We start from the raw sequence: 461,373 nt of genomic DNA on the forward strand, positions 1-461,373 counted from the left end.
CCCAATCTTCTATCAATAAATCTGGGTAAGAAGGTGTTTCAAGTTGTTTCGTGACAGCTGATACTAAGCTGTTGCAATCATCCGGCATGTAGCATTCATTTCTCGTACTTGAAAACAATTCTTGCATGTCACCGATACTTGCAACAACCATAGGTATTTTGCAGGCTGCCATCTCATAAGCTTTTTGCGGAAAACTCAGCTGCCCATATTTCGTGTCTCTCAAGTAAACAATTCCTACATCTAATGAGCAGAATAATTCAGCTACTTTTTCGTGCGTCAGTTTTCCCAAGTAAAGTATTCTATCGTGAATTGGAACAGGGCATGTTGAATCAAGACTCCCTGCTACTACGCATATTAGATTAGGATTTGTCTCCACTAGAATATTGAACGCGTTATAAACCGTCTCAATGCCTTTTTCTTTACTTAAACCGCCGGCGGTACCAACAATCAATGCGTCCAGAGGAAGGTTTAATAACTTTCGATTTTCGATTTTATTGCGAGGATAAAAAATAGATTGATTGATAGTGCTTGGTAAAGAAATTACTTCAGTATCTAAGGGTGTAATAGTTTTAATGTGGCTGCTCAATGATTTGGATACACAACTAATTGCTGCAGACTTTCTTAGTGCTTTCTTATAAAGCATTTTTACAAAAGGGATTTTGGCCAAACCAAAAGTTTCAAAATCATCGTATAGATCAGCCGCATAAGTACATCCCATTTTTTTTGCGACCCATTGACCCAGGATAACGTGTAAGCAATCCGATGCTCCTACAATAATATCGGGCTTAAATTGATAGGCAATTTTTAAAAGATCAAAAGGAAAGAGGAATAATGATTGCCGATATTTTCCCGCTGAAATACCTATCCAACGAAGGCTACCTGAATCCGTATGGTGAAATTCATCTTTAGATGTGCATTCGCGATAGCTTAAACATACACCTAAAACATGGTTGCCTAATTTTGCAAGTTGAAATGGTTGTTCATAAAGACGTGCGTAGCGATCTTCAATAACATCATGTCCCATGTATTGCCGTTTGCATAAATAAAGAATGCGCATATTAATTTTTAAACCGATCAATTAGTTTTTCAGAGGCTGATAATGCAGCTCCTACAACTTGATCCATGTTGTAATAACGATACTGGGCTAATCGGCCAACAAACGTTACATTATTTTCATTTTTTGCAAGAGTCTCGTATCGTTTAAAAATCGCCTCATTTGCATCATTAGGAATTGGGTAATAAGGATCGCCATCTGATTGCGGGTATTCTTTGACTGTGGATGAGCCCGAGTGTTGTTGCCCTGTTAAATGTTTAAATTCAGTAATGCGAGTATATTCATAATCATTAGGATAATTTATTGTGCCGACAGATTGTAATTTGTCTGTATTAGTAAAGTGCTCATGTTCAAATCGCAAGGATCTATAAGGAAGCTTCCCAAAGCAATAATTAAAGTATTCATCGATTGGGCCAGTGTAAACAACGTGATGATCTGAATACGTAGATTTTACATCACTAAAACTTACACCTATTTTCAATTCAATGTTTGGATGGCTTAACATAGATTCGAACATTTTCGAGTAGCCTCTCAAGGGCATTGCTTGATATTCGTCAGTAAAATAACGATCATCTGTATTAGTCCGTACGGGAATGCGAGCAGCAACACCCGCTTTTAATTGTGAGGGATCCACTCCCCATTGCTTTTTTGTGTAATTTAGAAAAAATTTTTCATACAAGTCTATACCCACGCTGTTTAGGACAACATCTTCGCTGGTTCGTATTTTTTCGCGTGGTTCTCGCACTCTTTCAAGGTATTTAGCTGCTTCAATTTCGTTTAAATTCAAGTTATATAATTGATTTAGAGTATCTCGATTGATAGGGAAGGGATACTGCTCTCCGTTTACAACACTAAGAACACGGTGTTCATATGGGCGCCATTCGGTAAAGTTCGACAGATATTTAAATATACGCTCGCTATTGGTGTGAAAAATATGTGGGCCATAGTTATGAATTAATAAACCATTTTGGTCATAAGAATCATATGCATTGCCGCCTATATGATTGCGTTTGTCGATAATAATAACATTATGACCAGACGCCGCTAATTCGCGAGCAATAACACAGCCCGAAAAGCCTGAGCCAACAATGAGAATATCTGTTGTTTTAATCTGGATGCTCATTAGGCACTTAGCCCCATACGTCGTAATATTTTGAATGCTTCCGAATTATAGTTCAGCTTAAGGACTGAGAGCGCAAATACATCAAAATTCATCAAGCTACTCGGTTTTATCCACGTTAGTAGATGGGAGGAAAAATATTTTTTTCTCATCTCTCCTCCCAAAGGGGCTGCGCGAATGCATGCACGAATCCATTGGCTGGCGACAATCGAATTAAATTCTGATGATTTTTTTTCACACAATAAAAAAGTAAGCCACTCTTCAATTAGCTCTAATTCTCTAAGAGTGCAAATGGACTGAGGTGCCCTAATTGTATTATGAACTAAAGCTTGCTGTTCAGTAGGAAAAACCCCAATACTTTGTAAAGCGTTCACTCGAATCTGTCTTGTGATTAATTCCATTCTTTCTTTTTTTGCTTGAGTTGCTTGGGATGAATGTCTTCGATAATTTAACAGGGGCTCCGGTATGTTGTTGAATTTATATTTTTTAATTGCTCTAGAGAAAAAGTCATAATCTTCTGCTAAGTTGAACTCTTCTCTATAAGGAAAATCGTCAAACACCTCTCTTCTCGCCATGATAGTTGGATGACAAATAGTGTTTTGAAAAAGAAGCGATGCTTCGAGTGCTTGGTGAGACGTTGGCCATCGGGTTATTCGAGGCGCTCCTTGGCCAAACTCTTTAAACCAAGTCCCGCATAAGTCAACGTTATTTTCTGATAGAAATTTGACTTGCCTTTCCAGCCTTTGAGGGTGCGCTACGTCGTCTGCATCCATCCTTGCGATAAATTTTCCTTGAGCTTCAGCTATTGAACGATTCAATGAATAAACAATTCCGTTATTACACGGTTCGTTTATTATTTTGATGCTGGCGCTTTTCAGTGTGATGGTTTTTATTATTTTGAGGCTGTCGTCTTGTGATCCGTCGTTGAACACGAGTATTTCAAAATTATTGTAAGTTTGTTCAAGTATGCTATTAATGGATTTAGCAATCCATTTTTCGGCATTGAAACAAGGGATAATCACTGAAATTAGGGGGGGGGTACGCATTTTCGAGTTATTCGCTTAAGAGTTTTTTGAGATTTCGATCTATTTCATCCATTACTTGTTGATCTAGGGTTTGGTCAAACTTTCTGGCAAATAATTTTTCTGTTGATGCGCTGCTTATTTCAGCTATATCTTTTATCAAGAACGTTTTCGGTGATAAATCATTAGCTTTGTCCCAGCTTAGATAAACTATTTTGGGCTTTATAGCGGTTGTGTTATTTTCACATATGTTCACTAAGGCTGTTTGAAAAAACAATTCATCAGGAATTAAGGCATCTTTAAAAAAATTGCTGAAATTTGGATTTTTTTCAACAAAAGAAATGATCTTTTTCAGCGATATAGTGCGTAGTGCCCACCATTGAGAGCCGCCAAAAAAATCAACTTTTTTTAAGAGTTTCTTCTTTATGAAAATCTTTGATAATAATAATAAGTAAATTATTTTTTTATCTGACAAGGCTTTCCTGACTAATTTTAGCACGTTTTTAAGAATGCCTCTCGGCCTAAATGTAAACAACGTCGGGAGATAAATGAAGTCATTTCGTAGGCCCGAGAAATTTATTTTATAGGCTTGTATTCTATATATATATTTTTGGGGCCACGCCTCTTTAATTGGCTTGCAGTCTATAAAGTCATAATTTTCATTTTTTCGGAAAAAAGTTTTTATTTCGTCATTGTTGCGAATAGGGTAGTCCTGCCCGCTGATTAATATAACATGGCCATGTCTGCTGTGTTTTATGACTTCTCTTATGCAACTTAATGTAGCTTCTACAATTGAAAAGTCCCCCCAGCAACAGGGGGTTCTATTTTTTACAAAAAAGACCCTTTCACTTTCCTCCAAAAAATCTGCTATTGCTGAATTCAAATCAACGTGAACATATATGTACACGTCGTCCGAGACCAATTTTCGAATCAGTCTTTTGACTTGATCTGGATTTTTATGAGCAAGTATTATGTATATTATTTCATGCATATTTTTCGTTGCAGTACTTTTGGGGCGAAGCTTTTTCAAAAAATTGCTTTCAAAACGAGACCTTATGGCCTGAAAAAAATTGTCCTAACGTAGTCCTGATAAGTAAGTGCCAGTTGTTTAGCCGCTTCATAGGGCCATTTCCAATTATTATACAGTAATTGAACAATACCTTGAGTGAGAATTAGAAACCCTAAATTTGGGCTGGTTGCTTGCGTGGCTATAAGAATGCTTGCAGCTAATATGGTAGTGCCAGATATTAATGAGGATGCAAGGAAAGGGGTTGTATTGAGAGTGGTTAGATATGTAGCTGCCAGTGAATGATGTAGCTCCAAAAGCATAATCACCGAAAGCGCAACAAGCCAATTTATGGGGATAAGATGCGCGTTGCTTTTGAGCAAACTCAATAGCACATCTCCAAACGCTACTATGCACGTTGCGCCTGCCGCGAATACTGTCAAAGATAATATTTGCGATGAGATATAAAGTTCTTTTATATTTTGCTGCCGTCCTTGGGTTTGTAGGCGGTTAATGTGTGGCAATTGTAGTGTAAATATCATGGTTGTTAGCGCACTTATAAGTCCGAGAACCTGAAGGGTTAAACCATAAGCTGCTGTTATTTGAAGACCCATTGTGGCGCTGACGACAAAAAAATTCCCTCTTAGTATCAAGTAACTTCCTAGCTGAGCAAATCCTAATTTTTTGGAGGAGTGCCATAAAATCATAGTGTACTCAGGTACTTTAAAGAGATTTCTTTTTGCAGAACGAGTGGCGTTATAATTTTTTGAATTAAAAAAGTGCGCGTATAAACACCGTGAAACCAAGCAGGAGAATAAGCTCGCGATTGCTAGCCCGTTTAGCCCTAGGCCATACTGTAGAAGTGGAATTGCTACAATAATGGAGGTTAATCTGCTTGCAATTATAATTTTATTTGCTTTAGATTGTTCCCCTCTGCCAGTGAGTAACCCATTGTAGTAACCAAAGTACAGGTTAATAGAAATGCTTAATGCATATACGCACCATGATTGAAGTGTTTTGAGATCATCAATGCCCGAGTTTGCGTGGCTTATGAAGACATACCCTACGATCAATAGTATTGCAGAAGCAATTATAGCGATAATCCGATATATATATTTTGATGCTGCTATAAAGTCATGAAGTAGATTCACGTCAATTGTTTCAGTGCTTTTTCTGGGGACTCCTTCAATTAATATCTCTTTAGCACCTGCGTAAATATAAGCAGCTTGCCGAGCAATTGTGGGCTGAAAACCAAATTCGGCTAATTGAGCCAATCCCCCAATAGTTAAAAATATGTACCAAAGGCCAATCTCTCCTTCGCTCATATATTTTAAAACGAAAGGTAATAGTATTAGGCTCAAACCAAAGTTGGAGAAGTGCGCCATCCCACCCCAAAAAATCTCTTTTTTTGATATTTTAGCGTTCATTTTGCTGTCGTTGATTTCTCGATTCGTGCCTCATCGGTACTCGACGTCACCAATTTTCTTAGCCCCTCCTCAATGCTTACTTTGGGCTTCCAGTTCGGAAGTCTAATAAAATCTTTCCAGGTATACATTACCTCTCGATCCCTGTAATCGCGTGCACCCCATTTAACCTTTAGCTTTTGTGGGGATATTGAATTTAGAATATCAACAAGTTTCTTTAGTGTTATAGGCTTTTCTGAAGATATTCCATAGGTTAAATGGCTACTGTTTGGCGACTTTAAAATCAATTCGATCGCAACCAGAAAGGCATCTACAACGTCATCAACGTATACGAGATCAATTTCCTGCTCTCCTGGTGACATTTCAATTTGCAATGATTGCTTTGATGATTCAACTAGCATTGAAACAAGTTTTTTTCTCTTGTCATATAGGCCATATGTGTCAAAAATTCGCAAAGTGATTACATTGATACTTTGACTTTTAACATAAAACTCCAATAACTTTTCAAAGGCCTCTTTGGTGGCTGCGTATAAGCAGGTGGGATTGTATTTTTCATTATTAAAATTTTGCCAAGAGGTGCCAGTATTTATTATTTTCTTGCAGCCGCAGCGAACAATGGCATCGGTTATTATTGTTGGATATGTGATGTTGGAGTATAGCAAGTTTGTAACATCTTCTTTTTTGTGCTGTGTTATGTACAATGAGGCCAAATGTATAAAAATATCGGGAACGTTTTTCTTTAGGAACTCATCTAGCGCGTCTTCATTGCCGTCAAAAAAAAATATATTTTCCTTAGAAATCTTTTCTATTTCTTCGTCTAAACGAGATGTTCGAGTAATTAAAAATATTTGATTTCCGTTATCCAACAATTTTGCCACGAGGTTTGACCCTATAAACCCTGTTGCTCCAGATATTAGATATCTCATAGGATGACCTCAGAAAGGTGAATCAAATTCAGCGAGGGGTGCGAAGGACATATCCCGGTCAGAAACTGTCGGGTTTTCGATTGGCCACTTATATGCTAGTGATGACCATAATATACCTGTATCCAGTGACGCATTGTGGCTGCTGGTCACACAATAAATTAATGTGGAGTTATCTTCTTGTGATAAGAAGCCATGGGCCATGCCTCTGGGTATGTAAATAGCTTGAGGGACTTTTTCGGAAAGCTGAAATGCCTGACATTTGCCGTAGCTCTTTGAGCTCTTTCTGAGATCCACAACTACGTCAAGGACGTGACCGCTTGCGCAATGGACCAATTTTTCGTGATCCGCCGGTGGCAACTGGAAATGCATGCCTCTAACAACCCCTTTGTTTGATGAGGTATAGTAAATTTCCTGAAAGTTGGTCGCTAGATTGTGTTTTGCGAAAAAGTTGCTTTCAAAAATTTTTGTAAAGTAACCTCTGTTGTCATTATGCTTGGTAAAATTAATAATGAGACAGTTTTCTATTTCTGTTTTTATTATTTCAATCATGATAGTGATGAGTCCTGATTGGAGATGATATTAATTTTCAAAGCAGGTTCTATAGGGCGCCAGAGAAGCATCCATAATATCGCAATTATCGGGAATGCGTTATTGTTGAAAAATGGTTTTACAGTTGAAATGTTCAGCGTTGCCAGCGATTTTTCTGGGTTGAATTCATGATTAATTTTTGTGTATGCGACGTGTGCGTTAAGTCTTGATTGATATTGGGCTATTTTTTTTAGAATCTCCCGATGAAGACCTGATGTGCACAGCTTTTTAATTATGTTCATTTTCATAATGTAATCGTTACGTAGAAAGGCTTCGAGTGTCTCTACTCTCAAGCTTTCGTTTTCTTCTATCCGGTACGATGCCAATACTTTATTGAGTCTCTTTACTTTAATTCCTCCAAATATAGCTCTAACGATGAAGTCGTAATCGGCGGTGGGCCATAAGTTTTCGTTGAACCCACCTAAATTAACAGCAATTTTTTTTGGAATAAATGCGCCCAAGGTCCCTGGGAGCGGATTGCAATACAGTACGCGGCTTTGTCGGATTGTTACGATAGGGCGTAAGTAGTTCTCGACAGAATAGGGTAGGAGGAATTTTCTAACTGTTCGGATCAGATTTTTATCCGCGCTGGGATTGTATCCCCTGCCAAATTTTCTCGTTAGACAATATAGAATTGTGTCTTCATTTTTGGATTTCCACATTTCTTGTATAAAATCGGGAGCTAACAAATCATCGTCATTTAAAATTACCAGCCAAGGGGAATTGCATAGCATTATGCATCTGTTCCAGTTGCCGAACATTCCAATGTTTTTTTTGTTTCTGTATAGTTTTATTGAGGCCGGCAAAAGATCTTTTATCAGAGCCTCTATCTCTTCGTGCACGTCTGTATCCGTGCTGTTGTCAACGACGATAACTTCAATGTTTAAATTTGTTTTTTGATTGAGTGCAGATGATATCGCTTCTTTAAGTAGTTTCGCTCTATGATAAGTGGGAATCATGATTGAAACATCTGGTGCGGATTCAATTTTGTCACCCAGAATTAATTCTGCGTCTGCATCCTTATGCAGCAGAAAGTTATTATCTGTGTAGACCGTACTTTCATTCATAATTGATCTACACCTTGGCTTAAAAATTTAAACCAAAAAATTCTTCCAGCTTGTTTGCGATAAAATCAAAGTGTTCGAAATTCAGTGCGGGATAAATTCCCAGCCAGAGCGTATTGTTCATTGTCAAATCGGTGTTGGTCAAATCACCGACTACCCGATATTCTACCCCTTCAAAATACGGCTGCCTCGTTAAATTTCCAGCAAACAGTAATCGGCTACCTATTTTGTATTGATCTAAAAATTTCACAAGATCTACACGACGTGCACCGACGCTTTCCTTAAGCGTAATCGGAAAACCGAACCATGACGGCTCGCTGTCAAGTGTCGGCTGGGCTATATCTATGTGGTCAACTAAATTACCCAGTCTCGCTTTCAAAAGCTCGAAGTTACGCTTTCTTGCGTCAATGAGTTCTTGTGCGCGTTCCAGTTGAGCCAAACCACAAGCAGCTTGCATGTCGGTAATCTTTAGGTTGTAACCAATATGTGCGTACACATATTTATGGTCATATCCTGCGGGCAGCGTGCCAAAGCATTGTTCAAAGCGCTTGCCACAAGTGTTGTCACAACCTGGTGCGCAGTAACAATCTCTACCCCAATCTCTGAATGACTCGGCAATCATTTTCAGTTGTGAGTTATTAGTGAATACCGCCCCACCTTCACCCATAGTGATGTGATGAGCGGGATAAAAGCTTAGCGTAGCTATATCCCCAAAAGTTCCCACCATTTGACCGTTATATTTTGCTCCTAACGCATCGCAGCAATCTTCGACGAGCCATAAATTATATTTTTCGCAGATTTCCTTGACCTTCTTGATATTAAATGGGTTTCCAAGCGTGTGGGCAAGCATGATGGCTTTGGTTTTTGCGGTAATAGCATTTTCGATCAAATCGGCATTAATATTGTGCGTCGCTAAATCTATATCCACAAATACAGGCACAGCGCCAAACTGAACTATTGGGTTTACCGTTGTCGGAAATCCCGCAGCTACTCCAATAACCTCATCACCTTTTTGTATGGCACGGGCTCCAAGCTTGGGCGATGTGAGGGTGTTAAAGGCAACTAAGTTAGCAGAGGATCCTGAATTTACTGTGATGAGATGTTTTACTCCAATAAACTCAGCCAATTTTTTTTCAAACTCTAGGTTAAAGCGACCTGTGGTTAACCAGCAATCCAAAGATGCTTCAACCATTAATTCCATTTCGCGCGCACCAACTACTTTACCTGACGGGGGAATTACGGTTTCACCAGCAATAAAATTGTTTACTGGTGCGGCGGCCGCAAACTTTTTTACAAGTTTAACTATCTCTTGACGTATTTCATTTTGTGTCATGGTCATTCCTGTAGGGCAAGGCTAGATTGATTCTGTTGAAGACATAAAGTTTCTGATTTCGACTAAGGAGTAGGTGTCCATAGGCTCATTTGCCAGCCATGCCTGTTGCCAATCAATGATTTTTTTCAGAGTCTCTTCGAGGCTCCATATTGGTTGCCAGTTTAGTCTCGCTTTTGCTTTTGATATGTCCAATTTCAACGACTGGGCTTCATGTGGCTGAACTCCTGTGTCAAGTTTCCATGAAGCCCCGTCACTCCAGTGTGCAACCATTTTTTCTACAATCCACTCCACAGGCTTTACGTCTTTGTCATCTGGGCCGAAATTCCATCCTTCTGCAAAGGTAGAGCCGTATTCCGTCAATAGTTGGGCTAAGACTAAATACCCGCTGAGCGGTTCTAGTACATGTTGCCATGGTCGTGTAGATTTTGGATTTCGAACTATAACTGGTATCTTCTGCTCGAATGCTCTCAAGATATCCGGAATAAGACGATCAGCAGACCAGTCGCCGCCGCCAATGACATTTCCCGCGCGAGCAGAGGCTATTGCGGGTCCTTTAGCATCGTTAAAAAATGAACTTCTATAGGCAGAGGTTATTAACTCTGAGCAAGCTTTGCTATTGCTGTATGGGTCGTGTCCTCCCATAGGTTCGTTTTCACGATAACCCCAAATCCATTCTCTATTCTCATAACACTTGTCTGAGGTTACGTTCACAATGGCTTTTAAGTTGGAGCATCGGCGAGCGGCCTCAAAGACATTTAAGGTACCCATAATATTGGTTGAGTAGGTCTCCAATGGGTCCTGATAGGACAACCTTACGAGTGGTTGTGCAGCTAAGTGAAATATGATGTCCGGATCAAAATCTCTCATGATCTTCTCAAGAGTATTTAAGTCCCGGATGTCACCAAGGTTGGAGTTGATGTAGTTAGAAACTTTTGCTTCGTTATACATGCATAAGTCTGTGGGAGCTAACGCATAGCCTTTCACCTCAGCCCCTAAAGCATTCAACCAAAGCGTTAACCAGCTCCCCTTAAAACCTGTATGGCCTGTCAGGAAAACTTTTTTTCCGTTCCAAAACTTAACATTAATTAGGTTTTTCAAATTACATTATTTCCATTGTTTCCATGGAGCTGAATTGCTACTCCACAGCTCTTCAAGATAAATTTTGTCTCTCAGTGTATCCATAGGTTGCCAGAATCCGTCGTGCTCATAAGCCATCAGTTCACCACTTTCAGCAAGTTTTATTAGTGGCTGTTGTTCCCAGATAGTCGCATCGTTATCTATTAGATCTAGCACCTTGGGTGATAAAACAAAAAAGCCTCCATTAATCATTGCCCCATCACCTTTAGGTTTTTCCTTAAAGTTTTGCACTTGTCCGTTTTTTAAATCGAGCGCACCGAATCTTCCTATTGGGTAGGTGGCGGTGACGGTCGCTAATTTTCCATGAGATTTGTGATATGAAATTGTTTCGCTAATATTAACGTCGCTCACACCGTCACCATACGTCAAGCAAAAGGCTTCGTCATTTTCAATATAATCCCTTACCCGCTTCAATCGCCCACCTGTCATCGATTGAGCACCGGTGTCTACCAGTGTGACTTTCCACGGCTCGGCGCGATGATTGTGGATGTGCATTTGATTTGACGACAAATCAAAGGTGATATCTGACATATGTAAGAAATAATTTGCGAAATACTCTTTTATTACGTACCCCTTGTAGCCGCAACAAATAATAAATTCATTTACTCCGTGAAAAGAGTACATTTTTAATATGTGCCACAAAATTGGCATTCCACCGATTTCTACCATTGGTTTCGGCCTGACAGATGTTTCTTCGCTAAGTCGAGTACCAAGTCCTCCTGCCAAAATAACCGCTTTCATATGTGTATCCTGTTATGAGCTGTAAAACGCATCTGAAAAAAAACAATCTTCCTTTAAACCATTGAGTGTAAGTAGTAATTTAGCGCTATCTACCATTATCGGTGAGCCGCTTGCATATACCACCGCATCCTCTAAATTTGAATTGATTTGAAGTGCTGCATCTTGAACGTATCCATGCATTCCTTTCCAATCGCTATTTTTTCGGCTTAATATTAGATTGAACGCAATCTCTATCTTTCTAAAATTAGGTTCCCAATAAAATTCTTCGGGTGTCCTGTTGCCCCAATATATTTCAATTATTTTATCTTTTACCAGCATTGGATTTTGTTCAAATTGCTCAACCATGCTTTTGACCGGAGCGATGCCTGTACCTGTCGCTAGAAAAATGATGCGACGCTCTTTTTTTGAACGAAAAAAAAATGTGCCGTGCGGTCCATTAAAGCGTAAGAGATCAGAAACTTGTGCTGCATTAAACCAGTACTGGCTCATGATGCCATTCGCGATTTTACGAACTTGTAATTCGATTTTTCCTTCTGAATTGAAATTATTGGCGATTGAGTAGCTGCGATGAGCTCCTGTGGGGCCGATAATGTTAATATATTGTCCAGCTAGGCAACTGAAGGAATTATTTGGCGGTAAACGTAAAACTATGCGAGCAATATCTTGAGCCACAAATTCTATCGAATCAATTCGACTTGGCAGGGTTAATATTTGAATTTTGCCTAGATCACCCAGATCGCTTATATTTAAACTCAAATCACTTTTGGCTGTCCTACAGCATGTTAGTATTATTCCGTTACTTATTTCTTCCTCTGATAAAGACGTTTCTGGCCGGATTAAGCAGGTGTCGCCATTTATTACTTTGGCTTTGCAAACCCCACACTTTCCTGTACGGCAACTATGCTCCAAAATCAGGCCGGCGGTTTTCGCTGAGTCTAAAATTGATGCGCCCTCGGTACTTGAAAAACAATTTGAATTGCTTAAAGTTACTTTGGCAACACTAGGTGGCATATTGCTCTCAATTATATTGAATGGAACTTTAGTTTTATGTGAATAATTATTTTGGAAAGAGAAATAATTAATTATCAACCCGCATCGACAAATCCACTGCCCGACAATGCTTCGTCAGCGCCCCAATCGAAATAAAATCCACACCGGTTTCTGCAATTAAGGGAAGTGTGCTTTCAGTTACATTCCCCGAAGCTTCAAGCTTAGCTTGTCTTGCGTTAATCGCTACTGCTTCTCGCATATTATCCAAGGTAAAGTTATCAAGCATGATGATGTCCGCATTTGCGGTGAGTGCTTGGTTCAGTTCTTCCAGAGTTTCAACTTCTACCTCAACGGGTTTGCCAGGGGCGATTGTTCGTGCTGTTGCTACTGCATGGGCAATTCCGCCACAGGCTGCGATGTGATTTTCTTTGATAAGGAAAGCATCGTAGAGGCCGATACGATGGTTATGGCAGCCACCGCAGGCTACAGCATATTTTTGGGCATCCCTCAACCCTGGCAAGGTTTTCCGGGTATCCAGGAGTTTTACCTGCGTGTGCGCTACTAGTCGCGCGTAATAGCGGCTGACAGTGGCTGTTCCAGATAGTGTTTGTACAAAATTTAACGCGGCGCGCTCACCTGTTAGGAGGCTGCGGGCATTGCCTTTTAAGGTAAACAAAGTGCTATTCGCTGCTGCAAAGTCACCGTCATCAATGTGCCATTCAATAACAACGCTCGGGTCAATTTGTGCGAAGACTTCAATAACCCAGTCTTTACCGCAGAAAACGCAATCTTCACGGGTGATAACACTTGCCTTAGCGAGCTGATCGGCTGGAATCAATTGCGCGGTAATATCTCCCGAGCCTATGTCTTCATGTAATGCAGCTTTTACGTTTTCGCGAATGCTCTCATTAAGGTGTGGAATACGTTGGGCGAAGATAGGGTTCATGTGGGTGATCTAATCTCAAAGTGATTTAGCAAATATACCTTAATTAACATCTTTTGCGCGCAAATCAGTTTTTCGCAAGAGGTTTGTATGATTTTTTGACATGTGAACTACGTTTATTTTTTATAGCACTTGGTTTCACGATTTTATGAAAATCATGTGAAATTATATAAGGAAATGCTCAACTTATCGCTATTTGTGATATGGCTCTCGCCTTGAGCATTTGGCGCTAGAGAGCGCACCTTAGTTGGATATACTTAGATAACCAAAGTCTACTTTGATGGTTGGCATCATGTCTGAACAAATCCGTCCTGAGCAAAATAATGTAGTGCAACTGAACCCCGAACGTACAACGGGGCAGCCACCGGCAATTATTTTGGCGCGCCTGCCCGCCGCGATGCATTCATTGCGTGATAAGGCTCGCCAGCAGCTGCAGGGTTTACTGCGCGACCTGTTTGATAAGGTTGATGATGCGATGTTCGAGTTGGCTGACAAGGCCAACAACAACCACGAACAAAATTTGTATTTCGATTCAATGCGCGAAGTTCGTCTTCGTCGCCGTGCCATGGAGACTGCTTTTTTTCGCAGTATCGACATTCGCTTCGCACAGTTGTTGGATCACAACGCCTACCGTGATGAGCTTCAAGCAGAGGCAAAAGAATTCTCGTTGGATGATCTTTCTCTCGTTAAAAATGACGATCTTGAAGAGATGGTGGCGATTGAGGGTATGGTCAACAAGGCTAACGAGCAGTTTGCTGAGCCTATCCAGCACTTGACCCTGCGAATTGATCATCTTGTACCCATCAAGGTTTATCAAAAGAACAACCCTCTCGGTGTAGATGTTATTTGTAACGCCTTTAATGATGCTGCAAAAAGCCTTTCCATTGATGTTAAAGCGAAGCTCGTACTCTTTAAGCTTTTCGACAATATGGTTATGACCAAGTTGGGTGGCTTGTTCCAATCGCTCAACCAGTTGTTGATTGAAGCTAATATTCTGCCGTCTTTAAAACAAGCCGTGCGAGCCAAGCGTCCTGGACCATCTACCCAAGAGCACTACGGTTCGGGCTTATCTGCTAGTTTGACTGAGGAAGAAGCCAGCGCACCGCAAGTTAATAAGGCTGGTGGCGGAACCGCACAGGTTGGTGGCGGGATTGTTACGTCCTATGACGACCAAACTAATCAAGTTCTGCATAGTTTGCGCGACCTTTTGGGCTCCCGTGGTGGTGCTCGTGGGGCAGGCGAGCGTATTGCCGGTGGCGAGGTTGTCGCAAGCCAGGATTTGGTGAGGATTCTATCCCTTGCCCAGCACCAAAATACCTTTACCCAAGCACCCGTAAACGGCGCTGTTACACCCATTAATATTCGCGATTTGCTTCAAAGCTTGTTAATTAATGAACATCAAAAGCCGCAAGCGATTAATGCTGTTGACGACGATGTTATTAACCTCGTCAGCATGATGTTCGATTTTATCCTGGATGATCGCAACCTCGCGTCCCCCATGAAGGCTTTGATCGGTCGTTTGCAAATCCCTATGGTTAAGGTTGCGATTGCTGATAAAACCTTTTTCAGCAAAGGCGGTCATCCAGCTCGTCGTCTGTTAAACGAAATGGCGATGGCTGCGCTGGGCTGGCAAGAATCCAGCGAAGAGAATCAGCGCAAAGACAGTTTGTTCAATAAAATGGAATCTATTGTGCAAACCATTCTGTCGGACTTTGAAACCGACATGGCTATTTTCAATAACTTGTTAACTGATTTCCGCTCTTTCCTTGAGAAGGATAAGCGTCGCGCGCAAATTTTAGAGCAGCGCACTATTGATGCTGAAGATGGTAAAGCCAAGTCAGAGCGCGCCCGTTTGCAGGTTGATTCCGTATTGAATCGTCTGACATCCGGTCACGATCTACCCTTGCCAGCGCAAAAATTATTGCGCGATGCCTGGGGTAATGTGCTGTTTATCATTTCGCTAAAACAGGGTGTAGAAAGCCCCGAATGGCAAGCTGGTATTCGTACCGCACAACAGTTGGTGTGGAGTTTGACTGCGCCAATGTCTAAGGAAAACCGCCAGGGTTTGTTGAAGCTGGTTCCGCAATTATTGCAAAAATTGCGCGTTGGCTTGGAAGATATTTCCTACAGTCCGTTTGAAACTACGCAACTATTTAAGCAATTGGAAACCCTGCATTTGGCGCGTTTGCGCTCCGTACCAAAAATTGAGGATGCACCAGCTGCGCCACAAATTAAAGTTAAGCTGGCTGATGTTCCGACTCCGGCGGTCGCCGTTACTCGCGTAAAAGTTGCGGAAGTTCCCGCTCCTGTTACAGCTGCGCCTAAAGCAGAGCTTGCAGAAGTTGTTGCAGATGCTGCGGATGAGATTTCATCGGCCACTAATGTATCTGCCGCAAATGAACCTGTGGTTGATAGTGTTGTTGAAGAAATAACTCCAGTGTCGGTTGTTTCGGTTGTGGCAGATGTTGCTGCAGAAAGCACAAATGATGTGATGCAAGCGACTCAAGTCGAGGCTGTTGATATTCCAGTGTTGGAAGAAGTCGTAGCGACACCTGCAGTTGAACCTTTGGTTCCCGTGGGCGCGACATTAGAGTCGCTAGAGACTTTCGTTGTAGTAAACGACGAGCCTCTTTTTGATGTAGGTGCAGATAGTTTGCCCGAGGGCGACCAACATTTATCTTTGGTTGGAAACCTTACCCAAGGCAGCTGGTTCGAAATGCAAAGCGAAGATGGTCAAAAATTCCGCAGTCGTCTTGCAGCTATTATCCGCGCCACCGGCAAGTATATTTTCGTGAACCGTTCTGGCGTGAAGGTTGCGGAAGAAACTCGCATGAGTCTTGCGTTGGCGCTTAAATCTGGCCGCTTGCAGGTGCTTGATGACGGTATGTTATTTGACCGCGCGCTTGAAGCCGTTATTGGTAATCTTCGCAGCAGCCGTTAAGTCATGGCTGCATCCTTTGCGGATGCAAACACCTGTTCTTCAGTTTATTATGCCCACTCTCTTAAATAGTAAGTGGGCAAAATAACCTAAAGGCAGGCGTTTAGTGATTTCAAATGATGGCTATTTAGCAGCCGCAACCCAGTGCCCGTCTCCCAATACCAATCAGCGTCCAGTTGATCACTCTGTCAGTCTTCTGGTTATCCACAATATCAGCTTGCCCCCAGGTCAATTTGGGACAGGTTGCGTCCAATCCTTCTTTACTAATCAGTTAGACCCCGCTCAACACCCGTATTTTCAAACTATTGCTGAGCTCAAAGTCTCTGCTCATCTCTTTATTGAACGCGACGGAACTGTTACGCAATTTGTTCCTTTCGGTGAGCGAGCCTGGCATGCGGGTGCGTCTTCATTTCACGGTGTTGCAAACTGCAACGATTACAGTATTGGGATTGAGTTGGAAGGTTGCGACAATATTGCTTACACTGACGCCCAATATGAAGCTCTGGCTGAGGTAAGCCGCGAAATTCTGCGAGCCTATCCCGAAATTACCCTTGAACGTATTGTTGGCCATAATGATATAGCCCCTGGTCGCAAAACTGATCCGGGCGAGGCTTTTGACTGGCCCCGCTTTCGCGCCAGCTTGAATACTCGCTGATACAACAGCGTCTAATAACGAGATACCTTTATGATTTTTTTAAGTCTTATTGCCGTGTTGGGCATTATGTATTGGTCGCCAAATAGCGCGAGCGTTTTGCAGCGCGACGGCTGGTTTATTTGGTTGCTCAACCGCGTGCGCGCTTTACCTGCTGCATCTTCATTTCCCTTGTTGCCAATGATCATTGCTTTTGTGCTTCCACTCCTCGCGGTGATGGTGTGTATCTGGGCCATTGTGCATTTTTTGTCGGCTAACTTTTTATTCTTTTTATATGTTCCCGTGCTTTTGTACAGTTTGGGCCGCGGGGATTTTTTAGCGGAATTGAATAATTATATTGAAATTGCCAATCGCGGTGATTCTGTTGCGGCCAGCAAATGGATTGATGATCTTTGTGGCCATGCTGCCAATGATATTTCTGCGTCGGCTGTGGGTGATTGGAAAAGCTTGCACGCTCAAGCACTGAAAGTCATCAGCTATCGTGGATTTGAACGTGCGTTCGCAGTGTTATTTTGGTTTGTTATTGCGGGGGCTGTTGGCGCGCTCTTGTATCGTTTGAGTGCCATCTATCGCGAACAAACCGTTCCTCACTCAAACGAAGCGGCGTTGGCAGATAAGTGGCTGTGGTTAATTGAATTCCCCGCTGTACGCTTAATGGGGCTAACCTGGGCGTTCGTCGGTAATTTTGATAGCTGCCCACTGCGCGACAGTTTGCTGGACGTTGAAAATTCCTCCATGACTATTTTGAATAATAGTTTGCGCGGCGCTCTAGGTGCTCCTACAGATTTATATGTTAAACCTGTTGTGGTAGTGGATGCGGAAGCGACGCCCGCTGAAGTAGCAGAAGCTGCAGAAGAGCTTGCGGAAGCGGAGCAAGAAGCAGAAGAGAACGCGCAAGAAATCATTGAAGATTTGGTGGGGATTACCCTTAGCCCGCAAGCAGAACCTGCTTATTCTTTTGCCTTGGTAAAATCCAGCGTGCCTTTGTATTCGCGTTCACTTTTATTCTGGGTGGGCGCTATCGCTTTTGCGACTTTGTTTATTTAAGCATTTCTTTAAAATTTTTGTTTGTAGAGGTAACTAACAATGCCATCATTTGATGTGGTTTCAGAAGTTGACAAACACGCGCTTACTAATGCGGTAGATCAAGCCAGCAAAGTAATAACTAGTCGCTACGACTTCAAAGGTGTAGATGCAAAGTTTGACCGTAAAGAATACGAAATTACGGTTACGGCTGATACCGAGTATCAGCTTGATGCTATGTTGGATGCATTAAGAACAGCGCTGCCTAAAAATGGTATTGGTGTTTCGTGTCTTGAGATCAAAAAAATCCAAACTGCTGGCAAACAAGTGAAGAGAGATATCGTTGTTCGTACCGGCGTGGAAACCGAGCTTGCGAAAAAAATCGTTAAAATGACGAAAGACCAAAAGCTGAAAGTGCAAGCTGCAATTCAAGGCGACCAGGTGAGAATTACCGGCAAAAAGCGCGATGATTTGCAAGAGTGTATTGCAATGTTGCGCGCGGCAGAGTTTGAAATGCCTTTGCAGTATATTAATTTTAGGGATTAACCCTATTTACCGCATGACGAAAAAAGCAGGCGTAGCAATGCGTCTGCTTTTTTATTTCGCATCCGTTTTATTCCACAACCACGCCAGCAGCAGCAAGGTCGGTATAACCGAAAGTGTGCTGAATATAAAAAATGTTTGGTAATTGGTTGCTTCCACAATATAGCCTGAAACCCCGCCAATAAATTTCCCTGGTAAATTTGCGAGTGACGCGAGCAGCGCATATTGTGTTGCGGTGAAGTTGCGATCTGTAAGGCTCGACATAAATGCAACCAACACAACGCCAGCGAAACCTTGCGATAAGTTATCGGCACTAATCGTTGCAAAAAATGCCCACTGCTCAGAGGGGTGAATTGCCATTAATAAATAAGCCAGATTGGAAATTGAAACTGCAATTGCTGCAATCACCAGCATGGGTTTGATATTAAAAGCGGCAACGCAAACACCGCCTATAAATGCTCCCGCAATACCAATCCATACACCGTAGAGTTTTGAGATTGTCGCAATGTCGGCTTTGGTAAATCCTGAGTCTAAATAAAATGGCCCTGCTAGAACACCAATCATTTGGTCTGGTAATTTAAAAAGTCCAACAAAGGCTAGGAGAGCCAACGCGAGTAGAATGCCGTTGCGTGAAAAGAATTCCTGGAAAGGTTTTATAAACGCATCTTGAATGCGAATTTCGCGCACAGTCACTTTTTCAGGATTGGGTTCTTTCGATAAAAGCACAGCGATAAGCGGCAAAAGAATGCAGGCTGCCATTGCCAGATAAGCATTAGTCCAGCCTACAAGTTCTGCTAAATAGAGCGTAACGGCGCCAGATAAAATTAATCCAATCCGGTAACCCAAAATATAAGTCGCTGCGAGCGCTGCCTGCGATTCGACGGGGGCAATTTCGATTCGGTAAGCATCCATGACTGTGTCTTGTGTTGCGCCTGCAAATGCCGTTAATCCAGCAAGAATAGTGAAGACAATTAATGACGAGCCCGGTCCTATAACAGCCATGCTTGTTAAAGAAATGATTAACAATATTTGCGACGCAACCAACCAACCTTTGCGGCGACCCAAAAAGGGCAGGGGGTAGCGATCAATTAAGGGCGCCCATAAAAATTTAAGCACATAAAAAAAGCTCGCGTAACTGACTAATCCAATTGCGCTGAGAGCGACGCCGGTATCGCGCAGCCAGGTAGAAAGTGTATAGCCCACTAATAAAAATGGCAGGGCAGAGCCGACACCTAAAAACATCATAGTTACTGCTGAGGGGGTGGCAAATGCGCGTTGAATTCCTCGCCAGCCTTTATAATTATTTTTATCATTCGACGTTAAAGTTTCTGTGCTCATAAGTAGTGGCTGCGTTTAGTAAAAATAAAATTTAGTAGGCGTAAATTGATAATTTAATTTTACCGTTATTAATTACGACACCTTCTTTTTCAAGGCGTCGTATTTGTTCGCGGTATGAATCCGAATTTTCAGGTAGCGAAAGTTTTCCTTGTGAATTGATAACTCTGTGCCAAGGCAAGCGCGAACCCGCCGGCAGCCCGCACATCAACCGACCCGCTAAACGCGCGCCGTTAGGCATGCCGGCCAGCTTGGCGAGATTACCATAGGTGATAACTTTGCCTTTGGGGACTTGTGCAAGCGCCAGATAAATGGCTTCTCTACGTTGTTCTTGAGTCTCTAGCATAGCGTCCGTCAAAGATTGGGTGAATCCGAGGGTGACTAACCATAATTAACACTAATTAATTTGCCTATTAACAGATCAGGCTTTCTAATTCGATTATGACAGTTACAGTGACGATTTTTCCAGTGAAGCCATTTTTCATTTTTTTGAGTTTAATAATCAGTGTTAATTTGCAAGCTGGGGTTATTGTTCTCGCCAATGGCGATAGCGTCAGCGGTCAATTGGTACGCTTGGATGGTGAGCAACTCGTATGGAAGACCGCTAATTTTGGCGAGCAATCCATCAAACGCACCAATATCAAATCCATTACAACCGACCAAAAATTAAAGATCAACGGAAGCACCCAAGCCTGCCGTTTAGTCGCAATGGAAAGTGACTATCTCAGTTACACCTGCGGCGATGATGCTCAGATTATCAGGGTACCGTTCTTAACGCTTAAAGTTATACAGCCGTTTGAAGATTACAAAAAAGATGCGTTAATCCACCACGGTAAAATTAATTTGTGGGGTGCTTATTCGCGTGGTAACGAAGTGCGCGATGAGTGGAATTTGCAGGCGGAGGCTGATTTAAGGCTTGGTGAATTTCGCCATGTGTTGGGTGGTGAATATGCGCGCTCATCCTGGTTTTATTCGGTACCGCAAACTCGTTGGAATGCACGTTATTCGCTCGACTGGTTTCTTCAAGAGCGCTGGTTCTGGTACAACAATACGGTAATTGGTGCAGATCCCCGCCGCGGCTTGGATGAATATGTTTTGTTGGGTTCCGGTGCGGGTTATCAATTTTGGGAAAATAAAAAGACCGCGCTCTCGCTAAAAACTGGCGTAGCATATCTCAATGAAAAATATCTCCCGCCTAATAAAAATACCCAGGATTTCGTGCACGGCGATGAATTTTATGCAATTCGGCTCGGCATGGATTTTCGTTATACCTTTCCCATGGGCGTCTCGTTTTTTCACAATAATGAATTGATCCATTCGCTGGAAAATACTGCTGACTGGCGCTTGAAAACCGCCTCGGGGATCAGCTCCATGATTCTCAACAAAGTGTTTGCGGAATTTAAGTTTGATTATTTAGTCGACAATGAGCCCCAGCCGGGCCGTGAAGGAGAGGACACTCGTCTTTCGCTCGGTGTCAGTTACAAGTGGTAAGCCTTCCCGCAACAAATGATAGAATAGGCGCTTCATTGTTGAGGAAAAAGATATGCGTTTAGGTTTGTTGTGGTTTTTGGTAGTGCTGTTTGCAGAGATCTGGTCGATTATCAAAATGAGTGAGCATATCGGCGGCTGGGCAACATTTGTATTGCTTATCGCTGGTTTCTTTTTTGGTCTTCAGCTGATGCGCGCCCAGGGCATCAACGCCATGATTAAAGCCAATCTAGCCGCGCAAACTGCCAAATCCCCTTTGGGGCCAATTGCCGAAGGTATAGTTAAGGCGTTTGCTGGTGTTCTTCTTATCATCCCCGGTTTTTTTAGCGATCTTATTGCGATCCTCATTCTGCTGCCTTTTGTACGCAAAGGCTTTGCCCGTTATTTGGCCAAGAAGGGCCAATTCCAGGGCTTTGCTAATGGAAGTTTTGGGTCGGGTGGCTTTGGAGCTTTTGGCGGATTTGGAAGGCCGAGTGCTAACGATGATTTTGCAGGCGGAAACGTCTATGAGCACGACGGTAGTGCCAAGGTGAATACAGCCAGCGACCGCACCTTGAAAGATAAGCTAAGTGGCGAAGATGCCATTGAAGGCGAAGTAATAGAGCTGAAAACCGGTAAAAAACCTAAAGATCCCACCTAATTGCGGAATTTTTTTGCGTTCGCAGTTGAAATCCCTAATCCAAGCCCCATCTGCTGTTCACCCCATAGCGAGTTGTCGTCTAACTCGCTTATCTGGCGGTCTTGAAGTGCTCAAAATCGTCACTTTTTACATTGCTGAGGCTAGCCTCAGGTTACCCAATCGCTGAGGTTGTCCTCGGGTTTGTTAATAACGCTAGTTTAGGAGACTTGTGTCCATGAAAATTCGTCCGTTACATGATCGTGTTGTGGTTCGCCGCAAAGAAGAAGAAACCAAAACTGCTGGTGGCATCATCCTTTCAGGTGCAGCTAAAGAAAAGCCAAACCAAGGTGAAGTTCTTGCCGTGGGTAATGGCCGTGTATTGGCTAGCGGTGAATTGCGTCCGTTGGATGTGAAAGTGGGTGACATTGTTGTATTCGGTAAATACGCCGGCAGCGACACCATTAATATCGATGGCGAAGAATTAGTGATTTTGAACGAAAGCGATATCAAAGCTGTTTTGGTGTAAATCAAAAGCGGTTCGATCGCAGTTCAACTCAAATAAAGAATCCCGAAATCTAATGATTTCCTCGTGTTAACGAATTATTGAAGGTAGAAGATTATGTCTGCAAAAGAAGTGAAATTTGGCGATAGCGCCCGTCAACGTATGCTGGTTGGTGTAAACATTTTGGCTGATGCTGTTAAAGCAACCCTCGGCCCAAAAGGTCGTAATGTTGTGTTGGAAAAATCTTTCGGCGCACCAACTGTAACCAAAGACGGTGTATCTGTAGCGAAAGAAATCAGCTTGAAAGACAAGTTTGAAAACATGGGCGCACAAATGTTGAAAGAAGTTGCTTCACGCGCTTCTGATGATGCTGGTGACGGCACCACTACTGCAACCGTACTTGCGCAAGCTATCGTAAACGAAGGTTTGAAATCAGTTGCTGCTGGCATGAATCCAATGGATTTGAAGCGCGGTATCGACAAAGCAATTACTGCGGCTGTTGCGCACGTTAAATCTATTTCTCAACCATGTACTGACAGCAAATCAATCGCACAAGTGGGCAGCATTTCTGCCAACAGCGATACCTCTGTAGGTGATTTGATTGCTCAGGCAATGGACAAAGTAGGCAAAGAAGGCGTTATTACCGTTGAAGAAGGCACCAGCCTTGAAAACGAGTTGGATGTTGTTGAAGGTATGCAATTCGACCGCGGTTACTTGTCCCCCTACTTCATCAACAACCAGGACAGCATGAGCGTTGAGCATGATCATCCGTTCATTTTGTTGGTTGATAAGAAAATTTCTAACATCCGCGAATTGTTGCCAGTTCTCGAAGGCGTTGCTAAATCAGGCAAGCCATTAATCATTGTGGCTGAAGATGTTGAAGGCGAAGCTTTGGCGACTTTGGTTGTGAACAACATTCGCGGTATCGTAAAAGTTGCTGCTTGTAAGGCTCCAGGTTTTGGTGATCGTCGTAAAGCCATGTTGCAAGACATCGCTGTATTGACTGGCGCTACCGTAATTTCTGAAGAAGTTGGTTTGGATTTGGAATCAGCTACTGTTGAGCATTTGGGTACTGCCAAACGCGTAACATTAAACAAAGAAAACACCGTGATAGTTGATGGTGCTGGTAAAGCTGACGAGATCCAAACTCGCGTTGCGCAAATTCGCGTACAAATCGAAGAAACTACTTCTGATTACGATCGCGAAAAATTGCAAGAGCGCGTAGCGAAATTGGCTGGCGGTGTAGCGGTAATTAAAGTTGGTGCTGCTACTGAAATGGAAATGAAAGAGAAGAAAGCACGAGTTGAAGATGCCCTGCACGCTACCCGTGCTGCGGTAGAAGAAGGCGTAGTTCCTGGCGGTGGTACTGCATTGTTGCGCGCTGTTGCTGCAATCGCTGATTTGAAAGGCGACAACGAAGACCAAAACGCCGGTATCGCAATTGCTCGCCGCGCTATGGAAGCACCATTGCGTCAAATCGTTGCAAACGCGGGTGACGAGCCATCTGTTATCGCTGACAAAGTGAAACAAGGTTCAGGTAACTTTGGTTACAACGCTGCGACTTCTGTATACGGCGACATGATTGAAATGGGTATTCTCGATCCAGCAAAAGTAACTCGCTCTGCATTGCAGGCTGCGGGTTCAATCGCTGGTTTGATGATTACCACTGAAGCCATGGTTGCTGATTTGCCAGAAGATAAACCAGCTGCCGGTGGTGGCCACGATATGGGTGGCATGGGCGGTATGGGTGGCATGGGCGGCTTCTAAGTCTGCACAAAAAAGGCGCGTTTATCGCGCCTTTTTTCTTTTAAACGATAAACATTTTCATCTAGCAAAAAACTATTAAGTAGATAAAAGATTTTGGTTATACGGTTCGCTGAATCTGGCATACAATCCGCAACCGCATAGAAAGAAATTTTCCCCACCGTGAATTAGGAGAATCCTCATGGCCTTTGAATTACCAGCATTACCATACGCAAAAGACGCATTAGCTCCACACATTTCTGCAGAAACTCTCGATTTTCACCATGGCAAACACCACAAAACTTATGTTGATAAGTTGAACGGTTTAATCCCAGGTACCGAGTTTGAAGGCAAGAGTTTGGAAGACATTATCAAAACTTCTTCTGGCGGTGTATTTAACAACGCTGCGCAAATTTGGAACCACACTTTCTACTGGCACTGCTTGAGCCCAAATGGCGGCGGCGCTGCAACTGGTGCAGTTGCTGAAGCTATCAACAAAGCATTCGGTTCTTTCGAGAAATTCAAAGAAGATTTCACCAACTCTTCTATCAACAACTTCGGTTCTTCATGGACCTGGTTAGTGAAAAAAGCTGATGGTTCTGTTGCGATTGTTAACACCAGCAACGCCGGTACTCCGTTGACCGACGCTTCTGTAACGCCAATCCTGACTGTGGATTTGTGGGAACACGCTTACTACATCGACTACCGCAACGCGCGCCCAACTTACTTAAATGCTTTCTGGGCATTGGTAAACTGGGAATTCGTGAACGCCAACTACGCTAAGTAATTTGCGATAGTGGGTTGCTAAAAACGGGTCTTCGGGCCCGTTTTGCTTTTACGGCTAATAATCACCCTATGTTTGTGGTGGTTGCTGCTATAAAATGCGCGTCAGTTTTCATTTATTCTGTTTAGGTAGATTGCATTATGGAACGCAGAGAACCAACCCTTTCCGGTAGCGCCAATAACTCTAATGGCGGCGATCGCGATGAAGCCCCCATTCGCCGCACTAGTCCTGTTTACGATGAGCCTCGTGCGAGCCGCGCGTCAGGATCTTCATCCAGTTCACTGCCGGCTATCGCTTTAGCTGTAGGCTTGGTAGGTCTGGCGGCAGCGGCAATTCTCGGTTGGCAGTTATTTGAAACCCAGGCCAAGCTGGTTAAAGATGCTGCACGTATCGCTCAGCTTGAAAGTCAGTTGGATGTTACCTCAACTAATTCGACGCAATCAGTTGGCGCTTTGCAAATTAATTTGCAAAAAGTAGACGGCGATGTGAAAAAGCTACAGGAAGTTGTGCGCAAACTAAATGCTGATCACGACGCTAAACTCGCTTCATTGGGCAAATCGCTTGATGGTGCAAAGGCTGAAATTAACAGCTTGAAAGGTGATGCAAATTCCCTCAAGCAAGATTCTCTTGCGCACAAAGCAACGCTGGATGAAATCGCTCCTCACTTTGACGCTGTGGAAAAAAATATCGCCGCGCAAAGCAAAAAAATTGCCGATGTGTCTGCCAGCGTAAACGCCATGTTGAATCAAGTTAAGAGCGCAGAAGGTTTGGCGTCACGCATTACCAAAACCGAAGAAGCGATTGATGCGATTGATGACAACCGACGCACCATCAACCGTGATTTGCTGCAGATTAAGCAACAGCTTGGTATTAAGAATTAAGTTCTAACTCCGCTCATCCTGAGCTTGTCGAAAGATATGGTTCGACAGGCTCACCATGAGCGGTACTTCCCTCATGAGCCACACAGTCTCACAGACTTTAGAGATATCCCATGCCCACCATTATCCGCCAGCAAGACCTGATCGATAGCGTCGCCGACGCGCTACAATTTATCTCCTATTATCACCCCGTAGATTTCATCCAGGCAGTGCACCAAGCCTACGAGCGCGAGCAAAATAAGGCAGCGAAAGATGCCATGGCGCAAATCCTGATTAACTCACGCATGTGCGCTATGGGGCACCGCCCAATTTGTCAGGACACGGGCATTGTTACCGTGTTTGCGACTGTGGGTATGGATGTGCAGTGGGATGCTCAGTTGAGCCTCACCGACATGATCAACGAAGGTGTGCGTCGCGCTTACCAAAATCCGGATAACGTACTACGTGCATCTATCCTTGCCGATCCAGATGGTGCGCGCAAAAACACGGGCGACAACACGCCTGCGATCATCCACTACAACATAGTTCCAGGTAATACCGTGGACGTTCACGTAGCGGCTAAAGGCGGTGGTTCAGAAGCCAAGACCAAATTTGCGATGTTGAATCCATCTGATTCGGTGGTGGATTGGGTGTTGAAAGTGGTTCCAGAAATGGGCGCTGGCTGGTGCCCCCCGGGTATGCTCGGTATCGGCATTGGCGGCACGGCAGAGAAGGCGATGCAGCTCGCGAAAGAGTCGTTGTTGGAGCCGGTAGATATTCAGGAGCTGCAAGCGCGTGGTGCGAGCAATCGCTCGGAAGAATTACGCCTTGAGTTGTACGACAAAGTAAACCGCTTGGGTATTGGCGCTCAAGGTCTTGGTGGTCTAACGACTGTGTTGGATGTAAAAGTAAAAGATTACCCAACGCACGCCGCCAACAAACCTGTCGCCATTATCCCTAACTGCGCCGCCACGCGCCACGCGCACTTTGTGTTAGATGGTTCCGGCCCAAGTTTCCAAACTCCACCGTCTTTGGACGATTGGCCAGAAATTACTTGGGAAACCGGCGACGATGTCCGCCGCGTCAATCTCGACACAGTGACTCCGGAAGAAGTACAAACCTGGAAGACCGGCGAAACCATCCTGCTCAGCGGCAAGATGCTTACCGGCCGTGATGCTGCCCACAAGAAAATGACCGACCTTCTGGCAAAAGGCGAGCCTTTACCGGTGGATATGAAAGGCCGCTTCATTTATTACGTTGGTCCGGTTGATCCAATTCGCGACGAAGTGGTTGGCCCCGCCGGCCCCACCACCGCAACGCGCATGGACAAGTTCACCCGCACTATGCTCGAACAAACTGGTTTGCTTGGCATGATTGGTAAATCTGAGCGCGGTCAAATTGCCATTGAAGCGATTCGCGATAACAAATCCGTGTACTTGATGGCTGTGGGTGGCGCTGCTTATTTGGTAGCCCAAGCGATTAAATCAGCTAAAGTGTTGGGTTTCCCTGAGTTAGGAATGGAGGCTATCTACGAGTTCGACGTGAAAGATATGCCGGTGACCGTAGCGGTAGATTCACGTGGTGAGTCGGTACACATCACCGGTCCTAAAATCTGGAAAGCCAAAATTGAAGAGCAAACCTTGACGGTGAGTTAATCGCCCTAAAAGCTAAAAAAACCGGAGCCTGAAAACTCCGGTTTTTTTATGGGCCATTTTCACGACGCCCGAACAAAAAGAAATTTATGCGCCAAGTTCAATAAGGCTGAGCATTTGCAGCATCTTGCCAATTCCCTGCTAGGCTTTAAATATTCATGAGAAGTTGCGTCAATAAAGCGGTTATTAAATTCGCTGCGGATGACGATTCCTTTGCATTAGCCGGAACAAGAAATGCAGGTTAAACATATTTTACTTATCAGTGTTGCGCTCGTAGGCGGTTGGCTTTTGAGTGTTTATCTCTACGCTTGGTTAGGGATTGGCTTTGCCGTTGCCACTATGTTTTATTTTACCCACCTAAAAACCAATGAAGTGACTGAAGCTATTCAGCGCAACAAGAACTCCCGTGATCAGCTTGATCAAAACTTTAATACCGCGTTAAAAGAAACCGGTACCCTTATCAAAGATGCATTGCATGAATCCACCCACAGCATGGATTTATTGTTAGGCATTCAGTCAGATGCAATTAATACCCTGTCTAATGCTTTCAGCGGATTGAGCGAGCTTTTAAAACAACAGCAAAGTGAAATAAATAATCTATTACTCGATTTTAACGGCGAGCATGATGATAGCGGAAAAAGCTGTGAGCGCATGAATGCGTTTGCAGCAAACACTTCCAAGACTATGGGCCGCTTTGTCGATACTACAGTTCAGATGAGTTCGGCATCCAATGATCTTGTTGCCAAGGTGAACTACATTGCCAATCAAATGCCTGAGGTGTTAAAGGCGTTAAAAGATATTGACCAAATTGCTGCGCAAACAAATTTACTCGCATTAAATGCGGCAATTGAGGCGGCGCGCGCAGGTGAGAGCGGGCGCGGTTTCGCAGTTGTGGCAGATGAAGTGCGTGCGCTTTCAAATCGTTCGGCAGGTTTCAGCCACGATATCCAATCCCAATTAAACCACGTGAATGATGCAATCAGCAGCCTGACTAATGAAGTTAGCCTTGCTGCATCGCAGGATATGTCTTATGTGGTGGGCGCCAAGCGCGACGTTGAAACCGCTATTGACGAACTTTTGGAAAAATCAAAAGCCGATAAAATTATTGCAAGTCGCTTAAATAAAATCTCGACTGATCTTGCGCGTGCATTGCACGATGCTATGCGAGGTTTGCAATTTGAAGATATGACTTCGCAAAATATTCGCCACTCGCGCGCTCGCCTGCAGTCCCTCGAATCGATTGTACAAACATTGCGTGTTGATACCAAAAACCTGGCTGTCATCGAAGCGAGCCTTACCGCGGAGCTGGACAGGTTTCGCCATGCCAACGTGGATCAAAAAGATAATCCTGTTTCGGCCTCATCCATGCAAAGTGGTGATGTAGAGTTATTTTAAATTGTGTTGCAAAGGAAAATTTTATGTCGAATGTTATCAAGATGCCAAAGCGATTTGACTACAGTGCGAGTTCTGAATTTAATAATTTACTAGCGGACATGCTTGCCAAACACGGTGAAGGGGCAAAGATATTATTGGATTGCATTAGTATGGATTACATTGATAGTGCTGGAATTGGTCTTCTGGTAATGGCACATAAAAAAGCCATGTCAAGTCACTCCAGCATTGCTGTTATTAATGTTAAACCCTCTACTAAAGAGATACTGCTGCTGGCTAACTTACAAAAACTAATCGAAATTAAATAGGGGGATGTATGTCTGGTATTGAAATAATTCGTTTGCCCAGCAGGTTTGACTATTCCTTTCATCGCCAATTCGGTGACTTGTACACGCCATTAATCGAAGGCGGTGAGTGTGACGATATTATCCTGGATTTTAGCCAGGTTGAATATTTGGATTCTTCCGCGCTCGGTATGATGGTATTGCTGCAAAAAAAATCCTCAGTAAATAATATCAAGGTAAAAATTAAAGGTGCACGAGGCGCTACTGATGAAATTTTAAAAATGGCCAACATGCAAAAAATATTTGAGTTCATTTAGTTCCGCATATGCCACCGATTGTTCAAAAAGCATCTCGCGTTCTTGTTGTTGACGACGATGAGATGCTCAACTATTTGTTTTGCAGCTTTTTAAATTCAAAAGGTTTGCAGACAGTAACGGCGCATAGCTTGGGTAGTGCAAAAGTTGTTTTGCAAACAGAAAGTGAAATAGATTTAATTCTGCTGGATTACCAATTGGGTGATGGCGTTGGGATGGATTTGTTGATTCCGGAATCCATGGTTGGTTATATGAGCAATCCACCCGTCATCATGATCAGCGCCAATGAAGAGCCGCAATTTTTAGAACAATGTTTTTTAGGCGGTGTCGACGACTATATTATCAAACCGGTCAATTTATCCCTGCTGGCTTTAAAGGTTGAGGCCTTGATTAAATCGGTTGGCATGCAGCGGCTGATTAAAACCCAAAATGATGAGTTGGAGAGATTCAAAGCCGAATCTGAACGCGAAGAGCAAATAGCCAAGTTTACTTACGAATATTTATTGCGACAAAACTCTTACGAATATGAGGGCGTTGATGTTTGGCTAAAATCGTTTGCTGCTTTTAGTGGCGATATGATGTTGGTTAAAAAATCCCCCAGCGGAAATTTATATTTTATTTTAGCGGATGCTACGGGGCATGGTTTATCTGCCGCTATCACCATTATGCCGGTGGTGACTATTTTTAATAGCATGGTCTCTAAAGGTTTTCATGTTCAAAAAATCGTAACTGAAATTAACCGCAAGTTAGTTACAGACACACCTGCGGATAGATTTGTAGCGGCAATCCTTATTGAAATAAATCCCTTTCGTCGCGAATTCAATATTTGGAATGGCGGTATGCCACCTGCGTTGTGGATACATAAGGGCGCCATACTCCACGAATTTCATTCTGCGCACATGGCTATGGGAATATTGGATGAAACCCAATTTGATGCCAGCGTCACCACTATAGATCTGCCTGAAGAAGGCTTTATTTTTGCGTATAGCGATGGCCTCACCGAGCAAGAAAACGCAAAGCAAGAACCATATTCTATTGATCGCGTAATTGAAGTCATTAAAGCGCAGCCGGACAATTTGCTAGAGGCCCTATCCAACAACTTACTGCAATACGCAGACACTACTAATTATTCAGACGATATTTCTGTCTGCATGATTCGACCTGCGCTGGTGTTTGAAGATTTAAGCGATTCCATTGTTTCGCCAAAGCCCGGGGGACTCTCGTCAGCGACTGACGACAAGTTCGAGTGGAGCGTTAAATTATCGGGGCGCCAATTGGAAAATTGCGAAATGCCACCGCTGTGCAATCATTTTTTACAACAGATAGGTGTAGATCAGCAGGTCTGCCAAAAGATATTTGCGGTTATAGCAGAGATGGTAAGTAATGCAATTGATCATGGCGTATTAGGTTTGTCATCAGGAATTAAAGAAAATCCCGATGGCTTTATTCAGTATTTTTATAAGCGTGAGGAGCGCCTCAAAACACTAACAAATGATGATTTCGTAAAACTTTCTATTACTTGGGCGCCAGAAAAAACGGGTGGGCGTTTTGTATTGGAAGTGGAAGATAGTGGTTCGGGTTACTCAAATATACAAGGCGAAGATGAGACCAATACAAAGCGTTCGGGCAGAGGTAATCAGTTAATTCGAAAGTTATCTGAGTCGGTCGAAATTATTGCTCCAGGTAATAAAATCCGAGCTACCATTAAATGATCTTTAAATTGTTACATAGGACGACGACAGGGCATTGTTTATGAGTAAGCACATATTAATTGTTGATGATTCAACTTCAGTTCGCCAGATGGTGGAGGCGACACTTAAATCAGCAAGTTATACCGTGACTGCGGCAAAAGATGGACTTGAAGCATTTAATTTATGCAAAACAGCAAGCTTCGATTTTGTGTTAACAGATCAGAATATGCCAAACATGGATGGGCTCACATTAATTAAATCCCTGCGCGGCTTAGGCAATTATGCGAAAACTCCCATAGTTGTCTTAACCACTGAAGCGAGTGACAGTATGAAGGCTCAAGGGCGTGCCGCCGGTGCAACAGGCTGGATGGTAAAACCCTTCGACCCGGCCAAGTTGTTGGAAGTGGCAAAAAAAGTACTGGGTTGATTTGGTTAATCATAGTTAAAACTGGGAATGCAATGGAACGTTAATTATGTCGATCGACATGAAACAATTTCACTCCGTTTTTTTTGATGAGAGCCAAGAGCATCTTGATGAAATGGAGCACCTGCTACTGGATTTGAATACGGAAGATCCCGATGCAGAAGAACTCAACAGTATTTTTCGCGCAGCACATTCCATTAAAGGCGGCAGCGGTATTTTTGGGTTTGATGCCTTGGGTTCTGTTACACACATTATGGAAAGCCTGCTTGATAAAGTTCGCCAGGGTAAGTTGGCAATTAATCCGTCCATGGTAGATTTATTTTTAAGCTCGGTGGATGTGTTAAAGGGTATTCTCGATAGTTACAAATCTGGCAACGACATTGATTGGCTCAGTGCCAACAAAATTTGTGAGCGTTTAGAGTCTGTCACCCAACCAAAAGAAGTTGAACCAGAAATTGAAGGCTTTGGTCTTTTTGTTGAGCCTGAAATAGATGTTGAAGATGGCTTTGGCTTTTTTGGCGATCCGTTATTGCCATCACAAGAAGACGCCTATGGTTTTTTTGATGAAGAAATAGTGCCGGTTTCAAAACCATCCAGGAAAACAAAAAAAGCTCCCGCCAAACAAAATCCATCAGAACAAAAAAATTCAACAGGTGAAATCAGCAATCAAGCGCTTGCGCCTGCTTCTGAATCCATTACAGAAAATACTTCTGCAACTATTTCTGAAAAAGAAGCCTTATTAAAAGAAGTTGCCAGTGCGCCTGTTACCAAAACAAAAACTACAGATGGAACTGCAAGCGAAAATAGTTCTATCCGGGTAGATGTCACTAAAGTCGATCAATTAATTAATCTGGTTGGTGAAATTGTCATTACCCAATCCATGCTTAATCTCATCGGAAAAAGTATTGATGGCGCTTTGGGAGAAAAATTTCAAAGCGTGGCCGCTGAACTGGAACGCAACACGCGTGAAATTCAGGAAGCTGTCATGTCTATTCGCATGCTACCGGTTTCGTTTGTATTTAATCGTTTTCCGCGTGTGGTCCGTGATTTATCGACAAAATTAGGTAAATCCATAGATCTGATTATTGAAGGCGGCGATACCGAATTGGATAAAGGTTTAACAGAAAAGCTGGTAGATCCCTTAACGCATTTGGTGCGCAACTCTATAGACCACGGTATTGAATCCAATGAATTGCGTGCAGACCGCAATAAAAATCCCACCGGTAAAGTTATTTTAAAAGCGGCTCAGCAGGGTGGCAGTATTGTCATCAGTATTAGCGACGACGGTGGCGGTTTGAACCGGGAAAAAATTCTTGCAAAAGCGCGCGAAAAAAATATCCCCATTGGCGATAGCCCAAGCGATTCAGAAGTGTGGCAACTCATTTTTGCACCCGGTTTTTCAACAGCTGCGCAAATTACCGATGTGTCTGGTCGTGGTGTTGGCTTGGATGTCGTTAAACGCAACGTGCAATCTCTAGGTGGCCGTATCGATATAGAGTCGCAAGAAGGTTTGGGTGCGACTTTTACCATTCGTTTGCCACTGACACTCGCAATTGTAGATGGCATGTGTGTATCTGTAGGCAACCAAACTTTTATCATTCCGCTTGTGAATATTGTTGAATCCATGCAGCCCCTCAAAAAAGATATCAAAACATTGGTGGGCGACGATCAGCTTTTATTAGTACGGGATCAATATTGGCCAATTTTACCTCTCTACAAAGCTATGCAATTAGAGCCGCAATTTACTGAGCCCCATCAAGGTATAGCAGTATTGATAGAGGCGAATAAACATCGTTTTGCATTATTTGTGGATGGTTTGGTTGGGCAGCAACAGGTGGTGATCAAGAGTTTGGAACAACACTACAAACGTGTGCAGGGTGTCGCTGGCGCAACCATTATGGGCGACGGCAGTGTGGCTTTGATATTAGATGTGGAATCACTGGCAGTTAGCGCCGCGCCCAATTCGTTGCAACAAGCGAGTTAAGAGCAAAACTTAGTACCAGAGGCTAGTACCATGACAGAGACAACAGGATCACAGGCTATGAGCTTGCAGAAGGATCAGGAATTTCTCACCTTCACTTTAGGTGAAGAAAATTATGCCCTGGATATTTTGACCGTAAAGGAAATTCGCGGTTATGAATCCGTTACTAAAATCGCTAACGCTCCGCCTTTTATAAAAGGTGTTATCAATCTGCGTGGTGATATTGTCCCCATCGTTGATCTACGCATCAAATTTAATGTCGGCCAAGCTACATATGACGAATTCACGATTGTGATTGTGTTGCACATACACAATCGAATTGTCGGCATAGTTGTAGATGGCGTATCAGATGTAGTAAGTCTAAATAAAGATCAGTTGCGGCCACCGCCGGATTTTGGTGTGGCATTTGACAGCCGCTATTTGCTCGGGCTCGCAACAATTAATGAACAAATGATAATACTGGTCGATATTAACGAATTAATTTCCAGTGAAGAGATGGGTTTGTTTAGCTCACACGAAAACGATGTGGCTTAAAAACTCTGCTATCTAGTTAACCGAATTAAATTTTCTGCAGTAATTGTAGATCGAGGAAATTGAAGATGAATGTTATTCAGCAAATGTTTGGCGGTTCAGCTAAAAAAAATACCACCAGTATTGATCTCGATGAGCTTGCCAATTTGCGCGGGCAAGTTGCAGCAATCGGTAAATCGCAGGCGGTTATCGAATTCAGTTTGGATGGCATTATCCTTGACGCCAACGAAAATTTCCTAAGCGTATTGGGTTACCGGCTTGATGAAATACGTGGCAAACATCACAGCATGTTTGTTGACCCCGCGTATCGCCAAAGCCTTGAATATAAAAATTTTTGGGGCCGTTTAGGGCGTGGCGAATTTGATGCCGGGCAGTACAAGCGTATAACCAAAGATGGCAAGGAAATCTGGATTCAGGCGAGTTACAACCCAATTCTGGATAACAATGGCCGTCCCTTTAAGGTAGTAAAGTATGCGACTGATATTACTGAGGCTACTACACGCGCCGCAGATTATTCGGGGCAGTTGCTGGCGATTGGGAAATCGCAAGCGGTTATCGAGTTTAGTCTCGATGGAATTATTTTAAACGCGAACGATAACTTTCTAAAAGTGTTGGGTTATACCTTGGAAGAGGTGCGCGGAAAACATCACAGCATGTTTGTCGAGCCTGCCTTTCAACACAGTGCAGAGTATCGGCTCTTTTGGGAAAAATTGGGGCGTGGCGAATATGATGCAGGCCAATACAAACGCATCGCCAAAGGTGGTCGTGAAGTGTGGATTCAAGCTAGCTACAACGCCATCATGAACGCCGATAACAAACCCTTTAAGGTTGTTAAGTATGCTACCGATATCACTGAGGAAAAAACCAAAAACGCAGACTATTCCGGTCAGTTAGCGGCAATAGGAAAATCCCAAGCAGTTATTGAGTTTGCCCTTGATGGTACGGTGTTGCACGCTAATGATAATTTTTTAAATGTGCTCGGCTATAGCTTGGCGGATATCAAAGGTAAGCATCACGGTATGTTTGTAGAGCCAAGCTACAGGCAAAGCGCTGAATATAAATTATTTTGGGAGCGCCTGGGCCGCGGCGAATATGATTCCGGTCAATACAAACGCATTGCCCGCAATGGAAAAGAAGTTTGGATTCAAGCAAGTTACAACCCGATTATGGATGCTAACAACCGTCCATTTAAAGTTGTTAAATACGCAACAGATATTACCGAGCAAGTTAACAATGCCAATGCAATGAAACTTGCCGTAGAGCAAGTGCGCGAAGTCGTAAAAGCGGCGGTTGATGGAGATCTTACCCAGCGCATTCCTTTGGAAGGTAAAACCGATCAGCTTGAAATATTGTGTAGCGGTGTGAATTCGCTGATAGACAATATGGCTGACATCGTCGGCGAAATTAAAAGTGCGGCTGATGAAATATCAACGGGCGCTAATGAAATCTCTACCGGCAATAGCGATCTATCGGCGCGCACAGAACAGCAAGCTGCGAATCTTGAAGAAACTGCGTCGAGTATGGAGGAATTAACCTCTACCGTAAAATTAAATGCCGACAATGCCAAAGAAGCCAACTTATTAGCTGAAAAGGCAGCGACTGTTGCGGTTGGTGGTGGTGAGTTGATTCAGCAAGTTGTTGTCACCATGAGCTCCATCAATGAATCATCGCAAAAAATTTCTGACATTATTGGCGTAATTGACGGCATCGCTTTTCAAACCAACATTCTCGCATTGAATGCGGCTGTGGAAGCAGCCCGTGCCGGTGATCAAGGGCGTGGGTTCGCTGTGGTCGCATCTGAAGTGCGAACTCTGGCGCAGCGCTCCGCCAATGCTGCGAAAGATATTAAGGGTTTAATTTCGGATTCGGTTAAAAAAATTGAAAGTGGGAACACGCTAGTCGGAAAATCCGGCGAGACCATGAAGGAAGTGGTGAGCTCTATTAAGCGTGTGAATGACATTATGTCTGAAATTGCAGCTGCTTCTGCTGAGCAATCTAGCGGTATTGAAGAAATTTCTAATGCCGTTTCACAAATGGATGAAATGACGCAGCAAAATGCGGCCCTGGTTGAAGAGGCCGCCGCTGCCGCGGAAAGCTTGCAAGCACAAGCTAATCAATTAACTCAACGCGTGGCAGAATTCCGTGTCGATAATTATGAGCCTGCGCAAAAACATACTGGTCCGGTTGCGCGTTTGGCAAAACCCACGCGTCCAGAAAAAGCGGTAAAAACTTTAGCTAAACCAAAACCGGCTGCTAAAAAATTAGTGCCACCCAAGCAGCAGGACGATGAATGGGAATCTTTTTAGGCTGTATGGACGTGGTACAAAGATTCAGGTTGAAAGCAGCTTTTCATAAAGTGCCACAATAGTAAAAGCTGCTGTTGTTAGTTTGAACGTGGCAAATAATGTTGCGCAAGTAGTCGTGCGATGGGTGATCGTTAACTCGGTAGCTATAGCTGAGACGGAAAAAAGGGAAGTCTATCTATGAATCTTTCACTAAAAAAACAACTTTCAATCATGGCATCCATTGCCATTATCGCCATTCTTATGTTGGCGTTTGTCAGCCACTTATTAGCAAAAAACACGACCGTGGGAAGTGAGCTGCTCGATAAAATTGACAAAACTAATGAGCTAACGGCCGATATAATGCCACCGCCTATGTTTATGCTTGAAGCTATGATGCGCTTGCAAGAACTGGCGTCGGTAACGCCTGATGCGCGCCCGGAAATTATCGCAGAAGCAAAAAAGCGGATGACGCAATTTGATGAGCGATACAAACGCTGGCAGTCGGGTAACGATATTCCGCAAGAGCTAAGAGATTACATGGCCACTAAAGTTAATGTGGCTGCCCAACGTTTTATCACTGTGGCAAGAGAATCTGTGATTCCAGCTGCGCAAGAAAATGATGTACAAAAACTCAATAAAGCTTTGGCAAGTTTGCTCCCTTTATATAATGCGCATGAAGATACTATTCAAGAGCTGGTGGTTTTATCCCACAATTTTTCCAGCGAAGAAAAAAAGCTGGCATTAGCTATGGTTAATACCTATCAGCGCTGGTTTTACATAGTGGCGATATTTTCCATTGCTGCCGTTATGGCTTGTTCATTTTATTTCTCAAAAAATATTTTAACGGGATTGGGTGCAGACCCTACCGAGTTGCAACACATCGCCAGCCGTGTTGCACGTGGTGATACGGAAATCAAAATACCTGCTGTGAACAATAAGAACAGCGTGCTAGGCGCTATGTCCAGCATGATCGATTCAATTAAAGCTGGCTTGGTCGTTGCCAATGAGAATGTTCGTATTAAAGAGGCGTTAAATGCGACCTCCTCGAATATTATGATGGCTGATTCAGATCGCAATATTATTTATATGAACCGATCTGTTGCGGCTATGTTGCGTGAAGCCGAGGCGGATTTGCGTAAAGCATTACCGCATTTTTCGGTAGATAAAATTCTGGGCAGTAACATGGATATTTTCCACCGTAACCCGGCGCATCAAAATAACCTGTTGGCCAATTTGCGTACCACTTATGTAGGCAATATTGTGGTGGCAGGCCGCAGCTTCCGCTTAGTCGCCAATCCTATTTTCTCCGAACAAGGCGAGCGTTTGGGCTCAGTTGTTGAATGGATAGACCGCACAAAAGAAGTGGCGGCGGAACATGAAATGAGCCGTATTTTAGGTGCGCTCGAAACAACGACAACTAACGTTATGATTGCTGATTCGGAACGCAAAATTATCTACATGAATAAATCGGTGGAAAAAATGTTGCGCGGTGCCGAATCTGACATTCGCTCAGTGCTGCCACAATTTGCGGTAGATAAAATTATTGGCAGCAATATGGATATCTTTCATAAAAACCCGGCTCATCAAATGAAGCTGCTTGAAAATCTATCAAGCACATATGTTGGAAATATTATTGTTGGCAAGCGTCATTTCCGTTTGGTCGCCAACCCTATCTTTTCCAAAGATGGCTTGCGTTTAGGATCGGTTGTTGAATGGTTGGATCGCACCCAGGAAGTTGCTGTTGAAAGTGAAGTGAGTGAAGTAGTGCAAGCTGCGGTGGCCGGTAACTTCAAAGCGCGTATTCCAGTTGAAGGGAAAACCGGCTTCTTCCTTAGCTTGGCTGAGGGATTAAATTCGTTAATGCAAACTTCTGAGGTCGGCCTGGGCGAAGTTAATCGTGTATTAGGTGCGATTGCCAAAGGTGATTTGACTGAAAAAATCACGGCTGATTATTCCGGGACCTTTGGCGATTTGAAAAACTATTGCAACCAGACATCTGAAAGCCTGAGTGAAATGATGTCGGATATTCGCACTGCTGCAGAAACAATATTTACTGCCTCTACCGAAATTGCTTCAGGTAATGCAGATCTTTCCAGTCGCACTGAACAGCAGGCTGCAAATTTGGAAGAGACTGCATCAAGCATGGAAGAGCTAACCTCAACCGTTCGATTAAACGCGGATAACGCCAAACAAGCTAATGTACTTGCGGAGCAGGCCTCTCATGTGGCGGTGGACGGAGGTGAGTTGATCCAGCAGGTTGTGGTGACTATGAGTTCCATTAACGAATCGTCGCAAAAAATTGCAGATATTATTGGTGTTATTGATGGCATTGCGTTCCAAACTAATATACTTGCACTGAATGCTGCTGTGGAAGCGGCTCGTGCAGGTGATCAAGGCCGCGGTTTTGCTGTTGTAGCCTCAGAAGTGCGTACGCTTGCACAGCGCTCGGCGAATGCAGCAAAAGATATTAAAGCCCTGATTTCAGATTCCGTTAAAAAAATTGAAAATGGTAATACCCTTGTCGGTAAATCTGGCAACACCATGCGCGAAATTGTCACTTCAATAAAACGCGTTAACGACATAATGGCGGAGATTGCCGCCGCATCGGGAGAACAATCTGCCGGTATTGAAGAAGTTTCAACTGCCGTATCGCAAATGGATGAAATGACCCAGCAAAATGCCGCATTAGTAGAGCAGTCAGCGGCGGCGGCGGAAAGTTTGCAATCCCAGGCAGATCAATTGACACGAAGTGTTGCCAAATTCCGTCTTTCATCAAATCCTCCGCATCGCTCTTCGCCACCTGCTGCACGTTTGGGCTCCCCAGCCGCTGTTAAACCCGCTGCTACAAAGAAATTATCGCCACCCAAGCCGCAAGATGATGAGTGGGAATCCTTTTAAAGTGCAACGAGTAAATTAGACGAGGTTTTGCTTTTGAGTCACGAGCACGAATTTAGTTACAGCGAAGCGGACTTTGAAAAAATCCGTAAGGTGATTTATCACAAGGCTGGAATTAATCTGTCTGACAGCAAAAAGCAATTGGTTTACAGCCGTTTGGCGCGCCGGGTGCGTGCGCTTAAATTGCCGAATTTTAGCGCCTACTTACATTACCTGAACGATAATGAACAGGAACATGAGGAATTTGTTAATGCTTTAACTACAAACCTCACGGCCTTTTTTCGTGAGCCGCACCATTTCGATATTTTAGCTAACCACATCAACAAGGTTAAAAACCAGAATCGTAAATTGCGAATTTGGTGCGCAGCATCCAGTACAGGTGAAGAGCCTTATTCAATTGCTATGACGGCGGTTGAGGCTTACGGAACCTATGAGCCGCCAATCGAAATTATTGCGTCAGATATTGATAGCAATGTGTTGCGTGAAGCTAGTGCTGGTATTTATTCATTGGCTCGCCTTGAATCCTTGAGTCTTACGCAAAAAAAGCAATTTTTTCAGCGTGGTAAGGGCAGCAATTCTGGCAAAGCGCGAGTTGTGGAAGAATTACGCAACCTCATCGATTTTAAAAAAATTAATCTCCTGGATTCCCAGTGGCCACTTCAGCCACCCTTCGACATTATTTTTTGCCGCAATGTCATGATTTATTTTGATAAAGCAACACAGCTAAGTGTCCTGGAACGCATGACAAAATTAATGCGACCTGATGGTTTGTATATCGCCGGACATTCGGAAAGTTTTTCCCAGGCCGCGCATTTGGTAAAGCTTGTGGGTAAGACGACCTATACATTGGTTACGCGGAAGGATGCTGCAAATGAAATTTGATGATAATGAGCACTTAGCTCCCACGACTTATTACGATCGCCACTTTGAAAAAGATGCGGTAAAAATTTTACCTGGCGAATACTACGTAACCAAAAGCGACAAATTGATCGTTACGGTATTGGGCTCTTGTGTGGCGGTTTGCTTGCGCGACAAAATAAATAATTGTGGCGGCATGAATCATTTTTTGTTGCCTAATGATGGCAGTGTGGAAACGGGGTTGTTAACCGAATCTGCACGCTATGGTGTTTACGCTATGGAGATTCTTATTAATCATTTGTTGAAGTTGGGTGCACAAAGAAACCGCTTGGAAGCAAAAGTATTTGGTGGCGGGAATGTTTTGCCGGGCATGACCATCAATAATGTTGGCCAACGCAACGCTGAGTTTGTGCTGGATTATTTGCATAACGAATCTATTCCTGTAGTAGCAAAGGATTTGCTGGATCAATTCCCTCGTAAGGTCTACTTCTTTAGCCATACCGGAAAAGTGATGGTGAAAAAACTGAAATCTGTGCATAACACTACGATTATGGACCGCGAGAGTGAATACCGTATGCGTGTTAAATACACACCCAAAAGTGGCGAGGTGGATTTATTTTGAATAATCAAAGCATGGCGCATGGTGATTCAAATTGACGATTAAAGTGTTAGTTGTAGATGACTCTGCATTGGTTCGGAGCCTGCTAGCAGAAATTATTCGCAATGCACCGGGATTTAGCTTGGTGGGAGCGGCACCGGACGCTTATGTAGCGCGCGATATGGTTAAAGAATTTTCACCCGATGTAATTACGCTTGATATTGAAATGCCGCGTATGGATGGGCTTACTTTCCTGGAAAAATTAATGGTGGCGCGCCCCACGCCGGTTGTGATGATATCTACGCTTACGGAAGCCGGCGCTGACGCAACTCTGTATGCGATGGAATTGGGTGCAGTAGATTTTATTCCTAAACCCAAATTGGGGATTACTGAAGGCTTCCGTGAGTATGCCGAATTAATCTTAGAAAAATTGGCGGCCGCTGCCAAAGTCAAAGTAAAGCAAAGAAAACATGTTGCCACGCGCGCAGCGGTGAATCCAAGCGAAAAAATACCTAAAGAGCGTTTGCACAGCACAGAAAAAATAATTGCTATAGGGGCTTCTACCGGTGGCACAGAAGCGATTAAAGATGTGTTGCTGCAATTGCCTGCCAATGTTCCCGGTATTGTTATGACACAACATATGCCGCCCGGGTTTACCCGTACCTTTGCGGAGCGCTTAAATAAATTAAGCAACCTACATGTGACTGAGGCTAAAGGTGGAGAGCGAATTTTACCGGGCCATGCTTATTTGGCGCCTGGTGGTTTTCATTTATTGGTAGTGCGTTCTGGTGCGGATTACATGATTAAATTATCCGAGTCAGAATTAGTTCACCGCCATCGTCCTGCGGTAGACGTCATGATGGAATCTGTCGCTAGTGCTGGTGGTAAAAATGTAATAGGTGTTTTGTTAACAGGGATGGGTAAGGATGGTGCCAAGGGGATGTTAAGTATCCGCAATCAAGGCGGCTACACTTTTTCACAGGATGAACAGAGTTGCGTTGTATATGGAATGCCTAAGGAGGCTGTAAATATAGGCGGTGTGGATGAAGTGGTTGAACTGGAAAACATGGGCGCTGCAATTTTAGGCAAACTAAAAATGATGGGAGCTGGCAACCGTTTATAATTGAATCCATGTCATGTGAACGCATTATTTAATTTTGCATCAATTTAAGTGGCATCTCCTGTCATGCTGGCGCACACCACATTTCGGCCTCGTTCTTTTGCTCTATAAAGTGCTTCATCCGCGAATTTAATTTGATCGATAAAGGCGTTCATACCTGTGTTTTCAGCGATGCCTGCACTAAAGCTAACATTAAACGACAGATTATCACTTTTAAAATTAATCAAGCTAAATGCTTTGCGCAGGCTGTTAATCAGATTGCCTGCATCGTGAATATTCATATCAGGCATGATTAATAAAAATTCTTCGCCACCAAAGCGACCAATGTAATCGGTGACGCGCAAGCGCTGCTGTAATAATTGCGCAAGGGCTTTAATAACACGGTCTCCGGTTAAATGCCCATAGGTATCGTTGACGGATTTAAACTTATCAATATCAATCATAGCTATGGTAAACGTAGTGTCTTTACGTTTGCATTGCATAAACACGCGCTCGGCTGCCAATTGAATTTGCGCATGGTTGAGTAGGCCGGTGAGGCTGTCTTGATACATCATTGCGGTTAATATTTTTGCGCGATCAACACGGCTGCGCACATGACGCACCAACTCTTCCGGTGGCATACCTTTAGACAGCAAATCATCGGAACCAATTTCCAACAAATCTGTTTTCTTGTCGGGATGAGCATTCGCCGATAAAAACAAAATAGGAATTGTTTGGAATTGTTCTTGTTGTCGCACCACAGCAGCCAGTTCGTCGCCGTTAACATCGGGCATATTCAAATCCAGTAAAAGTAGATCCGGCATGCTGGATTGCAATATTGGCAGAACACCGTAAGGATTAGTTTCTATAGTAACTTTCATGCCGGCTTGTTCAAGAATGGTGGCATAAAATTCGGCGATTGAAATTTGATCGTCAACAATCAGTATGTGTGTGGGTTTGTTGATATTTAAATTTAAGTGATTGCGAATCATACCCACGAGCGAAGGAATATCTGCCGGTTTTGTAACATAGGAATGAATGCCAGCGCGCACAGAATGCAAGCGACTGGTGAAGTCATCTTTTCCGGAAAACACAAATACCTTAATGCCGCGCTCCACGAAAGTACGCGCTGCGTCGAAAAAGTCTTCAAGACTACCGCTGGGAATCATTAGATCCAGAATAATTAAGCTGGGCTGTTTATGTTGAACGGCAGCCACCAATTTATCCATGGAGCGAAAGTGCTTGGACTTAAAGCCGTAGCTTAAAAGGTTTTGTAGCAATAACTCAGGGGCGGTGGTTTCGCTGTCTAGATAGTAAATTAAAATATCTTGCGCAACCAAGCCCGAATTTTTTGTTTGCGTTAGCTGCTTGTCCAGGTCGCTAAAGTCAGCCGCAGTTTCATCCAGTTGAACAATATTTTTATTGCTTTTTCCCGGATTCATATCTGGTGAAATGAGGGCTTTTAAAGCATTGATTGAGGAATTTACAGAATGAATAAGACTAAGGTCAGGCTTAAACGTTGGGTCTTTTTCGTTAAGCAGTGGTTTTAAAAAAACTTCCAGGACTCTGGCAGTTTTGCTGACGTCAGAAAAACCAAAAGTGCCACTTGTACCAATCAAGCTGTGTAAATTCCTGTGTAATATCACCATGGTATCGGGCTGCCATTGTCCACATAGTGCCTGCCAGTCATTGGCAATAGCTTCCAGCTTGGCAGGGAGTTGCGCCTTATATTCACCTTTTAATTTTTCCAGGTGTAACTCGAAACTGCTTTTTTCTACGGTCATAGTGATCTGCTGTCGCCTAATGATTAATGCGCTATGGGCAATTCAAAATAAAATGAACTGCCCTGTCCAAGGTTGCTGGTAAAACCAATTTTACCGCCCATTTTTTCAATCAATTCTTTGCTGATGGTTAACCCAATGCCGCTACCATCTTTTTGTCGCGAACTAGAACTATCGGCTTGGGTGAAGCTTCTAAAAATATTGGGCTTAAATTCCGGAGCTATACCTGTGCCGTAATCAGTCACCAAAATCTTAACGAGATTGGAAGTTTTGGATATAGACAGATCTACGTTGGAATGTGGGTGAGAAAATTTCGCTGCGTTTGACAGCAAATGGGTCAGAACTTGTTGAGTTCGCGCTTCATCTGCGTAAATGTGACATTTTTCCTCTGCACTACTGATTTGAAATCGCACATTATGTTTGTCGGCAATATATTGATTGGCAGCAATGCTTTTTTCGACAAGCGTTACAGCATCAAAATTTTTGTAATCAAATTCGATTTTGTTGGACAACAATTTATCCATATCTAATAAATCATTAATAAGATTCTGCAGGCGGATACTATTTTGTTTTGCAATCTGGATTAGATTGCTAATTTTGTCTGGCAATGTGCCAAGGCTTCCACTTTCGATAATGGCAAGCGATGCAGAAATAGACGTCAGCGGTGTGCGAAGTTCATGGCTCACCGTGGCGATAAATTCGTTTTTCAATTTGTCGGTATGCTTGCGGTCGCTAATGTCACGAATCACACCAACGTAAGCAATATCAACTTCGCCCTGAATCGCTGACAAAGCCAATTCCATTTCAAATTCTTTTCCGTTTTTGCGCAAGCCAACCATCTCTTGGCCAACATCCAGAATTTCGCTAATATTTTTGATGGGGTTTTGTTCGTTCTGGTTACGCGCATATTTCGGTAACAGCTTGAGTAAGCTGCTGCCAATAATTTGATTAGCACGGTAACCAAATATGACTTCAGCCGCGTGATTAAAGCTGGTAATGATTCCGCTTTCATTGAGTGTAATTATGCCGTCGAAAGCGCCGTCCAAAATCGCCTGAGTATGTTTTGCCTGACGCTTGATATTTTCTTCATCAATAACATGTTGGCGCCGGTGGGCTATAGCAATCATAAATTGCGAGATCAAACTGGTAACGGGTTTTAAATTTTCAATATGTGCTTCGGTATAGCCAGTTTCTTTATTAGCCAAACCCAGCATGGCGACCTGCTGTCCATTATTAAAAATGGGTATGCCAACAAACGCAGTAATCGGTGGGTGCCCCTTAGGTGTTCCACCTGCGCGCATATCGCTAGCGGGATTGTTGCTGATGATAGGTTTGCCAGATGTTAGTGCCGCGCCAAATAATGTATTGAGGTTAGAGAACTTCATACCCTGAGTTTTGTAATTGTTGTAAGCGGCTCGGCTGGCTTTATCCCAGGCAATATTTGTCATTGCGATCATATTTAAATACGGATCTTGCTCTTCGCTGTATTTGACCTCGCCGATAAAACCAAATTGGCTTCCCGTCAGCTTCACCACATTTTCCAACAAATGTTCAAAGGTTTTATTGTCATCATTAGCGGCGATAAAAAGCGTTTGTGTCTGGCTTACAATTTTGCTCATTTGTTGCTGTTGCAAGCGATCATTGCCCCATTCAATCAGACGCGCATTTTGGGCAAAACTGTTTTCCAGTTGTTGGCGCGCGCGCGCAGAAGCAGAAAGTACAAACACAATAAACAAAGCCACCATAATGCTCATGGATACGGCGATTTGCCCTTGTTCTGCATGCAGCCTAAGGCTGAGTGGAACTATCGCCAATGTCACAAAGCCAACGGCTGATAGTTTGTCGATTGCAAGAGTCGTGAGTGAACCACTGGCTACACCCGCAAGGGTGAACGCGAGCAGCGCTTGGTAGGTAGTGTTGAAGCTGGCAAACATAAAGTAGGAAGCGCTGCCCCACATGAGGCCCCCGAGCAGGGCGCCGATACGAAATGTTGTCAGCCAATAACGCGGGCTAAAATTTGATTCGGTGTTGCGCCAAAAAAACCAGTTCACCGTACGCAAGACCATGGCGCACATCATGAAAATATTCCACAGAATTAAATCGCCTTGGCCGATGATGTTCCAGTGGGAAAGGGTCAGTAATAAATCCAGAATTAAAGTCACCCCTATCGACAAGGGGATGCCGTTATAGAGGGCGCGCACACGTTCTTCGATCAGCGATCTATGCTGAAGTTGGGGGGCGTTTGCGTTTTCTGAAGTAGGTATTTCCATAGCTAGCTTCTGTGGTGGTCAACTAAGGGTAGTTCAATAAAAAAACAACTGCCTTTGCCGTACTCGGAACTGACGCCAATATCACCTCGCATTAAGCTCACTAACTCTTTTGATAAGGCCAAGCCCAAACCTGTGCCACCGGTGGGCCGTGAATTGGACCTATCTACCTGATAAAACTTTTGGAATAAAAGGCCTTGTTCTTCTTGTGGAATTCCAGTTCCCTGGTCTATGACTTCGATACGGACCTTATGGTTCGCATTGTGAATTTTTACACTGACCAGCGAACGAGCGGGCGAAAACTTTATAGCGTTCGACAATAAGTTGGCCAGTATTTGTTGCAGCCTAAGGCTATCGACATTGGCTATTAATTTTTCATCCTGGCTTAAGAGTTCAATGCTGATTTCATGTTGCTGCGCCAGTGCAGCAATATTTTCAATCGCTTGCACAACCAATGGGTAGATAGGTTGAATTTTGAAATCAAATTGCATTTTTCCTGCAAGCAATTTGTCCATATCGAGTAAATCATCAATCAGTAAGCCAAGCTTGTGACCATTTTGGTCGGCAATGCGAATTATTTTTTCCACCGGCTCGCTAAATGTTCCCAAGGCTCCGCTTTGCATCAGGCGCAGCGAACCTAATATAGAGGTGAGCGGCGTGCGTAATTCGTGGCTAATGTTTGAAATAAAATCGTGCTTCATTTGATCGAGTCGTTTGCGTTCGCTAATGTCGCGCACTACTGCAATGAATAATTTTTCGTTTTTGCGCTGAATGCATGCTAGCTGCAGCTCCAACGGAAATTGCTGGCCGTTTGATTTGATGCCGAGAACATCGTGATTAATTTCGGTATTCAAATCAATTTTTACGGTGTGATATTTAATGTGGCGCATGATGCTGCCAGTTTCCGGATCCTTAATAAATTGATTGACATGCTGATGGGGAAATTGATCCAGGGGATAACCAAAAATCGTAGCAGTAGCCGGGTTAGCGGAGCGAATATTGCCATTGACATCAATAATCATGATGCCGTCCACAACAGCATTTAAAATGCTTTGGTTGTAACTGGCTTCTTCTTGCAGCAAATGTTCGAACGCAATGCGGTGGCTGATATCAATAATTTGCACTATCCAGTCACTTTCATAAATCGTTGCATGCGTGGGGGCAAGGCTGATGATGACATTAATAGATTGCCCCGATTTATGAAGCAACATACTTTCGTATTGATGGTTAGTTCCAGGTTTTGGGTAAATGCCTTCAATGATATTGCCTAATCGCTCGCGTTGGTTTGGCGCAGCAATGGTAAAGAAATTTTGTTCTTCCAGCTCTGCGCGCGTGTAACCCAAGGTAGAGCAAAGGCTGTCATTAAAATCAATAAGTACACCGATGTGGTTAATCAGTGCTATGCCTTGTGGCGCGCTGTTGAAGGCTTGTGAAAAACGATATTTACTTTCGTTGAGTTGATGCAATGTTTTATTTTGTTGTGCGAGCGAACGTAAAAACGAATTGAATAGCAGGCTAATAATCAACGCAATCGACCAGCCGGCAATACGAATGGTTCCCAAAACAGAATGCGAGACTGGAGCGATTTGGCTGGCAATCATTTGCCAGTTGCGGCCCGGCACATTTAAATTAGTTTCAGTGTTGGCAATAACATCTTTATCACCAAACAAAATTTTTCCATTGTTATCTGCATCTTTAATTGCAATATTAATTCCCAGATATTGCGCACGCGAATGCAGCACTTTATAGAGTTCATCAAAATTTAAAACGGTGCTTACCAGTCCCCAATAATCTTCATTATCGTTTAGAAAAACCGGTACGCGATAAATCAATCCCAAACCACCTTGCTGCAAATGTACAGGTCCAGCGAGCAGCGGCCGTTTGCTGTAAATAACTTTTTGAATGGCGGGCCACTGTTCTTTGTTGTCGGGGTAGTGCAATCCAATTGCCGCCTCGTTGCCCGCTAAAGGGTAGACATAAGTAATCTTGTTGCCGGGGGCTATACCAATGTTGCGCATGTAGTGCGCACGTTCTTGCAAATTGCTTAACCAGGGATCAATTTCTTCTGGAATCAAAATGCCATGCTTTGATTGAATGTAAGAGACTAAGGCGGTGGCGAGATGCAATGTTGAATTGAGTTCGTATTCGAGCAGGGTGCGTACTTGATTGGCTTTATCTACCAGATGTTCCTGGCGCAAGGTGTCTTCATGCAGTTGCTCCTGGTGTGCCGTCAGCTCGGTAGCACATACCAAGGCTAAAAAAAGAATCATAGGCGCCATAATACTGATGAGTAAGTATTGTTTGGGCTGCCAATATTGAGCTTGTGGCGGAGTTTGCGTATCCCTGATCAACGGCATCGACTAGTTGCCCTGGTGAGTCATTATGGTTTGGAATGCAGCGGCGTTGTTTTTATAGGCACCACGCATCAAGGACTTGGCATATTTGCAAAGTGTATGGCAGAAGTATAGATCAGGTTTTATGCGGCGTTGCTGATTTGCATCCTTGCAAACCAGCGGGAGGAAAAGCAGTTTTAGTAGAGGCGATATTGCTCTGGAATTTGGTGGATACCGTCGATAGGTTCGCGCAGTTTATGCAAGATTCCGTCGTGAATATCGTAGGCCCAACCGTGAATACTTAATTCCTGACCGCGAGCCCATGCGTTTTGCACTATATTGCAGCGTGCTACGTTATCTACTTGTTGCAAAACGTTGAGTTCGCACAGGCGACGCAAACGCAGTGTTTCGTCTTTAATTGCATCCAACTCGGGCTGATGTGCATAGTAAACATCGCGAATATTGCGCAACCAATAATCAATCAAACCTAATTTGTTGTTTTCCATGGCTGCTTTTACGCCACCACAACCGTAGTGACCGGTCACCATCACGTGTTTTACCTTCAAAAATTCCACCGCGTAATTGAGTACGGTCAAACAGTTGAGGTCGGTGTGAATCACAATGTTGGCGACGTTGCGGTGAACAAATAATTCGCCGGGAGCCAAATCCACGATTTGGTTGGCCGGTACACGGCTGTCAGAGCAGCCAATCCATAAATATTCGGGGGCTTGTTGTTTGGCCAGGGTGGAAAAAAATTCCGGGTCTTTCTCTTTGATGTCGTTTGCCCATTTTTGGTTTTTGGCAAAAAGGCTTTCTAGATCACTCATGGTCTGGTCTCATCAATAAAGGTTGGAGCGGGATTAAGTCTGAAATAAAGTCTGGAAAAACAGCGCGCAGTATATTGGAAACTGCATTTCAAGTGTTAAATTGCGTGTCTATCCAGATTGATCTGCAGGCGAAGTAAGGAATAATAATGAGCAAAGATAGTGCCCCGGAAACGCAAAACACCCTTTATTGGCACGATTACGAAACCTGGGGCGAAGTGCCGGCGCAGGATAAGCCGTCGCAATTCGCGGGTATCCGTACCGACGAAAATCTCAACATCATTGGCGAACCGCTAATGATTTATTGCCAGCCATCCCCCGATTCTTTACCCAAGCCGGAGGCCTGCCTGATCACCGGGTTAACCCCGCAAGTGGCCCTGGCAAAAGGTTTACCGGAGCACCAGTTTGCCGCGCAAATTCATGCTGAACTCAGTCGCCCCGGTACATGCGGCGTGGGCTACAACACCATTCGTTTTGACGATGAAGTTACGCGCTACATGCTCTATCGCAACTTCTACGACCCCTATGAGCGCGAATGGCGCAACGGCAATTCGCGTTGGGATATTATTGATGTGGTGCGCATGACGCGTGCCTTACGACCGGAAGGTATTAAATGGCCCAACTACGAAGATGGGCGCCCTTGTTTCAAGCTGGAAATGCTCACAGCAGCCAATCATTTGAACCATGAAGCCGCGCACGATGCCTTGTCGGATGTCTATGCCACTATCGCCATGGCCAAATTGATCAAAAGCCGCCAGCCAAAACTCTTCGATTACGCCTATCGCCTGCGCGACAAACGTTTTGTCAACAGCATGATTGATATCGCCGGACACAAGCCTTTACTGCATATCTCATCGCGTTTCCCCGCTGAAAATGGCAACGCGGCGCTGGTGTTGCCCTTAGCGATTCATCCTACTAACAAGAATTCAGTGATTGCTTATAACCTCGCGTTTAATCCCCGCGATTTGCTCAATTTACCTGCAGATGAACTTCGCCAGCGCTTGTTCACCCGTACCGAAGATTTGCCGCAGGGGGTAGAGCGGATTGCCTTAAAGGAAATCCACCTCAACAAATCGCCCATGGTTTTACCGCCGAGCATGCTGGACGAAGCAACCGCACTGCGGTTGGGGATTGATCGGGTTGTGTTGGAGCAGCATTGGCAGCAGTTACGTAATTTATCGCTCCACGAGCGTGAGCTATTACAGGAAAAACTCTACGAGCTTTATAGCGAGATTGGCTATATAGAGCGAACCGATCCCGAGCAAATGTTGTACGACGGCTTCTTTGACGATGCCGATAAAAAACTCATGTTGCAGGTGCGCCGAAGTACACCGGAGCAGCTGGCAACCCGGCATTTCGATTTTAAAGATGCTCGCTTACCGGTTCTGTTGTTCCGCTACCGCGCCCGCAATTTCCCCCACACACTAAACCCGGCCGAACAGCAGGCATGGCGGGAGTTTTGTCACTCGCGCTACCGCGATGCCAGCATGGGAAACAGTATGTTGATTGATGAGCTGGATCGCCGGGTGGCGGAGTTGCTGGAATTGGAAACTACCAGCGCTGCACAGAAAGCCATTCTTAATGATTTGCTGAGTTATGCGCATAGTTTGTAAGTGGTTGGTTGCGCTGGATCATGTTCGCCACGAGAGTGGCGTGTGCTAGTTCGGATTGCAGATATTGATTTTCAGAAGCCACAAACGCCGCTAACGTTGCCAAATAAATGCGATTAATTCTCAACGACAAATAACATTAATCTCACTATGAGCAGGGCTTCAAGAGCATATTTAGGAGTTGGCACTGCAATTCGGGCAGCAAGGCTAAAAAGTTTTTTTAGAGATAATAAATCTGCCTAAACCCTGATCTGGGTGTGGGAATTTTTCGCTCCAGCGAGTACAATCGCGCGCCCAACTGCCACGCAGCCTAAATTGCGCCAAATGCGATGGACAGTGACCCAGATTTCTACCAGCGGAGCATCCTATGTCTAGCATCAAAAAAGTAGTCCTCGCTTATTCCGGCGGCCTGGATACTTCAGTAATCGTCAAGTGGTTGCAAGAGAACTACAACTGTGAAGTGATCACTTTCACGGCAGACATCGGCCAGGGTGAAGAGGTAGAACCCGCTCGCGCTAAAGCCCAAGCTCTGGGTGTAAAACAAATTTATATCGACGATTTGCGTGAAGAGTTTGTTCGCGATTTCGTGTTTCCTATGTTCCGCGCTAACACCATTTATGAAGGCGAGTATTTACTCGGTACTTCTATTGCGCGTCCTTTAATTGCCAAGCGTTTGATTGAAATTGCCAACGAAGTGGGCGCTGATGCTATTTCCCACGGTGCTACCGGTAAAGGTAATGACCAGGTGCGTTTCGAGCTGGGCGCTTACGCGTTGAAACCAGGTATTAAAGTGATTGCTCCATGGCGTGAGTGGGATTTAACTTCCCGTGAAACCCTGATGGCTTACTGCGAGCAGCATAATATTCCGGTGGATTATTCAAAGAAGAAAAAATCTCCTTACTCTATGGATGCCAACCTGCTGCACATTTCTTATGAAGGCAAGGTTCTGGAAAACCCATGGACTGAAGCTGAGGATGATATGTGGCGCTGGACTGTGGCCCCGGAAGTCGCTCCAGACAAGGCTACTTACCTTGAGCTGACTTACGAAAAAGGCGACGTTGTTGCTATTGATGGCAAGCGCATGTCACCCGCTGAAGTCTTGACCTATTTGAATAAAGTGGGCGGCGAGAACGGTGTTGGTCGTTTGGATATCGTGGAAAACCGCTACGTGGGTATGAAGTCTCGCGGCTGCTATGAAACCCCCGGTGGCACCATAATGCTACGTGCGCACCGTGCGATTGAATCAATTACCCTCGACCGCGAAGTGGCTCACTTGAAAGATAGCTTGATGCCCAAATATGCGGAAATGATCTACAACGGCTACTGGTGGAGCCCTGAGCGTCAAATGATGCAAACCATGATCGATGCATCGCAAGTGCACGTAAATGGTGATGTTCGTGTCAAGCTTTATAAGGGTGCTGTTCACGTAGTAGGCCGCCGCTCCAATGACAGCTTGTTCGATGAGAAGGTTGCGACCTTCGAAGACGATGCAGGTGCATACAATCAGAAAGATGCTGAAGGCTTTATCAAATTAAACGCATTGCGCATGCGCATTGCTGCTAATAAAGGACGTGCCCCGAAAACAGGTGTGTAACAAGAAAGTTACCGCCCCGGTTATACGCAAAAAGTTATTTTGTGCCCTACACTGGTTTGATTCATTCAGCAGTTAGGGCAATGTGGCTTGGGATGCTGTCAGATTTGATAAATATCAAAGGCAAGACTTCATCCTTGGTAGAGAATGGCGAAGCTAATTAATAGTCCGCCAGCGCTATCAGGCCGCAAGACTCGTTTTTCATTAATCATTTTTTTGTTTTTATTAATAGTGGGAATGTCCTATGGGTAGTCATGCGACTGTAGCTGGTGATCCACCAGTTTACGACTTCGATGTAGTGCGTAAATTCGCCATTATGACCGTGGTTTGGGGCATATTTGGCATGGGTATGGGGGTGTTTATCGCGTCGGAGCTGGTATGGCCAGGTCTGAACGATTTGTTGCAACCCTACACGCATTTTGGACGTTTACGTCCTTTGCACACTAACGCGGTGATCTTCGCCTTTGGTGGTTGTGCTCTTTTCGCGACTTCTTATTATGTTGTACAGCGTACCTGCCAGACCAAATTGTTTGGTGGCTGGCTGGTGCCGTTTACCTTTTGGGGCTGGCAAGCGGTTATTGTGCTCGCTGCTATTACCTTGCCGCAGGGTATGACCCAGGCAAAAGAATATGCCGAGCTTGAGTGGCCAATCGATATTCTGCTGGCATTGGTGTGGATCAGCTACGCGATTGTGTTCTTCGGAACCATTGTTAAGCGCCGTACCTCGCACATTTATGTAGCTAACTGGTTCTACGGTGGTTTTATCGTAACCGTAGCCGTGTTGCACATTGTTAACTCAGCTTCTGTGCCTGTTTCCATGTTCAAGTCTTACTCTGCTTATGCCGGTGCTGCCGATGCCATGGTGCAGTGGTGGTATGGCCATAACGCGGTAGGTTTCTTCCTCACTGCGGGCTTCCTGGGCATGATGTACTACTTCGTTCCCAAGCAAGCGGGTCGTCCTGTTTACTCCTATCAATTGTCTATTGTTCACTTCTGGGCGCTGATTTCTTTGTACATTTGGGCAGGTTCACACCACTTGCACTACTCAGCATTGCCAGACTGGACCCAATCTTTGGGTATGGTGATGTCCCTGATCCTGTTGGCTCCAAGCTGGGGCGGTATGATCAACGGTATTATGACTTTGTCTGGCGCATGGCATAAATTGCGCACAGACCCGACCTTGCGTTTCCTTGTAGTGGCCCTGTCTTTCTACGGTATGTCTACTTTTGAAGGCCCTATGATGGCCATCAAAACCGTAAACGCTTTGTCGCACAACACTGACTGGACTGTAGGACACGTTCACTCTGGTGCTCTTGGTTGGGTTGCGATGATTTCTATAGGCGCGCTCTACCACATGTTGCCAATCCTTTATAAGCGCACCGAAATGTACAGTGTTAAGTGGGTTAACGTTCACTTCTGGTTGGCCACTATCGGCACAGTGCTTTATGTATGTGCAATGTGGGTAAACGGCATTATGCAAGGTTTGATGTGGCGCGCTTTCAACAAAGACGGCACCTTGACCTACACCTTTATTGAGTCTGTAACGGCGAGCCATGCAGGTTATTTGGTTCGTGTGATCGGTGGAGCATTCTTCCTGGCCGGTATGTTGCTGATGGCATACAACACTTACCGCACTGCTAAAACAGCAGGCGCGCCAGCAGCTATTCCTGCTCAAGCTCAGGCCGTTTAAGGGGAAAATACGAAATGAAAGGTCATGATATTGTTGAACAAAACATTGGTTTGATGACGATCCTCGCGGTCATCGCAATCAGTTTTGGTGGTTTGGTTGAAATCGTTCCACAGTTTTTCTTGAAAGAAACGACTACTCCTATCGAAGGCTTGAAGCCATTACCAGCGGTTGTGTTGGAAGGTCGTGATATCTATATCCGCGAAGGTTGCCACGTTTGCCACACTCAAATGGTTCGTCCATTGCGTGCGGAAATCGAGCGCTATGGTCACTACTCGGTAGCGGGTGAATCGGTTTATGAGCATCCATTCTTGTGGGGCTCCAAGCGTACCGGTCCAGATTTGGCGCGTGTAGGTAAGCGTTATTCCGACGACTGGCAGAAAGCTCACTTGTACAACCCACGCAGTGTTGTTCCTGAGTCCATCATGCCGGCTTTCCCATGGTTAAACGATAACCTATTGGATGGCAAACACACTGGCGACAAGATGGCTGCATTGCGCTCTGTAGGTGTTCCTTATACCGATGCAGATATTGCTGGCGCTCAGCAAGCTGTTAAAGGCGTAACTGAAATGGATGCCCTGGTTGCTTACTTGCAACAGCTTGGCACCCTCTTAACAGAGAAGCGTTAAGTAATGGATATAGGCACTTTAGGCGCAATTTCTACGGTATTGGTCACTATTGCCTTCTTCGGTGTTTGCTTCTGGGCGTTTTCGCCCAAGCTGAAAAAGCGCTTTGAAGAAGACGCAAAGTTACCTTTTGCCGACGAGACTAAAGATAAGCAGGCTAAAGAAAAGCAGGTTGATGAAGATCAGCCTGATGATAAAGAAGGGCGGAATTGATTATGAGTACATTTTGGAGCTGTTGGATAGTTGTCCTGACGCTGACCAACCTCGTGTTGTTGTTCTGGATTTTGATGGCAAACCGCAGACGCGCGGTAGTCGCTAATGAAAACGATACTGGCGAAGCCAAGACAACTGGCCACGTTTACGATGGAATTGAGGAATACGACAACCCGCTGCCGAAATGGTGGTTTGGTTTGTTTCTGGCAACCTTTATCTTCACTGCCGGTTATTTGGTTGCGTACCCTGGCTTGGGTTTGTGGAAAGGTATGCTGGGTTGGACATCGCACAATCAATTGGAGGGCGAGCAAACCAAAGCCCAGGCAACATATGATTCAACTTTCGGTGAGTTTGCAAAAACTCCAATCGATCAGTTAGCCAAGAACCCGGAAGCCATGAAAATGGGTTCACGTTTGTTTTTGAATAACTGTGCTGTTTGCCATGGTTCGGATGCGGGCGGCTTCTTTGGTTTCCCTAACCTGACTGATAAAGACTGGTTATACGGTGGTTCTCCAGAGCGCATTAAAGAGACCATTACCTTGGGTCGCCAGGCGCTTATGCCTGCCTGGGGTCCAATCATTGGTGAAGCTAACGTAAGCAACGTTGTTGAGTTTGTACTTAAGCGCGCAGGTAAAGAACACGATGAAGCCAAAGCGGCTTTGGGTGAAACTGTATTCTCTACCAACTGTGCCGCTTGTCACGGCGCTGATGGAAAAGGTAATCAACAAGTAGGTGCTCCAAACCTGACTGACGATGTTTGGTTATACGGTGCCGCAACTCCAGAAGAATTACCTGCAGTGTTGCGTCAAACAGTACGTAATGGTCGTGGCGGTGTTATGCCTACTCATGCCCAAACCTTGAAAGCTGAACGTATCCATTTGTTGGCTGCTTATGTTTATAGTTTGTCGTTGGATGACGCTAAATAATCAGTGGCTGAAAAACGTTCAAAATAAAAAGAGCGCAGGCTTGATCTGCGCTCTTACCGCCCCATCTTATCCCTGCCTAAATTCTGTAGTTCCAATCCACGCGCATGTCTGAGGTACGTTCTGTGAACGAAAAGTCCAAGCAACCTGAGGCGTCCAAGGAAGTACCTGTTAAAGAAATATCTGCTACTGAAATTCGCTACATCAACCTTTACGAAAGCGAAGAGAAAGTTTACAACCGCCGTATTACCGGCTTTTTCCAACGTCTTCGCCGCTATGTAAGTGCACCCTTGATGTTGGGATTTTTGCTAATGCCCTGGTTGGTAATAGATGGCCGCCCAGCCATGCTGTTTGATTTACCCGCACGCCAATTCAATATTTTATGGGTGACCTTTTCACCGCAAGACGGTGTCTACCTCGCGTGGCTGCTGATAATTTCAGCCTTCTTGTTATTTACCGTGACCGTAATGGTGGGGCGGGTGTGGTGTGGATTTACTTGTCCGCAGACCATTTGGACACAAATGTTTATGTGGGCAGAATTTTTGTGCGAAGGCGATCGCAATAAACGCATCAAACTCGATTCACAAAAATGGAGCGCTGAAAAGTTTTTCCGTAAGGCTGCCAAGCATGGAATCTGGATTGCAATTTCACTCGTAACGGCACTGACGTTTGTTGGCTATTTCACTCCAATTCGCGATTTGGTTGCAGGTATGTTTACCTTCGAGTTGGATATTACGGCGGTTTTCTGGATTCTGTTTTTTACCGGCGCGACCTACGGCAACGCAGGTTTTATGCGTGAGCAAGTGTGTAAATACATGTGTCCTTACGCTCGCTTCCAGGCGGTGATGTACGATCAGGATACGCTCGCCGTTTGGTACAACAAAGAGCGCGGTGAAAAACGTGGCCCGCGCAAAATGACTGAAGATTACAAAGCCCAAGGCTTGGGTGATTGTATTGATTGTTCCTGGTGTGTGCAGGTTTGCCCGGTCAATATTGATATTCGCGAAGGCCTGCAGGCAGAGTGTATTGATTGCGGTTTGTGTATTGACGCCTGCGATAGCGTCATGGAAAAAATGAATTATCCGTTGGGCTTAATCAGTTTCACCACTGAAGGTGCGGTAGATAAAAAGAAAGTCAAAATCATGCGTCCGCGCGTGCTGGGTTATGGCTTCCTACTTTTGATTATGGTTGGCACCTTTGTTTACTCGCTGGCGACGCGTATGCCATTGCTAGTTGAAGTTATTCGTGACCGCGGCACACAAATGTATCGTATAACCGATGGTAATGTATCCAACGTCTACAACCTTAAGCTTGAAAACCTTGATCGTAAAACGCATGTCTATGATGTAAGCGTGAGCGGTAATTATGAATTTGAAATTCAGGGTTATAAGGCGCCGCCAGTAACAGAAGGCGAAATTATTAATTTACCCGTGCGCGTTGTAACCAAGCGCAGCGAATTAAAGGGTGAAAAAAATACAATTACCTTCAAAGTGGTTGCACGTGAAAATCCGGAAGTTGTTGTATCACGCAGCACTACATTTATTGGTCCATCCAAATAGTGTGTGTAAAATCGAGTGCGTGTATAAGCAGCGCTTATTCCAAACTTAATTGTTGAAGAAGACACCGACATGACAGACCAAACACCTGAAAAAGTACTGCCCTGGTATCGCCAATTTTGGTTTTGGTTTGTTTTCGGGCCGCTCATTTTTATTATTTTAATGTGTGTGCTTACGGTGACTATCGCCTTTAAAAATTCAGATGATGTAGTGACAGATAACTACTACAAAGTCGGCCGCATGATTAACCAGACTTTGGCGCAAGATGAAAAGGCGGCGGAGTTGCATTTGGTTGCGCAGGTGAAGTTTGATCTTGTCACCGGTGAGGTGGCTTTGTCTTTAACCGGCAACCACAGTTTCCCAAAACAAATGTTGTTGTTTTTGGATAACCCGGCAAAAGCCAATAAAGACCAAAGTATTTTGTTAACCGAAATTTCATCGGGCAATTACCGCGGTGAGTTGCGCGAGCCTATAGAATACTCCTGGTATCTTGCACTTGTGCCCGAGGCAGATGTTAATCGTCGCAAGCAGGCCGAATGGTTGCTCACTGGTCAAATAGATGTGGCCAAAACCAACGAGACCATCATGCAATCGCGCGCGCTGCCCGCGAAATAATTTCTCATCTTCCTGGCGGATTTTATATCCATGCCCGCATCCCCGGCGCACAATAACCACAGTAATCTAGCAGCGCAACGCTGCTATCACTGTGGCTTGCCTGTAGCTTCTGGTAGTAATTATCTCGTAAATATTAATGGTAAACCCGAAGCCATGTGCTGCCCGGGATGCCAAGCTGTTGCTACGGTGATTGTGGATGGCGGCCTGGAAAATTTTTACACCTATCGCACAGAAATTAATGCCCGCAGTGACCTGCAAGCGCTGGGTACTGATTGGAAAATTTATGATTTGCCAGAAGTGCAAAGCGAATTTGTTACGGACTACGATGCAGAATTTCGCCAAGCCAATTTATTGCTGGAGGGAATTTCCTGTGCTGCGTGCAGTTGGTTAATTGAAACCCATCTTAAGAAAAGTCCTGCAGTAAAAACGGTAAGTGTCAACGTAAGTACCCATCGCTGCACATTGGTGTGGTCGCCTGGTAAATCCTCATTGAGCGAATTATTTAAATCGCTCGCTCAAATCGGTTACAAACCACGCCCCGCGACTGACGATCAGCAACAGGAATTTTTTAAAAAAGAAAATCGTGTTGCGCTGTTCCGTTTAGGCGTAGCTGGTTTTGGCATGATGCAAGCCATGATGGTGGCGGTGGGAATTTATTTTGGTGCAACCGATACCTGGCTGGATTTTTTGCGCTGGTTGAGCATGCTGGTAGCAACACCCGTCGTATTTTTTTCAGCGTCACCTTTTTTCAAAGCGGCTTGGCGCAGCATTAAAAGCAAACACCTGATTATGGATGTGCCTGTTGCTTTAGCAATTGGGTTGGCTTATCTCGCCAGCGCTTGGGCAACTATCACATCCAGTGGCGAAGTTTATTTTGAATCTGTTTCCATGTTCGCCTTCTTTTTATTATTGGGGCGCTATATAGAACAGCGCGCACGCCATCGCAATCGTTTGGCCTTCGGTAATCTTGCGCAGCTGATGCCGCTTACGGCCTGTTGTGTTTCATCTGTTGGTGAGCAAGAGCACATCGAAAATATTCCACTCAAAATGCTTGCGGTTAATGATTTGGTGTTGGTAAAAGCCGGTGACACTTTTTCATGCGATGGCATCATTGTTAGCGGCGAAAGTGAAGTTGTTGAAGCATTAATCACGGGCGAATCTATCCCTGTTGCAAAAAAAGTTGGCGATAAAGTTATTGCGGGCACCTTGAATGGTCGAAGTGTATTGCGTGTGCGCGTAACGGCAACCGGTAGCGCTACGCAAATATCGGCTATTGAGCGCCTGGCGGTGCAAGCTGCTGATGAAAAGCCAAAACAAGTGGTAATGGCCGATAAAATTGCGCGCTTTTTTGTTGGCCGTTTATTGGTTGTGTGTGCTGGAGTATTTTTATTCTGGTGGTTTAAAGATCCGAGCCGCGCGCTCTGGATTACGCTATCCGTATTAGTTGTCACTTGCCCTTGTGCGCTCGCATTGGCAATGCCTGCTGCGCTTTCCGCAGCTACTGCGAATTTACGTCAGCGCGGATTTTTGGTTGCTCGTGGTCATGTTATTGAAACCTTGCCGCAAATTACGCGAGTGATTTTTGATAAAACCGGCACGCTTACCCAAGGTCAATTTTGCGTAACAGATGTCGTGCTTCTTGGTTGTAAAGACCGTGAACAATCACTGGCAATTGCGACTGCACTTGAAGCTGATTCAAATCATCCAATTGCCCAGGCTTTTCACGCTTGGAAAAATCGGGCAAGTGCAACTCAGGTAAAGCAAACTACAGCGGCGGGTGTAGAAGGTGTTATCAATAACGAGCTTTATCGTATTGGTACGCCAGAGTTTGTGGCTGAAATTATTCAGCAGCCGCAACAAAATTTAGTATTACCTGATGATCATAAACTTTGGTTATTGCTCGCTAATCAAGAGGGAGCAGTCGCCTGGTTTGGTTTGGAAGATGAAGCTCGCCCAAGTGCGGCGCAAACCGTCCGCGAATTGCAAGATATGGGAATTGCTGTTGAATTATTAAGTGGCGATCAATCAGGCGCAGTTGCACAGCTCGCCAAACAATTGGGTATGAAGGAGTTTGTCGCTGGCGCAAAACCAGCCGATAAGTTAGCACAACTCAATATGGCGCAATTGCGCGGTGATAAAGTTTTGATGGTGGGCGATGGTATCAACGACGTTCCTGTGCTTGCGGGTGCAGATGTTTCGGTGGCTATGGCATCCGCATCTGATTTGGCGCAAACCCGTGCAGATACAGTATTGCTCAACAATCAGTTGACTCTTTTGCCCAAGGCAATTGAAATATCGCGGCGCACGCACAAGATTATCAAACAGAATTTAATGTTCTCGCTGAGTTACAATCTCGTTGCCTTACCACTTGCAGCTATGGGACATGTACCGCCATGGGCTGCGGCTATTGGTATGACTATGAGCTCGCTGATTGTGGTATTAAATGCGTTGCGCTTAAGCAAGTAGCCGATAAAAGTTGTTAATGCGTTTTAATTTTTGTATTTCTTCCGAGTAACTTAAATGGAAAGCCTCTACTTTCTTGTTCCTTGCGCATTAATCTTTATTGCGATTGCGGTAAAGGTTTTGTTTTGGGCAATCAATAATGGCCAGTACGACAATCTCGATACTGAAGCGCATCGTATTTTATTTGATAATGAAAAATCCAAAACGGCCGCAACTCAAAAGGATGTGTTTGAAACTGAAGAATTGTTAAAGCAGGATCAGCCGGAACAGAAAACAGAGCAACATAAATGATCGACCTCGCGATATTTTTTCCACTGTTTACGCTGGGTTTGGTGAGCAGCGCCCATTGCATCGGCATGTGCGGCGGGATTATGGGCGCCTTGACCATGGCCGTTCCCGCAGAAGCCAAAGCTAAACGAGGCATGATCCTCATCGCCTATAATCTGGGGCGGATTCTCAGCTATAGCCTTATGGGATTAGTGGCCGGTTTTTTTGCCGAACAATTTGCAGCTTTTGGTGGTGGCACACTATTGCGTTTAATTGCTGGCGCTTTACTCATTGCGATGGGTTTGTATTTGGCCGATTGGTGGCGTGGGTTGACCAAGCTGGAAACCCTGGGCCGGTATCTTTGGGTTTATCTGCAGCCGCTCGGAAAAGGGCTTGTGCCAGTAAATACTATTTCCAAGGCGTTGCTGCTTGGCGGCCTCTGGGGTTGGTTACCTTGCGGCTTGGTCTATGCGGCCCTAGCCACCGCCATGACGCAGCCTGCGCCTGTGTTGGCTGCGGGAGCCATGCTTGCTTTCGGGTTAGGCACCTTGCCTGCGGTCTTAGCTGCCGGTCTAGTCGCCCAGCAACTAGCCCGCATCCTGCAGAAACGTGGTATTCGTATAGGGCTTGCAATCATCATTATGCTGTTTGGTCTGTGGACCATATGGGGAAGTTTGGGGCATTCACATCTGCACCATAGTTCACAGGGCTCCGGTTCCCATGCGCCCCAGCATCAATCAACACAGCCTCATATCGATCATTCTTCAATGCATCACGGCGCGGATACGCCTCCCTCAACCTTGGAGCGCCAGCGCACGGATACCGAAACAAAAGTGGGTGACTATAAGGATTCAACATCCTCTTCGGCGGAGGCGAGTGAGTCACACGAGCACCATCACTAAACTTCACTCTTCACCGGGTTGGCGGACTATACTTAACTGAGATGTTTAACAGCATTTAAGGAATTTATGTTTCGATTTTTGTGTCAGTCTTGGTTGCCGAATACTCAAATGGATAAGGTACTTTGTGGTTGCATTGTATCGCTCGTTAGCATTTGTCTTTGGTCTAATGGAGCACTTGCACAGCAAGCTGCAACGGAAGTTGCCGCCGCAGAAAGCTGCCAAAGTTTTAATATAGATCCACGTGATATAGCTCATAATAAAACCTCTCGCGTGGAAGCAGCTGTCTTTGAGCCGCTGCAAGGTAAAACCATTCGCAATATTCGTTTTCATCAGATGAATGTATTCGATGAAACCAATCCCGATGAAAATAATCGCGTCTATCGTTTCCTGAATAGAATTCACATTAAAACACGCCCCAAAGTTGTTGCGTCGCAGCTTCTTTTTAAATCGGGTGACAAAATTAATCACCAGGCGATGGAAGAAACCGAGCGTAATTTGCGTACGCGTAAATATTTAACTAATGCTTTTGTGCTGCCAGAAAAAGTGTGCGGCGATAATGTTGATGTGGTTGTTATTACGCAAGACGCCTGGGCACTGGAGCCGCAAGTTAGTTTTAGCCATAAGTCGAGCGATAGCCAAACCGGATTCGCAATTAGCGATGGCAACGTATTTGGTACAGGTAACGCGTTTGAAATTGGTTATGAAGAAAATGATTTGCGCAACACCATTAGCTACGAATTTAGCAATCCTTACTTTTTAAATCGTCAGCTCGCAGTGCGCGCGCTCTATCAAGATTCATCCGATGGGAAAAGTACCTTATTGTCTGTCTCTCGCCCGTTCTACGCCTTGGATACACCTTGGGCAACTGGCGTGCAACTTTCAGATTTAGCGCAGGTAGACGAAATCAGGTCGCGTGGTGAAAAAGTAAACGCATTTCGCCATCAATCGATCAATAACGAAATTTATTTTGGTAAGGCGACAGATATAAATTCAAAATTTACCCAGCGCTGGTTAGTGGGATTTACGCAGGAAGAAGATAGTTTTTCCATTGATGAAGATACCAAACAACCCATTCCTGAACGGGACAAAGCGGTCTATCCTTGGATTGAATATCAGTATTTGCAAAACCAATACGGTGTATTTAAAAACCTCAACCAAATCCAGCGCCCTGAAGACGTTTCTGTAGGGCAGGTAGTAAAAATTCGTTTGGGTTTGGCCGGTAAAACCTTTGGCAATCCCGATGATGTACTGCGCTATAAAGCTGAATACACCAACATCATCGATTTTTCCGACACGCATTTACTAGAGTTTGAAGTCAAACTGGATGGTCGCCAGCATTTCAAATACGATAATCTGGATCCCACCATTCTCACCTCAGCAGTTGCCTATCATTACCTGGTTGATGAAAAGAATCGCTGGTATGCGCGCGCAGAATTTGGCATGGGCGAAAACCTTCCTCAATACAAAGAATTAACGGTAGGTGATATCACCGGGTTGCGCGGTTACCCAACGGATTATTTGCGTGGTGACAGGCGTTATGTGTTCACCCTGGAGCGTCGTTATTTTTCCGATCTACACATCTTCAACTTATTGCGGGTCGGTGGTGTAGTATTTGTAGATGTAGGTAAGGCTTGGGGCTTGCCAAATGAACCTCAATCCCCATTATTGTCTGATGTGGGCATAGGCTTGCGTTTAAGTTCTACCAAAGTGCGTATCGGTAATGTTATTCATGTTGATATAGCTATGCCAACCTCTGCTAAAGAAGGTATAGATAAGTACCAACTCACTATTGGTGCATTTCAAAAATTTTAAAAGAATCAGGTTAAGGGGATTGTGTTAATGCGTTTGCTACACACCATGTTGCGCGTGGGAAATTTAGAAAAATCGATTGAGTTTTACACGCAAGTGCTGGGCATGAAATTATTGCGCAAGCATGATTACCCCGATGGAAAATTTACGCTAGCGTTTGTTGGTTATGGTGATGAAGCAACCCACTCGGTCATAGAGCTCACTTATAATTATGGTGTAGAGTCCTATGACCTTGGCAAGGGCTATGGTCACATTGCATTAGGTTGCGAAGACGTTTACGCAACTTGCGATAAGATTCGTGCAGCGGGCGGAAAGATTGTGCGCGAGCCCGGGCCTATGATGCATGGCAAAACTATTCTCGCGTTTGTGGAAGATCCAGACGGATACAAAATTGAATTGCTGGGTATAAAGTAAACTTTAATTCCGGGAAAAGATGATGAAACTTATTGGAATGTTGGATTCACCTTATGTGCGTAGAACTGCAATTTCGTTGCGGGCCATGGGAATTTCATTTGATCATCAAGCTTTATCGGTATTCAATAATTTTGCGGAATTTCAAGCTATCAATCCGGTGGTGAAAGCGCCTACCTTCATATTTGACAGTGGTGAGGTGCTTATGGACTCCACCATTATTCTTCACTATGCGGAATCAGCCGTACCAGCATCTCGCCGTTTAATGCCAGCGAGTGGCGAAGAGTTCAGGTTGGCTTTGCAAATTATTGGTTTTGCTTTAGCGGCCTGTGAAAAGGCGGTGCAATGTGTATATGAAAAAAATTTGCGGCCAGTAGAAAAGCAACATCAACCCTGGATCGACCGAGTGAGTTTGCAATTAAAAGCAGCATGCGAAGGCTTGGAGCAAAAATTAACGACCAGTGAATATGAATTAGCTCCGGCTGTTTTAAACCAACCTTTTATTACCGCAGCAGTAGCCTGGCAATTTATTCAAAGTATGCTGCCCGATATTATTCCCGCTGCGGAATATCCGCGCTTACAAACCTTATCCAGCCATGCTGAAACTCTGCCAGAGTTTTTGGCGTTTCCTCCTATAGGCCCCGGTGTTGTTGCTCCCAATCCTTAAGAATCCCAGGCTTTTTTAGTAAATCTTTCAAGTGCTTTTTGCACACTTCAGGCTATTTCATGAGTCATTTATCACTCGCTCAATTGTCTTTTGATAATCGCTTTGTGCGTGAGCTGCCAGCAGATCCCATTATTGATAATTATCGCCGACAGGTGGCTGGAGCAGCGTATTCTTTTGTACAACCTACACAGGTTCGTGCTCCGCAATTGGTGTGTGCAGCCAGGGAAGCCGCCGATTTAATTGATCTGGATTATTCCCAATTAACATCAGATTTCTTCACTCAAGTATTTTCTGGCAATGCATTACTGGCGGGTATGCAGTCTCACGCTTGCTGTTACGGCGGTCATCAATTTGGCAATTGGGCAGGGCAGTTGGGTGATGGTCGCGCGATTAATTTAGGTGAAGTTAAAAATTCACGCGGCGAACATTGGACCCTGCAATTAAAAGGTGCGGGGCCCACACCTTATTCGCGCACGGCAGATGGGCTTGCAGTTTTGCGTTCATCGGTACGCGAATTTTTATGCAGCGAGGCCATGCACCACTTAGGTGTTCCTACTACACGCGCGTTGAGCTTGGTTTTGACGGGAGAGCAGGTGCGTCGCGATATGTTCTACGATGGAAATCCACAGCTTGAGCCGGGTGCAGTGGTGTGTCGCGTTGCGCAAAGTTTTACGCGTTTTGGAAATTTTGAAATTTGCTCGGCGCGTAACGATATTGAGCTGCTTAAAAAAATTGCCGATTTTACAATTCGAACCGACTTTCCGCATTTGTTGAACGAGCATGAAGACATAACCCGCGAGACTTATGTGCAATGGTTTGAAGAGGTTTGCACACGCACGGCCAGTATGATTGCGCACTGGATGCGAGTAGGTTTTGTGCACGGCGTAATGAATACCGACAACATGTCGATTTTGGGATTAACTATAGATTACGGTCCCTACGGTTGGCTGGAGGGCTATGACCCGGATTGGACCCCCAATACTACGGATGCCCAAGGGCGACGTTATAGATATATCAATCAACCGCAAGTTGCGCTGTGGAATCTCGCGCAGTTGGGCAATGCTATTTACCCCTTGATTGACGCTGTTGAACCTTTGCAAGAAGCCTTGAATAAATATCGCCACGCCTATTCGCAACAATGGCAAATAGATATGGCTAATAAACTGGGTTTACGCGCAGTTGCAGAGGAAGATGTTGGCTTGATCGATGAGTTGCACAAGGTGTTTGAATTAACCGAAACTGATATGACTATTTTTTATCGCTTGCTGGCAAACCTGGATTTGCCTCTGTTAACAAATGCTGATGATAAAGTGCTTATAGAAGGCATCAAACTAGCCTATTATGCCGAACCCTCGGCAGAATCTGCTGCGGCAATGGCAACTTGGTTGCGCAAGTATCTAACGCGAGTGCAGCAGGATTATATTGTGTATGGCGAAACTCATGAGCAACGCAAAGCGCGCATGAATAAAACAAATCCTAAATACGTTTTACGTAATTATCTGGCGCAACAAGCAATTGATAGAGCAACACAGGGGGACTTCAACGAGGTGCAACAGCTCTTGCAGTTGTTACGAAATCCTTACGATGAACAACCTGAACATGAACATTATTTTGCCAAGCGCCCCGAGTGGGCACGCACTAAAGCAGGTTGTTCCATGCTGTCGTGTAGTTCATAAAACACATCCATGTGTTTTACCCTACGGGCAGCTTCGCTGTGTAAATTGCTCCTGCAATTTGTCCTAGTTAGTTTCTGTGGTTTGTTTGTCAGCCACTATGCGGTGATTTCCTTAGTAATAGGTTTTTTAAATTTAATATTTAAACGGGTGCTTGAATGATTGGAGTGGTGGTTGGATTTTTATTGGGTTTTTTTATAACCCATAAATTTTTTGGTGCGCTATTTGGTGCTGCGCTGGGTTATTTTCTGTATGACAAAAACCGCAGTCCTCGTATTTCTGGCGCGCAGTTGCAGCAAGCGCAAGCATTATTTTTTAAAACTGTTTTTAATTTATTAGGCCATATTGCTAAAGCCGATGGTCATATTAGCGAAATGGAAGTAAAACTCACTGAAGCCTATATGGATAAAATGGGTTTGACTCCCGAGCACAAACGCGAGGCCATTCGTTTATTTAAAGAGGGCGCATCCGCAGAGTTCAGCTTGCAGGAGGCTTTAAATGCTTACCGCACTTTAGGTTCGCGCAGCCCCAATTTAAGCCAGATGTTATTGGTGTATTTAATCAACCTCGCCATGATTGATGGCGATCTTGATGCAAAAGAACGGGAAATTTTACAACAAGTTGCCGAGGGCATCGGTTTCTCACGCATCGCGTTTGAGCAACTCTTACGTATGGTGGGTGCACAAAATTCATTTGCCCAAAATCAACCACACAGGGCAAATGAATTGGCTTTGGCATATGAAGCTTTGGGTGTGAGTGCAGATGCCAGTGATTCGGATATTAAAAAAGCCTATCGCAAACTCATGAGTCAATATCACCCTGATAAGTTAATGGGACAAGGCTTGCCTGAAGACATGATCAAAGCCGCTACTGAACGCTCTCAGGAGATTCAGGCAGCTTATGATCTTATTAAAAAGTCTCGTGCTTAACTGATGCGTGCATAATGCGCCTGGATCGTTTTATTGAAAGCAGCCTTTCCTATTCGGCGCAAAAAGTGCGTGAGTTATTTTTACAGCGGCTGGTTTTGCTAAACGGTGTAGCGGTGTTAGAGGGGCGTGGCAGAATTAGTGAGTTTTGCCGTGTGGAGGTTGCAGGAAATATATTGCAAGCACGCGAAGCGGTTTACCTTATGCTCAACAAACCCCAAGGATGCGTAAGCGCAACGCGTGATACAAAAAATAAAACGGTTATTGATCTTATTGATTTTCCGGATAAAGAAAATCTGCATTTGGCTGGCCGCCTTGATTTTAATACCACGGGTTTGTTGTTGCTAACCAACGACGGCAAGTGGTCCCGCAAAATTACGCAACCTACGCAAAAAATTCCAAAAACCTATTTGGTGCAGACAAAAGACGTCATTAGCGCAGACTATGTACGCGTATTTGCCGAAGGGATTTATTTTAGTTTTGAAGATTTAACAACCTTGCCGGCGGAGCTGACTATTCTTTCCTCGCATTCCGCGCGGCTTACTATTTATGAGGGGCGTTATCATCAAATCAAACGCATGTTTGGTTTTTTCAATAATGAAGTGGTTGGGTTGCATAGGTTGTCTATGGGGGAAATTGTGCTTGATAAAAATTTGGCGGCGGGTGAGTATCGTTTACTTACAGCAGAAGAAATAAATTCTATTAATAGATAATCGTTATCCTCGGCTAGGTGTGACTCTTTTAAGATTAAATAATGTTACTTTCTTTAATGTTAATTTCTTTTCCGTTTAACTTTTTTGTTGTGATTTTTAGTTTCCGTTTTTGAATTAGGCTCAATAGCAATATTCCTTTTCAACAATCGCGCCATGCCGAAGGTCGATAATCCCCAAATAAGCATCAACACCACCAATAGTAGTACAGCAATAAACGCAAAAATATCCGGTGCTTTCATCAAGGTAGTCATCAGGGAATCTTCATAATAAAAAAACCACTGATGTCCTTCAGGAAATACCTTGGTGTGCAGCCAATAAAATACCTTGGTGCTACCCACGCTTAAAATAAATGTGCTGATTAAAAATATTCCGCCGCAGAATCCCAACACTATATCGCGGGGCGATGGGAATGACATTTTTTGTGCGTAGGCAAGCGTAAAAAAAATTATCCATAGTAATAAACCTATCCCGCCTGCTACATAAAACGCGTTAATTAAATGGCTCACATCCTGTAAATGAATAATTTCAGCCGTGTGCATTAAAGGAATATGCGTATTGTTAGGTAACTTGAAATAAATATCGGCCAAACCTTCGCCGTTGTGTTGTACCGCACGGGTAATTTGCGCAAATAACTCCCAATGCTCTTTCGGTTGTGTGAATTGAAAACCGTGAATGTGACGATTGAGCGGCGCATATTCAGCAATATGCTGATCCAGCTTGAGTAACTGATACCCCAGAGGATAAGCGAAGCTGAATTGCGCGAGTAAATGCCAGGCAAGGAGGGCAGTAGCCAATAGTTGCCCTACGAAAACGAATGGCCAAACGAGATACGGAGAAATTTGGTTAGTGCGCATAGCATCTTTTTATTTGGAAGAGGTGGGCAGCCTAGCGAGCTTAGAGGCCTAGCACAAGAGAAAGTGGCGTCTGCCAGCTGTTGTTTGGAAAGGTAAAAGCCGTGCAGAGTTTATTTATATGATTTATCATGTAGATGATAAACATAATGAGAGATTAAAACTATGAAAACATTATCTTCGCGGGTAGCGTCCCAGCTTTCGGCAGTTGTTGTAGGCATGCTTGTTCTTACCGCAAACGCGGCTCCAGATATAAATCGTGAACGCCTTTCGCTGGACCGCGGTTGGTTATTTCACCTTGGTGATATTCCCATGCCGGAAATCAAAGGCCATGGCGCCTCTTACGGTAATGCCAAAGCGGGTAATGCGCCTGGGCCAGCGGGTACAGAATATGACGATTCTGATTGGCGAAAATTGGATTTACCGCACGACTGGGCCGTTGAAGGGCCTTTTGATCCTAATGCCAATATTTCCCAAGGTTATCGCCCACGGGGAGCATCCTGGTACCGCCGTTATTTGCGCGTGGATGAAAGCGAGCGTGGCCGTCACTTTGAGTTGCAGTTTGACGCTATAGCGACTCATTCAACCATCTGGGTGAACGGTAATGTAGTCAGCCACAACTGGTCTGGCTACAACGCCAACTATGTCGATATCACTCCCTATTTGCGCTACGGCGATGCCATGAACACTATCTCTATCAAAGCCGATGCAAATCCTATGGAAGGCTGGTGGTACGAGGGCGCGGGTATTTATCGCCACGCATGGTTAGTTAAATCCAACCCGGTTCATGTGGTGACCGATGGCGTGCATGCGGCTCCACGTAAAGCGGCGGGTGATAATAATTGGGAAATCCCCGTTGAAGTAACTTTGGATAACAGCGGCAAAGTAGCTGCCGATGTCACCGTAGAGGTCAATGTCTTTGATCCCTCTGGCAAACAAGTTGCCAAACAACGCCAAGGGGTAAGTGTGCCTATATTCACGCCTACAGTTGTCAAACTGCCCGTTGCAATTAGTAACCCGGCCATTTGGTCGTTGGAACAAACCAATCTCTACCGCGTGACTACCCAGGTATTTTCGCAAGGTAAAAAGATTGACGAGACCTCACTTAACACCGGTTTCCGCACCATTCGTTTTGATGCGCAACAGGGATTCTTCCTGAATGATAAACACACGAAGTTGCAAGGCGTTTGTATCCATCAGGATCACGCTGGTGTTGGTGTTGCGGTGCCCGATTCAATTTGGGAATACCGCTTGCGTCGTTTGAAAGAGCTGGGCGTTAATGCCATTCGCTTCTCGCACAATGCGCCTGCATCTGAAGTGCTGGATTTGGTAGATCGTATGGGCTTTGTGGTCATGGACGAAAACCGCAACTTCAATCCATCGCCCGATTACATGAAGCAATTAGAGTGGATGGTTCGCCGCGACCGCCACCACCCCGGCATTATTTTATGGTCTGTGTTTAATGAAGAGCCTGTGCAAGGTACAGAGGTGGGCTACGAGATGGTTCGCCGCATGAGCTCTGCGGTAAAAGCCTTGGATGATACTCGTCCGGTTACAGCGGCCATGAACGGAGGATTCTTTACCGACTTGAACGTGTCGCACGCGGTTGATGTGTTGGGCGCAAATTACCAGGTGCCTGATTATGATCGATTCCACAGCGCCCGCCCTGATGTGCCTTTTACCAGTTCAGAAGATACATCTGCGTTTATGACGCGCGGCGAATACACCACGGACAAAAGCAAAAACCTTATCGCCAGTTACGACGATGATTTTGCGCTTTGGGGCAACAGCCACCGCGATGCATGGCAAGCCATTGATACTCGCGCCTATGTTGCCGGCGGTTTTGTATGGACAGGTTTTGATTACCGCGGCGAGCCAACACCTAATGAATGGCCTTCAGTCAGTTCAGTGTTCGGCATTATGGATTTAAACGGTTTTGCAAAAGATGCTTACTACATTCATCAAGTGCAATGGATTAAAGATCGCCCGCTTGTTTACATCGCGCCGCATTGGAATTGGGCAGGAAAACAAGGGCAAGAAATTCGCGTGATGGTGATGGCAAATGTTGAGCGTGTAAAACTCTTATTGAATGGCCGCGAACTTGGCGAGCAAAAAGTTGATAACTATCGCATGAACTTTTTTAAGGTTGCTTATGAACCCGGCAAGCTGGAAGCTATTGGTTACAATGGCGACAAAGAAGTAGCGCGTGCAAGTGTAGAAACCACCGGCAAAGCGGTTGCGTTGGAATTAATTCCTGACCGCAAAAGTTTGGCCGGTGATGGGCGTGATGCAATGCCAATAACAGTTCGTGCGCTGGACGCAAAAGGCCGTGCTGTACCTATTGATAATTCTGAGGTGACATTTGAAATTTCCGGTGCTGGCAAATCCATCGGCCACGGCAATGGCGATCCCAATTCGCATGAAGATGAAAAAGGTAAAACGCGTAAGCTCTTTAATGGTCTTGCGCAACTTATCGTTCAATCTAACTTTCCAGAACTGCGAGGGGAATCCAAAGGCGAAATTAAAATTTCTGCACGCGCTCCCGGTTTAAAAACAGCGCGCGTCAGCATTCCCGTTAAAGCTGTAGCAGCTGTTCCTTATGTTGCAGAATCTATAGCACCCTTGACCTACTTAACGGATTGGCGAGTGTCACCTGCAAGCGCAGAGCGTTTAAATCCAACGCAAGTTTTAGCAGACAACGACATGAACACTTGGGGCTGGGGCCAACCGCCCATGATGAATATGCCGGGCAATATCAAAGACGGTAAATACCGTTTGTATCGCACGCATTTTACTCCACGTAAAAATCTGGCAAATGGAAACGGAAAAATTCATTTTTATAGCATCACCGGTAAAGCAGAGATTTGGTTAAACGGCGTCATGATTGCCAAAAAAGATAAATTCGCTTCGGGCGAATTAAATCTTGATTTACCCGCAGGAGAGGGGCGTCGCCAACTTAACGTACTTGTTGAAGGCGAAGGTGATAACAAAGCCGGTGTTGATGGTAATGTAGTGATAGAGCCTAAGAAGTAAACTCACTATCGAGTAATAAAAAAGGCGAACCATTATGTTCGCCTTTTTTATTTTAAAATGTTCAGCTGGCTTAGTTCCTTCATGCCTGATTCTGTCCAGTTATCAAAGGTTGTGAGCAAAGGAATTACCGCTGCGCGCGGAAGAGAGGATCTTATTCTTGTTACTGATTTTTCTAACGATAGTCGATCAGGATTGATGACAATCCAGACTGATTCACCGATGGGTAAATTGTCTTCCTCCAGCTTTATGCTGTGTAGAAAGAACCGATCTGACTCGCATTCGAAAGACATACCAACGATTACAAAAACTCGGCTCCAAAGTATGCCATTGAAAATTCGATTGGATTCTGGCGTTATTTTTCGTTCTTGGAAAGAGTCTGATTCGAGTAAGAATGTGCTGCTAAAATTCTGATCTCGTCGAGGTTCGATAGTCCCGTTTAGGTGAAAGACGTGACTATTCGAGAGCCAGTTCGGTAGCGCATCCAGGTTAAGCTTTAAAACTTCCCGTTGAAGCAAATAATCCCAATTTGTGGTTGCAAAAAGATTTTTCCAGCAGGGTGTTGTTCGCTCTTTTAGTTCACTCAAAAAAAACTGAATTTTTTCTGTGTTAACGTCCTTGTCCATCTCAATTGTTAATTGCTTTTTAATTTCCTCTATAACTATATCTCTAGGCTTCGCATTTAAAGATGCTGGTACTGTCCATCGGAGTCCGCAACTAATAGAAAGACCTCTTCCGAAGATCCAGACTAGCGTTTTAATATTTTGGTCCATGGGCTATTTATGCAACCTTCAGAAGGCATTCTGTTAGTTCGGTGTGTTATCCGGATACCAAGGATAACTCCACACTTCGCTCAAGCGTTTATCTTTTGTTTTAATAAACAAGCGCATATCCACTACGTTGCTGCCTTCAGGTTCAATCTTGAAAGACACGCGGTAGGATTTTCCATTGGGCAATTTACTTACTTGCAAATCGCTTAGCTTGCCAGCGTTTTTAATAAGATCTGCTTGGACTTGTGTGCCCGCAGGTAACTTATCCAACTCTCCGCCCTGAAAATCAATTGCAAATTGGCGTTTGCTTTTGGGTGGCGGATTGGATTGGGCAGCGACAGCACCCCAGCCAGTTTTTGTGCGCAATACTTTTGCCAAAGGTTGATCAGGAATGTCAGCGTCGTAAGTAAAGAGTGTGTATTTAAATTCACGTTCTTCGCCCGACCTCATGCTTTGCTCTGGCACCCAGTAGGCAACCATGTTGTCGTTGGCTTCGCTGTCCGATGGGATTTCCACTAGTTCGAGGCGGCCTTTGCCGAATGGCACATCGGGCTTCACCCACACGCTCGGGCGCTTTTCGTATTTAGCTTCGGTGTCTAAATAATTTTCAAAATTGCGATCACGTTGCAACAATCCAAATGCCTGCGGGCTGTTGTCGCTAAGCGATGAAACGTGTAGCGCGCGGTGATTTGTCAGTGGACGCCAAATCCATTCACCGGAAGATGTTTGCATTAGCAATCCGTCGGAGTTGTGAACCTCGGGGCGGAAATCATCAAACTTATATTTGTTTACGCTGTTCTCGCCATACAAAAACATACTGGTTAAAGGTGCAACGCCCAGCTTTTTAATATCTTTGCGTGCATATAAACGTGCAGTCACTTTCACCTGATTTTTTGCGCCGGGGTACATATCAAAACGATAAGCGCCTGCGATAGATGGGCTATCAAGCAGCGCATAAATAACAACATGGTTTTCTGAAGGCGTTGGCTTCAATAACCAAAATTCGCGGAAGCTGGGAAATTCTTCACCAGAAGATTCTGCGGTATCTATCGCAAGACCGCGACCAGAAATTCCATAGGCTTGATTCGGGCCCACCATGCGAAAATAACTTGCGCCACTGAATGCAAAAAATTCATCTTTGTAATTCACATTATTGAGTGGGTAGTGCAAACGAAAAGCTGCAAAGCCAATATCTTTTGGTGCTATACCAGCAAGGCTTGCAGCTGGGCCTTCGTAATTAAAATATTCCTGCTTGAATTGCAAAATGGAATCGCCGTTGTTGGTTGCCATATGCAAAATTTTCGGCTCCCTGGAAATATAACCGGCGTGAAAAAGTTGCACTTCAAACAAAGCTTCGTTGCGCCAGAGCGATGCTTCAGGGCGGAAGCGAATGGACCTGTATTGATCGTAATCCATCTTGGCGAGCGCTTCAGGAATATTGGCAACCACAGGTTTGTAATTTTCTTTTGCCAATAATTTTGCGCGGGAGCTAATAGCATCAAATAATCCGGGTTGTGATATTTCGGAACCGGATGTAGGTGTATTAGGCGTTGCGCCAAAGCTGTAAATGGCACCAAAAGTTGCGATAAAAAATGTCGATAAGAGACCCGTGGTGCGCAGGATGTTTTTAGGGGAGAACCTGTTAGGTTTAAAACCAGGCTCTGATTGAGGCAAGCGAATCATCCGCGTTCTCCGTACGAATACTTATAGTCGTTGTGTTTTAATAGGTTTGGTGCTGGCCAGGTCTTTAATGCTAGGCTTGAGCTATGAGCGCACCAAAATCGGCGCATTATAATCGATTCTTTGCGGGGTGGGGCTGGAGTCTTCAAGCCATATTCGCTAGGGCGCAACTATTTAGCAAAACTATGTTTGAGCAAAAACTATGTTTGAGCAAAAACTATGTGAGTAAAACTCATGCAGCAAAAAATTAAATCCCTCTTCATCCTCAATAAACCCAGTCGCCCATGGCATGTGGCTTTGGTGGCGACTATTGGTATGACAATACCCGCGCTACTGGGGGTGTATTTTGAGCAGATGGCGAACGCAATTTTGGCTTGTGTGGGAACTATGGTGATTCTCTATATACCACGCACATCGATTCCGCACCGGATGGTTACTCTTGCGGTCTGCTCCTTCGGTATTGTGGCGTGTTTTACTTTAGGCTTGGGCGCAGGATTTAATATTTCTATCGCAGCAATAATGTTGGTGGCGACCACCATGCTGGTTGATTTTATTTGCCGATATTACGCCATACCTGCACCGGGAAATTTTTTCTTTGTTTTCCTTGCCGCTTTGGGTTGTACATTACCCTTTAATCTTGAATTAATTCCCGCGCGCGTAGGTCTGGTTGCACTTGGCTGTATGCTTTCGTGCCTGATCGCATTTTTCTATAGTTTGTGTGTAAATTTGCCTGCACCTAACCCTGTTGCGGCTACTGAAAAAAATATTGCGCGTTTGTTTTTACAATCAGCAGTTATAGGTTTTTTTGTTGGCGGATCTTATTTGCTGGCAGAAATAATTGGATTGCAAAAACCCTATTGGGTCCCTATTTCCTGCGCGGCCATCATGCAGGGCGCAAATTTTACGCTGGTGTGGCAAAGGAATATTCACCGGGTTGCGGGAACTGTATTAGGCATGGGGCTGGCTTGGTGTATTTTTTCGCAATCCTTACAGGGTTGGTCTTTCGCGTTAGCTATTATTCTTTTATTTTTTATTGTCGAACTGCTGGTGGTTCATCACTATGGCTTGGCGGTAATTTTTATCACACCGCTGACATTGTTATTGGCCGAGGGCTCTGCCTCACGCACTCTGCATGAATCTTTGGTTGTTACTCGTTTGGGCGATATAGCACTTGGCAGCGCAATTGGTTTCGTTGGCGGCTGGGTAATGCATCACCCCAAAATCCTGTTGGCTCCCGAAAGCTTGCTCAATAAATATTTCAAAGCTAAAGATCAACACTAATCAATCTAATTCAGTAAAACATTACAAGCGTCATTAGCTTTTTGAATTCTCGTTTAGCTACACTAGCTCATTTTTACTTCAGCCATTTTTATTATTGCGAGTAGGCCATGTCTGTAGAACTTTCCCCGTCGCGCGAGCGCATTATGTTATTCACGCTCATGGCGTTGCAATTCACCATGATTGTGGATTTTATGATTATGATGCCGCTTTCGTCGCAGCTTATGGCGGTGTTTGCAATTCAGCCCGGTCAATTCGGTCTGTTGGTTTCGTCTTACTCTATTGCAGCTGGCGTTTCTTCTTTGCTGGCTTCTTCATTAGGTGACCGATTTGATCGTCGCAACGCATTGCTGGTGTCCTACATTGGTTTGTTGGTGGCAACCCTTGCATGTGCTTACTCTAATTCCTACCATGTTTTATTAGCTGCACGAATTATTGCAGGATTTTTTGGCGGTGTTTTAAGTTCAATTGTGCTGGCGATTGTTGGCGATGTATTTCCTCCGCAAAAGCGTGGCAAGGCAATGGGAATTGTAATGCTCGCGTTCTCACTGGCTGCAATTGCAGGTGTGCCCTTGGGATTATTTATTTCCAACCATTATTCATGGCAAACACCGTTTAGTTTTATAACTTACGCAGGAATTATTGTATTAATTGTTGCTTATAAGGTGGTGCCAAATGTACGTGGACATTTAGATCAGCCCCACGTCAATTTTTTTAGAAGTTATGTTGAGTTATTTCGAATTCCCAATCACTGGTGGGCGTTTGCAACTTCATGTCTGGTGATGTTTGCGGGCTTTATGGTTATTCCTTACATTGCACCTACTATGGTTTCAAATACCGGCATGACTGATCACGAGCTGCCTTATATTTATTTGTGCGGTGGTTTGGCAACTTTGTTTACGCGTCCTGTCATTGGTCGTATGACGGACAAGCATAAACATTGGAAAGTTTTGGCAGTGACAACATTCCTGAGCTTTATCCCAATTATTTTAGTGACCCAAACTTTGCAGACCGCGTTTGTTTGGCAATTGGTTTTTGCAACATTATTTTTTGTTTTTGTGAGTGGTCGGTTTATTCCTACATCTGCATTGATCACAGCATCTTGTGAGTCGCGTTTTCGCGGGCGAGTTATGGCTTTTAGCTCGGCAGTTCAAAATTTGGGTTCTGGCTTTGCGGCTTTAATTGCGGGGGCGATTATGACTAAAGCACCCACTGGTGAAATTTTGCATTATGAATTAGTTGGCTACATTGCGTGCTTGGTAAGTTTGATTGGTGTTTACACCGCCACCAAAGTTAAAGCAATTAGTTAGTGGGTTTGTAAAAGCTGTACAAAATTTCACATTTACAATTAGTTAAATGTGCGCCTCAATCAACAGGTGAGTGGTAATATTCGCGTTATCAGCTAGCTTTATAGGGCCGGTAAAACGAGTGAGGTTTAAGCATGTTACCCAATCCTGATTTATGTAAAAGTATTGTTGTTCTGGCGCTGGCAGGTCTGTTGTCAGCTTGTGGCGGTGGGGTAGATGACCCCACGCCATCTACCAATTCATCTACTGCAAGTTCGGTTTTATCCAGTGGTTCTTCATCGGTTGCGTCCTCTATTTCGTCTGCTTCTTCGGTGCAATCTTCCACGAGCTCATCGAGTTCAAAATCGTCCCAGGTTTCAACATCAATCTCATCAGTCTCATCGAGCACGAGTGATTTAACGATTGGCACAGTTGTCAGTCCGGGCGGTACTATAAAGCCTTCCGGAACTGTTAGTTTAACGCCCGGCAAAACCCAGGTCTTTTCGTTTGTCGCCGAGAGTGGTTATAAATTGGCATCTGCAACAGGTTGCGGTGCTGTGGTTGCGGCAGACACGATTACAACTGCAGCGGTGAACAGCAACTGCCTGCTCAGCATCTCCTTTACAAAAACCAATTCGTTGGCGGATCAATTAAAACTCACCGACACAGGTTTGATCCGGTGTATTGATACCTATGAGGCGGATGCCAAACAAGCTGTGGCTGCCACTGCAATTACCAGCCTGAGTTGCAACAATCCATTCCAAACGGTGAGTTCTATTAGCGAGCTTACCAAGCTACCTAATCTGCAATCTTTATCCTTGGCGGGAAATCGTTTGTCAGGTTCGGTAGATTTTTCAATTCTGCCAAAATTAACGGCGCTAAATGTCAGTAAGAATTCATTGCAGTCGGTGGATGTCTCAAAAAACACTCTACTGACTTCTTTGGATTTAAGCGAAAACTTATTGACCCAAGTTGATGTGGCTTCTTTAGTTTCGTTAACGCAGCTGAACCTTGCCCGCAATCAAATTGCCAGTGTTGATGTGAGCAAAAATATTTTGCTCACACAATTAGATGTGAGCGATAACAAGCTCACGCAATTAAATGTAAATGCGCTGACTAAACTATGGGATCTCAATGCATCGCGCAATAAATTAACAACACTCGATACAACTAAAAATACTGCGTTGACCCGCTTGAATTTGGGCTGGAACACTATTTTACCGCTCAGCCTAACCCACCTTACCAATTTGCAGTTTTTGAATATTGCCGGTATGGGACTGGTGGATGTTGATGTGAGTAAGAACACCCAGCTCAATGAATTGCTGATTATGGAAAACAATTTGATTGCCTTGAATTTATCAGCGCAAACTCAATTGGAATCTTTGCAAGCTTATAAAAACAAGTTGATTAGTTTGGATTTGTCCAAGAACGTCAATTTAACCAACTTGATTTTAACGGACAATTTTTTAACAACACTGGATTTGAGCAAATTAACGAAATTGCAAATTCTATGGGCCAGCTACAATAATTTGGTGAGCCTTGATGTGCTTGCCAATAAAAAGTTGGAATGGCTATACGCACCGGAAAACAGCATGGTCAGCATCAGTGGGTTAGAAGCTATTGAAAATAAAGACGTCACTATTGATATCAGCCACAATAAATTTAGCGATCCTGTAAAAGCCTATTTAATAAATTTGTTAAATGTACAAGGCTATGAATTCTTATCCTTCTAATTTTAAGATCTAACTTAATAAAAGCCTGTAAATAAAAAAAGCCCCGAGATCGGGGCTTTTTTATTTAGGCTAAAAGTTTTTCCAAGGTTTTTTCGTAAATGCTCGTAAGCTTATTTAAATCGTCCGCGCTAATATATTCATTGACTTTATGAATGGTGGCGTTGATAGGGCCAAGCTCTACTACTTGGGCTCCCGTAGGTGCGATAAAGCGACCATCAGAAGTACCTCCAGACGTTGAAAGCTCTGTATCCAAACCTGTCTCTGATTTAATTGCATCTACCACAGCGTTGACTAAATCGCCGCGCGGAGTAAGGAAAGGCTGGCCGCTTAAAATCCATTTTAATTCATATTGAAGTTTATATTTATTTAAAATGGCTTCAGTGCGTTCACGCAAAATTTGCTCAGTAAGCTCGGTTGAAAAGCGAAAATTAAAAACAACCTCAACTTCACCGGGAATTACGTTGGTAGCGCCTGTGCCACCATTAATATTTGAAACCTGGAAGCTGGTGGCAGGAAAAAATTCGTTGCCATTGTCCCAATGCTCTGCTGTCAGTTCTGCTAGTGCAGGAGCGAGTTTATGAATGGGGTTATCGGCAAGATGCGGATAAGCGACGTGACCTTGGATACCCTTCACTTTTAAAATAGCGCCGAGCGAACCGCGGCGACCGTTTTTAATGACATCGCCAACTACATTTGTACTTGATGGTTCCCCCACGATACACCAGTTCATTTTAGTGTTGCGCGCTTCCAGCCATTCAACAACTTTTACCGTACCGTTTATTGACGGGCCTTCTTCGTCACTGGTAATTAAAAATGCAATGCGGCCTTTATGGTTTGGATGTTTTGCAACAAAATTTTCGCAGGCTATTACCATGCTTGCGAGTGAGCCTTTCATATCGGCAGCGCCACGGCCGTGCAACATGCCATCAATAATTTTTGGTTCAAAGGGTGGGTTGTTCCAATTAGCTTCCGGACCAGTAGGTACAACATCTGTGTGGCCAGCAAAAGCGAGAATCGGCCCCTGGGTGCCGCGAACAGCCCAAAAATTATCGACCTCGCCAAAACGTAAACGCTCTGTTTTAAAACCTATAGCTTCCAGTCGTTTAATCATCATTTCCTGACAGCCATCGTCCTCTGGTGTGACTGAGCGGCAGCGAATGAGATCTATAGCGAGTTGTAAAGTAGGGGTGTTCATGTAGAAATCCAGCGGTGAATAAAGATGTCGCGATTCTACAGGGTTGTTAGTTGCTGCTCCAGCGAGTTAGTTCAAGCTCAGAGCCAAGCGAATATTTTTTATGGAATAAATGAGAAATGAGGCAGCGCGGCTGGCTGTATTAGCGGCTCGCACTGTCACTTGAGGTTATGGTTCTTGTCAGGAATGCCTGTGTTAATTGCGGTAGTTCCTTTTCCAACCATTTGCTCATGCCAATTTCATCGTCCAGCGCTGCTTCACAAATATGTTTTACATCTGCGTCGCCGTAAAAATCCGCCGCTGAACTCAACACGCTATATGAACTTATTGCGACGTGAGTGAAAATGTACAGCGTCATAGCTCCTTTGATGACTTCGTCGCTCATGGCAGTTCCTACTAAATTTTGTCCCGTCGCCATAATTTTTGCGCCCAGATCTTTTATTGCCGAAGTATCGCCACCCAAACGTTCAATACTGTTGCGCACGCTAACCTGATGGCTACGTGTTGCTTCAAGGTGAGCCTGAATTGCAGCTTTAAGTTCTACGTAATGTTCAATGCGCTCAAACTGGCCTTTTAACAGCGTTTCCATTTGGTTTTCCATGGCGTGCGCGTCACGAAGCCAGTCTACTAAATGTTCATTTGTTTCAGTTTTCATAAGTACCTCGGCAATAAAAAATGCGAATGCATCCGTGATTTGGTTTAAATATTCAGTTTAAATATTCAGGTTTTTAAATATAGCGATGTGGTTAGACGAAACACATTAGTTTAAGAATTTCAATTTTCTTCTAACCATGCGTCATTCCAACCCTCATACCATTCGTTACGCCAGCTGAAGTTAACTTTTACAAAAGGATTAAGGGAGGACGGCTCGCCTGATCTATAGGCAGCCAAACCTAATTGGTAAGCATCGCTTTTTTCTGAATCAAAATTGTATTGGCTCATCCTTTCTCTCTCTCTTTCTTTCGCTCTCAAAGCCTTGGGGTTTTTTGACTTTTTATCGTCAGCTTAGTTGTGGTCTAGTTGTAAAAAATTGCAGTGTTTAGAATTAAATGGACTGGGCGGAATTCCTTTTCCGCCTGATGGCATTTATTCAGACTTTCGTCCGCCACCGTGGCTATTTTCGCCACCTTTTTTACCAGCCTCAGAAGCGCGTTCGGGGTCGTTTTTAAAGTTACCGCCGCTCACGCTGCCGCCTTTCTTGCCGGCCTCAGAAGCGCGTGCTGGATCTTGAGCAAAACCTCTACCACCTTTATTTGTAGCCATTTTGTAACCCTCGTATTAATGGATAAACATATGTGCTTTTGGCACAACTTCTAGCGCGCTTTGTTGGTAAAAGCGCTATTTATTTTTTAAAATATTTGAAGTTGACTTCAAAAATTTTAAAAAAATAAATACGTTAAATTTGTTGCATATCAATGTTTCGATTACACCAAAATTTTTATATTAAATTTCATACATTTATGAGCTTCGCTTTGCTGTTTTGTCTATAAAATATATTTTATTTTACGCGGCTAATTTTTGAAATCTTAGTGTGTAGGTTATGCTCCCTGGTCACAACCATCTGTTCGCTAACCAACTAAAAAGTTCGATAAAAAATTATTTATGTTTCGTTTATTTTTTTTAAATTAAAAATATTTGTTTATGTTTCGGTTAGATTTTTATTTACCGAATTTATTTATTTTGGTCAACTAGTTTTGCAAATAAAAAAACCGCCGTGTGGCGGTTTAATTGTTTTTGCATGCTAATTTTTTTTGTTTGCGATTTAAGATTATGGCTATGCTTGTAAGGATTGCCACGCCAATAATTACCTTTTTTACAACTGCATCAGGGTTGTGTTTCCAGGCTGCTTTTGTTCCTCGCTCTTTTAAAATATTTGGTGCATATCCTTTTCTCAAATCGCTGCCAAAACCTTCGAGGACATTGACTCTGTCTGCTAAAAGAAGGGCCAACCAATGAATAATTTTCCCTTCGCTGTATTTGAAAGCAAAGCGACGAATGGTTCCGCTTAAGCCAGACGGTGGTGATGCAGTTCCGAAAGTTGCTGTTAAATTCGGCCGTTCGTTCGAATGCAGTACTTCGGTAGTAACAGCTTGTAGCGAAGGGCGCTGCCAGTCATGGTTTTTAGTGCTTTCCTTATGGCGCTGACGCATGGGAAACGTGGGGTCATTTTTCGAATTTGCATCTATAGCCCAGCCCCTAATCTGTGATCTATCTTTTGAATAAGGCTCATTTTGGATGCGCGACTCATCATCAAGTGATGAAGCAATATCAGTGATATTTTTCATGATGTGTTTCTCTCTGTTCAGTTGAAGAGTGATTAATGGGAGAGGTGATCAACACCGGCTTAATGCATTCATCCAGCTTGTCTGAAAAAATTCGATAGGCGTCTGCAACTTCTTCAAGCGGAATTCGGTGTGTAATTAATTTTTTAGGTTCGAGAATGCCGTTTTGTACGTGCTCAATAAGTTTAGGTAGGAGACGTTTGACAGATGCTTGATTTGCGCGAATGGTAATGCCTTTATTAAGCACATTACCTATAGGAATAAAATTACCAGTAGGGCCATATACGCCGACAATAGATACTACGCCGCCTTTTTTAACCGAATTAATTGCCCAGCTAAGTGCCGTTGGAGAACCTGCCTGCAGTAATAACTTTCTACCCGTTATGCTTTGTATTGCACTACCCGTTGCTTCGGCACCCACAGCGTCAATGCAAACATCTGCACCTAAATAATCCGTTATTTTTTTTATAAATAGCACCGGGTCTTTCATCGAACGGAAGTTGTAAACCTCGCACTGCGCGTAATTTTTCGCAAACTCAAGTCGGTAATCTAATTCATCAATAACAATGACGCGCCCTGCGCCAAATAACCAGGAGCATTTGGCAGCCATAATGCCGATGGGACCCGCGCCAAAAACGACAACTGTATCGCCAATTTGTATGCCGCCCATCTCCGCCGCTTGATAGCCTGTGGGTACGACATCTGTTAATAAAACAGCGTCGTCCAAATCCATACCGGGAGGAATTACGGTTGGGCCCACGTCGGCGTAAGGCACGCGCACATATTCAGCTTGTCCACCGTCGTATCCACCTGCTGTATGGGAATAACCAAAAATGCCGCCAACAGCTGTGGCCTGTGGATTTGATTCGTGACAATTTCCAAATAAGCCTTGCCTACAAAAAATACATTTGCCGCAGGCGATATTAAAAGGCACTAGAGCGTGATCACCTACTTGTAGTTTTTTTACCTCTGATCCGATTTCTGTTACCACACCGGTAAATTCGTGGCCGAAGGTTGTTCCCACTCGGGTGTCGGGAACGTTGCCGTTATATAAATGCAAATCAGATCCGCAGATACAAGATCGTGTGACTTTTACAATTGCATCTTCAGGGTGAAGAATTTCAGGCATGGGTTTTTGATCCGCCCGCACTCTTCCCGGCCCTCTATAATTCATTGCAAGCATATAAATTCTCCTGTTCCGGTTGAGAAGCGACACACAGTGAAAAAGAGATAATGAAAATAAAACACTTTGATTGCTGTGTAAGTACGGGAGCTTACCTAGGGAGAAAAAATATATTTATGAGATGATAAAAAATTTAGGACAGGAATGCTGATACACGCGAAAGTACAAGCGAAACATAAACGGACGTTTAAATAATTATGTAAGCGAAGCTTAATTCGAGGTGGTTTGATACTTTTTATATTGGCTTGGTGTGAGTCCGGTTTTTTCTTTAAATACTTTATAAAAACTGTTGCGATTGTTAAAGCCTGAGCGATAAGCAATGTCGGCAATAGTGAGTTCATTTTCATTGGTGGCAAGAAAATTTAGTGATTCCTGATAGCGGAGATCATTTAAAAAATCATAGAAGCTAGTGTTCTTGTGGATATTTAATAATTCCGAAAGCTGATGACTGGTAACACCTAATAGCGATGCCAGTTTTGGCAGGGAAATATCTTCATCCAAATGAGGTTTATGATTTTTTACCAGTTCCTGTAATTGTTCATCAAGTTGCCTGGCGGCTTCGGGGCTGAGTTCAATACTACGCAAATGAGGCTTGGTTTCTGGCTTGGGTTCTTCTTGCGGTTTTATCTCGTGGAAGAAAACATCCGGTTGATAAAGTGAAAAAAGAGCAATGGTGTTAACAAAAATTGCTACCAAACTTGCGATAGCAGCCAAGGCAGTAAAAGAAGGAAATTGGCCGCGCAAAAGACTGGTAAAAACACCGACATCAACCAGCATGATGAAACTTAAACTGCCTACTAAATAAATTAGCCAATAATAGCTTGTGTTTTTGAATTGTGTGGTCAGCTTTAATAAGCGCAGGCGTTCGGCTTTTAACAAATAGATTGCATAGCCCAGGTAACTAAATATGTGCACGAATAATAGCGTTACCATCACAGGTAAGCTAATGATCTTTAAATGCAGAAGGTCATGCATAAAAAATAATGCGAAAGGCAAGGCTTGAAGTAAATAACTTAAACGGCCTATGGGCCTCAACAAAATATGCCGGATTAAGGCCACCATTATGGGGCCGTAGCACCAGGTTAATTTGTGGGCCAAGGTTGCTATCCAATGTGTAGGTTGGCTATTCACTAAACCAAGGTACGCATTAAGGGGCGGCGCTAACAACAAAATAATAAAAATCAAAATTGTATTTTTAACCTGACGATCTCCGCGTCGGCTAATTAACAAATTTAAGCAAGTCCAGCAGCCCAGGCTAAATGAAAATATAAACCAGACTTTGATTAATTCGATATGTGTTTGCGTCATCTTATACTTCTGCAAATAGGGCTATTGGTAACCCAATAGCCCAAAAAATATTTTACTTATTTGGGAATACATCAAAAGTTCCGGAGAATAAAATCAAGCCATCTCCAAAGTTTTGAAACCATTTTCCTGAGCTGCTGGTTTCAAAGGTGTACACCATGGTGTAAGGAAAAGTGAAAAACTCGCTCACTTGGGTAACTTCTTCCACAGCAGTATTGGCAGATACTTTGGTGTATTTGTAAGTTCCCGTAGAGTTTACCGTACCTGGGCCAAAACCTTTAAAAACCATAGTGCCATCCGCTGCATAAGTTTGTAGAACCAGACCTGCCATTGGGTAGACCCCAGCAGGTAAATCAGATTTGGTGGCTTTGATTATTAAGGCCACATTGCTGTCTGCTTTTGCAGCAAGAGCTAAATGTTGTTCGGCAGGCAAATTGGATGGCTCCAATGTAAAACTCCCTGACAACTTCAGTTGCCCATTTCCAAAATCCTCTTCCCATTTGCCACTGGTGGACGTTTCAAACGTATATTTTATGGTGGATGGCGTGTTATTGACTGAAGTATTTATTAATTTCTCTGTAGCTGTATTAGGCCCAGTGCGTTGGTATTTATAGGTGCCATTAAATGCTAATTGATTATCGGGCACTATGCCTTTCAAGGTTCCGGTGCCTTGGGCGGTAAATTTACCGTCCTTTTTATAACGTTTTACCACTACACCTTTGTAGGGATAACCATCGGTAAGGGTAGTTGTAGTTTTTTCAATCTGGAAGACCAGATCTGCACCGGCCAGACTAGTTGGAGCATCCAAGCCCAGGCAGTTTTTTAAATCATTCAAGCCATTGTGGGCGCTAACCGCGCTGCATCCCACAATAAACAGCGTGCCAACCAGCAGCTTTAATTTAACTAAAGTATTCATCGCTAATTCCTTTGGGTTAATCAGAGTGTAGAGACCTGTGCCGAAGAGTCGGCGAAGCGATTCTCAAACAATGAAGATTAAAACCCGTGTGTTTCCATCCAAAATGACAAGCGACGGATGAAAAAAAGGGCTCATTAGGAGCCCAAGGTTGAAATTAGTGACTGGTATTGCTGATAGGAATTTTACGCGTGTTGCTCTGCAGAGCTTGCAACGGTTTTTTAGGCAGATAAATTTCGAGCACGCCATTTGTTAAGGTCGCACGGATTTTCTCTGTATCGCTGTCATCTGGAAGGGCGAGCAGTCGCTGAAATTCGCCATAGCTGCGCTCAATCCGATAATACTGACGCTCCTTGGTCTCTTTTTCCTCAGACTTTTTGCCGCGCACACTTAAGGTATTGTTTTGATTAAGTTCTAAAGTTACGTCTTCTTCTGTCAGCCCAGGGACTTCAAGGCTGATGTGATACTGTTGCGCATCACTTGCGATATTGAGTTGCGGGCGAAAACCAAGGTTGTGAAAAAAACCGTCTTCACGCCCAAGCGCTGAATCAGAAAGACTAGATGCAAACCACGGCAAGCTTCTAAACGTTTGGTCGAATAAGCGCTCTACCTCCTGGTGCAGATGTAGTATGGGGTGATTGATCTGTTTTAAAGATTGCTGTGGCGCTGTATTACGCTTAATGGGAATAGTGGATTCACCGGATGAATCTTCATGCTTAAACCAATTCCAGGGAACTAATTGTTGCAGGTTCATATATGGCCTCCCCTAAATGATTGAAGAGGCGACGGTGTTGCACCGTCGCCAATCAGGTTACGCAGCTTTTGCGTTCTCGCCTTTGTGCTCAAGAATATTTCCCTCGGTATTGATCGCGATGGTTTTAGGTTTCATCGCTTCGGGAATTTCTCGCACGAGGCTAATCGACAAAAGGCCGTTATTAAGTTGGGCACCAACTACCTCCACATGATCGGCCAAATTAAATTTGCGCTCGAAAGTGCGAGTGGCAATGCCTTGATACAGATACTTGCGCTCTTCTTTTGCGTCGGATTTTTTACCGCGCACAGTCAGTACGCCTTTTTCTACCTGAATATCCAATTCCTCACGTTCAAAGCCGGCCACCGCTAAGGTAATACCGTAACGGTTTTCGCCATTAACTTCGATGTTGTAAGGTGGATAGCCTACAGACGACTGGTCAGAACGAAGGGCTGTGTCCAGCAAGTTGCCTAAACGGTCAAAGCCGATGCTGCTGCGATACAGGGGGGTTAAATCAATCGTATTCATAATATATCCTCCTAAAGAAGCGATAAAAAATAAAGACAATTATGCGACAGTTCCCAATGGACACTTGCCGCGGATTTTATTTGTGGTTTCCAAACTGAATTTTCAAGGCTGATCTTTAAAACAAGTTTTTATTTGCAGGAATTATTTTTATAAAAAATAATTTTAAAAAGCGGAAATAAAAAAGCCAGGCGTTTGCCTGGCTTCTGATTACTCGGCTGCTAAACCGACATAAACTTCGTGCACATCGTCATCGTCATCAATAGCGGCAAGGAAAGCCTCAACTTCATCCAATGCTTCACCCGATAGGCTCACAGGATTTTTTGGACGATAGCCAATTTTTGCAGATTCAACAGTAAAACCCTGATCCGGTAATGCTTTTTGTACAATATCCAAATCAGTAATGTCGGTGATGAATGTTGCGCTGCCGTCTTCGTTTGCTTCAAAGTCTTGCGCACCGGCTTCGATAGCAGCCATTTCAACGTCAGCATCTTTATTGGTTGGTGTAGCTTCAATCATGCCAACGTGTTCAAAATCCCATGACACAGAACCTGAAGCGCCTAATTGGCCTTTACGGAATAAGCCGCGAATGTTGGAGATGGTGCGGTTAACGTTATCAGTCAAGCATTCAACAATTACCGGAACCTGATGGGGTGCAAAACCTTCGTAAACCACTTTTTCGTAGCTCACTCCACCATCTAATTGGCCTGAACCTTTTTTGATGGCGCGTTCAAGCGTCTCGCGTGTCATGGAGGCTTTTTTGGCTTGTACAATCGCCAAACGTAAGCGCGGGTTCATATCCGGATCTGCGCCATTACGTGCAGCAATCATGATTTCTTTGGTGAGTTTGGTAAACAACTTACCTTTTGCACTGGCCGCCGCTTCGCGACCTTTGGCTTTCCATTGAGCGCCCATAATTTTTATCTCGCGTTAATGTTTAAATTTTTGCGAGCAACGGGGCTCGCGCTATAAATACTGAAAATTAATTTTTGTGCAGTGCGGTATTTAATTGCAGTGCACTTTTATTGGTAACAACTTCTACGCGGCCGCTAATAGAATTACGACGGAACACCAGATCAGATACGTTTGCCAGTTCACGCGCTTTTACGGTTTTAACTTCTGCGCCTGCATCGTCTAATACAACGACTTTGGTACCGGCGGTAATGTACAAGCCCGATTCAACTTTGCAGCGATCACCCAGTGGGATACCGGTGCCCGCGTTTGCGCCGATCAATGATTCTTTGCCAATAGAAATAACTATATTACCACCGCCCGACAGGGTTCCCATAGTGGAGCTGCCGCCGCCCAAGTCAGAGCCTGCGCCAACGAATACACCTGCTGAAATTCTGCCTTCAATCATCGCAGGGCCTTCGGTACCGGCATTAAAGTTTACAAAACCTTCATGCATGATGGTGGTGCCTTCACCCAGATAAGCGCCTAAACGCACGCGTGCTGTGTGGGCGACACGCACTCCTTTTGGAACAACATAGTTGGTCATTTTGGGGAATTTATCCACACAGGATACCTCCAGCTCTTCGCCGTTCAAACGCGCTTGCAATTGTGCTGCAGGCAATTCGTTGACGTCGATAGCGCCTTTGTTGGTCCATGCAACGTTTGGCAAGACGCCGAAAATTCCAGCGAGCACAGTGTTGTGTGGTTTCACCAAACGGTGCGACAGTAGGTGTAATTTTAAATAAGCTTCCGGCACAGACGCTGGGTTGGTATCAGTAGCAATCAAAGTTACCACCAAAGGACGTTTGCTGTTAATTAAGGTTTTTGCGAGCGCTGCTTGTTCTGCATTTACACCTTCAAGTGCCTGCGCAATTTCACCTGCTTGAGTATTAGTAATTGCAATGGCTTGATTACCTTCGCTATAACCGACCACTTTGGCGATTGCATTGCTTAATTCTGCTGAAGGATTTAATTGCGGTGCGGCATAAAAAACTTCCAGCCATTCACCTTTTGAATTTTGTGTGCCTATCCCCAAGCCAAGTGCGTATAAAGTTGTCATGATATTTCCTAGTAATAACTAATTAAAAATTTTTGCGTATTCTGTGTCTTTAAAACCGAGATGTTTTTGAAGTGCGGTTTCAAGTAGCGGTCGCTTGATCAGCGTTGGATTTTCTACAATCACTGCGACTGCATTTTTCTCGTCAAAATTAGTTTTGACACTTTCGTCTAATTCTTTCCAGGTTGTGCTGCGTTTGTTCACCAGCTTTTCTAAACCGATTTCGGTTATCCAGTTTTTTACCTGATCTTTATCCAAGCCATCGACACGGAAATCGTGAAAGCGATAATCCACATTATTTTTCGCCAGCCAGTCACGCGCTTTCTTTACGGTGTCGCAGTTTTTAATGCCGTATAAAGTAGTCATAGGTTTAAATAACTTAAGGTTTCAACACGATTTTAGGTTTTTTTCTATTGGGATAAGTTGTTGTACATATCCCGCATACAGTGCCATCGCAACCGCGCGCCGAGCAATGTTCGCGACCATAATAAATAATTTGCAAGTGCAACGCATTCCAGCTTTCTTTTGGAAACAAACGCTTTAAATCTTTTTCAGTTTGCGTCACATTTTTACCGTTTGTTAAACCCCAACGCTGCGCCAATCGATGAATATGCGTGTCTACTGGAAATGCTGGGTGCCCAAACGCCTGGCTCATCACAACGCTTGCTGTTTTATGACCCACTCCCGGCAAGCGCTCCAACGCATCCCAGTCGTCTGGAACTTTTCCATCATGTTCATTCACCAATATTTGCGATAGCACGGAAATCGCTTTTGATTTCTGCGGAGATAATCCGCAAGGGCGAATAATTTCCTGAATTTTTTCTACAGGCACCTTCGCCATGTCGTAAGGATTATCGGCGAGTTTAAATAGCGCCGGAGTCACCGTATTTACGCGAGCGTCTGTGCATTGTGCAGAAAGCAACACTGCAATGAGCAGGGTGTATGCATCTTTATGCTCAAGCGGAATTGGCGGATTGGGATAAAGCTCTTGAAGTTTTTCCCGAATGTAATCCGCACGCCCTTGCTTGGATAACTTTTGCAATTCTGTCATAGCGATTGTACAAATGCCTTAATGCGTTTTGCTGCTTCAATGCATTCGGCCAAGGGTGCGACTAATGCAAGGCGAACATAATCCTCGCCTGGGTTAATATCCTTGGCTTCACGGGCTAAATAACTTCCCGGCAAAACGGTTACTTTTTGCGATTCAAATAATTTTTGCGCAAACAATTCGCCTTTGATGGGCGTTTTCGGCCACAAATAAAAACTCGCATCAGGCTTTTTTACATCCAAAACATCGCTGAGGATATTTAATACCGCATCAAATTTTTGGCGATAGGCTTCGCGATTTTCTATTACGTGAGTTTCGTCTTGCCATGCGGCAACACTGGCTAATTGCGTTGGGACCGGCATAGCGCAACCGTGATAGGTGCGGTATAGCAAAAAATTTTCAAGGATTTTTGCATCGCCACCCACAAAGCCTGAGCGCAAACCAGGCAGGTTGGAGCGTTTGGATAAACTATGAAAAACCACACAGCGTGCAAAATCATCGCGGCCCAATTCAGCGCAGGCTTGCAATAAACCAGCGGGCGGATTTTTCTCATCAAAATAAAGCTCTGAATAGCACTCATCAGATGCAATAACAAAATCGTATTTATCAGCGAGCGCAATCAACTCTTTTAATTGTGCAGAACTCATCACTGCGCCCGTGGGGTTGCCGGGTGAGCAAATAAATAATAACTGTGTGCGCTCCCAAATCGCAGCGGGCACGGCGGCAAAATCAGGAATGAAATTGTTTTCTGGTGTGCAGTTTAAAAAATGAGGCTCTGCACCGGATAAAATCGCCGCGCCTTCGTAAATTTGATAGAAAGGGTTGGGGGATACAATAACGGGGTTTGGTTTGGTTCGATCCACAATGGCTTGTGCAAATGCAAAAAGTGCTTCGCGTGTGCCGTTCACAGGTAGAACATGTTTGTCGGCTGTGAAACTTCCGCTATTTAAGTTGAAACGTTTGCATGCCCAACTGGCAATTGCCTCACGCAACTCCGGAATGCCCTTGGTTGTCGGGTAATTGGATAACTTATTAAGGTTGCTAATTAATGTTTGCAACACAAAGGCTGGCGGTTCATGTTTTGGCTCGCCAATAGATAACATAATATCGCTTAATTCTTTTGGCGCTGACACTGCTGCTTTTAATGCGGCAAGCTTTTCAAAAGGGTAGGGGTGCAATAAGTTTAAATCTTGGTTCATGTTGTAATCGTTTCTATAATTGGTTTGCAAGCAGGTGTTATTAGTGCAAATCCACGCGCTTATCTAATTGTTCGCGAATTTCGCGTTGTAAATTTTCAGCAATCTCAGTATCTACTAGTGGTTTGCCCTGACCATCCACAATAAAGAAAATATCTTCCACTCGCTCGCCGAGAGTCGCAATTTTGGCGTTGAGGAGTTGAATTTCAAATTGCATAAATATGCGGCCAATACATGCGAGCAGGCCGGGACGATCCGGTGATATCACTTCAAGCACGCTACATTTGCGCACAGTGTCGTGACTTAAACTGGTGCGCGTCGGCATGGCAAAATATTTCAGGCGACGCGGGGTGCGACGGCTAATGACTTCTGAATAGTTCTCTGCTAACCGCAATTCTTCCTGCAGTGTCTGCTGGATTTTTTTCAAAAGCGTTGGATTACTGCCGAGGGGCTTGCCATCCTGATTGAGTACAAAAAATGTATCTATGGTATAACCGGAATTAGAGCTGTAAATTTTTGCGTCCTGGATGCTGAGGCTCAAATGATCCAGCGCAGAGGCCGCAGCGACAAACACATGCTTTTGGTTTTTGGTGCGAATAAAAATTTGTGTTGCACCTGCAAGCTCGCGGTTAGTTGTTTTTTTAATTAAAATGAGTGGATCATCGTTGGTATGACCTGCGATAGCTTCTGTATGCCACGTAATATCCGCCACGCTTTCACGCAAAAAATAATCTTCACCCATATCGCGCCAGAACTCCCAGATTTGGGCTTCGGTCAATTTGTTGCGGCCAAGTTTGCGAATGGCTGCTTGCTGCGTTTCTTCTATCAATTCCTGTTTGTCGATATTATTTTCCAGGCCGCGGCGCAATGCACGTTTGGTTTCCATATAGAGTTGACGCATCAAGCTGGCGCGCCAGGTGTTCCATAATTCTTTATTGGTGCCATTGATATCGGCAACTGTCAGTGCAAATAAATAATCCAGATGCATTTGGTCGCCAACAATCAACGCAAAGTTGCGAATAACATCCGGGTCGGACAAATCTTGTTTTTGCGAAACAGAAGACATTAATAAATGTTTTTCAACCAACCAGGATACCAAGCGAGTTTCGCGTGCAGAAACGCCATGGCGTTTGCAAAAAGCTTCGGCATCCACAGCGCCAAGCGTTGAGTGGTCTCCACCGCGGCCCTTGCCTATATCGTGATAAAGGCCTGCCATGTACAGCAAATCCAGGCGTGGCAGGCGCGTCATAATATGCGCGGAAATGGGGAACTCTTCTTTAGCGCTGGGCAGCAAAAAGTTACACATGTTCTGCACAACTTTTAATGTGTGCGCATCAACTGTGTAGATGTGAAATAAATCGTGTTGCATTTGGCCGGTAACCTGGCCGAATTCAGGCAGATACAAACCAAGAATGCCGTAACGCAGCATACGCTTGAGTTGTTCTACCAAGCCGCCGGGATATTGCAACAATTTAACAAACAGCTGAGTGTTCTTGGGGTCGTTACGGAAATTGTCATCGATAAGATGACGGCTTTCGCGCACCAAGCGAATTGTCGATGCACGCACGCCAACAATTTTAGGGTTTTGCGCCATAAGCACAAACATTTCAATCAGTGCCGATGGATTTTCTTCGAACACATAAGTGTGTGTGGCTTCAATATAATTGTCGCGCAACTGGAAACGTTCGTTGACCGCAGTAACGCTTTTGCATTTTCCTTTTTGCAAAATAGCTTCCGATAAAAATTGCAAAAGCACATCGTTAAGTTCGCGCAGTGCGAGCACGGTGCGGTAATACTTATGCATAAATTGCTCAACGGCGAGAGAGCCTTGCTCATCCTCAAAGCCAAATAATTTGGCAAGCTCCCGTTGGTAATCAAACATTAAACGCTCTTCCGGGCGTTTGGCTACCATGTGCAAACCGTAGCGCACGCGCCACAAATATTCTTCGCCGGTGTAAAGCAGGGAGAATTCTTCTTCGGTAAAAAAACCTTTACCTTCCAGCTGTTTTAAGGTGCGAACTTGAAAGTAACGTTTGGCGACCCAGCTGATGGTTTGAATATCGCGCAGCCCGCCGGGGGCATTTTTAATATTGGGTTCGAGATTGTATTCGGTGTCGTTATATTTTTTGTGGCGGGCGATTTGTTCATCCCATTTTGCACGAAAAAAAGTATCTGCTGGCCAAATATTATTGGGTGAAGATTGTTGCAACAACTCGTGACGTAGTGATTGGTCGCCCACTAGCGTGCGCGATTCCATGATGTTGGTAGCAACGGTTATATCGTTGCGGGCAATTTCAATGCATTGCTTCACAGTGCGCACGCTGCTGCCAATTTCGAGTTTGATATCCCACAGGAAGGTAAAGAATTGCCCGATATTTTCTTCGCAGTCGGCGAGCACTTCCGGGCGGTGCAAAATTAATAAATCTATATCAGATGCAGGATGCAATTCACCACGGCCGTAACCACCAACAGCTTCGAGGCTAATGCTTTCTGGCCACTCAAATTTGTGCCACGCGTAATGCAAAATACAATCGATAAATAAAGCGCGCTCATAAACCAATGTGCGAATATCTTCGCCTTCCACAAAACGGCGATTGAATTGCATGTTAGCGGCGTTGATTGCATCTTTAAAAACGGTGATGTGCGGTTGCTCCGCCAAAGCGCGTCTAAACCGGCTTTGGTCGAAGAAAAATAAGGGCCGCTCAAAATAGGGCACCGCAGTCATCAACATAGTTTGCTATCCGAATGTATTCCGAAAAGACGGCACATCAGTGATGCTGATGTGCGTGAGGGAATTGATTAAAGCTTTTCGTCTTTGCGCGCTGTTAAAACTTCTACACCTGTGGCGGTTACTACCATGGTATGTTCCCACTGGGCAGAGAGGCGACCGTCTTTGGTTTCTACCGTCCAGCCATCGCTTTTTAATTTGGTTTGCGGTTTGCCGGCATTAATCATTGGCTCAATCGTAAACGCCATACCTTCTTTTAACGCCATGCCGGTGCCGGGGCGACCGTAGTGCAAAATTTGTGGTTCTTCGTGAAAAATTTTGCCGATGCCATGACCGCAATATTCACGTACAACAGAATAATAATTTCCCTCGGCATGTTGCTGAATTACGTGGCCGATATCCCCCAGAGTGCAACCAGGTTTCACCAGGGCAATTGCTTTGTACATGGCTTCTTGTGTGACTTGCACCAAGCGCTCAGCGTGAGGAGCGGGAGTGCCCACAAAATACATGGCACTGGTGTCGCCGTGGAAACCTTCGTAAATTACTGTCACGTCGATGTTAATGATATCGCCGTTTTTGAGCACTTTTTTGTCGGATGGAATGCCGTGACAAACAACCTGATTGACCGATGTGCAAATGGATTTTGGAAAGCCGCGGTAACCCAGGCAGGCGGGGATGGCTTTTTGAACATTCACAATGTGGTCGTGACAAAGCTTGTCCAGCTCGGCGGTGGTAACACCGGGCTGTACGTGAGCACCGATCATTTCCAATACCTCGGCAGCCATTCGGCCAGCGACGCGCATTTTTTCGATATCGGCAGGAGTTTTAATAGTAACGGACATGAATCTTGATGGTCTCGGGTAATAATAACGATGGGGCATTCTAAACGATTTGCGCACCGTTTGACTAAGGCCAAAATCAATACTTGCCATAGTTTTAGCCATAAAAAAGCCCCTTGTGAAAAAGGGGCTTTTTTATGGCGGATTTAATCCTATTTTAGCGAGCGCGAATTACCGAAAGCGCGTGAATAACGCCACGCAACTCAGCCAAGCCTTTCATTCTTCCTGCAAATGAATAACCGGGGTTGATGCCAGTTTTACCAATTTCATCGCCCATCAGATGGCCGTGATCAGGGCGCATGGCGATTTTTGGCAAGTTGCTACCCGCTTTGTCGCGGCGGGCTTCTTCATCCAACAGGGCGTCGATCAAACCAACCATATCGTTGTCGCCGTCCAAATGGTCTGACTCATAGAAAGAACCATCATCCTCACGCTTGATGTTGCGCAAATGAACGAAGTAAATGCGCTCGCCAAACTCGCGTGCCATGCCGACCAAATCATTATCGCAGCGCGCGCCGTATGAGCCTGCGCAAAGGGTTAGGCCGTTGGCGGGGCTTGGTGCAGCGTTGAGTAAGGCGCGAGCGTCGTCAGCGGTAGATACAACGCGGGGCAAACCGAACAGAGAGAATGGCGGGTCGTCGGGGTGAATCGCCATACGCACGCCAACTTCTTCGGCGACAGGGATGATTTCACGCAGGAAGGCAAATAGATTGGCGCGCATGCCTTCATTACCCATTTTAATAAACAAGTCGATAGCAGCACGAATGCCTTCACGGTCGTAAGAGCCTTCACCGCCGGGCAAACCGGCAATGATGTTCTTTTCCAGCAAGGATTTTTCTTCCTCGCTCATCGCATCCAGGCGGGCTTTCGCCTTGGCAAGCACCTCTGGTTGATAGTCTTTTTCGGCCCCGGGGCGTTGCAGCATATAAACGTCATAAGCGGCGAAATCACTCATTTCAAAACGCAGTGCTTGTGCTTTGTTGGGCAAGGTATAGCTGAGGTTGGTGCGCGTCCAGTCAACTACGGGCATAAAGTTGTAGCAGACATCGTAAACGCCAGCGGCAGCCACATTGCGAATGGATTGCTTGTAGTTTTCGATTAACTGTTGGTAATCACCCGTGCGGGTTTTGATGTCGTTATGGAGTGGGATACTTTCGATCACAGCCCATTCAAGTCCATGGTCTTCAATGAGTTTTTTGCGCTCCAGTATATCAGCCATGGGCCACACCGCACCTGTCGGGATGTGGTGCAGGGAAGTCACAATGCCAGTCGCGCCGGCTTGAGCGATATGTTGCAGGGATACAGAATCTTTAGGGCCAAACCAGCGCCAGGTTTCTTTCATAACGGAAGGCTCGCGAGTTGATATAGTAATACTTGTCTATAAGCTTAACTAGTATACAAGTTGTTTTGGGGTTTGATCCAGTATTTCTTTGGGCATTAAAATGGTTAAAAGGTTTTACTGCTGTGGCTTTTGTGGTATAAAGCGCGCCTCTTTTTTGGCATATCGCCTTTAAGAGATTAACTTTAACGTCACACACATATCGACACGCGACATCTGGGTGCTCTTAGTTACGCGCAATTGCGCAAGCGAAAGGGTTGATTAGCGGGGTATGTGGAGGCCTAACCCAATACATTTAGGAAATACCAAAATGCCACAAGTAAGCATGCGCGACATGTTGTCCGCCGGTGTCCACTTCGGTCACCAAACCCGTTACTGGAACCCAAAGATGGGCAAGTACATCTTCGGTGCGCGCAACAAGATTCATATCATCAACCTTGAGCACACTGTGCCTGCGTTCAACGAAGCTTTGGCTTTAGTTCAACAAATGGCGTCTCAAAAGAAAAAAATTCTGTTTGTTGGTACCAAGCGCGCTGCGCAAAAAACCGTTAAAGAACAAGCTGAACGCGCTGGCCAACCATTCGTTAGCCACCGTTGGTTAGGCGGTATGTTGACCAACTACAAAACCATCCGTGCTTCTATCCGTCGTTTGCAAGAACTGACTACCCAAAGCCAGGATGGTACTTTCGCTAAATTGACCAAAAAAGAAGCTTTAATGCGCTCACGCGACATGGAAAAGCTTGAGCGTTCAATTGGTGGTATCAAAAACATCAATGGTCTGCCAGATGCATTGTTCATCATTGACGTTGACCACGAGCGTATTGCAATTCAAGAAGCTAACAAGCTTGGCATTCCTGTTATCGGTGTAGTGGATACCAACAGCAACCCGGAAGGCGTTGACTATGTTATCCCAGGTAACGACGACGCCATCCGCGCAATCAAGTTATACGCTGCTGCAGTAGCTGATGCTTGTTTGGAAGGTTCCAAGTCTGTATCTGCTGTACCAAACAAAGACGAATACGTAGCGGCTGAAGGTAGCGCTGAATAATTCAGCCACCTTTCGCTTTAGGCCATATGGCTAGCTAAACGTAAGAAGGGGGCATTGCCCCCTTTTTGTATCGCAGCCCTTTAGCTTTTATTAAAAGTTTAACTTTAAAGAGGAAATAATCATGGCAGCTGTTACTCCTGCACTCGTAAAAGAACTGCGCGACCGTACTGGTTTGGGCATGATGGAATGTAAAAAAGCACTTGGCGAAGCTGATGGCGACGTGGAGTTGGCGATTGAAAACCTGCGTAAAGTATCTGGTTTGAAGGCTGCTAAAAAAGAAGGCCGTACTGCTGCTGATGGCGTTGTTGCCGTTAAAGTTGCTGCTGACAACAGTTACGCTGTTGCAGTGGAGGTTAACTCAGAAACTGACTTCGTTGCACGCGATGCAGGCTTCCTTGCTTTCGTAAACTCTGTGGTAGAAAAAGCTTTCGCTACTAAAGAAACCGACGTAGCTAAATTGACTGCTGGTGAGTTGGAAACAGCTCGTGAAGCATTGGTTCAAAAAATCGGTGAGAAAATCAGTGTTCGTCGCGTTAGCCTTGTTGAAGGTGGTGTGGTGAGCGGCTACTTGCACTTGAACAGCCGTATCGCGGTATTGGTTCAATTGGAAGGCGGTAACGACGAAATTGGTAAAGACATCGCTATGCACGTAGCTGCTGTTAACCCAGTAGTTGTTAGCTCTGATCAAATGTCTCCAGAAGTTGTTGAGAAAGAAAAAGAAATCATTCGTGCTCAACCAGATATGGCTGGCAAACCAGCTGAAATCGTTGAGAAGATGATTGTTGGCCGTATCAACAAGTTCCTGAAAGAAAGCAGCTTGGTTGACCAACCTTTCGTTAAGAACCCGGAGTTGACTGTTGCTCAGCACGCAAAAACTGCAGGCGCAACTGTTAAGAGCTTTGTGCGTTTGGAAGTAGGTGAAGGCATCGAGAAAGAAGTTGTAGATTTCGCTGCTGAAGTTGCTGCCCAAGTTGCCGCTACCAAGGGCTAAATCTTTCTTCGAAAGACACTCAAAACCCGCACAGGGTAACTTGTGCGGGTTTTTTTTATGGCATTAAAAATTGATTGGCTTGTGTTCTATGTGCGGCGGGCTAAGCTGGTTTTGTCAAAAAAAATATTTATGGAGCTGTTATGAAAAAATTTGGAATTGCTTGTGCGTTTATTTGCTTGTCTGCCTCTGCGTTGGCAGATGGTTTTTATGTTGCGGCGGATCTTGGGCAAGTTAAGTGGGATTTTGATGTGGCGACGACTGATAAGACTTCCTTGGCCGTCGCAGGAGGTTATAAGTTCTCGCTACCGTTTAAGGACACTATGGCGGTCGAGCTAGGTTATCGCCAATTAGGTGTTCATAACGACAAGGATGCTTTGTATGCATATCGCAGCGAATTTAATGCGCTGCAATTGTCGGTGATTGCGAGCCACTCTTTTTCACCGCAGCTAAGCGCATATGGCCGCTTGGGTGTTGCGCAATTGGATATTGATTGGCGAGCTACTCGTATAGGAGCGCCTAATATTATTAATAAAGAATCCGTTACTAAGGACCGTGTATTTTACGGTGTTGGGGCGCGTTACACGTTTAGCGAGAAATTATCTGCGCGTCTGGAGTATTCATATTTGAATTGGGAAGATGTGCGTTTTACGGGTCCGAGTTTGGGGCTTGAGTACAGTTTTTAAAGCTGGTCAGCCCCTGAGATAAAAAAGCCGCTCAAGTTAATTTGCGCGGCTTTATTTATTTCTTGCTGTGGGTAAATGAATAATTCACCGGCTTGTTTTCTTTTGTTGGCTGGTTAAGCTAGGCTTAGTGAATATTAAATAGCGTATATACAAAGGAAGCGTAGAGTTAATGCAAAATAATAATAGTTGGCAAGTTATCGCAGAGGGAGTTATTGAAAGTCATGGAGCAAAAGAATCCATAGTCATAGCAGTATCAAAAACCTTTCGCATTGATGGATCTAAAGCACAGCAGTTGTTGGATGGAAAAGTGCGCACTATCAAGAAAAATATTCCGCGTTCGCAGGCAGAAAAATACCGTTCAATACTTATTGAATTAGGAGTCAAAGCAAGTATTCGGCAAATGCCGGATGTTGTTGCCCCTGTTTCTCCTATATCTTCGCCTGCTTCCGCTCCTTCAACGAATTCTCTTGCAGGTTTGACATTAGAGCCTATGGTGGAGTCTCTGCAAGTCGATGATCCCGCTATCGCTCCAGTCGTTACTCCAATTGCTATTCAGGGTTTTATAACCTGCCCCAAATGTCACACTAAGCAAAAGCCAGCTGATGAGTGTAAAGAATGCGGCGTTATTATTGCGCGCTACCGGCAGAAGGTGAATGAAGCACAAGATGCGCTACAAGACGTGCCTGATGATCATGAGCCGCCACACGGACTTTCTTTTTTAAATAGCTTACCAAAAATATATCTAGCTATTGCTGCAGTTATTGTTTTTATCGGTTGGAAATTTTTTTTGGATTCCGGAGATTATTTGCCTGTTGGAAATAATAGCCATGCCGTTGCACAAAGAGGTGCATTGACAGAATCTTTTAGTAAGCCTCATACGGATTTGCAGCATTTGCGGAGTCTGGTGGAGAGTGAGCGTTACGCTGAGGCTGAAAAAATCGTCCAGGAATTACAAGATAAAGTTCTTATCGATATTCTTTGGGAGGAAACCTATCAGGATACTTTGGATGGCATATCCGCTGAAAATAAATTTTCACTCGCATCTTTAAATGATTGGATTTCACAATCTGGTTCTGCTATTGCTTATTTGGCTCGCGGTGCTTACTTCGTTACCGAAGGAATTAATGCTCGCGGAAAACGTTTTGCTAAAGACACCACGCAAGAGCAATTTGCCAAGGAGGAAGAGCTTCATGAGTTGGGCATTAAAGATTTGCATAAAGCTCTGGTGTTGGACCCGCAATTATTTCCTGCATACACTTTTTTATTAATGACGGCGAGTTCTGCCACAGACACGTCTAAGGATTGGATGGATAAAGCTGCCAGAATTGCACCTGGGGGGTATTATTTTCGCTACCAATATCTACGAAGCTTGATGCCGAAATGGGGAGGTTCTTACGCCGAGATGAATGAATTTGCTGATTCGCTTGAATCCTTAGGTGATAAAAATCCGCGCTTATGGTTATTAAAAGGTTTTGCGTTGGCAGAAGAGGCGCACACAGCAATGCATGCTGATAAGTTTAATAAAGCTATAAGTTTGTATAGCGAGGCGTTGCAGTTTGGTATCGCAAGGGATTGGTTGACTAAGCGCGCTTATGCATTGGAAATGGAAGGTGAAGATAAAAAAGCCTTGGCCGATATTAACCTCGTGTTGGAAATTTATAGAACGTCCAACAACGCGGAGCAACTGCGAATGAAAGCGCATCTTGAGCAGAAGTTGTAATGGCTTACTCAATTTTTAGGCATAATAAAGCTTCTGAAATTATCAGGCTGGGGTTGGTCATAGGAATTGTGTAGATAAAGAATGTTGCGCTCTTTCAGTTTTGCGAACGGTACATCTTCGCGTTGGTGTGCTGTAACTAAAGCCTAATTTCTGTTAAAAAGAAATACGAAACCCGTGTTGGGTATGTGCTGGGAAGGCTTGCGTTTTGCTGTCCCAAGTCTTGAGCTTTGAATAAAGCTTTCGGTTGGATTTTAATGTAAAAAAACCGCAGTGGCTTATTTAAGCACTGCGGTTTTTTTATCGTTAGCGGTTTAGTTTAATCTTAATGGGCGGCGATAGCACACAAAAAAGAAGCCTAATAATGCCAGCAGCCATGATGAAGGTTCCGGCACTTTCACTCCTTGCCCAATGTCAATTTGTTTTCCGGTGGTTTCGTATGCCCAGTCAACAACTGTTAGGGTCGCACCCCGACCGTCAAAGTTTTGAAAATTGTCTACCTTGAGTTGAATCCAACCATAAAGGTATCCGAAGGAGGCGTTGGATTCGAAGCTATTAAGCATTATTCCCGCGTACGCGGTTCCGTTCTTAAACATACCCCAATCAAATCCGTTTAAAGAGTCGAAATACCAAAGTATTTCTGTGCCTGAGCCAAAGCTACCGTCCATTACGCCACCATTGGTGTAGCTTTGAGCGATACCGAGTTGGGACTTGTAGGCTAGGGTTACTTCGCTGCCAGGCCAAGCAGTGCTGGCGCCGAATGTTCGTTCAGGACCAGAGTTTCCTAAATCGAACTGAATGTTGTCCCAAGTACCGGAGGCATCATTTGCCAGATCTATTGAATAATTTGAGATCGATAGCTCTGTGGGGGCGGTAAAAGAAATATTTTTTATTCCTGAGTAGATGATACTTGCGAACGATGAGGAAGATAAAAAGCTCAAAAGAAGAATGCTGATTTTTAACATGGGGTTCTGCGTAAGTCTGTATTTATAGAATTCCATTTTATGATCCTGATAGGTTTTCGAGTGTCTGCCAACACTTGTTGGCGGCCAATTGTTCATCATTCAAGGTGATTTAACAACTGTTTTACTGTAGCTCTTGGAGTATTAAAAAATGGGCGTATCAGCGCAAACCGGTGTTTTTCTGGTAAACTGCGCCGATTTTTTTGCACTCTGGCTAAATTGCCGGAAGAACCCGCTAACTCATTGTTTGGAGAGCATTTATGTCTAGCCCAAGGGATAAAAAGTACAAGCGCATCTTGTTGAAGTTGAGTGGTGAAGAGTTGATGGGTACAGAGGGATTCGGTATCGACCCTAAAGTGCTCGACAAAATGGCGCTGGAAATTGGTCAGTTGGTGGGGATAGGCGTACAAGTAGGTTTGGTGATCGGCGGCGGCAACCTGTTCCGCGGCTCGCAATTAAGTGCGGCTGGCTTGGATCGCGTCACTGGCGACCATATGGGCATGCTGGCAACCGTAATGAATGCTTTGGCAATGCGCGATGCTCTTGAGCGCTCCAACATCTCCTCTCGTGTAATGTCTGCAATTCCTATGAGCGGTATCGTTGAACACTATGATCGCCGTCGCGCGGTACGCTTCCTCGGTATGGGTGAAGTAGTAATTTTCGCTGCGGGTACAGGTAACCCATTCTTCACTACCGATTCTGCCGCTTGCTTGCGTGGAATTGAGGTTGATGCAGACATCGTATTAAAAGCAACCAAGGTGGACGGTGTTTACACCGCCGACCCCAAAAAAGATCCAACGGCGACCAAATATGATCGTTTGTCTTACGACGAAGTGTTGGATAAGAAATTAGGTGTAATGGATTTAACGGCCATTTGTTTGTGCCGTGAGCACGACATGCCTGTGCGTGTCTTCCGTATGAATAAAACCGGCGCTTTGTTGAATATTGTTGTAGGCAGCAACGAAGGCACTTTGATCGAAGAGGAAAAAAGCGAATGATTAATGATATTAAAAAAGACGCCGAAGCGCGTATGAAAAAAGCGATTGAAGCTTTGGGCAACCACTTCAATAAAATTCGTACTGGCCGCGCTCATCCAAGTATTTTGGATGGCATTATGGTGAATTATTACGGCGCAGAAACTCCTTTGAGCCAGCTCGCCAACATCAACGTAGAAGATGCACGCACGCTTTCAGTAAGCCCATGGGAGCGCAACCTGGTGCCTGAAATTGAAAAGGCGATTATGAAATCCAACTTGGGTTTAAACCCATCAACCAACAATGGTTTGATTCGTTTGCCATTGCCCATGCTGACCGAAGAAACGCGTAAAAACTTTATCAAGCAAGCGCGCGCTGAAGCAGAAAACGGTCGCGTTTCTGTACGCAATGTGCGCCGCGATGTATTGGGCGATGTAAAAGCTTTGGTAAAAGATAAATCCATTAGCGAAGATGATGAGCGTCGTGCACAAGACGAAATCCAAAAAATCACCGATAAATATATCGCTGAAGTGGATAAGGCCTTGGCCGCAAAAGAAGTTGATTTGATGTCCGTGTAAGGATGTTGAATTTTAAAACTGGCTCGCTATTCGTGGCGAGCCAGTTTGTTTTTTTTAGAATTCTCAAAAATTATTAGAATTACGAAATCACTAGAAGCCAAGAGTACAGCCGCACAGTAAGGATATTTTGTTGCGGCTCGCCAAGCGGGAGAAAAGCGTGTCTGACAATCAACTTCGCCATGTCGCAATCATTATGGATGGCAACAACCGTTGGGCCAAGCAGCGCGGATTAGCGGGTGTTGCAGGGCACAAAGTGGGTGTTGAGCGTATTCGTGATGCCATGACGGCATGCGAAGAAATTGGTGTAGAAGTTCTGACCGTTTTTGCGTTTAGCAGCGAAAACTGGAAGCGTCCTCCGCTGGAAGTTGAAGCGCTTATGTCGCTGTTTCAGCTGTATCTTAAAAATGAAGCTAAAGCTTTGAAGAAAAAAGGTGTGCGTTTGCGCGTGATTGGCAACCGCACTCGTTTTAGCAAAGGTATTCAAAACGCAATTGAAGCTGCAGAAGAATTAACCAAAGATGGCAAGATGACTTTGGTGATTGCTGCCGATTACGGTGGCCGCTGGGATATTGCGGAAGCTGCAAAAAAAGTTGCGCAAGAAGTGAAAGAGGGGCGCATTAATGCTGCAGATGTCGATGAAGACTTGCTCGACAAATATACGTCTATGGCCGATTTGCCACCTCTGGATTTATTAATTCGCACCGGCGGCGAAGTGCGCATCAGCAATTTTTTACTCTGGCAAAGTGCTTACGCTGAATTCTTTTTCAGCGATAAACTTTGGCCGGATTTTGATAGCGATGAACTCAAACGAGCCGCTACCGCATTTTACGAACGTCAACGCCGCTTTGGTATGACCGGCGATCAAATCGAAGCGGGAGCAACCCATGCTTAAGCAACGCGTTATTACGGCGATTATTTTAACCGCAGTATTTTTAGCTGCGCTCTTTGGCTTGTCGCTCACGTATTTCACCTTGTTTATCGGCGCAGTAGTGTTAATTGGCGCATGGGAATGGGCTAACTTATCCAGCTGCGCCGCGCTTTGGCAGCGTAGTGCCTACGTTATTTTTATCGCCCTCATTTTAATGCTGACTTGTTGGTTAATTGGTTTCTGTACTGCAGAGCAACAAGGCTTCAATCTGCCGGTGGTTAAAACCTTATTAATTATTGCCGTGGGTTGGTGGGCGCTGGCGCTTTTGTTGGTTCAAGGTTATCCCTCCAGCGCGATTTTATGGGGGCATCCTGGGTTGCGTTTGTTGATGGGGGTGCTGGTATTGGTGCCTACCTGGCTCGCATTGGTATACGTTCGCTTTCAGCCGCAAGGCGCATGGTTGGTTGTGATGATTGCCGGTATAGTCGCGGCGGCCGATACGGGTGGATATTTCACTGGCCGTAAATTTGGTAAGCGCAAATTGGCTCCCTCCGTTAGTCCGGGCAAAACGCTGGAAGGTTTTGCGGGTGGATTTGTATCTAATATTTTATTGGCGGCTTTGGTTGCCTATCTCAGCAACAGCAACTTCTGGTTGCTTCTCGCGGTTGTGCTGCCCACGAGTTTGTTTTCGGTGTTGGGTGATTTGCTCGAGAGCATGGTCAAACGCCATGCGGGCGTGAAAGACAGCGGTGTTATCTTGCCTGGCCATGGCGGTATTTTGGATCGCGTGGATAGCATCACGGCGGCGGCTCCCGTATTTGCCCTGGCCTTGTTGGCCAGCGGTTGGGTATTGGGTCGCTAGTCATGATCCAAAACGTCACTATTCTCGGCGCTACCGGCTCCATTGGTGTCAGCACACTTGATGTGTTGGCTCGTCATCCTGAACGCTATTCTGTTTTCGCGCTGACTGCAGATCGTAAATGGCAAATCCTCGCCACTCAATGCTTACAACATAATCCCCGTTACGCGGTGTTAAACGATGAAGCTGCAGCGCTCGCGCTCGCAGAAGAATTGCGTCGCCAAGGTTGTAAAACTGAAGTTCTGCAAGGCGAAGATGCGCTAGCGCAAGTGGCCAGTCATGCAGATACTCATGTGGTTATGGCTGCGATTGTCGGTGCTGCCGGGCTATTGCCGACATTGGCTGCGGTGAAAGCGGGCAAAAAAGTTCTCTTGGCCAACAAGGAAGCTTTGGTGATGGCAGGCGGGTTGTTTACTCGTGCCGTTGCCGATCACGGTGCAACCTTGTTGCCCATCGACAGCGAACACAATGCGATTTTCCAATGTCTGCCGAATCACCGTGCAGATTTTTTGGCAAATGGACTGCAGTCCAGCGGTGTTCGAAAAATCTTGTTAACGGCATCGGGTGGTCCTTTCCGCAACACGCCGATTGCTGATTTGAAAAATGTAACGCCCGAGCAAGCCTGCGCCCATCCCAACTGGAGTATGGGGCAAAAAATATCGGTGGATTCCGCCACCATGCTCAACAAGGGTTTAGAGCTCATTGAAGCCTGCTGGCTGTTTAACACGAGGCCGGAGCAAGTACAGGTGGTTATTCATCCACAAAGTGTTATCCATTCGATGGTTGAATATGTGGATGGCTCGGTGTTGGCGCAACTGGGTAATCCCGATATGCGCACTCCTATTGCCCACGCCTTGGCTTGGCCGGAGCGAATTCCGTCGGGTGTTGCGAGCCTGGATATTATCGCCACTGCTCGCCTGGACTTCTCAGCACCGGATTATGAACGTTTTCCCTGCTTGCGTTTAGCGCAGCAGGCCGCAGCGCGTGCAGCCACCGCGCCCACCATTTTGAACGCGGCCAATGAAGTAGCTGTTGCCGCGTTTTTGCAGCGCAAAATTAGGTTCGATCAGATTGCTCAAGTCATCGCCACAGTGTTGGACAAGCAAGAGGTGATTGAACCTGATTCACTTGCGCTGGTCATAGCCAGCGACCAGAAGGCGCGTCAGTTAGCGCAATCTGTTATCGCGTCCTTTTAGTCAGAGTTAAAGTCTTTATGGATCTGTTAAATACAATAGCGTCCTTTTTAGTGGCCATTATCGTGCTTGTTACTGTGCATGAGTTTGGTCATTTCTATGTGGCGAGATTGTGCGGCGTGCGTGTTTTGCGTTTCTCGTTGGGATTCGGAAAGGTGCTTTGGCGCAAGTACGATAAGCAGGGTACCGAATTTTCGCTGTCCGCTTTACCTTTGGGCGGCTATGTCAAAATGTTGGATGAGCGCGAAGGTGAGGTTCCGCCGGAGCTATTGTCGCAGGCGTTCAATCGCAAAAGCGTAGGCCAGCGCATGGCCATAGTTGTGGCAGGCCCGGTAGCCAATTTTATATTGGCGATTCTATTGTTCTGGGGGCTGCTGCTGGGCGGGGAGCGTGGTCTGGTTCCCATTATTGGTGCTGTTGAACCCAAATCGATTGCGGCTAAAGCGGGGCTTGAAGTCGGCCAGGAAATTCTCTCGGTGGATGGTGAAGAAACCCCTACTGAGCAATCAGTTGCGCGTCATTTGATTAGCCGTTTGGGCGAGTCGGGCGAGATGCAATTTAATGTTCGCTATCCTGATTCAAACCTGACTTACGAAATTGTTATACCTCTGGATAACTGGATGCAGGATGCTAAAGATCCTGAACCCTTTGCCGGATTAGGTATAGATTTAGGTCCTGTGAAGCCTATCGTGGGCGATGTTCTTCCCAATACTCCTGCTGACCGCGCTGGTTTTAAGGCGGAGGATAAGATTGTGCGGGTTAATGATCTGCCGGTAAAAGATTGGCGAGACTTCCAAAATCTAGTGCGTCCCCGCATTAATCAGCCAGTTACTGTAGATATCGAACGTAAGTCTGCCAATGGCGCGACAGATAAGTTAACTTTATCCGTAACTCCGGAATCTTTTACCGAAAAGGGAGTCTCTTATGGGCGGGTTGGCATGGCACCCAAACCTTTATCAGAGGAATTCGTGCGTCACTATGAATACTCTGTCGGAGGAGCCTTGGTGGCCGGTGTCAAACGCACTTGGGATACCTCTGGATTTGTGCTTTTGTCCGTTAAAAAGCTCATCCTGGGAGAAATTTCTACAAAAAACTTGAGTGGGCCGATAAGCATTGCTAAGGTGGCCGGCTCTTCAGCGCAGATAGGTTTGAAAAGCTTTATTGGCTTTCTTGCCCTGCTCAGTGTTTTTCTAGGGGTGTTTAACCTTTTGCCTATTCCTGTACTGGATGGTGGGCATCTGTTATATCTCTCGGTAGAGCTTATTAAGGGTAAGCCGGTATCAGAAAAGGTACAGGTTCTGGCTTATCAATTTGGGCTTGTGGTAGTCATAGGCCTGAGTATGTTGGCCATGTATAACGATATTATGCGGTTGTAGCGGTTCTTAAGATTAGACTTAGATCTCTCGGCCACGATGAATTCTTATTATTAGATCAGACGATATGAAGCGAGTTTCAATGCGATTTTTCTGTTGCTTAGTGGTATTGCTCACGTCTTTTGCGGTGCAAGCACAAACCCAAAATTTCCGTATTAGCGACATCCGGGTAGAAGGTTTACAGCGTGTATCGGCGGGGACAGTGTTCAGTGCGCTACCGGTGCGTGTGGGCGATACGGTTAACCAATCCGATATTCAAAATGCGACTCGCGAACTCTTTAAGGTAGGTTTTTTTGCCGACGTTGCAATCCAACGTGATGGTGAAGTTTTGGTGTTGGTGCTTAAAGAGCGCCCCGCTATTAATAAAATTGAATTGGAAGGTAACAAGGCTATCAAGTCTGAAAATTTGATGGACAGCCTTAAAAAGAACAACTTGTCTGAAGGCCAGATTTTTCAGCGCGCAACCTTGGAAGGTATTACCCAGGCGTTACAACGTGAATACATTGCGCAAGGTCGTTACGGTGCGACAGTTAATATTGAGATTGAAGATTTACCGCGTAATCAGGTAAAAGTTAAAGTAAAAATCAAGGAAGGTTCTGTCGCGCGTATCAAACAAATTAATATAGTGGGCAATAAAATTTTCAGCGATCAGGAGCTTCTTGATCTCTTCGAGTTGCGCACCTCTGGATTATTTTCCTGGATAAGTGGTAACGACAAATATTCCAAAGAAAAAATGAAAGGTGATTTGGAAAAAATCGAATCCTACTACATGGACCGTGGTTATCTTGCGTTCAAACTGGATTCGTCGCAAATTTCTTTGAGTCCAGATAAAGAACAAATTTTTATCACCATCAACCTTACTGAAGGTGATATTTACACGGTTAGCAGTGTGGAGTTGGCAGGTGATCCGGTTATTGATCCGGAAATTTTGCGACAATTTCTGTTAGTGAAGGAAGGCCAATTCTTTTCACAAATTTTAATGACTACTTCGTCTGAGTATGTGACCCAGCGTTTGGGTAACGAGGGTTATACCTTTGCAAAAGTGGAAGGTGTGCCTGAGAAGAATGATGCTGATAAAACTGTAAAAATGACGTTCTTTATTGATCCGGGTAAACGTGCTTACGTTAACCGTATCAATTTTAAAGGCAATACCAAAACTATCGATGAAGTTTTACGTCGCGAAATGCGTCAGATGGAAGGCGGTTCTGCATCTACTGCGCAAATTGAAAACTCTAAAGTGCATTTGGAGCGTTTGGGTTTCTTCAAAGAAGTAAAAGTAGATACCAAAGAAGTGCCGGGCTCTTCTGATAAGGTCGATGTGACTTACACAGTGGAAGAACAAGCCTCAGGCAGCATGAGTTTGCAAATTGGTTATGCGCAATATTCGGGTTTGTTGTTCCAGGCCGGGATACAGCAAAACAACTGGTTCGGCACGGGTAAACAAATTGGTTTCAATTTCAGCCATAACCGCTATCAAACAAGCTATTCGTTAAATTATAACGATCCTTACTTTACTCCAGATGGTATTAGCCGTGGCTTTAGTCTTTATTACACCAAGAGTGATTACGGTTCTTACAACATTACGCCCTATAGCACCAATACTTATGGAGGCAAAATTACCTTTGGTTATCCAATTTCGGAAATTGAGCGCATAGGTTTTGATATTGGCTTGCGTAATCTTGAAGTGACACCGACTGGTTATTCTTCGCAAGAAATTCAACGCACTCCACGTTTTATCGATGGGTTCATATATTCGGCTGATCAATACGGAAGATTGGTAAAACTTTCTGATAGCTATATCAGTACCGCTGATTATCAATCGATTCTTAATAATCAGAAAAATGGTATTGATTACCTTGCAAATACCTACAACCTTAATCCTGTTACTGAAGATCAGTTAGGAGAGAAAGGCTTTATTGATAAATACGGCGATAACTTTAATGATGCGCAGTTAAGTGTGTTTTGGTTGAAATCAACACTTAACCGCGGAGTGTTGCCTGATCGTGGAGCGCAACAACGTCTATCTGGCGAAGTGACTTTACCGGTTGGAGATCTGGAATACTTTAAACTGGATTATGAAGGTCAATTCTTCAAGCCTTTGACCAGTGCTTTAACTTTGCGTGTTCATGGTCGTGTTGGCTACGCCGAAACCTATGGTAAAACAGATCGCCTGCCATTCTTCGAAAACTTCTATGGCGGTGGTTTTGGTTCCGTGCGCGGTTTTGAGCGCAATTCTCTTGGCCCAAGAAGTACGGTGCAAGAAACGCCTTTCTATGCTTATTCCACATGGGACGATCGTAATGGTGATGGTAAGCAGGATGACAGCGAATTATCGAATCCTGCTTTGGTATTATGTCAAAATGCCAACGGATGTAGCTCGGGCACTTTAGTGGTTCCCAATGGCAAGCTACTTACCCAACGTGAAATAGAAGACTATGGTCGTAGACGCGGTGCTTTCGGGGGCAACGTGATTATTGAAGGTGGTGCGGAGATTTTGTTCCCCTTGCCATTTATCAAAGACCAACGTTCCGTGCAGTCAACACTGTTCCTGGATACGGGTAATGTTTTCGATACACATTGCGGCGCCCAGCAAAGAAACTGCCATGGGGTGAATATCGACGACTTTAAAGCCTCGTTCGGTGTCGGCTTAACCTGGATATCCAGCTTTGGCCCAATGCAGTTCAGTATCGCCAAGAAGATTAGTAAAGATGATCCGTTTGATGATGACAAGGTATTCGACTTCACCTTGGGTCAAACTTTCTAAGGTCAATCTTCCAAAGATAGTTTAAATATTTTAATTGCTGTTAATTTAATGATAAGAGGAAATGCTCGTGAACTTTACTAAAAAATGTGTAGCCGCTGCAGCTTTGTGCATGATGTCAGCTGTTAGCTTTGCTGAAGCTAAAATTGCAGTAATCAATCCTGAAGGCGCAATTTTATCGACCGCTGTTGCCAAGGCTCGCTTCGAAAAATTAGAAAAAACATCTGACTATGCTGCAACCAAAGCAAAATTGGATGGAATTTCTGCAGATTATAAAGCGCTGCAAGAATCTGCTAAAAAAGACGGTTCTACCTGGTCTAACGAAAAGAAAGAAGAAGTAGCTAAAAAGATTCAAGGCTTGCAACAAGATGCGCAGTTCAATGGCCAAAAATTGCAAAAATCTCGTCAAGAAGCTGCTGAAGCTATCGCACAAGAATTAGGTCAAAAATATCAAGCTGCATTAAAGCAAGTTGTTGATGCAGAAAAAATTGGTTTGTTGTTGGGCCCACAAGCTGCAATTTTCGCAACGCCAGAATATGACATTACTGCAAAAGTGACTGACTTAATTAACAAAGCCAAGTAATTAATGTGTCTAAAATTACTACCCGCTTTACTCTAGCCGAGCTGGCTCAGCACATTGGTGCTGAGCTGGTGGGCAACCCTCAGCATGAAATATCCTCGCTCGCGACACTCCAAGCTGCTACTCAGAATGATCTGAGCTTTATTGCCAATCCCGCCTATAAGAAACATTTGTCTAGCACTCAGGCAGGTGCTGTTATTTGCGCCCCGGATTTAGCCGAAGCAATTGCGGGCAACAAATTAATTGTTGCTAATCCATACCTTTGCTACGCACAACTGACTGCATTGTTTAACTCGCCTGTGAGCAGCGTGGGTGTGCACGAATCAGCCGTAGTTGGCAAAAACTGCGTATTAGGAAAGGATGTGTGGATTCAACCCAATGCAGTTATCGGCGATAACGTGAATTTAGGCGATGGCGTTGTTATAGGTGCAGGAGCCGTTGTAGGAACCAATAGCAGCATAGGGGCGAGAACCCGTTTGTACGCCAATGTCACTGTCTATCACGACATCAGTATTGGCGAAGATTGTATTTTCCACAGCGGTTGTGTGATTGGCGCAGACGGTTTTGGTTTTGCGCCCGCATCGACTGGCTGGATGAAAATTCATCAGCTGGGAAGTGTAGTGATTGGCAATAATGTAGAGATAGGCGCAAATACCACGATTGATCGAGGAGCGCTGGATAATACTTTTATCGATGACGGCGTGATTATCGATAATTTGGTGCAAATTGGTCATAATGTGCGGCTTGGTAAAAACACCGCGATTGCGGCCCATACTGCTATTGCCGGCAGTACCACTATCGGTGATAACTGTACCATTGCGGGCGCGGTTGCTATTGCCGGTCACGTTACTCTGGCTGACAGGGTTCATATCACGGGTATGAGTATGGTTTCCAACTCGATTAGCGAAGCCGGTTCCTATTCATCAGGTGTGCCTTTGGGGCCAACCAAAGAGTGGCGAAAAAATGCAGCGCGGTTCCGTCAGTTAGACAGCTTGGCGACCCGAATCATTAAGCTGGCGCGCAAGGCTCCAGAAGATGAATAATTAATACAGGCGCGCGCGTAACCAATTCTTGCTTGCGGATAAATACCCAGGCACAAACAGATACTTTGAATTATACCCAGGGCCATTCCTATGATGGATGTCAACGAAATACGTGAATATTTACCACATCGCTACCCATTTCTCTTGGTCGATAGAGTCGTGGAGCTGGTGGAAGGCGAATCCATTGTTGCCTACAAAAATATCACCGTAAACGAAGAAGTTTTTAATGGCCACTTTCCGCAAAACCCGGTATTTCCCGGTGTGATGATTATCGAAGCCATGGCGCAAGCTTCAGGCATTCTCGGTTTTAAAACCATGAATAAAAAACCACAAGACGGCTCGATTTATTTGTTTGCTGGTGTGGATGATGTGCGCTTCAAGCGTCAAGTTATTCCGGGAGATCGTTTGCAATTGGAATCTCGCGTAATTTCAGAAAAGCGCGGCATTTGGAAGTTTGAATGTAAAGCGACTGTGGATGGCGTATTGGCGGCATCGGCAACTATTCTTTGTGCGGATCGCAAAGTGTAGGTTATCGATAATTTTTGTAGTCGAAACATCCACCTATCCATGAGATTTTATTTTGATTGATTCACGCGCAATAATTCATCCCAGTGCGAAACTTGCTGCCGATGTTCAAGTGGGCCCTTGGTCAATCATAGGTCCGGATGTTGAAATCGGTGAAGGCACAGTTGTCGATTCCCACGTTGTGGTTAAAGGCCCAACGGTCATCGGCAAATACAATCGCATCTATCAATTTTCTTCCGTGGGTGAAGATACTCCCGATTTAAAATACAAAGGTGAGCCCACACGTTTGGTTGTAGGTGACCACAACATTATTCGTGAAGGCGTCACCATTCATCGCGGTACTATTCAAGATCGCAGTGAAACTACGATTGGCAGTCACAACTTAATTATGGCTTACGTGCACATTGGCCATGACAGCGTTATTGGCAATCACTGCATCCTGGTGAATAACACCGCGCTTGCCGGTCACGTTTATATCGGCGATTGGGCGATTCTCAGCGGCTACACCTTGGTGCATCAATTTTGCAAAATTGGCGCCCATAGTTTTACCGGTATGGGCACGGCAGTAGGTAAAGATATTCCTGCTTATGTCATGGCAACTGGCAATCCAGCAGAAGCAAAAAGCATTAATAGCGAAGGTTTACGTCGACGCGGATTTAGCAGCGAAGAAATTGCGACCATCACCAAAGCTTATAAATTAATTTATCGTCGCGGTTTAACAATTGACGAGGCCTTGGTTGAGTTGGAAGCCATGGTGCCTGAGTGCGAGCGTTTAATTCCTTTAATTCAATCGATCAAAGATTCCACCCGCGGTATTGTGAGATAAAAATTATTTTATTGATGTAAAAATAATAAAGAACAAATAAGAGATTTTTATTGGGGCTAAGAAATGGAACGTATACACATAGGTATTGTTGTCGGCGAAGCCTCTGGTGACATTCTTGGCGCCGCACTGATTGTAGAACTGCGTAAGCTTTACCCTAATGCGGAATTTTCCGGCATTGGCGGCCCACGTATGTTGACCCTGGGTTTCCATTCTTATTTCCCGCAGGATCGTTTGGCTGTGATGGGCTTAATCGAGCCCCTGAAGCGCTTGCCCGAATTACTGCGTATCCGTAAGTTTTTGCGTGAGCATTTTATTGCAAACCCTCCTGCAGTTTTTATCGGTATAGACTCACCGGATTTTACAATTTCATTAGAAGGCTCGCTTAAAGAGCATGGCATAAAAACCGTTCATTACGTTAGCCCGTCAGTATGGGCATGGCGACAAAAACGCGTCTTTAAAATTGCGAAATCAGTTGATTTAATGCTTACACTTTTGCCGTTTGAAGCAGCTTTTTACGAAAAGCATAATGTGCCGGTAGAATTTGTTGGTCATCATCTTGCTGATGAAATTCCGCTTGAGGTTGATAAATATAAAGCACGGCGTGAGTTGGGAATTCCCGAACATGCGCGCGTAGTGGCATTGCTTCCCGGTAGTCGTGCCAGTGAAGTAGAGCGCATGGGTAAATTGTTTATGCATGCTGCCGTATTTTGTCTTGAGCAAGACCCGGAATTATTATTTTATATTCCCGCAGCCAATTCAGATCGCTATCGTCAGTTGCATCACCAATTAAATGATTATGTGGATTTTCCAATCCAACTGTTCAACGGCAATTCTCACCGGGTTATGGCTGCGGCAGATGTGCTTTTGTTGGCGTCCGGTACAGTAACTCTAGAGGCTTTACTGCTTAAAAAGCCTATGGTTGTTGCCTACAAAATGGCACCGCTAACGTTTAAAATTTTGTCCTGGCTTGTCAAAACCCCCTTTGTTTCTTTGCCTAATTTATTAGCCAACAAATTACTCGTACCGGAATTGTTGCAAGACGACGCCTCGCCAGAAAAATTAAGCGCAGGCATAATGCATTACTTTGAAAATCCCGACGAAGCGCAAACACTGAGCAATACTTTTGCCGATATGCATGCAACATTAAAACGCGATGCGAGTGTACGAGCTGCAGCCGCTATCGCAAAACTCATTAACTAATAACATCTATCTGCAAGTTGGATCTGTCATCATGCTCGAGCCGTTTATCTGTAGTTATCAAGGCGTTTTATTGGCCGGCTGTGATGAAGTCGGGCGTGGGCCTTTGGCGGGTGATGTGGTCGCAGCAGCAGTTATTCTTGATCCGGAAAATCCTATTTTGGGTTTGGATGATTCAAAAAAACTTACCGAAAAAAAACGTGAGCTTTTGTTTGATGAAATAAAACTCAAAGCCAAAAGCTGGTGTGTTGCACGTGCATCTGTTGCTGAAATCGATAAGATAAATATTTTACAAGCCAGCTTGTTGGCGATGACCCGCGCAGTACAAGGCTTACATATCCAACCGGAACACGTATTGGTCGATGGTAATAAATTACCCCGATGGAGTTATGTCGCTGAAGCGGTTGTTAAAGGCGATAGCCGTGTTGCGGCTATTAGCGCAGCATCCATTCTGGCAAAAGTTGTGCGCGACCGTGAAATGGTGGAATTTGATAAACAGTATCCTGGCTACGGCCTTGCGGATCACAAAGGCTATCCAACACAAGCACATATGGATGCCTTAGAGAAGCTGGGCGTCACGCCAATTCATCGCACGTCTTTTGCGCCTGTGCGCGCCAAAATCGAACAGATGAAATTATTTTAATGAGTAATATTTGCGACGCCGATTTGCAATACCTAAAGCCCGGCAAACGGGTTGTGTTGAAATCTTTTAAAGGTAGTTTGGCTGTGCCGCAAGATGTAAAACCAGAAGAAAATTATTGGAAACTGATTGGTAGTAAAGCCGTGGTGGAGCAAACAAACAATACGGACTCAGTGTTGATTAAGTTTGAGCGCGATTTTTCTGATTTAGGTTTGGCCACCGCAAATGCTTTGTGGATATTGATCAGCGATTTAAAGTTTATTTGCCGTTACTGAAATGTATCGTGAAATTTCCCCCATTCATTATTGAAAAACCATGACCGCAAATTTTGTACATCTACGCTTGCATACCGAATTCTCGCTTGTCGATAGTTTGGTGCGTATTAAAAAACTCGTCAAACGTGTGGCCGAGTTGGATATGCCTGCTTGCGGTATTAGCGATCAATGCAATTTCTATGGACTTATAAAATTTTATAAGGCTGCACAAGGCGCGGGTATTAAACCTATTATCGGCAGCGACTTTTGGATGGCCAGCAGCGACAGCGAAGGCAAGCCAACAATCGTTACCTTGTTAGCCATGAATAACACTGGCTACAAAAATATTATCGAGTTGATTTCACGTGCATGGCGCCAGGGGCAACAGCAGGGCGTTGCATACGTTCAGCGCGAATGGATCAGCGAATTTAGTGAAGGTTGTATCGCACTCTCCGGTGGAAAGTTTGGCGATGTGGGTATGTGCTTACTCGCAGGCCGTGCTGAACAAGCGCAGGAATTGTTGCAAGCCTGGATGCGAGATTTCCCCAATCGCTTTTACTTGGAGCTGCAGCGCACTGGGCGCGAGAACGATGAAAGTTATTTACATTCTGCGGTCGCTCTTGCTGAAACTTTGCAGTGCCCTGTGGTTGCTACTAACGATGTACGCTTCATCAATCGTGATGAATTTGAGGTGCACGAAGCGCGCGTGTGTATCAGTGAAGGCCGCACGCTGGATGATCCGCGTCGTGAACGTCGCTACAGCGAGCAGCAATATTTGCGTTCGGCAGAAGAAATGTCGGAGCTGTTTAGCGATATCCCGGAAGCGCTGGAGAACACGCTTGAAATTGCCAAGCGCTGCACCGTCAATATCCAAATGGGCAAATATTTCTTGCCTGAATATCCTGTCCCCGAGGGTATGACTGAAGGAGATTTCTTCAGAAAAATTTCGCAAGACGGTTTGGAAAAACGTCTCGAACGTATTCTCGATAAATCGGCACCTGATTACGCGGAACGCCGCAAAATTTATGATGACCGTTTGAAATTCGAACTGGATATTATTATCCAGATGGGGTTCCCCGGTTACTTCCTGATCGTGATGGACTTTATCCAGTGGGCAAAAGATCACGATATTCCCGTGGGCCCAGGCCGTGGTTCTGGTGCGGGTTCGCTCGTCGCCTATGTGTTATTGATTACTGACCTCGACCCGCTGCAATACGATTTGCTGTTTGAACGTTTCTTGAATCCGGAACGTGTATCCATGCCTGACTTTGATATCGATTTCTGTATGGATGGCCGCGACCGTGTAATTTCTTACGTGGCTGATAACTATGGCCGCGACGCCGTAAGCCAAATCATCACCTTCGGTACCATGGCTGCAAAAGCGGTGGTGCGCGATGTGGCGCGTGTGCAAGGCAAGTCTTATGGCTTGGCCGATAAGCTTTCCAAAATGATTCCGCCCACGCCGGGCATGACACTCGCGCAAGCCTTGGAAGAAGAGCCGCAACTCAAAGAGTTTTTGGCGGGCGATGCTGACGGCCAGGAAATTTGGGAAATGGCGGTTCAGCTTGAAGGCCTAACCCGTAACGTGGGTAAGCATGCCGGTGGTGTGGTTATAGCACCCACCAAGCTTACCGATTTCGCACCGCTGTTCAGCGATGAAAGCGGCGGCGGCCTGGTAACCCAATTCGATAAAAACGATGTGGAAGAAGCGGGCCTGGTTAAGTTCGACTTCCTCGGTTTGCGCACGCTCACAATTATTGATTGGGCGCGCATCATGATCGACAAACAGCGTGCTCGCCTGGGCGAAGAGCCTCTGGATATCAGCGCTATCCCGCTTGATGATGCGGCTACTTTTTCGTTGCTTAAGCGCGCTGAAACTACTGCCGTATTCCAGCTTGAATCGCGCGGTATGAAAGACCTGATCAAGCGCCTGCAACCGGACAATATTGAAGACCTGATCGCATTGGTGGCGCTCTTCCGTCCGGGGCCACTGGAATCCGGCATGGTGGATGATTTTATCAACCGTAAACACGGCCGCGCCCAGGTTGCTTATCCCGACGCAAAATTCCAGCACCACACCTTAAAGCCTGTGCTTGAGCCAACTTACGGCGTTATCGTTTACCAGGAACAGGTAATGCAGATTGCACAGGTATTGGCGGGCTATACGCTCGGTGGTGCAGACATGTTGCGCCGCGCCATGGGTAAGAAAAAGCCCGAGGAAATGGCCAAGCAGCGCTCGGTATTCGAAGAGGGTGCCAAATCCATGGGCGTTGACCCGGATCTGGCCATTAAAATTTTCGACCTGGTAGAAAAGTTCGCGGGCTATGGTTTTAACAAATCCCACTCTGCAGCTTACGCGTTGGTTTCCTATCAAACCGCTTGGCTTAAAGCCCATTATCCCGCGCACTTTATGGCGGCAACCATGTCTTCGGATATGGATAAAACCGACAAAGTTGTGACCTTCATTGAAGAATGTCGCCACATGAAATTGAAGTTGCTGCCACCCGATGTGAATTCGGGGGAGTTCCATTTTACGGTGGATGAGAAGGGCAACATTATCTACGGATTGGGCGCGATCAAAGGCCTGGGTGAAGGCCCGGTGGAATCCATTATTGCGGCGCGCGCGCAAGGCGGACCTTTTAAAGATTTGTTTGATTTCTGTTCCCGCGTAGACCCTCGCAAGGTAAACAAGCGCGCGTTGGAGGCGATTATCCGCTCCGGCGCCGCCGATAATCTTGGGCCAACGGTTGGAACGCCGCAGTACAATCTTGATCACGATCGCGCCGTTATGTTCGCCTCCATGAGTGAAGCGGTAAAAACCGCTGAACAGGCTGCTGCGAACACCAATGCGGGCATGATGGATTTGTTTGGTGAAGTCATGGCGAGTGACTCCAGCAACGCGGATGTTTACAGCGATTTCCGTCGTGTGCGCACCTGGACTATGAAAGAGCGTTTGCATGCTGAGAAAGAGACGCTAGGTCTTTATTTGACAGGTCACCCCATCGACGAATACGAAAGCGAATTGCCGCATCTTGTCAGCTCACGTATAGCCGAGCTCAAACCTGATAAATACGAAGCGCGTGGTGAGAAAAAAGGCGACGAAAAGCCGCGTCAGTCAGTAGCAGGCTTGGTGGTCGCCCAGCGCACTATGAAAACCAAGCGCGGCGATACCATGGCTTTTGTGACCCTGGATGATCGTACCGGCCGAATCGAAATCGCTGTGTTTGCTGATACCTATATTCAATGCCGTGATGTGCTGCTAAAAGATGGCCTTCTAGTGATTGCGGGCCAAGTCAGTATCGACGACTTTAGCGGTATGTTAAAGATGCGTGCCATGACCATTCGCCCGCTTGCAGAGCTGCGTGAGGAACGAGCCAGGGAGTTGTGTCTGGAACTGGAATCGGGCACCTTGCCCGCTAATTTTATTCGTCAAATATCTGAAATTCTGGAACCCTATCGAGGTACAAAAACTCACGCTGCTCGCTGCCCCTTGGTCGTTGATTTTCGTCGCAGCAACGCCCGGGCGCAATTGAAATTAGGGGGCGATTGGAATATCCGCCCGGAAGATGAACTGCTCCAATCCTTAAGAGATGCTTACGGTAGCGCGAAAGTTAGGTTAATTTATTAATCTTCAGATATTTTTACAAAAAAATGCGTTTTAAAGTACCTGCAAACCATCGTGCGAATTTCGTCCAACGCCAAGCTAAAGCGAGCTTGAGTTTGGTTGATTTTGTGGGAAAAAGCATGAAAAGGTCGACTAAATGTGCCATTTCGCGTAAGGTAGCGACCCAAATAATGTGCCGATAGGCTTGGGTTCCATACTCACCTAACGAATACACTTCATGTTTTTTCGTGGTAGCGCACTACCCACATATAGAGCCAATAACTGCTATGAATCTGAATTATCTGGATTTTGAACAGCCCATCGCCGAACTTGAAGGCAAGATTGAAGAATTACAGCTTGTTGGCAACTCAAGCGATATCAATATCGCGGACGAAATTGCCAAGTTGCGTCAAAAGAGCAGTAAGCTCACTGAAAGCATTTACTCGAAGCTCACCGCATGGGACATCGTAAAGATTGCCCGTCATCCACAGCGCCCTTATACCTCAGATTACATCCCACTCCTGTTTACCGATTTTGATGAGTTGCATGGCGACCGTCATTTTGGTGATGACAAAGCCATTATCGGCGGTGTGGGTCGTTTGGATGGAAAACCTGTGATGGTGATCGGCGAGGAAAAAGGCCGCACTGTCCATGAAAAAGTCATGCGCAATTTCGGTATGCCTAAACCAGAAGGTTATCGCAAAGCTCTGCGTTTAATGGAAATGGCTGAGCGTTTTAAAATGCCGGTAATTACCTTAATTGATACCCCCGGTGCCTATCCTGGTATCGACTCGGAAGAACGCGGAATTTCAGAATCTATTGCGCAAAACCTTGCCGTTATGTCGCGTTTGCGCACGCCAATCATTTGCACAGTAATTGGTGAAGGTTCATCAGGTGGTGCGCTGGCAATTGGTGTGGGCGATCAGCTCAACATGTTGCAATATTCAACTTACTTTGTAATTTCTCCCGAAGGTTGCGCCAATATTATTTGGAAAACCGTTGCTAAAGCGCCCGATGCAGCACAAGCCATGGGTGTGACTTCAAAAGTCTTGCAAGACTTGGGCATTGTGGACGAAACCATTCCTGAACCTTTGGGCGGTGCCCACCGCGATCTGGATGCTATGGCACGCAAGCTACAAGAGCGCTTGATTGTGCAGGTGGACAAGCTCAGCAAAGAACCATTGGAATCCTTGTTGGAACGCCGTTACCAACGCCTGATGAGTTACGGTAACCCGTAAAATTAAAAAATTAAGAAAGCCGCTGGTGGAAATCAGCGGCTTTTTTGTTTGATAGTGTGTACATGGTCTTATCAAGAAGGAGTTAATGATTTGATGAAAATTTCCCCGTTGTTCTTGTGCGCGTTTTTAATAATAGTAACCGCCGCGTGCAATCTCACCCCCTCAGCTAATAAAAATCTTGAACGCAAGCTCGAACCCTATTTAGAACAAACTTATGCGGCTCAGCGCAAGCAGCAAATCAGTGACGTTAATTATCAGCTGCATATTGAATTGGATGAAGCATCAACATCATTTAACGGCAACATCAATATAGATTTCACATTGGCAAAAAATAACAAAATGCCAGTAACGGTTGATTTTGATGGAGGAGAAGTTTTATCCGTAGAGCTGAATGGCAAATCCGTTCAATGGAAACATGAAAAGTGGTTTATCACTTTTGCTCCTGAGTTATTTGCAGCAGGAAAAAATAATTTACGCATTAGCTACAGCCATCCGTTTGCGACAGCGGGTGATGGTTTGCATCGTTACAAAGATCAACAAACGGGTAACGTTTATCTCTACAGTAATTTTGAACCCTATAACGCGCATAAAATGTTTCCGCATTTTGATCAGCCAGATATTAAAGCCAGCTACTTGCTCGATGTAATTGCCCCTAAAAAGTGGCAAGTTATTTCTGCTACTCGCGAAACTAAAATCGATTCGCTTGGGGACAAGCAACATTGGTCGTTTCCCAAAACACCAATTATGTCGTCCTATGTATTTTCACTGCACGCAGGCAATTATGCTGTGTGGGAGGATAAGGCGGGTGATATTCCGCTGCGCTTATTTGCTCGTCAGGAATTGGCGCAATTTGTAAATTACAAAGAATGGTTTTTGTTTACACAACAGTCTTTTGCATTTTATAACCAATACTTTAATTATCCCTATCCCTTTGTTAAATACGACCAATTGGCGGTGCCCGATTTTAATAGCGGTGCTATGGAAAATATTGGCGCGGTAACTTTCAACGAAGCTTACATAAGCAGAGGCCAAAAAACCTATTTGCAGCGTATGCGTCACGGCAATGTTATTTCACATGAAATGGCACATATGTGGTTTGGCGATTTAGTCACTATGGATTGGTGGAACGGGCTTTGGCTCAATGAGAGCTTTGCAACCTACATGGCTACTTTACAGCAGGCGAATAATTCTGAATTTAAAAACGATGCATGGGACGTGTTTTATGCCGATATGAAGCAGTGGGCCTATACCACAGACCAGCAAGTAACGACTCATGCAATTGAATTACCCGTTGCTAATACGCTAGTCGCCTTCACAAACTTTGATGGCATCACCTATGGCAAGGGCGCATCTGTTCTTAAACAATTGGCTGTATATGTGGGCGAAGAAAATTTCAGGCTAGGTGTTGCAAGTTATTTAAAAAAATATGCCTACGCTAACACTACATTGAAAAATTTTATGGATGAAGTTGCTGCACCTGCCAAACAGAATTTATCCGGCTGGTCGCAGGAGTGGTTGTATAAAGCCGGTCTCAATACCATTTCTGTTGATTTCAATTGCACTGCCGAAGACGGACAGGCAAAGGTAAAAAATCTTACGATTTTGCAAACCGCTCCTAAAGCAAACCCTGAGTTACGCAGCCAGCGTGTGCAAATAGGTTTGTATGATTTGCGCAATGAAAAATTGGTGTCGTCTGCGGTATTGCCTATTACTTACCATGGCGAAAAGACCAAAGTTCGTGCTGCAGAAGGTTTGAACTGCCCGGACTTTGTTTATCCCAATATTGCGGATTGGGGCTATGTAAAAGTTAATTTGGATAGCAAATCGCGCCACAACCTTGAGCAACATATTCACGAATTTGATATAAGCTTACGCAAAATGTTGTGGCAGAACTTATGGGATGATGTTGAAGATACAAAAATTCCTCTTACCAATTACCTGGCATTTGCGCAAAAAAATATTGGTGCGGAACCTGATTTTCAATTGGTCGGCAGTATTCTAGGAAAACTCCAAACGGCCGCGTATTACTTTTGGTTGGCGGATCAGGTTGGTCAGGATCATAAAGCCGATTTAGTCGCTTTGGAAAAAATTGCGCAGCAACAACTTGAGCGCGCAGGTGAGGCCTCCAATTTTCAACGAGTTGCTTTTGACGCTTACGTCGCCTTGTTGCACACACCTGCGGGTTTGGAGGTCGCCCGTGACTATTTATTCAATAAAGATTTACCCAAAGGTTTTGTGGTGGATCAAGATCGTCGGTGGGCTTTGCTGCGTAAACTTAATCAATATCAATTTAAAGATTACCGTGAATTAACCGCAGCTGAGCAGCAAAAAGATAAGACCGATGTGGGTCAGCAAATGGCGGTGGTATCTGAGGTGATTCGTCCAGATGTTGCGGTAAAAGAAAAATGGTTTGCTGAACTTTTATCTGCCGATACAAAATACAAATTTGCAACGCAAAGATTAATGATGCGAGCTATGTTCCCTGCATCACAATTAAAGCTGCGTGAAGGATTTGAAGATCGAATCGTACAAGCTATTCCGCAAGTACAATCACGCAATAACGAGCGCTTTTTATCGGGTTATGCTGAACTTGTTAGCCCTCACGCGTGCACCAGCGCTAGCGTGCAACGTTTGACTGCAATCCGAGATCAATACGCCAATACGAATCCTGCGCTTGAAAAAGTATTGGCAACCAGCGTGCAGGAAGAACAGCGTTGCGTGGATATGATTGAGCTGATGAAGAAAAAATAATTTCGTGTTAGTTAAACCGTTTATGAAAAAAGCCGGCTGATTATGTCGGCTTTTTTATTCCGTTAAGAAACTCAACACTAAAGTTGCGAATATTTAGTAAGGATCGCTTAGCTTATGCTTTTTGAAGAATGCCCATATGACTTCATAAGCGTTGATATCCTGATTGGCAGAACTCTCAATTCCGGGCACGGCATGTGCACCATTGATAATTCGGTAATCATCTATATCACCCGCGATGCTGGTGCCGCGATACTCATATTTGGTTACAGAGCTGCCGTCATATTTACCTATATCAGGTAAGTGGGTAATAACGGGTTCGCGAGCCGTTTTGTTATTATTAATAAAGATTTCCCGGATGTCTCCCCACGCGGAGTACCAATCCCCGCCCATAATATTGACTATTTTGTCTGCTGTGCCGTTAATATTACAGATTGGCATGGGTTTATTGAATGTGTATTTAGGTAAACGAGATGTCATTATCGAGCCGGAAATAGGTGCTACAGCAGCAATTCTATCTTGCAAAAGTTGCGCAGTATAAAAAGCCATGTGGCCACCGCTGGACATGCCCGTTACGTAAACTCTATCAATATCTATGTCTTGTTGCTTTTCAATTAAGTCCAAAATTGCTTGAACAAAATAGGCGTCATCCCTACCCACATTCCAACCAACATTCCAGTAGGTATAGCTATTCATTTGATCGCTGACCGCCTGGGGCTTGAGCAGAAAAAATTTTTCTTTTCTAGCGAGAGAAACCCAGGCATCCCAAGGAAAAACCGGCGCTACTGTACCGCCTGCGCCATGGAAATCTATAACCAGGGGTAATTTTTTTAATTCAGGATTGCTGGGGCGGAAAAAAGAGAACTCGCGATTCAATCCCTGCACACGGATTTTATAACTGCCTATGTTTTCCTCAGCGTTTGAACCTTCAATTTTGACTTCCGACGGATAAATTTCCGGGTTAGAGGAGCCGCTAGTATTGCCCGTAGATGTGTCGGTAGTGGAGCTTGAATTGCCGGAGCCGCCACATCCGCTAAACAAAAGCACACTGGTGATGATTGCAAAAAAAATGTTAAACGGATTATTAATGTTATTAGTTGCCATGGATCATCCTTATTTATTGTCATTTTGATTCAATAGTGCAGTTGATACGCGCGTGAACAGAATCATATCGTGATCACGAGCGCATTTTACGAGCGTTACAGAGATAACACTCTCTTTATGTCAGGATTAGCATCAGCGTTTGCTTTTGGGTGCGGAAAAGTTTCTTGTTGTACTTTTGTTGTTAGTTTTTGGCTTTGTTTCAGCATTAAATTTTTTCGCGCTTTCAAATTTATCGCCAAAAGCTTTTGCGGCTGGTTTTTTGGCGACAGTTTTTTGAGCGCTGGCTACTGCAGCTTTCGCGCGCGGGTTAGCTGCTGCTTGCGCACGGGCATTAGGCGCGGGGTTTCTCGCTGTGGGTTTGGCGTTGCGGTTATCGCGTGCTTGTTTTGGATCTTCCGCTGGAATTAGTGCAGATGCTGCCGATCCAATTAAATGACCTTTGCGCATTTTGGTTAAAGCTTCGCGAATGACTGGCCAGCCAGCAGGATCGTGGTAGCGCAATAAAGCTTTATGTAAACGACGTTGTTCCAGTCCGCGCGGGATAGTAATTTTGCCACTTTTGTAAGTTAGCTTTTTAAGTGGGTTTCGTTCGCTCACATACATTGCCGTTGCTAGCGACATGGGCGATGGATAAAAGGTTTGCACCTGGTCCACTTCAAAATTATTTTTCTTAAGCCACAGCGCCATGTTCACCATGTCTTCGTCTTTGGTACCTGGGTGTGCTGCGATAAAGTAGGGAATCAAATATTGTTTCTTGCCTGCCTCGCGCGAGAACTTTTCAAACATTTTTTTGAAATCGTAATAGCTGGTCATCTTCGGCTTCATCATTTGCTCAAGCACACCGTCTTCGGTGTGTTCAGGAGCAATTTTTAAATAGCCGCCAACGTGGTGGGTAACCAATTCTTTTACGTATTCAGGGTCGCGAATCGCCAAGTCATAGCGTAAGCCAGATGCAATAGAAACTCGATTCACGCCTTTGATTTTGCGCGCAGCGCGATAAAGCGCGGTGGTGTGTTTGTGGTCTGTCGTTAAATTTTTACAAATAGTGGGATAAACACAAGATAAGCGACGGCATTTGGATAGAGTCGGCATATCTTTACAAGTGAGGCGATACATATTCGCCGTGGGGCCACCGAGATCAGAAATATGGCCGGTAAAGCCGGGCACTTTTTCGCGGATATCTTCAATTTCTTTCAAGATAGATTCTTGCGAGCGGCTTTGAATAATACGACCTTCGTGTTCGGTGATTGAACAGAAAGTACAGCCACCAAAACAGCCGCGCATAATATTCACGGAAGTTTTAATCATGTCATACGCAGGAATTTTTTCTTTGCCATAACTGGGGTGCGGTACGCGCGCATAGGGCAAATCAAATACGCCATCCAATTCATCTGTTTCTAAAGGAATTGGCGGTGGGTTTACCCAAATTTCGCGGTTGCCGTGTTTTTGCACCAGCGGGCGCGCATTGTAGGGATTTGCTTCCTGATGCAAAACACGCGATGCATGCGCATATAAAATCGGATCGTTGCGCACTTTTTCAAACGCGGGTAAGCGCACATAAACATTATCGTTTCCTGCCAGATCACTACGATTTTGCAAGGGCATTGGAATAATGCGAATCGCTTGCTCTGCATCTGGCTCTACAGCTTTCGCAGAAACATCCCCTTGTGCAGGGCAACCAATTGTCTGTAATTGCTCAGAAGGATTTAGAGCGGCAATTTGCGCTTCCATTTTTTCCGGGTCGAGTTGGCGCAAACCAATCTGCGAATTGTTTACATCGGAATTCGCAACGTCCACAACTGATTTTGGATCGTGTTGATACTCATAAGGATTGGGAAGTTTGTCGATATGACTCGGCCAATCGATACGCGTGGAATCAATTTCTGTCCAGCCTGCTGGCAAATCTTTGCGCACAATGGCAGTGCCGCGCAGGTTGGTGAGTTCGTGAATTTTTTTGCCTTGCGCGAGTGCGTGAGCAATATCGGCAATCGCGCGTTCAGCGTTACCGTATAAAAGAATATCGGCCGTGGCATCGATCAGCACCGAACGGCGAACTTCGTTGCTCCAATAATCGTACTGGGCGATGCGACGCAAGCTGGCTTCGATTCCGCCGAGCACAATTGGCACATCTTTGTAGGCCTCTTTGCAGCGCTGGCTATACACGGTCACGCAGCGATCCGGGCGTTTTCCGCCTACACCGCCGGGTGTGTAGGCGTCGTCGGAGCGCATGCGTAAATCGGCGGTGTAGCGGTTGATCATGGAGTCCATGTTGCCCGCGCTTACGCCAAAGAAGAGATTGGGTTTACCGAGTGCTTTGAAAGGTTCGGCGCTTTTCCAATCGGGCTGGGCGATGATCCCTACACGAAAACCTTGCGATTCTAAAAAGCGCCCGATGACGGCCATACCAAAGCTCGGGTGATCCACATATGCATCGCCACACACGATGATGATGTCGCAAGAATCCCAACCAAGCTTGTCCATCTCAGCGCGGCTCATGGGCAGGAATGGCGCGGGGCCATAGCATTCGGCCCAATAACGTGGGTGGTCAAAGAGGTTGATTGCGTCGGTATTCATAGTTTTGGCACTAAAGGGCAGAAGGGCACTGCAAGGTGGCGGTTTACTGGGTGCTATTGTCCCAGAAACAGGGTTGTGAATACAGCGTAGTTTTGGAGTCTAAGGTGAATTAGCAAGGGGTAAGCTAAACCAAAAGCAGGTTCCCACGCCAAGCTCGCTTTCAAAACCAATATTGCCGCCCATTTTTTCGATCAGGGTTTTACTGATTTTTAAACCTAACCCGGTACCGCCTTGCTTGCGGGTATCGGAACTGTCGGCTTGCGCGAAGGCGCTGAAAATACGGGCGCGAAATTCAATAGGGATTCCGGCACCGTGGTCTCGCACAGAAACTTTGGCTTTGTTATCGGCGATGCTCAATGAAATTTCCACGGCGCGATCTGGCGGCGAGAATTTGGCTGCATTGGAAAACAAGTTGCTCATGACTTGCATAAGCCGGTCGGCATCGGCGATTACCTTAATGCCTGAGGGATGATCACATAATTCAAAGCGAGTGTTGTAAGTGTGTGCATAGGCACTGTTGGATTCAATCGCGAGCTCAACCAGCGAGGCTAAATTTATATAATCCATATTCAAACTCATTTTACCTGCCATGAGTTTTTCCATATCGAGAATATCGTTGACGAGTGCAACTAAACGCTGGCTATTTTTATGAGCGATTTTTATAAGCTTTAAGGGTTCATCAGCAATGGGGCCTGCCATTCCAGCATCCAGCAAACCGAGTGCACCGCGAATGGATGTAATAGGCGTACGCAATTCGTGGCTCACCACAGAAACAAATTCAGATTGCACCTGAGCTATGCGACGGCGTTCAGTAACATCGTTGAGCGTTCCGGTAAAGGCGAGCGTGTTGGTGTCTTCATCAATTTCGCTTTGCAAGGTTAACTCGAGCCAGCAGTATTTTTCAGTTTTGCTATTGAAACGTAGTTCGCCTTTGTAGGTATCAATTGTTTTATCGCACAGGTTTTTAAAAATCGAAACCGCTTGGTCAAAATCGTTAATATGTACGAAGTCTAAAAAATTCCGGCCAAGTGTTTCGGCAATTGTAAAATGGGTAATGGCTTCCCATGCGCTGTTAAGAAAGAGTAGCGAGCCTTCGCTATCCATTTGGAAAATAACTTCGCTCACGCTCTCAATTAAATTTCGATGCTGGCGTTCGCTGGCGATAATTTTTTCTGCCATGTGTTTGCTGGCACTAATGTCTGTGAGAATACCGATAAATTGATAGGGTTTACCGTGGTCGTCCAAAAACGGAACTATGGTTGCGTTGACCCAATAAGGATGGCCGCTTTTACTCTGGTTACAAATTTCACCGCGCCACACTTTTCCTGCAATGATGGTATTCCACAGAGCTTCAAAAAAATGGTGGTCATGTTCGTGGGAGTGAATAATGTTGTGATTTTTTCCAACTAGTTCGTCGCGCGCATAACCGCTGATATCGCAAAATTTATCGTTCACATAACGAATAATTCCCTGGGTATCCGTAATGCTTACAATCGCGTGTTGATCCATTGCAAAACGCTGGTTGAATAATTCAAGGCGGCGCTGTTCTTGTTGTTCAATCAGTGTTGAAAGCAGTGAAGAGAAACCTTCCAAATCATCAGCGTCGGGAATGCGGTGTACTTGTTCGCTTTGGTCTAATAATCTACTGGCGGCTTCGCGCACAGATTGCAACACGCGATTGCGGCTCGCAATATCGCCGCGCATTTTTTGGTTAATTTCGTTGAGTTCGGAGGAGCTTTGTTCAAGGCTGCGCGAGCGCAACATTAAATCGCGGTCGCTTTGTTCGTAAGTAGAATCCACGCGCTTAAGTAACTCTTGCAAACCTTCCACAAACAAACGCAACTCTGGCGATAACTTTGCTTGTTGCAAGTTGTCCAGGTATTGCGAGAGGTCGGCTTCGGAATCAACTCCGCAAAGCCGACGCAATTGTCGTGCAAGCGTTGGGTGCATGGTTAATCGTCGCTCATGGGATTTGTTATTCCGTTAGTTCGCTCATCCAGGTAATTGTCATGGTTTGGTTGTGTAAGCGGCTTTCGTGATGAAACTCGGTGCCCGCAATTTCGCCGTTAGAGTAGTAACCGGCGATGGTGGTATTTTTTCCTAACATGTCCGCGACTGCTTCAACTTCTTCGTCAATGCGATCTCCCATGACAAGTTTGCGGCCGACACAGCTCACTAAAATTGCCAGGCTCTTATCTGGCACTTGTGGATGATTTTTCTGCGCAGTTATGGCGGCAGTTTCTGCGCCATTAATTAATTTGTCGGTACTGGAGTGCATGAGCTCCAAATATCCGTTGGGGTCTATATCGCCTGCGAGGGTAAGCGAACCTTCGGCTTCATCAATGGCTAAAATTGTGCGAAAAATTCCGTGCTTTTCTTGCGCGCTGTTGAGCATGGCGAAGGGAAAAAGTAAGCCGGAACTCGGCAAGTCTTTGGCGTAATCACCCAAATAACGTTTGTATACATCGAGCGCGCGTGCGCCGTCCAATTCATAGAGCACGTTGCCATCACAGCGTGTGACTTTGCGTGCGGGGCCAAAGGGTTCCCAGCCCCCATAGCTGCCGTAACTGAGCTGAATTTTGGATCCATAGAGCCCAACTGCGACTATATGATGGTTGCTGCTACCCGCAGGGCCAAGTGTCCAGGTTTGTTTAAAGGCGCCCGCATCGGCAGCTAATCCACCGGAGATTTTTACACCCTTGGGTAAGTGTGATTCCAACCCTGCTACGAGAGCACTACCATTAATAGCAACCCCGATTCCCAAGAGCAAAACGCCGGTCAAATTATCTGGAGCCAGAGCTGAACCAAGGCGAGCGCCAGCAGCAAATGAATCATTCATATCGGCTATTGCAGTAGTGACCGCTTTGGCCTGCGTATGTTCGAAATTAATGAGCGTGAGTATGCAGCTGTTGTCGTAAACACGATCTATAGCGATTTCGCCCGCAGTGGAACAGCCAATAATGGCGCAATTGGGTGCTGCGCGTTTTAGTGCGTCAGCCAAATCCGGGGTTTCAAAAAAGCTGAGGGCTCCAAACACCAAAATTAGATCTGGCGCGAGTTCCTGTAAAGGATTGAGCTGCGCTTCAAGGGGCGTCACTTGTTTTAGGTGGATTTGCGTTATTTTCATTAGGGAACCGTGGCTACTGAGCTGTAACTGGAATTGTTATCAAATGCTAGTCTCTGATAAGCCTAGCTCAGTAATGAGGCTGAGCAAGCTGCCGGTTCCCCTGCCCCAAAAAGCACAAAGCCCGCAAGCGGGCTTTGTGTTAAACCTATGTAGCCTAAACGGGATTAGTGCTTGCGACGCACAAAGCTCATACCGGCCAAACCGAGCAAGAATAAAATGGCGGTAGATGGTTCGGGCACATTAACGCTAATTTTTTGCGCTACGTAATTTTGCAAATCTGCATCGCTAAAACCAAACACGTAAAAATTGCTGGGGTTGTTAAAACCCTGCGGATGCTTGCTGTCAGTAATAGTGGAGAGGAAATCGTTATCGTTAGAAATCCACAAGGTGTGCAAGGTTTGGTTATTGAAAACAACATCTTCACCAAAGGTCATACCTTCGATTTTGGCTGGAATGTTTTGCGCTGCAATGCCCGCGTTCACCAACAAATCTTTGAAGTCCAGGGATAAGGTTTTGCCCACTGCTTTTGACGCAAGGTTGCCAGAAAGACCGGTAATGTCTTGCGCACCGTTCAAATCAATTTTGAAAATTTGTTTTGCAACTGCATTGCTGTTGTCGCCCAAGCCTTTACCGTCGCGTTCATCAACCAAAAATTCATGATCATTAATCGCAACAATCTCACTCACACCAGAGCCAGTTGTTAGTTGGTAGGCGTATTCATGAGTGGTGCCTGAGGCGATGTCCACAGTCACAATACGAACGACTTTATTAGTATCTTGCAGCAAAGGTGCTTGCATGATGCCGACTAAAGTTTTGCCATCAGGCGTAATTGCCAAACCTTCCATGCCTTTGTTAGTGGTGCGGCCAGCAGTATTGCCACCAATTTCAGCTGCTTCGGTAGGGGCTACATTGGCAATTGCCAATTCACTGGGTAAGGTGAAGGTTTTGATGCGCTCGCCAGTTGTACGATCAAATTGATAAACATAGGGGCCGTATTCGTCAGAAATAAATACGCTTTTTCCATCGTTAGAAATGCGTACACCTTCCGGATCGAGGCGCGCATTGTTAGCCGACGTTGAGTTACCCGCGCCAAAGTTGTCAGAGCGACCACTGAAGAAGTAGTGGCTAGCATCATTTTGTGCCGGTGCACCGTTTGCGGCGTAATTCAAAGCAGTGCTGCTAAACAATAAAGTGGTATTAGTCAGCGTTGGTGTAATAGTGAAAGGCAGGCCACTGTTACTAGCGGTAAGTTGCATATTCAGCGTTTGGAAACGTGGAATATAAGTTGTGGTGTTGTCCACCGCTGCGCCGCCTGCGTAAGCTTGAGCATTAGGGCCACGATCAGGCAGAGCGATAAATGTGTTATTGCCTGCATAAGCCAAACCTGAACCCAAACCGCCAAAGACATTAGCATTAACGCCGCTTTCCAAGGTGCCGGTCAGGCCAGATTTATCAGCAGTACCGCTAATGCTGCCAATACCCAGAAGCACGGGAGCCGCTTGGCTCGCCAAGCTGATTGAAGAGATAAGGCTGAACAGCGCCAAATTTTTAAAGGACTTATTCATGGTGATATTCCGGAGTGATGAAGGATGTTGTCACCATAAATGTCATTTGTTACGGCTTTATGTCTGAAAACCAAATTTCTTGCGAGAAAATAAAAAAATAGGAATAAGTGAAAATCCAACTGGTATCAGTAAAAGTGATACTGCTTATAAATATAATCAGTTTTACAGATATTGATTTTTTTAATAGAGTGGCGGGCATTATTCCCTGTGTTACGGAGCTGCTATGTCATTTGTAGTTACTGAAAACTGCATCAAATGTAAACACACTACCTGTGTTGCCGTTTGCCCGACTGATGCATTCAGAGAAGGCCCCAATTTTTTGGTAATTGACCCTGTTTCCTGCATCGATTGCAATTTGTGCCCGGTTGAATGCCCTATAGGTGCAATTTTTGAAGAAGATGATGTGCCGGAAGATCAGAAGCACTTTATTGCCTTGAACGCTGAGCTGGCGGCGGAGTGGCCGGAAATATCAATCGTTAAAGACGCGCTTCCTGATCATGAACAATGGAACAATGTTCCCAATAAGTTGGCATTACTGGAGCGTTAACCAAAGTTCCACGATTTATCCCGCATTATCCCGATAGCCTATTTTTACCATGCAGTGATTTACATATACGAAATTTCATATATATTGATTTTCGTATATGTAAACCAATAGCTGGTAATCCCCATGTTTACCCCCGATCTGATCTGTAAAACCCTTTCGGACTCCACGCGAGCCCGCATAGCCCTGTTGATAGCGCGCGAGCAAGAGCTATGCGTCTGCGAACTCACCTGCGCACTTGATGACATCCAACCCAAAATTTCCCGCCACCTTGCGCTTTTGCGTGAAGCGGGGGTTTTGGCCGATCGTCGCCAGGGCCAATGGATTTATTACAGCTTGCATCCTGAGTTGCCTGAATGGGTAAGGGCGATGCTAAGTACCATGCTGGAAGCCAACAAAGATTGGCTAGCCGAAAACCACCAGCGCCTGTGCGAAATGCAAGACCGTCCCAATCGCTGCTGTTAACGTTTAAGAGATAGAAAATGAAAAAAATTAAAGTGGGCATTAATGGTTTTGGTCGTATTGGTCGCCTGGTTTTGCGTGCGTCTTATCTGTGGCCAGAATTTGAATTTGTACAAATTAATGACCCGGCCGGCGATGCCGCAACTTTTGCACATCTTCTAAAATTTGATTCCATTCAAGGCACCTTGCATGAAGCAGTAAGTGTCCACGACGATTTTTTGATGATCAAAAATCACAAAATAAAAATGACCGCTAATAAAACAATTGCCGAAACAAATTGGTCCGGGTGTGACCTTGTGCTTGAGTGCAGCGGTAAAATGAAAAGTGTTGCGGTCTTGCAAGAATACTTGAATCAAGGTGTGAAACGTGTGGTTGTGAGTGCTCCGGTAAAAGAAGCCGGCGCGTTAAATATTGTGATGGGGGTGAACCAGCATTTATTTAATTCTGCCGAGTATCGCATTGTTACTGCCGCATCTTGCACGACTAATTGTTTGGCACCCATCGTAAAAGTTATTCATGGAAACTTAGGTATTCGCCATGGCTCTATTACGACCATTCATAATTTAACCAACACCCAAAGTATTTTAGATCAAGCTCACAAAGACTTGCGCCGCGCTCGCTCATCTGGCTCTAATTTAATTCCTACTACAACGGGTTCAGCAACGGCAATCGCAGAAATTTTCCCTGAGTTGCGTGGCCGTTTAAGTGGCCATGCGGTTCGCGTTCCTTTGGCAAATGCGTCTCTTACGGATTGTGTATTTGAAGTGGAGCGAGAAACCAGTGCGAAGGAAGTTAATGCCTTATTAAAAGCAGCAAGTGAAAACGAACTAAAAAATATTTTGGGATATGAAGAATTGCCGCTGGTATCCAATGATTACTGCGGTGATCCACGCTCATCTATAGTAGATGCGCTCTCTACCATGGTGATTAATAAAACCCAGGTGAAAATATATGCCTGGTACGATAATGAATGGGGTTATGCAAACCGTACTGCCGAGTTGGCTAAGCTTGTCGGATCGGTTTAATGAATTCCACCATTCGCCAATACGCGCTGGTGACCGGTAATTACTGGGCATTTACGCTCACCGATGGCGCCTTGCGCATGTTGGTAGTTTTGCACTTCCATCAACTTGGATATAGCCCGCTACAAATTGCTTCCTTATTTTTGTTTTATGAAATTTTTGGCGTAATCACCAATTTGTTTGGTGGCTATTTAGGGGCGCGTATTGGTTTAAACCGCACTATGAATATTGGGCTCGGGTTACAAATTGCGGCCTTATTAATCTTGGTAGTCCCTGTGCAATGGTTAAGCGTACCTTTGGTGATGGCCGCACAAGCGCTGTCGGGCATCGCAAAAGATCTCAATAAAATGAGCGCGAAAAGCTCCATTAAAAGTTTGGTTTCAGCAAATCAGCAAAAACAATTGTTTAGGTGGGTGGCATTACTCACAGGCTCTAAAAATGCCCTTAAAGGCGTCGGTTTTTTTCTCGGCGGTGCACTGCTTGCACTCGTTGGTTTTAAAGGATCTATCTTGGCTATGGCTGCAATGCTCGGTGCTATTTGGTTGGCAAGCTTAATTTTATTGCAGCAGGATTTAGGCAAAGCTAAAAACAAACCAAAATTCTCAGAAGTTTTTTCTAAAAGCCGTGCAATTAATATTTTATCGGCTGCGCGTCTATTTTTATTTGGCGCGCGCGATATTTGGTTTGTAGTAGCGCTGCCGGTGTTTTTAAGTAGTCAACTTGGTTGGAGTTTTTTGAAAGTCGGCGGATTTTTAGCGCTCTGGGTTATTGGTTATGGAGTGGTGCAGTCGGTGGCGCCATACATGACAGGAAAATCCACTGAAAAAGTACCCGATGGACGCAGCGCACTTTGGTGGGCATTAGTTCTGGCTTTTATCACCGCAGCTATAGCGCTTGCAATGACAAATTTTTCGAATGCTCCTGTGTTGATTTCTGGTTTGTGTGTATTTGGTGTTTTGTTTGCAATTAACTCATCGCTACACAGTTATTTAATTGTGAGCTATGCCAGAGAGGATGGCGCTTCAACAGATGTTGGTTTTTATTATATGGCCAATGCATTGGGGCGTTTGGTAGGCACTTTGCTTTCAGGGTGGATTTACCAGGCATCGGGATTGATCGCTTGCTTATGGGTAGCGGCCATTTTTATTGCACTGGCCGCACTCTTATCCCTAGGCTTACCACGTAGCATACAGGTTAATACTGATGAACCGCGATAATGTTTCCGGCTGCAATGCTGATTGCACTGGTCCAGCAAAGATATTAAATCACGATTGCTTTTGCACGACCCTCAATCGTGAGCAGTTGGATCAAATTCTGCGTGCAGACGATAACAATCAGGATGTGCTGGCATCTCACCCACAACTTTTTTCCAACACCACCGTATTTATTTCGCCAGCGCAACTGCAACAGATGCGCGCTATTGTGCAAGCTGTTGAGCGTGTTGTTAGTTTGCCAGCCTATGCAGAAGAAGTCTTGGCGCGAGCCCCCTTAATTGCAAGCTTTAATCCCGGCACGCTCGGCGTATTTATGGGTTACGATTTTCATTTAAGTGCGCAAGGTCCGCAAATTATTGAAATCAACACCAATGCTGGTGGTGCCTTTTTAAATGCTGCATTGGTAAGTGCGCAAACCGAATGTTGCAAGGCTGCCGGTACACCATTGCCTTTTCAGAAAATAAAGCTGGATCAAAAATTTATCAGCATGTTTTTGAATGAATGGAAACTGCAACGCGGCGACAAACAGCTTACGCGAATCGCTATTGTTGACGAAAATCCCACGCAACAATTTCTCTATCCCGAATTTAAAATGGCGCAGCGTTTATTTGAGCGTAATGGTATTGCGGCCATTATTGTTGATCCTGGTGAATTGCAATTCAATGATGGGAAATTGATGCATCAAGGACTCACAATTGATTTGGTTTACAATCGCTTAACGGATTTTTCGTTGGTCGGTGAAGCTCTTTCTGTATTGCGCCAAGCCTATGAGGCGGGTTCTATTGTAGTTACGCCAAACCCCTATCAATATGCTCTATATGCGGATAAGCGCAATCTGATTGCTTTAGGTGATGCGGAACATTTGGAGAAATTAGGTGCAGACGAAAAGGATATTCAAGTCTTGAGTACTGCGGTTCCAAAGACCCAAGCGGTTACCGCAGATAATGCAGAGAATTTATGGTCAACACGCAAGCAGCTATTTTTTAAACCAGCTTCAGGATACGGCAGCCGCGCCGCTTATCGCGGTGACAAACTCACAAAACGTGTGTGGGAAGAAATTTTGCAAAGTGATTATGTTGCGCAACAAATTGTGTTGCCTGGCGAGCGCGGAATTTTGGTAGACGATGAACCAACAGCGTTAAAAATGGATATTCGCGCTTACGTTTATAAGGGTGAAATTCAATTGGTGGCGGCGCGTTTATATCAAGGCCAAACCACAAATTTCAGAACGCAGGGTGGTGGTTTTGCGCCTGTATTTGTGGCGCAGTGATTTTTATACACTTTTCCATCCTGCGACAATAATCCCCATGCCTACCAATGCTACGCCTGCGCCCACCCAATCATAAGTAGATAATTTTACGCCATCTACAAATCGCAACCACATTAAGGCTGTTACAACATAAGCGCCGCCATAGGCCGCGTAAACTCGCCCGCTCGCTGCGGGGTGCAATGTCAGTAGCCAAACAAACAACGCCAGGCTTGCCGCAGAAGGCAACAATAACCATATTGAGCCGCCTTTGCGTAACCAAAGATAGGGCAAGAAGCAGCCAACAATTTCTGCCAAAGCTGTTACTACAAAAAGAAAGATTATTTTTATCATAGGATTTACTGTGGTTCAGTAGTTGAGAGTGCATCGACAATGGTGCAATCCGGCGCTTTAGCTCCCGGACAGCAAGACTTGCAACTTTTAGCCATCTCCAGGAGTGAAGCTTTAATTCGCTCCAGTTCGGCCAACTTTTCATTCACTGCAGTCAAATTATTTTGCACCAGAGCCAAGGCTTCGCTGCAGGAGCGCTCGTTATTTTCCGAAAGGCTTAGCAATTCACGCGTTTTCTCCAGTGTGAAACCAAGCCCGCGCGCTTTCAAAATAAATTCCAGGCGTTTTTGATGATTGCGATTGTACAAACGATGCCCGCCATCAGTTCGAAGAGGCGCGTGTAATAGTTGTAGTTTTTCATAATAGCGGATGGTTTCTATAGGGCATCCGGTTGAGCGCGACAATTCACCAATTCCAAGCATAATCAAAATCCGTAAAAGAGCTTGCATCTGTAGTTACTACAGATTTTATCCTGAAGCTTCTTGTAGTGGTAAATAACTTTTAGGAGATTGTTATGAAATTGAGTCCGTCGAAATGGTTTGCAGGCATGGTAGCCTTGGCCTGCGTAGGCTGTTGCGCCATTCCATTGTATGCGCTTGTTACAGGTGTATTCGGTATTGGTTTACTGGGGGTAGGAATGACACAAAATATCCTGGAGCTTATTGTGTGTGTTCTTCCATTGTTTGGTCTTGTTATTGGCTATTTTGTGTATAAATCCAAATCTGTTAATAAAACGTGTTGCAACTCTCCAGATGAAAAGTGCTCAGATACCCAGTGTGCGAACAAATAGGAAGTTGAACTTTACATTGAGCCAATTTTAAAAGTGTTTTACAAAAATTGCGGGTTATCGCGATTGAGATAGCCATGGAAGGCTGAATCCAAAAAAGTGTTGTGTGGCTAGCGGGTTTAGGGTGCAAGTATTATCAAAACTCTTTCTAGCAAATATCCCTTAAGTAACACGCAATTTTTAATTCCAGTCTCTCGCCATATAACGCCCTTTTCCGCCGCCGAGCACATGTAAAGCTTGGCTCAGGTTGCGGTCTTTAGCTTCTTGTGATTTCAAACCAGCAAAATAACGAAGTATTTCTTTTTGCCTGCTGGGAGGCAGGGCATCCCAACCTTCTTGTGCACGAGGATTTTCTTTTAACGCCTTATGCAAATAACTTGGCATAGGATGGGTAGGGCCACCCTTGTAATCCTTATCAAATTCTATTTCTACTCTGACACTATCGCCTACTTTTGTATCTGATGCTTTGCGAACTTCGCCGTGTAAATAGAGATAAAAGCTTCCATCGCCGATTGGCATCATATTAATTCGCCAAGGCGTTTTAGGTTTTCCATTAATACGAACGCACACCGGCATGGGCTTGCGCCAGCTTTCTTTTAAAAAGCTGGCTTGTTCAGCGCTCACCAATATATAAGGATTGATCTTGTTTATTTCGATCACGGATGTGAAGCACAAAATACTCATTCTCTCTCCTATATCTTAATGCGCAACTTATTTATCAGCGTTTGCCATGCACAATTCGATAAAGCGCAGGCAACATCACCAGCGTTAACAAAGTGGAAGAAATAATTCCACCTATGACAACCGTTGCTAAAGGCCTTTGTACCTCAGCACCAATTCCCGTATTTAATGCCATGGGTACAAATCCTAAACTTGCTACCAATGCCGTCATTAACACGGGGCGTAATCGAGTTACGGCGCCTTCAATAATCGCTGGAATTAACTGTCCATTTTCCAAATACGAATTGCGGATAAATGAAAGCATGACTAATCCGTTTAGTACAGCGATACCTGAAAGTGCGATAAATCCGATGCCAGCGGAAATGGAGAGCGGCATATCGCGCAACCAGAGTGCCAAGACACCACCGGTGAGTGCAAGGGGGACGCCGGTGAAAATAATTAGTGCATCCTTCACTGAACCGAACGCCATGATTAATAATGCAATCACCATAATAAGTGTGATGGGCACAATCAAGCTTAAGCGTTTGCTGGCCGATTCAAGTTGCTGAAAAGTACCACCATAATTTAGCCAGTAGCCGGGGGGCAATTTGATTTCGCTAGCAATTTTATTTTGCACTTCTTTTACAAAACTTCCTAAATCACGGTCGCGTACGTTGGCAGTCACTATTACCAAACGTTTTCCATTCTCACGGCTGATTTGATTTGGCGCAGTGGTAAAAGTTAATTGCGCAACTTGCGACAAAGGTACAAAGCCGGGTGCTTTACTAATTGGAATTAAAAGACCTTCAAGAGTGCCTGGATTTACCCGTAAGTTTTCTGGTAAACGGACAACCAGTTCAAAACGTCGGTCACCTTCAAAAACTAAACCTGCAGATTCACCGGCTAGCGCAGTGGATATGACATCTTGCACCTCAGCAATCGTTAAGCCATAACTTGCCAATTCCGTGCGTTTGGGAATGACTGTCAACATGGGCAGGCCAGTAACTTGCTCCACGCGGACATCAGCAGCACCAGGAATAGTTTCTAAAAGTTCGCTAATTTCACTGGCGGATTTGAACATTTGGTCGAGATTGTCGCCTACAACTTTAATCCCCAAGTCTGAACGCACGCCGGAAATAAGTTCGTTAAAACGCATTTCAATCGGTTGTGTAAACTCATAATTGTTGCCAGGAATTGTCTTTACGGCAGCTTCCAGGTCTTCAAGAAAATCGGCTTTGCTGCGGCTTGGGTCAGGCCATTGATCGCGCGGCTTCATGATAACAAAGTTGTCGGCCACGCTTGGCGGCATGGGGTCAGTAGCGACCTCCGCCGTGCCGAGCTTAGCAAATACTTTATCGACTTCTGGAAATTGTTTGATGCGTGCCTCCAGAATTTTTTGCATACCCACAGCTTGTTCTAAACTGGTGCCAGGAATTCGCAAGGCGTGTAACGCAATATCGCCTTCATCTAATTTTGGAATAAATTCTGAACCTAATGTTGTTGCTAACCACGAGCTTGCAATAACCAAAAAAGCAGCACTAGACACCAACCACCAGCGAAGTTTGAGTGCACCCTCTAATAGTGGACGATAAGCATTTTTTGCGGCAAGCATAATTGCATTTTCATGCTCGGCAACTTTTCCATTCATAACCAATGCAATAGCTGCCGGGATAAAAGTAACAGATAAAATTAATGCGGCCACTAACGCAACAACAACCGTAACTGCCATGGGGTGAAACATTTTTCCTTCTACACCCGTAAGCGTAAAAATGGGCAAGTAAACAAGTGTGATAATCCCAACCCCAAATAAGCTGGGGCGAATTACTTCGTTGGTAGCACTGTACGCCAGTTCCAAACGTTCTTTTAGTGGCAACTGCCCACCGTGAAAACGCTGCGCTTCTGCTAAACGTCGAATAGTATTTTCTACAATAATCACCGCGCCATCGACAATTAAACCAAAATCCAGCGCGCCCAAACTCATTAAATTTGCCGACACTCCCAGTTGCAGCATGCCGCTCATTGTCATGAGCATGGTGATAGGAATTATTGCGGCAGTAATTAATGCCGCGCGCAAATTACCGAGTAGAGCGAATAGCACTACTATGACTAGCAGTGCACCTTCCAGCAGATTTTTTTGAACGGTGGCGATAGTTTTGTCCACCAAGGTAGTACGGTTATACACCGCGGCAGCAACGACTCCTTCTGGCAGCGATTGGTTTACTTTTTCCAGCGCGATTGCCAGGTCGCGCGAAACAATGCGCGAATTTTGGCCCATCAACATCATAGCCGTACCGAGCACAGTTTCCTGTCCGTTTTGTGTGGCTGCGCCTGTACGAAGTTCTTTGCCAATCGCAACTTGCGCAACATCCTTTATGCGAATGAAAACGCCTTTGTAACTGCCAATAACAAGTTGTTCAATATCGCTAATGCTTTCGAGTTGCCCTGCAGTGCGAATAAGCCATTGTTGACCGCGAGATTCTATATAACCTGCGCCGCGATTTTGATTATTACCTTCAAGTGCGCTACGAATTTTCTCCATGCTCAATTCATAGGCTAAGAGTTTCGTTGGGTCGGGCGTAACATGGTACTGCTTGCTGTAACCGCCAATGCTATTAATTTCGGTGACGCCTTTTACCAACACAAGTTGCGGCCGAATGATCCAATCCTGAATTTCGCGCAGCGCAGTTGCGTCATAGGCGCTACCGTCCGCTTGTTTTGCATCTGGTTTGGCGGTGACCGTGTACATAAAAATCTCACCAAGCCCGGTTGCAATTGGCCCCATGGTGGGTTCAATCCCTGAAGGTAATTTGCTTTTAATGGTAGCTATACGTTCGTTAATTAAGTTGCGCGCAAAATAAATATCTGTGCCATCGTCAAATACTAAAGTTACTTGCGATAAGCCGTAGCGCGACAGAGAACGTGTGTAGGATAAATGCGGAAGGCCTGAGAGTGCAGTTTCCACTGGCCAGGTAATACGCTGTTCAATTTCCAGTGGCGAATAACCCGGCGCTTCGGTGTTGATTTGCACCTGTACATTGGTGATGTCGGGCACTGCATCAATGGGTAATTGGCGGTAACTCCAGCAACCCAAAATTATAAAGCCGAAAACAATACCTAAAATTAATCGGCGCCGGGCGATGGAAAATCGCAATAAAAACTCAATCATGATGCTCTCCGAAAAACCATGATGCTCTCCAAAAAATCATAAAGGGCTCCTGATTAATGATCATGCGAAGCGCCAGACTTTTCCAAGTCGGCCTTGAGCAAATAACTATTGTCAACCACGTAGTGATCGCCAGGATTTAAACCGTTAATAACCTCGGTAAATTCTCCATCGGTTTGGCCCAATTCAAGCGGACGAATTTCGTAAGTGTCACCCACTTGAACAAACACAACTTGCCAGTCGCGAAAGTTTTGCAATGCACGATTATCTATTCTCAGTGCAACAGGAATTTCGGCGAGCGTGATGGTTCCCTCCAAACTTTGGTTAGGCACCCAATCGTTTTCATGATTAGGTAAAGGTATATGGGCGATAAGTGTGGAGGCGCCGTCTTCATGCGAAGTAAGCGATTCTATATTGCTAAGCGCGCTGCGACCTTCACCTTCTAGTAAAACACTTTGACCGGCTTTAAGTTTATTGGTTTGCGCCGGAAACGCGTGTAGGTGCGCTTCCAATTGCGAATAGTCCACCAAGGTAAATAAAATTTTTTCACCGGTGAATTCATCGGGGTTAGCGTGGCGTTCAATAATGGTTCCGCTAATCGGCGCGGTAATGTTGTATTGGCGTAAGCTCTCGTTAGACTCCACGCTGGCGAGCACATCGCCTACCTTTACCTTATCGCCAATCGTAGCTTTCACTGCGCGTATAACGCCGGGATAGCGCGCTTGTATGTGGCTCACCCGCACAGGATCGGGCAAGGCTTGTCCGTAAAGTTTAATAGTTTGTTTCAAATTTCCTGCTGTAGCAATTGCAGTGGTAACGCCAGATTCTTTTGCGAGTGCTGCGCTTAATTGAACGCGACCTTCGTAAGAAGAAAATTTCCATTGGTGCTTTTTGTTTTTGTAAGTTGCAGTAACTGAAACGTCAAACGAGTGAGGCTCTTGAACCTCGCCTTGTCCGCGTAAAAAATCATCTTGTGGTAAAAAAGTCAATTTGTTGGATTTGGCTGCTGTGGGTGTAGCACTCAGGCGACTTAGCTCCACACTCAATTGCCAATCTTTAGGCGCTATAGCATCGCCATCATCAGTCGCCCACGCACGATATTCGGGTGGCACACCGCGTTCAAAAATAGCGAGCTCTACCGAAAAATCACCATCGCTTAACAGACGACCCTTGTGCGGACCTTTTACAATGTCGGTCTGCCCGCCACTTTCATGCTCGGCACTTCCATGTCCTTCACTCCCATGCCCTGCATGATCATTGTGTTTTTCGGAGCAGGCGGAAATACTTGCGAAAATTATCAATGCGAAAATTTTGCTGCTAATGCGATATTTTGATGTGAATATTTTTTCAAATAATAATTTCATGGCTGCGTCCTCGCGTCCAAATTCGATGAAGGCGTAGCATTGAGTGCTGTGCCAGTAATGCGTTCTATTTCGCTTGCCAGTAAATGAGCACGAGCGGCGGCATTAATTAATTCCAATTGCATTTCCAGCAATTCGCGCTGGGCAAGATTGAGTTCTAAATAGCTATAACGGCCCTGGTTAAATCCATTTTGCGTTGTGCGCATGGCTTGCGATAGGAGAGGGATAGCATCCGCGCGCAGGCTATTCACTTCTGCCAATGCTTGCTCGTAAGCGCCGTGTAAATGAATTAAATGCGCTTGCAATTTCGTACGGGTTGCATCGTGCTCGAGTTCGGCACCGGCTTGATTTGCGCGCGCGGTTGTAAGCGCTCCTGTTGCCCGGCTTGCTGAGCCTAAGGGCATGCTCATGCCTACTACCAAGGCAGAATCATCACTTATTTGTAAACGGCGAACGCCCGCGTTCCAGGTTAGATTGGCTGAGCGTTCCGTTTGTGCTTGTCGCAGTTCTGCAGTGCGTAATTGGATTTGATCGCTTAATACTGCAAGGTCAGGATTGCTTTCTAATTTGGCAAGTAAGGTATCGAGGGGTGCTGATTGTGGCAGCAAAAATAAATTAGCTTCCACTTCTGTAAATTTAGGTTGAGCAAAAGTGATTTGCGGTTTCATCCAAAAAGCGCTGAGTTTTACGCGTTCACTATCCATTTGTTGACGCTTTTTTTCTAGCTCAATTGTGGCGCGTACCACGGAGGCTTTTGCGCGTAACACGTCTGCTTCAGGCGTGCGCCCAGCGTCCCATTGTTTGCTGAGTGATTTTGTATTTTCTTGTGCAGCGTTAAGTCTTTGCTGCAAAAGTTTTAGCTCTTCTTGTGTCGCGGCGAGTGTAATAAATTGTTGGGTGGCTTGCGTAAGCACATCCAACGTCAAAACCCGTTGGGTAGATGCAAGCTGCTGTTGCCTTGCAGTGACAACACCAAGGCGTGCGTCACTTTTTCCACCCAGTTCAATAATAGATGACAGTGACAAAGTGAGTTCGGCTGCATCTGCAGCTTTGAAACTGCCGCTGCCTGCGATATTTTCAAATTGAGCAGATAGATGCAGGCCAGGTTTTAAGGCTGCTGTTTGTTGTTCACCTCGTAAGGCTTTTAATTGAAACTCATACCCGGCAAGTTGCGGATTGTTTTGTAAAGTCGATTGAATAACCTGCTGTAATCGCAAGGAGTTTTGCGCATAGACAGGTGTAGCTAAAATAAAAAACGTAATGGCGCCTAGCGCTATTAGCGGAGGAAAAGTTCTCATGAAATGCTCCAGCAAAATCACCCGTTGATACGGATAATTTCAGGTTCAAATTAAAATTCGAAAAATTTGAATATCAGGCTGGCAGAACAGGTGGCGCGCGTAGCGGAGGACGCAAGCCATTCAAGCGGTGGGGAATTGTACGGAAGTAACTAACAACAAATTTTGCGGGTGCGGTAAAAAATGCAGCTAACAAAAATGCAGCCAGGAGCAGTATAGGTAAATCAATCTTGATGGGTTTAGCCGGTGCAAGTTGGCCTATGTCTACATCTGCATCCAAATGATTTTGGCTGCTATCGTGATCAGCATGTTCACCTAGTGTATGAATATGAACAGTCATCGGTGGTTCTTGACCATCAAAGCACATGTGGCCGTGTGCGCCGCTCCAGCTGGCAAGAAGCCAGATGATCAGGGTCGCAAAGGCGAGGGCTTTATGGTTGAGAATGCTGCGCACAAAAAAAGGCTCTACAAAAAAATAACCCGTGCAGAGTAAAACAATGCACGGGTTATTCTCAAGCTAAAACGCAGTAAATTAATTTGTAGCGAGTAAGCGATCGTATTTGCGGCTCAACATATCGTAAAAAGCTTCACGCACCTGGTTCACGCCCATCTTCAAGGTAGTGATTTGCTCGTGGCTAATATCTTTACGGCATACATAAACTTGTTTGCGGAATACGGCAATTTTGGCGCCATACAAGCGCAGGCTTCGCTCCAGATTTTTTTCGCCGAGCATCAAGAGTTTCGCTTCTGCATCGGCAAGCTTACGAAACTCATTGACCAGTTCGGTATTAACTATGTCTAACTCTTGACGGCGTGCTGTCGGCCAGCGGTCACCAAATTGAATTGACTCCACCACCAGTGACGAATATTTGGCGAAGATGTGGGTGACAGTGCCTACTTGCCCGGAGACTTCTTCCAGAATTTGCAAGCGGCGATTCTCTCGCGGCCCGCTGTTTTGATTGGCGCTGCGCCAGAGAATAAGCCAGGCAACAAGCGCTGCAATCAACGCGCCCAGCCCGATTTTGAGCGAAGTGTCTGTTAATTGAATAAAGGTTTGTGAATCCATGGTAGAAGGCCTCTCTGTCAGAAAAACGTCGGTCAAAACAATATGAGAGGAATTGAGCAAGAAGCAGGCCAGCCCCACCTCAATTTATTCCTGTTGTTAAGAGGATTAAATCGAGATGGAAATGTATGAGTGAGATTTAATGTTTTGCGTATTCAACCTTCGGCAAAAACACAGTGATTATTCCTATCAACGGCAGGAAGGAGCAGCATTTAAAGACAAAAATAATATCCGTTGCATCCGCCAACGCACCCAGGGCGGCGGCGGAGATGCCACTTAAACCGAAGCTTAAACCAAAAAATAATCCGGAAATTAAACCTACTTTTCCCGGCACCAATTCCTGTGCAAACACCACTATCGCGGAGAAAGCTGAGGATAGGATTAAGCCAATGCACACGCTAACCACGCATGTCCAAAATAAATTGCAGTAAGGCAATAGCAGGGTAAAAGGAGCTGCACCGAGGATGGAAACCCATATCACCAACTTACGACCAATCTTGTCGCCCAGAGGACCGCCAGCGAAAGTGCCCACAGCAACGGCGGCCAGGAATATAAACAAAAACAGTTGGGATCCGGCTACTGACTGGCCGAAATGTTCCATCAAATAAAATGTGTAGTAATTGCTGAGGCAGGTCATATAAACGAATTTGGAAAAGATGAGTAACCCCAGGATCGCGATGGCGGTGGCTACTTTGTTACGCGATAACGAATGTGTAGCAACAGCGCCTTTAGCTCTCAGGGCGGCGTGGCTGCGAACAACCCAGCGACTAACATTGAATAAGACAATAATTCCCAGTACAGCAAATAGGGTAAACCACCCGATACTGCTTTGACCGCGAGGAATAATGATCGCTGCCGCCAACAGCGGGCCTATAGCCGAACCGCTGTTGCCTCCTACTTGAAAAGAGGACTGAGCAAATCCAAAACGCCCACCCGATGCCATGCGTGCTACGCGAGAGGCTTCGGGGTGGAAGGTCGATGAGCCCAAACCTACAAAGGCTGACGCAAGCAGTAATGCCGCATAAGAATCTGCAACGGCCAGCATGATCAAACCTATCAATGTAAACACCATGCCTATAGGCAAGAGATAAGGTTTAGGGTGTTTATCCGTATAAAAACCAATAGCAGGCTGTAACACCGAGGCTGTGAGCTGGAACACCAAAGTAATCAAACCCACCTGTGTAAAGCTCAGGTTGTAGTCTGCTTTTAGCATGGGGTAAATGGACGGCAGTACCGCCTGGATCAGGTCGTTAAGCAAATGCACAAAACTCACCGCTCCAACTACGGGGAGAATTAGTTTGGTGCTATCGAACGCAGGTTGCTGGGTGTTAGGGAGGGGTTCCATCTTGGTCATAGAGGCTGCGCCTTGCTGTAAATAAAGCGCTCAGTATAAAAGTGCCTGAAAAAGCAGAAATGACATAAACTATCGAATAAGTGACAAGTAAAGAGGTCTTATGACTATTGCCAGCATTCGAAGCCCAGAAGAATTGCAAACCGTACCTCGCCCAATCGTGGCATGGGCAGGGCATTATGCAAATGGCGAGGAGATTCCACCGCATACCCATCCGCGCGCCCAGCTTTTGTATGCCGTTGAAGGGGTGATGCGCGTGCTCACGCCGAATAGTGTGTGGACGATTCCATCGCAACGTGCGCTGTGGGTTCCGGCGAACGTTGAACATCATTCCTTTATGATGAGCGATCTAGAAATGCGCACGCTCTATGTCAGCCCGGATGCGCCCCTTGCCTTGGGGCAAGAGTGCCGCGCAATTTCTGTGTCGGGTTTATTGCGTGAATTGATTTTGGGTTTAATCGAAGAGCCGGCGGAGTACCCCATGCCTGGCCGTGGGGAGCATTTAACGGCACTCATATTGATGGAAATTAATCGCGCGGCAACGCATGCCGTTGAGATTCCCTGGCCGCAAGATCGTCGCTTGCAAACTGTGTGTCACTTAATCATGAATTCTCCCGGAGTGAATCGCACCATTGAAGAATTGGCGGATGCTGCCGGTGCCAGTGCACGAACACTCATCCGATTATTTCCAAAAGAAACCGGATTGAAATATCGCCAATGGGTACAGCAAGTACAAATTGCCGATGCAATTTGCAGGCTTGGTCGCGGCGAATCTATTGCACGCATTTCTCATGCACTGGGTTACGCCAGCCCGAGTGCTTTTTCGGCGATGTTTAAACGAATTTTTGGCGTCACTCCGAATCAATACTTGCAAGTCAAGCATGAATGAAAATCTTCATCGAAGGATCGATGATGCCGCTACCCCCTCGATTTTTTTAAATTATTTGTTGAATTCTTCCTGATACTTTTCCGCGTTGTTTTTCCAAAATCCCACATATTGGTTTTTAGTGTTTGATGGCTGATTTGAGTTATTCGTTATCCTTCTAACATCGTCTAATGCATATGAAGATTAAATGACTTTGTTAAGTTTTTTGTGCGGCACTCTTCAAAAATCCCACCGGTTTTTTAAATTTTGTTCATGGGCTTAACTAATAGTTGACATCTTGTACCCTTGTATACAAGATAGGCATGGATCTATTATTCCTTTTCTTACCTCTTGAACTTTAAAAATAACCAATGAGGATTCACTCATGAGAAAGCACTCCTTTAGACCATCTGTTTTATTTTCATTGATGATTTCTGCTACGGTGGCGCAAGCAAGTGCCCCCGATGATGTGGACGAAGTTATTGTCACGGGCAGTTATTCTGAAAGCCTTGAAAAATCCCTGGACCTGAAACGTAAATCCACCACCATGGTGGATTCGATTACCGCTGACGATGTGGGCAAGTTGCCAGACAATAATCTTGCAGAGGCATTGCAACGCGTTCCCGGCGTGCAAGTTTCGCGGACTAACGGTGAAGGACAACAGATTTCCCTGCGTGGTTTAGGGCCGAGCTTTGCGCGCGTGTTGCTGGATGGCATGCCAGTTTCAGCTGCATCAGAGGGTAGTGTGGATGCGCAGTCGCGCAACCGTGAATTCGATTTTGATTTGCTGCCTTCTGAATTGTTTAGCCAATTAGCCGTATCAAAAACTCCAAACGCCAGCTTGGTGGAGGGCGGTTTATCGGGAACAATTAATTTACGCACAGCACGTCCTTTTGATCGCCCCGGTTTCAATGCCACTTATCAAATTCAGGAAGCCTATCAGTCGACTTCCGAAAAATTTGATCCGCGCTTGAGTTTTTCGGTGAGTAATACCTGGGGTGATACCTTTGGTGCATTACTCAGTGTTACAACATCAAAAAGATCATTCCGTACCGACGGTTGGTCAGCGCAAGGTTGGACATCTGGATTGGTTGCAGCTAATGCGCCCGCAACAGGTTATGCAAAAGGTTTTGATTGGAAGCTTCCCAGCGTAGTGGCGAGTAACCCTACCACCACGGCACCTGGTTTTATTAATGAATCAGGCTTAAGCAATGCGAAGTTAGCTAATACTCAATTGCCGCGTTTGCCGCGCCCGGAAAGTCAGGAAGGCACGCGTGATCGTATTGGTAGTACCCTGTCGTTCGAATGGAAACCATCCGACACCCTGAGCTTTAACCTTGATGCTATTTATGCAAAGCTCGACGCAGATTTTGATCGATACACCAATAATCTTTTAGTGCGAAATACTGGTGCCGGTACCGATAATGCAACGGGTTTTGGTTATTTAACCCCGTCCAATTTTGCCATTGATTCCAACAATACCTTGACCCAAGGTACATTGTCAGGCGCAAAATTCTGGAGTGAAAACCGGGTCTTCCAACAAGAATCTGATTTCAAACATCTAGAGTTGGGTGCGAATTGGGATATTACCGATAGCATTAATCTTCAAGCTAAAGTTTCGCGAGCAGATTCTGATTTCCGCTGGAGAATGACAACTTATTTATTGCTCTCGAAACCGGGCACAGTAACACTCGATTTAGATGATCGTATTCCAACTATTACACCATCCATCGACCTTGCTAATAATGCCAACTGGGCGCTCAACGCCGTTCGTGTTCAACCGAGAACGCGCGCAGAAACCAACGATAACTTTTCGTTGGATTTAACCTGGGGCGATGACGCTAAAAATATTCGCGTGGGTGGTTTGTACAATAAATTCTCGCGCGAGCGTTTAAGTTTCAGCAGCAGTATTGGTACTAACCAGGGTGATTTTTTGAAACCATACGGTTACAACGGCCCCAATGATATTAATTTATTTAATTTGTCAGGCTATGCGATTCCTGTACCTATAGATCATTACGGAAAAGATATAGATGATGATATTGGTTACAACAGCTGGGCTGTCGCAGATTTAAAAGCCTTTGGTAAGTTGATTGATTATTCCACGTTGGATAATGCCGCCAATCTGGATTATCAAAACTCCGGTAGCTTTGAGGAAGAAAACTTATCTGCTTATCTTGAAGCTAATTATGCGCTTGATGTATTTGCGCGCGAGCTTCGTATCAATGCGGGTGTCCGTTACGTAAAAACTGATCAAGATCTGATTGGTTTTATCCGCACCCCGAGCACACCGCCTGCAGCAACCAATTTGTTCGGGTTGCGTCCTGCCAATTTCGGACAAAATACAATTAGCGGTGATTATGCAGAAGTGTTGCCATCCTTAAATCTTTCTTACGACATCAGTGAAAAAGTATTGGGTCGTTTGTCGGTTTCAAAAGCGCTGACACGTCCAAGCCCCGCAGACATACAACCTTTTACGAGTTTGTCTACTGCAGGTGTGGTGACTCAGGGCAACCCGGATTTGGATCCCTATCTCTCAAATCAGGTTGATCTTGGTCTCGAATGGTATTTCGAAAAAGGTGCGGTATTAGGTGGTAATGCTTTTTACAAAGAAATTACCGGTTTTGTACAAAGACAAAATGTTCCCAAAGCATTTAGAAATGCAGCCATTCCTTTGGATACCATTACCGACCCGACTTTCAAAGCATTATTGCCACAAGGTTTGGATACAGTGTTGTTGTTCAATACGCCAGTAAACCTGGATTCGGTAACTTATCTCAGAGGTATTGAATTGTTGTATCAACAACATCTCGACATGATTATGCAGGGGCTCGGTCTAAGTCTTAACTACACACGTTTGGATTCGGGTAAATCAGTTATCACTGGTTTGGCAGAAGACAATTACAACGCTGTGGTTTATTACGAAACTGATCGCTATGACTTACGTTTCTCATACAACTATCGCGGTGATTATGTGGAGTGTAATGTCAATTGCGGATCAACCTCGCCAGAAGTGCAATATCGTAATTCTGCCGGTTATCTGGATTTCGCTAGTAGCTTGAATTTCAGTGCGTGGGATAAGGATATGACAGTAACCTTTGAAATTCTTAATTTGTTGGATGAAGAGGAATATTCATACAACGGTTACGAAAATCGCGCGGCTTCATTAAACCGTCCTGGCCGTCAGATTATGTTAGGTTTGCGCGGCAAGTTCTAATGCTTGCCTGGCGTTAAAATAGTTTTGTTGTTCGTGCTTTACTCCAAAGTTGTTAGCCAACTCATTCCCCGGCCCAAAGCCGGGGTTTTTTATTTTTGTATCAAAAAAATTAATTTTTATCCCGCAGAGGTTTTAGTAGGCCTTCCAATCCGTTTAGTTTTATTTCATACAAAAACTGTAATTGCTCGCCAAGTTTTCCTTTGGGGAAACCTTGTTGATAAAACCATACTAAATAAGGTTCCGGTAAATCCATTAACACTCGCCCGGCATATTTTCCAAAGGGCATTTTGGTGTTGGCGAGCTCAAGCAAAATACTTGAATCAGGTTGACCGTTTTCCATAATTAGCCACCCGCGAGTTTTACGGTAAACCCGCGCTTTTCTAAATCCGCTTTTATTTTTTCGCGTTGGTCTCCCTGGATTTCAATGACGCCATCTTTTACCGAGCCACCCACACCACAGGTTTGCTTAAGTGCTTTGGCGATATTTTTCAATTCATTTTCGTCGACGGGAATGCCGGTAATAGTTGTAACACCTTTACCATTGCGGCCTGCAGTTTCGCGTCGAATTCGCACTATGCCGTCGCCAGCGGGAATTTGGGCGGCGGGTTTTTCTTCTTTTATGCGGCCCGTTTCGGTGGAGTAAACCAGGCGTGAATTTTTGTCTTTGCTCATGGGGAGTCCTCTTTCAGTGTCGCAATCTTACCAGATCGTTAAAGCTCATTCGCTTTGTATAGCTGGTAGAATGCCGGCAATTAAGTGTCCGATGAATGATGAGTACCTGATGAATAGTGACGATATAAATATTAAGGGTACATGGTTACCCAAATGGCAGCCGGTGGTGGATGCATTTGCAGCCAATTTTAATGAGGGCGAGCAGGGTGCAGGTATAGCGCTCTATCACGCTGGCGAATGTGTGGTGAATATTTGGGCGGGTGAGCGCACTAATCGTTTAGCGGGCATTGCCAATCAACCTTGGGATGAAAATACCATCGTTAATATTTTCTCGGCGGGTAAAGGCTTTGTCGCGCTTTGTGTTTTGCAATTAGTTGCGCAAGGCAATCTGGATGTAGATTCTCCCGTTGCACGTTATTGGCCCGAATTCGCCCAAGGCGATAAAGCTGCCATCACTGTAGGGGATGTGCTTTCTCATCGCAGTGGCCTATCCGCTTTTCATCAACATATTGCCGATAACCAAATATTTGACTGGGCTGCTATGGCCACCGCTGCTGCCAGCGAAACGCCCTGGTGGGGACCTGCAAGCGGGCAGGGCTATTCGCCCTTTATGTATGGTTGGATTTTAGGCGAGTTGGTTCGCCGGGTAAGCGGTTACCCAAGCTTTAATGATTATTTCCAGGCAAATGTTGCCGTACCTTTGAATATGAACTGTCACTTCGGCGTGCCAGATTCCGCGTTGAATTTGATTGCAGATACCGGCCCCTTAAAACGGAATGGTGCCACTACCGAAAGTAACGGTGCCGACAGTGTGGCATTGGGTAAGTTGATGAAAGCTGATCCTCGCGGAGTGACCAATCGCGCCTTTTGCAATCCCATCAGTTTAATGACCGCAACTAATACCCAAGCTTGGCGTCAGGCGCAAATTCCTGCGGCAAATGCCCACGCAAATGCGCAAGCGATTGCGGCTATTTACGGCGCCCTGGCAAACAATCAACTGCTACCCGCGAATATTTTATCGCTGTGCTCTCAAGAACAAACCTTCAACAATGATCAAGTTCTAGGTTTGCCGTTACGATTTAGTTGCGGCTTTATGTTGTCGCAAGCAGATCGGCCCGATTGTCGGTATGGGCGCGGTACTCGTGCTTTTGGTCATCCGGGAGCAGGTGGGTGCGTGGGTTTTGCTGATCCTGATTATCAATTAGGTTTTGGTTATGTCACATCGCGTATGGGGCAAAATATTTTGATTGACGAGCGTGCCGTTAAACTAATTGATGCGGCTTACGCTGTTTTGGAGAATCACAATGAATGATTTCGCGGACGAATTGATCGAATTACAAACCCGCATTGCTTATCAGGAAGACACTATCCAACAGTTAAACCAGGTTATTACCAAGCAAGATGCGGATATCCTTCAGCTGCAACACCAAATGCGCCTCTTGGCCAAGCGTATTGACGAGCTATCCCTTGCGCAACAAGACGGTGGCGAAGAAATCACCAACGAGCGCCCCCCACATTATTAATGTTCGGGTGAGTTGTTGATAAATGCGACATTCGTGGCATTAAAAGTTTTGTTTGTGACACTTCCCATAGCAACAAATTCTTACGGCTAAATCAGTTTCTTTGACTAGACTCAGCAATGGTACATTTCATTTATGAGTCTAGTTGTCGCCTATGAATTATCAGCAACCCCATTCTGCCAATCTTGAGGAGCTCAATCCTCTCAGCTTGGAATATGCGCTTTTAGCGCCAGATGTAGCTGCGTGGCGGTTCGATGTAGGCTCAGCTGACTTACATTTTTCCAAAGAATTCCCATTGGTATTCCCTGGTTACCAGTTCCCGTTTAATGATTTGTCGGGCCTTCTGGACAACCTGAGTTCAGCCGATAAATACATATTTCTGCAAATGTTCAATTCTGACCCCGTGGATTGTGACCGGGGCGTGCGCGCTTGCGAAGTGAAATTTCCAAGCGAAGTAGGTGAGTATCGCGTGCGTTTTATTGGTCGGCTTACGCCCAATAAAGATCGTCAGTACGAAGGTGTAGCTGTACCTAGCACCCATTGGTTAGCCAATCCCGGTGTGGAAACCAGTAGCAGTTTATTGCGCACCTTATTTGCTGAGAATCCAGTTGCGAGTTTAATGACCGATGCCAAAGGCGTGCTTTTGCAAGCTAATGCCGCGTTTGAAAAATTATTTGATCTTAATCCCCGCAAAATCAGTGCTGCTGTTGGTCGCTACAATCTGTTGCGTGATAAGCAGCTCCTGGCTGATTCTGAGATATCCCAACTCCTGCAAAATGTTTTTCGCGCTGGTGAAACGCTGAGCGTGGATTTAACTTATTCGCTGGATACCATAGTTAAATCCTTCGCCGCCAAAAAATTTAATCACACGGGGAAAAAAATTAGCCTGCGGGCTAGCTTGCTTCCCATTAGAAATCGTTTTGGTGAGTTGGAGCGTGTGCTAATTCAATTGCAAGATCGAACGCGTGAAGAAAATGCGCTTGAGATTTTGTTAAAGCAACAGCGTGAATTGCAAGAAAGTGAAGCCAGTTATAAAGCCTTTATCGCCAACAGTAGCGAAGCCATTTGGTGTTACGACATGGTTCCGCCAATCTCACTAGATCATCCTATTGAAATGCAAGTTGACCTTATGGCAGACCGCGCCTGTCTGTCGCAGGGCAATAAAGTATTGGTGACTATGCTGGGTGCGAATTCATTGCAAGATCTCATTGGCCAAGGTTTGCGCGAAAGCGGATCAACGCGCTATGTGTTCGACTTGCAATATTTTGTGAAAAATAAATATCAAATGGTGGATCACGATATTATTCGTGAAGACAGCAAAGGTCGCCGCTACTATTTCCAAATTTCATGCGTTGGTGTGATTGAAAATAATCGGCTGACCCGTGTGTGGGGCACAACAAAAGATGTTTCTGTACGCAAGCGTTATGAGCAGCGTTTGGAGCATATTTCCCTGCATGATTCGCTAACAGGTTTACCCAATCGCGCCAATATTTACCAGGAAATTGAGCGTTTTTACGCCCGTGAAGATGAAGCCCAGGGCGCTCTGTTGTTTATAGATTTGGATCGTTTTAAAGAAATTAACGATACCCTCGGGCATCAGGTAGGCGACCGTTTGTTGCAACTTATTGGGCCCCGAATTAAATCTGAAATGAATGAAATTCACGGCACAGTTGCCCGCATGGGTGGTGATGAGTTCGCAATATTTTTACCAAGTATTCGCAACCAACAGCACGCTGTTGTATTTGCACATTGCATTTTGGATGCGTTGCGTTTGGAGTTTGATCTTGAAGTGTTCTGCGCAGAAATTAGCGCAAGTATTGGTATTGCATTGGCGCCAACGCAAGCGTCAGACGTTAATGAATTAATGCGTTACGCTGACGTGGCCATGTATCACGCTAAAGAACAAATGTCCGGCATTGCAGTTTACAAACCTGAAATTGATCCGCACTCGCCCAAGCGTTTGGCAATGATGAGCGAATTAGGGCGCGCAATTCGTGAAGATCAATTGTGTTTGTATTACCAACCAAAAGTGAAATTAGACAGCAAAACATTTTACGGTTTTGAAGCTTTGCTGCGATGGAATCATCCTGAATTAGGTTTTGTGCCGCCCAATGATTTTATTCCCATTGCCGAAGTCACAAGCTTGATTCATCCACTCACTGCGTGGGTATTGGAAAAAAGTATTTCGCAATGTTGCTTGTGGCATTCGCAAGGTTTGAATGTCAGTGTTGCAGTGAATTTATCTGCGCGTAATTTGCTCGACGAAAATATGCCGAAACTCGTGCGCACCTTGTTGCAAAAATATGGTTTGCCTGCGAGTTCTTTGGAGTTGGAAATTACTGAAAGCTCAATCATGAGCGATCCGTCCCGCGCGCTACGTGTGCTGCAGCAATTACACGATTTGGGTGCTCAACTTTCTATCGACGATTTTGGAACGGGCTATTCGTCGCTCGCTTATCTGAAAAAATTGCCGGTGCAAACGCTCAAAATTGACTACTCGTTTATCCGCAATATGCTGGAAGATAAGCAGGATGAATTGATCGTAGAGTCTACCATTCACCTGGCGCACAGTTTGAGTTTAAAAGTCGTTGCTGAGGGGGTGGAAAACGCCGCCTTGATTGATCGTTTATCCTCCATGGGATGCGACGAAGCCCAGGGTTACCACATAGGTCGGCCCATGGCTTTGGCGCAAATTGATGAATGGATGGCCGAATCCGTCTGGACGGATATGCGCTAAACCCATAGCTTCAGGTTAAATTCCTCAAACCCGCTTGTTTGCTATTCACTCTATATAGTTTGCTCGTTTTCGCTTCTGTGAAAAGATGCCTGTGCTTTTGCAAAAAAGTTTGCAAAAAGTGCGCAAAAAGAGGCCGACTTACGAACAAATTTCCCTTATACTGCCGCACTTTACCAGCCATAGCTGCTGTTTCAGATTAATAGTTGCTAATCCCCAGATTAATAAGGCCGCATCTTCATGTTTATCAAATCCTTGCGTGGAGCTTTCTCAAACGATCTCTCCATCGACCTCGGCACCGCCAACACCCTGATCTATGTGCGTGGCCGCGGTATAGTTCTCAATGAACCTTCCGTAGTAGCGATTCGTCACCACGATGGCCGTAAAACCGTTGAAGCGGTAGGCATTGAGGCCAAGCGTATGCTGGGCCGTACCCCGGGCAACATCACGGCCATTCGTCCACTTAAGGACGGCGTGATTGCAGATTTCCAGGTGACTGAAAAAATGCTTCAGCACTTCATCAAAAAAGTCCACGAAAACAGCTGGTTTAACCCAAGCCCCCGCGTTCTTATTAGCGTTCCTTGCCTCTCTACTGAAGTTGAAAAACGTGCGATCCGTGAATCGGCAATCGGCGCCGGTGCACGTGAAGTACGTTTGATTGAAGAGCCAATGGCTGCTGCAATCGGCGCAGGCTTGAAAGTAGCCGAAGCAAGCGGTTCTATGGTGGTGGATATTGGTGGCGGCACCACTGAAATCGCCGTGATCTCCTTGAATGGCGTGGTTTACTCAGACTCTGTTCGTATCGGTGGTGACCGTTTCGACGAATCTATCGTTAACTACGTGCGCCGTAACTACGGTAGCGTGATCGGCGATGCAACCGCTGAGCGTATCAAGCAAGAAATCGGCTGTGCATTCGCCGGCAGTGAAATCCGCGAAATCGACGTACGTGGTCGCAACCTCGCAGAAGGTGTACCGCGCAGTTTCACCTTAAGTTCAGACGAAATCCTCGAAGCCCTGCAAGAGCCATTGGCTGGTATCGTTCAGGCCGTTAAAAGCGCTTTGGAGCAATCTCCACCAGAACTGGCTTCTGATATCGCCGAAAGCGGTGTGGTTTTGACCGGTGGTGGCGCTTTGTTGCGTGATATCGACCGCCTCTTGTCACACGAAACGGGTTTGCCCTTTATTGTCGCTGAAGATCCATTGACCTGTGTTGCCCGTGGTGGCGGTATGGCCATGGAAATGAACGACAAACGCATCGACCTCTTGTCGTCGTAAGATTCCTGATTCAGACTGAAGCGCTGGCATTGCCAGCGTTTTGCTTTTACAGGAGATACTGCCATCAAGCCCCTATTTTCTAACAGTACATCGCTCACCATGCGAGTCGTGGTATTGATTGCTGTCACCATGGCGCTCATTCTGGCGGGAATTTATACGCCCTGGCTTAAGCAGGCTCGCCAGCAACTGAACTTCCTTGCGGTTCCTTTCTATCAAGTTACAGATATCCCGCGCCGTATTGGTGACTGGGGCGCTGGGACTTTTGCCTCCGAAAAAGATTTGCGTGCTGAAAACGAGCGCTTGCGCACTGAGGTGCTGATTTATCAGCGCAAACAGCAACAGATGGCCGCACTGGCTGCAGAAAATGTGCGTTTACGCCAGCTGCTCAACGGTAAAGACATGCTGCAGGACAAAGTATTGATTGCAGAGTTAATGGGTGTTTCCCCCAATCCCCTTAGCCACGTGGTGGTAATTAACCGCGGTAGCCGCGAAGGCGTGTATGAAGGCCAGCCAGTATTGGATGCCTTCGGGTTAATGGGGCAGGTGGTTGATGTGGACGAAAACACCAGCCGTGTGTTGTTGATTTCAGACTCTACCCACGCTATTCCCGTGCAAGTGAATCGCAATGGTGTGCGTGCTATTGCTGAAGGCACTGGCGACTTGAATCGTTTGAGCCTGCGTCATGTGTCCATCAACGCCGATATCCGCGAGGGTGACGTGCTAGTTAGCTCAGGTCTGGGCGAGCGTTTTCCAGTTGGTTATCCGGTAGCTGAGGTCGAGCAAGTGGTACGCAATTCGGGCCAGGCATTTGCCCGGGTTATCGCCCGCCCTATGGCGCGTCTCGACCGCAGCCGCCATGTGCTTTTGGTATTTGACACCCATACCCAGCTTGATCAAGGTGTATCCTCCTCGTCAGTTTCCTCTTCTGCATCCTCTGCGGCGGCGCATTGATGATTCCCCATCACTGGAACTCTTATCTGGTGATCATAACCAGTTTTATAGTGGCGCTAGTCTTGGCGGTATACCCTTTGCCTCTGGATTGGCGCTGGTGGCGACCTGAGTTTGTGCTTTTGGTTGCTATCTTTTGGATCTCGGTATTTCCGCTCACCATCAGCTTATTCTTCTTGTGTTTTGTGGGCCTCTATCAGGATTTGCTGGAAGGCGTGCCTTTTGGCCAGCACAGTTTGTCGCTGGTGATAGTTTCTTATATTTGTATTTTGTCTTATCAGCGCGTGCGCAATTTTGCGATTTGGAAAGAGGCCTGCTGGATTTTTGTGTTGGTCGGTTTGGCACAGCTGCCGGGTAATTGGGTGCAAAGTATGGCGGGGCGCCCGCTATCGGGTTTGCTGTTTTTAGCCCCGGCATTTTCCAGCGCATTGATTTGGCCCTTGGTGCGTATGCTGATGGATCGCCTGAGCAGGCATTATCGTATTACCTGACTTTGCGTAAGCTGTAATTAGTGCACAGTGTTCAGTAGGAGTTCATGAGTGAAACCGGAAGATAATCCGTCTATTTATCTGGCTTCAAAATCACCGCGTCGGCGCGAGCTGCTTCAGCAAATTGGCGTGTCGCATCAGGTGATCAATGCCGATGTAACAGAAGTGCCGCGCACCCACGAATCTCCCAGTGAGTACGTGCAGCGCTTGGCGCGCGAGAAGGCGGAGGCGGGATTTGCAAGCGTCAAACGTTTACAGCTAGCGGTCAAACCTGTGCTGGGTGCTGACACTATAGTGGTTATCAATAACGAAATTCTGGAGAAGCCGCAGGACGCCGAACATGCGGCAGTCATGTTGCGCAAACTTGCCGGAGCAGACCATCAAGTGATGACTGCAGTTGCCATGATTGTGGAAGAAAAGTGCAGCATAAAACTTTCGGTGACTGACGTGGTCTTTCGTCCACTTGGCGATGATGAAATTGCCGCCTATTGGAAAACCGGCGAGCCTTGCGACAAAGCAGGCGGTTACGCTATCCAGGGTTTAGGAGCGGTTTTTGTGCAGCAAATTCGCGGTAGTTACACCGGCGTTGTGGGGCTGCCGATTGAGCAAACAGTTGCACTTTTAGACGAGTTTGCCGTTCCTTATTGGCAATCCAGCATCTAGTAAAACTATTTCGGTAAACCTAATTGCGGTTACCGGATAAGGCAAGAGCAAGTAAAAATAAGGTAAAAAAGGCTGACGATTTCACTATGAGTGAAGAAATTCTAATTAACGTATCGCCCGTAGAAACCCGCGTAGCGCTGGTTGAAAACGGCGTGGTGCAAGAGCTCTACATAGAGCGCAGCCACGGCAAAGGCTATGTGGGCAATATTTATAAAGGCAAGGTCGTCCGTGTGTTGCCCGGCATGCAAGCTGCATTTGTGGATATTGGTTTGGAGCGTACGGGTTTTATCCACGCTGCCGACATGGTGCCGGAAGCGCCGGAAGGTGAGCCGCGAGTTGCGGAAATTCCTGATATTCGCAGTCTGGTGCGCGAAGGCCAAACCATTCTGGTACAAGTTGCCAAAGATCCTATAAGTACCAAAGGCGCCCGCTTAACTACCCACCTCACGCTTTCTTCACGTTACCTTGTTTACATGCCCAACAGTAAACATATCGGGGTTTCTGTGCGTATTGAGGACGAACAGGAACGTGAGCGTTTGCGTAGCATTATGGATACGGCGCCGGAGCTTTATTCGGTGACCGGCGGCTTTATCGTTCGCACTGTTGCAGAAGGCGCAACCGCAGAAGCGATTTTGGCAGACATTCCCTTCCTGCAAAAACTGTGGTCGGATTTGAGTGAAAAGCTAACCAGCATCCCAGTGCCTGGTGTAGTCCATAAAGATATGCCGCTTTACTTGCGGGCATTGCGCGATTTGGTGCGTGCTCCTATTGATAAAATCCGTGTGGATTCGCGTCTGACTTTCCAGCAAATGCTCGATTTCGCCAGCAATTATTCGCCGCAGTTAGTTGACCATATTGAGTGCTACACCGGCGGTCGTCCGCTGCTGGATTTGTATGGCGTTGAAGAGGAAATTCGCCGCGCTCTGGATACTCGCGTGCCGCTGAAATCCAACGGCTACCTGATTATCGAACAGACCGAAGCCATGACGACGGTGGATGTAAACACCGGCGCGTTTGTCGGCCATCGCAATCTGGAAGAAACCATTTTTAAAACCAATTTGGAAGCGGCAACGGCGATTGCCCGCCAGCTCAGGTTGCGTAATCTCGGCGGTATTATCATTCTCGATTTTATCGATATGCAGGATCAGGAACACCAGCGACAGGTGTTACGCACCCTCGAAAAGGCGCTGGAAAAAGATCACGCCAAAACGCGCATTACCGGTGTATCTGAATTGGGTTTGGTGGAAATGGCGCGCAAGCGAACGCGCGAATCATTGGGGCAAATGCTGTGTGAACCTTGCCCGGTGTGCGCAGGCCGTGGCCAAGTGAAATCTGCCGAAACTGTGTGCTATGAGATTTTTCGTGAAATTCTGCGTGAGTCGCGCTCTTACGATAACCAAAAATTTTTAGTGTTGGCGGCACCATTGGTTGTTGATCGTTTGTTGGATGAAGAAGCCGCTTACGTTGCCGACTTGGAAGCCTTTATCGGCCGCACTATTGAGTTCCAGGTTGAGAATCTGTTCACGCAGGAACAATACGATATTGTGTTGGTGTAGCGCGAATAGCTGCGCCTTCCGCGATAGATTATGCGTAGCGCTTGTTTAGCTGTTTGTTTTGGTCGTGCCTTCAGGCCTGACATTTGTTTGGTAAATACTGATCTCAGCAATTACCGATTTTTAGGAATTACCGATTAGCATGACATCTGTATTTTTATGACCGCTTACGCTCGCAAACTGATTAAGTGGTTTTATCTCCTGTTCGCGCTGGCTGCTATTAGTTTGGCGGTGCTGGTTCAGGCTGGGCGCAGCTTTTCCCACTTGCTGGCAGACTATCCGCAAGAGCTTGGTAGCTACCTTTCAAACAAACTCAATGCGAAAGTCACCATAGGTGCTATCAAGGCTGAATGGGTGGGGCTCAAGCCCATGGTTGATGTGCGCGACCTGCGCATTATTAGCCAAACCGATAAGCCCATCTTTTCACTCGGCCATGCGCAAATGCGTTTGGATTTGCTCGGCAGCCTGGGGCACGCGCGTTTAGTGTGGAGCGCATTGCAACTCGATAAAGTGCAAATGGATTTTGTGCAAACTGACGATGGTTTTTGGCAAGTGTCGGGTATTCCGCGCAAAGCCAAATCGCAAGATGAAAAAGGCGCGCGTCTGGATTCTTTAATCGATATGTCGCTCTTGTCCCGCCGTATTGAATTTGCGCAAACCCAGCTGAATTTTCACTTCGCTTCCGGCACGACCACCACACTGAATTCTCCGTTGCTGCGCATGGAAAATGCGGGCGATTTCCATCGCCTCTCACTGCAGGTTGATGTGGACGGAAATCCCAAAACCCTGACGTTAATTGCGGAAGGCAAGGGCGATCCTCGTCGCCGCGAGACATTCAGCAGTAAAGGTTTTGTGCAACTTAAGCAGTTTCCTACGAATGAACCCATAGCCGCGACCACCGCTTTTTTACTGCGTGGAATTAAAGCAGAAGTTCACAGTGAAGGTGCGCTGGATGCGAGTCTTTGGTTTAGCAGCCGTCCCAAATATGAAGGTTTGAATGTTGAAGGGAAGGTGAGTATCCAACGCCTTAATGTTCCTATTCTCGGCCAATCCTTAACCTTTGATAGTTTTGCGACTGACGTGGTTGGCCATTGGCTATACAGCGGCCAGTGGCAATTAGCTTTGCAAAAAATGAATGCCAAGGTTAATCAACATAAGGTTGAGAACCTGAGTTTTGCAGCATCGGCGGGAAGCTTTGCTGAACCTGTGTTGTTGCATCTACCGAAAGTTGATTTGCAGCGTTTGAATCAAACCTTGGATAGCGCAGGGGTTTTGGGTGAGGGGCGTTTGCGCGACGTTATGCGTCAGCTTGGGCCGGAAGGTGAATTGCGCAATGTGCAATTCGCCATTCCCACCCAAAATCCTAAAGCTTGGGAACTACAAGCTAATCTTGCCAAAGTAGGGGTAAACGCATGGCAGGGTGTTCCTGCATTGCGCACCGTTGATGGGTTCGTGTATGCCAACAAAAATGGCGGCTTTGTCGATATCGACAGTCGCGAAGGTTTTAGCATGCATTATTCTCCAACCTATTCTGCGCCTATGGAATATAAACAGGCCAAAGGCCAGGTCGCCTGGTGGCTGCAACCGGATAAGAACCAGATCTACGTTAACAGCGGTGCTTTGGAATTTATCAACGGCGAGGAGCACGCCAAAGGCTATATGTGGTTATCCCTTCCCTGGCAGAGAAACACGGGTGACATAGATCTTTATTTGCAGATTGGTGCGAAAAAATTAAACGCTAGTCTTTACAGCAAATACACGCCTGCTGTTGTTCCGCGCTCCTTGCTGGATTGGTTGGAAAAAAGTATCGGCCCTAACAATGCTGGTTTCGTTGATCAAGTAGGGTTTGTTTATCGCGGTACGCTTAACAATCGCAACCCCGCCGCACGCAGTCATCAGCTCTTTGTCGATATCAAACACGCCCAATTGAACTATCACCCGGAATGGCCGGCGCTGGATTCTATTGACGGGCGTTTACTGGTTAGTGATAACGATGTGGCAGCAAGTGTGGATAAGGCCAGGTTATTTAACAGTGATGTTGGCGTAACACAGGTCAATGTTAATCCGAATCCTGACGGTCATGGCTCGCTCTTGCGTGTGAATGGCAGCGTAGAAGGTGGTGCGGAGGATGGTCTGCGAGTATTGCGCGAGAGTATGTTGCGCCGTTATATAGGCTCCAACATGGACACCTGGAAGCTCGATGGCAAGATGCACACCGAGCTAAATATTGCGGTGCCGCTGGATCCAAAAGGCACAGGCGCTACGCAGCAGGTCGATATAGATTTGGAATCGCCCAATTTTGAAATGGGTAATTTAAAGTTGGTTATGCAGGATGTTCAGGGACATCTCAATTTCAACGAAACCACAGGTTTGAGCAGTGAAGGACTCAACGGAGTTTTGTTTGGCCAACCCGTAAAAACGTTGCTGAGCACCAGAAAACAGGGCGATGCCAGCCAAACATTGGTTGAAGTCAAAGGCGATGTTGATGCCCAAGCCTTGGCAAAATGGACCCAGCGCCCCGAGGTTTTGTTTCTCGATGGTCGTGTTCCCTATAACGCGACTGTAGAGTTAAACCATAAGTCTGCTACGGCTGATCCAGCAAGCAATTCACCTTTCGCCGTTGTTACAGTTACCAGCCCATTATCCGGTGTGGCAGTCGATTTGCCGGCCCCCTATGGCAAAACTGCTGAAGGCGAACGTTTCTTCAGATTCAAAATGTCCATGTCCGATAAGGTTTCGCTTATCGACATGGTTTATGGCGAAAACGTACAAGCGCTGTTCGAGCTGGATCCCCATCAGGAAAATAAATTACTCAATGCCAATATCGCACTTAACGACAGTGCCAAGCTGGCGATTGAACCGCAATTTTTATTGAGCGGTAATGTGCCGGGATTGGATATTGAACCCTGGAAAAAAGTCCAACAACGCTATTTGGGTTTCGGTGCCCAAATCGATGCGCTGAAGCCTAAGGCATCAGCGGCACATGGCGAAACCAGTTATCAACCTGAGATTCCGATTACCGAAGAAAGCCCGGTATTAGTGGCGGGTTTGCCTTTTCGTGCGCAGGTTTTGTTGGGGCATTATCAAGTTGGTCCGCTCGCTCTGGACGATATTCATATCCGTGCCGAGCGCTTATATGACGCCTGGAAAGTTGCGTTCAAGAACCCACTGCTCGATGGTGAAATTCGCATTCCCAATGACTCTGCCAAACCATTGCAGATAAATTTGGAAAGCCTGCGTCTTACCAGCGCTTTGCTGGGAGCAAAAGAAGTTGAAGCAGCCGTAGTGGCAGGGCAGTTACCGAAAGTGCCCGGCATTAGTGTAGACCCACGCACTTTGCCCTTGGCCGATATGTCCGTAAAAGCGCTCTATATGGACGAAGTTAATTACGGCAATTGGTCTTTGCAAATAAGACCGCAAGCGCAGGGAGTTTTATTCGACAAAATCAACGGCACTGTAAAGGGTGTGACTGTTGGTGCTATGAGCACCTTGGATGCAGATAACAAAATCGTGAGCAACAGCGCCGGCGCAAAAATGGAATGGCTTGTGAGTGAGTCCGGCTCAAGTACACATTTTATTGGCGAGCTTTCCGCGACGGATTTGTCAGCAGTTTTGCGCGAATGGCAAAAGCCTGACATGCTGGAAAGTAAGCTCGCGCGTTTTAAAGTTGATGCAACCTGGAGTGGTGATCCTCAAGATTTCGCGTTGAAAAAAATGGCAGGCAATATTGATGTCTGGATTGAACAAGGCCGCTTTAAAAACAATCCAAGTCCAGGCAGTGATGGCTTGTTGAGACTAATGGCCGTGCTGAACTTTGATTCACTCGCGCGCCGTTTGCGTTTGGATTTTTCGGATCTTTATCAAAGCGGATTGGCTTACGATCAAATCAGCGGCAAAGTAAATTTCACGCCAGGCACAATGACATTTGTTGAACCGCTCGACGTTAAAACGCCATCGAGCCGTTTACAAATGGCAGGCAAACTTGACTTGGAAAATGAAAAAATTGACGCACGTTTAGTTGCCACTTTGCCGGTTGTTGGCAGCTACACTTTTTTCACCGCGTTAGTTACAGGTTTACCTGCAGCAGCGGGAATATATATCGTCAGCAAATTATTTAAGAAACAGGTAGATCGCGCTACCAGTATCAGTTACAGCCTGCAAGGCAATTGGAACGATCCAAAAATGAGTTTTGATCGTCTCTTTGAAAGTGAAGATGAATTGATTAAAAACGTAAATAAAGAAAAAGCGCCCGCAAAAAACCGAAGGCGTAAGGTACAAAATTAGATTTAATATAGACAAAAAAATAGGAGGCTAATGCCTCCTATTTTTTTGGAACTTTAACGCCAAAATCAATCTTGCAGTTCAAGTTGCTCGCGAATAAAAGCGAACAATTTGCGAGAGCTTTTAGGTGGGAGGTTTTCGTCGCGTTCTTTTTGCGCGCTGCGTACTAATTGTTTCAAATGCTGCACATCAATGCCGGGGCAGTTAGTAACCAATGTTTGGAAAATTTGTTTATCGCCTTCAATTAATAAATCGCGGAAGCGTTCTATTTGGTGTTGGCGATGTACGTATTGATCACTGCGTGCTTGCAACTTATCAACAGCAGCTTGAATTTCTTCATGATTGGTTTCACGCATTACGCGACCAATGAATTGCAAGTGACGACGACGCGCTTCGCGATGCGGCATTTTACGCGCCTCGAGAATGGCATCTAAAAGTTTTTCTTCAGCGGGAATGGTGGCCAATTGCTTATCGTTCATTTCGATAAGCTGCTCGCCCAACTTCTGTAGAGCAGTCATTTCGCGTTTTACCTGCGATTTGCTCTTGATGTAGTCGTCGGGGTTGATGTCGTCGTATTTGTAAACCATAGGATTGCCTAAACGGAGTGTTACCGGTGTTGCTTGCAGATGCTGATCAAAAAGGGCGCACAGGGTAGGTGAACCAGCTGCAAATAACAACCTTTGTTTGGCAGCAAATTCTATTCATCTTCCTCAAAGCGGTTGTTAATTAAGGCTCTAATAGCGTCCATTGCCTGGGTTTCGTCATCACCTTCGGTTGACACTTCAAGGTTGGTACCCTGGGTTGCGGCCAATAGCATCAGGGACATAACGCTTTTTGCATCTACCCAGCTACCGTTTGTGCGAGCTTGGCTACGGCAGCCAAACTGGGCCGCTAAAGTAGCAAACTTGGCAGCAGCACGAGCGTGCAGGCCGCGTTTGTTAATAATAGGAATGGTTTCCGTTAACATAGTTAATTTTTCTTGTGTTTGTTTATATCGCGATGACGCACCTGCACATCGCCAAATTGTTCATTAAAATGCGCTTTGAGCCGTTCGCTCAAGTACACAGAGCGGTGTTGTCCGCCGGTACAGCCCACCGCAACGGTAATGTAGCTGCGGTTGTTGGCTTGATAACGTGGCAGCCAGCGGCTCATAAAGTCTTCTATGTCCTGATACATCTCATTCACGGCGTCTTCTGCTTCCAAAAACTCAATCACGTCCTTATCTTTACCCGTCAAGGGGCGAAGATTGGGTTTCCAGTGAGGATTCGGCAGGCAGCGCGCGTCAAAGACGAGATCTGCATTTACCGGGATGCCATGTTTAAAGCCAAAAGATTCAAACAATATCGCCATGCTGGACTGGCTGCGGCCGACTACGCGCTCTTTCACCAAATCGCGCAGTTCATGCAGGGTCAAATGGCTGGTATCAATAATTTGATCCGCGGTATCGCGAATAGGTTCCAGCAATTCCTGTTCGTTCGCAATCGCCTCAGCCAAATTGGTGTGTTTGTCGCTGAGCGGATGCTTGCGGCGTGTTTCGCTAAAGCGCTGGATCAATACAGACGATTGGGAGTCCAAAAAAATCACCGTGAAGGGCAGGTGTGCCTCTTTCAGGGTGCTGATCATTTGCGGGAATATTTGCAAGTCTTTCCAGGCGTTGCGAACATCTATACCAATCGCGAATTTATGTTGGTCGTCTTTGTGGATTTCGATTTGTGCAACCAGTGCGGGCAACAGGCTTACAGGTAAATTATCAATGCAGTTGTACCCCACGTCTTCCAACACGTGTAGGGCGGTACTTTTGCCTGAGCCGGATAATCCGCTCACAATCACTAACTGCATAATGTTTCCCTATATGAACCAAATCGATTTGGTTCAAAAAACCTGGAGCTTAAAAATAATCAGCTGATGGCTGCTTCGTAAAGTGTGCTGTTGTCGCTGGCGGCACGTAAACGCTGGCGAAACTCACTGCGTGTTAATGCACCGGCCAGAGCGGCCAAATTTTTCAAATGTTCTGCGTGTGAATCTTCTGGCACCAGCATGGCAAATAAAATATCGACAGGTTCATTGTCGATAGAATCGAATTCAACGGGATGCTTTAGCGTAATAAGTGCACCTATAGCACCCGCGCTGTTATTGATGCGGCAGTGCGGGATTGCAATGCCGTGCCCAACGCCTGTTGACCCCAAACGCTCGCGCGCAAGAAACCGACGCACTAAATCATCGGCATCAATGGTTGAAATATCTTGCGCAATAACTTCTGCAAGTAATTCCAATGCGCGTCGTTTGCTGCTGGCCTCAAGGCTACTGCAAGCGCGTTCGGGTGTTAACAGTGATTGAATTTGCATAGTTGTCCGAGCTTTTAGCGATGGCTGCGCATCTTTTCTTTATGTTTAATTAGCTGGCGATCCAATTTGTCGGCCAGGGAATCTATTGCTGTATATAGATCGGGATCTGTGGCATCGGCAAAAATATCTTTTCCGCTAACGTGTAAAGTGGCTTCCGCTTTTTGTTCGAGTTTATCAACCGAAAGAATAACGTGAGTATTAGTGATGCGGTCGTGATGATTGCTTAAACGCTCCAATTTGCTGATCACGTAATCTCTCATTGATTCGGTAACTTCTACGTGGTGGCCACTGACATTTATTTGCATAGATACATCCTCGGTGGTTACATGAGTGCCAAATGCACTCACAAAATATTTCCAGCTTAATATTTTCAGTTAAAGTGTTTTGCGCTCATTCGATGGCGGAATGTTGAGCGACTCGCGATATTTAGCAATGGTGCGGCGTGCAACCTGAATGCCTTGTTCGCCGAGTAGATCGGTAATTTTGCTATCGCTTAGTGGTTTTTTAGGGTTCTCCGCGCTCACCAGCTTTTTGATCAGGGCGCGAATGGCTGTGGAAGAACATTCGCCACCGGAATCTGTGCTCACATGGCTGGAGAAAAAATATTTCAGTTCAAAAATACCTTGCGGTGTGTGCATAAATTTTTGCGTAGTCACGCGCGAAATAGTCGATTCATGCATCTCAACAATTTCCGCAATATCATGCAGTACCAATGGCTTCATTGCTTCGGCGCCGTACTCCAAAAAGCCTCGTTGTTTTTCAACGATACAACTGGCCACTTTTAACAGGGTTTCGTTACGGCTTTGCAAACTTTTCAAGAACCAACGCGCTTCCTGCAAATTGTCTTTCAGGAATGTATTGTCACTGCTGGAGTCCGCACGTTTTACCAGCGATGCATAATCAGAGTTGATGCGTAAACGCGGCGCTATTTCCGGATTTAACTCTACCATCCAGCGGCCTTCACGTTTTTCCACAAAAACATCGGGCACTACATATTCTGTTTCACCGCTGGCAATCATGTCGCCGGGGCGTGGATTCAGGCTTTGAATCAAGCTTACCGCTTGGCTAAGCTCATCCTCTTTAAGTTTGGTCCTGCGCATTAACTGGCGGAAATCGCGGCTTGCCAGTAGTGGTAAATATTGTTTGGCAATGAGTTTTGCTTCGGCCAAAAAGGGCGTTGAAGCATCGAATTGTTGCAGCTGCACACTCAAGCATTCGGCCAGGTTTTGGCTGCAGGCGCCGCAAGGATCAAACTGTTGGATGCGGTGCTGAACCGCTTCCACTTCATCCAGCTCCAAATCATCCCATTCGGTGATCAGGCCACTGAAAATGTCTTCTAATGTGACTGATAGCATTCCGCTAGGTTCAACCGCATCAATAATTGCCATGGCAATTATGCGGTCGCGATCAGACATAGGCGTGAGATTGAGTTGCCACATAAGGTGGTCGTACAGCGAATCAGTAGCGGCGCGGCGACTTTCAAAATCGTTGTCGTCGTTTTCGTAATTGGTAGATCCACTGGATTGGCTGGTTTGGTATACGTCATCCCAACTGGTATCTACGGGTAAATCGGCAGGAATGGCTTCGTTCCATTCGGTTGCGCTTTCGCTGTAATCATCTGTGCCGGCGTAGTTATCGGTGTCAGTAAAACTTTCGCTTTCTCTGAAGCCATCGCTGTCACCAAAATTGGTTTCGCCAAAGCTTTCATCGCCAAACTTTTCGCTGCTGGATTCGTTGTACGTCATCTCACCGGAATAGCTCTCGCTAAAATCGTCGGTACCGCTATCGCTGGTGGCTGCTATTTCCTGGGTGCGAGCGTAGTCGCTGTCTTCAAATTCGGTATTGGATGATGACGGAGTATCAAAGCTATCTTCCACTTCCAACATGGGGTTGGAATCAAGAGCTTCCTGAATTTCTTGTTGGAGATCTAAGGTCGATAATTGCAACAGGCGAATCGCTTGTTGCAACTGCGGGGTCATGGTCAGTTGTTGACCGAGCTTGAGTTGTAGAGATTGCTTCATTATTCGAACGAAAAACCCTTAGCTAGCGAAAGAGGCGAGCAAAAAACTAAACACTGTTAGATGGAGTTTAGTCAGGGTTTGACGACTAGGCAATAACTCAATGGCGCTAAAGGGAAATATTTAAAGCAATCTTTATGCCTAATGGTTAAGGATTTTAATTTGTCAAGGAAATGGACGACGAAAAGCTTAAAGTTTGAAGTCTTCGCCAAGGTAAACCTGACGAACTTTATCGTTGGCGAGAATAACGGAAGAGCTACCGCTGGCAATGATATGACCTTCGCTAACAATGAATGCTGTTTCGCAAATGTCGAGGGTTTCGCGCACGTTGTGGTCGGTGATTAACACGCCAATGCCGCGATCTTTTAGGTGGCGAACAATTTCTTTGATGTCGGCAACCGAGATGGGGTCAACGCCCGCAAAAGGTTCGTCGAGCAGGATAAATTTTGGATCTGTCGCCAAGGCACGGGCAATTTCCACGCGGCGACGTTCACCACCTGATAGCGACATACCGAGGCTGTCGCGAATATGGGTGATGTGGAATTCTTGCAGTAAGGATTCCATTTTCGCCAGGCGCTGCTTGCGGTTAAGGTCTTTGCGGGTTTCAAGAATCGCCATGATGTTATCGGCAACGCTGAGCTTGCGGAAAATAGACGCTTCTTGTGGCAAGTATCCAATACCGGCACGGGCGCGGCCGTGAATAGGCAAGTTGGTGATATCCAAATCATCAATTAATACGCGGCCATTGTCGGCTTCCACCAAGCCGGCAATCATATAAAAACAGGTAGTTTTACCGGCGCCGTTAGGTCCTAACAGGCCAACAATTTGGCCGCTGCTAACGGAAACTGAAACATTGATAACGACTTTGCGTTTTTTATAGCTCTTGGCAAGGTGTTGCGCGTGGAGGCTGGCCATGGGTTATTCTTTTTTCTCTGGTTTTGCAGGAATTACCGTTTCGACACGGCCAGTACCGGAAAACTTCGCCGTTTGGCTCTTAATGTCGTAATCCACGTGTCCTGCTTTGGTAACCGAACCGTTTTGTTCAATAGATACGTTTTTATCCAACACCAATTGCTCGGTTTTTACGTTGTAATGAATCGTGCCTGCCTCGGCGTGAATAATGGGCTTACCGGCTTCCGGTTGTTGCTGGTAGTGGGCAGGGCTGCCTTCAGCGGTGAATGATTCTTCTTCCTGATCCTTGTCCTTGCGAACATGAATTTTTTGCGCAGTAATTTCCAGCGTGCCCTGGATTAGCTTCACATCGCCGCTATAAATCACAACTCCTTGCTTAAGGTCGATTTCTTGTTTGTCGGCAGAAATGCGCAAAGACTGGTTTTTATCATCGGGCAAGGCCTGAACTCCTGCGGAACTCATTGCCAGCAAGCAAGCCACGACGCGGGTCCAGCGAAGGATTTTTGATGTAAGGCTAGGGTTCATAGGTGCCCTTGACGTTAGAGAGTAATTCAATCCGCTCGCGCTTCATGTCTGCGCGCATTCCAACCGCTGTAATCTGGCTTTTAGCGGCGCGCATAGTAACAGCTTTGCCAGTTTGCGCGAATTGGTCTTGGATATTTAGGCGCAAATCACTGGTAGTAATGGTGGTTTCACCTTGTTTTTCAGAGGTTTGTCGCGCCACTACCTCCTGAGTAAGGCTGAACCAGGTGTCGTTGTTATCCAAACGTCCTTCTTGCGCTGTAATAAACCAGCCGGGCTTTTGGGGATTGTTAACTACCATAAACACCGGGGTTTCAAACAGGGAATAATCTTTGTCGCTCGGGTTTTCTTTCACTTGGAAGCGGCGAATTAAAGGTGTCGTCATTTGATAGTGGATATTGCCTTCACCGTCATACTGGCGCATTTCAACATTGGTAATGTAGGAATGGGGGAATATTTTTACATCGGCTTGCGGCTGGTTGATCAAATTTTCCTTACTCGAGTATCGGAGTGTGGCAAACAAGATTACCAGCACAATAACAACTAGCCAGGGCAAAGGTAAAAGCAGGGGATTAATCCGCTCGAGATTGGCGCTGTTGATTGTTGGCAAGTGTAATTTGGACATGCTGGGGGTTAGGCCAAGTAAGATTTTAAAAGCTGATCGAGCGTATTTTGCGCTTTCATCAACATATCGCAGGCTTCGCGCACGGCACCTTCACCACCACGTGCATGGCTTTGCCAGTGGGAGCGTTCGACCACTGTGAAATGACCGTTAGCAGGGGTTAAGGCCAAACCAACGCGGGACATGACTGTCAAATCTGGCCAGTCATCGCCCATAAATGCAATTTCTTCGAGGTCGAGTGGATGCTCGGCCAAAATTTCTTGCAGCGCATCCCACTTGTCTTCACGGCCTTGCACCAAAATTTTTATGCCCAAATCGCTTGCGCGTTTGGCGACTAGATTGCTGGTGCGGCCAGTGATAATGCCCACTTTAACACCGCTTTTCTGCAGCATTTTTATGCCGTGGCCGTCGAGCGTGCTGAAGGTTTTGAATTCATCGCCCTGGTTGCTGAAGTAAAGACAGCCATCGGTTAACACGCCGTCTACATCCAACAGGAGTAGTTTGATGCGTTTGGCGCGAGCCTCTAGTTCAGGTGCGGCTAAAAACTGTGACGGTGAGTTTGAATGACTCAAAAGTGAATCCTTGTTAATTAAACAACGCCTGCGCGCAGCAGGTCATGCATATGTAAGACACCAACGGGGCAGGCTTGTTCATCGCTAACCACAAGCGCGGTGATTTTTAAATCTTCCATCATTTTCAAGGCTTCAGCCGGCAGGGCTTTAATGCCGATGGTTTTGGGTGTTCTGTTCATTAGGTCGCTGATCTTAACGCCGGTGAGACTAATACCCTTATCAACTGTTCTGCGCAAGTCGCCGTCGGTAAAAATACCCAAGAGCTGATTTTTGTCATCTACCACGGTTGTCATGCCGAAACCTTTTTCGGTCATGGTGAGCAGCGCCTGGCTCAAGCTCGCTGTAGGCGGAACACGCGGGATTCTATCGCCTGTGTGCATGATGTCCACCACGCGTAACAATAATTTACGACCAAGTGCACCGCCGGGATGGGAGAATGCGAAGTCTTCCTCAGTAAAGCCGCGCGCTTCCAGCAGGGCTATGGCCAGGGCATCGCCTAATACTAGCGTTGCGGTAGTACTTGCCGTCGGTGCTAAATCTAACGGACAGGCCTCGGTCTCAACTGCTATGTTCAGGTGTGCTTCAGCTACTTCCGCTAATGTGGAGCCTGGGTTGCCGGTCATGCTGATGATTTTGATTCCCGAGCGTTTAAGCAAGGGTAGAAGAGTCAGGATTTCGTTAGATGTACCGGAGTAAGAAATTGCCAGCACTATGTCTTGTTTGGTAATCATCCCCAAGTCGCCGTGACTGGCTTCGCCGGGATGAACGAAGAACGCAGGTGTACCTGTACTGGCGAGGGTGGCGGCAATTTTTTTGCCGATGTGACCGGATTTACCCATTCCGGTCACGATAATCCGCCCGGTGCAATTGAGTATGAGCTCGCAGGCTTTGTTGAACTCTTGGTCGAGTCTTTGGCTCAAAGCGGTTACAGCATCAGATTCTATGCGAACTGTTCGAAGTCCTGAGGCAATAAAATCGAATGGCGGCATAGAGAGATCTCGTGATGACTATTAACACTTTTGATGGATATGCAAGCAGGTCATTATAGCGATATTAGGAACTGCTCGCTTGATATTGGGGATTGCGCCCCCATTTTGCAATTCGCGCACCTTTTTTTGCAATTCGCGCTTTTTTGCGATTTGCAAAAGTTGAATTTGCTTGTTGGGTTGTGTCATTGCCCAGGAAGTTATCGCCACGCGTTGGGCTTGATGATTTTTCTCGTTGAAGGTCGTCATGCAAGAAAGGAAAAACACGTTGGATTTACTGTTGCCAAAGTGTTGATTGCCCCGGCGCATTGTACTGGAACTTTAAATTTAGGAAGGTAAACACATGAAACCACTGTATCAAAACCTTACGGGTGTTCTTTTAAGTCTGGCAATGATGGTTGTTGCACCCATAGCCTCTGCCGCTGAAAAAACACCGCAAGCCATTGTTGAGCAAGCAACTACCGATATGCTCGCCATTGTGAAAAAACACAATGCTGCTGGCAAAAAGACCGATGCTTACTATGCAGATGTGCAAAAAACATTGGATGCAGTGGTCGATTTTCCGTTTATCGCCAAAGCTGTAATGCGTAAATCAGCAAAAACAGCTACCCCCGAGCAAATTGAAAAATTCACGACTGTCTTTAAAAACGGTTTGATCAAAACCTATGCAAAAGGTTTGGCAAATTACGCGGATAGCGAGATTAAAACCTTGCCTGTAACCATGGCTGCTGATGCAACGCGTGTAAGTGTTGATCAGGAAGTCAGTGACAAAGGCGCAACCCACAAGCTTTCTTACACCTTGAGAAAAGATAATGGTGAGTGGAAATTGATCAATGTGGTATTGAATGGTGTGAATTTGGGTGAGTCTTTTACCAGCCAGTTCGACCAAGCCATGATCAAAAACGACAAGAATATCGATAAGGTGATTGAGACCTGGTTGGCTGCTAACTAGGTTACATTTGCTGAATCCATTCTAAAAACCCCAGCCATCACCGGTTGGGGTTTTTTATTGCTGCGATATGCACTTATTGGCGCACTTTTGGGTGCGATTGCGGGCTGTTTCGGGTAAGATTCACGCCTTTGTTTACTCCCCATTTTTGTTTTATATTTTGATCAAGGGCAGTGCCCCACGAGTTTTTCTATGCAAGCTGAACAAATCAAAGCGCTTATTGAAAGCCAAATTCCCGATAGCCAGGTCCAGGTTGGCATAAACGGTAGCCACATTGATTTGGTGGTAGTGAGCCCAGCGTTTGCGGGTTTGACTCCGGTAAAAAAACAACAATTGGTGCTCGGCACGCTAGCGCAGCAATTTGCTGACGGCACCATCCACGCCGTGGATTTTGTGAAGACCTTTACCCCTGAACAATGGCAACAACAGCAATAATTAACCACTGCCTAATCACTCTTTAATTGGTTGCTCTCGCAATTTGGATAAGTAATGGATAAGTTTAAAATTCTGGGCGGCGGTCCGCTCAGTGGTGAAATTTGTATTTCTGGCTCTAAAAACGCTGCTTTGCCAATCCTTGCAGCGGTGCTTTTGGCCAATAGCCCGGTCACCTTGCTCAATGTTCCACATTTGAATGACATCACCACCATGAACAGATTGTTGGGTTCTATGGGGGTGGCGATCACGGGTACAAATGGCCACGGCTTTGTACTGGATTCCAACAATATCACCGAATTTACCGCGCCCTATGACCTCGTAAAAACCATGCGTGCTTCGATTCTGGTGTTGGGCCCAATGCTTGCTCGTTATGGCGTAGCCAATGTGTCTTTCCCTGGTGGGTGTGCAATTGGTTCGCGCCCCGTGGATATTCACCTGCGTGGCCTCGAGGCCATGGGTGCAAAAATTGAAATCGACGGCGGTTACATTCGTGCAACCTCTAATGGTCGCCTGAAGGGCGCTCATTTCTTTATGGATACGGTCACCGTTGGTGGAACAGAAAATCTGCTGATGGCGGCAGTCTTGGCAGAAGGTAAAACTATTCTCGAAAACGCCGCACGTGAGCCAGAGATTGTGGACCTGGCGCACATGCTAGTTGCTATGGGCGCAAAAATTGAAGGTATTGGCACTTCAACCCTGACCATTCAGGGCGTTGAGTCCTTGCATGGTTGTACTTACACCGTAATGCCAGACCGTATTGAAACCGGCACCTACTTGGTCGCAGCGGCGGCAACGCGCGGCAGCATCAAATTGACGGCGACCAAAGCCGATATTCTGGAAGCTGTATTGTTCAAGCTTGAAGAAGCGGGCGCCGATATCACCCACGGCGACGATTGGATTGCGTTGGATATGCACGGCAAGCGCCCGAAAGCGGTGAGTTTGAAGACTGCGCCTTACCCTGCATTCCCAACCGATATGCAATCGCAATTTATGGCGATGAACGCAGTCGCCGAAGGTGTTAGCCATATCACCGAAACCATTTTTGAAAACCGCTTAGTGCAAGTAAACGAATTGAACCGTATGGGCGCACATATTACGCTGGAAGGTAATACTGCCGTTGTAACAGGTGTTGAGCGTTTGAAAGGTGCGCCAGTGATGGCGTCGGATTTACGTGCATCTGCCAGTTTGGTGATTGCTGGTTTGGTTGCAGATGGTGAAACCCTGATTGACCGTATTTACCACATTGATCGCGGTTACGAAGCCATTGAAGCAAAATTCCAAAGCATCGGCGCCAGCGTGTGTCGTGTAAAAAGCAGTTCGTAAAAAAAAGGCCAGCTGATTATGAGTCAAACCCTAACCATAGCGCTCACTAAAGGGCGTATTTTGGAAGAGACACTGCCCTTATTGGCTGCGGCGGGTATTGAGCCGCTGGAAGATATGGAAAAGAGCCGCAAGCTTGTGTTTGAAACCAGTCAGGAAGGCGTACGCTTGTTGTTGCTTCGCGGTGCTGATGTTCCAACTTACGTGCAATTCGGCGCGGCAGATATGGGCGTTTCAGGTAAAGACACACTCATGGAAAACGGTGCAGATGGTTTGTACGAACCTTTGGATTTAAACATCGCCCGCTGCAAGCTGATGACTGCCGGCGTGAAAGGTGCAACTACACCCGCTGGTCGCATTCGTGTTGCAACTAAGTACGTGAATATCGCCAAACAATATTACGCCGCTCAAGGCCGCCAAACTGACATCATTAAACTTTACGGCGCAATGGAATTAGCACCGATTATGAATTTGGCAGATGAGATTGTAGATATTGTCGATACCGGTAATACCTTACGTGCAAATGGTTTGGAGCCGCGTGAATTTATTGCTGACATCAGTTCGCGTTTGATCGTGAACAAAGCGTCGATGAAAATGAAACACGTGCAAATCCAAACGATCATCGATCATATCGCCAAAGCCGTTAAGGCTGATTAATGGCTATCTTGCTCATTGTGAATTGCAATGAGCATTTTTCTTCTCCGTGCCTGATTATTCACTAAATTCGATTGAATGAGCAAAACCATGTCTGAGACTTTAATTACCCGTTTGGATGCCAGCCAAAGCGACTTTAAACAGCGCCTGGATGAATTGTTAGCGTGGGAATCCGTTAGCGATACACGTGTTGCCAGCGTGGTAGATGACATTTTGCATCAAGTGAAAACGCGCGGTGATGCTGCGGTATTAGAGTTTACAAATAAGTTTGATCGTCGCTCTGCGAAAAGCATGGATGAGTTAGTTGTTACTGCCGATCAACTTAAAAACGCGTTGACGCAAATTACTCCCGAGCAACGCAAAGCCTTGGAAGTTGCAGCGGAACGTATTCGCAGTTATCACAAACATCAATTGCAAACATCGTGGAAATACACTGAAGCAGATGGCACTGTTCTCGGTCAACAAATTAGCGCTATGGAGCGCGTTGGCCTGTATGTTCCCGGTGGAAAAGCGTCTTATCCTTCATCGGTTTTAATGAACGCCGTGCCTGCAAAAGTGGCAGGTGTGGATGAGCTAACCATGGTTGTGCCCGCGCCTGATGGCGAGCTGAGCCCAATGGTTCTTGCTGCTGCGGCAATTGCTGGAGTGGATCGCGTAATTACTATCGGCGGTGCGCAAGCGGTTGCTGCATTGGCTTATGGAACTGAAACGATTGCCAAGGTCGATAAAATTGTTGGTCCTGGCAATATTTATGTTGCGACTGCCAAGCGTGCTGTTTTCGGCCAAGTTGCTATCGATATGATTGCGGGGCCATCAGAAATTTTAGTGATTTGCGATGGCTTAACTGATCCCGATTGGATTGCAATGGATCTGTTCAGTCAGGCTGAGCACGATGAACAAGCGCAAGCGATTTTGCTCTGCCCGGATGCGGAATATCTCGATAAAGTTGAAGCATCAATTGCGCGCTTGTTGCCAACTTTATCGCGCAATGAAATTGCGACTACGTCTTTAAAAAATCGCGGCGCTTTAATTAAAGTGGCTGATATCGAAGAAGCAGTTGAGGTAAGTAATCGCATCGCGCCTGAACACTTGGAGTTATCTGTAGCTGATCCTGAATTATTGCTACCTAAAATTCGCCACGCAGGTGCAATTTTTATGGGGCGTTTTACACCAGAAGCTTTGGGCGATTATTGCGCGGGGCCAAACCACGTTTTGCCCACATCAGGTACTGCGCGTTTCTCATCGCCCTTGGGTGTCTACGATTTCCAAAAACGCAGTTCAATTATTATGTGCTCTGCTGCGGGTGCATCGGAGTTATCGAAAGTTGCTTCGGTGTTAGCGCGCAGTGAATATCTTGAAGCGCACGCGCGCTCGGCGGAATATCGAATTAAAGATTAAGTTTTTCGGTAGATTTCAAATGCAAAAAAGGAGCTTCGGCTCCTTTTTTTGTTTGCGTTGCAATTAAATCAAGTTTAGGTTTTTGTTTGTGTAGGGCGTATGCCTGCAACTGCTTTTATATCCTGGGTCTTTCCAGCACGTAGAACTTTAAGCGTAATAGTTGAACCTGGTTTGAGATTGCCCACAAGATTTTGAACAGCATGATAATTGCGCTCAGGAAAAACTCCCTCACCCAATGATATGTCATTGACTTTAATAATGACGTCTTCACGCACCAATCCAGCACTTTCGGCCGGGCTACCATCTTCTACGCCGGTGACGATCAATCCCAAGGTGCCAAATAATTTAATGCCTTTGTCGTTTAAGGGGGCTGCGGTAAACCCTAACCAACCGCGTTGCACTTCTCCAAATTCCGCAATTTGTTTGAGCGAGTTCATAGCGATATCAGCGGGAACCGCAAAGCTGATTCCTACGGATGCGGCGCCAGTTTCATCTAAAATTGCCGTGTTGATGCCAATTAAATTTCCGCGCGCATCAATCAATGCACCACCAGAATTCCCAGGGTTAATGGCGGCATCAGTTTGAATAAAGTTTTCGCGGCTGTTAATGCCAAGCCCCCAGCGTCCCAGCGCGCTTACAATGCCTTGACTTACACTTTGACCGACACCAAAAGGGTTGCCGATAGCAAGGGCGATATCGCCAACACGTAAATTATTGGGTTGGCCAAGGCTAATAGGTAGCAAGTTTTCCAAGGTGATTTTCAATACCGCCAAATCATTTTCGGAATCAATGCCCACCAATTCCGCTGATGTATAACGGCCATCGTTTAATAGCACTTGAATTTTATCTGCACCATTAATCACGTGGTTATTGGTAAGGATCAAGCCGCTCGAATCTACAATCACACCTGAGCCAAGCGTGCGCTGCATACGCTCCTGTAAAGGAACATTGGAATTATTGAATAACTGGCGAAAGTAAGGATTGTTGTAATAGCGTGGGTCGCGTTCCAGGACTTTCTTTGCCGTATAAATATTAACTACCGCCGGAGCTGCGCGACTCACTGCATCGGCGTAAGAATAGGGACCGCTAATCGCGTTATTGGGCATAGTGTTGATAGGCTGCTGTCCGCGTAGCTGTGGAAAAACCAGCATCGCCAAAAGAGCAATAATAACGCCCGCCGCGGTTGGCCAAGCTGCAAATTGCAGAAGACGTTTAAAGTTCATGCAGTGTGCTCCAGTGCCAAGTCGGCTACAGTAAAAACCCCGCAGCGAGGGCGGGGTTTAAAAATTTATTGTTCTGTTGTTAAAGCTTAGTAACGCTTGGTGACGGCACCATCAAAATCATAATCTTCAGCTGTTTCGGTAGGACGCACTACCGCATGCTCGTCGTCACGCAAACCGTAATCTTCGGCGAGTGCGCCTTTGGCTCCAACTGGCTTAGGCGCCCAATCTCTTGGTGGCTCAACATGTTGGGTATTCATGTAGCTGGTTTTGCTTTCGCCCAAGCTGCTAGCGGAATCCAGAATTTTGCGGCTAATTTCTGGTGTGGCGAGTTTGAGTGCGCTGCTTGCCAAATGCTCATGCATTTCGCGGTAGCATTGGGTCATATCGCTAATATGTTTGGATGTTTGCGCGAAGGACTCTGCCACATCGCGTTGATAGTTTTGCAGTGAACTCTCTGCTTCATTTAAACGATCTTCAAGCTCACGGCTATAAATGTTGGAACGGAAAATGTGCAGTAAAAACGCACCCAATGCTGTGCCGCAAAGTAAAAAGAAAAAACCGGTAAATACCAGAGTGCTGAGTGAGAACACAAAAGTCTCCTTAACGACTGTCGAAATAGGTAGAATTCACACCTTGCCAAACGGACGAATTCTTAAGCTTACCCTCATAGTATAAGCCTTTTGTTAAAATAGGTTGGCAAAAAATGTTGTTATAGGTCATGCATTTAAATATTCCCTGGGTAAAACACTGTGTTGGTTGAAAAAGAGTCAAAAATAGCGATTTCTGGTCCTGCGGGAAACCTTGAAACTGCGGTCAGTCGCGGTGACGCCGATGCTCCTTTAAGCAGTTTGAATGGCGTGGTGGTTATTTGCCACCCGCATCCGCAGCACGGTGGCACCATGGACAACAAAGTTGTTACTACGCTAATGCGTACCTATCGCGATTTGGGCGTGCACGTTGTGCGGTTTAATTTTCGCGGTGTAGGCCAAAGCGAAGGTGTTTTTGATAATGCCGTAGGTGAACTTGATGACTTACTGGCAGTTATCGCATGGGTAAAAAACAATTTCTCGCAGTCACCTATTTTGATTGCAGGATTTTCGTTTGGTTCATCCATAGCGGCACGCGCCAGCTATTCGGTGCCTGGTTTAGTGCATTTAACCTTGGTGGCACCACCCGTCGAGCGTTATCAATATGATCGCGACAGAATATTTAACTCGCCAGTTTGCGTTGTACAAGGTGATCAGGATGAGCGAGTCATCGCCCAAGGTGTTTATGATTGGACTGCGCAATTGCGAAGCCCCGCTGAATTAATTCGCTATCCCGAGGCGGGCCATTTTTTTCATGGCTATTTATCGGCATTAAAAACTGACCTCACCGATATTTTATTGCGTCAAATTCCTATTTAATCTCTGTTGAATTCCTATGACTTTATCCGCAAGCGAAAATCTTTCTCCTGCTGCTCGTTACGAGCGCGATTTACAACGCGATGATTTTCGTCGCGATCCTTCGCAGGCCCAGGCAGTGCAACATTTACAAACGCTCTATGAAGCGTTGGTTGCTGATTGGCAATTGCACCAATCATCTGCCTTTGGTGGAATTTTAAAAAAACTCTTTGGTAGTGCAGATAAAAGTCACATCAAAGGTTTGTATTTTTGGGGTGGAGTAGGACGCGGTAAAACCTATTTGATGGATAATTTTTTTGAAAGCCTGCCGTTTCCGCAAAAAATGCGTATGCATTTCCATCGGTTTATGCGCCGTGTGCATAGTGAATTGAAACAACTGGATGGCCAGAAAAATCCGTTGCAAAAGGTTGCAGATATTATTGCAGCAGAAACCAAAGTCATTTGCTTTGACGAATTTTTTGTTTCTGACATTACTGATGCAATGATCCTGGGTACTTTGATGTCAGAATTGTTTGAGCGCGGTGTGGTTTTGGTGGCAACATCAAACATAGTGCCCGATGGTTTATATAAAGATGGCTTGCAGCGCGCTCGTTTTTTACCTGCTATTGAACTCCTAAAAAAATATACGCAAGTTGTTAATGTTGATGGTGGGGTAGATTATCGTTTGCGTGCACTGGAACAAGCCGAGCTTTATCATTATCCATTGGATGAGAGTGCAGATTTAAGTTTGCAAAAAAGTTTTCGTAGTTTACTTGCATCGCCAGCTGATGAAAAAGCGAACGAAGTCTTAATCGTAGAAGGCCGTGATATTCGCTCGCGTTTTTCCGCAGAAGGTGTGGTTTGGTTTGATTTTGAAGCTATTTGCGATGGCCCGCGTTCGCAAAATGATTACATCGAACTTTCAAAAGAATATCACTCCGTTTTTGTCAGTAACGTGCCAGCACTTGGGCGTGCAAACGACGACCAGGCTCGTCGCTTTGTTAATTTGGTTGACGAATTTTATGATCGCCATGTAAAGCTCGTGTTGTCTGCCGATAAGCCCTTGGCAGAACTTTATTCTGACGGGAAATTAAATTTTGAATTTCAAAGAACCGTGAGCCGTTTGTTGGAAATGCAAAGCCATGAGTATTTAGCAATGGAGCATCGGCCTTAGAGTGGTTTTTTAGTTTTAGTGTTTGCCTTATTCAAATTTGAGAACATGAACTGCTAACCTTCTGTCATTAAAATCATCCGCTATCTTTCTTATGTAACCGATTAGATATTGGCTAAGAATAATCACCAATCTCATTGAGCTTGTATTCTTGTATTGTTTATAAAGTGTTCGTATACTCGGTGCGGCACAATAAATCAATAACAGGAGTTTTTATGATTAAATCAGCAGCTTTTCTTTTTTCAATTTTCCTTTTCCCTAGCATTACCTTTGCTCAGATTCTAGATGGCGGCCAGTCTAATAATGGAGGTGAGGTTGGGCCGAACGGTGCAAAAACCTATTCTAATGATGTTGGTTTTGACGGGGCGAGCTCTAAAGATGCGCTCTACAGATTTAATAGGGATGTTAACGATAAGCTCCAACAATCACGGCCAAAATTTGCAAGGGCATTTGAACGAACGCAGGATGCTCTTATAAAAGGCGATATGCAAAAAGCTGATAAATCTATCGCTGAGCTGCGTGATATTAAGCCCGCGAATGATTACGAGCGAGCTCGCCTTCACCTTATAAATTACTGGTATTACGGAAAAACAGGTAATCAGGAATTAGAGTTTGATTCGGCGTCAAAATTGATGGCCGTTGGAGCTGGTAATATTGATCCCAATGCATATGTTGAGGCAGGAATGCGCTTATTAAAGCGCCAATACAATAGGCAAGATATCGGTGGCGCTATTGAAACCCTGGCAAACCTTCGCAAGGTGCCTGAATCCTCAACAGAGTTAATGACAGTGGTACAAGCTGTTAAAAAGTTAGATGATATTGCCGAGGAAAAAACTGATTTTGTGCAAAAAATTAACGTTAACGAATCTGGCGTTTGGAGTGCAAAATTATTTAAACCGCGATTCTTCTTTAATGGAGTTAGCGGAGAAATTAATACTCTAGGTTTTGATTGCACCAATAAACAAACAACGCTTCCTTACAAGCTGGACAGTGTAATGGAAATTCCTGAAGCTTGGGGCAGTTGCACAATGAAAGTAAATGCCAAACCAAATACTTCTTTTAATTTGGTTCAGCAAAAACCCGTTTAAATTTCTTGTTAGATTTCCCAGAGCCCCGTTAGTAATGGCGGGGCTTTTTATTTTCTGCATTGAGAAGTCATATCTAATTCCGGTTTGTATAAACCGGTGTCGACGTTCAACAAGCCCAGGGTGGTGTGAAATAAATTATCGTGTGAATACTCAGTATTCGTTTGGTCGCTTAAGCATTGCCGATTGATGCTGTTTTCCTGTTCAAAGCCCCGCGAAAACCAAAAGAAAAATGGTACATGCTTTTGTTCGTTTGGTGCGATTAAATAGGGCATGCCATGCAAGTAAAGATTATTTTCGCCTAAAGACTCGCCGTGGTCAGAAAGATAAATCATGGCGGTATTGTAATTAGTACTTTGTGTTTTCAACCACTCAATAGTGTTATTTAAAAATTGATCAGTCATGTGGATAGTGTTGTCGAAGGCGTTATTAATTTCTTCGCTGGTGCAATCCTGCAATTTATTGACTTTGCACACAGGTTTAAATACTTCCATATTTTCAGGATAACGATTGTAATAATCGGGGCCGTGGCTGCCTTTCGGGTGCAAAACAATAACTTTGTTGCCATTCATTGCGCTGATTTTACTGTCGATTTCATGCAGCAAAATATTGTCGAAACATTCGCGATCATTACAGTATGCAGAGATTTTTAAATCTTTCATGGGCTCATAGTCCACCCGATCACAGGTTCCTTTGCAGCTTGAATTGTTATCGCGCCACAATACGGAATAGCCGCTACGTTTCAATATGTCTAACAGGCCTTCTTGGGATTTAGCCTTTTTATCGGAATATTTGTCTCGCGTCAGGTTTGAAAACATGCAGGGCACCGAGACGGCTGTCTCTGTACCGCATGAAAAAACATTTCGGTAGTTGATAATGTCTTGTTGCGCAATGAGTGGTGTTGTTGGTTTGTTGTAACCATTAATGCTGAAGTGATCAGCACGTGCTGTTTCGCCCACAACCAATACAAACAGCGTTGGTTTGCTATGTGTTGCTGCTTTTGGGTTTAGTTTTGCATCTTCACCAATGGCTTTTACATGAATTGATTTATTGCTGGCGGATGCGTAAGAGATACTAGCGTAAATAAAGTTGGCAGGATTTGCCATTTGGCGAATATTTTTGTTATTGCGAAAAAACGAAGCATAATCAGCAGTAAGTGGTGCAATAAGGGCAACGATGGAAACCAAAATGATCGCCCAGAGTTTAAGCTTCTGCCAAATTTCTTGTTTGATACTGCCAAATTCCAGTTTTACTTTTAATAATAGTAAACTCGGAATTATCCCCAGAATTACAACATATATAACAAGAGTGGTGTTGAACAGCCCGGCGGCTTCTTTAACATCTGTTTCCACTGTGTTTTGGATCATGTTCTGGTGAATCACAATACCATAGGCATTCATAAAATAGGCAACACAAGCGGCTGTTATAAACAGGAACGCCATAATCGTTTTGGTAATCTTAGGTAGTACGATAAGCGAAAGTATTAAGGCAGTAACCGCACCAACTAATAATGTCACGCTTGCAAAAAAAATAGCAGATTTTACATTTTCGATAGGTAAAGCATTATGCAGTGCTTTAAAAAATGCCGAGTTGAAAAAAATAATAAAGATAGCAGTGCATAACAACGTGAATTTGGTTGAATTCATCTGCCAGGAAAAAAATTGGCTGGAATTCTTATCATCAATTGTGGTGGGTGTTAAAGACTTGCGGAATAGCGCCATAAAAACCTCTGAAAGTTAACGCACGGAGACTTTATCAAGGAGCATTAACTTGTACATAAACAACGAGAAAAACCAGCAAATACCCAGCGTCCACACATCATGAGAAATAAAATGTGCGCCGCGCAGTTGTTGCGAAATCCCGAAAACCAATCCCACACCCAGTGCAAACGCCAAGCCTGCCCATCGCCAGGAAGAGTTTCTGTGAACACCCAAAAAATAAAAGGCAAGCCATGCGTAACCTCCGCTCGCATGGCCGGCAGGAAAGCAACCGCTTCCACTTGTGTGAATAATTTGGGTAAGTATTGTTTGATAAGGAAGATCGCCGCCGTAGCGGATAAAATCCCATGGGCATGAAACGTGTGAAATACCTTTCAACACGGTAATTAATCCGCTGCTACCCGCGGCCGCGCATACTAAATAAAGCAATTCTCGCTGATATTTTACTAGCTGGGGTTTTATATAAGTTGTGATTAAAGCTATGAGAGATAGTAATGCAATCGATAACGAAATATGTTTACCGGTTTCATGAATCAGCGCACGCGTGACCCATGCATTTTTGAGCGCCCAATGACCACCCTCCCATGCATAGAGGGCGTCGGCCAACTTAATATTCAGGTCACTTAGCCCGATGCTTGTGGTAAGGGCAATAAAAATAGTTAGCGGAATAATTAGGTGATTGCGCCAGAAGAGGCGTGAGTCCTGTGTAATCATAGTGGCAGATACGGATGTTAAGGTGCGCGCAGTTTATCAGTCCAGTTTATCGGGAGCGAATATATTTGGATGACGTTACTTCTCGTTACTTCTTGCTATGTAAATAAAAAGCAGCCTGGATATTTAAGAGCTATCCAGGCCTAAGTGAGTGCGATGCTATCAGGTTAAATCAGGCCTCAGCATTCTCCTTCTGTATGGCGAGCGCAAGTTCCTGCGAATAATCTTCAGGGATCGCAATGAGCTTTTCTAAATCTATCTCTACATGTGTTTCAACCGGTTTAGCATGCTCATAACGACCAGATGCTATTACATTGTTTTTATCCAATGCATTTTTCAGCAGGCGTTGTACTTTTGCGCTGGGTGAATCGGCAGGGCATGCGATCAAATCCATATAATCCACGCCCAAACGGTAGGGTGGCCAACCGTGTTCAAGCCCCACTTTCACCAAATGGCGATAGCAAGCTTTAGCGCGGGCTACTTCTTCAGGTTTTTTGCGGTCGAAGAGTATGGGGATGGTTCCAGATAGCACGCGCGGTGAGCGGGAGGTTACTGCCAATAACGGATCGAACCCGTGCTGCAACAAGCAAGCGCTCATCACCTGACGGTATTGCTCAACCTCGTCAGAATTAAAGGGTACTAGTGGCGCGTACCATAAAATGCCGGCGCCATCTTTGGCTGGATGAGACTTTACATCCAATTTTTTGGCGGTTGGATCGAGCGCATAAGCGATTTTCAGGAAGGCGACTATAGGAAAGCCCTCTACAGTCCCCAAAGTGTTCACTAAAGCGCCAAAATGCCGACGCAAGGATGCGAATCCCCAGCGTGGCAAATAACGCTCAACTTTTTGTAATTGGCGAATTTGTTCAGGGCTGAAGCTCCAAACTCTTACGCCTTTTAGGCGGCGGCGAATATCTGCAACAGCACCTTTAACAGAAGCCTTAGAGCCATACAGGGTTCCCAGGCCAGTCCAAGCAGAAATTTTGCGTTCTTTAGCGAGCTTACGTAGGAAATCAGCGCGCTCATTTCCTTCTAATGGTGATGCCAATGGAGTGTCTACCTGGGTGGAAAGAATGCGGAAATTGTTCATCATGATGATGCCCCCGATACCGGGGATATCCTCTGACAGCAGGTTCAGCGCTGGTTGGGCTGCTACGAATTCGGCATCACTTTTCCATTCAAAAATCAAAATACGGCAAGCCTCTGGCGAGCGGGCAAGCTGCACTCGCGCTTTAGTGACGATTCCAAAATTGCCTTGGCGTAACAGGCCAGACCAGGAATAGCCTGTTCCGGCGCTCCAGCGTTTGGCCATTTCCGGGCAGTTAAGGTCTTGATAAGTGTGGCGAAATTCTGTGCCGTTACCCCAGTAACCGCTAAGTTCGCATACGGCCGCAAAATGGTCAGCGATGGGGGTCAGGCCATAGCCACCGTCTAAAGCATTGCCCAGAATATTTCCGTTTGGGCCCACACCGGTAGTAGGCACCAAAAGATTGGCTCCGCTCTTTTTGATGGCTTCATGCAGGTCAGCCTGGGTTACCCCGGGTTCGATTAACGCGGTTGCCGATCCTACATCTATATTGATGCGCTTGAGATTGGAGAGGTCAAGAATGTAGCTGCGGGGATCCACCGGTAGCGCCGTACCGTAACCAAAATTACGACCACCGCTAATCGGCCAAAGCGGAGTTTTGTGGGTGTTGGCGAGCGCGAGAATGGTTTCGATAGCATCGGCGTCTTTAACGACAATCGCGCCTTTAGGTAGTCGATTGCTCGCTCCGGTATCAGCACCGTAGGCATTGGCAGCGCCTTCTCGCGTTAAAACATCAATTCCCGGGACTTTTAGAATGGCGCTATAAAAGGTGTTGCTCATAATCATATTCCTTGTGTGTCGCTAGTTAGGAGTAATGGGCCTGAGCACACAGATAGAAAGCGCTAAAAAAATGACGCTTTAGCTCAGTAAATGAACACTCAGCAAGAACTATGACATTCACGCGGGAAACGGCGATTTACGTTTAAAAATGTGATGAAAATATTGTTTTTGGTGGTTTTTCGAAGAGCTTCTGCCTAAATTTTCGATTCTTGCGGTAGCTTTTTGCTGCGATGAGCGCATCAGACGATGATGTTGAAGAGTATTTCTTTGCGGGTTAGATTTCGGTTGAAATGCGCTGTCTGAGTGTGTAGTATTCGCGCTCTTTTTCTGTGGGACCGTCTCATCTCCTTTATGGGCAGGCCCGCAAACTTTCCGGTAGGTTTTCCTACTTTAATTAACCAGCATAGGCAAACACAACATGAAGACATATAGTGCCAAAGCTGAATCAGTAGTACATGACTGGTTCATCATCGATGCAGCAGGTAAGACCTTGGGTCGCCTGTCAGCAGAAGTAGCCTCTCGTTTGCGCGGTAAGCACAAGCCTGAATACACTCCACACGTAGACACTGGTGATTACATTGTAATTATCAATGCTGAGAAAGTTCGTGTGACTGGTAAAAAGTTGACTGATAAGATCTATTATCATCACACCAATCACATTGGCGGTATCAAGTCTATTAGCTTCAAGCATTTGGTTGAGAAGTCACCGACCTCTCCAATCGAAATCGCTGTTAAAGGTATGTTGCCACGTGGCCCACTTGGCCGTGCAATGTTGCGCAAGCTGAAAGTGTACGCAGGAAGCCAGCATCCACATGCTGCCCAGCAACCACAAGAACTGACTATCTAATAAGGGGCTGACAGATGGCTACAACTCAATATTACGGTACAGGTCGTCGCAAGACCTCTACTGCTCGCGTTTTTATCACTGCCGGTACTGGCTCTATCGTTGTTAACGACCGTCCATTGGACGAGTACTTCGGTCGTCCAGTAGCTCGTTTGGTTGTTCGTCAACCTTTAGAGTTGGTTGGTTTGAGCGATAAGTTCGACGTAAATGTTACTGTTGCTGGTGGTGGTTCTTTCGGTCAAGCGGGCGCAATTCGTCACGGTTTGACTCGTGCTTTGATGGAATACAACGAAGAGTTGCGTTCTGAATTGCGTAAAGCTGGCTACGTTACTCGCGATTCTCGTGAAGTTGAACGTAAGAAAGTTGGCTTGCGTAAAGCACGTAAAAAGCCACAGTTCTCCAAGCGTTAATAATTATCTCGGCAGGCTTATTTGGCCGCCAGTTGATGATTATCAAAAAACGCCCAAGTCAAAGTTGGCTTGGGCGTTTTTTTGCATCTACACTTCATGTTCTTTGTATCTAAATAATCCTTTTGTTAAGTATGGTTATTCTTGTAAGAGAAGCTTAATTTCTTTAAGATTGCCGCTTTTTTGGGGTTGACCAAAATTATCCTAAATCATTGCCTTTATTCATTTATTTGCAGTGGTTTACTGGCCGTCAAAGCTGTTAGGGGAGAAGTTCGTCATGAGTAATGACGTTGTAAACAAAACGCGTCGTCGTCTGCTTATTGGTGCTACGACTGCAGTTGGTGCAGCGGGTGCTGTTGGCATTGCCGTACCGTTCGTCGGGTCTTGGAACCCAAGTGCCAAGGCCAAATCGGCTGGTGCTCCCGTCAAATTCAATATGAGCAAAATTGAACCGGGCGCTATGGTCACCGTTGAGTGGCGTGGTAAGCCGGTTTACGTTGTTCGTCGTACACCTGAAGCTTTGGCTAGCTTGAAAAAAGTGGAAGAGCAGGGCGTTATTCGCGACCCTAAATCTGAAGCTCCACAACAGCCCAAGTATGCTCAAAATGAAAGCCGCGCTATTAAAGAAGAGTTCGGTATTTTGTTAGGCGTATGTACTCACCTTGGTTGTTCGCCACTGTATCGCCCTGATGTTGGCGCCGCTGATCTGGGTGGCGACAAATGGTTGGGTGGATTCTTCTGTCCATGCCATGGTTCCAAATATGATCTGGCTGGCCGTGTATACACCGGTGTTCCTGCTCCGCTCAATCTTGAAGTGCCCAAGCATTTTTACGAGAGCGAAAATGTTGTAATCATCGGCGAAGACCAGGGGGCATAAGATGAATTGGTTAGTTAGTTTGTGGACTTGGGTTGATAACCGCCTCCCCGTACAAAAAGCTTGGGATACCCACATGGGTAAGTATTATGCGCCCAAGAATTTTAACTTCTGGTATTTCTTTGGTGTTTTGTCGCTGTTGATTCTGGTTAACCAATTGGTGACTGGTATCTGGTTGACCATGAGTTACACCCCTACCGCCGAAGGCGCGTTTGCCTCTGTTGAATACATCATGCGCGATGTGGATTACGGTTGGTTGTTGCGCTACATGCACTCCACCGGTGCTTCTGCATTCTTCGTTGTTGTTTACCTCCATATGTTCCGCGGTTTGATGTACGGTTCATATAAATCTCCACGCGAATTGGTGTGGATCTTCGGTATGACTATCTACCTGGCACTTATGGCCGAAGCCTTTATGGGTTACGTATTGCCATGGGGTCAAATGTCTTACTGGGGTGCGCAAGTAATCGTATCTTTGTTCGGTGCTATTCCTGTTGTAGGTGAAGACCTTGTTCAGTGGATTCGCGGCGACTACCTGATTTCCGGTATTACATTGAACCGTTTCTTTGCTCTGCACGTTGTTGCTTTGCCGATTGTATTGTTGGCGTTGGTTGTAATGCACATTTTGGCATTGCACGATAAGCACGTAGGCTCAAACAACCCTGACGGTGTTGAGATTAAAAAATACAAAGATGAAAACGGCATTCCATTAGATGGTGTTCCTTTCCATCCTTTCTACACCGTGCATGACTTGGTTGGTATCAGCGTATTCTTATTTGTGTTCTGTTTTATTTTGTTCTTCATGCCAGAAGTAGGCGGTTTCTTCCTTGAGCACGCAAACTTTGAAGAGGCGAACAATCTTAAGACTCCAACGCACATTGCACCGGTTTGGTACTTCACACCTTTCTACGCTGTATTGCGTGCGGTAACCATTGAAATTGGTCCATTGAACGCTAAGTTCCTCGGCTTTGTGGCTATGGCTGCGGCGATTGCAATTCTGTTTGTGTTGCCATGGTTAGATCGCAGTAAAGTGAAATCCATCCGTTATCGCGGTTGGATTCCACGTGTTGCTTTGATGAGCTTTGCCGCTATGTTCGTTGTGTTGGGATACCTTGGTGTACAAGCTCCAACTGAAGGTCGTACCTTCTTGTCGCAAATCGCAACTACTTTCTATTTTGCTTACTTTGTGACCATGCCAGTGTGGACAACCACTAAGGTAGAAAAAGCGAAATCAAAAGTATCCTTTGTATTGTCGGGTGTATTCGCGATTATTTTTGCGGCTATGACAATCACTTACATCAAAGCTGAAGTGCCTGCGCTCTTGTTAGTGTTCTGTGCATTGCTTGCAGTGATTTTTGCTGTGTTGCCATTGCTTGCAGCGCGCGATAAAGATTTGCCAGAACCAGAGCGCGTACAAGCTAAAGGTTTGCCATTGCCAATCGTATTGGGTGGTTTGGCGTTGTTCTTGATCCTTGCAATCGTACCGATCAAGGCTGTTGCTAACACCGGTAACTTTGAATGTGGCGCAATTCCTTGCGATAAGTTTGAAGCAGATTTGAAAGACAAAGAATCTTTGCAGCGCGGTGCAAAATATTTCACTAACTACTGCATGGGCTGTCACTCTGCTAAATATTCACGTTTTGAGCGTGTGGCTGACGATTTGGAAATTCCAAAAGATGCAATGGAAGGTAACCTGATTTTGGGTGGCCAACGTATTGGTCAATTGATGGAAATTGCAATGCGTCCGGCGCAAGCAAAGGTTTGGTTTGGTGTTACACCGCCTGATTTAAGCTTGGAAACCCGCGCACGTTCACCAGAGTGGGTTTACACCTACCTGCGCAATTTCTACAAAGACGAGTCTCGTCCTTGGGGTGTAAACAACCGTGTATTCCCTAACGTAGGTATGCCTCATGTTCTGATTGGCCCACAAGGTTTGTTGGAGTGTGGTCCTGGTCCAAAATTGAATCATCACGGTCATGCTGAGCGCAACTCAATTGGGCAAGTGGAAATTGATGAGCACTGCGGTGGTTTGGTTGAAGGCGCGATCAAAGGCTCAATGAAAAAAGAAGAATTTGATCAAGCGGCATACGACCTCGTAAACTTCATGGTTTACCTGGGTGAGCCAGCAGCAACTCACCGTGAAGATATGGGCAAGCGCGTTTTGCTCTTTATCCTGATCTTTGCGTTGTGTGCGTACTTCCTGAATAAAGAATTCTGGCGAGATATTCACTAGGATTGACTAGAATCGGAAGCGAAAAAGGGCGACTATAGGTCGCCCTTTCTTTTGGGTGTTAATCTGGTTTTCGCTTTTTCTTTTGTTGTGAGTTTGCTATGGAAATGACATCGAATCGCCCTTACTTGTTGCGCGCCATTTACGAGTGGTTGGTCGACAACAATTGCACACCTCATCTGGTTGTGTTCGCTAATGTTCCCGGTGTTGCAGTACCGCAACAACACATTAATAAAGATGGGCAGATTATTTTAAATATTGCGCCTTCTGCAGTTAAGGATTTATTTATCGCCAACGAAGCGGTTTCGTTTAGTGCGCGCTTTAGTGGTGTGGTGAATAATATTTATGTTCCGTGCGGAGCTGTATTGGGAATTTATGGCCGTGAAAATGGGCAGGGAATGATGTTTGAATTAGAGGTTCCGCCAACTCCGCCGCAGCCGCCCGAGCCTGCGCCAACCAAGCCTGATAACAGTGGCGATACTCCCAAAAAATCTTTCCTCAAGGTGGTGAAATAACCGCCGCACAATTGTGACAAATTTACGAACAAAGTGGTTTCAGTCATAAACTTGTCACAATTGGTTGATACATTGAGCGTCAAGGGTGAGGCAGGCTCACCTTTAAATTTACGTCACCTTTCCTAAAGGAAACGCTCAATGAACGCTAACAAATTTATTAAAGGATTGGCGCTTGCCGGTTCTCTTATTGGTTCCATGACTTGTGCAGTTGCCGTACAAGCAGCTGTAGATTCAAAATTGCCAGAATACAAAGTTGCTACCGGTGTTTCTGGTAGTGTGAACAGTATTGGTTCAGACACTTTGGCAAACTTGATGACCCTTTGGTCAGAAGACTACAAAAAATTATATCCAAACGTAAATATTCAAATCCAAAGCGCTGGTTCTTCTACTGCGCCACCAGCCTTGACTGAAGGTACTTCAAATTTCGGCCCAATGAGCCGCGCAATGAAAGAAGCGGAAGTACAAGCATTTGAAGCTAAATACGGCTACAAGCCAACCAAAGTACCGGTTGCTATCGACGTTTTGGCTGTTTATGTAAACAAAGATAACCCAATCAAAGGTCTTTCTATTGGTCAGGTAGACGCCATTTTTTCTGCAACCCGTAAGTGTGGTGGCGAGAAGGATTTGGTTAACTGGGGTGATGTAGGTTTGACTGGCGCGTGGGAAAAACGCGGTATTTCTCTGTACAGCCGTAACGCTGTATCAGGTACTTACGGTTACTTCAAAGAAGAAGCGTTGTGTAAAGGTGACTTCAAATCGACTGTAAACGAACAACCAGGTTCTGCATCAGTGGTACAAAGCGTGTCTGAATCTATCAACGGCATTGGTTACTCAGGTATTGGTTACAAGACTTCTGGCGTGCGTGCATTGCCAATTTCTAAAACTTCTTACTCTGAGTTGATTCCAGCAGATGCTGAGCACGGTTTGGATGGTTCATACCCATTGGCTCGTCAGCTGTACATCTACGTGAACAAAAAGCCAAACCAACCATTGGATAAGTTGCAGCTTGAATTCTTCAAGTACGTATTGTCTAAACAAGGTCAGCAAGCAGTTGAGCGTGATGGTTACATCCCATTACCAGCTGATTTGGCAGAGAAAACCTTGGCCAAGCTGTTGAAATAATCTGCACAGTTTAGGCTTTGAAAAAACCGCTGCATGTCAGCGGTTTTTTTATGCTGTTGATGAGCTAATACAAGGAGCTGTAACAAATCTGTCATCTACGGCTGTTAGTATTTTATGTGCCAATACCTCAGTAGGTGAATTCTTATGTCCCAACCTGTTTCCATCGCTGCCAAGACATCAGAATTGATGCCAAACGCGGAGCAGCGCGCCAAATTGCGTCGCTGGCGCAACATCAAAGATAAAGTATCGGGTTACGGCATTATGGTGGCCGGCATAGCCGTCGTTGCATCGCTGGCGTTGATTTTCGTCTACCTGTTTTCAGAAGTTATTCCACTATTGCGCGGTGCTTCAGTCGATGTCGAAAAAACCTATTCCTTACCGGTGAATGAGCAAGTTGCCTCTAGCCCGGCAGAATTTATTACCCTTGAGCGCTACGAAGAGATCGGCGCTACCTATCATAGAAATGGCACTGTTCAATTTTTTAATGCACTTGACGGTGCGGGCACGATTAATCAGCAAGTACCCAAATCTGCGGACGCGCAATTCACCACCTTGGCAAGCAGCGAGTCCTCCCATGGTTTAGTCGCTTATGGTTACAGCAACGGCGAAGTTGCCGTGGTTAAAGCGCAATACAACTTAAGTTACCCCGACGACAAACGTGTGGTTACCCCAAGCCTTGATTTTCCTTTGGGGGAAGCCCCGTTTGCGTTAGATCCTAACAAAGCCGCGATTTCTACTCTCGCGATTCAAGATACTAGCAACGGCCCCGTGCTAGCTGCGGCCACTGCCGATAACCGCTTGTTGCTGGCGATGGTGACCACAAAAACCAATCCTATTACTGAAGAAACCACCACGAGCACAGAAGTGTTTAACTTGCCTCCGCTACCGGAAGGCGAAAAGGTTACGCAGATGCAAGTGGATGACAATGGGCGCTATCTGGTTGTGGCAAATGATAAATCCCAGCTCTATTTGTACAACCTGAGCAAACCTAATGCAGCGGAGCGCTACGAACCCGTCACGGTTGAAGGTGGCAAGGTGACTGCTATGCGTTTTCTTGTGAGCACAGGTTCACTTGCAATTGGTACTGAACAAGGAAGCGTGAGCCAATGGTTGATGGTGCGCGATAAAAACAATCGCTACCACGTTACCCATGTTCGCGATTTCGAATCACTTTCCGGGGCTGTCACGCACATTGCGCCGGAATTTTCTCGCCGCGGTTTTTGGGCTGCGGATAACAAAGGCAATATTGGAATTTATTACGGCACTTCCGCACGTACCTTGTTAATTAAATCCATGGGTACAACACCTGTTGAAAAAATTGGTTTGTCACCAATTAATGGTCGCGTTTTGTTGTTGGATCAAACACAAAAAGTCAGCATGGCCAAAGTATGGAACGAACATCCGGAAGTTTCATTTAGCATGCTCTGGGAAAAAGTGTGGTACGAAGGCCGCGATGCGCCTGATTATATTTGGCAGGCATCTTCGGGTAGCGATAACTTTGAAGCAAAAATGAGTTTTGTACCCTTATCTTTAGGTACGCTCAAAGCTGCGCTCTTTGCAATTTTGTTTGCTGTTCCGCTCGGTGTAATGGGTGCGATTTATACCGCTTATTTCATGACGCCAAAACTACGCGGCATGGTAAAACCTACGATCGAAATTATGGCTGCATTACCCAGCGTTATTTTGGGTTTCCTCGCCGGTTTATGGCTTGCGCCATTCCTCGAAAATCATTTGCCCGCAATTTTCTGCATTTTAATTTTTGTTCCTATCGTCATGCTGATCGTTGGTTTTATTTGGAGCCAATTACCTTTAGCCATTCGCGCGCAAGTGCCCGAAGGTTGGGAGGCGGCAATTTTAGTGGTGCCCATTATTTTGACGGTGTGGGCGTGTATTGATATCAGCCCTTATCTGGAAGTGTGGTTTTTCGACGGTAGCCTTCCACAATGGTTTACTAATCACGATGTGAAATTCGAGCAACGCAACGCATTGGTTGTTGGATTGGTGATGGGCTTTGCGGTAATCCCGAGTATTTTTTCTATCGCAGAAGATGCAGTGTTTAGTGTTCCGCGCCATCTCACGCAAGGTTCACTTGCACTTGGCGCAACGCGTTGGCAAACCATGGTTGGTGTCGTTCTGCCAACGGCTAGCCCAGGTATTTTCTCTGCCGTCATGATGGGTTTTGGTCGTGCTGTGGGTGAAACCATGATTGTGTTAATGGCCACGGGTAATAGCCCGGTAGTGAATTTTAATATCTTCGAAGGTATGCGTACTTTGTCGGCCAACATTGCGGTAGAAATGCCGGAAACTGCCGTAGCCAGTACACATTTCCGCGTGCTGTTCCTCGCTGCCTTGTTACTCCTTGCACTGACATTTGTTGTAAATACTGTGGCAGAAATAGTTCGCCAAAGTCTTCGTAAACGTTACAGCAATCTTTAATACGGGATTCAAAACATGAAAAATTTATTGAAAACACCCGTACTTTGGTACAAAAGTGGATCGCCGTGGATTTGGTTGAACGGTGGCGCTGTAACTCTGTGTATGCTGATGGTAATTGGCTTGCTTGGGTTAATTGCAGTGCGCGGTTTCGGTCACTTCTGGCCAGCAAATATTGTATTAACCAGCGTGACTGATAACGCCGGACACAAACAAATCATTATGGGCGAAGTCGTGCGCAGCGAAGTTATTGCTGCAGCTATCGCGCGTGACAACGGTTATAAAATTCCGGAAGAGCAGGAGTTGTTGAATCGCTATTTAATTAAACTCGGCAACAAAGATATTACCTCACGCGATTTTATGTGGGTGCTGGAAAACGGAATGGATGCATGGCAGTACCCGCGCGATGCGGTCGCTATCGAGCGCCGCGAATGGGGAAATTTTTACGGTTATCTGGTTTCCATCAACGAAAATGGCAAACCTTTATTAACACAGGATGCTGCGAATTTTTGGCCAGAAGTTGATGCACGCATGAAGCGCGCGCTTAAGTTACACGATGACATAGCTCACATCGAAAAAGTGCGTATCGGCGGTATTAACAACGCAATTCAGGAACTGAAACTTGAGCATCGTCGTTTGGAGTTGAAAGGTGTTACGGGTGCAAAAATGGCAGAAGCTGAAGCCGGTTTTGCAGAGCGTAAAACGGCATTGGAAGCAGAATACGAAGTGGTTAAAAAAGAGCGCGATGTCATTTTGCACGAAGCTACTCGCGATCAACTAGTGGCAAAAACTGCAGATGGAAAAGAAGTTGTTTTACCGCTTGATCATCTGGTGCGCGTAACTCGCCCCAATGAAATGGGTGTGTTTGCAAAAACCGGTGATTATCTCAAGCGTTTCTGGGAGTTCATGACCACCGAACCGCGCGAAGCTAATACAGAAGGCGGTATTTTCCCGGCGATATTCGGCACCTTTATTATGGTTATTGTAATGGCCATTATGGTAACGCCTTTCGGTGTACTTGCTGCTATCTACTTGCGTGAATATGCGCGCGATGGAGTTTTTCTGCGCATTATTCGTATTTCGGTTTACAACCTCGCCGGTGTTCCCTCCATTGTTTACGGTGTGTTTGGTTTGGGTTTCTTCGTGTATTACCTCGGTGGAAATCTGGATCAATTATTTTTCGCAGAAAGTTTACCGTCGCCAACTTTTGGTACTCCCGGTTTGTTTTGGGCTTCACTCACACTCGCGCTCCTAACCTTGCCGATTGTAATTGTTTCTACTGAAGAAGGTTTGTCGCGTATCCCGAGCACCATTCGTCAAGGCAGTTTGGCCTTGGGTGCGACTAAATCAGAAACCCTATGGAAAGTTGTTGTGCCTCTTGCAACTCCAGCCATGATGACAGGTTTGATTTTGGCGGTAGCCCGCGCCGCAGGTGAAGTAGCACCTTTGATGTTAGTCGGTGTTGTGAAGTTGGCACCGGCTTTACCCGTGGACGGAAATTACCCTTATTTGCATCTGGATCAAAAAATTATGCACTTGGGTTTCCACATTTACGATGTGGGTTTCCAAAGCCCCAACGTAGAAGCGGCGCGTCCTCTGGTGTATGCGACTTCACTGATACTGGTAATGTTAATTGTAATTCTCAATGTTACGGCGATTAAAATTCGTAACAATTTGCGCGAAAAATACCGTAGCGCATCCGACTAATTTGTCACTGAATTGCAATCAGGGTGACATAAAAATTTATTATTATTGAGCAGGCGAATGTTATGACCAGTCCAACAACTGCTGAAAGCATCAAGCTGGAAGTTAAGAATCTCAATTTGTATTACGGCCCCAAGCGCGCCCTGAACAGCGTGAGCTTATCCATTCCTGAGAAAAAAGTGACTGCGTTTATCGGGCCATCAGGTTGTGGTAAATCTACTTTGTTACGCTGCTTTAACCGCATGAATGACTTGGTAGATTCATGCCGTGTTGAAGGTGAAATTTTAATGGATGGCAGCAACATCTATGATAAGAAAATAGATGTTGCCGATTTGCGCCGTCAAGTGGGTATGGTGTTCCAAAAGCCAAATCCATTTCCAAAATCTATTTACGAAAACGTTGCTTACGGTTTGCGTTTGCAGGGTGTAAATTCAAAACGTGTATTGGATACAGTGGTAGAAAATTCACTGCGCGGTGCAGCACTTTGGGATGAAGTAAAAGATCGCCTGCACGATAACGCTTTCGGTTTATCGGGCGGTCAACAACAACGTTTGGTTATTGCGCGTGCAATTGCCATTGAACCAGAAGTTATTTTGCTGGACGAACCAGCATCTGCACTCGACCCAATTTCTACCTTGAAAATTGAAGAATTAATTTACGAACTCAAAGACAAATATACTATTGTCATTGTTACGCACAATATGCAACAAGCAGCGCGTGTTTCAGATTACACGGCGTTTATGTATATGGGTGATTTGATTGAGTATGGTAATACAGATACTTTGTTTACTAATCCAACTAAGAAACAAACGGAAGACTACATTACTGGTCGATACGGCTAGAAATTAAGGTGGTAGGTGCCGGTCGCTGTTGATTATTAATTTATAGGAGTCGTCATCCTCGCGAAGCGGGGATCCAGCTCTTGATTGTAGTCTGTCAACAACTGGATCCCCGCTTCGCGAGGATGACGATTCCCTACTTTATGTGAAAATTATTAATTAAATTTATTTACCTCACGGTATTTTTTTGGCGGAGTCCCGACTATGGATATTACAAGCCACACACATCACATATCCCAGCAGTACAACATTGAGCTGGACGATATTCGTAAACATTTGTCCGAAATGGGCGGTATGGCGCAGCGTCAGGTCAATGATGCGATTATCGCGCTTGTTGATGCCGACATCACTAAAGCCGAGCAGGTGGTGCGCGCCGATAAAACCGTCAACTCAATGGAAGTGTCAATCGACGAAGAATGTATTCGCATTCTTGCGCGTCGCCAGCCAGCGGCGAGTGATTTGCGTTTGGTAATCGCGGTTACCAAAGCAATTACCGATTTGGAGCGTATTGGTGACGAAGCGTCAAAGATTGCGCGCCAAGCCATTGCCATGAGTTCAGAAGGTTTGGCTCCGCGCGGTTATGTTGAGGTACGCCACATAGGTGGTTTGGTATCGCGCATGCTGCAAGATTCGCTCGATGCCTTTGCTCGTTTGGATATAGAAATGGCAGAGAACGTAGTGCAGATGGATCGCACCGTAGACCTTGAATATGGTACCGCAATGCGCGAGCTGGTGACCTTTATGATGGAAGATCCGCGCAGTATTACTCGCGTGCTTAACATCATGTGGTCGTTGCGTGCCTTGGAGCGTATTGGAGATCACGCGCGCAACTTGGCGCAGTACGTAATTTATCTGGTTAAGGGTGAAGACGTTCGTCACACTGACTTGGACAAATAACTGTTTTAATGACCGCCGAAAACCCATATCCTCGCGCTATGGGTTTTTTTTATGTTCAGGATGAACGGACAGAAAATTGCTCCTGCATTTTCTGCACTTCTGCCATCAATGGCAGTCGTATGTCGCGGGCGCATGGGTGAGTTGAGCGTTTTGTGAAGCGTGCTTCACGCGAAAACGAACGGCAGCAGCTTGCTGATTGACCCGGCCCGCTTGCGGCGCAGGAGCGACCTATTCAGGATAAGCATTTGTTTGTATCCGTGTTCAGCTATTCATGTGCCAGCGACTCAGCGTATAATGTACATACATAATATAAATAGGCTAAACGAATATGCTGGATTCCGGTCGAAACCTTACCCACCAACTTACCCATCAGCTTGGTTCTGCAATCATTCAAGGTAGCTACGCGATTGATAAGAGCTTCCCCACCGAGGCGGAACTCTCGCAGCAGTTCAATATCAGCCGAAGCGTAACCCGTGAAGCCGTAAAAATGCTGACCGCCAAAGGTTTGTTGGCCTCGCGCCCGCGCCAGGGTATACGCGTAATGCCAAGCTCCCAATGGAACATGTTTGACCCTGATGTGTTGGCCTGGACGCTGAATGCGCGGCCGTCACTGGATTTGCTTCGCGAATTTACCCAGCTCCGTATTGCGATTGAACCAGAAGCTGCCCGCCTTGCGGCAGAGAATCGCAACGACAAATCCAAGATGAAAGCCATCGCCGATGCGCTTGAACGTATGCGTAAAGCTGACTTGGGGCAGGACGATCCACTCAGTGCGGATATCGAATTTCATACTGCAATCCTGGCAGCCAGCAACAACCGTTTCTTTTTACAATTGCGTCAGTTTATTCAGGTTGCTTTGCGTGTAAGTATTGCCAGCACCAACCAACTGAAGGGCGTGTTCACTGCCAGCTACGACGATCACAAGAAAATTTACGATGAAATTAATGCGGGCAATGCAAATGCCGCGTCAGAGGCTGTGCGCTACTTGCTCAATGAAGTTATGCAGCTGATTAATATCTCCCTGGTGAAAACACCTCCGGCAGAGTAAATTTTTGGCTCTTGGTGAGTTATCATGGTGCATCAAATTGCGCAGCTCTGATAATTCACCCGTAATCACCGAGACTTACCCATGTATAGCTACTCTTCACACGAAGGTTTTACACGCTATGCCAGCCTGGAAAACCGCACGGTTTTTATCACAGGTGGTGCTACGGGTATTGGTGCAAGTTTGGTTGAAGCTTTTGTAAGCCAGGGTTCCAAAGTTGCTTTTGTTGATGTAGATGCTGAGGCTGCCGAGCAATTATGTGTTGCTCTTGAACAAAAAGGCCTGAGCCGCCCCTGGTTTCAAGCTTGTGATGTCAGTGATATCGAATCGCTACGTGCAAGTATCTACGCTGCACAAAAAGCGTTCGGCGATATTCGCGTGCTGATCAACAATGCTGCTAATGACCAGCGCTATGAAACCCTCGCGTTGACGGAAGCGCAATGGCATCAGAGTTTAGCGGTAAATTTGCACCCGGTATTTTTCTCGGCGCAAACCGTGGCTCCTATGATGCGCGCGCAGGGCGGTGGTTCAATCATCAACATCAGCTCTATTAACACCCATTTTGCGCCGCCCAATTTGGCGAGTTACATAGCTGCTAAGGCGGGAATTTTGGGGATTACCAAATCGCTGGCAACAGATTTTGGTGCAGACAATATTCGTGTCAATTCTATTTTGCCTGGCTGGGTTGCCACCCCCAAGCAACTGGAAAAATGGCTTTCATCAGAGCAAGAAGCAGAGCTGATGAAAAAAGTATGTTTGAAAACTCGTTTGGGTGCACACGATGTTTCCAAACTCGCTTTGTTCCTTGCATCGGATGATGCCGCCATGATCACCTCGCAAGAATTAATTGTTGATGGCGGCCGGCTGTAACAAAAACTTTTTTGAACTCGCACTGTTTTGTGCGAGTTTTTTTTGACAAAAAAACATAAAATCTTATAAATAATACCTTATAAATATATCGGAGGTTTCCATTGAATCTTAGTCAACTCGATCTGGCGATTTTGGCGCTCTACGCCATAGTCCTGGTGTTCATTGCATACCGCGTATCGCGCGAAAAAGCCGGCCACGAAAAAAATGCGCAGGACTATTTCCTCGCCAGTAAAGCATTGCCTTGGTGGGCAGTGGGAACCTCGTTAATTGCAGCCAATATTTCGGCTGAACAAATTGTAGGTATGTCCGGTGCAGGTTATGCCGGTGGTATCGCCATCGCATCCTACGAGTGGATGTCGGCGATCACTTTGTTTTTGGTAGGCAAATATTTCCTGCCAATTTTTATCGCCAAAGGCATTTACACCATGCCGGAGTTTTTGGAGCAACGTTACGACCGCCGCGTGCGCACGGTCATGTCCATTTTCTGGTTGACGCTCTACGTATTGGTGAATTTGACTTCAATTATGTATCTGGGCGCGCTCGCCGTGAATGCTGTAACGGGGATGGATATGATGCATGCGATGATCGCAATGGCTGCATTCTCGTTCTGCTATTCCGTTTACGGCGGTATGAAAGCGGTTGCCTTTACCGATGTATTCCAGGTTACGCTCTTGGTATTGGGCGGTGCTTTGATTACCTGGCTCGGTTTGGAAAAAGTAGCTGAAATGCACGGCGGTAGCAGTGTGGTTGATGGTTTCAAACAATTACTTGTGCTTGCACCAGAAAAATTCGATTTGATTCTCGACCCAAGCAATCCCAACTACAAAAACTTGCCGGGAATTTCGGTATTGATTGGTGGTATGTGGGTAATGAATATTTCCTACTGGGGTTTCAACCAATACATCACCCAGCGCACGCTCGCTTCAAAAAGTTTGCAAGAAGCACAAAAAGGTATCGCCTTGGCTGCTTACTTAAAAGTGTTGATGCCTGTAATCATCGTATTACCAGGTATTGCTGCTGCCGTATTGCAACCGGGTTTAACTCCATCTGATAAAGCTTATCCCTGGATGATGGTTAACATTCTTCCGCACGGTATTTTGGGTATTGTATTCGCTGGTTTGGTCGCCGCTGTGTGTGCATCGCTTGCGTCAAAAACCAACAGTATTTCTACGCTGTTCACTATGGATATCTACAAACAAATTATTAACCCTAATGCATCGCAAGAGCATTTGGTGAAAGTTGGTCGTATTGCTGCGTTGGTTGCGATTGTAATTGCGTTGGTGGTTGCTGAGCCGTTAATTGGCAAATCTGACCAAGCCTTCCAATTCATTCAGGATTTCACCGCTTACTTTACGCCCGGTGTAGTGCTTATGTTCCTCATGGGTTTCTTCTGGAAAAAAGCGACTGCTTTGTCGGCGTTGGTAGCGGGTATTGGTTCTGTAGCGCTGTCAATTTTGTCCAAGTTTGTGTTGCCTGCCGATTTCCCTTTTATGGATCGTATCGCCATCGTTTTCGTACTCTGTGCTGTGTTGGCTATTGCAGTAACTTATATTTCTGGCGGCAAGGTTCAGGAAAAAGCTATCGACCTTAAAGGAATCCATTTCAAAACCGAGCCGGTATTTAACGTTGCCTGTTTAGGTGTGGTGTTAGTGTTAATCGCTTTCTACACCGTATGGTGGTAATCCGCCTGCTTGGTCAAAAGCTGTAAAAATGCTAGTCTGCGCCCCGCCACTGCAAGGTGAGCGGGGCGTTTTTATTTCTACAACTGACAAGCCAAACGACATATAAGAATTTATGACCAGCTATGAATTGATTGACCAAATTCCCTGCGCGAATATTTTGGGCGAAGGTGTGCAGTGGAATCACCGCGACCAAGCGGTGTGGTGGACTGATATTAAATCCAACAAAATTTTTCGCTACCACCTCGCATCAAAACAACTTCAAAGTTGGTCAACCCCAGAAGCGGTAGGTTGTTTTACCTTCTGCGAAAGCGATGAGCGAATTTTGCTCGCACTTGCTTCCGGTTTTGCATGGTTTGATAAAACGACAGGCGAGCTCGAGTGGTTAGCCAAACCCGAAGCTCACTTAACGGGCAATCGTTTAAATGATGGCCGGGTTGATCGCCAAGGCCGTTTCTGGGCAGGTTCTATTGTTGAGCAGCGCAATACGCTGGAACAATGTGCTGGTTTGTTTTGTTTGGATACAGCAGGTCAATCATCGCAACACCTTACTGGTTTGGCGATTTCCAACAGCCTGTGCTGGAGCTTGGATTCCAAAAAGCTTTACCACGCCGATTCTCCCTCGCATCAAATCAAGGTTTACGATTTCGATGCACAAACAGGCACATTGGGTGAAGGCATAGTCTTCGTCCAAACCAGCGATCAGGTCGAACCCGATGGCAGCACCATAGATGCAGAAGGCTATTTGTGGAATGCGGAGTGGGGTGGCAGTCGCCTGGTTCGTTATAATGCGCAAGGCGAAGAAACCTTTGAGCTGAAAACCATCGTTAGCCAACCAACCTGCATGGCATTTGGTGGCGAAGAAATGAATTTGCTGTTTGTGACTAGCGCGCGTATTGGCTTAAGCGACCAAGCCCTTGCTGCTCAGCCAAACGCGGGTAATTTGTTTATTTATCGCACTAATTTTAAGGGCGTAAATGAGTGCTGGTACAAAGCTTCAGCATCCCAATAATTAAATCTATTTTCACTGGCAACTTGATATAAGATACTGCCCAGTACGTCCAACAGGTGCTAGAAATAGCACCTCGTAAAAAAGAATAACTACGCTTTTCGGTTAGATATGAGTTCCCATTCGCAAGCTAGGAAAACCCATTTGAAAGCAAGTAACGCCAGCCGCAAACCGCCCGTGTCTGAACCTGCCAGCAATCTGGGCGTACGCATAGTGCGCGAAGGTGCGCTTATAGGTTTAGTCGCCATTTGCTTGTATCTCTTAATGGCCATGTTCAGCTACGACGTCGCCGACGGCGGTTGGTCGAGCACAGGTGAAAACGCGCAAGTCGCCAACCTCGGTGGTCGCTTTGGCGCTTGGCTTGCCGATGTTTTCTTTTCCCTTTTTGGCTATTTAGCCTATCTCTTCCCGGTCATGCTGGCTTATCGAATTGTTTTGGTTTTCCGTGATCGCGCTTACCACAAAAATCTGGATTGGTTGATGGTCGGTATTCGCGCCGTTGGCCTGATTCTGGTGATGGTTGCAGGCACTGGTATTGCTGCCATGCATTACAGCGGTGGTGAATCTGTATTGCCATACTCCAATGGTGGAATTCTGGGCAGCGGCATCGCCAGCTTGGTAGATAACGCATTTAACTTCGCTGGTGGCACACTCATATTGCTCGCGTTGTTTTTGTTTGGTCTTACGATTTTTACCGATCTTTCATGGTTCGCGTTAATGGATGAGTTGGGCAACTGGACACTCATCGGAATCGAAAAAGCTAAAGAGCGTTGGTTGCAATACCAGCGCGAAAAAGCCGAGAAAAATATCGCCGTAGTTGCTCAGCAACATCGCCGCGAAGTGGTGGAAGAGCGTGCGAAAATTGAAGCCAAACGCGTTGCTCCTGTTGTTATCGCCGAGCCACCGAAAAAGAAACCAGCACCTAGTCCCCGTGTAGAAAAAGAGAAGCAACCATCGCTATTCGATGCGCTCGAACCAGCGGAAGGTACTTTGCCGTCATTGGGTTTACTCGATCCAGCAGACAAGCGCAGTGATAAAGGCTATTCCAAAGAATCGCTGGAGGCCATGTCCAAGCTCTTGGAGTTGAAGCTCAAAGATTTTGGTATCGAAATCGAAGTGGTTTCCGTTCAGCCCGGCCCGGTTGTTACCCGTTTTGAAATCCAGCCAGCGCCCGGTATTAAAGCGAGCCGCATTTCTGGTCTTGCGAAAGATCTGGCTCGGTCACTCGCTGTGGTTTCTGTGCGTGTGGTGGAAGTTATTCCTGGCAAATCGGTAATGGGCGTGGAGATTCCCAACGCGCATCGCGAAATGGTGCGTTTGAGTGAGGTCATTTCGTCCGAGGCTTACGATCAAGCCAAATCGCCGCTGACCATGGCGCTAGGTCATGATATTTCTGGCGAGCCGATTGTCTCCGACCTCGCCAAAATGCCGCACTTGCTGGTTGCAGGTACAACCGGTTCCGGTAAGTCCGTGGGCGTTAACGTGATGCTGCTGAGCTTGCTCTACAAATCCACGCCGAAAGAAGTTCGCTTGATTCTGGTTGACCCGAAAATGTTGGAGTTGTCGGTATACGACGGTATTCCTCATTTGTTGACGCCCGTTATTACTGACATGAAAGACGCCTCCAACGGCCTGCGTTGGTGCGTAGGCGAGATGGAGCGTCGCTATAAGCTCATGTCGGCCATGGGGGTGCGTAACCTCGCTGGTTTTAATCGCAAAGTGGACGATGCCAACAAAGCCGGCCAGCCAATTCCCGATCCATTATTCAAACCAGAAGAAAACTACGAAGCAGGCGCGGAAGTAGCGACCGCGCCTAATTTGGAGACCTTGCCTTTTATCGTGGTGGTGATCGACGAATTCGCCGACATGATGATGATCGTCGACAAGAAAAAAGTTGAACAATTGATCTCCCGTATTGCCCAAAAAGCGCGTGCGGCAGGTATTCACTTGATCCTTGCAACCCAGCGCCCATCGGTGGATGTAATCACCGGTTTGATCAAAGCCAACGTGCCGACGCGTATCGCGTTCCAGGTTTCGTCCAAAATCGACTCGCGTACCATTCTTGACCAAGGCGGTGCGGAGCAATTACTTGGCCATGGTGACATGCTTTATTTGCCATCAGGCACCAGCGTACCTATTCGTGTGCACGGTGCCTTTGTGGACGACCACGAAGTTCACCGCGTGGTTGCCGATTGGAAAAAACGCGGCACGCCACAATATATCGACGGCATTACCGACGATAGTAACAACTCCATTCCTGTTCCCGGTATTCCAAGTGAAGGTGGTGAGGAAGGTGACAACGGCGAGAGTGATGCACTTTACGATGAAGCTGTGGCGTTCGTGTTGGAGTCACGTAAGGCTTCGATTTCGTCGGTACAACGTAAGCTCAGGATTGGTTATAACCGCGCGGCGCGTTTGATTGAAACTATGGAAGCGGCGGGTGTTGTTTCTTCGGCGGGGCATAATGGGAATCGTGAGGTTTTAGCGCCGGGTGGAAGAGGGGATTACTAACCCAATCTCTAGTGGCACCGAAACGGGCCCCATGAGAGTTCCCCGAGCATCGCAATAAATTTGGTGTAAAACAAACAGGAAGTTTGTTTTAGTGACGTCGAGCCATGGATGGCTCGTCGGAGCGACAGCAAATTTATGAGAAGCGCAGGATCAGGAACGAACTGGGTGTCTTTTCTTTTGCTTACTTTTCTTTGGACAAGCAAAGAAAAGTGAGGCCCACGGCAGGTGTACGATTTAATAATCTTGCGTTTTATTTAAAAAAGAATTTTTTACTTTATAGATTTTGTTTCGCCTCTTGGCGAGTTACTTTTCTTTGTCTCGCCAAAGAAAAGTTACCAAAAGAAAGGCGACCCGTCTCGCTCCTGTTTCCTGCGCGCTTCAGAAAATTGCTGTCGTTCCGACGCGACATCCATGTCGCGTAGTCACTCAAACGCACTTCCTGTGCGTTTGCCAACGATTTTCTTCCAGTGCTCGGGGAGCTTGCATGGGGTGGGGTGCCACTAGAAAATTGATTTTTTGTTATTTGGGATTGGTTCAGGCCGTTTGCAATACCATTCCCGCTCACCCTGAGCTTGTCGAAGGGTATAAATCCAAAACCCTTCGAATGCTTCGTGCCCATAGTGGCCGACTAAGTGTGAGCGGAAATATCAGTTTATTTATTACCGGAATTATCATGAAACTTATTGCTCGTTTAATTTCATCGCTATTAATTTTTACAGCATTCGCTGCCTATGCCGACGATCAATCTCCCGCGCAATTGCGCAAACAACTCGATGCCATGAACACCTTGCAGGGTAGCTTCGTGCAGACCCTGTTTGATAAAACCGGTAAAAAGCTGGACGAGCAAAAAGGTACTTTTGTTATGCAGCGCCCGGGTAAGTTCTTTTGGAAAACCGAAACGCCTGCGCCGCAATTGTTGGTGTCCAACCAAAAAACAATCTGGCTGTATGATCCGGATTTGCAAACTGTTAACGAACGCCCATTTAGCGATGACTTGAAAAAAACACCGGTGTTACTGCTGAGTGAAGACGTTGATAAGTTGCGTAAGAATTTCACCATTAATCGCACACAAGCCGATAAATCCGAAAAATTTTCTGTTACACCAAAAGTAACAGAAGGTTTATTCCAGGAATTATTGTTGGTGTTTGTCGATAACCAACTCGTGGAGTTTTCAATTCGCGACAGTTTGGGGCAGCTTAGCCATTTCACGCTGAGCAATGTAAAACGCAATCAAGCGGTTGACGAAAACGTGTTTAATTTTGTTGCACCTGCGGGTGCAGACATCATTAAAAATTAGTGTATTAAAAACTAATGGCCGATTTATTCAGTTCACAACAAGGTAATTACCAGCCATTGGCGGCGCGTATGCGCCCACGCAATCTGGATGATTACATCGGTCAGGAGCATTTGCTTGCGCCGGGCAAGCCGCTGCGTGAAGCAATTGTTCGCGGTCAATTGCACTCCATGATTTTGTGGGGTCCACCAGGTGTGGGTAAAACCTCGCTCGCAAAATTATTTGCCGAACAAGCCCATGCACGTTTTGAATCCCTCTCTGCAGTTTTGTCTGGTGTAAAAGAAATTCGCGCGGCGGTTGCGGTTGCGCAGCAAGAGCGTATGTCGGGTCGCAAAACTATTTTGTTTGTGGATGAGGTCCATCGCTTCAATAAATCCCAACAAGATGCGTTCTTGCCCTATGTTGAAGACGGCACTTTTATTTTTATTGGTGCGACTACCGAAAATCCCTCATTCGAATTAAATAACGCATTGTTGTCGCGTTGTCGTGTGTATGTTTTGCGCGGTTTGCAGCCAGAACAGTTGCAACAAGTGTTGCAGCAGGCGCTGGATGATAAAGAGCGCGGTCTGGGTGCGAGTGATATTCGCATCGATCCCGATAGCCTTATGACTCTCGCCCAAGCTGCCGATGGTGATGCGCGGAAATCGCTCAATCTTCTGGAAATCGCTGCGGATTTGGCGGATGAAGTTGGTGATCATAAAGTCATCAATGAGCAGGTATTGGCAGAAGTTCTCGCCAGCGATGTTCGCCGCTTCGATAAGGGCGGCGATATTTTCTATGAGCAGATTTCGGCGCTGCATAAATCCGTACGCGGTTCATCGCCTGATGGTGCACTCTATTGGTTAGCACGTATGTTGGATGGTGGCTGTGATCCGCTTTATATTGCCCGGCGCGTGGTGCGTATGGCGAGTGAAGATATAGGCAATGCAGACCCGCGCGCCTTGCCCTTATGCCTAGCTGCGTGGGATGTGCAGCAGCGCCTCGGTCACCCGGAAGGAGAGTTGGCGATTGCCCAGGCCGTGGTTTATCTCGCGGCAGCACCCAAAAGTAATGCCGTGTATAATGCGTACAATCAGGTGATGGCCGATGTTCGCTCCCAGCCTGCGTATGATGTACCCATACATCTGCGCAACGCTCCCACCAAACTCATGAAATCAATGGATTACGGTGCCGAATATCGCTATGCCCACGACGAACCCGGTGCTTACGCCGCAGGTGAAAAATATTTGCCTGAAGAATTGGCAGATACAAGTTATTACGACCCTGTTGATCGCGGTTTGGAATTAAAGATTAAAGAAAAGCTGGCGCACTTTCGCGAGCTGGATAAACAAAGTAAAAAGCAACGCTATAAAAAATAGAACCCCACCCCAACCCTCTCCTTGAACAGAGGAGGGGGCTTATATTCACTCCGTAATAAATTCGGAGTTGGATCAGCTCCTCCTTTTCAAGGGAGAGGCCGGGAGGGGGTTAAAAATGAGAACTTAAAAATGCAATGGTTAATGATCGCAATTGGTGGAGCTTTAGGATCAATAGCGCGGTATGCGGCTGTTGGTTTCCTAACCCCCATGCTCAATTATCGTTTTCCAATCGGCACTTTTATTGTGAATATGCTGGGTTCATTGTTAATTGGCATTGCTTACGTAGTTCTTGTAGAAAAAGCATTTTTACCGAGTGAATGGCGTCTGTTTTTTATCACTGGTGTTTTAGGCGGCTTCACAACTTTCTCAGCGTTTTCCTTAGAGATGTTGCAGATGTGGCAAGAAGGCCATGTGTTTAATTCAATTATTTATGCAGCAAGCTCGGTAGTTTTGGGCTTGTTGTTTGCGTTTATAGGCATGAACCTGACGCAAAAACTTTTTTAATTCAGTAGGGAATCGTCATCCTCGCGCAAGCGGGGATCCAGCTTTTGATTTCATAATTGGGGTGCTGGATCTCTTCCTATAAGGAAAAGATGATGAAGAATAATTTTTAACTTTATATAGAAACTATCCATCATGTTAGATTCAAAATTACTCCGCAATAATCCCGATGTAGTTGCCGCTGCCTTAAGCAAGCGCGGTCTTGTGTTAGATGTTGCTCGCATCAATGCATTGGAAGAATCGCGCAAGGCTATTCAAATTAAAACTGAAGCTTTGCAACAAGATCGCAACACCCGTTCAAAAGCGATTGGTAAGGCTAAGCAAGCGGGCGAAGATGTTGCACCTTTGATGCAAGCTGTTGAGCAAATCAAACAAGATTTAGCGAGTGCGGAAGTTGAATTAACGAACATCCAGAAAGAGTGGGATGAGTTTGTAAACGCGATTCCCAATATGCCAGCCGACGAAGTTCCGCTCGGCGCAAGCGATGAAGACAATGTTGAAGTTCGCCGCTGGGCTATGCCGAAAAGTTTCCATTTCCCGATTAAAGATCACGTTGATCTGGGTGCTGATTTAGGCGGTTTGGATTTTGAAGTGGGTACAAAAATTACCGGCACCCGCTTTGCAGTATTGCGCGGTGGCGTAGCGCGTTTGCACCGCGCACTCGCACAATTTATGTTGGATACCCACATTAACAAACATAACTACGAAGAGGTTAACGTACCCTTTGTAGTGAACCGCGACTCTCTGTTCGGCACTGGCCAGTTGCCAAAATTTGAAGATGATTTGTTCAAGCTGACCGACGAGCGCGAATTTTATTTGATTCCAACGGCAGAAGTTCCTGTAACTAATATTCTGCGCAATGAAATTGTAGATGATGCGCAATTGCCGATTAAACTGGTTTGCCACTCTCCCTGTTTCCGTTCAGAAGCGGGTAGCTACGGTCGCGATACTCGCGGCATGATTCGTCAGCATCAGTTTGAAAAAGTGGAGCTGGTTCAATTTGTTCGCCCCGAAGAATCTGATGAAGCGCTGGAAGAACTGGTTGGTCACGCAGAACATATTTTGCAGCAGTTGGGCTTGCCACACCGCACAGTGATCTTGTGCGGTGGCGATATTGGGTTCTCTTCTGCAAAAACCTACGACATCGAAGTTTGGGTTCCTTCACAAAACAAATACCGCGAAATTTCTTCATGCAGCAGCTTTCGCGATTTCCAGGCGCGCCGCATGCTCGCGCGTTACCGCAATAAAGAAACTGGTAAGCCAGAGTTGCTTCATACATTGAACGGTTCAGGTTTGGCGATTGGTCGTACCTTGTTGGCTGTTTTGGAAAATTACCAATGTGAAGATGGCAGCGTGACTATTCCTGAAGTTTTGCGTCCTTACATGGGCGGGCAAGATGCTTTATTGCCTGTTAAAAAATAAGGTCTGTTTCGATGAGTTCGCAAAGGTGGGTAGAGCAAAGGCGATACCCGCCTTTTTTATTTATTACTGAAATTGCCGTGTAATTTTATGGACTACTTTCCCGTCTTTCTCGATTTAAAAAATAAACGCTGCCTTTTAGTTGGCGGTGGAGATGTTGCTACCCGCAAAGGTCGTATGCTTTCAAAAGCGGGCGCTGTTTTGCGTGTGGTTGCACCGGAGATTTCCTCCGAATTGCGTGAGCTGGTTGCAAAACATAATGGTGAATTGCATGAGCGCGAATACCACAGCAATGACGTAACGGATTGTGTGCTAGCAGTTGCCGCTACCGATATCGAAAGCCTGAATAAAAAAATATCAGACGACGCCAAGCAAAAAAATATTCCCGTCAATGTGGTAGATACCCCAGAACTTTGTACTTATATCACTCCTGCGGTAATTGATCGCTCACCCTTGATGATTGCGATTTCCAGTGGTGGCGAAGCGCCGGTGCTGGCACGTTTGGTTCGTGCAAAATTGGAAACATTAATTCCTATGAGTTACGGCAAGCTTGCGCATTTGGCGAGCCGTTGGCGTGAAAGAGTAAAAGCACGTTTTGATAATGGCGATAGCCGCCGCAAGTTTTGGGAAAAAATTCTGCAAGGTCCGGCAGCAGAGTTAGCGATGAACGGGCAGGACGAGCAGGCCGATAAAATTCTTTCCGATGAAATTGCCACTGAAGATGAATCACTCATACAAGGTGAGGTTTATTTGGTTGGCGGAGGCCCCGGCGATCCGGAATTACTGACATTGAAAGCATTGCGCCTGATGCAACAAGCAGACGTAGTTCTTTACGATCGTCTGGTTTCTGATGGCGTAATGGATTTGGTGCGTCGCGACGCAGAGCGAATTTACGTTGGTAAACGTCGCAGTGAACATGCAATGCAGCAGGAAAATATCAATCAACTGCTGGTGGATTTGGCGAAGCAGGGGACACGAGTGCTTCGTTTAAAAGGTGGTGACCCGTTTATTTTTGGCCGCGGTGGTGAAGAAATTGAATTGCTTGCCCAAAACCATATTCCTTTCCAGGTTGTGCCGGGAATCACAGCGGCATCCGGTTGTGCGGCCTATGCTGGTATTCCATTGACTCATCGCGATTACGCCCAGTCGGTACGTTTCGTTACCGGGCACCTGAAAGATGATTCCATTAATGTGCAATGGCCAGAGCTGGCAAATCCAACCCAGACTATTGTGTTTTATATGGGGTTAGTTGGTTTAAGGGAGATCTGTGAATCGCTTGTTGCCCATGGTCGTGCAGCAACCACGCCGGTTGCCTTAATTGAGCGCGGCACAACTCAGCAGCAACGAGTATTAATTGCCGATTTGGCAACTATTGCAGATGTGGTGGAGTCTCAAGAAGTGCATGCTCCCACCTTATTTGTCGTCGGAGATGTGGTAAGGCTTCACGAAAACCTGAGTTGGTTTAAAGGTGGCTTATAAAACTCGCTCTCGTCGTAATAGCGGCGTTATTTTGTACTCAGTCGGTCATAAATTGCAGGAGCAATTTACACAGCTGGCTGCCTGAAGGGAGAGGTGCAGGGATGCACCGAATGATTTATTGAATATAAATTCCCTTCTTGCGTGCAAAAATGCCTTGCTCTTGACGACAATATCAAGTTTCTAAGCCACCTCTAAAAACTGGCATGTAAATTGGTAAAGATTTTGCTGGAATTGCCGATAAGGTGAACAGGAAGTTATTTTCCGCTTCATATTTTTCGGTTAGTAAGGTTATTAGTATGGTTTACATTCGCCCCAGTGCTCCAGTGGTGACTCCCACGGTAGTAAAACCGGTTAATGAGTCAGCTCACCAGCCAGATGAACAATCCATGGCAGCGGATGCTATTGTAAATGAGTATATTGCCAAACCTTTTGTTGAGCGCCGTAAGCAGCAAGATGATCGTCGTCAACAACGCAAAGATGCCATGTTGGAAACTAGAGCCGGTCGTGATAGACGCAAAAGCAATCCTTCCATTAGTGTTTCCATTTAGCTGTGCTTGTCATCCTCGCGAAGCGGGGATGCAGCTCTGATTTTAAATTTTTCAAAAATTCCTTTGCAAAAAAACTGGATCCCCGCTTCGCGAGGATGACGATTCCCTATTAAATATTGATTATGTTTGTGTAATTCTTACGGCAACGGATTTAAATGCAGGTGTTTTGCTGCGTGGATCATGTTCCTTTCCGATAAGTACATTGGCTTCCGGGTAATAAGTCATCACATTGCCGCGCGGTAAATTAAACGCAAACACTTTTACTTGCTTCATTTCGCCGTAGGGCGATGCAATATCTGCGGTTGCTCCTGCCTGCAATTTTAATTCTGCAATATCTTCTGCGTTCATAAGAATCGACCAACGCGTATCGGTTCCGCGATAGCTGTCATTCTCTTCGTAAATAATGGAATTAAATTGCCCTTCGCTGCGAATGCTGGCCAACAAAAACGGAAATTCTAAAGTGGTCACCAACTCAGGTGCTGCACCGACTAAAAATCTGGCTTTGCCACTCGCCGTTTTAAATTCAGGTTGTGCAAGCAAGCGATCCTGAATCGTAAATTCCTGTTTGGTTTCAGCGATATCTTTTAATTCGCTCATGCCAGGAATAGTCGCTGCAATCGCTGCACGAATATTGTTGTGTTGCTTGAATTGGGCAAAGTCGATAGGGCAATTTGGTAAAAGTTTTTGTGCAAAATCGCATAGGATTTGAACTTCTGGTCGCACATTTGCCAAACGCGTGATTCCGCCATCGCTTAAACGCACATAATTAAACATGGATTCTTGCGTGGTTGGTTGCCATTCCTCGTCACGCGCGCTTACAGGCAAAATCAACGCCTCGCTCGTTTCCATTCCCACTACGTGCCCTCGGTTTAAGGTTGTGGTTAAAAAGGCTTTAAAGCCAATCGCGTCTAAGGCTTCTTGCGCCCAGGAACTATTGGGCGTGGCAGAAAATAAATTGCCACCCATTAAAAGTGCTGCATCAATTTTTTTATCATGAGCCGCTTGCAGGCAAGCGAGAGTGTCCATACCTTTTTTACGGGAGAGCTGCACATTAAACGCATTTTCAATGTGTACAAAAACATCTTCAGCCAACACCGGTTTTACACCGACTGTACCAATTCCCTGCACATTGCTGTGTCCACGTAAGGGCAACAAACCTGCAGCCGATTTGCCAATCATGCCGCGCAATAATGCGAGGTTAGCAATTGCCTCTACGTTTTCTACGCCATGCTTGTGGTGAGTAATTCCCATGCCCCAAGCGAAAACAGCGTTGTTGGCTTGGGTGTATGCATTGGCGATTTTACGAATGTCGGTTTCGTTGACCTGTGTCGCTTTAACAATTTCATTCCAGGATGTATTAGAAATATCCTGCGCGAAGCTATCAAAATTTTCTGTATATTCAGCAATATAGTTTTTATCAAGCTCGTCGGCTTCAAGCAGGGCTTTTGCAATGCCTTTTAACAATAATAAATCGCTACCAATTTTAGGTTGCACATAATCAGAGGCAATCCATGTTCCACCACTCAACATAGATTTCGCACTTTTAGGTACAGCAAAGCGAACCAAACCGGGCTCTTTGGCGGGATTAATAACAATGACTTGCCCACCGCGCTCGCGGCAATTTTTTAATTGATGCACAAAACGCGGATGGTTGGATGATGGGTTTGCACCTATCACAAAAATACAATCGCTTTTCCCCAAGGCTTCAAGCGAAACTGTTGCTGTGCCTGAACCAATTGCATTTTGTAATCCTACACCGGTGGCTTGGTGACAGTAGTAAGAACAATTATTCACATTATTGGTGCCATAAATTCGCGCCAATAATTGCAAAACAAATCCAGCTTCGTTAGATGATCGACCCGATGTATAGAAAAAACTGCGTTCTGGTTTGGTCGCAGAAAATCGCGCAGCCATTAATTCAATCGCGTCGTTCCATTCAATAGGTTGGTATTTGTTGCTTGCCGCCGATTTATAGAGTGGCGTATTTAATCGGCCAAGATGTTCGAGCTCATAAGCAGATAGCTGCGCAAAATCATCGAGCGTGTGTTCAAAAATTTCACGTGGAATGGGTGCTTGAATATCGGTAGATTGCGCCTGGATACTTTTATTACAGACCGATGGAAACTCATCTAGCTCGTTAGTCATACCACCGCGTTGGCCACCCATACCAAGCCCGCAGGCTTTGCAGGTATTGTGACTATTGAGCGCTTTGGTTGAGTTGAGCAGGCCAATGCGGGCAACGGTTTTTAGGGTATAGAGAACTTTCTTGGGGCCACCGCCAACAATGGTAATTACTTCAGCGGGAGATGATTCCTGTTTAGACATATCGGTCAGTCATTTCGTAAAAATATAGCGTGAGCTTAGGTGTAATTAGGGCGGGATACAATAGGTTATTTACTGGCAGGGTGGCTTTTGCTGGCATTAAATTGCGGTAGAATCCTGCTTACATTCATAGGGAATAAAACCATAAATGACTGCGCACATATTGATTGTTGAAGACGAGCCGTCCATAGCGGACACATTGCTCTTTGTTTTGCAAAACGAGGGTTTTCGCGCTACCTGGAAAAGTCTTGCCGGCGAAGCACTGGATTTGTTGCAATCCACTGCGGTAGACCTTGTGATTATGGATGTGGGCTTGCCCGATATCACCGGCTTTGAAGCGTGCAAGCAGTTGCGAAAATTTTCCAATGTTCCGGTCATTTTTTTAACAGCACGTGGCGACGAATTAGACCGAGTTGTGGGGTTAGAGATTGGCGCGGATGACTATGTGGTAAAACCCTTTAGTCCACGAGAGGTGGCTGCGCGAGTCAAAGCGATTTTAAAGCGCGTCGCTCCTATAAATACTCATCCAAAAAATCCGCAAATTTCTGCGAACACTTCACAGCTTGGGGAGTTTAAAATCGATTCAGACCGTCTGCAGATCTTTTATCGTCAACAACTGTTGCAGTTAACTCGCATTGAATTCAAATTATTGCAAACTCTTATTGAGCAACCGCGAAAAGTATTTAGCCGCGATCAATTATTAGCAGCAGTAGGCACGGCGGTAGAAGCAGGTTATGACCGCAGTATCGATACGCATATCAAAACCTTGCGCGCCAAGTTACGCCAAATAGCTGCAGATGCAGAGCCCATTCAAACCCAACGTGGCTTTGGTTATTGCTATCAACCGGAATCACTCTAATGTCTTTAAGCATACGAATTTTTTTGGTTTATTTAGTATTCGTTGGCTTGAGCGGATATTTTATTTTAAATACTGTTGTTGAAGAAATTAAACCGGGCGTGCGTCAATCGACTGAAGAAACTTTGGTTGATACGGCAAACCTGCTGGCTGAAATTTTGCGTGAGCCTGTTAAAAATCAAACCCTGCAAAATAGCGATTTCCCCCAAATACTTGCCGCTTATGGCCGTCGTAAACTGCAAGCCAATATTTGGGGTATTGATAAAACGGTTGTGAATCACCGCATCTATGTAACGGATAAAAAGGGCATCGTTATTTTAGATTCCGCGCATAAAGCCTTGGGGCAGGATTATTCCCATTGGAACGATGTGTATCTCACCTTGCACGGTAAATACGGTGCGCGTTCTACGGCAGAAATTCCGGATGATGTTGCCAGTAGCGTGATGTACATAGGCGCACCTATTATGGATGGCGATGACATTATCGGCGTGGTCTCGGTCGCAAAACCCAATCGCAGTATGCAACCCTTTATAGATCGCTCGCGTAATCGTTTGGCGCTTTTGGGCGGCATTATTATCACCATAGGTTTGCTCGCAGGTATTTTGTTCTCGTGGTGGTTAACAGCTGAATTGCGTCGCTTGCGCAATTACGCTTTGGCGGTAAGTGCTGGCGAGCGCGCCGTATTACCCGAACAAAAAATTGCCAGTGGTGAGCTTAACCAACTTGCTAATGCGCTGGAGTCCATGCGTATTGAGTTGGATGGCAAAGCTTATATTGAACAGTACGTGCAAACGCTCGCCCACGAATTAAAAAGTCCGCTCGCAGGAATTCATGCTGCTGCGGAATTGTTGCAGTCACCTATGAGCGAAGAGCAACGCGAACGATTTATTAATAATATTGCTGTAGAAAGTGTTCGCATGCAGCAGCTTATTGAACGTTTGTTAAACCTTGCATTAGTTGAGCAGCAACAAGCCTTGCACGAAACAAAAGCTGTCGCCATCAAATCCTTGTGGAACGAACTTGTTGAAGCTCAATCGGCACGTATGCATCAACATAATATTAGTTGCGTAAATGATATTGCGGAAGATGCGACTTTAACGGGTGAGGTTTTTTTATTGCGCCAGGCATTTGCCAATTTGCTGGAGAATGCATTGGACTTTACGCCAAAGAATGGTCGTATACGTATATTCTCAGAGCGACAAAACGGTAAATTAAAAATCACTATTGAAAATGAAGGTGAGCCAATTCCAGAGTTTGCTTTTGCCCGCTTAACTGAACGTTTCTATTCTTTACCTCGCCCTTCAACCGGAAAGAAAAGCACTGGGTTGGGCTTAAATTTCGTACAGGAAGTGGCGAGTTTGCACAAAGGCGAATTACAGCTGCGTAATACAGAAGGTGGAGTAGAGGCAAGCCTCATTTTTTAGTTATCTTCATACAAACTACACATAATCCCCACAATCCCCACACAAGCCGTTCACCTTCATAGATCAAACTGTTCCTGACTAACCAATAACCAGGAGCAGTTATGAAACGCCCACTTTTACTTAAATTTATCACTATAGGTTGTTTGATGTTGTTGTTAATGATTCCGGTTGGAATGATTAATGGTGTTATTAAAGAACGCAAATCGTCGCAGCAAGAAGTAATTGAAGAAATTGCTAAAAGCGCTAGCTACAGTCAGAAGCTAATTGGTCCCGTGTTGGTGGTTCCTTACATCAAACATCATAAAGAATGGAAAACGGACGAAGTGACTAAGGTGCGTTATCAAGTTGATGTAACCGAGAGTGGCGAACGTTACTTTTTACCTTCGGCTTTTTCAGTGGATGGCAAAGTAAAAACTGAACGACGGGCACGCGGAATATATGAGGCGCGTTTATATCACGCGGACAATATGATCACTGGCCATTTTGATGTGCCAGATAATTATGGTGTTGTGGAAAATCTTGACGTTTACGAATTTGATTCGCCATATATATCCATGGGCATTAAAGACATTCGCGGTATTGAGAATGCGCTAAAAATAAAAGTAGGCGAAGACATTATCGACATGCAGCCAGGAACAAAACTTAAAATTTTGGGTGAGGGCGTGCATGCAACTATCAAACACCCGGATCAATTGAAAAAAGCCATTTTACATTTTTCGTTTAATCTGGTGTTGCAGGGTACAGAGTCTTTAAGCATTGTGCCTATAGGTCGTGAATCAAATGTAGATTTGAGTTCTGATTGGCCACACCCGAGCTTTATGGGCGACTACCTGCCAACAAAACGGGAGATTGATGACAAAGGATTTATTGCAAGCTGGCGCACCTCCTATTTTTCCAGCAATCAAGGTGAAAATTTTGAGAGATGCATAAACTCAGCTGACTGCGAAGCTTTTAATAATCGCTACTTTGGTGTGAGCTTTATTGATCCGGTAGACCAATACGTGAAAAGTGATCGCGCTATTAAGTACGCAATTTTATTTATCGCACTGACATTTGCAGGGTTTTTCTTGTTTGAAATTTTGAAGCGATTAGCTATTCACCCTATGCAATATGGTTTGGTGGGTTTGTCGTTAGCATTTTTTTATTTGTTGCTTGTGTCCTTGTCTGAGCATATTGCTTTTGATTTGGCTTATCTTATAGCCTCATCGGCCTGTATTGCATTGATTGGTTTTTATGTCAGCTATGTTTTAAAGAGTATTCTTCGCAGCGCAATTTTTTCCAGCTTGTTAGCGTCTTTATACGGCTTGCTCTATAGCTTGTTAAGCGCTGAAGACTACGCCTTGCTGATGGGTTCAACTCTGTTGTTCGCGTTGCTTGGTGTTTTCATGGTGTTAACACGTAAGTTAGATTGGTATTCCGTTGGACGAACTGAAGCTGTTAATTAACTCTAATTTTTTAACTAACCAATTTACTAAAGCGGCTTTCTGTGCAGAGAGCCGCCGCCAGAAAAACTCTACAGAAAAATATCCCAATGTTTATATCAATTCGAGTTGTACCTGTATTTGCTATTTTGTTTTTTATTTTTATCCTTTGGATTATTGTGGTTTCTGATTCAGGCACACCCAATTTCTTTATTGATGGGGTTCGTAATATCCCTTACGGAGACAAGTTTGGCCATTTGTCGTTGTATGGTGTCCTGGCGATGCTTGTTAATCTTTCCCTAAAGTCACAGCAGCGAAAATATTTTGGTTTGCCCTTTGGTTGTGCGTTAGTTTTATTGTTTGCATTGGTTGAAGAATTAACCCAAGCCTTCTTTCCATCTACTCGTACCCTGGATATTGGGGATGTTTTTGCAGATTTTATGGGTATTTATTTTGCTGCGTGGGTGAGCGATAGGTTTAGTCGACGGAAGCATACTTAGGCAAGGAACTTAATTGTAGACGCTATGTTCTAAGTACCCGTTTGGCCAGAACTCAATACTTATAAAAAGGATTCCTATGATTCGCCGTCCCTGTTCATTTTCAAAAATAACCAGTCGCCAGATATTTTTACTTTTTGCTTTATGTGCTTGCCCATGGGCTATGGCTGCTGATTTGCAGCCTGCTGTTGCTGCCTATAAAGATAATCAGTTGGCGCAAGCAAAATCCTTATTCGAAGCTGCTTCGAAAGATCAATCAGCTAGAAATGAAGCGCTTTATTATATGGGACGAATTGCGTTTGATGAGGGGGATGCAGAAAAAGCCAAAGATTATTTAAGCCAATCGGTTGAAATCGAACCCAATACCTCAGACGAATATTATTGGTTAGGGCGTGCTTATGGTGAGCTTGCACAAAAAGCCAATATTTTAAAGCAGGCCTCATATGCTTCTAGCGTGCATAAGTATTTTCAACTGGCTGTTGAAGTGGACCCAAAGAATATTGCAGCTCAACGCGGGTTGTTTACTTTTTATATAATGGCTCCCGGTATCATGGGTGGCGGTATTGATAAAGCGGAAAAGACATTGGCTGATCTTCGTGTCTTATCGCCAGTCGATGCTGATATCAAACAATTGGATCTTTTGGCCAAAAAGGAAGAGAAAGATAAGCACCTTGCTCATGCTAAATATTTGGTAGCAACTTATCCACAATCTGCTGAAGCTCTATTTTCAGCGGCGCATGTTTTTCGCAATCATAAAATGTTGAATGAAGCTATCGCCCAATTTGAAATTGCGTCGAAGCTGCCTGTTACTCCACAAAATCGCATGTTTGTTGAAAACTCTACCTATTCGTTTGGCGAAACCTGTTTATGGGCTAATTCACGGATTGATGATGCTATTGTTAGTGTCGAAAAGTTTCTATTGCTCAAATTGGATGCTAAGAACTTTAACAAGAATTGGCCTTTATGGACTTTGGCTAAATTGCAGCGTCAAAAAGGCAATATGGAAAAATATCTAAACCTGCGTAGGCAACTCGATCCTGCATTTATAAAACAAGATAAGTGGATGCGAGAAGAAGTGGAAAAAATTGATAAAGAGGACAAAAAGATCTGAAGCTGAAAATAAAAAAGGGTTAGCTGATAGCAGCTAACCCTTTTTCTTACGCATGCTAATTAACGAATAATCGCATCAATTTTTGCAATATCATCTGCACTAAATTCAAGATTGTTTAACGCAGCAACCGAATCTTCAATTTGTGATGGACGGCTGGCACCTATCAAGCAAGTGGTTACAGCTTCATTGTGTAAGGTCCAGGCAATAGCCATTTGTGCGAGCGATTGTCCGCGTGATTCGGCAATTGCGTTTAATTGCTGAACTTTCGCCAACTTTTCTGGTGTGATGTCCTTATTGTTCAAATAAATTAATTCCGGACGTGCCGCGCGTGAATCGGCAGGAATCCCGTTTAAATATTTGTTGGTTAAAACACCCTGCGCCAGTGGTGAGAACACAATGGAGCCAACACCTTCAGTTTTGAGAACATCAGTCAAACCATCTTCAATCCAGCGGTCAAACATGTTGTAACGTGGTTGGTGAATTAATAAAGGTGTGCCTAGTGATTTTAAAATATCGACTGCTTTTTTAGTTTGCGCGGGTTGATAATTTGAAATGCCAACATAAAGCGCGCGGCCTGAACGCACAATATAATCCAGCGCTTGCATGGTTTCTTCGATGGGTGTTTCAGGATCCATGCAGTGATGATAAAACACATCAAAATATTCCAAACCCGTGCGCTTTAAACTTTGGTCGCAACTGGATACTAAATATTTGCGTGAGCCGCCAATACCGAAAGGGCCTGGCCACATATCGTAACCGGCTTTGCTGGCAATAAATAATTCATCGCGATAAGGTGCAAAGTCTTGTTTGTGAATAGTGCCGTAAGTGATTTCCGCAGAACCGAAATTGGGGCCGTAATTGTTGGCTAAATCGAAATGGTTAATGCCTAAATCAAACGCTTTACGTAACATAGCGCGTGCATTTGCAACGGAATCTACAGCACCAAAATTTTGCCACAAGCCAAGTGATAAGCGCGACAATTGCACGCCGCTTCTGCCGCAGCGTTTGTACTTCATGGTTTTGTAGCGTTCCGGATTGGCTACATAAATTGGGTTTGGCTCATGGGTAATCATTGGAGGCCTCTTGATAATTGTTTTGGCATTGCCGTTGGAGAAGGGTAGAGCTGGGAAAGGACAGCATTTTAGCCCATGCAAAGGAGCTGGCGTATAGGCTTATTGTAAAGAAGCGTCTTATTTTTTAGGTTAGTGTTGAGTTGATCTGAGCAATTGATTTTATGCTTTGGTTGACTATGTAATTAGGGGCAAGCAATGAAAGTAATGGTCGTTTTTCCTACTTCGACTGAAGCACATTTTTTTTCACATCCGCAAGTCGTCACGGCAATTTGCGGCGTGGGGTTATCGGCTGCTGCTTACAATACCGCTAAATTGATTGCTCAACATAAGCCTGACTGGATGATCATGGCAGGCATTGCCGGTGTATATCCCCATTCGCAATTTAAGATTGGCGATGTCGTTTTGGTGGAAAGTGAATGCGAATCTGATTTGGGATTTTTTACCCCGAACGGCTTTACCCATCTTGCTGATTTAGATTTAGCAATGGATTTTAGTGTGACCAAGCATTGGGGATGTCCACATTTGCCATCTAACTCTGTATTGCCGATTGCAAAAAGTAATTCTATGAATGCAGCCATGGCGCCGTTTATCAACATTCAAGATGCAGATATTGAAAACATGGAAGGAGCTGCTTTTTTTCAAGTTTGTTTGGCGGAACAGCAAGGGTTTTTAGAAGTGCGAAGTATTTCTAATGTCGTAAGGATTGGTGATGATGATTGGGATATGGAGGGATCAATTCGCATACTTACCGAAGGTTTGCATAAGCTGATTGATTATTTATTGGCTTCGGAGCCGTGAGTTTGGTCAAGAGTGAGCCAAAGGCGCAGGGCTTAAAATAAAAAGGCCGCTTTCGCGGCCTCGGTGCAGATATTGTCCATAAACTCTGTAGTAGTCAGTGCTCTGGTCCGTCTCTATCCCTGTTAACCCCTTGGGTTTATTCCCTTAGCCATTCATCCATCGTCAATCCGTTCCTGGCCGCTCCTGAATCTCCTGACGTTCTCCTTTAAGGGGACGCCTCCATTGACCTTTCCTGGCCGATTTACTCACTGTCTACTTCCTGATGTTGCTCATTATCCAGAGAATGACGGCAGATAAACAGTCGCTAAATTCGGTAAGTTTTGTAGGAAATTGACTACAGAGCTTGTAGTCAATCTCCTACAAAATTGTCGTTCAAGTTAACAATAAAGCTTATTTGATGACTTTGTAGCAGGGTTTGTATTCGCGCCCCGGCAGCTTCATGCGGTTTTGTTTGGCGAAGGATTCGAGGAGTTCGTCTACAGGATGCATGATTTCAGCGTCCCCATGAAGCTCAAAGTGGCCAAACTCCTCAATGGTGCGAATGCCTTCTTCTTTCACGTTACCAGCAACAATGCCAGAAAAGGCACGACGCAAGTTTGCGGCCAACAAATGACTAGGCTGATTCTTATGCAGTTCCAGATTGCGCATGTTGTCGTGTGTGGGAATAAACGGATGCTGTAAATCCGAGCTAATCGTAAGCTGCCAGTTGAAGTAATAGGCGTCATCGCTTTGCTTGCGGAATTCGCGCACTTTCTTAATGCCATCCACCATTTCACGAGCGACTGCTTCCGGGTCATTAACGATAATTTTGTAATGGGCTTGCGCTTCAGGGCCAAGTGTATCGCCAATAAATCTATCGACACGCTCAAAGTATTCAGCCGAGCTGGCAGGGCCGGTAAACACGAGCGGGAAGGGGATATCTTTGTTATCGGGGTGCAGCAAAATACCCAAAATGTAGAGGATTTCCTCAGTGGTACCTGCGCCGCCAGGGAATACGATAATGCCGTGACCAAGGCGCACAAATGCTTCCAGGCGTTTTTCAATATCCGGCATGATCGTCAATTGGTTAACGATGGGGTTAGGCGCTTCAGCTGCAATAATTCCCGGCTCGGTAATGCCGATGTAACGACCATTAGGCGTACGCTGTTTGGCGTGACCGATGGTGGCGCCTTTCATTGGGCCTTTCATGGCGCCGGGACCGCAACCGGTGCAAATATCCAAGCTGCGTAAACCTAACTGGTAACCAACTTCTTTGGTGTAGTCATATTCACCGCGGCTAATGGAGTGGCCGCCCCAGCACACCACGAGGTTCGGATCTTGCCCCGGATGCAGCAAGTTGGCATTACGCAGCATATGGAACACCGCATCAGTAATACCTTCCGTAGTATCAACATCGAAATTTGGGTTTTCGTTAATCGCGTCGTTGTTGTAAATCACATCGCGCAGCACGGTAAACAAATGCTCGCTAATACCTTTAATCATTTTGCCATCGACAAACGCATTGGCCGGTGCATTTTTTACGGCGAGTTTAATGCCGCGCTCCTGCTGCACAATGCTGATATCAAAATTGCTGTAGCGCTCTAGCAATTCTTTGCCGTCATCCAAATCGTTACCCGTGTTCAACACGGCGAGCGAGCAGCTACGGAATAATTTGTACAAACCGCTTTGGCTTGAATCCAATAATTTGGCGACTTCAACTTTAGATAAAATATTCAATTGCCCGTGGGGCGAAATGGTAGCGTTGATAGTTTCGAAGTTATGATCGGGAGCGATTTTGTACGGATGATTGTGTGACATCTAAACTCTTTAGCACCGCTAGGATGCAGTGGGGAATCGGAATTTCGGCTGAGATATTTCTATCCCGTTACCGAAGTGTAGTGTGTTTTGGCGTGTTTTGTCTGGCGATAGATGAGGGTGCTTGTGATTTTTGTGCGGTATTGAAAGTTTAGAGTGCGGATAGAACAAAACTTGAGCAAATAGTCATGCCTACAAAATGCGCTTACGGTGCAGAATCCTCAACGAGGTGATAACCGCAATAACCATAAAAAAGATCACCCACCAAAAGCCGGAAGGGTCATCTTGTCCCCAAGGTAATCCGCCCGTGTTCATCCCAAAAATACCCGTAATTAAATTGATTGGTAGCAGGGTTACGGTGACTATCGAAAGCACGTATAAATTGCGGTTTGTTGCTTCACTCATGCGCCCCGCAATTTCTTCTTGCAGTAGCCGCGTGCGTTCCTGCACCAGCTCCAAATCTTGAATGGTTGACTCAAGATGTTCAACGGCTTGGCGTAATTCAGAAATGTCGTGCTGGCTCCAGCGCGCAATGTGAGGCATTGCGTGATGCAAGGCTTGGCGATTGGCGCTGAGATGGCGTCGCAAGCGAGCGAGCAATCGACGAATACGCCCCAACTCGCTGCCTTGATTGTGTAAATGTCCGGCGAGAATTTGGTCTTCGGCGTCATCAACACGGTTGTTAAGATCTTTGATGACTTTGTGCATGGAGTCGCCAATGTCGTAAATCAGGCGCGCAAACAAATCCAATGAATTCGCAAAAATCATCCCTTCAAACAATTCATGGCGAAGACGATCAACCGATTTTAATGGATGGCCGCGACCAGTAATCAAGCGTTCGTTATCAAGATACAAACGCAAAACGCCAAGTTCTTCCGGGTCTTCTTTGAAATCGTGAAATAAATCCCCAATGATCAATGCTAAGCTATGGTCAAAATTTTCACTGCGAATGTGGGCATCGCTATCCAGCAATAAATCGCGCGCGTCTTCGGGAATCAATGAGCATGAATTTAACCATTGGGTGGCGCGTGTATCGGCAAGATTAAAGTGCAGCCAGTGCGGCTCGTGCGGAAGCTCGCTGCGTTGGTCGGCGGCGTAAAGTTTTAGTGGTTGCGGTTTGCTGGTTGCGTCTAAACGAAACCCGCAAATTAGGCCACCGTTATCAGGAATATTAACTGTTGGAGTGAAATGCATAGTTTCTGTAGTTTATGACACCTATGTAACAGATTTGTGACAGGTCAAGACTCCGCTTTTTAAAAGATTTATGAGAAGGAAACACTATGAATTATTTACCCTGTATTGAAGTGCAATCCAATCCGAAAATTGCTGTGTCAGCTTCGGTCATTTGGCTGCATGGTTTGGGCGCTGATGGCAATGATTTTGCCCCGTTGGCTCGTGAGTTGCGGCTGCCTGAAAATCTAAATGTACGTTTTATTTTTCCAAATGCTCCGTCGATACCCGTTACTGTAAATAACGGTTATGTAATGCCAGCTTGGTATGACATTTTTGAGTTGACGCTGGATCGCAAAATAGATGCTACGCAACTGCGCGCAAATGCAGAAAAAATCCACGCGTTAATTGAACGCGAAATTGAGCGCGGTGTACCGAGTGAGAAAATTGTTATTGCCGGTTTTTCACAGGGTGGAGCGGTGGCGTATGAAGCGGCTTTAAGTTACGGAAAACCTTTGGCAGGTTTGTTGGCGCTATCCACCTATTTTGCGACGACTGAAACTTTGATAGAAAACTCTGCAAATAAACAGATTCCTATTTTAATTCAACATGGTTCCGGTGACTTTGTTGTTGATGAGGTGTTGGGGCAGCGCGCGTATCGTGAGTTGTCTGATCGTGGTTATAGTGTGAAATATGAAACTTATAATATGGATCATACGGTTTGTGCGGAGCAGGTGGATGATATTCGGAAGTGGTTGTTGGAGAGGATTTGATTCGGTGCTGTTTGCAAGTAATAGGATTGGTACTAATACATCTATGCGAGGATGACGATTCCCTACTTAATATGTTTGTGTGAAAGATCAGGTCAAACACGCCGGATCAAAAGTATATCCACCACTCAACCAATCAATAATTTCCGCACAAAAAGGATTGGATGGAAATGTAGAATAACGTTCCAATAATTCCGCTTTTTCTTCCTCGCTCATTTTAGCCAATCCTTTGTCTTGCAATAGTGGTAAATCATGCAGCAATGCCTGCGCTAATTCGTCACCACAAAGTTCTGTCGTCACTTCAACAAATACTTTTTCAGGTTGGTAATTATTTTTTTCATGATAGGCATGTGGTAGCGATGCCAAGGGGATCTGCGAAAGCCAAGGTTGGTTCATGGGATTAAGCGCATGCCCCGCAACATGATCTTGAATTTGGCTGTGCGATTGATTCATTGCACGCAGTTGCAATAGATTTGATTTCGCCGCGCTGTCGTTAACGGGATAGTTATCCCACAAAAAAGGTTTGCGGCCTAATAGATCTTCAACGTGTGTGAGATGGTGGACAGAATATTCTGTTGAACATACTTTTTCTCCCGTCCAAAAAATATCAATTTCTTTATCGAGATTTTTATTTAAATCCTGCCAATAATTTTCTGGCATCTTGCCAAAAACTTTTTCAAGCACAGGGTCAAAGCTGTAATAGGTTGGGCAAAAAATAATGCGCTTGGCGGTGCTAGCTGCTGCAACCTCGTGCATGTAATCAATTTGCAGGTTGGCGAGGTTGGGAATATCGCCGCGCATATCGTCAAATAGCAGGCACAAAATATCGGGCGCCAATTCGTTTATGTGATTTACGCGCGCAATTAATTGTTTGCGATTGTCGTGAGTGTTATCGATATAAATTTCATGGGGGCTTAAGCCAATACCGAAATCTATATTGGCTGTGCGATAGGTTTCGCGTAATTGAATGAGCGGTTGTTTAATTTCTTTTGGCCAATCTTGCTGCCATGTCTTGCGCAGATATTTGTCGTCTTTTGGTGCATAGATATAAAAGTTGAACTCATTTAGTGCAAGAAATTTTGCATAGCTTTCGCGCTCTGCCCATGGCCAGCTACGGCCAAAAAAACCTTCAATAATTCCCAGTGCGGGGGTGTTTATTGTGTTCACAAAATAGCCTTATTTTTGGTTTATTTCGGTGCCGAGTGTAAATCTTAAAAAAAGCGAAATATAGCGGTGATTTTTAGCGCTGTTTTGGGCTTTCTGGCGGGCGCTTTAATTGACACCCCTAGACCATCTGCCTATCATAGCGGCCTTTTTGCGCCTCACCTATTTCCATGATCCGAGCACCCCAAAAAGGGGCTTGTGGCGCGCTCAAGTCTTATCTTTATCGCTTAAGGGGCATTAGACCACCTGGCGATGCATCACACCATAATGGGAATCAACTAATGCGCGTTTGTTATTGTCTTTCGGGAGCGATAAATGGCTAATTCACAATCCTTTTCTCGTCCAACTGATTTACCCTCATGGAGCGCCCTGACCGCCCATGCCCAGCAACTCAAAACCCGTCATATCAAAGATCTGTTCGCTGAAGATGATGACCGTTTTAACAAGTTCTCGATTGAACTTCCCCGCATTCTGTTTGATTACTCCAAAAACCTGATTACCGACGAAACCAAAGCGGCTTTGCTCGCTCTGGCGAAAGAGTCTGATATTGAAGCCTGGCGCGGCAAAATGTTTGGTGGCGAGCATATTAATGCCACTGAAGACCGCGCTGTTATGCACGTTGCCCTGCGCGATAAATCCTCTAACCCCATTATGATCGACGGCCTCGACGCTCGCCCCGCTATTGATGCTGAGCTTGAGCGTATGCAAAAGCTGTCTGAAAAAGTTCGCTCGGGCGAGTGGAAAGGCTATACCGGCAAAACTATTACTGATGTCGTAAGCATCGGCATTGGTGGCTCTAACCTTGGCCCTTTAATGGTCACCGAAGCGCTGAAAGTTTACGGCAGTAAAGCTTTGAAGATGCATTACGTGTCCAATGTGGATGGCGTACAGATTGCAGAAGTTCTGGAAGGCCTGAATCCCGAAACCGTGTTGTTCGTGATCTCCTCCAAAACCTTCACCACCCAGGAAACTATGACCAACGCTAAAACTGCTGAGCAGTGGTTTATGGCGGCGGCGAAAGATAAAAGTGCAATTGCCAAGCATTTTGTGGCTGTATCTACCAACCGCAAGCTGGTAACCGCTTTCGGTATTGGTGAAGAAAATATTTTTGATATGTGGGATTGGGTTGGCGGTCGCTTCTCTTTGTGGTCTGCGATTGGTTTGCCTATTGCCCTTGCTATTGGTTTTGATGGCTTTACCGATTTATTGAAAGGCGCCTACGAGATGGACTTGCACTTCCAGCAAGCGCCATTAGAAGAGAATGCTCCGGTCATGATGGCTTTGGTAGGCATTTGGAACCGTAATTTCCTCGGTTACCCGGCGCAAGCTTTGTTGCCTTACGACCAATGTTTGCATCGCTTCCCTGCTTATATGCAGCAAGCGGAAATGGAATCTAACGGCAAACACGTCAACTGGGCGGGTGAGCCAATTAGCTACGGCAGTGTGCCGCTGGTATGGGGTGAGGTTGGTATCAATGGCCAACACGCTTTCTACCAAATGCTGCATCAGGGTACGGATATTATCCCGGCTGACTTTATTGGTTCGGTATCGCCAAATACTCCAGTTGAAGGCCACCACGATGCATTGATGGCTAACTTCTTCGCGCAAACCCAAGCCTTAATGCAAGGTATTGACGCCAACCAAGTGCGCAAAGAGCTGGCTGCAAAAGGCGTAAGCGCCGAGCGTATTGAAGAAATCGTGCTGCATAAGGTGCACAAGGGCAATCGCCCAACTAACACCTTATTGTTGCCACAAGTGGATGCCAAAACCCTGGGTGCTTTGATTGCGCTCTATGAACACAAGATTTTTGTGCAGGGCATCATCTGGCGCATCCACTCGTTTGATCAGTGGGGCGTGGAGTTGGGCAAGGTATTGGCCTCGGCAATTCAGCCTGAGTTGTCAGCAGACGCCAAGATCAACCCTGCACATGATGCATCGACTCGTCATTTGATCGCATTTTACAAAAACGCCAGAAAGTAAAAGCTGCGGCCCGCTCTAGGAGCTGGCCGCTCAATAGTCTGCATAAAATTGAAAGCCAAAGTGCCGGTAACTACTGGCATTTTGGTAGATGTAACCGGCATGCAGGAGCGTTCCGGCGCGCTCGGTAAACATTTACTGGCGTTAATGCTAGCCGGTGAAAGCATTGATTTGCGTTTGCCGGTACAATAGTCGTCCGCATCTTATGTGGGCGCTTAGATTTAAGGTTGATTGCCATTGTGCAGTCGCCTGGCAGCAATTCCGTCGTTGTATGGTTGTAACTCAGCCAGCCAATGAAAGCAGACTCAACAACAAGTGGTATGCCATGACTGATTCAAGACTTATTGAAATTACCAACCGAATTATCGACAAGAGCCGTGATACCCGCGCTGCTTACCTTGCCAAGGTGCAGAAATCGCGCAGGTCTGGCCCATCTCGTCATCATTTGGGTTGTGCGAATTTGGCTCACGGTTTTGCTGCCTGTAACGATGCTGACAAGCTCGCTTTGGCTGAAGGTCAGGCCGGTAACCTGGGTGTTGTTTCTGCTTACAATGAAATGCTTTCTGCACACGTTCCATACGGTGAATATTTAGAACCTATTAAAAAGGCCGCTCACGAAGTGGGTATGACTGCCCAAATGGCGGGCGGTGTTCCGGCAATGTGTGACGGTGTGACCCAGGGCTTCGCGGGCATGGATTTGTCCTTGTTCAGCCGCGATGTAATCGCCATGTCTACTGCTATCGCCCTGTCGCACGATATGTTCGACGGCGCTTTGTGCCTGGGCGTATGCGACAAGATCGTTCCAGGTTTGGCGATGGGCGCTTTGTCCTTCGGTCAATTACCGATTATTTTTGTACCTGCGGGCCCAATGACTCCGGGTTTGCCTAATGCTGAAAAAGCCAAGGCGCGCCAATTGTTTGCCGAAGGTAAAGTTGGTCGTAAAGAATTACTTGCAGCTGAAAGTGCGTCTTACCACAGCGCCGGTACCTGTACCTTCTACGGCACCGCTAACAGTAACCAAATGCTGATGGAAATTATGGGCTTGCACTTGCCCGGCAGCTCCTTCGTAAACCCTTACACTCCGCTGCGCGATGCTTTGACTCGCGAAGCTGTGCATCAGTTAGCGCGTATTTCCGCGCCCGATAATTTCACCCCTATGGCTGAGATTGTCACAGAAAAATCGATTGTGAACGGTATTGTTGGCTTGTTGGCAACCGGTGGTTCAACTAATCACGCTATGCACATTGTGGCTATCGCCCGCGCTGCTGGCGTCATTATTGACTGGCAAGATCTGAGTGATTTGTCTGATATAATCCCGCTTATGTGCCGTATTTACCCCAATGGTTTGGCGGATGTAAACCGCTTCCAGGCCGTAGGTGGTATGGGTTATTTGATGCGCGAACTGCGTTCAGTAGGCCTATTGCATGACGATGTTAAAACTGTAATGGGTTCAGGCGGTTTGGAGCCTTACACCAAAGAACCATTTATTGATGGTGACAAACTGGTGTGGCGTGATGCCCCAGCTGAAAGTCTGGATGACTCTGTATTACGCCCAGCAACCAAGCCTTTCACTGCCGATGGCGGTATGCGTTTGCTCAAAGGCAATATTGGTCGCTCAATCATTAAAGTGTCTGCAGTAAAAGCTGAGCACCGTAAAGTTACTGCACCTGCAATCGTGTTCCACGCGCAGGAAGAAATGCAGGCAGCGTTTAAACGCGGCGAATTGGAAAAAGATTTTATTGCAGTTGTACGCTTCCAGGGCCCTAAAGCCTGCGGTATGCCAGAACTGCACAAGCTGACGCCGCCTCTCGGCGTATTGCAGGATCGCGGTTTTAAAGTCGCCTTGGTAACTGATGGCCGTATGTCCGGTGCATCAGGTAAAATTCCGGCCGCGATTCACATCTCACCAGAAGCTTTGGATAACGGCCCAATCGGCCTGATCCAAAACGGCGATATGATTGAGCTGGATGCAGAAGCCGGCACTTTGACCTTATTGATCAGTGATGAAGAATTGAAGGGGCGTCAATTTGCGACTGCCGATTTAGCGGCAAGCCATGAGGGTATGGGCCGTGAATTGTTTGCACCTTTGCGCGCAACAGTAGGTAAAGCAGAAGAGGGCGCCACCGTTTTCAGTTGGTAGGTCTCACACGAATAAATAAACAGGTGGAGCTTTTCTCCACCAACGCTAGTTGGTTCGATCAGTAGTTAGAATATATAGAAGTATTTACAGGATAATCCTCATGCTTGAAGCCTTTGATTTTGTTCTTTTTGGTGGTGCTGGTGACTTGGCGCTGCGCAAATTAATTCCGGGTTTATTTCGTGCCCATCGCAATGGTGAACTACCTGAAGGAACTCGCATCATCCCAACTCTGCGCAACGCGCAAATGGTGTTGGAATACAAAGACAAAGTGCGTGACGCTGCGCAAAAACATCTGAATAAAGATGAGTTTGAGGCAACAGCATGGGATAGTTTTGCGACTATTATTTTTCCGGTATTTATCGATATTTCCAAACTCGATGACAAGTGGGCTGCGCTTGCCGAGTTGCTGAACAATGGCGAAAACCGTCAACGCGTATTCTATCTCTCTACTCCACCTTCAGTATTTAGCGATGCCTGTAAGCATTTGCATGAAAGTGGTTTGATCACCAAATACGCGCGCGTGGTAGTAGAAAAACCACTCGGTTACGACGCAAAAACCGCCGAAGAAATTAACAGCAGTATCGCAGAATATTTCAAAGAAGAAGCCATCTTCCGTATCGATCACTACCTCGGTAAAGAGACAGTACAAAATCTGTTGGCGTTGCGTTTTGCCAACGGTATTTTTGAACACTTGTGGGATGCGCGCACTATCGACAACGTGCAAATCACCATCTCTGAAACTGTTGGTTTGGAAGGTCGCGCAAGCTTTTATGATGGCGCTGGTGCACTGCGTGACATGGTGCAAAACCACATTCTGCAATTGTTGTGTTTGGTGGCTATGGAGTCGCCCAACAAAATGACTGCCGAGCGTATTCGCGCAGAAAAATTAAAAGTGTTGGAAAGCCTTCGTCCACTAACTGGCAACACTGTGAAATACAATACAGTGCGTGGTCAATATGTTGCGGGCCAAATGGATAACACCAATGTTCCCGGTTATTTGGATGAATTAGGCCAGCCAAGTAACACTGAGACTTTCGTAGCGATTCGCGCGCACATCGACAATTCCCGTTGGGCTAACGTGCCTTTCTATTTGCGTACTGGCAAGCGTATGAAATCGCGCTTTGCTGAAATCGTTATTCAATACAAAGATGTTGCGCACCGCGTTTATCCGGAAACTGCTGGCAATCCGGTGCCAAACCGTTTGGTGATTCGTTTGCAGCCGGAAGAAAGCATTAAGATCATTATGAACTCCAAAGATTTGGGCAAGCACGAGACACATTTGTCCCCCGTTGTGTTGAACCTGAACTTTGCTGAAACCTACAAAGATTTCCACAGCGATGCTTACAAGCGTTTGATGTTGGATGCTGCGGCAAATGACCCAAGCTTGTTTATTCACCGCGCTGAAGTTGATGCAGCTTGGGCATGGATTGACCCGATTATCGAAGCATGGCAGCGTCCTGAAAATAAACCGCTCGGCTACATGGCAGGTTCATGGGGGCCGATTGCATCAGCGCAATTACTCGCAAGCGATGGCCGCAACTGGTTCAATATTGAAGAAGTTGGTACGGATGCGGAGGAAAGCCACTAATGTTGACTGAGCGTTTGTTTGAAAATCGTCAAGACATGGTGGCAGCCTTGGAAGCTGAGTGCGTTGCTGCGCTCACCCAGGCAATCGAAGAACGTGGTGAAGCAACATTTATGGTTTCCGGTGGCAGTACGCCGGAGCCACTCTACAAAAGCTTAAGCAATGTAGATTTAGACTGGGAATCAGTTTACGTAGCGCTGGTTGATGAGCGCTGGGTTGATTTCGATCACGACAAAAGCAACGAAGCTTTTACCGTAAAACACCTTATCCAAAACAAAGCGGCAGTCGCCAATTTGATCGGCATGAAGAATACCGCCGAAACCGCACAAGAGGGCTTGGCTGATTGCGAAGCCGCCTACCAGCAACTCGCACAACCTTTCGATGTCACTATTCTCGGCATGGGTAACGACGGCCACACCGCCTCTTTGTTCCCGCACGCCAACGGCCTTGAGCCAGCACTAAATCCAGACTCTCCTGAACTTTGTGCAGCAATTATTGCCCATCAAAGTGAAGTAACCGGAGCTATTACCGAAAGAATGACCTTGTCACTTGCTGGTTTATTGCGTTCCAGGACTTTGGTGCTATTACTAACAGGCGATGAAAAATTGGCCGTATTGCGCAAAGCCCAAGCTGGCACTGATGTAGCCGAAATGCCAATTCGTGCGGTGTTGCAACAAGACCGCGTACCTGTTGTGGTTTATTGGGCGCCTTAAGTTATTTGTTAAACAGAATTGAAAGTAAGTATTTATCTCAAACGAGGAACACACAGTGGCTTTATCCATAGATCAAATCTTGAAAGTAGCACCGGTTGTACCGGTAATGGTTGTTGAGCGCATCGAAGACGCCGTACCTCTGGCAAAAGCGCTTTACGCTGGCGGCTTGAAGGTTTTGGAAATCACCCTGCGTACTCCTTGCGCACTGGATGCTATCACCGCCATGGTTGAGGCATTGCCAGAAGATGCAGTGATTGGTGCAGGCACCATCATCACCCCAAAAGATTTGGATGCAGCAATTAAAGCGGGTTCTACCTTTTTGGTAAGCCCAGGCACAACACCAGCCTTGATCGAAGCCGCTAAAGCGAGCCCGGTTCCTCTTTTGGCTGGTGTTGCGACTCCAACTGAAGCTATGAATTTGTATGTGCAAGGTTTCACTCACCAGAAGTTCTTCCCCGCGGAAGCAGCAGGTGGTGTACCTATGTTGAAGTCTATCGGTGGCCCCTTGCCGCAAATTACTTTCTGCCCAACTGGCGGTATTGATTTGGCGAAAGCGCCAAGCTACCTCGCCCTGCCAAACGTAGCATGCGTAGGCGGAACCTGGATGGCTCCAAAAGAATTGATGAAAGCTGGTCGTTGGGATGAAATTGAACGTCTTGCTCGCGAAGCAGCAAGCTTGCCACGCTAATTAACGACAAATCCTCAGCAATGAAAGTCGCTGGGCTAACAAATTTTAAAAGATGAATATCCCGCAGTGGATACCACAATTGACTTAGGAGCAACAAATGACTATCAGAGTGGCAATTAACGGTTATGGTCGTATCGGTCGCAACGTACTTCGCGCCCTATATGAATCAGGCAAGCGCGAACAAATCCAAATCGTTGGTATTAACGATCTCGGTGATGCACATTTGAATGCTCACCTTACCAAATACGATTCAGTGCACGGTCAATTCAACGGTACCGTGAAATACGAAGGCGAATTCATGTACGTGAACGGCGATGCAATCCGCATTACCGCTGAGCGTGACCCAGCTAAGTTGCCTTGGGGCGAGTTGAACGTAGATGTTGTTTACGAATGTACCGGTATTTTCACTAGCAAAGATAAAGCAGGTTTGCATTTGTCTGCTGGCGCGAAGAAAGTGATCATTTCTGCTCCGGGTACTGATGTTGATGCAACCGTAGTATTCGGTGTAAACAACAAAGTGTTGAAAGCAACTGACACCATTATTTCTAACGCATCTTGCACCACCAACTGCTTGGCTCCTGTTGCCAAAGTGTTGAACGATAACTTCGGTATCGTTCAAGGTTCTATGACCACTATTCACTCATACACCAACGATCAAGTCTTGTCTGATGTTTTCCATAAAGACATCTATCGCGCTCGTTCAGCAACTCAATCAATGATCCCAACCACTACCGGTGCTGCAAAAGCAGTAGGTTTGGTGTTGCCAGAATTGAAAGGCAAGTTGGATGGTATTTCTGTTCGTGTACCAACTATCAACGTATCTTTGGTTGACCTGAACGTGTTGGTTGAGAAAGATGTTTCTGTTGAATCGATCAACGCAGCAATGCGTAAAGCCGCTGATCTCGAAATGCCAGGCGTTCTGGCTTATGTTGATGAGCCGTTAGTTTCTATCGATTACAACCACAATCCACACTCTTCAAACTACGACTCTTTGCAAACTAAAGTGTACGGCAAGTGGGTAAAAGTATTGGCTTGGTATGACAACGAGTGGGGCTTCTCTAACCGCATGTTGGACAACACCCTTGCGTTGATGTCAGCTAAATAATAAAAGAGAAATCATCATGTTAAGACGTACCAAGATCGTCAGTACCCTCGGCCCGGCTTCAGAGTCGCCCGAAGTTTTAGAACAGTTGATTCTTGCTGGTGTGAACGTAGTTCGTTTGAACTTCTCGCACGGTTCACCGGAAGACCACAAGCGTCGCGCTGAAATGGTTCGCGAGCTGGCTGCAAAACACAACAAATATGTTGCTGTGTTGGGCGACCTGCAAGGTCCAAAAATCCGCGTAGCGCGTTTTGCCCAAGGCAAAATTCATTTGAACGTGGGCGATAAATTTGTACTGGATGCGTCGCTTGAGCGCGATGCGGGTAACCAGGATCAAGTGGGTATCGACTACAAAGAATTGCCGAACGACTGTAAGCCAGGCGATATGTTGTTGCTCGACGACGGTCGCGTAGTGTTGAAAGTAGATCGCATCGAAGGCACTCGCATTTACACCACAACAGCTGTTGGTGGTCCTTTGTCAAACAACAAAGGTATCAACCGTCAAGGTGGTGGCTTGACTGCGCCGGCGCTGACTGAAAAAGACATGGCCGACATCAAAACTGCAGCAGAAATTGATGTGGACTACTTGGCCGTATCTTTCCCGCGTTCTGCAGAAGATATGAACTTCGCGCGTAAATTGATGGAAGAAGCTGGCGGCCGCGCTGGTTTGGTTTCCAAAGTTGAACGTGCGGAAGCCGTTGCTGACAATGAAACTCTTGATGACATTATTCGCGCATCTGACGCGGTAATGGTTGCCCGTGGTGACTTGGGTGTTGAGATTGGCGATGCAGCTTTGATTGGTGTGCAAAAACGCATTATTGAGCGTTCACGTGCATTGAACAAAGTGGTGATCACTGCGACCCAAATGATGGAGTCCATGATCAACAGCCCGTTGCCAACTCGCGCAGAAGTATTCGACGTAGCTAACGCCGTGTTGGATGGTACTGATGCGGTGATGTTGTCTGCTGAGACTGCTGCCGGTAGCTACCCAGTGCAAACTGTTGAAGCTATGGTGCGTATTATTCTTGGTGCAGAAGAGCATCCAACCGCGAGTTTCGATAAATACCGTATGGACGAAGCTTTCAATTCAATTGATGAGTCAATTGCCTTGGCTGCGATGTTCACTGCAAACCATTTGGACGGCGTTAAAGCGATTATCTGTTTGACTGAATCTGGCAGCACGCCACGTTTGATGTCGCGTGTTGGTTCGCAATTGCCAATTTTCGCTTTCTCTCGTCACGTGAGCACGCAACGTAAAGTTGCTCTGTATCGCGGTGTTCACCCGGTTGCGTTTGATACCGCTGGTGTTCCCTGTGCAGAAGATTTCGCGCGCGCGATTGATTTGTTGAAAACCAAAGGCGTTGTTGCAAGCGGCGATTTGGTGATTGTCTCTAACGGTGATACTACCGTTCTGGGCGGCACCAACACCATGAAAGTGTTGCGTGTAGCTTAATTCGTTTTAGCAATCGCATAAAAAAACGGCAGCTGGTCTGCCGTTTTTTATTGCCCTAAAAAAAATCAGGCCAATACGTTGATTGAGCAGCCTTTAACAATTAATGAAAGAAAGTATCTTTTAACTAGAGTGACTACCGGTACTTTGGTGGGGGTGTTTTTGTTATGTCTGCCGTTGTTGTTTTGCCTGCTTGATTTCAGTCAGTTCGAAAGTTTTTGGTTTTTTCTATTTATCAAAAATGGTCTAACCCTAATTTGGCTAATCGGGCTTCTGCTGCTCTTAATTAAAGTGTTAAGTTTTTATTTGTATATTCTGCGTAACCACATCCAGAAAATAACAGATGAGTTCAAAATTACTCGCAAAGAAAAGCGTACAACCACCTTTGATACGGGATCAGATTCGCATTATTTCTATATCGATTTGGTGTCTGCAAAACACAAGTTTCGATTGCAAATAGATTTACAAGATTACGAAAAGCTAAAAGAAAATGAGCTGGTGCTACTGCACTATTTTTCACATATTTATCTATTGATCAGCGCAGAACATTGCGGCAGTCCTTTGGGTTTTATTGAGGCAAGTGTTGTTGATACGAAACCTCGTTTTGTGTTTTTATGGAGTCATATTTTCTCGCGTTATTTCCGTCGTTAAATGTCAATCCAGGTGAGCGATTTATGCGTTTAGTGGTTTTAGTGTTGTCAGCTTTGCTCTGTGCGCCTGCATCCTTTGCTTTGGAAATGACTGGCGAATGGAAGCAGGGCGCTGTGCTGATCGGGCAAGTAAAGCCAGGTACGGTCGTGGAATATAAGCAGCGCAAATTACAGTTAACAACTGATGGAAAATTTGTGATCGGTTTGGGGCGCGATGCTGCAGAAACCGCTGTTATCACCACAACGATTAAAGGCAAAGTTGAACATCATAGCTTTGCTGTTAAAGCACGCACTTATGATATTCAGCGTGTAGAGGGCGTTCCGCAGGCGACTGTAGAGCCTAATCCAGAACAAGATGCACGCATTGCCCGCGAAGCCGCATTAGTAACAAGTGCGCGTAAAGTTGATTTGCCTCTTGATGCTTTTACCCAAAAATTTGAGTGGCCATTAGTTGGGCCGATTAGCGGTGTTTACGGCAGCCAGCGTGTTTACAACGGTATCCCCAAAGCACCACATTACGGTGTGGATATCGCCAAGCCCGTAGGGGCTTTAGTTAAGGCGCCAGCGGGTGGTGTTGTAACCTTGGTTCACCCTGATATGTTTTTATCGGGCGGTACTTTGATTATTGACCATGGCCACGGCTTGTCCTCCACGTTTATCCACCTCAGTAAAATCCTTGTTAATGAGGGCGACAAGACTGAACAGGGGCAGGAGATTGCTTTGGTTGGCAAAACAGGCAGGGCATCTGGTCCGCATTTGCATTGGGCAATGAATTGGTTCGAAGAGCGTGTCGATCCGCAACTTCTGGTTCCGCCGCAACAATAAGCTCAAATTGAGAAGCACAACCTCTAAAAGGTGGTTTATTTCGTACAGATCGGGCAAATAATCGTCTATGCTGTGCGAAATAATGAAAACCGCGACAAGAGGCAGAACTAGCTACGGCGAATCTGTGTTCCAGGCGCTGTAACTATGAATTGGAGCTTTTCTGCCGGTGCAATCAACCACTGTGACATTTCTCAGTATTCTCGGTGAGATGGTCCAGACCTTGGGCGTCCTGTCGATCACCTTGCTGTTTCTCATGCTGTACCGGGTTTTGCTGCGCGCTTATTTCTTGCGTTGGGCGCAGGCGTGGCTCGCGCTCCTGATTGCGCTATTCAGTTTGCATCTCGCCTTCTCGGTAGGCTCCCTGCGGTTTCTGGAAATCCTGTATTTTGCGGGCGAGTATGTTTTTGCGGCGCTTTTGTGGTTGGGCTTTGCCACTTTCCCCGAGCGCGATTTATCGGTGCGTCGCCACCTCTATTGGCTCTTGCCTATCATCGGTATCTGGTCGCTCGCACTCAGTCTTTTTGGTGGCAATTTTGGCAATCGCTTTAGCCTTCATGCCACAGCTTTCACGCTTGCGCTTATACCGGCGTGGATTGCGCTTTGTCGTCTACGATTGCCCGGCAACTATACCTGGGTAAAGCTGGCGGCGATCACTTCGCTCCTAATGCTCATCCTGAATTTCGTGCTGGGCGCCAGCCCGATATTTTGGGGCGATTGGGCGCGGGGTGTCGTCCACGACAGCTACTTTGCCTTTCAATCTATCTTTGATTTAATGTTTGAAGTGTTGCTGGCGTTTAGCCTCTTGGTGATTGCGGCAGTGAATATGAAAGGTGAGCTGGAGCGCGCGAACGAAATCCTGCAGGGCGAGCGCGACAATATGTCCATGCTTGCCAATCGCGATGCACTGACAGGTTGTTTGAATCGCCATGCTCTGGATGAACTACAAACCCGCTTGCGCGACCGCAGCGGTTTGGTGGCTATGGTGGATATCAATGATCTCAAACCGATCAACGACAACTTCGGCCATCACATCGGCGATGAAGCCATCTGCCGCGTAGCGCAAACCATTAAAGCCCATATGCGCTCGCAGGACTACTTTTTCCGTTACGGCGGTGATGAATTTGTGATTGTGTCTTTTGAAATGCAGGAAGTGGATGCAGAGCAGCGTTTACAGGATATCCAGCGCAGTTTGGCTTCCCTGCCTATTACCGATCTTGTACCTTGCGTATTAAGTATTTCCTGGGGTATCCAGCAGTTTAGCGACGAACGAAGTTTCATTAAGGCCGTGCACGCAGCTGATAGCCTTATGTACCAGCAAAAATTAACCTTTCATCAAACGCCGATTTAATTTTTGAATCGGTAACTTTCCTACAAATCCTGATAGTAGTTGCTCACAGGTGCAGCGCTAAGATGCCGGGCAATGTTTTCCCAATCGCCTGAGGCCACGACTTTATCAATATGAGTTATGTGTGCTGCTTTCGATACCCAGGATTCCAAAATCATAAATCGCTGCGGGTTATCCGCACAGACTTTTGCGTGTGCTTGCTGGCAACCGTCAACTGTTAGTAAATCTTGGCTGATGTTTTTTAATAATGCAGCAAAGCTTTGTGTGGCTTCCGGTTTAGTTTCAAAGGTAACAAGTACATTAATGCTCATGATGTTTTCCCAATAAGATAAATAATCAACGCGACCAATATGCGTTAGCACTTATCCTAATGGGGATCGCGAGGTTTGCTTAAGTCTGGAAAAAAGATTTTCTTGATCAAAACTGCGAAATTTTTCGTAGTTCTACGAGGTACTGCGTCGGCGTGTTTGCGTAGCGCCGTTTAAATTCGCGATTGAAATGCTCAATGCTTTCAAAGCCGGAATTATAAGCCGCTTCGTTAGGGCGCATGCCTCGGTAAAGCAGTAAATTGCGCGCTTTCTCCAAACGTAAATCGCGCAGATAACGCATGGGCGTAACACCCGCAACTTCGCGAAAATGATGCGCATAATGCGAAGTGCTCATTGCCGCCTGCTCAGCCAAATCGGCAATAGATAATGGGCGGTGCAACTGCTCTTGCATAAACCTTATCGAATCCTGAATACGCATTGCCGAGCGGGAAATAACGGCTAAATCGCGAATGCGTGCGCCCGCATCAGATCGCAACAAGCGAACAATAATTTCTTCAATAATCAGCGGTGCAATCGTTTGTCGGTCAGGCAATGAATCTGTCGCGGCTAACAAACGACCGAGGGCATTTATGAGGTTGGGATCAATCGACTGGGTGAAATTATCTGCAATTTTTTTAGTCGCAGTTGGCGGCATTTGATTAACCAGATTAGCTATAGCTTTTACCAAAATGTTAATCGGTAAATCGAGATGTATGGCGAGGTAAGGTTCGTTTTCGCTCGCCGTCACAACCGTGCCCTGGCATAAAGTTTCCGTACCTAAAATCAAATAATTGGATTCGTCATAGGTGAGGGTTTCGCGTTGCAGCAGCGCCATTTTTCTGCCTTGCAAAACGACCACTATGCCCGGCATAAGCATTTGTTTTTTCTGGTAGTGAATTGACTGGGAAAATTTATAAAACCGCAGCCCATCGTAAAGCGAATCTGTACGGCCTTCAGCACTTGCTCGCACAGCAACTTGTTTGCGCAATTGGTCAAACTCTTGTGTTTGGCTGACCGCAATTTGGTGAGTCATTGTATTCATGTGTGCTGCTTCCTAAAATTTCCTTACTTTTAAAACGCTTTAAAGCAGAGTGTTTTTAAAACAACGAATGTTGGTTGTGGCTGGTTACTGCAGTGTCTCGCCCTTCAAGTTTGAGAAGAATACGTTTGGCTTCAAGCCCGCCTGCAAAACCGGTCAAACCGCCGTTCATTCCAATCACCCTGTGGCAGGGTGCAATGATTGAAATGGGGTTCCTGCCGTTGGCCGCACCTACCGCCCGCACGGCTTTTTCATTGCCAATTTGATGGGCAATGTCGCTGTAGCTGCGGGTTTCGCCAAAAGGGATTGTCAGGAGTGCCTGCCATACCTGTTTCTGGAAATCTGTGCCGGCAAAATCCAGCTCCAACTCAAATTGAGTTCGCTGGCCAGCAAAATACTCTGCCAGTTGATGCTCTGTCTCGCACAGAATTGGATTGTCTTGTTCGGCTACAAGTTCGCCTAGCTTTACGCGGTTCTCGCGTTCGACCTCCCACAACACCGCCGCCAGCTTTGCACCACGTGCGACTAACGTAAGTTTGCCGACGGGTGAATCTATGATTTTAAAAGCGTGGGGCATAGGAAAGCTCTGATGGAAATTTCGCGATTTTATGGGCTAGGGATTATTGCGGTAGATGGTTTTTAGGTAAAGCTTTCAGCATGGAAAAAGTCGTCCGAAGAGCACCTTGTTAAGCAGGAAAATATTGTGTCTCCTCATTGTGCAGGTAAGTAGTCCCTTACTTTTGTGTCGATTCTCTATAAATTGCTAAAAACCATGCAAAATCAGCGGGATAAGCCCTTGATCCCCGCTTCAACTAGAGACACAGCAAGTGTCAGCGGTGTAAGATACCGCCCCCGGTTTGGCTATTGTCAGAGTTGATTTATGATCGACAAAAAATTACTTAGCATCCTGGTATGTCCAGTTAGCAAAGCGGCGTTGGACTATAAACCAGAGCAGCAGGAGTTGATCTGCTGGACCAGCGGTTTGGCTTATCCCATCCGCGATGGTATTCCAGTGATGCTGGAAAACGAGGCTAGAAAAATAACCCTGGCCGAAAAAGAACAACATCAAGCAACAAGTGCCCATTAACGTCTAGCGGAAGATTTATGAAGAGCGCAGAAATACGCGACGCCTACCTCAAGTTTTTTGAAAGTAAAGGCCACACCATTGTTCCCAGCAGTTCCCTGATTCCAGGCAACGATCCTACTTTGCTATTCACTAACGCAGGTATGGTGCAGTTTAAAGATGTATTTCTTGGTGGCGACAAACGCCCCTACAACCGTGCTACCAGTTCGCAACGTTGTGTGCGCGCAGGCGGTAAACACAATGACCTCGAAAACGTAGGCTATACCGCACGTCACCACACCTTCTTCGAAATGCTCGGCAACTTCAGTTTTGGCGATTATTTCAAGCGCGATGCCATCGTCTATGCGTGGGAATTCCTGACTTCAAAAGACTGGTTAAATATTTCTGCCGACAAGCTCACCGTTACCGTCTACGCCTCAGACGACGAAGCTTATGACATCTGGGCAAAAGAAATTGGCGTTCCTACCGAGCGCATTATTCGCATTGGTGACAACAAGGGCGCGCCTTACGCATCAGACAACTTCTGGGCGATGGGCGATACCGGCCCTTGCGGTCCTTGCACCGAAATTTTCTATGATCACGGTGCCGACATCTGGGGCGGCCCACCGGGTTCTCCAGAAGAAGATGGCGACCGTTTTATCGAAATCTGGAACAACGTGTTCATGCAATTCAATCGCACTCCTGACGGTGTTTTGCATCCTCTGCCAGCACCTTCTGTAGATACCGGCATGGGGCTTGAGCGTATTTCTGCAGTTATGCAGCACGTTCATTCCAACTATGAAATTGATTTGTTCCAACATTTGCTGAAAGCTGCTGCTGAAGCAACTGGCAATAGCGACATGGAAAACAAATCCTTGCGCGTAATTGCCGACCATATCCGCTCTTGTTCATTTTTGGTTGTCGATGGTGTTACGCCATCCAACGAAGGTCGCGGTTATGTATTACGCCGTATTATTCGCCGCGCAATCCGTCACGGTCACCAGCTCGGTCAAAAGCAACCTTTCTTCCACAAGCTTGTAAAAGCCCTCGCAGAAGTAATGGGCGATGCTTATCCGGAGTTGGTAAAAGGCCAAGCGCAAATTGAACGCGTGTTGTTGGCGGAAGAAGAACAATTTGAAAAGACGCTCGATAAGGGCATCAGTGTTCTTGAAGATGCGTTGACTAAAATTTCCGGTTCAGAAATCCCCGGCCAAGTTGTATTTACCCTCTACGACACCTACGGTTTTCCGGTTGATTTAACCAACGATATCGCTCGTGAAAAAGGCCTTACAATTGACCTTCCCGGTTATGAAGCCGCAATGGACGAACAGCGTAAGCGCGCACGCGCAGCAGGTTCTTTCAAAGTCGATTACACCGCAGCAGGGTTGGATCTGCCGGTCAGCGAATTTATGGGTTACGGTTCATTAGCAGAGAAGGGTAAAGTTATAGCTCTGCTGAAAGACGGTGCCAAAGTTGAGCGTTTAGTTGAGGGTGACGACGGCGTAATAGTGTTGGATCAAACTCCGTTCTACGCCGAGTCCGGCGGCCAGGCAGGCGATACTGGTTATCTGACCGCTGGTGCAACTCACATTGAAGTGCGCGATTGCCATAAGCAAGGTGCTAGTAATTTGCACTTGGTGCGCGTGTTAGAAGGCGCGATTAATCTGGGCGATGAAGTCTTGGCGGTTGTTGATCCAAGTGTTCGCCAGGCGACAGCACTTAACCACTCTGCAACTCACTTGTTGCACGCCGCGTTGCGTAAAGTGCTGGGTGAGCACGTAACCCAAAAAGGTTCTTTAGTAGACTCCGAGCGTTTGCGTTTCGACTTCTCTCATTTTGAAGCTATTTCAGCTGATCAATTAAAAGCGATTGAAAACTTGGTGAATGATCAGGTTCGCCACAATACCGCTGTTGCAACCGAGCTGTGCAATATAGATGAAGCCAAAGCCAAAGGCGCTATGGCGTTGTTTGGTGAGAAGTACGGCGACAGTGTTCGCGTTTTAACCATGGGCGACGGATTTTCTGTTGAACTATGTGGTGGTACGCACGTAAAACGCACCGGCGATATAGGATTATTCCGCATCACTTCGGAGTCTGGTGTAGCTGCCGGAATTCGTCGTATTGAAGGTGTCACAGGCGCCAGAGCACTTGTACTCTTCGATAAGGTGGAAGAGCTTATCGACAACAGCGCGCGCGTGCTCAAAGCCAACCGCGATAATCTGACGGAGAAGTTGGAAAATCTGGTAGCCCAAAATCGTAAGCTCGAAAAAGAATTGGCTGCACTTAAAACCAAGCTCGCAACGGCTGGAAGTGTCGATTTGCTTGGTCAAGCACAGGAGGTCGCAGGTATTAAAGTTTTGGTATTGAATTTGGAAGGTGCAGACTCCAAATCGCTTAGAGACAGTGTTGATCAATTTAAAAATAAGTTGGGCACCGCCGTAGTTTTGCTGGCGGCTGTTGAAGACGGTAAGGTTGCGTTGGTGGCGGGTGTTACCCAAGATGCTACTAACAAAGTTAAAGCGGGCGATTTAATGCGTTTTGTAGCCGAGCAGTTGGGCGGCAAAGGCGGCGGACGTCCCGATATGGCGCAAGGTGGTGGCACTGACGTGGCTGCGCTGGATACAGCGTTGCAGTCTGTGGTGCCGTGGATCAAATCTCAGCTTGGCGCGTAGTAATTACTCACTCACAATGTTGAAAAAGCGTGAATTCTGCTCTTTTTCAGCCTTTTCAGTTAACTTTTACTGAAAACTGGTGTTTAATTGCCCGCCGTTTTGTGACCTGGTCGTTACAATGGCGGCGCGCCAAATTTTCAAGAATATAGCGCTCTCTTTAAGCGTCCATGGGGAATCTTCTCCAACTGACATAGTCTGTAAAGGATAGGTTGTAATGAGCTTATTGGTTCAAAAATACGGTGGTACCTCGGTAGGTTCCATCGAACGTATTGAGCAGGTTGCTGACAAAGTTGCCAGTTTCCGCGCTCAAGGTCACGACATGGTGGTAGTGCTTTCCGCAATGAGCGGTGAGACTAATCGCTTAATCGGCTTGGCCACTCAAATTCAAGCCACACCAGATCCGCGCGAGCTGGATGTGTTGGTGTCCACCGGTGAACAAGTGACTATCGCATTATTGTGTATGGCGCTCAAAAAACGTGGCGTAGATGCCCGTTCTTATACCGGTGGCCAGGTTCGTATCATGACCGATAGCTCCTATACCAAAGCACGCATTCAATCTATCGATGAAGCGAATATGCGCGCAGACCTCGATGCCGGTCGCGTAGTGGTAGTGGCAGGATTCCAGGGTGTTGACGAGAATGGCAACATTACCACCTTGGGTCGTGGCGGATCAGATACTACCGGTGTAGCGCTCGCCGCAGCTCTGAAAGCTGACGAATGCCAGATCTACACTGATGTGGACGGTGTTTACACCACAGATCCACGCGTTGTTGAGCGCGCGCGTCGCCTCGAAAAAATTACCTTTGAAGAAATGCTGGAAATGGCCAGTCAGGGCTCTAAAGTACTGCAAATTCGCTCGGTTGAATTTGCGGGCAAATATAAAGTGCCGCTACGCGTACTCCACAGCTTTAAAGAAGGCCCTGGAACCCTTATTACCCTCGATGAGGAAGATTCGACTATGGAACAACCAATTGTTTCCGGTATTGCTTTTAACCGTGATGAAGCCAAAGTAACTGTTGCTGGCGTACCTGATGTACCAGGCGTAGCCTCAAAAATTCTTGCACCGATTGGTGCAGCTAACATCGAGATCGATGTGATTGTACAAAACGTGTCAGCGGACAATACTACCGACCTGACTTTTACTGTACACAAAAACGATATGCAAAAAGCCGTTGCGGTACTTGAGAGTGTTGCCAAAGAAATAGGCGCGCGCGAAGTTCGCAGTGATGATAAGGTTGCTAAAGTTTCTATTGTGGGTGTAGGTATGCGTTCCCATGCGGGCGTTGCCTCCAAGATGTTCACTGCCTTGGCAGCTGATAACATCAACATCCAGATGATCACCACCTCTGAAATCAAGATTTCGGTGATCATTGATGAGCGTTACTTAGAGTTGGCTGTGCGCAGTTTGCACACCGCTTTTGGTTTGGATGCCGAACCAACAGAGAGCCGTGTGAGGGGCTAGGCTCAATCACCTGTTGGTTTTGTTAAGGTAGTAAACTCTCCGGTCACGCAGGTTCCTGGAGAAAAAGTGTTCGGGGTTTCTTCCTTTTCGCGAAAAGTAGTCAATACTTAGCTAAGTCCAAAGCGATAACTGTTTTGGCCGCGACAAGGGTTAGTCGAGAGGCGGTAGCGGGCAGGAGCCCTAAGCCGTACTCTTACAGGATGAGTGAAGGAGATTGAAATGCTAATTTTAACTCGCCGTATTGGTGAAACTTTGATGGTTGGTGATGAAGTCACTGTGACCGTCCTTGGTGTAAAGGGTAACCAGGTACGTATCGGTGTCAATGCGCCAAAAGATATAGCCGTTCATCGCGAGGAAATTTATCAACGTATTCAGCGTGAAAAGCAAAATTCTGACGACCAAAACTCGTTTTAATTTTTTCCTGCCTCGCCGATTGTTGCTATAAGTTTTCGTCTGAACGTCTCGCGGTAGATGGTAACTCACTACCGCGAAGATTCTCTTCTGTGTTAATCCCCCGTGTTTATATTTCAAACAAATTGCAGATTAATAGATCGCAATATTTAATATATGCGTTTGCAGTCTTATTAAATGCGTTTAAGCCTTTGATTTTTTTTGAAATATGATATTATGCCGCTCCTACTGAAATGGAGCGGTAATAAAGTTTCATGAAGTAGTTTGTGGTGAGGTGGCCGAGTGGCCGAAGGCGCTCCCCTGCTAAGGGAGTATACCCTTTAAACGGTATCGAGGGTTCGACTCCCTCCCTCACCGCCATTATTCAAAACAAAAAAGCCCAATCGAAAGATTGGGCTTTTTTGTTTGTGCGAAAAATTACTTAGTGTTCTGAAAAAAATAAAAGGGATGATGACTCATCCCTTTTCGCTTATCTTATTACTTCGAAAAATTACAATGCGCTAATTTTTTGGATTTGCTCGCGCAATTTTTCAATCGCAATTTTATGCTCTGCAACTCGCGCACGCTCTGCCGCTACAACCGCTTCTGGAGCTTTGGCAACAAATGCTTCGTTACTAAGTTTAGCTTCAGTGCTCGCAACATTTGCTTCGAGTTTTGCGCTTTCTTTTGTTAAGCGAGCGATCTCGGCATCCTTATCGATAATGCCTGCCATAGGCACGAGAATTTCCATATTACCTACTAATGCTGTTGCAGACATAGGTTCAATATCACCCGCATTTAACCAGGTTACACTTTCTAGTGAGGCCAACTTCTTCAAAAATTGCTGATTATTTTGCAAGCGTTGCTGATCTTCATCTGAACCATTTTTGAAAAGCACAGGTAAATCTTTTGCAGGAGAAATATTCATTTCACCGCGAATATTACGCACGCCTACAACAACTGTTTGCAGCCACTCAACATCGTTCAATGCTTGCTGGTCAATTTTGCTATCGTTAGCTTCCGGGAAACTAGTAAGCATAATGGTTTCGCCAGTTGCGCCGCTGAGAGGCTTGATGATTTGCCAAATTTCTTCGGTGATAAATGGCATCAACGGATGGACCAAACGCAAAATAGTTTCTAACACACGTACTAGCGTACGGCGGGTACCTTTCTTTTGAGTGGCTGTTGCTTCCGCATTAAATAAAACTGCTTTGGTCGCTTCCAAATACCAGCTGCAGTATTCGTCCCACACGAATGAGTAAATTGCTTGTGAGGCTAAATCCAAACGATAGTTATCAAGGTTTTCGGCAACGGCTTTTTCAGCAAGTTGAAGCTTGCTGATAATCCAGCGATCCCCTAAAGATAATTCGTAATCTTTACTTCCGTCTTGACCACAATCCTGATTCTCGCATTGCATTAATGTATAACGCATTGCGTTCCAGATTTTATTGCAGAAATTTCTGTAACCTTCAACGCGGCCCATATCGAATTTAATGTCGCGGCCAGTCGATGCAAGTGAACAGAAGGTGAAACGCAACGCATCTGTACCGTAAGCTTGAATGCCTTCCGGAAATTCTTTGCGCGTTTGCTTTTCGATTTTCGCCGCGTCTTTTGGATTCATCAAACCTGTTGTGCGTTTTTGCACAAGCGTTTCCAGATCAATACCGTCAACAATGTCGAGTGGATCGAGTACATTGCCTTTTGACTTCGACATTTTCTGGCCTTGGCTATCGCGCACCAAGCCGTGAACGTATACCGTTTTAAATGGAATTTGCGCGCTGCCGTCTTCATGTTTTACTAAATGCATGGTCATCATGATCATGCGCGCAACCCAGAAGAAAATAATATCGAAGCCTGTTACCAACAAATCTGTTGGATGGAATTTTTTCAAAAATTCCGTTTGTTCTGGCCACCCCAATGTTGAGAAAGTCCACAAGCCAGAGCTGAACCAGGTGTCCAGCACATCTTCATCTTGGTTAAGTGAAATGTCAGCAGCGATGGAATATTTGCTGCGTACTTCTGCCTCGCTGCGACCTACATACACTTTGCCGCTTGCGTCATACCATGCGGGAATGCGGTGGCCCCACCACAATTGACGGCTGATACACCAGTCCTGAATATCGCGCATCCAGGAGAAATACATGTTCTCGTATTGCTTGGGTACAAATTGAATACGGCCATCTTCTACAGCGGCAATTGCGGGTTCTGCGAGTGGTTTGGTGCTTACATACCATTGGTCTGTCAACCAAGGTTCGATAACAACACCGGAGCGATCACCGCGCGGCACTTTCAGTGCGTGATCATCAATTTTTTCTAACAAGCCAGCAGCTTCAAATGCAGCGACAATTTGTTTGCGCGCTTCGTAACGATCAAGACCAGCAAACTCTGTAGGCAATGAACTGCTGACAGCAATATTCAAGCTGCCATCGTAATTAAAAATTTGTGCGATGCCTAAAATGGCTGCGTTTTTGTCGAGCACATTAATTAATGGCAAATTGTGGCGCTTGCCAACTTCATAGTCGTTGAAGTCGTGCGCTGGTGTAATTTTTACGCAACCGGTACCAAATTCGCGATCAACATAATCGTCAGCAATAATTGGAATTAAACGGCCAACTAATGGCAACTCAACAAATTTTCCAGTCAAAGATTTGTAGCGCTCATCTTCCGGATGAACTGCAACCGCGCTATCGCCCAACATGGTTTCAGGGCGAGTGGTGGCGACGACTAAATAGTTTTTACCTTCGGAAGTTGTTGCACCATCTGCCAATGGGTAGCGCAAATTCCACAGGAAACCTTTTTCATCGTGGTTTTCAACTTCCAGATCGGAAATAGCTGTGTGAAGTTTCGGGTCCCAGTTTACGAGGCGTTTGCCGCGATAAATCAAACCGTCGTCATACAAGCGTACAAAAGCTTCCTGTACGGCTTTGGACAAGCCATCATCCATTGTAAAACGCTCGCGGCTCCAATCTACGGATGAGCCCAATCGGCGAATTTGGCGTGTGATGGTGCCGCCGGATTGTTCTTTCCACTCCCACACTTTTTTCAGGAATTCTTCGCGGCCCAAATCGTGACGACTAATACCTTGCGCGGCGAGCTGACGCTCAACCACCATTTGGGTTGCAATACCGGCATGGTCGGTACCCACTTGCCATAAAGTATCGTCGCCTTTCATGCGGCGATAGCGAATCATGGTATCCATTACCGCGTTGTTAAAGCCATGACCCATGTGTAGGCTGCCCGTGACATTCGGTGGTGGGATCATCATGGAATAGGGTGTGCCCTCGCCGGCAGGCTTGAAGTAGCCCTTGGCTTCCCAGGTTTCATACCACTGGCGTTCGATAGCATGGGGTTCGTAGGTTTTTTCCATAGCGATAACAAGCTCTATAGGTGCCGCTGGCGGCAAAACAATGACAAAAAATATAGGGAGGCGATTATAGCGGGCGAGGGGCTTGTTTGTCTGCGCTCGCGGGCGAGATTTTTAGGGGGCTTTTGGGTATTATGGCGACCAAATTTGTGATCTTGCCAGTGTGTTGTCGGGTGCAAAACCTCTATGAATATTTTACATATTTCCGGTGTGCTTAAATGGGGTGGTGGCGAAAACCATATCCAGAATTTATGTTTTGAACTGGCTCAATCCAATCCTGAAGTTAATAACATTATTTTGTGTGTTGATGGTGGGCAATTTCACCAAAAACTCACCAGGTTAAAGATTAAATTTTTTACGGCAAGACGTCGTCGTCGCATTGATTTTAATTTTATCTCAACGATTATCAAATTGTGTAAGCAAGAGTCGATTGATTTGATTCATTTGCATGACCCGACCGCTATGCAGTTGACTATTATTGCGGATCATTTTTCAAGCCTTCCTCCGTTTGTGTTGAGCCGAAAAATCTCATACCCCATTCGCAGAAATTTCCTGACGCTTTATAAATACAACTATAAGAAAATTAAAAAGTATCTATGTGTTTCCGATGAGACCCGCCGAACTCTGGAAGTAGGAGTGAAGGATAAATCCAAAGCTATAACGGTTTACCACGGTACGCGGATTGATAATAAAAGCGATGTTACGCCGTTTAAGTTGCGTGAAAAGCTGGGTATTGCTGAGGACATAAAAATTGTAGGTAATATTGCCAACCATTATCCGGCGAAAGATCTGTTTACCTATGTGCGCACTATTAACCGATTAATTAATGAACATGGTCGTAAAGACGTTCATTTTGTACAGATAGGTTCACCGGCAGATAAAACACCGGAAATTATGGCGTTAGTGAAAGCCTATAATCTGGAAGCTTATGTATCCTTCCTGGGTTTTACTGAGGATGCATCGAATTTTATTCCGCAATTCGATATAGGTTTTATGAGCTCCAAGCTTGAGGGTATAGCTCAGTTCCTCTATGAATGTTTTTATCATCGCGTGCCCATAGTGACTACCAATGCAGGTGGTGCTGCGGAAATTATCAAGCAAGGTGAAACTGGTTTTATTGCTGACAAAGGCGATGACGAAGCTCTCGCGCGTCATTTGGTTTATGTGTTGGATCATCCCGAAGAATCAAAAGTTATTACGGAAAATGGTAATAAATTATTGTACAGCCAATTCATTACCCCGGTCATGGCGCAGAAGACTTTGGCGGTGTATCGTGAAATTATTGCCGATGAAACTGTTGGAAGCAAAACATGAGTTCAAGCAATAGCATTAAAAAAATACTTGTCATCCGTTTTCGCCGTGTAGGTGATGCTGTCTTGGGTACATCCCTTTGTACCAGTTTGCGAAAAACATTTCCTCAAGCAGAAATTCATTATCTTTTAAATACGCCTATAGCACCGCTTTACGAAGGCCATCCCGATATAGATAAGGTTATTACTTTTGATAATCGCGACGACAAAAGTTTTTTTCGCTATCTTGGTCGTGCATGGTCTATTGTTCGCGCTAATAAATATGATGTGATTATTGATATGCGCGGTACCGTGCGGACTTTATTGTTTTCGTTTTTATCTCCCGGCACCCGTTTTCGTATAGGAACAAAAAAAGGCTATAGCTTCCTTGCGTTGAATCATGCGGTTGATAACCGTGGCGATAAAACCAGCAATATGATTGATCACAACCTGGAGTTTTTAAAACCACTGGAACAGGTTGCCGAGGTCAAGTATTGCCGGGATTTCAGGCTTTATGTAACTGAATCGGAAAAGCAGCATTTTTGTAGCTATATGCAAGAATCCGGTGTTGATTTCGCAAGGCCAGTTATGTTGGCGGTTGTATCTGCGCGTTTGCAACATAAAGTCTGGGACAAGGAGCGCATGAAGCAGGTGTTGCAAAGAATTATTGATCAATACGATGCGCAAATTATTTTTAATTTCGTCAACGCCGAACGCGAGTTTGCAATCAATGTTCATCAAGAAATGAATAATCATCACAATATATTTACCAATATAGAAGCAAATTCACTGCGCGATTTGTGTGCTTTGAGTGCGAATTGCGATTTCTTTTTTGGTAATGAAGGTGGTGCCCGACATCTTGCACAGGCATTGGATGTGCCTTCTTTTGCGATCTTCCCACCAAAAATTTCTAAATCACGCTGGTTGCCGGCGCAGGGCGAACGTTTTGCTGGCATAAGTCCAGATGATTTTTATTCCAGGGCTCAGCAGAAAAACATGACTTATGAAGCGCGTTTTAATCTCATTACGGTTGAGCGTGTTTGGGAAATGCTTAAGCCTATGTTGGATCGCTATCTTAAAAAATAGCGCTTACTTAAGTGTGATTAGTTTGTTGTAACTGCGGAAGGTAAAAAATTTATATTTTTTCCGGATTTGCAATCTGCGCAATAAATTTAATGGTTTACTTTTTAAGTGTTTTTTATCTTTCCGTAAAAAGTCTACGCAGGTATCTATAACGCGTGCACTGGAGTGCCCATCCTTGTAAGGGTGGGTATCTGCAATAAATTGCTTTATATGTACCATTAAATCTGTTGGGCGGGCGAGACCTTTTTCAATAGCGCTTTCTAATTGTTCCGGATTCTGAATATCAATTAAATGATTGTCCGGCTTGTTGTTGTTAAAAGTAACAACCGGTTTTTCTTGTAATAAAAACTCTGCAATGGCTGAGGTCGTATCAGCAATCATTAAATCTGCTTGTTTAAATAATGGAATTAAATCTGTTGTGTCTTTGAAGGTGACATTGGTATTTTCCAGTGCCCTGAATTTATCCGCTCGGTCTTTATCCATCAATGGATGCATGGTGATCATCCAATCGTAATGATCTAAATCCATTAAACGTTTTAACTCAGTGATGAATTGGTCACTGTGTGCGAGGCTTAATTTTGGCGTAAATGTGGATGATACTAAAATGCGTGGGCGTTGATTTTGCGTTGGAACAATAGGAAATAGAGGATCAACTTTAGACCAGCCTGTTTCTACAGCTTCGAAGTAACCCAGTTCTTGTGCAATTTTTTGAAACGGAATTGTAGTTGATGGCCCCTGTGTGCAGTAAAGGTCGAAAAAGCCGCGCACGCGGAAATGGCCTTTTTCGGACGCACGTTTATTAATGGAAAATCCGTGGAAAATTTGCACTTTAATGCCGGGAAAAAAATCTGGCACTATATTGGTTGCAGACAAAACAACATGCGGTTCGTAATCAATAACGTCTTGGGGAGTTATTAATAAATCGCCGGTATCGCGCAATAAGCAGCTGCTCTGTTCCATTTCTGAAAACCATTTCACCTGATAACCAAGACGCTTGATTTCTTGCTCCAGTGGTTTACAAATGGGTAAGCCGTAAGCGTAGGTGACATGAAGTAAGAAACGATACATCGCTGCCCTCAGTTGAAATTAATTTTTCATTTTAGTCGTTAGCGTGTTCCATACGCTGAAGGGTTTTATGCCGTTCATACACGGTGGTGTGTCGTGACTGTTTTCTGGCAACCATTTGCATTGGCGTTTGTGGCAGGGCATGCAAGCAAGGGGTTGTTCTACTTGCAAGTTGCTGGTGTGTTCACCAATTAAGCCTACTTTTACCGGCGAGGTTGCACCGTAGAGTGCAATCGTAGGTGTTTCGAGCGCTCCGGCCAAGTGAGAGAAGCCGGTGTCCAGGCCAATTACTCCAGCAGCTTCGACCAATTTTTCCGCAATTGCAGTAATCGTCATACGCTGCAAGGGTCGCGTAGCTTTTGGGCAGGCAGCAATAATACTGTCTGCGATGGCGCGCTCTTCCATGCTGCCCCACATAATTTCTACATCGAAACCTTCTTCAATTGCTATCGCCGTTAAGCGCTGCCAATGAAAGCTTGACCACAACTTTGTAACCCAGCTTGTGCCAATAATAAACATAAGTTTGCGTGGGTTTTTCACTACATGAGAAAAGTTTTGGTTAATACCAAAGTTCAATATTGGAGCTGGTGTGTAACCGAATATTTGCCCAAAAAGTTGGCGAGTACGTTCAACTGCATGTTGATTTTTACTCACACGGAATCGCTGGTTATAAAAAAAGCTGGCAATAGGTTCGCGCGCAGATTTTGTATTGAAACCTTTAATTGCAGATGCATTAGCACTTTTTGCGATCATTGCGCTTTTGAATAAACCTTGCGCGTCTATCACCACATCATAGTGTTCGCGCTGTAAATCTTTTTTCCAAGCCCGGAATTCACTCCAGCTTTTTGTTCCGCGTTCTTTCATCCAACGGCGCAAACTAATCGGTATGGCTTTGTTAATGGCAGGATGCCAATCGACAATTTCCTTAAAGCCGTCTTCCACCACCCAATCGATAATAGCGTTGGGATGGTGAGCTTTTAAATCGCTAATAGCGGGAAAGGTATGAAAAATGTCGCCCATGGACGACATTTTTACAAGGAGTATACGCAGCGGAGCAGGTGAGCTTTGCATCGGCTTATTGGTAGTCTTTGTAAGATTTTTCTTCGACGAGCTCAGAACCAAATGCGAGGTTAATATCTTTTTTAACCTTGGCGCGTTTGTCATTGGTTACATAAACGGCGCGCGCAAGTTGGATAAACTTATCGCTAAAATCTTTTGCATATTCGCAATCGCGAATATCGTCTTCAATTATCCACAATTCCTGATTAATGTCTTTCAAGTCTTGTTTAAGTGGCGCAAGTTTGGCAACGCCTGGGGCATCTAACAAGCTATCGACTTTTGCATTAAGCACATTTAATTCGTGCGTAACGTTTTTGAGTTTGCCTGCATCACTGATGTTCACTGCTTTGATTTCTAGAATGGTGATTTTATCGATGAGTTCACCAAGGGAGATAGGGGCTTCAATCAGCATAGTTAGTTCTCTTGTGTATTTTGGGCAATTCTTTTGGGATGGCGGGCATCTTAACAAATTTGCAGCCTTATTGTACTTGCCCGATATAGGTGGAGGATATTGTTATGACATTTGTGACCGCTTTGTCAGGAGTTCCCGCAAGCTTTGTTGGCAGGCACGGCTATATCCATAAGGGCTGGGCTCGGTAATTTCAGGCTATTCATAAGGCTTACATAAGCCCCTTCATCGGCGACTTGCAATCGTGGGTTGTGCATTTTTTCTTCACCTATTGTGCTACGAGTCCAACCTTTATAGTCGTGGGCGGGATAGACCCAGGTATCATCTGGCAATGTAAGCAGTTTTTGCATTAGGCTCCGGTATTGTTGCGCTGCGCTGCCGTTTTGGAAGTCTGTGCGACCAGTTCCGCGAATGAGCAAAGTGTCGCCAGTAAATGCATAAGTCTGGTTTTGCTCTTTAAGGATAAACGAATAGGAATCACTGGTATGGCCTGGTGTGTGAAGCGCATTAATAAGGATATGGCCAACTTTTATTTCATCACCATCGTGCAGGGCTTTCGAAACACAAAATGAATTAGCTTGTTCACCTAAAAGTGTGAGCGCTCCCGTCACAGTTCGCAGTGCTCCGGCGGCGGTAATATGATCGGCGTGAGTGTGAGTGTCTAACACGCATATGAGTTTTAAATCGAGCTCAGTGAGGAGCTTTAGATAGTTGTCGAGTTCGCTTTTTACGGCATCAATAAATATTGCTTCGCGTGTTTCTTCGCAGCCAATCAGGTAAGTATAGGTGCTGGATTCGCGCTCAAATAGTTGTCGAAAAATCATAAAAAATTCCTCACTAAAGTCACGCTGCTAATCAGAAGTAAGCAAACGGCAAATATTTTTTGCAAGCGAGCATTGGCAATACGCTGGCTCAGCGTTTGCCCAATCATCATGCCCAAAACGCCACCGCCAGCGGCTAAACCCAGTTGTTTCCAATCATTGCTGGTCGCGAAATGACTGAAAAATCCGGCGCTACTTACCACCGCGATAATGGGTAGAGATGTGGCAACCGCTTGTACGATGTTGATGGGGCTCAGAAACAAAAGCAGTGGCACAATCAAAAAGCCACCACCTACGCCAAACAAGCCAGACAACACACCCACTGCGGCACCGCCGATAAAAAGGCCGCCGATGCAACGTGGACGCAATTGAAACTGACCATTAGTGCTTAAGTTGCACACTAGGCCAGCAACTGGAACATTAGAATAGTTGCTGGCGCGAACTATCGTGGCGGTGTCCGGGTGTCTACTCGCCGCTAACCACATGCGTGTCGCTATGGCGGCGGCCAGCAAACTAAACCCCGCTAACAGCCAGGTTTCAGGCACATGCATCCCTATAAATTTACCGAGTGGTGCTGTTAGCGCACCTGTTCCAGCCAGGAGTACGCCCGGTAACCACAGGATTTTTTGGACTCCGTTTTTACCAAAAGCGATTCTCAGGCTGCCATAAAATGAGCTGGCAGCAACTGCGCCCAGGGAAAGTCCTACGGCGCTACTCATGGGCAAACCTGCCAGCAATATTAACAAGGGCACGGCGAATACAGATCCACCAGCGCCTGTAAGTCCAAGCACAAGACCGATGAGGGCGCCAATAAGAATTAGCATCCCAGGCCTTACTTATTCCATGGCATGCGGGCGATTAACATTCCCATCATGCAAGTATCCGTAATGCCGGCAAACATCAAACCAGCCCCGACAAAACCCGACAAAAAATAGAAAATGCTGTCAACCAAAGTTCCCAACACAACTCCGGTTAAAACCAGGAACCCTGCAGCGATACGCACTTGGCGCTCCAGCGACATCACTTTTTTGGTTTGCTGTTTGAGCGGAATTTGCCATTGCTGAACCGCGTTCATGCCGCCTTCGATGACTATCAGTTCGGCGTTGATATTGCCCCTGAGTTGATCGGCCGCCATTTCTGCACGGCGCCCTGCCTGGCACAGCAAATAAATTTGTGCATCGCTTTTTCCGCTTTTGAGGATTTCGGTTTTAAGGCGCTCGGGCGTTAATTCATGCAGCGGAATATGCAGGCAACCGGGGAGGGCCGCTGATTGCACTTCGGCCGCTGTGCGTACGTCCAAAATACAGGTATCTGCCGTTCTCTGGCTCATTAAATCAAGTGGGTGAATGCGTCTATAAGGCATGATTTTCTCCAGCAAGGTTTAAGGCTTGGGTAATAAATAGCTCATGGGTTAGGGCAGTAAATCGATTGCAACACGGCAATGATTTTTGTCGCTTCGTCGCCGCACACCTGGTAATAAACGGTTTGGGCTTCTTTTCGCGTGCTTACCAATCCCGCATCTCGCAAGTTGGCCAAATGCTGGGAAAGGGCGGATTGGCTTAAGGGAACCTTGGCATTTAAATCGCCTACGGACAATTCACCGTCTAGCAAAGTACACATAATCATCAAGCGGTTTTCGTTAGCCAGAGCCTTAAGCAAATTGGAGGCTTGCAGGGCATGCGCCTGCATTTCAGCTAAAGGGGATTGAGTTGCCATCTTGGTAATCCAGGTTGCTTTTTCTTTATTATATTAGTGTTTTCTAATTTAGCAATATTTAAATTAGATTTATTTGAATTACTGGGGTATGAGGGGCTCAGCAGCATCGCCATCTGCTGAGTAAGCATGCGTACAAAGATGCAGTAGGCTAGCTGGCAGCTTTAGCGGTGATTTGTGAGTTGCGGAACGAGTTACAAATGGCGGTGAGTGTTTTGCGGCTATCCGCATCTTGCACTTTGTTGGCAAGCCGAATGGCTTCTTCAAATCGGTGTTGGATACATAAGATTCTAACTGCCCTAATAATTTCAATGTCGTTCACGATCATGTCGGTTCTTCCTCGTGTTTGTACCGAAGTAGGCTCCGCACTTAAACGCTTCTGCATTTGTGTCCTGGTGCTTCATGCCTATACCAAGACTCGGCCTAGGCTTTGAAAATACTCCCTTAACTAAAATTGTATCCAAGCTGCGGTGGTGCGGGGTGGTTAAAATTTGCACTGTTTATATTGTTTGTGAATGATGGCGCCCGGTTTAATTTGTTAATCCTAAAATGCGTTTGAAAAGAGGTTTAGTGATACCTGTACCCTAATCATCTTGGTTATTTACAATCTCTCCTGACAGTCTTTGTCAGTGGGCGTGGTTAGTATGACGACACTACTGATGAGGGAGAATATTCATGCGTTACTGGGTTGGTGTGGCATCTAAAGAGCATGTTGCGCGTGGTGTTGCAGGCGGTTTTTGCCAGCTTTGTCATGGTAAGGCGCACCCGCTTAAGCGCATGGAGCGGGGTGATTGGATTATTTATTACTCTCCTAAAGTGAGCTATTCGCCTGATGCTATAGCGGAAACCGATGTTATTTGTCAGCAGTTCACCGCCATTGGCCGCGTCGTAGGTAATGACGTATATCCATTTGAAATGGCGCCCGGATTTATTCCTTTTCGACGCGATATTGATTTTTTACCGGCGCAACCCGCGGACATTCGCCCGCTGATTAATCAACTCGCTTTCATTCAAAACAAAAGCCGTTGGGGCTACGCATTTCGCTTTGGCCATATTGAAATTTCGCAAGCAGACTTCGAATTGATTTCCGCAAAAATGCTCCTGCCGGAATATCCTATGCCTGAGTTACACACTGTTAATTACCTACCACCTCAACTATCAATGTTTACTTCTTAAAAGGAAAAAAAATGAAAATATCGGGTGAGTTTTCTGTGAATTTACAACCCTTAAATTCGTACGCTGAGGGCCAAAATGGCATTAATCTTGGGCGTATGTCGCTGGATAAAACCTTTAGTGGCGAATTGTCTGCAACGAGTAAAGGGGAAATGTTGAGTGCATTAACGGCTGTAAGAGGTTCTGCAGGATATGTTGCTATTGAGCAGGTTGTAGGCACGCTGGCGGGTAAGTCTGGCAGCTTTGTGTTGCAGCATTTCGGCATTATGGACAAGGGAAAAGATCGTTTAATTTTGGAAGTAATACCTGATTCCGCTACCGATGAATTGCAAGGCCTTTCAGGAAAAATGGCCATTATTATTAAAGATGGAAAACATTTTTATGAATTTGAATATCAATTTAATTAATAAAAGGTCACAAACTTCCACAAGCAGCTAAGGAGAATACTTATGTGGCAAGCTAATTTTCAAACAACAACTGACGTTCCGGCAGAAAACCTTTATCGCGCTATTACTGATTTCAATGCGTGGAATAAATGGGATGATGGTATTGAATGCACACAATTAATTGGTGAAGCTAAAACAGGTAGTGTCGTTATGCTTAAGCCTAAAGGCGGGCCATCGGTTAAACTTACCATTGAAAAAATGTGGCCTTACGAAGTAATTGATGTTGCTCACCTTCCGCTCGCTAAAATGCGCACAGTGCACAAATATGTGCGCGTAGGTGATACTACTCATATTCATATGGAGCTCCAAATTTGGGGGCCGCTAGGTTTTGTGTGGCGTAAAATAATTGGCGAAAACCAAATTAAAGATGCTGCTACGCAAACCAAAGCATTAATTGATTATGCGAGGGCAGCATAGTATGCGTCTGATTTTTGCACTTTGTTTATTGATGACAACATTAACTACATTTGCCGCAGATACTAAAACTACCCATCAACAAAAATTAACTAAGGATGAAAAATTAATGACCAAAACGGCTCCACAACTTAAGCAGCGCCTTCATATTATTCTGTTGGGGGTGAATGACGTGCAGAAATCAGCGGCCTTTTACGAAGCCTTGGGATGGAAGCGCGCTCCAACTAGTCACGCAGGTTTTGTTAAATTTGATTTGGGTGGCTTTGCGTTGGCGTTAATTTCACGGGAAGATCTCGCTAAAGATGCTTTGGAGCCAAGCGCGCAAGGCACAGGATTTTCCGGTGTTGCTTTAATTCATTTAGTGCGCACCGCGGATGAAGTCGCACTTACCTTGGCGCGCGCGGTAGAGGCAGGCGGAACATTGGTAAAACCTGCTACTAAAACCCAATGGGGAACGGCAGGTTATTTCCGCGACCCGGATGGTCACTTGTTTGAGGTGGATCATGAGGATGTGTGGGTATTCGATGACGCTGATCATTTAGTCGTTCAATGATTTATCAATCTGAGAGACTTTACATGAACAGCATTAAGGATCAAGCCGTTAGTGAAGTCTTTGCCACTTATCCCACCGCTGCTCGAAAAAAGTTATTGAGCATTCGCAAACTGATTTACGAAGTTGCAGCGCAAGACCCGGATATTGGTGAGTTGCAGGAGTGCCTGAAGTGGGGCGAGCCTGCATATTTGGCAAAGAATGGTAGTGCTGTTCGTATTAATTGGAAAGCGTCAGCACCGAATTATTATTATGTTTATTTCAATTGCAAAACAACGCTGATCGAAACTTTTAAAGAAATTTATGGTGATAGCTTTTCCTATGAAGGTAATCGTGCATTGTTATTCAATCTCAAGGACAAAATTCCTGCTCCGCAACTCAAGCATTGCATTGCGCTCTCTTTAAATTATCACCGAATCAAACATTTGCCACTTTTGGGAAATTGACGGCAAGCTTGCTTGGAAAGTTGAAAGGCAAGTTTGATTTAGTGATACTGCTTGAATAGCAGTAGAACAATGATCGCAAAAAGAATAAAAGATACGCTTTTCCAAAATAGGGCAGGGTTGCGTTCTATGAGTGGTGGCCGCGTTCGGTTTAAAAAAGCTTGGGTAGGGCGGCGCAAATCAGTCGTGAATTCGGATAATTCTTGATAGCGTTTGTAAGGGTTTGGATTAACAGCTTTTTTAAGTACATCGTCTATCCACACCGGAATTTCCCGTTCATCGTCAAGCACTGATCTATAAACTAAGCGGTTTTGTGCCGCGCGGGTTTTTGCCTGCGCTACTTGCGCGCCATAAGGTAAATGTCCGCTTAGCATTTGGTAGGTAATTACGCCGAGTGAAAAAATATCGGAGGCTACACTTCCATTTTCACCTAAAAAATATTCGGGCGCGCTGTATTGCGCTGTTCCTAATAAGTTGTGTTGTTCGGTATTGGTGGCTATTTCCCTGATTCCCGCAACGCGAGTTGAACCGAAATCAATAATTTTTACGGTGCCGGTATGATCAATCATAATATTTTCTGGCCGTAAATCCTGATGCAACATTTCCTTGCGGTGGAATGCCAACAAACCTTTTGCAATTTGTTCCACTATGCCGCGTACCGTTTCCAAATCCGGTTTTGGGTTGTCGATTAACCACTGCGTAAGAGTTTGACCTTCAATATATTCAGTGACAATATAAATAAAATTTCGTTTGCGTGTTTGCTTGCAAGGCTTAAGTACGTGCGCGCTGTTAATACGCCGTGCAATCCACTCTTCCATTAAAAAACGTTCCAGGTAAGCGTTATCTGAGCGCAAATCAATGGAAGGTGTTTTTATAATAACTTGTTCGTTGGTTTCAGTATCAACCGCCAAATAAACATGGCTGCGACTGGTGGCGTGAACTTCGCGAATAATTTGGTAGCCATCAAACGTGCTTCTTGGTTCCAGAATAGGTGGGAAGGGTAAATCACTTAGCTGATCATAAATTTCATTGGCATCTGTGGTGGCGAGTTCATCCAGTCGCACAATTTGGATTGTCAGGTTATCTGTACTTCCATTTGCATAAGCTTCAGACACAATTTCTTTTGCGGCGTGGTTTAAATCATGCTGGTTTGAAAATATGCAATTGATAATAAATTCACTGGTAGCAAATTCGTAAACACCGTCGGTTGCCAGAATAAAAATATCGCCACGCTCTATGGCAATAGCTTGATAATCAATGTCCAGTTGCGGATGAATTCCCAGTGCGCGACTGAGGTAGTGTTCATGTTCTGTAACCCAATGGCGATGATCCTGGGTTAACTGCTCCATTTGTTTTGCGCGTAGGCGGTAAATTCGTGAATCGCCCACATGCAGAATATGTGCGGTGGTGGATTTAATAATCAGTGCACTAAGCGTGCAAACATAACCGCGATCTTTGTCGTATCTGTATTGGCTTTGTTGGGTTAGATTATGTAGCCAGGAATTGGTTGCGCGGATAACTTGTAAAGCGGAGTTTCGTACGGAGTTTGCTTCAGAGGTACAGAAATAATCTTCTAAAAAAGTTTTAACAGCGGTTTCGCTGGCGATTTGGCTAACATTACTGCTACTTATTCCGTCGGCAAGTGCGACGGCTACGCCTTTTAAACTGAGGTGAGGTTCTTTGGGAATGGCGACACCAAAAAAATCCTGATTAACTTCTTTGCGGCCCTTATCAGAGCATTGCCCTATAGCGAGGTTTAGTTGACTTGACATAGCTTCAGCAATTCACCTCATTATGAGAACTTTATTTTATTTTTTATCGCTTTTTTCGGCTGCTATTTTGAATAATTATTGTCTTTATAAAGGCTTTAGCACGTTTCGTTGGTGCTAAAGCCTTTGGTTGCAATTATTAGGCGTTGCGCTTTGGTGCAGTTCTTACGTGTGTACTGTAAAGGGTTAAGCCAGTAAATGCCAAGCCGCCCACCAAATTACCCAAAGCAGTTGGAATTTCGTTCCAGATAAAATAATCAGCGATTGAGAAGTTACCGCCCATGATCAAACCGAATGGGAACAAAAACATATTTACAACGGAGTGTTCAAAGCCCATAAAGAAGAACAAGAAAATTGGCATCCACATGGCGATTACTTTACCGCTTACGGTAGTAGAAATCATCGCGCCTACAACGCCTAAAGATACCATCCAGTTACACAACATGCCGCGAATAAAAATCGTCATCCAGCCATCAAAACCGTATTTTGCGTAACCCACGGTACGTGCTTCACCAATGCCAGCTACTTTAGTGCCTACTGCGCCTGCGTCTGCATTGAATCCGTAAGTGAAAATGTAGGCCATCATAAAGGCAACCGTTAAGGCGCCCATAAAGTTACCCAAAAACACCAAGCCCCAGTTACGCAAAACGCCAGTCACAGTTACACCGGGGCGTTTGTCGAGCAAAGCGAGGGGGGTCAATACGAACACGCCGGTCAACAAATCAAAACCCATTAAATAGAGCATGCAGAAGCCGACGGGGAACAAAATGGCTCCCGCTAAAAAGCTACCGGTTTGCACGGCGATAGTTACCGCGAATACCGCAGCCAAAGCCAAAATCGCTCCTGCCATGTAGGCGCGAATAAGCGTATCGCGGGTGGACATAAATATTTTGGACTCGCCTGAATCCACCATTTTTGTTGCAAATTCTGAGGGGACTAAATAAGACATAGTAATTTCTCGTTGCTTGATTATTGGAATGCTACTGTCAGGAAAAACTTGCTTTGCAATGGGTTATAGCAACCCTCGTGCCTGAATAAGTAGGTGCTGAGAATTCGTTGTTAATTCAGGGAATCGATGCGTGTTTGTTCTGTTTTTTGATGCTAAAAGCCAGTATTTGTTATTTTTTGGTGCATGACAAAGTTAGGTTGAATCAATATGACAACAATGGGTGCATTAACAAGGTTTCAAATTGAGGCAAAAATTCGCGGCCTTGGCTTTGTGTGCACCAGTATGGTGAAAATCGATTTAAGTGATTTGGGAGGGATAGGTGAGCAAGGTGTAGGTTTTGCTGTCCTTCGTAGATGTAAAACGTAGTGGATGCAGGGCCGCATCGTGCCCAAAAGCGATCTTTCCCGCGTATAATGCCCGCCATTTCCTGTTCCCTCTTTTCAAATTTGCAGCAAAAAGGCCATTCCATGTCTGAAGTTCGTACCCGTATTGCCCCTTCACCCACTGGCGATCCGCACGTAGGCACCGCTTACATTGCACTTTTCAACCTCTGCTTTGCCCGCCAGCATGGTGGCAAGTTCCTGTTGCGTATTGAGGATACTGACCAAACCCGCAGCACGCCGGAATCAGAACAGGCGATTTTGGACAGCTTGCGCTGGTTGGGTTTGGAGTGGGATGAAGGCCCGGATGTAGGTGGCCCGCACGGTCCTTATCGCCAAAGCGAGCGTATGGATATGTACGGCAAATACGCCATGGAGTTGGTGGAAAAAGGCCATGCTTTTTATTGCTTTGCTACCTCGGAAGAGTTGGACGAAATGCGCCGCGAGCAAATCGCCAAGGGCCAAACGCCGCAATACGACGGTCGCGGTTTAAAGTTGTCTGCTGAAGAAGTGCAAGCAAAACTCAACGCGGGCGAGCCTTATGTAATCCGCATGAAATTGCCGACCGAAGGCGTGTGCGAAATTGATGACATGCTGCGCGGCAAAATTGAAATTGAATGGTCGCAGGTGGACATGCAAGTTCTGTTAAAAGCAGACGGTATGCCGACTTACCATTTGGCTAACGTGGTTGATGATCATTTAATGAAAATTACTCACGTAATTCGCGGTGAAGAATGGATCAACTCTGCACCCAAGCATCTTAAACTTTACGAATATTTTGGCTGGCAAGCACCTGTGCTGTGTCATTTGCCATTGCTGCGCAACCCGGATAAATCCAAACTCAGTAAGCGCAAAAACCCAACGAGTATTCTCTACTACAAACGCATGGGTTATTTGCCAGAGGCTATGTTGAATTACCTCGGCCGTATGGGTTGGTCAATGCCAGATGAGCGCGAAAAATTCACGCTGCAAGAAATGCAGGCGCATTTTGATTTGAAGCGCGTGTCTTTAGGTGGCCCGATTTTCGATGTAGAAAAGCTCAGCTGGTTAAACAGCTTGTGGATTCGCGAAAACTTTACCATCGAACAACTTGCCGAGCGCATTCATAATTGGGCGTTTAACAAAGAGACTTTGTTGCAAGCCTTGCCGCACGCGCAATCGCGCATGAACACCTTGAGCGATTTCGCACCCCTGGCGAGCTTTTTGGTGTCGGGCATGTTGAATATCAACGAAGCCAGCTTTGCCGGTAATAAGCTCGATATTGAAAAGCAAAAGGAATATTTGCAGTTCGCGCTTTGGCGTATGGAAGCTTTACGCTTCTGGGATCGCGATAACATTTTCAATGAATTGAAGCTGCTTGCTGATCAAATGGGTATCAAACTTAAAGATGCGCTTGCGCCAATTTTTGTTGCTATTGCAGGTACCACTGCGTCTTTCTCGGTTGTGGATTCCATGCAAATTATTGGCCCTGACATGAGCCGCGCACGTTTGCGTCACGCGGTAAATGCCTTGGGTGGTTTCGGTAAGAACAAGCAAAAAGAGTTGGACAAGATTTATGCCCAATTAGGTAAAGAGCAAGATGAAACTGCCGAAGCTCCGCAAGAGTAAATCTATAGAAAGGCTGTAATGAAAGTTAAAAAGGCGACTCGCTATGAGTCGCCTTTTTTATTATTTACTTTTTAGTGCCGATAAGTCTTCGCGTTTAATGGCTTTACCTTTTAAGATGACATATTTTATCGAATCATAAGCCGTTACGTCTTCCAAAGGATTTTTGCCAAGCAACAACAAATTGGCCACTTTGTTTTTTGCAACGCTACCAATCTCATTTTCCAATCCTATTCTCTGCGCATTACCAATCGTCATGGCTTTAAATAAATCGACGAGTGGAATTCCCATATCGATCCAGCGATCCATTTCTTTTCGTCCGTTAAATCCTGGGAATTGTGTATAAATAGGTCCGCTCGGCGTATCGGTACCGAACACCAACAAAGTTTTTTGTTGTGTGTGGATTAATTGTGTAAGCAGTTTTGTGCGTTCCAACAAAGGCGCATAAACGTCTTTCACTTTTTTGTATTCTTGCTCGGGAATCTGTGTGGTTGCATCTTTAACATGTGCACCTATTTCGCGATTCATCCATTGCCCGTCATCTGATTGATACCAGTTTAACAATGCGGTTGGCATAACGTGCTTAAGATAAGGTTGCTGAAAAAATGTAGGGTTAAATAATTCCTGCTCCCCATAAATCACTTGCACTGTTGGTTGTATTGCGATCCCGGCTTTAACTAATCGGTGAGCAATTTGCGGCAATTCTTTGTTGGTATTGGCATCGCCATTCCACATGCCATGTACAAGCATATCAACGCCCGTTTTCAGCGCGAACTCATAAGACCATTGCGAGTTGCCGTGTAAAAAAACCGGTAAGTTTTGGTTGTGAGCAGCCGTAACTAGCTCGCGCACAATAGCTTCACTGGGAACCGGTAAATTGCGTTGCGCGCCAAACCCTTTTTCATAAAACGCTTTTATGCAGCGTGCGCCTTCGCTTTTTGCAGCTGCAACAAGTTTGAGCGGTGTGTGTTCGTCGGCATCAACAAGAGTTGCCTCATTGTGCGAATGTTTATCGTGAAGGTAATGTCGGCTTACCACAGGAGCATCCTGGACTTCCTTTGGCAGAAGCGCAGCGGGGTAGCCTTGCGGGACAAATACTGGCGAGCAAAAGTAAGCTTGTGGAGCAAGCTGCTGGCTGTTCCATTGGTCAATAAACTGCTTATCGTTAATTAAGTCCAGCAAAGTTGTGAAGCCTGCATAGAGGTAACTTTTAGGAATTTGCGCTGCCGCTTCCTGGTAAAGCTTGGAAGTCGCACGTTCATTTTCCGGCACCATAAGGCCAGGTACATCGCGTAAATGAACGTGGCTATCAATCAGGCCGGGTATTAAGTATTGGCCTTCACCCTCAATTACCTGCTCCGCTTTAAATTCTTGTGTGCCTATGGCGCGAATACGATCTTGCTCAATCAATAGGTTGAGCCGTTGTTTACTTGCTTTGGCATCCGCCGTAACAATGTGCACATTGCGAATTAACAGGCTGCCCTTGGCGGGCTCGTCGGCTTTTGCGCCTGCAGCCGCCATGACAATAAAGGAGAAGGGGATTAAAAGGTGTTTAAATTTCATAACTGGCTTCCTGACAAAATGAATGTGGAAGCCAGATTTTGTGAATAATTTAGTGCGCAGACGACCTCAAGCGCGATTGAGGACCTTAAAACCGCTAGAATCTGCTGAAATCGGTTTAAATTTACCCAAGGTGCCATTAAGGAATCCTAATGCAACAAGGTATCGTCCATATCTATTTGTTCTCGGCGATTTTCTGCCTGTTGCTTGCGCTGAGCTTTTTGGTGTCTAAAAAGTTGCAAGTCATGCCTGCGCGCCTGTTGGGCCTTACCTATGTGCTTTGTACCCTACAGAGTTTTTTAGCGGTTTTAGTCTTTGGTGCGGGCTGGGAGTTTGCGGCTGTATTGCGCGCGAGCATTGCCATGATCCTGGGGCCAGCCAGCTATTTTTACTATTGCAGTTTGGTTGACGTTGATCGGACTTCTATTAATCGCTGGTGGTTGCATTTGCTTCCCGCTGTTTTGGTCTTTGTGCTTTGCTTTTTCCGCTCACCACTGGCAAACCTGGCAGAGCTTATGATCATTGCCAGCTTTGCGGTATATGTGGCTTTTACTTGCAGGCTATTAATAGGCGGAAGGCAACGCCTTCAACATCTCGCCCAATATGCAGACGCCGCCTACCGCTGGCTGGTCATACTTGCCGCGCTCATGGCCATTAACTTCATCATAGAAATCCTGGTGTATTTGGAGCTGAGTACCGGCGTACCCATAACCCAATCCTGGGCGATAATGTTGGGAGCCGCGGTCTTCCTGCTTTTTCACATGGTCACATTACTGCTCGTTATTACCCGTGCGCCCTTAATGGAGTGGATGCACGCACTGCAAGATTTACGGCTAAGCAAAGCCAAACCCATGAGCGACGCCGAAGCAAAAGACATTTTTAATCGCTGGGAGCGGGTAGTCGTAGAGCGTGAGCTCTATAAAAAGGAAGGTGGTGTAACTCTGGAATACGCAGGCCGAATCCTGGTGATTCCCGCACGCCAAATCTCCCAAGCCATCAACCGGGTTTATGGTGGCAGCTTCTCGCAATACCTTAACGATTGCCGCGTAAAGGCCGCGCAAACACTGTTGCGTAATAACCCCGATATGCCCATCACCACCTTGATGCTCGAATCCGGTTTCAGCACCAAATCCAACTTCAACAAAGAGTTCCTGCGAGTGACAGGATTAAGCCCCAGTGAATACCGCAAATAAACTGAAACCACCGCGCAAGCCCAATAGTTAACCATTTGATTCGCCTGAGAAAACGCAAATAGCGGAAGGATCTTTTCCTTGACACTCCCCAAACCGCTGCATACAATGCGCCCCGCTTCAGGACGAAGCCCAAAGAATTTTGGGGCTATAGCTCAGCTGGGAGAGCGCAACACTGGCAGTGTTGAGGTCAGCGGTTCGATCCCGCTTAGCTCCACCAAATTAAAAAGAAAAACCCCGTATGCCGGAAGGCATACGGGGTTTTTCTTTTTCAGCTTCGCTGGCTCTTAAGCGGGATCGTTCTTTAGCCGGTTCAAAAAACGGCAGGATAGCCGTTTTTCACAGCGAAGCTGCCCGAAGGGTGAGCGCCATGGATGGCGCGAATGCATCCCGCTTAGCTTTCATCAATTTAAATGAAAAGATCGCTTATAAAATAAGTAAGCATGAGGTTTAGATAGATATATCGTTTGATTGCGAGTAAATGTCATAATCGAAAGATATGTGTCGAGCCAGAGTAAAAAGGTCTCTTTTCTTAGGGACTGTCTATGTAAGCTTCATTCATGTGAGATTACTTTGCTAATAATTAACCCTAAAAGAATTAATGAGCCTGCTGACTTAAAATCCTTCTGGTATAACTATTATGCGGGCTACTCTCATACCTTTACAAAAAATGTGATTGAATCCAGTGGTCTGCGAGCAGACGGTGTAATTTTTGACCCATGGAATGGCGCTGGAACTACAACACTAATGGCTTCGGTCGCGGGATATTCATCTATTGGATTGGATTTGAATCCTGTGATGAAAATAATTGCGTCTGCAAAGCAGGCAACAAAAAGCGATGTAATAGCGCTGCAAAAGCAGTTGTCTAAGCTAACCTCAAAAATCAAATACAAGCAAAATGAAAATGATGCATTGTCTGTGTGGTTTAAGTCAGATGCAATCGCGAATATTAGAACAATAGAGAGCTTTATACTAAATCAGGCTAAATATTTTTCTACTGAGTCTAAAGTAGATTCATTAACCATATTGCAATGCTTGATGTATACAGCGTTATTTAATTGCATTAGAGAATTGTTGAAAAACTTTATTCCATCTAATCCCACTTGGATTAAACGGCCCAAAAGTGAGGCTGAAAAAATATCTGTAGCGTGGAGCTCAATTAAAAATAGGTACAAAAATATTGTTTCTGATATGGTTTTAGGTGTGGATGCTTCCAATCACACATGGAGCAGCGGATTGGCACAACTAGTTACAGGAACTTCATTAAATATACCTTTGCCCGATAATAGCGTAGATATGGTTTTAACGTCTCCCCCATACTGTACTCGTATAGATTATGGTGTAGCTACTCTTCCCGAGTTGGCATTGTTAGCTGAGGACGGAATTGGCGAGGTTGAGCAAATAAGGAGATCTTTGATGGGAACGACTACAGTTCCTAGAGAGATTGATTCACATTTGAACTTTTTTGGTGATACGTGTGATTATTTTTTGAAAAATGTTTATGGTCATGCTTCGAAAGCGTCAACTACTTATTATTATAAGAATTTGTATCAATACTTTGTTTCTTTAAAGAAATCCATAAGCGAGATATCTAGGGTTATAAAAAAAGACGCCAAGTTTATCTGTGTCGTTCAGGACTCATATTATAAAGACATTCATTGTAATCTTCCACGAATTATAGAAGATATGTCTTTAATGTACGGGCTTTTTGGTTTGGAAAAGATTGAATTCGAAAGCAAGAAGAATATGGGGAATTTAAATGTAAAATCAAAAGTATACAGAAAAAATAATACTGCATTTGAAACTGTTTTGATTTTTAAGAAGGGATAAATCATGCAAGATGATGGCTTAATTAGAGCGTTAGAAGAAAATATTGAAAAAGTACATACCCAAAGTTTGGACCTGTCTTTTAATGAATTGCTTGACATGTATGAAACTGGTGAGCTGGATATAAATCCCGATTATCAGCGTCTTTTTCGTTGGTCTCCAGGGGCTCAATCGAGGTTTATTGAATCATTGCTTTTGGAAATGCCGGTGCCTCCTATATATGTAGTCGAGTCAAGTGATGGAAAATATCAGCTAATTGATGGGTTACAGCGTTTTTCATCATACCTACATTTGCGGGGGAAATTGACAGCAGGTCATTTTTCCCCTCCGATTAATAAAGGGGAATTTTTAGAGCTGCAGGAGTGCGATATTGTGCACGCCTTAAATGGACTTAATTATGAAGATCTACCCACAGCTCTAAAAATTAGATTGAAAAGAGCTTTTGTGAGAGTGGAAGTTGTTAGAAAAGGAAGTGAAAACAAATTTCGATACCATATGTTTAAGCGTTTGAATACTGGGGGCGAAGAGCTTACCCCTCAGCAAATTAGAAATTGTACGATTAGAATGCTTAATGCCCAGTTTATTGATTTTGTGATAGGTAAAAGTAGATCTAGTGATTTTTCAAATTGCATATCCAATATTTCCGACGAGCAAAAGCTTGGCTCGTTCGATCAAGAATTGGTTCTTCGTTTTTTTGCATTAAAAAATTATCGTCATAAATTTACACATGACGTGGCTGATTTTTTAACTGAGTATATGGAGCTCGTCACTGAGGCTGGTAATCAATCGGCGGTATTTGATTATGTAAAAGAAGAGGCTGTTTTCGATAAGATATTTTTGGTTCTTAATAAGGCCCTTGGCGATAAATCCTTTGGGCGATATGGTAAAAGTGGTATTCAATCAAACTTCGGTGTATATCATTACGAAGCTATATGTATTGGACTTCTATCTGTGATTGATAAAATAGAGTCAGATAGAACTGAGCATATAGATTTACTTAGAGTTAAGCTTGAAGAAATAAAATCAGATGGTGAGTTTGCTGCAGCTACCACTGGTGGTGGCAAGAACTCTCCAGGCCCAATGAGAACCCGTATCGAATTAGTCGAAAAAAAATTGGCAGAGTTGCAATTATGAGTTTGGAGCATTTTTTGGAGCAGCTGGAGGAAGAGCGAGCGTGGAGAGAAGCGGAAATCAGATTTCTTGATAATTCACAAAGGTCTCTTGAAAAAGAAGAAGACAGAATGCTTATGCGTCGTTCTATATTATGTCTGATATATGCTCATATAGAGGGTTTTGTTAAGTTTTCATTTTCTTTGTATGTTGACGAAATAAATAAAAAAAATTTGCTATGTTACCAAGTGAAACCTGTAATAGCCGCTGCCACTTTGTCTAGAGAGTTTTTAGCCTTGAGTGAGAATAGAAAAAGCAAAATATTTAGAAGTGATTTGTCGGATGATAAGCATTTGAGGAAATTGTTTCGGCAAGCAGAATTTATTGAAAATATTTTTGATGTGAAAAATTATGAAGTAAAAATTCCTGAAGAGTATATTAATACAGAGGATAATGTAGGTATAACCGTTTTGGAAAAATTGATGTGCAAAGTTGGCTTGGATCACACGGATTTAAGAGATGTTAATGCCCCCTTAGGTAGATTGCTAAATGTTAGGAATGATATTTCACATGGTAAACGGCGAGCTGGAATAGACCACAAAGATTATGAAGAGTTTCTTAATTGCTGCAAATCTGTTATTTCAGGTCTGTCGCGTAAACTGACGTTGGCTTTTGATCGGCAAGCATTTCTAGTTGCTAGTTAGGTTAAAAAGAGTGGATAAAAAAATTAATAAAAATCTCATGTTTCGAAGTTGATGCTCGCGTTACTTTTTATTTGGTAGTAATTAATACTGTTTCAAGAAATTGATCGGTTAATAATATTTGGTTGTGAGTTATTTGCCCATCTGAAAAGATAAAAAGCTGGATTACTCCTTTCACTCGCCCTTCGGGCCAACCTTGGTTGTTCAAAACACTTCGTGTTTTAGTCCCGCTGTCGCGAAGATGACAACTCCCATATAATTGCATGACGTTTAAAATTTAAATCCCAACCACAATTCTCAGCCTGTTAAGAAATGCTTATCCCCTAGCACCAACACCACCCCCTATTTATACTCCATTGCTCTCCATCGTGATAGTTGTTGTCCCTTATGCTGTCACTCAAATAATTAACGCAAATGAAGGGGTATCTCATGAACGAAAACGATAATAAAAATTCACGCCGTTTGTTTCTTAAAACACTTTCTGGTGCCGCTTTACTGGCGACAACATTACCTCATTCTGCATTCGGAAAATCGTCCTTGTCCGCTAACGATAATATTCAAGTGGCTGCTATCGGCTTGGGTATTATGGGCTTTAAAAATTGTGCGACTACGGTGACTGTGCCTGGTGTAAAACTGGTGGCGGGGTGTGACCTTTACACGGGTCGACTCAATCGCGCGAAAGAAATTTATGGCAAACAGTTGCACACCACAAAGCATTTTGAGGAAATTCTGGATAATAAATCTATTGATGCTGTGATTATTTCTACCAGTGATCATTGGCACGACAAGATTGCTATAGCGGCGATGAAAAAAGGCAAGGCGGTTTATTGTGAAAAACCTATGGTTCACAAACTTGACCAAGGTTTACCAATGATTGATGTGCAAAATCAAACGGGGCGGATTTGTCAGGTGGGAAGCCAACGTGTGAGTTCTGCCACTTATTTAAAGGCAAAAGAGCTTTATGAGTCTGGTGCGATTGGTCAGCTGGTTTTGGCGGAAGCTTTTTGGGATCGTCAATCTGCAAACGGTGCCTGGCAATATTCTATTCCTCGTGATGCATCACCCCAAACAATTGATTGGAGACGTTTTGAGGGCGATGCACCGCCGCATGATTTTGACCCGGTACGATTCTTTCGCTGGCGTAATTATCAGGACTATGGCACTGGTATAGCGGGCGATATTTTTGTGCATTTATTTTCAGGGTTGCATTTAATTGTTAGCTCGCTCGGGCCAACGCGTATCTATGCGTCTGGTGGTTTACGTTATTGGAAAGATGGTCGCGATGTGCCGGATATTATGACCGGTGTTTATGATTATCCTGAAACCAAACAACACCCCGCATTTAATTTGCAGGTGCGTGTTAATTTTATTGATGGTGGTGGCGGTGGTGAACAAATCGCGTTGGTTGGCACCGAAGGAAAAATGATTGTACGTGGCAGTTCTGTTGAAGTCATTCGCAATAAAATGTCGCAAGCTCCAGGCTTTGATGGTTGGGATACCTACAGCACCTTTGATAAGAAAAATCAGCATGATTACGCAGCATGGTACGAAAAATATTATGCAGGGCAATCTGATAAAAAAGAAACCAGCCGCATGGAATGGAAAGCTCCGCAAGGCTATAGCGACCATTTTGATCACCACTCAAATTTCTATAATGCTATTCGCACGAATGGAAAGGTTAAGGAGAATGCTGAGTTTGGTTTCCGCGCTGCGGCTGCAGCATTGGCAACTAATAAGAGTTTGTTTGAACAGAAGATTATTAACTGGGACCCAGTTGCGATGAAATTGGTTTAACATCGGCCTTAAACTGAAGTCAATAAAAAAGCCGCGTCGTAAAACGCGGCTTTTTTATTGTAAGAGTGAAAAATTTCAATACCAACAAGTTTTTTGAATTATTCCTTTTTATCCAAAGAGAAAGGATCGAACCATAAGGTTTTATCATCAAGCGGTGTCAGCTTGGGCAGTGTTGGGTTTTGCAGCTTGATAACAGTACGGCTTTTTAAATTGGCGTTAGCGATTACATCTTTCACCGTGGGATCGTTCATAAAATATTCTTCAAAGCTTCCGTCTTCAATAGCAATACGTAAACCCTTCTCAATATTTTTAGCCAGTTCGTTGTTAGATTTGTTAACAAAAAAGTAGAAAGGGTTGGGATAAATCATTAGCAGATTTTTCTCCACTTCCAAATCAAGCTTGGGGTGCCTTTTCATTTCGGCCCAGGGCTCATGCGCGCCACGGGGGAATGCATCGAATCGGTCCCCATCTAACATGAAAAACATACCTTCGTACTTGAGCACTTTAACCACATTCAGGTTGTTGGCGAGCAGTACATCTGTGTCGGCCCAAAAACGACCTGAGCCTAAAGATACGCGGCGCAAATCTTCAAGAGTGCGTATGCCATCAAATTTGGATTGCGTGCCTTTTTTGATCATTAACACCCGGTAACCCAGCAAGCCACGGTACATTGGAATTCGAATGGGCTGCATGCGCTCTTCAAATTCGTTGGTGGTGGCGTACCAGCAAACGTCCAGTTGGTTTTCAACCACCATTTGGATGATGCGAGCTTCTGTGTTGGTTGCGGTTGAATCATCCCATTCGTATTTTTCGGGAATTTTGGACAAGGCCAGCTTTAGCAGACCTTTCGCGTATTTAGGGATGCTTCCATCACCCTCTACCATCCGCAGCGGTTTGGCCTGTACCTGCAGAGGTAGGATTAACAAACAAAAAATCATTCCCAACAGTTTAAGTTTGGCGAATGGGCGGGTGTTAATGAGGGATCGCGTCATCTCGGCGTGTACCTAGGTTGTGATTGCTTACTAACTTTAGCTCATTATCGGGCAATTGCATGTCGCTTTTTTCAACATTTTTCAGGGGGGGAGTTCCTGGATATCTGCACCTTCGGGCTATTCCTGTAGCTTTACCGCGATTAATTTTTTGTCGGAGTTGCAAATGGTGAGGGCTCGGAGAATATTTTGTAACATGAAAATTCTATCCCCCTATAAATACCTCAATCGCTAGCTATTTGATTTTTATATAAATAATAAAAAAATATTTTCTTGATTTGAATTAATCGCAGCTTTTCGATTAATTGCAGCAAAAAATTCAAGAGGATATTGAGATGTTGAAACGCTTAATCCCATTTTTATTTGTGTCATTACTTGTTGGTTGCGGCGGTGGAGGAGGAGGGACATCGTCAGAGCCCACCTCAAGTTCAGCTGCAAGTGAATCTCTTGCACCACAGGTGTTAAAAAATACAAAAATCACACTGGATGAAACCTCCATCACCTTTGCGACGGGTGTTAGAGAAACGTCTACCGATAATACAGTTCTGCATTTTGACACCACTCAATTTACGGTTAAGGCTTCTGATGGTAGGACCTTGCCGACAATCTATGGGTATGGTTATGTCGCAACAGGGAATCTCGGAACTGTTATGAGCGTTAGAGGGGGTGACAGCTATAGGTTTGATCTTACATTCACTGATAAAAAATCTGGCACATTTAAAGAAACCTATACCGGCTTTGACGGGGTGCTCTTGTTGCGGGAAGGAAATTTTACTGTGCAAGATGAGCCTTTCTCATTCCTGCCGGAAAACATCGTAAACAATCGATATCTGTTGAACGTTAAAACCGCCACATCGACTTTAAGCGCGGATGAAAGCCCTATCGTTGGCGAACGTTTTGAAATGACTTTTTTCAAAGATAATTTGGTTGTTAGACCCTCAGATCTTTTGCCGAAAGAAGTGCAGGCAAGCTATTCAATAACACCAGTAGATGGCTCTACGCTTGAAATAAACGGTGTTTACTCAAATGCCAAGCACCCTTATAAATTGACTGCACGGTTTGATAGCCTTACTACAGGAACATTTACACTTAATATTGGTGAGGGTAAAGCAGTCGCTACGGGTGATTTTAACACTATCAAAATTACACCCATTGACAGGTCGAGCATGAAAGGGCGTTTTGTTGGCGCCACTTCGATTACATCTACAAACACCAAAATTACTTATCCCTACAATGTTTACCTACCGCCGGGTTATCAAACATCGGGTAAAAACTATCCGGTAATTTATGTGACTGATGGACAATGGTATTGGGATTTTGCGTATTTGCTCGAGAAAAAATCAAAAGATTTCATTATGGTTTCTATTGAACAAGGCCCCAGAGACAGGCGCATGATCGATTTCCTGCCAGATGGTGCACCGCTCTATACCAAGGTCTTAAAAGAAGAATTGATTCCTTTAATAGAATCAACTTACCGCACTAACCTTGAGCGCACTTTCGTGGGTGTATCAGCAGGCGGATTATTAGGAGCTTATTTGCTGAGTGTTGAGCCTGTAGGTGTTCCATATTTTAAAAATTATATGTTAATCGACGGAGCATTATTTGCGGTGACATCCGATATTATTAATGCGGAAGGACTACGTTTTAGATTGAATAACTCTTTGGCCGTAAACCTATTGCTTGCGGGCACCCCGCAGGGCAATGGTTGGTTTGTGAATGATTTCGAGCGACGTTACAAAAGCCGAAGCTACAGCAATTTCCAACTATTTAATAAAGAGTTCAGGGTGACCCACGACGAAATGGGACCGCTCGCGTTTGATGATTTAATTGAGCGTGTTTATTAATTTGAATTGATTCTCCGCCGGGTACCTGGCCCGGGTGACGAGCAAAAGGAAAATTGCTTCAAGGTCACCCGATTCGGGGCGGCCATTTATTTACACGACTCAGCTGTACCACCAAAGAATTTGTACGTGATCCTTCCTGTCTGACATAATCCCGCCCTTAACGTCACTCGGCCATATATTTGGCTTTTGGTGTAATTTGGCCCAACAACAAAAAATAACCCAGTGGATCTCATGCAAACTGCCAGCTCGCCTTTTCGTGTTCTTTTCGCCAGCTTAATTGGCACAACTATCGAATTTTTTGATTTTTATATTTATGCCACTGCTGCCGTTCTAGTGTTCCCCAAATTATTTTTCCCGGCTGGCGATGCAACTATTGCAGCACTGCAATCGCTAGCAACTTTCGCCCTCGCATTTTTTGCACGACCAATCGGATCGGCACTGTTTGGCCATTACGGTGACCGCATTGGTCGCAAGGCGACTTTAGTTGCAGCGCTAATGACTATGGGGATTTCCACCGTGTGTATTGGTTTTTTGCCTTCCTATGAATCCATAGGCATTACCGCGACTGTGTTGTTGTGTTTGTGTCGCATTGGGCAAGGAATAGGTTTAGGCGGAGAGTGGGGCGGGGCTGTGCTCCTAGCGACAGAAAATGCGCCGGACAATAAGCGCGCCTGGTATGGCATGTTTCCACAATTCGGTGCGCCCATTGGTTTTATGTGTTCGACCAGTGTTTTTTTATTTTTAACGCACAATTTAAGTGATGCAGATTTTTTAAGTTGGGGTTGGCGAATTCCATTTATTGCAAGTGCTTTATTGGTAATTGTTGGTTTGTATGTGCGCTTGAGTTTGGAAGAAACGCCCGCATTCAAGCAGGCAATTGAAACTGAAAAGCGTGTGCGTGTTCCCATGGTGACTGTGCTAACCCAGCATATGCGCGTTACGATTTTGGGTGCATTTTTGGCGATTGCGGCATTCGCGGTGTTTTACATTACCACGGTGTTTTCCCTTGGTTGGGGAACAAGCAAATTGGGCTACACGCGCGAAGAATTTTTAATTCTGCAATTGTATGCGGTGTTTGCGTTTGTACTTACCATTTGGTTGTCTGCTCTTGTTGCCGACAAAATTGGCCGCCGCGCCATGCTAATGATTTCAGGCTTCGCCGTGATGGTATTTGGACTGGGCTTTGCAGCTTTGCTGAATTCCGGTTCAAGTATTGGTGTTTTAATTGCTTTGTCGCTCGGCTTTAGCGTTATGGGTTTAACCTATGGCCCATTAGGTACTGCGCTTGCTGAAATTTTTCCTACAGAAGTGCGTTACACAGGTGCGTCACTCAGTTTTAATGTGGCGGGGATTATTGGAGCGTCTCTAACACCGGCAATTGCGAGTTGGTTGGCGACAACTTATGGTCTACCCTTCGTGGGTTACTACATTTCTGCGGCGGGAATATTAACTTTACTTGCTGCGTTTTCTTTGTCGAAGTCTTTGGGGAAATAGTGTTCCCCATCGTACTTGCTTTTTAACTTTTTAAATTTTTAATTTTTTAACTTTTCTCCACTGCGGAGAGTTGTAAGCACAGATTTTTACTTAAGCAAGTATTTTAGCCAGAGTGAAATCTAAACAAAAATTTGCATCTCTTCGCCAATTTTCTTCCGCATTTCCATTAGTTTAATCGCTGTTGCATGTTGCTTTTTATCTTCTTCTGTTTCAGGTACCCACACAGGGACTTTAACTGGCTGCCCGGATTCATCTACCGCTACCATGATAACAATGCAGTGTGTGGTCAATCTGCGGTTTAAGGATTTTGGATCACATGCATTAACCTCAATAGCGATATGCATGGAAGACTTGCCGGTATAAATAATTTTTGCACTAACTTCGACTAAGTTACCTACATGAACCGGTGATACAAAACGAATGCCGCCTGCGTAAGCTGTTACGCAGTAACGACTGCTCCAACCCGCAGAGCAAGCGTAGGCAGCAAGGTCGATCCATTTCATAACAGCACCGCCGTGAACCTTACCGCCAAAGTTTACATCTTGCGGTTCTGCCAAAAAACGTAGGGTGATGTCTCGTTGTGGGCTCATGTTGGATCTCGCTGCGCGCTCAAAAGGTGATAAGCATAAGGTTAGTATAAAACCCGTATTTTGGTACAGGTTTTAGTTTGCTCTTCAGCTTTGAGTTTCGTTATTCGCATCGCCCCAAATTTTATTGAGTAACTGTGTTATTTTTTCCATCTCGATTGGCTTGGTAAAGTGGTGATCAAAACCGGCCTCTTGGGCGCGTTGTTTATCTTCCTCAGTTCCCCAACCCGTGAGGGCTACCAGCACAGGTCTATTGGTTGGATAATTTGAAATTATTTCACGGGCAACTTCGTATCCATTCATACCGGGCAATCCAATATCCAATAACACGAGTTCAGGTTGATAACTTGCGGTTACTTGCAACGCATCAAAACCGTTGTAGGTTGTTTTGACCTCGTGCCCCAATATCTCCAAAAGCATACTTAGGGTGTCGGCAGCATCAATATTGTCGTCGACTACCAATATACGATGAGCAGATGTTGAGTTAACTACGGAGCGCATTGCTTCCTGTGTATCACTTTTAGCTGGTTGTGTGCTAAGCGGTAATCGAATTGTAAATTGCGCGCCCTTACCATGGCCGTCGCTTTCGGCGGTAATTGTTCCCTGGTGTAACTCTATCAATTGTTTGGAAATTGCGAGCCCTATACCCAGCCCGCCTTGGGCGCGGTCTAATGTTTTTCCTGCTTGAGTAAATAATTCAAAAATTTTAGAAATCATTTCAGGAACAATACCCACGCCGTTGTCTTTCACGCAGATGACGGCCGTGTTGCCGTCTTGTTCTGTAATCAATTCAATCTGGCCGCCAGCAGGTGTATATTTTGCAGCGTTGTTAAGAAGGTTGGTGATAACTTGGGCAATGCGGATTGGATCTACCTCAAGCAAAATATCTTTCCCGTCGTTAACAATAACTAATTCATGTTTATTTGCTTCAATAGCAAGTGCGCTAACTTCCAATGCGGACCGAATAATTTGATTGAGCTGAGTTTGCTCTTTTTTGAGTTCGATTTTTCCGCTGGAAATTCGCGATACGTCTAACAAATCGTCAATTAAATGCACCATATGTTTAACTTGGCGTTCCATCATTTTCAGTGTTTTTAGATCGGGTTCAGATAATGTTGAGCGCTCAAAAATTGCGACAGCATTGTGAATAGGGGCGAGGGGGTTGCGCAATTCATGGGCGAGCATTGCAAGAAATTCGTCTTTGCGACGATCTTGCTCTTGTAGCTTTTCGTACATGGTTGCATTCTCAATACCCGCGCTGGCGATGGCGGCGAGCTGACCTAATATTGCTTCGTCGTCGCTACTGAATTCCCCAGCATATTTATGTGAGAGTTGTAGTGTGCCCAGGTGCTGTTCGCCTTTTCCTCGCAGCGGAATAGATAAATATTTTTTATTGTCGAGAATTTCCGCTTCAAGATTTTGTGAATGCTGGGGTGTAAATTCATCGGAAATAGATTTCGCGGTAACAGTGACGTTATTAGGTGAGCTAATCGATACGATTGCTTGATGGGCACCAATAATGGAACGCGCTTTTTCCGCCATTAATTGCGCAATGCTTTTAGCTGATAAGAGTGCGTTTAAAGATTGGCTAGCTTCGGCAACTTTTCCGATCAAGATTGCATGTTGTTTTTCGGCTTCTAATCGTTTTGCTGTTTCTTCCTGTGCTTGTTTTAATTCGGTGATGTCGCGTGTGGTACCTGCAACTGCTTCGACTTCGCCATTTGCATCTAATATAGGGACAAAAATATAATCGTAAATGCGGCGGCCAAAAGTACCTGCGAAAGGCACTTCACCGCGAATAGGCAATTTGGTTTTTTTAACCTGCTCAATTTCCCTGTCATGCATTTCGGCATGCCAAGGCTCGTACCCTAATTCAAGGCACGTTTTGCCTATGGCTTCATCCCAGGTTTTCCCCCACATGGCCAATAAAATTTTATTGGCGTAAGAAAAGCGATGTTGCAGGTCAAATACGTAAGTGAGGTCGGGTGTATTTGATAATATGGTTTCGTATAAACGTTTGCGTTGTTCTGATTCTGCGCGCACGCTGGCAACCTGCGCTTCAGCTTGATGGCGATCCCAAGCGATGGCCATAAAGTGGCTGACAGTTTGCAAAAATTCTATTTCACTTTTTGAGTATTCGTCTCGTGTTGTGCTAGCCACCGAAAAAGTGCCTATGACTTTTCCGTCGCGGCTGAATAAAGGATGGCACGCGTAGGCAGTCACACCCATCTGAAGTACAAATGCACCCGCTGCATCTGCACAAATACGTTCTTTATTTGCAGCTAAAGGTTCTTTGGTTGCTGCCACGTTCCCGCAAAATGCCTGGCCTATATCGAGACGTGCCGCGGCTGGCTTGAGATGATCAGGAATTCCAACTTCAGTAACCAGTTGCAAATCATTGTTCTGCGTTAGTTTGTAATTGAATAAAATATCTGATTCGAGCGGTACGCGAATCATTTCAAACACTTCTTGTGAAAGTTTTGCGTGAGTATCGGGTGACTGAAGAATATGTCGCGCTAATATGAGAAGCAGGGCTCTTCGTTCACCTTCCTTCTGGCGTTCTGTTTCATCTGAAAACACTTTGCTGTATACCTTCAGCTCGCCATTTTTGTATAACGGCGTAGTGGTGCCAATTGCAAAAAAACGTGAGCTATTTTTGCGTAAATGCCAGCGCTTATTTTCCAATCTTTCTTGCTTTAAGCAGTTTGCTAATTCAGCAGCAGGAATAGCTTCTGATATGTCTGCTTCTGTGAACAAAAAATTTAATGACTGGCCAATGACTTCCGCAGCTGCGTAGCCAGTGATTCGCGATGCAGCTCCACCCCACTCAACGATATTTCCGTGTGGGTTAAGAATAATGATTGCGTGTTCTGCCAGTCCGTTGAGTAATAACTCAGCTCTTTCTTCTTTTGAGCTCAGTCCAATATCAGCGTGGCTTATTTCTAGTTGTGATCTAGTCACCTTGGCTTCCTTCGTTAATGTCACGCCAATAAAGCTACAGACTAAACACATCAATAACTTCGTTTATTCTTTTGTGTCAAGCGAGTAGTTGTATTTGAGAAGCCTGCTACAAGTTCAACCTAAGTCAGGTCAACTTACGAGATGGTTAAGCGGAAAGAGTGTATCCACGTGTTGATTTAAGCTCCGTACGCTAGGTCGCTTAGATTAGGGAAATAAAAAAGCCAGTGACTTGCGTCACTGGCTTTTTCGCTTTCGGGCTTCTCTAAATTAGTTCGATTTAGATGCCAATTCTTCTTCAATAAAATTCAGTGCTTCATCAATTAGCAACAACATAGAGTGCTTGGCGCGCTCAGGGTTGCGGTTTTTAATGGCGTTAAAGACTTTGGCGTGATCTTCCACAATACCTTCATGGTTGCCTTTCATCGGGCTAGTGTGGCTGATACTCACGCGCAATGCAGTTTGGATAAAATCGCGCAGGCGCACGTAGAAACGGTTATTGCTGGCGTAGAGGATACTGATATGGAAAGCGATGTCGGCATCCAAATCTTCTGGCGTATTGTCTTCTGCATTTTTCATTCTTTCCAATGCAGCTTCAATCGCATCAATTTGTTCTTGGGTAGCATAGCGTGCGGCGAGGGCAGCGGCTTCCGGTTCGATTGCAATACGCACTTGCAGGAATTCTTTCAGCACTTTCATGGAAGGTTTGCTTTCGAGGGACCAGCGCAAAAGATCTGGATCAAAAATATTCCATTCTTCTTCTGCTTGAACACGAATACCCTGGCGCGGCTTACTGGAAATTAATCCTTTCGCCGACAGCATTTTCACTGCTTCCCGCACAGCGCTACGGCTCACGCCAAATTTGTCGCACAATTCTGCTTCAGTCGGTAAACCATCAGTGTTGTATTCGCCACAAATAATAGCCTTACCCAATTCATGGACCATGCGGTGAGAGAGGTTAAAGTTTCGGTCGAGAAGCGCCATTTATGTGCAATCCAGATTGTTAAATTATGGGCTGAAGGGTAACGATTTATGCTTAATATTACAATATAAGCATTTCGCTTAAATGCGCATTTAACCAAGTTAAGTAGCGCTGTTTGTTGGTTAAGCTGAAACCAGGATAAGTTTTTGCGGATTGGGATCTTTTGATGTAGGTGTAAGAGCGACGGGAAAATCGACCTCGCTAAAGCCAGGAATTTTTTCCTATTTTAAGGCTCAATTTATAGCTGATAGATTGACAAAAAGCACGCCCGGAGAATAATATTATCATACAAAATGCTGCGTCCGATTTGGGCGTAAAAATGACAATGGTGACGTGATGACCTCTTATGCTTTAGGCCTTGATTATGGCAGTGATTCTGTTCGTGCTTTGCTGGTAGACGCCCTTACCGGCAAGGAAGTAGCAACAAACGTGGTCTATTACCCACGCTGGAAAAAAGGCCTTTATTCTGTACCCGCGAAAGATCAGTTTCGCCAACATCCCCTGGATTACCTTGAGAGCCTTGAGCAAGTTGTGCAAGGCTTGTGGGCGCAAGCACCGGCTGGTGCTGCCGCAAAAGTTGTCGGCATAGGTTTTGATACTACGGGTTCTACGCCTATCGCTGTGGATAGAGACGGTATGGCTTTGGCACTTAAGCCAGAGTTTGCTGAAAACCCCAATGCGATGTTCGTGTTGTGGAAAGACCACACTGCCATCAAAGAAGCGCAAGAAATTACTGCAGCCGCAAATTCAGCCAAAGAAAATTATTTGAAATACGAAGGCGGCATTTATTCCTCTGAATGGTTCTGGGCGAAAACCCTGCACGTGTTGCGTGAAGACGCGTCCGTTGCCAAGGCTGCTTACCTTTGGGTGGAACATTGCGACTGGATGTCTGCCGTAATTACCGGCACGACTCATCCCTCCAAATTGCGTATGGGCCGCTGCGCCACTGGCCATAAATTAATGTGGCACGAAAGCTGGGGTGGTTATCCACCCAACGAATTCTTTGTGGGTATTGATCCGCTTTTGGACGGCCTGCGCGATCGTTTACCCGCTGAAACCTTTACTTCAGACCAAACCTGCGGCTCATTAACCACAGAATGGGCTGGTTTGCTCGGTTTACCAGTGGGAACGCCAGTGAGCTTTAGCGCGTTCGATTGTCACATGGGTGCTGTTGCAGCAAACGTAAAACCTGGTGTGCTGACCAAGATTATGGGTACATCAACCTGCGATATTACTGTGGCAAGTTATGAAGATATTGGTGATAAATGCATCCGCGGCATTTGCGGCCAAGTTGATGGTTCCGTCACACCCGGTTTGGTAGGTCTTGAGGCGGGGCAATCTGCATTTGGCGATTTGTATGCCTGGTTTAAAAACGTGGTGAACTGGCCCGCCACTCAACTCGTGTCATCATCATCTTTGTTAGATGAAGCAACCAAGCAAAAACTTATTCAAGAATTTGAAGACAAAACTATTGTTGCGCTGAGTAAAGCCGCGAGTGAAGTTGCTGTAGGCGAGACCAGCATTACCGCATTGGATTGGGTTAACGGCCGCCGCACACCAGATGCAGACCAATCGGTTACCATGGCAATTACCGGTTTGAAAATGGGCAGCGATGCACCACAAATTTTCCGCGCGCTGGTTGAAGCAACTGCGTTCGGTGCGCGTGCGATTATCGAGCGCTTTAAACAAGAAGGTGTTGCCATTGATTCTGTGGTGGCGATTGGCGGTATTTCCAAAAAATCTGATTTCGTTATGCAAACCTGCGCAGATGTTTGGAATTGCCCGATTGAAGTTTTAGAGAGCGAACAAAGTTGTGCCTTGGGTGCCGCCATTTTCGGTGCTGTTGTGGGTGGTGTTTATCCTGACGTTGCCAGCGCGCAAAAAGTGATGGCATCAACCGTGTGCAAAACTTACAAACCTAACGCACAAACTGCAGCGGCTTATGAAAGCCTGTATCAAAAATATTTAACGCTCGGCGCTTTCGTCAATGGAGGTTCTCTGAAGTGAGTTACATTGAATTAAAGCGCGAAGTATACGAAGCCAACATGGAGTTGCAGCGTCGCAATTTGGTTGTTTATACCTGGGGTAATGTATCGCAAGTTGATCGTGCAAAAGGTGTGATCGCGATTAAGCCAAGCGGCGTAGCCTATGAAGTTATGAAGCCGGACGATATCGTTATTGTGGATTTGGAAAACAATATTGTTGACGGAAAAATGCGTCCTTCATCCGATACCAAAACCCACACACACTTATATCGTCACTTTGATTCCATCGGCGGCGTGACTCACACCCATTCGACCTATGCCACTGCATGGGCGCAAACACAGCAAGCCATTCCTTGTTATGGAACGACTCACGCTGATTACGCTTACGGCGAAATTCCCTGCACGGCAGTGATGAGCGATGAGCAAATTGAGCGCGACTACGAAGAAGAAACCGGTGTGCAAATTACGGATTGTTTTAAAACACGCAGCCCAAAAGAAGTACCTATGGTGATTGTTGCAGGTCATGCACCATTTACTTGGGGCAAGAATGGTGCTGATGCGGTTTATCACGCGGTGATATTAGAAGAAATTGCGCGCATGGCTTATCTCACTAAAACCCTTCAGCCAAATACGGCGGCTTTAAAACAGGGGATTGTAGATAAGCATTATTTACGCAAGCACGGAAAAAATGCCTATTACGGGCAAAAATAATTGAGTTAGCAAATTTAATAGATAGGTTTTTGAGGAAATCAAAATGAAAGTTTACGGCGATAAAGAAGTCTGGTTGGTCACTGGCTCACAACATTTATACGGCCCTGGCGTGCTGAAACAAGTCGCCGAGAACAGCCAAAAAATTGCAGCGGGCTTGACTGAGTCTGCCAATCTTTCTATCAAGATTGTTGCGCAAGACACGGTGAAATCTCCGGCGGAAATTTTGGCGGTAGCGCAAGCGGCTAACAGCAATCCAAATTGCGTGGGTTTGATTTTGTGGATGCACACTTTCTCTCCTGCAAAAATGTGGATCTCTGGTTTGCGCGCATTGAGCAAGCCTTACATGCATTTGCATACGCAGTTCAACGCTGAGTTGCCATTTGCTGATATCAACATGAACTTTATGAACCTCAACCAAAGTGCGCACGGTGACCGCGAGTTCGGCCACGTGAGCACGCGTTTGCGTCAAGAGCGCAAAGTGGTTGTTGGCCACTGGGCAACTGAGTCTGTACAAAAACAAATTGACAGCTGGTGTCGCGTTGCTATGGGCTGGCATGCAAGCCAAACCTTAAAAGTGGCGCGCTTTGGCGACAACATGCGTCAAGTTGCTGTGACTGATGGCGATAAAGTGTCTGCACAAATTACGTTTGGTTACGAAGTTCACGCATACGGTTTGGGCGATTTGCAAAAAGTGGTTGATGCGGTAACCGACGAACAAGTTGCTGCACAAATTGAAACTTACAAAAAAGAATACGATGTTAACCCAGCGATTTTTGATGACGAACATCAATATCAAATGCTGAAAAACGAAGCGCGTCTTGAATTGGGCATGCTGAAGTTTTTAACTGACGGCGGCTTTGGTGCATTCACAAACTGCTTCGAAAACTTGACTGGTTTAACCAACCTTCCTGGTTTGGCAACACAACGTTTAATGGCTGCCGGTTTTGGTTACGGTGGTGAAGGCGATTGGAAAACTGCAGCGATGGTTCACATCTGCAAGGTTATGTCTAAAGGTCGTCAAGGTGGTTCATCCTTTATGGAAGATTACACCTATCACTTCGGTGGAGTTGATCAAGTATTGGGTGCGCACATGTTGGAAGTCTGTCCATCAATCGCTGCTGCAAAACCAAAACTTGAAGTTCATTTGCACACCATTGGTTGCCGCAACGATATCGCGCGTTTGATTTTCACCGGCAAAGCGGGCCCCGCTTTGTGCATTTCTTTAATTGATATTGGCACTCGTTTCCGCGTAATCATTAATGAAGTGGATACAGTAACGCCACCGCAAGAATTGCCGAAGTTGCCGGTAGCAAAAGCGCTCTGGGAACCGCGTCCAAATTTAGAGATCTCAGCAACGGCGTGGATTCAAGCTGGTGGCGCGCATCACAGTGCTTACACCCAAGGTGTGACGGCAGATGAGATTGTTGATTACGCAGAAATGGCGGGTGTTGAAGCTTTGGTTATTGATGCAAACACTAGTGTGCGCGCATTTAAAACCGAGTTGCGTCACAACGCTGCTTACTATCATCTGAAAGACGGTGTTTAACAGGCACATGAAAGACGATATTCAATATCGTCTTTCATTTTTAAAATGAACTACAACGGTGATTTTTAAATAATAACAGGAGAATGATAATGAATTTTAAACGACTGGCCTTGGCGCTTTGTGTTACAGCAGCTTGCGCACAACCCACTTTCGCCGCTGAAACCGCTGCAGCTGCCGCTTCACAAAAACCAGCGGCAGTTAAAGCAGTAGCGCAATTAAGTGTTACTGAAGCTCCTTTTGGAAAATTGCCTTCTGGTGAATCAACTACTTTGTTCACCTTGACTAACGCAAATGGCGTAGTGGTTAAAGCAACTAACTATGGCGGCGTTATTACCTCCATGATCACGCCAGATAAAAGCGGCAATATGGCTGATATCGTTTTAGGTTTCGACAATATCGATGGCTATTTGAAAAATAAATCCTATTACGGTGCATTGATCGGTCGTTACGGAAACCGTATTGGCAAGGCGCAATTTGCAATTGATGGTAAAACTTACAATCTCGACAAAAACGACAGCGCCAATCATTTGCACGGTGGCAGCAAAGGTTTCTGGGCTGTGTTGTGGGATGCAAAATCTTTCAAAACTGCAAATTCTGTTGGCATCACTTTAACGCACACCAGTCCAGATGGTGACCAAGGTTATCCTGGTAATTTGAAAGCTACGGTTGTTTACGAGTTGACGAACAACAACGAATTCACCATCACTTACGGCGCAACAACTGATAAACCAACGCACGTTAATATGACCCAACACCCTTATTTCAACATGGTGGGCAAGGGCAGTATCTTGAATCAAGAGTTGTACATTAACGGGAGCAAATATACGCCTGTTGATAGCGGTTTGATTCCAACCGGCGAGTTGGCTCCCGTTGCAGGCACTCCGTTTGATTTCACTAAAGCTCACACAATTGGTCAAATGATTGGTCAAACGAACGAGCAATTGAAAAACGGTGGTGGTTACGATCACAACTGGGTGCTGAATAAGAAAACCGCTGACGAGTGGGGCTTGGATGCACGCTTCTCTGATCCAGTGTCAGGCCGTACTTTGGAAGTTTATTCTGATGAGCCAGGCATTCAATTTTACAGTGGTAACTTCCTGGAAGGAAAAGTGGAAGGCAAGGGCGTGAAGTTTGAATATCGCGGTGCAATTTGTTTAGAGCCGCAACACTATCCTGATACTCCGAACAAACCAAAGTTCCCAAGTACTTTGCTTAAACCAGGTGAAGAGTACAAGAGCAAAATTGGCTTCAAATTTGTAGCCAAATAATTAAATGGTTAGAAAAAAATAAGGCGCCTTGGGGCGCCTTATTTTTTTTATTGCTATTCAGTAATTCGAATCGTATCCACTTGGCAAATTGTTGTGGCAACTGAACCACCTAAATAATTCAACTGCAATCCAACTTTGCTAACGCGTTTCGCATCATAGCCACTTTCAAATACGGTGCCGAAATCAGCAAATACACTGTACCAAGTATCTGCCTTCAGCGACGTTGCGTAGTTAGCGTCTGTTGTTGCTGTGGTTCCATTAACATCGGTGGAAACCATTTGGAATGAAAAGTTCATCGAGGTATTTTTCCAACAAATAATTTGGAAGCTCGCTTGCTTCTTCGTAATGTCGATGGACTTATCCAATGTTGTGTCAAAACGCACCACGTTGTTAGCGCTTTGCCAAATAATGTTTAAGGTTGTACCAAAACCGTAGGCAGTTGTTGCGGTGGTACTTGCGTTGCCTGACACATTGGTGACTTTCCATTCAGGGATGGTTTTGTTGTTGAAGTCTTCCTTAAAAATCACTTTTGGTCCAGCTACTACGGGGCCGCCTTTGGCGAGTTGCACGTTATCTAACTGTATGTGCAAATTCGCGTTGTTCCCTACCGGCACCAGTACCAGGCTGTTATTAACTTTGGTGAGGTCCAGTCCTGTTGCGATGAAATCACTCATGGGGATGTTTATATGAGTCCAGGTGTCCAATGTTGGGATGACGATCTTGGCTTCATGTGAAGAGCAGGGCCACAAACAATCCATGCGAACGGAAAACACAACACCACCGGCTTGTGCATCATAAGCATCACCGGCATTCAACACGCGTACATCAAATTGCAAAGAGCCGGTTTGGAATTGGGTTTCATCCTGCGAAGCGGGGCTAATGTCCGGATGCCCGATCATGAATTGGCCTTTGCGATCATTGTCGGTGAAGCTCACATCCAACACTTTATTGTGGGTGCTGTTGCTATCCTGAATTGACCATTGAACTTGTTGTCCAGATTTGGATTCCGTGTACTCGGTATAGCTGGGTATATATTGTGCCGCCCAGATAACTCCGTAGTTTGTATTCAAGCATTCTGAAAAAATGGTTCCGCCGGTGTTATTGCAAGGATTAACACTGGATGCGGAGCTGGAGCTACTACTAGACGAACTGCTACTGGAAGAACTGCTAGAGCTTGATGATGAACTTGAACTGCTGCTCGGCGCGCTACTGCTGACAGAACTGCTTTCGGTAGTGACTGGTGGTGTGCTTGGGCTCTTGCCGCCGCCCCCACCGCCACCACAGGCTGTTAAAAGAGCAAATAGACCGCTTAATAAAATAAGATGTTTGAACATGTGCTTTCCTTTGTCTGTTTAAGTAATGCTCCAGGTATCCGTATTGTAATTGTTAGATTTGAACGACAGGTTATTACGGAGGAGGCGGGCGGATTTTAACCAGATTGGCAAATGATTGCAGCAGAAAAATGGGGTGGTTTACGTGGAATTGTGCCCATAAAAAAAGCGATCAGATGATCGCTTTTTTTATGGGGCATTTTTAAAACTTAGTGCGCGCTTAACACACCTTCTTCAATCGCATGGGTTGGTGCTTTCTTGGCTGCAAATGCGAACCACAATACATAGAGGTAGCAAACCAGCGGTACTACGAAGGCGATGGAGCGAGCGCCTACCGGGAAGTGCGCCAACAACATATCCACTGCAAAGCCGTAGGCTACGGAGATAAAGCCACCGCCGCAGATCGCCATACACATCAGACCCGAAGTTGCAGATGCTGGCGCAGTAGAGCGCTCCAAGGTCAAAGTGAAGATAGTGGGGAACATGATGGAGTTAAACAAGCCAATGAAGATTGCTGCAATAGCCGGCAAGAAGCCCATGGTGATTGGAGCATCGTAACCGTGGAACGTGAAGGTGCCGCCCAGTGGAGTTGCTGGCAAGTTATAGGTGCAGATTACGAAGGTACACAAAGCTGTTGCGCCAAAGGCTACGAATGCCAGCATATTGGTAGCGCTCAGGTAGCGTAATAAAGCTGAACCAGCAAAGCGGCCAACCATGGCTAACAACATGAAATAAGGTGCTACATAGCCAGCGGTTTGCGCCGGTACGTTAAGAATTTCTTTTTGTTCCAGGAAGAAAATCATGCCTGAAATTACGCAAACTTCTGCACCAACGTACAGGAAAATGCCCAAGGCACCCAGGTTGGCCCATTTGGATTTCAATGCGGAGAATGGTGACTCTGTGTGAGCGGCCATTTTAGGCGCGTGTATAGCAATGGTATTGCGCACCAGGAATACAGCAATAGTGAATACCGCGAGTACAACAGCAATCAGGAAATAAACGTTGGTTACGAATGACAAACCGGTATCTAGCAAGTCTTGCGTTACAACAACATCTTTATGGAACAAAGGACCATCAAGCAAATATTTAGCGCCGAACCATCCACCCACAAAAGCACCCAATGAGTTGAATGATTGTGAAAGGTTCAAGCGGAAGGCTGCACCTTTTTGATCGCCCATAGAAGCAATCAGCGGGTTAGCGGCTACTTGCAAGAGAGTGATACCCGATGCTGCCACAAACAAACCGAGCAATACGGTGACGAAGCTGTGTGAGAAGGTGGTTGCCCAGGCAATCAGGCAGCCAGCGATAATGCCGATCAAACCTAAAATAATTGATTTGGTGTAACCCTTTTTCGCCAGATAAGCGGCTGACGGAATCGACATAATGCCGTAAGCAATAAAGAACGCGAATTGGTTGAGCTGTGCCTCCGCGTCAGTAAGGGTGTAAATCACCTTCATACTTTTGACGAGTGGGTCGATCAGGTTGGTTACAAACGCCCAGATAAAAAATAGTGCGGTGATGTAAACAATCGACAGAATTAAGCTGCCGCCTTTAGGTGAAGAATTAGACATGTTGTTATCCATTGATTGATCGATAGTGAGGTCTTGTTTATTAGCGGACATTATATCCCCCGAATTATTGATTTTATTGTCTATGTGGCGAGCACCGCAATCGGTTGGGGTGCAAATCTTTGTTAGCGGAACTCACAGACCCTTTAAGGGGAAGATAGTTCTCAAATGCTATAAAAAACGTCCTATTATACTATTAATATCCGTCTCTGTTGAATGGAAATTTGCGCAAAAGCTCAATCACTCCTCGTAGATTTACGTAAATCCTTGTTAATTTACGGCAGAAGCCGCTTTTACCATCACTATCTAAAATTTGGCTGGCATTTCATGAAAATACTGTTTATTATAATACAAATACGTTGGCATCCCTATTTGGTGGGGTGTGCAAATTGATTGGTTTTAATGTTGTCGTTGGAGTGTGTGTAGCAGCCATCTGTTGCTCACACCATTTTTTACCGTTACAGGGCAACCTGTAACGGTTTTTTTATGGGCGCAGGTTGGTCGCACATAATGAATAACGGTGAGCCTAAGGCTTGTTTGTTTTTGGCTAGGCAAATATGTGAGTTAAATTTATTCCAGGGGTACCTATGAAAAAAATAATCTTGTTTGCTTCCTGTGTATTGGCAATGCAAAGCCCAATATCTTCTGCAGCCGAATTATTCCCGCTGAACGATGTTCGCCTTAACGCAAGTCCCTTTCTGGACGCACAAAATACCGATCTCCATTATTTGATGGCACTTGAGCCGGATAAATTGCTCGCGCCTTTTTTGCGTGAAGCAGGTTTACCACTAAAGCAGGAAAGCTACGGCAATTGGGAGTCGTCAGGCTTGGATGGACACGTGGGCGGGCATTACCTCACTGCGCTTGCGCTTATGTATGCATCAACGGGCGACGCTGAAATCTTGCGCCGTTTGAATTATTTTGTTGCAGAGCTCAAGCGTGCACAGGATAACAATGGCGATGGTTACATAGGCGGCATTCCGGGTGGAAAAGATGCCTTCAATCAAATTGCCCAAGGCAAAATGCAGGCAGATAACTTTTCGGTAAACGGAAAGTGGGTGCCTTGGTACAACCTCCACAAAACCTTTGCGGGTTTGCGTGATGCTTATAAATACGCGGGCAACCAGGACGCGAAGCACATGTTAATTCGCTTGTCCGATTGGGCATTGACGCTGACCAATCATTTATCCGATGAACAAATGCAAGCCATGATGCGCAGCGAACACGGCGGCATGAACGAAGTTTTTGCGGATGTGTATGCGATCACGGGCGACCAAAAATATCTCAAGCTTGCCGAGCGTTTTTCGCATCAGGCTATTTTAAATCCGCTCAAACAAGATCAAGACAAGTTGACCGGCTTGCATGCGAATACACAAATTCCCAAAGTGATTGGCTTTAAACGCATTGGCGATTTAACTGGCAAAAAAGATTGGCAAGAAGCTGCACAGTTTTTTTGGCAAACCGTTCACGATCACCGCACAGTCGCGATTGGTGGCAACAGCGTGAAAGAACATTTTCACGATGACAAAGATTTCTCCAGCATGATTAGCGAAGTGGAAGGGCCGGAAACCTGCAACACCTACAACATGCTCAAACTCACCGAAATGCTGTTTTTAACCGATAGTAAAGTAAGCTACGCCGACTATTACGAACGCGCCCTCTACAACCATATTTTAGGCTCGCAACGCCCGGATACAGGTGGCTTTGTTTATTTCACCCCCATGCGCCCGAACCACTATCGTGTTTATTCACAAGTGGATAAGGCTATGTGGTGTTGTGTGGGTTCAGGAATTGAAAGCCACGCAAAATACGGTGAGTTTATTTATGCGCACGATGGTGATTCCTTGTACGTAAATTTATTTATCCCTTCTACATTAAACTGGCGTGAGAAAAATGTTCAGTTAGTTCAAAACACCATTTTCCCCGACGAAGAAAGCTCTCATATCACCATTAAGAGCAATAAAAAATTCACGCTGAAAATTCGTTACCCCCAATGGGTCGGCAAAGATGAATTGAAAATCACCATCAACAAAAAACCTGTTGCGATTTCTGCACAACCGGGCGAATACGTCAGCTTGAATCGCAGCTGGCGTAAAGGTGACAAGATTGACGTAACTCTGCCGATGAAAACGCAATTGGAACAAATGCCAGATCAATCCAATTACTACGCACTATTACATGGCCCCATTGTGCTGGCTGCAAAAACAAATCCGTTCCCCAATGAAAAAGTGAGTTTCATCGCGGATGATTCGCGCATGGGCCATATAGCCCAAGGGCAGTTGTGCCCATTGGAAGCTGCCCCTTTGTTTGTCAGCGATTCAACCGATTTCATGGCCAAGATAAAACCAGTTGCGGGTAAATCTTTAACCTTTACCGCGCCCGATGTGGTCAAGGGCCCCAATTCAGCATCTTTGGAATTTGTTCCTTTCTTCCGTTTGCACGATTCCCGTTACAGCCTCTATTTGCCCTATTCAACACCGGAGAATCTAGTGAGTTTGCAAGCGGAAACAGCGCGCAAAGAAGCAGAGCGCATAGCCCTGGATGCGATTACGGTTGACCAGGTAGCGCCGGGTGAGCAGCAGCCGGAGTCTGATCATTTCTTTAAAGCTGATCGAACAGATACGGGTATCTCCAACGGCATGCGCTGGCGCAATACCAAGGCCTGGATGAGCTACGAATTGACTGACAAAAAGCTTGAGGCAAAAACCTTGCGTTTGAGCTTTTCCAAAGCGGATGCTGGCAATGAGTTTGATGTATTCATTAACGACAAGTTGATAAAAACCATCAAATTAGCAGCCGATGCTACCCAAGATATATATACCCGTGACTGCGCCATTCCCGAGAGTTTGGTACGAGCATCCAAGGGCAAACTGATTGTTAAGTTTGTGGCCCGTGAGGGCTCCAAAGCGGGCAGTATTTACGGCTTACGCCTATTGAAAAAATAGCAAAATTAATAAAACAATCGTTGAAGACATAGCTGCAGCGGGGCTATGTCTTTGATTTATATGATTTAAATGACTGTAAGCTTTGGTTTACTTGTGTAAATTTATGTTTTATCGATGAGGCTAGTTGGTTACTTTCGCCTCACTGTGTAACCCAAAAATGTCACTTTTAGTCACAATGACTATTATATTTCCTGCATTGTCTTTCTTTTATTGAAACCAGCCTAAAGCTTCATTTACATTTGAATTGCGCTCCCCCTCAGGGCGCACCGTCGATTGCCTCTATTGGTTCATATCATGACGGGGAATGGATGCCATCTAACCCGATAAAAAATAATGAATGGGAAGATGGTTGCAATCGGCAAATCAACCTTAGCCGAAAAGTACACAAACACCTGCAAGGAGAATAAGCATTTCTATATTTTCTGTTTGGGTGGCGGTTTTGTGCATGGAGATCGGTTAATCAATCCATGAAATGAGAGAAATAATATGAAAAACACAATAAAAAAAGTGCTACCCCGAGTTAGTCAGGTTTTAGGTTTTGTTGCGGTATCAGCTGGTTTGTTAGGTCTTGGCCAAGCGGCAAGCGCTCAGACAATCAGTTCCAACTCAACCGGAACCAATAACGGTTTCTACTATTCCTTTTGGACAGATAAGCCGGGTTCGGCTTCGCTGACTTTAGGTTCTGGTGGAAACTATTCAACCACCTGGAGTAATACTGGCAACTTTACTGCCGGTAAGGGCTGGTCAACCGGTGGCCGCAAAGTGGTGAACTTCTCTGGTAACTTTAACGGTGGCAACAATGGGTATTTGGCCGTTTACGGTTGGACTAAAAACCCATTGATTGAGTATTACATCGTTGAGAACTACGGTAGTTGGACTCCACCAGGCGGTACTTCATTGGGTACATTCACGTCTGACGGCGGTACCTACAATATTTATAAAATGCACCGCGACAATGCTCCTTGTATTACCGGCAACAGCTGTAGCTTCGATCAATTCTGGAGTGTTCGTACGTCCAAGCGTTCAAGCGGTTCCGTTACTACTGGCAACCACTTTGATGCGTGGAAAGCCAAGGGTATGAACATGGGTTCTACTTGGGACTACATGATCATGGAAACCGAAGGTTACCAAAGTAGCGGTAGCTCTAACATTACTGTAAGCGAGGGCTCTAGTTCTGGCGGCGGTAGTTCAAGCTCGGCTTCTGGTGGAAGTAAAACCGTTGTTGTACGTGCGAAAGGTTCAGCGGGTGGAGAGAGCATTACGCTGAAAGTGAACGGCACTGCAGTTCAAACCTGGACGCTGTCTACAACTATGACCAACTACACCGCAACTACCAGTTTAAGTGGCGGTACTTTGGTTGAGTACACCAATGACTCTGGTAGCCGCGATGTGCAAGTGGATTACATCAGCGTTAACGGTTCTGTTCGTCAATCTGAAGCTCAAAGCTACAACACCGGCGTTTACCAAAACGGCGCTTGTGGCGGCGGCAATGGTTTGAGCGAGTGGATGCACTGTAACGGCGCTATTGGTTACGGCAACATCTAGCTGTTTGTTAAAAAGTGCCAACCCTCTATGGGTTGGCATTCAGACTCGCGAACAATAAGAGAAGCCTATGTCCACTCCTCCTAAAATCGGTTCGATAAAACCGCTCGTTGCGGCTGCTTTTGCTGGCGCTTTGCTCGCATTTTCCGCACAGCTTTTTATCGCCGACGATTCAGACCAAACCCAGAAAATCCTCGTTATGGAAAACAGGATACGCGCGCTGGAAGCCTTGCTAGACCAAAAAGATCAACAATTAAAAAATACTAACTGGCTATCGCTGCAAAGCCGCAGTACAACTAATTCCAATGGTGTAGCTGCAAAATTGGCTCGTACGGCGAATTCGGATTTGTCTTCGTCGCTCGATGAGAATGCGCAATACGGGACTGCAGTTGCCATAGATTCCGGCCAAATGCTAAAAAATTTGGGGACTCGCTCTATAGATGATCCGCGTTCGTTTACCGAAAAGGTCAGTGATTTGCTCGCGCAAGACGCGTCACAAGAAAAAGTCGCGATTGTGAGTAAAGGCATTTTTGATATGGCGAATGATCGCGAAAATTTGCCCGATTACGCCCTGCAATCGCTTTATACCAAGCAGTCCGACCCGGATGTAAAGCGGGTTATCGCACAAGTTTTGTCGCAACGCGGCAATAACGCGCTTATGGAAAATCATCTTTCCGATGCGCGCACGCAGTTAAAAAGCGACGACCCAACGGCTCGCCAACATGCATTGCAAAATCTCGCCAAAACCCATTACGTGAATGCCGTTAGCGTGATTGCGCCTATGTTGCACGATGCGGATATCAACGTGCGCCTGGATGCACTCTTAGCCATGCGTGCCACGGGCAACCAATCACATCTTGCGCTGGTGGAAAAACTGGTAAATGATCCTGACCCTAATATCAGTTCGCTCGCCATAGATGTTGCCGGTCACTTACGTAACCTGAGTGATAGTGCAAGGACTACGCTGTCCAGTGCCGATATAGCGGCAGAGCTGCCGATAATTCCCCATCCTTGATTGTTTTTCCCTGCTGTTTTTGGAGCGAGTGTTGCATCTCGCTCATTTTTCAATCGGTATTCACCTTCTTTACTGTTCGTCTGTGCTGTTCTTTCCTGGTTTTCCGATCTCTTGCTTTACAAATTCCAACACACGGGCACAGCCATTCTCTGGTTAGTTTTCTGTTATCTATGATATAAATATAATGATAATACAAATAAATTGACCCTTGCCGCATGGTGAAGGGCTGGCCCATCCATAAATAGAGAGAACTTCCATGAAAAAACGTTGCTTAGGCGTGACCTGCTTGCTGCTGGTGTCTTGCGCCAAAAATACTCCGCAGGACATATCGAGCCCGGATAAACACCTTCAGGTTCATTTGAGCCAATCAGAGCAGGGCAGTTTGCAGTACAGCGTACTGCGCGATGGAAAACCTATCGTAAAAACCTCTGCGCTCGGGTTGGAGCTGACCGATGCAGATTTCACCAAAGGCTTGACCATCAAAAACACATCGCCTGTTAAAGCCGTAAGCGATGATTACGAAATGATGGTCGGTAAAAAGCACAAAATTCATTACCAGGCGAATGAACAAACCATCAGCCTTAAAAATGCGGCAGGGCAGGACATTAATGTGACCTTCCGCCTCTCTAACGATGGTGTAGCCTTCCGCTACCAGGTGCCGAACCCGGGCAAAAAACATTTGCAGTTTAAAAACGAAACCACCAGCTTCAGCTTTGCTGAAAACGCCAAAGCCTGGATGCAACCTATGTCGGTGGCGCAAACGGGATGGAGCAACACCAATCCTTCCTATGAAGAACCTTATGTGATGGATACTCCTGTCGGCACAGTCTCACCGAGTCCCGCCGGTTGGGTTTTCCCTGCACTTTATAAAACCGATGACACCTGGGTAGCAATTACCGAAGTTAATATGGATGGCAGTTTCCACGCGTCGCGTTTGCAAGCTGAATCCACCAAAGGCGAATACAAAATCGGTTTGCCTATGGCGGCCGAAGTTTTCACTGGTGGTAATTTGCTTGCAGAAAGTCACAGCGATTTAATTTCACCCTGGCGTGTATTGGCAATTGGAAATTTACCAACGGTGATGGAGTCTACGTTGGGAACGGATTTAGCGGACAAAGCGATTCCGTTCGATAAAAAATATATTCAACCCGGTCATGCGTCCTGGAGCTGGGCGATATTGAAAGACGACTTCACCGTATTTGATGTACAGAAAAAATTTATCGATTACGCGGTAGACATGAAATGGGATTACACGCTAATTGATGCAGATTGGGATAAAAAAATCGGCTACGAAAAAATGAAAGAATTAGTCGATTACGCCAAGACTAAAAATATCGGCATTATCTTGTGGTACAACTCGTCAGGCGATTGGAACCAAACGCCTTACAGCCCAAAAAGTAAATTGATAACACACGAGCAACGCGTAAAAGAATTCGCTTTGTTGCGTGAAATGGGCGTGAAAGGTTTGAAGATTGATTTCTTCGGCGGTGATGGTCGCTCCATGATTGCTTACTACATCGACATTTTGAAAGATGCAGCGGCAGAAGGTTTGTTAATTAATTTCCACGGCGCAACCTTACCGCGTGGTTGGCAGCGTACCTATCCAAACCTGATGACCATGGAAGCCATTAAAGGGTTTGAATTTGCTACCTTTACCCAGGCCAATCAGGATGCGGTTCCAACTCATGCTGCTATGGCACCTTTTGCACGCAACCTGTTTGATCCAATGGATTTCACGCCCATGGCGTTTGGTGATATTCCTAATATCAAGCGCGCGACTCGCAATGGTTTTGAATTGGCAGAGTCGGTGCTGTTTATTTCTGGTATCCAACACTTTGCGGAAATTCCAGAAGGCATGGCAACCGCACCGGATTATGTAAAAGCTTTCTTGCAAGATTTACCGCGCTCATGGGAAGAGGTTAAGTTCTTGGATGGCGTTCCCGGCAAGCATGTTGTGATTGCACGTAAATCGGGTGACACCTGGTATGTTGCAGGTTTGAATGGCGATGGTGCTGACGAGAACCTCACGCTGGATTTAAGTTTTATCGGCAACAAAAAAGGCACGCTCATTACCGACGGTGCAACCGAGCGCGAATTTTCGCAAAGTGAAATTGCGAGCGATAAAGCCACGGTGCTTAACATCAAATCGCACGGCGGATTTGTTGCGGTGTTTAAATAAAAGCGAGAGTAAATAGCTGAGTGCAAATGCGTAAGTGCATTTATCACTTCGGTTAGTTGTTGAGCTAGTCCTTATGTTTGAAGGAAAAACCGCAGCCTTAAAAGCTGCGGTTTTTTTATACAAATCTTGCCGGTTTTTGGATCAATTTGGCGCTTGTTGTGAACCCTTCCACGTAAATTTGCATGATAAAATGACAGCGCTGTTGACAGCGCTGTCATTTAACACTAGAGTGGGCGCCATGAGTTGATAAAGCGGATTGTTTATTCAGCCTGCTTTTCATGGTGACAGTCTCTCACCGTCGATGTCTGGTTGATGCATCGACGTCTCCCTCTTGCCCTTTGCATTGTAAAGGGCTTTTTTTTGCCCCACGTTTGTCGTCTTGCACAAAAATCCAGCTTTTTGGGTTTTCTGACCTAGGTTATTTCTGCTGTAGCTGGCATAATCACGACCCCCAAATTTGGGCTTATCCGCTCATTTTCAAATGCGCATAATCCCAGCCTAAGTGTGTCTAGGTCTTTGCAGATACACACCCTATCGATATCAGAGGATTAACATGCAACCACAGGTAAAGCCCCTAAACCCAAACTTCTCTTCTGGCCCTTGCAGCAAGCGCCCAGGCTACAGTTTGGATCAACTGGATGTTTCTACTCTTGGCCGCTCACACCGTTCCGCTATTGGTAAAGCCGCATTGCAACGCGCGTGTGAAGACACCGCTGAATTGCTCGGTTTGCCAGCCGGCTACCGTGTAGGTGTGGTGCCAGGTTCAGATACAGGCGCAGTGGAAATGGCTATGTGGTCGTTGCTCGGTCAACGCGGTGTGGACATCCTGCAATGGGAATCTTTCGGTAATGGCTGGCTGAGCGATGCCACCAAAGAATTAAAGCTGACCGTAAACGCTCACAACGGCGAATACGGTTTGTTGCCAGATTTGACCAAAGTGAATTTCGATAACGACGTTATCTTCACTTGGAACGGCACTACCTCAGGCGTAAAAGTTCCTAACGGCGACTGGATTCCAGCTGACCGTAAAGGCTTGACCATTTGCGATGCAACTTCTGCGGTATTCGCTATGGAAATGCCATGGGAAAAATTAGACGTTATCACTTTCAGCTGGCAAAAAGTGCTCGGCGGCGAAGGTGCTCATGGTATGTTGATCCTGAGCCCGCGTGCGGTTGAGCGTTTGGAAACTTACAAGCCAAGCTGGCCAATGCCAAAACTGTTCCGCATGACCAGCGGCGGTAAAGTGACTGAAGGTTTGTTTAAAGGCGAAACCATCAATACTCCATCTATGCTTGCTGTTGCCGATTATTTGGATGCCTTGGATTGGGTACGTGCAATCGGCGGCGTGAAGGAAACTATCGCGCGTTCAAATGCAAACCTCGCTGTGTTGGAAAAATTTGTTGCTGCAAATGATTGGATCAGCTTCTTGCCACAAGTGCCAGAAACTCGTTCAAACACCTCTGTGTGTTTCGTGTTGAAAGCGACTGAAGATCAAGTAAAAGCTATGATCAAGTTGTTAGATAAAGCCGGTGTAGCTTACGACATTGGTGCTTACCGAGATGCTCCAGCTGGTTTGCGTATTTGGTGTGGTGCAACTGTTGAAGCTTCTGATCTTGAAGCGCTTTTGCCTTGGTTGACATGGGCATATCAAGAAGCCACTAAAGGTTAATCACTAAATAAATCTTTAAGGGCTGTGTTTTTACACGGCCCTTTTTAGTTTTGACGCTTATTAGTTTTAAGACTTATACAAACGATGATTGAATCATCGCATCGAAGAAGGAAAAAATTATGTTTAAAATTAAAACCTACAACACGATTTCCATCAAAGGCCTGAGCCGTTTTGGTCGTGACAAATACGAAGTTGCAAGCGATATTGGTTCGCCAGATGCGTACATCCTGCGCAGTCACAAATTGCAAGGTGAAGCTTTGCCTGCGAGCGTAAAAGCAGTTGCACGCGCAGGTGCAGGTACCAACAATGTGCCGGTTGCTGAATACACCAAGTTGGGCGTTGTGGTATTTAATTCACCCGGTGCTAATGCCAACGCGGTAAAAGAGTTGGTGCTCACTGGCATGTTGCTCGGCTCGCGTGGAATTTTACCGGGCATGGCTTATGTGAACGGTTTGACGCACATGACCGATGCTGAAGAAATGTCGAAGCTGTTGGAAAAAGAAAAATCCAACTTCGCTGGTTTTGAATTGCAAGGTAAAACTTTGGGTATCGTTGGTCTCGGCGCAATCGGCTCGATGATCGCTGATGCTGCTTTGGCTCTTGGTATGAACGTAGTAGGTTTTGACCCGGCACTTTCTGTAGAAGCTGCATGGCGTTTGCCGAACCAAGTTTCCAAAATGGAAAACTTGCAGTCACTCTTGGCGCGTGCGGACTACGTGACTTTGCACGTTCCAGCAATTGATGCGACCAAACACATGATCAATGCCGACACTTTAAAAGTAATGAAAAAAGGTTCAGTACTTTTGAACTTCGCACGTGAAGCAATTGTTGATGCACATGCTGTGGTTGAGAGTTTGGATGCGGGTCATTTGGGCAAATATATTTGCGATTTCCCGGAACCAATTTTGTTGAATCGCCCAGACGTTTACGCCATGCCACACATTGGCGCGAGCACCGAAGAAGCTGAAGAAAACTGCGCAATTATGGCGGCTGATCAGTTGATGGATTACCTTGAAAACGGCAATATCAAAAACTCGGTAAACTTCCCTGCGGTAGCTTTGGATCGCGGTGCAAGTACCGGCGCGCGCATTACTTTTTCTAACGAAAACGTATCAGGTGTGTTGGGCCATGTGTTATCAGTATTGGCTGATAACAAAGTCAATGTTATTGATATGGTCAACAAAAGCCGTGGAGATGTGGCTTACAATATTATCGATGTTCAGCAGGCTCCAGCAGCCGCTGTGGTCGAAGCAATTGCCAAAGTTCAGCATGTGATAGCAGTACGCGTTATTTAAAAAAGCTAACTTGCTTGTTCTAGCTGCGTTAAATTTGATTCTCAAATTGCTCATAAATTGCAGGAGCAATTTACACAGCGGAGCTGCCCGAAGGGCGAACCACATGGATGTGGTGTGTGATTTACTAAAGTAAACTCGGCAACTGCTCCTGCGTTGCTCTACCGCCTGCATCCGTGCAGGCGTCCGCTTTTGAGAATCAAATTTGCCTTGCTAGTCCTGCGCCGTAAACGCTTTTGAACATTAGCTGTTTTTCTTCCGTCTATGTGATACTGGCAAGTAAGCCTCTTGAGCTGCCAGCTACTTATGTACAAACTCGTTTTCTTCGTTCCCGAATCTCATCTTGAATCTGTCAAGGCTGCCGTATTTGCGGCGGGCGCAGGCGCTATTGGCAATTACGATCAATGTTGTTGGCAAGTTGCCGGGGTAGGGCAGTTTCGTCCGCTTGCTGGCAGTACACCTTTTATTGGCCAGGTCCAGCAATTGGAAAAAGTTACCGAGTATCGCGTTGAAATGGTGTGCGATGATTCGTTGATCAAAACGGCAGTGACAGCCTTAAGGGCAGCCCATCCCTATGAAGAGCCAGCCATTGATGTATGGCAATTGGCGGAGCCTGGATTGTGAATAGCGAGTTTTGGGATGCGCTTACCGAAGCCTTAAAGCCCCAGGGTGATGCAACTCAGTCTTTTGTGGGCTCTTTCCCCAAGCAAGCCGCTGTTATGGTGTTGATCACCGAAGAAGTCTCTCCTGAAATTATTTATACACTTCGTGCAAAACATCTCAATCAGCACGCAGGTGAAGTCTGTTTTCCCGGTGGTAAATGGGAGCTGCAAGATCAATCACTACTGAGCACTGCATTGCGCGAAACTCATGAAGAAATTGGTTTGGCGCCGTCGATGGTGGACGTGCTCGGTGCCTTGCCCGCGCGGCCTACTAAATCCGGTGCTATGGTGCAGCCATTTGTGGGGAAAATTCCGGCGGGTTGTCGCTTTAATTTAAACCATCATGAACTGGAAGAATTATTTTCAGTGCCGCTTGCCGCATTTCAACGCGGTCTACAAGTGCGAACTGATATTTTTGAGCGCAACGGAGTGCGTTTTCGCATGCCTGCGTACGTGTACGAAGGTTACGAAATTTGGGGTTTCACCGCGGGTGTCACGGCTGAATTGTTAAGCTTGTTGCAATATTTAAGGGTAAATAGCGCCTAGAATTCCCTGTGCAGTAAATGCTAATTGACTTACTGCAATCCTCTGCCAATATGACTCTTAGCATTTAAATAAAAAAACTATGGCTCTCCGAACCCAAGTCAAAAATCGTCAGTGAAATTATAAAAATATTTGACCTGGTCCCCAGGCGGGCTGTGCCGGCTGGCATCAACCCATATGCCTACTTAACTCACATCTCTATAAGGTAATTAAGGATGAGTAAGATCAAGCTACCCCTGCGCGATATCGAATTTGCGCTGTTTGAATTATTTCATTTCGAGGAGCACTACGCAGACTACTGCCCGAGTCTGGATCGCAGCCTCACTAAAGCGCTATTAAACGAAAGTGCGCGATTTTGCGAAGACATTTTGGCGCCTTTGTCTGCATCTGGCGACACTGAAGGGTGCCGGTTAGTGGATGGCGAAGTCATTACTCCCGCCGGGTTTAAAACTGCTTATCAACAATATTGCGACGCAGGCTGGCCGTCGCTTGCGCGTTCAGCGGAATTTGGTGGACAAGGGTTGCCTCAGTCTCTGGGTATTGTGATGAACGAGCTATCAGCCACCGCAAATTATGCGTGGACTATGTATCCCGGTTTGTCGCAAGGTGCTATGCATACCATTGAGTCCCACGGTTCCGATTTTCAAAAACAAACTTACCTTCCTGCGCTTATTTCCGGCGAATGGACAGGCACTATGTGTTTGACTGAGGCTCATTGCGGTACGGATTTGGGGCTATTGAAAACCAAAGCTACGCCCGTAGGTGACGGAAGTTTTTCGTTAACGGGCACCAAGATTTTTATTTCCTCTGGCGATCACGATCTCGCCCAAAATATTGTTCACATAGTACTTGCCCGCTTACCAGATGCACCTGCAGGCACCAAAGGTATTTCGCTTTTTATTGTGCCTAAATTTACTGTGAATGCTGACGGCAGTTTGGGGGCGCGTAATGGTGTGAGCTGTGGTTCGCTCGAACATAAAATGGGTATTCACGGCAACGCTACCTGCGTACTAAATTTTGATGGGGCTGTAGGCACTTTATTGGGCGAAGCTAATAAAGGTTTGCATCTGATGTTTACCTTTATGAATTTGGCGCGGCTGGGAGCTGCACTGCAGGGCATTGCCCATGCAGAGTCCGGTTTCCAGGCTGCGTTAAATTACAGCCGCGAGCGTTTGCAGGGTAGGTCCTTGTCAGGAGCCAAAAACCCTACTGGTGTAGCAGACCCTATTATTTCTCATCCCGATGTCCGCCGTATGCTCATGACCCAAAAGGCCTTGAGCGAAGGTATGCGGATGATGGCGTACTTTGCAGCCAAACGCGTTGATATTGCCCAGCACGCTGCTACCCCGGAAAAACGCCAAATGGCACAGGACATGTTGAGCGTGGTAACCCCGATTGCCAAAGGTTTTATTACCGAGCTGGGGTTTGAATCTGCCAGCCTCGCGCTGCAATGTTTTGGTGGGCACGGCTACATTAAGGAATGGGGAGTTGAACAAAATCTGCGCGATTGTCGAATTGCATCGCTGTACGAGGGCACCACTGGTGTTCAAGCGCTCGATTTATTAGGGCGCAAAATTCTGTTGTCGGACGGCAAGCTGATGGATGGTTTTACCAAATGTATCCAGCATTTCTGCCAGGACCCTACAAACGCGCCAGAATTGTCGCCCTACGCTGATTCTTTGACTAGACTACATACAGAGTGGTTGGGGGTGACCCAGCACATTGGCGCGCTTGCACAGCAAAATCCCGATGAAGTAGGCGCGGCATCAGTCGATTATTTGATGTACTGCGGTTATATTTTTATGGGTTATTTGTGGGCACGAGCGGCTAAAACAGCATTGGCTGCGCTTGCTACAAGCAGCGACGAACAAGATTTTTATCGCGCAAAACTAGCGACTGCACGTTTTTATTTCGAGCGAATCTTGCCGAGAACACTGACGTTGGTTGCTACCATAAAATCCGGTGCAAATAATTTAATGGAGTTGCCAGCAGAGCAATTTGCGTTTTAGTGGCGGTTGTAGTGCAAGTGGATTTAGTGCTGTCGGTTTAGTGCCAATAAACATTTAATAAAAAGAGTTAGGAGTGAGTAAATGCCGTTGAATTATCATCGTACGATTCCTGAAGTATTTGCGGAGGCCTGTCAGGAATATTCAGATAGCCCTGTGTTTACCTGCATGGATCGCACGATCAGTTTTCGTGAACTGGATGATCTTAGCGGTAAATTTGCGGCTTACTTGCAACATCACACCAATTTAAAACCCGGTGACCGCATTGCAATTCAATTACCCAATATTTTGCAATACCCCATCGCGGTATTCGGCGCTTTGCGCGCGGGTTTGGTGGTGGTTAATACCAACCCTTTGTACACCGCACATGAAATTAAACATCAATTAAATGACTCTGGCGCAAAAGCGTTGGTGGTGTTAGCGAACATTGCCAAGAATGCATCCACTATTATTCGTGAGACAGGTGTTGAGCAAGTTATTGTGACTGAGCTTGCCGATATTCATTCGCCATTGAAGCGGTTATTAATTAACTGCGTTGTAAAATATGTTAAAAAATTAGTACCAGAATTTTTATTTCCAAACCAAATCAGTTTTTGCAAAGTTCTTTCGCTCCCACAAAAATCCTGGGAAATTGTAGCGCGCGATCCGGAAGATGTTGCGGTATTGCAATATACCGGTGGCACTACTGGCGTTGCTAAAGGTGCAATGCTGACTCATCGCAATCTGGTTGCCAATATGTTGCAGCTGAACGAGCACATGGTGAGTTCATTTCGCAGAAACCAGGAGCTGTATATTGCTCCGCTTCCGCTTTACCACATTTATTCTTTTACGATTCATTGTACGTCTGCAGTGGCCTTGGGCAATCACAGTATCCTGATTCCAAATCCGCGCGATATCAAAGCTTTTGTTGAAACCTTAAAAAAATATCCGTTCACCCTGTTTGTAGGTTTGAACACTTTATTTAATGCTTTGTTGCGCAATCCTGATTTTCAAAAACTGGATTTCAGTCCGCTGCATTTAACATCCTCGGGCGGTATGGCTTTAACGGCTGAGACTGCTAATAAATGGCGCGAATTAACCGGCAGCCCAATCACTGAAGGTTATGGTTTAACAGAAACCTCGCCAGTTGTGTGCAGCAACCAGGTGAATGCTGTGCAATATGGCACGGTTGGGAGGCCATTGCCCGATACCGAATGCAAAGTTGTGGATGAAAATGGCAATAGTTTGCCAACAGGTGAAGCGGGTGAATTATGCATTCGCGGCCCACAGGTGATGAAAGGTTATTGGCAAAGACCCGAAGCAACAGCAGAAGTGATTGATGATGAAGGTTGGTTTAAAAGCGGTGATATGGCAGTGATTGCTCCCGACGGTTTTATAAAAATTGTCGATCGCAAAAAAGATATGATTAACGTTTCCGGTTTTAAAGTTTACCCCAATGAAGTTGAAGATGTGCTGGCGAGTCATCCCGATATTGTTGAAGCAGCAGTAATTGGCGTGCCCGACAAAGAAGGTAGCGAAGTCGTTAAAGCTTTTGTAGTGTGTTCAAATCCGGCGTTGGATGTGAAAGCCGTGCGCGATTTTGCGAAAACAAAATTAACGGCCTATAAGGTTCCGCATCAGGTGGAGTTCTGCAAAGATTTACCAAAAACCAACGTGGGTAAAATATTGCGCCGTGAATTGCGCGATAAAGAAATTGCCAAAAAAGCGTGAGTATCTTGCGCGTGATTGTTGTGCTGATCTTTTTAGTGGAGTGCTGCTCCATTAAAAAAATAAATGGCCCGTTATTATGAAAAGAGCCTTAATCCTGTCTGGTGGTGGCGCGCGTGCAGCTTATCAAGTGGGCGTGTTGCAAGCTTTAGCAGAAATTTTACCCGAAGATAATACTCATCCCTTTCCAATTATTTGCGGTACATCAGCGGGCGCAATTAATGCGCTCGCCCTTGCAGCTCACCCCGGTAATTTCAAAGAGTCAGTACATGCGCTGGCGAACATGTGGCGCAACCTAACCGTGGGCGATGTTTACTTACACGGCTGGTCGGATATTTTTAAAGGTCTCGGTCTCTTAGGGCTGTCGCTTTTCAATCAGGGGATTGGCCGGCAGCGCCCGTTATCACTGTTGGATAATTCCCCGCTGTGGGATTTATTAGGCTCACGCATACCTTTTCACAACATTAATAACGCTATAGAAAGTGGGAAACTATTAGCAGTGTCGGTTTCCGCCATGGGCTATACCTCTGGCCACACCGTCAGTTTTTTTCAGGGGCACGAAAGTATTCAAGGCTGGAACCGTTACCGCCGCGCTGGTGTTGCAACGCCTTTGCGTTTGGAACATTTGTTAGCCTCATCTGCCATTCCCACCATTTTTCCTGCTGTGCGAATTAATCGTGAATACTTTGGTGACGGTGCGTTGCGTCAGTTGGCACCTATCAGTCCGGCATTACATTTAGGCGCTGAGTCTTTATTTGTAATCGGTGTGAGTGGAAACAGGTCATCCAATAAACCCAATAAACGCTTGCCGGTAAAACATTCTCCATCCATGGGCCAAATTGTCGGGCACTTGTTAAATAGTGCGTTTGTAGATTCGCTTGAAGGCGATATGGAACATATGGAGCTTGTGAATAAATTGGTGAAATTAATTCCAGAAGAAAATAAACCTGCCGATTTTAAATTGCGCGCAGTGGACAATATGGTGATTTCACCTTCCAGTCCCTTGGATGTTATTGCCGGTAGAAATGTGCGTTATCTTCCAGATAGTTTGCGATTTTTCTTGCGTGCGATTGGTGCTACAGCGAAAGGTGGCGGTGCTACGGCGGCGAGTTATTTATTATTCTCTACTGAGTTCATTACTGATTTAATGGAGCTTGGACGTCAGGATGCGCTGGCAGAAGCTGAGGCGCTTAAGCAATTCTTTGCGAAATAAATAACCTTAACGCGTGGTTTTTGTTTTGCGGAGTAAATCAACCAGGGGTTCGTTATTCCAGGCTTGGGTTAGCAAATCTTTGTGAAGAATATTTTCATCCAGCTTGATAAAACTGATGCTGCTTTTACGTAAGGCTTGCGGCATGCTGGTTTCAAACTTAATTCCTTGCTCACGTAACAAATTTTGCAGCAACTCATTACTTGGGCGCGCTGGTTCTGTGTAGGTGCTAAAGAAAAAACTTTTGCGGTGATTGCTCCGCAGCCATTTAGCGAAAATTTCTTCCTGTCCGTAAAGCGCATCCATCAATATCACGCCTTTAATCCTGTTATTCATTCCACCGTTACTTAAAATATTAGCCGCCGCTAAATAACCGCCGCTGTAAGCCACTAATATGATGGGCGCGTTTTTAAGTTGGTATTCTAACTGTCTGCTGTTTTGCCATTGCCCCGCTTGTGTGGCGGCTTCTCTGATAAACGCACTGAAGTAATTTTTTTGCACAAAATTCCCGGGACTGGAATCCAATGCATCACTCGCGAATTGCGGTGCAACTAAAAATGCGTTTATATCTGCCGCAATAATTTGTGCGGGAATTTGTTGGCGTTCGAGAACGTCGCGCTCAAGCGTAGCTTGGTTGCCGTGCAAATAAACGATTAATGTGGGGTAGTGCTTGCTCGCGTTATTAGCTGAAGTTGCCAGCAACACACGGTTGTCATTATAGGTTGTGTCTTCCCAGAGTAAGCCGCCACGCGTGCTGTTGTGTCCACGGCGGCCAGCTTCGTTAACATCAAAAAAAGTGCTGGCTTGTTTTTCGTTAAGTGGGAAAGGTGCGTACTTAAAGCTGCGTAGACTTGTTTGCTGATTTACATCACTCCAGGCATTTGCACATGTGCACAAGCTGAGGATGTTTAAATACATCAGAAACTTTTTCAGCATTAAGCTTTCTCCATAATCGCCGCATGTTTAATGGGTTTTAAAACGCCCATAAACGCAGGAATGGCAATTATATAGGCGACTCCTGCGACTGCAATTACCGTAGCCAAACCGAAGGAAGTTGCGATTATGGGTACGAGTGCTGCACCTATTACCGAGAAGCAACCGTTAACACCCCAGGCCCAAAGGAACATGTGTTCTTTCTTCAAACGAGTTAATGCGCCCATGCCAGTTGCCATAGGGAAGCCCATTAAAAATGCTGGCGGTGCAATTAAAGCAAAGCAGCAAATTAAGCGAAGTGCGTAGGGTAGACCGCCGATGCCGTTGAGAATAGGGTTAAGCACAAGGCTGTAAATAATCAGCAGTGCGCCAACGCTTAATAAAATTTTAGGCAATGTTACGCGCGCGCTGTGAGCGTATTTATCGGAAACAAAACTACCAATGCCTGAGAACACTAACATGCCCGTAATCAATACGGACGCAGACACGGTAGCGTTTGAAAGCGCTTGAATAAATTGCGCGATAAGACCAACTTCCACAGTGATATAGCCAAAGCCTAAACACGCAAAAAAGATAATGGTTTGCGCCTTGCCGGGGTAATGGCTAAAAGCCGTGCGCCAACCTGCAATCATCGGGATAGCAATTAAAATCAAACCTGCTGCACAAGCAATTGCCAATGTTGCCCAAAGCAATAAATAACCCCATTCATCTTGAAACAATTCCAAGCGGTCGGTGATTTTTGGCAGGTCTTTCGGGAAAACGTAAGCCGCAAAATAGGGATGGTTGTTGGTAAGCGGCCGTACATCAAATAAATAGCGTTCGCTAAAACCTTTCCAGTCATCGCGAATTAAAGCTTGCCAGGCAACTTGGCTGAGTACTGACGCGGGCACAGTCAAGGCATTTTCATCAGCTATAACCTCGGCGCTTGGCGCATTGGTCGATGGTTCCTTAGCTGCTGCTTCGCTGTTTTCGGCGGAGAAAATACTGTCATGGAAGTCTTTGAAAACATGATCGGCTTTTGCCAAATCCACTTTAATGCCAGGCGAGTAGATTTCATCGAAAGACATGGATGAGGTATGTTCGCGCAACTTGGTCAACTCATCGGCTGTAAATCCACCGCGTTTGTAGAGCACGGTTACTGTCGATAAATAGCTGGAAGCCACGAAGAAATTTTGGCTGATATCTTTGTCGCCATTCGCGCGCGCAGCGGCTGCCATTGTGGCAAAAAGTTTTAATACGGATTTTGGCGGTTCTTCTTTATTCCACAGAGTCACCGACAGAGTTCCCGCATCGCTCAGCGCACGCATGTAATGCTGCATGGCTTCTTTGGTGTAAGAATATTTTTCCACAATCGCAAAGCCGCCGGGATTTGAAAGACCTGCAGAATCTGCAAGGCTCAAATCAATGACATCGTAGCGCTCGCGCGTATTGGCAAGAAATAAGCGGCCATCGTAGGGGATAACGGTGACGCGATTAAGTATGTCGTTAGTGAATTTTTTCAGCACATCGCTTTCGCGAAATGCTGTTAAAAATGCGGGATTGGCTTCGCCCACAGTCACGCTGGATGAATTATGCAATGCAACCATGGTGGAAATACCGCCACCAAATTGCACCACAAAAGTTTTAGGTTTGTTGGTAATAAGGTAGGGATAAATCATCGGCAGATAATGAAAATAAGCCGTGTCCTTATTGGACAGCTCGCGCATCACGCCTATGGGGCCGTCGCCATCTACGTACAAACCGAGATAAGCATTTGCGGGCATTTCTTCCAGGTTAAGAGACGCGTTATCAGACAAGCCCGGTGCAAAATGCAAATAGGAACTGCTGTAAACTTCCAAATGACCGAAGGGTGAAACCGCTTCATATTGGCGTTTACTATCAGGAAATTTGCGCGCGTAAGACACGCCTTTGTAATCTGATACTGAAAGTTTGGGAATCTTTGCCGCATCGGGTAAATGCAAATGTGCTCCTATCGACACCAATGAAATTACGGCCAATGCTATAGCCCATATGCGCGAGCCCAAACCAGAAAACCACAGCACACCGCCGATACCTGCAAGCAGCACGGGCACCAGGACAAGATTGTCCGGGCGAAATAAAAACAAGGCGCCAAGGGTCAATAATCCACACAGGCCGGAGCCGAGCAAATCGGCAAAGTAAACGCGCCCGAAAACATTTTTTGCGCGCAAAAACACCGTCCCCAAAAATAAACTGCCCGCTAAAAATGGCAGCAAGTAAAGTGCAAAATTGGCGACCAAACGCCATTTTTGTTGGGAATCTGAAACTAAAAAGATGGGGTTGAACGGAAGTTGTTGGGCAGCGAGATTGGCACCCACGATAAGCGGGGCAAAGAGTGCGAGCGAGGTGGCAATCACGCCGAACCAATGCCGCTCAAACCAGGGGCGGGCGAGGCACATAACCGCACTGGTCAGGCCAAACCCGAGCATAGCGAGGCTGACCACGAGTGAACCAAAATGCGCCCAGCTGCCTTCCGAGAAAATCCGCATCACACCAATTTGCAGGGCGATGATGGCACCGGCTACACAACCTACGGCAGCGTACATGAGTAGCTGCCGTAATCCTGTTTGTGACCATTCGTGAAAGGCGGCGGGTGAAGTATCCGGGCTAATTGAATCTGTCACTGTCATGCGATCCTGCTGTTTGTTGTGCAGCTCTTATTTATTGCGCGAACGCCTATTTATTATGAGAGCCTACGATGGTATCGCCTTCCAGTTTGGTGAAAGGAACGAAAGGAACCACCTTACCGTTATAAATATCGGAGCGCGCGATTTTGATAGAGCCATCGGGGTTGGCTTCTTTGGTAATTTTAAGCACGTGCTGCGCACCTGGTGGGCCCACGGGGATAACCATCATGCCGCCCGTTTTCAACTGCTTAAGCAAGGCTGGTGGTATATGGTCGATACCGCAAGTCACAATAATTTTGTCGAATGGTGCAGCCTCTTCCCAACCGTAGTAACCGTCAGCTTGCTTGGTGTTGACGTTTTTGTATTCGGTGTAGCCTTTGGCGATGATGGTGTCGTACAAGGTACGGGTACGTTCAGCTAGCGGCTTGATGATTTCAATCGTCCATACCTTGTCGGTAATGTGGCCGAGAATAGCCGATTGATAGCCGGAGCCGGTACCAATTTCCAATACTTTGTCGCCCTTCTTGATGTCCAATACGCTGGTCATACGGCTAACGGCGTGGGGGCCGGAAATGGTCACGCCAAAACCAATATCCAAAAAATTATCGTCGTAGGTGTGCGCAGAGGTTTTTCTCAATACAAACTCTTCGCGTGGCGTCATCAGAAACGCGCGCTTGGTTTGTTCATTGGTGAGGTCGCCGCGTTGAATTAGCGCCTGGTAGCGATCCCAACGTTGGCCGAGGAATTTTTTGTCTTCACCGCGGTTGGTTACCATCCAGCTGACGAAAGCCTCTTTGCTATCTGTGGGTGGAACCATGTCGTAAGTGTAAGCCTTGGGAACTGCGGCACTCGCCAATACAGGAACAAACGCGCTAACCAAACCCAGGGTCAAAGTGAATTTCTTAAAGTATTTCAAGAGGAGTCCTTACTACATCAATAGTGGCTAACGAGGTTTAAAATAAGTTATAGATTGGCTAAACCGGGCGGCGATTCTAGCATGGCGAAAGAGCAAAACGATACCTAAAACACGGCTTGGGGCGGGGCGGTGGAGCCTTGCGTTTAGAGTAAAAACCAGATGTTACAGATACAAAAAAAGCCGCTATTTAGGCGGCTTTTTTTGTGGAGCTTTTAGGCTCTACGACGAAAGAGCGGTAGTGGTTGATCCACGGAAGCCTGATAGTACTCGCTAAAATCTGCGAGTGACTTAAGTGCAACTTCCAGGTCTGCTTCCGGGTTCGCAAACGCAAAAGCATTTACCCCGCAGCGGCGCAAATAGCAGAGTTGGTCGCGAATAAAGTTACCCACTGCTCGCACTTCACCGGTGAAGCCATAACGCTCACGCAGTAAACGTGCGGTAGAGAATGCGCGGCCGTCCATAAAACCAGGGAAGTTAACGCCAATTACCGGAAAACGGTTGGCTTCTTCGCCGATGTCTTCCGCAAATTCATCGCTATCCAACCAAACACCAACATCGTTACGGGTTTGCAGCTGGGCTTTTTGGGCAATCCAAACGCTCAGTGGGACAATCACATGGCCAGCAGGTACTGCTACTTCAGCAGCATCGCCTTCTGGTTTGGCAATCAGTTCCCAAGTATTTTCGATTATAGCGCCGTCTTTAATTAGCTTTGGCATATACACGCTCCTTAAAGGGAGTGGCACCTATACGGCGATAGGTATCAATAAACAATTCTTCAGCAGTGCGGTTTTCAACGTAAACGTTAACCAGCTTTTGGATCACGTCCGGCATAACTTCAGCGCCAAAAGATGGGCCTAGTACATCGCCAAGAGATGCATCGTTGCTGGCGCTGCCGCCCAATTGCACTTGGTAGAACTCTTTGCCGGCTTTATCTACGCCGAGAATGCCGATATGACCTACGTGGTGATGACCGCAAGCGTTCATACAGCCAGAGATGTTCAGATCGATATCGCCCAAGTCGTAAACGTAATCCAAATCGTCAAACTGACGTTGGATAGCTTCAGCAATCGGAATAGATTTGGCGTTGGCGAGCGAACAGAAATCACCACCAGGGCAGCAAATAATGTCGGTAATGGTGCCGATATTAGGCGTAGCAAAACCGGCTGCCTTGGATTTTTGCCACAGGGTGAAAAGGTCTGATTTTTTCACGTCAGCCAAAACGATATTTTGCTCGTGGGTAGTGCGTGCCTCACCAAAGCTAAATTCATCGGCAAGGTTGGCGATGATTTCGAGTTGGCTGTCCGTGATATCACCTGGTGCTACGCCGGTTGGCTTTAGCGACAAGGTAACAGCTGCATAGCCAGGAACGCGGTGGCCGCGCACATTGCGTTGTAACCACTTGCTGAAGGCGACACTTTCAGCAGCTTGCGCATCAACTGCTGCTTGAGCTGCAGCGTTATCGATAGTTTCGTAAGCTGGTTCAGTAAAGAAGCTCTTGGCGCGTTCGATTTCAGCGCGGGTCAACTTGCTATAACCGTCTTTGGTGTTTTCCCACTCAGCTTCCACCTTCTGGGCAAAAACTTCAGGAGTGAGTGCACGCACCAGAATCTTGATACGAGCTTTGTATTTGTTGTCGCGGCGGCCGGAGAGGTTGTACACGCGCAGGATAGCTTCCAAATAAGGTAGCAAATCTTCCTCTGGCAAAAACTCACGAATCACGCTGCCGATTACCGGTGTACGGCCTAAACCGCCACCTACATAAACCTTAAAGCCGATTTCGCCGGAATCTTTCAGGATAATTTGCAAACCAATATCGTGCACTTGCACCGCGGCGCGGTCTTTCTCAGAGCCGGTGACAGCAATCTTGAACTTGCGTGGCAAGAAGGCGAATTCCGGGTGAAAGCTTGACCACTGACGGATAATTTCGCAGTAGGGGCGTGGATCAACGATTTCGTCTTCTGCAACGCCCGCGAATTGGTCTGAAGTGGTGTTACGGATGCAGTTACCGCTGGATTGCGTACCGTGCATGCCAACATCGGCCAACTCAGACAGAATATCTGGCACTTCGGTCAAATCCGGCCAGTTGAATTGGATGTTTTGACGAGTACTAACGTGAACATAACCCTTATCATAGTGACGGGCGATATGGGCTAGCTTGCGAATCTGCGTGGAGTTCAACATGCCGTAGGGCACATTAATACGCAGCATGGGCGCTAAACGTTGGACATAAAGACCATTTTGCAGGCGCAAGGGCAAGAACTGCTCAGGCGGTAAGCTACCCGCTAAAAAACGTTCAGTTTGATCGCGAAACTGTGCCACACGCTGGCGCAGAATGCTGTTGTCGTACTCGTCGTAAATATACATGGAGTGTTAGCACCATCTTCAGCATAAAAATGAGGCGCGCAGAATACACCAATTGTCCCCTAACCGCGAGACGAGACAAGGACTCTTTTGGACTAATTACAAAGCTTTTGGTTATAGGTTTAAGTGCTTGGCTGGTATGATTGCCCGCACTTTTCAGGGGTTGACTATGTCCGATGCGTTTGATGATTTAGCGATTTTGCCGCCGTGTAGGGAGGAGCTTGTTATCCTCAAGCGAGATTCTGAGTATTTGCTTGTCAACAAGCCCACCCGGTTACTCAGCGTACCCGGCCGCCATCCGCAAAATCGCGATTCAGTCATAGCGCGCTTACTGGAAGATCATCCTAACGCCGCCATTGTTCATCGTCTGGACTTCGACACCTCCGGCATAATGGTTGTTCCCCTGAATAAAGCGGCGCTCTCCCATATCAGCAAACAATTCCAGGCGCGTACGACCCATAAAACCTATATCGCCGTTGTGGATGGGTTGGTCGCGCAGGACTCGGGGGTTATTGATCTACCCATAGCGCCAGATATGGAAAATCGCCCAAAGTATAAAATTTGTACGGCAATCGGCCGGCAATCTGTCACGGAATTTACCGTAGTATCACGCGACGAAATTGCGCAGACTACGCGCCTGTTGCTGCACCCCATTACCGGGCGCTCCCATCAATTACGCTTGCACATGCAGGCAATTGGTCACCCGATTCTCGGGTGTGAGTTTTACGCGGATCAAGCTGCGCGCAAAAAATCGCCAAGATTATTATTGCATGCAACGGAATTGGCTTTTGATCACCCGGTTACGGGTGAACGAGTAGAGGGAGTTTGCAAACCTGTATTTTAAAATGTTAATGATTGGGATTTGGTAGAATTATCAGAGCGCAACTCACTGTTTAAGGAGAAGGCAAATGATTGATGGCATTCACGAAGTCACCCATGTTGAAACCCGCGAGACGGCAAAAGCAGCTGCACGTCAATCAGAAGGTAACGATGATCGGTTGGATAAAGTAGAGGCAACAGTAAAAAACCTTTCTGTGATCAACGAAGCTTTATACGAAATATTGGTTGCTAAATTAAATGTGAATGCAACTGACTTGGCGACCATGATCGATCAAGTGACAGCTAATCGCATCACTCGCCTTGAAGCAAAATCAACTTGCCGAAATTGTGGGCGTTTGGTGCCTGCGCTTAAACAAAAATGTATGTATTGTGGTGGTGATCTTTTGAACGAAGTTATACGATCACCTTTCGATTAACAGCAGATTTTTCCTGAATGGAACTGAATTGAACAATCTGTTTTATCGCTATATAGTCCAAACAATGGTCCAAACAATAGCTTAAACAAATAGTCATAATGAAAAATGACTAGCGCAAATTTTTAAAGATTTTTTACACACTCAATAGGTAGTTAGATAATGCAAGAACATACAACCGGCCCAAAAACCACACAAAAGCTTGGATTTTTCCCCGCACTTATATTTTCATCTCGGTGGCTGCAACTGCCTTTGTACTTAGGCTTAATTATTGCGCAAGCTGTGTATGTATTTTTATTTTTGAAAGAGTTATATCACCTTATCCATTCCGCCAATACATTAACTGAGCAGACTATTATGCTCAGTGTGTTGGGGCTCATCGACGTTGTGATGATCTCCAATTTGTTAGTGATGGTAATAGTGGGCGGGTATGAAACCTTTGTATCGCGTTTGAATTTGGATGGACATCCAGATCAACCGGAATGGTTAGGTCATGTAAATGCCACTGTTCTAAAAGTTAAATTAGCGATGGCAATTATTGGTATTTCGTCAATTCACTTGTTAAAAACATTTATTGAAGCGGGCAGTTTAGGTTTGCCAGATTCTAAATACACCGAGGTTGGGATTATGTGGCAAACCATTATCCACATGGCATTTATTCTGTCGGCACTGGGTATTGCTTACACAGATTTGTTAATGCAACGTGTGTCCAAGCACCACACGCTTATTCCCTCATAAGCTAAAACATGAAATAAAAAGGGCAGCCTCGGCTGCCTTTTTTATTTCTATCATTTTATCGTACAAACATTAATGCTCAGCTGCTGCGCTTATACCAATGCCTGTTTGTGAACGCACAAACTGTGCATCAAACGCAGCTTCTTCTGCTTTTGCGGTGGCAGACTTATCAAGAATAGAGAATAACCAAATTCCGATAAACGCAACGCTTACAGAGAAGATTGCTGGATATTTGAATGGGAAAATGGCTTTCTCAAAATGGAATGCATCTACCCAAACGGTTGGTCCAATGACAACCAGTACCAAAGCCGTGATCAATCCTAATGATCCACCAATAACGGCGCCGCGAGTTGTCAATTTGCGCCAGTACATGGAGAGCAACAAAATTGGGAAGTTAGCGCTCGCCGCAACGCAGAATGCCAGGCCAACCATGAAGGCGACGTTTTGGTTTTCAAAAACGATTCCAAGCAAAACTGCAATTACACCCAGGCATACGGTTGCAATGCGCGAAGCACGAATTTCTTTTTTCTCATTGCGTTCACCTTTTAATACGAGTGTTGCATAAAGATCGTGAGAAATTGCGCTCGAACCTGCAAGCGTTAAACCTGATACCACTGCAAGAATCGTAGCGAAAGCAACGGCTGAGATAAAACCTAACAATATATCGCCGCCCAATGCATGGGAGAGATGTATAGCTGCCATGTTGGTGCCGCCTACTAATTTACCATCTGCAAAATAATTAGGATTATTCAGCAAGAGTACAATAGCGCCGAAGCCAATAATGAAAGTCAAAATGTAGAAGTAACCAATAAAACCTGTTGCATAAAATACTGAGCGACGCGCTTGTACAGCATCTTTTACGGTGAAGAAACGCATAAGGATGTGCGGTAAGCCTGCAGTGCCGAACATTAAGGCCATGCCGAGAGAGATTGCCGAAATTGGATCTGAAACCAATGTGCCAGGGGCCATAATTGCTGTGCCCTTGGCGTGAACCTTGGTGGCCTCGGCAAACATGTTTTCAAAGCTAAATCCAAAATGGTAGAGCACTAACAATGCCATCAAGCTTGCACCAGATAACAACAGGATTGCTTTGATTAGCTGCACCCAGGTAGTTGCAAGCATGCCACCGAAAGTCACGTAGAGTGTCATCAACACGCCTACAATAATTACGGCAGATTGATAGGGCAGGCCGAACAAGACTTCAATTAGTTTTCCTGCACCAACGAGTTGTGCAATTAAATAAAAGATTACAGTAACGAGTGAGCCGCTGGCCGCTAAAATGCGGATGGGTTTTTGTTGCAGGCGAAAAGAGGCTACATCTGCAAAGGTGTATTTACCTAAATTACGGAGCGGTTCTGCGATGAGTAACAATACAATGGGCCAACCTACTAAAAAGCCAATTGCATAAATCAAACCATCAAAACCTGATGTATAAACCAAACCGGCAATCCCCAGAAAGGACGCCGCAGACATGTAATCGCCTGCAATTGCCAAACCATTTTGGAAGCCGGTAATACCACCACCCGCTGCATAAAAATCCGCGGTGGTTTTGGTGCGGCGCGCAGCCCAATAAGTGATCCCCAGAGTTACCAAAACAAATGCCAGGAACATGGTGATGGCAGTGATATTAACCGGTGGTTTAGGAGCGGTATCTGCCCATGCAGCTGCTGCTAAAAATGCTAATGAACACGCAAATAGCGTTTTTAATTTCATTTCAACTCTCCTGCTTTTTGAACTATAGCGCGGGTGAGTGGTTCAATGACGCGGTTAGCATAGGTGACGTAAATGCCAGTAATAACCATGCAAAAGAGAATAATGCTTAACCCAAGTGCAACACCAATTGAGGTTACGCCATCGCCAATGGGTGCACCTAATGAGGTTGGTGAAAAAGCAATTGCAAGAATCAATGCAAAGTAAGCCACAATGACGGCGATAGAAAGCGGCCACACAATTTTTCTACGTGCACGTGTCAGCTCCGCGTACTCCGGTAGCTGCCGAATTTGTTCGGGTTGGTTCATAGGTTTTTCCTTGTTATAAATAAGTTATAGTGGGTTAATATTTAGTCAGGTCTAGCAAGGTTTAGCCGCGGAGATTGTTAATATTATTGTTATGATGTTGCTGTTAATCGAACTCGTAATCGAACTCGTCACTCAAGTTCAGGAAAAATTTTTGTTTTAATCTGCGTGTTTCTAGGGAATAAATCAAGCTGGATATTGTGACTTGATTTACACACTTTTATTGGGACGGTGCCCTATGTTTAATTTTACTGATCGCTTACAGGAACTGCGTTCATCCATAATCGGCCTGGTGCTGTTGTTAGCGGCAACCATCATTGGTTTTGTCTGGATCAGTGTTGGCATCAATCAATGGTTAAGTACAAACCTTGGTGTCGTGTGGGGTCCCATAGTACTTGGATTGATTTATTTTTTGCCTATTATCATTTTTGCTTTGGTTAAAGCTTTTGTTCGCCAACCGGAACCTAAACTGCCAGCTCACAATGAAGCTGCTGATATGGCAACAGCAAACTTCACAAAGGTACTGGAAAACTTATCGGGTCGCTCGCCAGCAGTGGTGGCTATAGCAGCCATTTTTGCAGGCTTTTTAGCGACACGATTCCCCTCGTTGTTATCTGTTTTTATGCAGATGCTGACGGTATATGCAGAAGAGGTAAAAATGCGTGCGAACAAAGCCTCCGAACATCACTCCAATTCTGGCGAGCAAGGTCCAACCGAGCAATAAGATATTGAAGTGCGGGGGATTCTAGCAATTGAGCTTGCAGCTTCCAAGTCAATTAATGTTTACGATTACAACGTCGTTTGATTGCCAACTTTATGACAATCAAATGACAAATTTGGCTGGCGTGCAGGAATGGACAACCTGGGCGGCGGGAATTAAATCCAACCTTTTTGGCGGGCGATGCGCGCGGCATCTACACGGTTTGCTGCGTTTAATTTTGCGATAGCTTCTGACAAATAATTACGCACAGTTCCCTCTGATAAAAATAAGGTGTTGGCAATTTCTGCCGTTGTTTTTCCTTCACTGGCAAGGCGTAAGGCGCGACGCTCTTTATCGCTGAGCGGATCAGTTTCACCCAGCGCCATCATTGCCAATTCACCATCAATAACTCGCTTGCCATCCATAATGCGGTAAATCGCCTGAATCAATTGCTCTGAAGGCGCATCCTTTAATAAAAAGCCTGATACGCCCATATCAATCGCGCGGCGAATATAGCCGGAGCGACCGAAGGTGGTGATGATAATAATCTTGGTGGGCGATTGTTGTTGAATCAGGTATTGCGCCAGCTCCAAACCAGAGCGGCCAGGCATTTCAATATCGGTCAGCAGAATGTCGTAACTATTTTGCTTTAGCAAAAGCCAGGCTTTATCACCATCTTCTGCCTGGGTTACTTCAAAATTGGACTCCATGGTTAAAAGTGCGGCGAGTGCTCCGCGTACCATGGCTTGGTCTTCTGCTAACAAAATCTTCATTTCAGGTGGCCTGTGTCGTCAGTTCATGGGCGGGCAACGTAATATCAAAACGCGCACCGTTTGAGATTTGTGCGCTTACATCACCAGCCAAAGCGTGTAATCGTTCCTGGATTCCATTAAGGCCATTCCCGGGGGTAATTGATTTGATGCAACCATTGTCCTGCATGCTAATAACCACGTTATCGCCTTCTAACTGAAACGAAATTTGGCAGTGGTTGCCGTTGCTATGGCGCAATACATTGGTTGTTAATTCGGTGAGTGCCAAAATTAATGCGGTTTCGGCACGGGCTGACAGAGTAGGTATTTCACCCAGCAGTTCTACAGAGAAACCGTTTTGGCGTAGCTTTTCGCAGAGTTGAATTACTTCGCCAGATAATCCGCGGTGCTTGTAACCAGACACAGTTTGGCGCACCAGGCTCAAACTTTCGCGCGCGATCTTGTGTAAGTCAGAAAGATGTTCGCCCACTTCCTGAATTTTTTCCTGCTTCAAAAGCTTTTCAGCCAATTCCGCCTTAAGTGCAATGGAGGACAGGGTGTGGCCCAAAATATCGTGCAAATCACGGGCGATACGTTCGCGCTCTGCAATAACGGCAAGTTGTTGAATTTCCTGCCGGCTTTGCAGCCAATGGGACGCCGCCGCGCTGCGAATACGCTCGATATAACCCCATAAGCTTATAGTGATAATGCCTGAGATCGCCGGAAGGGCAAAGAAAGGTACTTGGTATTGATAGTAGTACTGCATGACCAGAATCATTGCTATCAGGCTACCCAGCAGGGTCATGTAAACGCGCGTGCTGTAGCAAAAGCCGATCAGGAATCCTACATAAGAGAAAAAGGTACTGGAGCCGGGGGAGAGAGGGGTAACTAATAAGCTCAAGGCTACGATTGCAGTTATTGGCTGCCACACATACCTGACGTTCATGATCGTTGCGCGCAAATAAAGGACAACGAAGGCAACATAGGCGCCGACTAAAAAGAAGTACTGCGCAGTGCTATAAGCGGTGTAATAAATGGGGACAAAATAGTAGAGACTAAAAACAAGCCAAATCCAGGGTTTCTCTAAAAAGAGTGGGGAGCGACAGGTTTTCATGGGGGCCTCAATGAGTCTTAAGCTCTCGATAATAAATGCTTGCCGCCGTCACGTTGCGGCTTCAGTGAATACTTTAACAGTTTAGTCGTATTTGGTGACGTGGAATATTTCATCGAGATACATTAAGCCTGAATTTTGTATGGTTATTATGAGACTGCCTTGAGGATCAATCCATCCACGAAAGTCATAATGTCAAAGTGACAATTGTCAAAGGGATTTTAAGCAAGCCGTTTTCAAAGCCTATTGTAAAGAAAACTTATCGCTACTTAATCCTGCCTTCAAACTCGCTATACTGACTTGAATGAGTGCAAACCATTGCGAATGCACAACCAACGCGAGATTTAATAAAAAATATAAAAGGTAGCTTATGCATAAATTAACCTTGGTCTTGCTTGCTTGCATCTTATGCACAAGCGTTCGTGCAGCAGAACCAAACACTAATATTATTTTTCTCATTGGCGACGGTATGGGGGTGGCATATACCGGGGCCTATCGTTTGTATCAAGATGATTTAACAACGCCAGAGCTTGATGCCACTATTTTCGATGAAATGCTGGTAGGCATGGCGTCTACTTATCCTGACGACCACAATCAAGTGACAGACTCCGCAGCCGCGGCCACTGCATTGGCGACAGGAGTAAAAACCTACAACGGCGCCATAGGTGTAAACGCCCAGCGTTCTCCTGTTGTAAGCGTGTTGGATAAAGCTAAAGAGCTGGGTTACCTAACCGGAATTGCTGTGACTTGTCAGGTTAATCACGCTACACCGGCTGCATTTGTTGCGCATGCAGACAGCCGCCAGAGCTACGAAAAAATTGCCGACCAATACATGGATTTGAAAATTCATGGCAAACCTAAAGTTGATGTAATTTTTGGTGGTGGTCAGGAATATTTTGTGCGCAAAGATCGTAATCTGGCGAAAGAATTTGAAGCACTGGGTTACAGCTATAACGCAGACATTAAAGATCTCAGTAAAATTAAAAAGTTGCCGGCTCTGGGTTTATTTTCCAAGGGCGGTTTAACGCCTGCTTTGGAAAGTGAGCATCCCCTACGTTTGGTTGAAATGACTGAGAAGTCGCTGGAATTATTAAGTGCAAAATCCGCACAAAAGAAACCATTCTTATTGATGTTAGAAGCTAGCCAAATTGATTGGTGCGGTCACGCCAATGATATCGCCTGTGCTATGGGTGAAATGCGTGACATGGCTGAAACCATGAAGTTAATAAAGCGATTTATTGATAAAAATCCCAATACTATTTTTGTTGCTACTGCCGATCACTCTACCGGAGGTTTATCGGTTGGAGCAAAAGGCCAATATCAATGGAACGCTGCTGTCGTCAGGAATATTAAAGCCACTGCTCCGACAATTGCTCGCCAATTGTTGGCCAGTAAAAGTAATTGGAAATCTGTTTGGCAATCGCTAACCCAAATTAAATTGGCAGATGACGAACAAAAAACCTTGGATGCGTTTATTACGCAGGCGGATGAGAATAATAGTGAGCTGGTTGTTGGCCAACTAACAGCGCAAGTCTTGAATTATATCGACAAATATACCTCGACAGGTTGGACTACCAAGGGGCACACCGGCGAATACGTTCAGGTCTTTAGTTATGGAAAAGGCAAAAATAATTTTGAAGGTGCTATAGATAACACCGACATCGCTAAAAAATTGTTTAACTACTTAAAATAATTTTATACACAATTATCTTTGGAGATTAAATTGATGAAGTTCAAATCAATATTCGTAGCGGCCGCGTGCTTTTTTCTTGTAGCTTGCCAAACCAATGCGCCAACAAAATCTTCGTCTGGCGAGCAATTATTGCGTAAAGATTATGTGAGTACCGTGGATAAAGAAACCCATCAGTACTTTGTTTATCTGCCCCGTGGTTATGCAGATCAACCTAATAAGAAATGGCCGGTCATGCTGTTTTTGCACGGTAACGGCGAGCGCGGTAATGGTCGCGATGAATTGGATTATGTGATTTCTCACGGCCCGCTCTATGAGGCCTGGGTTCAGAAAAAAGATTTACCTTTCATTATTATCTCTCCACAGCTGCCTATGTTTGGTATGGAAAAAGTTCCCTATATTGCCAATCGTACGCGTGCACAAATTCCGCAGCGTCTGGCAGAGGGTGTGCCTGCGCGTGATCCATTCTTTGCCACTCAGGGGCCGCTGCAAGCTGCACCTCAAGTAACGCAAGATGATATGAAATCTGTTCCGCCATTACTTCCTATGGGCTGGGATTATGTTGAGCAAGATTTGTTAGGAATGCTAAGCGCGGTGCAACAAAATTATCGTGCAGATTCATCACGTTTATATTTAACGGGTTTAAGTTATGGCGGTTTCGGTACATGGTATATGACGAGCAAGCATCCTGAGTTATTTGCAGCCGTGGCACCGGTGGTGGGTTGGGGACATCCTGATCTAATGGCTCCCATAGCAGCACATAAAGTTCCTGTTTGGGCTTTTGCGGGTGGCCGTGATGCAGCGGTGAACAAAAAATTCTTTTATCCTGGCTTGGCAAAGTTGGAAGAGTTGGGAAATAAAGAGGTTCGTTTCACTGTAGAAGAAGATATAGCGCACGACACGTGGAAACGCGTATACGCGCGTGACGATTTATATCAATGGTTATTGGCGCACACTAAGAAATGATGTAAGACAATCATCAATAATGCTTTTGCCTGGAAGATCACAATGAATCCTAAAGTAGATGAAGTCTTAGCTAAGGCCAAAACCTGGAAAGAAGAAATGCAAAAGCTAAGGGCGATTGCCCTTAGTTGCGAGTTGCACGAAGATTTTAAATGGGGCCAGCCTTGTTACACACTTGGAAAAACCAACGTAGTTTTAATTCATGGCTTTAAAGAATATTGCGCGCTCTTATTTTTTAAGGGCGCGTTAATAAAAGATCCAAAAGGAATTTTGGTTCAACAGACGGAAAATGTGCAGGCAGCGCGCCAGATTCGTTTTAAAAACATCCAGGAAATAACGAAAATGGAATCCACGTTGAAGTCCTATATTAAGGAGGCTATCAAGGTGGAAAAGGCGGGTTTGAAAATTGATTTTAAAAAGACTGAAGAGTTCTCGGTTCCAGAAGAGTTTCAAAATCAATTAAACAAAAATTCCAAGCTTAAAAAAGCGTTTGAGGCTTTAACACCTGGCCGTCAGCGCGCCTATATCCTGCATTTTTCTGCTCCGAAACAATCCAAAACTCGTGAATCCCGCGTTGAAAAGGCTATACCGCAAATCCTTGAGGGAAAAGGATTAAACGACTAGCTCGCCCCAGCCAAATCTTACCCAAGGCACGACACAACTTGTGCCTTGGTATCCTCTATTCCTGTTTATACCTAAAACCACGACGCGACGAACGGCTCTTTACATTCGTGCTCTCAAGAGTTACAGTTGAATCATTGTGATATCTAATGGATATCATTTTTGTAAGCAACTTAGGGAGTTAACCATGAACCAAGAAGTAGAAGCGAGCACCGGCTCCGGTTATTTGTTGTTATTTGTTTTGTTTTTAGCGCAGGTAGGCTCAATAGCTGGCGCTATCTTCCTTGCGCCAATTCTTAAGGTAGTGGCGATTTTGGGCGGCATAGTGGTGTTCGTATGTTGGTGGGGCTTTTATATGGTCAGCCCTAATCAGGGCAAGGTGCTGCAGTTATTCGGGCGTTATGTAGGTACAGACAGGAACAATGGTCTGCGCTGGGCTAATCCCTTTTATAGCAAACAGTCCGTAAGCCTGCGCGTGCGCAACTTTGAAAGCGGCCGTTTAAAAGTAAACGATGCAAATGGTAACCCCATAGAGATTGCTGCAATTATTGTGTGGCGCGTGGTTGACACAGCCGAGGCGGTATTTGAGGTGGATAACTACGAGAATTATGTGACCATACAGAGTGAATCTGCTCTGCGTAATTTAGCGACAACTTATCCCTATGAGCACGATCAGGAAGATGGGCGTTTGTCATTACGCAGCGACTCCAATGCAATTGCCAAAAAGCTTTTGATTGAGGTGCAAGATCGTTTGCAGAAGGCCGGTGTTGAGGTCATGGAAACACGCTTGAGTCATTTGGCATATGCGCCAGAAATTGCGCAAGCAATGCTGCAGCGTCAACAGGCGAGTGCGGTATTGGCAGCGCGTAAAATTATTGTACAGGGCGCTGTGGGCATGGTTTCCGATGCGTTGGATCAGCTGTCTGCGCAAGGTGTGGTGGACCTGGACGAAGAGCGCAGGGCAGCAATGGTCAGTAATTTATTGGTGGTTTTGTGTGGTGACCAGCGCGCCCAGCCCGTCATTAATACCGGTAGTCTTTACTAATTTAATGAGTACGTGCCGTGTCTAAAAAAGCATATCCGCTTCGTATTAATGAACAAGTGTTAGCGGCTTTGCAGCGCTGGGCAGATGATGATTTACGCAGTTTGAATGCGCAAATTGAATACGTCTTGCGCGATGCTCTGGTCAAGAGTGGACGGGTAAAACTAGTTCAAAAGGTAGTTACGGATATAGAGTCCCTTGAGAACGACTCTGAATCAGAACCTGAATAATAGGAGTGTGAGCGATGCGCTGGGAATATAAAACCATTGAAGTTAAGCGAAAATTTATGACAGGCGGAATTGATGTGGATGCGTTTGAGGAACAGTTAAATACATTGGGTCTTCAGGGATGGGAGCTAGTGAGCGTCAATCAAAATCAAATGCACAGTGTTGTAGCGGTTTTAAAACGCGCAAAGTAATGAAGCCTGGTTTCGAAAGCTCAAACAAAAAACGCAGCCTTGGCTGCGTTTTTTGTTTCGTTAAATTCTCACACAAAGTATTCGGGATGCACTTGGGGAATCACTTTCAGTACGTTGTAAACATCCTTTAAATGCACACTCATCGCCTTGGTGGCTTTTTCTGGCACACCGGATTTAATAGCTTTAATAATTGCAGTGTGTTGTGAAAGCACGCGCTTAAATTGGTCGTGGTCCTCCAGGCTCAAACAGCGAACCCTATCCATATGGGCTTTTTCAGCTTCAATGACCTGTGCAACGCGGGCATATTTTGTATGGTTGGCCAAAGTTTGGTGGAATTTATCGTCCAGCTTTTGGAAAGCCAGAGCATCGTGGTCATCTGCTGCAACTTTTTGTTCCAGAATAATTTTCTCGCCTTCGGCAATAATTTCATCAGTTACGTTTTCAGCCAAATAAGACACTACAGAGACTTCAATCGCTTCGCGAATAAAACGTGATTCCAGGATTTTTTCCATACTGAATCGGGTCACGTAGGTTCCTCGTTGAGGTAAAACCTCAACAAAACCTATATTGGCCAATTGAATCAGAGCTTCGCGTACGGGTGTACGGCTAACGCCAAATTGGTTGGCGAGAGATGTTTCAGAGATCATTTGACCGGGTTGAAGATCCATACTAATGATGGCGTCGCGGACAAAACCGAATATTTGAATGGCCGTCGGGCGATCAAATGATAGTCCCTTCGCGTCTGAGCGAAGGGTAATGAGTGGCTGTTTCGCCATGCTAGTCTCCCAATGGGTGGTTGCACCGGGAACCCCCCGACAAAATTATGTAATGAAGATATTCAGGTGTTCGGACACCTTTATGTTTGTAAGGGTTGGATGCTAATAGGTTCACCTTAAAAAGTATAGGCTTGGCCTCCATCTTGCTCTACGTACTGCTAAAAACAGTTCCCGTCGGCCACGCCCATGGCGAAAATAATACCAATATTTGCTCTCACTGATGTTGACGCACTAGTATACAAGTAATATTATGAAAACATCGGAAGCAGATAGCGGGAGATGATTGCGCTATCTGCGGTAAGTACAGCAGTGTTCCAATGCAATTTACTCAAGGTAAATTGCGAAGAATTGTTAGTGTCGGGTAGTTTTCTGATGGATTACTGCGCGGTGTTAATAACCAGTGTGTTTGGCCTTTTGCTAGCGAAGATTTCTTCGCTAGTTTTTTTCCCCAAAGTTCATGCTGGTTTTATGATTTGAATGTTTTTCTTTGAATTTTTACTAGGACTAAATACTTAAGCTTAGGCAAATACTTTTGTAAAGCCTGGTTAAGTTGAGTAAACCGCTTTTGCCAAAGCGTGAACCGGCGTCTAGTATACAAACCAGTTAATTTTGCTTGTAATCCCGCTCTGGATCTTATTGTTTCCAGTTATTTCAGCCCCGAAAATCGGGGCTTTTTTTCGTCTGCTATTTGCGTTGGGCCAGCAGTACTTGCAGAGGGTGAGGCAAATTTACTTTATCAACGCGCTTGGTTTGGCTGCGGCATGAATAACCCGTCGCCGTTAACTTACCCGCATTGGCAGGGTTATTAACAACCGCACTCCAGGATAACTGGTAAATCTTTTTAGAGGTTTCCACGTTAGCCGCTTCGTGGCCGTAGGTCCCGGACATACCGCAACAACCAGTCTCAATCACTTTGAGTGTTTGTCCCAGATGGGCAAAAACTAATTGCCAATCTTTCACCGAGCTGACGGCATTGGTTTTTTCTGTGCAGTGCGCCAATAAAGAATATTCGCCTGCGTGGAAGCTATCCTTTTTGCTAGTCAGCAAATCTTTTTGTGCAATCAACCATTCTTGTACCAAATGTACTTTAGGTGCGTGAGTTCCCAACACTTTTAAATATTCACCGCGATAAGCCAAGGTCATTGCCGGATCAAGCCCAACTAAAGGTATGCCTGAAGACGCCAACCCATTTAACAATGTTGCATTTACATCAGCCGCTTTGGCGAAGGCTTTTAAAAAGCCGTGAACTTGTAGCGGTTTGCCATTAGGTTTGAAGGGGGCAACCAACGAAATGAAACCCAGTGCTTGCAGGATTTTTAACGAATCCAACACCACAGGGGTTTCAAAATAACTGGTAAAGGCATCTTGAACAAAAATAACTGCTTTTGATTTTTGTTCAGATGTTAATTGAGAGATATTTTCCAGCGTGGCCCACTGCACGCCCAGCTTGTTTAGCTCGGTTTGCAAATTAATTCCGCTAAGCAGCGGGCTGTCCACCATGCCTGCAACATTGGCGAGTATCCGCTGCATGAATTTTGGTTTCATGGCGGCGTTATATAACCAGGGCACGCGCGCCAAGGTTGGAATCATAAACTCCAATCCACCGATAAAATAATCTTTCAGCGGACGCAGGTAGCGGCTGTAATAGAGTTCCAAAAATTTACTGCGGAATTCCGGTACATCTACTTTGATAGGGCATTGGCCTGCGCAAGATTTACAAGCGAGACAGCCCATCATGGAATTGTGAACCTCATGGGAGAAATCGTATTCGCCGTTACGCTTGCCGATGGTATTGCTAATGCGTGAAGGTAAAGAAAATAAAAAACTACTGTGTTTTAATTTTTTACTTTCTTCGAGCGGATTAATATCTCGCTCGCTCATCTGCTTTAACCATTCACGCATCAGTGATGCACGGCCCTTGGGCGAATGAACGCGGTCGCGGGTACCTTTCCAGGAAGGGCACATGGCGTCATTCGGATTCCAGTTGTAGCACAGGCCGTTGCCATTGCAATGCATGCCTTCACTGTAACCCTCCCAAACCTGCACCGGAATTTTTCGATCAAGCTGACCGCGTGTTGTTACACCGTCAATTTTCAACAATTCCATGTTGGTTGCCGGTGTCGCAATCTTTCCTGGGTTTAATTGATTGTGTGGATCAAATTCTGCTTTGATGCGTTGCAGTTGCGGATAAAGCTCACCGAAAAATTTGGGCGCATATTCCGAGCGCACACCTTTCCCGTGCTCACCCCACAACAGCCCGTTGTACTTGTGTGTTAGTTCTGCAACTCTATCACTAATGACGCGTACTAATTTTTCCTGTACGGGATCTTTCATGTCTATCGCAGGGCGCACGTGTAACACGCCGGCATCCACGTGACCGAACATGCCGTAAGCTAAATTATTTTCATCCAACAGTTGGCGGAATTCCATAATGAAATCGGCCAAATTTTCAGGTGGTACTGCGGTATCTTCCACGAATGGAATAGGGCGCGCTTCACCTGCTGCTCCACCTAACAGACCAACGGCTTTTTTGCGCATGCCCCAAATTTTATTAACTGATTCGTTGCCCCACGCAGTGGAATAGGAGATGCGAATATTGTTCAGGTTTTGCGCATCGGCATCTAACAAGTCAGTAAATTTCTTCACTGCAGCGTTTAGCTCTGCTTCGTCATGCGCGGTGTATTCAACCAGGTTAATGCCCTGAATTTTTTCACCGCTCTCTGGCTCAGGAAAAAACTCTGCTACGCTGTGCCACACAATATCTTTCATCGCCAAATTCAACACTTTTGAATCTACGGTTTCGATAGATGTAGGCTCTGCTTTCATTAGTTGCGTAGCATCGCGCAATGCTGCGTTGAAGTCGCGGTAGTTAACGTTAATAAGCGCGCTGTATTTCGGTGTTTGCAATAAATTAATTTTGGCTTCAACAATAAAGCCGAGCGTGCCTTCACTGCCGCACAAAATATTATTTAAATTAAAGTTGCCTTGTTCATCGCGGATGTGTGCGAGGTCATAACCGGTTAAACAACGGTTTAATTTTGGGAATTTTGCGTCGATTAAATCTGCATGCTCGCGCTGAATACTATCAATCACTTTATGGACTTGGCCGACGCGATCGGTACGCGCGCTGATCTGCGCAAATTCGTCGTCATTAATTGCACGCGAAGTCCACTCACTGCCGTCGAGCAAAACGGTTTTTAATTCGAGTACGTGATCACGTGTTTTCCCGTAGCGACAAGACCCTTGTCCCGATGCATCGGTATTAATCATGCCGCCAATAGTCGCGCGGTTACTGGTAGAAAGTTCCGGCGCAAAAAATAAGCCGTAAGGTTTGATCGCAGCATTAAGTTGGTCTTTGACCACGCCACATTGCACGCGCACCCAGCGTTCTTCCGCATTGATCTCTAAAATCTGGTTCATGTATTTGGAGGTATCTACCACCAAACCGTCGGTAAGCGACTGGCCATTGGTGCCCGTACCACCGCCCCTGGGGCTGAGCACTATGCCGACGAATTCCCGCAATTGGCTAAGCTTGGTCAGGGTGATTATGTCGGCAACATTTTTTGGATAAACCACACCCTGCGGCAACACCTGGTAGATCGAGTTATCAGTCGCAAGCACGGTACGGGTTGCGTAATCCGGGCTTAAATCACCGCTAAAGCCGCTAGCTCGCAGGCGGTCAATAAAGGATAAATACAAGGACTGTAAAGGAGAGGTTTGGTCAATGCGTGGGATCATAAGGCGTCATCAATCTAAAGAGGGTGCCGGTGGGTGAATCTAACTGGCAAATATAATGGTGGCCATTCTACCTTGTTGTGCAGGCCTAGGCCACGAAACCGTCACTGCAACTGGCTGATTCGCGCTGATTTTCGCCTCCATATTCGTTAAAAGATTCAATCCCAAGACTCTATATGTTAGGGTTCGGATTTGTCGGCTATATAACCATTTTGTCGTCAAAATGATTTTTTAAGTTGGGATGAGATTGATATAGAGGATTAGCTGCTAAGTTACAAGCAAAGCGCGCACTCAAGGGTGAGTCGGTAGTAAACACTATAAATAACATATTCGAGGAGAAGGATTTATGAGCTACATTCCCACCAGCAGCACCAAAGATTATCTGGCCGAATACGACAGCGCAGCCCCAGCCGACAAATACCCGCTCGTGCGTCGCTGGATGATGACCGAGCCCTTGCCATTTTTTAAACAGCTTCGAGCCCAGCGTCCAATTCTGGTAACGCCCGAGTGCGTTCTCGTGAGCAAATACGCGGATGTTATTGATCTACTGCAAATGCCAAAAATCTTTACGGTGGATTTGTATAAGCCCAAGATGGGCGTCACTGCAACTGACCCGGGCTATTTGATGGCTCACGATGATGATGCTATTCATTACCGCGAAAAATCCCTTATGCAAGGCATGCTTAATCGCAACGATTTGCCGCGCATTCGAGCGCTTATTTCCAGAGCTAGCCAAGAAATTTTGAATAAAGCTGATGGCAAAATCGATATAGTTTATAACTACTGCCGCATGGTTCCTGCCATTCTGGTGCAAGAATATTTTGGTCTGGATAATGTCGATAAAAAAGATTTGATCGAGTGGTCGTTCTGGAATCAATATGACGTGTTTCACAACCAACCCTTTGATTTAAACTCACCGGAACACTACCAATATATTAAAGATAACCATGACCGCGTCACTGTCGCTTTGGGTAATTACATCAAGAAAGCGCTGCTTGAAAAATTGGCCATGGTAAAGCTCGACCAAACTAAAAATATATTGTTAATTGGCTGGCGAATTTTGAAAGGCATATTAAATAAGCTTGTGGGAAAACCGACACCTATTCCTAAAGACGATGTTTTTTCGCGCATGCTACGCACCAGCTTTGCAGAACAGGTTGAGTTTGATTTGGTGCGTGTTGGTGTAAATGCTGGCGGTCTTCTGATTGGCGCAATTGAAACTACATCGCAAGCTGTTGCCCAGGTAATTGAATTTTTTATCAAACAACCGGACTTGCTCGCCAAGGCAAAGACCGCAGCTCAGCAAACGGACTTGAAAGCCTTTGATAATTTAGTGTGGGAAGCTTTACGTTATGTTCCTATTAGCCCCTATATGTTTCGCCAGACTTCAGAAGAATATACATTGGCGAAAGGATCTGATTACGAAACCACAATCCCCCCTAAAACAAACGTTATTGTATTAACGCAATCCGCGATGTTTGACGAGTTTGCCAATACAAATCCCGACGAGTTTAACCCTGACCGCACTTTCTACCACAACTTTAATTTTGGTTTTGGTCCACATGATTGTTTGGGTAAGTATGTTGGTATGGAAATGATTCCAGAAATGGTAAGGCAAGTTTTGTTATTGCCAAAACTACGCGCAGAATCCCCCATAGATTTCAAAAACGGGCCATTTCCTGAGTCTTATTCTTTAGCTTGGGGCGAATAAAGTTCCCGGTTTTATAAAGCCGGCTTTAAAATAATCAATCAAAAAGGACGATGAAGGAAAATATGAAAAAAATATCTATTGTATGTTTGCTATTACCTGTTTTTATTTTATGCGCATGTGGCGGAGGAGGCGGTAATTCTTCGGCGCCAACAACAAGTGTCATTTTATCGAGTAGTTCAAGTGTATCTATATCTAGCGCCGCATCATCTAGCGATGCGGCGTCATCGGCCTTTTCGTGGAGTTCAGTACCTGCCTTAAAAGATTTAGCAAAATTTCCGATAGGAATGGAAGTGAGTGCTGCGAATCAAGAAAGAAGTATTTTTAACTACCCTAGCCAATTGCCAACAATTGAAAAGCATTTTAATAGTTTGGTGGCTGGCGTCATTATGAAAATGAGCTTCTTACACCCTAATGAAAACGAATTTTTTTACACGGATGCAGATAAACTAAATGCTTATGCAATAGATCATAATATGTTGTTGCATGGACACACCTTAATTTGGCATTGGGATTCTCAAATTCCTCCATGGATGAAAAAATATACCGGCGATTGGTCTGCAATGTTAAACAATCACGTTACACAGATATGTACCCATTTTGCGGGCAAAGTAAGTAGCTGGGATGTAGTAAATGAAGCATTGGATGAAAGTGATCCTTCAGGCTTTCGGCAGTCTATTTTTTATCAACGCATTGGGAAAAAATACATCGAGAATGCATTTGTTGCTGCTCGAAAAGCTGATCCCAATGCGGTGTTGTATTACAACGAATACAATATTGAATCATCAGATACCAAGTTAAATCTTCTGTTGACAATGTTGGACGATTTTAAAAGTAGAAATATCCCAGTCGATGGTGTTGGGTTTCAAATGCATTTAGATTTATTTAATCCATCGATTGATCAGATAAAAAGATCTTTCAAGGCAGTTGCTGATCGCGGTTATAAAATCAGAATTTCAGAATTAGATATGCCCGTAAATTACAACAGTACTTTGGTTTTATCGGATGCTGTTGCACAGCAACAAAAGGAAAGATACAAAAGCATAGTGAAAGCTTATTTAGATTCAGTTCCAGAAAGCCAGCGCACGGGAATTACATTTTGGGGGCTGGTTGACGGTGAGAGTTGGTATAACTTCATAGGTCTGCCTGCCAAAGAATGGCCGCTATTATTTAATGATGATTATTCGCCCAAGCCCGCATTTTATGGGGTGGCTGAAGCCTTGGCTGGAAAGTAACCTTTGTGGGCTACTTATTTATGCTGATAAATTAAACCTAAAGTTTTTTAATAAGCATCCGCCGTTGTTTACCCTGCAGCGCAATCTCCGGATGCGTTGCAGCTCTATAAAAATATCATAAGGACTGCACATGAAAAAGTTGTTGATTGGGGTTGGCGTTTTAGTGATTGCCTCAGCTATTTTTCTCTACGCTGCCTACGGCGGATTTGGCAAACCGCTTGAAGCTCCTGGTGGCACTCCGTTCGTGAGTTCGGTTCCAGACGACTGGTCTGCGCATAAACAAGCGAAAATGGCTGCGCGCGATACTCATATTGTGCAACATCAAATTGCTTACAACCGCTTTGCGGATTTTGCGGAAAGTGAAACTGATGGCATCCCCTACATTATCCTAAAATTATTACCAGTTATTGCGCCGGAATATTGGGGGGAGGGCGACAATTTTTTAAGCGTTATGGGTTTGTTTTTTGATGAACGATTACCGGGTGCGCCTGTGCCCCGCGGTATGGGTTTTAGCGGCTTGTCGCGTGTTAACCCTGTAGGCAATATTGATTACGCCTCATTTTCCTGTGGCGCATGTCATATAGGTCGTGTTCGTACGGAGGACAATAAATTTTATTATTTGGATGGTGGTATCAATGCCGAATTTAATGTGGTGGGTTATCGCAAACGTTTGGTACAAACCATCGATAAAATTGCAGGTACCGAAATTGATCCGGCAAAGCGCACCGAGTTAGTTACCAATAAAATACTGGAAGCTATAGATCAGGTTCATGCACTAAACCCTAATTATTTTTATAAGAACTTTACTTACGAAAATCGCACCTTTGATGCGGCTTATGAGCAAGCCCAAATTGATTTATTCAAAAAAACTGCCGGCACAAGGGTTTCGCAATTTATTAAGCATCACGAAGATGAATACCATGGTTGGGAAAAATTTGTTGATAAATATTATCAGGGTGCGCAACCTCAATTGCTGGATGGTTTGCCTGGAATGGAAGACGCTATTGGTTTCAATACAGTTAAAGCCAATGCAAATTTAAAACTCAACCTGCTTACAAAACCCTTCGCGTTTTTGGCGCTGCCACCGAGCCATGGCGTTACGGATATTATGGCCGTGTGGGAGCAGAACACCCATGATCCTTTATGGAGTGAAGATAAGAGACATTTAATTAATGGCGGTGGTCAATGGACTGGTCATATCCCATTACCTATTTATAAAAATATTGCAGCGCAATTAACCATTGGTTACGACAATGTTGATGTACGAGTTTCTGCATTTGCGGAAGAAGTATTGGATAAAATGCCTGCGAGTGTTTATCCCTTTGATGTTGACATAGCTTTGGCAAAAAAAGGTCAGGCACTTTTCGCTGAAAATTGTGCAGCTTGTCATCAGCCCCATAATGGAAAGGTGTATAACAATTTGGGAACTGATATGGGCCGCGCGAAAATTGCGGGCTTGTTTGTCACTCTTGGTGCTATAAGCGGGTTCACGGATGTTTGTGACGCAGGTACTGTGGTGCAAATGTATGACAAAGATGTAAAACCTTGTGCTGAATACAAAGGCGTTTCACTTAAAGGGAAAAAGTCCCTGGCTATGACCGCGCCCAAGCAACACGAGGGTTACAACGCTTTGCCTTTGGTAGGTTTATGGGCGCAAGCACCTTATTTGCATAATGGTTCAGTACCAACGCTCTATCATTTGTTAGTGCCCAACGAGCGCCCGGCAGTTTTTGTTAAAAGTCGGTTGGATTACGATCAAAAACTCGCTGGTTTTGTTTGGGAGTTGGATGCAGCTAAGGATAAAAACGAAGGTTATGAATTTGACACTCGTTTGTCTCCCGCAATGAGTAATCGCGGGCACGACACAAATATAGAGCAAGATGGTAAGACCTTTAAGTTGAACTGGGCAGATGATAAAGAGGGCGCCCTGGCTCTGGTCGAATATTTAAAGATCTTGTAATTCCTGCATTTAATCAATCCCGTTTCCCAAGTTGGAAGCGGGGTTGATTGTTCAATTTCTCTTCCAACCCCCTGTATTCTTAAGAGTGAATCAGCGCATCGGCTACTTATTTCCTCTCCATTAATCTCTCTTTTTTTACCTATCAAATATTTTTCATTTTGCTGGCGTATGTTTGCTTATGGTCTGTTTGACAATTTCATTGCGGCGGGAGTAGTATTTGATTTCTTGTGTTCATGTATACAAGTGCTCAAGTATGCACATGCTAGGGCTTGTTTGGATGCAAGAGAACCAACGATGAATAACCATAATTAAATTGGAGTTAGTATGAAAAATAAGTCCTCATTAAATGTCTTTAAATTAAGCGTATTGAGTTTGAGTGTGGCGGCTGTCGTCGCCCAAGCTCAAACAACACCCGCTCCTGCAGAAGAAATTGTAGTGACGGGGTACAAGGCGAGTTTGCAAAGCGCCACCAATGCAAAGCGGGCATCTACTGCAATGGTGGAGTCAGTTTTTGCTGAAGATATAGGTAAGTTTGCGGATACCAATATCGCGGAAGCGGTTAACCGCATGCCTGGTATTCAAATTAGCCGTGATACCTTCGGTGATGGTGTAAACGTGTCGATTCGTGGCCTTGGTTCAAGTTTTACCAAGGTGACATTGAATGATTCTCAAATCGCTGTAGCTTCTGCCGGTAGTGTTGATGCACAAAACCAAAACCGTGAAATCGATTTAAATTTATTTCCAACCGAGCTGTTTACCCGTTTCGATGTCAAAAAAACCCCGGTAGCCAGCATGCTTGAAGGCGGTGTAGCGGGTGTAGTTAATATTCGCAATGCGCGCCCGTTTGATAATAAAGAACAGGGCTTCCAGTCGGTATTTAACGTGCAAGGTATTTATACCGAGATCAACGAAAAAACCAGTCCCAAACTCTCTGCTTTGGGTAGTTGGACCAACGATACTTTCGGTGTTCTCGGCGGTGTTTCGCTCTATAACCGAAACCTGACCACCAAAGGTTACGAAACGATTGGCTATACCACGCTCAGCGTGCCCCATGGTATTTGCGGAAGCACACCAACGGGTTCCCAGACACTCGCAACCGCAGGCACTTGTAATGCTCCATCTACCGGTAATGATTGGAACGTTGCAGGTGTTACCGCAACACAAGGTTACGGTGTTGTACCTACTAACGCAGGTGCTGGATTAACAGCGGGTACTGTAATCGACAAAGCATTTTTATTGGGCAAGAACCCCGGTTTGACAATTGACCAGGTTGCGAATGGATTTATTCCTCGTCTGGGTCGTCCGTCTTACATGGATGGCGATCAGGATCGTTTAACAGGTGTTGTGTCTTTGGAATATCGCCCCAGTGACCAGGCACGTTTTTATTTGGATGTAGTCGCTACTGATCAGCAAAAAGAATTTAATCGTATCGATTTAAACTTTATTGGTCGCTTCGGTAACGCAATTCCTTTGAATATGAAAGTGGATGAAAATAATGTAGTGACTTCTGCAACTTTCGCTAACGCCCAGTTCTTTCTTGAAGCGCGTCCTTACAGCGAAGATTTGAATTTCTACAATGTGAATCCCGGTGCGCATTTTGAGTTTAACGACCTCAGCACAGTTGATGTGCAGCTCAACTCAAGCCGCAGTGATTGGCGCCGTGAATCGCCCACTGTATTAATCAATACACCTTTGAACAAAGGCATTTCTGTTGATTACGTCAACAATGGCAATGTGCCAACCTTTACCCCTAAAGGTGTAAATTTGAATGATCCTGCGGCTGGTTGGACATGGGCTGGTGGACGTTTGAATATCCAGAACGAAGAGCGTGACACCGAGACCGATGGCATTCACGTAGATTACCGTTTTGGTGACGACACTAATAATGTGAAGGTCGGTATTGCCAAAGACACCATCAAGCGTGCAATTCGCGGTTACGATAACAGCGCCCGTTGGGAAGATGTTGCGTGTCGCAATGGTTTGGACGCAAGTGGAAATAGCCCGGCAACAGGTCGCGCTGCTTGTGATGGTATGAGTGCAAACGCAAAAATTCCGCAAAGTGCTTTAGCTTCCTATCTGATGGCAGGCCCTTACGGTTTTATCGATGTGAATTACGATAAATTTTTTGCTGCGACAAATTACTACGCTCTTAAAGACAGCGCTCCAGAAGGCAACTCATCTAATACCGGTGCTAACTCAGGTATCATCGATGAAGATACAACTGGCGGTTATTTTGAGTTAAACACATCTACCGAAGTGGGTGGCAGACCGCTTAATATCAACGTGGGTGCTCGTTACGCAGAAACAGAACAACTTATTTCTGGTCCTGTAACTATTGCTGGCGTTCGTCAGTATCAAGATCTCAAGTCGAAATATGATGCTTGGTTGCCATCTTTTAACTCAACCTTTGATGTTACTGATGACATCAAGTTGCGCTTCGCAGCTTCGCGTACCTTAACTCGTCCAAATCCAAGCTCCATGCTTCCTGCTACAACATTTAGCGATGTGTCGGCGGTGCAAGCAAGACAAGGTAACCCAAATTTATCTCCGTACCTGGGCACTAACTTTGATATAGGTGGTGAGTGGTATACCGGTGACGAAGGTTATGTGGGTGTGACTTTGTTTGAAAAACAAATCACCGGTTTCACTGTAACGGGCACTAACCAAATTCCATTCCTGAACTTGGGTATTCCGTTCGACAGTTTGACCCAACAACAGCGTGATGCCATCAACAGCCCGGCTCGTGGTGGTCCAAACGTTGCGACTGTAACGGTTGAGCAACAAGTGAATGCGTCTGGTAGCTTGAACATCGAAGGTGCGGAAATTACCTGGGTTCAACCTTTGGATATGATCCTTGAAGGTTTGGGCTTTAACGCTAACTACACGCACATCAAGCAGAAGAGCGAAGGTTCAGGCGTACCGGCAATTGCTGTAGGCGTTTCACCAGAAACCTATAACTTCACTGCTTATTGGGAAAACTACGGGGCATCAATTCGTTTGACTTATTCATATAACGAAGGAAGTTACGCCTCTGGCAACAACCAAAACAATACACTGGCTGCTTACCTCTATTCAGATTCAAGAGGCCAGCTTGATTTGTCATCCAGTTACAAATTTGAAGGTGTAACGGGTGAGCCAGAACTGAGTTTGAATGTAAGTAATTTGACGGGCGAACCTCTAAGAACAACTTGGGGTTATGATTCCGCCACATTCACTTACTATGATCCAGGTATGATCGTAACTCTTGGTCTTCGCGCTTCGTTTTAAGTAAATCATGCTTTGAGTTGCGAGTTTAAAAAATCCTCCAGTTAATGCTGGGGGATTTTTTTTGCGTTTGTTTTTTTGCACTTTAAGAATCCAGTCCCCGTCTATTTCAGGCGCGCCACTGCCGCCACATCTTGATCGTCACATTGACACCTTATTAAATGGCTAGTAGGATAATATGCTTGTATACAAGTGCTCAAGAGACATCCATTTTCGTTGAATGGGATTGACTTGTTTTCTATTAAGACCAGGGTTGTTGAGGCAGAAGAAAAATATGCGAATTTTAATAAGTAGCCTAATTGTATTTTGCGGGGGTGTATTTGCATCCTTGTCTTACGCGTGTGAATTACCCGCGTCCGTATGCTTTAGCAAAAAGTCTGGCAGTTTTGAACTCATTCAATCTGGAAAACCCGCCGGGATTTACGTTGATAAGTCAGCTGACCCCGCTGTTCTGCGCGTTGCTAATAATTTTGCGGCCGATATAGGTCGCGTGGGTGGATCAACCGCACCTCTTATTTCCAGTATCGAAAACGCCAAGGGAAATGTGGTGATTGTGGGCGTTGCAGGTCAAAGCCCTGTTATCAATGAATTGATTAGCAGCGGTAAGCTCAAAGTAGATGGGCTCAATGCTCAATGGGAAGCATATCAACGCGTGGTTGTGGAGCGTCCCTTTCCAAATGTTCCCAAAGCACTTGTTATTGTCGGTTCAGACAGGCGAGGTGCTGTTTATGGAACCTATGATATTTCGGAAAAAATGGGTGTTTCGCCCTGGTACTGGTTTGCAGATGTCCCTGTGCAGAAAAAATCCAACGTCTTCGTAACTGCAGGTGCCTACAGCGATGCCCCCAAAATTAAATACCGCGGCATTTTTATCAATGACGAAGATCCTGGTTTTAGCAGCTGGGCGATCAAGCATTACGGCGGTATTAATTCAAAAATGTATGAACACGTCTTCGAACTTTTGTTGCGCATGAAAGCTAACTATTTATGGCCCGCAATGTGGCCGCCAAAAGCCTTCAACGAAGATGATCCTCAAAATAAAATACTTGCGGATGAAATGGGAATTGTTGTTGGTGCGTCGCATCATGAACCCATGACCCGCGCGCACGACGAATGGCACAGGAATATGGACAAAGGTGTTACAGGCGGCAAATGGGATTACGCCACTAATGCGGCCAACTTGCGCACTTTTTGGCGCGGCGGCATAGAGCGCATGATGTCGAAAGGTAATGGACAAGCTTACGAAAGCCTTGTCACTGTGGGCATGCGTGGTGATGGTGATGAAGCCATGAGCGAAGGCACTGCAACTCAGTTATTGGAAACCATAGTTGCGGATCAACGTCGTATTATTTCCGAAGTAACCGGAAAGCCTGCAGATCAAACACCGCAAGTGTGGGCGCTCTATAAAGAGGTTCAGGATTATTACGATCATGGAATGAAAGTTCCAGACGATGTCACTTTGTTATTTGCAGATGATAACTGGGGACAAATTCGCCGTTTGCCCACAGGTGATTTAAATCGTAAAGGTGGTTACGGTGTTTATTATCATTTTGATTACGTTGGTGCGCCGCGTAATTATAAGTGGACCAATACTGTTCAAATCGAAAAAATCTGGCAACAAATGGATCTCGCTTACGAGCGCGGTGCGCGCAATCTCTGGATCGTTAACGTCGGTGATATTAAACCCCTGGAGTTCCCGATTAGTTTCTTTATGAAGCAAGCATGGAATCCAAATGCTATGACCTTGAATGCGTTAAAGCAATATCCAAATGATTGGGCGCGCGCTACTTTTGGTGCGAAAAACGCCGCTGAAATTGCGAACTTAATGAATCGTTATAGCCAATATGCTGCGCGTAAAAAACCTGAGCTAATTGATGCAACAAGTTTCCGTTTGGGTGAAGGTAATGGAAGTAAATTAGACGGTGGCGAGTTTGGCTTCCTGGTTGCGCAATGGGATGAGCTTGAAAAAGATATGCTGAAAATAAAAGCATCCTTGCCCGCAAATCAGCAATCAGCTTATTTTCAGTTAGTTGAATATCCCATAGCGTCTTTTTCAAATCTTTATAAACTTTATTACGCAGTTGCCTGGAATCACCGCTTGGCTACAGCAGAAGATGCGCGTGCAAATGTATTTGCCGATCAGGCCGAAGCTGCTTTTAGTCGCGATAAAACCTTAATGGATGCCTACCATCAACTTGAGCGAGGTAAGTGGGACGGTATGATGTCGCAAACACATATTGGTTACACCAATTGGCAGCAACCAGAAGTACAGATCATGCCAACGATCAAACGTGTTCAAGCTAAAGCTGCTGCAGCGCCAATCGTTTTTGCGGAGCCATCTAAAAAAGAAAATGGTTTGATAGTGATAGAAGCACCTAACTTCAGTCGCGCCGTTAACGGCTCAGGGCTTGCTTGGAAAGTAATACCAAATCTTGGCCGCACACTCGGCGCTGTCACTGCATTTCCGCAAGGACAAAAGCCGACAACTCAACAAGATGCAGTACGCCTTGAATATGATATAGATATTAAAAAGGCGGGTGATTTAACGCTGCAAGTTTATTTGTCACCAACGCTGGATACAACAGGTAGGGGTTCATTACGTGTGGGTGTTTCGATAGATGACGGTCCTATGCAAATTTTGGTTGATAAATTATTGCCCGCACCAAATGCAACGACTTTACAGGAGCAATTCAATTGGAATCGAGCTGTTGAAAACAACGCTCGCATGCTTGAAACATCATTTATTGATATCAATGCGGGCAAGCACACGGTTAAAGTGTGGCGTTTGGATGACAATGTGGTGCTACAAAAGCTGGTGGCAAGCACGCAAACTATTCCATTGAGTTTTCTAGGTCCATTGCCCTAAAATTCCGAATTAAAAATCCCTCAACTAAAAATTGGGGGATTTTATTTTCTCTGTAAAAATTTATACTATTAATGATATGAAAGATAATGAAATATTTATTGAGGGCTGTTTGATGTTAATAAGCAAAATTCGTAGTGCAATTGCGGTGTTTGCCTGCATTTTTTTATCCGGGTTCGTATTGGCAGAGCAAATGCCTGTTGTCGATAAAACATCAAAACAATTGCTCATCAACAACCAAGCCTACTTGATGCTTGGCGGGGAGCTGGCAAATTCCAGCGCTGCCAGTTCCGCTTATTTAAATCAGATTTGGCCAAAATTAACGGCTATGAACTTAAATACGGTGTTAGTGCCTATTTATTGGGAGCTAATGGAGCCAAAAGAGGGCGAATTTAATTTTGATTTGTTGGATACGGCTTTGAAAAACGCTCGTGCCAATCGCATGAAGTTAGTCTTGTTGTGGTTCGGCTCATGGAAAAATAGCATGTCCTGTTACACGCCTGCCTGGGTTAAAAACGATCCAGTACGTTTTCCGTTAGTGGAGAATCGCGATGGCAAAAAACAAGCTATTTTAAGTCCTTTCTCTCAGAATAATTTACAAGCTGATATTCGTGCGTATTCCGCGCTGCTTTCTTATTTGAAAAAAGTGGATGCCGAAAAAACGGTTATCATGATCCAAGTAGAAAATGAAGTAGGTATGTTGCCTGATGCGCGCGATTTTAACGCGGCTGCAAATTCTGCGTACGAAGATGCAGTACCTACTGCACTCATAAATTATTTGCAACAATCAAAAAATACCGACGCTGTTATAAGCGCGTGGCGTAAGCAAGGTAGTTTAACGAGTGGTCCGTGGAAGCAAGTATTTGGCGATTCAATTGCGACAGAAGAATTTTTTATCGCTTGGTATTTGGCGCGCTATACAGATGCGGTTGCCGCTGCCGGTAAAGCAATTTATCCCTTGCCGACTTTTGTAAATGCGGCTTTGAACAGGCCTAACGCCTTGCCTGGGCAGTATCCAAGCGGCGGACCTTTGCCTCACATCTTCTCTATTTGGAAATCGGCAACTTCAGCCATTGATGTGTTGTCTCCAGATTTTTACAACCCTAATTTCACCCAGTGGAACGATTTATATTTTAGTGAAGATAACCCACTCTTTGTTCCCGAAATTAAAATGGAAGACAGCAATGCAGCTAAAGCCTATTTCGCGATTGGTCATTATAAGGCTTTAGGTTTTTCGCCTTTTTCAATTGATTCTGCGCTTAAACCAGCAGAGGTTCCCCTAAGCAAAGCGTATAGCCATTTAGCAACTCTGGCTCCGTTAATCTCACAAGCTAAAGTGAACTCTGCCAAAACAAAAGCGAATTTTATTGATGGTATTTTGCTCGATAAAGAACGCTCATCTGCAAAAATAGTTTTTGGTGATATTGAAATTACACTTAAACATGAATTCACACTCTCCTGGTCATCAGGTGCGAAACAAGAAGTGTGGCCAGAGGTTGGTGCGCTTATTATTCGCTTGAGTGAAAAAGAATTTTTGTTTGCAGGTTCAGGTGTGGTTGCAACTTTTAAAGATGCGACACAGAAAAACACTATTGGTATTGAATCTATTTGGGAAGGTGTTTATACGCCTGCAAAAGATTCCAAAAATACGATGCCGGTGTGGAAGCCTGGCCGTTTGCTAAATGGTGATGAGAGCCACCAGGGCCGCCATTTAAATTTAACCTACGGTGAGTTCCAAACACAGCGAATCGTCCTTTATAAATATTGATTGTGTGCTGTAAATAAAAATCCCCGCTTCAAGCGGGGATTTTTTTATCTTAATGCTTATCTTTTCCGTGGCCTTTGCCATGTTTGTGTTCTTTGTGAGGGCGATCGTGGTCGTGATCATGTTCATGCTCACGTTGGTATTCGGGCTCATATTCCTGGCTGCGCACAAAATAAACACGGCGTTCACACGCATGGTATTCGTGGCAATGTTTGTCCCAATGTTTGGCGTGGCCTGGTGGAACGTGTAAATAAATAGGTGCGCGATCTACGTAACGTTTATCCACCACTATAACGCGCGGTTGGTCGTAAACCACGACCGGGCGCGGAGCGTTGCCAATTTGCACTTCACCGTAGACTCCCGGTTTTATTTCACCGGAGAGAATAACGTTAATGCCCAAATCTCCCGCAAAACTTTGGGGTGCGGCCTGCAGCATTAGGAGAGCTGAAAGAGAAAGAAAGTATTTGCGCATATTTATCTCCATTTGTTGTGGTTTGATTTGATTATGGTAAAAGCAGATGAATCCAAAATGAATGAAAAGAATTGGTGTGGCGATTTGCTCGCTAGTTCGCACAATCGCACGCATCGCTAATTAAAGACGGTGACTGTAATCCCATACCAGTAGAGCCCAGATTAACAATATGCAGACATTGCCTGCCATAAATGCCTGCATACGGCGAATAACATTATTGTTGGTGATGTGTATCCATGAATGAAGAATACGCGTCGCTACGAAAAGCCAGCTCAGCAGGATAATTGCTGGAGACTCAAGGCTCAATGCAATATAAATCGTACCAGCTGCATAAAAAAACACCGGAATTTCAAATAGATTGCTGTAATTGCGCGCAGCTTGCAGCATTTTGGGCGGCATATTTTCCCCGCTGTTCAGGCGAAAAGCGCTCAGCTTCACCTCGCCGGATCTAACTGCTGCAACCCTCAGTTTGAACATATAGCCTGCGACCCCGAAGGTGAGCAGAATCATGGCAAACATGGCGTAAATCATTAGTAGCCTCGTGTGTTCGTTATCATGAAGTGAATTTTACACAGACTGAGCCGTCCTCATGTGAGATTAGTCGTCTTTCTGTATAATGCCCCATTTTCGGTTTTCCAGTATTCAGCTTGGGCGCTATTCGCGCTCAAATGTGTTTAGCATCTCAAGGTTTTTTTGACTAAAGGTTAACTCCATGATTATCAAGCCAAAAGTTCGCGGTTTTATCTGTACTAATGCTCACCCTCAAGGCGCTGCAGCCAATGTGCAGGAACAAATTGCCTTTACCAAAGCCAAGGGTCCGGTTGTTGGCGCACCCAAAAAAGTATTGGTTCTGGGCTGTTCTACCGGTTTTGGTTTGGCTTCTCGCATCACGGCTGCGTTTGGTGGCGGTGCAGATACTTTAGGCGTTTGCTTTGAGAAAGAACCATCAGAGACAAAAACCGCAACCGCAGGTTATTACAACACCTCAGCCTTCCACGATGCGGCCAAGGCTGAAGGCTTATACGCGCACACGATCAATGGCGATGCATTCTCTGATGAAATAAAAGCCAAAGTGATTGATGAATTAAAAAACAGCATCGGCAAAGTTGACTTGGTGATTTACAGCTTGGCCTCGCCGCGCCGTACCGATCCTAAAACCGGTGAGGTTTATAACTCCGTACTTAAACCAATTGGTAAATCTTACGTTTCTAAAAATTTGAATACCGATACTTTAAAAATTGGTGATGTAAGTATTGAACCAGCTTCTGATGAAGAAATTGCAAATACTGTAAAAGTGATGGGTGGTGAAGACTGGGAAATGTGGATTGATGCACTTAAAGGTGCTGATCTGCTGGCGGACAATTTCCAAACTGTTGCATACACCTACCTTGGCGACAAATTGACCTGGCCGATTTATGGCAAAGCAACTATCGGTAAAGCCAAAGAAGATTTGGATCGCGCTGCAAAAACACTCAGCGCTAAACATGGTGGTAAAGCTCGCGTTGCAGTATTGAAAGCAGTAGTTACCCAAGCGAGTTCTGCAATCCCCGTAATGCCGTTGTATTTGGCAATTCTGTTTAAAGTTATGAAAGAGCAAGGCACCCACGAAGGATGTATCGAGCAGATCCAACGTTTGTTCAAAGAGTGTCTTTATTCGGCCACGCCACGTTTGGATGATGCGGGTCGTTACCGTGTTGACGAATTGGAATTAGATCCATCTGTGCAAACCAAAGTGGAAGCAATTTGGGATCAGGTAACCGAAGAAAATCTTTTTGAGTTAACAGATTTTGCTGGTTATAAAGCCGAATTCTTGCGCTTGTTTGGTTTTGGAATTGACGGCGTGGATTATGATGCGGAAACCACACCGTTGGTGGAAACAAATTTTTAAGGGGGCCGCCTAGGTCTTGAGTTTAATTTTGTTGAAGCCCCTCTCTAGGGGCTTTTTTTTTGTTAGTTTCTTTGATGACCGGAGAAAGAAATGCGTAAGCGAATTGCGATAGATATGGACGAAACCATTTGTGACACTATGGAGCGTCATTTGGATTGGTATAACCGGGAGTTTAACCAAGATCTCACCAAAGCTGATTTGATGGGAACCAAAATCTATCATCGCGTTCCCGCTGAACATGTAGCTCGTGTTCGTTCCTATCCGGACAATGCTGAATTTTTTATGGATTTAACGCCATTGCCCGATGCAATTTGTGTTATCCATGATTTGAACCAGCGCTTTGATGTTTATATTGCGACTGCTGCTATGGAGCATCCCACATCTTTTGCTGCTAAATACGAATGGTTGGTAAAACATTTGCCGTTTTTGTCGCCGCTCAACTTTATTTTTTGCGGTAACAAAGGTGTAGTGAATGCTGATTATTTAATTGATGACAGCTCACGTCATTTTCAGTTTTTTTCGGGGCAGGGCGTGCTTATGACAGCTCCGCACAATATCAATGAATCAACTGAAGTGCGTGTTAATAACTGGCAGGAAATAAAAGCTTATTTTGCGGATAAAGCCTAGACCACTCCCAACCTCCCTGTTTCAAGGGAGGTTGGGTTAGTGTTACAAGCTTTTAAAAAACCTGTCTAAGCGCGGTAAATAAAAATTATCGTAATTCAGCGACATAATCACTGAGCGCGATCTGCCTACAAATTCATCGCGTGGCACAAATCCTATAACGCGCGAGTCAGCGCTTAGATCGCGGTTATCACCCATCATTAAATAATGGCCTGCAGGAACAATTACCGTGGGAAAATTTGCAAAGGGATGATTTTCAGGATTGTTAATACGAACTATATGCGGTGTGTTGAACAAATGTTCAATCTGGTCTGTGTTGTTTGCCGTTTTTTCGTATTGAAGGGCGGTACCGTTAATCGTTAACTCATTATTGATCAGGGTAACTGTGTCACCCGGAACGCCAATAACACGTTTTACCAAGCGTTTATCAGAAACTTTGGAATCAAAAACTGCAATATCGCCACGCTGTGGATCTGCGAAGCGCACCAATGAAATATGTGTAAAAGGAATGTGTAAATCGTAAGCCAGTTTATTTACTGCAATGCGATCGCCTTCCAAAATGGTAGGCTTCATTGACGCAGTGGGAACTGTATTCCAGTCGGCGCAGGCGCTTCTAAACATAAACATAAGGCCCAGGAAAATCAGGAAATACTTATTTTCTCGCCAAAATTTTGCCCAAAATTGTTTCATTTTTATCTCCGTGAGCGTTTATTCAACAAGCTGATACAATAACTGTTGGTAAATTTGCATGCCTAATTGATGCTTGCTAAAGACTCAGGCTTAAAAACAAAGTTCAGCTAATTCATCCAATAACCCTTATGTCATTACTTTTATCACTTTTGCGACTCTTGTCCGGAGTCCTTACCACGGTGTTGTTCGTGGTCTTCACCTTAATTGTATTTATCCCTTTAATGCCGCTGGCGCTACTGAAGTGGTTGGTGCCCTTTACTGGCTGGCAGGCATTGTGCAATCGCTGGCTGGACTGGCTGGCAAGTCATTGGATGGACGCCAACGCGCGTCATCAGCAGATAATTTTGCCTACGCAGTTGGAAGTTGAGGGTATGAGCAACTTGAGTGTGGCGGAGTGGTACATGATGATTGCCAACCATCAATCCTGGGTGGATATTTTGGTGCTTTTGCGGTTTTTTAATCGCCGTATTCCCTATTTGAAATTCTTTTTAAAACAATCCCTGATTTGGGTTCCGCTGCTTGGATTGGCCTGGTGGGCCTTGGAGTTCCCTTTTATGCGCCGCTACACCAAGGCAGAAATTGCCAGGAATCCTGAACTGAAGGGCAAGGACATTGAAAAGACCCGGCAGGCGTGTGAGAAGTTTCGCCATAATCCGGTCACGATTATCAATTTTTTGGAGGGGACGCGATTTACCCCGGCCAAATATACCCAGCAAAAATCTATTTACCGCCATCTACTTATGCCCAAGGCCGGTGGATTGGCTTTTACCTTGGCAGCGATGAATGGCCAGTTACACAGCTTGTTAGATGTGACTATCTATTACCCTGAAGGACGCCCGAGTTACTGGGATTATGCCTGTGGCAGGGTAAGGCGGATTTGTGTGGATGTGCGTGAAAGGCCCATCCCTGAAGATATGTTGGGTAACTATGGCGATGACAATGAATTTCGTGAGCGCTTTCAAGGCTGGGTCAACCAAATCTGGCAGGAAAAGGATGCTTTGCTGGATAAGATGAATTCCAGTCATTAAAAAGCGCAGAAAACTTTGGCAGTTCAAGGTATGCTAAAGGCATATCTTATTGATAGTGCGATTGTTTTAAGGAGGCTGCCATGCTGTATTCGCTCAAAGATTTGTTCGCCAAGTTAGGTTTGCCCAATTCCGACAGTGATATTGAGGCATTTATTGAGCGCTATCGTCCCCTGCCACAAGCTGAGCCCTTGGCCAGTGCAAGTTTCTGGACCGCCGAGCAAGCTGCTTTTTTGCGAGAAGCCCGCCAACCTTACTCAGATTGGGAAGAAGTGGTCGATGAGCTGAACTGCCTGTTACGCGATTAATTCTGGTTTTTGCTTCACATAACGCGCCTAAAGGGCGCGTTATTTTTTGGTGCCGCGCCCGCGGCTGTACGCATAGACCTGCAAATACGCTAGAATGCCGACCAATCGCGGCAGCCACCTTTTGATTGACCCAAAAGCGCTCGCCCTCCTCAAACCTCCATAAAGTATTTATAGCCTGTGACTGACTTAAGCCATATCCGTAATTTCTCCATTATCGCCCACATTGACCACGGTAAATCCACCATCGCTGACCGCTTTATCCAAATGTGCGGTGGCTTGAGTGACCGTGAAATGGAGGCGCAAGTCCTTGATTCTATGGATCTTGAGCGTGAGCGTGGTATTACTATCAAAGCCCATAGCGTGACCTTGCATTACAAGGCGCGCGATGGCAAAACCTACCAGCTTAATTTTATTGATACCCCCGGCCACGTGGACTTTACCTATGAGGTATCTCGCTCCCTTGCCGCTTGCGAAGGTGCGTTGCTTGTAGTGGACGCAGGCCAAGGTGTGGAAGCCCAATCCGTAGCTAACTGCTACACCGCTATTGAACAAGGTCTGGAAGTTATCCCTGTTCTAAACAAGATGGATCTGCCGCAAGCCGAGCCAGACCGTGTTGCGCAGGAAATCGAAGATATTATTGGTATCGATGCTACCGAAGCTGTGCGTTGCTCGGCCAAATCCGGTATGGGTATGGAAGATGTGTTGGAAGAACTGGTTCGTCTGGTTCCGCCGCCGGAAGGCGATGTTGATGCGCCGCTACAAGCACTGATTATTGATTCCTGGTTCGATAACTACCTCGGCGTGGTGTCCTTGGTTCGCGTAAAACAAGGCACGCTGAAGCTCAAAGACAAAATCATCGCCAAGACTATTGGCAAGCCCCAAATTGTTGATGGTGTAGGTGTATTCAGCCCCAAGCTGACCCAATTAAAAGAACTCAAAGCTGGCGAAGTGGGCTTTGTAGTTGCCGGCATTAAAGACATTCAAGGCGCGCCCGTGGGCGATACCATTACCCATGCGCAGACGCCAGAAGTGGAGTCACTTGCTGGTTTCCAGAAGATCAAACCGCAGGTCTATGCGGGAATGTTCCCCATTAGCTCGGACGACTTCGAAGACTTCCGCGATGCTTTGGCAAAGTTGACCTTGAACGATGCCTCCCTGTTTTATGAGCCCGAAAGCTCAGATGCCTTGGGTTTCGGCTTCCGTGTTGGCTTCCTTGGCATGCTTCACATGGAAATCATCCAGGAACGTCTTGAGCGTGAATACGATCTGGATTTGATTACCACTGCGCCCACGGTAGTTTACGAAATTGAAAAGCGCGGCGGTGAGGTTATCTATGTTGATAACCCGTCCAAACTGCCTGACCCGGGTTCCATTCAAGAAATGCGCGAGCCTATAGTGGAAGCCAATATTTTGGTGCCACAGGAGCATTTAGGTAATGTCATTACTTTGTGTATCGATAAGCGCGGTGTACAAAAAGATTTACAGTTCACCGGCTCGCAAGTGCGTGTGCGTTATGAAATGCCGATGAACGAAGTAGTGACGGATTTCTTTGACCGATTGAAATCGGTGAGCCGCGGTTATGCTTCATTGGACTACAGTTTTGTCCGCTTTGACGCGGCCAATCTGGTGCGTTTGGATGTACTGATCAATGGCGAAAAAGTCGATGCGCTGGCAATTATTGTGCATCGCGACAAAGCGCAAAGAATGGGGCATTCATTGACGGAAAAAATGAAAGAATTAATTCCTCGCCAAATGTATGACGTTGCCATTCAAGCCGCTATTGGTGGGCAGATTTGCGCGCGCTCAACCGTAAAAGCCCTTCGCAAAGACGTAACCGCGAAGTGTTATGGTGGCGATGCTTCACGTAAAAAGAAATTGCTGGAAAAACAAAAAGCCGGTAAGAAGCGTATGAAGCAGGTAGGCAGTGTAGAGATTCCACAAGCCGCATTCTTTGCTGTGTTAAAGATCGATTCTTAGTGAGAAAAACTCTGAGTGCAGAGTTTGTCGTAGCCGTAGATTATCGCAAGGCAGAAATAGCAACTATAAAGGTTTCCAAAATTCATGAGCAGTTTAAATCTTCCGTTAATTCTTTCGCTTGCGGTACTCATTACTGGCCTTATTTGGCTTATTGATATTTTGTTTTTAGCGAAACCTCGCAAGGCGCGAGTGGCTGCTGTCGCACAACAATTTTCTGCACTTGAATCTGCCGACGAACATAGAAAAGCAGCCTATGAAACCGCAGTGGAATCAGCGGGTAAAGAACCCCTTGCGGTTGAATATGCCAAATCATTTTTCCCAGTGCTGTTTATCGTATTTTTCTTGCGCTCATTTTTGGTCGAGCCCTTTCAAATTCCTTCAGGTTCTATGATTCCTACCTTGCAGGTGGGTGATTTTATTTTAGTAAACAAGTTTGCTTATGGTGTGCGCGTCCCGGTGTTAAATAAAACCTTTATCCCGGTGGGCACACCAAAACGTGGCGATGTTATGGTGTTCTTCCCTCCGCACCAGCCTAAAACCTATTTCATTAAGCGTGTGATAGGCGTGCCAGGGGATAAAGTTCGCTACGCCAATAATGTGCTTTACTTAAATGGCGTGGAAGTAAAGCAAGATTATGTGCAAAAAGCTTCTCCTGAGCTGGGCTCATTTTGCATGAACCACAGACAGCAACTTACTGTAGTCAATGAAATATTGGATGGTGTTCCCCATAAAATGCAGAAGTGCGATGAACCCAGCGCTTTGAGCGCCGATGATAGAACCTGGGTTGTGGAAGAAGGCCATTATTTCATGATGGGCGACAATCGCGATAATAGCGGCGACAGCCGTGTTTGGGGAACTGTTTCTGACGATGCGATTGTAGGTAAAGCGTTTGCGGTTTGGATGCATTGGGAAGAGCTTTTAAGCATTCCCAGTTTTGATACTGTAGGTGTTGTTAAATAATCATTTATAAATTAACAGGTGCCACTATGAAATCTTTGCCGAAGCATAAAAATTTTCCTAAAAGAAGTTTGCAAAAGCAGCGTGGGCTCACATTAATCAGTTGGATATTTGTGATTGCCATTCTCGCATTCTGCGGTATGTTTGCTTTTAGTGTGGTGCCTATGTATGCCGAGAATATGTATGTAGTGAAGGCGCTTAAATCTTTAGCGGACCCTGGTGAACGTGTCTTAGAGATGAGCGATTCGGAAATTAGAAAAAAAATCCAAAATTTTTATTTGATTAACAACGTGCGTAGTGAAGGCCCACAAAATATTGTTATCGACCGTAAATCGAGAAATTTGTTAATTACGATTGATTATGAAAATCGCACCAATCTTTTTTACAATATTGACATCGTAACCGTGTTCAAAAATCATTTGGATGGTGAGCATCCTGATTTGTGTTGTAGACCTACGGGCGACAAACGTGAAGTTAAGTATTAAATATCAGCGGTTACAAGATCGCCTCGGTTATGAATTCAAAACGCCAGCTTTGTTGCAGCTGGCGCTTACCCATCGCAGTCATGGTGCTCACAACAACGAGCGCCTTGAGTTTTTAGGCGATTCAATTTTAAATTTGGTCATAGGCGAAGCTTTATTTAAACGCTTCGTTGATGTGCGCGAGGGTCAATTAAGTCGGTTGCGTTCGCAATTGGTTAAAGGCGAAACCCTGGCGGAAATCGCGCGCGAATTTGAATTGGGCGAATGCTTAATTCTCGGTGAAGGCGAAATGAAATCTGGCGGTCACAGGCGCGATTCCATCTTGGCTGATTCGGTAGAGGCACTCATAGGTGCAATCTATACCGAAACTGATTTCGATACTTGTCGCACCCATGTGTTGTCCTGGTATGCCGCACGATTGTCATCGCTCACGGTAGATACCACTGCTAAAGATCCCAAATCGCGTTTGCAGGAACATTTGCAGGGCTTACGTAAACCTCTTCCAGAATACGAGGTTGTGGAAGCCGCCGGTGAGTCTCACGCGCAAATCTTTACTATTGAATGTCGCGTTGTGCTGCTGAAACAGCCTGTGCGTGCGCAGGCGAGTAATCGCCGTGAAGCAGAAAAAATCGCGGCAACAGAAATTCTACGTTTGCTTGATATCCAGTAGTTTCTTTTTTAAATCAATTCTTTTCCGTTTCTTGTTTCAGGTTTATTTATGTCAGACCATTCTGGTTCACCAACAACTCGTTGTGGTTATGTTGCTATTGTGGGGCGCCCCAATGTGGGTAAATCTACTTTGCTCAATCATATTCTTGGGCAAAAAATTAGTATTACATCACGCAAGCCACAAACTACACGTAACAATGTTGTGGGAATCAAAACCGAGGGTGATATCCAAATCATGTTCGTGGATACTCCTGGAATGCACTTGGGGCAGCAAAAAGCGATTAACCGCTATATGAATCGCGCTGCCAACACGGCGATGAAAGATGTAGATGTGGTTGTATTTGTAGTAGATCGTTTTATTTGGACGGAAGAAGACGAAGCCGTTGCTGAAAAATTACAATATGCCTCATGCCCTATTATTCTGGCGGTCAATAAAGTTGACCAGGTGGAAGATAAAGAATCGTTGTTACCACATCTCGAAGTCTTATCAAAAAAATTAAACGTGGCGGAAATTATTCCTCTATCAGCCTTACGCAATGTCAATCTAGATCGTCTCGAACAATTAATTATTGATCGCATGCCGGAAGGTATGCATATGTATCCGGAGGACCAAATTACGGATCGCAGTTCGCGTTTTATGGCGGCGGAAATTGTGCGTGAAAAAATCACTCGTCAATTGGGTGATGAGTTGCCTTATGAGATGGCGGTAGAAATTGAAGAATTTAAGCAAGAAGGAAACTTGCTGAACATAGGCGCATTGATTTTAGTTGAGCGGGAAGGTCAAAAACGTATTTTGATTGGCGATAAAGGCGAACGCATTAAGCTGATTGGTATTGATGCTCGCAAAGACATGGAAAAATTGTTTGACATGAAAATTATGTTAAAGCTCTGGGTAAAAGTGAAATCTGGTTGGTCTGACGACGAGCGCGCACTGCGCAGTTTAGGTTACAACGATTTGTAATCATGAGTGTAGAACTCCAGCCGGCATACATACTCCATACGCGCCCCTATCGCGACACCAGTATGTTGGTCGATTTTTTTACTCCAGCCTATGGACGCATTACCGCGGTCGCACGCGGAGTGCGTTCACGTAAAGCACCCAAGCGCAATTTGTTAAATCCCTTCACGCGTTTATTAATTTCATTTCAAGGCAAAACCGACCTCAAATTGCTGACTCATTTTGAGGCCGAGGGCGCACATTTTGCGCTGACGGCGAAACATCTTTTCAGTGGTTTTTATTTAAATGAGTTGCTAGTGCGGCTGTTGCCCGAGTTGGATGCGCACCCGGAAATTTATAGTTTGTATGAACAAAGTTTGCAGGCCCTGAATGCGCAGCAGGAGTTGGAGCCCATTTTGCGTTATTTTGAGTTTCAATTGTTAAATGAGTTGGGTTACGGAATTCATTTTGACGCTGATGCAAAAACGGGCGAAACAATTTCTGAGTCTTGTCATTATTATCTTGATACCACTTTAGGATTTTATGTGGCAGAAGTTGATGAGGCTACTAAGCCGCATTCATTTTCCGGAGAGCATTTGCTGGCTATAGCAGCGCAAGATTTTTCGCGCACAGATGTTAGGCATACTGCAAAACGTATCTCGCGGATGCTGTTAAAACCTTTATTGGGTACCAAACCTTTGATGAGCCGCGAATTGTTTAATTAATTTACGGCTACTGCTTTAACACCAAAAACGTCGTTCAAATCGCGATTTTCACCCCAAGCCAAAACATCATCGATTGCACTGTTAAGTGATTGGATTGCTTCCTTTGCGCTATTTGCCTCCTTAGCTTGCAATAGCTTATCGAGGAAGCCGCTAATATTTTTTAATCGCGGCACTCCGCAATAACAACTACTGCCGTACAACCGGTGTACTAGTTCGCTAAATAGTGAATCATCGCCATCAATAATTGCCTGGTTGATTTGTAATTTTTCCTGAGGCAAACCATCTAACATCATTTTTAACATGTCGCGTGCCAGCAGGGGTTTGTTGTTGGCTAGCTTCAAACACAAACCGACATCGACTGAAGTGTTTGCATCTGGATTGGGGTCTTTAAGCGGCAACTTTTCCTGTTCAGCAACAGGTTCATGAGCGATCACAACTTCTTTTTTGCCACTGAGGGATGTCCAGCGATTAATAATATGTGCGAGCTGGCTTTCACTCACAGGTTTGCTAATGCAGTCATCCATGCCGGAAATTAAAAGCTCCGCTTTTTGTTCAGTAAGCGAGTGCGCAGTTAATGCAATAATAGGTGTGCGCTGAGTATCTTTTTCCAATTCGCGAATATGTCGGGTAGCTTGGAATCCATCCATTCCGGGCATTTGGATATCCATAAAAATCACATCAAATTTTTGTGTTTTACAGGCATCGATTGCTTGCAAGCCGTTACTTGCTTGTACCACTTGCGTATTGAGGCCGCGCAATAATTCTGAGGCTAATTGTAAATTGGCGGGGTTATCGTCGACTAGCAATACTGAGGTTGCTGGTAAATTGGCCGCCGGATTGCTTACTTGCTCGTGGCAGGCTTCGGACAAGCTGATATTGAGTTTGTCGCACAACAATTTAAGTAGAGCATCGTATGCTATAGGTTTATTGATAAATTGTGTGTTGAGATTCTGGCCGTTGCTGCGTAACAAACGTTGGTGAGCTGCCGTGCAGCAAGCGATCACTTTACAATTAAATTCATCTGCCAATTGCTCGCTGATATTGTTCAGCAAGGATGGAGGTATTTTTCGTTCGTCTGCTGCTATGTCCAGCAATAAAATGTCGAAAGGATCGGTTTTATGTGCTTTGCGAATACTTGGGAAGATGTCGTGAATTTCGCTGATGACATCTTGTTTCATATGCCATTCGCTCAGCAGCGCCTGCAATTGTTCGCGAGATGTTTCATTGCTGCTACAGATAAGCGCACGATGCTGCTCAAGATTAGGTAGCGCATATTGAATAAGTTGTTTTTTATCAATTCCCAAGCGAGCGGTAAACCAAAAAGTTGAGCCCTCATCGAGTTTGCTTTCAACACCAATCTCCCCATTCATGCGCTCGACCAAGCCCTTACAAATGGCAAGCCCCAAACCTGTCCCTCCTTGTTCACGCGAGTTGGATGCATCCGTTTGTGAAAATGGTTTAAATAAATCCTTTTGCTGGGCTGTAGTTAAACCTATGCCTTGGTCGCTCACGCTAATTTTAAGCATGAGATGCGTTTCTTGTTGGGCAATGGCTGCTACGCGCACCATGATGTTGCCGTGCTCACTAAATTTAATCGCGTTGCTAATTAAATTGGATAGCACTTGCTTAAAGCGTAATGAGTCACCCAAGAGTTGTGCGGGAATTTCTGGATCAACCTGCGCTATAAGCTGCAGGTTTTTTTCGTGTGCATCGGGTGCCATTATGTGCAAGGTTTCGTCGATGGTCTGACGTAAAGGCAAAGGTGCGTATTCGAGTGTTAACTTACCTGCTTCGATTTTTGAGAAATCGAGAATGCCATTAATAACTGTGAGCAAACTTTGCGCTGAATCGCGAATAGTATTGAGATACTCCGCTTGTTGTTCATCAATATCGGTTTTTAGTGCAAGCCCAACAAAGCCCAAAATACCATTCAACGGTGTGCGAATTTCATGGCTGGTGTTAGCGAGGAATTCTGATTTTATCCGACTGGCTTCAATGGCCTCTTTGCGTGCAATATCCAATTCAATATTTTTAATTTCAATGGTTTCTAAGGTTTCAATCAAATCTTGTGTGGATTGTTCAATATGGTTTTGCAAATCTTGCTGGGCGTTTTCTAAAGATTCCGCCATGGTGTTAGTGGCGTTAGCGAGGTACACAAACTCCCGGCTTTTTTGTGGGTTAACACGGGTTTGCAATTTTCCTTGCGCCAAATGATTGATAACGTCTTTAATATGGTTAAGCGGTTCGGTGATATTTTTAAATAAACGCGTTGCTAAAAAACCCGCCACAATCAAGCAAGCTAAGGTAATGGCGATGGTAATTAAAATGGTTTGGTAGTGAATCACCATATAGGGTGACGAGAGCATTTCTACTTCAACCCAACCTATAGGGTTCAAACCATTTTTATCAACAATGGGATGTGAAAATAAAATAGTCCGGCGTGTTTCGCGGCGCACGGGTTCCAAGCTGTTGGGTGAGAGGCCAATATCATTAGTGGGTAAAAATTCCGGGCCGCTGTGGAAAGATTCGTTAGTTTTTTCCAATCGCACATGCAAAGCCCGAATGTAAGGGTCTTCTAGCGAACCATCTAATATTTCCTGCAAAAGAGCTTTGTCATTGCGAATAATAGGTGTGTAAATCAAATGTGCAGTTTTGCGAGTCATGGCGCTGCCGCGCATATCTACAAATTTGCTCAGCTCGTACAAGCAAAAAGAAATCAGTGACACAGAGAGTATTAAAACAATCGCAATTGCAGGGGTGAAGATCAATTGCCATACGTTGTGTTTGAAGCTTTTAGATGCGCTGGGCATGGAGATAATCCTTGACGATATTCGAACGGAGCAAAGCGGGCTGTAATCTTATAGGCTTAATCGAAGCCGCTTGTACGCTAACCTGTAACAATCAGTAGTGCTGTCAGGTCATTGAGCGTTAGAATAGCCGCCCTTTGTCATGCTGTACATTCGAGTTTTTGGTTAGAGGCCCATATGCATTTCCCCACGATTGAAGCTTTTGTTGGCAATACGCCGCTCGTGCGCTTGCAGCGTTTACCCGGCGAGACCAGCAATACTATTCTGGTGAAATTGGAAGGCAATAATCCGGCAGGCTCGGTTAAGGATCGCCCGGCTATGTCCATGATCCAGCAGGCTGAAAACCGTGGTGATATTAAGCCCGGCGAGACTCTGATTGAAGCTACCAGCGGCAATACTGGCATAGCATTGGCGATGGCGGCGGCAATCAAGGGTTACAGGATGATCCTGATCATGCCAGACAACAGCACCGCTGAGCGCAAAGCGGCGATGACGGCCTATGGTGCAGAACTGATTTTGGTTACGAAAGAGCAGGGCATGGAAGGTGCTCGCGATTTAGCGTTGGCTATGCAAGCTGAAGGTAAGGGCAAGGTGCTCGATCAATTTGGCAATGGCGATAACCCCTTAGCGCATTACAAAACCACCGGGCCAGAAATTTGGCAACAAACTGGCGGACTGATCACTCATTTTGTAAGTTCCATGGGTACCACCGGTACTATCATGGGTACTTCACGTTATTTAAAAGAACAAAATCCTGACATAAAAATAATAGGTTTGCAGCCAGACGAGGGCGCCAGTATTCCCGGTATTCGTCGCTGGCCGGAGGCCTATTTGCCCAAGATATACGACAAAAGTCGCGTAGACGATATTGTCGGAATGTCGCAACAAGAAGCTGAACACACCATGCGTGAACTCGCTCGTAAAGAGGGAATTTTCTGCGGCGTGTCGTCTGGCGGTGCGGTTGCGGCGGCATTGCGTTTGAGCCAGCAGGTAGAGAATGCAGTGATAGTGGCCATTATTTGCGATCGCGGCGATAGATATTTATCGTCGGGCTTATTCAATGAGTAAGTTTTGATCGCCAATTGACGTTAGTTGGATGTTAAAAATAATTAGGAGTGTTATATGTCGGTCAAAAGTTTTTTGTTGGTTTTTACGCTTGTATTGCTTCAAGCTTGCGGTGGCGGAGGGGGCGGCTCCAAAGAGCCTGTTGCTTCATCCTCTGCGCCAGCGGTTTCATCAAGTTCATCCAGTTCGCTCGCGAGTTCCAGCTCGTCCAGTAAAAGTTCAAGCAGCATGCCTGCGGATTATCCGGTGGGCACAGCAGACGCTCTTCCCGTTTTAAATCTTAAAACTGACAACGCAGCCCCGATAGTCTCTAAAGAAACCTATGTAAAAGGCAGCTTTTCCCTGGCGGATGTTGGCGGTGCCAGCGTTGACGGCACTTTGGAAGTACGTGGGCGCGGCAACTCGACCTGGGGCTGGGTGAAAAAACCATACCGTTTGAAGTTGACCAACTCAACCTCCTTGCTCGGCATGCCTAAAGGAAAAAACTGGGTATTGCTGGCTAACTACGCCGATAAAACGCTGTTGCGCAACGATGTAGTCTTTATGTTTGGTCGTGCCTTGGGCATGGAATATACGCCCAGGGCGCAATATGTTGAATTGAATTTAAACGGCGCTTATCAAGGTGTCTATCAATTGACCGAACATATCCGCGTGGATAAAGACCGCGTGAATATTGATGAAATGAAAGTTACCGATACAGATGCGGAGAAGATCACCGGTGGTTATTTGATGGAGGTGGATTTCCGCCACGCTAAAAACTATTGCATAGGCGTCACCTGGGAAACATTTTGTGTCAACAATGTTAATACCTCGCGCGATGTTGATTATTGCATCGATTCAAAACACGGCATGCAGCCTGCGTGTTTGGCAAGCCCGGAAACCTTGCACGACCCAGCTTGGGCTGCTCAGCGCCAGTATATTGATAAATATTATGCCGATATGGAAGCAGCCCTTTTTAGCGATAACTTTACTGATCCAACGACAGGTTATGCTGCCTATTTGGATGTAGATTCGGTTATCAGCTATTACATTGCGAACGAGCTGTTCAAAAATGTGGATGGTGCTGAATCGAGTTTTTATATCTACAAAAAACGTGGTGGCAAATTCTTTTTTGGTCCCCTGTGGGATTTTGACTTAGCCTCTGGCAACGCGGGTTATAATGATGCCGACAAATCTTACGGTTGGTACATCCGTGCTTATCCCTGGTTCGCTCAATTGTTCAAAGATCCCGCTTTCCAGGCCAAAGTAAAAACGCGCTGGAATACCCTTAAAGCAGAAGGCAAGCTGGAATACATTTCCCAGTACGCTGAGGCGCGCGCTATCTGGTTGGATAAGCAACAGAAAAAGAACTACCAGTTGTGGTCTATCACCGATTTTGCGCCCTGGATTTTGCATGGCGGCCACGGTGGAACGGGTAGCTACGAAGCGGAAGTGAAAGAAATGGTTCGCTGGCAGAAAGAGCGTATCGATTGGTTGGATAAGGAAATCAATAAATAAGCCGCGCTAGCAAGCAATAAATACCCCTCGTCAGCACGACACAAATCGTATGGACGAGGGGTTCGTTTTCTCAAAGAGTTATTACATGTCCAATCCCAAAGGCCCTAAAAAGCCGCCATCTAACAAACTGGGGCAAAAGCCTCGCTCGGCAAAAACGACTGACAAAAAGGCGGCCGAGAAAACTTTCGCGTTTGAATTGGAAAACAGCCCGCGCCTGAATAAACCGCGCGTGGAGAAAAAAGCCCAGCCCATGGACGACATGCGTTTGGGTGAGTTTGTGATTGACCGTATGAGTCACGATGGTCGCGGCATTACGCAATGGAATGGCAAAACCCTGTTTGTAGATGGCGCTTTGACTGGCGAGCGTATCAGTGCGCGTTTGGTGCGCGACCACGCCCGCTATGCAGAAGCACGCCTGGACAAATTACTGGACGCAGCACCAGAACGTGTTGAGGCTGTTTGCGCACACTACGCCGAGTGCGGTGGTTGCCAACTCCAGCATTTCCATATCGAACATCAGGTTAGTTTCAAACAGGCTGCTGTGTTGCAGCAACTGGAGCTGTGGGGCGGTGTTAAACCCAAGCAACTATTGCCAACAATCCGCTCAGAGACTAGTGGCTATCGTCGTTGCGCGCGCTTGGGAATTGATTACACCCAGGGTGAAGTCACGCTCGGCTTTCGTAAACGCAATAGCAAACAGCTCGTGCAGGTGGATTTATGTGGTGTGTTGGCCCCCGAGTTAAATCGCCTCTTGGCACCGCTCAAAATCTGGCTTACCGAGCTGCGAGCTGCGGAGGCAGTAACCCATCTTGAGTTGATTCAAGCCGAGCAAAAAACTGCAGTGGTTTTGCGTCACGTTCAGCCTTTGCATGAGGTGGATCTCCAACATTTAACCACGCTATCAAACCAGCTGAATTTCAGCGCATGGTTGCAAGGTGGCGAAGCGCACCAGCTGCAAGATGTAAATGGGCAAGATGTTGATCCACGCTTGACCTACTCATTGGCAAATTACGCTCTCGAACTGGATTTTCACCCGCAAGATTTCATTCAGGTAAACCCTGATGTGAACGCCCAAATGGTGGCGCAAGCTTTGCAGTTACTCGCATTAAAAGGCGACGAGCGAGTGCTGGATTTGTTCTGCGGTATAGGAAACTTCACTTTGCCTTTGGCGCGTAAGTGCGCAGAAGTAATCGGCATTGAAGCAGTGGATTCCATGGTGCAGCGCGGACGCGAGAATGCATCCAAAATGGGCATTACCAACGTCCAATTTATGGCTGCGAACCTCTTGACCATGACGGAGCATCGCCTTAACCAAACCTGTGGAAAAATCGATGCAGTATTACTTGATCCACCGCGCGATGGCGCCAAAGAAATCATCGACAAACTACCGCAACTTTCGCCCAAGCGGATTGTCTACGTGAGTTGCAATCCGGCAACCCTCGCGCGTGATGCAAAAGTGCTTGTCGCCGCTGGTTATCAACTAGACTCGGTGGGGGTGCTGGACATGTTCCCGCACACTGCCCATGTTGAATCTATGGCGTTGTTTGTTAAGCGCTAATTGAAGGTGTTATGGATTTCCGGATTAGTGTTTGTCGCCATCCTGTGCAGGCCGCTAACAATAAGAATGTGGAGCGTGTAAATGGTTAAAGTTCGTCAGGATCACCCAATGGCGGCTGATGGTCAGGTGGATATCCAGGCGTGGATTGACCGCCTCAATAGCCATCATGCCCAGTCGGAAACCACACGTGCCGAGTTAGTCCGCGCTGCGCAGGTGAGCCTGTCTGTAGTCAACATCCACACCGAAGACGACCACAACTGGGGTGAAGACTTTAGCTGCTTCCGCATTGGTCTGGAAATGGCCGAAATTCTGGCAGACTTGCAACTCGACCAGGACGCTTTGGTCGCTGCCATTCTCTATCGCGCTGTGCGCGAAAACAAAATTACCCTTAGCGAAATTCAAACCGGTTTTGGCGATACAGTTTCCAAACTGGTAAAAGGTGTGCTGCGCATGGCGGCCATCAGTTATCAGCGCAATGAAAACGAAGATCGCGTGCTCGGCAACCAGGCTGAAGTTCAAGCTGAAAAAATCCGCAAAATGCTCGTCGCCATGGTGGACGACGTGCGTGTTGCTCTCATCAAACTCGCTGAGCGTACTTGCGCAATCCGTGCGGTAAAAAGTGCGAGTGCCCAGCGTCGTCGCCAAGTTGCGCGCGAAGTTTCTGATATCTATGCACCGCTCGCACATCGCCTCGGCATTGGCCATATCAAGTGGGAATTGGAAGATCTTTCCTTCCGTTATTTAGAGCCGGACGAATACAAACAAATCGCCAAATTGCTGGATGAGCGCCGCTTAGCTCGTCAAGAATATATCGACAATATGCTCGCGCTTTTGCGTGGTGAATTGCAGGGCGCAAAAATTGATGGCGAAGTTTCTGGCCGCGCCAAACATATTTACAGTATCTGGCGCAAAATGAAGCGCAAAGATATTCCGTTCTCGCAGGTGTACGACATTCGCGCTGTGCGCATTCTGGTTCCATCAATACGTGATTGTTATGCAGTACTCGGAATCGTACACAGCTTGTGGCGAAATATTCCGCACGAGTTTGATGATTACATCGCTTCACCCAAAGAAAATGGTTATCGCTCACTCCACACTGCCGTGTGGGGGCCTGATAACAAAGTTTTGGAAGTACAAATTCGTACTTACGAAATGCACGAAGAATCTGAACTCGGCGTATGCGCGCACTGGCGCTACAAAGGTACAGATACCAACGAGGCACAAGACAGTTACGAGCAAAAAATTGCTTGGCTGCGTCAGGTTTTGGAGTGGCATGAAGAGTTGGGTGGCGACAGCGCGCAACTGCAAGATGACTTGCGCGCAGTAGATCAAGATCGTTTATATGTATTTACACCTGACGGGCACGTAGTGGATTTGCCGCGCACGGCAACGCCGCTGGATTTTGCCTATCGCATTCACACTGATGTCGGTCACCACTGCCGTGGTGCAAAAGTTAACAACCGAATTGTGCCGCTCAACTATCAATTAAATAATGCGGATCAAGTTGAAATCCTCACCGGCAAACGCGAAGCACCGAGCCGTGATTGGTTGAATCCCGCGTTAGGTTATGTGAACACTGCGCGTGCGCGTGCAAAAATTCAGCACTGGTTTAAACAGCAAGCGCGCGACCAAAATATTGCGGAAGGTCAAGCGCTGCTTGATCGCGAATTTAAACGCTTGGCGCTTTTGGATCTGGATTTTGAAAGCCTTGCGAAAAAATTAAAATTCAATTCGCTGGATGATTTGTATTGTGCAGTTGGCGCAAGTGATATCGGCGTTGGCCAGGTATTAAACGCTGCGCAAAAACAATTGGACGAAGCTGATCCGCAACAGCCATTAATTCCTTTTAAAGCTAAATCGCCCAGCAAGAAAAAAGATTCAGATTTTTATATTGAAGGTGTGGGTAATTTATTGACGCAAATCGCCAACTGCTGCAACCCGGTTCCGGGCGATGCAATCACTGGCTACATTACTTTAGGTAAAGGCGTTTCAATTCATCGTCAGGATTGTACAAATATTTTGCAGTTACAAACTGACGAGCCACAGCGCATTATTAAAGTGGAGTGGGGCAACACGCCGCAAAGTGCCTATTCAGTAGATATTATTATTGAAGCTTATGACCGCTACGGTTTGCTGCGTGATATTACAACGCTGCTGGATAACGAGCGCATTAATATCAGCGCTTTGCAAACCCTGTCAGATAAACGTAAAAATACGGTAGACATGCAAGTGACTGCAGAAATTCGCAGCTTTGACGAGCTGAGTAAGATTCTGACCAAATTGAATCAGCTGCCAAACATCGCGTCAGCGCGCCGTAAACATTAATTGTATTAAATAGGGAGTCGTCATCCTCGCGCAGCGGGGATCCAGCTGTTGTCTTTAGTTTTAAAGCTGGACCCCCGCTGCGCGAGCATGACGGCTCTCTGCTAAAAATCTGATATTTACTAATTCGTATATTTTTATTCTTAGAGATTTATTTGCATGTCATCTTTCCGCGTTATCGATAAAAAAACTCGCCTTAAGTTGGGCATTGTTGTTGTCATTATTATTCACATAGGAATGTTTTATGGTTTCTGGCGAGTACATGCCAAGCAAATTGGGAATAAAGTCTATGAAATGGATATCTATGCCGCAAAAGCAGCAGAAGGTTTGGCTTTTTATGAAGCTACAGCATCAGAAGAATGCGTGAAAGTTCTAAACGAACAAGCGCCAAAACCGGGAATGCCCGTATATGTTGAACCGCTTGCAGGTGCTAAAAAAGTTGAAGCCAACAAAGCGAAACCTAAAGAGGTCAAACTGGATCCATCTTTGTTTTATGCATCATCCCCACGCTGTACTGCCAGTATTGCTATACCTGCGGGCGCAGAGAGGTTGGGTGCAGAAGGTTTTGTCGGGTTGGAATTAAATATTGATAAGGCTGGTTTGGTTAAATACGGTGAAATCAGTCGCTCAAGTGGTTTTGCAGACCTGGATGAGGCAGCACTCAAACAAGTGAAAGAAAATTTAACCTTCAAGCCCTGTCAAAAAGGTGATGCGATTGTTGGTTGCAAGCAAATTATAAAATACAGATGGAAGACGCTGTAAGAAAATATTCTGCATAAATAAAAGGGCGACTCAATGTCGCCCTTTTTTCTTTTCAGTAATTCTACATTACATGCGTTCCATTACTTCAATGCCCAACAAATCCAAACCTTGCTCAATAGTGCGTGCAACCAAGTGACACAAACGCAAACGGCTATCGCGTACGTCTGGTTCAATACCTTCCTTCAATATTGGGCAGGCTTCGTAGAAGGTCATATACAGGCTAGCAATTTCGTAAAGGTAAGTACACAGCAAATGTGGTAAAGCTTCGCGTGAGACTTGATCAAGTACTTCGCTAAATTGCAGCAGCTTGATCGCTAAAGTTTTTTCTTGCTCGGTGCCAATCACAATTTTATTTTGCAATGATTCTGGTTGTACACCGGCTTTGCGGAAAATACTCTGCACACGAGTAAAGGCATATTGCATATAAGGCGCAGTGTTGCCTTCAAAGCTCAGCATGCTGTCCCAGCTAAAAATATAATCGTTAGTGCGGGTTTTGCTAAGGTCAGAATATTTCACTGAGCCGATACCCACTTTGCGCGCAATTTCTGTAATTTCACTTTCGCTTAAATCGGTGCTGCGTTCGCGCACCAAATTTCCGGCACGCTCTACAGCTTCGGTTAAAAGTTCCGCGAGTTTTACCGTGCCGCCCGTGCGCGTTTTAAAAGGTTTTCCGTCGTTGCCCATCATGGTGCCAAAAGCTAAATGCTCAAGGCTTACGCTGTCATCTGCAAATTTTGCTTTGCGTGCAATAGTGAAAACTTGTTGCATGTGCAGCGATTGACGCGCATCGATAAAATACATAATGCGATTGGCGTGCAAGGTTTTTACGCGATAACGTAAAGCTGCAATGTCAGAGGTGGCATACAGAAAACCGCCGCCTTGTTTTTGAATAATTACGGGCGATGGGTTGCCATCTTTATCGGCCAGCTCTTGCAAGAACACAACTTGCGCACCTTCACTTTCGCTTGCTAAACCTTGATCTTGTAATTCTTTTACAACGGGCGCGAGATCGTTGTTGTAAAAGCTTTCGCCACGTACATGCTCATCGTTGAGCGTTACATTGAGCTGCTGATAAATTTCGGTGCTATGGTGCAATGAAATATCTTTGAATTGCTGCCACAACTTTAGCATGTTTGCATCACCCGATTGCAAACGTACTACATAGTCACGTGCTTTATTGGCAAAGTTTTCATCGTCATCAAAATGTTTTTTAGCTTGTTGATAAAACACTTCCAAATCTTTGAGTGCCATTTCGCCATCTTGGTTTGCACCTAGTTGCTCCTCAAGTTCAGCAATCAGCATCCCAAACTGTGTCCCCCAATCGCCCACATGGTTTTGGCGAATAACTTTATGCCCCTGGAATTCCAATAAGCGTGCAAGCGCATCGCCAATAATGGTGGAACGCAAATGACCTACGTGCATTTCTTTAGCGAGGTTAGGGCCGGAATAATCAATTACTACAGTTTGCGGGTTGCTGACGTTGGCGATATTTAAACGGGCGTCTGTTTGTGCGCTGGCAATTTGTTGGCCGAGCCATGTTGGGTTTAAATCAATATTGATAAAACCGGGGCCCGCGATTTCGAGTTTATCTGCAATACCTTCAAGTTCAGGTTGTAATGCTGCGACAATCCTGCCGGCCAGTTCGCGTGGATTGGTACCCATCACCTTGGCTGCGCCCATTGCGCAGTTGGCTTGGTAATCGCCAAAACCGGCTTTTTTACCGGGAGCAATCAGGGCCGGAAGGTCAGCCGGAATGCCGCAGGCGGCCATGGCAGAGAGGACTTTGTCGTTAAGCAGTTCGCGAATATTCATGGTGATAATCTAAGGTTCTAGCTAATAAGTGAGGGTGCGAATTGTACCCTATACTGGTACTTAGCCATAACTACCAAAGGATGTTGTCATGAGTACGATTACCAGTGCTAACCCCCAGATTCTGGTTACGCAAGATGAACGGATTCTGCGTATTCAGCTAAATCGCCCCGAGCGCAAGAACGCGCTATCGCTCGCCATGTACGCGACTCTCGCGGATATCATTCACGCAGCCAATAACGACCGCAGCGTACGGGTTGTGGTCTTAAGTGGCGTTAACGAATGTTTTACCAGTGGCAACGATTTGCTGGATTTTATGAATGAGCCGGAAATTCACGATAGCCATCCGGTCGTGCGTTTTATGGTTGCGTTGCAAAACTGCCTTAAGCCGGTAGTTGCGGTGGTGCAAGGGCATGCGGTAGGAATTGGCACGACTTTGCTGTTGCATTGCGATTTGGTTTACGCCGCGCAAGATGCCCGTTTGCAACTTCCATTCGTCAATTTAGGTCTGTGCCCTGAGTACGCCAGTAGCTATTTAGTTCCGCGTTTGGTTGGGCAACAAAAAGCGGCGGAATTATTGCTTTTAGGTGAATCTTTTACCGGTAGTGATGCGGAAAAAATGGGTTTTGTAAACGCAGCGGTTCCAGCAAATGAATTAATTGCATTTGCAGAATCCAAAATTCAGCGCTTAGCCAACCAACCTCCTGCCGCTGTGCGCCGCGCAAAATCTTTGTTAAAGAAAACCCAACATCAAGGTGTAGAAACTGCATTGGCAGCAGAGTTTATTGGTTTTGCTGAAGGTTTAAATTCGGATGAATGCAAAGAATCAGTAACGGCATTTTTTGAAAAACGTGCGCCGGACTTTTCTAGATTTGAATAGTCAACTGAGATTTGAATAAATCCCTCCCAGCCTCCCTTTGCTAAAGGGAGGGGATTAGTTCCCCTCTTTGAAAAAGAGGGGTTAGGGGAGATTTAAGCTCTCACAAATATTATCAAGGTAATCATTATGAATTCTCCCTTTAACTTCCAAAACAAAAACGTTCTAGTTGTCGGTGGCACTAGCGGAATTAATCGCGGCATTGCAGAAAATTTTGCAAAAGCCGGTGCGCGTGTTGCGGTAGTAAGTCGTTCACAAGATAAAGTGGACGACACAATTGCATCGCTTAAACAACATGGTGCAGCAGATGCAAAAGGTTTTGCTGCTGACGTGCGTGAAGCCGAAGCAATCAAAAACGGTGTTAAAGAATTACACGCAACTTGGGGGAATTTTGATGTAGTCGTCTCTGGAGCTGCAGGTAATTTCCCCGCGCTGGCGACTGGAATGTCTGCAAATGGATTTAAATCGGTGGTGGAAATTGATTTGCTTGGAACCTTTCATGTGATGCAAGCGGTTTATCCATTTCTCACCAAGCCGGGTGCATCCATTATTAATATTTCCGCTCCGCAGGCTTTTGTTCCTATGGTGGGTCAATCACATGTCTGTGCCGCAAAAGCTGGTGTGGATATGATTACGAAAAGTTTGTGTTTGGAGTGGGGCGGCGAGGGTGTGCGAATTAATTCCATTATTCCTGGCCCGATTGATAATACCGAAGGGATGAAGCGCTTGGCTCCTACCGAAGGAATTCGTAAAGCGGTAATAAAATCCGTCCCTCTTCAACGCATGGGTTCAACAGACGATATCGCCAATGCCTGTTTATTTTTAGCATCTGATTATGCGGCTTATATTAGCGGTGCAATTATCCCTGTCGATGGCGGTTGGGCACAGGGTGGAGCTGCATTGGTGGGGGCAAGTTTGGCGGAGATGTTAAAGGGGAGGTAAAAATAGGCGAAGGTTCCTTGTGTGTTGGGCGACCAGATCTATGTCTACCCAACCCACGTGTAAACCAAATCAGCTTCATCATCTACGACGAGCTGGCGCTCTCTCCTTGAGCTACCACATCATCCTTAACGCAGCTGTCTGGCGATCCATGCAGAAATCAAAACGTTGATTGCGCTTTCATTAGAGCAATATGCAAGCCAATAAAAATTATCCCAATAAAATCAAAAGACTTGATACATATTGTTAGATTAAGGCAATCCCTGCTGTTAAGGATCCCGACATTCTTGGCTCCGAAAATAAACCCTGAGTGTTGCTGACTAGAAACATGTCATTTGTCACAAGCTGGCAAAAAGCCTTTGCACCGCATTGACAGACTATCTGGTCGGTTGTTATCTTCCTTGCCGACCAACTAGTCGGTTTGTCGTCTATCTCTGCATTTCGCTAACGCTTATCTGCGCAGGGAATTAATTTGCCGCTCATTGCGGCTGCTTTTCAGGAGTAAGGAATCACATGCGTACTATCGCCTCTATTTTTATTGGCCTTTTGGTTGTCAGTACATTCAGCAGTTGCAGTAAGCCAGCGGAAAAATCAGAAGATATTCGTCCCGTACGGGCAATTCAGCTTGAAGCCGCGCAGCAACAAGTAAAGTCTGAATATTCCGGCAATGTGCAAGCCAGGGTTGAATCCAATTTAAGTTTTCGTGTTAGCGGAAAAATCCAAAAGCGTAAGGTGGATGTGGGAACTCTAGTTAAGCCGGGCCAGGTTTTGATGCAACTGGATCCCCAGGATCTACGCTTGGTGCAGGCTCAGGCCGAGGCAAACTTTAAAGCGGCAAAAAGCAATTTCGAGTTGGCGGAGTTTGAAGTAAAGCGTTATCAGGAGTTGCGCAAGACTAATGCGATAAGCCAGAGCGCAATGGACGCTAAAAACACCGCATTCGAATCTGCGAAGGCAAATTTTGAGCAAGCGCAAGCCGCTTACAAAACCCAATCTAACCAGGCAGCTTACGCATCTTTAACCTCGGATGTTGAAGGCGTTGTCACCGCAATTAATGCTGAAGTTGGCCAGGTTGTCGCGGCTGGTTCACCAGTAGTACAAGTTGCAAAAGCAGGAGAGTTGGAAGTTGTTGTAGGCGTGCCAGAAAACAACGTGGAGGTTATTAAGCGCGCAAATCAAATTGAAATCCGTTTGTGGGCAAATCCAAAAGAAATTATTAACGGAAAAATTCGTGAACTCTCACCCGTGGCTGATGCAGCAACACGCACATTCATCGCAAAGGTTTCAATTCTAAATCCCACTCCCAAGCAAGCCGCCCTGGTCAAATTAGGTATGACTGCTGCTGTGCAATTTGTAGTGAATACCCCGGGTGCATTTGTGAAAGTGCCGCTCACTGCGCTCTATCAAGAGAGGGGCACGACTTCTGTCTGGATTGTCGAGAAAAATATTGTGAAGTTGGTTCCAGTGCAAGTTGGCGGTGTAAGTGGCAATGATGTGCTCTTAACGGGTGGTGTTGTTTCTGGACAAACCGTAGTAACTGCGGGCGTACACGTATTAAATCCCGGTCAACGTGTTTCGATTCTGCCCCAAGAAACAAAACCGATTGCAGCCGAACCCTATTTAACAGCACAAACATTATTAAACTCCCAAGCAAGTGCAGCAACACCTACAAAAAAATCTAGCGAGCAAGGAGCTGCTAAATGAAAGGCTCGCACATTAATTTATCTCGCTGGGCGCTCGAACACATTCCATTAATTCGTTATTTAATTGCCGCTTTGCTCATAGGCGGCATTATGAGTTTTAAAAATTTGGGGCAGGATGAAGACCCGCCTTTTACCTTTCGTGCCATGGTTGTAACGGCAAAATGGCCGGGCGCAAGCTCATTGCAAATGGCTGATCAAGTTACCGATAAGCTTGAAAAAACTCTGCAAGAAACTCCTTACATAGATGTGATTCGCAGCTTCTCCAAGCCGGGCGAAACAACCATTATTCTGCAATTGGCTGAATCAACTCCACCAAAAGAAACGAGCGCGTCCTGGTATCAGGTGCGCAAAAAAATTGGCGATATGAAATACAGTTTGCCACAAGGCGTGCTGGGCCCATTTTTTAACGACGAGTTTGGTGATACCTACGGTTCTATATTTTCGCTCTCCGGCGATGGTTTTACCTACGCGGAATTAAAAGATTATGCCGATCTGGTTCGCCAGCAAATGCTGCGCGTGCCCTTGGTTGCAAAAGTAGAATTGCTTGGCGTTCAGGATGAAAAAATCAATATAGTTTTCTCTCACAAAAAGTTTGCGCAGCTTGGAATATCGCTTGAAGAAATAATTAATCAAATCAACACCCAAAATGTTGTTGAGTCCACAGGAGTGTTAACGACTGATACTGATAACGTACAGGTAAGGGTAACTGGCGCGTTTAGATCACCCAAAGATTTGGAAAATTTAACCTTACGCGCGCAAAACACCAATTTTCGTTTAGGTGATTTTGCGGAAATAAAACGTGAATATACAGATCCACCAAACAGCAAAATGCGTTTCAATGGTAAAGAAGTTATTGGTTTAGCAATTTCCATGCAGAAGGGCGGCAACATTATTGATCTCGGTAAAAATCTGGAGATCACTGCGGCAGACATTAAACGCAAATTACCTGTTGGCGTTGAGCTGGATCGGGTTACCAATCAACCGAAAGCAGTTTCAACATCGGTAAATGAATTCTTAAAAACCTTGGCAGAAGCGCTGATTATTGTACTTGGCGTAAGCTTTGTTGCTTTAGGTTTTCATAAAGACGAAAAAGGGATGCGTATAGATTTTCACCCGGGTTTAGTGGTGGGTTTAACTATTCCTTTGGTGTTGGCTATTACCTTTTTGTTTATGCGAGTATTTAGTATTGACCTGCACAAAATTTCGCTTGGCGCTTTGATTATTGCCTTGGGGCTTTTGGTGGATGACGCAATCATCGCCGTTGAAATGATGGTGCGTAAAATGGAAGAAGGCTATTCGCGTTTTGATGCAGCTACGTTTGCTTATTCATCCACCGCTATGCCCATGTTGACGGGAACTTTAATTACTGCGGCAGGTTTCCTGCCAATAGGTTTAGCAAAATCGGCAGCAGGCGAATATACATTTTCAATGTTTTCGGTTAATTGCCTGGCATTATTAATTTCGTGGTTTGTAGCAGTTTTATTTACACCTTACATAGGCTATTTGCTGTTGAAGGTTAAACCTCATGAAGCGAACGAAGCTCCCCATGAATTATTTGATTCGCCTTTCTACACAAAATTTCGCTCCTTAGTGAATTGGTGTGTGGAGTTCCGTAAAACTACTATTGCCATTACGCTCGGCATTTTTATGTTGGGAATATTTGGCTTTAAGTTTATTGAGCAACAATTTTTCCCTGATTCAATTCGCCCGGAATTGATGGTGGAGATGTGGTTGCCGGAAGGCTCATCTTATGCCGCAACCGAAGCTCAAGTTAAAAAGTTCGAAACATTTATAAATGCGCAACAAGGTGTTGAAAGCGTAACCAGTTACGTAGGTACAGGTAGCCCTCGCTTTTATTTGCCGCTTGATCAAATTTTTCCGCAGTCAAACGTTGCGCAAGTTGTGGTTTTACCTAAAGACCTTGAGGCGCGGACTGAGTTACGTGAAAAGATTATTCACGAATTTAAAGTGAATTTTCCGGAAGTGCGCGGCCGGGTAAAATTTTTGCCAACAGGCCCGCCGGTTCCTTACCCGGTGCAATTTCGTGTTAGCGGAACAGATGTGGGCAAGGTGCGTGAAATTGCCGATCAAGTAAAAGATATTATGCGCGCTAATCCTAACGCCTTGGGCGTAAACGATAACTGGAATGAATCAGTTAAGGTTCTGCGTTTGGATTTGGATCAGGATAAATTGCGCTCGCTCGGTATGACATCAGAAACTGTCATGCGCGCTGCCAATACTATTTTAAGCGGTACGACGGTTGGCCAGTACCGCGAAAAAAATCGTTTGGTGGATATTGTTGTACGCCAGCCTTTGGATGAGCGTTCAACCATTGAAAAACTAAACGATACATATTTGCCAACGGGTAGTGGCAAGTCCATTCCTTTATCGCAAATAGCGCGTGCTCAATTTGTGTGGGAGCCGGGAATTATCTGGCGTGAAAACCGCGAGTGGGCGATTACGGTTCAGTGTGATGTTGTGGATGGTATTCAAGGCCCAACAGTGTCGAGCCAAATAGAACCGAAACTTGCTGAATTAAAAGCTTCACTGCCAATTGGCTACGCCATTCGTTTAGCAGGCGCTGCGGAGGATAGTAGTAAGGCGCAAGATTCTATTGCAGCCAATGTGCCGCTGGTAATTTTTATTATTTTTACGTTGCTTATGTTGCAACTGCAAAGTTTCTCGCGCTCGCTGCTGGTGTTTTTAACAGGGCCATTAGGTGTTGCGGGTGTTGCTATGGCGTTGTTAATTTTGCATCGCCCTATGGGGTTTGTGGCACAGCTAGGTGTAATTGCATTGTTCGGTATGATCATCCGCAACTCGGTTATTTTGATTGATCAAATTGAAACCGATATTGCGAGTGGCACAGCACCTTGGGATGCAATTGTTGAAGCGGCTGTGCGTCGTTTTCGCCCCATTATTTTAACGGCTGCTGCCGCGGTGCTTGCCATGATTCCACTGTCTGGTTCCGTTTTCTGGGGGCCAATGGCGGTAGCGATTATGGGTGGTTTAATTGTGGCTACAGGTTTAACGCTATTATTTTTACCCGCGCTTTATGCTTTGTGGTTTAAAATAGCACGTTAATTTTTTGAATTACTTGTCAGCTGTGTTGTGCAGCTGGCAAGTCAGCAAGAGTATTTTATGCATCCAGACCATTATCAATTTATGGGGCCAGAAACAACCCGCTCACGTATTTTGCAAGCAGCTCATGAAGAAATCTATGAGCACGGTTTTCAGGGGTTACGCATTGATGCAGTGTTAAAGCGCACCGGTTTGGCCAAGGGCGCGCTCTATCATTATTTCCCCACTAAATTTGCGTTGGGCTATGCAGTAGTCGATGAGGTCATCCTCGGGTATTTCCATTTTAATTGGGGAACCTTGCTTGATTCGTCTCATGACCCATTGCTGGCGATGAAAGGTTTTTTCAAGCGGAAGTGTGATGACATTGAATCTGGCGAATGCCCTAATGGATGTCCGCTTACCAATTTGGTGCAAGAAATGTCGGTGATTGATGAAGGATTTCATCAGCGCTTAAAAGCCGTCATGATGAATATTGTGGGTGTGGTATCCCTCGCGTTACAGCAAGGGCAAGCGGATGGCATTGTGCGTAAAGATATAGATCCGCAACGTATTTCTGCATTTTTATTAAGTAGCTACCAAGGTATAATGGGCACCGCAAAATGCATGCAGTCTATGGATTTGGCAAAGGATTTGTTTGGTTCTTTGTGCGATTATGTAGATACTTTGCGATGCAAATAAAAAAACGAGCGATAAAAAAGCTGGCGATGTAAATAAAAAACTGCGCGAGCTAAATATAAAATAAATACGATGCAAATCAGAATGGACGGATTAAGGAGGCTGCATTGTGGCGAAAATAAAAGCTGGCGACTTTATTGTTAAGCATAGGCTGGAAACGATTAGTGACTCCCATGTAGATGTTCCTGCAGCGCAACAAGTTACCCATATTCAATTCAGGCGCTTCTCCTCGTGCCCCATTTGCAACTTGCATATTGATACCTTTATAGAGCGCCACCTGGAATTAGTTGCAACCGGCATTCAGGAAGTTGTGGTTTTTCATTCCACACAAGAGGAAATGTTAAAGTACGGCAACGATGTTCCTTTTGCCATGATTGCAGACCCTGAAAAAAATTTATACAAATCCTTCGGTATCGAGTCTTCTATTTTTTCTGTCATTAATCCGGTAGTGTGGGCACCTGCCGTTACCGGCTTATTAAAGTTCAAGCAATTACCTTACGAAAAAGGCCAAAGCTTTTTTGGCCTGCCTGCGGATTTTCTAATCGCTAAAACCGGCGAAGTGGTTGCGGTTAAATATGGCAACCACGCCGATGACCATTGGGAGGTAGATGAAGTTATTCAACACGCCAGGCAACTAGCTATTGTGTAATACCGGTTTGCAAATAATTTCCGTTAAAACAGAATTCGCAATAAAACATTCTTCATGAGCTTTATGGTGCAACTGTTCCAGTTCTTCTTGTGTGGGAATCTTCTCACCTGAGAATGCTGTTACAGGGTTGAGTGTAACTTGCGCCAGGAACAATTTCCCATGTTCGTTTTTCGCCATGTGTCCTTTTGCATCGTCTTCGTAGGAATCCACACGAAAGCCGCGTTTGGCCGCAATGGCTAAAAACCATAACATATGGCAGTTGGATAAAGCCGCTATTAATAACTCCTCAGGATCTGCAGCACTTTCATCGGAGAGCGGTACAGGCACATTGCTTGGTGCAGACGACGCCGGTATTTCCAAACCACCATCAAACTGAATTTTGTGTTTACGACTGTAGCGGTTATCCAAAAAGTTTTGGTCGCCGCGTTCCCAAATGATTTTTGCAGTATGTTCGGTCATTGGTTGATCCTATATTAAGTAGGGAGTCGTCATCCTCGCGTAGCGGGGATCCAGCTTTTTTCTTGCTCTTTAATTCACGAAATATATTAAAGCGATTCGTTAACAAAGTTAATTTCAATTCCTGTCCCCACAGGGTCTTTAAAGAATATTTGAGTCATATTGATTTCGGGAAAGTAATCGTGCGAGAAAGGAATTTCGTGTTTGTTTAGTTTATCGACTACTTGTTTCAATCCTGTTGTTTGAAACGCAATATGGTCCAAGTGACCTTGTCGTTCATTTGCAAAATGTTCATTACTTTCTGCTAAATGTATAAGTGCGCGCTCGCCAGAATATAACCAGAAGCCGCGAATAGTGGATTCGGGTCGAAAGCCTTCGGTTAAACCCAGTATCTCAATATAGAAATCCCGAACTTGCGTTAACAGGCTCATGGGAGCGCTGATGTTGATGTGTTCTATGTGCATTTGAATAAAGCCTAGTTACCTAAAAAATTCGTTGTCGCGTAGCGGGAAAGCTAATTTTTGTAGGGAGTCGTCATTCTCGCATAGCGGAAATCCAGCTTTGAAAATTTACAATCAAGAGCTGGATCCCCGCTGCGCGAGGATGACGACGGAGTATTATTCGTAGGTTGGGCATTGCTGTCCAAACTACGAGCTTACTTATTAAGTTTATATGGGCCGCTTAGGAATGGACTACAATTTTCAATCGCTTGTTTTAGTTCTATTATGGCTTCAAGTTTTTCTAGATGCATTCCATAGGTGGTGATTTCGTGCATGTGCAATAAGTTTCTGGTCTTATTAAAAAAGCCTAGATTTTTAATGCAACTATCTGAAAGATTATATTTGACAGTATATTTTGGGCTTAGCAATACGCTTGTAGAAAGAGTAGTTTCTTTTATGGTGTAATTTTTTGCAAGGCACGACTTGATATGAATAGGCTGCTTTTTTTGGACATTTCTTATTTTATGTTGATCTTTTGCTGATTCTAAGTCATGAATAATATATTGTTTTCGTAATAACTTACTTTTTGCAAAAAGCTCAAAGGCACTCATTATCGCAACATCATCTATTATGTGTTCGTAATAGTCTAATAATACACAGAATAATTCACTGCGTGTTTTGGCATCCTTCTCCATTGCCTTAGCTATCCTCAAAGCGCTTTCAATGTTCGTTGCAATTTTTGCTTTGTGCAGCATTTTTCTTGCATTTATCATAAGTGATTCGTAGGTGAATTTTATATCTTTAGAGTTGTTATAAAAGTCGTTGACTAAAGGCATCGTAGAGTTCCATTAAGAATAAACCCGCACTAGGCGGGTTTATTTTCATCTCATCCATCACTGATTAAACAAAAACTCCATCAGTGCTTTTTGGGCGTGTAAGCGGTTTTCTGCTTCTTCCCAGACTATCGCATTTGGATGGTCCATTATCTCTGCGCTGACTTCTTTGCCTCTGTAGGCTGGCAAACAGTGCATGAAGAGCACATCTGAATTGGCGTGACTTAACAGTTCGCGGTTTACTTGGTAGCCGGCGAAAATTTTCTCGCGTTGTTTTTTCTCGTCTTCCTGACCCATGGATGCCCAGGTGTCAGTCACAACCAAATCAGCATTTTTAACCGCAGCAACAGGATCTTGGCTGAGCGACACGCGGTCTTTGTGTTTTTCAATCATGTGGTCCCAAGGTTCAAAACCTTTGGGTGTCGCAATACGCAATTCAAAATCGCACAATTCGGCAGCTTGCATGTAGCTTTGGCACATGTTGTTGCCGTCGCCAACCCAGGCTACGGTTTTGCCAGCGAGTGAGCCGCGTTGTTCAACAAAGGTTTGAATATCGGCCAGCAATTGGCAAGGGTGATGATCATCGGTGAGGCCATTGATCACAGGTACGCGTGAGTATTCGGCAAAACGCTCTACGGTTGCATGAGCAAAGGTGCGGATCATTACCATATCAACCATGCTGGCGATGCAGCGGGCAGAATCTTCAATAGGTTCGCCGCGGCCTAATTGTGAATCTTTGGTGGATAAGAAAATTGCATGGCCACCGGCTTGCGCCATGGCAGATTCGAAAGAGACGCGAGTGCGGGTGGATGATTTTTCAAAAATCATCGCCAGCACTTTGTCTTTGAAAATTTCTGTGGCTATGCCTTGGCGCTGCAAAGCTTTTAGCTCTATAGCGCGTTTGATGATGTGGTTTAGCTCGTCGCGGTTAACGTCTTCGAGGGTTAAAAAATGTCTCGGTGCCTTTGGGGGAACCATAATGCTCTTCTCTTTTTAGCGCCGCTGGAAAAGTGTGAAAGCGGCGCTTATTTGTTGCGGGTTCTTGCTCTGAGAGCCGCCACCCGCGTTTGTTAAAACTCAGTTACTAATTCGACCACTTTGGTAACCAGTTCGTTGGCTTCTGCATCCGTGAGGATAAAAGTTGGCAGCAAACGAATGGTGTTAACTGAGGTTACGTTAATCAAAATACCTTTGGCGCGGGCTTTGTCCATCAGCTCGGCGGCAGGCGCGTTAAGTTCAATACCAATCATTAAACCCTTGCCACGGATATCAACCACTTTTGGGTTGCCCGCGAGCCTGGTTTTAAAGTCGGCCAATAATTTATCGCCCAGCACTTTGGCTTGTTCAATTAAGCCTTCGGCTAGAAGCGTTTCAATAACTGCAACGCCCGCTCTGGTGGCTAAAGGATTACCGCCAAAAGTAGTGCCGTGATTGCCCGGTTGCAGAACATCGGCCGCTTTACCGCGAGCGAGGCAAGCTCCGATGGGTACGCCATTGCCCAAGCCTTTAGCGGTAGTGACCACGTCCGGCAAAATGCCGTTGTGTTGGTAAGCGAAGAACGTACCGGTACGGCCGTTGCCGGTTTGAATTTCATCCAGCATCAGCAGCCAGCCATTTGCATCGGCAATTGCACGCAATTCGTTGAGGTAGTTGGCGGCAGGAACACGCACGCCGCCTTCGCCTTGTACCGGCTCAACCAGAATCGCCACAATGTTGCTGTGCTCGGCAGCGGCCGCTTTTATGGCGGCAACATCGTTAAAGGGAACACGGATAAAACCTTCCACCAGTGGTTCAAAACCAATCTGTACTTTGGTGTTACCCGTTGCGCTCAAGGTGGCGAGTGTCCTGCCGTGGAAGCTGTTGCTGGTAACGATGATGGCAGGGTTCTTCAAGCCTTTATCGTTAGCGTATTTACGTGCGATTTTGATCGCCGCTTCGTTGGCTTCTGCACCTGAGTTGGAGAAGAAAACCTTATCCATACCCGATTGTTCAATCAGCAAATCTGCCAATTTTTGTTGGGTAGGAATGTTGTAGTAGTTAGAGCAATGGATCAGGGTACCGACTTGCTCAGTCAGTGCTTTGGTGAGCGCGGGATGAGAGTAGCCCAAGCCGCATACAGCGATACCGCTGATAGCGTCCAGATATGAGTTGCCCTTGTCATCCCACACTCGGCTGCCTTCGCCCTTGGTCAGGGTGAGGGTTCTTGCGCCGTAGGTGTTCATCAAGGTAGTCATGGTGCTCTCCAAAAAAGCCTGGCGTTAACGCCGGGTAGATTTACAACTAAAAAATCAATAAAAAATACAACACCAAAGCCAGAATTAAATGACTTGGTGATGAAAATGCAGGGAATTAACCACAGCGCCCAATTGGGTAGCGCTTAACAAGAATAAAATTGCGTTGCCTGCGAGACTTGCGAATTTTGCGCTTCTTGCTTCATCTATAAGCAAAAAACACAAAATGAGCCGCAATAGTATAAGCAAACGGCCATATTGGCAAATTTAGGCCGTGTAAAAAGCCGGTTTATGTGAGTTTTGGCTTGAGTGATTCCATTAAAAAATCCACGAAGGCGATGGTCTTTGCAGGCAAATAATCCCGCGCAGGGTAAACCACGTAAACCGGGAAGCCGGGGGCGGGGGGATAGCTGTTCAGCAGCGGTACCAACTGACCTTTCTGGATAGGATCGGCCACCAAAGCCTTATCAATCAAGAGCACGCCCAAGCCGCTGATCGCCGCGTCCACCAGCGCACAGGCATCGTTAATCGCCAGCGGGCCTTTGACGTGCACGCTTTCTGTGGTGCCATCCTGCTTGTTGATGAATTGCCAGTTGTTCATGGCGCGGCTGCTGTTGCGGTAGTAAAGACACCCATGTTTGGCTAGATCGGCGGGAACTTGGGGTTCACCACGGCGAGCGATATAAGCCGGGCTAGCGGAAACTTGCCAGCTTAACTCGCCCAGGCGACGCGCGATTAGCGACGAATCGGGTAAGTGTCCAATGCGAATGGCGGCATCTACCTGTTCGGCCACCAAATCCACGAAACGATCTTCCAGCCCCAGCTCCAATTCCACCTCGGGATAGCGCGCCGAAAATTCAGTGAGCAAGGGTAGCAGTAAGACTCTTCCCATGGATGTAGAGCAGGAAATACGCAACTTGCCGCGCACCTGCTGGCGAAAATCATCAGTGATACTTTCTACCGCATTCAACGCTGTTTCAACGCGTTGCGCCTCGCGCAGGATTTGCTCGCCCAATTCCGTGAGCGCCAATTTACGGGTGGTGCGCTGAATTAAGCGCGCGCCCATTTGCGCCTCAAAGCTGGTTAGTTGCTTGCTCACAGCAGACCGGCTCAGCCCCAAACTTTTGGCCGCGCCCGACAAACTGCCGTACTGGGCAACGCGGGCAAACAGAATTAGACCGGGTAAACGTTCCAGAGGAATGGACATACACGCACCTATTGTTTCCTTAATGGAAACAATCTAGTTCGAATTGCCTGGCTAATCAAGCAGAAGTCGCTCCCATAAACTGGCTCCGTTAATTAATGATCCATCACTTAAGGAGTTCAATTATGAGTACCCAAAAAGTTGTTCGTATCCATGCCTACGGTAACCGCGATGTTTTAGCTTGCGAAAATGCACCTATTCCTGCGGTTGGCGCAGATGAGGTTTTGGTAAAAATCCACGCTACCAGTATTAACCCGGTGGATTGGAAAGTGCGTGAAGGTTACCTGCAAGGCTTTTTAGCGCACAAGTTGCCGCTGGTGTTGGGCTGGGATTTCGCGGGCGAAGTTGCCGCACTTGGCACCAATGTGAGCGAGTGGAAGCTGGGCGACGCGGTTTACAGCCGCCCCGATATCAGCCGCGATGGTGCTTATGCAGAATACATTGCGGTGAAGGCCAGTGAGCTCGCGCGCAAACCTGAGACAGTGAACTGGCAGCAAGCCGCCGCCGTACCTCTAACAGCTTTGACAGCATGGCAAGCGCTTTATGACATGGTAAATGTACAGGCGGGTGAGCGTGTACTGATTCACGCAGGCGCCGGTGGTGTGGGTAGCTTTGCTATTCAATTGGCTAAGTTGCGCGGTGCGTATGTGTACACCACTGCTTCTACCCGCAATGTGGATTTGGTAAAAAGTTTGGGCGCGGATGAGGTCATCGATTACACCAAAAATGATTTTTCTCAGTTGCGTGACCTGGACGTAGTATTCGATACATTAGGTGGTGATGCGCTAGCTAAATCCTGGCAAACCTTAAAGCAAGGTGGTCGCTTGGTGTCGATTATTTCTGCGCCTGATGCAGCGACAGCTGAACAACACCAGGTAACACCTTTCTTTTGTTTCGTTCAGCCAAGTGCAGCGCAATTGACGGAGCTTGCACGTTTAATTGATGCAGGAAAAATCCAAATTATTATCGACAGTGTGTTTGCCTTGAAAGATATTGCCCAAGCCCACGAAAAAAGCGAAAGTGGCCGTGCGCGTGGAAAAATTGTGGTGCAAGTTAGCTAATCCATTAAAAATTTCACCCAATAAAAAAGGCGCGATTACAGCGCCTTTTTTATGGCAACGCTTTTTTGAATTAGGGCGTTGGTGTAAAAAACTGTTTAAGCGCATCAATATCTTTATGTGGATGAATGGATTGATCTGGCGATTGCAATAAAAATCCCTGGAACAACCGAACGCCATTGACCCACAAGGTTGACAGGTTTTTGGAATCTTCAACTTGAGTGGCAATAATTTCCGCCCCTGAATTTTTTGCAGCACCTACCAGTTTGGCAAGTTGTCGTTCTTGATCGCTATCATTCGTCAAATTTGACGTGAGTGAAGGCGCAAGGCGAACGTAATTAAAGTTAAATGTGTTAATTATTTCCAAACTCTCGGGAGTCGATCCCGAATGTGACAGGCAAGATCCGCATTCAATATTATTAAGCGCGTTGATTACCGCGCGGGCATCCGCCGGGTGTTGCACAATCCACGATTCCTCAAAGATAAATATAAGCCGCCGCTGTCCGCGCAAACGTGAGCTGCGCAATACATTGGCTGCAAAGGAGAAGAAGGATTTTTGCGCAAGCGTTTCGTCAGAAAGATGGATAAATAAACTGGCATTTTCCCGCGCGTAGCTGTCCACCGTAATTGCGCTAATAGCGGATTGCAGCACCCAGCGATCCAGGTCTACTCGCATGCTTGAGTTTTCAAGATAATGCAAAAATTTAGCAGCCGGAATTAATTCGTCATCATCCATTCGCCAGCGAACCAGGGCTTCGTAATGTTCAATTTGTGATTTTTCCAGGCTAATCATCGGCTGATAACAAATGCGTAGATTTTCCTCAGGGAGCCGCTCGTTAATTGAAATGGATGCGGCAGAAGCCGCAATTTTTGCGTCGCTAGTTTCATGCTTATCAACCGGCGGTGCGGGCGGAGACACGGCTTTTTTAGCGCGCTCGTAAGCTTGCTCTGCATGAGCCAGTGCAGTATTTGCGGTGCCCATTTCAGTGTCTAGAAAATGAACGCCAATGTGGGTATTGATTACAAACGTTTCACCATCAATATCATAGGTTGATTCAGACATGTATTCCGCAATTTGGGCAACGCGCTGTTGGTGTTGCGACCGGCTGCGTTTGCCAACCAATACACAAGCAACAAAATTAGATACATCGGACCACTGCTCTTCACTACCAATAACCTGCGCTAAACGCTGACAAAATAATTCGTGTAATTTTGCGCTTCCAGAAGGTCCAAACTCTTGATAGAAACTTTCTTCAATATCCAATGCAATGTAATAGAGCGCGGTTGGCGATTGGTGGGAATGTTCTGCCTGTAGTTCATTATCGATGGCAGCGTAAAAATAGCTGCGCGTAATTTGGTTGGTGTGATGGCCGCGCTGGGTAATGCTTTCTATGCGATGTTTTAAGGCAAAGGTATCGCGTATCGCGCGCTCACAAGAAATGACCAATGCGTCCATATCAACTGGTTTGGTCAGAATCGCATTGACGCCAAGTGACTCAATAGATTGACGCAACTTGGGTGAGGTATCTGCAGTGACAAATACAATAGGCAATAATAAAAATTGCTCGTTCTGCCGTAACAAAGTTGCTAATTCAATTCCGTTGATTTCCGGCATATGCATATCAAGCACAACCAGATCTGGCTTGAATTCTGCGGCCCGCTGCAAGGTTTGCATAGGTTTTGACACAGAAATTACATCCATACCCGCATTGCGTAAAATTTCTGCGTGATAGCTCGCCACTAGTTCTTCATCGTCCACAATCATAACTTTGTAGGTTATTTCACTGGCTTTTATGGTGTGAACCAAGGTTCGTACGAGGGACGAAAATTCAATAGGTTTGGTTATGTAAGTTGCGCAACCTGCACGCAACGCGCGTAACCGGGTGTGCATATCGCTACGGGCGGAGAGAAATATAATCGGTACGTTTTGTTCAATTCGATTTTTAATTTGGTGAATAGCATCAAAACCAAAATTAATTTCGTTTGCAGTGTTGGGGTCGATTAAAATGGCGTGCGGTGTTTGTAAACTAAGATGCTGGATGCACGCACCTGCAGAATTAAAATGATGGACGCTAAAACCTGCTTGACGTAAATAAACAGTCATTAATGCAGCGAGCGCGTGATCGGATTCCACAATAAAAATATGTTTACCTGCTCCGGTATTTTCCGGAACGGTAATTTCTTTCAAGGAAGTAGATGTTTTGGCGTTGGCAAGTGTGCGACCTAGCGCGCTCACCATTTGATCGATCATTTCAAACTCTATTCCGCCCATGGGCTGGCCGAGTTCCTGATAATCCTGCAGATATTGATCAAGCAATTGCGCAGTTTGGCTGATTTCCGGAATGCCAAAGGTCGCTCCCGAACCTACCAGCCGATGAGCCAGTTGTTGAAAGGTTTTAAAGCCTTGCTCGCTCCAGCGCAAATAACGTAAATGGCGCCACAAATCTTCCAGTTGATGAGCTTTTTGGGGCAAGCTCTCCAGGAATTGGCGCTGTAAGTGCTGAACATTGTTTCCAAATGTTTGAGGCATTATTAACTTCCCTCACTACCGTTACGTTGATCTCCTATGACTCAGTATAGAAGGCAAATGTTCACTTCCCTATAAAATTTAGCTTTCCTAATAATTCTATGTTTTTGTTAAGGATTCTGCGCATGGACTAGTGATTCTGATAGCATCGCCGGCATTATTTAAAGGTGGTTCTAGTAATGCTGAATGTAAATAAACTTATTTGGTGTGGCTGTTTTTCCATAGCTTCAGCACAAGCTATGGCTCAAAGTGGCATTGAAACATTGGTCATAACGGGTGAGCGTTCTGGCGCTTCAATCAGTGGTGCGCGACTAGTTGATGCAGATGAATTTCAGCCGGGCAGCCGAGCCGATGCAGCAGAACTTTTGCAAGGTGTAAATGGTGTGCAAGCTGATAGCCGCTCGAACTACGCACAAGATACACGTATCACCTTACGCGGATTCGGGGCGCGTGCGGCCTTTGGTGTGCGCGGATTAAAGCTGCAAATCGATGGTATTCCACTGAGCATGCCGGATGGCCAGGGTCAGTTCTCAGGCGCAGTCCTGGATGGGGTTGAGCAAGTCAGTGTAGTCACCGGGCCCTCGGCGACACTTTATGGTAATGGGGCGGGTGGGGTAATAAATCTTAAAACCGCCATTCCTCAAGCCAATTACATTTCTATAGACACAGCTGCCGACGAAGATGGTTTGGCTCGCCACCATATCCTGGGTGAGTTTCACGATGGCGCAATGAGTGCTCGCATTCAGGCCAGCAAGTTAAATGCAGAAGGAAATCGGCCCCATGCAAGTGCTGAGCGTGAGCAATTGGGGGCGCAGGTCTATTACCAATTTGATAATGGTATTGAAGCCCAATGGCGATTCGATAAAGAGCGTGCACCATTGCTGCAAGATCCGCTCGGCCTTACCCAAACCCAGTGGCAAGAAGATCCCTATCAATTAAATTCAGGCGCGGAATTTTTTAACACTCGTAAAAGTATTGAGCATTTGCAAAATGCTTTTAGCCTGAGGCAAGAGCGCGGTGACCAGCGTTGGCAAATTGCGCTTTGGCGCGGTGATCGCCACATCCAGCAATATCTTGCACTGCGTGGCGATGCACTTTCTAACTCCGGCGGTGTAGTGGATTTACACCGCAGCTTTAGCGGCGGTAATGGCAATTACACCTGGGATTTTGAGCTGGCGAATTCTCCAGCCAGTTTCACCTTGGGTGGCGAGTGGTCATCCATGAACGATGCGCGCAAGGGCTACGTGAATAACGCCGGCGTTGCTGGAGATTTGCGCCGCGATGAATTTAATGAAGCGGACAATCATGATGCCTACGCACTTTTGCAATGGCAGGTGACGGACAAATGGCAATGGTTGCTCGGTGCGCGCCAGTCTCACGTAGAATTGTCAGTAGCAGATTATTTTATTATCCCTGGCAAAAATGCGGATGACAGCGGCGATAAAAAATTTTCGCGCTCGTCTGAAACGCTTGCCACTCGTTATCAAATTAATGAACAGATTTCGGTTCGCGCAGCCTTGGGTAGCGGGTTTGAAACTCCCACGCTAACGGAGATGGCATATACCAACGGCGATAAAGGTTTTAACAATACACTGGATGCAGCTACAAATCGCCAACAAGAAATAAGTGTGGATTATCAGGGCAAAAAACTTACCTTGGGTGTAACCGCATTTGCAGTCAAAACGCAGGATGAATTAGTGGTAGACCAATCCAACAATGGTCGAACCACTTATATCAACGCAACGGCAACCGAGCGTAAAGGTGTAGAATTCAACTCGCGCTACGCATTTAATTCACATGTAGATTTACGCTTGGCCTTGAATTATTTGGATGCTCTGTATACGGAAGGACAATTTGATAATTTGCAGTTACCGGGTGTTGCTAAACAAAATCATTATGTACAAATTAATTGGTCACCACTGGGTAATGAATTGCTTAGGTTGGGTTTAAACGGGGTTCATCGTGGTCAGGTTGCAACTAATGATAATAATCAGGTAAAAGCCCCGTCTTACACTACAGTTGATCTTTCGGTGTCTGGTAAATTTAAATTCTATGTGCAGACTGATTGGTGGATAAAGCTTGCAAATATTGGCGACGAAAATTATGTAGGTTCGATTATCGTGAATCAAACCAATGGCCGCGCATTTGAACCGGCGAGCGGAAGGAATTTAGCCGCGGGTGTTAAATTTGGGTATGAGTTTTAAGTTCGGTGTGCTTGATGCTCTCGGTAATAGAAATCAACTTCGAGTACGGATATAAAAGCTACCTGTTAATTATTGAGAGATTTAGTGAGCCAGGACTTTACATCTAAAAATTTTCTAAACAACTTGCCGCAATATCCGTTAACTGAATTGCGCAATGACTTTTTTCGCGCGCTTCACAAAGGAACCTTGTTATTGGAGGCCGAGCCGGGTGCGGGAAAATCAACCCTTGCACCACTGTGGATGTTGCATCAGCTGGCCGCTAAACAAAAAATTATATTAGTACAACCTCGTGTACTGGCGGTCCAATCGCTTGCGCAGCGCTTGGCAGAGTTAGTTGGCGATGAAGTAGGGCAAACAGTAGCTTATCAAGTGCCCTACGATAATTGTGTTGGGGATAGCTCACGGCTAATAGTAATGACACCGGGAATTTTGCTGCAGCATTTGTTGCAAGATCCTACGCTGGAAAATATTGCCTGCGTAATGCTCGACGAAATTCACGAGCGTTCGGTCAACCAGGATACTGCCTGGGCGTGGCTACAAGAAGTACAAATTCTACGTGAAGACTTGCGCATTATTTTAATGAGCGCCACGCCCGATCCACAATTGCAGCAACAAATGCCGCAACGGTTATTTGCACCGGGGCGTTGCTTTCCCGTTTCAACCCAATATTTGCCTGCAAAAAATAACACACCTTATCCTGAGCGGGTTGAGGATCATGTTTTACGTGCACTGGTTTCTCATCCAGAATGGCAAGCTGCCACTACGCTGGTTTTTCTTGCGGGCTGGAGTGAGATTGAAAAGTGCACTCAGGCTATTCAAGCACGTTATCCGAACCAGGCTATTTTTCGATTGCACAGCCGTGTGCCCAATGTTGAGCAGAAACGCGCATTAAATCCTGCGTCGGGTCCGCGCATTATATTGGCGACTAATATCGCAGAAACGTCCTTAACAATTGCTGATGTGACCTTAGTGATAGATTCGGGACAAGTGCGCCGCCCCGATTATGAACAGCGTACGGGCTTAACGCGTTTACGATTATCGCGCATTAGTCAGGCGAGTGCTGATCAGCGTCGTGGCCGTGCCGGGCGTGTACAGCAGGGGCACTGTATTCGCTTATGGTCACAAGACCAGCCTTTGGCCGCAGCCGATTTGCCAGAAATTCGCGCAACAGATTATTTGCCGCTTGCACTGCGTCTTGCGCACTGGGGAAGCCCTGCCTTGTCCTTGCCGTGGCTGGAATCCCCCAATAAATTAGCGCTGGATTTTGCGCAACAGCAGTTGCGGCAAATGAAACTGCTAGACGCTGACAATAAAATTACTCCAGCGGGGGAGCAGGTGAGCGCATTGGGCACTCATCCGCGCATAGCTGCTTTTTTATTAGCGCAGGAAAAATCTATTGCTGAAGCTGAGATGCTCCTGGCCTTGGCTTTGCATTTTGATTTGTCGTGCGAAACTGATATAGATGATTTACTGCAACTTGCAGCGCAGGAATTGCAGCGCAATCGCCAGTGGCAACATCAGCAAAAACGTTGGCTACAAAAATTACAATTAACAATAGTGTCGGCTGATAAGCTTCAAGTAAATAATTTGGCGCGCGCCTTCAGTGATCGCATTGGTTACCAACAGGATTCAGGCCGGTTTAGGTTGAATTCTGGCATCAGTGTGGAACCCCAAGCCAAACTTGATTCGCAGTGGGCGGTGTTTCCCATTATTAATTCAAAGCCTAAAGGTCATAGCGGTATTGGAATAGCTTTGCAATTATCTGCCGATGAGCAACGTAGCCTTAGCCAACAGCAAAGCCGATTGATTCACAAGGGTAGCATGTGGCAGCTCCACAACGAATGGCGAATGGGCGGGGTCGTTATTGGCGAAGAATTTGTTGCGCTTGCTGCGGAACAAATTCCTAAGCTACTGTTAAATTTAATTCAGGAAAAAATTGCTGAAAAAGGTTTAATGCAGCTCAGCTGGAGCGCCAATGCCGAGCGACTTTTACAGCGAGCGCGCTTTGTGCAATCCCAGTCGCTGCTGGATTTGCCCAATTTGAATGATGAAGCTTTAACCGCAACTTTAGATATTTGGCTTTTGCCTTTTTTAACCGCCCAAACAACGCTGGACCAATTGCCTTGGTTGAATGCGTTGGAGTTTTATTTAGGATATGAAAACTGCCAGGCTATAGCGCAAGCCTTGCCAGAAAAAATTGAGTTACCGAGTGGGCGCCATGTTGTTGTAGAATTTTCGGCTGAGGGCGTACCGCAGGTGTCGGCAAAGCTGCAAGAATTTTTTGGTTGTGAGCAATTGCAACTGGCGGGTGGCAAGTTACCTTTAAAAATTCATTTGCTTTCGCCTAATGGCAGCCCGCTGGCGATTACTATGAATTTACAAACTTTTTGGCGGCAAGCCTATCCGGAAGTTCGCAAAGAGATGCGCGGTAAATATCCACGGCATCCCTGGCCAGAAAATCCGCTTGAGCATGAAGCTACAGCCTTAACAAAACGAAAGTTGGCATTACAACAAAAATAACAGACAGGAAATACTTATGAGTAAACTTGAGCAGGGTTATGTTACAGGGCATGTGCGTTGGTTATTGCGCCTGGAAGGCCTTGCCATTTTTCTATTTGCATTGATGGCCTATGAATTTATGGGCTTCCAGTGGGGATTTTTTATTTTAGTCTTCCTCGCGCCCGATTTATCTTTCTTCGCCTATTTCCACAGCTCGCGTGTTGGGGCTATTGCTTATAACACCATGCACTCCTATATTTTACCGCTCATGCTGTTTGCCTACGGCTTTTTTGTGTCTTCATCTAATGCTAATCAATTGGCGATTATTTGGATTGCGCACATAGGTTTTGACCGTGCATTAGGTTTTGGCGTGAAGTATTCCAAAGGTTTTCGTTACACCCATTTTGGCAAGTTAGGGCATAGCAAAGAAAATTAATTGTGCCGTGCCAGAAGCGCGGGAGGCCTTATGAATCCGAACAAAGTAGATCGTAACAAGCTTGGCAAGCTGACAGATTTACCAAATATCGGTAAAGCCATGGCTGCAGATTTGCAATTGCTAGGCATAAACGTTCCCGCTGATTTAATTGCCTGTGATGCCTTTCAACTCTATGACGATTTATGTCATTTAACGAACGTTAAGCACGATCCCTGCGTGATAGACGTTTTTATGTCGGTGGTTAGTTTTATGCAAGGCGAACCAGCGCGCCCCTGGTGGGAATACACTTCCGCACGGAAAGAAATCTTACGTCAACAATAATAAGGTGGTAGCTATGAGCATTACACGTATAAATCATTTTGAAGCCAAAGCTGGCAGCGAAGCAGATTTACTGGCTTTTATGCAAGACGTAGTTAACGAAGTTAGCAAAGCAGATGGCTGTATCAAATGCCATTTATTAAAAGGTGCAGAAAATAGCGCACAGCTCGCAGTAATAGAAGAATTGATATCAATCGCACATCACCAAGCCGCGGCCAGTATTATTCCTAAAGAAAGAATCCAGCAAGCAACGGTATTTTTCGCTAAGCCTCCTTTCGGTATTTACTACACAAACGAATAATTAGAAATGGGTAATTCACCTTATGAAAATCACAAATTGGTATTCGAATTTTGCGAAACAAATATCGCGCTTTTGTGGTCGCCCTATAGTATTTGTATTTGCCATGGCAACGATATTGGTATGGATTATTAGCGGCCCGCTATTTGATTTCAGCGATACATGGCAGCTTGTGATTAATACCGCCACTACGATTATTACTTTTCTAATGGTGTTTTTAATTCAGAGCACACAAAATCGTGATACTGAAGCCATTCAAATAAAACTTGATGAACTTATTCGCGTTACCCAGGGCGCGCACAACAAATTGTTGGATTTAGAGGAGCTTGATGAAGCGCAATTGGATGAGTTTCGTCGTCGCTATGAAATACTTGCCAGTCTTGCTCGTGCACGCATTGAAAAAGGTGAGGCCGATACAGACACACCTGAGATCAATGACAAAAGAGCTGAATAAAGCCAACTAAATAAACAGGAATCAGATTGGATAACCGCCAGCATATAGTTGCGAATATAAACGAAATCTATCGCCGCGAATCGCGCCGCGTTCTGGCCACGCTTATTCGTTTGTTACGCGATTTTGATTTGGCTGAGGAAGCATTGCACGATGCCTTTATTGCCGCCCTTGCGAAATGGCCGCTTGAAGGTGTGCCACAAAACCCGCGCGCGTGGTTAGTATCTACAGGGCGTTTTAAAGCGATTGACCACTTGCGTAGGCGAGCCTTATTTAATAAATCCCTTGCCGGTATTGCGGAGGAACTTGAATCCGCCGTGAGTGATAGCGAGGAGTGGTTTAACGATTCTATTGAAGATGACCAGTTAAAATTAATTTTTACCTGTTGCCACCCGAGCTTGTCTATTGAGGCCCAGCTTGCCTTGACCTTGCGTGAAGTGTGCGGGTTAACCACCGAGGAAATAGCGCGCGCTTTTTTAGCGACGCCACCGACAATTGCACAGCGAATTGTGCGCGCAAAAAATAAAATTCGCGACGCTGCTATTCCCTATGAAATCCCAGCGCAACATGAATTGCCAGCGCGTTTGAATGCGGTTTTGCACACTATTTATTTATTGTTTAACGAAGGCTATTCCGCGTCATCGGGGGATTTACTTACGCGCCAGCACCTCACACAGGAGGCCATTCGTTTAGGGCGTTTGCTGATAGAGCTTATCCCGCAATCGGAAGTGTTGGGGTTGTTAGGTTTGATGCTAGTGCAAGATTCGCGCACCACTGCACGTATGGATTCTGAGGGTAATTTGTTAACTCTGGAGCAGCAGAATCGCTCGTTATGGAATCGTCTACAAATTGCCGAGGCTTCTCAATTTATCCAGCGCGCATTAACTATGGGTGGCTTTGGCGTTTATTCTGTTCAAGCGGCCATAGCTGCCGTACATGCAGAAGCTACCAATTATGCAGATACCGATTGGCCGGAAATTATTGGGCTCTACGATCTCTTGTTGCGCATGAGTCCATCGCCTGTCATCGAACTAAACCGCGCTGTGGCGCTCGCAATGCGCGATGGTGCAGAAGCAGGGTTGCAAGTAATTGACGCTATTAGTGCAAGAGGCGAATTACAGGATTACTATCTGTTACATGCTGCACGCGCGGATTTTTACCGCCAGCTCGGCCAGCTAGACGCCGCTCGATCCTCCTACCAGCAGGCGTTAGCATTGACTCAACAGGAGCCAGAGCGTCGTTTTTTGCGTGAAAAAATTGCCCGGTTGAGCGCCTAAATTGCCATTTAAAGGGTAATTTTAAAAAAATAAAAATATTTTTGGTTTGTGTGTCGATTTGCAGGATTAGCGAACGACTATTAAGTATCAATCACCCAAAGGAGTTGTGAAATGCAAAAGATCACGCCGTTTTTATGGTTTAACGACAATGCGCTTGAAGCCGCTGAGTTTTACGCCTCCATTTTCAAGAATTCGGCCATCACTAATGTCACCCATGTGGGCCAAACAGATCGGGTTATGTCTGTCAGTTTTGAGCTGGAAGGGCAAGCCTTTCATGCGCTTAACGGTGGCCCTCATTTTACCTTTACGCCTGCAATTTCTTTATTTGTTGATTGCAAAGACCAGGCAGAAGTCGACGATTTATGGGAACGTTTATCGGCGGACGGTGAAAAGTCCCGCTGTGGATGGCTAAAAGATAAATTTGGATTGTCCTGGCAAATTATTCCCACACAAATGAGTCAGCTCTTGCGCGACTCTGATCCTGCAAAAGCTCAAGCGGTCATGAATGCCATGATGCAAATGAGCAAAATTGATATTGCTGTGTTACAGCAAGCCTACAACAAAATTTAATGAGGAGTTAATGATGAAATATCAAGGTAGCTGCCACTGCGGAAAAATTGCGTTTGAAGCCGAAGGTGAAATTGAAGGCGCATTGGCCTGTAATTGTTCTATTTGCCAACGTAAAGGCACGCTTTTATGGTTTGTGCCTGCGGATAAGGTGAACTTGTTAACACCGCGTGAAAACATCACAACTTACACCTTTAATAAACACATTATTAAGCATCAATTCTGTGGCGTGTGTGGCGTACAACCTTTTGGTGAAGCAATAGATCCAAAAGGGAATCCAACCTTTGCAATTAATATTCGCTGCATTGAGGGTATAGATCCCTTAGCTGTTCCTGTACACCATTACGACGGCAAATCCCTTTAATTTGTGAATAGGAGTGTATGAAAATGACCCAATATGTAGATGGTTTTTTATTGCCGCTGCCGGCAGATAAACTCGATGCTTATAAAGCAATGGCAAACAAAGCCGGTGAGGTTTGGATGGAGCACGGCGCTTTGGCCTACTGGGAAACCATTGGTGATGACATGAAGTCCGGCGGGAAAATGACATTTGAACAAGCCGCAGGCACTAAAGAAAATGAGTTGGTAGTATTTGCCTGGGTGGTATATCCCTCGCGTGAAGAGCGCGATGTGATAATGGCAAAAGTGTTTGCTGATCCTCGATTACAAGAAAATTCTGAAATGCCATTTGATATGGATCGTATGGCCTATGCCGGTTTTAAACCCCTTGTTGTATTTAACAAAAACTAATGAGTAAGGAGAAAAAAATGGCCAAGCAAATATTTGTGAATTTAGCGGTTAAGGATTTACCAAAATCCAAAACATTTTTTGGAAGCCTGGGTTATAGCTTTAATCCGCAATTTACCAACGATGACGCTGCCTGCATGGTGATTAGCGACACTATCTATGTCATGTTGTTAACTGAACCTTTCTTTAAAGGCTTTACAAGTAAAGAGTTAGTTGATGCAAAAAAATCTACAGAAGTGTTGGTGTGTTTGTCCTCTGAAAGTCGCGCAGATGTTGAAGAGACTGTACGAAAAGCTGTAGCTGCCGGTGGAAGAATTTATAACGAGCCGCAAGATCACGGCTTTATGTACTGCCACGGTTTTGAGGATTTGGATGGTCATCAATGGGAATTTGCGTTTATGGAACCGAGCCATATTCAATAATCGGAATTACGGAGTCAGCCATGAGTTTGGATACCATTTTTGTCAACATTCCCGTAAATGACCTCGACAGGTCTATCACTTTTTATTCGGCAATGGGTTTTACACCGCACCCGGTATTTCGTGGTGAAGGTGCTTCCTGCATGTGTATCAGCGAATACATTAATGTTGTTTTGCAGAGCCACGAACACTTCAAGCAATTCACGGATAAACCGATTGTTAACCCTGCACAAAGCACGGGTGTGTTGTTGTGTTTGCATTGCGATAGCCCTGCGCATGTTGATGACTTAGTGAAAACGGCGGTGAAAGCGGGCGGCACAAGTCCAACTGAGGCGAAAGATTATGGATTTTTATATAGCCATGGTTTTACAGACCCAGATGGATATATATGGATTTTGAATCATATATATCCCACGACTTAATTCCGTTTGAAAAGGTGAAACAATGTTTAGATTAATTTTAATAATTGTGGTTTGTTTTGTGGCGGGAATACTGATTTATGCCGCAACAAAACCGAACCGCTTCAGTATTGTGCGCAAGTTAAAAATTAATGCTGATCCCGAAAAAGTGTTTGCAGAAATCAATGATTTCACACGCTGGAAATTATGGTCGCCATGGGAAACGAAAGATCCCGCTATGCAACGAACCTATTCCGGCTCGGCAGCTGGTATAGGTGCAATATATGAATGGAATGGCGATAAAAATTTAGGGACGGGGAAAATGGAAATTACTGACTCTGTTGCCGGGCAGAATATTATCATCAAATTGGATTTCTATAAGCCCTTCGAAGCACACAATGTTGCTGAATTTACCTTCACCCCAGAAGGCGATGGAACTCTGGTTACCTGGGAGATGCGTGGCCCACAAGTTTTTATGGGTAAGCTTATGTGTGTATTTATGGATATGGACAAAATGGTTGGGAAAGACTTTGAAGCCGGTTTGTCCAAATTAAAAACATTAACTGAAAATCCTGATTAAGAGTAAACCTTATGAAATACCTCGCCCTTATTTACTACGAAGAAAAAACGATTAACGCTATGACTCAATCGGAATGGCAATCACTCAACGAAGAGTGCGTTGCCTGTGGCGAAGATTTGCGTAGTGGCGGTTACATGCTGGGTGGCAATGCATTGCATCCGGTCACCACTGCCACCAGCGTGCGCGTGCGCGATGGAAAACAATTGGTGACCGATGGCCCCTTTGCTGAAACTAAAGAGCAGCTTGCCGGTTTTTATTTACTGGAAGCGCGCGATTTAAATGAAGCAATTCAAATTGCCAGCAAGATTCCGCCTGCGCGTTTGGGGTGCGTTGAAATACGTCCTATACGGGAATTGAATCCCGAAAAAGATGAACGTTTACAGCCGCAGTTTTCTTAAATCTCTTGTGAAGGATTTATAATTATGAGCCCACGTTTTATAGAACAGCCTCCATTACTAATAGCGGGCATGCGCGAACCGCTTGATGAACAGAGCGCGGAAAAAATTCCACTCTTGTGGCAAAAATTTGGTCCCTACATTAATCACATTCCTTTCCAAAAAAATGCCGTTGCTTACGGTTTATGTGTGCGCAGCAGTGAAAGTAGTAACGGACATTATTACTACATGGCCGGATGTGAAGTCAGTGAGTTTGGGAATTTGCCTCCGGATTTAAGTCCACTCATAGTGCCTGCGCATAAATACGCAGTCTTCACGCATGAAGGACATGTGTCGTCTATTAGAAGCACCATCGATTATATTTTTGATCAATGGTTGCCCAAGTCCAGCTATAAACATAATTCACAATCGATTCATTTTTTTGAGCGCTACGCTGAAGATTTTGATCCGGTTAAGGGTGTAGGCGGTATAGAAATATGGCTGCCATTAGAACTCTCTTAATTAATGCTGAACGCGTGGAATTTTTGCTGTATTTTTTTCTTGCACAAAGCTTCCATATTCTTTGCATGCTTGCTTACTGTTATTTACAGGGATAAGTGCATAATTAACTCATCTGCAATAAATTTTTTGCAGCCTGTTTGAGTCATTATTCACTTCCTTCTGCGGAGAGCAATTATGCAAAAATTAATTATGCAAAAGTCAGTTATGAAGCATTTAAATATGAAGAAGCTAAGTATGCTGATGGCCGCAATCGTGGCCACCAGTATTTTTAGTTTTCCAGCTGTTGCGCAAACCGATGTAGTAAAGAAATGCGAGCCAAGCGAACATCATGAGCGTTTTGCCGATGAAAAGGGTGATGCTGAGCCTTGGGTATCCAGGCATAAATTCAAACACCATTTTCCTGCGGCTAAGTTAGATTTAACCGATGAACAGAAAAAAGTTCTTGAGGATGCCCGCAATGCCCAGGAGCCCGCGCAACGAGAATTGCATGACAAATTGCGAACCGCACATGAAGCACTGATTAAAGCTGGCGAAACTAATGCCGATGATGTGACGCTTGCGCGATTGGCAAAGGACTTTTCGGAGCTTCTTGCTCAACAGGAATTGGCGCGTATCAACATGCATAAGCAATTCGTCAGTGTGTTAACGCCTGAGCAAAAACAAAAGCTGGATTCATTTAAAGCTGAACGAAAAAATTCGCCACACAAGCGAGAGTTTAGAAAGCAAGAATAGTGGCAACCGACACAACTTTTTTCCAGCCATAGTATTTCCATTGAGCCGGGCATTTACTTAATTTCAAAAGTGAATGCTCGGCGCATTGTTTATTCGAATTATTCCTTCTGCTTTTCCGCTGCGAATTTTTTAATCCTGCCTATACTTTCAGAATATTCCGGCACATGGATTTCATCTTATGGTGAAGAAAGTTCTGGCTATTTCCTTATTGTGTACAGCTTCCCCTAATATTTTTGCGGAAGAGGCCCAAGCATATACGTGGGCTCATGCCTTAACACTGGAATCAATCACCAACCTTCATGGTGGGGTTGAAACAGGCACACGCAATCTCGCTAATTTGGATTTAACGCTGAGCGTGGATACGCAAGCCGCAGGTTGGTGGAGTAGCGGCACGCTCTTTATTTATGTTTTGGGAAACTATGGTAAGCCGCCTTCTGCACTTACTGGCGAATTGCAAACCCTATCCAATATTGAAGCTGAAAATAATTTAACGCTTTATGAATTTTGGTATGAGCATAGCTTTGCCGAAGGTAATGTTAAGTTATTGGTGGGATTGCATGATTACAATTCCACATTTTATTCGCTCGAGTCTGCCAGTCTATTCAATTTGTCTTCAATGGGAATTGGTCCCGAAATCGCACAAGTTACGCCCTCAATTTTTCCAGTAACCGCAGCTACTGTTCATTTAACGCTGAGTCATGAGGACCAATATTTTTTATTGGCTGTGTACGATGGCGTGCCCGGCGATCCTTCGCATCCTCATGGCACGCACGTAAAATTTGGCGATGATGATGGTTTGTTAATGGCGACCGAGTGGGGCTTCGCGCAGGAACACGATTATAAAATTGCTTTAGGTGCCTGGCGCCATACAGCAGCTATTGAAAATCCTGTTGATGGAAGCCTTATCGACTCTAACAACGGTTTTTACCTGCTTGGTGAAAAATATTTTTCCGAAAATTTTTCCGCATTTTTTCAGTATGGTCGTGCTAACGAAAATAAAAACCAATTGGAAAGTTATTTGGGGTTAGGAGTCAGTTACAAAAATCCGTGGATAGATGGCGATGTTATAGGCTTGGCCTATGCAAAAGCTAAAAATAGCGCCGATTATTTAAAAGTGAATCCTGATGTGTTGTCTGCTGAAACTGTTGTGGAGTTATCTTACTTTCGACCATTAATGGAAAAGGTAAGTATCCAATCGAGTTTGTATTCAGTGATGAATCCTGGCATGGCACCGGACCTTGATAATAGTTTGGCCGTGGGTTTGCGGCTCTACGTTGAATTTTAATTGCCTGATTGATTGTAGTGTCAGGATGAAACCATTAGGTGGGAGTGCTTCATGAATATCAAAAAGGCAATAATTATTGGGCTGCTAGCGTTTGTATCGGTGATGGGTGTGAGCACCTACATAGGCCATAGCGCTACCGGGGAAATGTCGCGCATGCTTGATTATATTACCGGGCCGGCCTGGAATACCGCTGACGGCGCCATGGAAGGACAGATCGAGCTTGAAAATCAAATTATTACGTTGCAGCGCTTATACAGCAAAAAAATTGACCAGAGTAGCGCACGAGCACAATTGACTAACGCGATGGAACGCGAAACTGATGCTCTTGATCGCATGAAAGCACAGGGTTTGATGGATGCCGCACAGGTATCCGAATTAAACACCAAGCTTGATGCCTATCATAAAATGCGTGATCAATTGTTCAACCAACTTGCAAATAATTCGGAAAGTGCTGAAGCCACTTTTAAATTATTCGATGATCAGGTTGAAAGCTTACTTAATTTTATTTCGCAAATGGAAGAAGTAGCAGATGGCAAAGTAGAGGGACAAACAAAAAGTATTGCAGGTGTAGTTTCGGGGGCAAATTTCAAACTGATTTTCGGTTTGTTGTTCTCATTGGCGATGGCAGGCTTGGTATTTTATTTTGCGATAAAAATTATTTTAAATCCTATTGAAACTGTGACGACGCAATTATCTTTGTTAAGTGCAGGGTCTGGTGATTTAACAGTGCGCTTGCCCGACGCCAACAGAGACGCTGAAGTCGGGCGCTTAGCCTATGCGTTCAATACCTTTGTGCAAAAACTTCAAGCCTTGATTAGCCAGGTGCAACACAGCAATCATTCTTTAATGGCGGCGAGTTCGCAAATTACCCAGAGCATTGGAACTACAGCTGCGGTGGCTAGTGCCCAGGTGACGGAAATTTCCCTGGTGGCAGAAGCTGTTCAAAAAATTTCTGATTCGTTATTTAAAGTGGGTGATGCTGCCGAGCGGGCTAATCAGGCTTCTGAGCAAGCTGTACTGAGCACTCATTCCGGCAACCACATTGTTGTACTTGCTCAGCAGGGCGTAGATCAGGTTGCAAACGAAGTAGATAAAGCCTCGCAAGTCATTTCAAATTTGGTGACCGACAGCCAAAACATCAGCGCCATGTTGGAAGTGATCCGCAGTATCGCCGAGCAAACCAATTTGCTCGCGTTAAATGCTGCAATTGAAGCAGCGCGCGCTGGCGAAACCGGACGAGGATTCGCGGTAGTTGCTGACGAGGTTAGAAGTTTGGCTTCCCGCACACAGGAATCAACCAAATCAATTGAAACTATTATTACCAACTTATCCTCTGGCTCTGCAAAAGCGGTTGAGGTCATGAACAGTGCGCAGAAACAAGCACTAATGATTAAAGAGCGTATAGGAAAAACGTCTGGCGCTTTTGCGGATATTGTGGGCGTTGTGGAGCAAATAAAATCGATGAACGCCCATATTGCCCATGCATCTGAAGATGAAAAGCAAGAAATGGCGCAGATTAATGGCAGCATTAATAAAATTTTAAAACAAGCTCGCGACAACCAGGATGCCGGAGAGCTGGCGCAAGTCTCTCGCCAGCATTTGGAAACCCAGGTTCTAAAAGTTGAAGAGCTACTTAAACAGTTTAGAACCTGACAATCAGTAAGGTGTTCGTTCGGGTAAAGGAGTTTTTGGCTCACATTCTTTCAGGCGAAGCGTGATTGAAAAACAAGTCCTGCACAAATGTGCAAAGACTATGGAACTTGAAAATAATGGACGTTTTTGTAGAAAAAAGGCCAACGGAGGCCATTTTTGGGAGGAATTCCAGCCTACTTATCGCTTATTTGAAACTTATAACCGGCGCCATAAACAGAGTGGATAATTTCTTTATCAGTTAAAGGAAGCAATTTTTTGCGTAACTTGGTGATGTGCGAATCCATGGTTCTATCGCTTACAATCCGGTGATCACTGTAAGCATTTCGCATTAAATCATCGCGCGAAATAATAGTGTTGGGGCGCGCAGACAAGGTTTTTAAAATTCGATACTCAATCAGTGTTAATTCAACTTTATTTGCGCCATACATAGCGGTGAGTGATTCTTTAATGAGTTGGAAATCCTGGGTTGGTAACTCTGGATTCACGCGCTTCAAAATTGCTTTTACGCGCGCCACTAATTCACGCGGGCTAAAGGGTTTGCATATGTAATCATCTGCACCTAATTCAAATCCCAGTAAACGATCAGTTTCCTCAATTCGAGCAGACATTATGATGACGGGAGTGTTGGTGTTGTTACGCACTTCCTGGCACAAGCGCAAGCCGTTGATGCTTCCAGTTTTGCTTGGCAGCATTACATCCAACACAATCAAGTCCCAGGATTCTTGTTGTATTTTTTCGAGCCCGCTATCAGCGTCGTGCACCAGGGTACAATTAAATCCGTTACTGTTTAGGTAATCGCGAACTATGCTGCCTAAATCAATTTCGTCTTCAACAATTAATATGTTCATAGGTGATCCTTTGCGCAGGGAAGGTTAATGGTAATTTTTAATCCACCCAGTTCACTGTTGCCGGTGGTAATTTTACCTTCATGAGCCGTAACAATATTTTTACAAATTGATAAACCTAAACCAGCTCCTCCGGTTGTTCTATGGCGCGATGAATCTGCGCGATATAAACGTTCAAACAGTTTTTCATGATGTTCTTCAGCAACACCGGGAGCGGTATCCTCAACGCTAATTATTGCTTGCTGTTGTTCAACTTTCAAAGACACCAGAGTTATTCCTGGTGCATTGGTATATTGCAGGCTATTTTTCAATAAATTAACAAATAATTGTTGAAGACGATTGTGGTCACCAAAAATCATTACGGGAGAATTCGGCAAAGAAAGCTTGAGTTCAATATCCTGCAGTGAAAACTGTGGTTGCATGTTGTTAACAGATTCTTGCAGTAAAGAGGCTAAATCCATAGTGTTTTTGCGATAAGTCATACCGCCAAGATCGGTAAGCGAAAGCTCATACAAATCGTTTACCAAATGTTTAAGCCGTTGGCTGTGCGATATCAAGCGCGTTACTGTATCGCTATCCATTGGCCGCACACCATCTTCTACCGCTTCCAATTCTGCCTGCAAGACGGCGATGGGAGTACGTAATTCGTGCGATATATCTGCCACCCATTGGCGACGGGTATTTTCACTGCGTTCCAGCGTTTCACCCAAATTGTTTAGGTGTTGGGCTAATTCGGTGAGTTCATCGTGACCTTTCAACGAAACTTTTTCCCGGTAATTACCCGCGCTAAATAAATTTACCTGGCGAACTAAATAATTGATTCGTTTGGTGAGTAAATGTGCGAGGGGAAAAGATGCAAGGCCAGCAATCACCAGGGCGATTAAAATGATTAACGATAATTTATGTTCTTGTCCTTGCGCAAAATCTGCGTCTTGCAAATCGCGCACAGCGGGGTTATATGGAATGCCGAGATAGCCAACGACTCTGTTTTCATCCATTAATGGGATTAGAAAAGCTTCATTAAGATCTTGTTTTTTTCCTGCGATAAGTTCGCGGTCAGCATCCAGCAAAAAAATAAAACGCAACGCAAACATGGGGGGCATGCGTCGCCATTCGCGAAACATACGCTGCGTTTGTTCGTTAATAATAATTTCTTGATGGATTAGGGTTCCATCTGGTGCCAGGGAGGGTGGTTCGGGAATAGGATCACCAAATTGTTTTGGGTTTGCTTTTCGGTATTCCCGTGTTCCAGATTCAAGCTTGGCGACCACGTAACTTTCCCAGTCGCTTATCCACTCCCAACTTTTTTGTTCGTGAAAATTTTTTGTCAGGTCTACTATCAGTGGTTGAGCAAAACGAGTTTCTTTTTGCTCAATATATTTCCAAAAGTCTTGTTTAAAACTCAGTTTTATAAACACATATAAGCCTGTGGTGAGCAGACTAAAAATCACTAACATCACAATAAAAAATTGCAGCCTTAACTTCAGCATGTGCGCCTTAACCTTTACATCGTTTGGTTTGAAATGAATAAACAGGACTAACGGTTTTAATTTATAAACCCGCCTTTTGGCTAATCTTGCACGCAACAGTTCCGCTAATCCAGTGGGGTAGACCGGCGGCGGTGCGCCAAACCAAGGTTTTGGCTTCCCAAAGGGGGATATTTTTAAGTGTTCTATTTTGCGTGGTTCTGTGGGTGAGTTTGGATTTCAACTGGGGTAGAATGGGAATACTTGAGTGCTTTACTAGGTTTTTAAGCTCGCTGCCTTGTTTCTGGCGCGCGTAATTTTAGTCATTAACTGTTTTAGAGGTACCCTTTATGGATGTTTTAGACACTATCAAGCAACAAATCGCCGAGAACCCCGTTATTCTGTTCATGAAAGGCTCGCCCAATGCGCCCCAATGCGGTTTCTCTATGCGTGCATCCCAGGCGGTTATGGCGTGCGGCCAGCGTTTCGCTTATGTTGATATTTTGAGCAATCCAGAGATTCGCGCTGAATTGCCAAAATACGCCAACTGGCCAACCTTCCCGCAATTGTGGGTAAAAGGCGAGTTAATTGGCGGTTGCGATATTGTGACCGAGATGCATGAAAAGGGTGAGTTAAAGCCCTTGATTGATGCGGCTGTTGCCGCCTAAGCGCGTGATACCCTAGTACCAAAAAAGCCAGTTTCGACTGGCTTTTTTATTTTCGGGGTTCAGCGGCTAAGAACCAGGAAGATCAGCATCAGCAGCCCGATTGCGCTCACAACACACAAGCCGATGCCCAGCCAGCGTTTTTGCTGCCAGCGTTTTAGGTCGCCATTGCTCTGTAGCTCGTGTGCTTGCCACATAATGCTACGGGACTTCTGGAGCTTGGTTTTAATTTGCTCCAATGCCGCCATATCATTTAAGAGTTGTTCGCGGTTGTCGCCAGCGCCGGGAAGCTGAGCGTGTAGCTGGCCCAGTTGTTGATCCAGCTGGTTTAGCTTCTGGTCAATATTGTTGGATATTTGCTGGATATTCATAGTCTTGACTCAAGGCAGCTACAGCCAAAGTAGCCCGGGTTCGCAAAGCCAACAGAGTAGCAGATGAGGCTCGCTTTTTCTTTCCATGCGCCTCAACAAAGCTGGATTTAATCCGTGCAGCAGGCTGATATAATTCGCCCAAATTAAATTTTGGCCGTCATTTCCGGTTCCCCATTCGAGTTAAAGGATCCTTAGTGGATAAACGCAGCCCACCTGAATTTCGCACATCATTCTACGGCCCACGTTATTGGCCCACTTGGCTGGGGCTTGGGTTTTTCCATATCTTGGGCGCCTTGCCCATGTCCATTAGTTTGGCATTTGGACGCTTACTCGGTGATGTGTTCTTTTATGTGGCGGGTTCGCGTAAGCATATCGCCAAGGTCAATATCGCCCAGTGTTTTCCGCAGTTGTCGGCAGAAGAACAGCACACCCTGTTGCGCAAGGTTATGCATTCCACCGGAAAGAGCGTGGTTGAAACATCTGTAGCTCTCTGGGGGCCCGAGCGTCAATTAAAGCAGCGGTACACCATACGCGGTTTGGAGCATATAGAGGCGGCGCAGGCCAGAGGGCAGGGAGTCTTGCTGGTGGGTTGCCATTTCACCACCTTGGATGCAGCGGCTCGTATTTTGGCATTCCACATCAAATACGACATGCTCTATCGCAAAGATCCCAATCCACTGCTGGCTTACAAGCTTATTAGTGCCCGCGAGCGTTTTGCCGGCAATGCCATAGTGCGCAACGACACCCGTCAATTGATCAAAAATCTGCGTCAGGGAAATGTTGTTTGGTATGCGCCGGATCAGGACTTCGGGGCTAAATACAGTGTCTTCGCCCCGTTTTTTGGGGTGCAAGCAGCCACGGTTGTGGGCACTGCACGTATTGCGGAGCTCGGTAAGGCGGCCGTGATTCCTTTCGCTCATTATCGCGACGAAAACAACCATTACCATTTGGTCATAGAGCCGCCTTTGGAGGGTTATCCAAGTGGTGACGATGTCGCTGATGCGACTCGCATTAACCATTGTATAGAAACGGCAATTGCCAAGCAGCCGGATCAATATCTGTGGGTGCATCGCCGCTTTAAAACCCGTCCGGTGGGTGAGGCGAGTTTGTACGCGAAACCCAAATCCTGAGCTAGAGTGTAGGCAGGGCTTGTGATCTGGTAAAAAAAGCCGGAACCTCTGACCAGAATGTGGTATAAGGCGCGCCTTAAACCTTGGCGCAACCTTGATTTGCCTTGATAGAACCTTGACTTGATAGAACTGGCCTTGATAGGGCTGTAGAGGAACACTGATGTTAAGAATGTTTAAAATTCAAGGCCAATTGCTGCGCGAAGAGGCGGTTAATGCCGATGAGCTCAAGGTCACCATGGCAAATGCCGTCTGGATTGACGCCCATGAGCCCAGTGACGAGGAGCGTGACGAGCTCAATACCTTTCTGCGTGCCGAACTGCCCGAATCAGACGACGTCGATGAGATCGAATTCTCCGCGCGTTATTTCCAGGATAATGAAGGTGTTCACGTTCACTCCCTGTTTCTGTCTCCCGGTGAAAACGGCCGTCATAACACCGTAACCGTAGCATTCCTCCTGCAAGACAAGCGTTTGATTACTGTTCGCGAAGGCGACCTGGCAGACTTCCGTCTTCTGCGTATGCGCGCTCGTCGTGGGCAGGTGCATATTATTTCGCCGCAAGATTTGCTCATCACCATGTTCGAGCAAAAGGTTGAGAACCTCGCGGACGCCTTGGAAGATATTCATCGCAAGCTCGAAGAAGTTAGTCACATGGTGCTGGAAGATGAGGATTCAGAGCTGGAAGAGGCGATTGATAAGCTTGCCAAGTTGGAAGATAGCAATGGAAAAATCCGCCTGTGTTTGATGGATACCCAGCGCTCAATCTCCTTTTTGCAGCGCTACATTCGCGACAACAATGAACTCAACGAAACAGCGCGTGAGATCAAGCGTGACGTGGATACGCTGATGGCGCATACCGCGTTCTTGTTCGATAAAATCAACTTCTTGATGGACTCAACGCAAGGCTTCATCAACATTGAACAGAACCAGATTATTAAAACCTTCTCGGTAGCGGCCGTGATTTTCCTGCCGCCCACTGTGGTTGCGAGCTTTTACGGCATGAACTTTAAAATTATGCCTAACGTGGAGTGGGCGCACGGCTGGGTATTTGCACTCTTGATCATGCTGCTCTCGGGCTTGCTGCCTTACTGGTACTTTAAAAGCAAAGATTTGCTGTAATTTCTGGTTCATCAGACACAAAAAAGCCCGATTTATATCGGGCTTTTTACTATTGGGGCTTTATTCTTCTACCCATTCCCAACGCAGTGGCTGGCCAAAATCGTCCAAAATGACTTTCTTTTTAGGGCGAGGTTTAAAGTGCTTTAAAGACGCTTGGGGTTTGCGACGCGCTTCAATAGCGGCAACAACTTCTGGAATCGGGGTTCGATCTTCCTGGCTTTGGCCCTCGAAAATGCTCATTAGCGGCGCCTGCGCATAGGGGCGGCCGCTCAAACCGCGCGGAACTTCATTGACGCTACCGCCTTCTTGCAAAAAGGAATCGATTTGCGCCTGCAGCTCCGCATGCAATTCGCGTCTGGTTTTGGTGGGTTTCATACTGCTATTTGTCTGCTCGTAGATCTACAAATTCAAGGGCCATTTGCCAGCATAGCAGCCGCAAGACTGGCTCGGCAACGCTTAAGCTATAATTGCTGGCAGCGTTTTCATCGCTCGTCCTTGAGCTTTATCTCTTTTATTAAGGCTCTTTATTGTTTTCTATTGATAGGCTTTCTCGCTCTGTTTACTGCGCTTTCTCGCTTCTATTACTGCGCTTTCTCGCTTATGGGCCGCGCTTTGGGTAAACTGCCGCTCTTTTTTGCGGGTGGCTGAATTTCGCCCACGTTGGCTATAGTGTTGCCCCCTTTCCAAAGTTGTTCCGTTCTAACCAGGTTGTTCCATCTATTACGTAGTTTCAGGTTGCTATGACTCAAGCCAGTTTGAAAATCACCGAGATTTTTTACTCCTTGCAAGGTGAATCCACCACTGTAGGTTTACCGACAGTATTTGTGCGCCTGACTGGCTGCCCCCTGCGTTGCTGTTATTGTGATTCTGAATACGCATTTTATGGGGGTGAACGCCTATCGCTAAACGTCATTCTGGAAAAGGTTGCAAGCTACAATCCACGCTATATTTGCGTAACTGGTGGAGAGCCCTTGGCGCAACGCGAATGCCTGAAATTGCTAACATTATTGTGCGATGCGGGTTATCAGGTTTCGCTGGAAACCAGCGGTGCCTTGGCGGTAGATGCGGTTGATCCGCGCGTGATCAAAGTGATGGATTTAAAAACCCCCGGTTCCGGTGAAGTCGCGCGCAATCGCTGGGAAAATATTCCGGTACTTACACCGCAGGACCAAATTAAATTTGTAATTTGCAGTCGTGAAGATTACGAGTGGGCGCGTTTCAAGCTAGATGAATTTGCGCTCGCCGAAAAAGTATCCGATGTACTTTTTTCCCCAAGTTTTGGCCAGATTCAGCCGCTCGAATTAGCGGAGTGGATTCTGGCAGACAATTTAAAAGTTCGCTTTCAACTACAACTGCATAAGCTCCTGTGGAATGATGTTCCGGGTCATTGATGCCATTCAATTAATTCCTTAACGCTGAGTGTCATTTAATTTCGCAGTTAAATTTGTTTAAATTTAGGTTATGTATATGTCATCAAAAAAAGCGGTAGTCCTTGTCTCAGGTGGATTGGATTCAACTACCGCGCTTGCCATTGCGCGTAGCGAAGGTTACGACTGCTACACCATGAGTTTTGATTACGGTCAGCGTCATCGCGTCGAATTATTTGCAGCAGAACGCACCGCCAAGGCTATGGGTGCAATTGCACACAAAGTTATTAGTTTGGATTTACGCACTATTGGCGGCTCGGCATTGACAGATGAATCTATCGCCGTACCAGAGCATGAAACTGCGGGTATTCCAATTACTTATGTGCCTGCGCGCAATACCGTATTTTTATCGATTGCGTTGGGTTGGGCAGAAGTCTTGGGTGCAGAGGATATTTTTATTGGTGTTAACGCGGTAGATTTTTCCGGTTACCCGGATTGTCGCCCTGAATATATTGCTGCGTTTGAAAAAATGGCGAACCTTGCAACACGTGCGGGAGCAGAGGGTGGTCATTTAAAAATTCGCACGCCGCTCATCGATTTAAGTAAAGGCGATATTATTAAACTCGGTATGGGTTTGGGTGTTGATTACAGTTTGACGGTGTCATGTTATCAAGCAAATGACAAAGGCGAAGCATGCGGTAAGTGCGATAGTTGTCGTTTACGTAAAGCTGGTTTTGAGCAAGCCGGCGTTGTTGATCCAACTCTGTATATAAAAGCCTGATTTATATAAGCGCGTGACTTTGCGGCTGAGCTAAATGTTGGCGCAGCTGCACTTCAAATTCTTCGATAGCGACAGGGCGGCCAAAATAATAACCTTGGAATATGGGGCAACCATTTTCTTCCAAAAATTCTTTTTGCTCTTTGGTTTCAACGCCTTCGGCGAGCACATTCAAATTCATATTTTTTGCCATGGCGATGATGGTGCAAACAATAATTGCATCATTGGGGTCAATGGTAATATCGCGCACGAAAGATTGATCAATTTTCAGTTGATAAAGTGGCAGGCGTTTTAAATAAGAAAGTGACGAGTAGCCAATTCCAAAATCGTCCATCGCAAAGGCTATGCCTTGTGCTTGCAACTCCTGCATTTTTTCGATGCTTTGATCAACATTCTTAAGCAGCGAGCTTTCGGTCAATTCCAATTTCAAACGCTGTGGATCTATATTGCTTTCGCGCACAATTTTAAGTACGTCCTCCACAAAGCTCGCTTGGTTAAATTGCACGGGGCTCACATTCACAGAGATGGTCAGGTGTTCAAAATCGGGCTGTTTACTCCACTCGTTAATTTGCGCGCAGGCAAATTTAATAACATCTTTACCAATACCCACAATCAAACCTGTCTGCTCTGCAACAGGAATAAAATCTGAGGGTGGAATCATGCCTTTGGTAGGGTGTTTCCAGCGCAATAATAATTCAGCGCCCAATGCGCGACCGCTTGAGTCAACCTGGATTTGGTAATAAGGAATAAGTTGATTTTCCAATTCATAGGCGCGTCGCAAATCAGTTTCTATGCTTGCACGCGTTTCAAGACGCGATTGCATATGCGGATCAAAAAACCGGATGGCATTGCGACCGCTGTCTTTAGCTTGGTACATGGCCACGTCGGCGTGCCGTAATAAATCATCAATCGATGCGCTTTGGTTGTTAAACAGATTTACCCCAATACTGATCGTGCAATGAAATACGGTTTGCTGTAATGGGTAGGGCAAATTAATTAATTCATGCAATTGTTCTGCGCGGCTTTTGGCTTCAATTGCGGCGAGCTCGGCGTCAACACTTAAGTTGTCAAAAACCACAACAAATTCATCACCGCCCAAACGCACAGCGAGATCTGTAGCGCGAATAAAGTTGCTAATGCGCTCGGCAACTTGAATTAACAGTTGATCGCCGATGTGATGGCCCCGCGTATCGTTGAGTAACTTAAAGTGATCGAGGTCAATAAAAAGTAAGGCAGCGTGGTTTCCGGTGCGTGCACTTTGGGCGGTAATGAGTTTTAATCTGTCCAGCATCATACGTCTGTTGGGCAAGCGTGTTAGTGGATCAAAAAATGCCAGGTTGAAGATTTTTTCCTGATCATTGGCACGGCGCATTTCACCTGAAATGCGTTCCGCGAAAATTAATATAAGAGCTTGCGTTTGCGCTGAAATAGGCAGCGGATGTTCGGCTAATACTGATAAGGTGCCAATAGAAACTCCGTCAGTATTTTTAATGGCGGCTCCGAGAATACCTTCGATTTTGTGTTGTTGGTACATGCTATTGCCGGGATATTGCTGGTAAGCACCCTCTGCAATGAAGCAGGTCTGGTCGCGCAAAATATCGGCGCAGGCTGTGCCTGCAAAAAGATAATTAAAGTTTGGTTGACGCGCCCCTCTGATCAGATAAGTGTGCGCATTTGCTTCATCAGTATTGAGAGGGTTGGTTAAGCTAATTAAAGCATGTTCAGCGCCTATGGCATCGCTCAAGGATTTTAATAAGGTTTCAAAAAAGTCCGGTGCATCGGCAGAGTCAGTTGCTGCGGTTCTGAGTGCAGCATCCAAACGCTTACGCTCGGTAATATCTTGAAAAGTTCCTTGTACTAGCGGAGTGCCATCATTGATGTTAATGCTGCCCTGCGCATCAAGGCAAAAAACTTTTCCACCAACCTTAATGCGCATTTCAATTGATATGTTGGATGCGGTTGCCAAGCAGTTATTTAATGCTTGCCGGAAAGCTTTGCGGTCCTCAACCAAAACAGCGCTCGCAATAAATTTTTTAAACTGGCCTTTGAGTGCATGGCTTGGCAAGTTAAATAATTCGCTCATGGACGAGCTGAAATTGTAATTATCGCTTTCAGGATCCCAACTCCAATGCGCAACACGCGCCATCATTTGTGCGCGCTCAAGGCGGTGTTCGCTTTGGCGCAATGCATGTTCAACTTGTTTGCGTTCTTGTAATTCTTGCTCAAGGCTTTGCAAGGCGCGACGCTGTGGACCCAAATCAATATCCAGGCAATACATCTCTTTGTCGTTTGGTGTTTGGATCAATACGTGATTGGAATACACCCATACTTCATTGCCATCTTTATCTTGCAGCGGAATTTCACCGGAAGGAATTGCGTGGCCAAGTAGATGCCAGTTTTCAATCGCTTCATAAACGCCGCTGCGCATAAAATCTGGAATAATTAAGTCTTCCAGTTTTTGTCCCATAACATCGACAGCTTTAAATCCGTAGAGATCTTCGCTCGCTTTGTTCCAAAAAATAACTTCGTGAAAGCGGTTGTAACCTTGTACGGCAATATTGGTGGTGCTTTCAAAAATGTTGCGGAAGCGCTGCTCGTTGGCAAGGTCAGTTTTGTGATCAGACATGCGCTTGGTAATGTTGCGAGCAAGACAAATAAAACGATCATCATCGCGTTGGTCGCCAAGTCGTTTGGAAATTGAAAGTTCAAACCAAAGCGAGTTGGGGCGGTGTTCATACTCAATTGTTTTACCTTGCGAGATTCCCCAATCGTCTGCTTCAGCTAACGCTTTTTTCCAGGTCGTTAAGGTTTTGGGTGGCAATATGCTGGGAATATGTTTGCCCAAAATAGCCGCTGCCGAAAATTCGGCAATAGGCGATGAACCTGTGGCGGACAAGCAATTACCTTTACGGTCCACTTCAAACAATAAGTCGGGGATAGTTTGAATAACGGCTTGAATATGCTTTTGTTGTTCATTGCGGGCGATGCTCATTTCAAGCAATCGCTCGGATTTATAGGCGATTTCTGCGCTCGCAATGGTGATCATCAAACTTAACAAGGTGAGGCTGGCTGAATACAGCCAAATTAGGTAGTAGCTGATATGCGTGTCGCTTGCGGTGAAAGGGCCAAGTCCGTTAACGGTTGACCATATGGCAATAAAACTAAATCCAATTGTGCAAAGCGTGCCTCCCAATAATCCCAACCGCAGCGCGGCCCAGGCCACGCAGATAAAACTAGTAAAGACGATTGGCAAGTGAAGGTTGTTAGCAAAGTTATTGAGCGGGAAGCAGAGCAGTGCAACAAAAAAACTGACCGCAAGAATGGAGATGGTTTCGATTCTTTTATCAAGTAACTTGCGCAGGTTGTCGATCGTCAAACCAATCAAAAAGGGCGCTGCGAGCAATGCTCCGAGGCTATCGCCCATCCACCATGCGAGAAGTGTGTATCGGTCCAGGTTGTAGTGCGCAATGTAAGTGAGCGCCAGGCTGCCGATGGTGACCGGTATCAGCATGGTAGAAACCGATATGGCGAGGAAGCACAAAGCGTTGGCCCTGTGCATAAAAAGTACCTGGCAATCGAGGCGACGCAAAAGTAAGAAGGTAGCCAGAGGACCCAATGTATTGCCAAGGGCGATAAGAACATTGACAAGCTGATTGGAGCCAGTGGTCAAGTTAATAAGAAGAGCGCCGAGAAAAATACCCGGCCAAACTTGAATCGACCACCGATAAAGCGCCGCAATGGCTATACCAGTTGGCAGCCAGAACAAAGTTACTTTGGATGAGGTAAAGGGTACGCACAGCCCAAGCCAGCCCGTCATAAGGTAGGCGAGGGTGACAAGCGCATTTTGAGTCAGCCTGTGGATATAAGGCTGAAATCTTCCCAGCTTGGGTGACACAAGGTGCATGAATTGCTCTCTGCGAACAGCGTGATCTTTTCTATAGCGAGCTCTTGCCGAAGGTGGGCAAATCTATTCATGACGATCCTTTTCTAGTTAGGCTTCTCTAGGTAGGCTTCTAGGATCAGGCGTGCATTAAAGTACGTGCTCTGCTTATAGGATAGATTGGGTTTGGCGTTTTGCTCTGATTTTCTTTACATAACTTGGCAGATACATAGACAAAAGCCATGTTGTTCGAGTAGTTACTGGGACGACAACTTGCCTTTTAAATAATCAATTCACTTTTTTTCCTTTCGATTTAGGGAGATAGGCGTAAAAAAGGCTTGTCTTTTCAGAGTAAAACATTATTATACGCGCCTCTTAATTAGGTCTCCTTGATTAAGACTTTTGGGTCGTTAGCTCAGTCGGTAGAGCAGTTGGCTTTTAACCAATTGGTCGCAGGTTCGAATCCCGCACGACCCACCATATTTAGCTTTGGATATGTGTGTTTACCAGTATTCAAAGCACCCAAGTTTGGGTCGTTAGCTCAGTCGGTAGAGCAGTTGGCTTTTAACCAATTGGTCGCAGGTTCGAATCCCGCACGACCCACCATTTTCAAGCCTTGCGCTGTGAATAAACGAAAAAAGGATGCCAAATGGCATCCTTTTTTCGTCTGGCCTGTATGTTTCGTTCTGTCCTGTGGGCATCCCATATGCGAGTGGCCAGTTCCCGCTTTACTCTTTCATAATATTATCCCGCACAAACTCAAGTCCGTCCGGCTTTATGCTGTAGTCACCGCGATATGGATAATCCATTACCGCAATTAAAAAAACCAACAAACCTAACAATCCCGCCATAAGTATGTTGAGCAAACTTTGCAGGCGAAAATTTTCAATAATAAACAACCAGCTCACCATAATATTGAGTAGAGCTCCAATAATAATCACCATATACATAGTTGCTGGCAGGCCACTTTGGACGCTTTGCAGGCGCAAACTATTTTGCGTAAGTGCGTTATTGAACTGGTTGAGTGCCTCTGTATGAATGATTTTTTCGCGCTCGGTATTCGGGGTAAATTCAAGTAGAGTCGTATTTATCTGATTGAGTTGATGGGTGCCAAACATGGGCGCCTCACCTTGTTGCTGTCGCGGCCATACGTCTTCAATCACTATGCGCACATATTCTTTAACTTGCTGGCGTAGCTTGCTGCGCTCAGGTTCCGGGTAGCTGTTTATATCGCGATATAAAGCACTAATCGCAGCTGCTTCTTGCGAGGCTATGTCGCCAGCCTCGGAGTAGCTTGTATAGGTGCTAACAGCAATCAATCCAAGGGTTATCCCATAAAATACGCCAACAGCAGCCAGATAAAAACTGACTATGTCGTTGTTGGGGTGTTTACCAATAAAGCGCAATACCAAACGACGGCTCAACCATAAACCCAACATTGAAAATGTCACGAAAGCCACTACTACAAGCGCACAAAATAGCCAATTTGGTAAATCATAAAGCCAATATAAATTCATGCAGCGAACTCCGGGCGGTTGTGTACGGTTCGTGGCGAAAGAGCAGATTACATATGTATAGCTTATTGTTTGGCGTTGTAAATTGGGTAATTTTGCTCGGCATCTTTGATTGCGGCATATAGCGCTTACAAAATAGCTGACTTGAAGCGTTTAATTCCAACCTAAAAAGACTTGGAATCAGATATTGAGGCTGCTCCAAATGATTTATTACCAGCCTGTGTTTTTAGCGGTTGTCATATCACTTACCGCTTTTCGCTCATAAATTCTATTTTTGCTGTGATAGAATCGCGCCTCATTTTTAGCTGTACGGCTTGGTTTAATAAGGGGAGCGGGCAATGACTGAACTACTACATATGGGTGCAGCCAGCACCAACGCTCAGGAACTGGTCCGCGAGCACCTTGCCCGTGCCTGGAATGCCCCGCAATACACGCCTGAACAACAAGCAGATTACATCGCCCGTATTAAGGCTCTATTGAAACAGCACAACGCCGTGTTGGTTGCCCATTACTACACAGATCCTCTTATCCAGGCGTTGGCAGAAGAAACGGGCGGCTGTGTGTCAGATTCATTGGAAATGGCGCGCTTTGGTAAAAATCACCCGGCCGATACCCTGATTGTTGCCGGCGTAAAGTTCATGGGCGAAACCGCCAAAATTCTCACCCCTCATAAGCGCGTTCTTATGCCTACGCTGGAGGCCACCTGTTCTCTGGACTTAGGTTGTCCAATTGATGAGTTTTCAGCTTTCTGTGATGCCAATCCCGACCGCACTGTAGTGGTGTACGCCAACACCTCCGCTGCTGTAAAAGCGCGGGCTGATTGGGTGGTGACTTCTAGTATCGCTTTGGATGTGGTGGATTATCTCGATCGCCAGGGTAAGAAAATCCTGTGGGCGCCGGACAAGCATTTGGGTACCTATGTGCAGCAAAAAACCGGTGCGGACGTGCTACTTTGGGATGGCGCCTGCATCGTGCACGAAGAGTTTAAAGCGAAAGGCGTTGAAGATTTAAAAACGCTTTACCCCAATGCCGCTGTGCTTGTTCACCCCGAATCACCCAAAGCCGTGGTAGATTTGGCGGATGTTGCAGGCTCAACCTCACAACTAATTAAAGCCGCGCAAACCCTGCCCAACAAAGAATTTATTGTCGCCACCGACCAGGGCATTTTCTACAAGATGCAGCAGTTGAATCCTGACAAGGTTTTCCATATCGCCCCGACTGCCGGTAGCGGTGCGACTTGCCGTTCTTGCGCCAATTGCCCCTGGATGGCAATGAACGTGTTGGACAACCTGGTCAATGTGTTTGATCGCGATGATAACGAGATTCATGTAGACCCTGAGTTGGCAAGACAAGCCATGATTCCGCTGCAGCGCATGCTGGACTTTAAAAAGTAAGCAAATCCTGAAATTAACATTCAGTAGATGGGGCTTTTGCTTGTCTCCCAGCCTCTCACTCAGTACCATTGCGCCTTCCTGAATTTAGTGTGCGCTACATTTTATTAGCTAACGGAGCTTTTGATGATCCAAGGTAGTATGGTTGCCCTAGTAACACCAATGAACGCAGATAACTCACTCGATTGGGCGAGCCTGCACAAGTTGGTTGAGTGGCACCTTGAGCAAGGCACCCACGCTATAGTTGCCATGGGCACTACCGGTGAATCCGCTACCTTGAGTGTTGAAGAGCATTTGGCCGTTGTTAAAAAAGTTGTTGATCAAGTTAACGGCCGTATTCCAGTTATTGCTGGCACTGGCGCAAACTCTACGTCCGAAGCTGTTGAGCTGACGCAAGCTGCCAAAGATGTGGGGGTAGATGCTTGTCTTTTGGTGACTCCTTACTACAACAAACCAACCCAGGAAGGTTTGTTTTTGCATCATCAGCATATTGCCCAGTCAGTGGCGATTCCCCAGATCCTCTACAACGTACCGGGCCGCACCGGTGTGGATATGAAGACTGAAACTGCCCTGCGTATTGCAACTATTCCCAATATTATTGGTATTAAAGAAGCAACGGGCGATTTGGTGCGCGCTAAAGCATTAATCGATCAAGCTCCTGACAGTTTTGCCATTATTTCTGGCGACGACGCCACCGCAGTTGAACTGATTCTGTTGGGCGGCAAAGGTGATATATCGGTAACGGCCAACGTAGTACCTAATCAAATTGCACGTATGTGTGAATTGGCTTTGGCGGGTAAGGCAGAAGAAGCGCGTGCAATTAACCAACGCTTGCTTCCATTGCACGATGCAATGTTTGTGGAGTCAAACCCAATTCCTGTTAAGTGGGCGGTTGAGCAATTGGGATTGATTAAATCCGGAATCCGTCTGCCACTGACACCTTTGGCTGAGCAATACCAAGCGCAAGTTGCAGCGGCTTTGAGCGCAGCAAAATAAGTATTAAGCTCTACTGTCACAAGGCAGTGGAGCTACTCTAGTGTTTTAATTAGCTCCATTAATAAGCTTCACCAATAATTATAAAGTTTTCCAATCGGCATCGGTTTGGTACCAAACACAACAATCAAAAGCGATTTCAGCAATCGTAATGGGTATATAAAAACTTAACCAGACAGAGAGAACACATGAGCAGTCTTAATCAAGTCAATGCCAATATTGGCAGATATCGTTGGACAATTTGTGCGCTGATTTTTTTTGCCACTACCGTTAATTATCTCGACCGACAAGTTCTTAGTCTTCTCGCTCCCGATCTTTCCAAAGAGTTTGGTTGGACCAACAGCGATTACGCCAACATTACCGCTGTATTCCAATTCGTGTACGCTATTTCAATGCTCTTTGCCGGGCGCATCATCGATATATTAGGCACCCGTGCTGGCTACATTGCTGCCATTATTGTTTGGTCCATTGGCGCTATCATGCATGCCTACGCCATTCCAATGGGCGAGTTCACCAATAATATATTGGCGCTTGCAGGCCTTGCCGCGGTTCCAGTATCCATTGCCGGTTTTATGATTTCCCGTGCAGTGCTGGCGTTTGGTGAAGCGGGAAACTTCCCCGCTGCCATTAAAGCGACTGCCGAATATTTCCCTAAAAAAGAACGCTCTTTTGCAACCGGTATTTTTAACTCGGGTGCAAATGTTGGTGCTATCTTGGCACCCTTACTTGTGCCCTGGATTGCCGCTCATTGGGGTTGGCAAACGGCGTTTATTCTTGTGGGTGCGGTAGGTTTTGTGTGGATGGGTTTTTGGTTTGTTTTTTATGATGCCCCGCATAAACAAAAGCGTTTATCTCCAACTGAACTCGCGTACATCAATAGCGATAACGACGAGCCTATTGCCCCGGTAACGACTAAAGAAGAAAAAACTTCCTGGTTCAAATTGCTTGGCTATCGCCAAACCTGGGCATTTGCCTCTGGTAAATTTATGACGGATGGCGTTTGGTGGTTCTATCTATTTTGGTTGCCCAAGTATTTGGAAGCACAATTTGGATTGCACAAAACCGAGATTATGATTCCACTGGCTGTGCTCTACAGTATGACCATGATAGGAAGTATTGGCGGCGGCTGGTTCCCCACTTATTTTATGAATAAGGGTTACAACGTTTACGATGGCCGCATCCGCGCCATGTTTGTTATTGCACTTTTCCCCTTGGTGGTTTTGTTGGCGCAACCCTTCGGCTCCTACAGCTATTGGGTTCCGGTATTGTTGATTGGCATTGGCGCGTCGGCGCATCAGGCGTGGTCCTGTAATATTTTCACCACTGTTTCTGATATGTTCCCTAAAAAAGCAGTGGCGTCAGTGGTAGGTATTGGCGGTATGGCTGGCGGATTGGGTGGTGTTGCTCTGTCTAAATTAGGTGGCTGGTTGTTCGACTATTATGGCGCTTTGGGTGAAATTTATACCGGGTACGCCATTATGTTTGGAATTTGTGCTGTGGCTTACTTAATCGCATTGGGGATTATGGTTTCGTTGGTGCCTAAATATAAGCCAATTTCAGATTTGTAAGATCGCTTCGCAAAATTGTGCTGCAGGTATTGATGTAATAACTTAAGCTGGCGAGCCTGAAGCTATAGGCTTGGTCTCGTCGGCCGCCTCCCGAACTTTATTAGCTTGCCCGTGTCTAGAAGCAAGCCTTGGGATGCGCGGATTTATGTGCAAGATTTGGCAATTAGATATTCGGTTTTATCCTCTTAGAGAATTTTCATGAATTTAATGACTACAAAGGCCCGGACTGTATCATCCTCTTCATTTTCAACAGTTTTGGTTCGTTTAGGATGCTTGGCCTGTTTAAGTGTGTCGCTCTCAGGTTGCGGTGTATTTTTTGGCGATGATGGTGTTTTCCGCAATCGCGAAAATGATTATCTGAAAGCCGATAGTCTGCCTCCTTTGGTGTTGCCAGCTAGCACAAATAAAGAAGCCTTGGGTGAGTTGTATCCCATCCCGCCAATTAGTGCCGCCGATTTCGGTTATGACGCTACGGCCTCTGAATACGAAGTTCCACGCCCCATGCCTTTGTCTGCCAACATGTTGCAAGACAGCGTAAAAATTCAACGTGTAGGCGAGAATTCCTGGATTTTGGTAAATGATGCGCCGGGTGAACTCTGGCCGCGTATTCGTAACTTCCTTAACGCGAACAACTTGAGCGTAACCCGTGCAGACTTGAAGCAGGGGATTATTGAAACGGATTGGCTGCAATTTAAAACTGATCTGAACAGCCAGGATAAATATCGCCTGCAAATCGATCAGGGCATCCAGCCTGAGACGAGTGAAATTCATATCACCCATATGAGCGTTGCTAGCGCGACCAAGCCTGTAAAAGACCCTGAGTGGCCGTCAAAATCAGCGAATCCCGAGCGTGAGAAGTGGCTGTTGGATGAACTGGCAGCGACTCTGGCCAGCGATACGACTGAAGGCGGCACCTCAATGTTGGCGCAAGGTATTAGCAGTACTGCCTCTGCCAAAGCCGCTTTGGGTATGTTTAAAAACGAACCTGTCATGACTTTAAAATTGGATAAAACCCGCACCATGGCGACTATCGCCTATGCCGCCAAGCGCGACGGTTTCCAATTATTTGAGTCAGATGCAAGCACCGGCATGTTCTACGTGTACTACAAAAATCCGGAAGATGCGAAACCGGGTTGGTTCAAGCGTGTGTTTCATATAGGTGCAGGTAAGCCAAAAGCGGCAACCACGCCTTATAGTTTGGAAAAAATCACCGCGAATATGTTGAAAGGTGAGGCTTTTGAATCTGCGCCTTACTCAATTCGTGATGACGAAAAAAATCTGAAAGATGCACCCGGTTATCTGGTGGTTGTCACCGGCAAGCCAGGAGATTATTTGATCCGTGTGCGCGATCCTTACGGCAAACGTCTAAAACCGCGCGAAGCACGTGAGCTGATTACCAAGTTGCGTAAGAACTTGATATAAGTGTTGGATCTGTTTTCTACCGGCGTGCGCTTGCGCTTTGCTTCCCTGGGAAGCGGAAGCAGGGGTAACGCCACCTTGGTGGAGTGGGCGCAAGGTTCACTCCTGATTGACTGCGGATTTACCGTGAAGGAAACCGAGTTGCGTATGGCGCGCCTCGGTAAAACCGCGCGCGATTTAACCGCTATCCTGGTTACCCACGAACACTCGGATCACATCAAAGGCGTGCCCGCTCTAGCGCGCCGCTACGATATTCCCGTGTATATGACTCCCGGAACTTATCACAGCAGGGATTTGGGTGAGCTACCCAAGCTCAATCTCATCCATGCCTATACGCCTTTCCAGTTGGAGGGTTTGCAGGTAAATCCCGTTGCAGTGCCCCATGATGCGCGTGAGCCGGCGCAATTTGTCTTCGAATATGAAGGCTTGCGCTTGGGAATACTCACGGATTTAGGTAGTATTACACCCCATGTAGAAGCGGCCTATCAGGCGTGTGATGCGATCCTGTTGGAAGCTAATCACGATCCTTTTATGCTCGCATCAGGTCCTTATCCCCCCTCGCTTAAGCAGCGGGTCGGTGGTCAATGGGGGCATTTAAGCAATCAGCAAGCAGCGGGTTTTCTGCAGCGAATCGATACCCGACGTTTGCAACATCTGGTGGTGGCGCATATCAGCCAAAAGAACAATTCTTTGGACGTAGCGCGTGCAGCACTTGAACCTGTTACCCAAGCCGTGCAACAAGTAACCTACGCCTGCCAGGATCAAGGCTTTGATTGGCTGGCAGTTGTTCAGGTGGAGCGCATAGCCGCGAGCGCCTGAGCATTATCGTAAAAGTCGACTAGAATTAATTTCAACTTAAGTGAGTACAACAATGGAAAAGCGCGAAGAGCTCTATGCGGGCAAAGCCAAATCTGTTTACAAAACCGATGATCCAGATCGCGTGATCATGGTTTTCCGTAACGATACCTCTGCATTCGATGGTAAGAGAATCGAGCAGTTGGATCGTAAAGGTATGGTGAACAACAAGTTCAATGCCTTCATCATGGGTAAGTTGCAAGCAGCAGGTATTCCAACTCACTTTGAAAAGTTGTTGTCCGACAACGAAGTGCTTGTGAAAAAAATGGAAATGATTCCGGTTGAATGCGTTGTGCGCAATCTAGCTGCTGGTTCGTTGGTGCGTCGTTTGGGGGTGCAAGAAGGTTTGGAATTGAATCCACCTACCTTTGAACTGTTTTTGAAAAATGATGCGCTCGGTGACCCAATGGTTAACGAATCGCACGTTCAATCTTTTGGTTGGGCGACCACTGAACAATTGGCACGCATGAAAGAATTAACGTTCAAAATTAACGCCGTTTTAAAAGAATTGTTTGCTAGCGGCAATATGTTGCTGGTGGATTTCAAAGTGGAATTCGGTTTGTTCAAAGGCGAAGTTATTCTGGGTGATGAGTTCTCTCCCGATGGCTGCCGCCTGTGGGATAAAGACACGCGCGAGAAATTGGATAAAGACCGCTTCCGTCAAAATTTAGGGAATGTTGTTGAGTCTTATGAAATTGTAGGTAACCGTTTGGGTTTAACCTTTTAAGACGCGTGTGATTAATTAAGATGTAACTAGGGGCACTTTGTTGCCCTTAGATCTCTGCTTATAAACGCTATAAAATTAAGGAGATCTGCTGTGAACGAAAGACGTCTATTTGAGCGGACCACCACGTCAGTGCGAGTGGAAATGAGCAATCCCAGTTTTGGCACTATTGTAGGTTTTGCTAAAGACGTATCAGATGGCGGTGCACAGGTGCAAATTGAAAACCAACCTTGCCCTCCGATCGGAACAGAGGTCATGGTGATGTTTAGAAAATCCATTGGCCCAATTAACCATGAGCCTGTACGCATGAAAGTGATGCACCAGTTCAGGAATACTATTGGTTTAATGTTTGTACGTTAATTCCATAGTAAAAAAGCCATGCAGTTTTGCTGCATGGCTTTTTTTATTTAGTGGCACTGCTCTGGCAATACCAGCTTCAAATTCCCATGCTGAAAATTAGTGGCGAGCTGTTTTAAATCGCGGCACGCTAATTTTGCGTTATCTGAAACATCCACTTCTTTCAGCGCTAACAGATGCAACAATGGTTCAGCACTGGTTAAGTTATTTTTGCGTAGGATCAAGACCTTCAATTTACTGAAGTTGGTAATGGGCGCTACGGATTGCAGCGAGTTCTCAGCCAGATTTAATTGTTCAATTGCATGAAACTTTTCCAGCCCGGCGAGTGAACTAATGCCCGCATGGCTGCAGTTGAGCTGCTTTAAGTCTTCAGCTTTGGAGATTTTGTTGTCCAGAATTGTTTGCTCAACACATGAACGTAAGTGAGCATCTGCAATTGTGAAGTCTTTAAATAATGATGGCGGTGTATAAACAATATTGTTGTTCACACTAACTGAGTAATTTTTGCAGCCAGCGATAGTGCTTACCAAAATTACGCCAAGGATTTTGTAGATATATTTGCTGTGCATAATGAATGTGCCTGTTATGTACCTGATTGGCAGTGCTGACTAATTCAGACCTTGTAATTGAAGGTCATTCTGGCAGCCTCGTTCAAGCTTGCCAACCGCTTTGTGGATTTAAAACCTGCCAGTTGCATAAGAGTTTTTATAGGTGTCCGCGTCTGTAGCACGCTCGCCTTCGCTGTTGATAGAGTATTGGAAAGACTTAAGGTTCGTAGGATTTTTCTTTGATTTTTTAACGAGAGACACACACATCATGAAAAAACTAATTGTATTTTTATCGATTATCGCATTCACAGGTTGTGCGACTGTAGATCAGCAAACCGGCGAGCAAAACCCTAATAAAACTGGCAAAGGCGCTGGTATTGGGGCCATTGCAGGCGCAGTATTGGGCGCTGCCGTATCGAGTAAAAGTGACCGCGGTCGCGGCGCTGTAACAGGCGCAGTGCTGGGCGCTGCAGTTGGCGGTGGCGTTGGCCATTATATGGACAAGCAAGAAAAAGAATTGCGCGAAAAGCTGAAAGACAGTGGTGTACAGGTTAATCGCCAAGGCAATGATCTGAATTTGATCATGCCTGGCAATATCACTTTTGCGGTTGGCAAATCTGACATACGTTCGGACTTTTACTCGGTATTAAACTCCGTTGCACAAGCGCTGAAACAGTATGATCAAACCACTGTACGCATCAGCGGCTTTACGGATTCAACCGGGCCTTTGTCGTTCAACCAACGCTTGAGTGAAGAGCGCGCAAACAGTGTTCGCACTTATTTGTTGGCGCAGGGCGTAGCAAGTGAGCGCATCGATTCTGCTGGTTATGGCCCTGCGAATCCTATCGCTAGCAATGCCAGTGAAGATGGACGCCAAGCTAACCGCCGCGTAGAAATCAAATTAATCCCGATTCAACAATAGTTGTCGTCCAAGTAGCATTGCAAGTGCAATTGCGCCTTGCAATGCGAAATGAAACTGTTGATAATGCGCGCCTCTTGCAAGGTGCCCAGCTGATTTTGCAAGCCGCAATGGTGATCTAGCCGGTCCCCTCGCAATAATGACCTGTGAACCCCGCCAGGCCCGGAAGGGAGCAACGGTAGCAGTTAGTTATGTGCCGGGGTGTGGCTGGTTAGATTGCCTCCAACTCCAGTTTTATTCTTTAAATCCCCATTCGTTTTTCATCCTGCTCGCTGCCTTTGCGCGATCTTTCACGTGTCTATTTGCACCCTGTAAGGCTATAATTGCTTTCAATTTTGGCGATCTTCCCATTCGTTTTTCTAAGTCCGCCTGCGGACATTTAAGGGTTAGCAATTGGCATGAGTTATCAAGTTCTCGCTCGCAAATGGCGTCCGCGTATTTTCCGCGAAATGGTTGGGCAGGAGCATGTCCTGCAGGCGCTGATTAACGCGCTTGATCACAACCGTTTGCATCATGCTTATCTGTTTACCGGTACCCGAGGTGTAGGTAAAACCACCATCGCACGTATTTTGGCGAAGTGTTTGAACTGTGAAACCGGTGTGAGCTCCGAACCCTGCGGTACTTGCTCTGCTTGCCGTGAAATTGCCGAAGGCCGTTTTGTCGATTTGATTGAAGTGGATGCGGCCTCGCGCACCAAAGTTGAAGACACCCGCGAGCTCTTAGAGAACGTCCAATACGCGCCCACTCGCGGCCGTTACAAAGTATATTTGATCGACGAAGTTCACATGCTCTCCAACAGCAGTTTCAACGCATTGCTGAAAACACTGGAAGAACCGCCACCGCATGTAAAATTCCTGCTGGCGACGACTGATCCGCAAAAGCTCCCAATGACAATCCTGTCGCGCTGTTTGCAGTTCAATCTTAAAAACATGACGCCCGAGCGCATCGTCAATCACCTCAAGTTTGTGCTTGAGCAGGAAGTCATTCCATTTGAAGAAAGCGCGCTCTGGCTGTTGGGCCGAGCTGCCGACGGCAGTATGCGCGATGCTCTAAGCCTCACAGATCAATCCATTTCCTACGGTTCAGGCAAAATCACCCAGGCCGAAGTTGCTGCAATGCTAGGCACTTTGGACCAAGCGGCGGTGTATGAAATCGTTAATGCGCTGGCTTCGCTGGATGGCAAAGCAGTTCTGGGTGCGGTGCAAAATATGGCGGAACAAGCGCCAGACTATGCGAATGCGTTAGCGGAAATGCTGTCTGTTTTGCACCGAATTGCGATTGCCCAAGCCTTGCCAGAGGCAGTGGATAACAGCCACGGTGATAAAGAGCGGATCATGCAACTTGCACAGCAATTACCGGCTGAAGATGTGCAATTGTTTTATCAAACTGCATTGCTCGGCCGCCGCGATTTACCGCTGGCACCTGATGCCCGCGCCGGTTTTGAAATGGTGCTTCTGCGCATGTTGGCATTTAAGCCGCAAGGCGTAATTGATGTGCCGACTCAATCCTTGCCGCAATCTTCAGCGCAAGCAAGACCGGCACCTGCTGTTGTAGCTGCTCAGGCAAATGTTTCACCCGCAGCTGTTGCGCCGCAAGTCGCACCTGTTCAGGCTGCGCCTCAATCAGTGCAAACCGCGCCTTCTGCTGCGCCAGTGCCAGTGTCGGCGCCATCCCAAACACCTCCACCTTTTGATGGCCCTTACGATAATGCGCCGGAAATCAGCGGTGATGAGTATGATGAATATTCGGATGCACCTGCGTATCTGGATGCAGGCGATTATGGTTCTGTTAATGAGGTACCTGAACCAAAAAAGTCTGAAACGCCTGAAACCCAGGCGGCAGTCATTATTGAAACCAAGCCTGAAATCATTGCACCTCCTCCTGCACGAGAAGTTATTCAACCGCTCGCTCCTGAGTTGCCGCCCGTTACCGCGAAAGCGGTTCGCAAAGTTCCTTACGAGCAAGCTTCACCGCAGGATTGGCCAGAAATTTATTTAGGTCTGGGTGTAACTGGAATTCTGCAAAGTACCGTCGCTAATTGCCAATTGGTTGCGCGTAACGGCAATGAATTTCAATTTATTGTGGATGAAAACAACAGCACGCTTTATGACCCAAGTCATCAGCAGCGCTTAGCGGATTTGCTCAGCAATTATTTTATCGAGCGTGTACACGTAAAAATTCAACCGGGAAAATTAACCGCTGAAACACCAGCGCTGATTGCCAAGCGCCATCAGGAAGAGCGTTATGCCAATGCGGTGAATGCAATTAAAACTGATCCAATTGTGCAGCAATTGATTGAACATTTTGGCGCAACCCTGCGTGAAGATACTATTCAGGCCATTTAGTTTTGGTCAGGCCAATTTTGGTCAAGCCATTTAATTTTGTAATTGAAAAAGAGGTAGCTATGAACATCGGCGACTTAATGAAACAAGCGCAACAAATGCAAGCCAACATGCAAAAAATGCAGGAAGACCTCGCTCATGCAGAAGTGAAAGGCGAAGCGGGAGCAGGTTTGGTTTCGGTAGTAATGACGGGCCGACACGATGTTAAGCGCGTGAATATTGATGCGAGCTTGATGAGTGAAGATAAAGAAATGCTGGAAGATTTACTTGCAGCTGCAGTGAATGATGCCGTAAGAAAAGTTGAAACCCAAAATCGGGATCAAATGGCCAAGATGACTGCCGGTATGGGTTTGCCTGCAGATTTTAAAATGCCGTTTTAATTTGAAATAAATATTTTGTTAAGCGGGACGACTCGATTTACATAACGTTATTACCGAATAAATCTTGAGAAAATTTAATAAATGTTCAGCCCCTTAATCGACGAACTTATGTCATCTCTGCGCTGCTTACCTGGCGTTGGGCCGAAATCGGCGCAACGTATGGCTTTGCATTTATTGGAGCGCGATCGTGAAGGTGCAGAACGTTTAGCGCAGAGTTTACATAAAGCCGTGGAAGGTGTCGGCCGCTGCAAAAGTTGCCGCACACTTACTGAGCAGGACTTTTGCGGTATTTGTAATAACGCACGTCGCGACAGCAGCATTATTTGTGTTGTTGAAACACCTGCAGATGTTTTAGCCATTGAGCAAGCGGGTACTTATCAAGGTAAATATTTTGTATTGCTCGGCCATTTATCACCTATTGATGGTATAGGGCCAGAAGATATTGGTATCGACCAACTTATTAATTTGTTACAGCAAGCAACAGCAAATGCTGAACCCATTAAAGAAATTATTCTTGCCACAAATCCCACCGTCGAAGGTGAAGCTACGGCTTATTACATTAGCGAGCGCGCTAAGCACCACAATGTTCTTGTTTCGCGAATTGCACACGGTGTTCCGCTGGGCGGCGAATTGGAATTTATTGATGGTGGAACCCTGGCGCACGCGTTCTCTAGCCGTAGAAGTTTTTAATTTATGATTATTTCCACAGAACCGGTTTGGATTGCGCAGGATGCAGAGCTTGCAGATTTGTGCACACGCTTGCGTCAGCAAGCAGCAATTGCCGTCGATACCGAATTTATGCGCACGGATACTTTTTATCCAATTGCAGGTTTGATTCAACTTGGCGATGGCAAAACCAGTTATTTAATTGATCCGCTCGCTATCCAGGATTTTTCATCTTTGCGCGAACTGATGTTGGATGAGCAAGTTGTAAAGGTTTTGCACTCGTGTTCTGAAGATATTGAAGTATTTGAGCGTTTGTTAGGTGTGGTTCCGTCCCCCATTTTTGATACGCAAATTGCAGCTGCCTTCGCTGGTTTTGGTTTTTCCCTCGGTTACGCGGGTTTGGTGAAAGCAGTTCTTGCGATTGAAATTCCCAAAGATGAAACTCGCTCTGACTGGTTGCAACGTCCTCTAAGTACGTCGCAATTAAAATATGCTGCGCTGGATGTTGCACACATGCTGATTGTGTACGGCAAGTTGCTACAAACTTTGAAAGCAAGCGAGCGTTTGCAATGGGTGAAAAGTGATTGTGCAGATTTAGTTGTTAATGCGCGTAAGCCTGATGATTATGCTGAAGCTTTTCATAAAGTCGGTTTTGCGTGGAAGTTGCGGCCGCTGGAATTGGCTATATTGCGCGATCTTTGCATTTGGCGTGAAGTTGAATCGCGTGCGCGCGATATTCCGCGCAATCGTTTAATCAAAGAGCCTTCGTTATTTGAAATCGCACGTAAGCAACCGCAGGACGCTGCGCATTTGCAGCGCATAGAAGATATTCCTTCGCGTACTTTGCGCAACGATACCGAAACCTTGTTAAGAATCATTCAGGACAGCGCCGCCACGAATCCAGCCACTTGGCCTGCGCGTTTGGATGCACCGCTAGCACTTAGCGAAGCACCCTTGATGAAATCCTTAAAAAAATATGTTCGCGATGTGGCGGAGGGGTTGAGCCTGCCTCCTGAATTGTTAATTCGTAAAAGAGAATATGAAGCTATAGCGCGTTCCGGGTTAAAAGGCGGAACTTATAGTTTGCCTGAGCGTTTACTTGGCTGGCGATATGAAATTATCGGAAAAGGATTATTAGAGGTCGCTCAAAATACCACAGTAGGTATTAACAGTTTGGATGCTGAAGAATCTGTTTCACCCACCATCATCGAATAAGCAAACTGTTATTGAGTAACCAAACTAATGAAAATTATTTGCCAGATTTATCGTAGCCCAAAAGAAGAGGGCATGTATCTTTACGTTAAAAAAGAAGATGGAATCAGTAAAGTTCCAGAAGAATTATTGAGACTTTTTGGTACACCTCAACCCGCTATGGTGTTGTTGCTAACGCCGGAAAAAAAATTAGCACGCGTGAGTGTCGAGAAAGTCGCAGAAAGCCTTGAGTCGCAAGGTTATTATTTACAATTGCCGCCGCGCAACGAGCAAGATCCGGAAATGCAGGCTATGCGCACAAAAAATTCCAAACTTTCAGGTTAAGGTGCAGGTTAAGTAAAATGCCAGTACAAGTTTTTTGGCGTGCGAAAAAATTGCATGAAATGTCTCCCGCAGAGTTTGAGTCTCTGTGCGATGGCTGCGGCAAATGTTGCCTGCATAAATTGGAAGATGAAGACACCGGCGATGTTTATTACACCAAAGTGGCGTGTCGTTTTCTCGATCACGATACATGTAAATGCCAGGTTTACGCGGAGCGCCAAAAACATGTTCCCGATTGCATTACGCTTACGCCGGAATCTGTTAAAGATACATATTGGTTGCCTGAAACCTGTGCCTATCGTTTAATTGATGAAGGCATTCCACTATTTGACTGGCATCCATTGATATCCGGCGATCCAGATTCAGTTCATAAAGCGGGTATGTCAGTAGCAGGGCAAGTTGTGCACGAAAATTCAGTCAACCCCGACGATCTTGAAGATCACATTGTGCGTTGGGTGTAAGGAGAATCATGAGTCAAATCACAACAATACAATATGCGTGGGCGATCTATTTCGCTGGCAGCCTTGGCTGCACAATCGCCGCTTGGTGGATGTTTATTTGGGCATGGCGTTTTGTCCGCTACGCAGCAGTTGTTACTGTCCTGACTCTGCTGTTCACGCCTTATGCAATAGATGCAGAAACCATGACTATGGCACCTGCCATTTACACGCTGGTATTTGAAGGTATGTCGCAAGGCTTGCCAGCGATAACGCCGCTCATAAAACTCATGGTGGGTATTTGGTTGATTGGGATAATCCTGGTGTTGGTATTTGTAGTGCTTACCCGCAAATCGGGCGAACAAAAATCACCGCGCAATAAACCCAGAGGCACTCAATCCTCTAGCTCCCGAAATTCCCGCCGGTTAGAACACCATGGTGGACGTCGCCATGAAACGCCCGTTGTGCGCTCGTCGTCGCGCGGCTTGAGTCGCGATGAGTTCGAGGCGCGAGAAGAATTGTTGAAAGGCGAAGTGCCCATGCGTGCCATCAGGGATTAGTTTTAATTTACATCAAAAAGCCGGCTCAGCCGGCTTTTTTTATTTAAGGTGTCAGGAAAATGGCGATTTGCCATTTTAGTGCTATAAATGAATGAAGATATTACCCGGGAATTCAATTGTGAACCTTGGGACATTTAACCTTATCGCCGCCTGACAGAAGGCTCTGATTATGCGCAACAGAATATTTTTACTTCTCATTTTATCGGCATGCTTTTCGGTTACGCCTGGTGCATTCGCGCAGACTTCAGAGCCCGCGAAAGAAGCTAGTCATTCTTCTGCGGTAACTCAATCCAAAAATGAAAAAGCGGTAAAAAAAGAAGACACTAAAACGTCCGCAGACGCCAAAAGTAGCGCTGCAACAAAAACTGCCAGTGATAATAAAGCGGCAAAAATATTGCCTTCAGATGTGCGTGTGCTTATAGATGTATCGGGCAGCATGAAGCAAACCGATCCTAAAAATTTGCGCAAGCCAGCACTGGATTTGATTGTCCGCTTATTGCCAGATAAAAGCCGCGCGGGTGTTTGGACGTTTGGTAACTCGGTCAATATGCTCATGCCTTTCAAGCCAGTGGACGCTGCCTGGCGTAAACAAGCTGCTGCTAAATCCAACGAAATCAATTCTATTGCCATGTATACCAATATCGGCAAGGGGTTGGATGAAGTTAGTTTTGACAAAAACTCCCTCAGTCCCGATTACAAAACCCATATAGTGTTATTGACCGATGGTGTGGTTGATATTGGCAAAGATGCGGTGGGGAATAATACCGAGCGTCAGCGCATTATTAACGACATTCTGCCTAGCTTGAAATCAGCGGGCTACGTTGTTCACACCATTGCGCTCTCTGAAAATTCTGACATGGATTTACTGAAGAAAATCTCCATAGCGACCGACGGTGTTTACACATTAGCGGTTTCTGCTGATCAATTGATGAGTGTGTTTTTAAAAATATTTGATCAAGCAGTTCCTGCAGAACGCGTTCCTTTGGAAAATAACGGCTTTTTAGTTGACGCCAGTATTAAAGAATTTACCGCGCTCATTTTCCGTAAACCCGGCGAAGACAGAACTGTTATAGAATCGCCTGAAGGCAAGGAATATTCTGCCACTAACCCCGGCGACGGAATCAATTGGTATCGCACAGATAAATACGATTTGATTACGGCGGATTTACCCAAAGCCGGGCAATGGAAAATAAAGACCGAGATAGCGCCGCAGAGCCGCATTACCGTGGTGAGTAATTTGCAATTGATTGTTGATCCTCTAAAGAACAATATTCATAGCAATGATGCATTGCCGGTGTCCTACTCGTTTCAAGAAAATGAAAAAACCATTACTGATAAAGAATTTTTGGGTTTAATAGAAGCTAACGCCATAGTGGCTAAAGATAACACCGAAGAAAACACCAGCGCTTCGTTTACCGCATCTGTACCACCGGCAGACGGCTTTTTTCACCAAAGTTTGAACACTTTTCCTTCAACAGGTGATTATGAACTGCACATATATGTTGATGGAAAAACCTTTAAACGAGAGTTCAAACACAGCTTAACGGTGCGAGACAGCCTGCTGGTTTTGGAAAAAACCAAAGCTGATGATGAGCATGGTAAAACGACCTACACCTATAAAATATCTACCGATGAGAAAATAGTTGATATCAAAAAAACACAAGTGAGCGTGAGTATAAAAAATTCACAAAACAACAATCTCGATAAAAATCTAAGCTTGCTGGATTCCAATCGCTGGGAGTTCTCTTTCTCGCCCATCCAGGAAGGTGAATATAATATTGATATTCGTGCACAAGGCGATTTGTTGGATGGTGGTAAGTTAGATGAAACCTTACACGCAGATACTTTTACACACACCATTAAAAAGGCTGAGCAAGCTTCATCTGTAGCTAAAGAAGAACCCAAAGCTGTGGAAGAAAAGCCGGAAGAATCCAATAATATGTTGCTGTATGCCGCTATTGGTTTGGGCAATTTATTGTTGATAGTCGCAATCTATTTTGCATACAGATTTTTTATGGGCGGCAAGGCAAAAGATGAGTTGGCGGAGTTTGAAAAAACTTTGGCCGCAACCTCTGCAACTGACGTAAAAAGTTCTGGTAAAGCTTCAGAAGAAAAAACGGTTACAAAAAAGCCGCCGGAAAAAACTGAAATTGATTTGTCCGATGAAGACCCAGCCCATATTCCCATGAGTGATGATGATTCCAGTCTGGACAAATTATTCCCTTTGGATAGTATGGATGACCCTACTGACAAAAAATAGCCTTTACGATGTTGGATCTGCGTGTTGATTTAGAAAAGTGTACATTTGAACTTATCAGCGAACTGCGGTTGCCTTTGGTTAACCGCTTCTATTCCAGTTGTAATTATCGGGTTAAATGCGGGCGCTTTGAGCGTGTTTACAGCTTAGCCTTAGAAGGCAACATTATTGCGGCAGCGCGTTTAATTCCCCAGCGTTCCGGTCATTTCCTATTGCGAAATCTGTGTGTTGAGCCAGCCTTGAGAAACCAAGGAGTAGCGAGTTATTTATTGCGCACGCTACTGGTAAGTTTGGGTGAAGCAAACTGTTATTGTTATGCGCTTCCGCATCTGCAACATTTTTATTTGTCGTTGCAATTTACACATCTCGCTCCAGAACAAGTTCCTCAGGATATAGCTGAGATGTATATTCGCCATCGTGAACGCAAGCGCGGTTGGTTCCTTATGGGATACATCAATTCCGCTGGTTTGGCGCAATTAGAACCATAAGTAAAATCTACTGGTTCTTGCGTTTTTCCGGCGCTATGATTCGGCATCAACCAAGGAGATTTGCTATGAATATTAATATTGGTATCAACGAGCAAGACCGTCAGGAAATCGCGCAAGGTTTATCCAGATTACTGGCAGACACCTATACCCTTTATTTAAAAACCCATAATTTTCATTGGAATGTCACCGGGCCTATGTTTCAAACCTTACATTTAATGTTTGAAACGCAATATACCGAACTCGCGTTGGCTGTGGACCTAATTGCAGAGCGTATTCGCTCGCTTGGTGTTTATGCGCCAGGAACTTACAAGCAATTTGCAACCTTAAGCAGTATTGAAGAAGACGATGGTATTCCAAAAGCGCAAGATATGATTCGTTTGTTAGTTGAAGGGCAAGAAGCTGTTGTGCGTACTGCGCGCTCGCTTTACGATGTGGTTGAAAAAGCCAACGATGAAGCAACTGCAGATTTACTCACCCAACGTATTCAGCTGCACGAAAAAACTGCCTGGATGTTGCGTAGCTTGCTCGAATAATTTCTCAGCACATAAAAAAAGCCGATCCCGTGAGGGGCCGGCTTTTTTTATGTCGGAAAAATGTTAAACCAATGGCAGTTGAATATTAAAACAGGTGCCAAATTTCTCGTCGGAAGTCACTGACATTTGGCCATCGTGATGATCTGTAATAATAAAATAGGAATAAGACAATCTGTGTTCAACAGGGCAAGCAGGGTCGCGATCAGAAATAGAGAAGAATGGTTGGAAAATATCTTCTTGTTCAAGCGGGCTTAATGCCTTGCCATTGTGTTGCACTTTAATCCATAGGGAATCGTAAAATTCGCTAATCTCAATATTAATCGCAGGATTCTCATGCGATGCTTTATTCAATGAGTGGAACGCATTGCGCAACAGGCGCACAAATACTTGCTGTAGCTCTGAGTGATAGCAAGGAATATGCGGCAGCCCTTCGTGATAATGGCGAGTGATGTGAATATCGCCGAACCGCAAGCCCGATAAATCTGTAAATAAGCTGCCTGCTAAATTAATGCTCTGATCCATTAGCACTTTAATGTCGGCAGGTGCTTTTTCATGGTGATGGCTGCTGGCTAAATCTAATAAGTTTTGAATGATAGCGGATGCTTGTTTACCGCTGAAGCACGCATTTTTCAATGTATCTAGCAGCTCGCTTTTAATTGCACTTACTTCATTGGAAGAAAGTTTTTCTTGTGCATTAAGGAGGCTGGATAAAATGGATTGCAATGGCAAATTAATATCGTAGGCCATAGCGGAAGCCAGTTCACCCATGGCAGAAATTTTATCGCGTTCCGACACTTTATTTTCTGCTTTCATTTGTTTGGTGATGTCATCCACCAAAATCACTACGCCTGTTTCGTCTTTATCGGTTAGCGCATAAATAGTGATGTCAAAATAATATTGGTCCCGTTGGCTGTGTTTAATCGCCATGGTTTTTTTGGTTTGCAGAACTTCTGCAACTTGATCTGGCGTGAGCGTGATTGCAGGGTAGGCTTCCCACAAGTTCTTGCCCAGTACGCTTGCAATAGGGCGCCCGGTTGAAGTTTCCGCCACCTGGTTCCATTGAATAATTTCCATACGTTGGTTTAAACCAATCAGCATGAGTGGCATGGATTCCACGATATTGGTGATATATTCTTCGCGGCTTTTAAGTGCTTCTGTGGTTTCTATGAGCGATGCAGTTCTTCTTGCAACACGATCTTCAAGCGTTGCTTTAATGTCTTTCAGCTCACGGTTGGCACGGCCAGCGCGGCGGTTAGACAGTAATAGAAAAATCATCACAATTAAAAGCGTAAGTATGAGAACGCTACTGGAAAAATTGGCTACCCACTGCCATTTTGTCGTGCCGTCGGGATTTCTAAAACGCCAGAAAATATCGGCATAGGCGTGAAAACTAACTGAGCTGAGAAGCAGGGCGGCTAAGCATTTTTTCATGGGCCACTTTTTCATAGAGACATCACTGTACATGGGGGGAGGCGCTAATTTATGTCGGCCTGCCTGAAGTTGCGTATTGTATTACATCTGTGAACTTAGGTGAAATTGATCCTTCTATTGACGAGCTTGTGAGATGGTTTCAAGCTTTCGTCTATTAAGATCACTATCTTAGGTTTAGAAACCTAATCCCAGCTGAATAGCGCTGATCCGGCGTTCCGTTTGGATTAAATCTGGTGAACTTTCGTTGCAGAGCCTGTACCTGAATGATACGAAATAAGAAAACAATGTTAATTGTGCTTGCTGCATTCGCGCTTGGCTTTGTGGTGAGCGAATATCGCCATCAAAAACTGGCAGAGCAAGATTCTCATGCTGCACCTGGAGCTCAATTTAGTGTACCTAAGCCATCAACTAAACCCGCATTAAATGAAGTACCCTCAAGCACGCCAGATACCGGATCTTTTACTCCTGATGAAAAAATGATCGAACCATTTTTGTGGGAGAAAATAGAACAACTAATTGCCAGATCACAATTCGATGATGCCATTCGCCTTTTGCAAACCCAAATGGGCGAGCCTAAAAACGCCGCACGAGCCTGGCTGACATTGGCGTCAATTTATAAAAAGCAATCCCAGCCCCTGGCTGCCGTAGATGCATGGTTTCGTTATGTGAAACTGGAAATGGATGACCAAAAAATAAATAAAGCCTTAGGTGATATAAAAATTTATTTATTGCAGCTAAAAGATACGCCGGTATTAATTAATAACGATTATTCCTGGTTGCTGGCGCAATTTGATGAATTGCTAAAATATAATCCTAACGATGGTGACTTGCACCTTATTCTCGCGGCGCTCTTGGTGCAGCTGAATGACGATTATCAGGCGCAATATCACGCACTTATGGCAGTGAATGATCCGCGTGCCCAGAAAAAGGCAGAAGTTATACTCGCCCAACTCAATGGTACCAATACGCCGGAGGAAATAAGCATCCCTTTAATTCGTCACGGTAACCAATATTTAGTCAATGTATATATTGAAGGTAATTCGGCCAAATTATTACTGGACACTGGTGCATCACTGAGCGGCTTATCTGCTAGCTATACCGCAAAATATCCGTCGCTGATTAAGGCTACAAAACCCATTCGTTTAAATACAGCGAGTGGCGCGCATGATAGCTTTTTATTTACGGTTAACAGCATCGCCATTGAAGATATGGTTTTTAATCAACATATCCTCACGCAGTTGCCAATGGATAATTCGCAGGGGTTTGATGGCTTGTTAGGGGTAGATATTCTTGGCCGCTTTGATTTTTTCATTGACCAAAATTCAGCCGTTTTGCGATTAAAGGCTAGGAAGCAGTAGTGCGTCCGAATTTCGCTCCCATGGTATTATGCGCACCTGAGTTTAAAAGGTGAGATGTATGGCTGGCGAATGGTTGGAATATAAACAATCTGTCGACAATGTAATGGCGCAAGACCATTATAAATTGCTACGCCGCTTGGGCGAGTTAGAAAAACTTGCGCGCGCTCAAAAGCCATACGAGCTTGCTTTGGAAAAATGGCAACAGCAATTACTTTTATCAAAAGCCAAAGTGGAAAATCGCAAGCTGCTTATACCCACTAGTATTCATTTCCCCGATTTACCCGTATGTGAAAAGCGCGAAGAGATAGCACAGATTATTGCGAACAACCAAGTAGTTGTGCTGGCTGGTGAAACTGGTTCGGGTAAAACCACACAAATTCCTAAAATCTGTTTAACCCTGGGGCGCGGTGCGCGTGGGCTAATTGGCCACACCCAGCCGCGTCGTATCGCGGCTAATACGGTGGCAACACGTATTGCCGAAGAATTGCATACCAAGTTAGGTGAAAAGGTTGGCTACCAGGTTCGTTTTAGCGATCAGTCGAGTGAGCAAACTTTAATTAAGGTAATGACTGACGGTATTTTGCTGGCTGAAATTCAAAATGATCCTTATTTAAATAAATACGACACGCTAATTATCGATGAAGCGCACGAGCGCAGTTTAAATATTGATTTTCTGCTCGGTTACCTGAAGCAATTATTGCCGCGCCGTCCCGATCTAAAGCTAATAATCACCTCGGCAACAATTGATTTAGAAAAATTTTCTCAGCATTTCAATAATGCTCCTATTATCGAAGTCTCTGGTCGTACTTATCCGGTTGACGTTTGGTATCGCCCGCTATTTGAATCCCAGGCAAAAGATGACGAAAGCGAAGACACTGAACAAGATATTTACAGTGCGATGGTTGATGCTGTGCATGAAATCGAATTGCACGAAAAAACCGGCGGAGGTCCACGCGGTGGCGATATTTTAATTTTTCTTAGCGGTGAACGCGAAATTCGTGAGGCGGCCGATGCGTTGCGCAAAGCGCAGTTTGCGCACATGGAGGTCGTACCTTTTTATGCCCGTTTAAGTTTGGCAGAGCAGCAACGTGTATTTGCTCCGCACACAGGTCGTCGTATTGTCTTGGCGACTAACGTTGCCGAAACATCCATCACTGTGCCTGGTATTCGTTACGTAATTGATCCTGGTTTTGCGCGTATTTCACGTTATTCTTATCGCACTAAAGTTCAGCGTTTACCTATTGAACCTGTCTCGCAAGCGAGCGCAAACCAACGTAAAGGCCGATGCGGCCGCGTGGCGGAAGGTATTTGTATTCGTTTATACAGCGAAGAGGATTTTAACAATCGCCCTGCGTTTACAGATGCAGAAATTTTGCGCACAAATCTCGCGGCAGTGATTTTGCAAATGTTGCAACTGAAAATGGGCGACATTCATAAGTTCCCTTTTATTGATGCGCCGGATCATCGTTTAATTAGCGATGGCTATAAATTGCTGGAAGAGTTACAAGCGGTAAATACTAAAAACCAACTTACATCGGTGGGAACGCAGCTGAGTAAGTTGCCGCTTGATCCGCGCCTTGCGCGCATGTTACTCGCAGCGCAAGAACAATCCTGTGTGCGGGAATTATTGATTATTGCGAGTGCACTGTCGGTACAAGATCCCCGTGAGCGTCCGGTGGAAAAACAGCAGGCAGCTGACCAAAGTCATCGCCGTTTTTGGGCGGAATTTTCAGACTTTGCCGGCTTTGTAAATCTATGGGATTATTTTGAAACCCAACGTCAGGAGCTCTCGCAAAACCAGTTGCGAAAATTGTGTAAAAAAGAATTTTTAAATTACATGCGTTTACGTGAGTGGCGAGATATTCACCACCAATTGTGCGTAGCCATTAAAGATTTAGGCTTTAAAGCAAATACGATTCCTGCTGGATACGACCCCGTTCATAAAGCCTTATTAAGTGGCTTGCTCGGCAATCTCGGTTTTAATCACGAAGAGCGCGAATACCTGGGTGCGCGTAACCGTAAATTCAGTATTTTCCCCGGCTCGTCATTAATTAAAAAAACACCTAAATGGATTATGGCAGCGGAGCTGATTGAGACTTCAAAGTTATTTGCTCACACTGTGGCCAAGATTGAGCCAGAATGGGCTTTGGCTGCGGCAGAGCATTTGGTTAAGCGCCAGTATTTTGAGCCACATTACAACAGCCATAGCGGCCAGGTAATGGCTTATGAAAAAGTAAGCTTGTATGGGCTCACTTTAATTGAAAAGAAATCAGTCATTTATTCGCACATAGATCCAGCCATTTGCCGTGAGGTTTTTATTCGTGCTGCTTTTGTTGAAGGGCAATATGCGGAAAATCCCAAGCGTAAAAATATGCAGCGCAAAGGGGCAGTGAACGATTTCTTTGAGCATCAACAAGCTCTACTAAAGGAATTGGATGATCTGGAAGCAAAATCCCGCCGTCGCGATATTCTAGCGGACGAGCAAGTGATTTTTGAATTCTACAATGAAGTGATTCCAGAACAGATTATTAATCTTGCGGGTTTTGAAAATTGGCGAAAAAAAGCTGAGCAAGAAAATCCCAAGGTTTTATTCATCAGCCGCGAAGCTTTAATGCGGCACGGTGCGCTGGATATTACCCAGGCACAATTTCCCAACGAATTAGAATGGCGCGGCATGGTATTTCCGCTAACTTATCATTTTGAGCCAAGCCACCCTGATGATGGTGTGAGTATTCATGTCCCTATGAGTGTGCTACATCAATTACCAGAGCAGCGTCTTGAATGGTTGGTGCCGGGAATGCTGCGCGATAAATGTATTAATTTGGTAAAGAGTTTACCTAAGTCGTTACGCAAACATTTCGTACCCGTACCAGATGTGGTTGATAAAGCCTTGGCCGCAATGTCGCCCGATAATAAACCCTTAACCGATGCATTGGGTTTGCAATTAAAGCGTCAAACAGGAGTTGATGTTGGTGTAGATGCATGGCTGGAAACGCAAGTGGATAATTATTATCGCTTCAATATTAAAGTGGTGGATGACAAAGGCAAAGTGATTGCCAGTGGTCGAGACTTGTCGCCACTGCGCGAAAAATACCGCGCGCAGGTGCAACAAAATATTCAATCGGCGGCGACGAACATCGAGCGCGATAATATTACCCAGTGGGATTTTGAATCCTTGCCGCAAGCCATTCAATTGCAACGCAATGGGATTGGTATTCGCGCTTATCCTGCATTGGTTGATAAAACGAGTTCTGTTGCCTTGCAAGTTTTGGATAATCCACAACAAGCTTTGGAGTTGACGCAGCGCGGTCTTGCGCGCTTGATGCATCTCCAGCTCAACCAAACTGTAAAATATTTGCAAAAGGAATTATTGAAAGGGCAAGAGATCGCTTTGACACTTGCAGGTATAGGCTCTCGGGATCAAGTCTCTGACGATATTATTCTAGCTGCGATTAAGCAATTAGCATTGCGTGATACCTTGCAATTGCCGCGCACTAAAGCAGAATTTGACGAAAGGTTAACTTCAATCAAAGATAAGTTAGTTGCAGCGGCAGAAGATATTAGCTCGCATTTACTTGCAAGTTTGAAGCTGTTGGTTGATGTAAAGAAAACGATTAAGCAACAAAAAAATGCTTTGGCTCTTGCGTTCGCGCTCAGTGATATTCAGGAACAACTTAAACATTTGTTTTATCCCGGTTTGGTTTATAAAACGCCGGATGAATGGTTGCGCCAGTACTCTCGTTATTTACGTGCAATTCAATTGCGCTTGGAAAAAGCTGCACTTAATCCACAAAAAGATAAATTAACTTTGCTGGAAATCCAACCTTATTGGCAGCGCTTGCAAGAGTATATTGAAAAAGAAGGCGCGTTTGTAATGACGCAGAATGCAGCTCTAATGGAATACCGGTGGTGGATTGAAGAGTTGCGGGTGAGTTTATTTGCGCAGACCTTAAAAACCCAGATTCCTATTTCGCCCAAACGTTTGGATAAGCAGTGGGAATTGGTGCTGGAAAAATAGTTTATTGGTAAGCACTTTTTGCTTTGCTTTGCTTTGCTTTGCTTTTGATTTAAACATCCCATGCAAGCTCCCCGAGCACTGGAAGAAAATGACTGGCAAACGCACAGGAAGTGCGTTTGAGTGACTACGCGGCATGGATGCCGCGTCGGAACGACGGTCATTTTCTGAGGTGCGGAGGATACAGGAGCGAGACGGGTGTCTTTTTTTGCTTACTTTTTTGGACAAGCAAAAAAGTGAGGCCTGCGGCAGGCGTTCGTACTTTAATTTTTATGAATAAATTGATTTTTAGAGAAATTTTGTTTCGCCTGCTGGCGAGTCACTTTTCTTTGTCTCGCCAAAGAAAAGTAACCCAAAGAAAGGCGACCCCAACTCACGCCTGTTTCCTGCGCTTCTCGAAAAATAGCTGTCGTTCCGACGCGACATCCATGTCGCGTAGTCACTCAAGCGCACTTCCTGTGCGCTTGCCACCTATTTTTCTGCGATGCTCGGGGCGTTCAAATGGGGACCCCACTGGTGCCACATTTGAGTTTGGTATTTATCTTTGTTCAGCGGTAAGGATTTTGGTGATCACATTCCCTAAAATCCATTGCTGCAAATATTGCGCTGCTTGCATGGGAACTTGTTCCTCATCAAACCACTCACACAATCCCTCACATACTTCTGCAAAATTCTTTCCTTCCAGAAATGCTTGCAAGGCCCAAGCTTCAGTTTGTTGTAATGGCCGGTAGACAACACGTAAATCATCTCGCCAAATTAACCAGGCATTGGCTTCACTCATTATTTCCGGTTCAACTGTATTTTCTTCATTGATTAACGAACTCCATAATGCGGGAGCATTGCTGTAGAAGTTTAATAGTTGTGCCGATTCGTGAAACTTTAATTGCATTGTCATCCATGCATCCGGGGCGAGCGCTCGTACATCGTCCAGCGTGGAAGTAGGCTCATCGGCTGCATCAAATGCCATGGTTTGAGCCCATTCGAAGGCTGCAATTTCTGCAATTGGGATTTTGGTTTTCCAGATTGTATGAGTGCTTAAAAATTCTGCCAGCTTTTCTCCTAACCAACGCAGCGACGGATGATGCGACGGATATGCTGTAATAAATTCATTGGCGATAGCGAGAAAATCATCTTCGCCAACAAATGCTTCAAGCGCAGTGTAATCATTACGCAGCGCATCAATTAACCGCAACCTGTAGGCGTGATGATAAATTCCCAGGCGTTCTTGTCTTGAGAACGCTGGCGTCTCCAGTGTTAGATCCGCTGCGTGTTGCGTTTTATCGAGCACGAAATCTTGTAGCGCAGATTGCAGTTCTGCCAGGCTTTTTGTTTTCATGAATTATTTGCGCGTGAGTAAGTGGTCAAGCGAAACTTTACCGGGGCCTGCGATTGCCAACCAGAAAAATATCGCGAAGTAAGCCGTTTCGGAAAATCCAAGCAGTGTATCCAGAGAGTCTACATCTTCCCAGAGCGCGCTTTTTATCGCCACAATCATGATTACCCCGAGAATGCCGCCAGAAATTCTCGTAAAGAGCCCCAGGATAATCAATATACCGCATACAAATTCTGCGCCGGAGGTAAATGGCGTGAGTATATGTGGGAAGGGAATTCCCCAGCTGATAAAGTTTTCGGTAATGGCTTCCAGGTTTTGCAGTTTACCCCAGCCGGCGGTAATAAATATTTCGCCTACCACCAAACGAGCCACCAAGGGACCAAGCCACTGAATATAAGCTGCTACGCTTTCTGGCCAACGGAGTGTGATATTGATAAATGAATTCCAGATATTGGTCATGGGGCATCCTTAAACCTTTTAGTTAGTTAACAAATATGTTGATGGTGATTATTTTCAGATAAAACATCTGCATAAATACTGCGAGCCTTTTCCAACTCTTTGAGGAGGGTATTGAGCGGTGGAATATCATCATCGCGCTCAATCATTGTGCTGATATGGCCAAAACGACGGACGCTTTCGGCGTAGAGTTCCCACACCGAATCGATAATTTCATGATCATGTGTGTCAATGCTGTAGTCGCCCTTATTTAAATGTCCAGCTAAATGAATTTGCTGGATGCGCTCGGCAGGAATTGCATCTAAATAAGTTAGCGGATCAAAATTATGATTGTGTGCGCTTACATGAATGTTGTTGATATCGAGAAGGATCAAGCAATCTGCTTCTTTTGCTAAAGCGCTTAAAAATTCCCATTCCGAAATGGTTGAGTGCTGGAAGGTTAAATAGCTCGATACGTTTTCCAATAAAATACGTTGCCCTAAAAATTCTTGTACTTGTGTAATTCTTGCGACTAAATGTTTGAGTGCCTCTTCGGTGTAGGGCAAAGGCATTAGGTCATGGAGGTTAATGCCTTGGGTACCCGTCCAGCACAAATGATCTGAAATCCATTTAGGTTTTACGCGTTGGGCGAGTTTTTTTAATTCCGCCAGGTAGTTATTATTCAGTGGATCAACACTGCCAATCGATAATGAAACACCGTGCATCACAACAGGATAGCGCTCACAAATTTGGTCCAGATAATGGAGCGGTTTACCACCCGCAACCATGTAGTTTTCGCTGAGTATTTCCAACCAATCTACATTGTGATCATGCTCAATAAGGTCGGTGTAATGCTCGCTACGCAAGCCAAGCCCGAAGCCTAGATGAGGTTGTAGTTGCGAGTGAGTTGCCATGGAATTGCCTGAAAATATTTATCGATTAACTTTAATAAAGGCTGCGTAGTAACAACACTTACGCAGCCCTTGCGAAGATCACAACAAATTATTTCATTTCTTTGCCGCCTTTAGCGGCGCAATCTTTAGCTGTAGTTTCAGTAAAGCCTTTACCTTTACAAGCGTTTTGGCCTTTACAAGCATTGGTTGCAGTTTTGCAAGCAGAGTGACCTTTACAGGCATTAGCACCGCTGCACTTAACGGTGCCTTCGCTTGCAGCAGGCTTATCGTCTGCGAATGCCATACCAGTTGAGAATAAAGCTGCAGTAGCCAATACGAGAGCAGAAGTAGTCATTGTTTTCATTTCAGTAAATCTCCATTCATTGATATTTAGGTGGTAGTAGGTTGAGGGAATAATACTGAGTTGCCTCAACTCCTATAGTAGATGCAGAGGTAATACGTTTGTTACACGCAATAGAAAATAAAATGTGTCTTCGATAAGTTTTTTGTAAAACTGGCCAAACATGCAGGTTAAGCACTTGTCTGGAAAGCACTCTGGCGGGCAGCCAAGCCCTGCTCACTAAATAATCAATAAATAGGTAAAGAGGTTTTTTGGCTCAATTTGCAATAGAAAGAATTGATGCATATAGCGAAATATTGGCTTTCCTTTATTACTCTTTTGTTGCGAAAATCGCCGCCGCATCTACGCTGTAATACAACTGCAATAAAGTCACAACATAATGCGCGCCAGAACGCTACAAATGCTATGCGTCGCGTCAGTAATTTATGTAATGACCATATCTATTAAAACCTAGGGGACAACCTCATGAAAAAAGCTCTACTTCCTTTAATGATTGCTTCACTTGTACCTGCCGCTGCCTTTGCTGATGTGACTGTTTACGGTAAAGCAAACGTTGCTTTTCAATCTACCGATAAAAATGTAGGTGGCGAATTTACAGAAGTGGTAAGTAACGCTTCACGAATCGGTTTGAAAGGTACTGAATCAATTAATGATGACTTGAAAGTAATTTACCAATTCGAATACCAAACCAAAGTTGATGATGGTTCAAATAGCTTGTCATCAACACCTTCTTGCTCTGCCACTTCAAAATCTACTACTGCTACCCCCACTGCTACCACGACTACTACCACTACCTGTACTATCAGTGGCGGCGGTCAGACCTTCTCCCAACGTAACATTTACGTTGGTTTGAAAGGCTCTGGTGGTACTGCAATGATCGGTATGTTTGATACTCCATTCAAAGTGGCGCAAGAGAAAGTTGACTTGTTCAACGACTACATTGGTGATATCCAGGCTGTGTTGCAAGGCGAGACTCGCGCTAAGAACATCATTCAGTACTCAACACCAACCTTTAGCGATATTACTGTTAACGTAGCTTACGTGAACGCTGAAAAAGATGCCGTAAATGTAGACGATGGTTACTCTGCATCTATCGTGTATAGCACTAAAAATGTGTACCTGGCTTTGGCTAACGACAGCAACGTAACTAACGCCAGCGGTGCAGTTGTTCACACTACAGATACAGATATCCTGCGTGCTGTGGGTCGTTTCAATGTTGGTCCAGTTGTATTGGGCGCAATTTGGGAAACTTACGACAATGGCGTAATCGATGAAGATGGTTTTATGGTTTCTGCACAATGGAATGTGAATGATAAGTGGGCTTTGAAAGCTCAACACGCTGCTTCAGATATGATTCAATTAGGCGGCGAGCAAACCAGCATTGGTGCAGATTACAAATTGTCCAAAGCAGCTAAAGTGTTCGGTTATTACACTCAAATCGAAGACGAGCGTTTGAATGCTACTACCAAGTTAGTGGACAACGCAGCGCGCGCTGACGACAAGTACCTTGCTGTTGGTATCGAACTCAACTTCTAATAATGTTGAAGTTTGGAAAGGGTGCTTCGGCACCCTTTTTTATTTTGCTAGCTTAATGAATGCTTAGGTAAACCGTTACTGGAGTAGGCTATGTTTTTAAAATTGACCCTGATAATTGCTTTGTGTTTTTCATGCGCGAATGTATTTGCAAAAGACCAGAAAGAAGAGTGTGGTCCTGCGGTAGATAATGCAGACCAGCTGGCAGCAGCGAAAGAGTGTGACTATTCCGATACCGGTTTAAATGGTGTCTTACATCGCACCCTCTCAGGTAAAAAGAAATCCAATGCGACAGATGATGTTAATAAAGACGCCCAGATAAATAAGGAACAGAAGCGCGAGACTGAAATTACCAAAGTGGCGGTCGAAGAGAAAATCGCGGACAAAAAGAATATTCTGAAGGCCGACGAATTTAGCTCTCCACAACAACTGCAAACGGCAAAATTCACCTTGTTGGAAACCTTAGCGCTTGAATGCACAAAAGGATTCGTGGTTGAAGGGGAGAGGTACTTGCCCGTCAAAAATAGCAAGGCTTTGAAGCTTGAGTTGATCTACCACTGCTTATAGCGCCAGCTATTGATTGATTACATGGGGCATCAGTTACAATTGTCACTTATGGTATAACACCATGCTTTTATAATGGCCGCACTGGCCATTTTTTGTTTTCACTCCCTACCAGCACATTTCTACAATCTGAATGGGTTGTTGCGGCTAAGGACTTTGGGTAAAGTGGCGCCCCTTTTGTGTTGCCGCCACGCTTCACCTTTCTGTTTGTTCACTCTGCATTCTGGCGAATCAATGAGTACTATGAAAACTTCACTGCTTACTGCCTCCATATTCCTTTCATTGCTGGTTAATTTCGCAATGGCAGCCGATCCTGAAACCCAGGATGGCGCACCTGTTACTGAATCCAAAGCTACCATGGTGAAATCTGCGGTCGATCCCTGGGAAAAATTCAATCGCTCTATGTTTAGTTTTAACCAGGGGGCTGATAAGTATTTCCTAAAACCCCTCGCAAAAACCTACGTGCGTTTGACCCCGGGCTTTTTTCGTCGCGGTGTCGATAATGTTTTATCCAATGTTATGGAAATCCCCAGTGCACTCAACGGATTGCTGCAAGGTAACTTTCGCGGTGCTGGTCATGACACGGGTCGTTTGCTGGTCAATTCAACCTTGGGTTTGGCGGGCATTTTGGACGTCGCACAATACATGAACCTAAAGCCAACCGATCATGAAGACTTTGGCCAAACCTTGGCGGTGTGGGGTGTTAGCGCTGGGCCATATATGGTACTACCTATCCTTGGGCCAAGTAATTTGCGGGATACTGGCGCTGTACCAGTGGATTGGTATACAGATCCCAAAACTTACATCGACCATATTCCTACCAAGAATACCGTGCGAGCGGCCTCTGTGTTGAATACGCGCGCAAACCTTATGCCTTTGGAAAAGGGGATCACTGGCGACAAATATGTGTTCTTTCGTGAGGCTTATTTGCAGCGCCGCAATTTCTTAATCAATAACGGCAAAGTGGAAGATAGCTTTGGTGAGGACGAGGAATCAGAGGACTCGGGTTTTTAATCCGAGTCTGTCGAAGCTCGCATTACTTGATGATTTCAATAATTTCCAGGCCGAGAACATAACCTGAATCGCCATCACTGCTGCAGCGTGCAACTTTGGCCTTGGCGTGTAGTGTTGGATTGTGGCCATGGTCAGAAGATATTTCTACTACCAAATCAGTTCCCGCAGGAATTTGGGTTTTAGTTTCAACCTGCATCCCCCCGCCGCTCAAGTCCCGACATAAACCTTCGATAACACCCTCATCATGAGAGAGCTTGGCGCTTAATGGAGCGCTGATTTTCATGCGGATAAAGTCACGTTTTTCACTAAAGCCTTTATCTATAGAGCTCATATTCTGTCCTCTTATAACTTGTTATCTATCTAGTTATGTATCTGGGCAACGGATGGCAATATTGCTTCTGACTAACACCAATGAGTGTAGCACAGGCAGGAAAAAAGCCAGCTGGCCACCTTGTTATCTCGGAGGTGAATGTGAAATCTTGCGAATCAAATAGCACTTTATATAAGCTTTGTTCAGCTGGGGTAAAACTAAACCGGCTTAGCATAAATACTGCTACGAATTGCTTGCGGGAAGAGTGCTGAAAGAGTAGTGTTGTGCGCCTCTTAAACATGCCCTAAACCATAGCTGAGAAACACCTTAGATGGCGGAGAAACCTAAAAAGCTGCTCATCATTGATGACGACGCACTTGTTCGGCGCAGTATTGCTGTCTATTTAGCCGATAGTGGGTTTGAAGTTTTTGAAGAGGGCGAAGCCAACCATTTATGCGAGGCTATCCAGAAATACGCTCCCGATCTCGTCATTACTGACCTGCGTATGCCCGGAGCTGATGGCTTACAGGTACTCAAACAGATAAAACAACATCAACCCGATTTGCCTGTCATTATTATTTCCGGCGCAGGTAGTGTAAGTGATGTGGTGCAAGTTCTTCGATTAGGTGCAAGCGATTATCTGGTTAAGCCGGTTCTGGATATTGAGGTATTAGTTCATGCCATCAATAAGGCCTTAGAACGTACCAAGTTGTTATTAGAAAACCAGCGCTACCGAGAACAGTTAGAAACTGCCAACCAGGAATTGCGCGAAAGTTTACGAGTGTTAGAGCGCGATCAGCTCGCCGGTAAACAAGTCCAAAAACGTTTAATGCCCAACCGCCTGATTACCCAGGATCATTACGAAGTTGCCCACTACATAGCGCCATCCCTGTTCCTCAGTGGCGACTTTATCGACTACGCCCATATTAGAAAACGCTACCTTGCTTTCTATCTTGCCGATGTTTCTGGTCACGGTTCCTCCTCCGCATTTGTCACCATCTGGTTAAAACACCTTGTCAGTCGCATGGTTCGTGAAGAAGGCTTGTTTGGCGATGAAGAATCTTTCGCTAGCGGCGCCAACCACCTGCTTCAAACTGTTAACCGCGAAATTAAAGAAACCCGTTTAAATCATCATTTGACCTTCTTTGTTGGGGTTATAGATACGCATACGCAATTGATGAACTATGCTGTTGCAGGTCATTTGCCCATGCCGGTTTTAAAAACGGAAGATGATTGTCGTTACTTAGAAGGTAATGGCAAACCGGTTGGAATCTTTAAAGATGTAACTTGGCAAACCTATCAGTTGCAATTGCCAGAAATTTACACGCTTTCATGTTTTTCTGATGGGGTTTTAGAGATATTGCCAGCGGATACGATTCAAGAGAAGGAAGCTTTATTATTACAAAAAGTTGCAGAATCAACTGGCAGCTTGGAATCCATCTGCAATACTTTACATGTTAAGGATGATGGCGAAACGCCAGATGATATTGCCATCCTTACGATTGCTAGAGGTAAGTAAAATGCGTCCCGGTCAGATACTCGTTGCAGACCACGCCGGTGTTTACATCATTAAGATGACCGGTGATGTTCGTCTCACCTTGTGTATATCTTTTGATAATTTTATTGATGCGATGCTTGCAGCGCCTGATTTTTCGTCGGTGTTGTTTGATTTATCTGAAGCGGAAGCGGTTGATAGCACTACGCTGGGCCTAATGGCAAAAATTTCCTTGCTGGCTCAAGACAAGCGCAATATAACTCCGGTTATTTTGGCTACAAATGCGAGCATTAAGCGCATTTTGGACACCATGGGGTTCGCAGATATTTTTAAAATTGTAAATAAACTAGAAGTCGATATAGAGCCGGAAAAGCCGTTGTCGCCGATAGAATGTGGTGAGCAGGAAGTAAAAGAAAAGGTATTAGAAGCGCACAAAATTCTGATGGGTCTAAATGAACAAAACCGCGAGACGTTTAAAAACCTGGTTAATATGCTCGAAAACTCCTAAAAAATCCCTCTATATCCAACTGCCTTTCCTCTTAACTCTCTTCGTTTAAATCATTTTGTTTTTTGCAATTGATTTGGCACGCATAAATTCTGCATGCGACATATAAATCAAATCTGCCACTTTGCGAATAACGTATTCTTCGTATTTATTTAAATCTTCGTCGACAAATGCGACTTCCCACATGGACACGAGCAGTTCAAATTTTTCTTGCGCGTTGCAATGCTGGTGAATGAGTGAAGTGAATTGATGTAACGAAGTTGCTTCTGAGCTTTCTTCTTTCGCCAAATCAATCAGCTCGTTGAGCTGTGCATCGGCTATAGCAAATTTTTGTTTGAGATGTAATTTGAGTGATTGCATTTCGCGCTCATCAAAAACGTGATCAGCCATAGCAACTTCTATTAACAAAGCTGCAACCGCTAATTGTTTTTGAGAATGGGAAAGTGGGGCAGAAGCACCACCTGCAGGTTGCAGGTGGCGTTCAAAAAACGCAGAGATTTTACTTAACAAAGTGAACTCTAGTTTTACAAAGTGATAATTAAAGAGCGCGTTCTTTAAGCAGCTTTTCAAGGCTGAGTTGATCTTTCACAAAGCCGCGAATACCTTCAGCTAACTTGTCATTTGCCATTTGGTTTTGGTTCATACCGAAACGGAAGCTTGGCTCAGTCTCAATAACCTTGGCAATTTTTTCACCAGTGTTTGATGGAGAGAGAACACGCTCCAATTTACCTTGGTCTTGTTCCAACTCTTGTAACAAGTTAGGGCTAATGGTCAAGCGGTCGCAACCTGCCAAGGCTTCAATTTCGCCAAGGTTACGGAAGCTCGCGCCCATAACAACAGTGTTGTAACCGTTTTGTTTGTAGTAGTTGTAAATGCGGCGAACAGAAACTACCCCTGGATCTTCTTCTGAGGTGTATTCTTTTTTGTCAGTGTTGGTTTTGTACCAGTCGAGGATGCGACCCACGAATGGAGAAATCAAAAACACACCTGCGTCAGCACAAGCTGCAGCTTGTTCAAAGCCAAACAACAAAGTCAGGTTGGTGTTGATGCCTTCTTTTTCCAGCACTTCTGCTGCGCGAATGCCTTCCCAAGTAGAAGCCAATTTGATTAAAACGCGTGACTTGTCAGCGCCGCCTTTGGCATAAAGTTCAATCAAATGACGGGCTTTGGCGATACTTGCTTTGGTGTCGAAAGACAAACGTGCATCAACTTCAGTAGAGATACGGCCTGGAACCAGTTTCAAAATTTCCAAACCAAGGCCAACGGCCAGGTTGTCGCTTGCAGCGCTCAATTGTTCTGCACTGTTGGTAATGCTTTTAGCGGCGTTAATAGAAGAAGCCAACAAATCCTGGTATTGCGGCATTTGTGCAGCTTTGTATACCAAAGATGGGTTGGTAGTTGCGTCCAAAGGCTTGTACAAGCGGATTGCTTCAATATCGCCAGTATCGGCAACTACGTCGGTAAATTGTTTCAGTTGTTCGAGTTTGCTAGTCACGGTAGTTTTCCTATAACGGAGTTAAAAGTTGATATGTCTAATTTGCCGTAGGATAGATTATAGTCTTTTTGACTCTTAGCTGATAGTCATCTTTTATCTAAAGCCTGCTGCTTGATAAAAGCTTTACTCTTGGGCTGACTAAGCGCTTTTATTCGGTCAATTCGGAGTTAAATGGTAACTCATTTAGCGCTTTGAGCGCTGCTTTTATTACCTCAATTCCCGCGTTTGGCTTGTGAGCTTGCTCTGAAATGACGCGTCTGAACTTACGTGCGCCCGGTAAACCTTGATACAGCCCCAATATATGACGGGTCATATAATTTATACGTACACCTTTAGCCAGCTGGACTTCTGCATAAGCAATAAAACCTTCAATCACTTCTTCCCGGCTGATCACCGGCTTATCAATACCGTAAATCCGCTGGTCTACTTCTGCCAACAAATAGGGGTTGTGGTAAATCTCGCGCCCCAGCATAACCCCGTCGACTTCATTCAATAGATTCAATGATTGTTCCAAAGTAGTTATGCCGCCATTAATGATAATTTCAAGTTCAGGGTGATCTTTTTTTAGCTGCGCGACCTTGTCGTATTGCAGTGGCGGAATTTCGCGGTTTTCCTTAGGGCTCAAGCCTTTCAACCAAGCTTTGCGCGCGTGGACAATAAAGGTTTTACAGCCCGTATCAGCAACTGTGCGAACAAAATCCAGCATGCCTTCATAGTCTTCCATATCGTCAATGCCGATACGATGTTTTATGGTCACGGGGATCTTAACCGCAGCTTGCATGGCTGAAATGCATTCTGCGACTAGCTTGGGTTCGGCCATCAAACACGCGCCAATCATATTGTTTTGCACGCGGTCACTTGGGCAACCGCAATTGAGGTTCACTTCGTTGTAGCCCCAATCTTCTGCAATTCTTGCGCATTCGGCCAATGCTTTGGGATCGCTACCGCCGAGCTGTAGGGCAAGAGGATGCTCGCAAGCGTTGAACTCCAAAAAGCGTTTGCGATCACCATGAATCAATGCGCCTGTTGTGACCATTTCGCTATAGAGCACGGCTTCTTTAGTGAGTAGACGCCAAAAGCTGCGGCAGTGGGTATCTGACCACTCCATCATAGGGGCGGCAGTGAAACGACGATTTATATTGGCAGAGGTCATTGCTGGGTGAATTCGTAAAAATGATTGCTGACGCGGTCACAAGGGACGCTTATCATACCTTATTAGGTACCTAATTAATGAATTGAAGTAAAAGAGCCCTTTATGTCGTTAACCCACATTGATGAACAAGGTAAGGCCAGCATGGTGGATGTGAGCGAGAAGCCCGTCACCACCCGCGAAGCGCGCGCCTGTGCTCGCGTTCGTATGCAACCTGCGACCCTCGCGCAGATTCAAGCAAATAGTTTCAAAAAAGGTGATGTGCTCGCCGTTGCGCGTATTGCCGGAATTCAGGCCGCAAAAAAATGTGCCGATTTAATTCCCCTGTGTCATCCCTTAATGCTGAGCAAGGTTAGCGTGGAATTTGAAATTAACTTGCCTGAAAGTTCAGTAGAAATTCATACACTGTGCAAACTTTCCGGTCAAACAGGTGTTGAAATGGAGGCGCTTACCGCTGCGAGTGTGGCGGCCTTAACTATTTATGACATGTGCAAAGCAGTGGATATGGGAATGGTGATTGAAAATATTTGCCTGCTCGAAAAATCCGGCGGTCGCCGTGGCCATTATAAGCGTGCGGAGTAGGGCGTGATTAGAATTTTATTTTTTGCGCAACTTCGCGAGCAATTGCAGTGTGAGAAAATAGAGGTGGAATATATCCCTTCTTTAACCATTTCTTTGTTGCGCGAGCGGCTTGTTAGTTTGCGTCCCGAGTGGGCCGATTTTTTGGCAAACGATAAATTACTCTTCTCTGTAAACCAAACTTTGGTGAAAGCATCCCATCCAATAAATGACGATGACGAAGTAGCGTTTTTTCCGCCGGTAACGGGTGGCTAAATGATATCGATTCAGCAGCAAGACTTTGATGTGGGTGAAGAATATAAGGCGCTCGTTGCGGACGATACATCGGCAGGTGCGGTAGTAACTTTTGTCGGCCGTGTTCGCGATTTAAATTTGGCGCGCAATGTTTTCGGTTTGCATCTAGAGCATTACCCGGGTATGACGGAAAAATCATTGCAAGACATTGTTGATGAGGCTCAACCGCGCTGGAAAATTTTACGTTACAAAATTATTCATCGAATAGGCGACTTACACCTTGGCGATAACATTGTGTTTGTCGGCGTCACCAGCGCCCACCGTGAAGATGCTTTTAGTGCGGCTAATTTTTTAATGGATTACTTAAAAACGCGCGCACCCTTCTGGAAGAAAGAATTAACTGAACAGGGCAGCGTTTGGGTTGAGTCACAAGACAAAGATGCGGTAGCGGCAAAGCGCTGGGAGTAGTCAAAATGCTTTTAGGAGAAAGATTGATCTGCTGTTAAGTGAATTAGATAAGTGTTTGTAAATATAACAATTGAGAGAAAAATATGGAAAGCAGGAAAAGTGTTAAAGCGGCATTGGGTTTGTTGGCATTGTTGACGGCAGCTTCATTTGCCCAAGCGGCTGAGCCTATACAGCTTAAGAACCCATTTAGTATTGATGAGGTGAAATGGGTTAAAGAAGTAGGTAATTCGTCTGTTAAAGGCAAGGTGTTTCTAAAGTTGCCTGATGGGCAATACAAAGGCTGTGCGGGTTTTAATATTGAACTGCTTCCAGTTGCAAAGTATTCCAGTGAGCGAATTTTTAATGTTTACGGCAACAATGAACAAGGCCAAATTTTATTGAAAGATAATCCGCCAAAATTTACGCCAGATCCAAAGGAATACCATGAGTTGCTAATCAAAGGGCAGTGTAACGAGAAGGATGAGTTCCTGTTTGCCAATGTAAAATCAGGTGATTACTACCTTATGGCGTTTATTATATGGGATGCCAAAGTAGATGCTAAGCCCGCAAAAGATGGTGGCGCAGTCATGAAGAGGATTCATGTTAAAGAAAATGCGACATTGGAAGTCTTATCAAAAAATTAATATTTTTTTCAATAACAACAAAAAGGCCAGCAAGTGCTGGCCTTTTTGTTGTGTGAGTTTTTGGCTAAAAATATTAAGGGCTTACACATTCCAAACAGCTGGCGTAAATACCCTGTGGATCCGTCATTTTTTGCAGCGCAAGCAGGGGCTTTAAGAGTGGCGACAACTCTTGCTGCACCAAACTTAAATCCGCCAAGGGTTTAAATAAAGATTTAGGAATAAATCCTTTGGCGTCTTCACCCACCAACTTGCGAATAAATTCTTCTTTAGGCGAAAGCTTTTGAGTGATGAGTTTTACGCTGTAATCTTTCAAATCAGCTTTATTAGCCGCCGCCGCTATTACATCGTTTAAAGTGCCCAAATTGTCTACCAAACCGATTTCTTTTGCTTTGACACCTGTCCATACGTGGCCTTGGGCAATTTCATGAATTTGGGCTACATCTTTTTTGCGAGCATCGGCTACTAGCTCAATAAAACTTTGGTAGGTGTGGTCTACGCCGGATTGAATAACGCTATTCATTTTGGGGGCGAGTGGGCGGTCAATGCTCAATGCACCACCTAATTCCGTGGTGCTTACACCATCTGTATTCAAGCCAATTTTTTGCAAACTGTTTTCAAGTGTCGGGAAGGCGCCGAATACACCGATGGAACCCGTAATCGTTGTTGGTGTTGCCCAAATTTCATCGCCAGCGGTCGCCATCCAATAACCGCCGGATGCAGCAACGCTACCCATAGAAATATAAATGGGAATATTCCTTTTGCGGATAGCTTCAATCTCTGCGCGAATAATTTCTGATGCAAATGCACTCCCTCCGCCACTGTCAATGCGGATAACCAAGGCTTTAACAGATTCGTCTTCTTCTACACTTCGCAATATTTCCACGAAGTTTTCACTGCCGATAGATCCCTCTTGCTGATGGCCATCCTGGATGGTGCCGGATGCGACAATTAAACCAACTTGGTCAGCTTTTGGTAATTTGTGTAAATGCGCTTCGGCAAGATAAGAATGAACGCCTACTGCATTGTAATAATTGCCTTCATCACTTTTGCCAAATTTCTCGATCAATAAATTGTCGATCTCGTTGCGCGATACTAATTTATCAACCAATTTTTCGTTAAGCGCGAGTTGTGCGCTATTGCCTTTAACCTCGACTAATTTACTGTCCAGATTATTAATGAGTTGATTTAAACTGCCTTCCGGTAATTTGCGTTGTGTTTCCACGGTTTTTGTATATTGCGCCCACAATGCGTTCAACCATTGTGCATTATGCTCGCGCGATTCGTCCGACATGTTGTCGCGCAAAAAAGGTTCTACATAATCTTTATATTTACCCGAGCGGAATACATGCACATTAACCCCAAGTTTTTCCAGCGCCGTTTTATAGTAGGTGATATAACGCCCAAAACCCGTTAGCTGCACTTCACCCATTTTGTGTAAATAAATTTCGTCGGCATAGGACGCAAGAAAATATTGATCCTGACTGTAGCCATCGTTGACGGCGAGTATGTGTTTCCCTTTGGCCTTGAAGGTTTGTAAGGCTTGGCCAATTTCGCTCATTTTGGTTATGCCGCCGCCACGAAGACCGCCTAGCTCGAGCACTATGGAATCTATGCGATTATCATCAGCAGCGCGGTTGATTGCTTCAACCACATCGCGCACCAATGTTTCGCTCTCTTCATTTTCATCTTTGAGTAACAGGCTGGCGGTATCCATGTAGGTGCGCTGATCTACCAAAACTCCACTGGGTGCTACGCGCAACGCAAATTTTTCAGGCAAAGGTTTAGGTGCGCTGCTGCCAATCGCAACCAAAATAAGGATTAAAAAGAAGATGAAAAAAATATTCAGTAGGGTGTTGCGGCAAAAAGTAATAATCGAACCTATGCCACCAAAAAATCGACGAAAAAATCCGCGCGGTTTTTGTTGAGGATAATTCACAATCTGATCCTTTTAAAAATTCAATTGGAAGGTGTGTGGGATATTTGCCAACCTAAATAGGATTGCTGTTGCATCCACCGGCTGGTCATCATAGACGAAATAAATAGAACAACGATCAGGATAACCATTACCCAATCACTCCAGGCGCCGCGGCCCATAACCAAAGGAGTCATCCAAATAAAATAAGGCAGTATTCCAAAGCATAACCAACTGTATGTGCGATATTTACGTTTCACAAAGCCTGGAACAAAAATTAACAGCGGAAATATTTTTACTAGCCATAATTTAACGCTGCTATCAGCCGGCTGAAAATTAAGCCAGCTCATGAGTAATAAAAATACACCGAAGCTGATGTGGGTAAACCAAAGGCCCAGCCTGAGCTTTTTGTTGACTTGTGTAAGTGCGTTGTTTAACTCTTCGGTAGTTGGCATTGTTGTTTTTGCAGCATCACTCATTGCGCAGCTCCCAATTGCAATGCGATTTTTGCAACGCGTTTGCCCAGGGCTTGGCACAAGGTAATTTCATCTGCACTTAAGGTTTGCGAATTATCGTCTGCAGCGAAATGTGACGCGCCATAAGGTGAGCCGCCAGTTCTGGTGGACGATAAGGCGCTTTCGCTGTAGGGAATTCCTGCGATGAGCATGCCGTGATGAATGAGTGGCAACATCATCGATAGAAGAGTGCTTTCCTGGCCGCCATGCAAAGTTGATGTTGAGGTAAATACCGCTGCGGGTTTATCAATTAAATCGCCATTGACCCACGCGCCACTTGTGCCATCCAAAAAATATTTCATGGGAGCGGCCATATTACCGAAGCGAGTGGGACTACCTAAAATTAATCCAGCGCAATTTTTCAAATCACTTTCGCTGCAATAAATAGCACCTTCAGCGGGCACTGCAGGTTCGGTTGCTTGAGTAACTGGCGATACTGCGGGCACGGTGCGCAAACGCGCTTCAATCTGCCCAGCTTGTTCAACACCGCGCGCAATTTGCTGAGCCATTGCCAAAGTGGCGCCTTGGCGGCTGTAATACAAAATTAAAATATAGGGAGTCATGGTGAGGCTCAAAGAATAGTTAATACATTTTCTGGGGGGCGGCCAACAATAGATTTTTCGCCGTTGATGAAAATGGGGCGTTCAATTAATTTGGGATTGGCAACCATGGCTTTGATCAGGGCTGCTTCGCTAAGTTTCTCATCGCTTAAATTTAATTCTTTATAAAGGTCTTCCGTTTTGCGCAATAATTGCCGTGCACATAGGCCTAAATTTGCAAGCAAGGCTTTTAATTCTTTTGCAGTGGGCGGGTTGTCCAGGTACAAAACCACATTCGGTTTACAGCCGTTGGCTTCTAGCAATGCGAGCGCTTCACGTGATTTGGAGCAGCGAGGGTTGTGGTAAAGTGTAGGCATAGTCGTCATCTTGATAAAAACCGCATTATAGCCCTTAATCAGTCCCGGGCGTATTACACGAGGGTGCATCTTGTTCAGTCAGGCCAATCATTATTATCGCGTCAGCCGCCGTTTTCTTACGCTTGCTTACAGTCTTTACGATGAAAAAGACTGCCAAAAAAGTGCAGGCTCCTTAACTTATATGACCTTGTTTGCAATAGTCCCCATGCTGACGGTTTGCTATTCAATGTTCTCGCTGATTCCTGCCTTTCAATCTGTTGGTGATCAATTCCAGGCGCTGATCTTTTCACAGCTATTACCCGGTAATGAGCAGGTGATTGCTAAGTATTTGAGCGACTTCTCACAACAGGCGCGCAAGCTGACGGCTTTTGGTATCGTTTTTTTAATGGTTTCTGCTTATTTTATGCTCAAAAATATTGAGCAAAACTTTAATAATATCTGGAACGTAACGCGCGCGCGCCGCGGTGTTGCCAACTTTTTGCTCTACTGGGCGATCCTCAGTTTGGGTCCTCTACTGCTAGGACTAGCGGTATTTATGAAGACTTACCTAATCGCGCTGCGAACTTTTGTGGGTCATTATGAAAGCCTGAGTTTCATGGATTTTGTATTTGAATGGCTGCCGTGGTTACTCACTGCTGCTGCATTTACCTTGTTATTTGTGGCGGTTCCCAATTGCAAAGTTCGCTTCAAGCATGCGGCAATCGGCGGTGCGGTTACTCTTGTGGTGTTTGAGCTAATTAAATTTGCCTTCAGTTTTATGGTGACTCACTCCAACTTCAAGCTTATATACGGTGCCTTTGCAGTAGTCCCGCTGTTTTTATTGTGGATCAATGCTAGTTGGATGGTCATTTTGGGTGGGGCGGTTTTGGTTAGGAGTATCGAGCTATTCCAGGTCAATTTACGTGATCGCGCTTACCCGGATTTCTTCGCCTGTTTGCTTGTGCTTTGGCAATTTCATCAGGCCTCTGATAAGGGCAACAGCGTTGCTAATCATGAACTCCTGAACATGGGGCTCTCAAGTCTTCAATGGCAGCGCATCCGAGAGGCATTACTGGCCAATAACGTCATCGTTAGCACCCAGCTGAACGAGTTTGTACTCAGGCGCGATTTAGCGCGCTTAACCTTGAACGATGTTCGTGCTTTTGTGGGGGAGGCAGGGCGGCTACCGGCGGAACAAAAACAATTGGAGCATTTGCCCTGGCTTGCGAATGCGCAGGAGTACCTGGGTAAGTTGGACGAGGCAGCCAGCGAGCGCTTCAACCTTTCAGTCGAAACCTTTTTCGATCGCCGTTAGAGTATTTGGGTATGTGGGGGACGGCATTTATCGCCGAAACCAAAAATATTCCGGCGAAATGAGAATGCCTGTCTATACTCAGGTTATTCCATTAACCGTAGCCCCATAAAGCACGATTTATGACCATACCCCTTCTTATTTGTGATGATTCCAACATGGCCCGCAAGCAAGTGGCCAAGGCTCTGCCGGCGGGCTGGGATGTTGAAATTACCTTTGCAACCAATGGATTGGAAGGCATACAGGCGATTCGTGATGGAAAAGGCGAGATGGTATTTCTGGATTTAACCATGCCGGAGATGGATGGTTACCAAGTTTTGGAAGCTGTTAAAAATGAAGGTTTGGATGCCATGATCATCGTGATTTCAGGTGATATCCAACCCGATGCCTACACCCGCGTTACTAAAATGGGCGCTATGGAATTTATCCAAAAGCCCGTAAGCCCCGAAAAGCTGCAAGAAGTGCTGCGCAAGTTTGGCTTGATCTAGTTATCTAGTTACAAGCTAAAAAACCCTTTAAACCTTGCCGTATGCCGCCGTGAGATTTCTATCTCCAATCCTGTCTTGAGCGTCACCTTGTAACTTCCATTCAGCCAAAGGTCTACTTTGGCGATGTATTCAATATTAATAATTTGCTGGCGGTTTGCCCTGAAGAATTGTTTTTCAGGCAGGCGCTCCTCCAGTTTCCCCAAGGTGCGGTAAACCAGTGCTTTACTTTCCCCCCAAAAGACATAGGTGTAATTTCCATTGCTCTCAAAATAAATAATCTCGCCCAGTTGTACCCAGTGGCAATTTTCACCTTCGCGCAATAAAACTCTACTAGTGAATTCCAGAAGTTCTTCTTTGGGGGTTGGTGTTTCCTCTATACCTGTGCCCAATTTATCAATGGCGGTTTTTAAGCGTGCGGCAGAAATGGGTTTCAATAAATAATCGACGGTGGAAAACTCAAATGAGCGCAGCGCGTAATCAGCGTAAGCTGTGATAAAAATAATCTTGGGGTCGTAATCTAAAGCTTCGAGCAACTCAAAACCATTTTCGCCCGGCATATTAATGTCCAGAAATAATAAATCCGGGCGTTCAGCTTCAATGATTGGGCGGGCATCGCGCGGGCTTTCCGCTTCACCGCACAGCTCAATATTCGGGTGAGCCTGTAACAAATCTTTTAGTTCAGTTCGCGCAAGGCGAGAATCCTCAACGATCAATGCTTTCATTGTGCGTACTCAATTGGCAGGCTTAAGTCTGCAACAACTTGATCCTGTTGTTGATGTAAATTAAAACTCGCGTTACTTCCATAAAGAAGCGCCAAACGTTCGCGAATATTGGCAACCCCTACGCCAAAGCCGGATGTTTTTGCGTTGGATGAGAGCATGCCGTGGTTGCTTAAAATACACTTTAAGGTTTGTTCTTCTTTATAAATATGAAGATGCAAACAACCTCCAGCATGCAATTGGCTAATGCCATGCTTTATTGCATTTTCAACCATAATTTGCAGCATCATGGAGGGTATCAATACATTCTCAAGTTCAACGCTGATGTTCTCTTCGTACCTTAAGCGCCGCTCCAATTGTATTTTGGAGAGTTCAATATAGTTTCGCACCAGTCCCAATTCCATCGCCAGCGGCACCTTATCTTGTGAGTTAGTGGTGATAGGGCTGCGTAGTATGTCGGACAGAATTAACACAGCTTCGCGGGCTTTTTCCCCATCTTCTTTAATAAGTGCGCGAATATTATTTAACGCATTGAAAATAAAATGCGGGTCGATTTTTCCAGCCAGCGCACTGAGCTGGATTTTCTTCATATTATTTTCAAGTTGCAATTGTCTTATGGTGGTGTCCACCTTTAAGCGTTGCGATGCTGAAATTTGGTAAATAAGTAACCATAAGAAGCAGCAGAGTACACAGACAAAAATGCTGGTGTAAAAATAATAACTTGTGGTTACAAATTGCTGGTACTTCATAATAAGACCAGTATTAGCGCTCAGATAATTATAAAAATAATTACAGAACCAGAGTGTACAGGCTTGCAGAAAGCCGAACAGTAATGACATCACCATAAGCCGATAGGTAAAGCTCAACAACGTAAAATCAGCGGGTTGGTAATATCGCATAAAAGTTCTTAGCGAAACCCCCATGAAAACGCCAACCAACACAAATGCGAAAATGAAGACAGGCGTGGATGATTTATCCACACTTTCCAGCCCCAATAAGCCAGTGAAATAGAGGCCGCTAGCAACTAGCAACCAGCCGCCTGTGTTGTACAGCCAAAATTGAATTGATTTTTTCAAATCAAAGTTAACGACTTGCTCATTAGGTTGTAACTTCCAGCGGGTGGAAAAGCTCAAAGCCAAAAAGAACAACACGGCGATTAAAGTGTCCTGTATACATTCGCGCATGGCACCACCAAACGCGTTAGGTGATGCCCACAGCGAGTCGCCACCAAAAAACAAATAGGGCGATAGTGCATTGTCGGCGGCATGTACAAATCTGTATCTAAGGTTGTTGCCCCACATACTCATTACAGTAGTGCAAAAGGTTAAAATCAAAATGGAAGGAATCAGGGGTAACAAGCGGGATTTAAACAGGGCTTCTTTTGGTTTAAGGAAAAATATAAACAATGCGAAGAGAGTGCAAAAAAACACGCTGATGACGGAGTAAGCAAAATATTCTTTGGAGAAAATAAGCCACATCTTACTTTCTGCCGGAACATAAGACATGGTGATTACAGCGTATTCAAAAAGCCTGCACGCGATCAAGCAAGCAGCCGCTTTAATAATATCTGCACTGGTAGTTGCGGTGGAATTTTTATGTTTTGCTTCTTTATATTTTTCTTCGGCATTCATTAATACAAAGAGCAAGGACCAAATCAACATAGCGTAAAGGTCGTGCCGAAATGCATCCGTTACTTGCCCACAGCTATAGGGCGGTCTTGCAAAATCTGAAGCACAAACAGTCGGTAGTGAAAGAATTAATCCCGCTTGGTGAATCAATGTATCAATACTGGAAAAACAGATAGCAGCTATGCAAGCGAGGGGAATCAACTGTATTGGATGCCGTTCATACCAGCGATGCTTTACATAGAGTTTGTAAAACACCAGTCCGGCTAGCGCTCCGGTGATTGCGGTTGGGAGAAATAATAAAAAATTGGAGAATATAGAGCCAGCGTAAAGCGAAATATTAATACTGTGCGCAAGATTGTAAAAAAGCCATCCTAATATATTAAAGAGCCAAAAGCTCGTGGGCGCCTGGAAAATCCTAAAAAGATCCCTGATTGAAAAACTAGATTTCATAATTGGCTTTTTATTGTGGTTATTTGAATAAAAGGAAACTTATAGGAATTTAGCTGGCATTTCTAGTTATTTTGTCGGGCAAAAACTGCTTTGGAGCGCGAGTTGTTTTTCTTATATAGATGTGCCCACCGTTTAAACAGAAAATATGCCATTTACTTTGTGTAGCTACCGTTCGCCATTTAACTGGCTGTGCTGTTTTTGGGGTCTGCTAATCTCTAGCCGCTGTAAAGGCGGCATGGATTTTTATTGCCAAGGTGAAAGCATGTAATTGTTGCCAAAGTAAAAAGTATCCTGAACGAATATGAATAAATAATAAAGGAGATGCGATGAATCCTGTTATTGGAAAGCTATTGAGAAAAAACTTATTAGGTTGGGGATGCTTGCTAGTGATGAGCAGCCTTATTCCCGCTTGTGGTGGCGGAGGTGGTTCTGGTGGTGACCAAAACTCTAATAGCTCATCTTCTACTCAAATCGAACCACCACCCATTGTTCCAAAGCCGGTGGTACTAAAACCAGATACAGCGCCCGATCCTGCATTACCTGCACGCGGTTCGCCGGATTGGGATAAAGCTGTAGAAGCTTCCCGATTTTTATCCAAGGCAACCTTTGGTGCAACAGCAAAAGATATTGATTACATCATTAAAAATGGCAAGTCTGCGTGGCTTGAACAACAGTTTGCAAAGCCGCAAACACCGCAACTAACCCTGTTTAAAAAACGCCTTGAAGATTTGGGCTTTGTTGCTGTGCCACCTTATATGTATAACGGCGGTGACTCTACGCGTGAAGAGTTTACATTTGAGCGCGTTATTTTTCAGCATCATATCTGGATGGAAACAAGTATTTGGGGTGAAGATCAACTTCGCTCGCGCGTCGCTCATGCATTGAGTCAAATTCTGGTAGTTTCACAGTTTGGTGCAAATCAATTTGCGCGCGAAACAGGGTTTGCAAATTATATTGATATTTTAGCGCATGGCTCTTTTGGCAATTATGGTGAGCTATTAACGGATATTACCTTAAATCCCATTATGGGGCTTTATCTCAATACGCTGAATAATCCCAAAGCAGATGAAGCTAAATTTACCCGACCAGATGAAAATTATGCACGCGAAGTTATGCAATTATTTAGCATTGGTTTGTATCAGCTCAATAATGACGGCACTTTAAAGCTGGATGCAAATGGGAAAAAAATAGCTACCTACAATCAACAAACGGTTAAAGAGTTCGCTCGCGTTTTCACGGGTTGGAGTTATTCAACCTATACCGAATTTGCGCAAAATGGTGTTTTTACAATTTACCCTGCGGCAATCGCTAACATTGATCCAATGAAAGCGTTTCAGGAATATCACGATGTGGGTAGCAAAACGTTATTGAATGGTGAGGTTATTCCCGCGGGGCAAACGGCCAGGCAAGATATAGATTCGGCAATTCGCAATATTATGAATCATCCTAACGTGGGACCATTCATATCCAAGCAACTTATTCAATATTTGATCACCAGTAATCCCTCTAATGCTTATGTAAACCGTGTTGCTACTGTTTTTAACGATAATGGCAGCGGCGTGAAAGGTGATATGAAAGCAGTGGTTAAAGCTATTTACATGGATGACGAAGCCAATACGCCTGCCGATCAAAATAGTAGTTATGGAAAATTTAAAGAAACCCCCTTGGCAGTTTCCGGTATTTGGCGCGCTTTTAAAGCGCAAGGTGTTCCTATTAAAAGTCCGCGCACAGGAACTGTAACGACTATTGCCCATCATCATTACGGCCCGGAAGAACAAGAGATGCTGCATGCGCCTTCTGTTTTTAACTACTACAGCAGTGATTACAGCCCGCCGGGCAATTTATCTAAAAAGAAAATACTCGCTCCGGAAACTCAAATCTTTGATGGCCTGCTTGCGGTGCATCAAAATAATCTCATGGCTAATATTATTTTTAGGCGGGCGATGAACGATAAAAATATTTATACCGGTGAAGATGCTGGTGAAATCAATGGCATTATTCCTTATGGAGACTATTGGAATCCTCACGTAAAAGCATTGTTGAACTTAACCGAAGAGCGCGCGCTGGCAGAAAAACCTGAAGCGTTAGTAGACAGGATTAATTTGCTGTTAACCCAAGGGAAAATAAATGCGGAAGATTCGGCGCTTATTGTTAAGCATATTAGTTCGATTGCCGATCCGCTAGAACGTATTTATGAAGCGATTTACATAATTGCTATTTCACCTGAATATGCTGTGCAAGGATAATAACTATGAAAATAATAAATTCGCGTCGTTCATTTATTAAAAATATGGGTGCAGGTCTTTTAGGAGGCGCAGCTTTTGGCAGCGGAATTTTGCCGGCTTTTGCTAACGCGGCAACAAACTCATCTAGCCAATACAAAGCTTTGATTTGCCTTAATCTGAATGGCGGCAATGATGCATTTAATACCATAGTTCCCATGGCTGATTCTGTTTACGCAAACTACAACAAAATCAGGCAAGAGTTAGCGTTGCCGAAAGAGAAACTAAATGCGCTTGTGCATGCTAATACAGCATCAGCACCTTATGGTTTGCACCCGGTGTTGGGTGATGTAAGTAAACTTTACAACAAAGGTAAACTTGCTGTTGTCGCTAACCTTGGCAATTTAATTGAGCCCGTTGAGAAAGCTTCTTACAAACAAGCGGGCACGCGTTTGCCCAGCAGTTTATTTGCGCACAATGATCAAGCAATATTTTCGCACGCATTAAATAACGGCCCGTTGGATAGCGGGTGGGCGGGGCGCATAGCTGAAGCTTTGGGTGATTTTAATATCAATCAACAATTAGCGATGAATATTACCTTGTCGGGTTCTAATCAGTTGCAACGTGGTCACGAAATAATGCCGTTTGGGTTAACCAAAGCAGGTATTAATAAGATGAGCGCTTTATCGGAAGATAATCCTGGAGACTTGTCTGCAAAAAGAGCGCAATTATACCGGCACTTTTTAGGCCGCAATCACGCTAATCCTTTACAGCAATATTTTTCTGATACAGGAACCCAAGCGTGGACAATGTCCAAATACGTTGCAGATATTTTGGATCGCCAGCCAAAAATCAATACTCCTTTGATGTCATCACGAGGCTTGAGTGAAAGCTTCGCAACGGTTGCACGTATCATTGCCGCAAACCAGGACTTTCAAGTTAAGCGCCAAATTTTTTACATTAATTTTGGCCCTTTCGACACTCATGGTTATCAATTAATTGGACAAGCGAATTTGTTGACGGAATTAAATAGCGCCTTGTCTGAGTTTTATGAAACCCTAACTGCATTAGGTTATGAAGATAAGGTCACTACTTTTACGCTGTCTGAATTTGGCCGAACTTTGTCTCGTAACGGTACAGATGGGACGGACCATGGCTGGGGTAGCCACCATTTTGTCATGGGTGGTGCGGTAAAGGGGCAACAAATTTTTGGGAAAATGCCTAGTCTTGAATTGGGTAGCGATGATGATATTGGTGAAGGCAGAATTATTCCAACACTCAGCTTTGATCAGTATGCTGCAACGCTTGCGCAATGGTTTGGCGTGAGCAGTGATGATGTGGATAAGATATTCCCAAATTTAAAAAACTTTTCTACTAAAAACATCGGCTTTTTAACCTAATCATTCCCATTCAATTAAATCCGCGTTAGATTGCGCACTCTTGTGTTACTAGCGCGGATTCCTACATGCAATTTTCCCGATTCGGCAAAAAACTCAGCGGCAACGCTGGCATAGTTCAATTAATGGACGACTTGGGTGATGCCCTGCGTACCAATCCTAATATGATTTTTATGGGCGGCGGTAACCCTGCTCGAATTCCCGCAATGGAAGAAGCTTTTGCCGAAGCGCTCGAAAAAACCTTACAAAGCCCACAAGAATCCCATCAGCTCTTAGGTGTATATCAACCGCCACAAGGCGATGTGGATGTGCTTGATGCTTTGGCAAAAATGCTCGGCAGCGAATACGGCTGGCCGCTCACGCGCGACAACATCGCTCTCAGTAACGGTAGTCAGTCGGCGTTTTTTGTTTTGTTTAATATGTTTGCGGGTGATTATGATAACGGCATAAAAAAGCAAATTCAGTTTCCGCTTGCGCCGGAATATTTGGGGTACAACGACCTCGGTATTAGCGATGAGTTTTTTACCTCCACTCGCCCAAGTGTTGAATTGTTGGATGACGGCTTTTTTAAATATCACGTAGATTTTACTAAACTCAAAATAACGGAAAGTACAGGCGCCATTTGTGTGTCGCGCCCAACCAATCCTACTGGTAATGTGTTGAGTGATGAAGAGCTTGATCACCTCGACCAGCTTGCGCAAGAACACGATGTTCCTCTAATTGTTGATGGCGCCTACGGAACACCTTTTCCCAATATTTTATTTGCAGATATCAAACCCCACTGGAATCAAAATACGATTTTGGTGTTGAGTCTCTCCAAGTTAGGTTTACCTGGTGCTCGTACTGGCATCGTGATTGCGAATCCAACTGTGATAAATGCTTTCGCAAAAGCCAACACTATTCTAAATTTAGCCTGCGGTAATTTTGGTCCTGCGCTTGCGAAACAATTGTTAGTTGATGGAAAAATCTTGCAGCTTAGTCGCGAAGTAGTTGCACCTTTCTATCGCGAAAAAATGGAAAGTGCGGTACGCATTTTTAAACAGCATCTCGGTAATTTACCTTACCGAATCCATAAACCCGAAGGCGCAATTTTCCTGTGGCTGTGGTTTAAAGATTTGCCGATTACCAGCGAAGAACTTTACCAGCGTTTAAAAGCACGCGGCGTTTTGGTAATTTCCGGCCACCATTTCTTTCCCGGTTTGGAAGAAGAATGGCAACACAGCCATGAGTGTATTCGCGTGACTTATTGTCAGGATGCGAGTGTGGTGGAGGCGGGTGCGAGGATTATTGCGGAAGAGGTGAGGGGAATATTTAATTTATGATTGGGACTATTAACGGACGGGGATTAAGCGAGGAAATATGATTTCGAATAAAAATGTTTTCTTCCTTGGTTCATTGAGCGGCTTGGTAGCAGGGCTGGCGTGGGGACTCATTATCTTTACTGGTTTTGCCCAATTGTTCAAAGTAATAATCTTGATTATAGGTGTGGTAACTTATTTTTATTTGCAGAATTACACAATGAAAGGAGTCGGGGTGCCAAATTCAAAAGAAATGTATTCTTCCAAGTTCTGGTCGTTAACATCTCAAAGATTTCAGAAGTTCAGCATTTTTTTTAGCGGTGCACTCGCGCCTTACTTTATTGCGTTAGCTAGCTATATAGTTTTTAGTTCAATAAAATAACTGATCTTCCCTAAGAGCTGATCCTAGGGCTATTGTCTCCATGCAGTGTGACTACTTTCGGCTAAATTTACTGCGTACCCTTAAAAGCTAAATCACTTCCGCCAAAACCATTTCTTCGGCGCAGCCGTCAACTCTGCAATTTGCGCCTGCTTATGCTCATCATCGGTAAACCAATAATAATCGTGCTTGGTTTTTGGTTTTATCCATCCTTTAAATTGCGCAATATGTTCAACATTTAATACTGGCATGCCGAGTTTTCGGTCCGCATTAAAGCTGCGGTTCCAGTCAACCAAAATTTCTACTTTTGCGGTAGCAACAGCGAGCTGTTCGGTTTCTGCTTGTATAAGGCGGCAAGCAATGAAACCAACAACAGGTTCGGTGCGGTTATAGTTTTCAAAAAATATATTCGCGCCGGAAATTACAACGGTGTAGTACTTCATCATTTAATAAACACGTTAGTCTAATTCAACATCAGTTTTATCTGGATACAGCGGAACGGATACAGGCATTTTTTGGAAGAGCTTGCTGAAGTGTTGCTGCACTTTAGCGATGTTCATTAAGCCCATGCTGCTTGAGAATCCAAACCACACATAAAGCCCGTTCAAATCGCGAAACATCGGTGGCAAATATTTTGGTCCTGCAATGACACCTTCCAAATAGCGCTCGTAAAGCAACGGCAAATCGTCCAGGGTTACTTTGCCAACAAACAGCATGGGAATAATTTCGGGTACACCGGATTGAATAGCGCTGCGAATAAAATTCACGTTTTCCACGAAACCTTTCACATAAGAAATATCCTTGGTAAACACTGAACCACCGCTTAATGTGCCGCCGCGGAACACCCGCTGGGTAACACGGTAGCTATCGTGCTCGCTAATTCCCCGGTCCAGGAAATGCCGGTATACCTCGCAAAAATCTGCCCCTTGTTCCGCCAGGTCCACCGCTACTACGCGGTCGCTAATACGACGTGCGCGTTGGGGAAATGAGCTAAAGGTCAGGGTTTCCATCAGCACGGCCATGCCTTCCTGAATTGCGGTAATACGCGGCGAGCCTACGCTCAACCAGGTTGCCCAGGGTTGTTGACGGCCATTGAGGGTGGTGCCTATATGAACCCAGCCCTCGTGCACCTCCAGCACTTGCAAGTCCAATTCAGAGAACACGGCGCGGCGGTTGATCTTAATACAGTCACCGCCAGCGGAGGCGTCAGACACTATGTCATCGCTGATTTCGACTCTTACTTCGCCATTGCCAAAATAGTCGTTCATTCTCCAGAGCAGGCTACTAACAGCTTGCTCCGAGCTAATGTTGTTGGTGTAGGGGCGGTTGAGATGTTCCACTGCGGGTAGCGAGAACACGTGGCACAGGCGCTCGCCCATTTCGCGCAGGGTTTTGCGGTCGCCCCGGATTTTGTCCTGCGCCGAGCCATAGAGTAACTTGCTGAAGTGGCCGAATTGATGGGTTCCGCGCGCCTTCAAAAGCTCGATCACAATCTGGTATTGGTCGATGGTGGCGAGCAGTATGTGGCCTAGCGCATCGCCGCGCCCCAAATCACGGCGCACATCGGTTTTGAGTTCTTTGAGCTGTTGATAAACTTTTTCGGTATCGAACGCGAGGCGTTGGTTTTGATAGAAATCGGCGCCGAGTTGCGGTAATTCGCGACCGCCTTTAGCGCAGAAAATGGCCTCAAGCTCGCTGGGCCATTTGATCGCATCCAGAATGCGAATCGGTTTTTGCAGGGCTACCAAGCGATTGGATAGGCTTCGCAAACGCTCCAAATAGGCTTGATTCGTCATAAAGGATGTTCATCATAAAGGCGATAAGGCAACAGCGATTGCGCTGTCATCGACGCGCCCATTCTAACTGTTGGCAGGCCAAAAGTGATTATCCGGGTGGCGATTTATGGCAAAAACTTGAGAATTTCTTTTAATTTATTGCCGCAGGGTATAAAACCGTAAAAATGCTTGCTTGGGCTTCGTTAGTCAGTGTAAATAGCCGACGTTAATTTTTTGCCCCGTGAAAAGCACGATTTTGAATCGAGCAGCCGAATCTTACTGAGGTTATTAAGACTGCCCATGGCATTTGTTGCACTGGAAAAACTTCATCAGCTTTACGACGGCTATCGTCGTGTGTTTCGGATTGGTGGCCGCGAGTGGATTCTATTGCAAGAAGAGGGCAGGGTTTATTGCATCGCTAACCAATGCCCCCATTTGCAAGCGCCTTTGACACAGGCAAGCATTAGTAAAAATACACTGCGGTGTCCCGCCCACGGTATTGAGTTTGATTTGCGCTCTGGTATGCCAATTAATCCATTAAGCTGCCGCCATGCACTGACTTTTTTGCCATTAATTTACGACGGAAATCAAATTGGCT

Annotated in this window: 407 protein-coding genes, 4 tRNA genes and 1 other RNA gene (2 of these 412 cut by a window edge); 266 read left to right on the forward strand and 146 right to left on the reverse strand. The window is 45.3% G+C overall.

Annotation, left to right across the window (positions count from 1 at the left end; translation table 11 throughout):
• The 13 genes from IE104_RS01570 to nadC form a co-directional block, all read right to left on the reverse strand.
• Positions 1-1,078, reverse strand: the 5' portion of a protein-coding gene (locus IE104_RS01570; protein ID WP_189415428.1) for a glycosyltransferase. The gene continues 59 nt to the left of window position 1, outside the view; only the first 1,078 of its 1,137 coding nucleotides appear in the window; it begins with the start codon at positions 1,076-1,078; its stop codon lies beyond the left edge, outside the window.
• On the reverse strand, positions 1,059-2,177 hold the full coding sequence (gene glf, locus IE104_RS01575) for a UDP-galactopyranose mutase (RefSeq protein ID WP_189415429.1): 1,119 nt from the start codon (positions 2,175-2,177) through the stop codon (positions 1,059-1,061). The genes IE104_RS01570 and glf overlap by 20 nt, the downstream gene beginning before the upstream one ends.
• On the reverse strand, positions 2,177-3,220 hold the full coding sequence (locus IE104_RS01580) for a glycosyltransferase family 2 protein (protein WP_189415431.1): 1,044 nt from the start codon (positions 3,218-3,220) through the stop codon (positions 2,177-2,179). The genes glf and IE104_RS01580 overlap by 1 nt, the downstream gene beginning before the upstream one ends.
• Before the next feature lie 7 nt (positions 3,221-3,227).
• Positions 3,228-4,226: a beta-1,6-N-acetylglucosaminyltransferase gene (locus tag IE104_RS01585; RefSeq protein WP_189415433.1), complete on the reverse strand. Its 999-nt coding sequence runs from the start codon at positions 4,224-4,226 to the stop codon at positions 3,228-3,230.
• Between the two features lie 23 nt (positions 4,227-4,249).
• Complete coding sequence (wzx, locus tag IE104_RS01590; RefSeq protein WP_189415435.1) at positions 4,250-5,629, reverse strand: O-unit flippase-like protein; 1,380 nt, start codon at positions 5,627-5,629, stop codon at positions 4,250-4,252.
• Complete coding sequence (locus IE104_RS01595) at positions 5,626-6,552, reverse strand: NAD-dependent epimerase/dehydratase family protein (RefSeq protein WP_189415437.1); 927 nt, start codon at positions 6,550-6,552, stop codon at positions 5,626-5,628. The genes wzx and IE104_RS01595 overlap by 4 nt, the downstream gene beginning before the upstream one ends.
• A gap of 9 nt (positions 6,553-6,561) precedes the next feature.
• Positions 6,562-7,101 carry a dTDP-4-dehydrorhamnose 3,5-epimerase family protein gene (locus IE104_RS01600; RefSeq protein ID WP_229837566.1) on the reverse strand — a complete coding sequence of 180 codons (540 nt, stop codon included), beginning with the start codon at positions 7,099-7,101 and terminating at the stop codon, positions 6,562-6,564.
• Complete coding sequence (locus IE104_RS01605) at positions 7,098-8,207, reverse strand: glycosyltransferase family 2 protein (protein WP_189415439.1); 1,110 nt, start codon at positions 8,205-8,207, stop codon at positions 7,098-7,100. Before IE104_RS01605 ends, IE104_RS01600 begins: the two co-directional genes overlap by 4 nt.
• Positions 8,208-8,226: 19 nt before the next feature.
• The gene (gene rfbH, locus IE104_RS01610) at positions 8,227-9,537 is read right to left on the reverse strand and encodes a lipopolysaccharide biosynthesis protein RfbH (RefSeq protein ID WP_189415440.1); all 1,311 of its coding nucleotides are present in this window, start codon (positions 9,535-9,537) and stop codon (positions 8,227-8,229) included.
• Positions 9,538-9,558: 21 nt separating this feature from the next.
• Positions 9,559-10,635, reverse strand: coding sequence for a CDP-glucose 4,6-dehydratase (rfbG, locus tag IE104_RS01615; protein WP_189415442.1), 1,077 nt, complete (start codon positions 10,633-10,635; stop codon positions 9,559-9,561).
• A gap of 6 nt (positions 10,636-10,641) precedes the next feature.
• Positions 10,642-11,415 carry a glucose-1-phosphate cytidylyltransferase gene (gene rfbF / locus IE104_RS01620; RefSeq protein ID WP_189415444.1) on the reverse strand — a complete coding sequence of 258 codons (774 nt, stop codon included), beginning with the start codon at positions 11,413-11,415 and terminating at the stop codon, positions 10,642-10,644.
• Positions 11,416-11,427: 12 nt separating this feature from the next.
• Positions 11,428-12,426 (reverse strand): FAD-binding oxidoreductase, encoded by a 999-nt coding sequence (locus IE104_RS01625; protein WP_189415446.1) that lies wholly within the window; start codon positions 12,424-12,426, stop codon positions 11,428-11,430.
• Between the two features lie 67 nt (positions 12,427-12,493).
• Positions 12,494-13,351: a carboxylating nicotinate-nucleotide diphosphorylase gene (gene nadC, locus IE104_RS01630; protein ID WP_189415448.1), complete on the reverse strand. Its 858-nt coding sequence runs from the start codon at positions 13,349-13,351 to the stop codon at positions 12,494-12,496.
• A 289-nt stretch (positions 13,352-13,640) separates the two neighbouring features.
• On the opposite strand from nadC, the gene IE104_RS01635 reads away from it, so the two are divergent.
• The 4 genes from IE104_RS01635 (at position 13,641) to IE104_RS01650 (ending at position 18,507) form a co-directional block, all read left to right on the forward strand.
• Positions 13,641-16,289: a DUF1631 domain-containing protein gene (locus IE104_RS01635; protein ID WP_189415450.1), complete on the forward strand. Its 2,649-nt coding sequence runs from the start codon at positions 13,641-13,643 to the stop codon at positions 16,287-16,289.
• 103 nt (positions 16,290-16,392) lie between these two features.
• Entirely contained in the window at positions 16,393-16,941 is a 549-nt protein-coding gene (ampD, locus tag IE104_RS01640) for a 1,6-anhydro-N-acetylmuramyl-L-alanine amidase AmpD (RefSeq protein ID WP_189415452.1), read from the forward strand.
• 30 nt (positions 16,942-16,971) lie between these two features.
• Positions 16,972-17,985, forward strand: coding sequence for a regulatory signaling modulator protein AmpE (ampE, locus tag IE104_RS01645; RefSeq protein WP_189415454.1), 1,014 nt, complete (start codon positions 16,972-16,974; stop codon positions 17,983-17,985).
• 39 nt (positions 17,986-18,024) lie between these two features.
• Complete coding sequence (locus tag IE104_RS01650) at positions 18,025-18,507, forward strand: YajQ family cyclic di-GMP-binding protein (protein ID WP_189415457.1); 483 nt, start codon at positions 18,025-18,027, stop codon at positions 18,505-18,507.
• 51 nt (positions 18,508-18,558) lie between these two features.
• Here the strand turns inward: IE104_RS01650 and IE104_RS01655 are convergent, their stop codons facing one another.
• Both IE104_RS01655 and IE104_RS01660 read right to left on the reverse strand, forming a co-directional pair.
• A complete protein-coding gene (locus IE104_RS01655) occupies positions 18,559-19,842 on the reverse strand; it encodes an AmpG family muropeptide MFS transporter (protein WP_189415459.1) in 1,284 nt (427 codons plus the stop codon).
• A 31-nt stretch (positions 19,843-19,873) separates the two neighbouring features.
• Positions 19,874-20,185: an MGMT family protein gene (locus IE104_RS01660; RefSeq protein ID WP_189415461.1), complete on the reverse strand. Its 312-nt coding sequence runs from the start codon at positions 20,183-20,185 to the stop codon at positions 19,874-19,876.
• 143 nt (positions 20,186-20,328) lie between these two features.
• Between IE104_RS01660 and IE104_RS01665 the strand changes: the two genes are divergently transcribed.
• The 19 genes from IE104_RS01665 to IE104_RS01755 all read left to right on the forward strand — a co-directional run bounded on the left by IE104_RS01665 (position 20,329) and on the right by IE104_RS01755 (position 41,860).
• The gene (locus IE104_RS01665; protein WP_229837567.1) at positions 20,329-21,330 is read left to right on the forward strand and encodes a DUF481 domain-containing protein; all 1,002 of its coding nucleotides are present in this window, start codon (positions 20,329-20,331) and stop codon (positions 21,328-21,330) included.
• 52 nt (positions 21,331-21,382) lie between these two features.
• The gene (locus IE104_RS01670; protein WP_189415465.1) at positions 21,383-21,967 is read left to right on the forward strand and encodes an FxsA family protein; all 585 of its coding nucleotides are present in this window, start codon (positions 21,383-21,385) and stop codon (positions 21,965-21,967) included.
• 214 nt (positions 21,968-22,181) lie between these two features.
• Complete coding sequence (locus tag IE104_RS01675) at positions 22,182-22,472, forward strand: co-chaperone GroES (RefSeq protein WP_189415467.1); 291 nt, start codon at positions 22,182-22,184, stop codon at positions 22,470-22,472.
• A 93-nt stretch (positions 22,473-22,565) separates the two neighbouring features.
• Positions 22,566-24,215, forward strand: coding sequence for a chaperonin GroEL (gene groL / locus IE104_RS01680; RefSeq protein WP_189415469.1), 1,650 nt, complete (start codon positions 22,566-22,568; stop codon positions 24,213-24,215).
• Positions 24,216-24,393: 178 nt separating this feature from the next.
• Positions 24,394-24,978 carry a superoxide dismutase [Fe] gene (sodB, locus tag IE104_RS01685; RefSeq protein WP_189415471.1) on the forward strand — a complete coding sequence of 195 codons (585 nt, stop codon included), beginning with the start codon at positions 24,394-24,396 and terminating at the stop codon, positions 24,976-24,978.
• A gap of 137 nt (positions 24,979-25,115) precedes the next feature.
• Positions 25,116-25,856 (forward strand): hypothetical protein, encoded by a 741-nt coding sequence (locus IE104_RS01690; RefSeq protein WP_189415472.1) that lies wholly within the window; start codon positions 25,116-25,118, stop codon positions 25,854-25,856.
• Between the two features lie 110 nt (positions 25,857-25,966).
• Entirely contained in the window at positions 25,967-27,487 is a 1,521-nt protein-coding gene (locus IE104_RS01695; RefSeq protein WP_189415474.1) for a fumarate hydratase, read from the forward strand.
• Positions 27,488-27,718: 231 nt separating this feature from the next.
• Positions 27,719-28,879, forward strand: a complete 1,161-nt coding sequence (locus tag IE104_RS01700; RefSeq protein ID WP_189415476.1) for a methyl-accepting chemotaxis protein — start codon at positions 27,719-27,721, stop codon at positions 28,877-28,879.
• 23 nt (positions 28,880-28,902) lie between these two features.
• Positions 28,903-29,184 (forward strand): STAS domain-containing protein, encoded by a 282-nt coding sequence (locus IE104_RS01705; protein ID WP_189415478.1) that lies wholly within the window; start codon positions 28,903-28,905, stop codon positions 29,182-29,184.
• Between the two features lie 8 nt (positions 29,185-29,192).
• On the forward strand, positions 29,193-29,477 hold the full coding sequence (locus IE104_RS01710) for an STAS domain-containing protein (RefSeq protein WP_189415479.1): 285 nt from the start codon (positions 29,193-29,195) through the stop codon (positions 29,475-29,477).
• 8 nt (positions 29,478-29,485) lie between these two features.
• Positions 29,486-31,186: a SpoIIE family protein phosphatase gene (locus tag IE104_RS01715; RefSeq protein ID WP_189415481.1), complete on the forward strand. Its 1,701-nt coding sequence runs from the start codon at positions 29,486-29,488 to the stop codon at positions 31,184-31,186.
• A 40-nt stretch (positions 31,187-31,226) separates the two neighbouring features.
• Positions 31,227-31,592, forward strand: a complete 366-nt coding sequence (locus IE104_RS01720) for a response regulator (RefSeq protein WP_189415483.1) — start codon at positions 31,227-31,229, stop codon at positions 31,590-31,592.
• 46 nt (positions 31,593-31,638) lie between these two features.
• Positions 31,639-33,573, forward strand: coding sequence for a chemotaxis protein CheA (locus IE104_RS01725; protein WP_189415485.1), 1,935 nt, complete (start codon positions 31,639-31,641; stop codon positions 33,571-33,573).
• Positions 33,574-33,603: 30 nt separating this feature from the next.
• Complete coding sequence (locus IE104_RS01730; protein WP_189415487.1) at positions 33,604-34,104, forward strand: chemotaxis protein CheW; 501 nt, start codon at positions 33,604-33,606, stop codon at positions 34,102-34,104.
• Positions 34,105-34,169: 65 nt separating this feature from the next.
• On the forward strand, positions 34,170-36,407 hold the full coding sequence (locus IE104_RS19125) for a methyl-accepting chemotaxis protein (protein WP_308429254.1): 2,238 nt from the start codon (positions 34,170-34,172) through the stop codon (positions 36,405-36,407).
• A 177-nt stretch (positions 36,408-36,584) separates the two neighbouring features.
• Entirely contained in the window at positions 36,585-39,284 is a 2,700-nt protein-coding gene (locus IE104_RS19130) for a methyl-accepting chemotaxis protein (protein WP_308429255.1), read from the forward strand.
• Positions 39,285-39,317: 33 nt separating this feature from the next.
• The gene (locus tag IE104_RS01745; protein ID WP_229837568.1) at positions 39,318-40,163 is read left to right on the forward strand and encodes a CheR family methyltransferase; all 846 of its coding nucleotides are present in this window, start codon (positions 39,318-39,320) and stop codon (positions 40,161-40,163) included.
• Positions 40,153-40,761 (forward strand): chemoreceptor glutamine deamidase CheD, encoded by a 609-nt coding sequence (cheD, locus tag IE104_RS01750; RefSeq protein WP_189415492.1) that lies wholly within the window; start codon positions 40,153-40,155, stop codon positions 40,759-40,761. The genes IE104_RS01745 and cheD overlap by 11 nt, the downstream gene beginning before the upstream one ends.
• Before the next feature lie 31 nt (positions 40,762-40,792).
• Entirely contained in the window at positions 40,793-41,860 is a 1,068-nt protein-coding gene (locus IE104_RS01755; protein WP_189415494.1) for a protein-glutamate methylesterase/protein-glutamine glutaminase, read from the forward strand.
• Positions 41,861-41,904: 44 nt separating this feature from the next.
• Here IE104_RS01755 and IE104_RS01760 read toward each other — a convergent pair whose 3' ends face one another.
• From IE104_RS01760 to can, 4 genes are all read right to left on the reverse strand, one after another.
• Entirely contained in the window at positions 41,905-43,620 is a 1,716-nt protein-coding gene (locus tag IE104_RS01760) for a diguanylate cyclase (RefSeq protein WP_189415496.1), read from the reverse strand.
• A gap of 23 nt (positions 43,621-43,643) precedes the next feature.
• On the reverse strand, positions 43,644-45,887 hold the full coding sequence (locus tag IE104_RS01765; protein ID WP_189415498.1) for an ATP-binding protein: 2,244 nt from the start codon (positions 45,885-45,887) through the stop codon (positions 43,644-43,646).
• 2 nt (positions 45,888-45,889) lie between these two features.
• A complete protein-coding gene (locus IE104_RS01770; RefSeq protein ID WP_189415500.1) occupies positions 45,890-48,241 on the reverse strand; it encodes a PAS domain S-box protein in 2,352 nt (783 codons plus the stop codon).
• 173 nt (positions 48,242-48,414) lie between these two features.
• Positions 48,415-49,044, reverse strand: coding sequence for a carbonate dehydratase (can, locus tag IE104_RS01775; protein WP_189415502.1), 630 nt, complete (start codon positions 49,042-49,044; stop codon positions 48,415-48,417).
• 146 nt (positions 49,045-49,190) lie between these two features.
• Here can and sbcB point away from each other — a divergent pair, with 146 nt between their 5' ends.
• The 17 genes from sbcB to IE104_RS01860 all read left to right on the forward strand — a co-directional run bounded on the left by sbcB (position 49,191) and on the right by IE104_RS01860 (position 67,693).
• Positions 49,191-50,654 carry an exodeoxyribonuclease I gene (sbcB, locus tag IE104_RS01780; protein ID WP_189415504.1) on the forward strand — a complete coding sequence of 488 codons (1,464 nt, stop codon included), beginning with the start codon at positions 49,191-49,193 and terminating at the stop codon, positions 50,652-50,654.
• A 364-nt stretch (positions 50,655-51,018) separates the two neighbouring features.
• A complete protein-coding gene (locus tag IE104_RS01785) occupies positions 51,019-52,245 on the forward strand; it encodes an argininosuccinate synthase (protein WP_189415506.1) in 1,227 nt (408 codons plus the stop codon).
• Positions 52,246-52,486: 241 nt separating this feature from the next.
• The gene (gene ccoN, locus IE104_RS01790; RefSeq protein WP_189415508.1) at positions 52,487-53,932 is read left to right on the forward strand and encodes a cytochrome-c oxidase, cbb3-type subunit I; all 1,446 of its coding nucleotides are present in this window, start codon (positions 52,487-52,489) and stop codon (positions 53,930-53,932) included.
• 14 nt (positions 53,933-53,946) lie between these two features.
• Entirely contained in the window at positions 53,947-54,558 is a 612-nt protein-coding gene (gene ccoO / locus IE104_RS01795; protein ID WP_189415510.1) for a cytochrome-c oxidase, cbb3-type subunit II, read from the forward strand.
• Between the two features lie 3 nt (positions 54,559-54,561).
• The gene (locus IE104_RS01800; RefSeq protein ID WP_189415512.1) at positions 54,562-54,768 is read left to right on the forward strand and encodes a cbb3-type cytochrome oxidase subunit 3; all 207 of its coding nucleotides are present in this window, start codon (positions 54,562-54,564) and stop codon (positions 54,766-54,768) included.
• Between the two features lie 2 nt (positions 54,769-54,770).
• The gene (gene ccoP, locus IE104_RS01805; RefSeq protein ID WP_189415515.1) at positions 54,771-55,694 is read left to right on the forward strand and encodes a cytochrome-c oxidase, cbb3-type subunit III; all 924 of its coding nucleotides are present in this window, start codon (positions 54,771-54,773) and stop codon (positions 55,692-55,694) included.
• A gap of 176 nt (positions 55,695-55,870) precedes the next feature.
• Positions 55,871-57,250 (forward strand): cytochrome c oxidase accessory protein CcoG, encoded by a 1,380-nt coding sequence (gene ccoG, locus IE104_RS01810; RefSeq protein WP_373298480.1) that lies wholly within the window; start codon positions 55,871-55,873, stop codon positions 57,248-57,250.
• A 69-nt stretch (positions 57,251-57,319) separates the two neighbouring features.
• A complete protein-coding gene (locus IE104_RS01815; protein ID WP_189415520.1) occupies positions 57,320-57,862 on the forward strand; it encodes a FixH family protein in 543 nt (180 codons plus the stop codon).
• A 30-nt stretch (positions 57,863-57,892) separates the two neighbouring features.
• Positions 57,893-60,328, forward strand: a complete 2,436-nt coding sequence (locus IE104_RS01820; protein ID WP_189415522.1) for a heavy metal translocating P-type ATPase — start codon at positions 57,893-57,895, stop codon at positions 60,326-60,328.
• A 54-nt stretch (positions 60,329-60,382) separates the two neighbouring features.
• Positions 60,383-60,616: a cbb3-type cytochrome oxidase assembly protein CcoS gene (gene ccoS, locus IE104_RS01825; RefSeq protein WP_189415525.1), complete on the forward strand. Its 234-nt coding sequence runs from the start codon at positions 60,383-60,385 to the stop codon at positions 60,614-60,616.
• Positions 60,613-61,494 carry a sulfite exporter TauE/SafE family protein gene (locus IE104_RS01830; protein WP_189415528.1) on the forward strand — a complete coding sequence of 294 codons (882 nt, stop codon included), beginning with the start codon at positions 60,613-60,615 and terminating at the stop codon, positions 61,492-61,494. Before ccoS ends, IE104_RS01830 begins: the two co-directional genes overlap by 4 nt.
• Before the next feature lie 66 nt (positions 61,495-61,560).
• Positions 61,561-63,306: a BamA/TamA family outer membrane protein gene (locus IE104_RS01835; protein WP_189415530.1), complete on the forward strand. Its 1,746-nt coding sequence runs from the start codon at positions 61,561-61,563 to the stop codon at positions 63,304-63,306.
• 27 nt (positions 63,307-63,333) lie between these two features.
• On the forward strand, positions 63,334-63,717 hold the full coding sequence (gene gloA, locus IE104_RS01840; RefSeq protein ID WP_189415532.1) for a lactoylglutathione lyase: 384 nt from the start codon (positions 63,334-63,336) through the stop codon (positions 63,715-63,717).
• Between the two features lie 19 nt (positions 63,718-63,736).
• On the forward strand, positions 63,737-64,381 hold the full coding sequence (locus tag IE104_RS01845) for a glutathione S-transferase (protein ID WP_229837570.1): 645 nt from the start codon (positions 63,737-63,739) through the stop codon (positions 64,379-64,381).
• 59 nt (positions 64,382-64,440) lie between these two features.
• On the forward strand, positions 64,441-66,057 hold the full coding sequence (locus IE104_RS01850; protein WP_189415534.1) for a protein adenylyltransferase SelO: 1,617 nt from the start codon (positions 64,441-64,443) through the stop codon (positions 66,055-66,057).
• 155 nt (positions 66,058-66,212) lie between these two features.
• Positions 66,213-66,983 carry a co-chaperone DjlA gene (gene djlA / locus IE104_RS01855; RefSeq protein WP_189415542.1) on the forward strand — a complete coding sequence of 257 codons (771 nt, stop codon included), beginning with the start codon at positions 66,213-66,215 and terminating at the stop codon, positions 66,981-66,983.
• A 14-nt stretch (positions 66,984-66,997) separates the two neighbouring features.
• Entirely contained in the window at positions 66,998-67,693 is a 696-nt protein-coding gene (locus tag IE104_RS01860; protein WP_189415544.1) for a 16S rRNA pseudouridine(516) synthase, read from the forward strand.
• Positions 67,694-67,752: 59 nt separating this feature from the next.
• Here IE104_RS01860 and IE104_RS01865 read toward each other — a convergent pair whose 3' ends face one another.
• Positions 67,753-68,487, reverse strand: a complete 735-nt coding sequence (locus tag IE104_RS01865) for a lipoprotein intramolecular transacylase Lit (RefSeq protein WP_229837571.1) — start codon at positions 68,485-68,487, stop codon at positions 67,753-67,755.
• Positions 68,488-68,709: 222 nt separating this feature from the next.
• Here IE104_RS01865 and galA point away from each other — a divergent pair, with 222 nt between their 5' ends.
• Entirely contained in the window at positions 68,710-71,577 is a 2,868-nt protein-coding gene (gene galA, locus IE104_RS01870; protein ID WP_229837572.1) for a beta-galactosidase GalA, read from the forward strand.
• Between the two features lie 47 nt (positions 71,578-71,624).
• On the opposite strand, the gene IE104_RS01875 is transcribed toward galA, so the two are convergent.
• Positions 71,625-72,347 carry an SIR2 family protein gene (locus IE104_RS01875; protein ID WP_189415548.1) on the reverse strand — a complete coding sequence of 241 codons (723 nt, stop codon included), beginning with the start codon at positions 72,345-72,347 and terminating at the stop codon, positions 71,625-71,627.
• Positions 72,348-72,380: 33 nt separating this feature from the next.
• Positions 72,381-74,027 carry an OpgD/OpgG family glucan biosynthesis protein gene (locus IE104_RS01880; RefSeq protein ID WP_189415550.1) on the reverse strand — a complete coding sequence of 549 codons (1,647 nt, stop codon included), beginning with the start codon at positions 74,025-74,027 and terminating at the stop codon, positions 72,381-72,383.
• A 231-nt stretch (positions 74,028-74,258) separates the two neighbouring features.
• Between IE104_RS01880 and IE104_RS01885 the strand changes: the two genes are divergently transcribed.
• The 3 genes from IE104_RS01885 to IE104_RS01895 all read left to right on the forward strand — a co-directional run bounded on the left by IE104_RS01885 (position 74,259) and on the right by IE104_RS01895 (position 78,321).
• Positions 74,259-75,305: an FUSC family protein gene (locus IE104_RS01885; protein ID WP_189415551.1), complete on the forward strand. Its 1,047-nt coding sequence runs from the start codon at positions 74,259-74,261 to the stop codon at positions 75,303-75,305.
• Between the two features lie 107 nt (positions 75,306-75,412).
• On the forward strand, positions 75,413-76,612 hold the full coding sequence (locus IE104_RS01890; protein ID WP_189415552.1) for an MFS transporter: 1,200 nt from the start codon (positions 75,413-75,415) through the stop codon (positions 76,610-76,612).
• Positions 76,613-76,743: 131 nt separating this feature from the next.
• Complete coding sequence (locus tag IE104_RS01895; protein ID WP_189415554.1) at positions 76,744-78,321, forward strand: leucine-rich repeat domain-containing protein; 1,578 nt, start codon at positions 76,744-76,746, stop codon at positions 78,319-78,321.
• Between the two features lie 64 nt (positions 78,322-78,385).
• Here the strand turns inward: IE104_RS01895 and dapE are convergent, their stop codons facing one another.
• The 18 genes from dapE to uxuA form a co-directional block, all read right to left on the reverse strand.
• On the reverse strand, positions 78,386-79,516 hold the full coding sequence (gene dapE, locus IE104_RS01900) for a succinyl-diaminopimelate desuccinylase (RefSeq protein WP_189415556.1): 1,131 nt from the start codon (positions 79,514-79,516) through the stop codon (positions 78,386-78,388).
• Between the two features lie 139 nt (positions 79,517-79,655).
• Positions 79,656-80,168, reverse strand: a complete 513-nt coding sequence (locus tag IE104_RS01905; protein ID WP_189415557.1) for a ferritin-like domain-containing protein — start codon at positions 80,166-80,168, stop codon at positions 79,656-79,658.
• 119 nt (positions 80,169-80,287) lie between these two features.
• Positions 80,288-80,455, reverse strand: a complete 168-nt coding sequence (locus IE104_RS01910; RefSeq protein WP_189415559.1) for a hypothetical protein — start codon at positions 80,453-80,455, stop codon at positions 80,288-80,290.
• A 144-nt stretch (positions 80,456-80,599) separates the two neighbouring features.
• A complete protein-coding gene (locus IE104_RS01915; protein ID WP_189415561.1) occupies positions 80,600-80,776 on the reverse strand; it encodes a con-10 family general stress protein in 177 nt (58 codons plus the stop codon).
• 461 nt (positions 80,777-81,237) lie between these two features.
• Positions 81,238-81,798, reverse strand: coding sequence for a hypothetical protein (locus IE104_RS01920; protein WP_229837573.1), 561 nt, complete (start codon positions 81,796-81,798; stop codon positions 81,238-81,240).
• On the reverse strand, positions 81,782-82,978 hold the full coding sequence (locus tag IE104_RS01925; RefSeq protein WP_189415563.1) for a zinc-dependent alcohol dehydrogenase: 1,197 nt from the start codon (positions 82,976-82,978) through the stop codon (positions 81,782-81,784). The genes IE104_RS01920 and IE104_RS01925 overlap by 17 nt, the downstream gene beginning before the upstream one ends.
• A 210-nt stretch (positions 82,979-83,188) precedes the next feature.
• Positions 83,189-84,286 carry a helix-turn-helix domain-containing protein gene (locus IE104_RS01930; protein ID WP_189415565.1) on the reverse strand — a complete coding sequence of 366 codons (1,098 nt, stop codon included), beginning with the start codon at positions 84,284-84,286 and terminating at the stop codon, positions 83,189-83,191.
• Between the two features lie 52 nt (positions 84,287-84,338).
• Positions 84,339-85,199: a hypothetical protein gene (locus tag IE104_RS01935; RefSeq protein ID WP_189415567.1), complete on the reverse strand. Its 861-nt coding sequence runs from the start codon at positions 85,197-85,199 to the stop codon at positions 84,339-84,341.
• A 154-nt stretch (positions 85,200-85,353) separates the two neighbouring features.
• Complete coding sequence (locus IE104_RS01940) at positions 85,354-85,950, reverse strand: Hsp20/alpha crystallin family protein (protein WP_189415569.1); 597 nt, start codon at positions 85,948-85,950, stop codon at positions 85,354-85,356.
• 57 nt (positions 85,951-86,007) lie between these two features.
• A complete protein-coding gene (locus IE104_RS01945) occupies positions 86,008-86,475 on the reverse strand; it encodes an Hsp20 family protein (RefSeq protein ID WP_189415570.1) in 468 nt (155 codons plus the stop codon).
• Between the two features lie 207 nt (positions 86,476-86,682).
• Positions 86,683-87,387 (reverse strand): YebC/PmpR family DNA-binding transcriptional regulator, encoded by a 705-nt coding sequence (locus tag IE104_RS01950; protein WP_189415572.1) that lies wholly within the window; start codon positions 87,385-87,387, stop codon positions 86,683-86,685.
• Between the two features lie 67 nt (positions 87,388-87,454).
• A complete protein-coding gene (gene dapD, locus IE104_RS01955) occupies positions 87,455-88,483 on the reverse strand; it encodes a 2,3,4,5-tetrahydropyridine-2,6-dicarboxylate N-succinyltransferase (RefSeq protein ID WP_229837574.1) in 1,029 nt (342 codons plus the stop codon).
• An 18-nt stretch (positions 88,484-88,501) separates the two neighbouring features.
• Entirely contained in the window at positions 88,502-88,846 is a 345-nt protein-coding gene (locus IE104_RS01960; protein WP_189415574.1) for an ArsC family reductase, read from the reverse strand.
• 13 nt (positions 88,847-88,859) lie between these two features.
• The gene (gene nth, locus IE104_RS01965; protein WP_189415576.1) at positions 88,860-89,531 is read right to left on the reverse strand and encodes an endonuclease III; all 672 of its coding nucleotides are present in this window, start codon (positions 89,529-89,531) and stop codon (positions 88,860-88,862) included.
• Entirely contained in the window at positions 89,528-90,727 is a 1,200-nt protein-coding gene (dapC, locus tag IE104_RS01970) for a succinyldiaminopimelate transaminase (protein WP_189415578.1), read from the reverse strand. Before dapC ends, nth begins: the two co-directional genes overlap by 4 nt.
• Positions 90,728-90,767: 40 nt before the next feature.
• Positions 90,768-93,455 (reverse strand): [protein-PII] uridylyltransferase, encoded by a 2,688-nt coding sequence (locus IE104_RS01975; protein ID WP_189415580.1) that lies wholly within the window; start codon positions 93,453-93,455, stop codon positions 90,768-90,770.
• A 68-nt stretch (positions 93,456-93,523) separates the two neighbouring features.
• Positions 93,524-94,294, reverse strand: coding sequence for a type I methionyl aminopeptidase (gene map / locus IE104_RS01980; protein WP_189415582.1), 771 nt, complete (start codon positions 94,292-94,294; stop codon positions 93,524-93,526).
• 154 nt (positions 94,295-94,448) lie between these two features.
• A complete protein-coding gene (gene uxuA / locus IE104_RS01985) occupies positions 94,449-95,633 on the reverse strand; it encodes a mannonate dehydratase (RefSeq protein ID WP_189415584.1) in 1,185 nt (394 codons plus the stop codon).
• A gap of 307 nt (positions 95,634-95,940) precedes the next feature.
• Between uxuA and rpsB the strand changes: the two genes are divergently transcribed.
• The 4 genes from rpsB to IE104_RS02005 all read left to right on the forward strand — a co-directional run bounded on the left by rpsB (position 95,941) and on the right by IE104_RS02005 (position 100,072).
• A complete protein-coding gene (rpsB, locus tag IE104_RS01990) occupies positions 95,941-96,678 on the forward strand; it encodes a 30S ribosomal protein S2 (RefSeq protein WP_189415586.1) in 738 nt (245 codons plus the stop codon).
• 121 nt (positions 96,679-96,799) lie between these two features.
• On the forward strand, positions 96,800-97,669 hold the full coding sequence (gene tsf, locus IE104_RS01995; RefSeq protein ID WP_189415587.1) for a translation elongation factor Ts: 870 nt from the start codon (positions 96,800-96,802) through the stop codon (positions 97,667-97,669).
• 140 nt (positions 97,670-97,809) lie between these two features.
• A complete protein-coding gene (locus tag IE104_RS02000) occupies positions 97,810-98,352 on the forward strand; it encodes a porin family protein (RefSeq protein ID WP_189415589.1) in 543 nt (180 codons plus the stop codon).
• 169 nt (positions 98,353-98,521) lie between these two features.
• Positions 98,522-100,072: a DUF4034 domain-containing protein gene (locus tag IE104_RS02005; protein WP_189415591.1), complete on the forward strand. Its 1,551-nt coding sequence runs from the start codon at positions 98,522-98,524 to the stop codon at positions 100,070-100,072.
• Between the two features lie 311 nt (positions 100,073-100,383).
• On the opposite strand, the gene IE104_RS02010 is transcribed toward IE104_RS02005, so the two are convergent.
• Positions 100,384-101,070: a PEP-CTERM sorting domain-containing protein gene (locus IE104_RS02010; RefSeq protein ID WP_189415592.1), complete on the reverse strand. Its 687-nt coding sequence runs from the start codon at positions 101,068-101,070 to the stop codon at positions 100,384-100,386.
• A 221-nt stretch (positions 101,071-101,291) separates the two neighbouring features.
• Between IE104_RS02010 and pyrH the strand changes: the two genes are divergently transcribed.
• The 17 genes from pyrH to pepN all read left to right on the forward strand — a co-directional run bounded on the left by pyrH (position 101,292) and on the right by pepN (position 122,295).
• Complete coding sequence (gene pyrH / locus IE104_RS02015) at positions 101,292-102,029, forward strand: UMP kinase (protein ID WP_189415594.1); 738 nt, start codon at positions 101,292-101,294, stop codon at positions 102,027-102,029.
• Positions 102,026-102,583: a ribosome recycling factor gene (gene frr, locus IE104_RS02020; protein WP_189415596.1), complete on the forward strand. Its 558-nt coding sequence runs from the start codon at positions 102,026-102,028 to the stop codon at positions 102,581-102,583. Before pyrH ends, frr begins: the two co-directional genes overlap by 4 nt.
• Before the next feature lie 193 nt (positions 102,584-102,776).
• Positions 102,777-103,475, forward strand: coding sequence for a polyprenyl diphosphate synthase (uppS, locus tag IE104_RS02025; protein ID WP_229837792.1), 699 nt, complete (start codon positions 102,777-102,779; stop codon positions 103,473-103,475).
• Positions 103,468-104,313: a phosphatidate cytidylyltransferase gene (locus tag IE104_RS02030; RefSeq protein WP_189415600.1), complete on the forward strand. Its 846-nt coding sequence runs from the start codon at positions 103,468-103,470 to the stop codon at positions 104,311-104,313. Before uppS ends, IE104_RS02030 begins: the two co-directional genes overlap by 8 nt.
• Positions 104,314-104,315: 2 nt before the next feature.
• A complete protein-coding gene (gene ispC / locus IE104_RS02035; protein ID WP_189415602.1) occupies positions 104,316-105,506 on the forward strand; it encodes a 1-deoxy-D-xylulose-5-phosphate reductoisomerase in 1,191 nt (396 codons plus the stop codon).
• Positions 105,507-105,523: 17 nt separating this feature from the next.
• Positions 105,524-106,879: an RIP metalloprotease RseP gene (gene rseP / locus IE104_RS02040; RefSeq protein WP_189415604.1), complete on the forward strand. Its 1,356-nt coding sequence runs from the start codon at positions 105,524-105,526 to the stop codon at positions 106,877-106,879.
• A gap of 79 nt (positions 106,880-106,958) precedes the next feature.
• Positions 106,959-109,640 carry an outer membrane protein assembly factor BamA gene (bamA, locus tag IE104_RS02045; RefSeq protein ID WP_189418217.1) on the forward strand — a complete coding sequence of 894 codons (2,682 nt, stop codon included), beginning with the start codon at positions 106,959-106,961 and terminating at the stop codon, positions 109,638-109,640.
• Between the two features lie 67 nt (positions 109,641-109,707).
• On the forward strand, positions 109,708-110,220 hold the full coding sequence (locus IE104_RS02050) for an OmpH/Skp family outer membrane protein (protein ID WP_229837576.1): 513 nt from the start codon (positions 109,708-109,710) through the stop codon (positions 110,218-110,220).
• A gap of 5 nt (positions 110,221-110,225) precedes the next feature.
• Positions 110,226-111,260 (forward strand): UDP-3-O-(3-hydroxymyristoyl)glucosamine N-acyltransferase, encoded by a 1,035-nt coding sequence (gene lpxD / locus IE104_RS02055; protein ID WP_308429256.1) that lies wholly within the window; start codon positions 110,226-110,228, stop codon positions 111,258-111,260.
• Positions 111,261-111,350: 90 nt separating this feature from the next.
• The gene (gene fabZ / locus IE104_RS02060; RefSeq protein ID WP_189415608.1) at positions 111,351-111,788 is read left to right on the forward strand and encodes a 3-hydroxyacyl-ACP dehydratase FabZ; all 438 of its coding nucleotides are present in this window, start codon (positions 111,351-111,353) and stop codon (positions 111,786-111,788) included.
• A 52-nt stretch (positions 111,789-111,840) separates the two neighbouring features.
• Positions 111,841-112,611: an acyl-ACP--UDP-N-acetylglucosamine O-acyltransferase gene (gene lpxA / locus IE104_RS02065; RefSeq protein WP_189415610.1), complete on the forward strand. Its 771-nt coding sequence runs from the start codon at positions 111,841-111,843 to the stop codon at positions 112,609-112,611.
• A 63-nt stretch (positions 112,612-112,674) separates the two neighbouring features.
• Positions 112,675-113,811, forward strand: a complete 1,137-nt coding sequence (gene lpxB / locus IE104_RS02070) for a lipid-A-disaccharide synthase (RefSeq protein WP_189415612.1) — start codon at positions 112,675-112,677, stop codon at positions 113,809-113,811.
• Between the two features lie 31 nt (positions 113,812-113,842).
• Entirely contained in the window at positions 113,843-114,451 is a 609-nt protein-coding gene (gene rnhB / locus IE104_RS02075; protein WP_189415614.1) for a ribonuclease HII, read from the forward strand.
• A complete protein-coding gene (locus tag IE104_RS02080; protein ID WP_189415616.1) occupies positions 114,451-114,723 on the forward strand; it encodes a hypothetical protein in 273 nt (90 codons plus the stop codon). The genes rnhB and IE104_RS02080 overlap by 1 nt, the downstream gene beginning before the upstream one ends.
• 40 nt (positions 114,724-114,763) lie before the next feature.
• The gene (gene dnaE, locus IE104_RS02085) at positions 114,764-118,330 is read left to right on the forward strand and encodes a DNA polymerase III subunit alpha (RefSeq protein WP_189415618.1); all 3,567 of its coding nucleotides are present in this window, start codon (positions 114,764-114,766) and stop codon (positions 118,328-118,330) included.
• A 263-nt stretch (positions 118,331-118,593) separates the two neighbouring features.
• On the forward strand, positions 118,594-119,544 hold the full coding sequence (locus IE104_RS02090) for an acetyl-CoA carboxylase carboxyltransferase subunit alpha (RefSeq protein ID WP_189415620.1): 951 nt from the start codon (positions 118,594-118,596) through the stop codon (positions 119,542-119,544).
• 93 nt (positions 119,545-119,637) lie between these two features.
• Complete coding sequence (gene pepN, locus IE104_RS02095; protein WP_189415622.1) at positions 119,638-122,295, forward strand: aminopeptidase N; 2,658 nt, start codon at positions 119,638-119,640, stop codon at positions 122,293-122,295.
• A 93-nt stretch (positions 122,296-122,388) separates the two neighbouring features.
• On the opposite strand, the gene IE104_RS02100 is transcribed toward pepN, so the two are convergent.
• The 5 genes from IE104_RS02100 to IE104_RS02120 all read right to left on the reverse strand — a co-directional run bounded on the left by IE104_RS02100 (position 122,389) and on the right by IE104_RS02120 (position 130,662).
• Complete coding sequence (locus IE104_RS02100) at positions 122,389-123,396, reverse strand: CE1 family esterase (protein ID WP_189415624.1); 1,008 nt, start codon at positions 123,394-123,396, stop codon at positions 122,389-122,391.
• A 132-nt stretch (positions 123,397-123,528) separates the two neighbouring features.
• Entirely contained in the window at positions 123,529-125,970 is a 2,442-nt protein-coding gene (locus IE104_RS02105) for a YgiQ family radical SAM protein (RefSeq protein ID WP_189415626.1), read from the reverse strand.
• A 99-nt stretch (positions 125,971-126,069) separates the two neighbouring features.
• Complete coding sequence (locus tag IE104_RS02110; protein WP_189415627.1) at positions 126,070-127,920, reverse strand: PAS domain-containing sensor histidine kinase; 1,851 nt, start codon at positions 127,918-127,920, stop codon at positions 126,070-126,072.
• A gap of 25 nt (positions 127,921-127,945) precedes the next feature.
• On the reverse strand, positions 127,946-129,097 hold the full coding sequence (locus tag IE104_RS02115; protein ID WP_189415629.1) for an FIST signal transduction protein: 1,152 nt from the start codon (positions 129,095-129,097) through the stop codon (positions 127,946-127,948).
• Between the two features lie 164 nt (positions 129,098-129,261).
• Entirely contained in the window at positions 129,262-130,662 is a 1,401-nt protein-coding gene (locus tag IE104_RS02120) for an esterase-like activity of phytase family protein (RefSeq protein WP_189415631.1), read from the reverse strand.
• Positions 130,663-130,885: 223 nt separating this feature from the next.
• Between IE104_RS02120 and fdxA the strand changes: the two genes are divergently transcribed.
• The 5 genes from fdxA to IE104_RS02145 all read left to right on the forward strand — a co-directional run bounded on the left by fdxA (position 130,886) and on the right by IE104_RS02145 (position 135,174).
• Positions 130,886-131,209 carry a ferredoxin FdxA gene (gene fdxA / locus IE104_RS02125; RefSeq protein ID WP_189415633.1) on the forward strand — a complete coding sequence of 108 codons (324 nt, stop codon included), beginning with the start codon at positions 130,886-130,888 and terminating at the stop codon, positions 131,207-131,209.
• Positions 131,210-131,332: 123 nt separating this feature from the next.
• The gene (locus IE104_RS02130; RefSeq protein ID WP_189415635.1) at positions 131,333-131,671 is read left to right on the forward strand and encodes a metalloregulator ArsR/SmtB family transcription factor; all 339 of its coding nucleotides are present in this window, start codon (positions 131,333-131,335) and stop codon (positions 131,669-131,671) included.
• Positions 131,672-131,688: 17 nt separating this feature from the next.
• A complete protein-coding gene (locus IE104_RS02135) occupies positions 131,689-132,693 on the forward strand; it encodes an ArsJ-associated glyceraldehyde-3-phosphate dehydrogenase (protein WP_189415637.1) in 1,005 nt (334 codons plus the stop codon).
• Positions 132,693-133,907, forward strand: coding sequence for an organoarsenical effux MFS transporter ArsJ (gene arsJ / locus IE104_RS02140; RefSeq protein ID WP_189415639.1), 1,215 nt, complete (start codon positions 132,693-132,695; stop codon positions 133,905-133,907). The genes IE104_RS02135 and arsJ overlap by 1 nt, the downstream gene beginning before the upstream one ends.
• Positions 133,894-135,174: a hypothetical protein gene (locus IE104_RS02145; RefSeq protein WP_189415641.1), complete on the forward strand. Its 1,281-nt coding sequence runs from the start codon at positions 133,894-133,896 to the stop codon at positions 135,172-135,174. Before arsJ ends, IE104_RS02145 begins: the two co-directional genes overlap by 14 nt.
• A 3-nt stretch (positions 135,175-135,177) precedes the next feature.
• On the opposite strand, the gene IE104_RS02150 is transcribed toward IE104_RS02145, so the two are convergent.
• Both IE104_RS02150 and IE104_RS02155 read right to left on the reverse strand, forming a co-directional pair.
• Positions 135,178-135,504: a YnfA family protein gene (locus tag IE104_RS02150; RefSeq protein ID WP_189415643.1), complete on the reverse strand. Its 327-nt coding sequence runs from the start codon at positions 135,502-135,504 to the stop codon at positions 135,178-135,180.
• Between the two features lie 5 nt (positions 135,505-135,509).
• Entirely contained in the window at positions 135,510-135,923 is a 414-nt protein-coding gene (locus IE104_RS02155) for a MerR family transcriptional regulator (RefSeq protein ID WP_189415645.1), read from the reverse strand.
• A gap of 92 nt (positions 135,924-136,015) precedes the next feature.
• Here IE104_RS02155 and IE104_RS02160 point away from each other — a divergent pair, with 92 nt between their 5' ends.
• Positions 136,016-136,291, forward strand: a complete 276-nt coding sequence (locus tag IE104_RS02160; protein ID WP_189415647.1) for a hypothetical protein — start codon at positions 136,016-136,018, stop codon at positions 136,289-136,291.
• A 177-nt stretch (positions 136,292-136,468) separates the two neighbouring features.
• Here IE104_RS02160 and IE104_RS02165 read toward each other — a convergent pair whose 3' ends face one another.
• From IE104_RS02165 to IE104_RS02195, 7 genes are all read right to left on the reverse strand, one after another.
• Positions 136,469-136,972: a YdeI/OmpD-associated family protein gene (locus tag IE104_RS02165; protein ID WP_189415649.1), complete on the reverse strand. Its 504-nt coding sequence runs from the start codon at positions 136,970-136,972 to the stop codon at positions 136,469-136,471.
• A gap of 34 nt (positions 136,973-137,006) precedes the next feature.
• Positions 137,007-140,114, reverse strand: coding sequence for an efflux RND transporter permease subunit (locus IE104_RS02170; RefSeq protein WP_189415651.1), 3,108 nt, complete (start codon positions 140,112-140,114; stop codon positions 137,007-137,009).
• Positions 140,115-140,167: 53 nt separating this feature from the next.
• Entirely contained in the window at positions 140,168-141,475 is a 1,308-nt protein-coding gene (locus IE104_RS02175) for an efflux RND transporter periplasmic adaptor subunit (protein ID WP_189415654.1), read from the reverse strand.
• On the reverse strand, positions 141,472-142,770 hold the full coding sequence (locus IE104_RS02180; protein WP_189415656.1) for a TolC family protein: 1,299 nt from the start codon (positions 142,768-142,770) through the stop codon (positions 141,472-141,474). Before IE104_RS02180 ends, IE104_RS02175 begins: the two co-directional genes overlap by 4 nt.
• Positions 142,771-142,843: 73 nt before the next feature.
• Positions 142,844-143,221, reverse strand: coding sequence for a hypothetical protein (locus IE104_RS02185; RefSeq protein WP_189415658.1), 378 nt, complete (start codon positions 143,219-143,221; stop codon positions 142,844-142,846).
• Positions 143,222-143,299: 78 nt separating this feature from the next.
• Complete coding sequence (locus tag IE104_RS02190; RefSeq protein ID WP_189415659.1) at positions 143,300-143,833, reverse strand: energy transducer TonB; 534 nt, start codon at positions 143,831-143,833, stop codon at positions 143,300-143,302.
• Positions 143,834-143,969: 136 nt separating this feature from the next.
• Positions 143,970-145,184, reverse strand: coding sequence for an MFS transporter (locus IE104_RS02195; protein WP_189415661.1), 1,215 nt, complete (start codon positions 145,182-145,184; stop codon positions 143,970-143,972).
• Between the two features lie 100 nt (positions 145,185-145,284).
• Between IE104_RS02195 and IE104_RS02200 the strand changes: the two genes are divergently transcribed.
• Entirely contained in the window at positions 145,285-146,070 is a 786-nt protein-coding gene (locus tag IE104_RS02200; protein WP_189415663.1) for an AraC family transcriptional regulator, read from the forward strand.
• A 361-nt stretch (positions 146,071-146,431) separates the two neighbouring features.
• Entirely contained in the window at positions 146,432-149,263 is a 2,832-nt protein-coding gene (locus IE104_RS02205) for a TonB-dependent receptor (RefSeq protein ID WP_189415665.1), read from the forward strand.
• A 109-nt stretch (positions 149,264-149,372) separates the two neighbouring features.
• Here the strand turns inward: IE104_RS02205 and IE104_RS02210 are convergent, their stop codons facing one another.
• Together IE104_RS02210 and yciH are read right to left on the reverse strand one after the other, a co-directional pair.
• Complete coding sequence (locus IE104_RS02210; RefSeq protein WP_189415667.1) at positions 149,373-149,603, reverse strand: DUF3820 family protein; 231 nt, start codon at positions 149,601-149,603, stop codon at positions 149,373-149,375.
• A gap of 2 nt (positions 149,604-149,605) precedes the next feature.
• Positions 149,606-149,935, reverse strand: a complete 330-nt coding sequence (gene yciH, locus IE104_RS02215) for a stress response translation initiation inhibitor YciH (RefSeq protein WP_189415669.1) — start codon at positions 149,933-149,935, stop codon at positions 149,606-149,608.
• Positions 149,936-150,044: 109 nt separating this feature from the next.
• On the opposite strand from yciH, the gene IE104_RS02220 reads away from it, so the two are divergent.
• From IE104_RS02220 to IE104_RS02260, 9 genes are all read left to right on the forward strand, one after another.
• Complete coding sequence (locus IE104_RS02220; RefSeq protein WP_229837577.1) at positions 150,045-151,247, forward strand: serine hydrolase domain-containing protein; 1,203 nt, start codon at positions 150,045-150,047, stop codon at positions 151,245-151,247.
• Complete coding sequence (locus tag IE104_RS02225) at positions 151,240-151,458, forward strand: SlyX family protein (protein WP_189415673.1); 219 nt, start codon at positions 151,240-151,242, stop codon at positions 151,456-151,458. The genes IE104_RS02220 and IE104_RS02225 overlap by 8 nt, the downstream gene beginning before the upstream one ends.
• A gap of 151 nt (positions 151,459-151,609) precedes the next feature.
• Positions 151,610-154,192 (forward strand): sensor domain-containing protein, encoded by a 2,583-nt coding sequence (locus IE104_RS02230; protein WP_189415675.1) that lies wholly within the window; start codon positions 151,610-151,612, stop codon positions 154,190-154,192.
• Between the two features lie 237 nt (positions 154,193-154,429).
• Complete coding sequence (locus IE104_RS02235; RefSeq protein WP_189415676.1) at positions 154,430-155,464, forward strand: rod shape-determining protein; 1,035 nt, start codon at positions 154,430-154,432, stop codon at positions 155,462-155,464.
• Between the two features lie 63 nt (positions 155,465-155,527).
• A complete protein-coding gene (gene mreC / locus IE104_RS02240; RefSeq protein WP_268247518.1) occupies positions 155,528-156,415 on the forward strand; it encodes a rod shape-determining protein MreC in 888 nt (295 codons plus the stop codon).
• Positions 156,415-156,903, forward strand: a complete 489-nt coding sequence (gene mreD / locus IE104_RS02245) for a rod shape-determining protein MreD (RefSeq protein WP_189415680.1) — start codon at positions 156,415-156,417, stop codon at positions 156,901-156,903. The genes mreC and mreD overlap by 1 nt, the downstream gene beginning before the upstream one ends.
• Before the next feature lie 48 nt (positions 156,904-156,951).
• Complete coding sequence (locus IE104_RS02250; RefSeq protein ID WP_189415682.1) at positions 156,952-157,563, forward strand: Maf family protein; 612 nt, start codon at positions 156,952-156,954, stop codon at positions 157,561-157,563.
• Positions 157,564-157,649: 86 nt separating this feature from the next.
• Positions 157,650-159,119 (forward strand): ribonuclease G, encoded by a 1,470-nt coding sequence (gene rng / locus IE104_RS02255; protein ID WP_189415684.1) that lies wholly within the window; start codon positions 157,650-157,652, stop codon positions 159,117-159,119.
• A gap of 156 nt (positions 159,120-159,275) precedes the next feature.
• On the forward strand, positions 159,276-163,400 hold the full coding sequence (locus tag IE104_RS02260; RefSeq protein ID WP_189415685.1) for a YhdP family phospholipid transporter: 4,125 nt from the start codon (positions 159,276-159,278) through the stop codon (positions 163,398-163,400).
• 65 nt (positions 163,401-163,465) lie between these two features.
• On the opposite strand, the gene yjgA is transcribed toward IE104_RS02260, so the two are convergent.
• The 11 genes from yjgA to IE104_RS02315 all read right to left on the reverse strand — a co-directional run bounded on the left by yjgA (position 163,466) and on the right by IE104_RS02315 (position 171,377).
• Entirely contained in the window at positions 163,466-163,984 is a 519-nt protein-coding gene (gene yjgA / locus IE104_RS02265; protein ID WP_189415687.1) for a ribosome biogenesis factor YjgA, read from the reverse strand.
• A gap of 110 nt (positions 163,985-164,094) precedes the next feature.
• Positions 164,095-164,364: an HPr family phosphocarrier protein gene (locus tag IE104_RS02270; protein ID WP_189415689.1), complete on the reverse strand. Its 270-nt coding sequence runs from the start codon at positions 164,362-164,364 to the stop codon at positions 164,095-164,097.
• Between the two features lie 2 nt (positions 164,365-164,366).
• Positions 164,367-165,236, reverse strand: coding sequence for an RNase adapter RapZ (gene rapZ / locus IE104_RS02275; protein ID WP_189415691.1), 870 nt, complete (start codon positions 165,234-165,236; stop codon positions 164,367-164,369).
• Positions 165,237-165,295: 59 nt separating this feature from the next.
• On the reverse strand, positions 165,296-165,742 hold the full coding sequence (locus IE104_RS02280; protein ID WP_189415693.1) for a PTS sugar transporter subunit IIA: 447 nt from the start codon (positions 165,740-165,742) through the stop codon (positions 165,296-165,298).
• A gap of 14 nt (positions 165,743-165,756) precedes the next feature.
• Positions 165,757-166,047, reverse strand: a complete 291-nt coding sequence (gene hpf / locus IE104_RS02285) for a ribosome hibernation-promoting factor, HPF/YfiA family (RefSeq protein WP_189418221.1) — start codon at positions 166,045-166,047, stop codon at positions 165,757-165,759.
• A gap of 69 nt (positions 166,048-166,116) precedes the next feature.
• Entirely contained in the window at positions 166,117-167,763 is a 1,647-nt protein-coding gene (locus tag IE104_RS02290; protein ID WP_189415695.1) for an RNA polymerase factor sigma-54, read from the reverse strand.
• A 186-nt stretch (positions 167,764-167,949) separates the two neighbouring features.
• Entirely contained in the window at positions 167,950-168,675 is a 726-nt protein-coding gene (lptB, locus tag IE104_RS02295) for an LPS export ABC transporter ATP-binding protein (RefSeq protein WP_189415697.1), read from the reverse strand.
• 3 nt (positions 168,676-168,678) lie between these two features.
• Positions 168,679-169,197 carry a lipopolysaccharide transport periplasmic protein LptA gene (lptA, locus tag IE104_RS02300; protein ID WP_189415699.1) on the reverse strand — a complete coding sequence of 173 codons (519 nt, stop codon included), beginning with the start codon at positions 169,195-169,197 and terminating at the stop codon, positions 168,679-168,681.
• On the reverse strand, positions 169,187-169,819 hold the full coding sequence (lptC, locus tag IE104_RS02305; RefSeq protein ID WP_189415701.1) for an LPS export ABC transporter periplasmic protein LptC: 633 nt from the start codon (positions 169,817-169,819) through the stop codon (positions 169,187-169,189). Before lptC ends, lptA begins: the two co-directional genes overlap by 11 nt.
• 8 nt (positions 169,820-169,827) lie before the next feature.
• Positions 169,828-170,388, reverse strand: coding sequence for a KdsC family phosphatase (locus IE104_RS02310; RefSeq protein WP_189415703.1), 561 nt, complete (start codon positions 170,386-170,388; stop codon positions 169,828-169,830).
• A 17-nt stretch (positions 170,389-170,405) separates the two neighbouring features.
• Positions 170,406-171,377 (reverse strand): KpsF/GutQ family sugar-phosphate isomerase, encoded by a 972-nt coding sequence (locus IE104_RS02315; RefSeq protein WP_189415705.1) that lies wholly within the window; start codon positions 171,375-171,377, stop codon positions 170,406-170,408.
• Positions 171,378-171,717: 340 nt separating this feature from the next.
• Here IE104_RS02315 and IE104_RS02320 point away from each other — a divergent pair, with 340 nt between their 5' ends.
• The 5 genes from IE104_RS02320 (at position 171,718) to hisD (ending at position 176,130) form a co-directional block, all read left to right on the forward strand.
• Complete coding sequence (locus IE104_RS02320) at positions 171,718-172,326, forward strand: MlaC/ttg2D family ABC transporter substrate-binding protein (RefSeq protein ID WP_189415707.1); 609 nt, start codon at positions 171,718-171,720, stop codon at positions 172,324-172,326.
• Positions 172,327-172,515: 189 nt separating this feature from the next.
• The gene (locus tag IE104_RS02325; protein ID WP_189415709.1) at positions 172,516-172,758 is read left to right on the forward strand and encodes a BolA family protein; all 243 of its coding nucleotides are present in this window, start codon (positions 172,516-172,518) and stop codon (positions 172,756-172,758) included.
• Between the two features lie 54 nt (positions 172,759-172,812).
• Positions 172,813-174,081, forward strand: coding sequence for a UDP-N-acetylglucosamine 1-carboxyvinyltransferase (gene murA, locus IE104_RS02330; protein ID WP_189415711.1), 1,269 nt, complete (start codon positions 172,813-172,815; stop codon positions 174,079-174,081).
• Between the two features lie 18 nt (positions 174,082-174,099).
• Positions 174,100-174,735 carry an ATP phosphoribosyltransferase gene (hisG, locus tag IE104_RS02335; RefSeq protein WP_189415713.1) on the forward strand — a complete coding sequence of 212 codons (636 nt, stop codon included), beginning with the start codon at positions 174,100-174,102 and terminating at the stop codon, positions 174,733-174,735.
• A gap of 87 nt (positions 174,736-174,822) precedes the next feature.
• Positions 174,823-176,130 carry a histidinol dehydrogenase gene (gene hisD / locus IE104_RS02340; protein ID WP_189415715.1) on the forward strand — a complete coding sequence of 436 codons (1,308 nt, stop codon included), beginning with the start codon at positions 174,823-174,825 and terminating at the stop codon, positions 176,128-176,130.
• Between the two features lie 74 nt (positions 176,131-176,204).
• On the opposite strand, the gene IE104_RS02345 is transcribed toward hisD, so the two are convergent.
• On the reverse strand, positions 176,205-177,353 hold the full coding sequence (locus IE104_RS02345) for a trypsin-like peptidase domain-containing protein (RefSeq protein WP_189415717.1): 1,149 nt from the start codon (positions 177,351-177,353) through the stop codon (positions 176,205-176,207).
• Between the two features lie 86 nt (positions 177,354-177,439).
• A complete protein-coding gene (locus IE104_RS02350; protein WP_189415719.1) occupies positions 177,440-177,943 on the reverse strand; it encodes a Z-ring associated ZapG family protein in 504 nt (167 codons plus the stop codon).
• A 159-nt stretch (positions 177,944-178,102) separates the two neighbouring features.
• On the opposite strand from IE104_RS02350, the gene IE104_RS02355 reads away from it, so the two are divergent.
• The 3 genes from IE104_RS02355 (at position 178,103) to IE104_RS02365 (ending at position 180,994) form a co-directional block, all read left to right on the forward strand.
• Entirely contained in the window at positions 178,103-178,759 is a 657-nt protein-coding gene (locus IE104_RS02355; protein WP_189415720.1) for an alpha/beta hydrolase, read from the forward strand.
• A 16-nt stretch (positions 178,760-178,775) separates the two neighbouring features.
• Positions 178,776-179,909, forward strand: coding sequence for a cell division protein ZapE (gene zapE / locus IE104_RS02360; protein WP_189415722.1), 1,134 nt, complete (start codon positions 178,776-178,778; stop codon positions 179,907-179,909).
• A gap of 179 nt (positions 179,910-180,088) precedes the next feature.
• Positions 180,089-180,994: a hypothetical protein gene (locus tag IE104_RS02365; protein WP_189415724.1), complete on the forward strand. Its 906-nt coding sequence runs from the start codon at positions 180,089-180,091 to the stop codon at positions 180,992-180,994.
• 47 nt (positions 180,995-181,041) lie between these two features.
• On the opposite strand, the gene IE104_RS02370 is transcribed toward IE104_RS02365, so the two are convergent.
• From IE104_RS02370 to IE104_RS02380, 3 genes are all read right to left on the reverse strand, one after another.
• A complete protein-coding gene (locus IE104_RS02370; RefSeq protein WP_189415726.1) occupies positions 181,042-182,712 on the reverse strand; it encodes a phosphoethanolamine transferase in 1,671 nt (556 codons plus the stop codon).
• Positions 182,713-182,727: 15 nt separating this feature from the next.
• Entirely contained in the window at positions 182,728-183,423 is a 696-nt protein-coding gene (locus IE104_RS02375) for a phosphatase PAP2 family protein (protein WP_189415728.1), read from the reverse strand.
• A gap of 169 nt (positions 183,424-183,592) precedes the next feature.
• Complete coding sequence (locus tag IE104_RS02380) at positions 183,593-185,287, reverse strand: FAD-binding oxidoreductase (RefSeq protein WP_189415730.1); 1,695 nt, start codon at positions 185,285-185,287, stop codon at positions 183,593-183,595.
• 418 nt (positions 185,288-185,705) lie between these two features.
• On the opposite strand from IE104_RS02380, the gene rplM reads away from it, so the two are divergent.
• From rplM to IE104_RS02485, 21 genes are all read left to right on the forward strand, one after another.
• On the forward strand, positions 185,706-186,134 hold the full coding sequence (rplM, locus tag IE104_RS02385) for a 50S ribosomal protein L13 (RefSeq protein WP_189415732.1): 429 nt from the start codon (positions 185,706-185,708) through the stop codon (positions 186,132-186,134).
• Positions 186,135-186,148: 14 nt separating this feature from the next.
• Positions 186,149-186,541, forward strand: a complete 393-nt coding sequence (gene rpsI / locus IE104_RS02390; protein WP_189415734.1) for a 30S ribosomal protein S9 — start codon at positions 186,149-186,151, stop codon at positions 186,539-186,541.
• Positions 186,542-186,815: 274 nt separating this feature from the next.
• Positions 186,816-187,415: a ubiquinol-cytochrome c reductase iron-sulfur subunit gene (petA, locus tag IE104_RS02395; protein ID WP_189415736.1), complete on the forward strand. Its 600-nt coding sequence runs from the start codon at positions 186,816-186,818 to the stop codon at positions 187,413-187,415.
• Between the two features lies 1 nt (position 187,416).
• A complete protein-coding gene (locus IE104_RS02400) occupies positions 187,417-189,645 on the forward strand; it encodes a ubiquinol-cytochrome c reductase (protein WP_189415738.1) in 2,229 nt (742 codons plus the stop codon).
• Positions 189,646-189,743: 98 nt separating this feature from the next.
• Positions 189,744-190,157 (forward strand): ClpXP protease specificity-enhancing factor, encoded by a 414-nt coding sequence (locus IE104_RS02405; RefSeq protein WP_189415740.1) that lies wholly within the window; start codon positions 189,744-189,746, stop codon positions 190,155-190,157.
• Positions 190,158-190,295: 138 nt separating this feature from the next.
• Complete coding sequence (locus IE104_RS02410) at positions 190,296-191,279, forward strand: PstS family phosphate ABC transporter substrate-binding protein (protein WP_189415742.1); 984 nt, start codon at positions 190,296-190,298, stop codon at positions 191,277-191,279.
• Between the two features lie 144 nt (positions 191,280-191,423).
• Positions 191,424-193,715, forward strand: a complete 2,292-nt coding sequence (locus IE104_RS02415) for an ABC transporter permease subunit (RefSeq protein ID WP_189415744.1) — start codon at positions 191,424-191,426, stop codon at positions 193,713-193,715.
• Between the two features lie 15 nt (positions 193,716-193,730).
• Entirely contained in the window at positions 193,731-195,419 is a 1,689-nt protein-coding gene (gene pstA, locus IE104_RS02420; protein WP_189415746.1) for a phosphate ABC transporter permease PstA, read from the forward strand.
• A gap of 62 nt (positions 195,420-195,481) precedes the next feature.
• Entirely contained in the window at positions 195,482-196,258 is a 777-nt protein-coding gene (gene pstB / locus IE104_RS02425) for a phosphate ABC transporter ATP-binding protein PstB (RefSeq protein ID WP_189415748.1), read from the forward strand.
• Positions 196,259-196,459: 201 nt separating this feature from the next.
• Positions 196,460-197,152, forward strand: a complete 693-nt coding sequence (gene phoU / locus IE104_RS02430; protein ID WP_189415749.1) for a phosphate signaling complex protein PhoU — start codon at positions 196,460-196,462, stop codon at positions 197,150-197,152.
• A 328-nt stretch (positions 197,153-197,480) separates the two neighbouring features.
• Positions 197,481-198,200, forward strand: coding sequence for a FadR/GntR family transcriptional regulator (locus IE104_RS02435; protein ID WP_189415751.1), 720 nt, complete (start codon positions 197,481-197,483; stop codon positions 198,198-198,200).
• 81 nt (positions 198,201-198,281) lie between these two features.
• On the forward strand, positions 198,282-199,067 hold the full coding sequence (locus IE104_RS02440; protein WP_189415753.1) for an SDR family NAD(P)-dependent oxidoreductase: 786 nt from the start codon (positions 198,282-198,284) through the stop codon (positions 199,065-199,067).
• 101 nt (positions 199,068-199,168) lie between these two features.
• Positions 199,169-200,749 (forward strand): sodium/sugar symporter, encoded by a 1,581-nt coding sequence (locus IE104_RS02445; RefSeq protein WP_189415755.1) that lies wholly within the window; start codon positions 199,169-199,171, stop codon positions 200,747-200,749.
• Between the two features lie 112 nt (positions 200,750-200,861).
• Positions 200,862-201,758 (forward strand): SMP-30/gluconolactonase/LRE family protein, encoded by an 897-nt coding sequence (locus IE104_RS02450; protein ID WP_189415756.1) that lies wholly within the window; start codon positions 200,862-200,864, stop codon positions 201,756-201,758.
• A 141-nt stretch (positions 201,759-201,899) separates the two neighbouring features.
• Positions 201,900-204,266 carry a DNA translocase FtsK gene (locus tag IE104_RS02455; protein ID WP_308429257.1) on the forward strand — a complete coding sequence of 789 codons (2,367 nt, stop codon included), beginning with the start codon at positions 201,900-201,902 and terminating at the stop codon, positions 204,264-204,266.
• Between the two features lie 673 nt (positions 204,267-204,939).
• Positions 204,940-205,563 (forward strand): outer membrane lipoprotein periplasmic chaperone LolA, encoded by a 624-nt coding sequence (gene lolA, locus IE104_RS02460; RefSeq protein ID WP_189415772.1) that lies wholly within the window; start codon positions 204,940-204,942, stop codon positions 205,561-205,563.
• Positions 205,564-205,577: 14 nt separating this feature from the next.
• Positions 205,578-206,918 carry a replication-associated recombination protein A gene (locus IE104_RS02465; RefSeq protein WP_189415774.1) on the forward strand — a complete coding sequence of 447 codons (1,341 nt, stop codon included), beginning with the start codon at positions 205,578-205,580 and terminating at the stop codon, positions 206,916-206,918.
• 129 nt (positions 206,919-207,047) lie between these two features.
• Positions 207,048-207,422 carry a fluoride efflux transporter CrcB gene (gene crcB, locus IE104_RS02470; RefSeq protein WP_189415776.1) on the forward strand — a complete coding sequence of 125 codons (375 nt, stop codon included), beginning with the start codon at positions 207,048-207,050 and terminating at the stop codon, positions 207,420-207,422.
• Positions 207,423-207,554: 132 nt separating this feature from the next.
• Positions 207,555-208,841: a serine--tRNA ligase gene (gene serS, locus IE104_RS02475; protein ID WP_189415778.1), complete on the forward strand. Its 1,287-nt coding sequence runs from the start codon at positions 207,555-207,557 to the stop codon at positions 208,839-208,841.
• 87 nt (positions 208,842-208,928) lie between these two features.
• Positions 208,929-210,317 (forward strand): siroheme synthase CysG, encoded by a 1,389-nt coding sequence (gene cysG, locus IE104_RS02480; protein WP_189415781.1) that lies wholly within the window; start codon positions 208,929-208,931, stop codon positions 210,315-210,317.
• Positions 210,318-210,613: 296 nt separating this feature from the next.
• On the forward strand, positions 210,614-210,865 hold the full coding sequence (locus IE104_RS02485) for a hypothetical protein (protein ID WP_189415783.1): 252 nt from the start codon (positions 210,614-210,616) through the stop codon (positions 210,863-210,865).
• Positions 210,866-210,985: 120 nt separating this feature from the next.
• Here the strand turns inward: IE104_RS02485 and IE104_RS02490 are convergent, their stop codons facing one another.
• On the reverse strand, positions 210,986-213,190 hold the full coding sequence (locus IE104_RS02490) for an FdhF/YdeP family oxidoreductase (protein WP_189415785.1): 2,205 nt from the start codon (positions 213,188-213,190) through the stop codon (positions 210,986-210,988).
• A gap of 145 nt (positions 213,191-213,335) precedes the next feature.
• On the opposite strand from IE104_RS02490, the gene creB reads away from it, so the two are divergent.
• The 5 genes from creB (at position 213,336) to IE104_RS02515 (ending at position 218,496) form a co-directional block, all read left to right on the forward strand.
• Positions 213,336-214,046 (forward strand): two-component system response regulator CreB, encoded by a 711-nt coding sequence (creB, locus tag IE104_RS02495; RefSeq protein ID WP_189415787.1) that lies wholly within the window; start codon positions 213,336-213,338, stop codon positions 214,044-214,046.
• Positions 214,046-215,467 (forward strand): two-component system sensor histidine kinase CreC, encoded by a 1,422-nt coding sequence (creC, locus tag IE104_RS02500; RefSeq protein ID WP_189415789.1) that lies wholly within the window; start codon positions 214,046-214,048, stop codon positions 215,465-215,467. Before creB ends, creC begins: the two co-directional genes overlap by 1 nt.
• Positions 215,468-215,568: 101 nt before the next feature.
• Positions 215,569-216,912, forward strand: a complete 1,344-nt coding sequence (gene creD / locus IE104_RS02505) for a cell envelope integrity protein CreD (RefSeq protein WP_189415791.1) — start codon at positions 215,569-215,571, stop codon at positions 216,910-216,912.
• Between the two features lie 41 nt (positions 216,913-216,953).
• The gene (locus IE104_RS02510) at positions 216,954-217,388 is read left to right on the forward strand and encodes a VanZ family protein (RefSeq protein WP_229837578.1); all 435 of its coding nucleotides are present in this window, start codon (positions 216,954-216,956) and stop codon (positions 217,386-217,388) included.
• 76 nt (positions 217,389-217,464) lie between these two features.
• Entirely contained in the window at positions 217,465-218,496 is a 1,032-nt protein-coding gene (locus tag IE104_RS02515) for a tetratricopeptide repeat protein (protein ID WP_189415793.1), read from the forward strand.
• A gap of 59 nt (positions 218,497-218,555) precedes the next feature.
• Here IE104_RS02515 and mgrA read toward each other — a convergent pair whose 3' ends face one another.
• Positions 218,556-219,569, reverse strand: a complete 1,014-nt coding sequence (gene mgrA / locus IE104_RS02520; protein ID WP_189415795.1) for an L-glyceraldehyde 3-phosphate reductase — start codon at positions 219,567-219,569, stop codon at positions 218,556-218,558.
• 195 nt (positions 219,570-219,764) lie between these two features.
• Here mgrA and IE104_RS02525 point away from each other — a divergent pair, with 195 nt between their 5' ends.
• Positions 219,765-220,367 carry a phosphorylase family protein gene (locus tag IE104_RS02525; RefSeq protein ID WP_189415797.1) on the forward strand — a complete coding sequence of 201 codons (603 nt, stop codon included), beginning with the start codon at positions 219,765-219,767 and terminating at the stop codon, positions 220,365-220,367.
• 390 nt (positions 220,368-220,757) lie between these two features.
• Here the strand turns inward: IE104_RS02525 and ppnN are convergent, their stop codons facing one another.
• Both ppnN and IE104_RS02535 read right to left on the reverse strand, forming a co-directional pair.
• A complete protein-coding gene (gene ppnN, locus IE104_RS02530; protein ID WP_308429258.1) occupies positions 220,758-222,164 on the reverse strand; it encodes a nucleotide 5'-monophosphate nucleosidase PpnN in 1,407 nt (468 codons plus the stop codon).
• A gap of 189 nt (positions 222,165-222,353) precedes the next feature.
• Positions 222,354-223,355, reverse strand: coding sequence for a CorA family divalent cation transporter (locus tag IE104_RS02535; RefSeq protein WP_189415799.1), 1,002 nt, complete (start codon positions 223,353-223,355; stop codon positions 222,354-222,356).
• An 86-nt stretch (positions 223,356-223,441) separates the two neighbouring features.
• Between IE104_RS02535 and IE104_RS02540 the strand changes: the two genes are divergently transcribed.
• Entirely contained in the window at positions 223,442-224,104 is a 663-nt protein-coding gene (locus IE104_RS02540; RefSeq protein WP_189415801.1) for an alpha/beta hydrolase, read from the forward strand.
• 87 nt (positions 224,105-224,191) lie between these two features.
• On the opposite strand, the gene IE104_RS02545 is transcribed toward IE104_RS02540, so the two are convergent.
• Positions 224,192-225,268, reverse strand: coding sequence for a beta-N-acetylglucosaminidase domain-containing protein (locus tag IE104_RS02545; protein WP_229837579.1), 1,077 nt, complete (start codon positions 225,266-225,268; stop codon positions 224,192-224,194).
• A 312-nt stretch (positions 225,269-225,580) separates the two neighbouring features.
• Here IE104_RS02545 and pgi point away from each other — a divergent pair, with 312 nt between their 5' ends.
• The 11 genes from pgi (at position 225,581) to IE104_RS02595 (ending at position 237,743) form a co-directional block, all read left to right on the forward strand.
• A complete protein-coding gene (gene pgi, locus IE104_RS02550) occupies positions 225,581-227,245 on the forward strand; it encodes a glucose-6-phosphate isomerase (RefSeq protein ID WP_189415803.1) in 1,665 nt (554 codons plus the stop codon).
• Between the two features lie 60 nt (positions 227,246-227,305).
• A complete protein-coding gene (locus tag IE104_RS19095) occupies positions 227,306-227,434 on the forward strand; it encodes a hypothetical protein (RefSeq protein ID WP_268247512.1) in 129 nt (42 codons plus the stop codon).
• Positions 227,435-227,567: 133 nt separating this feature from the next.
• Positions 227,568-229,382 (forward strand): phosphogluconate dehydratase, encoded by a 1,815-nt coding sequence (gene edd, locus IE104_RS02555; RefSeq protein ID WP_189415805.1) that lies wholly within the window; start codon positions 227,568-227,570, stop codon positions 229,380-229,382.
• A gap of 100 nt (positions 229,383-229,482) precedes the next feature.
• On the forward strand, positions 229,483-230,970 hold the full coding sequence (gene zwf / locus IE104_RS02560) for a glucose-6-phosphate dehydrogenase (protein ID WP_189415807.1): 1,488 nt from the start codon (positions 229,483-229,485) through the stop codon (positions 230,968-230,970).
• Entirely contained in the window at positions 230,970-231,680 is a 711-nt protein-coding gene (gene pgl, locus IE104_RS02565; protein ID WP_189415809.1) for a 6-phosphogluconolactonase, read from the forward strand. The genes zwf and pgl overlap by 1 nt, the downstream gene beginning before the upstream one ends.
• A gap of 55 nt (positions 231,681-231,735) precedes the next feature.
• Positions 231,736-232,368, forward strand: a complete 633-nt coding sequence (locus IE104_RS02570) for a bifunctional 4-hydroxy-2-oxoglutarate aldolase/2-dehydro-3-deoxy-phosphogluconate aldolase (RefSeq protein WP_189415811.1) — start codon at positions 231,736-231,738, stop codon at positions 232,366-232,368.
• Positions 232,369-232,465: 97 nt separating this feature from the next.
• Positions 232,466-233,473, forward strand: coding sequence for a type I glyceraldehyde-3-phosphate dehydrogenase (gene gap, locus IE104_RS02575; RefSeq protein WP_189415820.1), 1,008 nt, complete (start codon positions 232,466-232,468; stop codon positions 233,471-233,473).
• A 16-nt stretch (positions 233,474-233,489) separates the two neighbouring features.
• Positions 233,490-234,923, forward strand: coding sequence for a pyruvate kinase (gene pyk, locus IE104_RS02580; protein WP_189415822.1), 1,434 nt, complete (start codon positions 233,490-233,492; stop codon positions 234,921-234,923).
• A gap of 303 nt (positions 234,924-235,226) precedes the next feature.
• Positions 235,227-235,571 carry a hypothetical protein gene (locus IE104_RS02585; protein WP_189415824.1) on the forward strand — a complete coding sequence of 115 codons (345 nt, stop codon included), beginning with the start codon at positions 235,227-235,229 and terminating at the stop codon, positions 235,569-235,571.
• 23 nt (positions 235,572-235,594) lie between these two features.
• Positions 235,595-236,395 carry a M23 family metallopeptidase gene (locus IE104_RS02590; protein WP_189415826.1) on the forward strand — a complete coding sequence of 267 codons (801 nt, stop codon included), beginning with the start codon at positions 235,595-235,597 and terminating at the stop codon, positions 236,393-236,395.
• A gap of 181 nt (positions 236,396-236,576) precedes the next feature.
• Positions 236,577-237,743 carry a GGDEF domain-containing protein gene (locus IE104_RS02595; protein WP_189415834.1) on the forward strand — a complete coding sequence of 389 codons (1,167 nt, stop codon included), beginning with the start codon at positions 236,577-236,579 and terminating at the stop codon, positions 237,741-237,743.
• A 20-nt stretch (positions 237,744-237,763) separates the two neighbouring features.
• Here the strand turns inward: IE104_RS02595 and IE104_RS02600 are convergent, their stop codons facing one another.
• From IE104_RS02600 to IE104_RS02610, 3 genes are all read right to left on the reverse strand, one after another.
• Positions 237,764-238,051, reverse strand: a complete 288-nt coding sequence (locus IE104_RS02600; RefSeq protein ID WP_189415836.1) for a putative quinol monooxygenase — start codon at positions 238,049-238,051, stop codon at positions 237,764-237,766.
• Positions 238,052-238,157: 106 nt separating this feature from the next.
• Positions 238,158-239,090: an AraC family transcriptional regulator gene (locus IE104_RS02605; protein WP_189415838.1), complete on the reverse strand. Its 933-nt coding sequence runs from the start codon at positions 239,088-239,090 to the stop codon at positions 238,158-238,160.
• 55 nt (positions 239,091-239,145) lie between these two features.
• Positions 239,146-239,664 carry a methylated-DNA--[protein]-cysteine S-methyltransferase gene (locus tag IE104_RS02610; RefSeq protein WP_189415840.1) on the reverse strand — a complete coding sequence of 173 codons (519 nt, stop codon included), beginning with the start codon at positions 239,662-239,664 and terminating at the stop codon, positions 239,146-239,148.
• A 303-nt stretch (positions 239,665-239,967) separates the two neighbouring features.
• Between IE104_RS02610 and IE104_RS02615 the strand changes: the two genes are divergently transcribed.
• From IE104_RS02615 to IE104_RS02635, 5 genes are all read left to right on the forward strand, one after another.
• The gene (locus IE104_RS02615) at positions 239,968-240,174 is read left to right on the forward strand and encodes a Trm112 family protein (protein ID WP_189415842.1); all 207 of its coding nucleotides are present in this window, start codon (positions 239,968-239,970) and stop codon (positions 240,172-240,174) included.
• Between the two features lie 17 nt (positions 240,175-240,191).
• Positions 240,192-242,822, forward strand: a complete 2,631-nt coding sequence (alaS, locus tag IE104_RS02620) for an alanine--tRNA ligase (protein ID WP_189415844.1) — start codon at positions 240,192-240,194, stop codon at positions 242,820-242,822.
• 214 nt (positions 242,823-243,036) lie between these two features.
• On the forward strand, positions 243,037-244,284 hold the full coding sequence (locus tag IE104_RS02625; protein ID WP_189415846.1) for an aspartate kinase: 1,248 nt from the start codon (positions 243,037-243,039) through the stop codon (positions 244,282-244,284).
• 219 nt (positions 244,285-244,503) lie between these two features.
• Positions 244,504-244,698, forward strand: a complete 195-nt coding sequence (gene csrA / locus IE104_RS02630; RefSeq protein ID WP_189415848.1) for a carbon storage regulator CsrA — start codon at positions 244,504-244,506, stop codon at positions 244,696-244,698.
• A gap of 265 nt (positions 244,699-244,963) precedes the next feature.
• Positions 244,964-245,055: transfer RNA gene (locus tag IE104_RS02635), tRNA-Ser, on the forward strand.
• Positions 245,056-245,185: 130 nt separating this feature from the next.
• Here the strand turns inward: IE104_RS02635 and IE104_RS02640 are convergent.
• Positions 245,186-248,041 (reverse strand): valine--tRNA ligase, encoded by a 2,856-nt coding sequence (locus IE104_RS02640; RefSeq protein ID WP_189415854.1) that lies wholly within the window; start codon positions 248,039-248,041, stop codon positions 245,186-245,188.
• A gap of 183 nt (positions 248,042-248,224) precedes the next feature.
• Here IE104_RS02640 and IE104_RS02645 point away from each other — a divergent pair, with 183 nt between their 5' ends.
• Positions 248,225-249,352, forward strand: coding sequence for a glycosyltransferase family 4 protein (locus IE104_RS02645; protein ID WP_189415856.1), 1,128 nt, complete (start codon positions 248,225-248,227; stop codon positions 249,350-249,352).
• Entirely contained in the window at positions 249,349-250,413 is a 1,065-nt protein-coding gene (locus tag IE104_RS02650) for a glycosyltransferase family 9 protein (protein ID WP_189415858.1), read from the forward strand. The genes IE104_RS02645 and IE104_RS02650 overlap by 4 nt, the downstream gene beginning before the upstream one ends.
• Positions 250,414-250,416: 3 nt before the next feature.
• On the opposite strand, the gene IE104_RS02655 is transcribed toward IE104_RS02650, so the two are convergent.
• The 8 genes from IE104_RS02655 to IE104_RS02690 form a co-directional block, all read right to left on the reverse strand.
• Complete coding sequence (locus IE104_RS02655; RefSeq protein ID WP_189415860.1) at positions 250,417-251,478, reverse strand: CDP-glycerol glycerophosphotransferase family protein; 1,062 nt, start codon at positions 251,476-251,478, stop codon at positions 250,417-250,419.
• 18 nt (positions 251,479-251,496) lie between these two features.
• Positions 251,497-252,639, reverse strand: coding sequence for a lipopolysaccharide heptosyltransferase I (waaC, locus tag IE104_RS02660; protein ID WP_308429259.1), 1,143 nt, complete (start codon positions 252,637-252,639; stop codon positions 251,497-251,499).
• Positions 252,551-252,946 (reverse strand): DUF6165 family protein, encoded by a 396-nt coding sequence (locus IE104_RS02665; RefSeq protein WP_189415864.1) that lies wholly within the window; start codon positions 252,944-252,946, stop codon positions 252,551-252,553. Before IE104_RS02665 ends, waaC begins: the two co-directional genes overlap by 89 nt.
• A 125-nt stretch (positions 252,947-253,071) precedes the next feature.
• Positions 253,072-253,767: an MBL fold metallo-hydrolase gene (locus IE104_RS02670; protein ID WP_189415866.1), complete on the reverse strand. Its 696-nt coding sequence runs from the start codon at positions 253,765-253,767 to the stop codon at positions 253,072-253,074.
• Positions 253,764-254,588: a sulfite exporter TauE/SafE family protein gene (locus IE104_RS02675; protein ID WP_189415868.1), complete on the reverse strand. Its 825-nt coding sequence runs from the start codon at positions 254,586-254,588 to the stop codon at positions 253,764-253,766. The genes IE104_RS02670 and IE104_RS02675 overlap by 4 nt, the downstream gene beginning before the upstream one ends.
• 8 nt (positions 254,589-254,596) lie before the next feature.
• Positions 254,597-255,127: a rhodanese-like domain-containing protein gene (locus tag IE104_RS02680; protein WP_189415870.1), complete on the reverse strand. Its 531-nt coding sequence runs from the start codon at positions 255,125-255,127 to the stop codon at positions 254,597-254,599.
• A 41-nt stretch (positions 255,128-255,168) separates the two neighbouring features.
• Positions 255,169-255,480 (reverse strand): ArsR/SmtB family transcription factor, encoded by a 312-nt coding sequence (locus IE104_RS02685; RefSeq protein ID WP_189415872.1) that lies wholly within the window; start codon positions 255,478-255,480, stop codon positions 255,169-255,171.
• Positions 255,481-255,628: 148 nt separating this feature from the next.
• Positions 255,629-255,862 (reverse strand): hypothetical protein, encoded by a 234-nt coding sequence (locus IE104_RS02690; protein WP_189415874.1) that lies wholly within the window; start codon positions 255,860-255,862, stop codon positions 255,629-255,631.
• Positions 255,863-256,152: 290 nt separating this feature from the next.
• On the opposite strand from IE104_RS02690, the gene IE104_RS02695 reads away from it, so the two are divergent.
• From IE104_RS02695 to IE104_RS02715, 5 genes are read left to right on the forward strand one after another with little or no spacing between them, the layout of a single operon-like run.
• Positions 256,153-256,653, forward strand: coding sequence for an EVE domain-containing protein (locus tag IE104_RS02695; protein ID WP_189415876.1), 501 nt, complete (start codon positions 256,153-256,155; stop codon positions 256,651-256,653).
• Positions 256,654-256,664: 11 nt separating this feature from the next.
• Complete coding sequence (locus IE104_RS02700; RefSeq protein ID WP_189415878.1) at positions 256,665-257,057, forward strand: DUF3224 domain-containing protein; 393 nt, start codon at positions 256,665-256,667, stop codon at positions 257,055-257,057.
• A gap of 42 nt (positions 257,058-257,099) precedes the next feature.
• Positions 257,100-257,513: an SRPBCC family protein gene (locus IE104_RS02705; RefSeq protein ID WP_189415880.1), complete on the forward strand. Its 414-nt coding sequence runs from the start codon at positions 257,100-257,102 to the stop codon at positions 257,511-257,513.
• A gap of 1 nt (position 257,514) precedes the next feature.
• Entirely contained in the window at positions 257,515-258,063 is a 549-nt protein-coding gene (locus IE104_RS02710) for a VOC family protein (protein ID WP_229837581.1), read from the forward strand.
• Positions 258,064-258,086: 23 nt separating this feature from the next.
• Entirely contained in the window at positions 258,087-258,506 is a 420-nt protein-coding gene (locus IE104_RS02715; RefSeq protein WP_189415882.1) for a DUF1801 domain-containing protein, read from the forward strand.
• 38 nt (positions 258,507-258,544) lie between these two features.
• Here IE104_RS02715 and IE104_RS02720 read toward each other — a convergent pair whose 3' ends face one another.
• Together IE104_RS02720 and IE104_RS02725 are read right to left on the reverse strand one after the other, a co-directional pair.
• A complete protein-coding gene (locus IE104_RS02720; protein ID WP_189415884.1) occupies positions 258,545-260,275 on the reverse strand; it encodes a bifunctional protein-serine/threonine kinase/phosphatase in 1,731 nt (576 codons plus the stop codon).
• A 136-nt stretch (positions 260,276-260,411) separates the two neighbouring features.
• On the reverse strand, positions 260,412-261,221 hold the full coding sequence (locus IE104_RS02725) for a formate/nitrite transporter family protein (RefSeq protein WP_189415886.1): 810 nt from the start codon (positions 261,219-261,221) through the stop codon (positions 260,412-260,414).
• Between the two features lie 467 nt (positions 261,222-261,688).
• Between IE104_RS02725 and gltX the strand changes: the two genes are divergently transcribed.
• Positions 261,689-263,209 (forward strand): glutamate--tRNA ligase, encoded by a 1,521-nt coding sequence (gltX, locus tag IE104_RS02730; RefSeq protein WP_189415888.1) that lies wholly within the window; start codon positions 261,689-261,691, stop codon positions 263,207-263,209.
• A gap of 60 nt (positions 263,210-263,269) precedes the next feature.
• Here the strand turns inward: gltX and IE104_RS02735 are convergent, their stop codons facing one another.
• Positions 263,270-264,769, reverse strand: coding sequence for an amidohydrolase family protein (locus tag IE104_RS02735; protein ID WP_189415896.1), 1,500 nt, complete (start codon positions 264,767-264,769; stop codon positions 263,270-263,272).
• 149 nt (positions 264,770-264,918) lie between these two features.
• Here IE104_RS02735 and IE104_RS02740 point away from each other — a divergent pair, with 149 nt between their 5' ends.
• The 7 genes from IE104_RS02740 to IE104_RS02770 all read left to right on the forward strand — a co-directional run bounded on the left by IE104_RS02740 (position 264,919) and on the right by IE104_RS02770 (position 271,388).
• Complete coding sequence (locus IE104_RS02740) at positions 264,919-265,959, forward strand: AraC family transcriptional regulator (protein ID WP_189415898.1); 1,041 nt, start codon at positions 264,919-264,921, stop codon at positions 265,957-265,959.
• Between the two features lie 141 nt (positions 265,960-266,100).
• A tRNA-Ala gene (locus IE104_RS02745) sits at positions 266,101-266,176 on the forward strand.
• A 21-nt stretch (positions 266,177-266,197) separates the two neighbouring features.
• Positions 266,198-266,410, forward strand: a complete 213-nt coding sequence (locus IE104_RS02750) for a hypothetical protein (protein ID WP_189415900.1) — start codon at positions 266,198-266,200, stop codon at positions 266,408-266,410.
• Between the two features lie 119 nt (positions 266,411-266,529).
• Positions 266,530-267,786: a TRM11 family methyltransferase gene (locus IE104_RS02755; protein WP_189415902.1), complete on the forward strand. Its 1,257-nt coding sequence runs from the start codon at positions 266,530-266,532 to the stop codon at positions 267,784-267,786.
• Positions 267,787-267,789: 3 nt separating this feature from the next.
• Positions 267,790-268,917: a DUF262 domain-containing protein gene (locus IE104_RS02760; protein WP_189415904.1), complete on the forward strand. Its 1,128-nt coding sequence runs from the start codon at positions 267,790-267,792 to the stop codon at positions 268,915-268,917.
• Positions 268,914-269,597 (forward strand): MAE_28990/MAE_18760 family HEPN-like nuclease, encoded by a 684-nt coding sequence (locus tag IE104_RS02765; protein WP_189415906.1) that lies wholly within the window; start codon positions 268,914-268,916, stop codon positions 269,595-269,597. The genes IE104_RS02760 and IE104_RS02765 overlap by 4 nt, the downstream gene beginning before the upstream one ends.
• A gap of 426 nt (positions 269,598-270,023) precedes the next feature.
• The gene (locus IE104_RS02770; RefSeq protein ID WP_189415907.1) at positions 270,024-271,388 is read left to right on the forward strand and encodes a Gfo/Idh/MocA family protein; all 1,365 of its coding nucleotides are present in this window, start codon (positions 270,024-270,026) and stop codon (positions 271,386-271,388) included.
• A 98-nt stretch (positions 271,389-271,486) separates the two neighbouring features.
• On the opposite strand, the gene IE104_RS02775 is transcribed toward IE104_RS02770, so the two are convergent.
• Positions 271,487-272,380: a transporter substrate-binding domain-containing protein gene (locus tag IE104_RS02775; protein ID WP_229837582.1), complete on the reverse strand. Its 894-nt coding sequence runs from the start codon at positions 272,378-272,380 to the stop codon at positions 271,487-271,489.
• 332 nt (positions 272,381-272,712) lie between these two features.
• On the opposite strand from IE104_RS02775, the gene IE104_RS02780 reads away from it, so the two are divergent.
• Positions 272,713-274,221: an alpha/beta hydrolase gene (locus IE104_RS02780; RefSeq protein WP_189415909.1), complete on the forward strand. Its 1,509-nt coding sequence runs from the start codon at positions 272,713-272,715 to the stop codon at positions 274,219-274,221.
• Between the two features lie 231 nt (positions 274,222-274,452).
• Complete coding sequence (locus tag IE104_RS02785; RefSeq protein ID WP_189415911.1) at positions 274,453-275,715, forward strand: MFS transporter; 1,263 nt, start codon at positions 274,453-274,455, stop codon at positions 275,713-275,715.
• Positions 275,716-275,834: 119 nt separating this feature from the next.
• On the opposite strand, the gene IE104_RS02790 is transcribed toward IE104_RS02785, so the two are convergent.
• From IE104_RS02790 to IE104_RS02800, 3 genes are all read right to left on the reverse strand, one after another.
• Positions 275,835-276,305 (reverse strand): acyl-CoA thioesterase, encoded by a 471-nt coding sequence (locus tag IE104_RS02790; RefSeq protein ID WP_189415913.1) that lies wholly within the window; start codon positions 276,303-276,305, stop codon positions 275,835-275,837.
• 84 nt (positions 276,306-276,389) lie between these two features.
• Complete coding sequence (locus tag IE104_RS02795) at positions 276,390-279,263, reverse strand: hybrid sensor histidine kinase/response regulator (RefSeq protein WP_189415915.1); 2,874 nt, start codon at positions 279,261-279,263, stop codon at positions 276,390-276,392.
• A 267-nt stretch (positions 279,264-279,530) separates the two neighbouring features.
• On the reverse strand, positions 279,531-280,244 hold the full coding sequence (locus IE104_RS02800; RefSeq protein ID WP_189415917.1) for a FadR/GntR family transcriptional regulator: 714 nt from the start codon (positions 280,242-280,244) through the stop codon (positions 279,531-279,533).
• A 334-nt stretch (positions 280,245-280,578) separates the two neighbouring features.
• On the opposite strand from IE104_RS02800, the gene IE104_RS02805 reads away from it, so the two are divergent.
• The 4 genes from IE104_RS02805 to IE104_RS02820 all read left to right on the forward strand — a co-directional run bounded on the left by IE104_RS02805 (position 280,579) and on the right by IE104_RS02820 (position 285,752).
• Entirely contained in the window at positions 280,579-282,249 is a 1,671-nt protein-coding gene (locus tag IE104_RS02805; protein WP_189415919.1) for a ribulokinase, read from the forward strand.
• Positions 282,246-282,938 carry an L-ribulose-5-phosphate 4-epimerase gene (locus IE104_RS02810; protein WP_189415921.1) on the forward strand — a complete coding sequence of 231 codons (693 nt, stop codon included), beginning with the start codon at positions 282,246-282,248 and terminating at the stop codon, positions 282,936-282,938. The genes IE104_RS02805 and IE104_RS02810 overlap by 4 nt, the downstream gene beginning before the upstream one ends.
• A 43-nt stretch (positions 282,939-282,981) precedes the next feature.
• Positions 282,982-284,484 carry an L-arabinose isomerase gene (gene araA / locus IE104_RS02815; protein ID WP_189415923.1) on the forward strand — a complete coding sequence of 501 codons (1,503 nt, stop codon included), beginning with the start codon at positions 282,982-282,984 and terminating at the stop codon, positions 284,482-284,484.
• Positions 284,485-284,573: 89 nt separating this feature from the next.
• Positions 284,574-285,752, forward strand: coding sequence for an aldose epimerase family protein (locus IE104_RS02820; RefSeq protein ID WP_229837583.1), 1,179 nt, complete (start codon positions 284,574-284,576; stop codon positions 285,750-285,752).
• A gap of 53 nt (positions 285,753-285,805) precedes the next feature.
• Here IE104_RS02820 and IE104_RS02825 read toward each other — a convergent pair whose 3' ends face one another.
• Positions 285,806-287,086 carry a hypothetical protein gene (locus tag IE104_RS02825; RefSeq protein ID WP_189415927.1) on the reverse strand — a complete coding sequence of 427 codons (1,281 nt, stop codon included), beginning with the start codon at positions 287,084-287,086 and terminating at the stop codon, positions 285,806-285,808.
• Between the two features lie 206 nt (positions 287,087-287,292).
• Entirely contained in the window at positions 287,293-288,705 is a 1,413-nt protein-coding gene (locus tag IE104_RS02830) for an MFS transporter (protein WP_229837584.1), read from the reverse strand.
• A 533-nt stretch (positions 288,706-289,238) separates the two neighbouring features.
• On the opposite strand from IE104_RS02830, the gene IE104_RS02835 reads away from it, so the two are divergent.
• From IE104_RS02835 to IE104_RS02885, 11 genes are all read left to right on the forward strand, one after another.
• Positions 289,239-291,596, forward strand: a complete 2,358-nt coding sequence (locus IE104_RS02835; RefSeq protein WP_189415929.1) for a glycoside hydrolase family 127 protein — start codon at positions 289,239-289,241, stop codon at positions 291,594-291,596.
• Between the two features lie 486 nt (positions 291,597-292,082).
• A complete protein-coding gene (locus IE104_RS02840; protein WP_189415930.1) occupies positions 292,083-293,141 on the forward strand; it encodes a glycoside hydrolase family 11 protein in 1,059 nt (352 codons plus the stop codon).
• 67 nt (positions 293,142-293,208) lie between these two features.
• On the forward strand, positions 293,209-294,153 hold the full coding sequence (locus tag IE104_RS02845) for a HEAT repeat domain-containing protein (protein WP_189415931.1): 945 nt from the start codon (positions 293,209-293,211) through the stop codon (positions 294,151-294,153).
• Positions 294,154-294,409: 256 nt separating this feature from the next.
• Positions 294,410-296,332: a glycoside hydrolase family 97 protein gene (locus IE104_RS02850; protein WP_189415932.1), complete on the forward strand. Its 1,923-nt coding sequence runs from the start codon at positions 294,410-294,412 to the stop codon at positions 296,330-296,332.
• 553 nt (positions 296,333-296,885) lie between these two features.
• Complete coding sequence (locus IE104_RS02855) at positions 296,886-298,001, forward strand: phosphoserine transaminase (RefSeq protein WP_189415933.1); 1,116 nt, start codon at positions 296,886-296,888, stop codon at positions 297,999-298,001.
• 119 nt (positions 298,002-298,120) lie between these two features.
• Positions 298,121-299,296, forward strand: coding sequence for a phosphoglycerate dehydrogenase (locus IE104_RS02860; RefSeq protein WP_189415934.1), 1,176 nt, complete (start codon positions 298,121-298,123; stop codon positions 299,294-299,296).
• 303 nt (positions 299,297-299,599) lie between these two features.
• On the forward strand, positions 299,600-299,917 hold the full coding sequence (locus IE104_RS02865; RefSeq protein WP_189415935.1) for a YqfO family protein: 318 nt from the start codon (positions 299,600-299,602) through the stop codon (positions 299,915-299,917).
• Positions 299,914-300,501, forward strand: coding sequence for an NUDIX hydrolase (locus tag IE104_RS02870; protein WP_229837585.1), 588 nt, complete (start codon positions 299,914-299,916; stop codon positions 300,499-300,501). The genes IE104_RS02865 and IE104_RS02870 overlap by 4 nt, the downstream gene beginning before the upstream one ends.
• A 212-nt stretch (positions 300,502-300,713) precedes the next feature.
• Positions 300,714-302,507 (forward strand): acyl-CoA dehydrogenase C-terminal domain-containing protein, encoded by a 1,794-nt coding sequence (locus IE104_RS02875; RefSeq protein WP_189415937.1) that lies wholly within the window; start codon positions 300,714-300,716, stop codon positions 302,505-302,507.
• An 81-nt stretch (positions 302,508-302,588) separates the two neighbouring features.
• Positions 302,589-304,214, forward strand: a complete 1,626-nt coding sequence (locus tag IE104_RS02880; protein WP_189415938.1) for an AMP-binding protein — start codon at positions 302,589-302,591, stop codon at positions 304,212-304,214.
• Positions 304,215-304,290: 76 nt separating this feature from the next.
• Positions 304,291-305,424, forward strand: coding sequence for a patatin-like phospholipase family protein (locus IE104_RS02885; RefSeq protein ID WP_189415939.1), 1,134 nt, complete (start codon positions 304,291-304,293; stop codon positions 305,422-305,424).
• A gap of 6 nt (positions 305,425-305,430) precedes the next feature.
• Here IE104_RS02885 and IE104_RS02890 read toward each other — a convergent pair whose 3' ends face one another.
• The 5 genes from IE104_RS02890 to IE104_RS02910 all read right to left on the reverse strand — a co-directional run bounded on the left by IE104_RS02890 (position 305,431) and on the right by IE104_RS02910 (position 312,279).
• Complete coding sequence (locus tag IE104_RS02890; protein WP_189415940.1) at positions 305,431-306,357, reverse strand: alpha/beta hydrolase; 927 nt, start codon at positions 306,355-306,357, stop codon at positions 305,431-305,433.
• Positions 306,357-309,002, reverse strand: a complete 2,646-nt coding sequence (locus IE104_RS02895; protein ID WP_229837586.1) for a hypothetical protein — start codon at positions 309,000-309,002, stop codon at positions 306,357-306,359. Before IE104_RS02895 ends, IE104_RS02890 begins: the two co-directional genes overlap by 1 nt.
• Before the next feature lie 46 nt (positions 309,003-309,048).
• Positions 309,049-309,915 carry a protein-L-isoaspartate(D-aspartate) O-methyltransferase gene (locus IE104_RS02900; RefSeq protein WP_229837587.1) on the reverse strand — a complete coding sequence of 289 codons (867 nt, stop codon included), beginning with the start codon at positions 309,913-309,915 and terminating at the stop codon, positions 309,049-309,051.
• Between the two features lie 212 nt (positions 309,916-310,127).
• Positions 310,128-310,631 (reverse strand): DUF934 domain-containing protein, encoded by a 504-nt coding sequence (locus IE104_RS02905; RefSeq protein ID WP_189415941.1) that lies wholly within the window; start codon positions 310,629-310,631, stop codon positions 310,128-310,130.
• On the reverse strand, positions 310,615-312,279 hold the full coding sequence (locus IE104_RS02910; protein WP_189415942.1) for a nitrite/sulfite reductase: 1,665 nt from the start codon (positions 312,277-312,279) through the stop codon (positions 310,615-310,617). The genes IE104_RS02905 and IE104_RS02910 overlap by 17 nt, the downstream gene beginning before the upstream one ends.
• A gap of 166 nt (positions 312,280-312,445) precedes the next feature.
• Between IE104_RS02910 and IE104_RS02915 the strand changes: the two genes are divergently transcribed.
• The 3 genes from IE104_RS02915 to IE104_RS02925 all read left to right on the forward strand — a co-directional run bounded on the left by IE104_RS02915 (position 312,446) and on the right by IE104_RS02925 (position 314,267).
• Positions 312,446-313,120 (forward strand): pseudouridine synthase, encoded by a 675-nt coding sequence (locus IE104_RS02915; RefSeq protein ID WP_189415943.1) that lies wholly within the window; start codon positions 312,446-312,448, stop codon positions 313,118-313,120.
• A gap of 64 nt (positions 313,121-313,184) precedes the next feature.
• Positions 313,185-313,532: a hypothetical protein gene (locus IE104_RS02920; RefSeq protein WP_189415944.1), complete on the forward strand. Its 348-nt coding sequence runs from the start codon at positions 313,185-313,187 to the stop codon at positions 313,530-313,532.
• 159 nt (positions 313,533-313,691) lie between these two features.
• Positions 313,692-314,267, forward strand: a complete 576-nt coding sequence (locus IE104_RS02925; protein ID WP_189415945.1) for a TIGR00645 family protein — start codon at positions 313,692-313,694, stop codon at positions 314,265-314,267.
• A gap of 69 nt (positions 314,268-314,336) precedes the next feature.
• On the opposite strand, the gene IE104_RS02930 is transcribed toward IE104_RS02925, so the two are convergent.
• Positions 314,337-315,977: a cation acetate symporter gene (locus tag IE104_RS02930; RefSeq protein WP_189415946.1), complete on the reverse strand. Its 1,641-nt coding sequence runs from the start codon at positions 315,975-315,977 to the stop codon at positions 314,337-314,339.
• Positions 315,974-316,282 carry a DUF485 domain-containing protein gene (locus IE104_RS02935; RefSeq protein ID WP_189415947.1) on the reverse strand — a complete coding sequence of 103 codons (309 nt, stop codon included), beginning with the start codon at positions 316,280-316,282 and terminating at the stop codon, positions 315,974-315,976. Before IE104_RS02935 ends, IE104_RS02930 begins: the two co-directional genes overlap by 4 nt.
• Positions 316,283-316,517: 235 nt before the next feature.
• On the opposite strand from IE104_RS02935, the gene IE104_RS02940 reads away from it, so the two are divergent.
• Positions 316,518-317,003: a hypothetical protein gene (locus IE104_RS02940; RefSeq protein WP_189415948.1), complete on the forward strand. Its 486-nt coding sequence runs from the start codon at positions 316,518-316,520 to the stop codon at positions 317,001-317,003.
• Positions 317,004-317,155: 152 nt separating this feature from the next.
• Here the strand turns inward: IE104_RS02940 and IE104_RS02945 are convergent, their stop codons facing one another.
• Together IE104_RS02945 and IE104_RS02950 are read right to left on the reverse strand one after the other, a co-directional pair.
• Positions 317,156-317,752, reverse strand: coding sequence for a response regulator transcription factor (locus tag IE104_RS02945; RefSeq protein ID WP_189415949.1), 597 nt, complete (start codon positions 317,750-317,752; stop codon positions 317,156-317,158).
• A gap of 1 nt (position 317,753) precedes the next feature.
• The gene (locus tag IE104_RS02950) at positions 317,754-318,842 is read right to left on the reverse strand and encodes a sensor histidine kinase (RefSeq protein ID WP_189415950.1); all 1,089 of its coding nucleotides are present in this window, start codon (positions 318,840-318,842) and stop codon (positions 317,754-317,756) included.
• Positions 318,843-319,209: 367 nt separating this feature from the next.
• Here IE104_RS02950 and IE104_RS02955 point away from each other — a divergent pair, with 367 nt between their 5' ends.
• The 6 genes from IE104_RS02955 (at position 319,210) to IE104_RS02980 (ending at position 323,573) form a co-directional block, all read left to right on the forward strand.
• Positions 319,210-320,532: an alkaline phosphatase gene (locus IE104_RS02955; protein WP_189415951.1), complete on the forward strand. Its 1,323-nt coding sequence runs from the start codon at positions 319,210-319,212 to the stop codon at positions 320,530-320,532.
• Between the two features lie 33 nt (positions 320,533-320,565).
• On the forward strand, positions 320,566-321,495 hold the full coding sequence (locus tag IE104_RS02960) for a carboxylesterase family protein (RefSeq protein ID WP_189415952.1): 930 nt from the start codon (positions 320,566-320,568) through the stop codon (positions 321,493-321,495).
• Between the two features lie 42 nt (positions 321,496-321,537).
• Positions 321,538-322,116, forward strand: a complete 579-nt coding sequence (locus IE104_RS02965; RefSeq protein WP_189415953.1) for a YdeI/OmpD-associated family protein — start codon at positions 321,538-321,540, stop codon at positions 322,114-322,116.
• Between the two features lie 184 nt (positions 322,117-322,300).
• Positions 322,301-323,158, forward strand: a complete 858-nt coding sequence (locus IE104_RS02970) for an SPFH domain-containing protein (RefSeq protein WP_189415954.1) — start codon at positions 322,301-322,303, stop codon at positions 323,156-323,158.
• Positions 323,159-323,175: 17 nt separating this feature from the next.
• A complete protein-coding gene (locus IE104_RS02975; protein ID WP_189415955.1) occupies positions 323,176-323,385 on the forward strand; it encodes a type II toxin-antitoxin system antitoxin in 210 nt (69 codons plus the stop codon).
• A gap of 14 nt (positions 323,386-323,399) precedes the next feature.
• Positions 323,400-323,573 carry a DUF4177 domain-containing protein gene (locus IE104_RS02980; RefSeq protein ID WP_189415956.1) on the forward strand — a complete coding sequence of 58 codons (174 nt, stop codon included), beginning with the start codon at positions 323,400-323,402 and terminating at the stop codon, positions 323,571-323,573.
• Positions 323,574-323,641: 68 nt separating this feature from the next.
• On the opposite strand, the gene IE104_RS02985 is transcribed toward IE104_RS02980, so the two are convergent.
• The gene (locus tag IE104_RS02985) at positions 323,642-324,349 is read right to left on the reverse strand and encodes a GntR family transcriptional regulator (RefSeq protein WP_189415957.1); all 708 of its coding nucleotides are present in this window, start codon (positions 324,347-324,349) and stop codon (positions 323,642-323,644) included.
• 684 nt (positions 324,350-325,033) lie between these two features.
• Positions 325,034-328,087: a D-2-hydroxyglutarate dehydrogenase YdiJ gene (ydiJ, locus tag IE104_RS02990; protein ID WP_189415958.1), complete on the reverse strand. Its 3,054-nt coding sequence runs from the start codon at positions 328,085-328,087 to the stop codon at positions 325,034-325,036.
• A gap of 343 nt (positions 328,088-328,430) precedes the next feature.
• Here ydiJ and IE104_RS02995 point away from each other — a divergent pair, with 343 nt between their 5' ends.
• The 6 genes from IE104_RS02995 to IE104_RS03020 all read left to right on the forward strand — a co-directional run bounded on the left by IE104_RS02995 (position 328,431) and on the right by IE104_RS03020 (position 340,882).
• Positions 328,431-329,795: a cytochrome P450 gene (locus IE104_RS02995; RefSeq protein WP_189415959.1), complete on the forward strand. Its 1,365-nt coding sequence runs from the start codon at positions 328,431-328,433 to the stop codon at positions 329,793-329,795.
• 62 nt (positions 329,796-329,857) lie between these two features.
• Positions 329,858-331,027, forward strand: coding sequence for an endo-1,4-beta-xylanase (locus IE104_RS03000; protein ID WP_189415960.1), 1,170 nt, complete (start codon positions 329,858-329,860; stop codon positions 331,025-331,027).
• Between the two features lie 130 nt (positions 331,028-331,157).
• Positions 331,158-332,987 carry a c-type cytochrome gene (locus tag IE104_RS19135; RefSeq protein ID WP_229837588.1) on the forward strand — a complete coding sequence of 610 codons (1,830 nt, stop codon included), beginning with the start codon at positions 331,158-331,160 and terminating at the stop codon, positions 332,985-332,987.
• Positions 332,988-333,311: 324 nt separating this feature from the next.
• A complete protein-coding gene (locus IE104_RS03010) occupies positions 333,312-336,254 on the forward strand; it encodes a TonB-dependent receptor (RefSeq protein WP_189415961.1) in 2,943 nt (980 codons plus the stop codon).
• A gap of 271 nt (positions 336,255-336,525) precedes the next feature.
• Complete coding sequence (locus IE104_RS03015; protein ID WP_189415962.1) at positions 336,526-339,117, forward strand: glycosyl hydrolase 115 family protein; 2,592 nt, start codon at positions 336,526-336,528, stop codon at positions 339,115-339,117.
• A gap of 112 nt (positions 339,118-339,229) precedes the next feature.
• Positions 339,230-340,882, forward strand: a complete 1,653-nt coding sequence (locus tag IE104_RS03020; protein ID WP_229837589.1) for a GH35 family beta-galactosidase — start codon at positions 339,230-339,232, stop codon at positions 340,880-340,882.
• Positions 340,883-340,931: 49 nt separating this feature from the next.
• On the opposite strand, the gene IE104_RS03025 is transcribed toward IE104_RS03020, so the two are convergent.
• A complete protein-coding gene (locus tag IE104_RS03025) occupies positions 340,932-341,351 on the reverse strand; it encodes a hypothetical protein (protein WP_189415963.1) in 420 nt (139 codons plus the stop codon).
• Between the two features lie 120 nt (positions 341,352-341,471).
• Entirely contained in the window at positions 341,472-341,882 is a 411-nt protein-coding gene (locus IE104_RS03030) for an MAPEG family protein (RefSeq protein ID WP_189415964.1), read from the reverse strand.
• A 181-nt stretch (positions 341,883-342,063) separates the two neighbouring features.
• On the opposite strand from IE104_RS03030, the gene fabV reads away from it, so the two are divergent.
• Together fabV and IE104_RS03040 are read left to right on the forward strand one after the other, a co-directional pair.
• Complete coding sequence (gene fabV / locus IE104_RS03035; protein ID WP_189415965.1) at positions 342,064-343,239, forward strand: enoyl-ACP reductase FabV; 1,176 nt, start codon at positions 342,064-342,066, stop codon at positions 343,237-343,239.
• Positions 343,240-343,329: 90 nt separating this feature from the next.
• Positions 343,330-343,866, forward strand: coding sequence for a 5' nucleotidase, NT5C type (locus IE104_RS03040; RefSeq protein WP_189415966.1), 537 nt, complete (start codon positions 343,330-343,332; stop codon positions 343,864-343,866).
• Positions 343,867-343,908: 42 nt separating this feature from the next.
• Here the strand turns inward: IE104_RS03040 and lepB (IE104_RS03045) are convergent, their stop codons facing one another.
• Positions 343,909-344,553 carry a signal peptidase I gene (lepB, locus tag IE104_RS03045; protein WP_189415967.1) on the reverse strand — a complete coding sequence of 215 codons (645 nt, stop codon included), beginning with the start codon at positions 344,551-344,553 and terminating at the stop codon, positions 343,909-343,911.
• A gap of 128 nt (positions 344,554-344,681) precedes the next feature.
• On the opposite strand from lepB (IE104_RS03045), the gene yihG reads away from it, so the two are divergent.
• The 8 genes from yihG (at position 344,682) to recO (ending at position 351,633) form a co-directional block, all read left to right on the forward strand.
• Positions 344,682-345,581 carry a 1-acylglycerol-3-phosphate O-acyltransferase, YihG family gene (yihG, locus tag IE104_RS03050; protein ID WP_189415969.1) on the forward strand — a complete coding sequence of 300 codons (900 nt, stop codon included), beginning with the start codon at positions 344,682-344,684 and terminating at the stop codon, positions 345,579-345,581.
• Between the two features lie 80 nt (positions 345,582-345,661).
• Complete coding sequence (locus IE104_RS03055) at positions 345,662-345,886, forward strand: DUF2789 family protein (protein WP_189415970.1); 225 nt, start codon at positions 345,662-345,664, stop codon at positions 345,884-345,886.
• Positions 345,887-346,063: 177 nt separating this feature from the next.
• The gene (lepA, locus tag IE104_RS03060) at positions 346,064-347,863 is read left to right on the forward strand and encodes a translation elongation factor 4 (protein WP_189415971.1); all 1,800 of its coding nucleotides are present in this window, start codon (positions 346,064-346,066) and stop codon (positions 347,861-347,863) included.
• 84 nt (positions 347,864-347,947) lie between these two features.
• On the forward strand, positions 347,948-348,823 hold the full coding sequence (gene lepB, locus IE104_RS03065; RefSeq protein WP_189415972.1) for a signal peptidase I: 876 nt from the start codon (positions 347,948-347,950) through the stop codon (positions 348,821-348,823).
• 26 nt (positions 348,824-348,849) lie between these two features.
• The gene (locus tag IE104_RS03070) at positions 348,850-349,305 is read left to right on the forward strand and encodes a DUF4845 domain-containing protein (protein ID WP_189415973.1); all 456 of its coding nucleotides are present in this window, start codon (positions 348,850-348,852) and stop codon (positions 349,303-349,305) included.
• Positions 349,289-349,972: a ribonuclease III gene (gene rnc / locus IE104_RS03075; protein ID WP_229837590.1), complete on the forward strand. Its 684-nt coding sequence runs from the start codon at positions 349,289-349,291 to the stop codon at positions 349,970-349,972. Before IE104_RS03070 ends, rnc begins: the two co-directional genes overlap by 17 nt.
• 48 nt (positions 349,973-350,020) lie before the next feature.
• Positions 350,021-350,932: a GTPase Era gene (gene era, locus IE104_RS03080; protein ID WP_189415976.1), complete on the forward strand. Its 912-nt coding sequence runs from the start codon at positions 350,021-350,023 to the stop codon at positions 350,930-350,932.
• Positions 350,933-350,934: 2 nt separating this feature from the next.
• Positions 350,935-351,633, forward strand: coding sequence for a DNA repair protein RecO (gene recO / locus IE104_RS03085; protein ID WP_189415977.1), 699 nt, complete (start codon positions 350,935-350,937; stop codon positions 351,631-351,633).
• On the opposite strand, the gene IE104_RS03090 is transcribed toward recO, so the two are convergent.
• On the reverse strand, positions 351,630-354,443 hold the full coding sequence (locus IE104_RS03090; protein ID WP_189415979.1) for a response regulator: 2,814 nt from the start codon (positions 354,441-354,443) through the stop codon (positions 351,630-351,632). The two genes, recO and IE104_RS03090, sit on opposite strands and share 4 nt — an antisense overlap.
• Positions 354,444-354,617: 174 nt before the next feature.
• On the opposite strand from IE104_RS03090, the gene cysM reads away from it, so the two are divergent.
• The 5 genes from cysM to IE104_RS03115 all read left to right on the forward strand — a co-directional run bounded on the left by cysM (position 354,618) and on the right by IE104_RS03115 (position 361,644).
• Positions 354,618-355,508, forward strand: a complete 891-nt coding sequence (cysM, locus tag IE104_RS03095; protein ID WP_189415980.1) for a cysteine synthase CysM — start codon at positions 354,618-354,620, stop codon at positions 355,506-355,508.
• Positions 355,509-355,562: 54 nt separating this feature from the next.
• Positions 355,563-357,002 (forward strand): CotH kinase family protein, encoded by a 1,440-nt coding sequence (locus IE104_RS03100; protein WP_189415983.1) that lies wholly within the window; start codon positions 355,563-355,565, stop codon positions 357,000-357,002.
• Positions 357,003-357,087: 85 nt separating this feature from the next.
• Positions 357,088-358,560: a 23S rRNA (uracil(1939)-C(5))-methyltransferase RlmD gene (rlmD, locus tag IE104_RS03105; protein ID WP_189415987.1), complete on the forward strand. Its 1,473-nt coding sequence runs from the start codon at positions 357,088-357,090 to the stop codon at positions 358,558-358,560.
• An 81-nt stretch (positions 358,561-358,641) separates the two neighbouring features.
• Positions 358,642-360,885 carry a GTP diphosphokinase gene (relA, locus tag IE104_RS03110; RefSeq protein ID WP_189415988.1) on the forward strand — a complete coding sequence of 748 codons (2,244 nt, stop codon included), beginning with the start codon at positions 358,642-358,644 and terminating at the stop codon, positions 360,883-360,885.
• A 156-nt stretch (positions 360,886-361,041) separates the two neighbouring features.
• Entirely contained in the window at positions 361,042-361,644 is a 603-nt protein-coding gene (locus IE104_RS03115) for an energy transducer TonB (RefSeq protein WP_189415989.1), read from the forward strand.
• A 66-nt stretch (positions 361,645-361,710) separates the two neighbouring features.
• On the opposite strand, the gene argS is transcribed toward IE104_RS03115, so the two are convergent.
• Complete coding sequence (argS, locus tag IE104_RS03120) at positions 361,711-363,456, reverse strand: arginine--tRNA ligase (RefSeq protein WP_189415991.1); 1,746 nt, start codon at positions 363,454-363,456, stop codon at positions 361,711-361,713.
• 88 nt (positions 363,457-363,544) lie between these two features.
• Between argS and IE104_RS03125 the strand changes: the two genes are divergently transcribed.
• The 6 genes from IE104_RS03125 to IE104_RS03150 all read left to right on the forward strand — a co-directional run bounded on the left by IE104_RS03125 (position 363,545) and on the right by IE104_RS03150 (position 371,377).
• Positions 363,545-364,333: an enoyl-CoA hydratase gene (locus tag IE104_RS03125; RefSeq protein WP_189415992.1), complete on the forward strand. Its 789-nt coding sequence runs from the start codon at positions 363,545-363,547 to the stop codon at positions 364,331-364,333.
• A gap of 126 nt (positions 364,334-364,459) precedes the next feature.
• Positions 364,460-365,272, forward strand: coding sequence for an SDR family oxidoreductase (locus tag IE104_RS03130; protein WP_189415993.1), 813 nt, complete (start codon positions 364,460-364,462; stop codon positions 365,270-365,272).
• Positions 365,273-365,782: 510 nt separating this feature from the next.
• Complete coding sequence (locus tag IE104_RS03135; protein WP_189415995.1) at positions 365,783-366,973, forward strand: efflux RND transporter periplasmic adaptor subunit; 1,191 nt, start codon at positions 365,783-365,785, stop codon at positions 366,971-366,973.
• A complete protein-coding gene (locus IE104_RS03140) occupies positions 366,970-370,056 on the forward strand; it encodes an efflux RND transporter permease subunit (RefSeq protein ID WP_189415996.1) in 3,087 nt (1,028 codons plus the stop codon). Before IE104_RS03135 ends, IE104_RS03140 begins: the two co-directional genes overlap by 4 nt.
• Before the next feature lie 57 nt (positions 370,057-370,113).
• Positions 370,114-370,731, forward strand: a complete 618-nt coding sequence (locus IE104_RS03145) for a TetR/AcrR family transcriptional regulator (protein WP_229837591.1) — start codon at positions 370,114-370,116, stop codon at positions 370,729-370,731.
• 106 nt (positions 370,732-370,837) lie between these two features.
• On the forward strand, positions 370,838-371,377 hold the full coding sequence (locus IE104_RS03150) for an AhpC/TSA family protein (protein ID WP_189415997.1): 540 nt from the start codon (positions 370,838-370,840) through the stop codon (positions 371,375-371,377).
• Here the strand turns inward: IE104_RS03150 and IE104_RS03155 are convergent.
• From IE104_RS03155 to IE104_RS03180, 6 genes are all read right to left on the reverse strand, one after another.
• Complete coding sequence (locus IE104_RS03155) at positions 371,363-371,836, reverse strand: OsmC family protein (RefSeq protein ID WP_189415999.1); 474 nt, start codon at positions 371,834-371,836, stop codon at positions 371,363-371,365. The two genes, IE104_RS03150 and IE104_RS03155, sit on opposite strands and share 15 nt — an antisense overlap.
• Before the next feature lie 86 nt (positions 371,837-371,922).
• Positions 371,923-372,297: a VOC family protein gene (locus tag IE104_RS03160; protein WP_189416000.1), complete on the reverse strand. Its 375-nt coding sequence runs from the start codon at positions 372,295-372,297 to the stop codon at positions 371,923-371,925.
• A 191-nt stretch (positions 372,298-372,488) separates the two neighbouring features.
• Complete coding sequence (locus IE104_RS03165) at positions 372,489-373,109, reverse strand: hypothetical protein (protein ID WP_189416001.1); 621 nt, start codon at positions 373,107-373,109, stop codon at positions 372,489-372,491.
• Positions 373,110-373,166: 57 nt separating this feature from the next.
• The gene (argF, locus tag IE104_RS03170; RefSeq protein ID WP_189416003.1) at positions 373,167-374,084 is read right to left on the reverse strand and encodes an ornithine carbamoyltransferase; all 918 of its coding nucleotides are present in this window, start codon (positions 374,082-374,084) and stop codon (positions 373,167-373,169) included.
• A gap of 92 nt (positions 374,085-374,176) precedes the next feature.
• The gene (locus tag IE104_RS03175) at positions 374,177-375,340 is read right to left on the reverse strand and encodes an aspartate aminotransferase family protein (protein ID WP_189416004.1); all 1,164 of its coding nucleotides are present in this window, start codon (positions 375,338-375,340) and stop codon (positions 374,177-374,179) included.
• A 286-nt stretch (positions 375,341-375,626) separates the two neighbouring features.
• Entirely contained in the window at positions 375,627-376,544 is a 918-nt protein-coding gene (locus IE104_RS03180; protein ID WP_189416005.1) for a LysR family transcriptional regulator, read from the reverse strand.
• 122 nt (positions 376,545-376,666) lie between these two features.
• Here IE104_RS03180 and IE104_RS03185 point away from each other — a divergent pair, with 122 nt between their 5' ends.
• Entirely contained in the window at positions 376,667-377,602 is a 936-nt protein-coding gene (locus IE104_RS03185; protein ID WP_189416006.1) for an NADP-dependent oxidoreductase, read from the forward strand.
• Between the two features lie 70 nt (positions 377,603-377,672).
• On the opposite strand, the gene IE104_RS03190 is transcribed toward IE104_RS03185, so the two are convergent.
• A complete protein-coding gene (locus IE104_RS03190) occupies positions 377,673-380,129 on the reverse strand; it encodes an EAL domain-containing protein (RefSeq protein ID WP_189416008.1) in 2,457 nt (818 codons plus the stop codon).
• A gap of 176 nt (positions 380,130-380,305) precedes the next feature.
• Between IE104_RS03190 and IE104_RS03195 the strand changes: the two genes are divergently transcribed.
• The 18 genes from IE104_RS03195 (at position 380,306) to IE104_RS03280 (ending at position 394,886) form a co-directional block, all read left to right on the forward strand.
• A complete protein-coding gene (locus tag IE104_RS03195; RefSeq protein ID WP_189416009.1) occupies positions 380,306-382,330 on the forward strand; it encodes a TonB-dependent receptor family protein in 2,025 nt (674 codons plus the stop codon).
• Between the two features lie 84 nt (positions 382,331-382,414).
• Positions 382,415-384,850 (forward strand): ATP-dependent helicase HrpB, encoded by a 2,436-nt coding sequence (gene hrpB / locus IE104_RS03200; RefSeq protein ID WP_189416010.1) that lies wholly within the window; start codon positions 382,415-382,417, stop codon positions 384,848-384,850.
• 16 nt (positions 384,851-384,866) lie between these two features.
• Positions 384,867-385,265 (forward strand): DUF4260 domain-containing protein, encoded by a 399-nt coding sequence (locus IE104_RS03205; protein WP_189416011.1) that lies wholly within the window; start codon positions 384,867-384,869, stop codon positions 385,263-385,265.
• A gap of 30 nt (positions 385,266-385,295) precedes the next feature.
• Positions 385,296-385,586, forward strand: coding sequence for a helix-hairpin-helix domain-containing protein (locus tag IE104_RS03210; RefSeq protein WP_189416013.1), 291 nt, complete (start codon positions 385,296-385,298; stop codon positions 385,584-385,586).
• 13 nt (positions 385,587-385,599) lie between these two features.
• The gene (locus IE104_RS03215) at positions 385,600-385,884 is read left to right on the forward strand and encodes a putative quinol monooxygenase (RefSeq protein ID WP_189416014.1); all 285 of its coding nucleotides are present in this window, start codon (positions 385,600-385,602) and stop codon (positions 385,882-385,884) included.
• A gap of 22 nt (positions 385,885-385,906) precedes the next feature.
• Positions 385,907-386,335 carry a low affinity iron permease family protein gene (locus IE104_RS03220; RefSeq protein ID WP_189416016.1) on the forward strand — a complete coding sequence of 143 codons (429 nt, stop codon included), beginning with the start codon at positions 385,907-385,909 and terminating at the stop codon, positions 386,333-386,335.
• A 26-nt stretch (positions 386,336-386,361) separates the two neighbouring features.
• Positions 386,362-387,609, forward strand: coding sequence for an RNA polymerase sigma factor (locus IE104_RS03225; protein WP_229837592.1), 1,248 nt, complete (start codon positions 386,362-386,364; stop codon positions 387,607-387,609).
• A 111-nt stretch (positions 387,610-387,720) separates the two neighbouring features.
• Positions 387,721-388,179, forward strand: a complete 459-nt coding sequence (locus IE104_RS03230; protein WP_189416017.1) for a VOC family protein — start codon at positions 387,721-387,723, stop codon at positions 388,177-388,179.
• Between the two features lie 10 nt (positions 388,180-388,189).
• Positions 388,190-388,540: a GFA family protein gene (locus IE104_RS03235; protein ID WP_229837593.1), complete on the forward strand. Its 351-nt coding sequence runs from the start codon at positions 388,190-388,192 to the stop codon at positions 388,538-388,540.
• 17 nt (positions 388,541-388,557) lie between these two features.
• On the forward strand, positions 388,558-388,926 hold the full coding sequence (locus tag IE104_RS03240; protein WP_229837594.1) for a DUF1428 domain-containing protein: 369 nt from the start codon (positions 388,558-388,560) through the stop codon (positions 388,924-388,926).
• A gap of 17 nt (positions 388,927-388,943) precedes the next feature.
• Positions 388,944-389,345 carry a VOC family protein gene (locus IE104_RS03245; protein WP_189416018.1) on the forward strand — a complete coding sequence of 134 codons (402 nt, stop codon included), beginning with the start codon at positions 388,944-388,946 and terminating at the stop codon, positions 389,343-389,345.
• 20 nt (positions 389,346-389,365) lie between these two features.
• A complete protein-coding gene (locus IE104_RS03250; RefSeq protein WP_189416020.1) occupies positions 389,366-389,764 on the forward strand; it encodes a VOC family protein in 399 nt (132 codons plus the stop codon).
• Between the two features lie 22 nt (positions 389,765-389,786).
• The gene (locus IE104_RS03255) at positions 389,787-390,320 is read left to right on the forward strand and encodes an SRPBCC family protein (RefSeq protein WP_189416021.1); all 534 of its coding nucleotides are present in this window, start codon (positions 389,787-389,789) and stop codon (positions 390,318-390,320) included.
• A gap of 11 nt (positions 390,321-390,331) precedes the next feature.
• Complete coding sequence (locus IE104_RS03260; protein WP_189416022.1) at positions 390,332-390,718, forward strand: YciI family protein; 387 nt, start codon at positions 390,332-390,334, stop codon at positions 390,716-390,718.
• A gap of 24 nt (positions 390,719-390,742) precedes the next feature.
• A complete protein-coding gene (locus IE104_RS03265; protein WP_189416023.1) occupies positions 390,743-391,216 on the forward strand; it encodes a GyrI-like domain-containing protein in 474 nt (157 codons plus the stop codon).
• A 174-nt stretch (positions 391,217-391,390) separates the two neighbouring features.
• The gene (locus IE104_RS03270) at positions 391,391-391,948 is read left to right on the forward strand and encodes a Spy/CpxP family protein refolding chaperone (RefSeq protein ID WP_189416024.1); all 558 of its coding nucleotides are present in this window, start codon (positions 391,391-391,393) and stop codon (positions 391,946-391,948) included.
• Between the two features lie 178 nt (positions 391,949-392,126).
• Positions 392,127-393,233, forward strand: a complete 1,107-nt coding sequence (locus IE104_RS03275) for a carbohydrate porin (RefSeq protein WP_189416025.1) — start codon at positions 392,127-392,129, stop codon at positions 393,231-393,233.
• Positions 393,234-393,284: 51 nt separating this feature from the next.
• Positions 393,285-394,886, forward strand: a complete 1,602-nt coding sequence (locus IE104_RS03280) for a methyl-accepting chemotaxis protein (protein ID WP_189416026.1) — start codon at positions 393,285-393,287, stop codon at positions 394,884-394,886.
• Between the two features lie 173 nt (positions 394,887-395,059).
• On the opposite strand, the gene IE104_RS03285 is transcribed toward IE104_RS03280, so the two are convergent.
• Both IE104_RS03285 and IE104_RS03290 read right to left on the reverse strand, forming a co-directional pair.
• The gene (locus IE104_RS03285) at positions 395,060-395,734 is read right to left on the reverse strand and encodes a response regulator (RefSeq protein ID WP_189416028.1); all 675 of its coding nucleotides are present in this window, start codon (positions 395,732-395,734) and stop codon (positions 395,060-395,062) included.
• On the reverse strand, positions 395,731-397,221 hold the full coding sequence (locus IE104_RS03290; RefSeq protein WP_189416029.1) for an ATP-binding protein: 1,491 nt from the start codon (positions 397,219-397,221) through the stop codon (positions 395,731-395,733). The genes IE104_RS03285 and IE104_RS03290 overlap by 4 nt, the downstream gene beginning before the upstream one ends.
• 326 nt (positions 397,222-397,547) lie before the next feature.
• On the opposite strand from IE104_RS03290, the gene grxD reads away from it, so the two are divergent.
• A complete protein-coding gene (gene grxD, locus IE104_RS03295; RefSeq protein ID WP_189416030.1) occupies positions 397,548-397,865 on the forward strand; it encodes a Grx4 family monothiol glutaredoxin in 318 nt (105 codons plus the stop codon).
• Between the two features lie 59 nt (positions 397,866-397,924).
• On the opposite strand, the gene IE104_RS03300 is transcribed toward grxD, so the two are convergent.
• Positions 397,925-398,233: a hypothetical protein gene (locus tag IE104_RS03300; protein WP_189416031.1), complete on the reverse strand. Its 309-nt coding sequence runs from the start codon at positions 398,231-398,233 to the stop codon at positions 397,925-397,927.
• Between the two features lie 194 nt (positions 398,234-398,427).
• On the opposite strand from IE104_RS03300, the gene lpxL reads away from it, so the two are divergent.
• Positions 398,428-399,363 (forward strand): LpxL/LpxP family Kdo(2)-lipid IV(A) lauroyl/palmitoleoyl acyltransferase, encoded by a 936-nt coding sequence (lpxL, locus tag IE104_RS03305; RefSeq protein ID WP_189416032.1) that lies wholly within the window; start codon positions 398,428-398,430, stop codon positions 399,361-399,363.
• Between the two features lie 160 nt (positions 399,364-399,523).
• Positions 399,524-400,480, forward strand: a complete 957-nt coding sequence (gene corA / locus IE104_RS03310) for a magnesium/cobalt transporter CorA (RefSeq protein ID WP_189416034.1) — start codon at positions 399,524-399,526, stop codon at positions 400,478-400,480.
• 60 nt (positions 400,481-400,540) lie between these two features.
• Here the strand turns inward: corA and IE104_RS03315 are convergent, their stop codons facing one another.
• Entirely contained in the window at positions 400,541-400,855 is a 315-nt protein-coding gene (locus IE104_RS03315) for a hypothetical protein (protein WP_189416035.1), read from the reverse strand.
• Positions 400,856-401,220: 365 nt separating this feature from the next.
• Here IE104_RS03315 and queE point away from each other — a divergent pair, with 365 nt between their 5' ends.
• Both queE and queC read left to right on the forward strand, forming a co-directional pair.
• Positions 401,221-401,871, forward strand: coding sequence for a 7-carboxy-7-deazaguanine synthase QueE (queE, locus tag IE104_RS03320; RefSeq protein WP_189416037.1), 651 nt, complete (start codon positions 401,221-401,223; stop codon positions 401,869-401,871).
• Positions 401,872-401,947: 76 nt separating this feature from the next.
• Positions 401,948-402,628 carry a 7-cyano-7-deazaguanine synthase QueC gene (gene queC / locus IE104_RS03325; RefSeq protein ID WP_189416040.1) on the forward strand — a complete coding sequence of 227 codons (681 nt, stop codon included), beginning with the start codon at positions 401,948-401,950 and terminating at the stop codon, positions 402,626-402,628.
• A 1-nt stretch (position 402,629) separates the two neighbouring features.
• Here queC and IE104_RS03330 read toward each other — a convergent pair whose 3' ends face one another.
• Positions 402,630-406,529 (reverse strand): EAL domain-containing protein, encoded by a 3,900-nt coding sequence (locus IE104_RS03330; protein WP_189416041.1) that lies wholly within the window; start codon positions 406,527-406,529, stop codon positions 402,630-402,632.
• A gap of 380 nt (positions 406,530-406,909) precedes the next feature.
• Here IE104_RS03330 and IE104_RS03335 point away from each other — a divergent pair.
• Together IE104_RS03335 and IE104_RS03340 are read left to right on the forward strand one after the other, a co-directional pair.
• Positions 406,910-406,985, forward strand: a tRNA-Lys gene (locus IE104_RS03335).
• Positions 406,986-407,035: 50 nt separating this feature from the next.
• Positions 407,036-407,111: transfer RNA gene (locus IE104_RS03340), tRNA-Lys, on the forward strand.
• A 122-nt stretch (positions 407,112-407,233) separates the two neighbouring features.
• Here IE104_RS03340 and IE104_RS03345 read toward each other — a convergent pair.
• A complete protein-coding gene (locus tag IE104_RS03345) occupies positions 407,234-408,022 on the reverse strand; it encodes a bestrophin-like domain (RefSeq protein WP_189416042.1) in 789 nt (262 codons plus the stop codon).
• A 335-nt stretch (positions 408,023-408,357) separates the two neighbouring features.
• Between IE104_RS03345 and nadA the strand changes: the two genes are divergently transcribed.
• From nadA to IE104_RS03380, 7 genes are all read left to right on the forward strand, one after another.
• Positions 408,358-409,413: a quinolinate synthase NadA gene (gene nadA, locus IE104_RS03350; protein WP_189416044.1), complete on the forward strand. Its 1,056-nt coding sequence runs from the start codon at positions 408,358-408,360 to the stop codon at positions 409,411-409,413.
• A 123-nt stretch (positions 409,414-409,536) separates the two neighbouring features.
• Entirely contained in the window at positions 409,537-410,406 is an 870-nt protein-coding gene (gene dapA, locus IE104_RS03355; RefSeq protein WP_189416045.1) for a 4-hydroxy-tetrahydrodipicolinate synthase, read from the forward strand.
• A 185-nt stretch (positions 410,407-410,591) separates the two neighbouring features.
• Complete coding sequence (locus IE104_RS03360; RefSeq protein WP_189416046.1) at positions 410,592-411,971, forward strand: MFS transporter; 1,380 nt, start codon at positions 410,592-410,594, stop codon at positions 411,969-411,971.
• 198 nt (positions 411,972-412,169) lie between these two features.
• Entirely contained in the window at positions 412,170-413,393 is a 1,224-nt protein-coding gene (locus IE104_RS03365) for an NlpB/DapX family lipoprotein (RefSeq protein WP_229837595.1), read from the forward strand.
• Between the two features lie 24 nt (positions 413,394-413,417).
• A complete protein-coding gene (locus IE104_RS03370; RefSeq protein WP_189418253.1) occupies positions 413,418-414,209 on the forward strand; it encodes an MBL fold metallo-hydrolase in 792 nt (263 codons plus the stop codon).
• A gap of 52 nt (positions 414,210-414,261) precedes the next feature.
• Positions 414,262-414,972, forward strand: coding sequence for a phosphoribosylaminoimidazolesuccinocarboxamide synthase (gene purC, locus IE104_RS03375; RefSeq protein WP_189416048.1), 711 nt, complete (start codon positions 414,262-414,264; stop codon positions 414,970-414,972).
• A gap of 90 nt (positions 414,973-415,062) precedes the next feature.
• Positions 415,063-415,329: a PilZ domain-containing protein gene (locus IE104_RS03380; RefSeq protein ID WP_189416049.1), complete on the forward strand. Its 267-nt coding sequence runs from the start codon at positions 415,063-415,065 to the stop codon at positions 415,327-415,329.
• 47 nt (positions 415,330-415,376) lie between these two features.
• Here the strand turns inward: IE104_RS03380 and IE104_RS03385 are convergent, their stop codons facing one another.
• The gene (locus tag IE104_RS03385) at positions 415,377-415,895 is read right to left on the reverse strand and encodes a leucine-rich repeat domain-containing protein (RefSeq protein ID WP_229837596.1); all 519 of its coding nucleotides are present in this window, start codon (positions 415,893-415,895) and stop codon (positions 415,377-415,379) included.
• 247 nt (positions 415,896-416,142) lie between these two features.
• Here IE104_RS03385 and IE104_RS03390 point away from each other — a divergent pair, with 247 nt between their 5' ends.
• From IE104_RS03390 to IE104_RS03445, 12 genes are all read left to right on the forward strand, one after another.
• Positions 416,143-416,796: a YiaD family glycine zipper/OmpA-like lipoprotein gene (locus IE104_RS03390; RefSeq protein WP_189416051.1), complete on the forward strand. Its 654-nt coding sequence runs from the start codon at positions 416,143-416,145 to the stop codon at positions 416,794-416,796.
• 117 nt (positions 416,797-416,913) lie between these two features.
• Positions 416,914-417,009, forward strand: an RNA gene (ffs, locus tag IE104_RS03395) — signal recognition particle sRNA small type.
• A gap of 182 nt (positions 417,010-417,191) precedes the next feature.
• The gene (dnaX, locus tag IE104_RS03400) at positions 417,192-419,138 is read left to right on the forward strand and encodes a DNA polymerase III subunit gamma/tau (protein WP_189416052.1); all 1,947 of its coding nucleotides are present in this window, start codon (positions 417,192-417,194) and stop codon (positions 419,136-419,138) included.
• Positions 419,139-419,197: 59 nt separating this feature from the next.
• Positions 419,198-419,515 (forward strand): YbaB/EbfC family nucleoid-associated protein, encoded by a 318-nt coding sequence (locus IE104_RS03405; RefSeq protein WP_189416053.1) that lies wholly within the window; start codon positions 419,198-419,200, stop codon positions 419,513-419,515.
• 81 nt (positions 419,516-419,596) lie between these two features.
• Positions 419,597-420,205 carry a recombination mediator RecR gene (gene recR / locus IE104_RS03410; protein ID WP_189416055.1) on the forward strand — a complete coding sequence of 203 codons (609 nt, stop codon included), beginning with the start codon at positions 419,597-419,599 and terminating at the stop codon, positions 420,203-420,205.
• Between the two features lie 3 nt (positions 420,206-420,208).
• Entirely contained in the window at positions 420,209-421,396 is a 1,188-nt protein-coding gene (rnd, locus tag IE104_RS03415; RefSeq protein WP_189416056.1) for a ribonuclease D, read from the forward strand.
• A 27-nt stretch (positions 421,397-421,423) separates the two neighbouring features.
• Positions 421,424-421,717 carry a YcgL domain-containing protein gene (locus IE104_RS03420; RefSeq protein WP_189416058.1) on the forward strand — a complete coding sequence of 98 codons (294 nt, stop codon included), beginning with the start codon at positions 421,424-421,426 and terminating at the stop codon, positions 421,715-421,717.
• A gap of 17 nt (positions 421,718-421,734) precedes the next feature.
• On the forward strand, positions 421,735-422,175 hold the full coding sequence (locus IE104_RS03425; protein WP_189416059.1) for a YcgN family cysteine cluster protein: 441 nt from the start codon (positions 421,735-421,737) through the stop codon (positions 422,173-422,175).
• An 8-nt stretch (positions 422,176-422,183) separates the two neighbouring features.
• The gene (locus IE104_RS03430; RefSeq protein ID WP_189416060.1) at positions 422,184-422,711 is read left to right on the forward strand and encodes a hypothetical protein; all 528 of its coding nucleotides are present in this window, start codon (positions 422,184-422,186) and stop codon (positions 422,709-422,711) included.
• Positions 422,712-422,880: 169 nt separating this feature from the next.
• Positions 422,881-424,971, forward strand: coding sequence for a VWA domain-containing protein (locus IE104_RS03435; protein ID WP_189416062.1), 2,091 nt, complete (start codon positions 422,881-422,883; stop codon positions 424,969-424,971).
• 8 nt (positions 424,972-424,979) lie between these two features.
• Positions 424,980-425,456 carry a GNAT family N-acetyltransferase gene (locus IE104_RS03440; RefSeq protein WP_189416063.1) on the forward strand — a complete coding sequence of 159 codons (477 nt, stop codon included), beginning with the start codon at positions 424,980-424,982 and terminating at the stop codon, positions 425,454-425,456.
• A gap of 65 nt (positions 425,457-425,521) precedes the next feature.
• Positions 425,522-425,989: a Dps family protein gene (locus IE104_RS03445; protein ID WP_189416065.1), complete on the forward strand. Its 468-nt coding sequence runs from the start codon at positions 425,522-425,524 to the stop codon at positions 425,987-425,989.
• Between the two features lie 63 nt (positions 425,990-426,052).
• Here IE104_RS03445 and IE104_RS03450 read toward each other — a convergent pair whose 3' ends face one another.
• Complete coding sequence (locus tag IE104_RS03450; RefSeq protein ID WP_229837597.1) at positions 426,053-427,435, reverse strand: two-component system sensor histidine kinase NtrB; 1,383 nt, start codon at positions 427,433-427,435, stop codon at positions 426,053-426,055.
• A gap of 269 nt (positions 427,436-427,704) precedes the next feature.
• Between IE104_RS03450 and IE104_RS03455 the strand changes: the two genes are divergently transcribed.
• Positions 427,705-428,778, forward strand: a complete 1,074-nt coding sequence (locus IE104_RS03455) for a retropepsin-like aspartic protease (protein ID WP_189416066.1) — start codon at positions 427,705-427,707, stop codon at positions 428,776-428,778.
• 58 nt (positions 428,779-428,836) lie between these two features.
• Positions 428,837-432,796, forward strand: a complete 3,960-nt coding sequence (gene hrpA / locus IE104_RS03460) for an ATP-dependent RNA helicase HrpA (protein ID WP_189416067.1) — start codon at positions 428,837-428,839, stop codon at positions 432,794-432,796.
• A gap of 535 nt (positions 432,797-433,331) precedes the next feature.
• Here hrpA and IE104_RS03465 read toward each other — a convergent pair.
• From IE104_RS03465 to bufA2, 4 genes are all read right to left on the reverse strand, one after another.
• Positions 433,332-434,129, reverse strand: coding sequence for an HvfC/BufC N-terminal domain-containing protein (locus IE104_RS03465; protein ID WP_189416069.1), 798 nt, complete (start codon positions 434,127-434,129; stop codon positions 433,332-433,334).
• 3 nt (positions 434,130-434,132) lie between these two features.
• Positions 434,133-434,585, reverse strand: coding sequence for a DoxX family protein (locus IE104_RS03470; protein ID WP_189416070.1), 453 nt, complete (start codon positions 434,583-434,585; stop codon positions 434,133-434,135).
• A 26-nt stretch (positions 434,586-434,611) separates the two neighbouring features.
• Positions 434,612-435,475 carry an MNIO family bufferin maturase gene (gene bufB, locus IE104_RS03475; protein ID WP_189416072.1) on the reverse strand — a complete coding sequence of 288 codons (864 nt, stop codon included), beginning with the start codon at positions 435,473-435,475 and terminating at the stop codon, positions 434,612-434,614.
• An 88-nt stretch (positions 435,476-435,563) separates the two neighbouring features.
• Positions 435,564-435,818: a BufA2 family periplasmic bufferin-type metallophore gene (gene bufA2 / locus IE104_RS03480; protein WP_189416073.1), complete on the reverse strand. Its 255-nt coding sequence runs from the start codon at positions 435,816-435,818 to the stop codon at positions 435,564-435,566.
• A gap of 462 nt (positions 435,819-436,280) precedes the next feature.
• Between bufA2 and IE104_RS03485 the strand changes: the two genes are divergently transcribed.
• The 3 genes from IE104_RS03485 (at position 436,281) to IE104_RS03495 (ending at position 438,926) form a co-directional block, all read left to right on the forward strand.
• A complete protein-coding gene (locus tag IE104_RS03485; protein WP_189416074.1) occupies positions 436,281-437,351 on the forward strand; it encodes a porin in 1,071 nt (356 codons plus the stop codon).
• 90 nt (positions 437,352-437,441) lie between these two features.
• Entirely contained in the window at positions 437,442-437,915 is a 474-nt protein-coding gene (locus IE104_RS03490) for a hypothetical protein (RefSeq protein WP_189416075.1), read from the forward strand.
• Positions 437,916-438,146: 231 nt separating this feature from the next.
• Entirely contained in the window at positions 438,147-438,926 is a 780-nt protein-coding gene (locus IE104_RS03495; RefSeq protein ID WP_189416077.1) for an MlaA family lipoprotein, read from the forward strand.
• A gap of 22 nt (positions 438,927-438,948) precedes the next feature.
• Here IE104_RS03495 and IE104_RS03500 read toward each other — a convergent pair whose 3' ends face one another.
• Entirely contained in the window at positions 438,949-439,257 is a 309-nt protein-coding gene (locus IE104_RS03500; protein WP_189416078.1) for a PilZ domain-containing protein, read from the reverse strand.
• A gap of 310 nt (positions 439,258-439,567) precedes the next feature.
• On the opposite strand from IE104_RS03500, the gene IE104_RS03505 reads away from it, so the two are divergent.
• Both IE104_RS03505 and IE104_RS03510 read left to right on the forward strand, forming a co-directional pair.
• The gene (locus tag IE104_RS03505; protein WP_189416080.1) at positions 439,568-440,755 is read left to right on the forward strand and encodes a PP2C family protein-serine/threonine phosphatase; all 1,188 of its coding nucleotides are present in this window, start codon (positions 439,568-439,570) and stop codon (positions 440,753-440,755) included.
• Position 440,756: 1 nt separating this feature from the next.
• On the forward strand, positions 440,757-441,239 hold the full coding sequence (locus IE104_RS03510; RefSeq protein ID WP_189418259.1) for an STAS domain-containing protein: 483 nt from the start codon (positions 440,757-440,759) through the stop codon (positions 441,237-441,239).
• Between the two features lie 45 nt (positions 441,240-441,284).
• Here IE104_RS03510 and IE104_RS03515 read toward each other — a convergent pair whose 3' ends face one another.
• The 3 genes from IE104_RS03515 to dusA all read right to left on the reverse strand — a co-directional run bounded on the left by IE104_RS03515 (position 441,285) and on the right by dusA (position 443,884).
• Positions 441,285-441,746, reverse strand: a complete 462-nt coding sequence (locus IE104_RS03515) for a tellurite resistance TerB family protein (RefSeq protein ID WP_189416081.1) — start codon at positions 441,744-441,746, stop codon at positions 441,285-441,287.
• A gap of 28 nt (positions 441,747-441,774) precedes the next feature.
• Positions 441,775-442,731 (reverse strand): transaldolase, encoded by a 957-nt coding sequence (gene tal, locus IE104_RS03520; RefSeq protein WP_189416082.1) that lies wholly within the window; start codon positions 442,729-442,731, stop codon positions 441,775-441,777.
• A gap of 148 nt (positions 442,732-442,879) precedes the next feature.
• On the reverse strand, positions 442,880-443,884 hold the full coding sequence (gene dusA / locus IE104_RS03525) for a tRNA dihydrouridine(20/20a) synthase DusA (RefSeq protein ID WP_189416084.1): 1,005 nt from the start codon (positions 443,882-443,884) through the stop codon (positions 442,880-442,882).
• Between the two features lie 102 nt (positions 443,885-443,986).
• Between dusA and moaC the strand changes: the two genes are divergently transcribed.
• From moaC to IE104_RS03545, 4 genes are all read left to right on the forward strand, one after another.
• Positions 443,987-444,463, forward strand: coding sequence for a cyclic pyranopterin monophosphate synthase MoaC (moaC, locus tag IE104_RS03530; protein WP_189416085.1), 477 nt, complete (start codon positions 443,987-443,989; stop codon positions 444,461-444,463).
• A gap of 3 nt (positions 444,464-444,466) precedes the next feature.
• The gene (locus IE104_RS03535) at positions 444,467-444,715 is read left to right on the forward strand and encodes a MoaD/ThiS family protein (protein WP_189416086.1); all 249 of its coding nucleotides are present in this window, start codon (positions 444,467-444,469) and stop codon (positions 444,713-444,715) included.
• Complete coding sequence (moaE, locus tag IE104_RS03540) at positions 444,716-445,162, forward strand: molybdopterin synthase catalytic subunit MoaE (protein WP_189416088.1); 447 nt, start codon at positions 444,716-444,718, stop codon at positions 445,160-445,162.
• 83 nt (positions 445,163-445,245) lie between these two features.
• Positions 445,246-445,785 (forward strand): hypothetical protein, encoded by a 540-nt coding sequence (locus tag IE104_RS03545; protein WP_189416089.1) that lies wholly within the window; start codon positions 445,246-445,248, stop codon positions 445,783-445,785.
• Between the two features lie 73 nt (positions 445,786-445,858).
• Here IE104_RS03545 and sppA read toward each other — a convergent pair whose 3' ends face one another.
• From sppA to arsC, 4 genes are read right to left on the reverse strand one after another with little or no spacing between them, the layout of a single operon-like run.
• The gene (sppA, locus tag IE104_RS03550; RefSeq protein ID WP_229837598.1) at positions 445,859-447,721 is read right to left on the reverse strand and encodes a signal peptide peptidase SppA; all 1,863 of its coding nucleotides are present in this window, start codon (positions 447,719-447,721) and stop codon (positions 445,859-445,861) included.
• A gap of 20 nt (positions 447,722-447,741) precedes the next feature.
• A complete protein-coding gene (locus IE104_RS03555; protein WP_189416090.1) occupies positions 447,742-448,176 on the reverse strand; it encodes a DUF2069 domain-containing protein in 435 nt (144 codons plus the stop codon).
• Entirely contained in the window at positions 448,173-448,775 is a 603-nt protein-coding gene (gene wrbA / locus IE104_RS03560; RefSeq protein ID WP_189416092.1) for an NAD(P)H:quinone oxidoreductase, read from the reverse strand. The genes IE104_RS03555 and wrbA overlap by 4 nt, the downstream gene beginning before the upstream one ends.
• An 8-nt stretch (positions 448,776-448,783) precedes the next feature.
• Positions 448,784-449,128, reverse strand: a complete 345-nt coding sequence (arsC, locus tag IE104_RS03565) for an arsenate reductase (glutaredoxin) (RefSeq protein ID WP_229837599.1) — start codon at positions 449,126-449,128, stop codon at positions 448,784-448,786.
• Between the two features lie 70 nt (positions 449,129-449,198).
• Here arsC and IE104_RS03570 point away from each other — a divergent pair, with 70 nt between their 5' ends.
• Positions 449,199-450,422: a YihY family inner membrane protein gene (locus IE104_RS03570; protein ID WP_189416094.1), complete on the forward strand. Its 1,224-nt coding sequence runs from the start codon at positions 449,199-449,201 to the stop codon at positions 450,420-450,422.
• 119 nt (positions 450,423-450,541) lie between these two features.
• Entirely contained in the window at positions 450,542-450,907 is a 366-nt protein-coding gene (locus IE104_RS03575; RefSeq protein ID WP_189416095.1) for a response regulator, read from the forward strand.
• Positions 450,908-450,915: 8 nt separating this feature from the next.
• Here IE104_RS03575 and IE104_RS03580 read toward each other — a convergent pair whose 3' ends face one another.
• Positions 450,916-451,629, reverse strand: a complete 714-nt coding sequence (locus IE104_RS03580) for a LytR/AlgR family response regulator transcription factor (RefSeq protein ID WP_189416097.1) — start codon at positions 451,627-451,629, stop codon at positions 450,916-450,918.
• Positions 451,626-453,287, reverse strand: coding sequence for a sensor histidine kinase (locus IE104_RS03585; RefSeq protein ID WP_189416098.1), 1,662 nt, complete (start codon positions 453,285-453,287; stop codon positions 451,626-451,628). The genes IE104_RS03580 and IE104_RS03585 overlap by 4 nt, the downstream gene beginning before the upstream one ends.
• Before the next feature lie 743 nt (positions 453,288-454,030).
• Between IE104_RS03585 and IE104_RS03590 the strand changes: the two genes are divergently transcribed.
• The 4 genes from IE104_RS03590 to IE104_RS03605 all read left to right on the forward strand — a co-directional run bounded on the left by IE104_RS03590 (position 454,031) and on the right by IE104_RS03605 (position 459,003).
• Positions 454,031-455,950 (forward strand): DUF1800 domain-containing protein, encoded by a 1,920-nt coding sequence (locus IE104_RS03590; protein WP_189416099.1) that lies wholly within the window; start codon positions 454,031-454,033, stop codon positions 455,948-455,950.
• Positions 455,951-455,955: 5 nt separating this feature from the next.
• Positions 455,956-457,326, forward strand: a complete 1,371-nt coding sequence (locus IE104_RS03595) for a DUF1501 domain-containing protein (protein ID WP_189416101.1) — start codon at positions 455,956-455,958, stop codon at positions 457,324-457,326.
• Between the two features lie 65 nt (positions 457,327-457,391).
• Positions 457,392-458,645 (forward strand): valine--pyruvate transaminase, encoded by a 1,254-nt coding sequence (locus IE104_RS03600; protein ID WP_189416102.1) that lies wholly within the window; start codon positions 457,392-457,394, stop codon positions 458,643-458,645.
• 37 nt (positions 458,646-458,682) lie between these two features.
• Positions 458,683-459,003, forward strand: a complete 321-nt coding sequence (locus IE104_RS03605; RefSeq protein WP_189416104.1) for a hypothetical protein — start codon at positions 458,683-458,685, stop codon at positions 459,001-459,003.
• A 92-nt stretch (positions 459,004-459,095) separates the two neighbouring features.
• On the opposite strand, the gene IE104_RS03610 is transcribed toward IE104_RS03605, so the two are convergent.
• Both IE104_RS03610 and IE104_RS03615 read right to left on the reverse strand, forming a co-directional pair.
• The gene (locus tag IE104_RS03610) at positions 459,096-459,446 is read right to left on the reverse strand and encodes a hypothetical protein (protein ID WP_229837600.1); all 351 of its coding nucleotides are present in this window, start codon (positions 459,444-459,446) and stop codon (positions 459,096-459,098) included.
• Between the two features lie 12 nt (positions 459,447-459,458).
• Positions 459,459-460,796, reverse strand: coding sequence for a flavohemoglobin expression-modulating QEGLA motif protein (locus IE104_RS03615; protein WP_189416105.1), 1,338 nt, complete (start codon positions 460,794-460,796; stop codon positions 459,459-459,461).
• A gap of 279 nt (positions 460,797-461,075) precedes the next feature.
• On the opposite strand from IE104_RS03615, the gene IE104_RS03620 reads away from it, so the two are divergent.
• A protein-coding gene (locus IE104_RS03620) for a Rieske (2Fe-2S) protein (RefSeq protein ID WP_189416106.1) crosses the window boundary here: on the forward strand, positions 461,076-461,373 show its 5' portion. It continues 14 nt past the right edge of the window; the window shows 298 of its 312 coding nt (coding positions 1-298); the start codon lies at positions 461,076-461,078; its stop codon lies off the right edge, out of view.

It is taken from the genome of Cellvibrio zantedeschiae, from assembly GCF_014652535.1.
GTDB lineage: Bacteria > Pseudomonadota > Gammaproteobacteria > Pseudomonadales > Cellvibrionaceae > Cellvibrio > Cellvibrio zantedeschiae.

Excerpts from the sequence above, each read along its gene's own strand:
- glf (WP_189415429.1), bottom strand. The coding sequence starts at position 2,177 with ATGAGCATCCAGATTAAAACAACAGATATTCTCATTGTTGGCTCAGGC.
- IE104_RS01580 (WP_189415431.1), bottom strand. The coding sequence starts at position 3,220 with ATGCGTACCCCCCCCCTAATTTCAGTGATTATCCCTTGTTTCAATGCC.
- wzx (WP_189415435.1), bottom strand. The coding sequence starts at position 5,629 with ATGAACGCTAAAATATCAAAAAAAGAGATTTTTTGGGGTGGGATGGCG.
- IE104_RS01595 (WP_189415437.1), bottom strand. The coding sequence starts at position 6,552 with ATGAGATATCTAATATCTGGAGCAACAGGGTTTATAGGGTCAAACCTC.
- IE104_RS01600 (WP_229837566.1), bottom strand. The coding sequence starts at position 7,101 with ATGATTGAAATAATAAAAACAGAAATAGAAAACTGTCTCATTATTAAT.
- IE104_RS01605 (WP_189415439.1), bottom strand. The coding sequence starts at position 8,207 with ATGAATGAAAGTACGGTCTACACAGATAATAACTTTCTGCTGCATAAG.
- rfbH (WP_189415440.1), bottom strand. The coding sequence starts at position 9,537 with ATGACACAAAATGAAATACGTCAAGAGATAGTTAAACTTGTAAAAAAG.
- rfbF (WP_189415444.1), bottom strand. The coding sequence starts at position 11,415 with ATGAAAGCGGTTATTTTGGCAGGAGGACTTGGTACTCGACTTAGCGAA.
- IE104_RS01625 (WP_189415446.1), bottom strand. The coding sequence starts at position 12,426 with ATGCCACCTAGTGTTGCCAAAGTAACTTTAAGCAATTCAAATTGTTTT.
- nadC (WP_189415448.1), bottom strand. The coding sequence starts at position 13,351 with ATGAACCCTATCTTCGCCCAACGTATTCCACACCTTAATGAGAGCATT.
- IE104_RS01635 (WP_189415450.1), top strand. The coding sequence starts at position 13,641 with ATGTCTGAACAAATCCGTCCTGAGCAAAATAATGTAGTGCAACTGAAC.
- ampE (WP_189415454.1), top strand. The coding sequence starts at position 16,972 with ATGATTTTTTTAAGTCTTATTGCCGTGTTGGGCATTATGTATTGGTCG.
- IE104_RS01650 (WP_189415457.1), top strand. The coding sequence starts at position 18,025 with ATGCCATCATTTGATGTGGTTTCAGAAGTTGACAAACACGCGCTTACT.
- IE104_RS01655 (WP_189415459.1), bottom strand. The coding sequence starts at position 19,842 with ATGAGCACAGAAACTTTAACGTCGAATGATAAAAATAATTATAAAGGC.
- IE104_RS01660 (WP_189415461.1), bottom strand. The coding sequence starts at position 20,185 with ATGCTAGAGACTCAAGAACAACGTAGAGAAGCCATTTATCTGGCGCTT.
- IE104_RS01670 (WP_189415465.1), top strand. The coding sequence starts at position 21,383 with ATGCGTTTAGGTTTGTTGTGGTTTTTGGTAGTGCTGTTTGCAGAGATC.
- IE104_RS01675 (WP_189415467.1), top strand. The coding sequence starts at position 22,182 with ATGAAAATTCGTCCGTTACATGATCGTGTTGTGGTTCGCCGCAAAGAA.
- groL (WP_189415469.1), top strand. The coding sequence starts at position 22,566 with ATGTCTGCAAAAGAAGTGAAATTTGGCGATAGCGCCCGTCAACGTATG.
- sodB (WP_189415471.1), top strand. The coding sequence starts at position 24,394 with ATGGCCTTTGAATTACCAGCATTACCATACGCAAAAGACGCATTAGCT.
- IE104_RS01690 (WP_189415472.1), top strand. The coding sequence starts at position 25,116 with ATGGAACGCAGAGAACCAACCCTTTCCGGTAGCGCCAATAACTCTAAT.
- IE104_RS01695 (WP_189415474.1), top strand. The coding sequence starts at position 25,967 with ATGCCCACCATTATCCGCCAGCAAGACCTGATCGATAGCGTCGCCGAC.
- IE104_RS01700 (WP_189415476.1), top strand. The coding sequence starts at position 27,719 with ATGCAGGTTAAACATATTTTACTTATCAGTGTTGCGCTCGTAGGCGGT.
- IE104_RS01705 (WP_189415478.1), top strand. The coding sequence starts at position 28,903 with ATGTCGAATGTTATCAAGATGCCAAAGCGATTTGACTACAGTGCGAGT.
- IE104_RS01710 (WP_189415479.1), top strand. The coding sequence starts at position 29,193 with ATGTCTGGTATTGAAATAATTCGTTTGCCCAGCAGGTTTGACTATTCC.
- IE104_RS01715 (WP_189415481.1), top strand. The coding sequence starts at position 29,486 with ATGCCACCGATTGTTCAAAAAGCATCTCGCGTTCTTGTTGTTGACGAC.
- IE104_RS01720 (WP_189415483.1), top strand. The coding sequence starts at position 31,227 with ATGAGTAAGCACATATTAATTGTTGATGATTCAACTTCAGTTCGCCAG.
- IE104_RS01725 (WP_189415485.1), top strand. The coding sequence starts at position 31,639 with ATGTCGATCGACATGAAACAATTTCACTCCGTTTTTTTTGATGAGAGC.
- IE104_RS01730 (WP_189415487.1), top strand. The coding sequence starts at position 33,604 with ATGACAGAGACAACAGGATCACAGGCTATGAGCTTGCAGAAGGATCAG.
- IE104_RS19125 (WP_308429254.1), top strand. The coding sequence starts at position 34,170 with ATGAATGTTATTCAGCAAATGTTTGGCGGTTCAGCTAAAAAAAATACC.
- IE104_RS19130 (WP_308429255.1), top strand. The coding sequence starts at position 36,585 with ATGAATCTTTCACTAAAAAAACAACTTTCAATCATGGCATCCATTGCC.
- cheD (WP_189415492.1), top strand. The coding sequence starts at position 40,153 with ATGAAATTTGATGATAATGAGCACTTAGCTCCCACGACTTATTACGAT.
- IE104_RS01760 (WP_189415496.1), bottom strand. The coding sequence starts at position 43,620 with ATGACCGTAGAAAAAAGCAGTTTCGAGTTACACCTGGAAAAATTAAAA.
- IE104_RS01765 (WP_189415498.1), bottom strand. The coding sequence starts at position 45,887 with ATGGAAATACCTACTTCAGAAAACGCAAACGCCCCCCAACTTCAGCAT.
- IE104_RS01770 (WP_189415500.1), bottom strand. The coding sequence starts at position 48,241 with ATGCCGTTGATCAGGGATACGCAAACTCCGCCACAAGCTCAATATTGG.
- can (WP_189415502.1), bottom strand. The coding sequence starts at position 49,044 with ATGAGTGATCTAGAAAGCCTTTTTGCCAAAAACCAAAAATGGGCAAAC.
- sbcB (WP_189415504.1), top strand. The coding sequence starts at position 49,191 with ATGAGCAAAGATAGTGCCCCGGAAACGCAAAACACCCTTTATTGGCAC.
- IE104_RS01785 (WP_189415506.1), top strand. The coding sequence starts at position 51,019 with ATGTCTAGCATCAAAAAAGTAGTCCTCGCTTATTCCGGCGGCCTGGAT.
- ccoN (WP_189415508.1), top strand. The coding sequence starts at position 52,487 with ATGGGTAGTCATGCGACTGTAGCTGGTGATCCACCAGTTTACGACTTC.
- ccoO (WP_189415510.1), top strand. The coding sequence starts at position 53,947 with ATGAAAGGTCATGATATTGTTGAACAAAACATTGGTTTGATGACGATC.
- IE104_RS01800 (WP_189415512.1), top strand. The coding sequence starts at position 54,562 with ATGGATATAGGCACTTTAGGCGCAATTTCTACGGTATTGGTCACTATT.
- ccoP (WP_189415515.1), top strand. The coding sequence starts at position 54,771 with ATGAGTACATTTTGGAGCTGTTGGATAGTTGTCCTGACGCTGACCAAC.
- IE104_RS01815 (WP_189415520.1), top strand. The coding sequence starts at position 57,320 with ATGACAGACCAAACACCTGAAAAAGTACTGCCCTGGTATCGCCAATTT.
- IE104_RS01820 (WP_189415522.1), top strand. The coding sequence starts at position 57,893 with ATGCCCGCATCCCCGGCGCACAATAACCACAGTAATCTAGCAGCGCAA.
- ccoS (WP_189415525.1), top strand. The coding sequence starts at position 60,383 with ATGGAAAGCCTCTACTTTCTTGTTCCTTGCGCATTAATCTTTATTGCG.
- IE104_RS01830 (WP_189415528.1), top strand. The coding sequence starts at position 60,613 with ATGATCGACCTCGCGATATTTTTTCCACTGTTTACGCTGGGTTTGGTG.
- IE104_RS01835 (WP_189415530.1), top strand. The coding sequence starts at position 61,561 with ATGTTTCGATTTTTGTGTCAGTCTTGGTTGCCGAATACTCAAATGGAT.
- gloA (WP_189415532.1), top strand. The coding sequence starts at position 63,334 with ATGCGTTTGCTACACACCATGTTGCGCGTGGGAAATTTAGAAAAATCG.
- IE104_RS01845 (WP_229837570.1), top strand. The coding sequence starts at position 63,737 with ATGATGAAACTTATTGGAATGTTGGATTCACCTTATGTGCGTAGAACT.
- IE104_RS01850 (WP_189415534.1), top strand. The coding sequence starts at position 64,441 with ATGAGTCATTTATCACTCGCTCAATTGTCTTTTGATAATCGCTTTGTG.
- djlA (WP_189415542.1), top strand. The coding sequence starts at position 66,213 with ATGATTGGAGTGGTGGTTGGATTTTTATTGGGTTTTTTTATAACCCAT.
- IE104_RS01860 (WP_189415544.1), top strand. The coding sequence starts at position 66,998 with ATGCGCCTGGATCGTTTTATTGAAAGCAGCCTTTCCTATTCGGCGCAA.
- galA (WP_229837572.1), top strand. The coding sequence starts at position 68,710 with ATGAAAACATTATCTTCGCGGGTAGCGTCCCAGCTTTCGGCAGTTGTT.
- IE104_RS01875 (WP_189415548.1), bottom strand. The coding sequence starts at position 72,347 with ATGGACCAAAATATTAAAACGCTAGTCTGGATCTTCGGAAGAGGTCTT.
- IE104_RS01880 (WP_189415550.1), bottom strand. The coding sequence starts at position 74,027 with ATGATTCGCTTGCCTCAATCAGAGCCTGGTTTTAAACCTAACAGGTTC.
- IE104_RS01885 (WP_189415551.1), top strand. The coding sequence starts at position 74,259 with ATGCAGCAAAAAATTAAATCCCTCTTCATCCTCAATAAACCCAGTCGC.
- IE104_RS01890 (WP_189415552.1), top strand. The coding sequence starts at position 75,413 with ATGTCTGTAGAACTTTCCCCGTCGCGCGAGCGCATTATGTTATTCACG.
- IE104_RS01895 (WP_189415554.1), top strand. The coding sequence starts at position 76,744 with ATGTTACCCAATCCTGATTTATGTAAAAGTATTGTTGTTCTGGCGCTG.
- dapE (WP_189415556.1), bottom strand. The coding sequence starts at position 79,516 with ATGAACACCCCTACTTTACAACTCGCTATAGATCTCATTCGCTGCCGC.
- IE104_RS01905 (WP_189415557.1), bottom strand. The coding sequence starts at position 80,168 with ATGAAAACTGAAACAAATGAACATTTAGTAGACTGGCTTCGTGACGCG.
- IE104_RS01910 (WP_189415559.1), bottom strand. The coding sequence starts at position 80,455 with ATGAGCCAATACAATTTTGATTCAGAAAAAAGCGATGCTTACCAATTA.
- IE104_RS01915 (WP_189415561.1), bottom strand. The coding sequence starts at position 80,776 with ATGGCTACAAATAAAGGTGGTAGAGGTTTTGCTCAAGATCCAGCACGC.
- IE104_RS01920 (WP_229837573.1), bottom strand. The coding sequence starts at position 81,798 with ATGAAAAATATCACTGATATTGCTTCATCACTTGATGATGAGTCGCGC.
- IE104_RS01925 (WP_189415563.1), bottom strand. The coding sequence starts at position 82,978 with ATGCTTGCAATGAATTATAGAGGGCCGGGAAGAGTGCGGGCGGATCAA.
- IE104_RS01930 (WP_189415565.1), bottom strand. The coding sequence starts at position 84,286 with ATGACGCAAACACATATCGAATTAATCAAAGTCTGGTTTATATTTTCA.
- IE104_RS01935 (WP_189415567.1), bottom strand. The coding sequence starts at position 85,199 with ATGAATACTTTAGTTAAATTAAAGCTGCTGGTTGGCACGCTGTTTATT.
- IE104_RS01940 (WP_189415569.1), bottom strand. The coding sequence starts at position 85,950 with ATGAACCTGCAACAATTAGTTCCCTGGAATTGGTTTAAGCATGAAGAT.
- IE104_RS01945 (WP_189415570.1), bottom strand. The coding sequence starts at position 86,475 with ATGAATACGATTGATTTAACCCCCCTGTATCGCAGCAGCATCGGCTTT.
- IE104_RS01950 (WP_189415572.1), bottom strand. The coding sequence starts at position 87,387 with ATGGGCGCTCAATGGAAAGCCAAAGGTCGCGAAGCGGCGGCCAGTGCA.
- dapD (WP_229837574.1), bottom strand. The coding sequence starts at position 88,483 with ATGACAACTTTATACGCACTTGGCTTGGGGATAGGCACACAAAATTCA.
- IE104_RS01960 (WP_189415574.1), bottom strand. The coding sequence starts at position 88,846 with ATGACTACTTTATACGGCATTAAAAACTGCGACACCGTAAAGAAAGCG.
- nth (WP_189415576.1), bottom strand. The coding sequence starts at position 89,531 with ATGACAGAATTGCAAAAGTTATCCAAGCAAGGGCGTGCGGATTACATT.
- dapC (WP_189415578.1), bottom strand. The coding sequence starts at position 90,727 with ATGAACCAAGATTTAAACTTATTGCACCCCTACCCTTTTGAAAAGCTT.
- IE104_RS01975 (WP_189415580.1), bottom strand. The coding sequence starts at position 93,455 with ATGTTGATGACTGCGGTGCCCTATTTTGAGCGGCCCTTATTTTTCTTC.
- map (WP_189415582.1), bottom strand. The coding sequence starts at position 94,294 with ATGTCCGTTACTATTAAAACTCCTGCCGATATCGAAAAAATGCGCGTC.
- uxuA (WP_189415584.1), bottom strand. The coding sequence starts at position 95,633 with ATGAAAGAAACCTGGCGCTGGTTTGGCCCTAAAGATTCTGTATCCCTG.
- rpsB (WP_189415586.1), top strand. The coding sequence starts at position 95,941 with ATGCCACAAGTAAGCATGCGCGACATGTTGTCCGCCGGTGTCCACTTC.
- tsf (WP_189415587.1), top strand. The coding sequence starts at position 96,800 with ATGGCAGCTGTTACTCCTGCACTCGTAAAAGAACTGCGCGACCGTACT.
- IE104_RS02000 (WP_189415589.1), top strand. The coding sequence starts at position 97,810 with ATGAAAAAATTTGGAATTGCTTGTGCGTTTATTTGCTTGTCTGCCTCT.
- IE104_RS02005 (WP_189415591.1), top strand. The coding sequence starts at position 98,522 with ATGCAAAATAATAATAGTTGGCAAGTTATCGCAGAGGGAGTTATTGAA.
- IE104_RS02010 (WP_189415592.1), bottom strand. The coding sequence starts at position 101,070 with ATGGAATTCTATAAATACAGACTTACGCAGAACCCCATGTTAAAAATC.
- pyrH (WP_189415594.1), top strand. The coding sequence starts at position 101,292 with ATGTCTAGCCCAAGGGATAAAAAGTACAAGCGCATCTTGTTGAAGTTG.
- frr (WP_189415596.1), top strand. The coding sequence starts at position 102,026 with ATGATTAATGATATTAAAAAAGACGCCGAAGCGCGTATGAAAAAAGCG.
- uppS (WP_229837792.1), top strand. The coding sequence starts at position 102,777 with ATGGATGGCAACAACCGTTGGGCCAAGCAGCGCGGATTAGCGGGTGTT.
- IE104_RS02030 (WP_189415600.1), top strand. The coding sequence starts at position 103,468 with ATGCTTAAGCAACGCGTTATTACGGCGATTATTTTAACCGCAGTATTT.
- ispC (WP_189415602.1), top strand. The coding sequence starts at position 104,316 with ATGATCCAAAACGTCACTATTCTCGGCGCTACCGGCTCCATTGGTGTC.
- rseP (WP_189415604.1), top strand. The coding sequence starts at position 105,524 with ATGGATCTGTTAAATACAATAGCGTCCTTTTTAGTGGCCATTATCGTG.
- bamA (WP_189418217.1), top strand. The coding sequence starts at position 106,959 with ATGCGATTTTTCTGTTGCTTAGTGGTATTGCTCACGTCTTTTGCGGTG.
- fabZ (WP_189415608.1), top strand. The coding sequence starts at position 111,351 with ATGATGGATGTCAACGAAATACGTGAATATTTACCACATCGCTACCCA.
- lpxB (WP_189415612.1), top strand. The coding sequence starts at position 112,675 with ATGGAACGTATACACATAGGTATTGTTGTCGGCGAAGCCTCTGGTGAC.
- rnhB (WP_189415614.1), top strand. The coding sequence starts at position 113,843 with ATGCTCGAGCCGTTTATCTGTAGTTATCAAGGCGTTTTATTGGCCGGC.
- IE104_RS02080 (WP_189415616.1), top strand. The coding sequence starts at position 114,451 with ATGAGTAATATTTGCGACGCCGATTTGCAATACCTAAAGCCCGGCAAA.
- dnaE (WP_189415618.1), top strand. The coding sequence starts at position 114,764 with ATGACCGCAAATTTTGTACATCTACGCTTGCATACCGAATTCTCGCTT.
- IE104_RS02090 (WP_189415620.1), top strand. The coding sequence starts at position 118,594 with ATGAATCTGAATTATCTGGATTTTGAACAGCCCATCGCCGAACTTGAA.
- pepN (WP_189415622.1), top strand. The coding sequence starts at position 119,638 with ATGAAAATTTCCCCGTTGTTCTTGTGCGCGTTTTTAATAATAGTAACC.
- IE104_RS02100 (WP_189415624.1), bottom strand. The coding sequence starts at position 123,396 with ATGGCAACTAATAACATTAATAATCCGTTTAACATTTTTTTTGCAATC.
- IE104_RS02105 (WP_189415626.1), bottom strand. The coding sequence starts at position 125,970 with ATGAATACCGACGCAATCAACCTCTTTGACCACCCACGTTATTGGGCC.
- IE104_RS02110 (WP_189415627.1), bottom strand. The coding sequence starts at position 127,920 with ATGCACCCAACGCTTGCACGACAATTGCGTCGGCTTTGCGGAGTTGAT.
- IE104_RS02115 (WP_189415629.1), bottom strand. The coding sequence starts at position 129,097 with ATGAAAATAACGCAAATCCACCTAAAACAAGTGACGCCCCTTGAAGCG.
- IE104_RS02120 (WP_189415631.1), bottom strand. The coding sequence starts at position 130,662 with ATGAATAAGTCCTTTAAAAATTTGGCGCTGTTCAGCCTTATCTCTTCA.
- fdxA (WP_189415633.1), top strand. The coding sequence starts at position 130,886 with ATGTCATTTGTAGTTACTGAAAACTGCATCAAATGTAAACACACTACC.
- IE104_RS02130 (WP_189415635.1), top strand. The coding sequence starts at position 131,333 with ATGTTTACCCCCGATCTGATCTGTAAAACCCTTTCGGACTCCACGCGA.
- IE104_RS02135 (WP_189415637.1), top strand. The coding sequence starts at position 131,689 with ATGAAAAAAATTAAAGTGGGCATTAATGGTTTTGGTCGTATTGGTCGC.
- arsJ (WP_189415639.1), top strand. The coding sequence starts at position 132,693 with ATGAATTCCACCATTCGCCAATACGCGCTGGTGACCGGTAATTACTGG.
- IE104_RS02145 (WP_189415641.1), top strand. The coding sequence starts at position 133,894 with ATGAACCGCGATAATGTTTCCGGCTGCAATGCTGATTGCACTGGTCCA.
- IE104_RS02150 (WP_189415643.1), bottom strand. The coding sequence starts at position 135,504 with ATGATAAAAATAATCTTTCTTTTTGTAGTAACAGCTTTGGCAGAAATT.
- IE104_RS02155 (WP_189415645.1), bottom strand. The coding sequence starts at position 135,923 with ATGCTTGGAATTGGTGAATTGTCGCGCTCAACCGGATGCCCTATAGAA.
- IE104_RS02160 (WP_189415647.1), top strand. The coding sequence starts at position 136,016 with ATGAAATTGAGTCCGTCGAAATGGTTTGCAGGCATGGTAGCCTTGGCC.
- IE104_RS02165 (WP_189415649.1), bottom strand. The coding sequence starts at position 136,972 with ATGAGTATTTTGTGCTTCACATCCGTGATCGAAATAAACAAGATCAAT.
- IE104_RS02170 (WP_189415651.1), bottom strand. The coding sequence starts at position 140,114 with ATGATTGAGTTTTTATTGCGATTTTCCATCGCCCGGCGCCGATTAATT.
- IE104_RS02175 (WP_189415654.1), bottom strand. The coding sequence starts at position 141,475 with ATGAAATTATTATTTGAAAAAATATTCACATCAAAATATCGCATTAGC.
- IE104_RS02180 (WP_189415656.1), bottom strand. The coding sequence starts at position 142,770 with ATGAGAACTTTTCCTCCGCTAATAGCGCTAGGCGCCATTACGTTTTTT.
- IE104_RS02190 (WP_189415659.1), bottom strand. The coding sequence starts at position 143,833 with ATGGATTCACAAACCTTTATTCAATTAACAGACACTTCGCTCAAAATC.
- IE104_RS02195 (WP_189415661.1), bottom strand. The coding sequence starts at position 145,184 with ATGACCAAGATGGAACCCCTCCCTAACACCCAGCAACCTGCGTTCGAT.
- IE104_RS02200 (WP_189415663.1), top strand. The coding sequence starts at position 145,285 with ATGACTATTGCCAGCATTCGAAGCCCAGAAGAATTGCAAACCGTACCT.
- IE104_RS02205 (WP_189415665.1), top strand. The coding sequence starts at position 146,432 with ATGAGAAAGCACTCCTTTAGACCATCTGTTTTATTTTCATTGATGATT.
- IE104_RS02210 (WP_189415667.1), bottom strand. The coding sequence starts at position 149,603 with ATGGAAAACGGTCAACCTGATTCAAGTATTTTGCTTGAGCTCGCCAAC.
- yciH (WP_189415669.1), bottom strand. The coding sequence starts at position 149,935 with ATGAGCAAAGACAAAAATTCACGCCTGGTTTACTCCACCGAAACGGGC.
- IE104_RS02220 (WP_229837577.1), top strand. The coding sequence starts at position 150,045 with ATGAATAGTGACGATATAAATATTAAGGGTACATGGTTACCCAAATGG.
- IE104_RS02225 (WP_189415673.1), top strand. The coding sequence starts at position 151,240 with ATGAATGATTTCGCGGACGAATTGATCGAATTACAAACCCGCATTGCT.
- IE104_RS02230 (WP_189415675.1), top strand. The coding sequence starts at position 151,610 with ATGAATTATCAGCAACCCCATTCTGCCAATCTTGAGGAGCTCAATCCT.
- IE104_RS02235 (WP_189415676.1), top strand. The coding sequence starts at position 154,430 with ATGTTTATCAAATCCTTGCGTGGAGCTTTCTCAAACGATCTCTCCATC.
- mreD (WP_189415680.1), top strand. The coding sequence starts at position 156,415 with ATGATTCCCCATCACTGGAACTCTTATCTGGTGATCATAACCAGTTTT.
- rng (WP_189415684.1), top strand. The coding sequence starts at position 157,650 with ATGAGTGAAGAAATTCTAATTAACGTATCGCCCGTAGAAACCCGCGTA.
- IE104_RS02260 (WP_189415685.1), top strand. The coding sequence starts at position 159,276 with ATGACCGCTTACGCTCGCAAACTGATTAAGTGGTTTTATCTCCTGTTC.
- yjgA (WP_189415687.1), bottom strand. The coding sequence starts at position 163,984 with ATGGTTTACAAATACGACGACATCAACCCCGACGACTACATCAAGAGC.
- IE104_RS02270 (WP_189415689.1), bottom strand. The coding sequence starts at position 164,364 with ATGTTAACGGAAACCATTCCTATTATTAACAAACGCGGCCTGCACGCT.
- rapZ (WP_189415691.1), bottom strand. The coding sequence starts at position 165,236 with ATGCAGTTAGTGATTGTGAGCGGATTATCCGGCTCAGGCAAAAGTACC.
- IE104_RS02280 (WP_189415693.1), bottom strand. The coding sequence starts at position 165,742 with ATGCAAATTCAATCACTGTTAACACCCGAACGCGCTTGCAGTAGCCTT.
- hpf (WP_189418221.1), bottom strand. The coding sequence starts at position 166,047 with ATGCAAATAAATGTCAGTGGCCACCACGTAGAAGTTACCGAATCAATG.
- IE104_RS02290 (WP_189415695.1), bottom strand. The coding sequence starts at position 167,763 with ATGAAGCAATCTCTACAACTCAAGCTCGGTCAACAACTGACCATGACC.
- lptB (WP_189415697.1), bottom strand. The coding sequence starts at position 168,675 with ATGGCCAGCCTCCACGCGCAACACCTTGCCAAGAGCTATAAAAAACGC.
- lptA (WP_189415699.1), bottom strand. The coding sequence starts at position 169,197 with ATGAACCCTAGCCTTACATCAAAAATCCTTCGCTGGACCCGCGTCGTG.
- lptC (WP_189415701.1), bottom strand. The coding sequence starts at position 169,819 with ATGTCCAAATTACACTTGCCAACAATCAACAGCGCCAATCTCGAGCGG.
- IE104_RS02315 (WP_189415705.1), bottom strand. The coding sequence starts at position 171,377 with ATGCCGCCATTCGATTTTATTGCCTCAGGACTTCGAACAGTTCGCATA.
- IE104_RS02320 (WP_189415707.1), top strand. The coding sequence starts at position 171,718 with ATGAAACCACTGTATCAAAACCTTACGGGTGTTCTTTTAAGTCTGGCA.
- IE104_RS02325 (WP_189415709.1), top strand. The coding sequence starts at position 172,516 with ATGCAAGCTGAACAAATCAAAGCGCTTATTGAAAGCCAAATTCCCGAT.
- murA (WP_189415711.1), top strand. The coding sequence starts at position 172,813 with ATGGATAAGTTTAAAATTCTGGGCGGCGGTCCGCTCAGTGGTGAAATT.
- hisG (WP_189415713.1), top strand. The coding sequence starts at position 174,100 with ATGAGTCAAACCCTAACCATAGCGCTCACTAAAGGGCGTATTTTGGAA.
- hisD (WP_189415715.1), top strand. The coding sequence starts at position 174,823 with ATGTCTGAGACTTTAATTACCCGTTTGGATGCCAGCCAAAGCGACTTT.
- IE104_RS02345 (WP_189415717.1), bottom strand. The coding sequence starts at position 177,353 with ATGAACTTTAAACGTCTTCTGCAATTTGCAGCTTGGCCAACCGCGGCG.
- zapE (WP_189415722.1), top strand. The coding sequence starts at position 178,776 with ATGACTTTATCCGCAAGCGAAAATCTTTCTCCTGCTGCTCGTTACGAG.
- IE104_RS02370 (WP_189415726.1), bottom strand. The coding sequence starts at position 182,712 with ATGGCGCTATTCCGCAAGTCTTTAACACCCACCACAATTGATGATAAG.
- IE104_RS02375 (WP_189415728.1), bottom strand. The coding sequence starts at position 183,423 with ATGATTACACAGGACTCACGCCTCTTCTGGCGCAATCACCTAATTATT.
- IE104_RS02380 (WP_189415730.1), bottom strand. The coding sequence starts at position 185,287 with ATGAGCAACACCTTTTATAGCGCCATTCTAAAAGTCCCGGGAATTGAT.
- rplM (WP_189415732.1), top strand. The coding sequence starts at position 185,706 with ATGAAGACATATAGTGCCAAAGCTGAATCAGTAGTACATGACTGGTTC.
- rpsI (WP_189415734.1), top strand. The coding sequence starts at position 186,149 with ATGGCTACAACTCAATATTACGGTACAGGTCGTCGCAAGACCTCTACT.
- petA (WP_189415736.1), top strand. The coding sequence starts at position 186,816 with ATGAGTAATGACGTTGTAAACAAAACGCGTCGTCGTCTGCTTATTGGT.
- IE104_RS02400 (WP_189415738.1), top strand. The coding sequence starts at position 187,417 with ATGAATTGGTTAGTTAGTTTGTGGACTTGGGTTGATAACCGCCTCCCC.
- IE104_RS02405 (WP_189415740.1), top strand. The coding sequence starts at position 189,744 with ATGGAAATGACATCGAATCGCCCTTACTTGTTGCGCGCCATTTACGAG.
- IE104_RS02410 (WP_189415742.1), top strand. The coding sequence starts at position 190,296 with ATGAACGCTAACAAATTTATTAAAGGATTGGCGCTTGCCGGTTCTCTT.
- IE104_RS02415 (WP_189415744.1), top strand. The coding sequence starts at position 191,424 with ATGTCCCAACCTGTTTCCATCGCTGCCAAGACATCAGAATTGATGCCA.
- pstA (WP_189415746.1), top strand. The coding sequence starts at position 193,731 with ATGAAAAATTTATTGAAAACACCCGTACTTTGGTACAAAAGTGGATCG.
- pstB (WP_189415748.1), top strand. The coding sequence starts at position 195,482 with ATGACCAGTCCAACAACTGCTGAAAGCATCAAGCTGGAAGTTAAGAAT.
- phoU (WP_189415749.1), top strand. The coding sequence starts at position 196,460 with ATGGATATTACAAGCCACACACATCACATATCCCAGCAGTACAACATT.
- IE104_RS02435 (WP_189415751.1), top strand. The coding sequence starts at position 197,481 with ATGCTGGATTCCGGTCGAAACCTTACCCACCAACTTACCCATCAGCTT.
- IE104_RS02440 (WP_189415753.1), top strand. The coding sequence starts at position 198,282 with ATGTATAGCTACTCTTCACACGAAGGTTTTACACGCTATGCCAGCCTG.
- IE104_RS02450 (WP_189415756.1), top strand. The coding sequence starts at position 200,862 with ATGACCAGCTATGAATTGATTGACCAAATTCCCTGCGCGAATATTTTG.
- lolA (WP_189415772.1), top strand. The coding sequence starts at position 204,940 with ATGAAACTTATTGCTCGTTTAATTTCATCGCTATTAATTTTTACAGCA.
- IE104_RS02465 (WP_189415774.1), top strand. The coding sequence starts at position 205,578 with ATGGCCGATTTATTCAGTTCACAACAAGGTAATTACCAGCCATTGGCG.
- crcB (WP_189415776.1), top strand. The coding sequence starts at position 207,048 with ATGCAATGGTTAATGATCGCAATTGGTGGAGCTTTAGGATCAATAGCG.
- serS (WP_189415778.1), top strand. The coding sequence starts at position 207,555 with ATGTTAGATTCAAAATTACTCCGCAATAATCCCGATGTAGTTGCCGCT.
- cysG (WP_189415781.1), top strand. The coding sequence starts at position 208,929 with ATGGACTACTTTCCCGTCTTTCTCGATTTAAAAAATAAACGCTGCCTT.
- IE104_RS02485 (WP_189415783.1), top strand. The coding sequence starts at position 210,614 with ATGGTTTACATTCGCCCCAGTGCTCCAGTGGTGACTCCCACGGTAGTA.
- IE104_RS02490 (WP_189415785.1), bottom strand. The coding sequence starts at position 213,190 with ATGTCTAAACAGGAATCATCTCCCGCTGAAGTAATTACCATTGTTGGC.
- creB (WP_189415787.1), top strand. The coding sequence starts at position 213,336 with ATGACTGCGCACATATTGATTGTTGAAGACGAGCCGTCCATAGCGGAC.
- creC (WP_189415789.1), top strand. The coding sequence starts at position 214,046 with ATGTCTTTAAGCATACGAATTTTTTTGGTTTATTTAGTATTCGTTGGC.
- creD (WP_189415791.1), top strand. The coding sequence starts at position 215,569 with ATGAAACGCCCACTTTTACTTAAATTTATCACTATAGGTTGTTTGATG.
- IE104_RS02515 (WP_189415793.1), top strand. The coding sequence starts at position 217,465 with ATGATTCGCCGTCCCTGTTCATTTTCAAAAATAACCAGTCGCCAGATA.
- mgrA (WP_189415795.1), bottom strand. The coding sequence starts at position 219,569 with ATGATTACCCATGAGCCAAACCCAATTTATGTAGCCAATCCGGAACGC.
- IE104_RS02525 (WP_189415797.1), top strand. The coding sequence starts at position 219,765 with ATGAAAGTAATGGTCGTTTTTCCTACTTCGACTGAAGCACATTTTTTT.
- ppnN (WP_308429258.1), bottom strand. The coding sequence starts at position 222,164 with ATGTCACACAATCATCCGTACAAAATCGCTCCCGATCATAACTTCGAA.
- IE104_RS02535 (WP_189415799.1), bottom strand. The coding sequence starts at position 223,355 with ATGCATTTCACTCCAACAGTTAATATTCCTGATAACGGTGGCCTAATT.
- IE104_RS02540 (WP_189415801.1), top strand. The coding sequence starts at position 223,442 with ATGAATTATTTACCCTGTATTGAAGTGCAATCCAATCCGAAAATTGCT.
- pgi (WP_189415803.1), top strand. The coding sequence starts at position 225,581 with ATGGCTAATTCACAATCCTTTTCTCGTCCAACTGATTTACCCTCATGG.
- edd (WP_189415805.1), top strand. The coding sequence starts at position 227,568 with ATGACTGATTCAAGACTTATTGAAATTACCAACCGAATTATCGACAAG.
- zwf (WP_189415807.1), top strand. The coding sequence starts at position 229,483 with ATGCTTGAAGCCTTTGATTTTGTTCTTTTTGGTGGTGCTGGTGACTTG.
- pgl (WP_189415809.1), top strand. The coding sequence starts at position 230,970 with ATGTTGACTGAGCGTTTGTTTGAAAATCGTCAAGACATGGTGGCAGCC.
- gap (WP_189415820.1), top strand. The coding sequence starts at position 232,466 with ATGACTATCAGAGTGGCAATTAACGGTTATGGTCGTATCGGTCGCAAC.
- pyk (WP_189415822.1), top strand. The coding sequence starts at position 233,490 with ATGTTAAGACGTACCAAGATCGTCAGTACCCTCGGCCCGGCTTCAGAG.
- IE104_RS02590 (WP_189415826.1), top strand. The coding sequence starts at position 235,595 with ATGCGTTTAGTGGTTTTAGTGTTGTCAGCTTTGCTCTGTGCGCCTGCA.
- IE104_RS02600 (WP_189415836.1), bottom strand. The coding sequence starts at position 238,051 with ATGAGCATTAATGTACTTGTTACCTTTGAAACTAAACCGGAAGCCACA.
- IE104_RS02605 (WP_189415838.1), bottom strand. The coding sequence starts at position 239,090 with ATGAATACAATGACTCACCAAATTGCGGTCAGCCAAACACAAGAGTTT.
- IE104_RS02610 (WP_189415840.1), bottom strand. The coding sequence starts at position 239,664 with ATGCCCCACGCTTTTAAAATCATAGATTCACCCGTCGGCAAACTTACG.
- IE104_RS02615 (WP_189415842.1), top strand. The coding sequence starts at position 239,968 with ATGATCGACAAAAAATTACTTAGCATCCTGGTATGTCCAGTTAGCAAA.
- alaS (WP_189415844.1), top strand. The coding sequence starts at position 240,192 with ATGAAGAGCGCAGAAATACGCGACGCCTACCTCAAGTTTTTTGAAAGT.
- IE104_RS02625 (WP_189415846.1), top strand. The coding sequence starts at position 243,037 with ATGAGCTTATTGGTTCAAAAATACGGTGGTACCTCGGTAGGTTCCATC.
- csrA (WP_189415848.1), top strand. The coding sequence starts at position 244,504 with ATGCTAATTTTAACTCGCCGTATTGGTGAAACTTTGATGGTTGGTGAT.
- IE104_RS02640 (WP_189415854.1), bottom strand. The coding sequence starts at position 248,041 with ATGGAAAAAACCTACGAACCCCATGCTATCGAACGCCAGTGGTATGAA.
- IE104_RS02645 (WP_189415856.1), top strand. The coding sequence starts at position 248,225 with ATGAATATTTTACATATTTCCGGTGTGCTTAAATGGGGTGGTGGCGAA.
- IE104_RS02650 (WP_189415858.1), top strand. The coding sequence starts at position 249,349 with ATGAGTTCAAGCAATAGCATTAAAAAAATACTTGTCATCCGTTTTCGC.
- IE104_RS02655 (WP_189415860.1), bottom strand. The coding sequence starts at position 251,478 with ATGTATCGTTTCTTACTTCATGTCACCTACGCTTACGGCTTACCCATT.
- waaC (WP_308429259.1), bottom strand. The coding sequence starts at position 252,639 with ATGACAAACGCGCCAAGGTTAAAAAAGATATTAACCTCGCATTTGGTT.
- IE104_RS02665 (WP_189415864.1), bottom strand. The coding sequence starts at position 252,946 with ATGCTGATTGAAGCCCCTATCTCCCTTGGTGAACTCATCGATAAAATC.
- IE104_RS02670 (WP_189415866.1), bottom strand. The coding sequence starts at position 253,767 with ATGATTTTTCGACAACTATTTGAGCGCGAATCCAGCACCTATACTTAC.
- IE104_RS02675 (WP_189415868.1), bottom strand. The coding sequence starts at position 254,588 with ATGCTAATTCTTATTGGCGCCCTCATCGGTCTTGTGCTTGGACTTACA.
- IE104_RS02680 (WP_189415870.1), bottom strand. The coding sequence starts at position 255,127 with ATGCCTTATAGACGCATTCACCCACTTGATTTAATGAGCCAGAGAACG.
- IE104_RS02685 (WP_189415872.1), bottom strand. The coding sequence starts at position 255,480 with ATGGCAACTCAATCCCCTTTAGCTGAAATGCAGGCGCATGCCCTGCAA.
- IE104_RS02690 (WP_189415874.1), bottom strand. The coding sequence starts at position 255,862 with ATGCAGAAGCGTTTAAGTGCGGAGCCTACTTCGGTACAAACACGAGGA.
- IE104_RS02695 (WP_189415876.1), top strand. The coding sequence starts at position 256,153 with ATGCGTTACTGGGTTGGTGTGGCATCTAAAGAGCATGTTGCGCGTGGT.
- IE104_RS02700 (WP_189415878.1), top strand. The coding sequence starts at position 256,665 with ATGAAAATATCGGGTGAGTTTTCTGTGAATTTACAACCCTTAAATTCG.
- IE104_RS02705 (WP_189415880.1), top strand. The coding sequence starts at position 257,100 with ATGTGGCAAGCTAATTTTCAAACAACAACTGACGTTCCGGCAGAAAAC.
- IE104_RS02710 (WP_229837581.1), top strand. The coding sequence starts at position 257,515 with ATGCGTCTGATTTTTGCACTTTGTTTATTGATGACAACATTAACTACA.
- IE104_RS02715 (WP_189415882.1), top strand. The coding sequence starts at position 258,087 with ATGAACAGCATTAAGGATCAAGCCGTTAGTGAAGTCTTTGCCACTTAT.
- IE104_RS02720 (WP_189415884.1), bottom strand. The coding sequence starts at position 260,275 with ATGTCAAGTCAACTAAACCTCGCTATAGGGCAATGCTCTGATAAGGGC.
- IE104_RS02725 (WP_189415886.1), bottom strand. The coding sequence starts at position 261,221 with ATGTCTTATTTAGTCCCCTCAGAATTTGCAACAAAAATGGTGGATTCA.
- gltX (WP_189415888.1), top strand. The coding sequence starts at position 261,689 with ATGTCTGAAGTTCGTACCCGTATTGCCCCTTCACCCACTGGCGATCCG.
- IE104_RS02735 (WP_189415896.1), bottom strand. The coding sequence starts at position 264,769 with ATGAAATTTAAACACCTTTTAATCCCCTTCTCCTTTATTGTCATGGCG.
- IE104_RS02740 (WP_189415898.1), top strand. The coding sequence starts at position 264,919 with ATGCAACAAGGTATCGTCCATATCTATTTGTTCTCGGCGATTTTCTGC.
- IE104_RS02750 (WP_189415900.1), top strand. The coding sequence starts at position 266,198 with ATGCCGGAAGGCATACGGGGTTTTTCTTTTTCAGCTTCGCTGGCTCTT.
- IE104_RS02760 (WP_189415904.1), top strand. The coding sequence starts at position 267,790 with ATGCAAGATGATGGCTTAATTAGAGCGTTAGAAGAAAATATTGAAAAA.
- IE104_RS02765 (WP_189415906.1), top strand. The coding sequence starts at position 268,914 with ATGAGTTTGGAGCATTTTTTGGAGCAGCTGGAGGAAGAGCGAGCGTGG.
- IE104_RS02770 (WP_189415907.1), top strand. The coding sequence starts at position 270,024 with ATGAACGAAAACGATAATAAAAATTCACGCCGTTTGTTTCTTAAAACA.
- IE104_RS02775 (WP_229837582.1), bottom strand. The coding sequence starts at position 272,380 with ATGACGCGATCCCTCATTAACACCCGCCCATTCGCCAAACTTAAACTG.
- IE104_RS02780 (WP_189415909.1), top strand. The coding sequence starts at position 272,713 with ATGTTGAAACGCTTAATCCCATTTTTATTTGTGTCATTACTTGTTGGT.
- IE104_RS02785 (WP_189415911.1), top strand. The coding sequence starts at position 274,453 with ATGCAAACTGCCAGCTCGCCTTTTCGTGTTCTTTTCGCCAGCTTAATT.
- IE104_RS02790 (WP_189415913.1), bottom strand. The coding sequence starts at position 276,305 with ATGAGCCCACAACGAGACATCACCCTACGTTTTTTGGCAGAACCGCAA.
- IE104_RS02800 (WP_189415917.1), bottom strand. The coding sequence starts at position 280,244 with ATGGCGCTTCTCGACCGAAACTTTAACCTCTCTCACCGCATGGTCCAT.
- IE104_RS02805 (WP_189415919.1), top strand. The coding sequence starts at position 280,579 with ATGACCTCTTATGCTTTAGGCCTTGATTATGGCAGTGATTCTGTTCGT.
- araA (WP_189415923.1), top strand. The coding sequence starts at position 282,982 with ATGAAAGTTTACGGCGATAAAGAAGTCTGGTTGGTCACTGGCTCACAA.
- IE104_RS02820 (WP_229837583.1), top strand. The coding sequence starts at position 284,574 with ATGAATTTTAAACGACTGGCCTTGGCGCTTTGTGTTACAGCAGCTTGC.
- IE104_RS02825 (WP_189415927.1), bottom strand. The coding sequence starts at position 287,086 with ATGTTCAAACATCTTATTTTATTAAGCGGTCTATTTGCTCTTTTAACA.
- IE104_RS02830 (WP_229837584.1), bottom strand. The coding sequence starts at position 288,705 with ATGTCCGCTAATAAACAAGACCTCACTATCGATCAATCAATGGATAAC.
- IE104_RS02835 (WP_189415929.1), top strand. The coding sequence starts at position 289,239 with ATGAAAAAAATAATCTTGTTTGCTTCCTGTGTATTGGCAATGCAAAGC.
- IE104_RS02840 (WP_189415930.1), top strand. The coding sequence starts at position 292,083 with ATGAAAAACACAATAAAAAAAGTGCTACCCCGAGTTAGTCAGGTTTTA.
- IE104_RS02845 (WP_189415931.1), top strand. The coding sequence starts at position 293,209 with ATGTCCACTCCTCCTAAAATCGGTTCGATAAAACCGCTCGTTGCGGCT.
- IE104_RS02850 (WP_189415932.1), top strand. The coding sequence starts at position 294,410 with ATGAAAAAACGTTGCTTAGGCGTGACCTGCTTGCTGCTGGTGTCTTGC.
- IE104_RS02855 (WP_189415933.1), top strand. The coding sequence starts at position 296,886 with ATGCAACCACAGGTAAAGCCCCTAAACCCAAACTTCTCTTCTGGCCCT.
- IE104_RS02860 (WP_189415934.1), top strand. The coding sequence starts at position 298,121 with ATGTTTAAAATTAAAACCTACAACACGATTTCCATCAAAGGCCTGAGC.
- IE104_RS02865 (WP_189415935.1), top strand. The coding sequence starts at position 299,600 with ATGTACAAACTCGTTTTCTTCGTTCCCGAATCTCATCTTGAATCTGTC.
- IE104_RS02875 (WP_189415937.1), top strand. The coding sequence starts at position 300,714 with ATGAGTAAGATCAAGCTACCCCTGCGCGATATCGAATTTGCGCTGTTT.
- IE104_RS02880 (WP_189415938.1), top strand. The coding sequence starts at position 302,589 with ATGCCGTTGAATTATCATCGTACGATTCCTGAAGTATTTGCGGAGGCC.
- IE104_RS02885 (WP_189415939.1), top strand. The coding sequence starts at position 304,291 with ATGAAAAGAGCCTTAATCCTGTCTGGTGGTGGCGCGCGTGCAGCTTAT.
- IE104_RS02890 (WP_189415940.1), bottom strand. The coding sequence starts at position 306,357 with ATGCTGAAAAAGTTTCTGATGTATTTAAACATCCTCAGCTTGTGCACA.
- IE104_RS02895 (WP_229837586.1), bottom strand. The coding sequence starts at position 309,002 with ATGACAGTGACAGATTCAATTAGCCCGGATACTTCACCCGCCGCCTTT.
- IE104_RS02905 (WP_189415941.1), bottom strand. The coding sequence starts at position 310,631 with ATGCCAAAGCTAATTAAAGACGGCGCTATAATCGAAAATACTTGGGAA.
- IE104_RS02910 (WP_189415942.1), bottom strand. The coding sequence starts at position 312,279 with ATGTATATTTACGACGAGTACGACAACAGCATTCTGCGCCAGCGTGTG.
- IE104_RS02915 (WP_189415943.1), top strand. The coding sequence starts at position 312,446 with ATGTCCGATGCGTTTGATGATTTAGCGATTTTGCCGCCGTGTAGGGAG.
- IE104_RS02920 (WP_189415944.1), top strand. The coding sequence starts at position 313,185 with ATGATTGATGGCATTCACGAAGTCACCCATGTTGAAACCCGCGAGACG.
- IE104_RS02925 (WP_189415945.1), top strand. The coding sequence starts at position 313,692 with ATGCAAGAACATACAACCGGCCCAAAAACCACACAAAAGCTTGGATTT.
- IE104_RS02930 (WP_189415946.1), bottom strand. The coding sequence starts at position 315,977 with ATGAAATTAAAAACGCTATTTGCGTGTTCATTAGCATTTTTAGCAGCA.
- IE104_RS02935 (WP_189415947.1), bottom strand. The coding sequence starts at position 316,282 with ATGAACCAACCCGAACAAATTCGGCAGCTACCGGAGTACGCGGAGCTG.
- IE104_RS02940 (WP_189415948.1), top strand. The coding sequence starts at position 316,518 with ATGTTTAATTTTACTGATCGCTTACAGGAACTGCGTTCATCCATAATC.
- IE104_RS02945 (WP_189415949.1), bottom strand. The coding sequence starts at position 317,752 with ATGAAGATTTTGTTAGCAGAAGACCAAGCCATGGTACGCGGAGCACTC.
- IE104_RS02950 (WP_189415950.1), bottom strand. The coding sequence starts at position 318,842 with ATGAAAACCTGTCGCTCCCCACTCTTTTTAGAGAAACCCTGGATTTGG.
- IE104_RS02955 (WP_189415951.1), top strand. The coding sequence starts at position 319,210 with ATGCATAAATTAACCTTGGTCTTGCTTGCTTGCATCTTATGCACAAGC.
- IE104_RS02960 (WP_189415952.1), top strand. The coding sequence starts at position 320,566 with ATGAAGTTCAAATCAATATTCGTAGCGGCCGCGTGCTTTTTTCTTGTA.
- IE104_RS02965 (WP_189415953.1), top strand. The coding sequence starts at position 321,538 with ATGAATCCTAAAGTAGATGAAGTCTTAGCTAAGGCCAAAACCTGGAAA.
- IE104_RS02970 (WP_189415954.1), top strand. The coding sequence starts at position 322,301 with ATGAACCAAGAAGTAGAAGCGAGCACCGGCTCCGGTTATTTGTTGTTA.
- IE104_RS02980 (WP_189415956.1), top strand. The coding sequence starts at position 323,400 with ATGCGCTGGGAATATAAAACCATTGAAGTTAAGCGAAAATTTATGACA.
- IE104_RS02985 (WP_189415957.1), bottom strand. The coding sequence starts at position 324,349 with ATGGCGAAACAGCCACTCATTACCCTTCGCTCAGACGCGAAGGGACTA.
- ydiJ (WP_189415958.1), bottom strand. The coding sequence starts at position 328,087 with ATGATCCCACGCATTGACCAAACCTCTCCTTTACAGTCCTTGTATTTA.
- IE104_RS02995 (WP_189415959.1), top strand. The coding sequence starts at position 328,431 with ATGAGCTACATTCCCACCAGCAGCACCAAAGATTATCTGGCCGAATAC.
- IE104_RS03000 (WP_189415960.1), top strand. The coding sequence starts at position 329,858 with ATGAAAAAAATATCTATTGTATGTTTGCTATTACCTGTTTTTATTTTA.
- IE104_RS19135 (WP_229837588.1), top strand. The coding sequence starts at position 331,158 with ATGAAAAAGTTGTTGATTGGGGTTGGCGTTTTAGTGATTGCCTCAGCT.
- IE104_RS03010 (WP_189415961.1), top strand. The coding sequence starts at position 333,312 with ATGAAAAATAAGTCCTCATTAAATGTCTTTAAATTAAGCGTATTGAGT.
- IE104_RS03015 (WP_189415962.1), top strand. The coding sequence starts at position 336,526 with ATGCGAATTTTAATAAGTAGCCTAATTGTATTTTGCGGGGGTGTATTT.
- IE104_RS03020 (WP_229837589.1), top strand. The coding sequence starts at position 339,230 with ATGTTAATAAGCAAAATTCGTAGTGCAATTGCGGTGTTTGCCTGCATT.
- IE104_RS03025 (WP_189415963.1), bottom strand. The coding sequence starts at position 341,351 with ATGCGCAAATACTTTCTTTCTCTTTCAGCTCTCCTAATGCTGCAGGCC.
- IE104_RS03030 (WP_189415964.1), bottom strand. The coding sequence starts at position 341,882 with ATGATTTACGCCATGTTTGCCATGATTCTGCTCACCTTCGGGGTCGCA.
- fabV (WP_189415965.1), top strand. The coding sequence starts at position 342,064 with ATGATTATCAAGCCAAAAGTTCGCGGTTTTATCTGTACTAATGCTCAC.
- IE104_RS03040 (WP_189415966.1), top strand. The coding sequence starts at position 343,330 with ATGCGTAAGCGAATTGCGATAGATATGGACGAAACCATTTGTGACACT.
- lepB (WP_189415967.1), bottom strand. The coding sequence starts at position 344,553 with ATGAAACAATTTTGGGCAAAATTTTGGCGAGAAAATAAGTATTTCCTG.
- yihG (WP_189415969.1), top strand. The coding sequence starts at position 344,682 with ATGTCATTACTTTTATCACTTTTGCGACTCTTGTCCGGAGTCCTTACC.
- IE104_RS03055 (WP_189415970.1), top strand. The coding sequence starts at position 345,662 with ATGCTGTATTCGCTCAAAGATTTGTTCGCCAAGTTAGGTTTGCCCAAT.
- lepB (WP_189415972.1), top strand. The coding sequence starts at position 347,948 with ATGAGCAGTTTAAATCTTCCGTTAATTCTTTCGCTTGCGGTACTCATT.
- IE104_RS03070 (WP_189415973.1), top strand. The coding sequence starts at position 348,850 with ATGAAATCTTTGCCGAAGCATAAAAATTTTCCTAAAAGAAGTTTGCAA.
- era (WP_189415976.1), top strand. The coding sequence starts at position 350,021 with ATGTCAGACCATTCTGGTTCACCAACAACTCGTTGTGGTTATGTTGCT.
- recO (WP_189415977.1), top strand. The coding sequence starts at position 350,935 with ATGAGTGTAGAACTCCAGCCGGCATACATACTCCATACGCGCCCCTAT.
- IE104_RS03090 (WP_189415979.1), bottom strand. The coding sequence starts at position 354,443 with ATGCCCAGCGCATCTAAAAGCTTCAAACACAACGTATGGCAATTGATC.
- cysM (WP_189415980.1), top strand. The coding sequence starts at position 354,618 with ATGCATTTCCCCACGATTGAAGCTTTTGTTGGCAATACGCCGCTCGTG.
- IE104_RS03100 (WP_189415983.1), top strand. The coding sequence starts at position 355,563 with ATGTCGGTCAAAAGTTTTTTGTTGGTTTTTACGCTTGTATTGCTTCAA.
- rlmD (WP_189415987.1), top strand. The coding sequence starts at position 357,088 with ATGTCCAATCCCAAAGGCCCTAAAAAGCCGCCATCTAACAAACTGGGG.
- relA (WP_189415988.1), top strand. The coding sequence starts at position 358,642 with ATGGTTAAAGTTCGTCAGGATCACCCAATGGCGGCTGATGGTCAGGTG.
- IE104_RS03115 (WP_189415989.1), top strand. The coding sequence starts at position 361,042 with ATGTCATCTTTCCGCGTTATCGATAAAAAAACTCGCCTTAAGTTGGGC.
- argS (WP_189415991.1), bottom strand. The coding sequence starts at position 363,456 with ATGAATATTCGCGAACTGCTTAACGACAAAGTCCTCTCTGCCATGGCC.
- IE104_RS03125 (WP_189415992.1), top strand. The coding sequence starts at position 363,545 with ATGAGTACGATTACCAGTGCTAACCCCCAGATTCTGGTTACGCAAGAT.
- IE104_RS03130 (WP_189415993.1), top strand. The coding sequence starts at position 364,460 with ATGAATTCTCCCTTTAACTTCCAAAACAAAAACGTTCTAGTTGTCGGT.
- IE104_RS03135 (WP_189415995.1), top strand. The coding sequence starts at position 365,783 with ATGCGTACTATCGCCTCTATTTTTATTGGCCTTTTGGTTGTCAGTACA.
- IE104_RS03140 (WP_189415996.1), top strand. The coding sequence starts at position 366,970 with ATGAAAGGCTCGCACATTAATTTATCTCGCTGGGCGCTCGAACACATT.
- IE104_RS03145 (WP_229837591.1), top strand. The coding sequence starts at position 370,114 with ATGCATCCAGACCATTATCAATTTATGGGGCCAGAAACAACCCGCTCA.
- IE104_RS03155 (WP_189415999.1), bottom strand. The coding sequence starts at position 371,836 with ATGACCGAACATACTGCAAAAATCATTTGGGAACGCGGCGACCAAAAC.
- IE104_RS03160 (WP_189416000.1), bottom strand. The coding sequence starts at position 372,297 with ATGCACATAGAACACATCAACATCAGCGCTCCCATGAGCCTGTTAACG.
- IE104_RS03165 (WP_189416001.1), bottom strand. The coding sequence starts at position 373,109 with ATGCCTTTAGTCAACGACTTTTATAACAACTCTAAAGATATAAAATTC.
- argF (WP_189416003.1), bottom strand. The coding sequence starts at position 374,084 with ATGGTTCCCCCAAAGGCACCGAGACATTTTTTAACCCTCGAAGACGTT.
- IE104_RS03175 (WP_189416004.1), bottom strand. The coding sequence starts at position 375,340 with ATGACTACCTTGATGAACACCTACGGCGCAAGAACCCTCACCCTGACC.
- IE104_RS03180 (WP_189416005.1), bottom strand. The coding sequence starts at position 376,544 with ATGTCCATTCCTCTGGAACGTTTACCCGGTCTAATTCTGTTTGCCCGC.
- IE104_RS03185 (WP_189416006.1), top strand. The coding sequence starts at position 376,667 with ATGAGTACCCAAAAAGTTGTTCGTATCCATGCCTACGGTAACCGCGAT.
- IE104_RS03190 (WP_189416008.1), bottom strand. The coding sequence starts at position 380,129 with ATGCCTCAAACATTTGGAAACAATGTTCAGCACTTACAGCGCCAATTC.
- IE104_RS03195 (WP_189416009.1), top strand. The coding sequence starts at position 380,306 with ATGCTGAATGTAAATAAACTTATTTGGTGTGGCTGTTTTTCCATAGCT.
- IE104_RS03205 (WP_189416011.1), top strand. The coding sequence starts at position 384,867 with ATGAGTAAACTTGAGCAGGGTTATGTTACAGGGCATGTGCGTTGGTTA.
- IE104_RS03210 (WP_189416013.1), top strand. The coding sequence starts at position 385,296 with ATGAATCCGAACAAAGTAGATCGTAACAAGCTTGGCAAGCTGACAGAT.
- IE104_RS03215 (WP_189416014.1), top strand. The coding sequence starts at position 385,600 with ATGAGCATTACACGTATAAATCATTTTGAAGCCAAAGCTGGCAGCGAA.
- IE104_RS03220 (WP_189416016.1), top strand. The coding sequence starts at position 385,907 with ATGAAAATCACAAATTGGTATTCGAATTTTGCGAAACAAATATCGCGC.
- IE104_RS03230 (WP_189416017.1), top strand. The coding sequence starts at position 387,721 with ATGCAAAAGATCACGCCGTTTTTATGGTTTAACGACAATGCGCTTGAA.
- IE104_RS03235 (WP_229837593.1), top strand. The coding sequence starts at position 388,190 with ATGATGAAATATCAAGGTAGCTGCCACTGCGGAAAAATTGCGTTTGAA.
- IE104_RS03240 (WP_229837594.1), top strand. The coding sequence starts at position 388,558 with ATGAAAATGACCCAATATGTAGATGGTTTTTTATTGCCGCTGCCGGCA.
- IE104_RS03245 (WP_189416018.1), top strand. The coding sequence starts at position 388,944 with ATGGCCAAGCAAATATTTGTGAATTTAGCGGTTAAGGATTTACCAAAA.
- IE104_RS03250 (WP_189416020.1), top strand. The coding sequence starts at position 389,366 with ATGAGTTTGGATACCATTTTTGTCAACATTCCCGTAAATGACCTCGAC.
- IE104_RS03255 (WP_189416021.1), top strand. The coding sequence starts at position 389,787 with ATGTTTAGATTAATTTTAATAATTGTGGTTTGTTTTGTGGCGGGAATA.
- IE104_RS03260 (WP_189416022.1), top strand. The coding sequence starts at position 390,332 with ATGAAATACCTCGCCCTTATTTACTACGAAGAAAAAACGATTAACGCT.
- IE104_RS03265 (WP_189416023.1), top strand. The coding sequence starts at position 390,743 with ATGAGCCCACGTTTTATAGAACAGCCTCCATTACTAATAGCGGGCATG.
- IE104_RS03270 (WP_189416024.1), top strand. The coding sequence starts at position 391,391 with ATGCAAAAATTAATTATGCAAAAGTCAGTTATGAAGCATTTAAATATG.
- IE104_RS03275 (WP_189416025.1), top strand. The coding sequence starts at position 392,127 with ATGGTGAAGAAAGTTCTGGCTATTTCCTTATTGTGTACAGCTTCCCCT.
- IE104_RS03280 (WP_189416026.1), top strand. The coding sequence starts at position 393,285 with ATGAATATCAAAAAGGCAATAATTATTGGGCTGCTAGCGTTTGTATCG.
- IE104_RS03285 (WP_189416028.1), bottom strand. The coding sequence starts at position 395,734 with ATGAACATATTAATTGTTGAAGACGAAATTGATTTAGGCAGCATAGTT.
- IE104_RS03290 (WP_189416029.1), bottom strand. The coding sequence starts at position 397,221 with ATGCTGAAGTTAAGGCTGCAATTTTTTATTGTGATGTTAGTGATTTTT.
- grxD (WP_189416030.1), top strand. The coding sequence starts at position 397,548 with ATGGATGTTTTAGACACTATCAAGCAACAAATCGCCGAGAACCCCGTT.
- IE104_RS03300 (WP_189416031.1), bottom strand. The coding sequence starts at position 398,233 with ATGAATATCCAGCAAATATCCAACAATATTGACCAGAAGCTAAACCAG.
- corA (WP_189416034.1), top strand. The coding sequence starts at position 399,524 with ATGTTAAGAATGTTTAAAATTCAAGGCCAATTGCTGCGCGAAGAGGCG.
- IE104_RS03315 (WP_189416035.1), bottom strand. The coding sequence starts at position 400,855 with ATGAAACCCACCAAAACCAGACGCGAATTGCATGCGGAGCTGCAGGCG.
- queE (WP_189416037.1), top strand. The coding sequence starts at position 401,221 with ATGACTCAAGCCAGTTTGAAAATCACCGAGATTTTTTACTCCTTGCAA.
- queC (WP_189416040.1), top strand. The coding sequence starts at position 401,948 with ATGTCATCAAAAAAAGCGGTAGTCCTTGTCTCAGGTGGATTGGATTCA.
- IE104_RS03330 (WP_189416041.1), bottom strand. The coding sequence starts at position 406,529 with ATGCACCTTGTGTCACCCAAGCTGGGAAGATTTCAGCCTTATATCCAC.
- IE104_RS03345 (WP_189416042.1), bottom strand. The coding sequence starts at position 408,022 with ATGAATTTATATTGGCTTTATGATTTACCAAATTGGCTATTTTGTGCG.
- nadA (WP_189416044.1), top strand. The coding sequence starts at position 408,358 with ATGACTGAACTACTACATATGGGTGCAGCCAGCACCAACGCTCAGGAA.
- dapA (WP_189416045.1), top strand. The coding sequence starts at position 409,537 with ATGATCCAAGGTAGTATGGTTGCCCTAGTAACACCAATGAACGCAGAT.
- IE104_RS03360 (WP_189416046.1), top strand. The coding sequence starts at position 410,592 with ATGAGCAGTCTTAATCAAGTCAATGCCAATATTGGCAGATATCGTTGG.
- IE104_RS03365 (WP_229837595.1), top strand. The coding sequence starts at position 412,170 with ATGAATTTAATGACTACAAAGGCCCGGACTGTATCATCCTCTTCATTT.
- purC (WP_189416048.1), top strand. The coding sequence starts at position 414,262 with ATGGAAAAGCGCGAAGAGCTCTATGCGGGCAAAGCCAAATCTGTTTAC.
- IE104_RS03385 (WP_229837596.1), bottom strand. The coding sequence starts at position 415,895 with ATGCACAGCAAATATATCTACAAAATCCTTGGCGTAATTTTGGTAAGC.
- IE104_RS03390 (WP_189416051.1), top strand. The coding sequence starts at position 416,143 with ATGAAAAAACTAATTGTATTTTTATCGATTATCGCATTCACAGGTTGT.
- dnaX (WP_189416052.1), top strand. The coding sequence starts at position 417,192 with ATGAGTTATCAAGTTCTCGCTCGCAAATGGCGTCCGCGTATTTTCCGC.
- IE104_RS03405 (WP_189416053.1), top strand. The coding sequence starts at position 419,198 with ATGAACATCGGCGACTTAATGAAACAAGCGCAACAAATGCAAGCCAAC.
- recR (WP_189416055.1), top strand. The coding sequence starts at position 419,597 with ATGTTCAGCCCCTTAATCGACGAACTTATGTCATCTCTGCGCTGCTTA.
- rnd (WP_189416056.1), top strand. The coding sequence starts at position 420,209 with ATGATTATTTCCACAGAACCGGTTTGGATTGCGCAGGATGCAGAGCTT.
- IE104_RS03420 (WP_189416058.1), top strand. The coding sequence starts at position 421,424 with ATGAAAATTATTTGCCAGATTTATCGTAGCCCAAAAGAAGAGGGCATG.
- IE104_RS03425 (WP_189416059.1), top strand. The coding sequence starts at position 421,735 with ATGCCAGTACAAGTTTTTTGGCGTGCGAAAAAATTGCATGAAATGTCT.
- IE104_RS03430 (WP_189416060.1), top strand. The coding sequence starts at position 422,184 with ATGAGTCAAATCACAACAATACAATATGCGTGGGCGATCTATTTCGCT.
- IE104_RS03435 (WP_189416062.1), top strand. The coding sequence starts at position 422,881 with ATGCGCAACAGAATATTTTTACTTCTCATTTTATCGGCATGCTTTTCG.
- IE104_RS03440 (WP_189416063.1), top strand. The coding sequence starts at position 424,980 with ATGTTGGATCTGCGTGTTGATTTAGAAAAGTGTACATTTGAACTTATC.
- IE104_RS03445 (WP_189416065.1), top strand. The coding sequence starts at position 425,522 with ATGAATATTAATATTGGTATCAACGAGCAAGACCGTCAGGAAATCGCG.
- IE104_RS03450 (WP_229837597.1), bottom strand. The coding sequence starts at position 427,435 with ATGAAAAAGTGGCCCATGAAAAAATGCTTAGCCGCCCTGCTTCTCAGC.
- IE104_RS03455 (WP_189416066.1), top strand. The coding sequence starts at position 427,705 with ATGTTAATTGTGCTTGCTGCATTCGCGCTTGGCTTTGTGGTGAGCGAA.
- hrpA (WP_189416067.1), top strand. The coding sequence starts at position 428,837 with ATGGCTGGCGAATGGTTGGAATATAAACAATCTGTCGACAATGTAATG.
- IE104_RS03465 (WP_189416069.1), bottom strand. The coding sequence starts at position 434,129 with ATGAAAACAAAAAGCCTGGCAGAACTGCAATCTGCGCTACAAGATTTC.
- IE104_RS03470 (WP_189416070.1), bottom strand. The coding sequence starts at position 434,585 with ATGACCAATATCTGGAATTCATTTATCAATATCACACTCCGTTGGCCA.
- bufB (WP_189416072.1), bottom strand. The coding sequence starts at position 435,475 with ATGGCAACTCACTCGCAACTACAACCTCATCTAGGCTTCGGGCTTGGC.
- bufA2 (WP_189416073.1), bottom strand. The coding sequence starts at position 435,818 with ATGAAAACAATGACTACTTCTGCTCTCGTATTGGCTACTGCAGCTTTA.
- IE104_RS03485 (WP_189416074.1), top strand. The coding sequence starts at position 436,281 with ATGAAAAAAGCTCTACTTCCTTTAATGATTGCTTCACTTGTACCTGCC.
- IE104_RS03490 (WP_189416075.1), top strand. The coding sequence starts at position 437,442 with ATGTTTTTAAAATTGACCCTGATAATTGCTTTGTGTTTTTCATGCGCG.
- IE104_RS03495 (WP_189416077.1), top strand. The coding sequence starts at position 438,147 with ATGAGTACTATGAAAACTTCACTGCTTACTGCCTCCATATTCCTTTCA.
- IE104_RS03500 (WP_189416078.1), bottom strand. The coding sequence starts at position 439,257 with ATGAGCTCTATAGATAAAGGCTTTAGTGAAAAACGTGACTTTATCCGC.
- IE104_RS03505 (WP_189416080.1), top strand. The coding sequence starts at position 439,568 with ATGGCGGAGAAACCTAAAAAGCTGCTCATCATTGATGACGACGCACTT.
- IE104_RS03510 (WP_189418259.1), top strand. The coding sequence starts at position 440,757 with ATGCGTCCCGGTCAGATACTCGTTGCAGACCACGCCGGTGTTTACATC.
- dusA (WP_189416084.1), bottom strand. The coding sequence starts at position 443,884 with ATGACCTCTGCCAATATAAATCGTCGTTTCACTGCCGCCCCTATGATG.
- moaC (WP_189416085.1), top strand. The coding sequence starts at position 443,987 with ATGTCGTTAACCCACATTGATGAACAAGGTAAGGCCAGCATGGTGGAT.
- moaE (WP_189416088.1), top strand. The coding sequence starts at position 444,716 with ATGATATCGATTCAGCAGCAAGACTTTGATGTGGGTGAAGAATATAAG.
- IE104_RS03545 (WP_189416089.1), top strand. The coding sequence starts at position 445,246 with ATGGAAAGCAGGAAAAGTGTTAAAGCGGCATTGGGTTTGTTGGCATTG.
- IE104_RS03555 (WP_189416090.1), bottom strand. The coding sequence starts at position 448,176 with ATGAGTGATGCTGCAAAAACAACAATGCCAACTACCGAAGAGTTAAAC.
- wrbA (WP_189416092.1), bottom strand. The coding sequence starts at position 448,775 with ATGACTCCCTATATTTTAATTTTGTATTACAGCCGCCAAGGCGCCACT.
- arsC (WP_229837599.1), bottom strand. The coding sequence starts at position 449,128 with ATGCCTACACTTTACCACAACCCTCGCTGCTCCAAATCACGTGAAGCG.
- IE104_RS03575 (WP_189416095.1), top strand. The coding sequence starts at position 450,542 with ATGACCATACCCCTTCTTATTTGTGATGATTCCAACATGGCCCGCAAG.
- IE104_RS03580 (WP_189416097.1), bottom strand. The coding sequence starts at position 451,629 with ATGAAAGCATTGATCGTTGAGGATTCTCGCCTTGCGCGAACTGAACTA.
- IE104_RS03585 (WP_189416098.1), bottom strand. The coding sequence starts at position 453,287 with ATGTTGATTTGGTCCTTGCTCTTTGTATTAATGAATGCCGAAGAAAAA.
- IE104_RS03590 (WP_189416099.1), top strand. The coding sequence starts at position 454,031 with ATGAATCCTGTTATTGGAAAGCTATTGAGAAAAAACTTATTAGGTTGG.
- IE104_RS03595 (WP_189416101.1), top strand. The coding sequence starts at position 455,956 with ATGAAAATAATAAATTCGCGTCGTTCATTTATTAAAAATATGGGTGCA.
- IE104_RS03600 (WP_189416102.1), top strand. The coding sequence starts at position 457,392 with ATGCAATTTTCCCGATTCGGCAAAAAACTCAGCGGCAACGCTGGCATA.
- IE104_RS03605 (WP_189416104.1), top strand. The coding sequence starts at position 458,683 with ATGATTTCGAATAAAAATGTTTTCTTCCTTGGTTCATTGAGCGGCTTG.
- IE104_RS03610 (WP_229837600.1), bottom strand. The coding sequence starts at position 459,446 with ATGATGAAGTACTACACCGTTGTAATTTCCGGCGCGAATATATTTTTT.
- IE104_RS03615 (WP_189416105.1), bottom strand. The coding sequence starts at position 460,796 with ATGACGAATCAAGCCTATTTGGAGCGTTTGCGAAGCCTATCCAATCGC.